Genomic DNA, 347,125 nt, shown 5'->3' with positions numbered 1-347,125 from the left:
AGAGATCGCGTGAGCTTGCAACGCCGTGCCCGCGAACACTTGCCCCCACCTGACCGCTTCGCGGTCTGTCCGCCCCCATAGGGGGCGGAGGACGCGCGCGCCGCGCCGGGGGCGGAACCTCTTCCCCCTCTGGGGGAAGACGACCGCGAAGCGGTCCGTAGGGGGCAAGCGTTCGCCGCTCGAAGGGAAACAACTCAGTCCCAAACGCCTTTCCTAAACACCACCCGCCCCGGAGCCTCCCCATGACCCTCCCCGCCAAGCCCCCGGTTCCCGAGGACGTCCAGGACGCCGTGCGCACCCTGCTGCGCTGGACCGGCGAGGATCCGGGGCGCGAGGGGCTGGTCGACACCCCGTCGCGGGTGGCGCGGGCCTGGAAGGAATATTGCGAGGGCTATGGCGAGGACCCCGCCCAGCACCTGTCGCGGGTGTTCGAGGAGGTCGGCGGCTATGACGACATCGTGCTGCTCAAGGACGTGCCGTTCCAGTCGCACTGCGAGCACCACATGGCCCCGATCATCGGCAAGGCGCACATCGCCTACCTGCCGCGCGACCGGGTGGTGGGCATCTCCAAGCTGGCGCGGGTGCTGCACGGCTTCGCCCGGCGGCTGCAGATCCAGGAGCGCCTGACCGCCGAGATCGCCGACTGCCTGTGGGACAACCTCCAGCCCCTGGGCGTGGCCGTGGTCATCGAGGCCAGCCACGCCTGCATGAGCGGCCGGGGCGTGCGCACGCCGGGCGTGGCGATGAAGACCAGCCGGATGATGGGCGTGTTCCGCGACGACGAGCGCTCGCGGCGCGAGATCCTGTCGCTGATGGGCTTCTGAGGACCGGGCGGAAACTGCGCCGGACCCCGCCACGTTGAACCCGGAACATCCGTCGCGGAGCCCTGCCCCATGGAACTTCATCGCGGTCGCCTGGTCGACCACATCCACCTGCGCACCCAGGACCTGCCGGCCATGAAGCGGTTCTACAAGGCCGTGCTCGCGGTGATCGGCGTGCCCGTCGTCGAGGGCAGCATCCCCGGGCACGGCGACCACTTCTACGCCGACGAGCTGTGGGTCGATGTCGGCGAGCCGGCCAGCCACGTGCACCTGGCGTTCCAGGCCCCGGACCAGGAGACCGTCAGGCGCTTCCACGAGGCGGCCCTGGCCAACGGCGGGCGCGACAACGGCGGGCCGGGCGAGCGGCCCTACCACCCCGGCTACTACGCCGCCTTCGCCTACGATCCGGACGGCAACAACATCGAGGCGGTGTTCCACGGCCCGGCCGACCGCTCGGCCGACAGCGTGGTGATCACCTTCGAAATGCCCAAGGGCTGAGCGCCTCAGGCCCCCTTGGCGACAGGCTCGACCAGCATCAGGCCGTAGGCGGCGTCGCCGCCGTCGGTCGGTTGGGCGACGATCTGCACCGTGACGTCCTGGCCGGGCCGGTCGGGGTCGGCCTCGACCGTGTCGGTCGTGAAGCCGCCGACGACGGCGTAGAAGGCGTAGGTGTCGGCCAGCCCCACCGCCAGCCTGTCCTCCCCCTGCACGACCAGCTGCGAGGACAGCACCGTCTGATCCGGCGCGTCGGCCGCCTGGGCGGTGATCGTGAAGGTCGTCGGCTCGCCGACGGCGCTCGCCAGGGTGATCAGATCGGGGTCGTCGATCGGCGCGTTGACCAGCACGAACGACAGCACCTCGCCGGTCTTCTCGATCCGGGCGGTCAGCCCCCAGCCGCCGCCGGGCAGGCGCAGGGTGTTGGTGAACCAGGCGCCGCCCTCCAGCATGGCCGACGCATGGACCGTATAGGTCTTGACCGGCGGGACGATCACCACCCCCTCGGCGGCGACCGAGATCTGGCCGGAAAGCGCCTGGGTCTTGCCGCCCCCGCCCTTGCTGATCGCAAGCTGCGCGGACTGGTCCGTGGAATTGACGGCGGTGATCTGGGTCATGGCGGCGGCTCCCCCGAGGCTTCTCGCCCCCGGATATCACAACCCAGACAGGCAATTCACGTCTTTCTAGCGTCCCGCCTCGAACGCCTCGAACTCGCGCTCCAGCCGCCATTGCGCCGCGGCCTTGCGGCTGCCGGCCAGGAACCGGTCGCAAGCCGCGCCGGGCCTGGCGCAGGCGGCGACCGGCGCGCGGGGCGAGGCCCACAGGCTGGGGCCGGGCAGGAAGGAATATTCCAGGCTGGCGCGGGCGGCGGTCTTCAGGTCGGCGTAGGTCAGGCCCTGCTCGGTGGCGGCCCGCAGATACTCGTTGGTCAGGTCGATCCGCGAGACGCCCTCGTCGTCGGTGGACAGCACGAACGGCACCCCGGCCTTGCGGTAGAGGGCCAGCGGATGGTCGGCGCCCTTGACCCCCAGGATGACGTCGTTGCTGGTCAGGTTGATCTCGACCGCCACCTTGTCGCGGGCCATCCGGGCCAGGGTGGCCTGGGCGCCGTCCTCGTAGGCGATGTCGACGCCGTGGCCGATGCGGCTGGCGCCGGCCGTCTCGACCGCCTCGCGGACGTGGAAGCGCAGCTCGCGCGGCGTGACCAGGCCCAGGGTCAGCTCGCCGGCGTGCAGCGACAGCTTCACGTCCGGATACTGGGCGTGCAGGAACTGGAACATGCGCATGTGCAGCCGGTAGTCGGCCAGCGAGACCGGATGGTCCTCGGGCGCGACGATGTTGACGCCGACGAAGCGCGGATCGCCCTGGGCCAGGGCGAAGGCCGAGGCCAGCTGGGCGAAGACCACCGACGGCTTCAGGATGCGCCCGGCGAAGGCCTGATAGCCCAGCACCACGGCGCAGGGACCGGCGCGCGGCTTCTGGGCCAGGCAGCCCTGACGACGGTCGGCGTCGGCCTCGGCGGCGTCGAACTCCTGGCGGGCCTGGGCGACCATGGCCGGAAGCTTGGGCTTCACCGCCGCCAGGGCGCCGGCGAAATCATCGGTCCAGGGCGCGTCCTTGAACGACCAGGCCAGATCGGACATCGCCGTGGGGTTCACCGAGGTCTCGACATAGTCGACGGTGTCGCCGGCGGCGTATTCGCGGGCCACCGCCAGCATCGCGCCCAGCTTGCCGTCGCCCGCCGCCCCGAACCGGCCGAAGGTGGCGAAGAACTGGTCGTGGCCCGAGGCCATGGCCCCGTCGGCGCCCGGATCGTAACTTCTCATCGACAAGGCGTTGATCGCCCGGTTGTAGAGAGCCGTATCGGCCGTGGCCAAGCCCTTGGCCGAAACCTTGCCCGGCGCGTCGCACGGGCCCGTGGCGATGGCCGGGAGCACGTCGGTGGTGACGCACAGCCCGCCCTCGTCGGCCCAGGCCAGGAAGTCCTCGGCATAGGCCGCGCCGGACAGGTGGTTGTGAAGGTCGCCGCCCTTGGGCATGGCCCGCAGGAACAGCCGCAGCTGGGCCCGGTCCTTGACGATGGCGTCGAAGCGGGCGGCCGTGCGGGCCTCGGGAGACGGGGCCGGCCTTGGGGCCGGTTCGGCGGCGGCCGCGCCCGCGGTCAGCAGCAGAACGCCCAAGGCCGCGCCCGCCAGTCGTTTCACGCCGATCATCATCTCGCCCGCCCCTGCATGCCACCACCTCAAGGTGATTTGCATCGGCTGGCAAATCCAGTGCTTAACCGTCCAAGGCCCGAAACGGCGCGACGATCAGGCCACGGACGACACCGCCGCGACCTCGGGCGCCACCGACCAGTCGTGCAGCGGCAGGTTCAGCCATGGCAGCTGGGCGGCGCCGACCGGCTTTTCCAGCAGGTCGGTGACCGCCGGGCCGGTGACGAACGGCGCGTGCTGGTCCAGGCAGTGGTTCAGCTCGCGACGGGTGCGCACGTCGGTGATCCCCTGCCAGACCCCCTTTCGGCGATAGATCGGCGCGTCGCGCAGGAATCGGTTCACCGCCGCCAGCCGGGTCGGCTCGTCCGCCGTGGGCAGGACCAGGGTCACGCTGCTGGCCAGGTCGCCGGGCAGCTCCTCGATCTGGAAGGCCGGGTCGGTGACGCGCAGGTCCAGGCGGGCGAAGAACGGCTCAAGCGCCTTCTTGACCTGGGACAGGGCCGAGAAGGACGGGGCGCGCGGCGTATCGTAGACGGCGGCGGCGAGGCGGGCGCGCGAGCCCCGGGGCAGAGCCTCCAGGTGCGGCAGCAGCGCGGCCCGGGCCCCGGGCTTGACGATGGTCGAGAAGCTGATCGGGAAGAACATCACCCCCACCGGCACGGCGGCCAGGGCCTCCGCGGCGGCGGCCAGGGCCACGATGTCGTCCTCCGGCCGGTCGGCCTCGACCCGCGCCGGCGTCAGGCCGAAGGCGGCGGCGACCCGGGCCTGCCGCCAGACCGCCACGCTGCCGATGAACACTTGGCGCGGACCATGATAGACGCCGCGATAGCCGACCCGGGCGGGGGGACCGGCGCTTTCCTCGGGCGGCTCCAGGACCGCCAGTTCCTCCATGGTCGGCGCGCCGCAGACCGGTCCGCCCTGAGGCACGACCGAGCTGACTTCGGTGGGCGTGATGCGGCAGACGCGGCCGACGATCGAACCGTCGTCCTTGCCCTCGAGCAGGGCCTTCAGCTGGGCGCCGTGGATGCCGGCGAAGCGCATGACGTCGGTCTGGTCGCCCTCGAACATCAGCAGGGCGATGTCGCCCTCGCCCTTGTCGCCGAACAGCTTGAACTGCAGATCGCGCGCCAGGGCCTGCAGCTCGCGGGCGTCCAGCTTGGTGGCGCGCGGGTCGGCCAGCACGAACGAGAACGGCGCCACCAGCCCATAGCGGCGCGGCCACAGCCAGGTGGTTTCCAGATAGGCGCCGGCCACCTTGCCGACCAAAGCGGCCATGGTGTCGTTGTCCGCGAACCGCAGTTCGTCGCCCACGAAGACTTTCAAGCATGCGATCGCTGTCATGCCGGCAGGATGCGTGGGGAAGGTTAGCGGAATTCATCCGCGCGCCAGGAACCGGGCGCGACCGACTGTCGCGGAGGCGGCCTTGGCGCTAGGCGACCTTCAGCGGCAGGCCCTGGGCCGAGGCGGCGCCGATCGGGCTGGCCATCAGGTCGGTGATGGCGGGACCCGAGACGAAGCGCAGGCCGGCGGCCCGGCAGGCGTCCAGCTCGCGGGCGTCGCGCAGGCCGGTCACCCCTTGTCGAACCCCCTTGGCGCGGTAGGCGCTCTGGGCCGAGGCGAACTTGGCGATCGCCTCGATGCGCATGCGCAGGTCGTCGTCGGGCAGGGTCAGGGTGATGCTGGTGGCCAGGTCGCCCGGCAGCGTGCCGACCGGGAAGTTCGGCTCGGTGATGTTCAGGTCGATATAGGCGAAATGCGGCTGCAGGAACGCGCGGATCTGGCTCAGCAGGCCCAGCGAAGGCTCGCGCGGGGTGTCGTAGATCGTCGCCCCCAGACGCGCCTGCATGGCCATCGGATAGCGCGACAGCCGGCGCTTGTAGGCCTCCTGCGAGGCCGGGCTGGTCAGGTTCCAGAAGCTGAACGGCACGAACAGCATGCCCGCGTCGCCGGCCTTGGCGAACGAGGCCTGGGCGTCGTTCAGGCAGTTGAGGTCTCGGCTCAGCAGGGCGGCGTCCTCGGTGGGGCGCGGGCTCAGCAGATCGGACCGCAGGCCGATCATCGCGCCGACGAAGGATTCCGACGGCGGATGGTACACGCCCCACCAGCCTGTGGCGGGCGGGGGCGGCGGCTTGGGCTTTTCCGGCTGCGGCGGCGGCTTGGCGGTCGCCGGCTTGGCGACGGCGGCCAGGGTCGCCGATTGAGCGGGGTCCCTGGCGTCGGCCGTCGCGGCTTCGGCGGCGGGCTCGACAATGGGCTCGGCGGCGGACGCGGCGGGGGCGTCCTGGGCCGGGGTCAGGGCGGCCGCGTCGGGAGCGGCCCGCGGAGCTTCCTCGACCACGGCCTCGCTCGGGGCGCTGGGCACGGCGCGGATCTCTTCGGCGGTGATCACCTGGACGTGGCCGGGCGGTCCGGCATAGCCGCGGCCGGCGATCAGTCCCGCCAGCGCCGCCTGGGACAGGCTGGCGAACTGCAGGACGGCGGTCTCGTCGCCCTCGAAGGTCAGCAGGCAGACCTGGCCGGCTTCGCGGCCCGGGAACAGGCCGGCTTCCAGCTCGACGGCCAGGGTCTGCATCTCGGCCGGATCCAGGCTCTCGGCGCGGCTGTCGGCCAGCACGAAGGCCAGTGGCGCGACGGCGCCGTAGCGGCGCGGGGCCCTCCAGCGATGCTTGAGATACAGGTCCGCGGCAGCCTCCACCTGGGAGACCGGGATGCTCCGACCCGCCTCGGCGGTCCCGGCGACCAGAATTCTCAAGCACGCAATAGCCGTCATGGAGCCGGAAATTACGGGCGAAAGCTTGGCGAAAGCTTTACGGAATCATAGCTAACGCTATCTTTACCTCGAAGATCGGCATTCTTCGCGAAACTGTGACAATCGGGCGCGGAGTTGGGCGCAATCGCCCCGCCTACTCCTATCACACCATCATCCTCGGGCCTCGTTCCGAGGATGATGGTGGATGGGGAAACCCTAGGCGAAGGTTTCCTGCAGGCGGAAATCCAGGCGCTGCCTGACCCCTGGCCAGTCGGCGTCGGTGATCGAGAACACGGCGGTGTCGCGCACGTGGCCGGTCCAGGTGATCTTGTGGTTGCGCAGCACCCCTTCGCGGTCGGCGCCCAGCTTCTCGACCGCCGCCTGGCTGCGGCTGTTGCGGACGTCGACCATGAACTCCACGCGGATCGCGCCGGAGTCGAAGGCGTGGCCCAGCAGCAGGCGCTTGGATTCCGGATTGATCGGCCCCGAGCGCGCGTCGGGGTGCAGGAAGGTCGAGCCGACCTCCAGCCCCCGGTGCAGCTTGCGGATGTTCAGATAGCTGGAGGTGCCGACCACCTTGCCGTCGCTCAGGCGGCGGATGGCGAAGCCGATCCGCTCGCCGCGCTCGGTCTCGCCCTTCAGCGCGCCCCACCAGTCGGCGAACCCCTCGCCGCAGCCGTTGGTCGACATGATCTCCCAGCTGTCGGGATCGCAGTCGATCGCCCCCTTCAGTTCGGCGCGCAGGTCGCCTTGGGGGGTGATCGGTTCCAGCCGCACATAGCGACCTTCGAGGGGATGGATCTGGATGTTCATGCGCGGAACAATGGCCTCGACCAGCGCCGCCGCGCAAGGCCGGGCCGCGCGCGATCTGGCGCCCCATCTTTCGGTCAAGGTGGTTCTTGCGCCCGGCATGGCGTTGTGGAGAGTGAGGCGCGGCCCACGCTGCTGACACATCCTGACACGGCATTGCGCAAGTTTCGGGCGGCGGCGACGCGAGCGACCGCGTAACGACGACTCGCGGCCGCTCAAGGCCGCGACGCCGAGGGGAGAAGGCCATGATTTCGAACGCCCGACGGACCCGTCTGGGAGTCGCCTCGCTGTTGGCCGGACTGACCCTCGCCGCCCCCGCCTTCGCCGACGGCTCGGCGCCGGCGCGCCAGTCGCTGGACGACGCCTGGTGGACCGGACCCATCCTTGCCTCCGGCGCCTCGACCTTGCCCAAGGGCCGGGCCCTGATCGAGCCCTATCTGTACGACGCCAAGCCCTACGGGGTGATCGACGGCGAGGGCAAACGCCACGACGTCCCGGACTCCGACACCTTCGGCTCGCTGACCTACCTGTTGTACGGCGTCACCGACACCTTCACCGCCGGCCTGATTCCCCGCTTCGGCTACGCCAAGGCCGGCGGTCGGTCGAGCTCGGGCGTGCAGCTGGGCGACCTGACCGTCCAGGGCCAGTACCGCCTGAGCCAGTGGAAGGAAGGCGGCCGCACGCCGACGGTCTCGCTGATGCTGCAGGAGACCTTGCCCATCGGCCGCTACGACAAGCTCGACACCCGTCCCAACGACGGCTTCGGCAGCGGGGCCTACGCCACTACCGTGGGGCTCAATTCCCAGACCTATTTCTGGACGCCGAACGGCCGGATCCTGCGCACCCGCCTGAACCTGGCCTACACTCGCTCGGGCCACGCCGACGTCGAGGGCAAGAGCGTCTACGGCACCCCGACGGGCTTCGACGGCCAGGCCCGGCCGGGCGACTCGTTCAATGTCGACCTGGCGTTCGAATACAGCATCACCCGCCGGTGGGTGGCCGCCCTGGACATCGCCTATCAGCGCGACGCCTCGACCACGGTGTCGGGCGTCGACGGGGCGGGCGCGGCCTATGAGCGCCGCACGCCGGTCAGCCAGGCCCTGATCCTGGCCCCGGCGGTGGAGTACAATTTCAGCCCCGTCCTGGGCGTGATCGCCGGCGCCCGCATCGTCCCGGCCGGCCGCAACACCACCGCCTCGGTGACACCGGTGATCGCGGTGAACTACGTGCTGTAGGAGCGGGATAGCCCGGCCTGATCCGCTCCCTTCAGCCGTCATCCCGGACCTTGTGCCCGGGACCCCTGGTTCAGCTGACGGTGAGGAACAATGGCGCGTTGGCGCGCCACACCCCGCACCTGCGGCGGACAGAGGGGTCCCGGGCACGAGGCCCGGGATGACGGTTGTCAAGAGGAAGGAACCCCGCTTGCCGTCCGCGTCAGTTCGGTGCTAGCTTGCGTTCAAACAACTGTTTGACGCATAAGAACGGGACCGGGAAACGCCATGGATTTCGAAATCTCCGCCACCCAGCGCAGCTTCCTCGACCGCGTCACCGCGTTCATGGAAGAGCACATCGTTCCCGCCGTCCCGATCTACGAGGCCGAGATGAACGTGCTCGGAGCCGAGCGCTGGAAGGTCGTCCAGGTCGTCGAGGAGCTGAAGGCCAAGGCCAAGGCCGCCGGCCTGTGGAACTTCTTCATGCCGCCCCACAGCGGCCAGACCCATGTCGACGACACGTTCCAGTTCGAGGGCGTGCAGCTGACCAACCTCGAATACAGCCTGATCGCCGAACAGCTGGGCAAGATCGGCTTCGCGTCCGAGGTCTTCAACTGCTCGGCGCCCGACACCGGCAACATGGAAGTGCTGATGCGCTACGGCACGCTGGCGCAGAAGGAGCGCTGGCTGCGCCCGCTGATGAACGGCGAGATCCGCAGCGCCTTCCTGATGACCGAGCCGGCGGTGGCCAGCTCGGACGCCACCAACATCGAGACCCGCATCGAGCGCGACGGCGACCACTATGTGATCAACGGCCGCAAGTGGTGGTCCTCGGGCGTCGGCGACCCGCGCTGCAAGGTCGCCATCGTCATGGGCAAGACCGACCCCGACAACGCCAGCCGCCACCAGCAGCAGAGCCAGGTTCTGGTGCCGATGGACGCCCCCGGCATCGAGATCGTCCGCATGCTGCCGGTGTTCGGCTATGACGACGCCCCGCACGGCCACGCCGAGGTGATCCTCAAGGACGTGCGCGTGCCGGTCGAGGACGCCCTGCTGCTGGGCGAGGGCCGCGGCTTCGAGATCGCCCAGGGCCGCCTGGGCCCCGGCCGCATCCACCACTGCATGCGCACCATCGGCACGGCGGAAGTGGCGCTGGAAAAGATGTGCAAGCGCCTGATGAGCCGCAAGGCGTTCGGCAAGTACATCTCCGACCACTCGGTCTGGGAAGAGCGCGTCGCCGAGGCCCGCATCAATATCGAGATGTGCCGCCTGTTGTGCCTGAAGGCCGCCGACATGATGGACAAGGCCGGCAACAAGTCGGCCCGGCTGGAGATCGCGATGATCAAGGTGGCGGCCCCGCGCCTGGCGCTGAAGATCATCGACGACGCCATCCAGGCTCACGGCGGCGGCGGCGTCACCACCGACTTCGGCCTGGCCAAGGCCTATGCCGGCATCCGCACCCTGCGTCTGGCCGACGGCCCCGACGAGGTGCACGAGCGCACCATCGCCCGCATGGAATACGGCAAGTACGGCGATCTGGCCTACCAGCAGAAGGCCGAGCGCGAGCGCGCCCGCGAGGTGGCGGGGATCCGCTGATCCGCTGATCCGCGCCGACCGTCGCTGACCGACCAGGCCTCCCGGAGCGATCCGGGGGCCTTTTCGTTTACCCCTCACAACGGTCATCCCGGGCCGGAGGCCCGGGCGACGGCGGCTATTGCGGATAGGCGGACGAAGGGCCCCAGCCGCCGGCCGACTCCGGCGCGCCCGCCGCCGTCACCTGACCGCCGACCGGGATCACGAAGCCCGGCGCCCGGCGGGCGACGGGGATCGCCACCGACTGGGCCGGCGCGCGCGCGGCGCCCGCCGCGGTGTTGACGCACTGGGCGGTGTCGCTCAGGGCGTGCTGACCCAGGCAGAAGACGTCCTCGTACTGCGGACCGGCCACGGCCAGGCATTGGTACAGGTTCAGCTTGGCCATCTTCATGCAGTCGGCGCTCTTCTCCTCGCGCATGATGTTGTCGAGCCCGTCGACATGCTCGTCGTCGGCCGCGCCCAGCAACGCCAGGGCCGCCAGGGCCGCGGCCCGCACGGTCACCGGGGTGAAGACCGCCCCGCCCTCGCCGTCGCCGCCGAAGCCTCGACCGCCGTCGGGGGCCGTCGCCGCCTGGATCAACCGGCCGGCGTCGTCGGCGCCGGGACTGAAGAAGGCGGCCGACATCGCCTTGACCCGGGCCAGACGGCCGGCGCCGTCGGAGATCGGATCCTTGGACCAGTTCTGGTGCTGGATGTCATAGGCCGCCTGCTTGACCGCCCGGGCGGTGACGCCCAGCGGCGCGCCGCGGCTGAGCAAGGCCGCCTGGGCCCGGCCGGCGGCGGCCCCGACGCCCTCGATATCGATGACGCTTTCGGGATCGCTCTCCAGTCGGGCGACCAGAACCTCGGGCGGCGTGTCGCGCGTGGCTCGGCGGACGCCGTCGATGAAGGTCTGCTCCTGCAGGGCCGCGATGGCCCCGTAGGCGATCATGCCGGCCTCCAGTTGCTCGGGCTGGTAGGCCGAGCCCTTGGCCAGGGCGTCGGCGACGCCGCCGCCGTTCTCGAACGCGGCCGAGATGGTCCCGGCCCCGCGGGTGTAGGTCTCGAAGGCGCTGGCCGCGGCCACCACGTCGCGGGCCAGACTGACGCCAGGCTCGCCGCGCTCTTGGCGAGCAACCGCGAACCCGGACATGGCGATGACAGCGACGAGCGCCGTCGTCGCCCAAAGAACAGGATTTTTCATCTTGATAGCCCCGGACTGAACTTCAGCCCCACTAGACGTCCCTCAAGATCGAGCATTCCCCAATATTCCAAACGAATCGAGCGAAATGGTTCATGCAACGGACCATTTTACTGCGCGCTTTTGTCGCAGTAGGGTACTTTACGGAGACTAAGGCGGGTTTTCATCTATGGTATGTCGAGTAGTCGACAGTTTTATATTACGGTTAGCGCGGATTAACTGAGACCAAGACCTTATCCCGCCGGGATTTTACGGCCTAGCTTCGAACAGGATGACAGCGAAGCTTGGACGAACGGGGCCGTCGCTCCGGCGATCTCGGACTCATCCCGAGGACGCCGGGGCCAGGGGCGTGGGCAGGCTAGTTCCCCGCCGGAACCGGCGAACTCATCGCCGCCACGGCCTGGCCCGCCACCGGGATCATGAAACCCGGAACCGGACGCTGGGCCTGGGCCGGAGCGGCCGTCGGCGCCACGAACCCACCGGCCGCGTTGTTGACGCACTGGGCGGTGTCGATCAGGGCATGCTGGCCCAGGCAGAAGACGTCCTCGTAGTGCGGTCCAGCCACGGCCAAGCACTGGTAGAGGTTCAGCTTGGCCATCTTCATGCAGAAGCCGCTTTTCTCGTCGTGCATGACGACGCTCAGCTTGGCGACGTCGTCGTCGCCGGCCGCGCCCAGCACCGCCAGGGCCGCCAGCGCCGAGGCCCGCACGGTCACCGGGGTGAAGGCCGCCCCACCCTCGCCGCCGGAGCCGCCGGGCTCACGCGGCGCGGTGGCCGCCTGGATCAGTCGACCGGCGTCCTCGTCGCCAGGGTTGAAGAAGGTGGCCGACATCGCCTTGACCTTGGCCAGGCGGCCGGCGCTATCGGCGATCAGGCCCTTGGACCAGCCCTGGTGCTGGACGTCGTAGGCCGCCTGCTTGACCGCCTTGCCGGTGACGCCCAGCGGCGCGCCGCGCTTGAGCAGGGCCGCCTGGGCCCGGCTGGCGGCCGCCCCGACGCCGTCGATCTCCAGGACGCTGTCGGGATTGGTCTCCAGGCGCGCGATCAGCGCGTCGGCGGGCGTCTCGCGCGCCGCCTGGCGGACGCCCTCGATGAAGGCCTGCTCCTGCAGCGCCGCGATGGCGCCGTAGGCGATCATGCCAGCGTCCAGTTGCTCAGGCTGGTAGGCCGCGCTCTTGGCCAGAGCGTCGGCGACGCCGCCGCCGCTTTCGAACGTCGCCGGAATGGCTACGGCCCCGCGGGTATAGGTTTCGAAGGCGCTGGCCGCGGCGACGACGTCGCGGGCCAGACTGACGCCGGGCGCGCTCCGCTCCTGACGGGCGACGGCCCCTCCCCCAACAAGGGTGGCGGAGATGGCGACGGCGGCGACCAGCGCGGTCGTCGTCCAGATGACGGGATATTTCATGGTGATGGCCCCAGACCGAACTTGAGCCTATTGGGCGATCATCGCGGTTGATCACTCTCTAATATTCATACCAAATGACACGTTAATGTTCGTGTATTTGACCGTTTTTATCGCGCGTTTTGTCGCACCTAATCTTGATCAATAAATAAATTATCGAGTTCATATCACTAACTTTAGAAATGTCGGACACTCGACACTTTACGTTCGGCGGAATTTTATCGCGCGAAGATTGCGCGCGACACGCCTCACCCGCGCTTCCCGATGTTGCGACGCCGCCGATGACGACGTCCGAAAACCGCGAGACACCACCCCGCCCGGGGCTATGATCGAGCGCATGGACCTCGATCCCGACGTTTGCTACCGCGCCATCCAGACCCGCGACGCCCGCTTTGACGGCCGGCTGTTCGTGGCCGTCAAGACGACGGGCGTCTACTGCCGGCCGGTGTGCCCGGCCCGTACGCCGCTGCGCCAGAACGTCACCTTCCACGCCACCGCCGCCTCGGCCCAGGAGGCCGGCTACCGGGCCTGCCTGCGCTGCCGGCCCGAGACCTCGCCGCAGCTGGGGGCCTGGAACGGGGCGTCCAACACGGTGTCGCGCGCCCTGGCCTTGATCGAGGCCGGCGCTCTGGACTCTTCTTGCGAGAACGGGGGCGACGTCGAGACCCTGGCCGAGCGGGTCGGGGTCGGCGGACGGCAGCTGCGGCGACTGTTCCTGCAGCATCTGGGCGCCACGCCTATCGGGGTGGCCCAGACCCGGCGGGTGCTGCTGGCCAAGCAGCTGATCCACGAGACCGACCTGCCGATGGGCGAGGTGGCCCTGGCCGCCGGTTTCGGCAGCGTGCGGCGCTTCAACGAGACCTTCCAGCAGCTCTACGACCGCCCGCCCGCCGCCCTGCGCCGGCGAAAAGCCCAGTCCCTTCCCAACAGGCCGGCGCCCCCGGGAGAAGCCATCTCCCTGACCCTGCGCTATCGCCCGCCCTACGACTGGGACGGCATGCTGGCCTTCCTGGCCATGCGCGCCATCCCGGGCGTCGAGCTGGTCGACAACAACGTCTATCGCCGGGTCATCGCCCTGGACGGCGCGGCCGGGACCCTCGCCGTGACGCCGATCGACGGCGACCGGCTGAGCGTGGCGGTGCGGTTTCCCAAGCCCTCGGCCCTGCCCCGCATCCTGGCCCGGGTGCGGGGGGTGTTCGACCTTTCGGCCGATCCGATCGGCATCGGCGAGGTGCTGTCGCGCGATCCGGACCTGGCGCGGAAGGTGGCCCTGCGGCCCGGCCTGCGGGTGCCCGGCGCCTGGGACGGGTTCGAGCTGGCGGTGCGGGCGATCCTGGGCCAGCAGATCACCGTCGTGCAGGCTCGAAAGCTGGCCGGCGACCTGGTCGCGGCGCACGGCGAGCCGCTGTCCGAACCCTGGGCCGAGCCGGGCCTGACCCACGCCTTCCCCTCGGCCGAGCACCTGGCCGCCGCCGACCTTTCGGGCCTGAAGATGCCCGGGGCCCGCATCCGCTGCCTGTCGGCCATGGCCGAGGCGATCGCCCGGGATCCGAACCTGCTGTCGCCGACCGCAAGCCTGACGGAGATGGTCGCCCGCCTGCGCGCCCTGCCCGGCATCGGCGAATGGACGGCCCAGTACATCGCCATGCGCCAGCTGCGCGAGCCCGACGCCTTCCCCGCCGCCGACGTCGCCCTGATGCGCGCCCTGGCCGACGCCGACGGCGTTCGCCCTACTCCGGAAAAGCTCCTGGCCCGGGCCGAGGCCTGGCGGCCCTGGCGCGCCTACGCCGCCCTGCACCTGTGGGCCTCGCTGGCGGATGAAGGCGCGCCGCCGGTCCGGAAGATCAAGCGTGCGGCCTGAAGTGCTGACGCTCGAGGTCTTGCCCACCCCGATCGGCGAGATCGACGTGGTCACCGACGCCGAAGGGCGGCTGCGGGTGCTGGAATTCCACGACGAGCCCCTGCGGCTGGCCCGGGCCCTGCGCCTGCATCATCACGACCAGGCCGTGGAACCCGGCGCGGCGCCGGCGGCGGTGCGCGACGGGCTGGCCGCCTATTTCGCCGGGGAGCTGACGGCGCTGAAAGCCGTGCCCTGGACGATCGGCGGCACGGCCTTCCAGCGCCAGGTCTGGAACGGCCTGGTCGAGATTCCGTTGGGTGAAACGACCAGCTATGCCCGCCTGGCCGAACGGATCGGCCGCCCCCGCGCCGTGCGCGCCGTGGGCCTGGCCAACGGCGCCAACCCGATCGCCGTTGTCGTGCCCTGCCACCGGGTGATCGGAACCGGCGGCGCCCTGACCGGCTACGGCGGCGGGATCGCGCGCAAGCGCTGGCTGCTGGCGCACGAGGGGGTGAAGGCCTGATTCTTCGCCCCCCGCGGGAGAGGGAAATTACGACGCCCCTGTCGAAATCGGCCCTCCTGCCTCGTCCTTGGTGATGACCCGCCAGGAGCACGCCATGACCATCCCCGCCCTTGAAGCCCGAACCCTGTTGAACGGCCTGGTGATGGGCGAGTCGCCCCGCTGGTGGAACGGCCGGCTGTGGGTCTGCGACTGGGGCGCGCGCGAGCTGCTGACGGTCGACATGGCCGGCTGCCGCGAGACGATCGTCGCGGTCGACGCCCTGCCGTTCTGCATCGATCCCCGCCCCGACGACCGGCTGCTGATCAGCGCGGCCGGCCAGGTGCTGCTGCTGGCCCCGCACCGCCAGCTGAAGTCCCATGCCGACTTGTCGAGCCTATCCGACAAGCCCTGGAACGAGATCGTCGTCGTCGCCTCGGGAAAGGGCCGGGGGAACGCCTATGTCAACAATATCGGCTTCGACTTCCCGCACGGCGAGGTGACCACCGGGATCATCGCCCTGGTCACGCCGGACGGCGCGGCGCGCCAGGTCGCCGACGGCGTGGCGTTTCCCAACGGCATGGCGATCACCCCCGACGGCGAGACCCTGATCCTGGCGGAGTCCTACGGCCAATGCCTGACCGCCTTCGACATCATGCCCGACGGCGGCCTGTCGAACCGGCGAATCTGGGCGGAGGTCGACGGGCACCCGGACGGGATCTGCCTCGATGCCGAGGGGGCGGTCTGGTACGCCGACGTGCCGGGACGCCGCTGCGTGCGGGTCGCCGAGGGCGGCGCGGTCCTGGCCCGGGTCGACGTCGATCGCGGCTGCTTCTCCTGCGCCCTGGGCGGTCCCGACGGGACGACCCTGTTCATCGTCGCCGCCGACTGGCGTGGGCCCCAGGGCATGGGCCAGCCGTCGCGGACCGGCGTGGTGCTGACCGCCCGGGCCCCGGCGCCGGCCGCCGCCCGAAGCTACGGCTGAGCAACAATCAAACCTAGTGCTTGGTCCTCGTCCTTCGACAAGCTCAGGATGAGGACCATTGTGCAGGCCGTGCGGTAGAAAACCTCATCCCGAGCTTGTCGAAGGACGGGGTTTTCGCTTCCGAAGCCGAATGTCGATCAGGCTAGGACCGCACACCCCGCGTTGCCTCGCCCCGCGCAGCCCGTAAGATGGCGCCGTCCCGCGGAACCCTTAAGCGTCATGCAGCTGTCCCTCCCGACCACCACCTCCGTGCGCTGGCTCAGCTGGCTGCGGCGGCGGATCCGGTCCAGCGAGCTGTGGCTGATCGCCGTGGCCACCCTGATCGGGGCCGGGGCCGGAGCGCTGGCGGTGCTGCAGGCCAAGCTGGCCCACGGCCTGCAGATGCTGCTGTTCGCCATCGACATGGACCAGCGGCTCAGCGCCCAGAGCGTGATCGCCCCCTGGCGGCTGCTGGCCATCCCGATCGGAGGCCTGGTGCTGGGCGTGGCCAGCTGGGCCTGGCTGACATACCGGCCCAAGCCGGCGGTCGACCCCGTCGAGGCCAACGCCCTGCATGGCGGCCACCTGTCGATCCGCGACAGCACCTTCATCTGCGGCCAGACCCTGCTGTCGAACGGGGTCGGAGCCTCGGTCGGGCTGGAGGCCGCCTACGCCCAGGCCGGGGCGGCGATCGCCTCGTTCGCCGGCCAGCGGCTGAACCTGCGCCGGGCCGACATGCGGACCCTGGTCGGGGCCGGAGCCGGAGCCGCCATCGCCGCCGCGTTCGGCGCGCCCCTGACCGGGGCCTTCTACGCGTTCGAGATCGTCATCGGCGCCTACACCGTCGCCAACCTGGCGCCCGTGGCCGCCGCCGCCCTAGCCGCGGTGCTGGTGGCCGGGCGGATGGGCGGCTTGCCCTATCTGCTGAAGACCTCGACCCCGGCCGTGCAGTCCTGGTTCGACTACGGCCTCTACGCCCTGCTGGGCGTGGTCTGCGCCTTCGCCGGCATCGCCCTGATGCGGCTGGTGGCCTCGGCCGAAGGACTGGTCGGCAAGACCAAGCTGCCCAAGACCTTCCGCCCGATGGTCGGCGGCGTGGCCCTGGCGGCCATGGCGATGATCACCCCCCAGACCCTGTCCGCCGGCCACGGCGCGGTGCACGTCAACCTGACCGCCGACCTGGGCCTGCGGATGCTGGTGGTCCTGCTGGCCATGAAGGCGCTGGCCAGCGTGGTGTCGCTGAGCTTCGGCTTCCGGGGCGGCCTGTTCTTCGCGTCGCTGTTCCTGGGCGTGCTGGTGGGCCAGATCTTCGCGGCCCTGACGGTGTTCGTGCCCTGGCTGCCGTCGCTGGATCCGACGGTGGCGGCCTTGGTCGGCCTGGGGGCCTTTGGCGTCGCCGTGGTCGGCGGCCCCTTCACCATGTCGTTCCTGGTGCTGGAGGCCACGGGCGACTTCACCGTGGCCGCCGCCGCCCTGGTGGCCTCGCTGATCGCCAGCGCCATCGTGCGCGAGACCTTCGGCTACTCGTTCTCGACCTGGCGGCTGCACCTGCGCGGCGAGACCATCCGTAGCGCCCATGACGTCAGCTGGATGCGCCCCCTGACCGCCGGCCGGATGATGCGCAAGGACACCAAGACCATCCCCGCCGAGGCCACCCTGGCCGAGTTTCGCCGCCGCTATCCGTTGGGCTCGACCAAGCGGGTGGTGATCCTGGACGCCGCCGGCCGCTACGCCGGCATCGTCCGCACCGCCCTGGCCTACGCCCATCCCGACGACAGCGAGATGGCCGTGGCCTCCCTGGCCCTCTATGCCGACACCGCCCTGATGGCCGACCAGTCGATCAAGGAGGTCATGCGCGCCTTCGACCACACCCAGGCCGACGAACTGGCGGTGATCGACGTCAACCGCGAGGTGATCGGGATCCTGTCCGAAGCCTATGCGACCCGGCGCTACGCCGAGGAGCTGGACAAGGCGCGGCGGGAGCTGACGGGGGAGGCGGGGTAGCTTCGCGCCCTCATCGCCTCCCCGCGCGGAGCCCGCCGCGCCGCGACGCGTTTGATGTCCATCGCGGTTCGAGGTGGCGTCATGACCAGCAGTTTCAATTTTCGCCGGGACCTGATCACCCGGCCGATCCTGCAATGGGCGCGTGGCGTGATGCCGGCGCTGTCGCAGACCGAGCGCGAAGCCATCGACGCCGGCGACACTTGGTGGGACGCGGCCCTGTTCACAGGCGATCCGGACTGGAACGAACTGCTGGCCTTCCCCGCGCCCAAGCTGCGGCCGGACGAGCAGGCCTTCATCGACGGGCCGGTCGACACCCTGTGCGCCATGGTCAACGACTGGACGATGACCTGGGAGACCCGCGACCTGTCGCCGGAAACCTGGGCCTATCTGAAGAGCCAGAAGTTCTTCGGCATGATCATCCCGAAGGAATATGGCGGCCTGGGCTTTTCCGCCTACGGCCACGCCGAGGTCGTCCGCAAGATCGCCACCCGCTCAGCCTCGGCGGCGGTGACGGCGATGGTGCCCAACTCGCTCGGCCCGGGCGAGCTGATCATGAAGTTCGGGACCCAGGCCCAGCGCGACCACTGGCTGCCGCGCCTGGCCGACGGGCGCGAGGTGCCCGCCTTCGGCCTGACCAGCCCCGAGGCCGGGTCCGACGCCGGGGCCATGGTCGACGAGGGCGTGGTCTGCCACGGGACCTGGCAAGGCAAGGAAGTGCTTGGCATCCGGCTGAACTGGCACAAGCGCTATATCACCCTGGGACCGGTCTGCACCGTGCTGGGCCTGGCCTTCAAGCTGCGCGACCCCGACCACCTGCTGGGCCAGGTCGAGGACATCGGCATCACCTGCGCCCTGGTGCCCACCGACACGGCGGGGGTCGAGATCGGCCGCCGCCACCTGCCCGCGTTCCAGACGTTCCAGAACGGACCCAACTGGGGCAAGGACGTCTTCATCCCGATGGACCTGGTGATCGGCGGCGCCGAGCGCGTGGGCCAGGGCTGGATGATGCTGATGACCGCCCTGGCGGCCGGGCGCGGCATCTCGCTGCCGGCCATGTCTGGCGCGGCGGCGGCGTTCAGCGCCATGACCACCGGCGCCTACGCCCGGATCCGCAGCCAGTTCCACGTGCCGATCGGCAAGTTCGAGGGCGTGCAGGAGCGCCTGGCCCGCATCGCCGGCAACGCCTACCTGCTGGACGCCGGCCGCCGCCTGACCTGCACGGGCCTGGACCTGGGCCATCATCCCTCGGTGATCTCGGCCTTGCTGAAGTCGGGCGCCACCGAACGCATGCGGATCGTCATCAACGACGCCATGGACGTGCACGGCGGCAAGGCGGTGATCGAGGGCCCGCGCAACTACATGGGCTCGCAATACCGGGCCATCCCGGTGGGCATCACGGTCGAGGGCGCCAATATCCTGACGCGCAGTCTGATGGTGTTCGGCCAGGGCGCGATCCGGGCCCATCCGTTCATGCTGCGGGAGATCCTGGCGATCGGCGAGGCGGATCGGACCAAGGGCCTGGCCGAGTTCGACGCGGTGTTCTGGAAACACGTGGCCCACGCGGTCCGCACCGGCCTGCGGGCCTGGGGCCGCAGCTGGACGGGCGGGCTGATCTCGCCCGCGCCGGACGCCGGCCGGGCCAGCCGGTTCTATCAGCGGATGGGCCGCTACAGCGCGGCCTTCGCCTTGACGTCCGACATCGCCCTGCTGACCCTGGGCGGGGCGCTGAAGCGCAAGGAGATGCTGTCGGGGCGACTCGGCGACGTCCTGGCCGAGCTCTATTTCCTGTCGGGCGCCCTGAAGCGCTGGGAGGACGAGGGCCGTCAGGACGCCGATTTCCCGCTGCTGCAATGGTGCATGGACACCGGCTTCGCCACCATCGAGCAGCGCTTCGACGAGGTGTTCGCCAACCTGCCCAACCGACTGGCCGGCTGGTTGCTGCGGGCGGCGATCCTGCCGCTTGGGCGGCATCGTCGAGGTCCGTCGGACCGCACGACCACCGCCTGCGCCGAGCTGCTGCTGGCGCCGTCCGAGACCCGCGACCGGCTGATCGAGAACGTCTATGTCGGCGGCAAGGACGAGGCGGTCGGCCAGCTGATCGACGCCTTCGAGCGGGTCGTCGCCACCCAGCCGATCCACGACCGCCTGCGCGCCCAGAAGATCCGCCACTGGAAGGACGGGGTCGAGGGCGGCTGGGTCACGGCCGACGAGATCGCGGCGCTGGAGGCGGCCGACAAGGCCGTGGCGGCGGTGATCGCGGTCGACGACTTCGCCCACGACGGACTGGCGACGCGAGTGGCGGCCGAGGTCCGGGCGGCGACGCCGGCGGCTGTGGGCGACGGCGCGCCGCGTCCGCGACTGGACCTCGAGGAGCACCGCACGTTCAGCGGGGTGGGGCCGTAGTCGTTCAGTCCCTCCCCCTGTGGGGGAGGCGATCGCGCAGCGATCGGTGGGGGGAGTTTTAGATCGTTGATCCGGGCTGCACCTGCCTGCCGATCACTCCCCCCACCGTCGCCCTTCGGGCGACACCTCCCCCACAGGGAGAGGGTTCAAAACTCTCCGCTTGATTTATAATATAATTGCAACCACCTTCCCCGCCGCCGCCTCGACGCGGCGCGTCGTCGGGAGAGAACCTCATGCGGGGCAGCCGCTTCACCCTGGCCGCCATGGCCGCCAGTCTGCTGAGTCTGAGCGCGGTCCCCTCTGGTGTCGCCCAGGCCGCCGAACCACCGATCTATCTGGGCGTCGACATCTCCTACGCCAACGAGATGGACGATTGCGGCGCGGTCTACACGTCCGGCGGCCAGCGGGTCGACCAGTTCCGGTTCTTCAAGTCGGCCGGCGCCAACGTGGCGCGGATCCGCATCTGGAACGATCCGGACTGGACGAAGTATTCCAACCTGGCCGACGTCAAGCGCAGCATCCGGCGGGCCAAGGACGCCGGCATGCAGGTGCTGCTCGACTTCCATTATTCCGACGACTGGGCCGACGGCGACAAGCAGATCGCCCCCAAGGCCTGGGCGAAACTCTCCACGCCCGACCAGGCCAAGGCGCTGTACGCCTTCACCCACGACACCCTGGTCGCGTTGAACCGCGAGGGCCTGACGCCCGAGCTGGTGCAGGTGGGCAACGAGACCAACGGCGAGATCGTCTCCAGCCTGGCCAAGGCCAAGGAGCCCATCCACTGGGACCGCAACGCCCTGCTGTTCAACGCCGGGATCAAGGCCGTGCGCGACGCCGGCCGCGAGACCGGGACCAAGCCCCGGGTGATGCTGCACATCGCCCAGCCCGAGAACGTCGAGCCCTGGTTCGCCGCCGCGACCAAGGCGGGCGTCACCGACTACGACATCATCGGCGTCAGCTACTACAGCAAGTGGTCCAAACGCTCGATAGCGGAGCTGGGCGCGACCATCAACCGCCTGCGCCACGCCTACGCGGCCGACGTGCTGGTGGTCGAGACGGCCTATCCGTTCACCACCGACAACGCCGACAGCTCGCCCAACCTGCTGGGCGCGGACTCGCTGATCGCCGGCTATCCGGCCACCCCGGCCGGCCAGGAGAGTTACCTGGTCGACCTGACCCAGCTGGTGCTGGCCAGCGGCGGAACGGGCGTCTTCTACTGGGAGCCGTCCTGGCTCTCGACCAAGACCTGCGGCACCCGCTGGGGCAAGGGCTCCAACTGGGAGAACGCGGCGGTGTTCGACTTCAAGGGCCAGGCCCTGCACAGCGCCGAGGGCTGGCTGAAGCACGCCTATGTCCTGCCGGTCGAGGTGACGTTCAAGGCCAAGGTTTCGGGCGAGGCCGCCTTCATCGACGGCGACTTCCTGGGCGGCGTCGGGCCCCGTCCGATGGTCCGGGAGGGCGACGCCTTCGTCTACCGCACGCGCCTCATGCCGGGGACCTCGGTGACGGTGGCCACGGCGGCGACGGCGGCTGGGGTGGCGGATGCGCCGGCCGTGACGGCGACGGTGGGGCGGAGAGCCAGCGTGGTGCGGGTGGAGGAGTAGATGCTCGGTCCGGTCATCCCGGCGGCGACAGGATGACCGGACCGACGGCTTCTATTTCGCGGGAACCATGAAGCGGATCGGAATGACCACGCGACCGCCGCCCACCGGATGGCCGTCGAGCGTGGTTGGGCTCATCTGGAAGCTGGGGGTGAGGTCGAGGGCGGCCTGGCCGAAACCGGCCCCCTCCGGCGCTTCCGTACGGATCACACAATTCTCCAGGCGCCCGTCCCGGGCGACTTCGCAGCCGATGGCCGCCCGCCCCTCCTGCCCGGCCTTGGCCGCCGCCGCCGGATAGACACGCGCCAGGTCAGCGCCGGTCGGCCTCTCGATCCAATCGGGCTTCACGATGGTCGGAGCCGGCGGCCGCGGATTGGCCGCCCAGACGGCGCCGGCGCCGACCAGGGCCAGGCCGCCGATCAGGGCGGCCCCGAAGACCTTGCGAGCCGGGGAGACGGAAGGCGTATTCAACATGGCGACTCTCTCCTTCAGGGGATGGGGACCGACCGCCGGCCAATGGCAACCGAACGGCACGGCGTGGGAAATCATCAGGGTGTCGAGCAGGGTCTCGGCATAGACGCGCCGGTCATCCGGGTGACGGGTCACGACGGCCTCGTCGCAGGCGATCTCCTGGTCGACCCGCATGCGGCGCACCGCCACGTGGACCAGCGGGTTGAACCAGCACAGGCAGCGCAGGGCGGCGGCCAGGGCGTTGATCGCGGCGTCGCCGCGCTCCAGGTGCACGCGCTCGTGGGTCAGCACCACCCGGCGGGCCGCGCCCGCGAAGCGCTGCTCGAAGTCGCCGGGCGCCACGATGCGGGGCCTCAGGACCCCAATCACGGCGGGCCCGACATCCAGGCGCGCGGCGAGCAGCAGGCCGCTGTCGGCCTGCGACGGGGTCAGCGGCCCCAGCGAGGCCACGAAACGTTTCTGGCGCACGATCAGCACGCCCAGCGCCACGACGGCTCCCGCCATCCAGACGGCGATGATCAGCCCCGGCAGGACCGGCGCGCGGTGGACCAGGGGCGCGGCGCTCTTGGCGGCGGCCAGGGCCAGGGTCGTCACCGGCGCCAGGGCCTGGGACGGCGCGTGGGCAGGCAGGAAACTGGCCGCCAGGCAGACCGGTGCGACCAGCCACAGGACGTAGGCGGCCAGGGCGCCGAAGCGGGCGCGCACGGGGCGGCGCAGGATCAGGACCACCAGAATGGCGGCCACGAGGGCGAAGTTGGCGCGCAGCAGCGCGGCGAGGATCAGGGCGCTCATTTGCCGATCTTCTCGATCAGGGCCTTCAGCTCGGCGATGTCCTGATCGCTGAGCTTGTCGCCGTCGGAAAGGTGGCTGACCAGCGGAGCCAGGCGGCCGTCGAACAGCCGGTCCAGCAGGCCCTGGCTTTCGGACTGGACATAGGCCTGGCGGGAGATCGCCGGCGAATAGAGATAGCGCCGCCCGTCCGCCGTGGCGGTGATGGCCTTCTTCTTCAGAAGGCGACTGATCAGCACCTTCACGGTTCCCTCGGTCCAGCCCTGCGGCTCGCCGACCTCGCCGATGATGGCTTCGGAGGTCAGGGGGCTGCGCTTCCATAGCGCCTCCATGACGACGCTTTCGGCGGTGCTGATCTTCATGACGACCTCACGATGACAAACGTCAACGATCTGACGTTGACGTTTGTCATCGTGATTGTCAACAGGCGCTCAAAGACGATGCGCGCAAACGCAGGTTGTCATCCCGGAAGCCTCGGAGAGGCTGTCCGGGACCCAGGACAGCCGTGTGGAGGAGGCCCTTACTTGTATTCCAGGCTCGGGTACCAATCGCCGCCGCGCCCCTCCGGCGTCATGTCCAGGAAGTTCCACAGCGGCACCAGGTCCGGGGCGCCGCGCGGGTCCTGGCCGGGGTCGGCGCTGTCGCCGGTCATCTCGCCGGACCAGAAGTGGCGGATCGTTCCGTCCTGGCGGGTGAAGACATTGTAGGCCGGGATCTCGTCGCCGTTCGGCAGCAGGCCGAAATAGTCGCGCGAATAGTTCCCGTTCAGGTCGGTGTAGAGCCGCAGGTTGCGCCAGCCCCGTTCCTTCTTGAAAGCGACAAGTCTGTCGAGCGGCGAGCGGGCCACCACCGCCAGCGACATCCGCTGGTCCAGGTCGGCGGCGTTGGCGTCCAGCGGTCCCAGCAGCGCCGTGCACATCGGACAGGGCCGCTCGCGCTGGGGGCCGAACATGAAGCTGTAGACGCCCAGGGTCTGCTTGTCGCGGAACAGGCCGGCGAAGTCGACGGACCCTTCCTCGCCCTCGAACCGGTAGTCGCCCGTCACCGCCCCGCCCAGCGGCAGGGCGCGGCGCTGTTCGGCCACGCGCTCGAGGTGGCGGCGCAGCTCCAGCTCCTCGGCCAGCAGGGCCGTGCGGGCGGCGCGGTATTCTGGACTTTCGTTGGGGAACCGCACCGGGCTTCGCGCGGCAAGCTCGACGGCGGGGGTGAGGGTGACGCGGGCGTCCATGAGGGCGACCTCCATGTGGGGTGCGCCATCATAACCCCTGAAGGCGACGCCGGGTTCTCCAAGCGGCCTTTTTGCCACGGTTTCACCGCCTTCGACGTGGCCAGACTTGTCATGTGTGATTGATATGATAAATAGCAATTCCGCCCGGTGCTCGACGCTGGGACGGGAGCGCTCGCCAGAAGCGCGCCGGCGCGAACCTCGCGCCCACCTCCACCGGCCGCCCTTTTTCGCGCCGGCGAGTTCACCGCATCACAAACACTGAGCAGCCGCGTCGCCACGAACGCGGCGCCGTCGTCCCTGGGGGAACACACATGTCTCATTACAAGCTGCTCGCCGCCGCCAGCGGTCTGGCCCTGATGGCCGCCGCCGGCGCCCACGCGCAAACGACGCCCGCCGCCCAAGCCGATTCCAGCGCCCAGCAGGTCGACGAAGTCGTCGTCACCGGCGTGCGCAAGAGCCTGCGCGAGGCCCTGGACGTGAAGCGCGGCTCCGACAAGGTGGTCGAGGCCATCTCGGCCAAGGACATCGGCGTCCTGCCCGACGTCACCATCGCCGAGTCCATCGCCCGCCTGCCGGGCGTCAACGCCACCCGCGACCGCGGCAACGACAGCCAGGCCGTCGTGCGCGGCCTGGGCGCCCGCCTGGTGCTGGGCACCGTCAACGGCCGCGAAGTCGCCTCGTCCGAACCCGACCGCAACGTCCGCTGGGAAATCTATCCGTCGGAAGTCGTCTCGGGCGTCCAGGTCTACAAGTCGCAGTCGGCCGACCTGATCGCCGGCGGCGTGGCCGCGACCATCAACATCGATACGATCGCCCCGCTCGACTACAAGGGCCCCGAATTCGTGCTCCGCGCCGGCCCGGTCTATTACGACGGCGGCAAGGACATTCCCAACTACGACACCACCGGCTACCGCGCCTCGGGCTCTTGGGTGCACAGGGTCAATGACGACCTCGCCTTCGTGCTGGGCCTGACCTCGCAGAAGCAGAAGAACGGCTACGGCTCGTTCCAGGGCTGGGGCTACAACGACTCCGACGCCCGCCCGCCGGCCGGCGCCAGCGACTACAGCAGCGACCTGAACCGCGACGGCAAGGTCGACTACACGCCGTGGGGGGCGCAGGAATCGATCAGCCGCATCGACCAGAAGCGCACCGGCGTCTCGGGCGGCCTGCAGTATCGGCCCACCGACACCTTCGAGCTGAAGGCCGACGTCCTCTATTCGAAGATCGAGATCACCGAGGTCCAGGACCAGACCGTCTGGGGCGCCAACAACTGGGGCAACTGGAACCGGGGCGACGGCACGAACACCGGCTGGAACGACGCCGACTATCACGCGGCCGGCGCGTCGTTCACCCTGGTCAACAACACCGTGGTGGCCGCCACCCTGCCCTTCAGCTCGGTCCAGACCGTGCTGGCCAAGTACTCCGAGGACAAGGAGCTGTTCGCCGGCGGCGTGAACGGCAAGTGGACCAGCGACCAGTGGACCGTCGCGGCCGACGCCTCCTACTCGAAGGCCGAGCGGACCAACACCTGGAAGGCCGTGCGCTTCGAGGCCTGGCCGGCCTGGACCAGCTTCGACTGGCGCGAGGGCAAGACCCCGACCATCACCACCAGCCAGGACAGCCTCGGCCTGAGCCAGACGGCCGACCTGGCCGGTTCGCATGACGGCCCCGAGCACCTGAACGACGAGCTGAAGGCCGCGACCCTGGACTTCACGCGCGACCTCGGCGAGGGCGTCGTCAAGAGCCTGCAGTTCGGCGCCCGGGCTTCGGACCGCACCAAGGACCACACCCGGTTCAGCTTCGCTCCCTCGGCGACCGGCGCGACCGTGCCGGCCGGCCTGCTGACCACCTACAAGCTCGACGACGGCGCCAACATCCCGGCCGTCCTGACCGGCGACATCGACAAGATCGCCGCGATCGCCTACGCCCCCAACGCCTTCGCCCTGTCGAACGCGACGGAAAGCCTGGGTGACCGCTGGAGCGTCAACGAGAAGGTCTACGAAGGCTACGGCAAGCTGAACTTCGCCGCCGACAGCTTCGGCGGCGCCTGGGCGACCGGCAATGTCGGCGTCCGCCTGGTCCACACCGAAACCAGCAGCGACGGCATGCAGCAGGACACCGCCGGCGCCTTCAAGGCCGTGACGGTGGACGACGACTACACCGACCTCCTGCCCTCGGCGAACGCCAAGTTCGACTTCGGCGACGGCAAGGTGTTCCGCCTGGGCCTGGCCAAGGTCATCGCCCGGCCGCCGCTGGACGAGTTGCGGGCCAGCCGCACCCTGGCCAACTGGGCGCCCTGGACGGGCAGCGCCGGCAACCCGCACCTGAAGCCGTTCGAGGCCTGGCAGCTGGACGCCTCGGCCGAGTGGTACTTCCGTCCCGAGGCCCTGTTCGCCGCGTCCTACTACTACAAGGCCGTCGACTCCTACATCGGCTGGAAGCAGAGCCCGGTCACGTTCGGCAGCCAGACCTACACCGTGGCCAGCCCCGCCAACGGCGGCGACGGCTACATCCAGGGCCTGGAACTGACCTTCCAGACGCCGTTCTTCTTCCTGCCCAGCGGCTTCGACAAGTTCGGGATCTATTCGAACTACGCCTATGTCGACTCCGACCTGAAGGAGTTCTCGCCGGCCAACAACCCGCTGACCATGACCGGCCTGGCCGACCACACCGCGACGGTCGACCTGTGGTACGCCAACGGCCCGATCGAGGCGCGCCTGGGCTGGAAGTACCACAGCCCGATGACCGTGATTTACGGCTGGAACGGCTCGGACCTGCAGACCCTGGAGAGCGAGAAGACCCTCGACTTCAGCTCGGCCTACAGCTTCAACGACCACGCCACCGTCCGCTTCCAGGTCAACAACCTGACCAACGAGGAACTGCGGATGTACCGCGACAACGATCCCAACCGAATCGGGCGCTACGACGTCTACGGCCGTCGCTTCCTGGTCGACCTGACCCTGAAGTTCTAGCCCTTTCCGCCACTCCTTGGTCCTGCGAGGGGTGGCGGCGGCGAGCTTGTCTCGCCAAGCTGGGATTCATCACCCTCCCCGATGATCCTGCGACTGGGGAGGAAGCGCCGCTTCCTCCCCTTTTTTACTTTCCGCGTGAGGACTTCATGGTCGACTTCAGCCGCCGCCAAGCCCTGGCCGCCACCGCCGGCGCCGCCGCCCTGGCGGCCGCCGCTTCGTCGACCCGCGCCGCCGCGAGGCCGGCGGCCGCCCCGCCCGTCCCCGCGCTTCCCGCCGTCGACCTGGCCCCGCGCGAGCGCCTGTCGCTGGACTTCGACTGGCGCTTCAAGCTGGGCCACGCCCAGGACCCGGCCCGCGACTTCGGCTTCGGGGCCAACCAGGGAACCTACGCCAAGGCCGGCAGAACCGCCGCCCCGGCCGAGCTGGACTTCGACGCCGGCGCCTGGGCGCCGGTCACCCTGCCCCACGATTGGGCCGTCGAACTGCCCTTCGTCGACAACCCAGCCTATGTCCCCTCGGGCAAGCCCGATGACGGGGACCCGCGCGCCGCCCACGGCTACAAGCCCCTGGGCCGCGAGTTTCCCGAGACCAGCATCGGCTGGTACCGCAAGACCTTCGCCCTGCCCGCCGCCGACGCCGGCAAGCGGCTGTCGATCGAGTTCGACGGCGCCTTCCGCGACGCCCTGGTGATCGTCAACGGCTACATCCTCGAGCGCGAGGACAGCGGCTATTCGCCCTTCCGCGTCGACATCACCGACATCGCCAATGTCGGCGGCGACAACAGCCTGGTGGTCCGAGTCGACGCCAGCCTGGGCGAGGGCTGGTTCTACGAGGGCGCGGGCCTCTATCGCCACGTCTGGCTGGTCAAGACCGCCCCGGTCCACGTGCCGCAGTGGGGCGTGTTCGTGCGCGCCAGGGTCGACGGGACGCTGTCGATCGACACCGACCTGGTCAACGAGGGCGACGCCCGCGCCGAGTTCGAACTGCTGCACACCGTGCTCGACGCCGCCGGCAGGCCGGTGCTGACGCCCGCCGCCGCGCCGGGCCGCCTGCCGGCCTGGGAGCGCCAGTCGCTGTCGCTGACCGTGACCCTGCCCAGCCCCGTCCCGTGGACGCTGGAAAACCCGCACCTCTACAGCCTGGTCACCGAGGTCAAGGTCGGCGGCGCGGTCGTGGACCGTTATGTCACCCGGTTCGGCGTCCGCTCGGTCGTCTTCGACGCCGACAAGGGCTTCCTGTTGAACGGAGCGTCCGTGAAGCTGAAGGGGACCTGCAACCACCAGGACCACGCGGGGGTGGGCGCGGCCATTCCCGACGCCCTGCAGGTCTGGCGGCTGGAACAGCTGAAGAGCATGGGGTGCAACGCCTATCGCGCCTCGCACAATCCGCCGACGCCCGAGCTGTTGGACGCCTGCGACCGCCTGGGCATCGTCGTGATCGACGAGACCCGCCGGATGTCCAGCGACCCGACCTCGATGGACGAGCTAGAACGCCTGGTCCGCCGCGACCGCAACCATCCGTCGGTGATCCTCTGGTCGATCGGCAACGAGGAGCCCCAGCAGGCCACGGCCCGCGGCGCCAAGGTGGCGGCCACCATGAAGCGGCTGGTCAATCGCCTGGACCCCAGTCGCCTGGTCATCGCCGCCATGGACCAGGGCTTCGGCGAGGGCATCAGCGCTGTCATCGACGTCCAGGGCTTCAACTATCGCCACGAGAAGATGGACGACTTCCACGCCAGGTTCCCGCACGTGCCGGTGATCGGCACCGAGAGCGCCAGCACCGTGTCCACGCGCGGCGAATACGCCCGCGACGACGCCAAGGCTTACGTCCCCGCCTACGACACCGAGCACCCCTGGTGGGCGACCACGGCCGAGAAGTGGTGGAGCCACGCGGCCGACCGCCCGTGGATGGCCGGCGGCTTCATCTGGACTGGCTTCGACTATCGCGGCGAGCCCACGCCCTTCAACCGCTGGCCCAGCGTCAGCTCGCACTTCGGCGCGCTCGACACCTGCGGCTTCCCGAAGGACAATTATTACTACTACCGCGCCTGGTGGCGGCCCGAGCCGCTGCTGCACCTGCTGCCGCATTGGAACTGGGAAGGCCGCGAGGGCCAACCGATCGCGGTCTGGGCGCACAGCAACTGCGACAAGGTCGAGCTGTTCCTGAACGGCAAGAGCCAGGGCGTTCGCGACGTGGTTCCGAACCACCACGTCGAGTGGTCGGTCCCCTACGCCCCCGGCGTGATCGAAGCCCACGGCTACAAGGCGGGCAAGGTGATCCTGCGCGAACGCCGCGAGACCGCTGGCCCCGCCGCCGCCCTGCGCCTGACCGCCGATCGCTCGCGGGTCGCCGCCGACGGCCAGGACGTGGCGATCCTCAAGGTCGAGGTGCTGGACGCCAAGGGCCGGTCGGTTCCCCGCGCCGACGATCTGATCTCGTTCACGCTCAGCGGTCCGGGCCAGGTGATCGGCGTCGGCAACGGCGATCCGACTAGCCACGAGTCCGACCTGGCCAGCCAGAGGAAGGCCTTCAACGGGCTGGCCCAGGCCATCGTCCGTACACGGCGCGGTCAGGCGGGCGAGTTGAGGGTGACTGCCTCGGCGCCGGGGCTGAAGGCGAGCACGGTGAGCGTGGCGGTGGGCGATTAGCGCGCTGTTGGGGACACACACTCATCCCACCGCGTCGGGAAAGCCTGGCGAGGTCGTGGGGTGAGTGTGTGTCCCCGTCAGTACCCGAACGCTAGTCCAGCGCTCTGAACCGCACCGCCGTCCCGCCGCCGGGGGCCATGTCGAGGTCCAGGCTGTCCTTGCTGGTCACCACCTTCTTGGAGATCGCCAGCGCCGTGGTGTTGGTCACGTAATTGGCGCCCGGGCCGTCGGCGTAGATCTGGGCTTCGTAGCGTTTGCCGGGGGCCAGGAAGTCCAGCTTCTGGGTCAGCTTGCGGGCGGTCTCGTCGGTCAGGGCGCCCAGGAACCAGTCCTTGCCGCCGCGCGACTGACGGGCCACGACGATGTAGTCGCCGATCTCGCCCTGCAGGGTCTTGGAGACCTCCCAGTCGGTGGGCACGTCGCGGATGAACTGGAAGGCGTCGGGACGCGCCTCGTAGTTCTCCGGCAGGTCGGCCGCCATCTGGATCGGGCTGTACAGCACCACGTACAGCGCCAGCTGCACCGCCAGGGTCGACTGGCCGCGGCGGGTCAGGTCGGCCTTGCCGTGCACCACGTCGAAGATCCCCGGCGTGAAGTCCATCGGTCCGGCCAGCATTCGGGTGAACGGCAGGATCACCGTGTGCTCGGGCGGGTTGGTCGGGTCGCCCCAGGCGTTGAACTCCTGGCCCCGCGCGCCTTCACGAGCGAGCATGTTGGGCCAGGTGCGGCGCAGGCCGGTGTCCTTGACCGGCTCGTGGGCGTCGATCGAGACGTGATGGCGGGCCGCGACCTCGGCCACGCGCAGGTTATGGCGCACCATGTACTGGCCGGCGAACCACTGCTTCTCGCCCTGCTGGTCCAGGATCGTGCCGCTGTGGCGGACATAGCCGGTCTTCACCTGCGAGATGCCGACGCTTTCATACAGCTTCATCGCGTCTTCCAGCTGGGCCTCGTAGTTGGGGACGGCGCCGGCCGTCTCGTTGTGGCCGATCAGCTTGACGCCCTTGGCCTTGCCGTAGTCGGTGACGCCTTTGAGGTCGAAGTCCGGATAGGCCTTGGTGAAGCTGAACTTGTCGCCGTTGGCGATCCAGTCGCCGTCCCAGCCCTCGTTCCAGCCCTCGACCAACACGCCGTCGAAGCCGTACTTGGCCGCGAAGTCCATGTAGCGCTTGGTGTTGGCCGTGGTCGCTCCGTGCTTGGGACCGCTGCCCCAGGTGGACTTCTCCAGGTGCATCTCCCACCAGATGCCGACGTACTTGCCCGGCTTGATCCACGAGGTGTCGGCGATCTTGCTGGGCTCGTTGAGGTTCAGCTCGATGCGGCTGTCGGCCAGGGCGCCGGCGGTCTCGCCGATCAGCACCGTGCGCCAGGGGGTGGTGAAGGGGCCGGTCTTCTTGGCCAGGGTCCCGTCCTGCCACGGCATCAGTCGGGCCTTCAGCGTTCCCGCCCCGTCGCCGGCCAGCAGCATGCTGGGGAAGTCGACCAGGGCCGCCTCGTGGAACGACAGGTAGAGGCCCCCCTCTCCTTGTTTGGGCGCGTCGGTGCGCTTCAGGGTCAGGGGCGTCTCGGCCAGGGTGATCCGGCGGGCGTCGGTCTGCTTGTAGAGGTACTCGTCGCGCTCCTGGCCCAGGCCCTCGTACCACCAGGCGTCATACGCCCCGACCGGCTTGAAGGCGGTGCGCTCGTCGGTGACGGCGACGCTCGCGCCGGCCGGGATGGCGCCATAGGCGTAGCGGAAGCCCAGGCCGTCGTCGAACAACCGGAAGGTGACGTCGAAGGTCTTGTTCAGGGCCGTGTCGCCGGCCAGGGAGACGGTCAGCTCCGCGTGGTTGTCGCGGATCGTCCGCTGCTCGCCCCAGGGCTGCTCCCAGGTGGTGTCGGACGCGTCGCGCCTGGCGGCGGTCAGGCCAGTGATCCGGGCGGCGGGTTCGCCGGCGAAGGTCAGGCCCAGCGGGGCGGGCGCCAGCACCGGTTTGCCGCCGCGCGACACCTCGTAGAAGGCCCCGCCGTCCCGGGTGAACACGCAGACCTCGATCACCTTGCCCGGCGACTGGGCGCACTCGCGATCAGCGGCGGCCGCGACAGCCGGGGCGGCCAGGGCGCCGAGCAAGGCGCCGAACAGGGCCGGGGTTCGCAACATCATCGAACGGTCTCTTTCGTCAGAAGGAAATGGGGCGTCAGAAGGAAAAAGGGCGTCTCGGCTTCGCAGGCCAAAACCGAGACGCAGGGGAGGATCTGTCCCACCGCCCGGTCAGGGACGGCGAAAAGGGAGAATGAGCGGCGCATCAGGACGTCACCGCCTCGATGAAGCCGTTGGCGGTCAGCCGGCCCACGCCGGGATCGGCGCCGCCCGCCTCGGGTCCCAACAGCGCCGAATGCAGGAGGTGGTTGCGGTAGACGATCAGCCGGTTGAACACGCAGTCGGCCTGGCCGATCAGCTCGTGGTCGGCCATCACTGGACCGGCATAGGCGGCCGCCCCGGCGCCGCGCGCGGCCAGCTGGGCCTGGGCGACGGCGACATAGGTCTCATGACGCGCGTGGTCGACGCTCTCGAAGTCCGTGGTCTTGTGGCGGAAGAAACCGGTGCCGCCGTGGTCGCCCCGGCACAGGTAGTGGACCATGGCCAGGCGCTCGGGATCGGGCGAGTCATGGTGCGGGATCTTCTGGATCGGCTCGGCCTCGCGCGCCGGCGTCGTGGCCAGGGCGAAGAAGCCGAAATATTTCAGACAGGCGTCGCTGCTCAGGCCGAACGCCGCCGCGATCGGACCGCGCAGGGCCGTGACCACCGTGCGGTAGTACGACTCCGGCAGGGGCGCGTTCAGGCCCGGATAGTGGGTGTGCTCGGGCGTGTAGAAGCCGGCCTCGCGGGCGGCGTCGATCATCGCCTCGGGATCGGCCAGCACGTCGTCGACGATCAGCAGCGGCTGGCGCTCCTGGCCGAGGTGCCGCAGCTGGACCCGTATCCGGGTCCCGATCAGCAGGGGCGGAACAGCGGCGGCCACGGTCATGCGCCGCCCTTCAGGAAGGCCATCTTCAGCTGGTGCTTGAGGGCGGCGCGGAACGATGGGCTCATCGGCCCCAGCGCGCCCTTCAGCCCGTCCGGGATGTGGGTGGTCGCCTCGCCGTCGCCGGCGAAGACATAGGCCTCGAACATCGCCTTCCAGTAGGCGCGCTCGCCGGGCGGCAGGTCCTTGAAGGCCAGAAGCGCGGTCAGGAAGACGTCGTTGGCCCGCTCCAGCCCTGTCGCCGTGTCGCCCCACCAAGCGTTGACCATGGCGTTGTAGGGATCAAGCGAGGTGACGTGGTGCCACCAGTATTTCGGCACGAACAGCGCGTCGCCGGGCTCCAGCCAGGCGACCTGGGCAGCCGTGTAGGCGTCGCGGTAGCGCGGGAACCGCGCCAGGTCCGGGGCCTCGGGATCGACCAGCGACAGCGGCGGCGGGTTGTCCAGCGGGCCGACATACAGGTTGGCGACCTGGGTCGGCGGGAACAGCACGAACCGCCGGCGGCCGGCGATCACACAGGCCAGGTTGTGGTCGCGGTCGTTGTGGGTCTGGGTGCGCACGGCCCCGCCGATCCACAGGCGCGGCATGGCCTTGGACGCCACCAGCGGCATCGGGTTGTCGCGCACGAACGCCGGCAGGTGCGTGGCCAGGGGCAGCATCTGGATGGCGACGAACGGCGCGGCCGGGTCGCCCAGCAGACGCTCGATCCGGTCCAGGGTTTCGCCGAGCCCGGCCTGGCGCTTGGAGAAGGCGAACTCGCGCAGGTCGGCGCCGTAGCCGAAGCGGCCGCCTGTGGCGGCGGGGGCCTCCATGACCGGAGCGGGCGCGCCGGCGTCCATGGCCTTGAGATAGACGTTGAGGGCGGCGGGGCCGCGGCGGCCGGCGGCCAGGGCGGGCCAGGCGTCCAGCAGGCCCCGGATCACCACCGGCCGCTCGGCCCGGACGATGGCGTCGAAGTCGGCCGACGACGGACGGTCGACCATCGCCACGCGCGGCAGGGCGTCGATGTCGAGCGTTTCGCCGGTGATCACGCCGCCGCCGTCCATCAGCAGAAGCTCTCCAGATAGAGGTCGTGGGTCGGCTGTTTCAGCACCTGTTCCTTGATGAAGCCCAGGATGCGCCGGAACTCACCCTTCATGGTCTCGGGCGTCGTGCGGTCGATCATCGGGGCATGGGTCTCCGGCGTCAGGCCGTGACCGCTGAACAGGGCCCGCCAGCTGTCGGCGACGAAGGTTTCGTGCTCGGACGGCGGGATCTCGCCTCGCGCCTGGAAGACGACGATCTTGTGGGCCAGCGCGTCCGAGGCGGTCGCCGCCCGAGCCCGGTCCCAGAACGGCGCCTTGGCGTAGCGGTTGGCGACGTGGTGGGCCGACTGGAAGTCGCGCAGGCGCTCGTGGACCTGGCGGATCGTGGCGTTGTACTCGGCGCGCTCGGCCCCGAACGCGGCGGCGACCGGGAACAGCGACAGCAGGTGCACCAGCCCCAGCTGCACGGCCTGCAGCTCGACGCCGTGCACCGGATCGAACGCGCAGGCCGCCTCGCCGACGGCCACGCAGTTGCCCGCCCAGGCCTGGGCGCGACGGCCCGGATCGCTGATCGAGACCACGGCGTCGGTCAGGGCCTGGCCGGAGATGCGGCCGGCCATCTCCAGGGCCTGGTCGTCCGCACACAGATCGCCGGCATAGACCTGGACCACATGGGTGCCGGCCTGGCTCGGATACAGTCCCACCCAGCCGCGCGCCCAGGCCCGGATGTCGGCATAGGGCGGCAGGGCGGCGAGACGCGGCCCTTGGGCCCGCAGCACGCGGTCGGCGGGGAAGTGGTCGCGCCAGCTCTCGCGGGCCACGCCCAGGGCGGTCATCAGAACCCCCTCGGCGCCCGTGGCGTCGATGAACAGGTCGCCCCCGACGCACCGGCCTTCACCGAGGTCCAGAGCGGCGATCTCGCCGTCCGCATCCAAGGTCGGCTTGACGGCCAGGGCCTGATGCATCTCCACGCCCAGGCGGCCGGCCAGGGTCTTGAGGCTGGCGGCGTAGGCGATGGCCGGCAGGTGGTAGCCGTAGTCGGCGCGGCCGAAGGCTTCCGTCTCCTCGTCGGGCAGCAGCACCCGGCCCTGCCTGGCGGCGACGGCCGTCAGCGAGAACGCGTCCAGTTCGACCTCCAGCCCCAGGCGCCGGGCCTTCAGCCAGAACGGGAAGAAGTCGCGATTGTCGATCGGCGCGCCATAGGCGCCGTGGGCGTGGAAGAAGGCCGGGGTCGCGCCGGAGACGTCGGCGAAGTTCTGGCCCAGGGAAAAGGCGCCGCGCGTGGCGCGCAGCAGGGCCGCCTCGTCCAGGCCCAGCAGGCCGTGCAGCGCCTCCAGCGGCGGCAGTGTCGCGTGGACGTCGGCGACGCCCAGGCGGGTGGGCAGCTCGACGGCGGTGACGCTCACGCCGGCCGGACGCAGGGCCGCGCGCAGCACGCAGGCCGACAACCACAGGGCCGCGTCACGACCGGCGACGACGATGCTGCCGGGCGCGCCCATCAGGCCACCGCCGGGGTCAGGGCCGCCGCCGCGACGTCGCCCGGCGCATAGCGGGCCAGGAAGTCGGCGTGCGAGGTCATGGTCGCGACATTGCTGTCGATGCGGGTCTTCAGGTCGGCCAGCCGGGCTTCGAGGTCGTCCAGCGTCAGGCTCTCGGCCAGGCGGTCATGGGCGCGGGGCGTGAGGCCCTGGCCCTCGAACACCGACAGCCAGCTGTCGCGCGAGAACAGGCCGTACTTGTAGTCCGGCAGGGCGGCACGAGCCTCGAACAACTCCATCTTGGCGGCCAGGCTGTCGGGGATGGCCATGGTCCGGACGTGATCCCACAGCGGCTCGCCGAACCGGCTGTTGGCGCGGTAGTGCAGGATCAGGAAATCGCGGACCCGGTCGTACTGGATCTCGAACAGGCGGTTGAACTCGGCGACCAGCCGGGGGTCCATGCGGTCGCCCTCGCCGGGCGTCGGCATCAGGTTGACCAGGTCGATCACGGCGGCCTGGATCAGGAAGATGCTGGTCGATTCCAGCGGCTCCAGGAAGCCGCTGGCCAGGCCCATGGCCACGACGTTGCCGCTCCAGCCGCGCACGCGGCGGCCGGCCTTGAAGCGCAGCAGCCGGGGCTCGTCCAGCGCCTCGCCGTCCAGCTTGGCCAGCAGGGTCTCGCGCGCCTGATTCTCGTCGAGGAAGGCGCTGGAGAACACGTAGCCGTTGCCGGTGCGATGCTGCAGCGGTATGCGCCAGCGCCAGCCGCCGAGGTCGGCGCTGGCCCGGGTGTAGGGGGTCAGGCCGTCGCCGCCGGTCTTGCACGGCACGGCCAGGGCGCGGTCGCAGGGCAGCCACGGGGCCCAGTCCTGCCACGCGACGTCCATCTGCCCGCCCAGCAGCAGCGAGCGGAAGCCGGTGCAGTCGATGAACAGGTCGCCCTGGATGATCGCGCCCGACTTCAGGGTCAGGCTGGCGACGTGGCCGTTCGCGCCGTCGCGGGCGATGTCGGCGACCAGACCCTCGATGCGCTTGACGCCGCGCGCGGTCGCCCAGCGGCGCAGGAAGCCGGCATAGAGGCTGGCGTCGAAATGATAGGCGTAGGCGTAGGTCGAGCGGATCGACTTGTCGTCCTGGTTGGGAAACTCGAAGGCGTTCGCCCGGCACGCGGCCGCGGCGTAGGAATAGGCTTGCAGCGGCGCGACCTCGCGCCCGGCCAGCCTGGCCCGCACCCAATGGTGCTGAAAATCGACGCCGTTCCACGGCTCGCCGAACGTGCCGAACGGGTGGATGTAGCGGTCGCCGGGACGGTTCCAGTCGCGGAACTCGATGCCCAGCTTGAGGGTCCCCTGGGTCTCGGCCAGAAACCGCGCCTCGTTGATCCCCAGCATGTCGTTGAAGGTCTTGATGTGCGGCAGGGTGGCCTCGCCGACCCCCACCGCGCCGATCTCGTCGGACTCGATCAGGGTGACGTCATAGGCCTTCGGGTCCAGCAGCCGGGCCAGGCCGGCCGCGCACATCCAGCCCGCCGTGCCGCCGCCGACGATGACGACCTTCAGGGCCTGGGCTTTGTCTGTCTGCATGGTCCTGACCTCCCGTTTACGCCGGAGCATACGCCGCCGCGGAACCCCGCGGCGGCGCAACGCCGATCGGGACTAGTACTTGAAGCGGATGCCGAGCTGGAAGCGGCGGTCGTTGCGGATCCAGGACGAGTCGATCTTCACCGGCTTGGCGCCGGGGGTCAGGGCCGAGTCGCCGAAGACCTGCTGCTGGAAGACCGTCGTGGTGTCGAGGATGTTGGAGGCGTCCAGCGACACTTCGATATTGTCGTTGACCTGGTAGCGGATCGAGCCGTCCAGGAAGCCCGCGTCCTTCTGATAGATCGGCAGGCCGATGCAGCAGTCCAGGTTGTTGGTCAGGAAGTCCGAACGCCAGCTGTAGGCCAGGCGCATGGCGATCGGGCCTTTCTCGTACAGACCCACCAGGTTGTAGGAGTCGTCCGAGATGCCGGCCAGGCGGTGGCTGTCCATGACCGCCCCGTTGACCTGCAGGCCGCCGCCGAAGGCGACCGTGCCGCCAGCCGCGTAGCCCGGCTGGGTGGCCAGGTTGGAGTTGTTGATCCCCTCCTGCTTGGTGTGGGTGTAGTTGGCCTGGACGCCCAGGCCGTCCCACGGCGACGGGAGGAAGTCGAAGAAGGTCTGGTAGGCGACCTCGAAGCCCTTCAGCTCGCCGCCGCCGTTGCCGTTGCGCGGACCGCGGACCAGCACGTTCTGGGTCACGCCGTTGTTGGTGAACGAGCGCAGGAACTCGCCGTAGGCGATGCTGCCGTTCAGCTTCTTGTAGAAGACGTCGAAGCTGAACGAGCTGCTTTCGGTGAAATAGTGCTCGAAGGTCAGGTCGAACTGGTCGGCGGTGATCGGCTTGAGCGCGCCGAAGCCGGAGTCGGCGTTGAACTGGAAGTTATAGCCGGTGACGTTGGCCGGGATGTGCGGCGCGGTCGGCGAGTTGTAGGTCACGTACGGCGAGTCCGGCGAGGTGTTGAGGGCCGGGGTCTGGACGGCGACGAAGTTGCGCAGCAGGCCGAAGTCGGGCCGCGACATGGCCCGCGAGGCGGCGAAGCGGACGAAGCTCTTGTCGCTCAGGCCAAACCGCACGTTGAGGCTGGGCAGCCAGTTGTCGTGCTTGCCGCTGAAGTCGTTGGGCGAGCTGCCGCCGTTGCTGAAGGCCAGCAGTTGCGGGGTCAGCCAGCACGAGATGTTGGTGACCGAGTTGGGCCCCAGCGGCGCCGAGCAGGGCGTGGTGGCGGCCGAGGTGTACCAGGTGCTGGTCGGGTAGGCGACGCCGCCCGTGCTGGTGGTCTTGGTCTCGACGAAGCGCAGGCCGACATTGCCCTGGACGGTGACGCCGTTGAAGATCGTCATGTCCTCGCCGCCGAAGCGCAGCATGCCGTAGGCCGCCATGGTCTCTTCTTCGACGTCGACCAGTTCGGGCGGGATGAAGCAGCCCTCGGTGTTGGTCGTGCGCTGGCACAGCGGGGTCCAGGCCATCGGCGAGTTGGTCGTCGCGCCGCTCAGCGCCTTGATCAGCCCGTCGTGGTCGGCCAGCGTGGCCTTGCTCAGGAACACCAGCTCGTTGTTGGGGAAGACCTCGCCGTTATAGAAATTGTCCAGGCCCGCGACGCTCCAGATGCCGGCGCCGTAGCCCTGGAAGTTGCCCGCGTGGCCGCAGGCGGCCGGATAGGGCTGGGGCGTGGTGTTGTCGATGTTGAAGCCCGGACCGTTGCAGTTCCACGGCGCGGCCACCGGCGACCAGTTGTAGGTCGAGTAGCGCACCTTCTGCTTGCGGTCGGCGTAGCGGACGCCGACCTTCAGCGAGTTCAGCCAGCCGCCCGGCGCGAATTCGTATTCGCCGTCGGCCCGCAGGGCCAGTTCGGTGGCGTCATTGTCCTCGTAGTGGTCCTGGATGAACGGGATCCAGTAGTTGTGCGGGTTCGACAGGAAGCCCGGCGCGTAGTTGACGTTCGAGCCCGGCTGCAGGGTGATCTGCGGCGTGCCGTCGCCGTTCACCCGGTACTGGGCGTCGGCCATCGTGCGGTTGGCGACCAGGATGTCGTAGTTGTTGGTGTCGGCGTCGATGTACTGGACGTCGAAGCTCGTGTGGAGGCGGTCGCTGACGTCCCACTGCAGGTTGGCCGAGATGTCGCTGGTGCCTTCGGAGTGGTCGAAGTTGCGCGCCTGGTTCTCGATATAAAGGCCTTGGCGCTGGGTGGCGCAGGCCGGAATGCCGCCGCAGTAGTTGACGAAGGGCTGGCCGGGGACCGCCGAGCCGCGGTTGATGTTGTCCTGGGTGCTGGAGCCCCAGTCGCCGGTCGGCTGGGTCAGGATGCCCGAGGTCAGCATGCCGTCCGGACCGAAGGTGAAGGCCGGCGAGCCCTGGGCCGGGGCGATGAAGGCCGTGGTCTGGGGCGAATAGGCCGGCGCGGCCCACAGGCCGAACATCACGACGTTGGTGCTGCGTTCGAGCCAGGCGTTCTTGTACTTGGAGTCGTTGTACTGGGCCTTGAAGCGGACCGTGCCGTCGTTGTTCTCGTACTGGAAGGCCAGGGCCGTGCCCTTGCGGACCCGGTCATACTCGACCTGCGAGTAGTTGACCTGGTCGGGCATGTAGCGCCAGCCCGAGCCGCCGTAGGGATTGGTGGTGCAAGGGATCGAGCCGTCGGCGCTGACGATCGCCTTGCCGTTGACGTCGTTGTTGCCGGCCGAGCAGAACGTGCCGATGCGCTGCATCACCACGCCTTCGGTCTGGGTCAGCACGTGCGAATAGGCGTAGTCGGCCATCAAGCCGATGCGGCCGAAGTCGACATCCCAGGTCTTGCTGATGATGCCGGAGTACTCGTAGGTGACGTCCTTGGAGCGGTTGCCGTAGTTGGCCTTGCCCGAGAGCGTGATCACCTGGTTCTTGCTGTCGAACGGCAGGCGGGTGCGCAGGTTGACCGTGCCGGCGATGCCGCCCTCGATCATCTCGGCCGTCTGGTTCTTGTAGCTGTCGACGCCGGCCATCAGTTCCGGCGAGATGTCGTTGAAGTTCAGGCCGCGCGCGGCGTCGGCCGAGAAGCTGTCGCGGCCGTTGAACTCGGTGCGCACCTGGGTCAGGCCGCGGATCAGAACCCCGGCCGGCTCGGCCGAGAAGTGCGAGCTGTCGTCGCTGGACTGCAGGCGGGACACCGTGACGCCCGGCACGCGCTGCAGCGCCTCGGCGACCGACTTGTCAGGGAAAGCGCCGATGTCGGTGGCGGTGATCGAGTCGACGATGGTGTCGGCGTTCTTCTTGATCTGCTGCGAAGTCTCCAGCGACTTGCGCACGCCGATGACGACGACCTCGTCGACCACCGCGGCGTCCTTGTCCTGCCCGAAGGCCGGCGCGGCCGCGCCCATGGCGGCGCCGACGCCGACCAGGGCGACCAGCGACACGCCGCCGCGCAGAAGCGCCTTGCGACCGTGGCTGAATCCGCCGCTGAACCTGAACTTGCTCATCCCGTTCTCCCTGATTTTCTGCCCGCGCCTTGGTCGCGCGGGTGTTTTTTGATGAAGCCGCGCGCCCCTCCCGAAGCGTCGCGGAGACCCCTGCACTCTCGATCTCCCCCCGGTTTCCGGGGGTTGCACCCTCGAGGCGCGTGGACCGCGAATTCCGCTGAAAGGCTGTGGTGTCGCGCGGCGCGCGGGCCGGCTTCGACACGATGAGCGCCGGTCACCCCCGACCGTGTCGCTCGCGAGGCCCTAGCCCCGTGATCCCCTCCCCTCCTCTTCCGTCACGGCGTTCGCCGCTGTCCGTTCCGCCGCGAGCGCCTCACCCCTCGGTATCGACTCTCGCAAGGTTTGCGGCGTCGAGCGCTTCGGCGGAGACGCGGATAGGGCCCCGCATCCCGACGAACCGTTCGATTTGCACAATCTTGCGTTCTTTTGCGTCAAGCGCAATAGCGTTGTTTTGCCAAATTCTGGCCCGTTAGCGGTAACTTTCGTTCCAAATCGCGTGTTGTGGCATTTTTGGAACGATGGAATGCCGATTGGGGTCTTGCAGGGAGTCAGGATTTACGCAATTCTTGCGTAAATTCCGAGGGCGCAGGGATGACACTGGTTCCCGCGATGTGCGTGCAAGCTTTGCCCCGTCCGACCCGAGGCGGGGACCTTCGGCTATTCGACCGCCGCGGGCTCTGGTTCGCGGCTCGGACCGCGGCCGGGATCGCGAATGGCCAGGGCGCTGACCGCCGCCAGAAGGAAGGCGCCCGCCGCCAAGCCCAGGGCCTGGATCGCCTCGCCCTTGAACAGGCGCCCGACCACCGGCCCCAGCACGGTGGCGGCGATCAGCTGGGGCAGCACCAGGAACAGGTTATGGATGCCCATATAGACGCCCATCTTGTGCGCCGGCACGGCGCTGGCCAGCATGGCGTAGGGGGCCGACAGGATCGAGGCCCAGGCGATGCCGATGCCGACGATCGGGATCCACAGCAGGGCCGGGTCGTCGATCAGCACGAAGCCCGCGAAGCCCAGGGCGCCCATGGCCAGGCACAGGGCGTGGCTGGCCCGCAGGCCGATCCGCGCCGCCAGGGCCGGCAGCAGCAGGGCCACCAGGGCCGCCACCCCGTTGTAGCCGGCGAACAGCACCCCCACCCAGTCGGCGCCCTGGTTGTAGGCGGCCGAGGCCGGATCGGTCGCGCCGTAGTGGCGGGCGGTCACCGCCGGCGTGGTGTAGATCCACATGGCGAACAGGCCGAACCAGGTGAAGAACTGCACCACCGCCAGGCGGATCAGCACCTGGGGCATGTGCAGCATGTCCTCGACCACTTCCAGCAGGCCCAGCGAGGCGCGGCCCTGGCGCCGCAGCCAGGTGGCGGCCAGCTGGGCGGCGCCGAACGCCGTGGCGAAGCCGGCCAGCACGTAGATCTCGCGCGCCCAGTCGCTGATGAAGGCCAGGGCGCAGGCGACCAGGCCGGCGATGGTCCACAGCGCTCCGCTCTTGAGCATCAGGGCCGCGCCCTCGAGGCTGGGCGTGCGGTGGTCGGGCGGGACGCGCGCGCCGTCGGCCAGGGTCTCGGGCGGATGCTCGCGGGTGGTGAAGACCGTCCACATCACCGCCGCCAGCAGGGTCAGTCCGCCCACATAGAAGGCGACATGGACCGAGCGCGGCAGATGGCCCGGGGCGGCCTGGCCCGAGACGCCGAACCAGTGGGTCAGAGCCCAGGGCAGGGCCGAGGCGAACACCGCCCCCGCGCCGATGAAGAACACCTGCATGGCGAAGCCGGTGGTGCGCTGATCCTCGGGCAGGCTGTCGGCGACGAACGCCCGGAACGGCTCCATGGCGACATTGATCGAGGCGCTGAGCACCCACAGCATCAGGCTGGCGGTCAGCACGCTGGACGCGTTGGGCATCAGGAACAGCGACACCGCCGTCAGGATCGAGCCGTAGAACAGATAGGGCCGCCGCCGGCCGAGCCGGCCCCAGGTGCGGTCGCTCAAATGGCCGATGATCGGCTGGACCAGCAGGCCGGTGGCCGGCGCCGCGATCCACAGAATCGCCAGCTCGTTGACGTCGGCGCCCAGGGTCTGGAAGATCCGGCTGGTGTTGACGTTCTGCAGTCCCCAGACGATCTGGACCCCGAACAGACCGCAACACATGTTCCAGATTTGCGAGAAGGACAGTCGCGCCTTGGTCATGCGGCGCGGGTCCAGCGTCGGCCAGTAAAGTATTGGCGGGCGAAGTCCTGGCGCTTGCCTTGCAAAACAATCCCTTCAGTGCGCTAAAGGTGGCGAACTTGGCTTTTTCAATATCTGGACGCAATGGGCAGCGGTAGCAACAACAGCACCACGCTGGACGATCTGGCGAAGCTGTCGGGTGTCTCCGCGTCCACGGTCTCGCGGGCCCTCAACGACCATCCGTCCATCAGCACCCGCACCAAGCAGCGGATCTGGGCGCTGGCCAAGGAGCACGACTATCCGTTCCGCCGCTACATGCCGGCGGGGCCGATCGGCGCGGAAGGCTCGATCGCCATCGTCACGCCGCGCACCCACGGCCGCCCCCTGCCGCTGTCGCACCCGTTCTTCCTGGAACTGCTGGCCAGCATCGGCGAGGCGGCGCGCGACCGCGGCTGCGACTTCACGGTCAGCCACACCTCGCCGGCCAGCTACGACGACTTGCTGACGGTCACCACCACCAGCCGCGCCGACGGCGTGATCTTCCTGGGCCAGAGCAACCTGCACGAAGCCTTCAACCAATTGGCGGGCGCCGATGCGCGGTTCGCGGTCTGGGGGGCCCAGTTGCCGGGTCAGAAGTACTGCTCGATCGGCTCGGACAACCTGCTGGGCGGGCGGCGGGCGACGGCGCACCTGGCGCGGCTGGGCCGCAACCGCATCGTCTTCCTGGGCGAGACCGAGCCGGAAGCCATGCAACGCCGCGCCGGTTATCTGGAGGCTCTCAAGGAGAGCGGGCTCGAGGCCGACCCGGCCCTGATCTGTCCGGTCGATTTCGAGCTGGAGTCGGCCGAGGCCGCGGTCAACACCCTGGTGCGGCGCAAGGTCGACTTCGACGCGATCTTCGCCTCCAGCGACCTGATCGCCCTGGGCGCCATCCGCGCCTTGCGCCGGGCCGGCATGCGCGTGCCCGAGGACGTCTCGGTGGTCGGCTATGACGACATGCTGCTGAGCCGCCTGTCCACGCCGGCGCTGAGCACCATCAAGCAGGACACCTACAAAGCCGGCCGCCTGCTGGTGGCCCGGGTGCTGGACGCCGCCGGCGACCATCGCCCAGAACGGCTGTCGACCGACCTGATCGTGCGGGAGTCCTGCGGGGCGTAGGGACAGGGTCTCCTTCCTCAACGACCGTCATTCCCGCCCTTGTGGCGGGAACCCCTCCCTCCGCCGCAAGTGCGGATGTGTGGCGCGCCAGCGCGCCAAGGCGCTTCACCGTCAGCTGAACCAGGGGTTCCCGCCACAAGGGCGGGAATGACGGTCGGGATAGGTGATGCTCTATTCACTAATATCATAAAATGAATTGACGTTACAGAATGTGGGATTAGCGTCACGGTCAAGATGATGGTCCGTCCAAGGGCCGAGCCGTCGCGACCGGACGGCGGGGAAGGAGCGCCTCATGCCGACACGTCGTGATGTGATAATGCAGGCCGCCCTCGCCGGGGCCCTGGCGGCGCCGGCCGCCTCGCTGGCCGCCGCCCAGCCCCTCGTCCCAGGCAAGAAGCCCCCGCCCCCGACCGAAGCGGTGTGGATCGACGGCAAGCCGCCGGCCCTGAACGCCGGCCAGACCTGGGGCGTGCCGTGGCCGCAGGGGGCGCTCAACCGCAAGCAGACCTTCCGCGCCAAGTCGGCGGACGGCTCGGCCGTGGCCCTGCAGACCTGGCCGCTGGCCTACTGGCCCGACGGCTCGCTGAAGTGGACGGCCCACGCGGTCGGCGCGGGCGAGATCGGCGAACGCCTGACGATCGAGCCCGGCAAGGTGGGTCCGGACGCTTCCGGCGCCGGCGCGCCCGGCGTCCGCGTCACCGAGAGCGCGGCGGCCGTCGAGGTCTCGACCGGCCCGGCCACCTGGCGCTTCCCTCGCGCCGGCTCGGCCCTGATCGCCTCGGCCACCCGGGGCGGCCGCGAGGTGCTGCGCAACGTCCGCCTGGTCCTGCGGACCCAGGACACGCCCGAGATCGACCAGACCCCGGTGGCCCGCAAGACCTTTGAAAGCACCCTGGACAAGGTGACGGTCGAACAGTCCGGCCCGGTCCGCGCGGTGATCCGCGTCGAGGGCCGCCACAAGAGCGGAGACCGCGCCTGGGCCCCGTTCATCGTGCGGTTCTACGCCTATGCCGGGGCGGACTCGCTGCGGATGATGCACACCTTCATCTTCGACGGCGACGCGGCCAAGGATTTCATCTGCGGCCTGGGCGTCACCGCCGACGTGCCGATGACTGACGAACTGTACGACCGCCATGTCCGCTTCACCGGCCAGGACGAGGGCCAGAACACTGGACTGTGGGCCGAAGCCGTAAAGCCGCTGACCGGCCTGCGTCGCGATGCAGGCAAGGCGTTCCGCGACGCCCAGATCGCCGGCCGCAAGACCCCGCCCGTCGACCGGATGCCCGCCCCGGTCCGCGCCGGCCTGCACCTGATCCCCGACTGGGGCGACTTCCTGCTGTCGCAGCCGACGGCCGACGGCTTCACGATCCGCAAGCGCACCGCGCCCGGCCATGGCTGGATCCACGCCGACGGCGGCCGGCGGGCCAGCGGCGTGGCCTATGTCGGCGGCGCGGCCGGCGGGGCGGCGATCGGCCTGGGCAATTTCTGGCGCGCCCCGCCGACCGCCCTGGAGATTCGAAACGCGGCCGGCGAGGTCGCGCAGTTGACCGCCTGGCTGTGGTCGCCCGACGCCCCGGTGATGGACACCCGCTTCTATCACGACGGCCTGGGCATGGAGACCCACGCCCAGGAGACCGAAGGCCTCAACATCACCTACGAGGACTACGAAAAGAACTGGGGCACGCCCACCGGCGTGGCCCGCACCACCGAACTGCGGCTGTGGGCCCTAGATACGACCCCGGCCCGCGAGCGCTTCCCGCTGATGGCCCAGCTGAACGACAGGCCGCCCCGGCTGATGGCGACGCCCGAGCGGATCCACGCCGCCGGCGTGCTGGGCGCCTGGAGCCTGCCCGACCGGGGCACGCCGGTGAAGGCCCGGATCGAGGACCGCCAGGACCAGCTGCTGAACTACTATCTCGGCCAGATCGAGCAGCGCCGCTGGTACGGCTTCTGGGACTATGGCGACGTCATGCACAGCTACGACGTCGACCGCCACGTCTGGCGCTACGACATCGGCGGCTTCGCCTGGGACAATTCCGAGCTGTCGACCGACCTGTGGCTGTGGCTGAGCTTCCTGCGCGGCGGCCGAGCCGACGTGTTCCGGATGGCCGAGGCCATGACCCGCCACACCGGCGAGGTCGACGTCTATCACGTCGGACCCTACCGAGGGCTGGGCACCCGACACGGCGTGCAGCACTGGGGCGACAGCTCCAAGCAGCCCCGGGTCAGCAACGCCATCTACCGGCGCATCTACTACTACCTGACCGCCGACGAACGGGTCGGCGACCTGATGCGCGACCTGCTCGACGGCGACGAGGCCCTGACCCGGGTCAACATCGGTCGCAAGCTGCAGAACGACACCTGGCCCAAGGGCGAGGTCCGCGCCTCGTTCGGCACCGACTGGAGCTCGCTGTGCGGGGCCTGGTTCACCGAATGGGAGCGCACCGGCGACCCGCGCTGGCGCGACCGCATCGTGGCCGGCATGAAGACCATCGCGGCCCTGCAACGCCAGTGGTTCGCCGGCAGCGCCGCCTATGACGTCAAGACCGGCAAGTTCTCGGGGACCGGCGACCGCCTGGGGGTCTCGCACCTGAACGCGGCGTTCGGCGCGCCCGAGATCCATGTCGAGATGCTGGCCCTGATCCGCGAGCCCGCCTACGACAAAGCCTGGCTGGACTATTGCCGCTGGTACAATGCCTCGCGCGACGAACAGGCGGCCCAGTTCGGCCAGCCGCTGGGCGGCAACGGCCTGCGCCAGGGGCACTCGCGGCTGACGGCGTACGCCGCCTGGCGCCTGGGCGACAAGGCGCTGGCCGAACGGGCGTGGAAGGAGTTCTTCGGCCGGGGCGTGGTCGAGGACCTGAACCTGTCGACCGCCACCAAACACTTCGCCGGGCCCGACGTGCTCAACCCCGTCGACGAAGCCGCCGGGGTCACCACCAACGGCACGGCGCAATGGGGCCTGGCGGCGATCATGAACCTGGCGCTGGTGTCGGAGGCGTTGCCGGCGAGCGCGTAGGCGGCGGCTAGATCAGTCCCTCCCCCTGTGGGGGAGGCGATCGCGAAGCGATCGGTGGGGGGAGTATCAGGATCGAAGGTTCGGGTTCTTGCGCCTGCCGATCACTCCCCCCTCCGTCGCCCCGCGGGCGACACCTCCTCCACCGGGGGGAGGGACTACCCGCCGATACACGCCCGAAACATTCCATCCGCCTCGCGCGACCCAGCTTATCGACGTCGATACCGAGGGGTCATCCCGGAGCCATGGCGGCGCTCTAGCCAGGGACGGCACGCATCACAGGCCGTCCATGTCCCGCAAACTCCTCGCCTCGGCCGCCTTGGCCCCCCTGCTGCTCTGCGCCGGGAGGGCCGACGCCGAAACCCAGGTGACGAGCAGTTCGCGCACCACGCCGGTCGCCACCTCGACGGCCAACGCCGGAGCCGCCGACGACGTCACGATCACCAGCGACGGCGTGATCACCCTCTCCGAGGCAGGCGCGATCGCCACGCTCGACAGCGACAACATCCTGACCAACAACGGCGGGCTAAAGAGCGTCGGCGTCTCGGACTCGATCGGCGTTCTGGTGCTGGGCGGCCATGCGGGGACGCTGCTCAACAGCGCCACGATCAGCTTGACCGAGGACTACGACTACACCGATGACGACGACGACGGCGACTATGACGGCCCGTTCGCCAAGGGCTCGGGTCGCTACGGCGTACGGCTGACGGGGACCGATCCGTTCGTCGGCACGATCACCAACGACTCGACCGGCGTGATCACCATCGAGGGCAACGACTCGGCGGGCGTCAGTCTGGAGGCGCCCCTGACCGGCTCGCTGGTCCACGGCGGCTCGATCAACGTGGTCGGCGACCGCGGCTATGGGATCCACACCATCGGGACGATCAGCGGCGGCCTGACCAGCACCGGCTCGATCAGCGTGGTCGGCGCCGGGTCCGTCGGCCTGGCGGTCGACGGCGACGTCGGCGGCGCGGTCGTCATCCAGGGCTCGGTCTACTCCACCGGCTACCGGGCCACCTCGCGCTATTCCGATCCGGACGACGAGGCCCTGCTCGACGCCGACGACCTGCTGCAGGGCGGCGGAGGCGTGAGGATCACGGCCGACGTGGCCGGCGGTCTGCTGCTGGACGCCCCGCCCACCGACACCAACGACGACACCTCCGACGACGAGGACGGCGACGGAACCACCGACAGCAGCGAGGGCACGGCCTCGATCACCGCCTACGGCTCGGCCCCGGCCCTGCTGATCGGCTCGGACGACCGAGCCGTGACCCTGGGCGCGGTCGGAACCGGCGACGACGCCTACGGCCTGATCATCAAGGGTTCGGTGACGGCGGCGGGCGTCCATGACGGGATCAGCGCCACGGGCCTGCAGCTGGGCGGCGACGCCGGTCAGGCGACGATCATCACCGGCGGGGTCAGGCTGAGCGGCGCGATCTCGGCCAGCGCCTACGAAGGCGACGCGGTCGGCCTGAAGCTGAACGCCGGCGCGGCGGCCGACACGCTGTGGAACACCGGCGCGATCGGCGCCTCGGTCGCGGGCGACACCGCCGTCACCGCCAAGGCCGTCAGCATCGCCGCCGGCGCCAGCATGACCAGCGTCACCAACGCCGGAGCGATCTCCGCCACCGTCGCCGGCGAGGGCGGCTCGTCCTACGCGATCATCGACGACAGTGGCGGCCTGAAGACCATCACCAACAGCGGCACGATCGCGGCCTATGTCTACGCCACCGACGACGCCTACGACACCGACGACGACGACACCGACGCCAGCAACGAGACGGTCACCGGCGTGGCCACGGCCATCGACGTCTCGAAGAACACCACCGGCGTGACCATCGTCCAGAGCGGGGTCGACGACGGCGACGACGGCGACGACGGCGTGGCCGACGCCGATGCGGACGGCGACGGCGTGGACGACGGCGACGAACCGCTGATCCGCGGCCGGGTGGTGCTGGGCTCGGGCGCCGACAGCCTGTCGATCCTGAACGGCGGCCTGATCGGCGACGTCTGGTTCGGCGACGGCGCCGACACCCTGGCTCTCGACGGCACGGGCTACATGATCGGCGCGCTGCACGACAACGACGGCCTGCTGGACATCAGGATCGGCAACGGCTCGCTGGGCCTGACCAACCTGGAGACCATCAAGGCCACCAGCCTGACGCTCGGCGCCGACAGCGTCCTGGTCTTCACCGTCGACCCCACGGCCGGGACCCAGACCAAGCTGGTGGTCGACACCGCCACGGTCGAGACCGGCGCCTCGCTGGGCCTGAACTTCAAGAGCCTGCTGACGGCTCCGACCACCTACACGGTGATCCAGGCCGGCAGCCTGAACGCCGGGACGATCAACCAGGATCTGCTGGGCCACACGGCCTACATGTACGTCGCCAACGCCTACGCCACGGGAACCGAGGTCGACATCGACGTGCGGCGACGCACGGCGGCCGAGGCCGCGATGTCGACCAGCCAGGCCAGCGCCTATGACGCGGTGTTCGCGGCCCTTTCGAACGACACCGACATCGCCGGCGCCTTCCTGAACCAGAGCAGCCGCGACGGCTTCTTCGGCCTGTACGACCAGATGCTGCCCAGCCAGGGCGAGGGCCTGTTCGCGGCCCTGCAGACCGTGCAGCAGCAGATCTCGGCGGCCACCGCCCACCGGCCGGACATCGGCGAACGCTACGGGCCCGACAGCGTCTGGCTGCAGGAGATCAACGCCCTGGTCCGCCGCGAGGACGGCGACACCCAGGGCTCCGACACCCAGGCCCTGGGCATGGTCGCCGGTTACGAGGCGATGGGCGAGGCCGGCGGAGCGCTGGGCGTCACCCTGGCGGCGGTCAGCCTGGAAGAACACGACACGGTCGCCAAGCTGGGCGAGAAGACCACCGCCTCGATCCTGCAGGCCGGGCTCTACTGGCGCCGGTCGGTCGGGGGCTGGCGGTTCAACCTGGGCGGCGGGGCCGGCTACAGCCGCTTCAACGGCGACCGCGGCCTCGTCAGCGCCGACATCGACGGCGACGGCGCGGCGGATGTCAGCCTGACCAACACCGCCGCCTGGAACGGCCTGGTCGCCAACGCCTTCGCCGGCCTGGCCTACGAGGCCCGGCTGGGCGAGGTCTATCTGCGGCCCGAGGCGCGGCTCGACTATGTCTGGCTGTGGGAGGGCGAGCGCCGGGAGCACGGCGGCGGCGCGGGTTTCGACCTGACCGTGGCGTCACTCGAGGCCGACAACCTCAGCGGCGACCTCGGCCTGGTGGTGGGCCGGCAGTACGGCAAGGACGTCTGGGTGCGGCCCGAGCTGCGGGTCGGCTACCGCCGGACCCTGGCCGGCGCGATGGGCGACACCCTCGCCAGCTTCGCCGGCGGCGCGCCCTTCACCCTGGCGGCCGCCAACGACAAGGAGGGCGCGGTGACCCTGGGCTTCGCGTTGCGCGCCGGCTCGGCCCTGTCCTATGTCGCCCTGGAAGGCGGGGCCGAGGCTTCGCGCAAGCAGACCAAGTACAGCGCGCGCCTGACCGGAAGGGCGATGTTCTGACCGTGGACAAGCGCATCCTCATCCTCGACGGCGATCCCGTCGCCCGCCACGACATGAGGGGCCTGCTGGCCGGCTACGGCCTGGCGACGCTGGGGGCCGGCAGCGCCCGCGAGATGGAGCAGATCCTGCGCGAGACCCAGGTCAACCTGGTGATGCTGGACATGATGCTGCCCGACGCCTCGGGTCTTTCCGTTTGTTCGCGCCTGCTCAGCCTGCCCTCGCCGCCGGCGATCATGGTGGTCTCGGGCGCCGGCGAGGAGTGCGACGTGGTGGTCGGGTTGGAATTCGGGGCCGACGACTATGTGATCAAGCCCTATCGCCCGCGCGAGTTGCTGGCCCGGGTCAGGGCGGTGCTGCGCCGCCACGACGACACGCGTCTCGACGAGCCGGCCCGCGAGGCGTGGGCCGCCTATTGTTTCGACGGCTGGCGGCTGAACGTCGCCACCCAGGACCTGTTCGATCCCCGCGGTTGCGCCGTCCCGCTGTCGACCGCCGAGTTCCTGGTGCTGTGGGCCCTGGTCGACCGGCCCAACCAGGTGCTGACCCGCGACGAGCTGCGCCAGGGTCCGCCCGACGCCCACGCCCGACCCGCGCCCCAGCAGGTCAACGTCGCCGTCAGCCGTCTGCGGAGCAAGCTCGACCGCATCGACGGCGGCGCCCACCTGATCCGCACCGTCCGCCACGTCGGCTACATCTTCGCGGCCCGCGTGGACCGGGTGCAGGACTGAGATGCCCGCGCCGCTACGCCGCCGCGCGCGCCGGCCGATACTGGGCCGCGTCGGTGACGTATTCGGCGTGGCCATAGCGGGCCAGCAGCTTTCGCACCCGGCGCACCAGGACCGCGTTGGCCACGTCGCGCAGGCCCGGCGCCTTGTCGGCGGCGCGGAAGGCCATCATCCGCGCGATCACCCCCAGGGCCACGGCGGCGAAGACCAGGCGGTCGCCCGCCCCGACCTCGACCCCCATCCGCGCCGCCGCCGCCTGGTCGCCGTTCATGAAGTGGCGCAGGAAGAAGGCCTTGGCGAAGCGGCGCTCGATGCGATCGTGCAGGCGGTTGGCGGGCGAGCGGTCCGGCGGCAGGTAGGCGGCCAGGGTGGCGCGGACCAGGGCGCCGCAGGTCTCGTCGTCGAAACCCTGGCGCAGGGTGGTGTTGCGGGCGGTCATGATCCGCACCACCCCTTCGGGCGTATCGGCCAGCAGGTCCTGCGGCAGGCCCAGCAGGAAGCAGCGGTAACGCGCCAACTCGACCCTGGCCCGCTCCTCGGCCGTGAAATGGCGGCGGCCCTGGCGCAGGATCTTGAAGGCCATCAGGAACACCGGGATCAGGCCGGCCGGCATCTGGTCGACCTGGGGGATCGGCACGCCGTAGACCGACACGTCCCAGCGCCCCGAACGGATGGCGTTGAACCGCACCATCGAGTGCATCAGCCGCACCATGGCCGCCGCCTTGAACCCCGCGCCGTGGCGTTCCAGCGCGCCGGGCAGGACGGTGGTGGCGAAGAAGGTGGCCGTCTCGTTGACCCGCCGCGCGGCGGTGTCGTTGCTCAGGGTCCCGGTCAGGGCCATGGGCAGGGCCGAGTACTTGTTGAGGAACGTGGCCACGAAGGCGCCCCGGATCGCGAACGGCGCCAGGTGGGCCGTGGCGTTGAGGTCCAGCCGCGCCCCCTCGCGCACCAGGTCCATGTCGACCCAGTCGGGCGTGGCCTCCATGTCGGCGATGAAGGCCAGGAGCTGGGGCGGCGCCTCGACCACCGCCTCCACGCCCTGTTCGCAGGCCGTGGTCAGCATGTCGATCAGCCGGCGGAAGCCATACTTGGGGATCAGGGCGGCGTAGGCGTCGGCCACGATGTCGCCCAGCATGGTGTAGGCGCGCACCCGGTCCAGATCGTCCTGACTGACGCTCACCCCCAGCGGGGCGCGATCGCGGACCACCGCCTTGGACGCGTCTTCGGTGAAGCGTTCGGGCGTGGCGTCGAAGTCCATGTTTCCATACAGCGCCGGCAGCAGCGTCTTCTGCGACGCCACCCTGGCGCGCACCTGTTCGATCGAGAGGCTCATCGGCCCTCCTTGCTCACGGATCCGGCGCGAAAGGCGTTCCGGCGGATCCTGGCGTCGACCCGTAGGTTATGTAAGCATTGCTCATATTCCTACTCGCCTTCCCGCTCGCGGAGGGGCGGACGCGAAGGGGCGTCGCAAGTGGCTGAAAGACAACGCAGAACGCCGCGCCAGGCCCGGGCGGGGTCGACGATCGACGCCATCCTGGACGCGACCTTTCAACTTCTCGAGGCCGAAGGCGTCGAGCGGCTGACCACCAACCACATCGCCGCCAGGGCCGGGGTCAGCATCGGCACGCTGTACCAGTACTTTGGGAGCAAGCAGGACATCCTGGCGCTCATCGCCCAGCGCCGGGCCGAGACCGTGCGCGACGCCATCGCCGAGACGGTGATCGCCCGGCCGGAGCTGGGCAGCGTGCGGACGATCGTGCGGGCCCTGATGCACGGGTTCGAAGGCTCGCCCGCCACGCGCCAGGTGCTATTCGACGCCCTGTTCCACCAAGCCGACGACGGCATGCTGGCCCGCCACCACCAGGTCTTCCTGGCCTCGATCACCGGCAAGGCGCGGCTGGAAGTCGAGCTGAGCAACGAGTCGGCCTTCGTCCTGACGCACGCGGCGATCGGCCTGCTGCGCGCGGCCGCCGCCGAACCCGAACTGGGCCTGGACCCGATGGTGCTGGAGGACGAACTGGTGCGGCTGATGGAGGCCTATGTCGCGGCCCTGGCGACGCTCCAGGCCGGACGGCGGACCAAGCCATGACCCCGAGGCGGGCGCGACGCTTCGGGCGTCATGGCGAAGGTCCAGGCGCGGCCATAATCTGAAGGTATGTCCGCCGTCATGACCGCGCACGCCCTCCCCGAAACCGCCACCGTCCTGCTGGTCGAGGACGACGAGGTGCTGCGCCAGGAGATGGCCGGCTATCTGGGCGGCCAAGGCTATGCTGTGCGCCAGGCCGCCAACGTCGTCGCCGCCCGCGCGGTGATGGAGACGCGGCCGATCGACGTGCTGGTGCTGGACGTCAACCTGCCCGGCGAGAGCGGCCTGTCGCTGTGCCGCCAGGTGTCGGGGACCGATGGGCCCGCGATCCTGCTGCTGAGCGCCCTGGGCGATCCGGTCGACCGCATCGTCGGGCTGGAGCTGGGGGCCGACGACTACGTGGTCAAGCCGATCCCGCCGCGCGAGCTTCTGGCCCGGGTTAAGGCCCTGCTGCGCCGCCGGGCCGGGGGCAAGGGGCCGCGCGCCGACATCCGCCTGTTCGCCGGCTTCCGGCTGGACGTGGCCGCGCGCCAGCTGACCGCGCCCAACGGCGTGCTGCTGCTGCTGACGCCGGGCGAGTTCACGATTCTCTCGACCCTGGTCGACCACGCTCGCGCGGTGGTGTCGCGCGACGAGCTGCTGACCATCATCGCCGGCGAGACGGTCGAGACCCTGGGCCGCCGCGTCGACCTGCACATCAGCCGCCTGCGCCGCAAGATCGAGGCCCAGTCCGACGAGCCCCTGATCCGCACCTATCGCGGCATGGGCTACATGCTGGACGCCAAGGTGACGATCGAATGACCGCCCCCGGGGGTCCTTTGGGAAAGGGGCTCTTTCGGCGGTGGCCCAGCCCGCCGATCGCCTTGCAGATCCTGGCCCTGCTGATCGCCGGGCTGGTCGTGGCCCAGACCGTCACCCTGGGCCTGACCGTGCTGCTGCCGCCGGCCCCGGCCATGCACCACAGCCTGGCCGACATCGCCGCCGGCCTGCGCGGCGCCATGCCCGACAATGACGGCGACCGGCCGCTGGTCCGCACCGTCGAGACCCAACCGCCCAGCCTGCAGAGCCCCGGCTGGGTGGCCTCGGAAGCCGCTGGCGCCGACCTGGCCCGCCTATTGAACGCGTCGCGCGAGGACGTCCGCCTGCTGTTCTACGCGCCGCCGCCGTTCGCCGGCACCGAAAGCCGCCGCCCTAGCCCCCCGCCGCTGGCCCTGCTGCTGACCTCCTACGCCGAGGCCCAGACCCTGCCGCCGGGGCCGGGCCCTGGCGGCGTCGGCGGGGTTCGCGTCGTGGGCGGATCGATGGGACCCATGAGCGCCCCCGCGGGCGTCCCGATGGGTCAGGGCGGCGTCCTGATCCGTCAGGACTTTCCCGGATCGCCCCCCGGCGCGGCGACGCGCGGGATCGGCGGCCAGCGCGTCTTTCGGTCGGGCGGCGTCGGACCGCAAGGCGGCGGCATGGTCGGCGCCCAGCGGACCTTCGCCTATCAATCGCCCGCCGCCCGCCCGGACCGCGCGGTCGACCCGCTGTTCGCCGCGCCGTTCCGTTCGCGGGTGATGACCCTGCCCGACTCGCTGCGGGGCGTGACCCCGCCGGCCGCTCCGCTGGACCCGGTCGCCGACGCCGCGGCGCGCGAGCCGACGCTGCGTCCCCCGCCGCCGCCCCAGCCCCTGGCCCGCGCCGTACCGGTCACCGAGTCGGTCCAGGCCGCCCCGCCCGTCGCCCCGCCCGCGCCTCGACCGACGCCGCCCAGGCCCGAGGCCGAAGCCCCGACCGGCCTCCCCCTAGCCGCGCCCGAGACCCGCAGCCTGTTCGGCCTGGCCCCGCCGCCGTTCATCGAGGGCGACTTCGTGGCCGCCCTGCGGGTCGGTCCCAACCGGTGGGCGACCCTGCGGCCCCGGCCCGAGGCCTTTCCCAACAGCTGGCAGCGGCGGGTGCTGATGTGGTTCGCCCTGTCGCTGGCCGTGGTCGCGCCGCTGGGCTGGATCTTCGCCCGCCGCCTGGCCGCGCCCCTGGCCGGCTTCGCCGCCGCCGCCGAGCAGCTGGGCCGCGACCCGGCCTCGCCAGGTGGATTTGGGGTGATCGTCGCCGACGGACCGGCCGAGATCGGCCGCGCCGCCCGGGCCTTCAACGCCATGCAGAGCCGGCTCAGCCGCTACATCACCGACCGCACGGCGATGATCGGCGCGATCTCGCACGACCTGCGCACGCCCCTGGCCCGCCTGCGTTTCCGGCTGGAGCGCGCCCCGCCCGCCCTGCGCCGCGAGATCGGCCAGGACCTGGACCAGATGGAGGCGATGATCACCTCGGTCCTGGCCTTCATGCGCGAGGACGCCGAGGCCGGCGCCCGCCAGCGGGTCGACCTGCGCTCGCTGCTGGAATGCGTGATCGACGAGGCCGAGGTCACCGGCGCCGAGGTGGTCCTGGAGCCCGGCGAGCCGGCCGAGGTCGAGGTCTCGGTCCTGGGCCTGCAGCGGGTGTTCGCCAACCTGGTCGACAACGCGGTCAAGTACGGCGACAGCGCCCGCGTGACCCTGCGCGTCGAGGGCGACGAGACTGTGGTCGAAATCCGTGACCGGGGCCCGGGCCTGGCGCCCGACGAGCTGGAGCGGGTGTTCACCCCGTTCTATCGCGGCGTCGAGGCGCGGACCTCCAGCAAGCAGGGTGTGGGTCTGGGGTTGTCGTCGGCCCGCTCGATCGTCCGCGCCCACGGCGGGGACATCCGGTTGATGCTGCCCGGCGAGGGGTTGCTGGTGCAGGTGAGGTTGCCGCTGGTGGGGGCGGTGCAGGCGAGGCCGCCAGTGCGGTTGCAGGCGGCGGAATAGGATAACGCGGCGAACACTTGCCCCCTACGGACCGCTTCGCGGTCGTCTTCCCCCATAGGGGGAAGAGGTGCGGTGCGGCGTCCTCCGCCCCCTATGGGGGCGGACAGACCGCGAAGCGGTCAGGTGGGGGCAGGTGGGTGTGATCCCATGCGGAAAGCCCTAGTTCCCCGTCCCGTCGTGCATCCCGTGATCCATATGCCCGCCCGGCCCGTGCGCCTCGGCCGTGCCGCCCAGACCGTCGGGGATGCCGATGCTGACATTGGCCATCATGCCCTGGTCCTCGTGGTCGAGGATGTGGCAGTGCAGGACGTACTCGCCGATGTAGCGCTCGTACCGGGTGCGGGTGACGATGTGGTAGTTCTCCTTGACGAACAGGGTGTCCTTCCACTGGTCGATCACCCCGGCGTAGTCGGGGTCGAAGTCCGGCGTGCCAGGATCGGTCACCGACTTGCCTGCCGGGTTGACCACGCTGACCACCTGGAACGGATTGACGTGGATGTGGAACGGGTGCCCCGCGAATTTCGAGGTCAGCCGCCACTCCTGCACGTCGCCGATATTGGCCGTGCGGTCGATCCGCGACGGCACGTAAGGACCGCTCCTGTCCGGCGGCAGGGCCGGGTTGAGCACCTCGAACTTGGTCCTCGGCTTGGCCTTGATGTCGATGTTGAAGGCCAGCTCCTGGGCCGGGACGTTGAGGTCGCCCTTGGCTATCGTCTCATGCCAGACGAATTTCGACAGGGTCAGGCCGTTGTTCAGGTCGCGGACCACCACGGCCTTGACCCGCTGGTCCGGAATGTTGCGTTCGGCCGCGTCGATCATCAGCTTCTGCAGCGCCTTGTCCGGATCGCCGGCCGGCGCGCCCGGCTCGACCACGGCCACGCCCAGCAGCTTGATGGGCTCGGCCGCCTGTGACGGGCTGCCCAGGGCGTCGCTGGCGCCGTCGACGATGCAGTAGTTCCCGCCGGTCGGGAAATAGACCACCAGGTCGGCGCGGTAACCGGGCTCCAGCCGCGCCTCGCTGGTGCGGAACACCTGCGATCGGGTCAGGCCGTCCAGCGCCACCTCCCACATCGGCAGGGCCGTCCCGGCGCAGTACTTGCGCATGAAGTCGGCCTGGTCCTTGGCCGGCACGGTGTTCCAGTTGGGCGCGCCGGCCTTCATCGGGAACAGGCGGAAGGCGACCGCCTCGCGCACGCCGCCGTGGATCAGCCGCCAGCGCTCGAACCGGCCCGCCTTCAGCCCGGTGACCCCAGGCTGGACCCGGCCGTTGATCGAGGTGAAGCGGCCGGAATTGGCCCAGCTGGCGCTGGGGCTCAGCTGCTGGGCGTAGTCGCGGATCTCGCCCGTCTGGCCCGGGTCGCAGACCCAGGGCTGGCCGGTGGGGGTGGCCGATTTCTGGATCTTGCCGGCGGAGTCAAAGCAGGCGTACTGCACCTGCTGGAACATCAGCACCTTGTCGGGGAAGGCCGCGCCTTGGGCGTCCTGCAGCAACACGTCGATGTCGCCCGGATCGTCGGCGGTCGGGGCGCGGTCGTCCTTGATGATCAGGGCGCCGGCCATGCCGCTGGACACCTGCAGGGCGGTCGAGCCGTGCTTGTGCGGATGGTACCAGAAGGTGCCGGCCGGGTGGTCGGACGGGACGTTGTACTCGTACTCGAAGGTGACGCCCGGATTGATCGAGATCAGGACGTTGTCGCTGTTGCCGGCCGGCGAAACCCACAGGCCGTGGGCGTGCAGGTTGGTGTCGTTGAAGCAGTGGGGGATGTTCACCCCCCCGTCCGGCGCCTTGCACTTCTCGGCCGGCAGGCGCTTGCCGTCCTTCATCTCGAACAGGTTGTTGGCCAGGCTGATCCGCACCGTCTGGCCCGGGCGCATGGTGATGGTCGGGGCCAGGAAGGGCGTGTTCGGATCGATCGACGAGCCGTGGTAGGACCGCAGCAGGACCTTGTCCTGGCTCAGCGTCCACGGGTTGCGGACCGTGCCCTCGGTGAACTCGATCGAGAACTTGTAGAGAATGTTCTGGCGCGGATCGACATAGCTGTCGGCCGCCTGGGCCTTGGGCGGCAGCGCTTCGAGGACCTTGGGCGCGGACAGCCTGGGCGGCGCCGGCTCGGCTTCCGGCACGGCGGCGGGCGGGTTGGCGAAGACGTTCTCAAGCGCCTGGGACACGGCTGTCGCTGCTTGGGGCCGGGCGAGGCTGGGCGACGGCGTGGCGGCCAGGGCCATGGCGGCCAGCGAGACGCCGACCAGGGCGACGGAGCGCGTGCGGGCGTGAGGCTTCATGATGTGCACCTTCCTGGCGGCGTCGCGATCCCGCCCGCGCGGCGCGGGCACACCAAGGATTGCGATTCGCGCTAACAACCACCGATGCGCGAACTATCGCGCATTGGTGGAAGCTTGAAAAGGCGCAGCTTGAAGGTGTCGCTCGAACGCCTGTCGGCTCAGGACGCCGGGATGCCGCAGTAACGATCCAGGAAAGCCTGGTGCCCCGGCAGGGCGCCCACGGCGCGGGCGATGTTGCCGCTCAGGTCGGCCAGCGCCCCGCGCAGCTGTTCGGGCGGCATCAGGCGGCCCATCTGGTGATAGCCGGTCGGCTGCAGCCGCTGGCCCAGCATGACCTGCAGCCAGGAATCGACCTGGAACAGCTCGCCGGGCGCCTGATAGGCCTGGGCGCTGTCGCGGAACAGTTCGATGCGCTGGGTCAGGCTGTCGGGGACAGCCATCGTCCGGCAATGATCCCAGAACGGGCTGTCGGTCCGCTCGGTCAGCTTGTAGTGCAGGATGATGAAGTCGCGGATCTTCTCCAGCTCGTCGACGGACTGCTGGTTGTAGCGGTCGACCAGGGCGTCGCTGACGCCGTTGAACGGGAACAGCTGCATCAGCCGCGTGACCCCGATCATGATCAGGTGGATCGAGGTCGATTCCAGCGGCTCGACGAAGCCGCTGGCCAGGCCCAGGGCGACGCAGTTCTTGTGCCAGGTCTTCCGCCGGCGGCCGGTGGCGTAGCGGATGAGCCGCGGCTCGATCAGCCGCTCGCCGTCCAACGCGCCCAGCAGGGTCTCGCGCGCCTCGTCGTCCGACATGTAGTCGCTGCAGTAGACCAGCCCGTTGCCGACCCGGTGCTGCAGCGGGATCTTCCAGCGCCAGCCGGCCTTGTGGGCGATGGCGCGCGTGTAGGGGACGGCCGGGCCGGTGGACTTGGTCTGCACGGCCAGGGCGGTGTTGGTCGGCAGCCATTGGCCCCAATCCTCGTATCCTGCCTTCAGCGTCTGCTCGATCAGCAGGCCCCCGAATCCCGTGCAGTCGATGAACAGGTCGCCCTCGACCCGGTCGCCGTTCTCCATGACCAGAGCCTCGATGAAGCCGGTCTCGGCGTTCTGCTGGACCTGGCTGATCTTGCCCTCGATCCGCTTGACGCCCAGGCCCTCGCTCATCTGGCGCAGGAAGCGGCCATAGAGCGTGGCGTCCAGGTGATAGGCGTAGTTCAGCTCCGGCCCCTCGCCGACCGAGAACTTGTCGGCCAGCGCCGCCTTCAGCTCGAAGCAATAGTCGCCCAGTTCGCCGCCGAATCCGGCCGCCTTGGCCTGCAGCCAGAAGTGATGGAAGCTTCCCATCCAGTTCGACTTTCCGACCTGGCCGAACGAGTGGATGTAGCGGTCGCCGACCTGGCCCCAGTTCTCGAACGAGATGCCCAGCTTGAAAGTCGCCTGGGTGGCGCGCATGAACGCCGGCTCGTCGATGTTCAGCAGGGCGTTGAAGGTGCGGGCCGTGGGGATGGTCGACTCGCCCACGCCCACCGTGCCGATCTCGTCGGACTCGATCAGGCTGATCTCGAGCAGCGGTCCCAGTTGCTTGGCCAGCGCCGCCGCAGCCATCCAGCCGGCCGTGCCGCCCCCGGCGACGACCACCCTCTTCACGATCTGTTCTTGCACGGGGGTCCTCCGGTCTTTGTGGTCAGCGGTTCAAGCGATTGAGCAGATAGGCCCGCAGCCGCCGGGCCTTGCGTTCGTCCATCGGACCAAGGTCGCCGCGCGCGCCCTCGGGCAGGTGGGCGCCCGCCCGGTCGGCGGGGCCGAAGACGTAGTAGTCGAACAGCTTTTTCCAGGCCTGCTTCTCGAAATCGGGACGGTCGCGCAGGCTGAGCAGGCCGTGCAGCAGGGTGTTCATGGGGGTGTCCATGAAGCCGGGCGCGGCGTTCCACCAGTAGTTTATCAGCACGTTGAACGGTTCCAGCGCCTCGACCTGGTGCCACCACAGCGCCGGGTAGACCAGCACGTCGCCGGGCTCCAGATCCGCCACCTGGGCGGCGGCCAGGGCGTCCCGGAACCGGGGAAAGCGCTCGAAGTCCGGCGCGTCGAAATTCACCATGCTGACCGCCTGGCCGCCCGGCGTCGGATCCAGCGGACCCGGATAGAGGTTGTCGACCTGGTCAGGCGGGAGCAGCGTGAAGCGCCGCCGGCCGACCACGCAGCAAGCGATGTTGTTGGACATGTCGTAATGGGCCGCGGCGACCGTGCGGTTGCCGATCCAGATACTGGCCAGCGGCGTGTCGTCGCCCAGGGCCACCAGGTCCAGCCCCAGGTCGTTCTCGGCGCGCAGGCCCGGCAGGTAGGCGTCGATGTCGCTGGAGCCGATATAGAGCGACGGCCCGCCCACGACCTCGAGCTCCTGCTCGATCCGCTCCAAGAAGGCTCGAAGGGGCGTGCGCTCGGTCTGGAAGTTCAGGCGCGTGACGCTCTCGTCATAGCCGAAGCGCCCCTTGATCTCGGGCGCGCCGGTATAGCCGACGAAGCGCTCGCCGCGATCGTGGTCCAGCAGATAGTCCATGGCCGTGCGCGGCGCGTGAAGACCCGCCTGCACCAGCGGCCAGTCGCGAGCCATGCCGCGGAAGATCGTCGGCCGCTGCTGGGCCAGGATGTCGTCGAACGGGATCTGGTCGGGCGTCAGCCCTTCGACCACCGGGGTCTTGCGAGCGATGTCGATCATCGGATGTTCGCTCCCTCGATCTGGCCGGCGCTCAGGTGCGGGCGCGCTTGCGGTTCTTCAGCTCGACCAGGAACCCGACATTGCCCAGGGACGACAAGACCCATTGGGCGGCGGCCAGGGCTCCGGACCGATGCAGCCCCTCCAGGGCCGCGCCGCCCAGTCCGGCGAACCGCTCCTGCGAGATCGTGTAGAGGCCCGGCAAGTCGTACTGGGCATGGTCGTCCAGCTTGATCTCCACGTCCACCGGCTCGATCAGATCCGCGGCTTCGAAGGCCGCGAACATCGCCTTGCTGATCTCCAGTCCGTCGTAGATGGCGCCCAGCAGGCGGGCGACATGCTGCAGATAGGGGGAATTGCCCCCCGCCGGCAGGAACACCGGCTCGCCCTCGCCTGCGGCTTTCGCGGCGGCGACGCGGGGATGGTCGAGATCCACGTGGATCATCGGCTCGCCGCCCCGCTCCCGCACGGCGATCGAGAACGGCCCCCGCTGCTGGATGGCCGGGACATAGCGGGCGTTCCAGCCGCTCCCTTGGCTGGCGTCGTCGAGGAACAGGTTCTCGTCCCGATCCAGGCCCAGCAGGGCCACCGATTGGAACGCGCCGTCGGCGTCCTTGCGGAAGAAGATCGGATATTCGCGCTGAACCGCCTCGAACTCGGTGGGGAAGATCAGCACCTGGTTGATGTTGTCGCCGAACGCGGGCCCGTGCCCCGTGGCGACGCGCAGATCGCCATGGTCGACGTTGTTAAGCAGCACTCTGTTGGTCATGTCCGCCTTCCGGCCCCGTCATGCGCGCCCTCGGGCGCGCGCCCAGGATTCGATGTCCGGGTACTCTAGAGAAGAAAGGGCCGCTGCGAACAGCGGCCCTTTCCCCCGACCTAGGTCGGGTCCGAGGACCCGACCATCGCTGCGCTTCCTCTAGAAGCGATAGCGCGCTCCGAGCAGGAAGCGACGGTCCAGTTCCTGGGCGTACCACAGCTCGTTTTCGTCGCGAGCGTAGGTGCGCAGGCTCTCGTTCAGCAGGTTGATGCCTTCCAGCGAGACCGCCAGCTTGGGCGTCACGTCGTAGCTGACGTTGAAGTCCACCTGAGCGAACGGCGCGACGAACACCGGGTTGCGCGAGCCGCCGCGGTTGGTGGCTTGCAGGAACTTGTCGCGCCAGTTGTAGGTCAGCCGCGCCGAGAGCCCGTTCTTGTCGTAGATCAGGGTGGCGTTGGCCGTGTCGCTGAGACCCAGCAGAGCGAACTGGTCCTCGTTGGGGTTGGCGCCGATGTCGAAGCCGATATCGCCCTCCACCATGGTGTAGGCGCCGGAAACACCGAAGCCGCTGTCGCCGAAGAAGTGTTGAGCGGCGATTTCGAAGCCATGGATCTTGCCGGTCTTGTTGTTGATCGGCTGCGAGACCTGGAAGTTGAACAGCGGATCGCCGGCGACAGGCGAGACGTCGGTGGTCGACAGGATCTGGTCGACGAAAGCCTGGTTGAGGTCGCCGTTCGGCAGGCGATTGGCCTGGAACTGCGCCGTGGCGGCCGCCACCGAACCGGTGGTCTGGATCAGCGACGTCAGGGTGAACAGGTTGACGTCGGTCTGGTCCGCCCCGATCGCCGTCAGCTGGGCCTTGGCCGCGCCCGACCGCGTTCCGGCGGCGCCGGAGCTGGCGTCACGCAGACCGAACAGGTTCCGCATCACGGTGCCAGTTCCGACGAAGTTGTTCACGCGCTTCTCGAAGAACCCGATCGAAACATAGCTGCTGGGCTTGTAGTACCACTCCAGAGACGTGTCGAAGTTGTCCGAGATCAGCGGCTCCAGATCGGGGTTGCCGCTGGTGCCCAGGGGGATCGCGCCGTTGGCGACCGGCCGGTTGGGCGCCCCGGCCGTAACAGCGGCGAACAGGTTGCCGTAGTCGGGCCGGGCGATCGTGCGGCTGAACGAGAAGCGACCGATCAGGTTCTCGCGCAGTTCCATCTGGAAGTCCAAGGCGGGCAGCAGGTTGTTGTACTTACCGCTGCCTTCGATGGGCTCGTAGGTGGTGCCGGTGTCGACCCGGAAGTCGTTGTCGGCGGTCCAGACGATGGCCTGCGGCGTGCGGATCTTCGAGACCGAGGTGGTCTTGGTCTGCTCGTAGCGCGCGCCGGCCACCATGCTGGCGTTGTGGCCCGCGATTTCGCCCTTCCAGGTCAGTTGGAAGTAGCCGGCCAGGATGTCCTCGTCGACGCGGTTGTTGTTCTGGCTGGTCACCGCCACGGGGTTGCCGGCCGCGACATAGTGGGGCGACAGGGCGTTATAGAGGTCGATCGCGTCGGCCCGGAAGGAGATCAGGCCCGTGCCGCTCTGCTTCAGATCGAAGTCGTCGAACCGGCAGGATTGGCAGAACTGGTGGACCAGGTTGCCAGCGTACTGCTTCACATCGCCCGGGTTCGAGATGCCCCAGCTGCCCAGGTCTTGCTGGGTGTTGATGGTCGACTGGACCATCTTGGTGGTGCGGTAGTCGACGCCGAAGTCGAACTTGCTGCCGTTATCGTCGAGATCGTAGCTGCCGTCGAAGCGGATTTCCTTGATTTCCTGCTCCTGGCGCTGGGCCGAGGTGCGGGCCACCTGGCTGCCCAGGTCGCCGATGTCGAGCACGCCGTTGCCGTTGCCGCGGGGCGCGGCGTCGTTGATCGTCACGGCCTGGATCGGAACCTTGCCGCTGTAGTCCACCGAGTGCGACGAGATGATCGGCGCGCCGATGCTGACCGAGGTCGAGCTGGTGCCGTTCGGCGCGTCGGGGTTGCTCTCGGCCTTCGAAATGTGGCCGTCCACCGCGAGGTGGAAGCGGTCGCTGACGTCCCAGGCGCCGTTCAGGCCGAACGACGACAGCTTGTCCTCGTTGGCGCGATACTGCTGCTCGAAGCCCGTGTCCTTCACGCCGCTCAGGGTTTCCTGCAGGAAGACGGCGGTGGCGACCGTGGGGTTGTCGTCGAAGGTCACCTTGTCGAACGGACGGTTGAACCAGTTGGTCTGGTCGTTGCGCCGCTCATAGGACTTGTTGTCGACGTAGAGCGCATCGGCCGTGATGGTGACGTTTTCCATCGGACGCCATTGCAGGCTCGCCTGGCCGTTCAGGCGTTCGCGCTGGCCTTGCGAGAAGTGGTAGCGGCTGTCGTTGGGGATCGCGACCAGCATGTTGCCGTTGGACGGCGCGTTGGTGATCTGGGTCGCGCCGCCGTTGCGGACGAAGCCGTTGGCCGGATTGATGAAGTCGGAATAGGTGCGGATGTTCCAGTCGTTCGAGGTGGCGCTGCGGCTGGTGAAGTTGCGCTTCTGGTAGCTGCCGAACAGCGTGACGCCGAAGGTTTCTTCCGCGTCGGTCCAGTTCAGCAGGCCCGAGATTTCCGGCGTGACCTTGGACTCGTCCTCGAGACGCTCGTCCATGCTGGTGTCGTAGACCGCCTTGACGCCGATGCTGCCGCTCAGGCCGCTCTCGCGGGCCTCGAACGGACGGCGGGTCTTGATGTTGATCGTGGCGCCGATGCCGCCCGACGGGATGCCGGCCCGACCGGTCTTGTAGACCTCCATGGTCGAGACGCCTTCGGACGCCAGGTTCGAGAAGTCGAACGAGCGGCTGGTGCCGGCCGCGAAGTCCACCGATTGGTCGCCGCCGACGGTGGCGACGTCGGCCGACGGCATGGTGCGGCCGTTCAGGGTCACCAGGTTGAAGCCGCCGCCGAAGCCGCGGACCGTGACCTGCGAGCCTTCGCCGTTGGTGCGGTCGATCGACACGCCGGTGATGCGCTGCAGGGATTCCGCCAGGTTGGTGTCGGGGAACTTGCCGATGTCTTCGGCCGAGATCGCGTCGACGACGCCGCTGTTGGAGCGCTTGATCTCGATCGCGCGCTCGAGCGAGGCGCGGATCCCGGTGACGACGATCTCATCGACCGTGCTGGTGTCGTTGTTGGTCTGAGCCTGGACTTGGCCGGCGGCGAAGATCGCCACGGACAGCGCCAGCAAAGACGCAGAGGTGTTCAGACGACGGTGTCGCTTCATAGCCGTTTCCCCGCAAGTGGCCCCGAAAGGGCTTGGTTCTTTTTTGTTTCAGCGCCGATAGGTTCGCCGGCCGTTTTTGCATTTTTGCTAAAAACAACCGGACGTCGACAGCTACGTTAGCGGTAACATCAGTCCGTCAAATCGGTCAAGCGGCCGAAAACTGATTTTGACAGCGCTGTTTTGTGTTCAATTCTCATACAAATGGAGCAAACCCGAGGCAGATAAGGCGAATGCCGTTTTTTTGACGCAAACGCCTTTTTCGCAAGGCCTGCCTATTGTTGCAGTCCGGACACAGCAGCCCGCCCGACAAGCCCCGTTCCAGCCTTGATTCACGCTCCACCCTGGCGGGCGGTCGGCCCCGTCTTTGGGCGGGACCGCCGTCGCCCGGCGAGGCGGGACGAGAGAAACCCCGTTGACGCAACCCGGAAGAATGTTACCGCTATCTTGGCTTTGAGAGCCGGCGCTCTTAATTCGCTTGCTCAATCCGCCCGTGGATCCCTCAACGGGGCCGGCATCCTGAATGGCGGCCCCGTTTTTTTCGCATGGGTCGTGGAAGGATCCGCGGCGCGAAATATGGGACCGGTACCAAAAGTTCATTGACGCTCGACCACGGGACGGGAAAGCTGCCCTTCGAGCCTGGAGAGACATCCGGGACGGGAGGAGCATTCATGAAAGTCCTGTCGCGGTCCCTGAGGCGACCATTGGGGGCTGTCGCGCTGGCCGCGGTCCTGATGGCCGGCGTCGCGCCCGCCGCCCTGGCCCAGACGGCTTCCCAGAAGACGGCTTCCCCGCCGGCTCCGGCCGCTCTCAAGCTCAACGCCAAAGGCTATTTCGAGACCCGCGGCCTGAACGTCCTGGTCTTCAGCAACGGCTCGGAAGACCTGTTCAACGACGCCAAGATGAGCGGGGTCGAACTGATCCAGCATGGGGTGCGCACCGTCACCAACGGCGACGTGCGGCTGAGCCCCACGCCCGGCCAGTGGGACCCGATGGCCAAGCTGATCGAGCGCAAGGTCGATCCGGCCACCGGCGTGATCACCGCCACCCTGGAGTTCACCGACTACGCCTTCCGCTACCAAATCCAGGTCAAGCCGGACGGCGCCGCCTTCACGCTGGCGGTCATTCTCGACAAGCCCCTGCCCGCCGCCCTGGAGGGCAAGGCCGGCTTCAATCTAGAGGTCCTGCCCTCGGCCTATTTCCGCAAGACCTTCCTGGCCGACGGCAGGCCGGGCGGCTTCCCGCTCTATCCCAGCGGCCCGATGGCGGCGGCGACCGGTCCCGCCAATGACCTTGGGGGCCGGGCCGAGCCCCTGCCCCTGGTCACGGCCGGCCGCTTCGTGCTGGCCCCGGAAGACCCGGCGCGGCGAATCACGATCACCAGCGCGATCGGCGGGCCGGTCTCGCTGTATGACGGCCGCAACCAGGCCCAGAACGGCTGGTATGTGCTGCGCGCGCCCATTCCGGCCGGCAGGACCGGCCGGGTGGTCGAATGGACCGTCTCGGCCAACGCCCTGCCCGACTGGGTCCGCCCGCCCTCCATCGCTCACTCGCAGCTTGGTTACACGCCCAGCCAGAAGAAGGTGGCGATCGTCGAGCGAGACCCGGCCGATCCGCCCAAGGCCCAGGCGCGGCTGCTGAAGGTGGACGAGACCGGCGCCTTCACCCCGGTGCTGGCCGCCCCGCTCGGGACCTGGACGCCCTGGCTGCGCTACGCCTACGCCCCGTTCGATTTTTCATCCGTGAAGACGCCGGGGCTCTATGTGGTCGAATACGCCGGCCGGCGCACCGCGCCGTTCCGCATCGATCCGGCGCTCTATGACGACGCCTGGCATCCGACCCTGGACGTCTATTTCCCGGTCGCCATGGACCACATGTTCGTCAACGAGGCCTATCGGGTCTGGCACGGCGACAGCCACCGCGACGACGCCCTGCAGGCGCCGCTGAACCACGAGCACATCGACCTCTACCGTCAGGGCTCGACCACCGACACGCCGTTCAAGCCGATGGAGCACATCCCCGGCCTGAACGTCGGCGGCTGGTTCGACGCGGGCGACTTCGACATCCGCACCCAGACCCACTACGCGGTCGTGCGCAGCCTGGTCGACACCTGGGAGCAGTTCCACCTGACCCGCGACGAGACCTCGGTCGACCAGAAGCGGCGGCACGTCGAGATCCACGTTCCCGACGGGACGCCCGACCTGCTGCAGCAGATCGAGCACGGGACCCTGCAGCTGCTGGCCCAACACAAGGCCGTCGGCCACGCGATCAACGGCATCGTCGAGCCGGACGTCGGCCAGTACACCCACCTGGGCGACGCAGTGACCAAGACCGACGGCCTGGTCTATGACGCCAGCCTCGGCCCCGACGAGGCCAAGGACGGCCGCAGCGGGGTCAAGGACGACCGCTGGGCCTTCACCAGCAAGTCCACGCCCCTGAACTACGGTTCGATCGCCGCCCTGGCGGCGGCCAGCCGGGCTCTGCGCGGCTATCGCGACGCCCTGGCCGACGACAGCCTGGCGACGGCCCAGCGGGTCTGGGACGAGGAGCATTCCCACGCTCCCGACCTCTTCCACCACGGCAACACCACCGGCGGCGACATCGTCGACGAGGAGTTCAGCGCCGCCGTCGAGCTGCTGATCGCCACGAAGGACCCGAAGTACGCCGCGCGGATCGACGCGCTCTGGCCCCAGGTCGAGGCGCGCTTCATCCAGAACGCCGACCTGGCCGCCCGGGCGGTGCCGTTCATGCCGCCGGCCTTCAGGACGCGGATGGAGCCCGCGGTCCGGGCCTACAAGGCGGCCAGCGACAAGATCGCCGCCGAGACCCCGTTCGGGGTGCCGATCGCCATGGGCGGCTGGGCCGGCAGCGGCGGCCTCGCCGAGTTCGGCCTGACCCACTGGGCCCTGCACAAGGCCTTCCCGGAGATCATCGACGGCGAGGCGGTCTTCCGTTCCCTGAACTATCTGTACGGAACCCATCCGGGCTCGGACATCTCGTTGGTCTCGGCGGTCGGCACGGTGTCCAAGGAGGTGGCCTACGGCAACAACCGCGCCGACTTCAGCTTCATCGCGGGGGGCGTCGTGGCGGGCGAACTGATCGTCAAGCCGGACTTCCCCGAGAACAAGGAGGACTGGCCGTTCTTCTGGGGCGAGAACGAGTACGTGATCAATGTGGGGGCGGCGTACATCCAGCTGGTCAACGCGGCGGCGGCGCTGAGCAAGGAGAAGGGGCGGTAGGGGCTCGTTCGCTTCCACGCTCGCAACAACGCCTGTCATCCCGGGCGTAGCGAAGCGAAGACCCGGGACCGACGCCTGAGCTCAGCGCCCCATGGCGGTCCCGGATCTTCGCGCTACGCGCTCGTCCGGGACGACAGCGTTTTGATACGCCCTCACCCCGCCGTCGGCGGATCCAGCTGCGCCCACAGCTTCCGCTCGGCCCCGAACCGGTCCGGAACGACCTTGCAGGCCACGTCCAGCACCATGGTCTCACGCGTCTTCAGGTCATAGGCGGGCCACGCCGGCTGGCCCGGCGCACTCGGCCGTCCGGTCCGCGCGAAATTGGCCCACATGGCGCTGATGTTGCGCGCCGCCTCGAAGCGGTCGGCGCGGTCGCCGGCCAGGGTCTTGGGCGAGGCGACGGTGTTGAACACCAGCGGGATGTCGCTGGCGTGCATGGCCCCCAGCTCGATGTCGGTGCCGTCCATCTTGCGGTTCGAGCGGTAGGCGATGTTGTAGACATAGACCGGCGCCGCCCCCTGCGCGGCCTTGCGCTCGGCGGTGACCACCGAGCCCGCGCCCATCGAATAGTAGCTGAGGGCCGCCAGATAGAGGTCGCTGGGGGTCGCGCCGGGGCGATCGGACCGCAGGGTGTCGATCGCCGTCTGAGTCTTGTCGCCCAGCCGGACCGACAACCGCGCCTTCAGCCCCGCCTCGTCCAGCCTGAAGGCCTCGACGTCCTTGTTCTGCCAGGCGAAGAACGCCGCCTCGTGGTCCAGCCAGCCGATCATCAGCGGCTTGTCGGCGGCGCTGGCCGGGGCGGCCGGGTCGAACGGGTGACGCGGCAGCAAATCGCCGTCGACGATCGGGCCGTACGTGCCGGGCGTCAGCGACTGGATGCCCCGCCAGCCGCCGCTGTCGCTCTTCACCTTGGCGTTCAACGCCTTCTGCGCGGCCAGGATCTGCGGGGCGGGAACGTCCAGCACCTTGCGCCAGTCGGCCGGTGCGATCCCCAGCTGCTCCAGGAACATCCGCGTCGTCTGGGCGGCGACGTCCGGGGTCGTCACCCGCACCACCGGACCGCTCTGGATGATGGCCTTGGAGAACAGCGGCGCGACCGACGGCATGGCGTAGAGGCACGAGGTCTTGGCCCCGCCGCCGGACTCGCCGAAGATCGTCACGTTCCCCGGATCGCCGCCGAACGCGGCGATGTTGCGCTGGACCCACTTCAGGGCCAGCACGATGTCCGACAGGCCCTGGTTGCCCGAGCCGGCGTATTCGGCCCCGCCCAGTTCGCCCAGATAGAGATAGCCCAGCACGCCCAGGCGATGGTTGGTCGCCACCACCACCACGTCGTGCTCGCGGGCCAGGGTCGAGCCGTCCTGGGCCGTGCTGCCGCCCGAGCCGGTCGTGTAGCCGCCGCCGTGACTATAGAACATCACCGGCTTGCCCCCAGAACGCCCTGGGCCGCCCCCGGCCGGAGTCCAGAGGTTCAGCACCAGGCAGTCCTCGCCCGGGGGCGGCTCGTTCAGGCCGTAGACGGTGCTCGGATCCTGCAGCGACGACGTGCCCAGCTTGGTGGCGTCGAACACGCCCGTCCAGGGCGCGGCCGGCCTGGCCGGCTTGAAGCGGGCCGCGCCCGAGACGCTGGCCCCGTACGGCACGCCCTTATAGGCGTCGACGCCGCCCGTCCGCACGCCGCGCAACCGCCCCTCGGCGACCTGGATCTCCACGGCCTCGGAGGGGGCGTCGGCCGCGCAGGCCGCCATCGGGATCGCCAGGCTCCCGGCGATCGCCGCGCCGCCGGCCAGCAAGCGGCGGCGATCCATGCCGGTGTCGCGGATGAGGGGCGTCATGAGCAACTCCTGTTTCAATCGACCGTCTTCCGGCGAAGGTCGCGGCCATCCTGGGCGACTCCGGGCTCCACCTGGACCCCGACCTTGGTCGGAGAAGCCGGGACGGAAACCGACGGAGCGCCCCTATCGGCACATCTTGTCGAGATCGGCGAACGGCAGGTCCAACTTGGGAACCGCCAGTCCCTTGGCCTTCATGGCCTCTTCCAGGGTGGTGGGCGCGCTGGTCGCCTGGGTCTTGAAGTCGGGGGCGTAGAACTTGTCGCGCTCGGCCTCCTCCAGGCTGACGAAGGTGACGCCGTTGTCCCGGTACAGTTTCAGCAGGCGGGGCGCCATCCGCGCGTCGAAGGCCCCGGCGTGCATCAGCAGCACATAGGGGATGTCGCGGCCGTAGAGGGCGGCCGACAGGCCGCGCGAATAGTCCAGGCTGTCCTTGGCGGCCTTCAGGTAGCTGGCCTCCAGCACCGCCACCGCCGCCGCGTCGCCCTTGGTCATGCAGCGGGCGTAGGGCTCGTTCCAGGCATAGTCGCCAAAGCTCATGGTGACGCTGGCGATGCGGTAGCCACGGGCCTTGAGCGCCTCGCGGGCGGCGACGCGCTTGTCCGGCGTCTCGCCCTCGCTGAGGAACGGATAGCGCAGCCAGCGCCAGTCCTGGCCGGCCATGTGCTTTTCCAGCAGCGGCTCGTCGCGGACGAGATCGGCCTCCCAGTCGGCCAGGCTGTTGGTGTTGAGGTTCATGTGCGACCAGGTGTGGTTGGCCAGCGGATGGCCCGCCGCGCGCCACAGCGACAGCACGCCCGCCGAATCCGGCTCGCGCTCCTCGCCCACGCCGTTGATGAAGCCATAGACCGGCCCCGTCCCCGCGTCGTGGAAAGCGGCCAGCAGCCGGCCCGCGACGTCGATGCGGCTGACGCCCGGCGGCAGGGCGCTGTGGGTGGGCAGGTCGTCGAAGGTCAGGGCCATCTTCACCGGCGTGGCGGCGTGGCCGGCGCCCGCCGCGGCGGCGAAGACCAGCGGCGCGATCCGGCGCGCCCAAAGCCCCGCCCGCGCGCGTCGCGCGGCGCCCTTGCGACTCTCGATGTCCATGCGTCCTCCCGTTTCATTCCTTGGCGAATGATAACGGTAACAATTATGCCGTCCTTCGCCTTCGCCGCAAGGCCGTTCGCACGCCCGCCGCGTCGAGAGTCAGGTGATCTCGCCCATCAGCGCGTCCCAGCGCCGCCGCGACAGCTCGGCCCGCGCCGAGACCGAGGTGGCGGCGCGGACCTGGCGGCGGTAGTCGCCCGGGCTGGTCGCGAAGGCCTTGCGGAACAGCCGGCCCATGTGGCTCTCGGACTTGAAGCCGCAGGCCTGGGCGATGTCGGCCAGCGGGCGGTCGTCGGCCGGATCGCCCAGCGCCGCGCGCAGCCGCACCAGGCGGCGGGTCTGGATGACGCCGCCGATCCCGCCGTCCGGCTGGAAGATGCGGTAGAGGGTGGCGCGCGAGACGCCGGTGGCGTCGCAGATCGCGTCCGCCGTCAGGTCCGACGCCAGATTGGCCTCGATGAAGCGCTTGACCGACTCCCGGCGGGCGAACTCCAGGCGGCGCAGGTCGGCGCCGCGGCTGAGCTCGACGCTGCCGGCCGCGACGGTCAACAGGTCGATGAAGGCCCGCGACACCGCCGGCAGATCAGCCTCGCCGATCTCGGACGCGCGGGCGGCCAGCGAGGTCATGTAGTCGGCCAGCAGCAGGGCCTTGTCCTGGTCGACGACGCGGCCGTGCAGGCCCGCGGTCGAGCCCAGGGCCGCCTGCAGCACCTCGCGCGAGACGCTGGCGGTGACGACCCGGGTCGTGACCGCCCGGTTGCGCATCGGACGGGTCATGTCCAGCAGGACGATCTGGCCCGGCGCGATCTCCACGAAGCCCTCGCCGCCGTCGACCTCGAACCGGCCTTCGACGACCAGTTGGACCGTGAAGTGATCGAACTGGTCGCGGCGCACCCGCTCGGGCGAGCGCTCGTGGGCGACTCCGGCCAGCCGCCGGTCGAACAGCAGGATCCCGGCCAGCCGCCAGCCCGCGACCTCGGCGAAGAACGCGCCGTCCAGGCCCGTCACGTCGGCGCCGGACGCGTAGAGCTCGCGATAGACGTCCAGTCCGACCCCGTCGGTCTCGGACGCGAACTGCAGGAACTGCTCAGCCATCAAGCCTCGTCGTCGCTTCCGCCGATTGAACAACGCGCGCCCACGCCCGGCGGCCGCCCCAGGCCAGCAGCGAGGCGGCCAGGCCGGCCGCCAGGGTGGTGCAGAACAGCGCCTTGCCCAGCTGGCCGGGTCCGAAAACCCGGTCGCTGAGCAGGCCGATGACCGGCGGGCCCAGGCCGACGCCGATCAGGGTGGTGGCGGCGAAGAAGACGGCGTTGGAGGCGCCGTGGGCGGTGGACAGCATCGGCTGGTACATGGCCAGGAACACCACCGCCGCGCCGCCGCCGAACACGGTCAGCATGAAGAAGCCGGCGCCGACCGCGGCCAGGGTCGGCGTGACGCACAGCAGGCCCGCCCCGACCCCGCACAACGCCATGGACGCGGCGATGACCAGGCTGGGCGCGCGTCCCGCGCGGCGGCAAAGGTCGGTCAGGGCCCCGCCGCTCAGATGGCCCAAAGGCGCGCCGACCAGGACGATCAGTCCGCTGAACACGCCGCTGCGGGCCGGCGACAGGGCCAGCTCGCGCTGCAGCAGCGTGGGCAGCCAGGCGCTGGCCGCCTGGATCAGCACGATGACGCAGCCGGCCGCCAGCAGGTGGACGCCGAACGTCGTCGGCCGGGCCCGCATCTGCTCGAGGACGGGCAGCAGGGAGGGCCGCCGGCTTGAGACCGGGGGCGTCGTTGGGCTCGCCGCCTCGCGGGCGTCGACGAACAGCAGCCCGGCGGCGACCATCAGGTTGGGCAGGGCGCTGAGGAAGAACAGCACGCGCCAGGCCTCCAGCCCCGGGAACACCGCCCGCACCAGCGGCGAGGCGCTCCAGGCCAGCAGCGCGCCGCCCAGCAGCATGGCGCCGCTGCGGCCCAGGGCCGAGCCGGTGGTGAACACCGAGATCGAGCGGCCGACATCCTGGGCGGGCGTCCGGGCCACGATCAGCGACAGGGCGGTCGGCTGGACCAGGGCCTGGCAGAGGCCCAGCAGCAGTCGGCTCAGCACCAGTTGCTCCAGGCTCCGAGCCAGGCCGAAACCGATGCTGGCCAGGGTCCACAGCAGCAGGCTGCCGGCCAGCACCCTCAACGGCGGCGCCCGGTCGACCAGGTGACCGACGGCCAGGGTCGAGACCACGAAGAACAGCACGAAGGCCGGGCCCTGCAGCAGGCCCAGGGCCGTGTCGCTGAGCAGAAACCGCTGCTTGAGCAGGGGCAGGATCAGGGCCGGCAGGTTGCGGTCGGCCTGCATCAGGAAATGGGTCAGCGCCAGCAGGCCCAGCGGCGCGCCCGTCGTCCAGCCCCACCTTGCCGCGCGCGACGCCGCTTTCGTTTCCGTCATGTCCGCCCCCGGATCCCGCTAGACCGAAGACGGTGTTGGCGCGTCCACGCCGAGCGCCCGGCCCTGGGGTCGTTCAGAGCGCGGCAGCTCGACAACAGACTCAGACATACTGACGCTCGGTGATTTGTCGCGACAAGAGGGCAGACGGCGCCCCCATCGTCAACCGATCGGACGCCCAGATCCGGTCGGCGCCGCGCGGACAGACCGCCGATGCATCGAGATGCGCGAAATCGCCGCCGGACGGGCAAGCTTGACCACGCAAGGCCCAGGCGTCTCACGCTTGAGCTATATTGGAAGATTATTTCTTTCCCCTGCGTCCCAAGTCGCCTGAACCCTCGACTTCAACAGTAAATTGGAAATGTTTTTGCGACCCCTTCCGCAGCTCGGCCGAAAGAATGCGCGTGGCGCGCCTTCGGCGAGTTTGTTTTTCGGGGGCTAGACATGTCGAGTAACCACCAAATCAAAACCAAGGGCGCCCGTGCGCCGGTCGGCCGGGCGATGCTGCTGACGGGCACGGCCCTGGGGCTTTCGCTGCTGGTGCAGCCGGCGGTCGCCGCCGACGCCTGCGGCGCGGCCGTTTCGGGCGTGGTGACCTGCCCCGCCGGCGCGATCACCACCGGCGTCAGCTACGTGGCCGGTCCGGACGGACTGACCCTGAACATTCCCGCCGACGCGACGGTCAGCAACACCGACGCCCCCGCGGTCAAGGTCGCGGGCTCGACGGGCGCGGTCACGGTCAACGCCAACGGCGTGACCGGCAACGGCGCGGGCGGCCAAGGCGGCCTGGGCGTTCTGATCACCACCACGACCGGCGCGATCAGCCTCAACGCCGACGACGTCAAGACCACCGCCCTGACCTACAACGGGACTGCCGACCGCACCAACGACGCCCTGACCGCCCTGAGCGACAGCGGCAATATCTCGATGACCGGCAAGCATCTCTCGACCGTCGGCACCTACAGCTCGGCCGTCACCTCGACCTCCGGATCGGGCGACATCACGCTCGACATCGACGGCGCCAGCAGCACCGGCGTCGGCGGCCAGACGGTCGGCGCCTTCGCCTACACCAACGCCCCGGTCGGCGGCACGGTCACCATCGGCGGCGCGGTGACCGCGACGCTGAACAACATCACGGCCACCCACGGCAGCGGCGCCGTGGCCCTGTTCGGTCTGAAGACCGTCAACTTCACCAGCGGCTCGATCACCTCGACGGGCGGTCCCAACGTCTCCGAGTACGGCTCGACCTTCTACGGCGCGGGCCTCCTGGTCCGCAGCTACGCCGGCGACATCGTCGGCACGAGCCAGACGGTCGCCACCACGGGCAAGCGCGACTATGGTGTCAGCCTGACCGCCGCGGCCGGCGACGTGACCTTCACCAGCGACACGGTGACCACCACCGGCGACGGCGCCTACGGGATCACGGCCACCGCCGGCAAGACGGTCAAGGTGACGGCGACCACCACCAGCACCCAGGGCGCCTCGATCTACGAGAACGGCGCCAACCGCTTCGCCAACGCCATCCAGGTCAGCGGCGGCACGGCGATGATCGTCGACAGCGGCACGGCCTCGACCAAGGGCGACGGCGCCAGCGCCATCTACGCCAACGGCGCGGGTTCGATCTCGATCAAGAGCGGCACGGCCACGGCGACCGGCGGCGTGGCCGTCCTGAACGGCGTCCAGACCTTCGCCAACGCCATCAGCGCCCTGAGCACCGCCGGCGGCATCGACATCGTCAGCGGCGCGGCCAGCACGGCCGGCGCGGGCTCGTGGGCGATCTACGCCTCGGCCGCCAACGGCGCGATCAACATCAACAGCACCAACGCCTCGGCGCTGGGTAACGGCAGCCGGGCGATCTACGCCAACGGCGGCGGCGGCGTGAAGATCGTCAGCGGCACGGCCTCGACCGCGGGCAACTACCTGAACAACACCGTCGATGCGATCATGGCGTTGACCTTCAGCAAGAAGGCCAACATCGACATCACCAGCGGCACGGCCACGACGACGGGCACGTGGGCGCGCGGCATCTACACCTGGACCACCGAAGGCGACATCGCGATCGACAGCGGCGTCATCTCCACCGCCGGCCTCAATTCGCAAGGCATCCTGGTCGATCTGGACGGCAACGCCGACTACACCGACCACGCCGCGGCCGCCGGCACGGGCGCCCTGAGCATCAAGAGCGGCTCGATCGCGACCCTGGGCGACAACGGCGCCGGCATCGCCATCGACCGCCGGGGCGTCATCGCCGTCGCCAGCGACACGATCAGCACCAAGGGCACGAACGGCTACGGCATCGTGGCGTTCGGCGGCGACGACGTCACCGTCGACAGCGGCAAGATCACCACCGCCGGCTTCACCGCCAGCGGCATCCAGGTGGAAACCGTCGGCCCGGTCTCGATCGTCAGCGACGAGATCTCGACCGCCGGCCACGGCGCGGCGGGCATCCGCGCCATCGGCGGCGAAGGCGTGACCATCGTCAGCGGCGCGATCAGCACCAAGGGCGACAAGGCCGCCGTCGCGGGCGGCCTCGACCGCGCGGCCAGCGGCATCTTCGCCACCAGCGCCGCCGGCTCGGTCGACATCACCAGCGGCTCGATCGCCACCGAGGGCTTCGGCGCCATCGGCATCCGCGTCACCCAGACCGAGAGCGGCCTCGTCTACGGCTCGCCGCACACGCCCGCGGGCGGGACCGGGACGGTTCATATCGTCAGCGACACGATCAGCACCGCCAAGGGCAACGCCGTCGGCATCTGGGTCGAGAACGCCGGCAAGGTGACCATCGACAGCGGCGAGATCACCGCCGCCGACGCCTCGGGCATCAATGTCTATGGCAAGGACGGGATCGACATCACGTCCGACAAGATCACCGGCGCCTACGGCGGCCTGTTCGCCTACACCCAGGACGGCCCGATCAACGTCAAGAGCGGCGAGATCACGGTCGGCGCCAAGGGCGACATGGGCATCTACGCCGTCAGCACGACCGGCGCGATCACCATCGACGCCGGCGTGACCCACACCACCAACCTCGGCATGAACAATGGCTGGACCGCCGACGCGGTCGGCGCCTCGTCGAGCGGCGGCCTGATCACCATCAAGAGCGTCGACGCCTCGGCGGTCGGCACCTACGCCTCGGCGGTCTACGGCGTCTCGACCGGCGGCAGGGTGGTGATCGACAGCGGCAAGGCCCGAGCCTCCAGCGACGGGACACTGGCCATCCTGGCCCAGGGCGACAGCGTCGCGGTCACCAGCCAGGACGCCGAGATCACCGGCGCCGGCTCGGTGGCGATCCAGGCGATCGCCAAGAACGGCGACGCCGTCGTGACCTCGGGCCGGGCCGTCGTCAACGGCGACAACGGTCGCGGCCTTGACGTCCGCGCCAGCCACGACGCCGTCGTGACTATCACGGGCGAGACCTCGGGCAGCCTGGTCGGCGCTTCGATCTCGGCCCTGAACCGCTCGAACGCGACCGTCGCGGCCGGCGCCTCGGTCACCTCGACCACCGGCGAAGGCCTGGTGTTCAAGACCACCGCCATCAGCGGTTCGCCGGTCACCGGCGTCACCGCCGGCTACGGCGCGGACCTGACCACCGCCGGCTATATCGGCGGCGGCGCGGGCGCGCGGGCGGTTCTGTTCGGCGGCGGAAATGACACCCTAACCGTCCTGGCCGGCGCCAGCTTCGGCGGCGCCGTCGACGCCGGCGCGGGTCTGGACACCCTGACCCTGAAGGGCGCGGGCCAGGTCAACGCCCAGACCCTGGCCGGCGTGATCGGCTTCGAGACCGCCCTGGTGCAGTCGGGCCAGTTCACCCTGACCCAGAACACCAGCTTCGAGACCACCACCATCACCGGCGGCAAGCTGATCACCACCGCCGACCTGACCAGCCCGGTCACGGTCGGGGCCGGCGGCACGCTGCAGATCGGCGCCGGCGGCGCGACCGGTTCGCTGACCGGCGACCTGGTGCTGAACGGCACGGCGATCTTCAACCGCTCGGACGAGTACGACTACGCCGGCGACATCACCGGCACGGGCGAACTGATCAAGCAAGGCGGCCAGCGCCTGGTGCTGTCGGGCGACTACGGCTTCACCGGCACCACCACGGTGCAGGGCGGCACCGTGCGCATCCTGCACCTGCCGCAAACCGCCGAGGTCCAGGTCGACAACGGCCTGCTCGACCTCAGCGGCCTGACCCAGACCGTCACCAATCTGAGCGGCGGTTCGAACGGCCAGATCTCGATCGAGGGCGGCGCCCTGACCGTGAACCAGGCCGAGACGACCACCTTCTCGGGCGCGATCACCGGCTCGGGCTCGTTCACGATCACCGGCGGCGGCGTCATCGACCTGGCCGGGGCCAACACCTACACCGGCGACACCACGGTCAATGTCGGCAAGCTGAAGGTCAACGGCTCGGTCACCTCGGACGTCACGGTCGGCTCGGCCGGCCTGCTGGGCGGTTCGGGCACGATCACCGGCGACGTGCTGGTCCAGAACGGCGGTCAGGTGACCCCGGGCAACTCGCCCGGGACCCTGCATGTGGCCGGCGACTTCACCTTCGCCACGGGCTCGGTCTACCAGGCCGAAGTCCTGCCGACCGGCGAGCATGACCTGATCGACGTGACGGGCGTGACCACGATCCAGAGCGGCGTCACGGTCCAGGTCCTGGCCGGCGGTCCGACGTCGCAATACGCCCGCCTGTCGCAGTACGGCATCGTCCAGTCGGCCGGCGGCGTGGTCGGCACGTTCGCGGGGGTGACCAGCAACCTGGCGTTCCTGACGCCGAGCCTGAGCTACACCGCCAACGCCGTGCGCCTGAACCTGCTGCGCAACGACATCCGCTTCGCCAGCCTGGCGACCACCCGCAACCAGGCCGAGACGGCGCGGGCCGCCGAAGCCCAGGGCTACGGTTCGGTGATCTACGACGCCCTGGTCACCCAGAGCGCGACGGGCGCGGCCCAGGGCTACGACGCCCTGGACGGCCAGATCCATGCCGACGTCTCGACCCTGCTGCTGGGCGACGCCGGTCGTCTGCGCGACGCGGTCCAGAACCGCGCCTCGGCGCCGGCCGACGCGGTCGGCGGCTGGGGCGACGTCCTGGCCGGCTGGAGCAAGGTCAACGCGGGCGCCGGCGCGGCGGGCGTCAAGACCGCCAGCTCCGGCCTCGTGGTCGGCGGCGACACCGTGGTGGGCGCGACCCGCATCGGCGTCGCGGCCGCCTATGACGACGGCCGCGCCACGGTCTCGGGCCGCAGCAGCCAGGCCGACGCCACCAGCGGCCAACTGGCCGTCTACGCGGCCTCGGCCTTCGGTCCCCTGCGCGCCAATGTCGGCGGCGGCTATGCCTGGTCGTCGGTCGACACCGCGCGGACCGTCTCCTTCCCCGGCGCCCAGGATCGGGTGCAAGGCAAGTACGACGCCAAGACCGCCCAGCTGTTCGCCCAGGTCTCGGTTCCGATGACCTACGGCGCGGCGGTGGTCGAGCCGTTCGCCTCGGGCGCCTATCTGACCGTCAAGACCGACGACGCGGTCGAGACCGGCGGCTTCGCGCGGCTGGACGTCCAGGGCGTCAAGCGCGAGCTGGGCGTGATCGATCTGGGCGTCAAGCTGAAGACCGAGACCGGCTTCGGGACCGACGGCGTGCTGCGTCCGCACGCCTCGATCGCCTGGCGCATGACCACCGGCGACCTGGCCGGCGAGACCTCCAACGCCTTCGCCGGCGGCGTGAACCGCTTCGTGGTGACCGGCGCCAAGGCCTCGGCCGGCGGCGTGGCCCTGCAGCTGGGAGCCGATCTGTTCTCCGGCGACCGGGCCCGTTTCGGCGTCACCTACGACGCGGCCTACGGCGGCGGCTTCGAAGCGCAAGCCATCCGCGCCGGCGGTTCCTGGAAGTTCTAGACATAACCCGTCGGCGAGCCGGCGCCCCAGCCGGCTCGTCACCTCAAAAGGGCCCCGCAAGGGGCCCTTTCTTTTTGGGCGTCAGCCTGACTTAGAACGTGTAGTCGAAGCCGATGCGGAACAGGTTGCCCCGGGCGTCCGCCTCGGAGCTGAGGGTGGCGTAGTTGCTGCCCACCGTGCCCTGCGACTTGATCGTGCCGAAGTCGGAATACAGCCACTCGCCCCGCACCGAGGTGTATTCGCTCAGCGCGAAGGCCGCGCCCAGGCCGGCGGTCCAGCCGAACTTGACGTCGGACTCCTCGTTGTTGCCGGTGATCGGCGGGCTGCGGGTGTCGTAGTATTTGGTCGTCAGCTTGATGTCCGAGGCGGCCACGCCGGCCGTCGCGTAGAACAGCCAGGTGTCCGTCGCGTAGCCGACCCGGGGACGCAGGGTCCACATCCAGTCGGTCTTCATCTTCTGCTCGATCGTGAAATCGATCGGCGGAGCGATCGCCAGGCCCGACCGGTAGGTCTTCTTCCGGTCCCCGCCGAGATTGTAATAGTTGATGTCGGTCTCCAGCCCGATCATCCAGCCCCCCGACCAGTAGTTGTAGCCGGCCTGGAACCCGCCGGTGAAACCGACGTCATTGTTGTCGTCCTCCGAGACGGGGGCGTTGATCAGGCCGATGTCGCCCGGCGGGATGACGGCGCCGCCCGAGCCGGACGCCGCCTTCATGGTCAGGGTGGTGTCGGCCTTGGAAGCGCCGATGTTGCCGCCGACGTAATAGCCGTTCCACGGCCCGTCCTGCGCGGCGGCGGCGCCGGCGCCGGCGCCCAGGCAGACAAAGCCGGCCGCGCCAAGGGCGACGGCGATGAACTCGAACTTACGCATACAACTTGTCCTCCAGGGGATTCGATCGGGAGGACAAGGCTTCCGCGTAACGCCCGCCCCTCGGTATCCGGTGCGGACCTGAGGGGCGGGCGGACGAGACCGGAGGCGGCGCGCGGTGATCCGCGCGCCGCCGGGGCCGCTATTGCAGGACGCGCAGAACCACGCGACGGCTGGAGGCGTCTTCCTCGGGCGTGCCGACCGCGGTCGGGTGCTCCTCGCCCCAGGAGACCGTCTCCATGTTGGAGAGCGGAATGCCCAGGCTCGACAGGAATCGCCGGGTTTCCAGGGCGCGCTTTGCGCCCAGGACACGGTTCTTGTCGGTGTCGCCACGCGTGTCGGCGCCGCCGACGATCTCGATGAAGACCGGCTTGTTGTCGGCCTTCAGCTTGTCGGCGAAAGCGGTGAGCGTCGCCTTGGCCTCGTCGGAGAGGTCCCACTTGGCGGTCTCGAAGGTGATCGAGTCGGTGTCGCTGACCACCGTGCGGACCAAGTGCTGTTGGGCGGCGTCCGCCTTCGCGCTCGCCGCCTGGGCGGTCTTGTCCACCTCGTCGACACGCCCGGACAGCGCCGTGACCCTGGCGTCGACGGCGTCGACGCGGGCATTGACCGCGGCCACATGCTCGTCGACATAAGACTCCGTGGCGCAGCCGCTCAAGGCCAGCCCGCTAGCGACCACAACAGCGGCCGCGACGCCCGATAGATAGTGCCCCATGATGGGTCTCCCAGCTTCTTGCCAAACGCAGGTGAGAGGATGGCGCCGGGGACGAGAAGACCTATCAGGTGTAGACCTGAGCCTTGACCTCAGTATACCCGAAGCTGGGCCGCCGGATTCCTATTGGCCGGCGTTCGCCTTCTCCCAGGTCCGCACCTTGACCCGGGCGGCGTCGAAAAGACGCTCATAATTGCCCTTTCGGACGGCAAGGCTGGCTTCGGGCGTCAGGTCCTTGAAGACCGGATCCCAGAGGTGGAACACGCGCAGCTGGGCGGCCTGATTGGACGGAGCCACATTGTCGGTGCCGAACAGGAAGCGGTCGGGGTATTTGTTGAGCATCGCCGCCGTGACCTTGGCGCTTTCCGGCGTCGCGACCGCGTACTTGGCCACCTCGTCCCAGGAAATATCGAAGTAGACGTGCTTCAGCGTCGGATCGACGAGCATGGCTTCGAGAATCTCGAAGTGGCGTGGACTGCGCTCGGTGCCGGCCTCGGCGTTGGCCGAGACCTGCGCGGGATGGACGACGCGCCCCAGGCCCGTGTGCGCCCAGATCACGGTCGTCTTCGGATGACGCCGCAGCAGGGCCTTCATCTGCTGAAGATAGACCGGCTCCGCGTCGGTCTTGGCGAAAGGCATGTCGATGTCGTTGTGCATGATCACCACCAGGCCGACCTCGCCGGCGAGGTCGAGAATCCGGTCGACGGCCGGATCGGTGAGGCTGGCGGTCACGCCGGCGACCTTCGGCGAGACGAACTCCTTGTGGATCGAGAACTCGCCGATGCCGGTGAACACGCCGGGATAGGTCGTCAGCACCCGCCGTATATGATCGACGGCGTACATGTCCGAAGGGTTGAAGCCGGTGATCATCGGATCCAACCGGGCCCGATCCTTGGGCGGCAGCGACAGGTAGCTGGTGGCGATGAAGGCGTCGGTGAACGAGTAGTAGTAGAGCGGCGCGTCGCTCTGCAGGTAGTAGTTCGGCGCGAAGTCACCCGAGTTGGCGTAGGACCACATCTGCTGAAGCGGGATGCCGAACAGGGTCGAGCGACCGACCTTGTCGCCCATGATCTCCATGTACTTCCTGATGTCGGTGCCCTGCTGGATGTAGTTCGTCAGATGGAAGTGGGAGTCGTTGAAAAGGTAGGTCTCGGTCGCGGTCGGCGGGGCGGTCGGCGGAGCCGCCGCCGCCTGGGCGGCGAATGGCGCCGCGGCGCCAAGCATCCATAGCGCGAGCGCGATGAGCGGTCGCTTGGTGCAGCCCATCATCCCGGCAGAATGAACGGAGCGCATGGTGATCTTCCTACTGGGGTCGCCGGACCCGCCGCCAGGATCGACCTGACGGCGGCGCGAGCGAGGGGAGCATCACGCCGACCCTCGGCCGGCGCCGATCCTTGGCGATGACCTGAAGAGCCGTCGGGGTCGGATCAGGTCGGCTTCACGTCGTAGGGATTGCCGCCCAGGGCTTGCGAGATGTCGATGATCGCGCGCTGGCCCCGGACGCTGTTGCCGGCGGCGTCGAGCGGCGGGGCGAAGGTCCCGATCCCGAACTTGCCCGGCGACACGGCGATCAGCCCGCCGCCCACGCCGCTCTTGGCCGGCAGGCCGGCGTGGAACAGCCACTTGCCGCTGTCGTCGTAGAGGCCGGCGGTGGCCATCACGGCCAACAGTCGCGCCACGTGTTTGGGATCGATCACCTGCTTCTTGGTGATCGGGTTCTTGCCGCCGTTGGCCAGGGTGGCGGCCATGTTGCCAAGGTCCTTGGCGTTGACCGCGATCGCGCACTGACGCGTGTAGATGTCGGTGGCCACGGCCGGATCGCTCTTGAACCGCTCATAGGCCCACATCAGGGCGCCGATGGCGCGGTTGCGCTGGTTGGTGTCGGCCTCGGACTTGTAGACCTCCTGGTCGACCGACAGCTGGCGGCCGGCGAAGTCGGAATGCAGCGCCAGGATCTTCTTCCACACCTCGTCGGGCGTGCCCTTGACCATGCCGGTGGTGGCGATGGCCCCGGGGTTGACCAGCGGGTTCATCTCCTTGCCGCGGAACTGCTCGATCGCGACGATCGAGTTGAACACCTGCCCCGTGGCGTCGACGCCGATGCTGTCCTCGATCAGGTCCTCGCCGGATTCCTGGAACACCAGGGCCAGGGTGAACACCTTGGAGATCGACTGGATCGAGAAGGTCGGCGTGATGTCGCCGGCGGTCGACAGCGCCCCCTGCGGCGTGGCCAGGGCGATGCCGAAATAGTTCGACGGCACCTTGGCCAGGGCGGGGATGTAGTCGGCGTTCTTGCCTTCGTTGAGGCCCTTGAACTTGTCGTAGGCGGCCTTGACCGCGGCGTCCGCCGAGGCGGCGCTAGGCTGGGCGAAGGCCGGGGCGGCCACCAGGCCGGCGCCGGCGGTCAGGCCGAACCCCAGGGCGGCGATGCCTCTGGCGAGGTCCCGACGCGAGGCGTTTGATTGCATCATCGGATTGCGCTCCAGGCTGCTGGCTATCGGAAATCGTTGCTCGAGAAGCTGTACTTGAAGGACACCTGGATCCGGGTGTCGTCGCCCTTGTTGCCGTCGAAGTCCTCACGCTCGCCCCACAGCAGCTCGCCGCCGATCAGGATCCGCGGGTCGGGCGTGTAGAGGACGTTGGCCGAGGCGTACTGGCCCGTCTGGTAGGCGTCCGCCGCCTGGAAGTTGGTGTTGTCGACCTTGGTCATGCTCCAGCCGACGGAGCTGCTCCACTGGTCGTTCCAGTAGTGGTCGTAATAGGCCGTCAGGCCCAGCAGCGGCAGCACGTCGCCGTACAGCGAGCCAGGCGGCACGGGAGGGGCGCCGACGATCGGCTGCGAGATCCCGGGCTTGGCCTTGGGCCCCATGTCGGTGCCGCCGTCGTTCATGTAGCTGGCGATGCCTTCGCCATAGACGACGCCCAGATGGACGACGTCCTTCTGACCGGCCTTGATGTTGGAGGTCAGGTTCAGGCCCCAGCCCATCTTGTGGGACGACGGCTCGTTGTTCGGGGCGCCCTTGGTCTCATAGCCGACGCGGCGCAGGATGCCCGCCAGCTGGACGTGCCCCCAGTCTCCGGCATAGCGATAGTGACCGGTCAGGTCGGGCAGTTCCTCGTCGCCCTGGATGTTGGAGCCCAACGTCGGATCGACGATGCGGACGTTGCCCGGGTCGATGTCGTTGCCGGGCTTTTCGAGCGCGATCGCGAACCGGCCGGCGCCGGACCCGAAAGTATAGCGGATCTGCGGGGTGCGCACGAACACCATGCCCGTCGGTCCCCAGTACTCGATCGTGTTGGGGAAGATGTCGCCGTCCATGAACACGCTGTTGGTCTGGCCGGCCAGCACCGGGCCCCACTGGCCATAGGCGTGGCGGAGGCGGAACGTCGTCTGGCCCGCGTCGCCGCCGACCCCGAACAGGTCGAACTCGAACTTCACGAACAGGGGCTTGCCGGCGATCTCCTGCTGCGCCTTCACGCCGAACCGGCTCTGCTTGACGCTGATCGAGGTCTGGCCGTTGTCGCCGAAAGTGTCTTCGGTGGTCGGAATTTTCGAGGGCCTCAGGGCGTCGTCCCAAAGCGGGTCGACCCGGTTGAAATCCTGGGTGAAGTCGACCTGCGCGAAGCCGTAGACCTCGAACTTCGGCTCGTCGGCGGCCTGCGCCGCTCCGGCCAGACCCGTGATGGCGGTCGCCACCAGCAGATGCGGCGCGAGCCGCCCGTAAGGAATTCGCATCTTAATCCCCTGTCGCCTTACCCGTTGTCCGGCTCTCGTCTTTCGCGATGACCGGCGCGCACTACGCACGCGAAACCTCGGCAGGTTAGGAGCCGACACGTCCGGGAAAGTATCGGGTGGGCGCCTGATACGACCCGAGGTGGATTGCCCGGGGCCCGGCGGCCTCCGGCCAAGCCTTTCGCCAAGCGACAAGGCTGGGGCGTCGGCGCCCCGGCGGCTCGGGAATACGCCGGATGGCCCCGGCCCGCGGCCCACCCGACGCTGGCGACAAACCCGGAGACCGCCCATGACCCACGCCCGGACCCTCGCCGCCGCGGCCGCCGCCAGAGACCTGGCCGGAGACTTCGGCTGACCCTGGCGCTGCTCGTCGCGGCGGCGCTCGTTGCGACCGATGCGCCGCCCGAGACGCCGGCCGAGCCGACCCCACAGGTCAGCGGCGCCGCCGCGACGCCCCCCGCTCCCGCCGCCGAACCCCAACAGAAGGCGCCTCCGGCCGAGGATCAGGCGGAAGCGCCCAACGCCCTGCTGTTCGTGCCCATGAAGCTGCTCTCGGTGCTCGACCAGGACTTCAGCATCGGGCCGTGGACCTTTCGCGGCTACATTCAGTTCGACGGCGCCGACTACACGCAAGAGCCCGCCGGCCCGCCGGAGACCGACTTCCGGCGCGGCGCCATCGGCAGCGGCGACACCCTGGACGCCCAGGCCCTGGCCGACGGCTCCTACCTCCGCAAGGCCCGCCTGGGCGGCGAGGGCCAGTGGGGCGAGAACCTCTCGTATCGCGCCATGTTCGACATCGGCGGGCGCGACGAGCAGGGCGAAGCCCGCATCGCCGAGGTCTGGGCCCGTTACAGCCGCTTCGCGCCGTACGTGCTGATCGTCGGCGCCTATCCCCAGCTGGCCAACATGGAGGACGCCACCAGCACCGACGCCAATCCGTTCCTGGAACGGGCGACGGCGGCCAATCTGGCGCGGGGCCTGGGCGGCGGCGACGGCCGGTTGGGGATCACCGTGCGGCGCGCGACCCGCAACTGGATGACCGCGATCAGCCTGACCGGGCCCGTCCTCCACGAGGACGACGAGACGTCGCCCCGGTCGGCGGTCGTCGCCCGAACCTCGCGGGCCTTCTATCCGTCCAAGACCTCCAGCGTCCACGTGGGCGGATCGCTGATCTACGTGCTGTCCCCGGGCAAGAGCCAGGACGGCCGGACCCCGGGGTTCGGCTTTCGGCTGATGGCCACGCCGGAAGTGCGGGTCGACGACACGCCCCTGCTCGACACCGGCGACCTCATCGCCGACCACGCCAAGGTGCTGGGCCTGGAGTTCGCCGCCCGTCGCCGCAACCTGTTCCTGCAGGCCGAGGCCTTCGATTTCGCGGTGGAGCGCGCCGCGAGCGAGGCCCCGCGCGACGCGCACTTCTCCGGCTTCTATGTGCAGGGCAGCTGGATCATCACCGGCGAGGCGAGGCGCTTCGACCAGACGCGCGCCGTGTTCGGCCGTCCCCTGACCAGGCATCCGCTGCGCGAAGGCGGCTGGGGTGCCTGGGAGCTGGCCTTCCGCTACAGCCGGATGGACGCCAACTCCAACGCCGGCCGCCTCGGCGCGCCCCCGCCGCCGGGCGGCGTCCGCGGCGGCGACCAGACCATCCTGAACCTGGCGCTGAACTGGTATCCCTCCGACCGCATCCGCCTGATGCTGAACGCCATGCATGTGAAGGTGGATCGCCTGAACCCCGCCGGTCCCGCCGATCCCGAGCCTTTCGGCCCGGCCCCGCTGACCCCGCCGGTCGGCGTGCAGATCGGGCAAACCCTGGACATCCTGGCTCTGCGGCTCCGCTATTCCTTCTAGTAGGCGGAACCTGACGTTCCAACCTCGGGGTGTACGGCGGCCGGTCGAGGGTTTTCCCCGATGGTGGTCCTCGCCGGCATGGCGATGCTTAGCTCAGCAGATCGAGGCCGGAAAAAATGGATCATCGACAGCTCTTCCGAGCGGCGCTCCTGTCGCTTGTCCTTGCAGCCACGGCCGCGACGCCGACCTTGGCCGCCAAGCCCCCCACCACCTGGGACGGCCTGCTGCAGGTCAAGTCCAAGCGCTTCGACCTGGTGTACCTGGCGCCGGGTGCGACCTTCACCGGCTACACCAAGGTCATGCTCGACCCCACGGAGATCAGTTTCGAAAAGAACTGGCGCCGCGACTACAACCAGCAAGGCATGGGCGTGTCCCGCGACATCTCGGAAAAGGACGTCAAGAAGGCCATCACCGAGGGCGTCGCCGCCGCCGGAAACATCTTCGTCGAGGAATTCACCAAGGGCGGCTATCCTGTGGTGACCGAGCCGGGTCCCGACGTGCTGTGGCTGCGAACCGGCGTGCTCGACGTCCGGGTCTCGGCGCCGGACACCTTCGAGGCGGGCCGCACCTACACCTTCGCCAACGACGCTGGCGAGGCGACCTATTTCGTGGAGGTGCGGGACTCTCTGACCGGCGCCCTGCTGGGCCGCGCCGTCGACCGGCGCCTGGCGGGCGACAATACGGTCGGGCAGCGCAACCGCGTCACCAACCGCATGGACTTCCGTCGGCTGGTCGAGCGGTGGGCCGAGCTGAGCATTCGCGGCCTCAACGAGCTGAAGACCCGCGCGCCGATCGACGACACCGGGCGTTTCGCGGGGACCGCGCCCTAACCTCCCTGTGTGTTGCGGGGCCCCAAACGCCGTCGTGGGCCCTAAGTTTGCTTTTCTGTCGGGAGACGCCAGCAGAAGGACGTTCGAGATGTCCCATCGGCTCGACCAGACTCTAACGGCGCCGGCATGGGCCCTGCCCTTGTTCGGCGACCCCGGCGAACCGACGCCGTCGCTGCTGCCCGCCGGCCTCGGCCCGTCGGTGGCCGGGATCCTCCGCCGGGCCCGGTCGGCCCTCGCGCCGTCGGACGCGATCCTTGTCCCGGCGCCCGTTCTGAAGCCCGCTGGCCGCGCCGCCACCAAGCTGCTGGCCGCCGTCTCCAAGGCGCTCGTGCAGGAAACGGCCCTGATCAACGAAGCCGGCGTGGTGATCGCCGTCAATCCCGCCTGGCGGGCGGCCGCGCGGCGCGCGGGCACGTCGCGGCGCGCCGGGCTCGGCGAGTCCTATGTGGACCTCTGCGCCCGGATCTATCCGGCCCTGGGACGGCCGGCGTTCCGCCATGGCGTCCAGGAGCTGCTGGCCGGCCGCAGCGAGTCCTTCGTCCATCGCTATACGGTGGCCGACAGCGAACCGTCGCAGCGGCGGCACGTGCGGATCACCCCCCTGCCCCTCAGCCCCCGGCCCGTGTTCGTGGTGGTGCACGACGACCTGCCCAAGCCGACCGGAAAGGGACGGCCGTCCGCCGCTCGGGCCTGCGATCTGCTGGAGGCCCAGGAGGAGGAGCGGGCGCGCATCGCCATGGAGCTGCATGATTCCACCTGCCAGCACCTGGCGGCGCTCAACCTGTCCATGGGGCGGCTGCGGCCGCTGGTCGAGGGCGACAAGGCCAATGACGTGCTCGCGGACATGTCGATCTCGATCGGCGAGGTGATCAAGGAGATCCGTGTCCTCTCCTACCTGATCAAGCCCGCCGGGCTGGAGCAGAACGGACTGACGCGCGTGGTGCGCGGATTCGTCAACGGCTTCGGCGCCCGCACCGGCCTAGCCACCAGCTTCGTGACCCGCGGTCCGGTCGACACCGCGCCGCAGGAGGTGCAGCACGCGGCCTACCGCATCGTTCAGGAAGCGCTCTCCAACGTCTACCGGCACGCGGACGCCCGGCGCGCGGATGTGGAGCTGATCAGCGAGGGCGGCGTCCTGACCGCGCGGGTGAGCGATGACGGCAAGGGCGTCGCGGCCCTGCTGAGAGGTGAACCGGCGAACCTCGAATCCGGGGTCGGCATCGCGGGCATGCGCACCCGGGCGGCCCAGCTGAAGGGGCGGGTCGAGATCTCCTGCCCCGGGCTCGGCACGGTCGTCGTGGTCGCCCTGCCCGTCGGGCCCGGCGTCGTCCGCCCGGCGTCTTCGTCGCCCCGGACCGGCCAACCCCGGCGTCTCCGTCCCCGACGTCAGGGTAATCACGGATCGCCGCGACCGTCGCTAGGCGCGAGTTTGGATCGTCCGCCCTCCTCCCCCCAGACGGCGGACTAGGAGGTTTCCAGGCCTTCGTGACTGGCCCCGCATCCGTGCGGGGCCCTTCTTTGAATGGAACCCGCGGAGGAAGAATTGTTCCGTAGGACCGACGCCAACGACAGCGCGGCCGCCGCGGCCGCCGCGGCCAGGGCCAGCCTGATCGAGACGGTGACCGCCGTCGTCCTGTCCGTCGCCGGACTGATGGCCTCCTGGGCCAGCCATCAGGGCGCGATGTGGAACGGCATGCAGACCGTCCATTTCGGCCGCGCGAACTTCGAACGCGGCGCGGCCTCGCGGGCCAGGTTCGAAGGCGACATGGTCCGCGCCGTGCAGATCGACCTGTTCAGCGACTGGATCGAGGCCAAGAGCCGTGGAAATGAGACGCTGGCCCAGTTCTACCGCACCCGCATGCCGGAGAATTTCCAGGCCCCGTTCGAGGCCTGGCTGGCCACGCGTCCACTGGACGATCCCAAGGCGCCCCCGACCCCGTTCGCCATGAAAGGCTATACGCCTCCCGGCTTCGCCGAGGCCGAACGGGCCGAGAGGGAGGCCGAGACCCAGTTCGCTCTGGGCGAGGAGGCCAGCCGCACCTCCTATTCCTATAATCGCGCGGGCGTCGTGCTGGCCACGGCGATGTTCTTCGGCGGAATCGGACAGGTGTTCCGCCAGATCTCGGTGCGCTTCACCCTCGCCGCCGTGGCGATCGTCACCTGGCTGATCGGCCTGCAGTTGCTGCTGGCCATCCCGACGATGTCGCTGGGCCAGTTCTCGCTGAGCAACCCCCTTGGATCGCCGCCGGCGATCGCCCCGCGCCGCTAGGGTCCGCACCTGCGTCCCAAAATCGATTGTCATCCCGGACAGGGTCGGCGCAAACCGGGCGCAGATCCGGGATGACAATTTTGGGTCGCTTCCCCCTTACGGCTGGGGCGGCGTGGTCGGGACCGGCGCGGCCGGCGGCGTGGAGGGGACCGGCGTCGTGGAGGTCGCGCCCTTCTGCTGGGCGGCCGCCTTCCCCTCCGCCGAGGCGGGATCCGGCACGGTGATGTAGACGATCGTGTCGCCCTCGTAGCGCGGCTCCAGATAGTAGCCGTCGCAGCGGTAGTAGGAGTAGCCGTAGTACGGATAACCTCCGCACCCCGTCGGCAGCGAATAGTAGGCCGCCCCGTAATAGTAGGGGCTCAGGGCCGCCGCGGTGACGGCGGCGGTGGCGCCGATCACCATCCCGGCCGCGATCGGGTGATGGAAGTGATCGTCCCAGCCGCCCCAGCCGTCATCGATGTTGATGTTGGTGTTGTTGTTGATGTTGGTGTTGCGCTCGCGGTCGCCGCGGCTTCCATCGCCGCGGTTTCCGTCCCCCCGGCTTCCGTCGCCACGATTGCCGGTGTCTCCGCGATTGCCGCCGGAAGGCCGGGTGCTGGCCGTGTCCCGGCCTCCGCCGGAGGGCCGCGCGCCGGCCCCGGCTCCAGCTCCGCCCCCGACGGCGCCCGTACCGGCGCTGGGACGACTGGCGGATGCGCCGCCGCCCAAGCCGCCGCCGCCCGTGGAAGGCCGGCTGGGCTGGGTCGACGGACGGCTGAAGCTCGACGAGCCGCGGTTGTAGCTGGAGCGGCTGCCGCCCATCGAGGAGCCGCGGCTGCTGCTGAAGCCGCCGCCGCCGCCCCGGCTCATGCTGCTCATGCCGCCGCCGCGGGCCCCGCCGCCGCGGCCGCCGCCTCGCTGGGCGTCGACGGAGTCGACATAGATGACCATCGACGCGAAGACTCCGGCGCTGATGGCGATCACGTGGGGGATACGGACTTTCATGGCGTGCTCCCGGTGGGATCGAGCGTACTCATACGGATGGACTTGGCCTTGGGGCCGGCGTGGAAGGTGAAGGCGTCGGCCGGGAAGGTCGGGTTCAGGGTCCAGGTCAGCCGCGCGACATAGGCGGGCTGCTCGGGTTGGGATCGATCGACGATCATCAGCTTGCGCGGCAGCGGGCGCGCGCCCTGCTCGATCCACACCGACCAGTCCACATCGCCCTGGCGGAAGGCGTACTGGTTGGTGAGCACGCCGTCGATCGTGGCGGGTCCCACCAGGAAGGCGCCCGTGAGCTCGTCCGGACGCCGGCTCTTGAGCTCGTTCCAGCGGAACAGGTCCTCGAGCGGCAGGGCGAGGCCGTATTGATCCCACAGCAGGTCCAGCACCTTCAGCGTGGTCGGCGGCGCCTCGACCGTGGAGTAGAACTCGTGCTCGGGCGAGAACACCGTGAACTTCTCGCCGTCGTAGAAGAAGGTCCGCTTCTTCAGGTCGGTGACGACCTCGATGACGAAGCCGTCGGGCTTGCGCACCTTGTAGTGGGCCGTGCCGTCGATCTGCACCCGCTGTCCGGTCTCGGTGACGATGTCCAGGCTGGTCTGGGTCCGGATCTCGAAGGTCTTGAGCGTGCCCAGATAAGCGCTCATCCGCTCCAGGGCCTGACGGGCCTCGGGCTCCACTATGGGGGCCACGAGGCCCTCGCCGGGGGCGGTCGCCGGCGCCGTGGACGCGGCGGGCGCGGTCTGGGCCAGCGCTAGGGATGGGAAGGTCGCGGCCGCCGCTACGCTGAGGACGCAACAGGCGACGAGGGGCAGTGGTCTCACGACGGAGTCCTCCTGTTTGGCTTGCTTTCTGAAGATCCCGAACGCGACCTAGGGCCTTCGACGTCCAGATCCACGATCTCGATCGCCGGCATGCGCCAGACGCCGGAGAGGGCCGCGGCGCGGGGCGCGTAGAGCCGCATGACCAGACACATCTCGCCGTGGGGCGCGGGCAGCCAGTTGGCCAGGTCGCCGCCGCCGAACGGCCTGTCGTGGATGATCAGGTCCAGCGAGCCGTCGTCGTCGAGGCTCAGGTCGTTGCGGTTGCCGATCCCGTGCCGCTTGTCCACCGAGGCGGTCGGCCGCGTGTAGAGGCGCCAGAAGCCGCGCACCGGCGGCAGACCGTCGGCCGGGAAGCGAAGGCGCGAACAGCGATCGCCGCGCAGCGGGCGGCCGTGGCCGTCATGCTCGCAGACCAGGGTCAGCAGCTCCTCGCGCGCGGGGGCCCCCAGGCTGGAATAGGCGCGTCCCGCCTGGGCCAGCGAGGCGCCGGACTCGTCGTGCTGCGGCACGGCCACCGCGTGCCAGCCGACGCCCCGGGTTTCGGAAATCGCGGCCGTGGCCGCCCGGATCGCCGCCAGGCCGTCCGCGAAACCCAGCTCCAGCGCCTCGGCCAGGTCCGGCGACCAGTTGGCGGCCGGCGGCGGTCCGTCCAGGTCGCGGCGGAACTGGTCCAGCAGCGGCCGCATCGACCGCTCGAAACTGATCGGCGCGCGGTCCAGCACCGCGTCCAGCCGATGGAAGAACACGGCCGGGCCCAGCTCGATCACCTGCCGCAGGCTCGACACGGCCGGCGGCTCCAGGCTGGTGACGTGGTCGGTGTGATGCAGATCGGGCCGCCGCCCCATCGAGCTGAGGCACTGGTTCTTGGCGATGGCCAAGGCCTCGGGGCGGTCGAGCGGCGAATGGGCGTGGATGCGGCTGACCGCCCAGCAGGCGTCGCTCGGCGACCGGCGGGCCAGGTGCGTGTGCGGGGTCTCGCCGCTCCAGCGCGGCCCGACGACGGCGACATCGACGCCCCCGTCGTTGTCGGTGCGGGTCCCGAGACTGGCGAACGGCTCGCCGGCGGTGTCGATCAGGGTGAGGTCGAAATGACGCCCATGGGTGTGCGGCAGATGCAGCACCACGGGCCCTTCGGTCAGGTCGATCCAGGCGCTGGCGATGACGATGCAGGGATCGTCCTCCAGCAGGCCCGGCGCCAGGTCCGCCCCGTCCGGCGGCAGCAGGTGGAACTGCTGCAGCGCCATCGGATGGGCGCGCCGCACCGCATCGACCAGGAACAGCGGAAAACAGAGCGAAAAGACGTTGGCCGCGACCGCTCGGGTCGTGTTCTGGCCTCTTTGCTTGAAAATCTGCTTGGTCACCGCGGGCCTCCGAACACACGGAGTGTTCCGGGATCGCGACAGCGGGGGTATCAGGCCGAACCCGGAGCCGACCACGTTCCCGACCTAGGCCTGGATCATTTTGTGCTTTATCGCGAAGCGGACGAACGCCGCCGCGGTCCGCACGCCGGCCTTGCGCATCCCCGCCGCCCGGTGGCTCTCCACGGTCTTGATGCTGATCTTGAGCTGTCGGGCGATCTCCTTATTGACCTTGCCCTCGGCGATCAGCTGGGCGACCTCGAGTTCGCGGGTCGTGAAGCTTTCCAGCCGGGACTTCTTGCGCTCGTTGAGCGCGGCGTAGAGCAGCAGCTCCGAAACCGGCGAGGAGAAGTAGAGCCGGTTGACGTGCAGCGCCGAGATCGCGCCCTCCAGGTTCGTCCCGGTGTCGGACTTCAGGACGTAGCCCCGCGCGCCCGCCGCCAGCGCGCTGCTGACCGTCTCGTCGTCGTCGTGCATCGTGAACAGCAGGACGCGGATCTTCGGGCATTCCTTCTGCAGAAGGCGGGTCAGGGCGACGCCGTTCAGGATCGGCAGCGACACGTCCAGAATGGCGACGTCAGGCTTTTCGCGCAGGGCCATCTCCAGGGCCTGCTGTCCGTCGGAGGCTTCGGCGCAGACCATCCAGCCCGGATGGTCCTCAATGACGTTTCGAACGCCCCGGCGGACCATGTCGTGGTCGTCGGCAATCAGAATACGCAGCATTTCGCCCCTCTCCCTGTGGACACGCGTCGAGCCCGGACATGGCCGTGCACGACCGTCGGCGGGACAGGGGACAGGTCCGCTTACGCGGTCGCCTTCGGCAACCAGGCCCCCAAACGCCAACCCTTGGACTAGGACGAGGGTTTTTCTTGATCGTTCGCCCCTCCGTCCGAGGGACTTGCCCCGCCCCAAACAGCGCCCAACTGTTCGTTTCGATTGGGCCAGCAGACACCCGAAGGGCCGGGGGCGCCATCGGGCTAAACATCCAACCCTTCTCAGGCGATCACCTAAGAGGCGAGCGGGTTCGCCGAGCGCATGATGGGCCGAATTCGGAGGTTCCCCATGCTCATGGCCGGCCTGCTCATCGCCTTTCTGGCCCCTGGCCCCGCGGAGGCCCCGAAGAGCGACACCTGGATCCTGCGCTGCCAGATCGACCCCACGACCCAGGCCGTGCGGACCTTTCGCGTCGCGCCCCGCCTGCTGCAGGAATGGCGGCCGGCCGACAAGCAGTTCGGGCCCAATCTGTGCGAGGTCTTCAGCTGCACGGCCGATCGCGACCGGCTCGAGGGCGTCATGACCTCGGCCTCGCTGATCCTGACGCTCCGCGTCGATCGGCCCAGCGGTCAGGGGTCCTGGAAGACGGTCGGCGCCTCGGGCCTGAAGAAGACCAGCGGCCCTTGCGCCGCCGAACGCGAAAAGCCGGGCCAGACCCCGGGCTGAGGGCGGGACCTAACAGGCGTTCAGCCCGGCGGCGCGGAAGATGCTCACCGCCGCCTCGACCTGCTCGGCCGAGGGCGGCTGGGTCGCTTCCAGGCTATAGTCGATTCCCAGCCGGGCCCACTTGTAGGCGCCCATCTGGTGGAAAGGCAGCACCTCGACCCGTTCGACGACGCCCAGGCTGGCGGCGTATTCGGCCAGCTTGGCCATCTCCTCGGGAATGTCCGTCAGGCCGGGAACCAGGACGAAGCGCAGCCACATCGGCCGCCGCAGCCTGGCCAGCCGCTCGCCGAAGGCCAGCACCCGTTGATTGTCGCGCACGCCGGTGACCCGCTCGTGCTGTTCGGGCGTGAAGCCCTTCATGTCCAGCAGGACCAGGTCGATGTCCTGGAGCTCCGCGTCGGACAGGCGGTCTGAATAGAAGCCGTTGGTCTCGATCGCCGTGTGCACGCGCATGGCCTTGGCCGCGGCGAACAGGCGGGCGGCGAAGCGGGCCTGCATCAGCGGCTCGCCGCCGGACAGGGTCAGTCCGCCGCCCATCACCCTCAGGCCGTGGGCGTAGGTCCTGAGCTCCTCCACGGCCCGCTCGAACGGCACCGGCAGGCCGTTGGTCATCGTCCAGGTGTCGGGGTTGTGGCAGAACCGGCAGCGGAACATGCAGCCGGCTGTCCAGGCCACCAACCGGATCCCCGGCCCGTCCACCGCCGAACCGGTGGTGAACGAGTGCAGGAAGCCGATCTCGCCCGTGGCCAGGCCCGTGCGGATGGTCATCTCCGGCACGTTCCGGCTGAGGCCGACCCGCAACTCGAACTCGTTCTTGGCCTCCAGGGCGGGCGCGCCGTCCTGGCCGACCGCATCGCCGGGCGCTGTCATGTCAGGTTCCATGGAAGGTGCGGTTGATGACGTCCAGCTGCTGCTCGCGCGTCAGCCTGACGAAGTTCACGGCGTAGCCCGAGACCCGGATCGTCAGGCTGGGATACTTCTCGGGATGGTCCATGGCGTCGATCAGCGTGTCGCGGTTCAGGACGTTGACGTTCATGTGGTAGCCGGTCGATCCGAAGAAGGCGTCGAGGATCGCCGTCAGATTGGTGATCTGGTCGTCGCGCGTCCGGCCCAGACCGGCGGGCACGATGCTGGTGGTCAGGGAGATGCCGTCCTCGGCGTCGCGATAGGGGATCTTGGCCACCGAGGCGGCCGAGGCGTGGATGCCGTGGCTGTCGCGCCCATGCATCGGATTGGCCCCCGGCGCGAAGGGCTCGCCCAGGCGCCGTCCGTCGGGCGTGTTGCCGGTCGCCCGGCCGTAGACCACGTTCGAGGTGATGGTCAGCACCGACTGGGTGTGCTTGGCGTTGCGGTAGGTCGGATGCTTGCGCAGCTTCTCCATGAAGGTGCTGATCAGCCAGGCCGCCAGGTGGTCCACGCGGTTGTCGTTGTTGCCGAACACCGGGAACGCGCCCTCGGTCACATAGTCGACGACCAGGCCGGTCTCGTCGCGGACGACCTTCACCTTGGCGTACTTGATCGCCGAAAGGCTGTCGGAGACCACCGACATGCCGGCCACGCCGAACGCCATGGTCCTGAACGGCGCATAGTCGTGCAGCGCCATCTCGATCCGCTCGTAGGCGTATTTGTCATGCATGTAGTGGATGACGTTCATGGCGCTGACATAGGTCTCGGCCAGCCAGTCCATCATCCGCTCGTAGCGGTCCAGGACGTCGTCGAAGTCGAGATAGTCGCCCTGGACCGGCTCGAAGGGCGGGCCGATCTGCTCGCCGCTGACCTCGTCGCGACCGCCGTTGATCGCGTAGAGCAGGCACTTGGCGAGGTTGGCGCGCGCGCCGAAGAACTGCATCTGGCGGCCCATGCGCATGGGCGAGACGCAGCAGGCGATGGCTCCGTCGTCGCCCCACTCGCGACGCATGATCTCGTCGCTCTCGAACTGGATCGAGCTGGTGTCGATCGCCACCTTGGCGGTGAAGCGGCGGAACCCCTCGGGCAGGCGCGGCGAGTACCAGATGGTCAGGTTGGGCTCGGGCGCCGGACCCAGGTTGTAGAGGGTCTGCAGGAAGCGGAAGCTGGTCTTGGTGACCAGCGACCGCCCGTCGTCGCCCAGGCCGCCGATCGACTCGGTCACCCAGGTGGGATCGCCCGAAAACAGGTCGTCATACTCCGGCGTGCGCAGGAAGCGGACGATCCGCAACTTGATCACGAAGTCGTCGACGATCTCCTGGGCCTGGCTTTCGGTCAGGGCGCCGGACGCCAGGTCGCGCTCGAAATAGATGTCGAGAAAGGTCGAGGTGCGGCCCAGCGACATGGCCGCGCCGTTCTGCTCCTTCACCCCGGCCAGATAGCCGAAATAGAGCCACTGCACCGCTTCGCGGGCCGTGGTCGCCGGGCCGGAGATGTCATAGCCGTACTTGGCCGCCATCACCTTCAGTTCGCCCAGGGCGCGGATCTGCTCCGACAGCTCCTCGCGGTCGCGGATGATCTCGTCGGTGGACCAGGCGGCGTCGAGGCCGGCCTTCTCCGCCTTCTTGGCCGCGATCAGCCGGTCGACGCCGTACAGCGCCACGCGCCGGTAGTCGCCGATGATCCGCCCGCGCCCGTAGGCGTCCGGCAGGCCGGTCAGGATGTGCGAGGACCGGCAGCGCCGGACGGCGTCGGTATAGGCGTCGAACACCCCCTCGTTATGGGTCTTGCGATACTTGGTGAAGGTCTCGACCACCGCCGGGTCCGGCTTGTAGCCGTAGGTCTTCAGCGAGGTCAGCACCATGCGGAAGCCGCCGTTGGGCATGATCGCCCGCTTCAGCGGCGCCTCGGTCTGGAGGCCGACGATGACCTCCAGGTCCTTGTCGATATAGCCGGCGTCATGGGCGACGATCGTGCTCGGGATCTGCGAGATATCGAGGACGCCCTTCTCGCGCTCCTTGGCGAACAGCAGCTGCAGATGGGCCCAGAGGGCGTTGGTGCGCTCGGTCGGCCCCGCCAGGAAGGCTTCGTCGCCATGGTAGGGCGTGACGTGCTGCTGGATGAAGTCCCGCACGTCGATCTCGCGGGACCACAGGCCCGGCGCGAAGGGCGGCAGCTTCTGTTCGGTCGTCGCGGGAGAGGGCTTCAAACGGGACTCGGTCATGCGCTCCTCCGGGGAACTGGATCAGGCGTGGCTTGGAATGACGGGCGGCGGCGTCGCGGATCGGACCCTGGTCCCGGTCTCCTTCAGAAGCAGGGCCAGCAGCACCGCCAGGGCGACGCCGTAGAGCAGCGGCGAGAAGGCCGCCTGATAGTGTTCCAGCTGTCGCGAACCGCCGCCCGAGGCCTTGAGCAACAGGCCGCCGAACACCGGCCCCAGCAGGGCCGAGAACGAGAAGTTGATGAAGTTGACCACCCCCGTGGCGGTGCCGCTGTGCTCGGGGCGATTGGCTTCCTTGATCACCGTGTAGGGCAGCATGGCCGCGCCCGAGGCGATGCCCGTGGCCAGCCCCAGCACGAAGGGCGGGAAGACGCCCGCGGGTCCGTAGAGGATCATCGCCAGGCAGGCGGCCAGCAGCAGGCCCGAACCGACGATCACCGGCTTGCGGCGTCCCATCCGGTCCGAGAGCATGCCGACCAGCGGGCAGCCGATGATCCAGCCGAACGGCACCGAGGCCGAGCGCAGGACCGCCATGCCGTAGGGCATGTCGTGCGCCTCCTGCAGGAAGCGCACGCCCCAGACCATGTCGAAGATGGTGGTCGGGATGAAGAACAGGCCGGAGATCAGGCCGCACAGGATCGACTGCGGGTTGGACGCCACCGCCCAGAGGGCCGAGGCCGCCGCCCCGACCCAGTCGCGGTTGCCGGACTTGCGGCCGGGCGGCATCACCAGGAACAGCACGACGGCGATGGCCGCGCCCGCCGCGCCCATCGCCGTCCAGAACCAGCTCCAATGGACGCCGCCGGCGATCGCCGGCCCCACCAGGAACTGACCCGCCGAGCCGCCGGCCATGCCGAACATCTGGGTCACGCCGATCAGGGTCGCCGCGCGCGAGGCGGGGAAGTTGGTGGTGGCGATATAGGCCGCGCCGATCAGGGCGAAGACCCCGCCCACCCCCTGCAGCAGCCGTCCGACCGCCGCCAGGTTGCTGTCGCCGGTGGCGAACAGCAGAGCGCCCACCGCCACGATCGCGCAGCCCAGCGGGACCACGCGGCGCGCGCCCAGCTGGTCCATGGCCACGCCGGCCACCAGGCTGAACGGCGCGTAGCCGTAGTAGAAGAGGCCCACCAGCGTGGCGAGCCCCGCCGTCGACAGGCCCAGGGCGTCGGACAGCTGCGGCATCATCACCGCCGGCGCCGAGCGCAGGATGTACTGGTAGAAATAGAAGATCGAGGCCGCCAGCCAGGCGACGACGATCACGCCGCCCACGCCGCCCGAACTGGCGATCCGTCGCGCCATCGCCGCCTCAGCAGAGGGTGACGGAGACGGCGAGACCGCCTTCGGAGGTCTCCTTGTACTTGGGGTTCATCTCCTTGGCGGTCAGGGCCATGGCGTCCACGGTGCTGTCGAAGTCGACGCGGCGGTTGACCGGCACTTCGTTGGTGGCGATCAGGTAGCCGGTCCAGGCCTTGACCGCCCCGAAGGCGCAGCGCTCGATGCAGGGCACCTGGACGAAGCCCGCCAGCGGGTCGCAGGTCATGCCCAGATGGTGCTCCAGCGCCCCCTCGGCGGCGTTGGCCGCCACCTGGGGCGGGTCGCCATAGGCCTGGGCGATGGCCGCCGCGCCCATGGCCGAGGCCACGCCGATCTCGGCCTGGCAGCCGCCTTCGGCCGCCGCCAGCGTGGCGTTGTGCTTGCACAGATAGCCGATGACCAGGCCGGCCAGCAGGGCCTCGCGCAGCTTGTCCTTGGACATCTTGGCCCCCGCCGGACCCAGCGAGTAGATCACGGCCGGCAGGACCCCGGCCGAGCCGCCGGTCGGGGCGGTGATGACCAGGTGGCCGCGGGCGTTCTCCTCCGAGCCGGCCAGGGCGTAGGCCGAGACCAGGGCGATGGCCCGCCGCGCGGTGCCTTCCTGGCCCTGGGCGCTGACATAGACGTCGTGGGCCTTGGTCTTCAGCTTGATCGGTCCGGGCAGGGTCGAGGTCGGGGCGGCCAGACCGGTCTTCACCGTGGCGTCCATGGCCCCCAGGATCTTGTCGAGGAAGGCGTTGACCTCGGCCTCGCTGTTGCCGGTGATGGCCACCTCGTTGGCCATGGCCAGCTGGGCCAGCGAGATGTTATCGCGCTTGCAGTGGGCCAGGGCCTCGCTGATCCGGGCATAGGGGTATTTCGGCGGGTTCTTCTTGGGCGGCGTATAGCCCTTCCATTCGATGAAACCGCCGCCGACCGAATAATATTCCTGCTCCAGCAGCACCTTGTCGCCGGCCAGCAGCTTGCAGGTCATGGTGTTGGGGTGGTGGAAATCGCCCTTCGTGGCGTCATAGATGACGTCCTTCAGCGACACGTTGATGGTCTTGGCGCCCAGCGTCACCGGGAAGGTCTGGTTGGGATTGGCCGCCAGGCCGTCGAGGAAGGCCGGATCGACCGTCGCCGGCTCCATGCCGATCAGCCCGGCCAGCGAGGCCCGCTCGGTGCCGTGGCCCTTGCCCGTGGCGCTGAGGCTGCCGAACAGGTTGACCTTCAGGGCGGTGGCCGTGGCCAGTTGCTCGGCCGGCAGCTTGATGGCGCGCTTGTAGAAGTCGTAGGTGATCCGCATCGGGCCGATGGTGTGGGACGAGGACGGGCCGGGCCCGACCTTGTAGAACTCCTCGGCCGTGGTCATCACCGGGCCCTTGGACTTCTTGACCACATTCAGATTGGGGTCCAGCTGAGCCTGCGCGCCGCCCTTGGCGCCGGGCGACTGAGCCGGGATGTTGGACACGTCCTTGGGCTTGCAGCCGGTCAGGGCGCCGATCGACAGCGCCATGGCGCTGCGCATCATGAAGGCGCGGCGGTCCGATCCGGCCGGGGGTTCGCGCATGTCGAGTTCGGGGACGATCGCCCCCTCCGCCATCCTGTCCATCGTCTTCCCTTTCGCAGGGGGCGTCGAAGGCGCCCGTCCTTGGTCTTGTGCGGCGGCAGTGTCCGGCCGCGCTTGCGGCCATGCCATCCGGGTAAGACCCGAGATCGCCCTTGGCGAACCCTCGGGAGCGATGCGTACGGGGTGTCAGGCCGACGCCGGCGCCGTGCTCAGCAGCGACGCGGTGTGGCGGGCGATCATCCGCTCCTCGTCGGTCGGCACCACCCAGGCGGCCGCCGCCGAGCCGTCGCGGCTGATCCGGCGCGCCGCGCCCCCGGGGCGGTTGGCGGCCTCGTCCAGCTCCAACCCCAGCCAGCGGCAGCTTCGGACGATGTCCTCGCGCGCCTGGGCGTCGTTCTCGCCGATGCCGCCGGTGAACACGAGCCCGTCGATCCCGCCCAGGGCGGCGGCCATCGAGCCGATCTCGCGCACCACGCGATAGAGGAACAGGCCGACGGCCTCCGCCGCGTGGGGGTCGGGCGAAGACCTGAGCGCGCGCATGTCGGACGAGACGCCGGAGACGCCCAGCAGGCCCGAGCGCTTGTAGACCAGATCCTCCAAGGCCCGCGCGTCCATGCCGTAGGCGTCCATCAGGTGGATCAGCACGCCGGGGTCGAGACTTCCCGACCGCGTGCCCATCATCAGCCCGTCCACGGCGGTGAAGCCCATGGTGCTGGCCATGCTGCGCCCGTCCTGGATCGCGCACAGGCTGGCGCCGTTGCCCAGATGGGCGACGATCACCCGGCCCGAGGCCAGTTCAGGCGCCAGCTCGCGCAGGCGCGACGCGACGAATTCGTAGGACAGGCCGTGAAAGCCGTAGCGCTGGACGCCCGCCTCGTGGAACCGGCGCGGCAGGGCGAACATCTGGGCCATCGGCGGCTGGCCGCGGTGGAAGGCGGTGTCGAAACAGGCGACTTGGGCGATGTGGGGCGCCCCCTGCGCGATCGCCTCGATCGGGGCCAGGTTGTGCGGCTGGTGCAAGGGCGCCAGGGGCTCCAGTTCACGCAGGGCGGCGATCACCGAGGCGTCGATCCGCACCGGCTGGGCGTAGGTCCGGCCGCCGTGCACCACCCGATGGCCGACGCCCAGCACCGGCCGGCCGTCGATCCGCTGGATCACGGTGTTGAGCACCTCGTGCGTCGCGGCGGCGTGGTCGAAGCCCTCGGCCGGCCAGGTTCGCTCCTCCAGCGGCCGCCCCTCGGCGTCCTTCAGCACCAGGCGCGGCGACACGCCGATCCCGTCCAGCTGACCCTTGAACAGCAAGGGCTCGCCGGGCGCGGCCTCGTAGACGGCGAACTTCAGGCTCGACGAGCCGGCGTTGAGGACGGCGAGACAGGCGCTCATCGAAAGGCTTCTCCCGTCAGACGATGCCGGCCGAGGTCCGGCGCGCGGCCCCCAGCAGGGAGGCCACGGCGCAGGAGGCCAGGCGCGTCAGCTTGGCGTCGGCGCGGCTGGTCAGGATGATCGGCACCCGCGCGCCCAGCACGATCCCCGCCGCGTCGGCGCCGGCCAGGAAGGACATGCACTTGGCCAGCATGTTGCCCGCCTCCAGGTCCGGCACCACCAACACGTTGGCGTGGCCGGCCACCGGCGAGACGATGCCCTTGATGGCGGCCGCTTCGGGGCTGATGGCGTTGTCCAGCGCCAGCGGGCCCTCGAGCAGGGCGCCCTTGATCTGGCCGCGATCGGCCATCTTGCACAGGGCCGCCGCCTCCAGGGTCGACGGGACGTCGGGATTGACCGTCTCCATGGCGCTGAGGATCGCCACCCGCACCAGCCCGTCGCCTTCCTGCTGGATCAGGATGTGGGTCATGTCGATGGCGTTCTGGACGATGTCGATCTTGTCCTTGAGCGTCGGGATGATGTTCACCGCCGCGTCGGTCACCACCAGCGGCGTCGGATGGCCGGGCACGTCCATGATGAAGCAGTGGCTGATCCGCCGGGCGGTGCGGATCCCGGTGTCGCGGGCGACCACCGCCCCCATCAGTTCGTCCGTATGCAGACTGCCCTTCATCAGGGCCTCGGCGCGCCCGGCCCGGACCAGGGCCACGGCCTTGGCGGCGCTGTCGTGGCTGTGCTCGGAGTCGACCAGCTCGAACGGCGTGATGTCCAGCTTGCCGGCCGCGGCCACATCCCTGATGCGCGCGGCGGGGCCCACCAGGATCGGCGCGATCAGCTTCAGCCGCGCCGCCTCGACCACGCTGTCCAGCGAGGCATGGTCGCAGGGATGGACCACGGCGGTGACCAGGGGCGGATGCCGCTGGGCGCGGGCCAGCAGGCGCTCGAATTTCTCATGCTTGCGGCCGCCGCCGGCTTCGGCCTTCTGGGCTTCGAGTGAATCAGGCACGAGCGGTCTCCTGGGCGGTCTTGGGGGCGTCGAACAGGGCGTTGATGCGCGAGAGCCGGATCCGCGCCTCCGGCGACAGAGGACCGGGCGCGTCGATCACCGCGTGCAACGTCTCGAGGATAGCATGCCGTTCCTCGAAGGCGGCGGGCGGAAGTCGCGGAATGGCCGCCACCGCCCGTTCCTCGTCCAGACCCAGCGGCAGGAACCGCTCGGTGATCAGGGCCTTGACCTCGGCGCGCGAGCGGCGCTCCGCGCGGGCGGCCGCCTGGGCCAGCTCGGCGGCGGCGGCGCGCGACATCTCAGCCTCCTGCCGCGGCGGCGACGCTCTGTGGCGTGGTCCATTGGTCGTCGGTCAGCTGCCATCCGCCGCCGAGGGCCTTGTAGAGATTGACCACGGCGATCAGCTGGTCGCGCTGGGTCTGGGCCAGGGCGTCCTCGGCCGGGAACAGCTGCTGCTGGGCCTCCAGGACCTCGAAATAGCCGGCGCGGCCGGTGTCGTAGCGGATCTGGGCCAGGTCGACCGACCGGCGCAGCGAGACCACCTGGCGCTCCAGCGCCGCGCGGCGGGCGCTGAGCGTCGTCTGGGCGGCCAGGGCGTCGGCCGTCTCGCCCAGGGCGACCAGGGCGGTCCGGCGATACTGGGCGACGGTCTCGTCCCAATAGGCCTTGCGGTTGTTGTAGATCTCCTCCAGCCGGCCGCCGGTGAAGATTGGGCCCGCCAGGCCAAGACCCACCGAGCCGACGCCGAAGACCCCGCTGTCGCCGTTGACGTCGGCGCCGAGCAGGCCGGCCAGAGCCGAAAGCCCCAGCCTGGGGAACTTGTTGGCCACCGCCACGCCCATCTCGGCATTGGCCCGCATCATCCCCTGCTCGGCCGCCCGGATGTCGGGACGGCGCTGCAGAAGATCGGTCGTCGCGCCCACCGGCGCGGCGGGCAGGGCCTGGGCCTCCAGCGCCCGGCCGCGTGGAATCCGTCCGGGCGGGGCGCCCATCAGGACGCTGAGGGCGTTCTCCTGCACGGCGATCCGCCGGCGGATCTCCTCGATCCGCGCCTCGGACGCGTCGCGGTTGGCGCGGGTCCGCTCCACCGGCAGGCGGCTGTCGCGGCCCGCCTCGAAACGCTGGTTGAAGATGTCGAAAGTGGCGCCGTAGACCCGCGTGCTCTCCTGGGCGATGGCGATCTCGCGGTCCAGCTCCAGCAGGCGGAAATAGCCTTCCGCCACGTCGCTGGTCAGGGTCAGCAGGATCCCGCGCCGGACCTCCTCCTGTTGCAGCAGGCTGGCCTGGGCGGCCTCGTTCGAGCGCTTGATCCGACCCCACAGGTCGAACTCCCAGGAGAAGTCGAGGGCGGCGCCCAGGCTGCCCAGGCCGACGGTGTCGGGCCCGCCGTTGTCGTCCGGCGAGAAGCTGGACTCCGCGCCGACATTGCCGCGGTAACCCACCTGCGGCTTGCTCTGGGAGGCCGAGACGCCCACCAGGGCCCGGGCCTGGGCGATGCGGGCGACCGAGACCTGCAGATCCAGGTTGTTGGCCAGGGTCTGGCTGATCAGCCCCTGCAGGGTGGGATCGTCGAACACCGCCCACCACGGCAGATCGGCCACCGAGGCGGAGGTCTGGGCCGGCGCGTCGCGATAGGCGGGCGGCAGGCTGACCTCGGGCCGGACATAGTCGGGCCCCACGGTCTTGCATCCAGTCGTCGCCAGGAGGCCGGCGACGAGGGCGAAGGTTGCGCTTTTGCGGAGCGGGCTCATCTTGGGAAGACCCTTCTCACTTGACCGCGGCCAGCATTTTTCTGAACCGCGACAGGGTGTAGATGCTGTAGGCGCCGCCGATCAGGAACATCTTCAGCAGCGCCGGCCAGACCATCGCCGGCGTCGCGTCGCGAAACAGCACCGCCTGCGAGAAGCTGACGAAATGGGTCGAGGGCACGAACTGCATGATGTTCTGCAGCAGCACCGGCATGCTCTCGAGCGGCGTCTGTCCGCCCGAGAGCAGGCTCATGACAATGAAGACCGGGAAGGCCAGCAACCCGAACTGCGGCATCGAATTGACAATCGTCGCCAGCATGATGCCCAGCGCCGTGACCGAGAACAGATAGACGCACAGGCCCAGGGCGAAGAGCGAGATCGAGCCGGCGATGGGCACGCCGATCGCGCCCTTCACGACCAGGAACAGCGAGGCCATGGCGGCCAGGACCACGACCATGCCGTTGGCCCAGATCTTGGCGAACATCAGCTCGAAGGGCCGCAGCGGCATGACCAGCAGGTGTTCGATATTGCCGTGCTCGCGCTCGCGCAGAACCGCCGCCCCGGTCAGGAAGATGGCCAGCACCGAGATGTTGTTGATCACCTGGTTGACCGCGACGAACCAGCTTTGCTGCATGTTGGGATTGAAGCGGGCCCGGGTCTCCAGGCCGACTAGCGGCTGGTTGGCCGGATCGGTGCGGCCGGGCCACAGGTTCTGCACCGCCCCCTCGATGATCTGCTGGATGTAGGACGGTCCCCGGCCCGCCTGGCTCATGGCGGTGGCGTCGGTCACCACCTGGACGGTGGGCGGGTTGTTGGCGACGATGTCGGCCTCGAAGTTGGGCGGGATGTCGACGACGAAGGTGTATTGCCCGCGGTCCATGACGCGGTTGATGTCGCCGAAGCCGATCTCCTGGGCGGGCAGGAACAGCGGCGGCAGCATGGCGTCGCCGATCAGCCGCGAGGTCTTGGAGTCGTCCTCGTTGACGATGGCGATCGAGGCGTTGATCACGTCCATCACCGCGCTCTTGGCCGGCGTGTAGACCGAGAAGGTGAACACGTAGCCGATCAGGAACAGCAGCACCGGGTCCCGCGCCAGGCTGAGCAGCTCTTTCAGGCCGAGCTGGAAGATGTGACCCACGCTGCGCATGGCGCTCAGGCCTCCTGCTTCTTCAGGAGGAGAACCGACAGCCCGAAATAGATCAGGGCGATCAGTCCCAGCGCCAGGACGTTGGGCCAGAGCGCGGCGAAGCCCAGGGCCTTGGTGAACGTGCCGACGCTGACGGCCTGGAAATAGGTCGAGGGGAAGATCTTGGCCGCGATGGCCGCCCCGCCGGTCAGCGACGAGACCGGCACGAACATGCCCGAGAACTGCACCGCCGGCAGGATGGTGATGATGGCGGCCGCGAAGATGGCGGCGGTCTGGGTGGCGGCGAAGACCGAGATCAGCAGGCCAAAGCCGGTGCTGGCCAGCACATAGAGCAGGCCGCCCAGCGCCAGGACGGCGATGCTGCCCTTGATCGGCACCCCGAACAGGAAGACCGCCAGCCCCACCAGCGTGATGAACTGGACCAGCGAGACCGCCACATAGGGCAGTTGCTTGCCCAGCAGGAATTCGGTCCGGCTGGCGGGGGCGGCGTAGAAGTTGGCGATCGAGCCGAGCTCCTTCTCGCGCACCACGGCCAGGGCCGTCAGCATGCTGGGGATAAGCATGATCAGCAGCATGATGTCGCCGGGCACCATGGCGTAGACGCTCAGGAAGGCCTGGTTGTAGAGGGCGCGGGCGTTGATCTTCACCGCGCTCTGGGCGGCGGGCAGGCCCCGGTCCTTGCGCACCTCGGCGTCGTGGGCCTTGTGCGCGGCCTCGATGTAGCCGCGCGTGGTCTCGGCGCGGAACGGCACGGCGGCGTCGATCTGGGCCTGCACGGTCGGCTGGCGTCCCTGCTGGACGTCGCGCTGGAAGCCCGAGGGGATCTCCAGGGCGAAGCGCAGCTCGCCGTTGCGCAGCCGCCGGTCGCGCTCGGCGTAACTGTAGAGCGGCGCCTTCTCGTCGAAATAGACCGAGCCGCGATAGGTGTCCGCATAGGCCCGGCTGGCCGGGGTGTTGTCGTAGTCGAGCACCGAGAAGGCCAGCTTGTCGACATCCAGCGAGATGCCGTAGCCGAACACGATCATCAGCAGGATCGGCCCAGCGACGGCGAAGATCAGCCGCACCGCGTCATGCTGCAGCTCGATCGCCTCGCGGCGGGCGAAGGCCCAGACCCGGCCGACGCTGAAGCCCTTGGGCGGGACCGAATGGCCAAGGTCCGCCGGCGGCTCCGAGGTCGGCCCGGCCGAGGCGTCGGCCGCGCCGCCCAGATCCTCGGCGGCCTCCTCCAGATAGCCGATGAACGCCGCTTCCAGATTGGGCGCGCCCCGTTCGGCGACCAGGTCGGCGGGCCGACCCTGGGCCAGCACCTTGCCCCGGTGCATCATCGACATGCGGTCGCAGCGTTCGGCCTCGTTCATGAAGTGGGTCGACAGGAAGATGGTCACGCCGCGCTCGCGCGACAGGCGGATCAGCAGCTCCCAGAAGCCGTCGCGGGCGACCGGATCGACGCCGGACGTCGGCTCGTCGAGGATCAGCACCTCTGGTTCGTGCAGCACCGCCACCGCCAGGGACAGGCGCTGGCGGATGCCCAGCGGCAGGCTCTCGGCCAGGGTGTCGGCCACGTCCTCCAGCCCGAAGTCGTCGATCAGTTCGGCCACCCGCGCCTCGCCCTTGTCCGGCGGCAGGTCGAACAGGTGGGCGTGCAGCATCAGGTTCTGCCGCACGGTCAGCTCGGTGTAGAGCGAGAAGGCCTGCGACATGAAGCCGACGCGGCGGCGGGACTCGATGTCGCCGCCCTTCACCGGCTTGCCGAACAGCAGGGCCTCGCCCTCGCTGGGCGGCAACAGGCCGGTCAGCATCTTCATGGTCGTGGTCTTGCCGCAGCCGTTGGAGCCGAGGAATCCGAAGATCTCGCCCTGCTCGATGCGGAAATTGACGTGATCGACGGCGGTGAAGGTCCCGAACTTCTGGGTCAGGCCGTGAGACTCGATGGCCGGCGGGCCTTCGGAGGACACCCACGGGGTGATCACCGGCTCCTTGTGGCCGCGCGTCTGTTCCTCGGGCAGCAGGCGGACGAAGGCCCGCTCCAGGGTGTCCTGGCCGGTCTGCTGGCGCAGCTCCTCGGCCGTGCCGGTGGCCATCACCTGGCCGGCGTTCATCGCCACCAGCCATTCGAAACCCTCGGCCTCGTCCATATAGGCGGTGGCCACCATGACGCTCATCTGCGGACGGCGGCCGCGGATGCGTTCGATCAGCTCCCAGAACTGGCGGCGCGCCAGGGGATCGACCCCCGTCGTCGGCTCGTCCAGGATCAGCAGGTCGGGGTCGTGGATCAGTGAGCAGCACAGACCCAGCTTCTGCTTCATCCCGCCCGACAGCTTGCCCGCCGGCCGGTCGCGGAACGAGGTCAGGTCGGTGCTCCACAGCAGATCGTCGATCCGCCAGGCCCGCTCCTCGGCGGACTGGCCGAACAGGCGGCCGAAGAAGTCGATGTTCTCGTAGATGGACAGGGTCGGATAGAGATTCTTGCCCAGGCCCTGGGGCAGGTAGGCGATCCGCGCCGCGACGCTGTTGCGGAAGTGCGCGTCGTCGATGTCGCCGCCCAGCACCTCGACCTCGCCGGACTGCATCTTGCGAACCCCGGCCAGGATCGCCAGCAGGGTCGACTTGCCCACGCCGTCCGGACCGATCAGGCCGATGGTCTTCTGGGCCGGGATGTCGAGGCTGACCCCGTCCAGCGACGTCACCTTGCCGTACTTGTGAGTGAGATTCCGGATGCTGGCGACGTGTTCCAGAACCGCGGCGTTCATTTCTGGCCCGCCGGCGCCGCGCCCGTGCTTTGCCAGAGGTTGGTCGGCGGCACGGCGGTTCCCTGGATCCGTTCGGGCCAGGGAGCTTTTTCATCGTAACGCACATAGCCCATGCCGGGCAGGCCCGACTTCACCAGCGGCTCGTACTGGCGCAGCCGCTCCTTGGGCACCTGCAGCTTGACCCGGAAGGTCAGGTTGTGGCGCTCCTCGGCCGTCTCCACCGTCTTGGGCGTGAACTGCGCGGCGGGCGACACATAGGAGACGACGGCCCGGATGGGATACTGCTGGGCGGCGTCGAGCACGATGCGCGCCTCCGAGCCCAGGCGGACCTTGCCGGTGACCTTCTCGGGCAGGAAGATGTACATGTAGACGTCGGCCAGATCGAGCAGCGACAAGGCCCGTCCGCCCGCGGGCAGCACCTCGCCGGGCTCGGCCAGGCGGGTTTCGACCCGCCCGCGGATCGGGGCGATCAGCACCGCGTCGGCGATCTCGGCCCGCAGCCGGTCGGCCGTGGCCCGCGCCGCGTCGATCGTCGAGCTGGCCTGCACCACCTGGGCCTGGGCGCCGGTCAGTTCAGCCTGACCCGAGAGCATGCTGGCGGTGTCGGTCTCGGCTTCGCGGCTGCTGACCGCGCCGCTCTTGACCAGTTGCCTGGAGCGGGTGTTCTGCAAGGCGGCGAAGTTGTACTCGGCGCGCCGCACCGCCAGCTGGGCGACCGCGACGCGGCGGGCGTCCTCGGCGGCGGCGATCTCGGCCTCGGCCTGGCGCAGTTGGGCCTCGAGGGCCGAGGTGTCCATTCGGGCGACCACCTGACCGATCTCGACGGTGTCGCCCTCGTCGACCAACACGTCCTTGACCCGGCCGGAATACTTGCTGGCGACATAGACCTCGTTGGCCTCCAGCCGGCCGTTGCCTCCGGCGAAGCCCGGCGGCAGGTCCGGCCGCGTCAGGTAGATATAGGCCCAGACTCCGGCGCCGATCACCACCACCGCCGCCACGCCGATCAGCAGCGGACGCCGCGACTTCGGCCGGGGGGCCGGTCCCTTCGGTGGGACGGGCGGGGGCGTATTGGGCTTGGTGTTCCCAGTCGTGTTTCCAGTGGGGCGACTGACCGCAGCCGGTTCGGACATTGCTTCAACCTCGCCGAAGATCTCAGCGAGGCTATGCCTCCGCTCCCGGGAGGCGATATCCGGTGAACTACCCAACCCCCTTCGTCATCCACCGGGCGCCGGGCCGGTCGGCGGATCAGCCCTGTTGGTCCGCGTCGGCGAGATGCTCGGCCAGATCGTAGATGCGGGCCGCCGGCGTCCATTTCTCGCCCGGGGCGGCCCAGGGCAGGGTCTTCTGGAGAGCGCCCATCATCGCCTCCCAGGCTTGCACGTCCGGATCGGCGGCGTCCGCGGCGGCCTTGGCCTCCGGAGAGAAGTCGGGTCCGGTCTCCATGATCATGAACAGCCGCGAGCCGGTCAGCCAGATCTGCATCTCCAGTATGCCCGCCGCCCGGATCGACCGGGTCACCGCCGGCGGCGGTCCGCCAGGCGCATGCCAGCGCACATAGGCGGCGATCGTCTCGGGGTCGTCATGCAGGTCCAGCGCCAGGCAATGCCGCATTGGAAGCTCCCTCTCCCGCGCCGTTGTTATTTTCATATTTGACGCGGCACGTCACACGTGATGCTTTCGTTCCAGACAAACGGGATCGGGTCAACCGGCCTCAAGGGAGGAACGCACCTTGGAAAAAACCCCATCGGCAAGGACGGCGTTCGCACCGCTGGTTCTGATCGTCGCCCTGTTCTTTCTCTGGGGCGTCGCCAACAATCTCAACGACGTCCTGATCCCGCACTTGAAAAAGGCCTTCTTCCTCAATGACCTGCAGTCGGGTCTGGTGCAGATGGCCTTCTATCTGGGCTATTTCTTCCTGGCCCTGCCGGCCAGCGTCGTGATGCGCCGCTACGGCTACAAGGCCGCGGTGATCGTCGGCCTGCTGCTGTTCGGCCTGGGCGCCCTGCTGTTCTATCCCGCCGCCGAGGTCCGGCAATATTCCTGGTTCCTGGCCGCCCTGTTCGTGCTGGCCTCGGGCCTGGCCTTCCTGGAGACCTCGGCCAATCCGCTGATCACCGTGCTGGGCGACCCGGCCAAGGCCGAGCAGCGGCTCAACTTCGCCCAGGCCTTCAACCCGCTAGGCTCGATCACCGCCGTGGTGGTCGGACGCCAGTTCATCCTGTCGGGCGTCGAGCCGACGAAGGCGCAGTTCGCCGCCATGACGCCGGCGCAGCTGCAGGCGTTCCAGACCACGGAAGCCCATTCCACCCAGGCTCCCTACCTGATCATCGCCGCCGTGGTGCTGGCCTGGGCGCTGCTGGTGGCCCTCACCAGGTTTCCCCATCAGGCGGGACGTCCCGACCCCGATGAGGCCGACGCCGGCCTGCCCGCCGCCCAGGCGATCCCCGCCCTGCTGGCGCGGCCCCGGTTCCTGTTCGGCGTGGCGGCCCAGTTCTTCTATGTCGGCGCCCAGGTCGGCGTCTGGAGCTACATGATCCGCTACGCCCAGCACGAGGTGCCGGGCATGGGTGAAAAGGCGGCGGCGGCCTATCTGTCGTGGTCCCTGGTCGGGTTCATGGCCGGGCGCTTCATCGGCACGGCCGCCATGAGCCGCGTCAGCCCCTCGCGGCTGATGGGCCTGTTCGCGGCGATCAATGTCGGTCTGACCCTGGTCGCGGTCGTGGTCGGCGGCAAGGTCGGGCTCTACGCCCTGGCCGCCACCAGCTTCTTCATGTCGATCATGTTCCCGACCATCTTCGCCAGTTCGCTGAAGGGCCTGGGTCCGCTGACCAAGACCGGCTCGTCCTTCCTGGTGATGAGCATCATCGGCGGCGCGATCCTGACAACGCTGATGGGCGCGGTCTCGGACGCCAGCGCCATCAATGTCGCCATCCTGGTGCCCTGCGCCTGCTTCGCCGTGGTGGGCCTGTTCGGCTTCACCGCCGGCCGCGCCAACAGCGCGGACCTGAAGGCCGCCCCCGCGGGAGCTCATTAGGTCATGATGGACGCCCTGATCTGCGCCGCGCCCGGCCGACTGATCCTGGAACGCCGCCCCATCCCGACGCCGGCCGGCGACGAGGTGCTGATCCGGGTGCGGCGCGTGGGCGTCTGCGGCACCGACATGCACATCTTCCGGGGAACCCAGCCCTTCCTGGCCTATCCGCGCGTCATGGGCCACGAGCTGGCCGGCGAGGTGGCCCGGGCGCCGGCGGGCAGCGACCTGGCGCCCGGCGATCCGGTCTATGTCATGCCCTACATGTCGTGCGGAACCTGCGCCGCCTGCCGCAAGGCCAAGCCCAACTGCTGCATGAACATCCAGGTTCTGGGCGTCCACCGCGACGGGGGCATGGCCGAATATCTGGCCGTGCCCGAGGGCTTCGTCCGCAAGGCCGAGGGCGTCAGCCTGGACGAGGCGGCCATGATCGAGTTCCTGGCCATCGGCGCCCATGCCGTGCGTCGGGCGCGGATCGCGCCAGGACAATCGGTCCTGGTGGTCGGCGCCGGGCCGATCGGCATCGCCGCCGCGCTGTTCGCCAAGCTTCAGGGCGGCGTGGTCACGGCGCTGGACAGCCGCCAGGATCGACTGGACTTTTGCCGTGACCATCTCGGCGCGGATCATATCGTCTCCCTGAACGACGACACCCGCCGGGCTTTGTCCGACCTCACCGGCGGCGACTTCTTCGACGTCGCGTTCGACGCCACGGGCAACGCCAAGGCCATGGAGGCGGGCTTCGCCTATGTCGGCCACGGCGGGACCTATGTGCTGATCTCGGTGGTCGGCGCCGACATCACCTTTTCGGATCCAGAGTTCCACAAGCGCGAGACGACCCTGCTGGGCAGCCGCAACGCCACCCCCGAGGACTTCGACGCCGTGGTCGAGGCGATGCGGGCCGGCAAGGTCCCGACCAAGGCTCTGAACACCCACGCCGCCACCTTGGCTCAGTTGCCCGAGGTCCTGCCCGGCTGGATGGAGCCCCGGGCGGGCGTCATCAAGGCGATCGTGTCGTGCTGATCGACGCCCACCAGCACTTCTGGCGGGTCGGCCGGAACGGCTTTGCCTGGCCCACGCCCGACCTGGCGGCGATCCACCGCGACTTCGGCCCCGCCGATCTTGAGGCGATCGGCGCCCGCCTTGGCCTGGCCGGTTCGGTGCTGGTGCAGTCCCAGGCCGACGACCGCGACACCGACTGGCTGCTGGAGCTCGCCGCCGCCGAGCCGCTGGTCCTGGGCGTCGTGGGCTGGGCCGACCTAGGCGCGCCCGGCGCGCCAGCCCGCATCGCCGAGCTGGCGCGGCGCCCCAAGCTTCGCGGTCTTCGGCCGATGCTGCAGAACCTGGACGACGACGCCTGGATCGTCAGGCCCAGCCTGGACCCCGCGCTCGACGCGATGGTCGCCCACGGCCTGTCGCTGGACGCCCTGGTCCTGACGCGTCACCTGCCGCATCTGCTGACCTTGGCGCGGCGTCGGCCGGACCTGGCCATCGTCATCGACCACGGCGCCAAGCCGCCGATCGCGACCGGCGAGCAGGCCGAGGCCTGGACGCTCGGCGTCGACGCCCTGGCCGCCCTGCCCCAGGTGTTCTGCAAGCTGTCCGGACTGCTGACCGAGGCCTCGCCGAGCCAGGCGCCCGACGCCCTGGCGCCCTATGTGCGGCGGCTGGTCTCGGCGTTCGGACCCGACCGCCTGATGTGGGGCAGCGACTGGCCGGTGCTCGACCTGGCCGGCGACTACGGCGGCTGGCTGGTCCTGGCCAAGTCCCTGAGCGGCCTGACCGATCCCGCCGATCTGGCGGCCCTGTTCGGCGGGACATGCCGTCGTTTCTATCGGATCTAGGGCGATGATCGAGCGCGAAGAAACCCTCTCCAAATACCGCGCCCCGGCCCTCGAAAAGGGCCTGGACGTGCTGGAGCTGCTGGCGGCGCGCGGCGCGCCGATGGGCATGGTCCAGATCGCCGCGGCGCTGAACCGCTCGGTCAGCGAGCTGTTCCGGATGGTCCAGGTCCTGGAGCACCGGGGCTATGTCGCCAACACCCCGGAGGGCGACGGCCTGGTCCTGACCAACAAGCTGTTCTCGCTGGGCATGACGCGGGCTCCCGCCAAGACCCTGCTCGAGACGGCCTTGCCCGTGATGCGACGCCTGTCCGAGGCGACCGGCCAGTCCTGTCACCTGGTGGTGGCCAGCGCCGACCAGATGGTGGTGGTGGCGCGGATCGAGGCGCCCGGCAACCAGGGCTTCTCGGTGCGCGTCGGCTATCACCGGGCCATCGTCGAGGCGACCTCGGGCCTGGTGCTCTACGCCTTCCAGCCCGAGCCGGTTCGGGCCGAGTGGCGCGCGCGGCTGGAGCCGACCGTCGACCCGGCCGTCTGGACCGCCTTCGAAGCCAGAGCGAAGAAGGCCCGGGCCGACCAGCACGTCCTGGCGCCCAGCGACGTGACCCGCCTGGTCGTCGACCTCTCCGCGCCCATCTTCGGACCCGACGGCGTGGCCGCCGCCCTGACCTCGCCCTATGTCGAAACCCTCACGGCGATCAGCGTGATCGACACGATCGCCGCCATCCGGGCGGCGGCCGACGAGATCTCCGGGGAACTCGGAGGCCAGTTCCAGTGACCTTACCCGACGCCGCGCGGCCGCCCGCCTCCCGCGAACGGCTGAACCTGCCGCCGCTGGGCTTCGGCGCGGCGGCGATCGGCAATCTCTACGCCGCCATGAGCGACGACGCGGCGCGCGAGACCATCGAGGCGGCCCTGGCCAGCGGCCTCGCCTATTTCGACACCGCGCCCCACTACGGCTTTGGCCTCAGCGAGACCCGCCTGGGCGCGGTCCTGCCGCCGAAGGTCAAGGTCTCCACCAAGGTGGGTCGGGTGCTGTGTCCGGCGCCGGACGTCGATCCCGCCGCCGAACGCCACGGGTTCGTCGCCGCCGCCCCGTTCGAGCCGGTGTTCGACTATTCCTACGACGGGGTCATGCGGTCGTTCGAGGCCAGCCTGGAGCGCCTGAATCGCGACCATGTCGAGGTGCTGCTGGCCCACGATCTGGGCCAGGTCACACACGGCGTCGATGACGCGGCGCGGCGTCGCCAGTTCTTCGACGGCGGCTACAAGGCCATGCGGGCCCTGCGCGACGGCGGCGCCGTCGACGCCATCGGCCTGGGCGTCAACGAGTGGGAGATCTGCGACGCGGCGCTCGACGAGGCCGAGTTCGACGTCTTCCTGCTGGCCGGCCGCTACACCCTTCTGGAGCAGACGGCGCTGGACCGCTTCCTGCCGCGCTGCGCCGCCCGCGACGTGTCGATCATCGTCGGCGGCCCGTTCAATTCCGGCGTGCTGGTCGAGGGCGTGAGGGCCGGCGCCCACTACAACTACGGCCCGGCTTCTGCGGAGATCCTGGACCGGGTCCGCAGGCTGGAGGCCGTCTGCCGGGCCCACGCCACGCCCCTGGCCGCGGCGGCCTTGCGCTTTCCGCTGGCCCACCCGCAGGTCGTCAGCGTGATCCCCGGAATGTCCAGCCCGGCGCAGGTGCGCCAGGCCCTGGCCTGGGCCGCGCACCCCATCCCCGACGCCCTGTGGGACGACCTCCGCGCCCAGGACCTGTTGCATCCGGACGCGCCGACACCCCGAGAGACACGATGAGCCTGATCCTGCTCCATCCCGACGACAACGTGCTGGTGCTCAGCGCGCCGGTGCGCGCGGGCCAGGTCCTGACCATCGACGGCCGGTCTGTGCCTGCCGACGCCGACGTCGGTGTCGGCCACAAGCTGGCCCGCCGCGACCTGGCGGTCGGCGACAAGGTGCTGAAGTACGGCGCGCCGATCGGCTCGATCACCGCCCCCGTGGCCGCCGGCGGCCACGTCCACCTGCACAACATGAAGAGCGACTACATCGCCAGCCACACCCGGCGGGCGACGGGTTCGGAAGGACAATGACCATGGCCCAGACGCTGCAGGGCTATTCGCGGGCCGACGGCCGCAAGGGCATCCGCAATGTGGTCGCGGTGGCCTATCTAGTCGAATGCGCCCACCACGTGGCCCGCGCCGTCGTCACCAAGAGCGACGACCCCGACGTCCACCTGATCGGCTTTCCCGGCTGCTACCCCAACGCCTATGCGCTGAAGGTCATGCAGGCCGTCACCACCCATCCCAATGTGGGCGGGGTGCTGCTGATCTCGCTGGGCTGCGAGAGCTTCAACCGCGAGCAATTGCGCAAGACCATCGAGGCCAGCGGCCGCCCGGTCGAGACCCTGGTGATCCAGGAGAGCGGCGGCACGGCCAGCACCATCGCCAAGGGGGTGGAGGCCGTCGCCCGCCTGCGGGCGGTCGCCGCCCAGACCCCGCGCGCGCCGATGGCGATCTCGGAGCTGGTGATCGGCGCCATCTGCGGCGGCTCGGACGGCACCAGCGGCATCACCGCCAACCCCGCCGTCGGCCGCGCCTTCGACCGCCTGGGCGCCCAGGGCGCGGCCTGCGTGTTCGAGGAGACCGGCGAACTGGTCGGCTGCGAAAAGATCATGGCCGACCGGGCCCTGACCCCGGAACTGGGCCTGGAGCTGGAGCGCAGCGTCCACAAGGCCGAGGCCTACTACACCGTGATGGGCTACGGCAGCTTCGCGCCCGGCAACGCCGAGGGCGGGCTGACCACCCAGGAAGAAAAGTCGATGGGCGCCTATTCCAAGTCCGGATCGGCGCCGATCGTCGGAATCCTGAAGCCCGGCGACCAGCCGCCCAGCGGCGGGCTCTACCTGCTGGACGTGGTGCCCGACGGCGAGCCGCGCTTCGGCTTTCCCAACATTTCCGACAACGCCGAGATCGTCGAGCTGATCGCCTGCGGGGCCCACGTCACCCTGTTCACCACCGGCCGCGGCTCGGTGGTCGGTTCGGCGATCTCCCCGGTGGTCAAGATCTGCGCCAATCCCGAGACCTACCGCAAGCTGGCCGGCGACATGGACGTCGACGCCGGGCGGATCATGGAAGGGCGCGGCACGCTGGACGAGGTCGGCGACGAGATCCACGACCTGGTGCTGGCCGTGGCCGGCGGCGCGCGCACCGTCTCCGAGGCGCTGGGCCACCAGGAATTCATCCTCACCTACAAGGCCTTCGACCCCATCGGTCCGGCCTGCCTGCCCCTTCGCAGAACAAGCTAGCGAGACATCGAGATGGGAAGACTTTCCGGCAAGACCGCCCTGGTCACGGCCGCCGCCCAGGGCATCGGCAAAGCCAGCGCCGAACTGTTCGCCCGCGAAGGCGCGCGGGTGATCGCCACCGACATCAACGCGGCGCTGCTGGCCGAGCTCGTCGGTTGCGAAACCCGTCGCCTGGACGTGCTGGCCCCGCAGGCCATTCTCGACCTGGCCGCCGAGCTGGGTTCGGTCGACGTTCTGTTCAACTGCGCCGGCGTGGTCCACAGCGGCACCATCCTCGACTGCGACGAGGCCGCCTGGGCGTTCTCCACCGACCTCAACGTCACCGCCCAGTACCGGATGATCCGCGCCTTCCTGCCGGCCATGCTGGCGGCGGGCGGCGGGTCGATCGTCAACATGTCGTCGGTGGCCAGCTCGATCAAGGGCGTGCCCAACCGCTTCGCCTACGGCGCCACCAAGGCCGCGGTGATCGGACTGACCAAGGCGGTGGCGGCGGACTTCGTGGGCCAGGGCGTGCGCTGCAACGCCATCTGTCCGGGCACGGTGGAGACCCCGTCGCTGAACCAGCGCCTGGCCGACACCGGCGACTACGAGGCCGCCCGAGCGGCCTTCACCGCCCGCCAGCCGATGGGACGCCTGGGCAGGCCCGAGGAGCTGGCCCAGCTGGCCCTGTACCTGGCCAGCGACGAGTCGAGCTTCACCACCGGCCAGATCCACATCATCGACGGCGGTTGGATCAACTGATCCCGCGCCGCCCTCCACTTCAGGCTGTAGGTCGCCGATCGGGTGTGTCACCCTGGCGGGGAGCAAGCCCCGGGGGGAGCGATTGTCAGGGAACCAGCCAGCCGGCCTGACGGCCTTCGTCCGCGAGGTCTTCCAGTGCCAGGAGGACGTCGCCCTGAGCATCGCCGGCGTCGCGATCGAGCGCGCCTATCGGTCGGGCGCGGTGATCCTGCGCCAGGACGATTCCTGCACCGAAACCTATCTGCTGACCCTGGGCCGGGCTCGGGCGGCGGCGGTGGGCCGGGGCGGCGAGCCGATCCTGCTGCGCGACTTCGCGCCCGGCGACCTGTTCGGCGCCACGGCCCAGCCCGAGGAAAAGAGCGAGGCCGAGGTGGTGGCGCTCGAGGCCGCCCGCGCCGCCGTCTTCGCGGCCCTGGACTTCCTTCGGATGATGGAAAGGCACAGCTGCGTGGGCCTGACCCTATCGCGGATGCTGCTTGCCCAGCTTCGCCAGACCACCGAGCGGATGATCGACCGCAACACCCTCAGCGCGGTCGGCCGGATCCACGCCGAACTCTGGCGCCGGGCCGAGCGGACGGGGTGGACGATCAGCCCCTCGCCCGTGCTGGCCGCCCTGGCCCTGGATCTGCAGACCACCCGCGAGACCGTGTCGCGCACGGTCAACGCGCTGGAGCGGCGCGGCGTCGTGCGGCGCACGCCCGACGCGCTGATCGTCGTGGCCCCGCGGCGGCTGGAAGGCATGATCGACTGAAAGGCCTGAGCGGTCAGACCCGCAGGGCGTAGGGGCCCAGCTCGTCGCCCGTCAGGTCCATCAGCCGTTGGGCCAGGTCGGCGGGGCCGGCCGCGCTCAGGACCGCGGCGAAGGTCAGGCCAAGGTGGATCGCCCCGGCCGGAGTGGCCGCCAGCAGGCCGGCCACGACCTCGGCCTGGGCGCTGGTCGCCAGCGGACCGTCGCCGAAGGGATCCGGCGCCATCACGGTCAGGCCGTGGCTCGCCGCGAGACGGACGCGCGCGCCCAGCGCCGCCGCGATCGCCCGGGCCGCCCGCGCCGCGTCGGCGGGCGCCGCGTAGACAAGCAGCAGCGTCCGACCCGACCAGCTGGGCGCGGTCAGCGGGACGGGGCCGTCCTGAATCGCCTTGGCCAGATCTCGCAGCAGATCGCGCGGGTCGGTCTCGGCCGACAGATCCAGGGCGCAGCCGAGGAAGGCCGCCAGCCGCGACACGGACTGGGGCGACACGGACTGGGGCGAACGCGTCGCCGCGGCGGTCCGCCGGGCCGCCGTCAGTATCCGCTGACGTCGCCCAGCCCGGGTCCAGGGCGTGGCGGCGGGCGCGCCGGGCTCGTCCAGCACCAGCACCTGCACGGCCTCGCTGGCCAGGGCCGCCGCCTTGAGCACGGCCAGGCCCATGGCCGTCTCGGCGGCCAGGGTGATGGCTTGCGGTCCCACGTCCGTCGCGTCGGGCGCCGTCACCCGGACGCTGTCGGCCTCGGCGATCAGCCGGTCGAAGCGCGGCCCCCAGGCCTCGCCCCAGGGGATCACCGACTGGGCCCGGAACACGGCGGGGTCGGCGGGCAACAGCACGTGCAGCTCCACGCCGGCGGCGGCCAGGGTCTCGGCGATCAGGATGTCCGCCCCCGCCGCCAGGGCGCCGTAGCCGAACGCCACGCGCTCCTCGGAAACGAGGCTGGCGACCTGGCCGGCCAGGGCCTCGTCGTCGGGCGACACGGCCATGTGGCCGGCGAAGTGCAGGGCCCGGGGCGGCGCCAGCACCGCCAGCCAGCCGTCGTCTTCGTTCAGGGTCGCCAGCAGCAGCCGGAACTGGCGCAGGGTGACGGCGTGGTCCTCCCAGGCCCTGGGGGCCACGGCCACCGCCGCGTCCAGCGCCGCCCGCGCCTCGGCGAACCGGCGCAGCACCAGCAGGGCCTCGGCGCGGGTGGCGGCTTGGTAGTAGGGCGTGTCGTCGTCGGCGGTCTCCAGCACGGCCAGGGCGTGGATCCGCGCGGCGGCTTCGTCGCCGGCCAGCAGCGACAGGGTGGCGGCGTTGATCAGGGCGTAGGCCCCGCCGCCCAGCGGCGCGGCGGCCAGGTAGGCGGCGGCCGCCTGGCCGTAGAGTTCGGCGCGCGCCCCGCCCTCGGCGGCGCGCGCCCGGTCCTTGAGGATCCGCCCCTTCAGGGTCAGGACGGCGGGATCGTCCGACGCCGCCAACCCCGCCCCGGCGAACAGGCTCCAGGCGTGATTGACGGCGCCGGCCCGCACCATCGCGGCGAGGTCGAGAAGAAAGGGCGACTGGGACAAGCGAGGCTCGCGATGAAAGCGGGAACAGGAACGATGGCGGTGATGACCAGGCGGCGAAGCCTATGGCGGAAACTTCCCGCCATCGTTCTTCACGTCCGGGTCGAAGATCACGTTCAGGCGCTTCTTGATCTTCACCCCGTTGGGGTCATTCTCCTCCATGAGGAACTCGGTATGGAAATTGAAGGCCTCGCTGCCCGGGTTGGGATCTTTCTTAGGATCGAACACATCCCGGGCGACCACGCCGAAATACAGCACCCGACATCCGTCACGCGGTATGCGCTCCCCCGGTGCTTCCACGCCTTTCGCGTAGACGTGCCGCAGATAGCAATTCCTGTCGGATTCACCCTTGGTGGTCGCTCCGCGTTCGTGCTTGGCGAACTGCCAGCCGAGGATCTTGGAGTCGAGCTCCACAACGACCCAACATTGCTCGCGAACGTCGATGTCGAAGGGGGACGGCGCGGGCGTGGTCAGCAGATCGACAGCCTGGAACCCTGCCCGCGCCAGCGCGTACTTTTCCACTTCAGTTTCATCGCCCGCGCCCATGGTCGGCGTCGTGGGCGCGGGGGCTTGGACGGTGAAAGCCAAGTTCATCGCAAGCTGTGGGTCGGTGGCGAGCTTCGTCCTGTCGACTGTCAGGATGACGTGAACGATCGATTTCGGGATGAAGTTGCTCGGCTTCGTCGTGGGGATGCGTTCGCTCATCTGCGCCTCCTTGGGGCGGGGTTTTTCTTCACGTAAGCGATACTCTCGTCGATCCGGGCGAGCAGACGCCGCGCGCGGGCGTTGTCGGGATCGAAGGCGATGAGCTCCACGGCGCGCGCCCGGCCGGCGGCCAGGTAGGAGAGCGCTCCCGCGCCGTCGCCCGAGACGTAGGCGAGGCCGCCCTGGGCGTGCTTCAGTCCGATCCAGTCGGCCTGGAGGCCCCGGTCGTCGGGGTGCGCGGCCATCTCGGCGTCGAGGATCTTTTCCTGGGCCCGACGCTCCGCCGCGGCGCGCTCCAGGTCGCCGGCTTCGTTGTAGGCGTCGGCCATCCAGCCATGGCGGGTGACCAGGTTCGCCGCCTGGCTTCGCCGCGCGTCGACCATGCGGGCGTCGACCTCCTGCATGACCTTCAGCGCCTCGGCGCAATGGGCCAGGCCGCCCGCCTTGTCGCCGGACTCCACGGCCACGGCGCAGAGATTGCCTTCGGCGTAGCCCAGTTCGCGGCGGTACTCGATGTTGTCGGGCCGGAACCGGGTCAGGCGGCCGGCCAGGTCACGATAGCGTTCGTAACCGGCCTTGGCCTCGGGCCAGCGCTTCCTGCGATAGTCGATGGTGGCCAGGCCATACTCGTTCTGGGCCTGGTCCAGGATCCGCTGCGGATTGTCCGGTTCTGCCGCCAGCAGCCGGGTGCTGAGCGCGTAGGCGTCGTGGAAGCGCGTGGCGGCGGTTGAAAGATCGCCGCCTTGCTCGCCATCCTCGCCCACGGCATGAAGCAGCCGGCCGAGACGCGCTCGCGAGGCGGGCGACAGGCGGGCCGGGTCCTGGCCGGCATAGTAGTCGAGGGCGCGCTGGCTCACCGCGCCCTGCACGGCCAACCGCTCGCTTCCCGTCAATTTGCCGCGCAGGTCGGTCATCATGAACTCCACCAGGGACTCCGCCTCGCCCCGCTGCCGTTCGGCTTCGTCGCGGGCGTTCAGGGCGAAGGCCGTGAGCAGCCCCATGCCTAGCACCGCCGCCAGCGACGCCCCCGTGACGGCCGTCACGCTGCGCAGACGTCGTTGCGCGTCCCGCTGGACCAGCTCGTCCAGCCCCACGCCCGTCACCCCGGCCACCAGCTTCAGCAGGGCCAGGCGCGGGCCGTCGGCGGTCGACCGGAAGTCGGCGGCCAGGGGCTCGACCCCGTCGCGCAGCGGCGCGGGAAAGGCCTCGTGCGGCTCGCCGGCGACCAGGGCCGCCAGGATCGGCCGGTCGGGATGGAGCTCGCGGAACAGCTCGACCTCGCGCGCCACCCACGGCGAGGCGGCCGCGTTGGGCGTGCAGACCACGATCAGGGCGTTGGAATCGGCCAGGGCGGCGCGGACCTCGACGGTGAGGTTGCTGGCGGCCGCCAGCTCCTCGCGGTCGCGGAAGATCGGCGCCAGGCGGCGCGGGACATTGCCCCGCGGCGTTTCGCGGCCCACCAGCCGCCCTGGCAAGGCGTAGCGCTCCAGCCGGCCGTGCAGCTGGCGGCCGAAGACAGCGTCCCGATGGCTATAGCTGATGAAGGCGCGGTAGCGCGCGGCGCCGACTCGATCCCCGTCCATCGTTCGCTGACCGCCCCATGCCCCGACACAGAATGTCAGAGGCGCCGGACCCGCACAACTTTATCGGTCGTTGGCGGAACTTTCCCGCAGGGGCGTGACGGCCGTCACGCCGGGTCGGCGCGGCGCGGGTCCAGGTTTCCTCGCGGTCACCGGGGTGGCCCGGGGAAGACCCCGCTCAGAAGGATCCGTTCAATGACCGCGATTTCCGTTCACATCACCTGCAGTCGCCCGCACCGGGCGTGGGTCGATAACCAAACGACCGTTCTACTGCACGACGGTCAGGTCATCGACCTGGCGCCGGGAGATCATGACCTGATCTGGTCGATCATCGGCAGCCCCGGCGACACCTTCAAGGCGGTGCTCCGGGACGGCGGACGAGAGGTCTGCAACGTGGACTGGTCCATTCCCGCCGGCAGCAGCGGCTGGACCGGCGATCTCGAACCGTTCACGGTCTAGGGAGGGCGAGATGAAGTCGATCATTCTTCCCCTGCTCGCCGCGGTGCTGCTCGCCGAGGCGGGAGCGGCGCGGGCCCAAACCCAAGCGCCGGCCCCCGCGCCGGCGTCCGATGAGATCCCCGAGGAGAGCATCGTTGCGGAGCCCGTCCCGCCACTTTCCAAGGCCGTTCCCAACTCCGGGCCGACCAGCCGGGGCACCGCCCTGGGCGGCGGCGCCGAACTCCAGGCGGGGTCGGACGACAGTTCCGTCTCGGCTTGGCTGTCCTGGGTGGATTCCGCTCTCGACGCGAATAAGGGCGAGGCTTCCTACAGGGTGAGGACCCTGACCCTCAGTTCGCCGCTCAGCGAAGACGCTTCGCCGGCGATGGCGGCGAGCCTGGACACCCTGGCCAAGGCCGTCAGTCTCGAATTCAAGTTTTCGAACGTCCAGGCCTATGGCGTGCGAAGCCCCATGGCGGCGGAGCTTAAGGCGCTCTGCAAGGAAGCCAGAACCCGCTACACCGACAAGCACGGGAAGGGTTCCGACAAGGGCGTCCGCTGCGCGGCGGTGGCGGCGGACGACCCCGCCATGAACACCGCCTGGGAAGACCTGTTCTGGGATCCGAAGGCCAAGGCCGTGATCCTCGGCGCCGCCGCCAAGGTCGGTCACCAGAGCTTCGACTATCTGGAGACCACCACCCTGGCCTCGCGGTCCGAAGACAAGGCGGTCTGGTCGGTCTCCGGCTTCGCCACCTATTTCCCGCGCAAGGCCCGGTTCCTGCTCAGCGCCGGCTTCGAGCACCAGGACGCCTACGAGGCGGCGGACGAGGCGACCGTCTGTCCCGCCGGTCCGGCGCCGGTGACCTGCGCGGCCGGGGCGTACGGCGAGCCGGTCCACAAGCGCAGCGACGTCGTCAGTCTGGAGGCCCGCAAGGTCTTCAGCCGCGGCCTCGGCGTGACCGCCAAGGTCAACCACGATTTCAGCGACGACGTCTGGGGCGTCGAGGTCCCGGTCTATTTCGTGCGCAACCCGTCCGGAGAGGCCCTGACCGGCGGCGTGAAGTTCGGCTGGCGCAGCGACAAGCACGACCTTCTGGTCAGCCTGTTCTTCGGCAAAGCCTTCTCGCTGCTGAATTTCTGACCGCGCGGCCGCCGCGCCCTCCCCAAACCCAATCTGGACGGGCCGGCGGCCTAACGCAGCGCCGCCACCACCTTGCCGCCGCCGGACATGGCGCCCTGCGGCGGACAGCCCTCGCCGAGGCAGCCCTCGCCCTCGGTCGTGAGGTGGGACTCCGGATCCCAGTCCAGGATGAAGTCCGGCGCCTGGGTGAGATGCCTGAGCGCCGGCATGCCGCCCGCTTCGTTCGACGGAAGCGGCCTGATCGTGAACACCGCCCCGGTGAAGGTCAGGTCGTAGTTGGCCGACAGGGCCAGCGTCCCGCGGGTGATCGCGTAGCTGCCGGGGATCTCGCCGACCTCGCGTCCCAGGGCGCCGGTGAAGGCGTCGCCCGCCGCCAGGTCGCCCACCGTGACGCGGTAGGTCAGGGTGGGTTCGACCTGGCCGAACGGCTTGAACAGACTGTTCGCGGCCACGCTCACCTGCCGCCGCAGAATGTCGGCCAGGGCGGCGCTGACGCTGGTCAGGCTGTAGTTGCCGGCGTCGGCGCCGGCCAGGACCGATCCGGACGCCGTCACGGTCTTCCCCGTCCCGACATTCTTGTCGGCGAAGGCGTAACTGCCCGAGGCCGAGACGGCGTCGCCGGCCACCACGCCGGTCAGGCCGATCGAGCCGGTGGCCGCCACCGTGCCGTCATAGGTCTTGGTGTCGGCGGTCAGCGCGCCGGTCAGGTCCTTCTTCAGGATGTCGGCCGTGCCGGCGGCCGTCGAGGTCAGCGTGTAGTTGCCCGCGTCGGCGCCCGACAGGGCCATGCCCGACGCGGTGACCGTCTTGCCGGTCCCCGCGGTCTTGTCGGCGAAGGCGTAGGTCCCCGAGGCCCCGACCGCGTCGCCGGCCACCACGCCGGTCAGGCCGATCGAGCCGGTGGCCGCCGTCGTGCCGTCATAGGTCCTGGTGTTGGCGGTCAGCACGGCGGTGAGGGCCTTGGGATCGATGCGCAGCGAACCCGTTCCATAGCCGAAGGCGTAGTTGAGGTCGGAGGCCAGGCCGCCGGCGGCGGCGGTCAGGATATAGGTCCCGACGACCTTGCTGGTCGCGCCCGAGACCGTGGGCGCGCCCGACCAGGCGTCGGCCGCCAGGTCGCCGTTGACCAGGCCGGCGATCGTCGCCGAGGTCGTCGGGATCGTCCCGTCATAGATCACGGTCCGGCTGTCGGGCGTCACCGTCAGGGTCGGCTGGTAGGCGTAGACGAAGCGGTTGCCGGCGTTGACGGGCGTGGCGAAGGTTTCGTTCGAGAAGTCATAGGCCGAACCGTAGAAGCTCTTGCCAGCCAGGCCGTTGAACGTATTGCCCGCCGTCGAGCCGAGCGGCGCGCCCACCGCCTGGGTGTAGATCAGCCAGCGGCCGTTGGCGGCGGTCACCGCGTCCGCCCCACGGGCGTTGGTGAACACCCCATCCGAGGCCAGCATCGCCGCGTCGCCCGTCCCGTCGGCCTGGACCCGGCCCGTGCCGGCGAAGGTCATGCCGGCGTGCGAGGTCAGCGACACGGTTCCCGTGCTCCAGACGGTCCCGACGACGGTCAGGGACCGGCCGTCGATCAGCTTCAGCAGGCCGCCGGTGTTGGTGAAGTCGCCCAGCTGGACCACCTGGTTGGCGGCGCCGAAGGTCGCTCCGCCGGTCGCCCAGCCCGTCAGTTTCTGGGCGGTGATGATCCCGGTCGAGACCTGGCCGATCGCGCCGTCGGAACGCAGGTCCACCGTCTGGCCGACGGCGTTGACCGCGCCGTACAGGTCGTAGCCGGTGGTGCTGTTGAACGCGAAGCCGCCGGCGCCGACCGTGACCGCGTCCAGGTAGGAGATCTGGTTGGCGCCGAGCAGGACAGCGCCGGTTCCCGCCGTCACCTCCAGCACGCCGGCGTGCAGCGCCGCGTGCTGGGCGATGTCGGTGGCGGCGTTGAGGGACAGCACGTCGCGGACGTCGATCACCCCGCCGAGCGTCGCGTCGCCCAACCGCAGATTGCCGCTGGCCGACGTCACCGCCAGGTCGCCGGTGACGTCGGCCGACACCAGTTGCGTGTCGCCGCCGCCGTTCACCCGCGAGGCCGCGCCTGCCGTCAGGGCGTACACGGTCAAGGCGTCGGTCGGGCCGTCGATCTGGACGCCGCCGTTGGTCGATCCAGCGAAGCCGATCTGGTGCGAACCGTTGACGACCTTGATCTTGACCCCGTTGAGCCCAAAGACCGTGTTCAGGCCGGCGTTGGTCGTGTGGTCAAGATTGACGTCGACCTTGCCCGTCGGGGCCGAGGCCACTATCGCCAGGCTCCCCCCCGTCGAGGTGAAGACGTTGCCCGCGGTGATCGCGCCGGACGTCGCGGCCCCCAGGACCACGTCGCTGTTCGAGACGACCGTCAGAGTGCGAGCTCCCGAGCCTCTCACGACCGCCGAGCCCAGGCTCGCCGTGCCCGCCGCGCCCAGGACCGTGACATCCGCCAGCGCGTCGGCTGAATCCACGGCCATGCCGCCGACGCTGGCGGTCGCCGTGATCGCGCCGCCCCCGCCGTACAACGCGCCCAGGTGTCCGCCACGCGCCGCGACGGAGATGCCGCCCAGGTCGCTGGTCATGTCGCCGCCGAGGATGTCGCCGCTGGTCACGGTGACGCCGATGGAGCCCCCGTGGCGCAGGGTCTTGCCGCTGAAGTCGAAATCACCGGCCTGGTCCAGGATGGTCCAGGCTCCGGCCTTGGCGCCCAGCGGCGCCAGGGCGGCGGCCGAGAAGTCGCCGCCGGTCAGGGCGTAGGCGTCGCCGACGGTGACGCTGGTCGCCACGTTCACCAGGCCGGTTCCGGCCTCCAGGTCCAGATCGCCGCCGCTCAGCACCGTGTCGAGGGCGATGGCGTCGGCCGTGACCTCGACGTCGCCGGCGTCCAGCTGGCCCGCGCCAGTCACCGCGCCGTTCAAGGCGGTGACGGCCAGCAGGTTGTCGGCGTGAACGACGCCGCCCAGGCTGACCCCGCCGCTTCCGGCGCTCAGGCTCACGTCGCCGTCGGACCGGACCGCATCCAGTGTCATGGCGTTGGCCGCCACATTGACCTCGCCGTCGTGCGCCCCCGCCCCTTGGCCGGCGTCCAGCTGACCCAGGCTGGTCACGGCACCGTTCAGGGCGGTGATGTGGAGCAGGTGGTCGGCGTGACCGCCGCCGGTCCCCAGGCTCACCCCGCCGGTCGCGGCGGTCAGGTTCACGTCGCCGTCGGACACGACCGCGTCGAGGCTGATGGCGTCGGCGGTCACGTCGACCGCGCCGTCGTGCGCCCCGATCCCGGCGTCCAGCTGGCCCGCGCCGGTCACCGCCCCGTTCGAGGCGACGATGGTCAGCTTGCGGTCGGCGTGGATGGCGGCGCTGCCCAGGTCCAGGTCGCCCAGGGTGTCGGTGACGGCGACGTCGCGGATCGCGCCGGAGAACAGGATCGGGGTCAGCGCGTCGCCCAGGAAGTCGTGGGCCGTGATGGTGTAGTCGCCGCCGCTGACGGTGGTGGAGCCGGTTTCGAGCGTGCCGGCCATGGCCTCCAGCGTGATGTTGAAGGCGGCCAGCTCCTCGATCTTCAGGTCGCCGGTCTTCTGGAAGACGGTCGCGTCGCCGTCGACGGCGGCGGCGACCAGGGTGACGCCGTTGCTGGCCGAGTTGATGTTGACCACGGCGTCGCCGTCGCTGGAGACAACCTGCAATCCGCCGGCGCCGCAGCCGCAGGTGGGGTCGGTGACCACATAGTTCGCGGCGGTCACCGACGCCGCGTCGTCCGCGCCGAAGGTGGCCTTGTTCACGGCGTCGACCAGGACGCCGTCCGGCGCCTCGGCGGCGCGCAGGGTCGCGTCGCCGTCGCCGTGCACGATGACGAACCCGGCGGGATCGTTGGCCTTAGCGAAATTGACCAGCGCGTCGCCGCCCGCCACCACGAAGACGCCCTGATCCGCCTCGGCCGTACCGACGAAGGCGTCGCCGAACCCGCCGATCGAAATCCCGACGCCGGCCAGGGCGGACTGGACGTCTATGTTTCCGGTGTCGGCGGTCGCCGTGATCACACCGTCGGCCTGCAGCGACCCGACATCGACCGCGCCGCCCTCCAGGTCCAGGTCGCCGTTGCTGGAGATCAGGCTGGCCAAGGTTCCGTCCAGCAGGCCGTCGGTCCCGATGCGGACCAGCCCGTCGCCATGCGCCGAGCCGGTGATCGTCAGGTCGCCGCCGTCGGCGAAGAGCTCCACGTCGCCGGTGTTCGCCGTGGCCGCGCCGACGGTCAAGGCGCCGTCCAGCGTCTCGACATAGATGTCGTCGGTCAGGGCCGTGAGGGTGTCGATGACCGCCGCGCCGCTGGCGATGGTGACGTCGACGCCCGCGCCCTCCAGCGTGTCGAGCTTGGCGCTGGTGTCGAGGTGGACCAGGGCGTCGCCGCTGGCCGAGATGACCGTCGCCGCGCCCGTGCTCCCGCCCGTGCGGCTGAAGGTATTGTCGGCGGTGATGGCGGAGAAGAGGGGATCGCCCAGCACCGCGTCGTCGAGGGCGGCGATGGCGAGATCGCGGCCCGTGCCCGCGCCGGTCAGCACGGCCTTGCGCAGGATCGCGCCGCCGCCGGTGGCGGTGACGGTGATGTCGTCGCCCGCCTCGGCCGAGACCAGATCGATGTCCTCCGTCGCCGTGACGTCGATGTCGCCGCCCGCGACCAGGGCGTCGGCGGCGCCGAGCACGCCGGCCGACGACAGCGACAGGTCGCCGGTGGCCGTCAGGGCGTTGGTCAGGGCCAGGCCGCCGGCCGTGTCGATGATCGACAGGTCGCGGATCACGCCCGCCGGGGCCAGGACGTTGCCGCCCCAGTCCTGGGCCTCGGCGGTGTAGTCGCCGCCGCCGACCGTGACGGTGTTGGCCGCGATCACGCCGTTGCCGGCGCTGAGGAAGACGTTGTGGCCGCCGACCGCGTCCACCGTGAAGCCGTCCGCCACCCCGACCGACGCCGTTCCGGTGGCGGTGTTGGCGCTGACCGAGCCCAGGTCGGCGTCCAGGCTGTCGAGGAACACCCGCGCGTCGCCGTCCAGGGAGACGACGAGATAGGTCAGGCTACCGCTCAGTCGGTCGACGCTGTTGTGCGCGACGATCCCCGCCTGGCTGTCGGCGCCCAGGGTCGCGGTTCCGGTCGCCACGACCTGGATCTGGTCGACGGCGCCGTCGACGAGCACGTTGCGCAGGGTCGCGGACCCCGCCAAGGCCTGCACCAACGCCGCCCCCCCGCCCCCCGTGACGAACACGTGGTCGACCAGCGCGTCGCCGGTCATCGCCGTCACGATGACATTGGAGCCCTGCAACGTGCCGCTCACGCTGGGGATGGCGGTGAAGCCGCCGTCGCCGGTCAGCGTGACGTCGCCCTGCCCGATGACCTGGGCGTTGGCGGCCAGCGTCAGGACGCCCGCCGTGGTGGTGATGTCGATGTCGCCGCCGCCGGAGACGGTGTCGGTGATCGACAGCGCCTGGGCGTTGGAGAAGGCCACATCGGCCGACGCGCTGTCCTGGACGGAGCCAAGCTTGTTCACCAGGTTGGCGCGAGTGGCGCTGAAGCCCCCGTCGCTCTGCGCGGTCAGGATGTCGGCGGTGATCACGCCGCCGCTCTGGACGATGCCGCCGGCCGACGCGGTCAGCGAGACCGTTCCGGCGGCGCCGTAGTTGCCGGTCAGGGTCAGGCCCGTGGCGTCCGCGAGGAACAGGTCGCGGGTCGAGCTGCCCGTCCCCAGGGTCGCGGTGGTGGCGGCGTCGATCGTGATGTCGCCCACGGCCGCGCCGGCGCCCTGGCTCTGCGCCGTGCCGACATTGACCGCGCCGCCGGTCGATCGCGCCAGAACGTGAGCGTCGTCGGTGGCGCCGACACCGGTGGACCTCAGCGTCGCGCCGCTGGCCAAGACCGCGCCGGTGGTCGCGGTGACCTCGACGTCGTCGCCGGCCGTGGCCGCGGTGGTCACCGTCGCGCCGCCGGTCGTGGCCGTCACGAAGAGGTCGCGCGCCGCCGAACCGTTGGTCAGGCTGGCGGTGACGCCGGTCACCTTCACGTCGCGGGTGGCGGTGGTCGCGCCGGCGCTGGCGGTCGTCGCCGCCTGGACGGTGACGTCGCCGGCCCGCGCGCCGGTCCCTTGGGTCTGGAGCGTGTTGGTGGCGGTGACCGCGCCGGTGTCGGAACGCAGGAGGATGTGCGCGTCGTCGCCGGCGCCCAGGCCGGTCGACTTCAGGAAGGCGCCGCCGGCCGTGATGTCGCCGTTGGAGGCGGTCAGCTCGATGTCGTCGCCGGCGAAGATGCGGTTGGTCACCGTGACTCCGGTGTCGCCGGTCAGGATGGCGTCGCGCCCCGCGTCGAGGGTGCTCAGAAAGATGATCGGGGCGGTGAGCAGGGTGTCGCGCGCCGAATTGCCCAGGGTCAGCGACACCGAGCCGCCGCTGCCGAGGACGATGTCGCCCGAGGTGGTGGTGGTGGCCGAACCGACGGAGGTGTTGGAGCCCGAAGAGACGGTGACGCCGGTCGCGCCCGTGATCGCGGTGACGGTCGCGCCAGGGCCGCCGGCCGTCACCGAGGCCGCGCCGGTGGCGGCCGTGGCTTCGCTGACGGTAATCGAACCCGAAGTGGTGCTCACCCCCACCGTGGCGCCTTCGGCGATGGCGACGTTCAGGCCGCCGCTCGAGGCGGAGAGCAGGACATTGCCGCTGGCGTCGATCGACGCGCTGGTCGCCGTGCTGATCGTCGTGATCCGGATCAGGGCGTCGGTGGCGGCGCGCAGGTTGGCCAGCGGATCGGCGGCGTCGACGAACGTGGCGTCGACAATCGCCGATCCTCGGCTGAACAGGAAGCCACCGGCGGTCATGGTCGCGCCGGGCGAGACGATCACGCCCTGTGGCGAATAGAACCAGATATTGCCGCCCGTCGACGCCCCGACCTTGCCGGTCACCACGGCGCCGCTGTCGATGGCGATCTGGGTCGTGGTCTTGTTGAGGACGATGTCGCTGGCGGCGTCGAAGTGGAAGTCCATCTCGTCGGCGCCGCTGACATGCAGGCTGGACCAGTTGATCACCGTGCGGGGCGCGTTCAGGTCGATGTCCAGGGTGTTGGCGTTGGGCGCGGTGATCACCGGCGCCGAGCCGCCCGTGGAGACCGTGATGCTGCCGCCGCCCGGGATGCCCGGCAGGGTCTGGGCCAGCGCCGGCTGGGCCAGGAGCGTCGCCACGCCGCACAGGGCCGAGGCCGCCAGCAGACGGGTCCGTCGCGCCGAGCGCGGGGCGGTGCGAGGGAGGATCGAGCGGGTCTGGGACGGGGTCATGGGGGACGCTCCGGAGACTAGAACGCGGCGGACAGGGAGATCAGGACGCGCGACGGTGGCTCGTCGCCGACGCCGAACGGACTGTCGAACGGCTTGGCCCAGGTCAGGTCGAAGGCCACCCGCGAGGCGACCTGGGCGCGGACGCCGACCCCCGCCGAGGCCAGGTCCAGCTTGCCCGCCCCGAAGCCGAGATTGGTCAGTTCGGCGGTGTCGTAGAAGGCGTAGGGCCGCCAGGCGGCGCGGCCTCCGGCCAGCGGCAGCGGCACGGTGCTGACCTCGACCGAGGCGGCGACGGCGCGGTCGCCGGAGATCACCGACGGGTCGTAGCCCCGCCCGACCGTCAGGTTGCCGACCCCGTATTCCTCATAGGACAGCAGCGGATCGTCGGTGTGCTGCCAGGCGACCTTCAGCTTGCCGACCATCGGTCCCGCGCGGCCGCCGATCTCGCCCTCGGCCCGCGTCACCGTGGCGTCCGGCTCGCCCAGGAAGCGCGAGGCGGTCAGTTCGCCGTAACGGCTGGCGCCCAGGCCGTGCACGCCCTGGCGCAGTTCCAGCACGCCCGTCATGGCCACGGAATTGGCCGCCAGGCCGGCCGGCGCGTAGTGGCCGTCTAGCCGGACGAAGAACACCCGCAGATGGTCGTCGGTCAGCACGGCCGCGCCGCCGCCGAACTCGACCCTCTGGTCGATCACGTCCAGGCCGGCCCCGATATTGAGGTTGTGACGGCGGTGGCGCATCAACGGATAGGTCAGGCGGACGCCGCCGGCGAACGACTCGCCCTCCAGGTCCAGCGGCTTGAGGACGTCGCCCGGCCGGGTCCAGGCCCAGGAACCCGAAAGGTCGGCCGCCAGGCCGTCCCCGCCGATGAAGAAGCGCTCGACCACCTGGACGACCTGCTGCTCGTCGCTGGACAGCGTGCCGTAGGCGAGGATCGAGGTCCGCTCGCCCAGGGCGGTGAAGCTGTTGAGGTCCAGCCGCGCCAGGGTCAGGTCGCGGCCGACGGTCTTGGAGCCGTAGTTCTGGGCCACGACCGAGCCGTCGACGGCGTCGCGGGAAATGGCGATGTCGAGGTCCAGCGCGCCCTGGCCGAGCGGCGAGGGCTTGAGCACCGACTGGATCCGCACACCGGGCACGTCGGAGGCCAGCAGCAGGTAGCGCTGGGCGACGTCGAGATCGAACGGCGCCATGCCGCGCAGATGGTCGAGGAAGCGCACGACCTGCTTCTGGGCCGGGCCGGCGTCGCCGTGATAGTTCACCGCCGCGATCCGCGCCTCGACCACGGTCAGGGTCAGCCGCCCGTCGGCGATCTTCTGTTCGGGAATGACCACGCTGGCCAGCACGCCGCGCCGCAGATACAGCGCCGCGGCCCGGTCGCGGATGTCGCAAACCACGCTCAGCGGCGCCTCGCGGCCGATGAACTCGGCATAGGTCGAGGCCAGGGCCTGGTCCGACAGCGCCAGGGCGCCGCCCCCGCTTTCTCCGGACGTCGCGCCGCGGAACTCGACCGCCTTCAGGGTGACCTTGATGGGGCTGTCGCGGAAGGCGCAGGGCCCGGCCTCGACGCCCTTGAACAGGTCGCCGCGCGGCGCAGCCGCGATCGGGGCCGCGCGGGCCGGATCCAGTTCCTGGCGGGACGGCAGGGCCACCTGGGCGGCCGCCGGGGTCGCGACGAGCAGGGCCGAGCCCAGACACGCCATTGCGCTCACGCCCATGACGGCGCGATGCATTCTGAACAGAACTCGCAAGAAACCCCTCCCGCCACCTGCGTGGCGTCGGCCCACCTCATGGCTGAGTATGACCCAAATCTTAGCTGGATAACAGTGATCGCCGAACGGCGGATTTCCAGACACTTCACCGGCGGCCCGGGAAGGATTCGGAAGCTCTGGCCTTCGCCTTAGAGAGCCGAAGGCTCAACGTGGACAATCCCCTGCCGCGCTAGACCTTCCGCCTGGGACTCCGTGGGAGTCCGGGACTATCGGGCGGTCAAAACCTCGATGATCTTATCCGCTGTGAAGGGCCGCGCCCCAGCCAGTCCGGATGAACTGTCTGGGGCGTTCTTGCGAGGTCACCCGGGTTCGACGTCGATCATCCACCGGACCGGACATCGGGCAGCGCCGTGAGCAGCGCGAGCGATTGGGCATGACCTTGCCGCCAGGCGTCGGGGCCCAGGTCGGCCGCGCCCTCGCGCGAGAAGCCCGCCATGGCCTGGATCATCCGCAGGCGCGTCTGCTGGGCCAGGGCCAGGTTGGCGTCCACCGCCGAGGGCGAGGCCCCGGCCAACATGGCGTCATAGTCGATCGCCGCCAGGCCCGAGGGCGCGGTCGCGGCCGCGTCGAGGATGCCGGCCAGATCGATCCGCGACCAGGACCGCGGCGCGAGGGCGGCGGGCAGGCCGTCGTCCGCCGACGAAGACGACAGCGGCTCGGCCCTGGGCCGGATGGCCCGTCTTTCGCCGCCGTCGGACGCCGGCTTGGGCGACTTCGCCGGCTTGGGCTTGGTGGATTCGGCGGTGCGGTCGATCGTGTCCAGATCGTCCGACGGGCTGGAGGCCGAGGAGTCGGCGAGCGCCGTATCGAAGACCTTCCCGCGCGAGCCGTACTTGCGTTCGAACCGGTCGAACCGATCGTCGTCCCTGTCGCCCGCCCTGTCGTCCTGAAGGCCGACGAGCGGATGTCCCTCGCCGAAGGCCAGCATGACGTCGCCGACCGCGAGGCGGGAGCCGTCCGTCTTGACCAGGTCGGACGTGGCGTAGAGCACGTTCTCGCCGGTCGAGTCCAAACCGGCCCCGGTCAGGGTCCGGGTCAGGTTCAGCGCCTGGAAGCCGAGGTCGCTCAGGCTGTGCAACTCATCGGCCTGGCTGACGCCGTCCTGGTTCTTGTCCTGCCAGATCCGGAACGCGTCAAACCGCGCGTCGCCGCCGTCGAGGAAGCCGTTCTCGTCCGTATCGAAGGCGCGAAGGCCTTCGAGATCGGAAACCGCGCCTTCCAGATCGCCCACGAACGAGATTTCGGCGCCGCTCGTGATCTTGCCGTCGCCATCCCGATCGAGCGCCAGGAAGGCGTCGTCGGCGGCAACCCAACCGGTGCGCCGGAGCACGCCGTCGCCCGACACGTCGAAGCTGATCGTGGATCGGGCGCGCGCCACCAGTTCGACGCCGTCACCGTCCAGATCGATCACCACCGGCGGCAACAATTGGGTTTCGTCCGGCGCGGAAGCGGGCTCCACAAGCGTGATCGTCGGCGCGCCCTGATAGGCCAGCATGACGTCCCCGACGAGCCCGGCGCTTCCGTCCGCGCGGATGAATTCCGTCGTGCCGTAGATATGGTTGTGCAGGGGATCCGGCGCTTGCCCCGAGGTGGTCAGCGTCAGATTTATCGCCGAGACGCCAAGCTGCGCCAACGACACCAGTTCGCCGTCCTCGCTTTCGCCGTTGCTGTTGACGTCGCGCCAGACCTGGAAGTCGCCGTAGGCCTCGTCTTCGCTGTCGAAGAATCCGTTGGCGTTGGTGTCGTATACGCGAAGACCCTCGAGATCCGAGACCGCGCTTTCTTCATCGGTCGAGAAGCGTATCTCCGAGCCGTCGTCGATCTTGCCGTTGTGGTTGCGGTCCAGCACGAGCAGGCCGTCGCCCGCTCCTATCCAGCCGGTCTGGTCAAAGGCCCCGTCGCCGTCCTGATCAAACCAGACGTTGTTCCCGTCCAACTCCGTCAAGGTGACGCCGTCGCCATCGAGGTCGAGCACGATTGGCGCGATGCGGCTATAGCCCCCGCTCGCCACGTGATACGTCGCCGTGGACAAGCCGTTTCTGTCGTCCTTCACCTCCAATTCCAGATCGTAGCTCGCGAACTGAGGGTTTCCGTAGTTGCGCGAGACCCTGTAGAGCAGGAAATCGAAAGAGGCGCCGGTCACGGTCGTGCCAATAGCCGGCGGCGAAAAACTGCCCCCATAACCCACGACATTCTTGACCTTCCAGGTAAAGGCCTGGGGGCTGTCGGGATCGATCGCGTTAATCCTGGCGCTGTAGAAGAACTGCTGATCGGTTCCGACATAACCGACCGTCTGAACAACACCATTTGGATTTTGGACGGGCGCGTCATTCACCTCGTCGATCTTGATCGTGACCGGCATGGGCTGAGCGGTGGCGTGTGCGCCGCCGTTGTCCCAGACATCGAGGGTCACGGCGTAGGCGGTGGTGGCTTCATAGTCGATGACGCCGTGGACGATGAACTGTCCGACCACCTTGCCGCCTTCACGGTAGTAGCTGCCGTCGCCGTTCTTCAGGAGGGATGCGCTGAAGATGTTCAGTCCGCCGTCGTTGACGGACACGGACCAGTTGTCGCCGAGGTCTTGGTCGCTGACGTAGAACTTGCCGAAGGTTTGTCCAGGACCGGCCCAGGAAAGCGCCTCGGAGGCATGGACCGCGCCGTCGCCTTGAGTTTCGAGGGTCAGGCTCGGCGCCTCGTTGGTGTCCGCGATCTGGACCCAGGCCCAGGTGGGATCCTGGCTGGTGTTCACCCCGTCGCTCGCCGTCACCGCGACGGCGAAGGCGGCTACGCGTTGGCCATTGATGACGGTGTTATACCGCCACCATTCGCCGCCGGCGGGTATGCCCGCGGACAGGGTTTCGAAGTCGAGATTTGCCCGCAGATGCAATTGATTGCCGGCCATGTAGAACAGATCCAGCGGATCGAAGGCCTCGCCGTACGATAGCGGCGCGCCCTCGGGATCGTTCGCCGAGTAGCTGGCGAAGACCTGGTCGGCCGCATTCTCGCCGATCAGGGTGATGGACTGAGAAATGGTCGCAACGGACGGCTTCTCGTTGACGTCCTCGACGTAATACCAGAGCCATGCCGGGTCCGACGTATTGCCGGCGGCGTCCTTCGCGGCCACGGCCGCCAGGAGGCCAATCTCCTTCAGACCATCGCCATCGAGATCATTGTTCAGCGTTCGCCAATCATTGATATTGGCGTAGTTGGCGGTGGTCAGCGACTTCAACCATTCATAGTCGATGTTAGTACCGGCCTTCATTCGCAGAACATTGCTGTTCGTCGGAACTTCCAGCCAATCGAAGAGATTGAACGCCACCGCGAAGGTGACCGAGCCGCCTTCCGGATCCAGGGGCTTGCCCGGATCGGGCGCCTTGGCGGTCCCCAGGTCTGTATTGGTCTGCACGCCTTCGGTGAGGATCGAGCCCGCGGCATCGACGGCCGGGATCCCGGGCTTCTCGTTCACGTCCTTGATCACGTACCAGAGCGAGGTCCAGAGGCTGCCGGCGCCGGCCGCGTCGACCGCGCGGACATCGACTCGGATCGCCAGTCTGCCGGCGGTGTCGAGCCGGTGCCAGCCGTCTCCGGCCTTGGCCTTCAGCGTCTCGAAATCGATGTTCGCATTGGCCCTCAGATGCAGTTCGTTGGTGTTTGGCGCGATCTGGAACAGGTTGTCGGGATCGTAGCTCTCCAGCGACGGCGGCGTCGTCATCGTCGCCGTCATGTCCGGATCGGTGCGGGTGAAGGTCGCCACCAAGGTGTCAAGAGCGGTGCCTTCATCGCGCTCGCTCTGGGCCTGATTGATCAGCGTGGGGACATTGGGGTTTTCGTTGACCGGATCGATCGCCACCGTGAAGTATTGCGGGCCTGACGTGATCTTGTCGTCCGACACGGTCACATAGATCCCGTAGCTGATCGCGGCCTCATAATCGACCGGCGCGGCGAGCGTCAGCTGGCCGCCCAGCGACAGCGCGAACGGGCCGCCCGCCACCGCCTGACCACTGCTGTTGACCAACCTGTACTTCAGCGGATCATTGTCCTTGTCGATCGCCGAGAAGCTGCCGACGACGGTCGAGGTTCCCGGCGCCGCATCCTCCCGGACATGGAGCGTCGTCGACGTGATCGTCGCGGGCGCGGCGTTGATGGCGACGTTGAACGACGCCGTCGCGGCCACGCTGCTGATCTCGGTGGGATTGAGCGCGGTGATCCGTTCGACGCCATAGGCGGTGACGCCGATGGTCAGGTCCTTGAACCAGGTCGGATCCGTACTGCGCAGCGTCAGGTTCGCCAGATCATTGCGCCCGATCTGCGGGTCTTTGATCAGGGTCCAGACGATATTCGCGCCAGTCCCGGAGGGGGCGCCCGCGCTCAAGGTCACGCCGGGGTCAATTCCCCGCAGCTCCACCCTCACATACTCCGAACCATCACCGTCCGGAGTATCGATGGGCAAGGTCAGCGGAATGGTCGCCCCGCCGTTGAAGGTTCCGGAGACGGCGGAGAGCGTGCCGATGACCGGCGTGTTGGCGACCGGATTGATGGTGATCCGGAAATACCGCGGGTCGCTGAGCAGCCCCCCCTGGTCGAGGGCGACCACCCGGACGTCGAACACGCCGCTGGCGTAGTCGACCGGCGTGAAGTTGATCGTCGCCTGGCCGGTCCCGCTGACCGCCGAGCCGGTCAGAATGCTGACCAAGCGCGTGTCGCTCACCGCGTGATCGCTGGCGCTGACGGCCGTCACCTGCAAGGTGGCGCCGGCGGGCAAATTGTCGATGATCGACACCGACAATTGCTGCGTGGCGTAGCCGTTCGCCGGCCGCTCACCGAGCGTCAGATCGCCGATCGGCGAGACGACGGGCTTGTCGTTGCCGTCCCAAAGCCCTTGCCACTGGGTGTTGAACAAGCTGTTGGCGCGCAAGGTGTCGAATTGGCCCAGCGTGGGCTTGCCGCCCGACGGCACGCCGGCGGGCAGGTTGAGCGCCATCAGCTTGACCAGCTCTTCGACATTGACGGTCTTGCTGACGAATTGGCCGGTGAACAGGAAGTCGATCTTGTTGTCGAAACCGCCCACGAGGGGGGTGAACCAATTCTTCACGCGCGTCGTCGTGCCGGTGTCGAGCACGTCGATCAACAGATCATCGACATCGCGCCGGAACCACAGCTTGGTGCGGTCGACGTCGCTGTCCTGGTAGGCGATGACGTCGATATCCACCGTCGCGGAATTGAAGTTCTCGATCGTGTCGAGGCCGGACGCGGCATTGAGATAGTAGGTGTCGTTACCGGTTCCGCCGACCAGCTTGTCGGCGCCCAGACCGCCGTACAGGCGATCGTTGCCGTCCTCGGCATAGAGGTCGTCGTCGCCCGCGTCGCCGTAGAGGAAATCGTCGCCGGCGCCGCCGCGCAGGATATCCCTCCTGTCGCCGCCCTTGAGGATGTCGTTGCCGCCGGAGCCCTGGAGTTCGTCCTCCCAGCCCGAGCCTTCCAGGATCTCGATGGCGTCAAGGAAGGTGTCGCCGGCCGCGTCGCCAAACGTGCCGCCCGTGGCCAGGCTGACCTTCACGCCGGAGCCGGCGTTCGCATAGCTGACCGTGTCATCGTCCAGGCCGCCGGTGAATTGATCGGCGCCCGCGCCGCCGATCAGGACATCGGCGCCCACCCCGCCGACCAGCGCATCGTTGCCCAGGCCGCCGACGAGGGTGTCATTGCCGTCGCCGCCCGACAGCGTGTCGACGCCGTCGCCGCCGTCGAGCAGATCATCGCCCGCGTCGCCATACAGGACGTCGTAGTCCGCGCCGCCGTAGAGGAAGTCGTTGCCGGCTCCCCCCATCAGAGTGTCCGCGCCGGTCCCGCCGGAAAGCACGTCAACGCCCGCCTCGCCGGTCAGCGTGTCGTTATCGGCGCCGCCGTCTAGATTGTCGTCGCCCGCCCCGCCGATCAGGCTGTCAAGACCGTCGCCGCCCGACAGCGTGTCGTTGCCGTCACCGCCATCGAGCAGATCATTGCCCGCGCCGCCCGAAAGCGTGTCGTCGCCGGTCTTGCCGTAGATCAGGTCGCGACCTTGCCCGCCGGTTATCGTGTCGTTGAGAGCGTCGGGGACCTTGTCTCCGTACCAGTAGTCGTCCTGGTCGCTGACGGTGAAGGTGATCGAGCGCTCGGCCGAGGTTCTCCCCGCGCCGTTCTTGTCGGTCGCCTTGACCCTGACGGTGATCGACGAGGCCGTCTCGAAGTCGAGCACGGCGCCGGCCTTCAATCGCAATTCGAAACCGCCGCCGGTCTTGGTTCCCACCTCGAAATTTGGATCATCGACCGAATATTGTAGGGCGGCGAAGAGTGGCGACAGATCCGGGTCTGTCGCCGACACCGTCGCCACGACGATGGCGGGCGCGGTCGCGCCATCGATCGGGTTGTCCCGTTCGGCGATGGAGGTCACCTTGTCGCTGAACGTCGGCGTCGCGGGCGTTTCGTTATAGTCCTCGACCGTCAGGAAGCCGGTGGTCTTGGCGGTGGACGCCAGTTGACCGTCCCAGGCTTCGACCGTGTAGGCGTAGACGAACTCCAAGCCGCCGTCGCCATCCAGGTCCTGTAAGGTGTAGCCGGGCGCCAGGGTCTCGAAGTCGGCCACGACGCCGGGCCGCAGCACGACGGTGTTGCCGACCACCTGCAACAGGTTCTTTGGATCGGACGCCAACCGCAGTTGGACCGAGGGCGTTGGCGCGCCCTGATCGTCTGGATCGCTCAAGGCGAACACCGCCACCGGCGTGGTCGGCAAGGCCGGGCCGCCGTTGGCGTTTTCGGTGACCCAAATGTCGGTCGAGGTCTTGAACGCCGCATCGGGTCGTTCGTTGACGTTTTCGATCGTCACCTCGAAGGGGACAATGACGTAGGCCCCATGCGGATCGGTCACCCGCACGGCGATCATGTGGCTGTGCGCCGCCTCATGGTCGATCGTGGCCCCGTTGGTGAATTTCAGTTCGCCCGTCGCCGATATCTCGAACCGCCCGCCGGCCGTGTCCTCGAGCGCATAGACCAGGCTCGAGGCCGGATCATCGACATCCGTGGCCGAGAAGACGCCCAGCGAGGTGACCCCCGCCGTTTCCAGCAGCGAAAGCGGGCCCGGCGCGGTCACGTCGCGGGGCGCGTCGTTGACCGGCGCGATGGACACCGAGACCGTTTGCCGAACGGCGTGGTTGTCGGCGTCCTTGACCTCGATCACGAACTGGTCGGCGCCGCTGATGTCGGCGGCCGGAACGTAGCTCCACGCGCCGGTCGCCGTGTCGAGGCTGAGCGCCCCCAGCGTCGGGCCGCTGATCAGGGTGTAGCCGGTGATGTTGTCGTCGTCGTCGATGGCGCCGACCTGGCCGGAGATCGCCTGATCTTCGTTGATCGTCAGGGTCTGGTCCGAGGCCACCGGCGCGGCCTTGCCGCCGACGTGCCAGTACGGAGCGGCCTGGGCGAGGACGGCGGCCCGATCCGACATTGTCGGAAAGGTGGACCAGGTGGTCATCGCATCGATCAGCGGCTGGGCGTGCGCCAGGAACAGCGTCGCACCGTCCAGGATAATGTCCTTCACTCGGCTCGCGTCAGTGGCGGCGTAGTAGCCAAAGATGCGTATCGTGTTGGAGCCGCCGACGAGAATCGCCAGATCGTCGCCCGATCGCGTCAGCCAGATCTGGTCCGAGGTCACGCCGCTGATGGTGATGTGGTTGGCGCCGGACGCGTCGATAATGCCATCGGAGCCGCTGTTGGCGTCGAAGGCATAGACGTCGTCGCCGAGGCCGCCGTCGAGCCAGTCAGAGCCGGTCTCGCCGACCAGGATGTCGTCGCCGTCGCCGCCGTTCAATCGGTCGTCGCCTTCGCCGCCGACAAGCTTGTCGTCGCCGGCTTCCCCATAGAGCAGGTCCGCGCCCGCGCCGCCGCCCAGGGTGTCCAGGCCGTCGCCGCCCCACAGCGAGTCGCCGCCGTCATCGCCCGACAGCTGGTCGTCGCCGTCGCCGCCCCCCAGCGAGTCACCGCCCGCGCCGCCGCTCAGCAGATCCTTGCCGGTCCCGCCGTAGAGCTGATCGTAGCCGTCCTCGCCGGACAGGGCGTCGTCGCCGTCGCCGCCGTACAGGGTGTCGTCGCCGGCGCCGCCCACCAGCACGTCGTCGCCGGCCCGGCCGTCGAGGACGTCATCGCCGCCAAGACCGAACAGCCGGTTGAGACGACCGTCGCCGCTGAGCTGGTCGCCATAGGCGTCGGAGCCGACCACGTTCTCGATGGTGGCGACGGTGTTGACCGCGCCGATGATGTCGCCCTGGGCGTCGCCGCCCAAGGCGGTCCTGGCGTACAGGTCGATGGCCACGGCCGCGACCGAACTCACATAGCGGATGGTGTCGCCGTAGCTGGCGCCGACCGCCAGGCCGTCGGTCTGGCTGTCCGTGCCGCCGTTCAGCGTGTCCGCGCCGGTTCCGCCTTCCAGCGTGTCGTCGCCGGCTCCGCCGTCGAGTATGTCGTTGCCCCCGCCGCCGGAGAGAACGTCATCGCCGGCCAGCCCGCTGAGCGTGTTGTTGCTGGTGGATCCCAGCATGAAGTCGCCGTCGGCCGTCGCGGCCTCGGTCCCGAGGCGGATCTTGGTCAGGTCGACGGTCAGGCCGTCGGCCAACTGTAGGGTTTCGACGCCGCGGTCGGCGAGGGTCTGATCGTACAGAGCCACGGCGCTGGACGCGTCGATCGTCAGCTTGAGGTAGTTGGTCCCTCGGAAGCCGGTGAGATCCGAAAGGCTGATCGTCGGGCCCAGGGCCAGGGTGTCGCTGCCGCCGTCTCCGGCCGTGATCCGTTCCGCCACGGTTTGCACGCCATTGCCGGTGCGCGACGCGCCGGTCTTCCACTGGCTGTTCGCATACGGCCATGCGCTTGAGGCCGCCGCGGCCTGGGTCGTGGTGTAAAGGAAGTCGACGCCGTCGCGGCTCTGATAGACCACCTCGCCGTCGGCGGTGCGCGTCACGGTCAGCTGATACTGATAGTAGTCTCCGGTCACGCCGGTGGCCGGTCCGAAACGCATCAGCTGCCAAGAGGTCGTGAAGGCGGCATTGAGAACGCCGTTCTTGTCGACGATCTCCTCGAGCTCCAGCGCGCCCTCGCGGATGCTGTCCGTCCCGTCGCCGCGATTGAATTCGTAGGCGTCGTTCCCCGCCCCGCCCCAGAGATTGTCGTTGCCCAGCCCGCCCCGCACGATGTTGTCGGCGGCGTCGCCGCCGAGCCGGTCCGCGCCTTGGCCGCCTTCGACGCCCTCAATGCCGGAATAGACGTCGCCGAAAGCGGCGCCGCCATTGGCGAAGGTCGCCCCCAAATAGGCGCGTATGGCCGTGGTTCCGTTCGAGGCGTAGGAGGCCAGATCGGTTCCCGCGCCGCCGAACAGCAGGTCGGCGCCGGCGCCGCCGTCGAGGCTGTCGTCTCCGGCCCCGCCATAGAGATAGTCGGTGCTGGAGCCGCCCAGCAGTTTGTCGGCGCCGTCGCCGCCGCTCAGGATGTCCTGGCCCGCCCCGCCGGTCAGGAGGTCGTCGCCGGCTCCGCCGGTGATCCAGCTGCTGGTGGCCGCCGCCGTCAGGGAGTCGGCCCCGTCGGTCGCGCCGGCCACCATGGTGTAGCCGCTCATCAGCGCCGCGCCGGTGGCCACGAAGCTGAACTTTTCGATCGGCCGCAGCTCGGCGCCCGTAGTGTTGGACCACCAGTCGCGGATGCGGATCGTGTCGCCGGCGCCGTCGAAGCCGCTGGTGGCGTCGACGTCCGAGACGGTGATCTCCAGGTCGTTGCCGACCCGGCGCAGCAGCAGGTCCTGAATGTCGATCCCGACCGCGAATTCCAGAGTGTCCGTGCCGGAATTGACTCCGATCACGCCGTTCACCGCGCCCATGTGGCGCTTGAGGGTGCGGGTGGCCGCGTCATAGTCGTAGTCGGCGCCGTTGATCCATTTGGAGCCGTCGAAATAGATGGTGGTGGCCGTCCCCTGGATGTTGCCCGTGGTCTTGCCGACCGTGCCGTTCGGACCCAGGCTGTAGCCGTTGACGTAGACGCCGTCCTGCCAGACCAGATCCCAGTTATCGACCATCTCGTCGATCAGCTCGTCCTGACCATCGCCGCGCGCGTAGCGGATCACGTCGTTGCCGGCCCCGGTGACGATCCGGTCGGCGCCCTTGCCACCCGCCAGGAGGTCAGAGCCCGCGCCGCCCAACAGGTGGTCGTACCCGCCGTCGCCCAGCACGGTGTCATTGCCCGCGCCGCCGATCACGATGTCTTCGCCGCCGCCGCCCGACACCAGGTCGTTATTGGCGTCGCCCGACACCAGGTCGTTGCCCAGGCCGCCGAACCCGAAGTCGTCGCCGTTCAGGCCGTAGATCTTGTCGGCGCCGTCCGTGCCGACGATCCAGTCGGCCCCGTTGGTGCCCAGGATCACCGACGCGCCCGCCACGCCGATGATATAGGAGGTGATGTCGCCGATGCGGATGTCGTCGCCGTTGGCGAAGCGCAGCCACTCGACCTTGCGGGTGCTCTCGAACCAGTCCTTGATCGTCAGGCTGTCGCCGGTGAGGACCTGAGCCGGATGGCCGTTGACCTGGGTCCCGGCCGGATCGTCGGCGGTCAGCTGAATGATCAGGTCCGAGCCCGGCGCGGCGGTCGTGCCCGAGCGCTTCATGACCAGGTTCTGCATCGTGACGCCCGCGCCGAACACGATCGCGTCCTCGCCGCCCTTCACCGAGCCGTCGACCTCATAGCTGCCGCCGCCGGCCCAATTTCGGGTCAGACTCCCGGCGTTGATCTGGCTGACCCGCGTGTAGAGGCTGTCCCCGCTCGAACCGGCGACCCCGGCCGGATCGGACTCGTCGAACAGCACGTCGGCACCGTCGCCGTAGCCGAACACATATTGGTCCGAGCCCCCGCCGCCGAGGATCCCGGCCGCGGCGCCGACCTGCTGGTCGTCGCCCTTCCCGCCCTCGAGGATGTCGCCGCCGGCTCCGCCGACCAGCAGGTCGACGCCTTCGCCGCCCTTCAGCCAGTCCGAACCCTTGCCGCCATACAGGCGGTCGTTGCCCGCCCCGCCGTCCAGCAGATCGCCGTTGCCGCCGTCGACGGTCACGGCGGTCGCCGCATTGACCACCAGTTCGTAGTCGGGTTCCTGGATATTCGGGAACGCGTTGAGCGCCCCCGTGGAAATGATCCCGGCGCCGACCACGTCGCCGCCGAACAGCACGTCATCGCCGTCTTCGCCGAACAGCCAATCGTCCAGCTTGCCCCCGACGAGCCGATCGTTCCCGGCCCCGCCGAGCACGTCGTTGCCGAGGTCGCCGGCACGGACGACGTCGTCGCCGTCGCCGGCGTTGATGACGGCCGCGATGCCGATCTTGTACGGCGCGGTCAACGCCGCGGCCTCCTGGTTCGCCTTCGGGCGGACGGTCACGCCCGCGGTGTTCTGCAGCAGATCGCCGGTGATCTGGATGAGATCGGTTCCGCCGGTTCCAGACACCCGCACCTTAGCGGTGCTGTCGATGGTGTCGCCGAAGGCGTCGATGACGTTGCCAAGGTCGTCCAGCAAGGCAAACAGCCGCTCGCCGTTGTCCAGACCCACCCACAAGCGCGAGGGAGGCGCGCTGCCGCCGTCGATCACATAGTCGAAGGCCTCGTCGAGATAGAGATTCCAGCCCCCGATCCAGTCTGTGTAGCCGCGCCGGTCGATGCCGAGTTCGGCGGCGCTGGCCAAGGTGATCGCCCAACCCGCCGTGAAGGCGCTATCGGTGTTGTTATTGACGATGCCGTCTATCTGCACCGAATTGTTCAGGTAGTTGACATAGTCGCCGGCGATGGCGATCGCGCCGGTCACCGATTGAAGATCGAAGCGCTGCACCGGCTGCGCGGCGATCGTGGCCAGGGCCCGCTTCACGTAAATGTCGCCGCCGGCGATCAAGCCGACGAGGCTGTTCAGGATTGCGTGACTGCTGTTGCGGACCACGTCGTCCATATTGCTGGACTTGAAGACCGTGGCCCCGTCGCGGAAGAAGTACTTCTTGCCCTCGATACCGAAAACCACTCGGGTGTTGGTGAGCTGGACGATATGGCCGCCCGCGGCGTCCAGAGCTTGGTTTAGGAAGCTTCCGACATAGTCGGCGAGACTGGACGCACTTTCGGGGCTTGCGCCGTTCTTGGCCTTGGCGCCCGACACGGCGAACCGTTCGTTGCGGAAATCCAGCGACAGGGTCGCCTCGGCTTTCGGCTTGCCGCCGAACAATGATCCGATGGCGCCGCCCAGCAGCTTGTAGGCGATGATGGCGACCACGGCGATGGCGAACGTTACCGGCGTGACGCCCGCGGCGGCCAGGTAGTTCGCCGCCAGTATGGAACCATAGCTCTGACCGATGGCCGCGCCGATCTGACCGCCCTTGGTGTCGAACTGATGGATGGAGTCAGCCAGCTTGCCGCCGATGAAAGAGGCGGCGGCCGAGGCCAGGAACGCCTGGTCGATCCCCGCCTTCCAATCGTATTTGGGGATCGCGCCTGGAGAGCCCTCGGCCACGACCTCGCCCGCGGCGTTCACGAAATGCGACGGCGTCGTCAGGTTGGTGATGATCTGGCTGACAACCTTGGTGCTGACGCTTTGGACGCCTTCCGCGATCGTGCCCCTGGCCCCAACCGCGGCGAAGACCTCCCCCACTAGGTAGGAGCTGATCGCCCCGATCCCCTCGCTGCGCAGGTTTTCATAGAAGGTGGAACTGGTCGCCCCGCGCAAGGCGTCGGGCAGGAGTTCGGTCCCCGTATCGGCGGCGCCTTGGGTTAAGCTGTCGGCGATGTTGACAAACAAGGTCGACAAGGCGGCGGAGCCGATGATCTGGGCGATCTGGTTGTCGCCAGCCAGTTCGCGGCCGAGCACCGAGCCGACCGAACTGGCGAACGCAGTGGCGTCGAACTGATAGAGCTTGCGCCATGCGTTGACCCTGGCCAGGGCGATGTCGACGCTGCGGATCTCCTCCTGCGAGTCCGCCAGCATCTCATCGACGGTCGCAACCGTATCGGACTTGAGTTGCTCGACATGGGCGATGCCTAGATTGGTGAGCTCACCGATGTCGCCCGTTTGCATCGCCGTGACGTCGTCCACGGGCAAGTTGAAGATATTCGCATAGCGCCGAGCGGTCTGTTCCTGGGTTTCCCCCTGTACGGCGCCGCCTTTGGACGCGGCGATCAGGTCCCTCAACTTGTCGGGGTTGGAATAGGGTCCGCTGTCGGCGGCCCGAAAATCGACGGACTGCGACTTGAACGGATTGTTCGGGTCGGTGGTGTGCACCAGCACGCCGGCACGCCGGCCGCTCGTGGTTTGTTGGTTATAGACCTCCAGGACCATGATGCGGAGGTCGCCGTGAGTGGCCAGGTCTCCGCCTGGCTCCAGCTGGATGAAGCCGGCGAGCGAGGCGTCGACGTCGGCCTGGCCGGGATTGGGCTTGCGCGAGATCTGGAAAAAGGCGTCGCTGTCCGGCGAGGCACCCGGGTTCACATAAACATACAGGCCCGGCGGGGCCTTGAGCCGTTCCAGATTTGACGATCCGTCCGCGTTCAGCCTCTGAATCGTCTTGGTGTATTTGCGCTGTGTGGGATCGAAGAACTGCCGCAGGGCGGCGGCCGTTTCGCCCATCGCATCGAAAGTCTCTTCACCTGGCCTCAGTGGCCGGAGTGGCGATCTAAAATGCAGATCCGTACGTCTGCTGGCCGCGATGGCGGTGCCGCTCTCCGCCAAGGCGAGCGCCGCACCAGCGAACACCGCTATCCGCCCCAGCAACGCCGACGCTGTCGCCGAGGCCGACATGGCCGATGTGATGCCCGCCTCCGAGATCCCCGCGGCCCTCAGCAAGCCCGTCATCACCGGTTTGTAACCCTGCTCGATGGCGGTCTGAACGATGTAGTCGCCGAGCGCTTTTTCGGGGTTGTTGATCAGATCGAGCACGAACTGCGCGCGATCGACGCCCTTGAGGATCTTCAGTTGCTTTTGAGCCAGCTGCTGCTCGATGAAGTCCAGCTTGCTGGCCGTGCTGACGATCGACAAGGCGGTCGGATCAGTGGGCCTGATCTTGAGTTCGTTGGTCGCCCATTCAAGCATGGCGCCGCCATTGGCGGTTTTCGGGTCGATGCCGGCCAGGTGGGGCGCGTCCCCCCAGATGGTCTTCATCCAACTGATGCGCTTGGTGTCGTTCGGCGACAACTCGACTTGGCCCGCAAGAAGTCTTGCGTTCTGGCCCTCATAGATCTTGGTGCGATTGTCCGCGTTGTCGTCCATCCCGACGCTTTTGAGAACGTCGAGCAGTCTCGGATCCGTCTTGTTCAGAAACGCGATCGAGCCTAGCGTCTCGTAGTTTCCAGCCTTGATCGCCGCCGAATTCAAACTGAGATCGGAGGCCTTCACCGTAAGGCTGTTGCGCATCTCCCAGCGCACGTCGGAAACGATGGTGGCGACCTTGTTGGCCACATCGGTCGGGATGTTGCCCGTGAACATCGCATTTTCAAACGCGCTCGGGTTGCCGAGAAGGAGGCTGACCTGCGGGTCGCTCTGCAAAGCCGCTTGAAGGCGAGCGTCCTCGTACGCTGAGAACGCGACGTGATTTCCACTGTGGCGGGCGGTGCCGCCGAACGTCTGCCCGTCCACGCTCGCCCCTGCCGGCAACAACATGGCGTTATCGGCGCCGTTGACCGCGTAGGCGCCCCAGCGCGTCGGATCCTGCGAGGCTAGAGTGTCAAGCAGCAAGGAGGCGCGGGCCGACGTGGTGTCTTCCAGCCGGAAACCGATCGTCTTGCCAGCGGCATCCTTGATGGTGGTGTAGATGGTTGAAATCGGTGAGAGGTGGTGGGAGGCCACCGTCTGACCTCGGGACGGCGGGCCTTTGAAGCCGGCGACCTCGTTACGGTATTTTTCGATCAGGGCCAGTCGGGCCTGGATCCGAGGATCTTGGTTCAGAGTGCTGAAATCGGTCAACGCCCCCCCCCGACACTCGCCTTGAGCGCGCTCTCTTCAGCCCAGTGCTTGGCCTTGTCGGCCACATTGAGAGATGCGGGCCTGAAGTGGACCCGAAGGCCGGCCTGGTGGATCGCCCGATAGAGCTCGAGGGAAAAGAAGCGGCGCCCGCCCAGCAGGCCGGTCAGCCCGAACAGATGTTCGTCGACCGGGACCGGCGACAGCACCAAGTTCGACCAATCGTAAATCGACACCGGAGCGTCGCGGTAAGGTGAATCGGCCTCTGGTGGAGGCATGGGGCGGAACTCCGACCTTGATCGATCAATGAGATCCAACCGCCTCCAGGTGCGCAGCCATCCATACCCGTCGATCGTCTCGCCCCCGCCCTTCACCGTTGGATCCTCTCCCGCCGGCGTGCTTTCGAAGCGGATCGGAAGGACCTCGAAATCGCGCAGGAAGGGCGTCGCGATTTCCATGAAACGGGGGGAGACGATCAGAGCGGCGTTGTGATTGAACAGATCCGGCAGCGGACGCTGCTCGCCCTCGTCGTCTTCCCCCGGTCGCAACCAGGCTTCGAGGGGGAGAGGCAAGGTCGCGGCGAGCGCATCGTGCATCTCGTACACCTCGTCCCAAAAAGGGCCGCCTAGGCTGATTCCGACTGCCCCGACGGTGAGGGTTTGCACGACGATTTCCTTTTGCAGCCCGGAAGGTTTGGGCAGCATTTTCGGTTGATTGAGCGGCGGCGACACCGCCTCTAGCAAATACGGCAGCGGCCAGGCTCGATTATCTTCCATGCGTTTTCCCAACGACAACTGGCTCATCTTTCTGCACCCCTTCCTTAAACCGACGTGCCGACGACGACAGCGGAAAAGGCCGGTTCGAACAGGCCCTCCACCGCCGCCCGGACGGCCGGCAGAGGCGGATTGGTGCTCCCCGCGCTGGCTCCCGGATGCACCACACGGGTGACCCAATCCCGCTCGTTCGGCGGAAGCGAAACATCGGGAATATGCACGCCCGCCGCACTCATGAACGGGCGCATGTTGACGTCGTCGAGGGTCCCCGCGACCCGCCCCAGCATGCCGACCGGATCCACAGGTCGTAAATCCGTATGCGGATCGATGGGTGAATCCCCGAATACGCCGCGGTAGGCCTGGACGTGGCCATCCGACGCTTCAAACGTGAAACCAGGCCTGTCGAACAGCAAGGTCGGGGCCGGATTCAAGGTCTCCATCCGCAAGCCGCTGTCCGTGACCGGATGCATTTCCTTCAGCATCAGGGCCACGTTGTGGATAATGTCCTCGCCGAGCCAGGAGGCGAGGGAAGGTCCGTAGGCGAACGGTTCGTCGCTCACGGCGATGATCTCTGGCCTCCGTTCGACGAAGGGAATTATCACCCCGGCGTTGAGCGCGATCACGATCAAGGCGCCGATGAACAGGCCGACGGCGAGGTAGGTGCGCCCGCGCACCCGACCAGAACTCCCCCTCATTCCGCCCCCCCACGCCAACTCGGTTAAGAATATGACCGCGGAGTCTCGCGACGCAAGGTAAAGTTGCGCTTTGTCGGCCGAACGCCTTCGATGCGTCGGCGACAGCTATCTAAAGTGGCGATTTGGTAAGTGGATACCGGCCATGTCGGTGCGCGAAAGGGGCGACCGACTAAGCCGTTGATCTAATTCGACTGGCCAAATTCCACCATTTCACCCAGACCACCTAAGCCCGTCCCTGGATGCGCATTGACCACCTAAAGATGACCCTCATTCAATGCCGTCTTCAACTATGCGCCCATCGGCGGCGACAATTGTTCGGGCCGGTATAGGCTTGGCAGACTTCATGCCTTCATTCTCGCAGTTCGCAGAAGAGCACCCTCAGTATTTCGAGCTCGATACAACCGTCGTGGCGAAGCCCTTTGATCCGGGCCCTTTGTCAGCGTTCGACGCGGCCTATGCCGCCTTTCGTCGCCCCGCGAGTTGAAGTCGGCATGCGGGTCTGCGCCAAATGCGGACATTGGTGTCGGTCCGGAAAAACGACCTTCAGTCCGGCGACCAATCAGCATCGGGCGCCGAGGGAGGCTCCGTATCTGGCGGCTGCGCAAGCCCGGTGAGGCCCCGCTCGAAGGGGGCGATGACGTGGACCTCAGTGGGCCTTGGCGGCAAATCCGCCGCGATCCGCCGCAATCCGACCACCACGAACGCCAAGACCGCGATCGCGGCCACGACCGCGCTGGCGGCGCCAAGGACGTGACCTACCAGAAGCCAGGCGTCGTGGGTCATCACGCTGATGGCGATCGCGCCGATCATCGTCAGCGCGCTGAAGCAGAGCAGCCGGCGGACCAAGTGCAGAAACGTCACGGCGTCCCCTCACCCGAGACGGGGCCCGAAACCGCCAGGTTGGCGGGCGCCTGCCGCGCCGCCCGTCGGCGGGGCCGCGTCCAGGCGCGCGCCAAGGCGTGATAGAGCGGGACCGGCGCGACCGCTTCGGAGCAGCGCTTGGCGATCAGGGTGCATAGCAACAGCGGCCCGACCAAGCCTGGATCGCGAGTCATCTCCATCAGGATCACCGCGCTGGTCAGCGGCGCCTGGACGACGCCGGCCAGATAGCCGGCCATGCCAAGCGTCACCGCCTCGCGCCCGCCGGCCCACGGCGCCAGATGGGCGAACAACGCCCCAAGACCGGCGCCCGTGGCCAGTGACGGGGCGAAGATGCCGCCGGGCGCGCCGCTGGCCGCCGCCGACAGTGTCGCCAGCCATTTGCCGGCCGCCAGACCCCAGCCTGACGCATAGTGGCCAAACAATAGCGACTTGGCTTCGGCGTAGCCCGCGCCATAGGTCACCCCGCCGCTGAGAACCGCCGCGCCCGCCGCGATCACGCCGCAGATCATCGCAAAACGGACGGGCCGCGCGTCCTTCCAACGTCGGACGGGATTGTCGCCGACCAGGACCGCGGCCATCAGGCGCGAGAACAGGCCGCCGGCCACGCCAGAGACGACGCCGATCAGGGCCGCGCTGAGCCAGGCGTGCCAGCCGGCCGAACCGGACATGTCGCCGAAATAGGCGTAGTTGCCGCCCAGCGCGTAGGCCGCGACGCCCGCCGAGACCACGGCCAGGATCACCACGGTGTTGGCGCGCTTGTCAAAGCCCCGCGCCAGTTCCTCCACGGCGAAGACGATGCCGGCGATGGGCGTGTTGAACGCCGCCGAGACCCCGGCCGCGCCGCCGGCGATCAGGAGGGTGCGCCGACCGGGCCCGCCTCGCAGCCAACCGGTCAGGAACACCATGACCGCGGCGACGACCTGGACGGTGGGCCCCTCGCGGCCAATCGATCCGCCGCAAACCAACAGCAGCGCCGCCAGGAAGATCTTCACTAGCGCCGTGCGGATCGAGACCCGCTCATCGTGGATCTTCTCGCCGTCCAGCCCCCGTCCCCGCCCGATCTCGCCGGCGGCGATCACCTGCGGGATGCCGCTGCCGGCGGAGGCCGGCGCCAGGCGGCGCATCAGCCAGACGCAGAGCGGCATGCCGACGACCAGCAGCGCCGGCCCAAGCCAGACCTTGCCGACGATCATCCGCGCGTGCAGGGCCATGGCCGCGTCGCACAGCTTGGCGAAGCCGACCGCCGCGGCCCCGGCGACCACGGCCGCGGCCACGACCGCGCCGGTCCGCATCGAACGTCGGGCCCGCAGGCGCACCAGCTTGTGCTGACGGCCGAGGGTCTCCAGGGGCGAGGACATGGTCAAAGGGCTTTTCGACGCCGGGGCGCGGGAAGAAGAATGAAGGGTGAGGCAAGACGATTACATCGTCTCACGATGTTTAGGCCCTAGCCGCGCGCGGCGTCCGGGTCAAGGCGACCACTTCAGGTCCGGCGGGACGGCAGGTTCTTCAGCAGGATCGCCACGATGATCAGCACGAAGGCGGCCAGGCGCGGCAGGTAGACCTGGCCGTTCCCCTCTTGCGCTGACCGGCCCATCAGGGTGAAGACCTGGGCGGCGGCCATCAGGGCGAAGGCGCCGGCGAAGGCCAGGAACAGACGATCACGGCTGGTGGCCCAGAACCGCAGGAAGAAACCGGCGGCGACGAGATAGCCCATGGCCAAGGCGCCGCCGACGAAGCCGATCAAGACCGGTGAAAGCATCAGTCGCGCTCCCAGATGAAGCCGCCCAGCAGGACGCCCAGAGCGGCCGCCGCCGCCACCTGGCGCCAGATCCACAGGTCCCTGGCCGGAAGGAGCACGAGGTCGGCGACCAGGAGGAGATTGTTCAGAGCCAGGAGGGCGAAGCTGATCGCGCACCATAGGAGGAGGCGATGGCGCGATCGCCCATGGGCCCTCGCCAGCAGCACCGCACAGACTAGGCTGGTGGCCAGACACAGCAGATAGACCAGTTGCGGCGCAAGCAGGCTCATGGCTCCTTGCCCTTTAGCCGAAAGGCGTCGGCCAGATCGCGTAGAGCGTCATGGCCGCGCCCGATCAGGCTGATCATCGCGAAAGGCTTTTGACGATAGGCGCCCTCGGTGCGCGCGCAGAGCGCGTCGAGTTCGACGTTGGCTGCGCGGTAGGCCCAGCCCTCCCCGTCCCACACCGCCAGCCCAAGGGTCTGGAGGCGTTTGAGGATCTCGCCGACCATGCCGAGATTGGCGCGCAGCTCGGCGGTCAACGCCACATCCGTCCAGACGCGGTCCGGCGCGCCCTTCATCAGGAGGAGCAGTTCCAGCGCCCACACCGTGCGCAGGTCCGAAACCACGAACCGAACGATGTCGTCGTCAAATCCAGGATCGTCTCGACGCGGCATCTAGTCGTCCGCCGTCGTGGCGTATGAACGCCTCACAAAGCTCTCCATCCTTGAGGTGCGGCCCAAGTCCATGCCCAGGGCCTGACCAATGCCGTCCGGATGATCGCCAAACGGATTGACCACCGCCCGCCAGCGCGTGGACGGGGCGGCGGCCAGCACCCGCCGCGAAGGCTCGTCAATGACCTGTCCCTCTTGGGAATCGGGCGGTGGCGGCGCTTCGAGGACGGCCACGACGGTCTCCAGGGCGTCCTCCCAGGCGCTTTCGCTCATGGGGTCTCCATCACGATCAACGTTTTGTCGCTCAGCCGCCGAGGCGTTGCGACACGAACCATGCGCAAGCCGCCACGGTGGCCGCGACGAGGATGATTTCGAGCGGCAAGCCGCTCAGGTGGCCAGGTTTCATGGTGCGCCTCCTCCCCGCGGCGGCTCTGGCGGCCGCTCGCGCCGGTTTCACCCGACCATAACATCGTATCACGATGCTTTGCGCGTGTCGCCACCCGGCGCGGTGGTGATCGCGACATCGCCGGCCAAGGCGGCGACGAAGCGATCGCGCCAGGCTGATACGTCGTCGCGCGCCACCCCGTCCATCAGCCGCCTCCAGCGCGCGCTCCGCTCGGCCCTGGGCATGGCCAGGGCCTGGCCGAGCGCCTCGGAGGTTTCCTCGCGGCTGAACGGGTTGACGATCAAGGCGTCCTGCATCTGCTCGGCGGCGCCGGCGTACTTGGACAGGACCAGGACGCCCGGATCGTCCGGATCCTGGGCGGCGACATATTCCTTGGCCACCAGGTTCATGCCGTCGCGCAAGGGCGTGACCAGCCCCACCTGGGCCGCCCGGTAGATGCCGGCCAGCTCGTCGCGCCGATGGGCGCGGTTGACGTAGCGGATCGGCACCCAGTCGACCGTGGCGAAGGCGCCGTTGATCCGGCCAGACACCCCGTCGAGCCGCGCGCGGATCTCCTGATAGGCTTGCACGGCGTCGCGGCTGGGAGTGGCGATCTGCAGCAGGAAGACGCGCTCGGCCCAGTCGGGATGATCGACCAGCAACTGCTCGTAGGCCAGAAACCGCTCCTCCAGACCCTTGGAATAATCGAGGCGATCAACACCCAGGATCATGCGCCGGCCCGCCTGGCTGGCGCGAACGCGCTCGAAGGTTTCGCGGGCCGCGTCCTGCTGGGCCAGCTGTGCGAAGGCGTCGGCTTCGATCCCGATGGGGAAGGCGCCGATGCGGGTTCGGCGGCCGCCGGCCTCGACGACGCCGTCGTTGATCGCAAGCCCCAGCTCGCGTTCGCCATAGTCGGAAAACGCCTCCAGGGCGTCGTGCGTCTGGAAGCCGACCAGGTCGTAGGCCAGCAGCGATTCCACCAGCTCCTTGTGCTGGGGCAAGGTGGTCAGCAGCCGCCGGCTCGGCCAGGGAATGTGCAGGAAAAAGCCGATGCGGTTGGTCACCCCGAGCTTCCGCAGCTCATCGGCCAAGGGGATCAGGTGATAGTCGTGGATCCAGACCAGATCGTTTGGACCGATCAGCGGGGCCAGGGTCTCGGCGAAGCGGCGGTTGACCCTTTGATAGCCCTCGCCGAACGAGCGCTCATAGGCGGCCAGATCCGTGCGCGAATGGAAAAGAGGCCAAAGGGTGCGGTTGGCGTAGCCGTCGTAATATTCCTCGCGATCCTGCTCTTCCAGATCGACCAGGGCCACGGTCACCCCGCCGACCTTCTGCATCGAGATCTGGCCCGTGAAGCTCTCGATCGTCTCGCCGCTCCAGCCGAACCAGACGCCGGAATATTCACGCAAGGCCGCCGCCAGCGCCATGGCCAGGCCGCCGGCGGTGCCCACGCCCGCGTCGCTTGGCGGATTGACCCGGTTGGAAACGACGATCAGGCGGCTCACGAGGCGCGCTCGACGATCGCCGCCTCCAGCCAGTCGAGAACCGCCGCGACGTCGGCTAGCCGATGGCGGGCCGCGGTCTGGCGCCGGCTTTCCCCCACCAGCACGCCATAGCCGCCGGCCGCTTCGGCGGCGAGGAAGCCATCCTCGTCGGTAAGATCATCGCCCACGAAGACCGGTCGCGCGCCCTGGAAGGGCCACTCGGCCATGAAGGCCTCGAGCGCCTGGCCCTTGTCGGACCCGGCGGTGCGAAGCTCGGCGACCATATCGCCCTCCTGCAGGACCAGATCCGTCGCCGCTTCCAGGCGTCGCGCGACCTCGCGAACCGCCTCGCAGGCCGACGGCACGGCGCGATAATGCAGCGCGACCGAAAGCCCCTTTTCCTCCACGATCAGCTGCGGCTGGGCCCGGGCCAGAGCGTTAAAAATAGCGCTGGCCTCGGCCAGTTCCGGGTCGGCGAGCACGGCGACCTCCTCGCCCACGGCCGTCCGGCGTTCAAGGCCATGGACGCCGGCCACGGCGACGACGGCGTTCTCGGTGATCGCCGACACCTCGGCGATGGTGCGGCCGCTGACGATGGCGATCCTGCGGTCGAGACGTTCGGCCAGCCGGCGCAGGATCCAGGTCCGTCGCGGATCAGGCTTGACGCCGTCCGGCCGATCGACGATCGGCGCCAGAACGCCGTCGAGGTCCAGGAACAGGGCGCAGCCGGCGGTGTCGAGCGAGGGGGGCGCTGAGAGCGTCTCGGGAAAGGTGATGATCTGGGCCGTCATGGAGTCTCCATGGCTCGCGTCCGACAAATCGGTTCGGACGCGCTCTGCCATCACGCCGGCGGGCGGCGGCGGCTCAAGGGGGCGACGGCCAGGCCATCGCGGCGGTGTGATCAGGCCTGGAGCCGTGGCGACGCGGCGCGGCGGCTTGGCGTGGCGCGCCGGGCGCGCGGGCGGCGAGACGCGCCGGCTTGGATCCTTGGTCGCATAGAGTGCCCCTTGAGGTCTTGGGCGCCGTGCGCGGCGCGGTGGTTCTCCAAAGTGTCGGATCGGCCATCGAAGGATGGCCAACCCCGTCGCGCGATGCGACGCCGGCGAAAGCGCAAGCCCGGCCCCGGGCGGTCGAAGCTCGCGCGAGCCTAGCAGGCGGGGCGGCAGGCGGGCGAAGCCTCACGCGATAGTGAGGCCGGCTTTACCGCCCCTGCCCTGGCCCGACGCGCAGATGCGGCGCATGGCCAGGTCGGAGCTCCAGGTCGTCCAGGCGAATCTGAGCTCCAGCCAAGGCTCCGGCAGCCGCCATGACGGCCGCCCCAACCAGCAGAGTCCACAGCCGCCACCGACGTCGCAACGCCGGCGCGAGCCGCCCTCTAAAAGCCCGCGCCGGCGGCCCCGTGACCTGGGCGCGCACGGCTTTCCTTAAAGCCATGAGCATCAAATATCGTGACACGATGTAATGAGTCAAATCGGTCGATCACGAAACCGCCGCGACTCGTCAGGCGTGCTAGAAGATCGGTTGGCCGCGAGCTTGGTCGCGCCGCCAGGATCTTTCCCGTGACGCCGCCGCTCTCGCCGCCTTCGCCCCATCCTGTCGATAATCCAGCCCTGACCGAAGACGACTATCGCGCGCTGGGCGACTTTCGCCTGGCGATCCGCCAGTTCCTGGCGTTCAGCGAACAGGGCGCGCGCGAGCACGGCCTAAGCGCCCAACAGCACCAGGCGCTGCTGGCCATCAAGGCCCATCCGGGCCCCGATCCGATCTCGATCGGCGAGTTGTCGCGCAGCCTGCTGATCAAGAACCACAGCGCCGTCGAACTGGTCGCGCGCCTGGTCGAGCGCGATCTGGTGGCGCGCCGCGACTCCGACGCCGACCGCCGCCGGGTGGTCCTGGCCTTGCGTCCGCGCGGCGAGACCATCCTCGAAGCCATTTCCCAGCGCAACCTGGGCCGCCTCAACGAGGGGGCTGACATCCTGGCCGGCATCATCGAGGCCGCCCGGCGCGCGGCGCGGCCCAGCCGCTAGCGACGGTTCAGCAGACGAGCACCGAGGCGCGGGCCGCCCACAGGCTCCGCGGCGAGACCGCGCGCAACGGGGCCGCGGTCAACAGAACCTCGCGCGAGATGACGATCAGGTCGGCGGAGCGCGCGCCAAGATAGTCCCAGACCGCAGCGCCAAGCCGTTCGGCGCGGATGGCGAACGCCGCGGCCCGGCCGTCCAGCGTCTGGCGGACCAGGGCCAGCTTTTCGTCGGGCTCTTCTCCGGGATAGGCGGCCACCACGACGTCGAGATCGAAATCTCCCAGGCCCGACTGGGCGGCGACCAGGTCGAGCGCCGCACGTCGCCCCGGCTCGGCGTCCATCACCGCCACGACCCGGTGGATGGGCAGGAACACCTTGGACGCCAGGCAGACGGGGACCTTGGCCGCCCGAACGACCGGATCGACATGGCGGCCCAGCATAGCCGGGGCGTCCTGGGCGCCCGCCCCTCGCTTGCCCATCACCAGCAGATCGGTCTCGGCGCTGATCGCCGCGGCCAGCACCCCGCCCTCGACCAGGCTCTGCCGCGGCGCTTCGGCGCCCTGGTCGGTGACCTGTGCGGTCAGGTCCGACAGCAGTCGTCGGGCGTCCTCGATCGCTTCATCGGTCTCGCGGGCGTGGCGCAACTGCAGCCGCCCGCCCAGGCGACCGCAAAGCCAGGCAGCATGCTCGGCCACACTGACGGCATAGGCCGATTGGTCCACGAGGGCCGTAACCCGCGCCTGACGCTCGCTCACCGGCGCACGCTCATCGCGGCCAGTCCGCCAGCATCGTCCCCTTGGCGTCCTCGAAGGCCACGCGATCCAGGTCCACGGCGAACAGGCAGGTCGGACGGTGTTCGGCCGACTCGCTCCAGCAATGGATCGCCGCCCCGTCGGCGAAGCTGGCGATACGCCCCTCCAGCCGCAGATCAAAGGACCGCTGCTGATCGGCGTCCCCGCCGTCGAGCTTGACGACATGCTCATAGGGACGCTCGCTGCGACGCTCCACGCGCGAGGCCCCGGCGTCATGGAACATGGCCAGGCCAAGGCTTGGCGCCTCCACAGGCGTCGGCGTGGCCGGCGGCGCGACGTCACGCCGCCTGGGACAGGTCTCGCCCGTCAGCCACGGGCGTGGGATCCAGAAGCCTTCGACCGTCTCGGCCGTGGCCTGGCCGGAGGCGGCGCGGACCAGCGGCAGGTCGGTCCAGGTCGCGGGCCGCGCGACCAGGCGCAGGGCCGGGCCGGCCGGATCATACTGGTAGTAGGCCTGGGCCGGTCCCGGATCGGCGACCGGGCCGCCGCAGCCGAAGGCCAGCCGCACCACGAAGCGCCGTCCGACCAGCGCCTTGGCGCTGAGGGTCGAACCGGCCGCATAGGCGTCGGCCGCCGCCGCCGCGGCGGCGATCAGGTCGGCGCGGGACGCCGTGGCCGGCGGCGCGGGCGCGGCCTGCGCGGGCACGAGCGGCGGGGGCGGCTCGAGCGGGGGCGCCGCAACAGGCCCGGGGCGCGTCAGCACCAGGACGAGCACGATGACGGCCGCGACCCCGATGGCGATCGGGGCGATCAAGGCGAACTTGCGGTCCGGGGACCTCGGTCTATGGTCGCTCATGGCGCCAGCCTAGCAGAAGACAAGGTCCCGATTGCAATCGTCTCCGCCCCGGTCCGCGCCGGACGCCCCGCCCAGCGAGCCGGCGCGCCGGCGATGACTCTCGCCCAGATCATCGCCCTGTCGGTGCTGGCCGCCGTGGTCGCCGCCCTGATCCACGGCAAGCTGCGCGCCGATGTGGTGGCCCTGGCTGGCGCGGCGGTGTTGTTGGGCACGCGCACCGTACGTCCTGTCGAGGTTCAAGGCGCCTTCGCCAGCCCCGCCATCCTGGCCCTGGCCTCCCTGTTCGTCATCGCCTACGCCATGGAGCTGTCGGGGCTCCTGGGCCTGCTGATCCGCGGGGCCACGCGGCTTTGCGCACGCCTGGGCGCGGCGGGCCTTTGGCTGGTGATCGTGTTCTGCGGCATGGCCTCGGCCTTTCTGAACAACACCCCGATCGTGGTCCTGAGCGCCCCGGTCGTGCGCGACGTCTCCCAGTCGCTGGGCCTGTCGCCCAAGCGCTTCCTGATCCCGCTGTCCTACGCCACCATCCTGGGCGGGGCCTGCACCCTGATCGGCACGTCGACCAACCTGCTGGTCAACGACATGGCCCGCAACGCCGGCCAACCGGCCTTCAGCCTGTTCGAGGCCACGCCGGTGGCCTTGATCATCGCCGCGGCCGGCGGCCTCTATCTGGTCCTGCTGGGCCCGCGCCTGCTCAGCGTCGAGACCGCCGCGCCGCCCGAACCGCCCGCCGCGCCGCAAGCGGCGATGACGGCTGCGGGGGAGGATCCGGCCCTCTACCCGCTCGACGCGCCGTTCGATCCCTGGCGCGCGGGCGCGGCCCTGGGCGTGTTCGTCCTGGTGGTGACGGTCGCGGCCCTGGGCCTCTTGCCGATCGCCGCCTCGGCCTTCGCCGGCGCGGTGCTTCTGGTGGTCACCGGTGTGATCGGCGTGGAAGACGCCTACAAAGGCCTGCGGCCCGAGATCCTGCTGTTGATCGCCGGCATGGTGGTGGTGGGCCTGTCGCTGGAGGTCACCGGCCTTGCGGCCCTGACCACCGACGCCCTGGTCGGATGGCTGCGCCAGCTGGGCCCGCTCTACGCCCTGGCCCTGATCTATGGCGCGACCCTGCTGCTGACCGAGCTGCTGTCGAACGCCGCCGTGGCCGTCCTGCTGACGCCGATGGCCGTGGCCCTGGCCGAGAGCCTGGGGGTCAGCCCCCGCCCCTTCCTGGTGGCGGTGATGATGGCCGCCAGCGCCGCCTTCGCCACGCCGTTCGGCTACCAAACCAACGTGCTGGTCTACCAGATGGGCGGCTACCGCTATCTCGACTTCGTGCGCATCGGCGCGCCGCTCAACCTGATCACATGGGCCGTTGGCCTGGCGGTCATTCCCCTGTTTTTCCCGTTCTAGACCCGACGGGAGTCACGAATTCGTCAGGTCGATGTGTCCGGGCGCCTCATTAGATCGTGCTACGATGTTTCTGGGCCAGCGCTTTGGGCCCTGAACTGTGGGGCCGCGATGACTGATCACGACAAGGAAACCGTTCTGCTGATTTGCGGCGAGGATATCGACGCCGCCGCGATCATGACCACGCTCTATGACGCCGACATCCGTGTCGTGGGCCCCATCCAGACGGCCAGGATGGCCCTGGCCATGACCGCCCAGACGGGCCCGACCCTGGCGTTGATGGCCGGCCAGCCGACCGGCGAGCGCAAGGTCCTGGAACTGGCCGCGACCCTTTTGTCGACCTGGGGCGTGCGCTCCATGTTGCTCGATCCCCTTGAGCACGAGGCCCATGGTCAGCAGGACTGGCGCGCGCCGGACCATCAGGTCGCGCGCATCCGCCACGCCCTGACGCGCGAGCCCTTGCAGGCCTAGGGACACGCGGCGCCGCCACGACCGCCGCATTGCGCGGCCAAACCCGCACAGCATGAGGAGGCGCGCCCGATGACGGCGAGCGAACGAATCCTGGCGGGCCTACGGGCCCTTCTGGCGCATTTTTCCGGCCTGAGCCCTCTGGCCTGGATGATCGACATCGCCCTGACCGTTGGGGTGGCCGCCGTGGCGCTGGCCGCGGGGCGCCTGGCCAGGCGCCTGACGCGGCTGGGCGCGCATCATCTGCCCGGCCCGTCCGACGCGGAAAAGACCGTGCGGTCCAATCGGCTGGCGCGCCTGGCCGGCCGCGTCGTCCAGGCCGCCGCCGTCATCGCCGCGGTGTTGATCATCGCCGACATCTGGGGCTTCAACCTCCTGGCCTGGACGGCCAGGCCGTTGGGGGCGCGAATCCTGGCCGGCGCGATCCGTCTTGGCCTGTTGCTGATCGTCGGGATGGCGGCGTTCGAGCTGGCGGGCCTGGCGATCGGCCGCGCCATGGGGGGTTTCGCCGATCACGCCGCCGAACCGCGCCGGCGGGCCCAGCTGGCCACCCTGGCGCCGCTGCTGCGCGGCGTCGCCCAAGGCGCCATCGTCATCGTCGCGGTGCTGATGGGACTGGGCGAACTGGGGGTGAAGATCGGACCGCTGCTGGCCGGAGCGGGCGTCGTCGGCGTGGCCCTGGGCTTTGGGGCCCAGACCCTGGTCAAGGATTTCCTGACCGGCATCTTCCTGATCGTCGAGGACATCGTCTCGGTGGGCGACATCGTCCGCATCGGCGACAGCGGGGGCCTGGTCGAGCAGATGACCTTGCGCACCATCCGTCTGCGCGACTTCGACGGCACGGTGCACGTCTTCCCCTACAGCGAAGCCCAGGTGCTGCATAACCTGACCAAGAGCTTCTCGTACTACGTCTTCGACCTGCAGGTGTCGTACGGCTCGGATCTGGACGCGGCCCTGGCGATCATGCGCCGGGTCGGCGCGCGCCTGAAGGCCGACCCCGACTTCGCCGACAAGATCCTCGAACCGATCGAGGTGGTCGGGGTCGACAGCCTGGCCGACAGCGGCGTGGTGCTCAAGGCGCGGATCAAGACCCCGCCGCTGCAGCAATGGACCGTCGGGCGCGAATACAACCGGCGCATCAAGCTGGCCTTCGACGAGGCCGGCGTGGAGATCCCCTTCCCGCACCTGAAGATCGTCATGCCCGAGCGCCAGATCGCCGAACTGGCGGGCTTGAGCGCGATCTAAGGGGCAACCAGACCCGTCTCTGCACGCCACCCCACGACGCAAAGGCCCCGCCCCATGACCGCAACGCCACTTTCCGCCCTTATCGCCTTCATCGCCCTGGCGGGCGCGCCCGCCGCGCAAACCACAGGCCAGAGCCAAGACCCCGGAGCGGTCCTGGCCGCCCAAAGCCCCCTGGGCCTGACGGGCGTCGAGGCGCTGGTCGGCATTCCGATGTCGAGCCTGGCCGCGGCGCCGCTGGTCTGCGCTGACCCCGCGCCTGACGGCGCCAAAGCCTGTCGCGTGGCGCGGCGCTACGGCGACTATCTGATCGACAGCCCGCCGCCGCTCACCGACAAGGTCAGGCTCAAGCGGCTGACGCTGTTTGTCCGCGGTCAGAGCGTCGAGGCGGTGTCGCTGGAAACCTCGCCCGACAATTTCCATGCGCTCCTGGGCCTTCTCAAGGCGCGCTTTGGGCCGCCCGCCTCGTCGCATAGCGCGCGGATCCAATTCGCCCATGGCGCGGCGCCTCGACTGACGATGACCTGGCGGGCGGGCGGCCTGCGGGCCAGCCTCACCGATCCGACCCCGTTCGGGGCGCTGTCGGTACGGATCACGGCCAGCCACGGGCTTCCCAAACGGCCGGCGGCGTAAGCCCAACCGCGGTCTGAGCGAGCGGCGCAACTAACATCGTAGGGCGATATTTCTCGCCAAACCTTAAGCTCCGATTCACCATTCCAACGGCGCATTGGCCCCCATGTTCGGCCTAAGATCTCTTCAAGCTTCCGCGCCCGCTCGCCCAGCGTCGTGGACCTCCTTCGCCTGGGTTCGTCCTGTCGTCGCCGGCGTCGCGGCCTGCCTCTTGCTGTTCGCAAACCCAGCCGCCAACGCCGCCGGCGCGGGGTCCACCGATGAGCGGTTCGCGGCCATTGTCATCGACGCCCAGACCGGCGAGACGCTCTACGCCCGTCATGCCGACGCGCGCCGGTATCCCGCCTCGATCACCAAGGTGATGACCCTGTACCTGGCGTTCGACGCGCTCGACACGGGCCGCGTCAAGCGGACCGATCGGGTGACCATCTCGCCGCGCGCCGCCTCGCGCCCGCCGTCGCGCCTGGGCCTGGCGGCCGGCGCCAGCCTGAGCCTGCAGGAGGCGATGGATGTCCTGGTCGTCAAATCGGCCAATGACGTCGCCACGGCCCTGGCCGAGCGTCTCGGCGGCGACGAGGCCGCCTTCGCCCGCGCCATGACCGCCAAGGCCCGGAGCCTTGGCCTGTCCCACACCCGGTTTCGCAACGCCTCGGGCCTGCCCGATCCGGGTCACTACAGCACCGCGCGCGACCTGGCCTTGCTGGGCCGGGCCTTCCTACGCGACCATCCCGACGACTACGCCATCTTCGACCAGGAACAGACGGTGTTTCGCGGTCGACTGATCCGCGGCCACAATCGCTTGCTGGCCAAGCCGGGGATCGACGGCTTCAAGACCGGATTCGTCAACGCCTCGGGCTACAACCTGCTGACCTCGGGCCGGCGCGACGGGCGCCGGGTCATCGCCGTGGTGCTGGGCGGGCGTTCGGCGCGCTCGCGCGACGCCTTCATGGAGCGGCTGATCCAGGCCAGTTTCTCAAGCTTGGCCATTCGCTCGACGGGCTTCGAGGTCGCGGTCGACGATCTGCTGAACCCGACGCAGCCAGCGCGGCCGATCGACGACAAGACGACCCCGCCAACCGCCGCTCCAACCTTGATGGCGTCCGCCGCATCGGACGCTGAAATCGCCGTCGCCCAAGGCGATGTGGCGCCGCCTACTTCCGAACGCGCTCGATGGTGGGTTCAGGTCGGCGCCTTTCGGTCCAAGGCCAACAGCCTGGCCAGGCTGGCCGACGTCACCAGGCGCCATCCCCGTCGCTTTGGCGCGCGCGCCCGCGACGTGTCCAAGATCGGTCGCTTGTTCGCGGCGCGGTTCTCGGCCCGCACGGCTCAGGGCGCCGACGCCGCCTGCGCGCTCCTGACCGCGGAAGGCGAAGACTGCTTGGTTCTCATGGAGTGAAGCCATCCTTGTCGCTGACGTCGCGTCGTGACAGCCGGCGTTTGGGCCTGACGACCGAGCGCGGCTGGGCCGGCGCTCACGTCCCGCCCGCCAGCCGCTCGCCTTCATCGGCAAGCCGCCCGTTCGCGCCAACGGCCGCCGGTTCGACTTGACCGACACCGCCTGATCCAGGACGTCAAGGCCGCAGCCTCATGGCGGCCCAACAGCCGCGTGGCGGCCCGGAAGGGACTCGAACCCCTGACCTTCGCTTTAGGAAAGCGCTGCTCTATCCTGCTGAGCTACCGGGCCGCGTTGCGCGCGTCTGGGTCCATAGCGCAAGTTTCCGGGCGTGCGAACCCCGGGGCGGAAAAGCGTGACGGGAAGCGATCCTGGGAACCGAACGGGGGAAGGCCATGGCTCTGCCGCGACCGCTGAAGACGCTGTATGTCCAGGTGCTGATCGGCATCGCCCTGGGGGTTCTGGTCGGGGCGCTGTGGCCCGACGTGGGGGTGCAGCTGAAGCCGCTGGGCGACGCGTTCATCAAGCTGGTCAAGCTGGTGATCGCCCCCGTGATCTTCCTGACCGTGGCCGGCGGCATCGCCCACATGGGCGACATCAAGGCGTTCGGCCGGGTGGGGATCAAGGCCCTGGTCTATTTCGAGGTGGTCTCGACCCTGGCGCTGGTGGTCGGGCTGGTGGTCGGCCACATCCTGCAGCCGGGCCACGGCTTCAACATCGATCCGGCGGCGCTGGATCCGAAGATCGCCGCCGGGTACCTGGAGAAGGCCCATCACGGCGAGGGGCTGGTTCCCTACCTGCTGCACCTGATCCCCGACACGTTCTTCGGGGCCTTCGCCGAGGGGAACCTGCTGCAGGTGCTGGTGATCGCCGTGCTGACCGGCTTCGCCTGCACGCGCATGGGCCCGTTCGGCGACCGGGCGGCGGCGGCGATGAGCGACCTGGCCAAGCTGTTCTTCGGCATCATCCACGTGGTGGTCAAGCTGGCCCCGCTGGGCGCGTTCGGGGCCATGGGCTTCACGATCGGCAAGTACGGCGTGGCCAGCCTGATCCAGCTGGGCGCCCTGGTGGCCACCTTCTACGTCACCGCCCTGATCTTCGTGCTGGTGGTGCTGGGCGCGATCGCCTGGGCCTGCGGCTTCTCGATCCTGAAGTTCCTGGCCTATATCCGCGAGGAGCTGCTGATCGTGCTGGGCACCAGCTCGTCGGAAAGCGCCCTGCCCCAGCTGATCGAGAAGCTGGAGCGGCTGGGCGCCAAGCCGTCGGTGGTCGGGCTGGTGGTGCCCACCGGCTACAGCTTCAATCTGGACGGCACCAACATCTACATGACCCTGGCCACGCTGTTCCTGGCCCAGGCCACCAACACGCATCTGGGTTTCGGCCAGATGGCCGCCCTGCTGGGCGTGGCCATGCTGACCTCGAAGGGGGCCAGCGGGTGACCGGGGCGGGCTTCATCACCCTGGCCGCCACCCTGGCCGTGGTCCCCGACATCCCCATCGCCGCCCTGGCGGTGCTGGTCGGGGTGGACCGGTTCATGAGCGAGTGCCGGGCCCTGACCAACTTCGTCGGCAACGGCGTGGCCACGCTGGTGGTGGCCCGCTGGGAGGGCGCGCTGGATCGCGATCGCCTGGCGCGGGAGCTGGACCGGGGTCCCGTCGCCACGCGCCTTGACGTCCTCGAGGATCTTCCCGCCGACTGAGCCGCGTTCGGCGAGGGAGCGACGTCCGCGGTCAGTAGGCCTTGCCGTTGACCTTCCGCACCGGCAGGGCGGCCCAGTCGAAGTCGATAAACAGCCGGGCGTTGAGGCTGATGCGGGGATCGTCGAAGTCGGGCTCGCCGCTGTCGAAGCTGGGGAACTCCGAATAGGTCGGGCAGCCGCAGATCGCGCAGTGATGATGCTGGCCGATATAGTGGCCCCACTGGTAGGTCGAGACCCGGTCTCGGGCCGTGGTCAGCTTGAACTGGGCGGGCTTGTAGTAGGCGTGCAACGCCCCGCGCCGCGAACAGAACGAGCAGTTGCAGTCGGCCAGTTCGGTCGGCGCTTCCGTCACCTCGAACTGGGTGGCGCCGCAGTGGCAGCGGGCCTTGAGGGGCAGGTCGGTCATGGCGCTCTCCTTGCTGGAACAACGCCCGCGACCCTAGGCGGCTCCTGCTGACAGCCTGCTGTCAACATGCGACGTCCGGTCGCGGCCGGGGACGCAGGCCAGGCCTGCTATCGTCCCGGTTTACGAATTGTCCACGCGCCCGCGACGACTCTGGGGAGCGTTGGCGAAACGTCGGCGAAAAATCGGGCGGGTGCATGGTCGACAGGACACGGATTTGGTCGGCGGCGGCGCTCGCCGTCCTGCTGGCCGCCGCGCCCGCGGCCGCCGGCGCCGCCGGTCCCGGTCCCAATCCCCCCGCCGGCCCCGTCGACGCCAAGCTGGCCGCCGCCAAGGACGCCATGATGGGCGATCCGGCCGGCGCCCTGACCCTGTCGATCCAGGCCCTGGCCCTGGCCAAGGCCGACGCCGGCCCGCGCCGCGACCAGGAGATCGCCGCGGCCCAGTGGCTGCAGGGGGAGGCCTTGCTGCGGATGGACCGTCCCGACGAGGCCGCGCCGGTGATCGCCGCCGGCCTGGCGGTCGCCGCCCAGAAGGTCCCGGACACCAAGCTGCACGGCGACCTGGTGATGACCCAGGCCGCCCTGGAGGCCGACCGCGGCCAGGTCCAGTCGGCCCTGCGCGACTTCCAGGCCGCCTATCGCATCTTCGGCAAGGCCGGCCATCCGCGCGGCCAGGCCGTGGCCCTGCAGAACATCGGCTCGATCTACCAGGACGCCCACGACTACAAGAAGGTGCTGCACTACTACGCCCAGTCGGCCGAGGCCTACCCCGCCGACCAGCTGCTGCGGCTGAGCGCGGCCAACAACATCGGCAACGCGCTGATGTCGGACGCGCAGTTCGGCCGGGCGGTGACCGAGTTCGAGAAGGCCCGCAAGATCGCCCGCCAGATGGGCAGCCCCCAGCTGGAAGCTCGGATCGTGGCCAACCAGGCCATAGCCGAGGCCCACGACGGCCGTCCCGACGCCGCCGGGGCCCTGATCGACGCCGCCAACGCCCTGCTGCGCCCGCTGCCCGACGCGGAGACCGCCAAGCGGACGGTGATGAAGGCCAAGGTCCAGGTGGAGCTGGCGCGGGGGCGTCCCAAGGCGGCGGCCCAGGTGCTGGCGCCACTGTTCGAGGGCGTGGATCTGAAGACCACCGGACCCGACTACGCCGACCTGCATTCGGCCGCCTACAAGACCTACAAGCAGCTGGGCCAGACCGAGCTGGCCCTGGCGCATCTGGAGGCGTTCAAGCGGCTGGATGACCAGGGCCAGGCCCTGGCGGCCTCGACCAACGCCGCCCTGATGGCCGCCCAGTTCGACTACGCCAACCAGGCCTCGCGCATCGCCAAGCTCAAGGCCGGCCAGCTGGAGCGCGACATCAAGCTGGCGCGCGCCCGCAACCTGGTCGTCACCCTGCTGCTGGCCGGCGCAAGCCTGCTCGCCGTCGTGCTGCTGGCGGCGGTCGTGGGCGTGCGCCGCGGCCGCAACCTGGCCCGCGCCGCCAATGAACGGCTGCGCCAGGCCAATCAGGCGCTGGCCAAGGCCGTGCGGGCCCGGACCGAGTTCCTGGCCAACACCAGCCACGAGATGCGCACGCCGCTCAACGGCATCCTGGGCATGACCGAGGTGGTGCTGGCGCAGCCCGATCTGGACCCCAAGCTGCGCGACCGCGTGGCGGTGGTGAACGCCGGCGCCGAGACCATGCGGGCCCTGGTCGACGACATCCTGGACATGGCGCGGATCGAGACCGACGGCGTCACTCTCAACCGCGCCGCCTTCGACCTGCCCAAGCTGGGCCGCGAGGCCGTCCAGCTGTGGGCGGACAAGGCCGCGGCCAAGGGCCTGGCCCTGACTTGCGACCTCTCGCGGGCCCCGGGGCGGATCGTCGAGGACGCGGGCCGCCTGCGCCAGATCCTGTTCGCCCTGCTGTCCAACGCCGTGAAGTTCACCGCCGAGGGGACGGTGCGTCTGACGGTGTCCGTCGACCAGGGCCCGGTCGGCGAACGGCTGAGGATCCAGGTCGCCGACACTGGGGCCGGCGTCCCGCCCGACAAGCTGACCGAGGTGTTCGAGCCGTTCGGCCAGGGCGATTCCAGCCGCACCCGAGCCCATGGCGGGGCCGGACTGGGCCTGGCGATCTGCCGGCGGCTGGTCGACGCCATGGGCGGCGAGATCCGCCTGGACAGCACGATCGGCCAGGGCACGACCGCCACCGTCGACCTGCCGCTGGAGCGGGCCGGCGCGGCGGCCTGGGCCCCGATCACGGCCGGACTCCAGGATCTCGGCCTGCTGTTCTGCGATCCCAATCCCTTGTCCCGGTCGGTCGTCGCCGGCGTGCTGCGGCCCAAGGTCCGCGACCTTCGCGCCGTCGCCGGCCGCCAGGACGCCCTGAACGCCGCTCGAAGCGAATGTTTCGACCTGGCCCTGATCGAGGCCGTCGAGCTGGGCGACGACCTCGACACGCGCCGGGCGACCCTCGGCGCGCTGCGCGACGCCCTGGCCCCCGCCCCGATCGCCGTGCTGCTCGCCGACGCCGCCAAGGATCAGGCGGGCGACCAGACGGCGGCCTTGCGGGAAGCCGGCGCCGCCCTGGTCGTGCGCAAGCCCGTCACCGCGACCGAGCTTGTCGAGGCGCTGGCGGCCCTGGTCGAAACGCGGGCGCCGGACGATCACGACGCCAGGACGATTGTCACCGCCTGAACCCCGTCTAAACTATTGTTTGATCTAGGTTCAGAGCCGTCATTTTGAGAAAGCCGGGGGATCGACCGCGATGCGGGTGTTGTTCGTCGAGGACAATCAGATGAACCGCCGCGTCATCGCCGAGATGCTGCGGGCCGGCGGCGTCGAGATGGACGAGGCCGAGGACGGCCCGTCCGGCCTGGCGATGATCGACGCCAACGCCTACGACCTGGTGCTGATGGACCTGCGCATGCCCGGCATGGACGGCTTGACCGCCATCCGCGAGATCCGCACCCGCACCGACGCCAAGGCCCGGCTGCCGGTGATCGTGGTCACCGCCGACAGCGGCACGACCCTGGAGGCCGACTGCCAGGCCGCCGGCGCCGACGACGTCATCCGCAAGCCCGTCGACCTGTCGACCCTGTTCACCACCATCGGCGACCTGATCGCCCGGCGGGGCGAAGGCGGGCTTGTGCTGAGCTAGCGAGCCTGTCGCTATCGCGCGATTGGAACGCGCATGGCCAGGATCTCCCGGGTCTGACGGGTGATGCCGTACAGCATGCCCGGCTGGCTCTCGTCCCAGTCGATGGCCTGCCCCTCGGCCTCCATGCCGATGGTCCCCAGATGGTCGAGCACGCCGCCGCCCATCGGCAGCCGCAGGACATACAGCTCCGGCCGGTCGTGGCCGCTCAGATAGAGCTTGCCGTCCGGCCCCCAGCCGCCGCCCGAGACGCTCATCGGCGCGATGCGGTCCAGCACCGTGGCCGGCAGGGCCCAGGCCTCGAGCCGCCGCCACTGGTCGTCGAACTTCACCAGGGTGGTGTGCCGGTGGTCGCGTGGGGGCTCGCCGCCCTTGCCGTCGTAATTGGCGAACATCGCCCACCAGAAGCCGTCGTGGCGGTCGACCCAGGTGATCGAGCCCGTGCCCATGCCCAGCGAGACGCCGCGCCGATGCGCCAGGGTCATCGGATCGAACATCTCGACCGTGCTGACCTGGGGCGTGCCGGGGAAGTTGGAGCTGGCGCAGACCAGATCCTCGCCGATCACGGCGCAGGCGTTGATGTGCGGAAAGCGGGACTTCTCCCCCGTCCACTCCGCGCGCTTCTCGCCGGTCTTCTTGTCGAAGCGGACCAGCTTGGCGTTGCTGACGGAATAGACGTCGTTGGGCCCCACCGCCGCGCCTTGGCTGGCGTCGCCGTCGTAGCGCCGAACGGTCTCGGCCTTGCGCGCCGGCGCGTCGGCCGGGGGCGGAGGAAGGTTCGACGCCTGGAGCGCCAGGGCCGCGAAGAGCTGGGGGATCATCGGTCTTCCTCCATCGACGCCCAGGCGTTCATCGTCGGCCGACCCAAGGCCGTGGTCGGCCCGTTCTCCAAACGAAAAACGCCCCCGGACCGGGGTCCGAGGGCGCTTTGTTCGTTTCGGCCTAACCGCCTCAGGCGGCGGCGGCGGCGGCGGTCTTGACCAGCGACTTGGTCAGGATGCCGATGGCGGCTTCGCGGTCGATGCGCTCGATGGCGGCGACTTCGCGGGCCATGCGGTCCAGAGCCGATTCATAGAGCTGACGCTCCGAATAGGACTGTTCCGGCTGGTTCTCGGCGCGGTGCAGGTCGCGCACCACCTCGGCGATCGAGATCAGGTCGCCCGAGTTGATCTTGGCTTCGTATTCCTGGGCGCGACGCGACCACATGGTGCGCTTGACGCGGGCGCGGCCCTTCAGGGTGGTCAGGGCTTGCGACACGACATTGCCTTCGGCCAGCGGGCGCAGACCGGCCGTCTTGGCCTTCTTGGTCGGCACGCGCAGGGTCATCTTCTCGTGGTCGAAAGTGATGATGTAGACCTCGAGCGACATCCCGGCCACTTCCTGGGTCTCGACGCCCTGGATGCTGCCCACGCCATGCGCGGGATAAACGACGTGATCGCCGACCGAGAATTCCAGACCGCTCTTGCTCATTCGTTCGTCCTCAATAAGTTCGGGCCAAGCCCAAAACACCGCGTCTCGAAGCATCCAAAGGGCGTCCCAAACGGCGATAAGGACCCGTCCGCGAAATGCTTGCGGGGCCAGTACCGGTCAGGATGGGGATAGTGCTTAAGTCACCCTTCGCCTTCGATCGGGCGCGCCGGTCTCCCGGCAGATATCGTCCACATGACGTGCAGGCGCGAGTGTTCGCGACCGTTACGTCGAAATCGACAATATCATAAAATTCAGCTTGATGAAAGGCTTGCGACCTGTTTAGCCGCCCGAACCGGCCGGATCAGGAGCCTTTGCCGGGCTTTTCGCTGAAATATTTCTCGAATTTTCCGGTTTCCCGTTCGAACTGCTCGCGGTCGTCGGGGGGCGTGCCCTTAACCGTGATGTTCGGCCAGATCTTGGCGTACTCGGAATTGATTCTCAGCCACTTGCCGTCCGGCTCGTCCTCGGTGTCGGGCTTGATGGCGTCGATCGGGCACTCGGGCTCGCAGACGCCGCAGTCGATGCATTCGTCCGGATTGATGGCCAGGAAGTTCTCGCCCTCATAGAAGCAGTCGACCGGGCACACCTCGACGCAGTCCATGAACTTACATTTGATGCAGGCGTCGGTAACGATGTAGGTCATCGAAGGCTCGGCAGGTTCCGGGACTAGGCGAGAGAGGCCGCGTTTTCGAAGTCGCGGGCCCGCTTGTCAATGCGGCTTGACTACGCGGGAGCCCAGGATTTCTCACACCGCTCCGGACGGGGCCGTCCGACGCCACCTTTAAATAGGCGCGGATCGTCGTGTACCGTCGTTACGTTACCCTTTCTTATCGAAGCTCGGTCACAACCAAGCCGAGGAAAATAAACAAGAAGTCGACAACCCGACCATGACGAGTACCGCCGTGCGCACCCCGGTTTCGACCCCATCCCACGATATCAAGACGCCGGGCGCCCAAATGGCCGCCTTCGAGACCTTCGTGCGCCATGCGCCGTTCGCCGCGGCCCTGGTCGACAACGCCTTTCGCCTGACCGCCGCCAGCCCCGACTGGATCAGCCACGGCCTGAGCCCCGATCTGGAGATCGGCGACGACTTCCGCCGCGCCCTGTTCAGCCCCGAGGACGTCGACAGCCTGGAGCGCTGCGTGGCGTTCGGCGAGCCGTTCTCCCGCTACCGCGCCATTTCCCTGCCTGGACAGGACGGCACGCTCGCCGAGCCGCGGATCTGGCGCACCGAGTTCGCCGCCACGCTCACCGAGACCGGCCGCACCCTGGCGGTGATCATCACCGCCCGCGACGTCAGCGGTTACGCCGAGACCGCTCTGAAGGCCGAGCGCGACCAGCAGCGGCTGAAGATGGCGCTGGAGCTCGACGACCTGATGGTCCGCGAATACGACCTGCGGACCGGCGAGATCTATTGCTCGGGCACCTCGCCGGAGCTGGAGAAGTGGTGCCTGTTCAAGGACGACCCGCTGGAGATCGTCCACCCCGACGACCGCGAGAAGATGGCCGAGCTGGTCCGCAACCGAAAGGACGGCGAGGCCCAGGTCTTCGAATTCCGCCTCAACCGGCCCGACGGGGTCGAGACCTGGGTGCGCTCGGTCGGGAAGAAGTTCCTCGGCGCCGACGGCCAGCCCGAGCGACTGGTGAACCTGTTCAAGGACATCACCGACCGCCGCCGCCAGACCGAGGCCGTCGAGAACCTGGCCTTCAAGGACAGCCTGACCGGCCTGCCCAACCGCGCCTATTTCAATCGCAAGTTCCAGGAGGCTGTCGACGCGTCAGAGATCAAGGGCGAGCTGTTCGGCCTGATCATGATCGACGTCGACCACTTCAAGGACATCAACGACACCCTGGGCCACGACGCCGGCGACGCTCTGCTCAAGCGCCTGGCCGAGATGCTGCACGCGGCCTTCCGCTCGGGCGACACCGTCGCGCGGCTGGGCGGCGACGAGTTCGCGGTGATCCTGCGCGGCCTGCATTCCGAGGCCGACATGATGCGGCCCGTGAACGCCCTGCAGGACCTGCTGCGCCGGCCCATCGAGCACGGCGGCCGCAGCTTCTCGGTCAGCGCCAGCATCGGGGCGGCCCTGCACGGCGACCTCGACGCCGACCCCAGCCACATGATCAAGAACGCCGACATCGCGCTCTATCGGGCAAAGGACGAAGGTCGCAACCGCAGCGTCGTCTTCACGCCCTCGATGCGCTCGTCGCTGGAACAGCGGATCGAACTGCTGCGCGACGTGCGCGCGGCGATCACGGCCAGGGAGTTCGTGCTCTACTATCAACCCGTGGTGGACATCGCCTCGCACAGCGTCGCCGGCTTCGAAGCCCTGATGCGCTGGGACCACCCTGAGCAGGGCATACTGACGCCCGACCGCTTCATGGCCGCCTTCGAGGACCAGGACCTGTCGCTGAAGCTGGGCGACCTGGCCTTCGACGCCGCGCTGGCTCAGATGCGCGAGTGGCTGGACCAGGGCGTCGAGTTCGGCCGGGTGGCCGTCAACATCTCGGCCGCCCAGTTCCGCAGCGGGCGGCTGGCCGAGGAGATCCAGGATCGGCTCGGCCGCTGGAACGTGCCGTGCGACCGCCTGACCATCGAGGTCACCGAGAACGTCTATATGGGCTGGGGCGCTGAGATGGTCAGCGACACCGTCCACCAGCTGCACAAGGCCGGGGTGATGATCGCCCTGGACGATTTCGGCACCGGCTACGCGTCCCTGGCCAACCTGCGCCAGTTCCCGATCGACCGGCTGAAGATCGACAAGTCCTTCGTCCAGAACGCCGAGGACGCGGCCATCGTCAAGGCGGTGATCACCCTGGGCGGGTCGATGGGCATGAAGGTCGTCGCCGAGGGCGTCGAGGACCAGGAGCAGCTGGACGCCCTGGCCGACTACGGCTGCGACCAGATCCAAGGCTACCACTTCAGCCGGCCGATGCCGGCGGGGATGGTGGCGGAGTATCTGGCGGGCTTCGGGAAGTAGCCGCGCCGCGACCTTGAGCCGCGCCCGTGATTCATTTTCTCTTCACCGTCGCGCGCGAGTCTGCCGGCGCGATGAAGATAGACCAGATCTCGGCGAGCGGCGGGGGCGGTCAGGCGGCGTTCCCCTTTCCGGGCGGCGCCTCGGCGGCGACCGCGGCGGTCAACGACGCCAGCGGCGCGACCGCCGTCGGCCAGCAGCTGGACGCCTATCACGCCCTGTCCGGCCGCTGGGCCGGGGCCGGTCCCGGCGAGCGCGCGGCGCTGACCCACGCCCTGACCGAGTCTCCGTTCGCCAAGACCATCCAGACCGCCGTCAACACGTTCACCCGCGCCGCCTGGCCCGGATCGGACGCCCAGCCGCCGGTCCCGCAGCAGCGGATGAAGGACGCGTTCGAAGGCCTGTCGGACGACCACCAGCAGATCATCGCCTCGCTGCAGGTCGGGGTGCCCGGCTCGCCGCCGCCCACGTCGGTGGACGACTATCGGGCCCGCCTGCGGTCCGATCTCGACGCGGCCCAGGCGCCCGCGGCCCCCAAGGACACCGTCACCCTGTCGGCCGAGGCCCAGGCCCGCCTGGCCGGCGCCGCCCCGACGGAAACCGCCCCGCCGCCGGTCGAGCCCACCCCGGAAATGGCTCCGGCGATCACGGCCTATACGCGGCTGACGCGGTAGGAAGGAGCGCCCTTCCCTCCCCGCAAGGGGGAGAGAAAGGAAAACTACTCTCCCACCGCCTCGTACAGCTCCCGCGCCTCGGTCGCCGGCCCGCGGCGTTCGCCGAAGCCCAGCACCCGCACCGAGACGATCCGGCCGCCGATCGCGAACACCAGGCCGTCGCCGATCCGCAGGCCGCGCGAGGGCTTGTCGACGCGGCCTTCGGCGCCGGCCCGGGTCAGTCGGATGCGGCCTTCCTCGACGAAGCGGCCGGCCAGGGAGCGGGTCTTGAAGAAACGCGCGCGCCACAGCCAGACGTCGGCGCGGCAGTGGCCAGGATCGGGGCCTGCGTCGGCGCCGCTCATGAGGCGGCCGCTTTGTTGGTTTGGGGGGCCGCCGCCTTCCCACGGCGCGGCTTCTTCCGCCTGGGCGGCGGCTCGGTCAGCTTGGCCAGGGCGGCGAACGGCGAGTCCGGACGGGCCGCGACCCTGGGCTCGGGCCGCTGGGCGCCGCGCCGCTTCCACAGGATCGGGGCGCCTTCCCTGGGCCGGAGGGCCGGGGTGTAGTCCAGGGCCCGCAGCACGGCGGCGGCCTCGGCCGGGGTCCAGCCCAGGGCGTCGCGGGCGGCGTCGGTCAGCACCACCCCGCCGGGCTTCTGGCCCTCGCGCAGCAGGGCGTCCAGGCGCTCCAGCATCTCGACCGGGGCGACGTGTTTTCCCACCAGCCGCAGGCCGTTGGCGGCCAGGGCGCGGGGGTCGGGCGTCGGGCTGGGCGCGGCGGCCAGGCGCTCGCTCTGACCGCGCCAGCCGCCCGTCGTCAGGGCGCGGGCGGCGGCCAGGGCCTCGGGCCGCAGCACCGAGGGCAGGAACAGGCTGAACGCCCCGATCCGCACGCCCAGGCTCTTCAGCGTCCGCCGCTCGGCCTGGCTCATGGCCTTCAGGTCGGTGTCGACCGCGCGCTTGTCCAGCACGCCGCCGGCCTCCAGCAACCGATGGGCCAGGCCGCGCGGCAGACCTTTCAGCTCGCCGCCCGACAGCGCCCGCTCCAGCTTGCGCAGGCCGTGCAGATGGCGATCGACCTCGCCGGCCAGGAAGGCGTCCAGCCTGCGCTCGGCCCGCTCCCGCGCGGCCGCGTCGCCCAGGTCGCCCAGCAGCCGCGCGCGGGGCGCCAGCAGGTCGCCGCCCGAACGTACAGCGCCAGCCGCCTCGCCGTTCCACAGCACCGCGCCGTCGGGCGTCAGGGTGAAGGCCTCGTCGGACTCGGCCGCCAGCTTGCCCAGGCGCCTCGCGATCTCGGGCGTCACCGCCCGCTGGGCGGTGTTGCGCAGCGCCTTTTCCTCCAGCGCGCTGCCGCCTTTTTCCTGGACGAAGGTGACGCCGGTCAGCCGGCCGACGATGTGGCCCTCGACCGTCACCGCTCCGTCGGCCCCGACGCCGGCCAGCATGGTCTCGCGGTCGCCCAGCTGGCGCATCAGCACGCTGGTGCGCCGGTCGATGAACCGGGCCATCAGCTTCTCGTGCAGGGTGTCGGAGAGGCGATCCTCCAGCTGCCGCGTCGTGCCCTGCCAGTGGACCGGGTTGTGCAGCCAGTCGCCGCGGTTGGCGATATAGCTGAGCGTGCGCACGCCCGACAGGCGGGCGGCCAGGCTGTCGATCTCGCCGTCGGTGCGGTCCAGCGCCTTGAACTGGCCGGCGATCCAGTCCTCGGGCAGGCGCTTGCGGCCCGTGGTCAGGTCGTCGAACAGGGTGCGGACCATGCGCTGGTGGTCGTCGTCGGTGGTCTTGCGGAAGTCGGGGGTCTGGCAGACGTCCCACAGCCGGATCAGGGCCGAGCGGTCGGCCTTGCAGCGGGCGACCACGTCCTCCTGCTGGGCCAGCTTGCGCAGGGTGCGCTCGTCCAGCGCCTCTTCCGACAGGGACAGGCCCCCGCGCTGAGGCGGCTGGGCCAGCGAGCGCAGCAGGCCCGGCAGGGAGCCGAAGTCGAGCCGGGCGTTGCGCCATTCGGCGGCCATCACCGGCTCGAACCGGTGCTCGACCACGCTCTCGACCAGGTCCTCGTCCATCTCCTCGCAGTCGCCGGTCACCCCGAAGGTGCCGTCGCGGGTGTAGCGCCCGGCGCGGCCGGCGATCTGGCCCACCTCCTGCGGGTGCAGCCAGCGGGTGCGCTTGCCGTCGAACTTGCGCAGGCCCGCGAAGGCCACGTGGTCGACGTCCATGTTCAGGCCCATGCCGATGGCGTCGGTGGCCACCAGGAAGTCGACCTCTCCGGACTGGTAGAGCGCGACCTGGGCGTTGCGGGTGCGGGGGCTCAAGGACCCCATCACCACCGCCGCCCCGCCGCGCTGGCGGCGGATCAGCTCGGCGATCGCGTAGACGGCGTCGGTGGAGAAGGCGACCACCGCCGAGCGGCGCGGCAGGCGGGTCAGCTTCTTGGACCCCGAATAGGTGAGGTTCGAGAACCGCTCCCGGGTGACGATCTCGGCGTCGGGCAGCAGGCGGCGCACCAGCGGGGCCATGGTCCCGGCCCCCAGCAGCATGGTCTCGAACCGGCCCCGGGCGTGCAGCAGCCGGTGGGTGAAGATGTGGCCGCGCTCGGGATCGGCGCACAGCTGGATCTCGTCGATGGCCACGAACTCGACCTCGCGGGTCAGCGGCATGGCCTCGACGGTGCAGACGAAATAGGCCGCGCGCGGCGGGACGATCTTCTCCTCGCCGGTGATCAGGGCCACCGAGGCCTTGCCACGCAGCTTGACGATGCGGTCGTAGATCTCGCGGGCCAGCAGGCGCAGCGGCAAGCCGATCATCCCCGAGGCGTGGCCCAGCATCCGCTCGACGGCCAGGTGGGTCTTGCCGGTGTTGGTGGGGCCGAGCACCGCCGTCAGCTTGGAAGGGGCCAGGCCTGTGGAACGGTCACTCATGGTTCAAAGGTGGGATGGGAATCGCGGCGGGGCAAGCGGGGGCGTGGGGTTGGACGTCGCGGCGCACCCATGCCGCCCACACCGCGTTGTGTTCACGCCGCGGCGGGATCACCAATGGCGGCCCCCGGCCGACCTTTCACAGCCGCAGATTGTCGTCCATAACGACGGCCATATCGAGCGTCGGCCGCTTGCGCCGACGGACGAGCTGAAGGGACCACATGACAGCAATGTCGACGAACCGGCGGCTGAAGACCGGCGCGCGCGCCCGCGCCATCGCGCCCTTGCTGGCCACCACGGCTTTCGCCGCCGTCATCGCGTCGAACCCCTCGCCCAGTTCGGCGCAGGTCACGACCGGCGGCTCTGTTTCCCCCTCACCGTCCAGTTCGCCCACGTGGGATGTTTCCGGCCAGTTGACCGTCGGCCTCAACAACGCCTTCGGAACCATGACGATCACCAACGGCAGTCTCGTCACCAGCAACTATGGCATCGTCATCGGAGAGAACTTCCGCGGGAGCAAGATTCCCAGCGTCGTGACCGTCAGTGGGGCAGGCTCGGCCTGGATCGTTTCGAACACGCTTGGCGTCGGCGGCGGCTTTGGCGGGACCGGCGTCCTGAACATCGAGGCGGGAGGCCTAGTGTCGGCCGAAACTGCCGTGGTGGGCTCCTTTTTCGACTGCGTCGGCATCGTCAATGTGCGGGGCGCCGGGTCGACATTGTCGCTCCAGTCGCTGACCTTCGGCCAACTCATGGACGGCTCGAGCGGAAACGTCACCGTCTCGGACGGCGGCTTGGTGACGATAGCCAGCGGCGGTGCGATCCTGATCAACCAAGGCGCCTTGAACATCGGCGCGGCGGCTGACCAGTCGGCCGCGGCCGCGGGGTTCGTGTCGGGCCGAGTCGGCTTGTCGACCGGCGAACTCGTCTTCAACCACACCACGCCGGGCTACGTGTTCGCCAGCCAGATCGGCGGCGGCGGCGGCGGCACGATCCGGGTCCTGGCCGGCGAAACGACCCTCACCGCCGACAACGCCTTCTTCCGCGGAAGAACCATCGTCTCCGGCGGCGTGCTGACGGTCGACGGCCAGCTGACGGGAACCGTTTCGGTGCTGCCCGGAGGCCGGCTGCGCGGCGTCGGAACGGTCGAGACCCTGGCGGTTCAGGGAACCGTGGCCCCCGGTCATTCGATCGGAACCCTGTCCGTCAGCGGCGCCTACAGCCAGGCCGCCGGCTCGACCTATCAGGCGGAGTTGAACACGGCCGGTCTCTCCGATCGCATCGTGGTCGCCGGGACCGCGACAATCAGCAACGGCGCGGTGCTCAACGTCGTCAAGACCGACGCGGGCCTCTATCGTCCTGGCGTTCGCTACACCGTGCTGACCGCCGCCGGCGGCGTCACCGGGACCTACACCCTGACGGGCGACCTGGACGCCGGCTACTTCGTCCGCCTCGCCGCCGCCTACGACGCCAACAACGTCTATCTCGATATCGTCCAGAGCCGGACCTTCGCCTCGGTCGGCCAGACCCCCAACCAGGTCGCCGTGGGCGCCGGCGCGGACAGCCTGCCCGCGACCAGCCCCCTGGTGGCGGCCCTGTTCGTCCTGCCCGACGGGGACTCGGCGCGCGCGGCGTTCGACTCGCTCTCGGGATCCGCCCTTGTCTCGACCCGGGCCGTGATCGTCGAGGACAGCCGCATCCCTCGGGACGCCGCCATCAACCGACTGCGGACCGCATTCGGCGACATCGGGGCGCCCGCGACCAGCGCCACCGCCCACGAAGAGGGCGTCGTCGTCTGGGGCGACGTCTTCGGCGGCTGGGGCGCCCTGGACGGGAATGCGAACGCCTCGACTCTCGAGCGGAATGTGGACGGCGTGGTTTTCGGCGTCGACGCCCCGGCCTTCGACGGCTGGCGGTTGGGCGTCCTGGCCGGCTACGGCCACTCCAAGTACAAGACCCGCGACGGGCGGTACGACGGCTCCAATGACGACTATCACCTGGGCGTCTATGGCGGTCGGGAATGGGGGCCCGTCGCTCTGCGCACGGGCGCGAGCGTAACCTCCCACGACCAGAGCGCGCGCCGCGGGGTGGCCTTCCCCGGCTTCACGGACGCGCTCGAGGCGGATGCCAAGGGCCACACGCGGCAAGCGTTCGGCGAGCTGGGCTACCGCGTCGACGTGGGCGGCCCGGCGGTCGCGGTCGAGCCGTTCGCCAGCCTGGCCTATGTCGCTCTGGACACCGACGCCTTCACGGAGCAGGGCGGCGACGCGGCCTTGTCGGTCGCCGCCGACAAGAGCGAGGTGACCTTCACCACCCTGGGCGTGCGCACCGCTTCGCGCTTCGAACTCGGCGGAGGCGCCGTGACGGCGAGCGGGACCCTGGCTTGGCGGCGCGCGTCCGGCGACATCGAGCCGACCGCACGGTTCGCGTTCGCGGGCGGCTCGTCCTTCATCATCGCCGGCGCGCCGATCGGCAAGGACGCCGCCGTGGTCGAACTCGGCCTGGAGGCCCGCCTGTCCCCCGCCGCCACGTTCGGCCTGGCCTACGGCGCCCAGTTCGCCGGCGCGTCCACCGATCAGACCGTGCGCGGCGGGCTCAGCGTGAAGTTCTAGGCTGACGCGGCTCACGGGCCGGACGACCACCGCAACGAGCAGGCCTCCCGGGGCGTTTTCACGGAGGACCAGGAAGGGGCCAGCCGTGCAGAATTCCCGATGGAAGGCCGCCAGTCCCGAGGTTCACGAGGCGTTGCGCGACCCGAAGATCGCCGCGGTGATGCACGCGGTCGAGAAGGTGGACGCGGCCCTGATCGCCGACGAGTACACGGTGTTCGCCGCCGCCCTGGCGCCGGAGCTGGTCGTCAACAATCCCGGCAACATCGTCGCCCCCAGCGCCGCGGTCCGCCAGCTGAACGCCGACGGCAAGATCAGCTACAGCCAGTACGAGCGGCTGATCGAGCACGCCTCCCTGCGCGGCGACATGGTGCTGCTGATGGGTGAGGAGACCGTGGTGCCCAAGGGCAAGAACCCGCTGGCCGGCCAGACCGTGCGCCGCCGCTTCACCGAGCTGTGGCGGCCCGAGGGCGACCACTGGCTGCTGAGCGTGCGGCAGGCGACGATCGTGCGGTAATCCCCCCTGTGGGGGAGGCGGCCGAAGGCCGGTGAGGGAGGTTTAGGATCGTCGCCCCTCAAGCCGATAGCGCCCGATAACTCCCCCCCGTCGGCTTCGCCGACACCTCCCCCACAGGGGGAGGGGCTTACTTCTCGAACACCACCTTGCCGTCGACGATGGTCAGCACCGCGTCGACCTTCAGGATCTCCGGCGGGGCCACCGTCATCAGGTCCTTGCTGAACACCGTGACGTCGGCCTTCTTGCCGGCTTCCAGCGTGCCGCGGTCCTTCTCGGCGAAGGCGGCATAGGCGGGGCCCCAGGTCAGCATCCGCAGGGCCTGGTCGCGGGTGACCGCCTCGTCCAGATGCCAGTCGGCATTGGCGAAGCCGGTCAGGCTGTGGCGATAGACGGCGGCGTAGAACTCGATGCGCGGGTCGCCGACCTCGACCGGGGCGTCCGAGCCAGCGGCGATCACCGCGCCGGTGTCCAGGAAGTCCTTCCAGCGATAGCCCTCGTGCAGCCGGCTCTCGCCCAGGCGGGCGGAGGCGAAATAGAGGTCGCCGATCGCGTGGCTGGGCTGCATCGAGGCGATCACCCCCAGCTTGGCGAAGCGCGGCACGTCGGTGTCGGCGACGATCTGCGCGTGCTCGATGCGCCAGCGGGCGGCGGTGTCGCCGGCCAGGCTCTGCTCGAACCAGTCCAGGGTCATGCGGTTGCCGCGGTCGCCGATGGCGTGCATGGCCACCTGGGCGCCGACGGCCTTGGCGCCCTTCATCAGCGCCAAGCCCTTGTCGCGCGGGGTCAGCTGCAGGCCCAGCCCCTCGGCGTCGCTGTAGGGCTCCAGCAGCGCCGCGCCGCGCGAGCCCAGGGCGCCGTCCATGTAGAGCTTGATCCCGCGCACCCGGATCAGGCCGGTCGGATCGGTGAACGGCCCCTTGGCCAGCACCTCGGCGGCGCCGCTGGGGTCCATGTAGTTGTCGACGCGCAGGCTGAACTTCTTCTCGGCGGCCAGCCCCTGGAGGATCGCCAGATCCGGCGCCTCGACGCTCATGTTTCCCAGGCCCGTCCAACCGCGCGAGGCGTAGAGGGCGCCGGCCTTTTCCAGGGCCTGGCGCTTGAGGCCTTCGGACGGCGGCGGGATGACGGCGGCGATCAGGCTCTGGGCGTGGTCGATCAGCATGCCGTCGGGCGCGCCGTCCGGCCCCTTGAGGATCTGGCCGCCGGCCGGGGCGGCCGTGTCCTGAGTCACGCCCGCCTTTGCCAGGGCGGCGCTGGAGGCCACCACCGCGTGGCCGTCGGCCCGCTCCAGCACCACCACCCGGCCGGGCGCGGCGCGGTCGAGGTCGGCGCGGTTGGGGAAGCGCTTCTCGGGCCAGTGGGTCTCGATCCAGCCTCGGCCGAAGATCGGGCCGTCCGGATGGGCGGCGGCGTAGGCCTTCACGGCGGCGACCAGGCTCTCGACCGAGTCGGTCTGGTCCAGGTTCAGGGTCAGCTCGCGCAGACCGATGCCGGTCAGGTGGGCATGGGCGTCGACGAAGCCCGGGAAGGCCGCCGCCCCCTTCAGGTCGATGTCGCGGGTGTCCTTGGCGGCCTTGGCTTGGGCGGCGGAAAGGTCGCCGACGAAGGCGATGCGGTCGTCGCGGATCAGCACGGCCTGGGCGGTCGGCGCGGCGGCGACGCCGGTGTGGATCGGGCCGCCGTGGATCAGGATGTCGCCGGCGAAGGCTGGGACCAGGCTGGCGGAAGCCATCAGGGCGGCGAGGGTGAGGATGCGGCGCACGAAGATCTCCCGACAGCAAGAAACGGAAATCTAGGTCAGGAACGGTGGCGTTGGAAACAACCCTTGCCGCCGGCCACGATCCGTTCGTCGAAATGCCGTCATCCCGGACAAGGCCCGTAGGGCCGCCGATCCGGGATGGCCGGAAGCGCGGCGCTCAGGCGTCGGTCCCGGATCTTCGCGCCGCGCGCTGCGTCCGGGATGACAAACGCGGGTGAACGCCCCTCGAAACCCGACGCCCCGCTGCTATATTCAGGTGATGACCCAAGGCTTCGCGCTCTTCGAAACGCCGATCGGAATGTGCGGCCTGGCCTGGGGCGAGCACGGGCTGGTCGGGGCCCAGTTGCCCGAGGCCGCGCCGGGCGCCGCCTGGGCCCGCCTGCGTCGCCGCTATCCGGACGCGGTCGAGGCCTCCCCGCCGCCGCCAGCGGTCCAGCGCACGATCGAGCGGATCAACGCCCTGCTGGCCGGCGGCCGCGACGACCTGACCGACGTCGAGCTGGATTTCAGCGTCGTCGCCCCGTTCAACCGCCGGGTCTACGAGATCGCCCGCGCCATCCCGCCCGGCGAGACCTCGACCTACGGCCAGATCGCCAAGGCCATGAACGAGCCCGGCGCGGCCCGGGCCATCGGCAAGGCGCTGGGCGAGAACCCCTGGCCGATCATCGTCCCCTGCCACCGCGTGCTGGCGGCCGACGGCAAGAGCGGCGGCTTCTCGGCCCCGGGCGGGGTCGAGACCAAGGCCCGCATGCTGACCCTCGAACGGGCCAAGACCAGCGACGTCCCGACCCTGTTCGACCTGGAGTTCTCGGTGGCGCCGCAGCGGGCGCGGTGAGCCTCGATCGGCCCCCTTCCCGCCCCCCGTCCGGAGAGCCGCCATGAGCGTGACCGACGACAATAGACAACTGATGCAGGACATCTTCGACGGCCTGGCGCGCGGCGACGCCCGTCCGTTCCTCGACACCCTGGACGAAACCACCGTCTGGCGATTGACCGGGACCAACGCCTGGAGCGGCGTCTACACCGGCAAGACCGCCATCCGCCGCGACCTGCTGACGCCGCTGTTCGCCCAGTTCGCCGACCAATACGTCAATGTCGCCGACGCCATCATCGCCGAGGGCGACACGGTGGTGGTCGAGTGCCGGGGCAAGGTCACCACCAAGACCGGCAAGCGCTACGACAACCGCTATTGCTGGGTGTGCCGGCTGGCCGACGGCAAGATCGTCTCGCTGACCGAATACATGGACACGGAACTGGTCGCGACGGCGCTGGAGCCGCCGGTCAGGTGAGGGTGCGAGGGGCGGGAAGCTTGACCGGTTAACGTCGATCGACCGCCAGTCGAACACGAGCGAAACGAATCATGACCGAATCAGCGACTTCGCCCGATTCAGTGTTTGTTCCCTACTAGCTATTGTAGCTTAATTCGGATTAACCACAACCGACATGGCGACGCTGTTCCTGGATCCACGCCTGCGGTCGACGGTCGGGACGCGCAGACGGATAAAGAAATGGCTCCGAGACCGGTCGATCAGCCCGAAGCGTCGAACGCCGTCGGGCGCTAACCCGCCGGGCAGGTGGCGGCGACGCGCTTGGCGCTCAGGGTGGCGGCCATGGGCAGGCCGTTGACCGTCCTGCCGTTGACCGCGATCTTGAAGCTCTCGGGCGTATAGGAGCCCTTGGCGGTGACCGGGGCCACGCGGCCCTTCTTGTCGGTCCAGGTGCCCTTCAGCGCGATCTGGCCGTCACGCACCACGCGGGTCTTGTAGTCGCAGGTGTAGCGCTTGAGGCAGATGCCGCGGTTGAAGTTCTCGACGTCCTTCGGGGTCAGGCAGTGCAGGTCGCTGTCGATGGGAATCGGTCCGACCCGCGTGTTGTATTCCCACTGGCCGGTCAGGATGGTGGTCACGGCCTTGGCGTCGGCGTCCTGGGGTCCGGCCAGGGCGAGCGCGGCGCTGGCGGCCAGCAGGCCGCAGGCGGTGACGACCGAGGCCAGGACGGGGGCGGCGACGGAGGCGGACAGACGCATGGGATTCCTTCTCTTCAGGCCGTCTCTATATAGGGGACGATATAAGGCCGGCAGATGAACCGCGCCTGATGGCCATGTTTGGGCGCCCGCCATTTCGCCGAGAGGGCGCCGCGCGGCTTGACTCGGCAACGCCCCTTCGCCTATATCGCCCGCTCTCGCGCGGCGGTCCGTCCATCGCGCGGCCGAATTCATGTTGCGGAGCCGCCGGCTTCGCCCAAGCCCAAGGTATCCACCATGTCGCGCCGTTGCGAACTCACCGGGATCGGTCCGATGGTCGGCCACAATGTGAGCCACTCGAACATCAAGACCAAGCGCCGCTTCCTGCCGGCCCTGTCGCCCGCGTCGCTGCAGTCGGACTCGCTGGGTCAGACCTTCAAGCTGCGCATCAGCAACGCGGCCCTGCGCACCCTGGACTTCCGGGGCGGCCTGGACGTGTTCCTGCTGGGCGCCAAGGACGAGCAGCTGTCGCCGCGCGCCCTGAAGATCAAGGCTCAGGTCAAGGCCAAGGCCAAGGCCGCCGCGGTCGCCGCCTAAGACTTTCTCGGCTCTCGCCGAACGAAAGGCCCGCGAGGTTCGCCTCGCGGGCCTTTTCGCGTCTGGGGTTTGGCCGTCCGGCGCTCGATGCGAAGCCGAGGTCCGCCTTCGACCCAAGGCGGACCTTCGGGGTTGAAAGGTCCAGAAGCCGAGATGCGCCGGCAGCTGCCGTTGGCGCGTCGGCGGGAATTCGACCTTCAACGCCCCGGCCGCGGAATCGCGGACGCTTCGCTCGATGCGCGCGACATTGTTTGACGATAAAGATCGCGTCCCTTAATCAACCGCTGCCATCATTGAAGCAGAGGTTCCTTTGAGCGCCGCGCCGCTGAACCGCCGCATCGCGGCTTTCATCGTCTTGTTTGTGCTCTACCAGGCCGCCGAGGGCGTTGGCGCTCGTCTGCTTCACAGCGCTTCGGTTCAAGCGGTAATCATGATCGGCTCATTGCTCGCGGCTTGGCCGATCGGTCGCTGGTTGGGCTATCGCGGATACGATGCCTACGCCCTCGACCTTTCGCGACATTCGCTCCGTCTCGTATTCGTGGGCCTTCTCCTGGCCGGCCTGGCGCGTCTGGCCGCGCTGTTCTGGGGTCTGGCCAGCGGCGTGTACGCCCTCGGGGCGCCGCCCTCCCCTCCACAGGGCCTGGCTTTGTTGATCCTTATGTCGGGGGCGTTCGTCTCGACCTTCGTCCCCTCCATCGTCGAGGACATCGTAACCCGAGGGTTCTGGTTGAAAGCCGCGGCCGTGCGCTGGTCAGGCCCGGCGTTTGTGCTGACGGCCAGCGCGATCTACGTGCTGAACCATATTTTTCGTCTCGCCGAAGGGCCGGTCGAATGGATCCGGCTGTTCTGCTTCGGGCTCGCCTATGCCTGCGCAGCCTGGCGCTGGCGCAATCTCTGGGCGGCGGTTGGCCTGCACTGGGGCTGGAACCTGTCAAACGCGCTCCTCGACGGCTTTACCAGCGTAAACGTCATGGACGCCGCGGGCGCGCCGTGGCTCTCGGTCGGCGCGCACCTCGTTCTGACGGCCACCATGCTGCTCTGGCCGCGGCCGCCGGAACGCGCGACGCCGCATTCCTAGCCCGCGACCTGGCTCCTCGGCGCCACGAGCAGACCCTGGGTCCGCACCCGGAACCGGACCTTAGGCGCGGATGAAGGCCATTATCCCTGGATCGGAGGGCGGCGCCGGCGCCAGTCCGTCGCCTGCTCATAGGCAAAGGCGACGCGGCGGAGCATCGCCTCGCTCAGGCGCCGGCCCGTGAACTGAAGGCTGTACGGCAGCCCTTCGGGCGAGAAGCCGCAGGCAGGCAGATCGCCGGGACACCCGCCAGGTCCATCGGCATCGTGAACTCGGCGCTACGCGGCTGGGCCGCGCCCCAGGCCCGATGGAGGTCGGGGAGCGGTCCCACCTGCAGGGCGTGGATTATCGGCCAGGCGGGACTGTCGCTCGTCGGGCCCGCCAGGACGTCGATCGAGGCGAGCAGTTCGTCCAGCTGCGCCGTCAAGGCGCCCGACACAGGCAAAACCCACAGGCCTGGCCGGGTAAACCCTGATTGCGACGGCCAGGGGCGTTGAAGATGCTTCCAGCGGCGACGCTCCGTCCAAGAGGGGGTCGACCAGGAGCAAGTTCATGACCCTCAAGACCCTCGCCGTCGTCCTGTTGCTGGGCGCCGGCGCCACCCTGGCCCAGGCGCCGGCCCACGCTCAGACCGCCGCGCCCACCGCGCCGATGGCCGCGCCGGACAAGCCGCTGACCGCCGCCGATCTGGAAGGCCTGCGCGCCGAGCTGCGGTCGTCCAAGAAGCAGGTGACGGCGGCGACCCTGACCCTGACCGACGCCGAGGCCACCCGGTTCTGGCCGGTCTATGACCAGTACGCCAAGGAGCTGACCGTCATTAAGAACAATCAGTACGAGCTGATCGCCGAGTATGTGAACACCTACGGCAAGTACGACGACAAGGGCGCGGCCAATTTCATCGCCCGCTGGCTTGATCTGGACGTCAAGACCACCGCCTTGCGCGCCAAGTATGTGCCGATCGTCGGCAAGGTGCTGCCGGGGATCAAGGCGGCGACCTTCTTCCAGATCGATCGCCGCCTCGCCCTGGCCATCGACCTGAGGATCGCCTCGTCGCTGCCGATCCTGCAGCTGCAGACCGGGGCGAAATAGACCGCCCTCAGCCCTGCCCACGAAAAAGCCCTCCCCGTCGCCGGGGAGGGCTTTTCCAACGCATCACAAAGGCGGAAAGGGCGGGCGCGCCGCCCTCTCGAACTGGCCTTAGCGCGAGAAGACGGCCGGGTTGGCGCTGTTGTAGGCGACCAGTTCCGGGTTGTTCAGCTTGCTGACCGCGTCGTTGACCGAGGCGCGCACGCACGAGGGATAGATGTAGGTGGCCAGGGTTTCGCCGCGGACGTTCTGCCAGCAGACGGTCGAGGCGGCCTTGACGATCTCGGCGCGCAGTTCGGCCGGGGCCTTGCCGGCGGTCTTGATGCGGATTTCGGCGGCGCCGGCGGGAGCGGCGGCAAACAGGGCGACGGCCGAGGCGGCCAGGACGATGGAGCGGATCATGGGACGGATTCCGGGACTGCGTTGATTTTCAACCCGTCCGAAATGCGTTTCCCCCGGCGGCTGGTCCAGGATCTCGCCCGCTCTGCCGCCTTGCTCAAGCTATAACTTTCTGCGCGTCACTTATCAACGGTTATGTTGCAGTGCGGTCGCGAAACCGATTGACACGAATTGTCGCGGGAAAGGGCCGGAGGAAACCCGGCCCCGCGCCGCCGAAGCCACGCGGGACCAGGCCCGAAACGAGTCCTAGTAGCTGATCTTCTGCAGGCCGCCGGCGCGGAAGGCGTGGCGGTCATAAGCCTTCAGGCTCGGCGTGCCAATCTTCAGGACGGCGTCGCGGGTCACTTCGCGGACGCAGTAGGCGTAGAGGTCGTTGGCGTGGCCGCCCAGGTCTTCGCGGCAGATCGACGAGGCGGCCGAGACGATGTCGGCGTGGACGGCGGCGTCGGTGCGGCCGCGGACCTTGACGACCTGCTCGCCGGCGAAGGCCGACGAGGCGGTGGTCAGGGCGAGGGCCGAAGCGGCCAGAACAAACAGAGTCTTCATGATGTTTACTTCCGAAAGGGGGTTGGGTTTCAACCACCTCCCGACGCGTTCCTCTGATGACCGTTGGGATCTCGCCCTGCTCAGTCATCGAAGGTAGCGGTAACATGACAACGTTGTCGTTTGAAGTAGAATGTTGAGTTTCAAAGGAAACTAGTTGGTTTGACTAAAACTTGAGCGCTTTCCCTCCCCTTTATGGGGAGGGTGGCGCGCGGCGAAGCCGCGTGACGGGTGGGCCTGCTGACTCATCAAACCCCACCCGACCCGCTGCGCGGGCCACCCTCCCCACAAGGGGAGGGACGGGGCGAAAACTAGCGCCGACGCGGCTTCTTCGCCGAAGGCGGCGGCCCCGGCGGCGGAGGCGGCGGCGCGGTCCAGTCGAAGGCCATCAGCAGGGTGCGTTCCTGCGGGGCGTCGTTGTCGTCCGACAGGATATAGATCCGCGTCGCGCCCGATGGCGACTTGCTCAGCGCCACGCCCTCGAAGTTGTCACGGGTCGCCGCCCCGTCCAGGGTCAGGGTGGCGGCCAGGTACTGTTTGGCGGCCGGGGCGCGGGGATCGATCACGAACCGCACCTGGCCGCGCCAGCCGCGGATCGGGTCGTAGGCGCGGTACAGGCTGGCCACCGCCTGGCCCTCGAAGGCCGCGAAGCCGGTCAGGCCCCAGCTGAAGTCGGGCGGCGACTGCGGAGCCAGGCCCACGCACGGGATCGAGACCTTGCACAGCCACACCTCGCCCTCCTCGCCGCCCACCAGATAGGCGTCGGGTCCGGCGATCGGATAGGCGGTCAGGGCCTCCATGCCCTCGTTGTCGGGGAAGGTGGTGGCCGGCTTGTTGACCGCGCGCGGCGGGCCGTAGGTCCCGTCGGCCAGGCGCGGATACAGCCAGATGCGGTGCTCGCGCTCGAAGCTGACCAGGCGGTCGCCGTTGGCCAGGATCGCCAGCCCCTCGGCGTCGGACTTCTCCTTGCCCTGCAGGGGACGGCCGTCCAGGCCCTTCAGCGGTTGCAGCCTGCCGTCGGTCAGGCCGACCAGGCGGCCGGCCGGGTCCAGTTGCAGCCGCGCCTCGAACAGGTCGCCGTCGTCGGTGACCGAGACCACGCCGCCGTCGGGGCCGAACTTCAGGTCCGACAAACCGTGCAGGCGCTGGGTGTCGGGGCTGCTGATCGCGACCCCGCCGGCATAGACGAAGCGGCCGATAGCCCCCGCCGCCAGGCTCGCGGGCGGCGGATTGACCGCGCTGAGCGGCGCGGGGGTGGTGACCAGGCTGATCTCGGGCCCGACCTTGACTGGGGCGACGGGCAGGACGGCCGGCTGCGGCGGGGCCTTGGCGCACTGGCTCACCACCACCGTCGCCAGGCCCAGCACGAGGACGCCGCGCAGTCCGATCACGCGGGAACCTTGCGGGCGGCTTTCGCAACGGACGGCTGGACGGTGGGCGGGGCGGCCAGAAGGCCCCTGGCCCGCTTGACCGCCTTGGGCTCCTCGTCGAACAGCCCGGCCAGCTGGTCGACCAGCGCGCCGCCCAGTTGCTCGACATCGACGATGGTCACCGCCCGGCGATAGTAGCGCGTCACGTCGTGGCCGATGCCGACGGCGATCAGTTCGACGGGGCTGCGGGTCTCGATCTCGGCGATGACCTGACGCAAGTGGCGCTCCAGATAGTGGCCCGAATTGACGCTGAGGGTGGAGTCGTCCACCGGCGCGCCGTCGGAGATCACCATCAGAATGCGGCGGGCTTCGGGCCGGCCGATCAGGCGCTGGTGGGCCCACATCAGGGCTTCGCCGTCGATGTTTTCCTTCAGCAGGCCCTCGCGCATCATCAGGCCCAGGTTCTTGCGGGCCCGCCGCCACGGGGCGTCGGCGCTCTTGTAGATGATGTGGCGCAAGTCATTCAGGCGGCCCGGCGCGGGCGGCTTGCCGGACTTGATCCACTCGTCGCGGGCGCTGCCGCCCTTCCAGGCGCGGGTGGTGAAGCCCAGCACCTCGACCTTGACCGCGCAGCGCTCCAGGGTCCGCGCCAGGATGTCGGCGCATACGGCGGCCACCATGATCGGCCGGCCGCGCATCGAGCCGGAATTGTCGATCAGCAGGGTCACGACCGTGTCGCGGAACTCGACGTCCTCCTCCTGCTTGAACGACAGGGGGGCGGTGGGGTCGATGATCACCCGGGTCAGGCGGGCGACGTCCAGCATCCCCTCCTCCAGGTCGAAGGTCCAGGCGCGGTTCTGCTGGGCCAGCAGCCGGCGCTGCAGCTTGTTGGCCAGGCGCGAGACCACGCTGGAGAAGGCCGCCAGCTGCTGGTCCAGATAGGCCCGCAGGCGGGTCAGCTCGTCGGCGTCGCACAGGTCCTCGGCCGGCACCACCTCGTCGAAGGCCGTGGTGAACACCTTGTAGGCCGGCTCGCCCGCGCCGCCCTGGCCGGCGTCGGGACGGGCCGGCTTGGCGCCGTCGCCCATCTCCGGGGCTTCCTCGCTGTCCTCGGGCTCGCCGTCCTGCTCGGACTGGACCATCTCCTCGTCGCCGGCCTCGGACTCGCGGTCGGAGGTCTCGGCCTGCTCGGGCGAGGCGCCGTCGGACTGCTCGCCCTCGCCTTCGCCGGAATCGTCCTCCGAGGCCTCGGTGTTCTGGTCCTCATCGCCCTCGTCCTCGTCGGACTGCTCGGTGGCGTCGGACATGTCCTCGCCCAGGTCGAGGTCGCGCAGGATCTCGCGGGTGACCTTGGCGAAGGCGGCTTGGTCGTCGATGGCCGCGGCCAGGCGATCCAGGTCCTTGCCGGCCCGGGCCTCGATGTCGGCGCGCAGGATGTCGACCAGGGCCTTGGCGCCGTCGGGCGGGGCGTCGCCGGTCAGGCGCTCGCGGACCAGCAGCGACAGGATCTCGGCCATCGGCGCGGACTGTCGGTCGGTGGCGACGGCGCGGGTCAGGCCCTGCTTCTCGAGGCGGGCCTCCAGGGCGGCGGTCAGGTTCTGGCGGACCCCGCCGAGCGCATTGCTGCCGATGGCTTCCAGCCGCGCCTGCTCGATGGCCTCGAAGGCCGCCTGGCCGTCGGGCGAGCTGGGGCGGGCGCGGGCGTGCTTGGCGGCGTCGTGGTGGGCCAGGCGCAGGGCCATCTGGTCGGCCAGGCCGCGGATGCGGGCGGCCTCCTTGGGGTTCAGGTCGCGCGGCGGATGGGGCAGCACCGCCCGGTTGCCGACCAGGCTGGGGCCCTCGCCGGAGAACACGACCTCCAGGTCGGGGGTCTCGGCGAGCGACCGCGCCGCGTGGGCCAGGGCGCGCTTGAACGGTTCGGTCGGGCTTTCGGGCTTGGAGGCCATGTCAGTGGGTTACCGAGCGAACGCGGCGAAGACAAGGAACGTCGGAAGACAAGGCGGCGTTTGTCTTCAAGAAGCTCGCGACGGGCGGGCCGAGTGCTCGAGGAAACGACCATGTTGAAGTGGGCCATCATCCTGGCGATCGTCGCCCTGATCGCCGGCGCCCTGGGCTTCACCGGCATCGCCGGCGCGGCGGCGGGCATCGCCAAGATCTTGTTCTTCCTGTTCTTGATCGGCTTCATCATCTTCGCCGTCCTGGGCGTGACGGTGTTCAAGAGCGTGACCAGGGACTGACAAAGCAAGGGGCAAGTGATCGTGCGGCGATCACTTGCCCCCTACGGATCGCTTCGCGATCGTCCTCCCCCACAGGGGGAAGAGGACGCCGTGCGTGACGCGAGCCTCCGCCCCCTATGGGGGCGGACAGACGGCGAAGCCGCCAGGTGGGGGCAAGTCAGTGAGCCTCTGACCTATTTCGCCGCCGCATAAGCCTTCGACTGCTCCCCGACCACCGACACCAGATCGCCCATGGTCAGGTTGACGTCGACCAGGTGCAGGCCCCAGTCCTTCAGCGGCTGGCCCATCACCAGCAGGTCGCCGGGGATGTTGTCGGCGCGGGGGTCGGCGTTGTCGGGATGGACCGTCACGGCCAGGTAGTCGAAGCCGTCCTTGCTGACGCACTCGGCCGAGACCAGGCCCGGCAGCTCTACATAGGGCGTGTCCACCGTCACGTCCCTGGCCCAGACCGTGGCCGGGCGCATGGCCGTGCCCATGATCGTGCGGTCGCTGAAATAGCTCTCCACCGGCGCCGAGCCGCCGCCCAGGGCCGCGGGATTGACGCAGGCCGCCTTCATGCCCGGCTCGGCCACCTTGCCGAAGAACTTGCTGGTGGCCGGCGGCGGGCTGTCGGCGCGGAACGAGACGTACGAGATCACGCAGCCGGTCTGGCCGGTCTTGCGGCACAGCGGCAGCGAGCCGTAGCTGTCCTTGGCCGGATCGACGGGCGTGTTCATGCCCAGGATCAGGGCCGAGACGATCTGCTTCTGCGCCGGCTTGCCGTCGATCTCCTCCTTGATCAGCCGCAGCAGGATGCGCGAGCCCTGCGAGTGGCCGATCAGCACCACGCCGCGGCCGAGGTTGTCGCGGGCCATGTAGTCCTTCCAGGCCGCCAGCACGTCGGCATAGGCCAGCTCGCCGTCGCCGGCCGCGGCCTGGCCCATCATCATCTTGCGCAGCGCCGCGATCGTCACCTGGCGATAGCTGGGGGCGTACAGCTTGCAGACCTGGCCGAAGCGGGCGAACTGCTGGTCGGCCACGGCCTTTTCCGGCAGGTCCGGCGTCATGTCGCTGTTGCCGCCCGGATCGGACGACACCGTCGGATAGACGTAGAAGCAATCGATCGGGGCCTCGGGGTCGGCCTTGAAGGTCTCGACGCTGGTCGCGCCGTTCGCCTGGATCACCGTGGCGGTCTGGTCGGCGGCGCAGGCGTCCGCCCGGCCGGGCCGGCACAGCCAGTTCTCGTCCTTGGCGTAGTCGTTCGGCGTCGGCGGACCGGCGGGGGCCGGCTGCGAACAGGCCGCCGCGCTCAGGCCCAGACCCGCGATCAGGCCCAGCGCGGCCCACAGCTTGCGTGACATCGACGTCCCCCTCCAACGATTGTTTGGAGCGGAGGATGGCTTGGGACGGGAGGGAAGGGAAGGCCCTACAAAGCCACTGATCGGCGCGCCCGACGCCTCCTCCGTCATGTCGCGTATCCGCGCCATGCCACCTCCCCCGTTTCACGGGTGAGGAGGAAGCGGCGCCGATCTTCTCCTCACCCGCAAAGCGGGGGAGGTGGCGCGTCGCGAAGCGGCGTGACGGAGGGGGCGTCGGCTCACGCCGGCAACCACCGCCGCGGAAACTTGTCGCCCAACGCCCGCGCCTCGCCGGGCCTGAGGCCCAGTTCGCGCATCTTGAAGGCCACGACCTCGCGCAGGGCCTCGACCGGTTCGCGGCCGGCCGACGGGCTGGAGGCCACGGGGCCGGTCTGCATGGCCAGGTCGACGGCCGCCCATTCGGCCTGGGCGCGGTCGGGCTTGCCGACGGCGAAGTAGTGGCGGACCGGCAGGCGTTCGCCGGCGATCTCGACCATCACGCCGACGACCCAGCCTTGAACGATCAGATCGGCGTCGGGGCGCTGGCGGAACATGCCGCCTGTGTAGCGCATCGCGGCCCGCGCTCAAGCGTCGCGGCGATCAGCGCATCATCCGGATGGCCAGCTGGGCGGCTATGCCCAGCACCAGCCACAGAGCCACGTCCGCCAGGATCATGTTGATCGCCGGCAGACGAGGTTCCGGCGAACGGCGAGTGAGCCGGTCACGCATAGCGTTTCTCCCAGCGGACACGTCATGCGCGCGTCTCGCCGCCAGGATACGCCTGCAATCTTGAACGGTATATAGGCCATTACTCTCGCGAAGAGAGCATTTCGACCCTGCCGCCCCTCAGCCCAGGACCTGGAACGCCGCCTGGCTGACGACGCCGAGGACCAGCCACAGGCCAAGGCCCAGTACGATAAAGACCGGACGCGGTGATCGCCGGTCGCGGAATTCGTGGATCTCGTGACGCGCCATGCCCAGCCCTCCAGGAAACGTGCGTGCGTTCGCGGAGTCTGGAACGGCCTTCGCCGCATTTTCGCTGCATAGGTTAACGCGACCGTGATCGGTTATCCACAACCTGAGCAGGCGCTGCCGCCTTTTGCGTCAAACGGCGAGAAAACGGCGACGAGTCTCGCGGTCGCGAGGTCCGAACGCCGCCGTTGAAGATGTCCGCCCAGGGACCGAAGTCGGGCGTCGAGCGTCGGCGTTCGGACGTTGCCTCTTGAAGCTCCAGCGGTGGCTGGGCTTCAGGAGAGGGACGCGCTAGCCTGTCAGGAAAGGTTGACCCTGGGGGCGCCTCCATCGACGCGGGTGGGTTTTCAGGGGGCTTCATGCCGCAAGAACACCTTGGACTGTTCGATACGCCGCCGACCCGGCGGCAAGTCCAGTTCAGTCTGGTGATCGTCGGCCTGCTGTTCGCCGCCTTGCTCGTCATATTGCCGGTGCGCGACGTTCCACTGCGCCCAATCCACGCCTTCATCCCGATGGCCAACGCGATCATGTTTCTCGGCGAGCTGATCACCGCCACCCTGCTCTACGCGCAGACCGCCGTCTTCCGATCGCGGGCCCTGGCCGTTGTGGGCACGGTCTACGTCTTCACGGCGCTCCTGCTGATTCCGCATGCGCTGACCTTTCCCGGCGCCTTCGCCCCGGACGGACTGCTGGGCGCCGGGATCAACACCACCGCGTGGATCGCGTGGTGCCGGCGGGTGTCTTTTCCCATCGCCATCTTCTTCTATGTCCAACTCAGACGCGCGGAGTCGGCGGCGCCGCCCGAGGCGGAACGCCCAGCGGCGGGGATCGTGATCGGGGTGATCGCGGCGATCGCCTTGGCGGCGGGGGTCACGGCGCTGACGACCATCGGACAGGCTCTGCTCCCGCCGTTTTTTGTGACGCATTCCCGGGTGGCCTACGCCAATTCGCTTCAGTACGAGTCGGTGGTCTTCGTGCTTTCCATCATCGCGACGATCTTGCTGTTTCGGACGCGCAGGTCGGTGCTGGACCTGTGGCTGCTGGTCGTTTTCGCGGGCTGGCTGACGCAATCGCTGCTGATCTTGTCGCTGCACGGCCGGTTCACGGTGGGCTGGTACTGGCTGTTCCTGGTGAGCGTGTTTTCCCACCTGGTCGTGATGCTGGCCCTGCTCGCCGAGTCCCACCGGCTCTATTTGCGGCTGGCCCTGTCGACCTCCGCCCGGAACCGGGAACGCGAAAGCCGGCTGATGTCGATCGACGCGGTGGCGGCCGCCATCTCCCATGAAATCGGGCAGCCGCTGGCCGCGGCCCGCGCCTATGCGACGGCCGGCGTGAGCTGGCTCGATCGGCCGCAACCCGACCCCGAACGGGCGGTCAAGTCGATGCGCGCCGCCATCGACGCCGCCCAGCGAACCGCCGACGTGATCAAGAGCATCCGGGCGATGTTCGCCCAGCAACCGGGCATGGCGTCGGAAGTCGACCTCAACGACCTGGCGCGCGCGACCGCGTCGGCGCTGGGCCGGGAATTGGCCGGCGAGAAGGTCTCGCTGCAGCTGACCCTGGACGAGGCGCTGCCGCCGATCCTGGCCGATCGGGTCCAGATCGAACAGGTGCTCGTCAACCTCATCACCAACGCGATCGAATCCCTGGGCGCGACGCGGGGCCGGGCTCGCCGCATCGCCATCCGCTCGACGGCGCTCAATGGCCACGACGTGCTGCTGCAGGTCAGCGACAACGGGGTCGGCATCACGGACGAGGCGATGTCGCGCATCTTCGAGGCCTTCTTCACGACCAAGAAGACCGGCATGGGCATGGGCCTGTCGCTCTGCCGCACCATCGTCGAAGCCCATGGCGGGCGCCTCTGGGCCGCGCCGGGCGAGAAACACGGCGTGACCTTCTATCTGCAACTGCCCCGCAGCGACCTGCACGCGGCCTGACGCGCAGCCCGCGCAAAGAAAAAGGGCGGGACCTTTCGGCCCCGCCCTTCTCCTTCGTTCAGCGAGAGCTGACCTAGATTTCTCTTAGAAATCCATGTCGCCGCGCGGGATCGACATGTCGATCCCGGCCTCCTTGGAAGGATGGGCGACTTGAATGGATTTCTCTTAGAAATCCATGTCGCCCATGCCGCCCATGCCGCCGCCCGGAGGGCCGCCGGCGCCGGCGTTCTTCTTGGGCGCTTCGACGATGGCCGCTTCGGTGGTGATCAGCAGGCCGGCCACCGAGGCGGCGTCCTGCAGAGCGGTGCGGACCACCTTGGCGGGGTCGATGACGCCGTCGGTGATCAGGTCGACATACTGCTCGGTCTGGGCGTTGAAGCCGAAGGTCGGGCTGTCGTTTTCCAGGATCTTGCCGACCACGATCGAGCCTTCGACGCCGGCGTTCTCGGCGATCTGACGGATCGGAGCCTGCAGGGCGCGACGGACGATCGCGATGCCGGCGGTCTGGTCGTCATTGTCGCCGACCAGGGTCGCCAGGGCCTTGGAGGCCTTCAGCAGAGCCACGCCGCCGCCCGGGACGATGCCTTCTTCCACGGCCGCGCGGGTCGCGTTCAGGGCGTCGTCGACGCGGTCCTTCTTTTCCTTCACCTCGACTTCGGTCGAGCCGCCGACGCGGATGACCGCGACGCCGCCGGCCAGCTTGGCCAGACGCTCTTGCAGCTTTTCCTTGTCGTAGTCCGAGGTGGTGTCCTCGATCTGCTTCTTGATCTGCGAGATGCGGGCTTCGATGGCCGACTTCTCACCGACGCCGTCCACGATGGTGGTGTCGTCCTTGGTGATCGAGACCTTCTTGGCCTTGCCCAGCATGTCGAGCGAAACGTTCTCGAGCTTGATGCCGAGGTCTTCGCTGACGACTTGGGCGCCGGTCAGGATGGCGATGTCTTCCAGCATGGCCTTGCGGCGATCGCCGAAGCCCGGAGCCTTGACGGCGGCGACGCGGAGACCGCCGCGCAGCTTGTTGACCACCAGGGTGGCCAGGGCTTCGCCCTCTACGTCCTCGGCGATGATCACCAGCGGACGGCCCGACTGGACGACGGCTTCCAGCACCGGCAGCAGCGGCTGCAGCGACGACAGCTTCTTTTCGAACAGCAGGATGAGCGGCTCTTCGAGCTGAACTTCCATCTTGTCGGCGTTGGTGATGAAGTACGGCGACAGGTAGCCGCGGTCGAACTGCATGCCTTCGACGACGTCGAGTTCGGTTTCGGCGGTCTTGGCTTCCTCGACGGTGATGACGCCTTCGTTGCCGACCTTGTCCATGGCCTTGGCGATCATCTCGCCGACGTCCTTGTCACCGTTGGCCGAGATGGTGCCGACCTGGGCGATCTCGTTGTTGGTGGTGACCTTCTTCGACGACGCCTTGATGGAGTCGACGACGACGTGGACGGCCTTGTCGATGCCGCGCTTCAGGTCCATCGGGTTCATGCCGGCGGCGACCGACTTGAGGCCTTCCTGGACGATGGCTTGGGCCAGCACGGTGGCGGTGGTGGTGCCGTCGCCGGCCTTGTCATTGGTCTTGCTGGCGACTTCGCGGATCATCTGCGCGCCGAGGTTCTCGAAGCGATCGCTCAGTTCGATTTCCTTGGCGACCGAGACGCCGTCCTTGGTCGAGCGCGGGGCGCCGAAGGACTTTTCGATCACGACGTTGCGGCCCTTGGGGCCCAGGGTCACCTTCACCGCGTTGGCGAGGATGTTGACGCCGCGCAGCATCTTGTCGCGCGCGTCCGAGGAGAAATAAACGTCTTTAGCGGCCATTTGAGAGCCCTTCTAAAAGAGAAACTTGGGTCGAAAGCGGAGGACGGTCGGGGCTTAGCCCTCGACGATGCCCAGAACGTCGCTTTCCTTCATGATCAGCAGATCCTGGCCGTCCACCTTCACTTCGGTGCCGGACCACTTGCCGAACAGGATGCGGTCGCCGGCCTTCACGTCGAGCGCGACGATGTCGCCCTTGTCGTTGCGGGCGCCGGGGCCGACGGCGACGACTTCGCCTTCCTGCGGCTTTTCCTTGGCGGTGTCGGGGATGATGATCCCGCCCTTGGTCTTCGTTTCTTCTTCGACGCGCTTCACAAGGACGCGGTCGCCAAGCGGGCGAAATTTCATGGGTCGTTCTCCGTCGGGACGGTTTTAAAGATATGGTCCGTCGGCAAGCGGGGAGCGTCGCTGTTAGCAGTCGCTCCCATCGAGTGCCAACGCCGGGCAGGAGTTAGGACCGGCGGTGTGGGGAGTCAAGGACAAGGGCCGTCGATTTGCTGTGGGCGAAATGGGTTCAAGGTCGGATGACGGACGCAAATCGCCCCGGAACGACGGGCCGGAACGACAGGAACGAGGACGGCGGCATGAAGACGATCCTGATCGCGGCGAGCCTGCTCATCCTCGGCGCCTGCGCCACCGAAGCGTCCCTGCCGGTGCGCACGGTGACGGATGTCGACGCCGACGCCGGCGTGGTCGAACTGGTCGGCGGCCAGGACCTGGAGATCGCCCTGCCGCTGAACGCCGGCACGGGCTATGCGTGGCGGCTGGACCATGAGGCGCCGCCCCTGCTGGCCGGCGGCTCCAGCTTCGTGACCGAGGCCAAGGCGCCGGGCGCGCCGGTCCGCGCGGTCTATCGCTACACGGCCGTCGGACACGGCCGGGCCGACCTGGCCTTCACGCTCAAGCGGCCGTGGGAGGCCGACCGTCCCGGCGACCGCAAGGTCGTGTTCCATGTCAGGGTGCGCTGATGATCGACCATATCGGACTGACCGTACGCGACCTCAAGGCCTCCAAGGCCTTCTACGACGCCGCCTTCGCGCCGCTGGGGATCGAGGTGGTGATGAGCGTCAGCGCCGAGGAGACCGGCGCCTACGGCCATCTCGGCTACGGCCCCAGCGCCGACGGCCGCGACATCCAGGCCGGCAAGCCCAGCTTCTGGATCGGCGGCGGCGAGACCCTGACCGGTCCCCTGCACGTGGCCTTCACGGCCCGCAGCCGCGCGGCGGTCGACGCCTTCCACGCCGCGGCCCTGGCCGCCGGCGGACGCGACAATGGACCGCCGGGGATTCGGCCGCATTATCACCCCAACTACTATGGAGCTTTCGTGCTCGACCCGGACGGCCGAAATGTCGAGGCTGTCTGCCATGCGCCCGCCTAAGCGGTTGGAGACCAGACCAGCGTGACGATTTCGAGCTACGGCCTTTCGCTCATCCTGGCGATCATCGCCTGCGTGATTGGCGGCGTGTTGGGCGGCCTGACCCTGGTCCGGCCCGGTTCGGTGCTGGGCCTGAGCGCCCTGGAGGGCGGCGGCCCCTCGGACAAGGATGAGGACGACGAGGCGGCTTCGCCCGCCGCCGGCCGCCTGGGCGAGGGCAAGTCCGAGGGCCGGGCCCTGGGCGGCCTGCTGATCCTGTCGCACGCCACCGCGGCCCTGTTCCTGGGCTACCAGTCCCATGTCGGGGCGGCCATGGCCTTCGCCCTGGCCATGGCCTGGACCGGCGCCGCCCTGGGCCGCGCCGTCTCGGCCCTGGTCGACCGCAACCGCGACAGGTTCAACCTGAGCAGCCTGGCCTTCGAGGTCATGATCGCCGTCACCCTGTCGCTGCCGTTCTTCAACGCCGGCCGGCTGGTGGTGCTGCGCGGGCACGGGATGCTGGTCTAGCGGCTGCATCCTGGCGGGATCCAGGCCCAAAATCCGTTGTCATCCCGGAAGCCTCGCAGAGGCTGTCCGGGACCCAGGGGACTGGGCCAAGGCAATGCGGCCGCCCCTGGGTCCCGGACAAGCGCTGCGCGCTTTCCGGGATGACAACTCAAAATCCAGATGAACTGGCCTCGCTGCCGCCCTACCCCCTGGCCGGCCCCCGCAGGGTCTGGGACGGGCTCTCGCCGAACATCGTCCGGTAGGTCACCGAGAACCGGCCCAGCTCCCAGAAGCCGTGGTCGAGGGCCACCTGGGTGACCGACGCCCCGGCCTGGCGGCCGGCGACCAGCGCCTTGCGGGCGGACGACAGGGCCCGCAGCCGCAGATAGGTCCTGGGGCCCACGCCCAGCCCCTCCTCGAACGCCCGGTTCAGGGTGCGGCGCGACAGGCCCAGGGCCTGGCAGAGCTCCGGGATCGGGACGCCCCGGCCGGTGCGGTCGTCCAGATAGTCCTCGACCTGGCGCAGGATGCGGGCGCTGTTGATCCGGACCTGCCGGCCCGGTTCGCGGTCGCCCGCCTCGGCGACGGCGGTCAGGAACCCCTCCAGCGCCTCGTCGCGCAGGCCGGCCTGGGCCTGGGGCTCGAGACCCGGGCCCAGGCGCATCAGACGCTCGAGGCGCCGGGCGATCTCCTGGGCGATCGCCGCGGCGCGCGCCGGCCTGAGCCTGGCCTCCACGCTCCAGCACCGCTCGTCGGCTAGGTGCTCGAAGGCGGCGGCGCGCTGTTGCAGGACTTCGAGCGGCGCCTTCAGGACGGCGTAGCGCGTCATCCCCCGGCAACGCGCCTCCTGCTCGCTCCGCGCGGGATAAACCACCAGGTCGTGGGCCTGGATGTCGAGGCCCCACTTGGTCAGGGACGGGCCCCGCTCCAGGATCACGGCCAGGGTCACGGCCTCCGGCGCCACGACCCCGCGCAGGCGCAGGTCGCCCGTGAGGCCGCCCAAGGTCATGGCCATGTCGCCGTCGATGGCGTGGGTCAGCGAACCCCGGCACGGCGCGGCGCTCAACTGGGTCACGGCGAGGTCGGCGCCGTGCACGCTCTCGCTCAGATCCTCTATGCCCGCGATCTGATGAGCGACGAAGCGCATCCCTGCGCCCGTGTCTTCGGTACTGGTGTTCAGCGGCGCCCCACGCATGGACCGAAATTGCCGCAACTTCCCAAGGCGGTAAATCCGGGTTTTACCTTAGAAAGATCTTAGATCTAAGTCTTAGATAAAGTCCTACGGGTGACGTAGCGGAAAACTACACCTCGATTCGCCCATAACATAGAACAGACGGCCATATGCTCCGACGTTTCCAGTTAAATTTGATTTGGCGCAATCTGCATAGCGCCATCGTATTATAATCGGAACGATAAAGAGGTAGAGTTCGGGAGGCGACGATGGAACCACGCACTTGGGATGGAGTGGAAGACTTCGGTACGCTGGACATCGAGATCACCAGCGATTGGGCGTCCCTCGCCCACTGGACGCCGGCCCAGCGCGCTTTGAAGATCGAACTGGACGGCGAGCGCCGCCAGGCCGAGCAGCTCGCCGAAAGCACCGGTCGCCTGGTCTCGCGGTTGGTGGCGAGCATGGTCGCGGCGGAACCGAGCGTCGAAGCGGATCTCGCTGCCTGAGAAGGCCCCTCGGGGAAATCCCTCGGCGGTGAAATCTTGCGCGCGACCGAAACTTGCGCGGGGCCGCCTGGGCGCTAGTCTCGCGCCATGACCCATCGCCCCCTCGCCTGTCGCCCCCTCGCCCGCCGGGACGTCCTGATCGGCGCCGGCCTGCTGGCCGTCCTGCCCGCCGCCGCCCTGGCTCAAGTCACGCCGGCCCCGGCCCCCGCCCCGACCGCGCCGGCGCCCAAGCCGCCGGTCTATGTGGCGATCGACACCCCGCAGGGCCGGATCGTCATCGAGCTGGCCGTGGCCCAGGCTCCGATCACCACCGCCAACTTCCTGCGCTATGTCGACCGCAAGCTCTATGACAAGGCGACCTTCTTCCGGGCCTCGCGGGCGCCGGGGACGGTGGACTACGGCCTGATCCAGGGCGGGCTGCAGGGCATCGGCGCCCTGCCGCCGGTGGCCCACGAGCCCACCAGCCAGACGGGCCTCAAGCACACCGACGGCGTGGTCTCGATCGCCCGCACCGCGCCGGGCACGGCCACCTCCGACTTCTTCATCTGCATCGGCGACGCGCCCTATCTGGACGCCAACCCGGCCGCCACCGGCGACAACCAGGGCTTCGCCGCCTTCGGCCGGGTGGTCCAGGGCATGGACGTGGCCAAGAAGATCCTGGCCCTGCCCACGCCCGGCAAGGCGATCAATCCGGTGATGAAGGGCCAGATCCTGGATCCGCCGGTGCCGATCACCTCGGCCCGCCGCATCCCGGCGCCCGGTCCGGACATCACGGCCCCGCCCAAGCTGTAGGGCGCACCGACATAAGCTAGGTGCGTTCTCCCCGTCCTTCGACAAGCTCAGGATGAGGATTTCTACTGTCGAGGCCCGCACATTGGTCCTCACCCCACAATGGTCCTCATCCTGAGCCTGTCGAAGGACGAGGGCCACGCACGGCGCTTGGATGTCGACGCGCCCTAGCGCCCTCGCCCGATCCGGCGGCGACAAAGAAACCTTTGGGTGAAATGTGGATTTTCGAACGCCATGGTTGCGAAACGGCAAGGCTCGCCGTAACACTCCCTCATAGGGCGATATTTCGATACTACCCGTATTGAGAGTGGTTCGCAAACCCGTGCTCGAAAGCCCTTACCGACAGGAGCGCCGCCGATGACCAGCCCCTCACCGCGCAAGCCTTTTTCGCTGCTCCGCGTCGCGACGGTCGCCGCGGCCGGGTGCGCCCTGCTGGCCGGCGGCCTGCTGATGGCCTGTTCGGCCAAGCCGACGAGCCAGGCGGCCCTGGCGACCGCGCCCGGCGCGACGATCACCATCAGCTCCACGCCGCCGACCGAGCTCAACCCCGCCGGCGGCGGCGCGGCCAAGGCCACGCTCGACCAGGCCGCCGCCTTCGCCTGGCAGGAGTTCATCGCCCTGAACTGGCCGGCCAAGATCCAGACCGGAGCGGTCGGAGACCGCGACACGCCGGCCGCCGACTGCCTGTTCGGCGACCCCGCCTGCGTCAGCCGCCCGCTGACCTGGCAGACCTTCCGCGGCAAGGCCGAGATCTTCACCGCCGGCGCCACCCAGCCCTACGACCAGATCCCGACCTACACCGACCTCTACAACGAGACGATCAGCGCCTGTAACGGCGGCGCGCCGCCCGCCCAGGCAGCCTGGGTCAATCTGGACGAGACGACCGAGATCACCCTGGCGGCGATGTACGCCGGGGTCGGGGTGGCGACGCCGACGCCCGACAACAGCGCCCCGCAGCTGATCCGCTTCATGGCCAAGGCCAACCGGGCCGAGTTCGACTACGTCCAGAAGATCAACGCGGTGAACGGCCCGTCGCGGGCCCTGCGCACGGCCACGATCAACTACTTCAAGACCCAGGGCGACCCGCCTCCCGGCGGCACGCAGTATGTCAGCCTTCCCAACAACACCATCGAGATCAAGGCCGGCTGGCGGATGCTCAATCCGGCGAAGGAGGACGCCTCGCGGTTCCACACCACCAAGGTGCGCTACTACGAGGGCACGGGATCGACGCTCTGCTACAACGAGCAGGTCTGGGGCCTGGTGTCGCTGCACATCATCCAGAAGACCCCCTCGGCCCCCTATTTCATCTACGCGACCTTCGAGCAGGCCGACAACATCCTGACCGCGGCCGGCAAGCCGGTCGAGGACGCCGACGGCGCGATCGCCGCCCTGCCGCCCTGCCGCTCGGACCAGACCGCGCCCTGCCCGGTGACGCCGGCCCTGACCTTCAACGACACCGGCGTGGTCACCTCCAGCCAGGTGCCGCCGAACGTCACCCTGAACCCGGCCAACGCCGCCTACTGCACCCAAAGCACCAGCCAGCTGCCGGTCAACCAGGCCTACTACCTGAACACCTCGACCCTGACGGCCCTGCCGACGGGGGGCTTCGTCTGCATCAACTACCGGGCCAATCCGATCCCGCCGGTGATCATCAACGCCAACAAGACCGCGCACGCGGCGATCGCCGCCTACAACGCGGCCAAGGGCATCAAGGCCTCGCCCTGGGCCTTCTACAAGCTGGTCAATGTCCAATACACGCCGATCGACAAGACCACGCCCGGCTTCTACACGGGCAATGATCCGACCACGGACAAGAACCCGGCCAGCTACTACCTGGCCAACATCCTGGTCGAGACCAACCGCCCCCTGCAGATCTTCAGCGGCGGTCTGGTCGGCGCGGTGGGCGGGGTCGGCGGCACCGGCGCCAATTCCGACTACGCCTCGCAGTTCGGCGAGACCGGCGGCGGCACCCACAAGAACACCTATTTCCAGACCGTCGGCCACGACATGGGCGGCTGCATGGGCTGTCACGGCAGCCAGGGCCAGAGCCTGGGCGGCGACTTCAGCGTGATCCTGGCCCGCGGCATCGTCGGGACCCCGGAGTCCGTGCCCGAGATCTCATCGAGCGGCATGACGGTGCTCCCCAACAAGAACCGCGCCCTCGTGTACCGGCGATAGCGTCCCTGGCGACAGCGTCCCCCGTGAAAGTGTTTCGGGGCGCTTCGCCTTTCCTTTCAGAGCCCACCTCCAGACCAAGGAAAACGTCATGGCCAATGTTCGTGAACTGCTCGGCGCCGCCCTCAGCTGCCCGACCAGCGTCAGCTTCGCCACCGACATCGCGCCGCTGTTCAACAGCACCGACATCAGCCACATGAAGAACGTCACCGGCGGGAAGCTGGACCTGAGCAACTATGACAGCGTGGTGATGTGGTCGAGCGCCATCTACGGCAAGGTGCAGTCCGGCGACATGCCGCCCTTCCCGGCCCCCGCCTGGACGCCGGACCAGGTCAATCTGTTCGGCTGCTGGATCCAGCTGGGCTGCAAGCCGTAGGGCTGAGGCGCGCCGCTTCGGAAGCGAAAACCTCGTCCCCCCAAGTTGCTTTGGCGACAAGCTCAGGATGAGGTTTTCGACCGCCGCTGCCTGCACATGGTCCTCATCCTGAGCTTGTCGAAGGACGAGGACCAGGCACCAAGCTTGAATATCGATACGCCCTGATGCCCCCCTACCGCACCGGGCAGGCCACCCACTGATAGGCCTGGGCCATCACCCCGCCGTCGCGACGGACCAGCATCACGCCGCCGGCCTCGGGGCCGTCGTCGGTGACGTTGGCGCAGCCGCCGGCGCGGATCTGCGCTGAATATCCGTGCTTGCGGTCGGCCTTGTAGGTCCCGTCGGCCTGGACCCAGACGTCGGCGTACGAGAAGTCGATCGGGCCGCCGCCATACACCCGCGCGCCCGGGCCGTACGGCCGCTCAAGCACCAGGGCCTCGGTCCTGGGGATCTTGCGGGCCCGCATCCAGCCGATCACGTCGGTGAAGCAGGCGTTGCCCAGCAGCTGCTCGCCCTTCTCGGCGCAGCCGGGGCGGTTGCCCATGACCACGGGCAGCAGCGCGCCATAGGCCTCGTAGATCGCGACCGGCGCGGGCGCGCCGGGCGCCCCGCAGCCGGCCAGGGCCCGCTCGTGGACCCGGTCGCCGGGCTCGACCTCGAAGTCGATCGGGCTGGTCAGGCCGCAGCCGGGCGGGGCCGAGAGGCTGGACTTGTCGAACCAGCGCTTGTCGGCCTTGAAGCCGCCTTTACCCTTGCGTTTGAGCACGTACTGCTCGGTCTCCTTGGCGATCAGCACCGCGCCCGGCGCGACCGGCCGCTTGGCGCCGATCACGTCCAATTCCTTGAGATTGGGCGCGGCGGTCAGCACGGCGATCCCGGCCGCGAAACAGGCGCCGTCGCGCAGGGCCGCGTCGGGCGGGCAGTCCGGCCGCGGCGCGGCCAGCTGCCGGGGCGCGCCCAGGACCTCCACCGTCGCGGTGGCCGGCCAGCGCTCGCCCGGCTCGCCCGCCCCGATCGGCGGCCGGCGCGGACCGCCGTAGCCGATCGGCGGGACCGGACCGCCGCAGGTCACCGTCTGGACCTCCCGCGCCGCCAGCTGCCCGTCGCGCATGTCGAGCCGATAGTCGACGCCGCGACCGATCGCGTAACAGACGCGCGGCACCCGCACCGAGGAACTGGGCAGGGTCACCGGCGTGACCACCGGCCCGCCGCCGGCCAGGGACACGTCGTACAGGCGGTAGGCCTGGCCGAGCGGGCCGGAGATCACCGCCCCCGCCCCGCCCGCGGCGCCCGGCGCGGTCAGCACGCGGTCGACGCTCGCGCCTCGCGCCTTCATCCCGGCGACCACCCGGTCCAGGCAGGCCCCGTCCGGCAGCAGCAGGGGCCTGGGGCATTTCGCGGCGGGCGTGGCGACCGCCAGCGTCGCGCCCAGCGCGTCGCGCAGCTCGCCATAGACCGGGTCGCGCAGCAGCCGCATGTCCGGGGTCTGGGCCCCGGCCGAACCCGCGCCCAGCAGGCCCAGCACGGCCAGGCCCCAGGCCGCGCGGCCCTGTTTACGCTTCATGCTCATGGCCACCCCCGCGGCTGCCCGACCAACCTGAACAACCTTAACCATGGAATGGACGCTGCCGCCACCTGCCGCCAGTCTGCTGACATCGGCTGTCAGCAGGCCCCCTAGCCTTCCCGGCCGCGCGGACCTACTTTCTGCCCATGGCCCGATCCCCCGAGACCGCAGCCGGCGGCGTGTCCGACGTCTCCGCGAAGTTCATCCATGACACGACGCTGGACGCCGAGCTGGGCGCGCCGACCCCGGCCCTGTGGCAGCCCCACCGCCCGGCGCGGCCGGAGAAGTCGGAAGGCGGCCGCAAGTTCAAGCTGGTCAGCGACTACGAGCCGGCCGGCGACCAGCCGACCGCCATCGCCGAGCTCGTCGCCGGCCTGGAGGGCAAGGAGAACGACCAGGTGCTGCTGGGCGTCACCGGCTCGGGCAAGACCTTCACCATGGCCAAGGTCATCGAGGCCACCCAGCGTCCGGCCCTGATCCTGGCCCCGAACAAGACCCTGGCCGCCCAGCTCTACAGCGAGATGAAGAGCTTCTTCCCCGACAACGCGGTCGAGTATTTCGTCAGCTATTACGACTACTACCAGCCCGAGGCCTACGTGCCCCGGACCGACACCTACATCGAGAAGGACAGCTCCATAAACGAGCAGATCGACCGCATGCGCCACTCGGCGACGCGGGCGATCCTGGAGCGCGACGACGTGATCGTCGTGGCCTCGGTCAGCTGCATCTACGGCATCGGCTCGGTCGAGACCTACACGGCCATGACCTTCACCCTGGAGGTCGGCCAGACCATCAACGAGAAGCAGATGATGGCCGACCTGGTCGCCCAGCAGTACCGCCGCAACGACGCCGCCTTCGAGCGCGGCACGTTCCGCCGCCGCGGCGACACCATCGAGATCTTCCCCGCCCACTACGAGGACCGCGCCTGGCGCGTCAGCCTGTTCGGCGACGAGGTCGAGAGCATCAGCGAGTTCGACCCGCTGACCGGCAAGAAGACCGGCGACCTGGAGGCCATCAAGGTCTACGCCAACAGCCACCACGTCACCCCGCGCCCCACCCTGCGCCAGGCGATCATCAGCATCCGCGCCGAGCTCAAGGAGCGCCTGGAATGGCTGACCGCCAACGGCAAGCTGCTGGAGGCCCAGCGCCTGGAGCAGCGCACCACCTTCGACCTGGAGATGATCGAGACCACCGGCTCCTGCGCCGGCATCGAGAACTACAGCCGCTACCTGTCGGGCCGCCGGCCGGGCGAGCCGCCGCCGACCTTCTTCGAATACATCCCCGACAACGCCCTGCTGTTCACCGACGAGAGCCACCAGACGGTTCCGCAGATCGGCGCCATGTACAAGGGCGACCGCAACCGCAAATGGACCCTGGCCGAGTACGGCTTCCGCCTACCATCCGCCTTGGATAACAGACCCCTCAAGTTCGAGGAGTGGGACGCCATGCGCCCGCAGTCGGTGCACGTCAGCGCCACCCCGGCCAAGTGGGAGCTGGAGCGGGCCGGCGGCGTGTTCGCCGAGCAGGTGATCCGCCCCACCGGCCTGATCGACCCGCCGGTCGAGGTCCGCCCGGTCTCCAAGGACGGCGCCAGCCAGGTCGACGACGTGGTCGACGAGATCCGCCAGACCAAGGCCAAGGGCTACCGCACCCTGGTCACCGTCCTGACCAAGAAGATGGCCGAGGACCTGACCGAATACCTGAACGAACAGGGCATCGCCGTGCGCTACATGCACAGCGACGTCGACACCATGGAGCGGATCGAGATCATCCGCGACCTGCGCCTGGGCATGTTCGACGTGCTGGTCGGCATCAACCTGCTGCGCGAGGGCCTGGACATCCCCGAATGCGGCCTGGTCGCCATCCTCGACGCCGACAAGGAAGGCTTCCTGCGCTCGGAGACCTCCCTGATCCAGACCATCGGCCGCGCGGCGCGCAACATCGACGGCAAGGTCATCCTCTATGCCGACCGGATCACCGGCAGCATGGAGCGGGCCATGGACGAGACCGCCCGCCGCCGCGAGAAGCAGCACGCCTACAATCTGGAACACGGCATCACGCCCGAGAGCGTCAAGCGCGACATCAAGGACATCCTCAACAGCCCCTACGAGCGCGGCGACCGGGTGCTGGTGCCGATCGGCGGGATCGGCGAGGGCAAGGACGCCAAGCCGTTCAGCGGCGACAACTTCAAGGCCGCCCTCAAGGACCTCGAAACCAAGATGCGCGAGGCCGCCGCCAACCTGGAGTTCGAGACCGCCGCCCGGCTGCGCGACGAGATCAAGCGCATGAAGCTGCTGGACCTGGAGTTCGCCAACGAGGCCCTGACCGCCCCGGGCGAGGCGGTGGACAAGGCCATGCCCAAGCGGGTCCGCCAGGAGCTGCGGGCCGAACAGGCCGAGGCGTTCAGGAAGTCGCGGCTGTAGACGCGTTCTCCCTCCCTTTTCGACCGTCATTCCCGGGCCTTGTGCCCGGGACCCCTTTGTCCGCCGCAGGTGCGGAGGGGTGGCGCGCCAGCGCGCCAATGCACTTCACTTGCGGGTTGAACCAGGGGTCCCGGGCACAAGGCCCGGGATGACGGTCGATAGGGTGGTGAACGCGCATCGAGCGCTCCAAAACCCCGGTTGCCCAACCGCCCCGCCGCGCTCAAGCTCCCGCCCACCACTCAGGGGAGCCCCACGCCATGACCGCCGCCCGCATCCTGATCCTCGGCCAGAACCCGGACACCGTCGACTTCAACGCCCCCGGCATCATCCCCGGCATGACCGCCGAAAAGGTCCGCGCCGGCCTGGACGCCAGCCAGGCCAGGCTGGAGGCCCAGGGCTTCGCGGTCGACCAGCTGGAGGTCCTCTCCGACCTGGCCGCCGCCGAGGCCGCCACCGTCGCCCAGCTGACCGGCCGCGACTACGCCGTGGTCGTCATCGGCGCCGGCATCCGCAACCCTCCGCCCAGCCTGCCGCTGTTCGAGACGGTCCTGAACGCCGTGCACCGCCACGCGCCGGGCGCGCGGATCGCGTTCAACACGCGGCCGGATGACAGTGACGTGGCGGCGGAGAGGTGGGTGGGGCGGTAGGTAGGGGGCATTCGCCCCCAATGGCCCCCGTTGTATGTCATCTCGTCTATGGTATTTTATGACTGCGGGCTCCGAAGACAGGATTCTCTGTCGACGCATAGGCCGATCGAATGGAGTTCGGCATGGCGAATATTGTGCTGGTCCGAGGCCAACAGCGTTCCTATCATTTTCTGGACGTCCCATTGGAATTAGCTACTCCGACCTATCTTGGGACCGATGTCCACGGACTTTGGGCGTATGCCTCAAGCTCCAATCTTCTCTACCTAAAACCCGCTCATTGCATTGCATCGTCTATTGCTGAGCAACGGCTACGGGGTATCGAGAGCAAAGCTTTGGATATCGGAGCGGATCGGGTGTTGATTCACGTCCAAGCAAAGGGTGATCGCGACGTTGTCCGAGCCGAAGCCGACCTCCGATTTAGGTGGCGCTGCCCCGTTAACCCCCCATTGCCTCAAAGCCTTCTCGCGGCACACCATCAATCGGAAATTCTCGCGACCGCGCAGAGAAGAGCCGCTCTATTTGAGCAACCGCTTGAGGCAAATGACAATTTTTCAAACTAGACTAAGTTCAGTTTGACCATTTTCCGACCTCAAAACTCACACCAATTCAAACTCTCCTACCTTTCAGAAACGGGCCGCACCTCACGCCTTCCGCACCTCCCCGATCTCCTTCGCCGCCGCGAAGCCCATGTCGATCGTCACCGCCAGCGTGTTCTTCAGATAGGCCCGCGTGACGCCGCCATAGGTGAAGCCCATGCGCCAGACGACGTACTCGTCGCCGACGGCGGCGTCGGCCGGGAACAGGACGTCGCGCGAGGCGGCAAGGGCCTGGGCGGCCTGCGGACTGGCGGTCTTCAACGCGACATCGATCTCGTATTCGGTGCAGGCGCGGTCGGGCCCATCGCCCTTGCACTGCATGCCCTTCCAGGTGACGGGCAAAGCGTCGGGGACCTCGGCGGTAATCAGCCAGCCGTGCTCGGCGGTCTGTTCCTCGGCCTCGATCCGGGCGCCGGCCTCGACCAGGAGCTTCCTGGCGTCGGCCTGGCGCAGGGCGGTCCACACCACCGGGACCGGGTCGCTGGTCAATGGCGTGGACTCCGGCCTCGGCGCGCAGCCCGCCAACGCCAGGGCCAGCAGCGCCCCGCTTCCGATCCGAACCATTCAGCCCCCTCGAAGGGCGGGCGTCTCGCGCCCTGCCCCGCCTTACATCTCTTGGAGGCAGCAGCGTGCCGGTCTGGACAGGTCAGTCAAGGACTGGCCTGCGGCCAGCCGCGACGCGGCGGCGCGGAGCGCCGTCCTTGAGTGACCTGTCCAGACCGGCGACCGTCTCGCCGTGAGATGAAAGGCTGGCTCCCTTCTGCGGAGAGAAGGGATGCAGTACGCTCACCAAAGGTGGGGGATTAAGCGATGGGCGACCTGTCCAAACAGTTCGAAACCGAAATGCGTGCGATCTATCCGCAGTGTGCCAAATTTGGGTACCATCCCGGCTACCTACTTCAATTGATATCCGACTATGGGGGCGTCGGCGCCGCCAAACACCTCCTGGCCTCCCCGCCTTCTGACGGCTTCTCACGCCTTGCCCTGGAACAGCGCCTCGACCTGAGCGTCGAAGCCGTGGTTCTCAAGCCGCAATGGCAGGATCTTTTTGACGATGCCGAGCTCAGTACGGCGCGCCGCCGCCTGAAGGGGACGCCATACGCCGGCTGATTTGCGAGGCCGCCGCTTCTCCCGCAAGGAATGAAGGAACCTTACCCGGCCTTGCGACCGGCTTTCAGCGACGGCGGCGGCTGGGCGCCGTCCTCGGGCTCCACGAAGAGCGCGCTGAGGGGCGCCTGTAGTATGGCGCCCAAACGGTCCAGGACATCGACGGTAGGGTTTTCGCAGGCCCGCTCCAGGCCGCTGACATAGGCGCGATCGACGCCGGATTCCAAGGCGAGCCGCTCTTGCGACAGGCCGCGCGCCACGCGCAAGCGTCGCAAATTCCAAGCTACCAGCGATCGTCCATCCATGCGGCCAGACGAATGCGATGTAGTCTATTAAACCACTGGCTATATCCTACAGATTATGTTTCCATCGGGGCGTTGGGAACGTTCATCGAGGCGCCGATGCCCTACTCCACTCCCGAAGCGCGGCCCGGCCCTCACCCCGTCGACGTCCATGTCGGCCGCGCCGTGCGATGGCGGCGCAAGCTGCGGGGGCTGAGCCAGCAGGCCCTGGCCGAACGGATCGGGCTGACCTTCCAGCAGGTGCAGAAGTACGAGACCGGGACCAACCGGATCAGCGCCTCGGCCCTGCACGCCATCGCCCGGGCGCTGGAGGTCCCGGTGGCGTTCTTCTTCGACGGCCTGCCGGAGACGGTCGGCGCCGCCGGCTCCCAGGACGGGACGGGCCGCGCGGCCGACGAGGGCCGGTCGCTGACGGCGCGGATGCTGGGCGCGCCCGGCGGGCTGGCGATGGCCGAGGCCTGGCTGGACCTGCCGCCCGGCCCGCTGCGCCACCGCCTGGCCGCCCTGGTCCAGACCACGGCGGCGGCCCTGCGCGCCCAGGACCGCGCCTCGGCGGCGTGAGGGGGGCGGGCGGCCACTCCCTAACCCCCGTCATCCCGGGCCTTGTGCCCGGGACCCCTCTATCCGCCGCAGGTGCGGGGGAGTGGCGCGCCGGCGCGCCAAGGCGCTTCACGTGCGGGCTGAACCAGGGGTCCCGGGCACAAGGCCCGGGATGACGGTGGAGGGGTGGTTCAAAGGGGAAGGGAGAATCGCTAGCTTCACCCCATGACCATCACCCTCGCCCAGACCGACGCCGAGATCCTGGCCACCTTCGAGGTGATGGCCCAGCTGCGGCCGCACCTGACCCGCGACGCCTATGTCGCCCGCATCCGCCAGCTGATGGCCAGCGACGGGTTCCGGCTGGCCTATGTCGCCGAGGACGGCGTGGCGCGGGCCGTGGCGGGGTATCGGGTGGCGGACATGCTGCATTGCGGCCGGTTCCTCAGCGTCGACGACCTGGTGGCCGACGAGCGGGTCCGGTCCCGGGGCCACGGCAAGGCGCTGCTGGACTGGCTGAAGGCCGAGGCCCGGCGCGAGGGCTGCGGCTTTCTGGAGCTGATCTCCAGCGTGGTCCGCCAGGAGGCCCACCGGTTCTATTTCCGCGAGGGCCTGGCCGTCGGCGCGTTCCATTTCCGGGTGAAGCTGTAGGGGGCTCGAGCCCCCTCCGTCGGCTTCGCCGACACCTCCCCCATGAAGGGGGAGGAACGGGACTTCGTCCCTACTCCCCCCGCTTCAGCCGCTCGCGATACGCCGCCGAGCTCGCCACATAGCCCTCGGCGTCGCCATAGGCCTGGAAGTCGCGATAGCGCTCGTGGCTGCCCTTGACCTTCAGGGCGTGCTTGATCGGGCACCAGTACTGCTCGGTGCGGGCGGTGACCTCGCGGGCGTAGGCGATGACGCCGTTGCCGTAGCCGCAGAACACGCAGTTGAGCTTCTGCACCAGGTTCAGATAGCCCAGCCGGTGGCGGTCGATGACCACGTATTCCGAGCGCTTGACCCGCACGATGCCCCAGGCGGTGAAGCAGCCCAGCTGGTAGAGGCTGACGCTGAGGTCGAGGATGAACAGCGGCAGGGCCATGCCGTAGATCAGCGGCATGGTCAGCAGGGTCGGCCACGGGGTCCGCGCCAGGCCCAGACCCTTGCGGTGGGCCTTCTGGCGGCGCAGGGCGTCGGCCTTGAAGCAGGGCTGGCCGGCGGGGTCGGTGTGGACCTCGTGCTCGTGGGCGTGGCGCGCGGCCCGGGCGGCGAAGGCGGCCTCGATCTGGGCCTCCACGGCGCGCAGGCGGTCGATCAGCTGTTCGAGGGTTTCGGCCATGGGGGCTCCGATCTGCGGGGAGCATGGGGCGAGTCGGCGGGAATAGGTCGTCCCCCGTGGGGGAGGGCCCCGCCACGGCGCCGCTCTTGCTCAGCTTGATCCACAACGCTCCATTTCGAGACAAGGCCGTCGCCATGTTCGCCAAGAAGAAAGACACCGCCCCCGCCCCGGCCTTCACGCCGCTGGCCCAGAACGCGCCGACGCGGGCCGAGCCGGTCGAGCTCGCCCCGGCCCCGGCCGCCGCGCCGCCGCGCCCCCGGCCGGCCTCGATGGTCGCCCAGGGCGTGGCCATCAAGGGCGAGGTGATGGGCGACGGCGAGGTGCATCTGGACTGCGTGGTCCAGGGCGACATCCGCGTGGGCAAGCTGGTCCTGGGCCCCAACGCCCGGGTCGAGGGCTCGCTGTACGCCCAGGTTATCGAGATCCACGGCAAGGTCACCGGCTCGGTCTCGGCCAAGCAGGTGCGTCTTTATGGGACGGCCGTGGTCGACGGCGACATCACCCACGAGCAGCTGGCCATGGAGAGCGGCGCCCAGTTCCAGGGCCGCAGCCTGAAGTTCCAGCGCCAGGCTCCGGCTTCCGCTCCGGCCCCCGCCGCGAGCCACGCGCCGGCCATGGCGGTCTATCCTGGCTGATCGCGCGTTCAGCTCTTGAGCGGCGCCGTCGGCGGCTCGCTCCAGCGCGGCGCGAGAGGGCATGGGGCCCTTCCGCCAGCCGCAGAGCGCGCTAGGATTTAGGCATGCGTCACCTGCTTCCGAGCCATCGCCTCCTGGTTCCGATCCTGTTGCTGGGCCCCGTCCTGCTGGGTTTGGCCGCCTGTTCGCGGACCGACGACCGGGCCGACGGGCCGACGGCGTCGGCCAGCCAGGACGCGGCCCCGGCGGCGGGCGGCCCCACGACCCTCAAGCCGGGCCTGTGGAAGACCGTGACCCAGACCCCGTCCGGCCCCGAGGACTCGCTCAAGTGCGTGGCCGAGGGCTACGACCCCGGCGCCGAGGCGGCCCGCAAGGTCTCGCCCTGCGGCAATCCCCAGATGACCCGCACGGCCGACGGCTTCCAGCTCGACCTCGCCTGCGAGAAGAAGCACATCACCTATGTCCTGACCGGCCAGGTCCGGGGCGACTTCGTCACCACCGCCGACACCGACCTGGAACTGGTCGTCTCGGCCTTCGGACGACGCCAGACCCTGCGTGTGAAGGCGGTCAGCACCTATCAGGGCCCCTGTGAGCCGGGGGGCGATCCCGAGGGCGCGCCGGGGCGGACGGACGGCCGGAAAGCGGGTCGGGACGGGGCCCAGAATACGGGCAAGTCGACCGGTCGATAGGCGCGAAAAAGGGCGCCGGAATCCCCGTCCGGGCGAAGCTGTGGCATGCAGGACACTTAACCCGGCCGATCGCACGAACCGGCGCGAACCGGGGGAACGGCAGGGCTTGGACCCGCCTTGTATTCACGAGGGCCGGCGCCGCGTTTGGACGCCGCCCGAGGAGTGAAGACGCCATGAATGGTCCGCTCTTGACCGTCGTTCCCGACCACGCCGAGCCGGTCGAAGTCTACAATCTCAGCCGGGGCCCGGAGACCACCACCCAGCGCGTGCGGCGCCTGCAACGCGAAGCGCGGCTGCTGGCCCGCGAGCAGATCGAGGCCATGGCCCGCGACCTGGAAGACCTGGCCCGCCGGGCCCAGGAGATCGCCGAGGGCGGCGACGCCTATGCGGTCGGCGTGCGCGAGATGTGCTCGCGCCTGGCCTCCGACCTGCCGCAGAAGTCGCAGGGCCTGCTCGCCATCCTGAACCGTTCGGGCAAGGATTAGGCGGCGATCAGGATCGAGGGCTGGACGGCCGTCGGGCTGGTCAAACCGTCACATCGGCGCGCTAGATGGCCGCCATGACCCTGCTGACCCGACGCGCCCTCACCACCGCCGCCCTGGCGGGAACCCTGACGTCCGGCGCCAGCTTCGCCGCCGCGAAGCCGCGCAAGCCGATCGTCATCGCCCACCGGGGCGCCTCGGGCCTGCGGCCGGAGCACACCCAGCCGGCCTACGACCTGGCCATCGACCAGGGCTGCGACTTCATCGAGCCCGACCTGGTCCCGACCAAGGACGGCCACCTGATCGCCCGCCACGAGAACGAGATCGGCGGCACGACCGACGTCGCCGGCCGCTCCGAGTTCGCCGACCGCAAGGCGACCAAGACCATCGACGGCCAACAGGTCACCGGCTGGTTCACCGAGGACTTCACCCTGGCCGACATCAAGACCCTGCGGGCCCGCGAACGGCTGCCGCGGCTGCGGCCCGGCAACACGAAATACGACGGCCAGGCCCAGTTGCTGACCTTCGACGAGGTGGTGGCCATCGCCAGGGCCGGGAGCCGGCGCACCGGCCGGACGATCGGGGTCTATCCCGAGATGAAGCACCCTTCCTATTTCGCCGGCATCGGCCTGCCGGTCGAGGATCGCCTGGTCACCCTGCTCAAGAAGAACGACCTGGACTCGGCGACCGCCCCGGTCTTCGTCCAGTGCTTCGAGGTCACGCCGCTGAAGACCATTCGCGCCAGGACCAAGGCGCGGCTGGTGCTGCTGACCGCCGGCGAGGGCGGGCCGGCCGACCTGCCGAACGTGACCTATTCCCAGCTGGTCAGCCCCTCGGGCCTGAAGGAGGTCGCGCTCTACGCCGACGGCCTGGGGCCGGAGAAGATCCAGATCATCCCGCAGGACGCCGACGCCCTGCTGCCGGCCACCGCGCTGGTGAACGACGCCCACGCCGCCGGCCTGGTCGTCCACCCCTGGACGGTGCGGGCCGAGAACTATTTCCTGCCGTCCAGCTTACGCCGCGGCGACGCGGCCGCCGCCGACTACCTGGCCCAGCCGGGCGAGGTCGCCGCGGTGTTCAAGGCCCTGTACGCCGCCGGCGTCGACGGCCTGTTCAGCGACTTCCCGGGCCTGGCGGTGGCGGCGCGGGGGTAGTTCCTTTTTCAATCGTCGTGCCGGGCACAAGGCCCGGGATGACGGCGGTTGAGGAGGAGAGCTCTTGCTCCAGCCGCCGCCGGCAGGCAGCTTGCCCGTCTTCCTCGCCAGAGACGCCCCCCATGCTCCTCCGCCTCGCCGCAACGGCCGCCGTCTTCGCTCTGCTCGCCGCTCCGGCCCTGGCCGCGCCATCCGAGGGCGCCAAGCTGGACGTCATCGCCCGGGACTTCGTGCGCCTGACGCTGGAGGCCGGCGAGCGCGAGCCGGGCTATGTCGACGCCTATTACGGCCCCGCCGACTGGGCGGCCGCCGCCAAGGCCAAGCCGCGCGAGGTTCCCGCCCTGCGCGCCGAGGCCGACCGGCTGGCCGGAGCCCTGAAGACCGTCGACGGCGCGGCCCTGAGCCCCGACGAAGTCCGCCGCCGGGCCTTCCTGGCCGGACAGGTCAAGGCCGCCCAGACCCGCCTGGCCATGCTGGCGGGCGTGAAGTTCAGCTTCCAGGACGAGGCCGAGGGCCTGTTCGGCGTGCGCCCGCCGATCAAGCCGCTGAGCGCCTACGACCCCGTCCTGGCCAGGATCGACAAGCTGTTGCCCGGCGAAGGCGACCTGGCGGGCCGCGTCGCCGCCTTCCAGGCCCGCTATACGGTCCCGACCGACCAGCTGGAGCCGGTGATGAAGGCGGCGATCGCCGAGTGCAAGGCGCGGACCCAGGCCCACATCGCCCTGCCCGCCAACGAGCGCTTCGACCTAGCCTTCGTCACCAAGAAGCCGTGGGGCGGCTACAACTGGTACAAGGGCGACGCCCACAGCCTGATCGAGGTCAACACCGACCTGCCCACCCAGATCGACCGCGCGGTCGACCTGGGCTGCCACGAGGGCTATCCCGGCCACCACGTGCTCAACGCCCTGCTGGAAGACAAGCTGACCAAGGCCAAGGGCTGGGTCGAGTTCAGCGTCTATCCGCTGTTTTCCCCGCAGTCGCTGATCGCCGAGGGCTCGGCCAACTACGGGGCCAAGCTGGCCTTCCCCGGCGAGGAGAAGGTCGCCTTCGAGCGCAAGGTGCTCTATCCGCTGGCCGGGCTGGATCCGGCCACCGCCCAGACCTACGACGCCCTGATCGACGCGAAGGCCGACCTGGCCAGCGTCCAGAACACCGTCGCCGACCTCTATCTGTCGGGAAAGATGGACAAGGAGGCCGCCGTCGCCGCCCTGGCCAAGTACGCCCTCACCTCGCGCGCCAAGGCCGAGAAGTCGCTGAGCTTCATCGAGACCTACCGGAGCTACGTGATCAACTACAACCTCGGCCAGGACATGGTCCGCGCCTATGTCGAACGGGCCGGCCCGTCGCAGGACGCCCGCTGGACGCGGATGGAGGCGGTGATCTCGCAGCCGACGACGCCGGCGGACCTGGCGAAGTAGACGACGAGGGGGACACACACTCGCTCCCAAGGCCCAGCCAGGATCTGCTAGGTCTTGCCGCGAGTGTGTGTCCCCGCCTTAGCCCGCGACCTCGCCGCGTTCATTGTCACCGGAGACAATGTTTTCGTTGCGGCGTCGAGCTTGAAACTCCAAATCCGGGCGATCAGTCCAGTCCGATCGGACCCGCCCATGACCGACAGCCCCCTGCCGCTGCGCCACTTCCTGCTCGCCCTGGCCGTGGTGGCTGTGTGGGGGACCAATTTCGTGGTCATCCGCGTGGCGCTGGACCACCTGCCGCCGCTGCTGTTCGCGACGCTGCGCTTCACCCTGGTGCTGCTGCCGATGGCGTTCTTGGTCAAGCGGCCGGCGGTGTCGTGGAAGAACCTGGCGGCCTATGGCGTGCTGATCGGGGCGGGGCAGTTCGGCCTGCTGTTCGTGGCCATGAAGGGCCACATCTCGCCGGGCCTGGCCTCGCTGGTCGTGCAGACCCAGGTGTTCTTCACCATCGGCATGGCCATGAAGATCAGCGGCGAGCGCGTGCAGCCGTTCCAGATCGTCGCCCTGCTGCTGGCGGCCTCTGGCATCGTGCTGATCGCCGCGCACGGCGGCGGCGCGGCGACGCCCCTGGGCGTGGCCCTGATCCTGGGCGCCGCCGCCAGCTGGGCCGGCGGCAATATCGTGGCGCGCCAAGCCGGCACGGTGAACATGCTGGCCTATGTGGTCTGGGCCAGCCTGTTCTCGATCCCGCCGCTGTTTCTGATGTCGCTGTGGCTGGAGGGCTGGCCGGCCATGGTGGCGGGGGTGACCCACGCCGACGCCCTGACCTGGGGCGCGGTGGCCTGGCAGGCGGTGGGCAACACCATGTTCGGCTACGCCGCCTGGGGCTGGCTGCTGGCCAGGCACCCGGCCGCCACGGTCACGCCCATGGCCCTGCTGGTGCCGGTGTTCGGCATGGGCGCCTCGGCGATCCTGCTGCACGAGAGCCTGCCGCTGTGGAAGCTGCTGGCCGCGGCGCTGGTGCTGACCGGCCTGGCGGTCAACATGCTGTGGCCCAAGGTGCGGATGCGGTTTCTGGCTCCGGTTTGAGCTGTTCCCTTTGATCCGCTCATCCCGGCATTCGCCGGGATGAGCGGATCAAAGGGAATCGGCGGATGATCGTTGCGGAGGCGGCGGGTCCTCGCCATCTCCGCATCTGTGGACAACATCGGAAACCCGTTAACGCCTCCGCAAGGGGGTCTGGGCTCAAGCCCGATGGGTCTGCATGGTGCGCCGCCTGAGAGCCCCTAGCCGCCCGCCATGCGTTTCGACGACCATTTCCTCGACGAACTGAAGACCCGTCTTCGCCCTTCCGACGTGATCGGAAAGTCGGTGAAGCTGCGGCGGCAGGGGCGCGAATATGCCGGGCTGTCGCCGTTCACCAAGGAAAAGAGCCCGTCGTTCTTCGTCAATGACGACAAGGGCTTCTACCACTGCTTCTCCAGCGGCAAGCACGGCGACATCATCTCCTACCTGCAGGAGACCGAGCGGCTGACCTTCACCGAGGCGGTCGAGCGGCTGGCGGCCGAGGCGGGCATGTCCCTGCCAGAGCCCGACGCCCGCGCGGCGCAGGAAGACAAGAAGCGCTCCACCCTGACCGACTGGATGGAGACCGCCGCCGCCTGGTTCGAAAGCGAGCTGCGCCGCCCGGTCGGCCAGGCCGCCCGCGACTACCTGGCCCGCCGCGCCCTGCCCGAGGACCAGTGGAGCCGCTTCCGCATCGGTTTCGCGCCGAACGGCCGCACGGCCCTGAAGGACTATCTGATCGCCAAGGGCGCCAAGCCGGCCGAGCTGGTCGACGCGGGCCTGCTGATCGCGCCCGAGGACGGCGGCGCGCCCTATGACCGGTTCCGCGACCGGATCATCTTCCCGATCACCGACACCCGGGGCCGGGTGGTCTCGTTCGGCGGCCGGGCCATGGATCCCGCCGCCCGGGCCAAGTACCTGAACGGGCCGGAGACCACGCTCTTCCACAAGGGCCGGCTGCTGTACGGACTCTACGAAGCCCGCAAGCTGCTGCACGCCGCCCAGGCCGCCGCGCCGACCGAGCAGACGCCGATGCTGGTGGTCGAGGGCTATATGGACGTCATCGCCTGCCAGCGGGCGGGCCTGCCGGCCGTGGCGCCGATGGGCACGGCCATGACCGAGGAGCAGATGGAGGTGCTGTGGCGCCTGCATCCCGAGCCCACCCTCAGCTTCGACGGCGACAAGGCCGGCCAGCGCGCCGCCGCCCGGGCCATCGACCGCGCGCTGCCGCTGCTGAAGCCCGGCCGCTCGTTCAAGTTCTCGATCGTGACCGGCGGCAAGGACCCCGACGACGTATTGCGCGAGCAGGGGGCGGCGGCGCTGAAGAGCCAGCTGACCCAGACCACGCCGTTCGTCGAGGCGTTGTTCGCCCGCGAGCGCGACCTGGAGCCGCTGGACACCCCCGAGCGCAAGGCCGGCCTCAAGCAGCGCCTGCGCGCGGCGGCGGCGACGATCGCCGACAAGGACCTGGCCGCCGCCTATCGCGACGACCTCTACGCCAAGCTGGACGCGCTGTTTCCCAAGCCCGCCTTCGGCGGCGGGGGCTCCAGCGGGTTCGGCGACGGCGGCGGCCGGCCCTTCGTCCCGCGCGGCCAGTGGAAGGGCGGTCGCGACCGCGGTCCGCCCGATCCGGGCATCCGGGGCGTGGCCCGGGCCGAGATCGCCACGCGGCTCAATCCGTTCCATGCCGCCGTGGCCGTGGCCGCCTTGCGCCATCCGGCCTGGGCCCGGCCCTATGACGAGGCGATCGAGCGCATCGGCTTCGGCGATCCGCGCCTGACCCCGCTGGCGGTCGAGCTGTTCGAGGCCCTGGCCGACGAGATCAGCGACGACGTCCCGTTCCGCGACATCCTGACGCGCAAGGGCCTGGGTCCTCAGCTGGCCGAGGCCGAACGCGTGGCCTCGGGGATCAACGCGCCGTTCCTCGACCCGAAGACCGACGCCCACCGGGCCCGCGCCCTGTGGGCCGCCTGCTACGAGGCCCTGGTCGAGATCGCCGACAGCGAACGCGCCCTCCAGTCCCTGCGCCACGAGGCCGTCACCGCTGGAACCCTGGCCGCCACGCGCGACCTGCGCACCCGGATCGGCGTGCTGGAGCGCCAGATCAGCGGGCTGGAGTTCTGGGAGGCGGCGGAGACAACCGTCAAGATCACCTAGCCCCCACGCCCGTCATCCTCGGACTTGTTCCGAGGACCCCTGCTTCAACCGCGAAGAAGGGTGATCCGTGGAGCGGTGCGCTCGCGGCCAAACCTTAACCGAAAGCTCGGCTGACCTCGGGGTCCTCGGAACAAGTCCGAGGATGACGGGGGCGTGGGGGCGACGGGTTGGGACGCGCTGAAATAGAACGATACTCAACACTACCCATCTTGACTCCGGCGTCATGCAACGCCATCTGGCGACTCAAGGATTTGCCACGCTGCTGATTGACATCGCTCGGGCCGCCATTTTCATGCGCGCGCCCTCCTTGAAACAGGATGTCACCCTCGCCGCCGCCAGGTCCCAGTGGCTGCCGAAACCCCTCAAGGGCCGACGCTGATCGCGCGCGAACACAACGCCTCCGCAAAGAGCCTGGCTCGCGGAGCGTTAGCCTATGGTTCTTTCGCGTGTCTCAGGCGTTTCTTGAGAATATTTTCAGCGGTTCATTGGAAGCTTGCACGGACGACAGGGCGCGATGCGCGAGCGACCCATCACGTACACATTTCTCGACGCGCGCCGCGTTTCGGCGCCGCGTCGTTTCGGAGACCTGAATGAGCACCAATTCCTCGGCCGAAACGGAAGCGCCTGAAGCCACCGGCGGCGACGGTCCCCTGCTCGACCTGACCGATGCCGGCGTCAAGAAGTTCATCAAGCAGGCCAAGGCCCGCGGCTATGTCACGATGGACGAGCTGAACAAGGTCCTGCCGTCGGAAGAAGTGACCTCCGAGGCCATTGAAGACACCCTCGCCATGCTGAGCGAGATGGGCGTCAACGTGGTCGAGGCCGAAGAAGACGCCGAAGGCTCGGAAGGCGGCGAAGTCGTCGCCCGCGAGGACAACCAGCAGGTCATCACCAGCGAGAAGCCGGCGGCCTACGACCGCACGGACGACCCGGTGCGCATGTATCTGCGCGAGATGGGTTCGGTGGAGCTGCTGTCGCGCGAGGGCGAAATCGCCATCGCCAAGCGCATCGAGGCCGGCCGCGACACCATGATCCGCGGTCTGTGCGAAAGCGCCCTGACCTTCGAGGCGATCATGGTCTGGCGCGAGGAGCTGGGCACCGGCCGCATCCTGCTGCGCGAAGTGATCGATCTGGAAGGCACCTACGCCGCGATCAACGGCGTGGCCGCCGCGCCCGCCGCCGAGGAAGAGCCGGCCGAGCCGGTCGACGAGGAAGCCGGCGGCGAGGCCAAGGCCGAGGGCGAAGGCGAGGACGACGACGACTTCGACGACGGCGCCGGCCCGACGGTCAGCGCCATGGAAGGCGAGCTGCGCGAAGGCGTGATGGCCATCCTCGACGCGATCGCCAGCGAGTTCGAGACCTTCCGCAAGCTGCAGGACAAGCTGGTCGGCAGCCGCCTGAAGGGCGCGGATCTGAGCGACGCCGACCGCAAGGCCTATGAGGGCCTGTCGAGCACGATCATCCAGCACCTGAAGACGCTGAAGCTGAACAACAACCGCATCGAGGCCCTGGTCGAGCAGCTCTATGCGATCAACAAGCGCCTGATCGGCCTGGAAGGCCGCCTGCTGCGCCTGGCCGACAGCTACGGCATCAGCCGCAGCGAGTTCCTGAAGGCCTATTTCGGTTCCGAGCTGAACCCGAACTGGGTCGACCAGGTCAAGGCGATGGGCGTGCGCTGGACCAAGTTCGTCGAGAACGACACCAACTCGGTCAGCGACATCCGCCAGGAGATCGCCGCCCTGGCCACCGAGACCGGCGTGCCGATCGACGACTATCGCCGCATCGTCCAGACCGTGCAGAAGGGCGAGCGCGAGGCCCGTCAGGCCAAGAAGGAGATGGTGGAAGCCAACCTCCGTCTCGTGATCTCGATCGCCAAGAAGTACACCAACCGCGGCCTGCAGTTCCTGGACCTGATCCAGGAAGGCAACATCGGCCTGATGAAGGCCGTCGATAAGTTCGAATATCGCCGCGGCTACAAGTTCTCGACCTACGCCACCTGGTGGATCCGTCAGGCGATCACCCGCTCGATCGCCGACCAGGCGCGGACCATCCGCATCCCGGTGCACATGATCGAGACGATCAACAAGATCGTCCGCACCAGCCGCCAGATGCTGCACGAGATCGGCCGCGAGCCGACCCCGGAAGAGCTGGCCGAAAAGCTGGCCATGCCGCTGGAAAAGGTGCGCAAGGTCCTGAAGATCGCCAAAGAGCCCATCTCGCTCGAAACCCCGATCGGGGACGAGGAAGACAGCCACCTGGGCGACTTCATCGAGGACAAGAACGCCATCCTGCCGATCGACGCGGCCATCCAGTCCAACCTGCGGGAAACCACCACCCGCGTGCTGGCCTCGCTGACCCCGCGGGAGGAACGTGTTCTGCGCATGCGCTTCGGCATCGGCATGAACACCGACCACACGCTGGAAGAGGTCGGTCAGCAGTTCTCGGTCACCCGCGAACGCATCCGCCAGATCGAGGCCAAGGCCCTGCGCAAGCTCAAGCACCCCTCGCGGTCGCGCAAGCTGCGCTCGTTCCTGGACTCGTAAGCGGTCCGACAGGCTCCAACGTCAAACGCCCGCCCCGGGAGAACCGGGGCGGGCGTTTTTCGTTTTGGGCGGTCGAGCCTAGTTGCCGACCTTGAGGTCGGCCGAGGCCCCGCCGGTGGCCGAGGCGCCGGCGCCGCTGCGGGCGGCCGAGCCCGACACGCCCACCGAACCGTTGGCGCCGGTCGCGCCGCGATCGGTCGAGGCGCTGCTCGAGCTCGAGCCGTTCAGCGAGCCGGAGACGCCGTCGGCGGACAGCCCGCCGGCCGCGTTGGCCGAGCCCGAGACGCCCGCCGTCGTCGAGCCCGCGGTGTCGACGGCCGAGCCGACGGCGGCGCGGCTCCGGTGGGCGGTGTTGGCCGTGGTCGAACGGACGCGGCCGGTCGTGCGGGCCGCGGCGTCCTCGGTGGTTTGGACGCCGTCGCTGGCCCGCTGACGGGTGCGCTCGACGCTCTGGCCAAGCTGCGAGGTCAGGCCGCCAGTGTCGGCGCCGATCTGGCCGGAGCCGTTCAGCGCGCCGCCCAGCTGACCGGTCGCGCCGCCCAAGCCGCCGCCCAAGCCGCCGCCAAGACCACCGCCCACACCGCCGCCGGCCGAACCGCCCAGGATCTGGGCCTGAGCCATCGGAGCGGCCGCCAGAACCGCCACGGCGGCGGTCGCCAGGATTGAGAACTTACGCATGGGATATCTCCTATAGGCGTGTTTTCCAGGTCTTTGGGGCGACGCTCCGGCCGCCTTCCGTCCGGTTCAACGCTCAAACCGCGCCTTTCCTTCCCGACCCTCGCGATTTTTCCGGCCGCCGGTGTCGGGATCCGGGCGGGATCTGGCCGAAACCGTGGCCGCTCAGGGTTTCCCGCACGCCAGGCGCCGGAATGGCCGCATCGCGGGCCGTGTGAGATAAGTCTAGGCTGACCGTGTCCTGACCGGCCGTCTGGCCCGCGGCCGCATCTGGTTGCAGACTGCGTTGATCGACCAAGGAGACCCGCCATGACCATCCCCGACGAAGAGGTCTTCGCCTTTGTCGACGGCGAGCTGTCGCCCGAGGCCATGGCCCGGATCGAGGCCGCCATGACGACCGATCCGCAGCTGGCCCTTCGGGTCGAGACCCAGCGCGCGCTGCGCCGTCTGCTGTCGAGCGCCCATGCCGGGGTCGCGCGCGCGGCGCCGCCCGAGGCCCTGGGCGCGACCGCCGCCAGGCCGCCCTCCGCGCCCAAGCCGGCCGAGGTGATCGCCTTCCCCGGCCCCCAGTCCAAGGCAAAGGCCAAGGCCAAGGAGAAAGCCAAACCGCGCGAACCCAAGCCGCCCAGGCCGGCCGACGCGACGGGCCAGGGCATTCCCGCCTGGGTCGGCCTGGCCGCCTGCCTGGTCGCCGGCCTGGTGATCGGCCGCCTGGCCGCGCCGCCGCCCGCGACCCTGAGCGGGGCGGACGATCCGGCCCCGGTGGCCGCCGGGCCGCTGGCCAAGGCGCTGAACACCCAGGCCTCGGGCCCCAGCGCGGGACCCGTGCGCATCAGCCTGTCGTTCAGGACCGCGTCGGGCGCCTATTGCCGCGCCTTCCAGGCCTCGGGCCGCACGCCCTTGGCGGGCGTCGCCTGCAGGGACCCGGACGCCTGGCGGGTGAAAGCCGTTGGACCGGCCGGGGCCGGCCCGGCCGCTGTCGACGCGATGATCGTCGGCCCGCCGCTGGACCCGGCCGGCGAGGCCAAGGCCAAGGCGGCCGGCTGGAAGCCGACCAAAGGCGCTCGATAACGGGTGCCGCCCCCCGGCGAAACCGGAGGGCGGCGGGCCCGAGCCCGCGCAGGGGGGAATGCGGGATGGGCTCGGACCGGCTCGAGGCGGGGCCTTCCGGTGTTACCCGGTAACACCTTCCGGTGTTACCCGGTAACCTAGACCTTCATGTCCAGAAGGGCGCCCGTCATCTCGTCGGCGGTCTTGGCGACCGCGGCGTTGGCTGTGAAATCGGTCTTGGCCGAGACCTGCTCGACGGCCTCGTGGGCCAGGTCGATCTTCTGTTCGGCCTGGCTCTGCTCCAGGCCCCAGGCGGCGGTGCGTTGAGCGCTGGCGCTGAGTCGATCGGCGGCGGCGAACATGCCCGCGGCGGCGGTGTTGAGGACCTGCACGACCTTCTCCCTGGTTGCCGGGCCAATGTCGGATGCATCGGTTAATCGGTGTTCACCAAAAAAGGTGAAGTTACACGGTTAATTAACGAAAGTTCCGGCGCCCAAAGCCGGCGCTTGCTTCCGCGGCTGTTCGCTCGGGATGTTCGGGGGGCGTCTAGACGCTGATGTTGACGAGCGTGCCGGTCAGTTCGCCGGTGGCCTGGCCGAGGGCGGCGCCGGCGGCGGCCTGCATCTTGACGTTGGTCTGGGCCACGGCCAGCTGTGTGAGGTCGGCCGTCGCGGCGTTCTGGGCCTGGGCCGCGCCGGAGGCGGCGGGACGCTGGACGGCGGCGCTGAAACGGTCGGCGGCGATCTGCATGGCGTCTTCCTCCGAGGTCGCCGCCAATCTCGTCCCGAACCCTTAAGCGCGGTTGATCAAAGAGGGTAAACGGGGGACCCGTTCGAGATAACGCGTTCTTTCGACGCGGTTTTTCGGCGAAGATTACAAAAGGTTCAGGTTCCGAAACCTCGACAAGCCGCCCTCGTCTGGCCAAGGTTCGCGCCTTCGCGGGCTAGACCCGTAATTGGAGCCTGCCTTGATGCCGTTCTCCCGTCGCGTCGCCCTCGCAGGCGTCGCCCTGCTGCTGACCGTCCAGCCCGCCCTCGCCGCCCCCGCCGCCAAGGCTAAGCCCGCCGCGACCAAGGCCGCCGCGTCCGCCTTCACCCCGTCGGCCGCCGCCATCAAGGCGCATATGAGCTTCCTGGCCGACGACCTGTTGGAAGGCCGCGAGTCGGGCACGCGCGGCTACGACATCGCCGCCAACTACGTGGCCTCGCAATATGCGGTGATGGGCGTCAAGCCGGCGGGCGACAACGGCTCCTACCTGCAGCAAGTGCCGCTGACGGCGTTCCGTTCGGCCAACGAGGGCGGCGTGTCCTACACCGGCGCCGACGGCAAGTCGGGCGCCCTGATCTTTGGCGAGGACTACCTGCCCTCGGCCCAGGCCCGCCAGGCCGAGACTTCGATCACCGCCCCGCTGGTCTTCGTCGGTTACGGCATCGTGGCCCCCGAACGCGGCCGTGACGACTACGCGGGCCTGGACGTGAAGGGCAAGATCGTCGTGATCCTGAACGGCGCCCCCACCGGCCTGCAGACCGAGATCCGCGCCCACTACAGCAACGTCAACACCAAGCGGGTCGAGGCGGCCAAGCACGGCGCGATCGGCGTCCTGACCCTGCCGACCACCGCCAGCGAGAAGACCCGGCCCTTCGCGCGCGGAGTCGGCAACTATCAAGAATGGCGGATGACCTGGAACGACGCCCAGGGCGTGGCCAATGTGCGCGGCGCCGGCGCGCCGGGCCTGGCCACCCTCAGCCTGAAGGGCGGCGCCAAGCTGTTCGCGGGCGCGCCGGTCAGCCTGGACAGCGTGCTGGCCGCGGCCGAGACGCCGGAAGGCCTGGTCAAGGGCTTCGACCTGCCCACCAACGTCACCATCCAGCTGAAGACCGAGATCGAACAGCGCCGGAGCAGCAACGTGGTCGGCCTGATCGAGGGCTCGGACCCGAAGCTGAAGGCCCAGACGATCATCCTCAGCGCCCACCTCGACCACCTGGGCATCCACGGCAAGGACGCCGACAAGATCAACAACGGCGCGCTCGACAACGCCTCGGGCGTCGCCACGATGCTGGAGGTGGCGCGCGGCTTCAAGGAAGCCAAGACCAAGCCCAAGCGCTCGATCGTGCTGCTGGCGGTCACGGCCGAGGAGAAGGGTCTGATCGGCTCGGACTATTTCGCCAACAACCCGACCGTGGCCAAGGCCGGCATCGCCGCCGACGTCAATCTGGACATGCCGATCCTGCTGTACGACTTCCAGGACGTGATCGCCTTCGGCGCCGACCGCTCGTCGATCGGTCCGGCCGTGGCCCGCGCCGCCGGCCGCGTCGGCATCGGCCTGTCGGCCGACCCGCTGCCGGAAGAAGGCCTGTTCACCCGCTCGGACCACTACCGCTTCGTCGAGCAGGGCGTGCCGTCGGTGTTCCTGATGACCGGCTTCAAGAACGGCGGCGAGAAGGGCTTCAAGGACTTCCTGGCCACCCACTACCACAAGCCCAACGACGACCTGAACCAGCCGATCAACTACCAGGCCGGGGCCCGCTTCGCCCTGGTCAACTACCAGATCGCCCGCGAACTGGCCGACATGCCGGCCCGTCCCAGCTGGAACAAGGGCGACTTCTTCGGGAACCTGTTCGGGAAGAAGTAGGCTTCGACAGCGCTGGACGCCCCTTCCGTCACGATGCGTATCCGCATCGCGCCACCTCCCCCGCTTCGCGGGTGAGGAGGATCCGGCCTCATTCTCCTCCCCCGTCAGACGGGGGAGGTGGCCGCGAAGCGGACGGAGGGGGCGTTCGACCGCCTATCCATCCTTGACCCCGCCCCCGCCCGGCGCGATCTATCCACGTCCGATCAGCCGGAGACGGGACGAGTGATAAGCGTTGGAAACCTGCTGAGGATCGGCCTGATCGTCCCCGCGATCATGGCGGCCGACGTCCTGGTGGCCCAGCATTTCTTTCCGGGCTTCGACGCCGGCGCGCAGTTCATCAGCGAGTTGGGCGGGCCCAAGGCGCCCAATCCGGCGATCTTCAACATCGGCATGATCCTGGCCGGCCTGGCGGGCGTCGCGGCCGGGGCCGGCTTCGCCCACGCCCTGGAGCACGCCGGCGGCCGTCGCCAGGTCTCGGCCTTCGCGGGGCTGTGGGTGGCGATGACGGGGCTGGGGGCGCTGTTCGCCGGCCTGTTCCACTGGCCCGACCCGATGCACCGCGCCTGCGGCGTCGGCCTGGCCATCCAGTTCGCCCCGCTGTTCACCGCCTGGGCCCTCTGGGGCAAGCCGGGGCACCGCCGCCTGGCGGCGTTCTCGCTGGGCTGGTTCTTCTTCCTGCTGCTGGTCCTGGCCCTGCTGACCGGGGTGTGGAACGTGCGGACCGGCAGCGACGTCGGCTTCTGGCAGCGCGGCCACGCGTTCCTGGGCCTGCTGTGGCTGGCCATCGCCGCCTTCTGCCTGGACCGCCACTGGCGCGCGCGGGACCTGATACCGCCCCTACCCGTCGCCGAGGCCGAAACGAAGCCCGAATCCGACTACGCCCCCGCCGCCTCGTAGGTAACGATCAGGTCGTCCGACGCCAGGGCGTCGCCCTTCAGCGCGTTGACCAGGTCGGCCAGGGGCATGGCCGCATCGAACGGCAGGCGTTCGGCCAGGGCGAAGATCTGGAAGTGGTAGTGGTGCAGCCCATGCCCCAGGGGCGGGCGCGGGCCGAACCAGCCGACCGAACCGCTGTCGTTGCGGCCCTGAACCGCGCCGCCGATCAGGCCGAGGCTCGCCTCGTTCGGCAGACCTTCGGGCAGGCTGGTGGCCTCGCCGGGGATGTTCCAGATCAGCCAGTGCACGAACGGCCCTTCGCGGGGCGCGTCAGGGTCCTCAACGATGATCGCATAGGCGGCCGCGCCTTCGACCTGGGTCCAGATCAGGGGCGGCGACAGGTTGTCGTGGTAAGCGCTGTGGCGGTCGGCCAGTCGGCCGTTGATGTCGGTCGCGGGCGTGGTGAGGATCAGGCTCATCTCGCCGAACGGCTGGACCTTCTGCATCGTGATCGCCGCGCCGGAATGGTCGGGGGTCTGCGCGTGGGGCATGGGGGGCTCTCCTGCGGTTCAAGAGGAAACCCGTCGATGCGGACGGGGTTTCAATCGTCGCTGGAGGAACGGGCGGCCTTGCGTCGCTTCGACCGGCGCAGGACGATCAGCACCGCCGCGATGACCAGGGCCATGGCGGGGATCAGCGCATAGGCCTCGATGCCGGGCGGCTGCACGAACCCACAGTCGGCAAGGCAATGAAGTTCATGAGCCGGAATCGTTGTCTCAACGGGAGCCGAATCCGCCATCTGCTTCCCCCTAACGCCAGGCGTAATTGAAGCTGATGCTGATCCGCTCGGCCTTGGCCGCGTTGGCCGGCACCTCGTGGCGCAGCCAGCTTTCCCACATCAGCACCGTGCCCGGCTGGGGCTGGACGTAGACGAAGGTCTGGCGGTCCTCCGGCGCATCGACCTGACGGGTGGGGGCGGCCATCATCAGCGGCAGGCGCGGATCCTCCAGCTTCAGGGCCGAGGCGCCGGGCGGGGTGGCGACATAGACCGTGCCCGACAGCACGCTGTGCGGATGGATGTGGCCGCTGTGGCCGCCGCCGGGCTTGAGAATGTTGATCCACAGGCTGTCCATCACCAGCCGTCCGCCGGCCAGCTCCAGCTTCAGATCCTTGGCGAAGGCGCTCGCGTGCTTGTCGAGCTTCTTCTTGAGGTCGGCGAACAGGCTGTCGCGCTGGGGCAGGTCGTCGAGCGAGGCGTAGGAGGTGTAGCCGTTATAGCCGTTTTCCTTGGCCCAGGCCCGGCCGGCCCGGTCGTCGGCGGCGATGGCGCGGCAGGCGTCCTCCAGTTGAAGGTTGAAGGCGTCGAAGCCTTTGTCGCCGGCGAGGCTGCCCTCATAGAGGTGGGTGACGAAGAGCGGGCGCAGGGTCATGGCGGGCGTCATACCGCCCCGCCGCGTTGACGACAAACCATGAATGGAACATCATGAGAACATGACCGATGGCGGCCTGACCCTCACGATCGACGCGGCGCTCGCCGAGCGCCTCCGCGCCCGCGCCGAGGCGGCGGGGCAGAGCGTAGAGGCGTATGCGCTCGGCATCCTCAGGCGCGCCGTCGAAGAGCTGGGCTTCAAAGAGAATGAAGCCCAATGGACCGGGACGCCGGTTCCCGCCCTGCACGACAACGGCTTTGGCGAGGACGCCGACGCCTATGCCGACGAGCTAGATCGCATTTGCGAGGAAACGCTGCGCACCGGCGGGATTCCATGGGAGCAATTTCGGGATAGGTTGCGCAACCTCGGCAAGCCCCGCTGAGCAATGATCCGGATTATCGTTTCCGAGCGGGCCTCCGCCGATACGGACCGACTCGAGCATTGGCTTCTGGAACATGGAGCGGCCTACGCCGCCGATCTCGGTTCCCGGCTGGAAACCGCCATCGATAGCCTCCAGCACTACCCCCGAACGTTCCCCAACAAGTCGCGACGACCGGTATCGGGAACTCTTCGTTCAGTTCCATTCCAATCAGTATGTCGTTCAGTACCAAGTCCGGGGCGAGTTGGTCGTCATCCTACGCATCTTCCACGGCCTCGAAGATCGCTGAACCTCCCAGACTCGCCTATATGTCGGGCGTGAACGATACGACCATCGACATTCCCCCCGCCAACGCCCTGAAGGGCGCCGCCCTAATCAAGGACGAGGTCTCGCGCCTGCCCGACGCGCCGGGCGTCTACCGGATGATCGGCGAGAACGACGAGGTCCTCTACGTCGGCAAGGCCAAGAGCCTGAAGAAGCGGGTCGTGCAGTACGCCCAGGGCCGCTTCCACACCAACCGCATCGCCCACATGGTCGACGCCACGCGGTCGATGGAGTTCGTCACCACCCGCACCGAGGCCGACGCCCTGCTGCTCGAGATCAACCTGATCAAGCAGCTGAAGCCGCGTTTCAACGTGCTGCTGCGCGACGACAAGAGCTTTCCCGAGATCGTCATCCGCCGCGATCATGACGCGCCGCAACTGCGCAAGCACCGCGGGGCCCACACGATCAAGGGCGACTATTTCGGGCCGTTCGCCAGCGCCGGAGCGGTGAACCGCACGCTCAACACCCTGCAGAAGGCCTTCCTGCTGCGCTCGTGCAGCGACAGCGTCTACGACACCCGCTCGCGGCCCTGCATGCTGCACCAGATCAAGCGCTGCGCCGCCCCCTGCACCGGCCTGATCGGCAAGGACGACTACCAGGCCCTGGTCGACCAGGCCGAGGCCTTCCTGCGGGGCAAGTCGCGCGCGGTCATGGCCCTGATCGCCCAGCAGATGGAAGCGGCGGCCGAGGACCTGGAATTCGAGCGCGCCGCCCGCCTGCGCGACCGCATCCGCGCCCTGGCCTCGGTGGCCCAGGAGAGCCAGATCAATCCCGAGACCGTGGAGGAGGCCGACGTCGTCGCCCTGCACGTCGAGGGCGGCCAGGCCTGCGTGCAGGTGTTCTTCTTCCGGGCCGGCCAGAACTGGGGCAACCGCGCCTACTTCCCGCGGATCACGGGCAACGCCGAGGAGGAAGGCGAGGGCGCGACCGAGGAGCAGCGGATCCTGACCGCGTTCCTGGGCCAGTTCTACGACGACAAGCCGATCCCGCGCCTGATCCTGACCAATCTGGAGCCGGCCGACCGCGAGCTGCTGGCCGAGGCCTTCTGCCTGAAGAGCGGCCGCAAGGTCGAGATCGCCACCCCCAAGCGCGGCGAAAAGGCGGACCTGGTCGGCCACGCCCTGACCAACGCCCGCGAGGCGCTTGGCCGGAAGATGGCCGAGGGCTCGGCCCAGACCAAGCTGCTGGCCGGGGTCTGCGAGGCGTTCGGCCTGGAGGCCCCGCCCGAGCGGATCGAGGTCTATGACAACAGCCACATCCAGGGCACCAACGCCGTCGGCGGCATGATCGTGGCCGGGCCCGAGGGCTTCATGAAGGGCCAGTACCGCAAGTTCAACATCCGCTCGACCGAGCTGACGCCCGGCGACGACTACGGGATGATGAAGGAGGTGCTGCGCCGGCGCTTTTCCCGCCTGGTCAAGGAAGAGGAAGAGGGCGACAGCGACAACCGCCCCGACCTGGTGCTGGTCGACGGCGGCAAGGGCCAGCTGGACGCGGCCCTGGAGGTGATGGCCGACCTGGGCGTCGACGACATCGCCGTGGTGGGCGTGGCCAAGGGGCCGGACCGCGACGCCGGCCTGGAGCGGTTCTTCATGCCCGACAAGACGCCGTTCATGCTCGAGCCCAAGTCGCCGGTGCTCTACTACCTGCAGCGCCTGCGCGACGAGGCCCACCGCTTCGCGATCGGCGCCCACCGCACGCGGCGCTCGATGGACCTGAAGAAAAACCCGCTCGACGAGATCGAGGGCGTCGGCCCGGGTCGCAAGAAGGCCCTGCTGCACGCGTTCGGCTCGGCCAAGGGCGTGTCACGGGCGGGCGTCGAGGACCTGATGAAGGTGGACGGGGTCAGCCAGCCGCTGGCCGAGCGGATCCACGCGTTCTTCCGAAAGAGCTAGGGCGGCTAACACTTGCCCCCTACGGGTCGCTTCGCGACCGTCTTCCCCCACAGGGGGAAGAGGAGCCGCGCGCGCGTCCTCCGCCCTCTATGGGGGCGGACAGACCGCGAAGCGGTCAGGTGGGGGCAAGTCCGGACCTACTCCCGCGCCGACAGCTCCAGCCAATCGAACTCCTCCTCCAGCGCCCGATAGGCGTCGTCCCCGATCTCGCCCTTCTTCCGCAGATCCGCGATCGCCTCGCGTGACACCGCCACCACCCGGCGGCGCAGGGCGTTCTCGGTCGAAGCCCGCGCGTCGGCCCCGGTCTTGGTCTGGTGCAGGGCCGCGCCGTACTCGCGGCGCAGGGCCTCCGCGGCCTCGGACTGGTCGCCGTCCAGCTCGGCCAGGGCGGCCTTCAGCGCCATGGCCCTGGCCAGTTTCAGCTCCTTGCGCACCGGATCGTCGTCGGGCAGGCGCAACAACAGCATCAGCGGCTTGAGGGTCAGCCCCTGGACCACCAGCGTGCCCAGCACCACCGCGAAGGCGGCCAGCAGGATGAAGTCGCGATAGGGGAAGCCCTCGGGCAGGGCCAGGGCGGCGGCCAGGGTGACCATGCCGCGCATGCCGCACCACGAGACCATCAGCCCGCCCCGCGTGGTCGGCGCGGCCATGCTGGACCGCGCCACGTGCAGGCCGAACCAGTGGTTCTTCAGCCTCACCCCGGTGTTGTAGGTCATCACCCAGGCGATCCGCACGGCGATCACCGTGGCCAGGATCACCAGGGCGGCGCGCAGATAGTCCATCCGTTCGTGCGGCGACAGGGTCTCCAGGATCGGCCGGATCTGCAGGCCGATCAGGGTGAAGGCCAGGACGTTGAGCACCACCGTCACCGTCTCCCAGACCGCGAAGGACGGGACGCGCAGCCGCGCCGACAGCTGCGCGCCCGGCCGCCAGGCCACGGTCACGCCGTAGACGACGATGGTCACCACCCCCGACAGCCCCAGCCGCTCGGCCAGGATCCACACCCCGAAGGTTGAGACGAACTGGACGATCACCGAACTGGGCATGTCGGTCACCTTGTGGAACACCAGGCCGCTCAGCCGCGCCAGGCCGTAGCCCGCCACCACGCTGCCCACCGCCACCAGGACGAAGGTCGGCACGGCGTGGGCCAGGCTGAAGCCGCCGCCGACCGCCCCCACCGCCAGGCGGTAGATCAGCAGCGCCGAGGCGTCGTTCAGCAGGCTCTCGCCTTCCAGAATCTTGAGAATCCGGTGCGGCGGCTGGACCTGGCGCAGCACGGCCAGGGCGGCCACCGCGTCGGGCGGGGCGACGATGGCCCCCAGGGCGATCGCGGCCGGCCAGGGCATCTCGGGAAACAGCAGCCGCGCGACCCAGGCCACGCCCAGGGTGGTCAGGCTCACGGCGACCAGCACCAGGGACGACACCGGCCGCCAGTTGTCCTTCAGGTCGCGCAGCGAGGAGTCATAGGCCGCGTCCAGCAGCACGGGGGCGATGAACAGGGCCAGGATCAGCTCCGGCTCCAGCGCCAGCCGGGGCGCGCCGGGGATCAGGGCCACGGCCGCCCCGCCCATGGCCAGCAGGGCCGGATAGGGCGCGCCGACCCGCCGGGCCAGGGCCGACAGCAGCACCGCCCCTATCAGCAGGACCAGGATCCATTCGAAGACCAGCATGCGGAGAGGGTCTCCGCTGGCGCGCGACTTGGCAAATGCTAAGCGCGGCTCGTCCCGCCGATCGGCGAGGTCGCCGTCCCCATGACCTCCGAGGTTATTGCCGCCGCGCATCCGCTCGCCGATAGCGGTCGGCATGAACGAGCTCAGCGTCACCCTGCTTCTGGAGACCCGGACGGTCGGCGTGCGCGACGTGGCCTGCGACGGCGCCTGCCGCCACAAAAGCCCCAGCGAGTGCGCCGCCGCCACCCATCTCGTCTTTCCCTATCGCGGCGCCTATGTGCGCCATGTGGGCCGCCAGGACGTGGTGGCCGAAGCCAACCAGGTGGTGTTCTTCAACCGCGACCAGGACTACGCGATCAGCCATCCGATAGGCGGCGGCGACGCCTGCCTGTCGGTGTCGATCGACGACGCGCTGCTGACCGAGCTGTCCCCCGCCGAGCAGCTGGAGGACGGCGGCCTGGCGGTGTTCCGTCGACCGGCGCGCGGCCTCGCCCCGGCCGCCCAGGCCTTGGCCGCCCGGCTGAGGCACGGTCTGACGCGCGGCGCGTTCGAGCCGCTGCAGGCCGAGACCCTGACCCTGGCGCTGGTCGGCGCCGCCCTGGGCGAGCGCACAGCCCGGACCCGCGCCGCCAGCCATGGCCGGCGCAAGCTGGCCGATCGCGCCAAGCTGGTCCTGGCCTCTGACCCGGCGCGGCGCTGGACCTTGGCGCAGATCGCCGGAGACGTCGGCGTCTCGCCGGTCTACCTGACCCAGGTCTTCGCCCAGACCGAGGGCATGCCGCTCTATCGCTACCAGTTGCGGCTGCGGCTGGCGCGCGCCCTGGACCTGCTGGCCTCGTCCGACGACCTGACGACGCTGGCCCTCGACCTCGGCTTTTCCAGCCACAGCCATTTTACGGCGGCCTTCCGCCAGCTCCATGGCCACGCCCCGGCCGACTTCCGACGTTCGGTCAGACCGCCGCGCCTGTGCGCCTGATGGACAAGCGGCTTAACGGGCCCGGGCGGGAAAGCCAAAGCTCAGGCTTGAGAACACCGTCTCGAAGTCGACGCCTTCGTCGGTCAGCGGCCTGGTCCACACCACGTCCATCATCCAGGCCCCGTCGGCGGGCATGGCGAAGCCGGCCCGGCCCTCGCCGTCGGTGCGATGCTGCTCGCGGGGCGCGGCGTCGTGGGCCAGGTCGGTGATCTTGACCAGCGCGCCCGCCAGGGGCCGGCCTTCGTACAGCACCCGCACCGGCAGGGTCGCCGGACGCGGCAGGGCGTAGGGGCTGGCCTCGGGCACGATCTCCAGGGTCAAGCCCACGGGCTTGACGACGGCGCCCTGGTCGCCGCCTTCGCCGACCTGGATCAGGGCCTTGGTCTGGCGGCTGTAGCGTTCGGAGGCGTCGATCGCCCGCAGGCCGCGCGCGGCCCGGGCCTCCAGGGCGGGGGTCAGGCCCTCTTCCTCGGCATAGGCGTTGAACCGGGCGGCCGACAGGTGGCTCTGGGCGGCGGCGTCGCTGCGCAGCGTCACCACATAGGCGCCGGGCCGCGAGAAGCCCAGGGCGCCGTCGGCGGTCTCGGCGCCGAGCGTCAGAGCCGGGCGCAGGTCCAGGGCTTCACCGCCCGGCGCCGCGGCGTCGAACCGCAGGACCCGGCGGATCGGCAGTTGCGAGCGCTGGCGCTCGGCCCCCGTCCCGACCTGCAGGACCATCGGCGTGGCGGCGTCGACGGACAACCAGAAGCGTTCGGGCTGGATCCAGAACTCGTGCGCGGCGGCGGCTTGGGGACCGCAGGCCAGGGCCAGCGCGCCGGCGGCCGGCAGGACCTGGCGAAGGCCAGTCGTGAACAGGGTCATGGTCAGTCGGCCTTGCGCGAGGACTCGGCGGCGGCGTCGGGCGCGGCCAGGAACGGGAACACCGTGTCCGAATGCACGTGGTCGTCACGGTCGACGCCGTCGTCCACGCCGGTCAGGGCGCCGGTGGCCAGCAGCGAGCGATAGACGTCCACCGCGTCATAGTTCGGGGTCCGCCCGCCGCAGTCGCCCGCCAGGTCCCGACGGCCGGCGAGGGCGGCCAGCTCCACCGCGAACAGGGTCGTGCAGCGGGTCCCGGCGCTGTTGATCCACAGCCGGTCGTCGGCCAGCAGGATCGCCAGGTTCAGGTAGCGCGACGCCCCGGCCCGACGGTCGGCGATCATCGCGTTGCCGCACTGGCCGTCGAAGGCGTCGTAGAGGCCCAGGGTCTTCTCGATCTCGGGGACAAAGGCGTCCGAGGTCGCCGGCGTGGCGTGGTTGTAGGCTTCCTTGAGGGCGTCGCTGACGGCGTCGGGCGCGAGCGTGGCCAGCAGGGCGTTGCCGGTCAGCGGGCGGCCCATGCGGTCGATGCGTCCCTTGGGCCCGACGGTCTCGCCCCAGACCGCCAGCAGCTTGCCGCCGCGCGACACCGCCGGCAGGTCGATCGAGATCACCAACGAGGCCGGCGTCCAGCCCGCCAGGAGGTTCTGGGCCGGTCCGCCGCGCGTGTGGCGCCAGCGTTCCAGGACGCCGGCCGAGGTCGCCTTGTCGAAGGCCGGGCAGCCCGCCTCGTCCAGGGGCGCGCCGGCCTTGAGCGCGGCGGCGGCGAAATCGTAGGCCTCGCGCGTGCCCTTGACGTTGTTGAAGAACGGATCGTCGCGCGGGCCGGCGAAGACGCGGAAGCCGTGGCGGCGGGAGACCAGCCCTTCCGGACGGCCGGCGTCGCCGCGAGCCTCGTCCCCGTCGGCCGTGCAGTCGGCCTCCTGACCGCTGAACCGGCACGAGATCGTCGTCGTCGCCGTGGTCTTGCCCAGGCGCGCCCCGCTGTCGACGTGGAACACATAGGCCAGGTCCCTGGAGAAGCCGTGCCCGACGATCGCCATCACCAGGTTCAGCCGCCGGCTGTCCGGCGAGGTCCAGGCGAAGATGTCGCCGATGTCGGCCCGGGGATCGGCGATGACGCTGGGCGTGTCGAGATGGTCCGACGCCCGCGCGGGCCCGGCGCCGGCCAGCAGCAGGGCCGCCGCGCCCCCAAGGCCCGCCGCCAGGGCGCGGCCGGTGTTGATGGTCCAAGTCATTGCGTCGCTCCGGAGAAACTGGAGCCGCAGAGAGCCTTGGAACGGCCGTCGTCCGCTGTCGAAATCTTTAGCGATCTGAACGTCGGTTCGCCGACGGGTCCCGGAAACCTATTCCACCGCGAAGACCAGCCCCGCCTTGGCCTGCAACCGCTCGACCAGCTTGCCCCGCAGCGCCGCGCCCGGCGTCCAGATCCCGCCGGCCACGTCCGGCGTGTCGATCAGGCACAGGGCCGTCTCGGCGATCATCTTGCTGGTCGAGCCGTAGCCGGGGTCCTTGTCGCCCTTGACGCTGGCGCGGACCTGACGGCCGTCGTCGGCGACGGCGACGAACAGCAGGTCGTAGAAGCCGGCCTCGCGCTCGTCCTTGCTGGGGCCCTCGCCCGGCTTGGGCCCGCCTTCGGCGCCCATGGCCGCGTTGGCCGCGCCGACGGCCTTGGCGGCGGCCTCGCCGTCCTCGCCGGGGCCGGTCAGGATCATTTCGTCATAGACGAAGTCGGCGCCGTACGGCTGGTCCATCAGCCAGTTGGAGCGGTGGACGTTGCGGGTGTTGATCGCCGCCATCACGAACGGGGCGGTCCACGAGCCCAGGTCCTCGTCATAGGCCACGGCCGCGCCGTGCGGCTGCTTGGGGCCGGCGAAGTCGGGGGTCAGGGCGAAGGGGTCCTTCAGGTATTCCAGGATCCGCGGGTCGCGGCCCGCCGCGGCCAGGGTGGCCCTCAGGCTGGCCGCCGTGCCGCCCGAGAAGCCGCCGCGCATGGCCCGCACCCGACCCTTGACCCGGGCGACCGGCGCGCCGAACCGCTTGGCCGCCTCCTGCTGCACGAACCAGACGCCCAGCTCGAACGGGATGGAATCGAAGCCGCAGGAAAAGACGATCCGCGCCCCGCTGCCCTGGGCCGTCCGCTCGTGGGCGTCGATCATCTGGCGCATCCAGGCCGGCTCGCCGCAGAGGTCCAGATAGTCGGTCCCGGCCTCGGCGCAGGCGGCCACCAGGTCGGAGCCGTAGAGCTGGTAGGGGCCGACCGTGGTCAGGACCGCCTTGGCCTGCTGGACCATGCGCCGCAGCGAGGCCGGGCTGTCGGCGTCGGCGACGATCAGCGGGATGTCGGCCATTGAAGCGCCCGTGAGGGCGCCGATCTCGTCGCGCACGGCGGCCAGCTTGTCGGCGTCGCGGCCCGACATCGCCCAGCGGACGCTCGGGTGACGCCTGGCGAAATGCTCGGCCACCAGCCGGCCGGTGAAGCCGGTCGCGCCGTGGACGATGACGTCGAACTCCGCGTTGGGGTTCATGGGTGCGCCTCCCGAGATCTTTATCGTTGGAGGCAGAGTGGCGCGGATGGGGAGCGGAGGCAAACAAGCGTTCGTGAGGCGAACCTATTCAGCCTTCGGCTTCAGCCCCAGCAGCCCCACGAAGCTCAAACCCGCGGCCACGGCCAGGTAGACGCCCACCGGGACCAGCCCGCCCTTGTCGGCCAGGGCCTGGGCGATCATCGGCGCCAGGCCTCCGCCCAGGATGCCGCCGACATTGAAGGCGGTCGAGACGCCGGTGTAGCGCACGCGGGCCGGGAACAGGTCGGGCAGAAAGGCGCCCAGCGGGCCGTAGACGAAGCCCATGACCAGCAGGCCCAACGCCAGAAAGGCGAAGATCGCCAGCAGCGAGCCGGCCCCCATCATCACCGGCAGCAGGGCGCCGACCGCGACGGTCATGGCGCAGCCCGACATCAGCACCCGGCGCGGGTTGGTCGCGTCCGACCAGCAGCCGGCCGCGACGATGCCGGCGGCCATGAACAGGATCGCCCCCAGCTGCACGCCCAGCATGGCGGTGCGGCTATAGCCCAGGGTGGTCACCCCGTAGCCCAGCGCGAAGGCGGTCATCAGGTAGTAGACGGCGAAGCAGCAGATGGCCGCCAGCGTCCCGCAGAGGGTGGCCTTCCAGTGGCCGCGCAGCAGCTCGCCCAGCGGCACGGCCGGCGGGGCCTCGTGGGCGATGGCGGCGGCGAAGGCCGGGGTCTCGGTCAGCTTCAGCCGCACCCACAGGCCCACGGCCACCAGGGCCGCGCTGCCCAGGAACGGCAGGCGCCAGCCCCAGGCCTGGAACTGCTCCGGCGTCAGGATGACGCCCAGCGCCAGGAAGAGCCCGTTGGCGGCGATGAAGCCGACCGGGGCGCCCAGCTGCGGAAACATGCCGAACCGCGCCTTCCAGCCCGGAGGGGCGTTCTCGACAGCCAGAAGCGCCGCCCCGCCCCACTCGCCGCCCAGGCCGAAGCCCTGGCCGAACCGCAGCAGGCACAGCAGGGTCGGGGCCAGCCAGCCGGCCATGGCGTAGGTGGGCAGGAAGGCGATGGCCAGGGTCGATCCGCCCATCAGCATCAGCGAGGCCACCAGGGTCGACTTGCGTCCGACCCGATCCCCGAAATGGCCGAACACCGCCGCGCCCAGCGGCCGGGCCAGGAAGGCCACCCCCAGGCTGGCGTACGAGGCCATCAGTTGCAGGCTGGCCGACTTGGACGGGAAGAACAGCGGCCCGAACACCAGCGAGGCGGCCGTGGCGTAGATGTAGAAGTCGTAGAACTCCACCGCCGTGCCCACCAGGCTGGCGGTCAAGACGCGGCGGTTGGAGTTGGTCGCGATCTGTCTGGTTTCGCCGCTCATGCGCATCCCCCGAGAAACTCGGCCACGGCTTGGCGGGCGGAAGGCGCCGCGTCAATCGATAGGGCGAAAAATGACCCCGACGGTTTCACTTTTGGACCTAGCGCGACCTTCTTTATTCGAGGCGCAAGTCATTTTCGGTAGAAGCTTGCCGAACAGGAACCGCTCAGCCTTTTTCCAGTAACCGCACTCTATCAGCCAAGTCCCCGGCGGTTTGCGCCACCCTCCAGAAGCGCCGGTCGGCTGTGACCACATAGGTCTGCTCGCGGATGGCCAGGGCCAAATAGAGGCAGTCATAGACGGGGTGACCCAAGCGCTGGGCCAGGGCGGCAGCCGCCGCCAAATCCTCCTCGATCGGGATGGAGGTCACTGGCGCGTTGAACAGCTCAGACAGCCGCTCCTCGGCCTCGCCGACGCTGAGTTCGCCGCGCAGATTGCGCCGCCACAGGGCATTGGCGGCCTCCAACAGCCACAAGGAAGGCGCGATCAGGTCGTCGTCGAGCAAGGCGTCTGCGGCGGCTTGGCCAGGCTCGGCCAACACCCATTTCAACGCCACAGAGGCGTCGACGACCAGCGTCACCGCGTGTCGCGATCCAGCCGGATAAGATCCGCCGACTCCCCGACGATCCGACCTTGGGTCTGTTCCCGCAGAGACGCGGCGCGCTCGCGAAAGGCGGCCCGTCCAGCCTTGAGAGCGGCCTCCAGGATCAGACGATGCTCGGCCTCGGCGCTGCGGCCGTGGGCGCTCGCCCGGCGCTTGAGCGCTTCGACAACATCGCGGGGAACGTCACGGACCAGGAGCTGAGCCATGTATGGACGATATCACTTGATAGCACCCCCAGCAATCGCCCCCATAGCCCTCCGCGCCTTTCATGCGTTAGAACTCCGCCATGAAGAACCTCCCCAACATCCTGACCGCCTCGCGCCTCGTCATCGCGCTGTTCATGTTCGTGGCGCTGGCCGCGGCGGCCGGCGGCGTGCCGTGGCTGAGCGAGAACCTCACCGGCGAGCAGCAGATGTCGCTGCAGCGCTGGGCGTTCTGGGCGTTCGTGGTGGCGGCGGTGACCGACTTCTTCGACGGCTGGCTGGCCCGCAAACTCGACGCGGTCAGCATCTGGGGCGCGATCCTCGACCCGATCGGCGACAAGATCCTGGTCTGCGGCGCCCTGCTGGGCCTGATGGCCCTGGGCCCCAATCCGCTGGTGATCCTGCCGTCGGGCCTGATCCTGTTCCGCGAATTCGCCGTCAGCGCCCTGCGCGAGGTCGGGGCCGGCAAGGGGATCAAGCTGCCCGTCACCGTGCTGGCCAAGTGGAAGACCACCCTGCAGCTGGTGGCGATCGGCGCCGAGATGATCCTGGTCTCGTGGGCCGCCTTCGGCCTGCCGACCGAGCCGTCGGTGGTGGCCCCCGCCACCTACATCACCCACGGCCTGCTGTGGCTGGCCGCCGTGGTCACTCTGATCACCGGCGCCCAGTATTGGGAAGCGGCGCGTAAGGCCCTGGTTTAGGGGCGGAGCTCTTCCTTCCCCATTCCACCGCCCGTCATCCTCGGACTTGTTCCGAGGACCCCTATGTCAACCGCGCTGTCGGTCGGTATGGAGCCGCGACCTCACCGTTGCGCTGGTCAGCATTCTTCTCGGCTGAAGCAAGGGTCCTCGGAACAAGTCCGAGGATGACGGTTGATAATTGCAGAGGGGACGGAAAGGCGACGCGCCCTACTCAGCCGCCAGCAGCGGCGCCGCGTCGTCCTCGATCGCGTCTGAGTCCGTCGGGCCGTGCAGCAGCCATTCGGTGTCGGGTTCTCGGCCCGACCGCGTCCGTTCCGCCCGCATCATCAGGGCCAGCCAGCCGGCGCCCGCCGTCAGAAACACCATGATCGCCTCCGAAGCGCTTCGTCACTATTGAGAATGACTCTCAACAATGGCGAAGGCAAGGCGTCTAGGGCGCGGTCTTCGGTGTCAGGCGGCTTCGGCGGGTACGGCGGGCGCCTTGCGGCGGGCGGCGGCGGTCACGCCGCGCTTCTTGGTCGCCGCTTCCAGGGCGACCTGGCGGCGTTTGGAGGCTTCAAGCTCGAGCACGGGCAGCACCTCCGCCGCGCCACGGCGCTGGGCCGGCGTGCCCACGATGTCCAGGCGACGGGCATTGGCCAGGAGCGTGACCAGCTCCTGGTCGTTCAGCAGAGGAATCCGCTCGATCAGGGTCATACTTAGCTCCTCGAAAGTCAGCAATTCCCGCAGTAGGGCGAGAGAAGTACCTTAACGTTCAAGGCGGCGCTTGGGGTCCAAAACTATTTGCGATTCAAGTCGATTCACGAATTCACTTGCCCTAAGCCGTTTCGAGGCTCATGGTGCATTATCGAAATTCGCTGACGTTCGGCCTGCTTTTCCATGCTCTCTTCGTGAGAGCGCCGGACGCGCCCACCGACCCCCAACGAAATTTGATCGCCGTGCGGAACGACTCCGCCGACGAATATTGACTGCAAGGACTACCACTATGGCTACCGGCACCGTGAAATGGTTCAACGGCACCAAGGGCTTCGGCTTCATCCAACCTGACGACGGCGGCGCTGACGTCTTCGTGCACATCTCGGCCGTTGAACGCGCCGGTCTGCGTGGTCTGGACGAAGGTCAGAAGATCACCTACGAACTCGAGCGCGACAACCGCTCGGGCAAGATGTCGGCGGGCCAACTGCAGGCTTAATCGCCTCACGCTCACGAGATTTGGAATGGGTCGGCGCCCTGGCGCCGGCCCATTTTTCTTGCGCGTTTCCCTTGCGCCCAACCGGGGCACGTAACAGGGTTCGCGGGTTCCGGCAGAGAGCTCACGAGCCCATGCGTCCAGCCCGCCTCTTGGCGCCAACCCGCCTCCTGACGATCGTCCTGGCGGCCCTGAGCCTCTCGGCCTGCGGATCGCTGTCGCGCGACCTCTACACCGCCAGCGACCTGGCCGGACCGCCGCCAAAGGGCCTGGCCGGACTGCGCTTCAACGCCAGCGACAGCGACGCGGCCGTCCGTTTCGCCGAGCCGGCCCGCAAGCGCGCCCAGGTCCAGCGCACCTTCGACGTCCTGGCCCTGTCGGGCGGCGGTTCGAACGGAGCCTACGGGGCCGGCGTGCTGGCCGGCTGGACCAAGCGCGGCGAGCGGCCGGAATTCGACATCGTCACCGGCGTCTCGACCGGCGCCCTGACCGCGCCCTTCGCCTTCCTGGGTCCCAGCTGGGACGACCGGCTGACCGAAGCCTACACCGGCAAGGAGGCCGGCCGCGTCCTCAAGCCGCGCGGCCTGGGCCTGCTGTTCCACACCAGCGTCTACAGCAGCGGCGGCCTGCGGGCCCTGGTCGACGCCAACGTCACCGACGACCTGCTGGCGGCCATCACCGCCGAGCACAAGCGCGGCCGCCGCCTGCTGATCGCCACCACCAACCTGGACACCGAGGAGACGGTGATCTGGGACATGGGCGCCATCGCCACCCGCGGCGATCCGGCCTCGCGCCGCCTGTTCAAGGAGGTGCTGGTGGCCTCGGCCAGCATCCCCGGCGTCCTGCCGCCCACCCTGATCGAGATCCAGGGCCCCAATAGCGAGAAGGGGGGCCGGCGCCTGTCGGAGATGCATGTGGACGGCGGCGTCACCATCCCGTTCTTCGTGGCCCCGGAGTCGCTGCTGCTGTGGACCGCGGCCAAGGGCCAGGCCCGGCCCGGGCGGCTTTACGTGATCGTCAACGGCAAGGTCGGCGGCACCTTCGGCTTCACCAAGGGCAACGCCGGGGCGATCGTCGGCCGCTCGTGGGACGCGATGAGCAAGGCCCTGATGCGCACCCACCTGGCGGCCAGCAGCGCCTTCGCCCGGCGCAACGGCGGACAGCTGTTCTACGCGGCCATTCCCGACAGCGCCGACCTGGACACCTCGGGGCTGGATTTCGCCAACGACAACCGCGCGGCCCTGTTCCGCATGGGCTTCGAGCGGGCCGAGGCCGGCTGGGCCTGGAGCCTGACCGACGCCCCCGTCGAAGTCCCGCCCGCCCAGCCCGCCGTGCCCGCGCCGCCGGCGATCAGCGGTCGGTGAGGCGTCAGCAAGATCGCCCCCTTCCACCGTCATCCCGGGCCTCGTGCCCGGGACCCCTGGTTCAGCTGACGGTGAAGCGCCTTGGCGCGCCAGCGCCACACCCCCGCACTTGCGGCGGACAGAGGGGTCCCGGGCACAAGGCCCGGGATGACGGGCTGAAAGGAGGCCGCGAAAAGATAACGGTGTTGGCGCAACGAACCTTGAAGGACTGCAGCCGATCACCGTCCAAGCCGCGTTCAGAGTCTAGGGTTGCGCCAAACCGACTCCCTCTCTAAACGGGCGGCTTAACCTGCAAGATGGTCGGCAGCGGGCGCGCGGATGTGCGCGACCGTGTCTCTGCGCGCGAGTTTCTCCATGCCCAAAAGAACAGACATCTCCTCGATCCTGATCATCGGCGCCGGGCCGATCGTCATCGGCCAGGCGTGCGAGTTCGACTATTCGGGCGTCCAGGCGTGCAAGGCGCTGCGCGCCGAGGGCTACCGGATCATCCTGGTCAATTCCAACCCCGCCACGATCATGACCGATCCGGACGTGGCCGACGCGACCTATATCGAGCCGATCACCCCGGACATGGTCGAGAAGATCATCGCCAAGGAACGGCCGGACGCCCTGCTGCCCACCATGGGCGGCCAGACCGCGCTGAACACCGCCCTGGCCCTGGAAGCCAGCGGCGCCCTGGCCAAGTACGGCGTCGAGATGATCGGCGCCAAGGCCGAGGTGATCGACAAGGCCGAGGACCGCCAGAAGTTCCGCGACGCCATGGACAAGCTGGGCCTGGAGAGCCCCAAGTCCAAGGCCGCCCACAACATGGACGAGGCCCGCGACGGCCTGGCGTTCGTCGGCCTGCCAGCCATCATCCGCCCGTCCTTCACCCTGGCCGGCACCGGCGGCGGCATCGCCTACAATGTCGAGGAATTCGAGGAGATCGTCGCGCGCGGCCTGGACCTGTCGCCGACCACCGAGGTCCTGATCGAGGAAAGCGTCCTCGGCTGGAAGGAATACGAGATGGAAGTGGTCCGCGACACGGCGGACAACTGCATCATCGTCTGCTCGATCGAGAACATCGACCCGATGGGCGTCCACACCGGCGACTCGATCACCGTCGCCCCGGCCCTGACCCTGACCGACAAGGAATACCAGTGGATGCGCGCGGCCTCGATCGCCGTGCTGCGCGAGATCGGCGTCGAGACCGGCGGGTCGAACGTCCAGTTCGCGGTCAATCCGGCCGACGGCCGCATGGTCGTGATCGAGATGAACCCGCGGGTGTCGCGCTCGTCGGCCCTGGCGTCCAAGGCCACCGGCTTCCCGATCGCCAAGGTCGCCGCCCGCCTGGCGGTCGGCTACACCCTGGACGAGCTGAAGAACGACATCACCGGCGGCGCGACCCCGGCCTCGTTCGAGCCCAGCATCGACTACGTGGTCACCAAGATCCCGCGCTTCGCCTTCGAGAAGTATCCGGGCAGCGAGCCGCTGCTGACCACCGCCATGAAGTCGGTCGGTGAAGTCATGGCCATCGGCCGCACCTTCAAGGAAAGCGTCCAGAAGGCCCTGCGCGGCCTGGAGACCGGCCTGAACGGCTTCGACGAGATCGAGATCGCCGGCGCCGACGATCCCGACACCGGCCGCGCGGCGGTGATCCGCGCCCTGAACACCCCGACCCCCGACCGCCTGCGCGTGATCGCCCAGGCCTTCCGCCACGGCCTGTCGGTCGAGGAGGTCAACGCCGCCTGCAGCTACGAGCCGTGGTTCCTGCGCCAGATCGCCGAGCTGGTCCGCCAGGAGGGCTGGGTCCGGGCCGGCGGCCTGCCGACGGATGCGCAAGGGTTCCGCGCCCTGAAGGCCCAGGGCTTCTCCGACGCCCGCCTGGCCAAGCTGACCGGCTCGACCGAGAAGGCCGTCCGCAAAGCCCGACAGGACCTCAAGGTCCGCCCGGTGTTCAAGCGCATCGACAGCTGCGCCGGTGAGTTCGCGGCCACCACGCCCTACATGTATTCGACCTACGAGACCGGGGCCCTCGGCCAGGTTCCCGAGTGCGAGAGCGCGCCGTCCAACCGCAAGAAGGCGGTGATCCTGGGCGGCGGTCCCAACCGGATCGGCCAGGGCATCGAGTTCGACTACTGCTGCTGCCACGCGGCCTTCGCGCTGGACGCCATCGGCATCGAGTCGATCATGGTCAACTGCAACCCCGAGACCGTCTCGACCGACTACGACACCTCCGACCGCCTGTACTTCGAGCCGCTGACGGCCGAGGACGTGCTGGAGCTGCTGGAGGTCGAAAAGAGCAACGGCACGCTGGCCGGCGTGATCGTCCAGTTCGGCGGCCAGACGCCGCTGAAGCTGGCCCACGCGCTGGAAGAGGCCGGGATCCCGATCCTGGGCACCAGCCCCGACGCCATCGACCTGGCCGAGGACCGCGAGCGCTTCCAGCAACTGCTGAACGGCCTTTCCATCGCCCAGCCCGAGAACGCCATCGCCCGCACCTGGGACGAGGCCCGGGCCGAAGGCGACAAGATCGGCTTCCCGTTCGTGATGCGCCCGTCCTACGTGCTGGGCGGCCGGGGCATGGAGATCATCCGCGACCACGAGCACCTGGAACGCTACATCGCCAACACCGGCGAGATCTCGTTCGAGCACCCGATCCTGCTGGACCACTATCTGAGCCGCGCCACCGAGGTGGACGTCGACGCCCTGTGCGACGGCAAGGACGTGTTCGTGGCCGGCGTGCTGGAGCACATCGAGGAAGCCGGCGTCCACTCGGGCGACAGCGCCTGCTCGATGCCGCCCTTCTCGCTCAGCGCCGCCACGGTGGAGGAGCTGAAGCGCCAGACCGTGAAGATGGCCCTGGCCCTGAACGTCCGCGGCCTGATGAACGTGCAGTTCGCCATCGAGGAGCCGCACAGCGCCGAGCCGCGCATCTATGTGCTGGAAGTGAACCCCCGCGCCTCGCGCACCGTGCCGTTCGTGGCCAAGACGATCGGGCAGCCCGTCGCGGCGATCGCCGCCAAGATCATGGCCGGCGAGACCCTGGCCAGCTTCGGCCTCAGGGACGTTCCCTACGACCACATCGCGGTCAAGGAAGCGGTGTTCCCGTTCGCCCGCTTCGCCGGCGTCGACACGGTGCTGGGCCCGGAAATGCGCTCGACCGGCGAGGTTATGGGCCTGGACTGGATCCGCGAGGGCGAACAGGGCCTGGGTCCGGCCTTCGCTCGCGCCTTCGCCAAGAGCCAGCTGGGCGGCGGCGTCAACCTGCCGACCGCCGGGACCGCGTTCGTCTCGGTCAAGGAAAGCGACCGCCCGTGGATCGTCGAACCGGTCAAGCTGTTGCAGGCGGCGGGCTTCAAGGTGCTGTCGACGGTCGGCACGCGCGGCTACCTGGCCGAGCAGGGCGTCGAGGTCGAGCTGGTCAAGAAGGTGCTGGAAGGCCGCCCGCACATCGTCGACGTGATGAAGAACGGCGGCGTGCAGCTGGTGTTCAACACCACCGAGGGCAAGCAGGCCCTGGAGGACAGCTTCGAGATCCGCCGCACGGCCCTGATGATGAAGGTGCCCTACTACACCACCTCGGCCGGCGCCCTGGCCGCGGCCCAGGCCATCTCCAGCGCCCCGGCCGAGATGCTGGAAGTGCGGCCGCTGCAGAGCTACCAGTAACCTCCAATCCTTCTCCGCGTGCGGGAGAAGGTGGCCCGCCCAGCGGGTCGGATGAGGGCTCGAAGACCAGATCCGCCGCGATCAGCCGAAAGGCCGGTCGCGGCGGCTTTCGTTGGGCGGCGCTAGAAAGTTATCCACAGGCCTTCCCCTTAGCACCGTCATCCCGGGCCTTGTGCCCGGGACCCCTGGTTCAGTTGACGGTGAAGCGAAATGGCGCGCCGGCGCGCCACACCCCGCCCTTGCGGCGGACAGAGGGGTCCCGGGCACAAGGCCCGGGATGACGGTCGAGAGGGGACGAGCGGAGGTCTATCCCCGCACCTCGCAAAACAAACCCTCGGGAATCCAACCCCTTACACAGAAACGCACGTTTCCGATCCCCACCCTCCAGGACGGCCGCATCCTAGAGGCATGACCCAAGCCCAAGACATCCCCACCTGGTCCCTGACCTTCCAGCTCAAGCTGATGGCCGCCCTCGACGCGGCCTGGGCGATCCTGGAGGCCAGCGACGACCCCGCCGAGATCCGCCGGGCCCGCGACAAGGCGAAAGCCTGCGGCGAACTGGCCGCCGTGGCCCGCAAGGTCGCGCAGATGGTCCCGACCCCGCGCGGCAAGCCGCAGATGGCCGAGGCGGTCGCCGGAATGGCCACCACTCAAGCCGTGGCGACCGTGCAGGAAATGATGGCCGCCATGTCCCCGCCGACGGCGGCGCCGGTCGCAGCCCAAGCCGAGCACGCCCGCCGCGCGCTGGACAAGCTCAAGGGCGGCCGACGCGGGCGGTTGTGACGGGGACCGGACGGCGCCCATAATCCCCGTCATCCTCGGACTTGTTCCGAGGACCCCGCGTTCAGCCGAGCTGTCGGCTCCATGGCGGGCCAGCCCGCCACCCCACGGCCTTCGCGGCGGGGGCAGGGGTCCTCGGAACAAGTCCGAGGATGACGGACGTGGGTGATGTTCTTGAATGACCGCCCGCAGCGGCGAGGCCGCGCCTTGAAACCTTGATGGCGAGCCGGCTCTGCCGCCAATTGAGCCCCGTCCCGCCAGACGCTAAACCCAAGCCATGACCGCCCCCTACTCCGACGCCGAAGTCGCCGACCTGGCCCGCCGCCTGCTGGACCACAGCCTGCCCAAGGCCCAGTGGACCCACGCCGCGCACCTGACCGCCACGATGCGCCTGGTCCGCACCCGCGACGACGACCTGGAGCGCGACATGCCGCGCATTATCCAGACCTACAACGAGGCGGTCGGCGGGGTGAACGATGACCACAACGGCTATCACGAGACCATCACCCAGGCTTACCTGGCCGCCATCCGCGCCTTCGTCGCGGCCCTGCCGGCCGGGATCGGCGACGGCGAGGCGTCCGCGCGCCTGCTGGCCACGCCGATGGGCGACAAGGCCTGGCCGCTGGGCTTCTGGTCGCGCGAGCGATTGTTCAGCGTCGCGGCCCGCCGGGGCTGGGTGGAGCCGGACCTGAAGCCGTTGGAGGCGCCCGTGAGCCTGCCGGCGTGATCACCTTCGCGGCCGTCTATCTGGGCGTCCTGAACCTGGCGACCTTCGTGATCTTCGGGTTCGACAAGGCCGCGGCCGCCGACCGGCGCTCGCGCGTGCCCGAACGCGCCCTGCTGGCCCTGGCCGCCCTGGGCGGCAGCCCCGGCGCCCTGCTGGCCCGCCCGGTGTTTCGCCACAAGACCCGCAAACAGCCGTTCAGCGCCTGGCTGACGCTGATCGTGTTCCTGCAGGCCGCGACGGTCGCGGCGCTGCTGGCGATGGCGTGGCGCGGACGTTGACGGGGCATTGACAAGCGCGGCCGTCGTTCGGCGACTGGGACGGTTCGCAGGGAGCCCGCCATGATCGTCGTCCACCACCTGAACAACTCGCGCAGCCAGCGGGTGCTGTGGCTGCTGGAGGAGCTGGGCGTTCCCTACGAGGTCAAGCGCTACCAGCGCGACGCCAAGACCATGCTGGCCCCGCCGGACCTGCTGGCCGTCCACCCGCTAGGCAAGTCGCCGGTGATCACCGACGGCGACAAGACCCTGGCCGAGACCGGAGCGATCATCGACTATCTGCTGGAGACCTACGGCCAGGGCCGGCTGATCCCGGCGGCCGGGACGCCCGAGCGCCTGGCCTTCACCTACTGGCTGCACTACGCCGAGGGTTCGGCCATGACGCCGCTGCTGCTGAAGCTGGTGTTCACGGCCCTGCCCGCCCGCGCGCCCGGCCTGCTGAAGGGCCTGGTCAAGACCATCGCCGGCCGGGCCCAGAGCGGCTTCGTCGATCCGCAGCTGAAGCTGCACATCGACCACTGGGACGCCGCGCTGGCCAAGACCGCCTGGTTCGCCGGCCCGGACTTCACCGCCGCCGACATCATGATGAGCTTCCCCCTGGAGACGGGCGCCGCCCGCGCCGGGGCCGGATCGCGCCCCAGGATCAAGGCGTTCCTGGACCGCATCCACGCTCGCCCGGCCTATCTCAGGGCGCTGGAACGCGGCGGGCCGTACGACTACGCGTGATCGCCAACGCTCCCCTTCCCGTCCGTCATCTCGGACGTGTTCCGAGGACCCCTTTGTCCGCCCGCGCTGTCGACCGAAAGGGGGCCCGGGCTCTCACCGCTCCACGGATCGTCCTTCTTCGCGGTTGAAGCAGGGGTCCTCGGAACAAGTCCGAGGATGACGGTTGAGAGGTGGAACGAAGGCCGGCTCGGCCCGCTCGATCGGCCCCTTGACGATCATTCGGAACAAGGATCGCGCCAGCGCGCTTGATCCCCGCCGCTAACCGGGTCAAGCTTCGCCTCACGGGCGGGTACTTGCTTATCGCTAACGCGGCGCCTATCCTCTCAGCCCCCGGTCGTGCGCGCCAACGTCCGGGAGTCTTCCTCCCTTTGGGCGAACCGAGCTAAAATCCGCAATGGAAAAAGTGCCGATGACCGCCGGGGGTTACCAGACCCTCGACGAAGAACTGAAGCGTTTGAAGACGATTGAACGGCCGGCGGTGATCGCCGCGATTTCCGAGGCGCGCCAGCATGGCGACCTGTCGGAGAACGCCGAGTATCACGCCGCCAAGGAACGCCAGGGCTGGATCGAAGGCCGGATCGCCGAGATCGAGGACAAGATCGCGCGCGCCCAGATCATCGATGTCTCGAAACTGTCGGGCAAGCAGGTGAAGTTCGGCGCGACGGTCAGCGTCGTCGACGAAGACACCGAGGAAGAGGCCCGCTACCAGATCGTCGGCGAGCACGAAGCCGACGTGAAGTCGGGCCGCATCTCGCTGAGCTCGCCGTTGTCGCGCGCCATGATCGGCAAGGAAGTCGGCGAGGTGGTCGAGGTCAACACGCCTGGCGGCGTGAAGGCCTACGAGATCCTCAAGGTCGAGTGGGTCTAGCTTAAGCCCCATTCCAGGGACATTTGCGTACGAAGCGCCGGACAGCTTAGCTTGACCGGCGCGCCGCTTTGTCGTGGCCGGGATCACCGACGTGGTTGAAAAGAAAACATCGCGAGCGACGGAGCCCGAGGCCGCCAAGGCGCGCAAGGCTCCCGCCAGGGCGACGGCCTCGAAGGTCGCCGCGCCGAAGGCTGTCGCCCCGAAAGCCGCCGCCCAAAAGCCCGCCGCCTCGAAAGCCGTCAGGACGCCCAAGGCCGCGCCCCCGGCGCCCGCCGAGACGAAGACCAGGCCCGCGCCGCGCCGCAAGGCCGCCGCCGCGCCGGCGCCCGAACCCGTCGTCCCGCTCCAGCCCGCGACGCCCGCCCCCGAAGCGCCCGAAAAGCCGCCGATCGTCATCTGGGCGATCTCGGACGGCCGCGCCGGGATCGAGGCCCAGGCCGTGGGCCTGGCCGAGGCCGTGGGCCGCCAGGTCCGGGCCGAGATCGTCGTCAAGCGCGTGGGCTGGAACGGCCGGATCGGCCGCCTGCCCTGGTGGGCCAACTGGCTGCCGCGCCGCTGGCTGACGCCCGAGAGCGGCATTCAGGCGCCGTGGCCCGACCTGTGGATCGCCGCCGGCCGCGCCACCCTGCCCCTGTCGATCCGCGCCAAGCGCTGGTCGGGCGGCAAGACCTATGTCGTGCAGATCCAGGACCCGCGCGTCCCGGCCAACATGTTCGACCTGGTCATCCCGCCCAAGCACGACCGGCTGACCGGCGACAACATCCTGCCGATCACCGGCTCGCCGCATCGGGTGACGGCCGCGCGGCTCGAAACGGAATACGAGAAGTTCAAGGACCGGATCGACGCCCTGCCCCGCCCCCGCGTGGCGGTGCTGCTGGGCGGCCGGTCCAGGGCCTTCGACCTGTCGGCCCTGCGCGCGGCCGAGATGGCCCACCAGATCCAGCTGCCGCTGGAGCAGGAGGGCGGCAGCCTGCTGATGACCTTCTCGCGGCGCACCCCCGACCAAGCCAAGGCCCTGCTGACCGCCCGCCTGCGACATCTTCCCGGGATCATCTGGGACGGCGCGGGGGCCAATCCCTATTTCGCCTTCCTGGCGGCGGCCGACTACATCCTGGTCACCGAGGACTCCACCAACATGGCCACCGAGGCCGCCTCGACGGGCAAGCCGGTGTTCATCCTGAAGATGGACGGCCAGAGCCTGAAGTTCCGCCTGTTCCACCAGGAGCTGGAGAGCATGGGCGCGGCCCGTCCCTACGGCGGGGCCTTCCACGGCTGGACCTATGAGCCGGTCGACGAGACCGGGCGGGCGGCGGCCGAGATCGTGGCGCGGATGGAAGCGCGGGGCGAGACGAGTTCGACAAGCGCTTAAGGCGAGTTGAATCGCGCATTGCGCGCGATGGTTGTTCTTGTTATGTTCACGGAATGACCGTGCCCATCGATCGTACGCCCCGCATTGGAAAAGCCGCGAGCAACGAAGCGCGCAAGGCGATCGCGACGACGGCCAATGCGCTGTCGATCACCTTGCTGGTCACGCTCTGGCTGCAGCCGATGCTGTCCGGGCGCGCCGCGGGCTTCGCGGGCCCGGGCGCCCTCGCCGGATTCATTGCGCTCCAAGCCCTCGCCCACTATGTTTTGAACAGAGTGGAGGACTGAACATGGATCCGGTCATCTACATGGTCGTGATCGCGTTGCTGGGCGCTGGACTAGCCGTCGCGGTCTCTTGGGTCGTCGGCAAGCTCTTTCGGCGCTGACGCCGCTCCCTTGATCCTCGCCGCCCTCCAGGCCCGCATGGGTTCCGAACGCTTGCCGGGCCGGCCGTCGATGCCGCTGGCCCGGGCGCCGCTGATCGTGCGCCAGATCGAGCGGATGGCGCGGGCCCTGCGCATTGACGAAATCGTCGTCTCCACCACCACCGACCCCGCCGACGACGTGCTGGAGGCCGTGGTCCGCCGCGAGGCGATCGCCGTCCATCGCGGCCCGCCCCAGGACGAGCTGGCCAGGCTGGCCGGGGCCCTGGCCGCCTATCCCGCCGACCACGTGGTGCGGGTGGGCGACGACAGCCCGCTGATCGATCCCGAGCTGATCGACGCGACGATCGACCTGCACCTGTCCGAACAGGCCGACCACACCACCAACCGCTCGCCCGGCGCGGCCTATCCGGCCGGACAGGGGGTCGAGGTGATCACCGCCGACGGCCTGCGCCGGCTGGCGGCCGAGAGCGCGGCCCTGCGGTTGCGATCCGGCGACGCGCCCGAGGCCCCGCCGCCGCCCGTCCGCTGGTCGTCCCTGGCCCTGCTGGCCCAGCCCGACCAGGGCGAGGTGCGCTGGGCGGTCGAGGGCCCGGCCGACTACGCCTTCGTGGCGGCGGTCTATGACGCCCTCTATCCGGTCAACCGCGCCTTCACCTCTGACGACGTGCGGGCGCTGCTGGCGCGGCGTCCGGACCTGGCGACGTTCGGGGGGGTGACGCGGCTGTGAGGGTGTTTGTCAGCGATCTTCATCCACCCTTTCAGCCGTCATTCCCGCCCTTGTGGCGGGAACCCCTGGTTCAGCTGACGGTGAAGCGCCTTGGCGCGCCGGCGCGCCACACCCCGGCCCTTGCGGCGGACAGAGGGTTTCCCGCCACAAGGGCGGGAATGACGGCTTTGAAGGCAGGGAGACGGCCGTGATGAGCCCTCCGTCCCGCATCCTCTTCATCACCGACGCCGGCCCGAGCGTGGGCGGCGGCCACGTCATGCGCTGCCTGACCCTGGCCCGGGCGCTGGAGGACGCCGGCGCGGCCTGCACCTTTCTCGTCACCCCGGCGGCCAGGGCCGTGTTCGACGCCTTCGGCGGCGGGATCTCTCATATCGTCACCGACGAGGTCACTCAGGCCGAACTGGTCGAATGCGCCGCGCAGGTCGCGCGGACCCACGACGCCGTGGTCATCGACCACTACGGCCTGTCCGCCCCCGACCACCGCGCCATCGCCGGCGGCCGCCCCACCCTGGTCATCGACGACCTGGCCGACCGTCCCCTGGCCGCCGACCTGGTGCTGGACTCCGGCCCGGCCCGCAAGGCGGCGGACTACGACGGCCTGGTCCCGCCCCACGCCGAGCTGCTGCTGGGCCCCAGCCACGCCCCCGTCCGCCCGGCCTTCGCGGCCCTGCGCAAGGCGGCCCTGGCCCGCCGGGCCAACGCCCCGCCCGTGCGCCGCGTCCTGGTCTCGCTGGGCCTGACCGACCTGGGCGGGATCACCGGCCGGGTGGTCGAACTGATGCTGCCGCTGATGGGCGAGGCCGTCCTGGACGTCGTCCTGGGCGCCGGCGCGCCCAGCCTGCCGGGCCTGAGCGACCTGGCCGTCCGGGAGCCGCGCCTGGCCCTGCACGTCGACAGCCAGGACATGCCGCGTCTGACCCTGGAGGCCGACCTGGCCGTCGGGGCCGGCGGCTCGACGAGCTGGGAGCGCTGCGTGCTGGCCCTGCCGACCCTGTTGCTGGTGCTGGCCGCCAACCAGGGCGAGGCCAGCCGGGCCCTGGCCGGGGCCGACGCCGTCCTGGCCCTGGACGTCGCCGATCCGGACTTCGAGGCGGCCTTCGCGGACGCCTTTTCCCGGCTGCTGGCGGACCCGCTGCTGCGCGACCGCCTGTCGGCCGCCTCGGCGGCGATCTGCGACGGCCGCGGCGCGGCGCGGGTGGCGGCGCATTTCCTGGACCTGATCGCGCGGGAGAAGGCTGGATAACGCCGTTCACCTATCCCATCTTGGCTGTAACCAAGGGGAGCGAACGCATGAGCCAGACCCAATCCGTCGTCGTCACCGGCGCCTCCACCGGCATCGGCTGGGCCGTGGTCAAGGTGCTGACCCAGCGCGGCTTCCACGTGTTCGGCAGCGTGCGAAAGGCGGCCGACGCCGAGCGGCTGGTCGCCGCGTTCGGCGACAAGGTCACCCCTCTGCGCTTCGACGTCACCGACGAGGTCGCCGTGCGCGCCGCGGCGCGAACCGTCGAGGCGACGCTGGACGGACGCCCCCTGGCCGGCCTGGTCAACAACGCCGGCATCGCCGTGGCCGGCCCGCTGCTGCATCTGCCGATCGACGAGTGGCGCAAGCAGCTGGAGGTCAACCTGACCGGGGTGGTGATCGCCACCCAGGCCTTCGCGCCGCTGGTAGGCGCGCGGAAGCCGGCCGCTGGCCGGCCCGGCCGGATCGTCAACATCGGCTCGGTCGGCGGCCGCAACGCCAACCCGTTCATGGCCCCCTACTGCACCAGCAAGTTCGGACTGGAGGGGATGTCGGAATCCCTGCGCCGCGAACTGCTGCCGTTCGGCGTCGACGTGATCGTGGTCGCTCCGGGCGCGGTGGCCACGCCGATCTGGGACAAGGCCGACGAGACCGACACCGCCGCCTACGCCAACACGGTCTACGCCCCGGCCCTGGACCGGCTGCGCGCCTACATGCTGTCGATCGGCAAGTCGGGCCTGCCGCCCGAACGGATCGGCGAGGCGGTCCACACCGCCCTGACCGTCGCCAGGCCCAAGGTCCGCTACACCATCACCCCGCAGCCGATGCAGATGCTGATGGCCGACCTCCTGCCCAAGCGGTCCCTGGACCGGATCGTCGGCAAGCGGCTGGGGCTGCTGCCCTAGGTCCTCCCCCTTTGGGGGAGGTGTCGGCGAAGCCGACGGAGGGGGGAGTGATCGGCAAGCGGCCACAACCCGGATCGACGCCCCTAAGACTCCCCCCACCGGCCTTCGGCCGCCTCCCCCACAGGGGGAGGGGTCGCTACGACCCCACCATGTCCCAGGCCAGCGGCTCGCCGCGCTTCAGGGCGCGGGCGGCGGGCTTGCCCAGCACGGCTTCGTAGTCGGCGGGCGGCAGGCCGTTGCCGGGGCGGACCGAGCGGACATTGGCCTTGGTCAGGGTCTCGCCAGCCGCGACGTCGGCGGTGACGTACAGCGAGCGGCGGAACTGGCGGTTGCCGCGTTCCGAGCCCAGCAGGTCGTAATTGACGCCGCCCAGGGCCTTCCAGGCGTTCTTGGTGTCGTCGACCAGGGCGCGGAACTCGGCCGGCTCCAGGCTGAAGGCCGCGTCGGGACCGCCGACGGCCCTGGCCAGGGTGAAGTGCTTCTCGACCGCGCAGGCCCCCAGCGACACCGCCGCCACCGAGGCCGCCGTGCCCGGGGTGTGGTCCGACAGGCCGATCGGGCAGCCGAAGCGCGCGGCCATGTCGACGATGGTGCGAAGATTGGCGTCCTCGAAGCTGGCCGGATAGCTGGACACGCAGTGCAGCAGCAGCACGCCCGCCGCGCCGGCGCTCAGGGCGGTGTCCAGCGCGGTCTGCATCTCCGCCAGGTTGGCCATGCCGGTCGAGATGATCAGCGGCTTGCCCTGGCGGGCGGCGTAGCGGATCAGCGGCAGGTCAACGGCCTCGAACGAGGCGATCTTGTAGGCGGGGGCGTCCAGGCCGGACAACAGGTCGACGGCGGTCTCGTCGAACGGGCTGGAGAAGATCGTCACCCCCCGCTGGGCGGCCCGCTCGAAGATCGGCGCGTGCCACTCGTAGGGGGTCTGGGCCTCCTGGTAGAGCTCGTGCAGGCTGCGCCCGTCCCACAGGCCGCCGTGGATCTTGAACTCGGGGCGGTCGACGTCCAGCGTGATGGTGTCGGCGGTGTAGGTCTGCAGCTTGATGGCGTCGCAGCCGGTGTCGACGGCGGCGTCGACCATCTCCAGCGCGCGGTCCAGGCTGCCGTTGTGATTGCCCGACAGTTCGCAGATCACGTAGGGCTCGAAATCAGCGCCGATCTTGCGGCCGGCGATCTCGATGAAGGGGGCGGTCATGGGCGGGGGCTCGTGGGGCTTTTGCCCATATTAACCCTGAAATCGTGGACGAGGCGTTGATCGCCTTTCTTCGTGGCTCACGCCCTTGCCCCCTACGGGTCGCTACGCGACCGTCTTCCCCCATAGGGGGAAGAGGAGCCCGCCGCCGACGCGGTGCGCGTCCTCCGCCCCCTATGGGGGCGGACAGGCGGCGAGGCCGCCAGGTGGGGGCAAGTGGGTGAACCGCTTTCCCCCTCCAGAACCGTCCGCAAAACCGTCCGGACGCCATCGCGCCCGAGCGGAATCGGCCCTATATCTGCGCCTATGTCGACTCCCGAACCCCGCCACACCCGTTGCCTGATCATTGGATCGGGTCCCGCCGGCTACACCGCCGCCATCTACGCCGCCCGCGCGCTGCTGAAGCCCGTGCTGATCGCCGGCATCCAGCCGGGCGGCCAGCTGACCATCACCACCGACGTCGAGAACTATCCCGGCTTCGCCGACGTCATCCAGGGCCCCTGGCTGATGGACCAGATGAAGGCCCAGGCCGAGCACGTGGGCGCCGAGTTCGTCGGCGACATCGTGCTGTCGGCCGACCTGTCCAAGCGCCCGTTCCACATCACCACCGACAGCGGCCAGGACTGGTTCGCCGAGACCCTGATCATCGCCACCGGCGCCCAGGCCAAGTGGCTGGGCCTGGAGAGCGAGAGCAAGTTCCAGGGCTTCGGCGTGTCGGCCTGCGCCACCTGCGACGGCTTCTTCTACCGCAACAAGGACGTGGTCGTGGTCGGCGGCGGCAACACCGCCGTCGAGGAGGCCCTGTTCCTGACCAGCTTCGCCAGCAAGGTCACCCTGGTGCACCGCAAGGACGAGCTGCGGGCCGAGATGATCCTGCAGGAGCGCCTGATGGCCCACCCCAAGATCGAGGTGATCTGGGACAGCGCCATCGACGAGGTCCTGGGCGACTCCGATCCGATGGGCGTCACCGGCGTGCGGCTGAAGAACGTCAAGACCGGCGAGACCACGAGCGTTCCGTGCGACGGCGTGTTCATCGCCATCGGCCACGCCCCGTCGTCGGAGCTGTTCAAGGACCAGCTGGAGACCCACGCCGGCGGCTATCTGTCGGTCAAGCCGGGCACGACCTCCACCGCCGTGGCCGGCGTCTACGCGGCCGGCGACGTCACCGACGACATCTACCGCCAGGCGGTGACCGCGGCCGGCATGGGCTGCATGGCCGCCCTGGAGGCCGTGCGCTTCCTGGCCGAGGAAGACCACAAGAAGGCCCACCACCCGATCAGCCACCACGAGGCCGAGAAGATCGGCGTCTGGTAGGGCCGATCCGCTCCAGACCCTAGAAGCCCCAGTTCAGCGGCTCGACCAGCTCCTTGGGCTTGCGCTGCGGCGGGGGCGGCGGAGGCGGCGGCTGATTGGCCTCGACGGGCTTGACCGTGGTGTCGACCACCGGGGCCTCCAGCGCGCCCAGCGCCTTGTTGATCTTCTCGATCTCTTCCGGCGTCGGCAGGCGGCGGCCGCCGCGCATGGCCGCGCCGGGGTCGCCGGTCATCGGCGGCAGGATCTCGACCACGCCCTCGGGGCTGACGATCTTGGCCGGCTCGCCGGTCGCCACCGGCAGGATTCCGCCCGTCGCGGCCATGGCGGCCATCGAGCCCGGCGGCGCGGCTTCCAGCGTGCGCGGATCGGCACCCATCAGGATGTCGGCCGACAGGGTCTCGTCGCCCGAATAGCGCCCCTTGAACGCCTTCTGGGCGCCCGACGGTCCGGTCCAGCGATAGAAGACGTGGACGCCCAGGGTGCGCAGCTTGACCAGGGTCGGCGCCCAGTACGGATAGACGTAGTCGGCGTGGTAGTGGGTGGCGGACCCGACGTCCTTCATCACGAAGCCGGCCAGGGCCCGCTTGGCGACGATCTCGGCGTTGGCCCAGATGACCGGGCTGATCGCCCGCTCCAGCGAGCCGTCGCAGGTGAAGCTGAACTGGCAGCCCGTGCCCCGGGCGGCGCCCTCGTAGATGACGCCGCAGATCGACTTGGGATAGCCCGGGTGGCGCACCCGGTTGATCACGGTCTGGGCCACGGCCTGCTGGCCCGCCAGCGGTTCGAAGCCGGCCTCGAAATAGACCGCCTGGGTCATGCAGTGCAGGGCCTTGTCGCGTTCCGACTGGGCGCCCGTCAGCTTGAACGGCCGGGACGGCTCCAGCGCCAGCGGCGAGGCGGCCTTGAAGCCGTTGATCGCCCGGGCCTCCTCGAAGTCCGGCTCGCGGTCGCCCAGGCGGGGGATCAGGTGCAGGTCCAGCTTTTCCCAGCCTGGCGCCCGTCCCCAATAGTCCTTGTGCGGCCGGGGATCGTGGCGGCGGGCCAGGGCCAGCATCGCCGGGTCCATCTTGGCCAGGGCGGGGGCCAGGCCCGCGTCCGACAGCGACTCCACGACCGTGCTCAGGGCGCCGGTCCGCCCCGGGTCGGCCGGGGCTTGGGCCGCCCCGTACGCGGAGAACACGCCGAGGGCGACCACCGCCCCCGACGCCAAGACCACCTGGGCGGCCGCGATGACCGTATATCGATCTAGGCCGGGCACGCGCGGACCCAGCGGATCACTTTCCGCCGAGCGTGGAGCGGATCATCCAGGCGTGTTTCTCGTGGGCCGCCAGGCGCTGGGTGTAGAGGTCGGCGGTGGCCTCGTCGCCGGCCTCGTCGGCCGCCGCGAAGGCGTCGCGCAGGGTGGCGATCACGGTCTGGTTGTCGGCCAGCAGTTCCTGGAACATGTCTTCCCACGCCTTCTCGGCGTCGCCGTCCTTGATGCTGGAGAGATTGCCGAAGGCGCCGTAGCCCATGGGGGCCAACTCGCCCAGCGCACGAATTCGCTCGGCGATCGCGTCAAGCGCCGTCCACGCCTCGGTGTACTGACCTTCCAGCAGCACGTGCAGCGCCTGGAAGTTCGGACCGCGTACGTTCCAGTGATAGCCGTGGGTCTTCAGATACAGGGCGTAGCTGTCGGCCAGAACCTTGTTCAGGCCGGCGACGATGTCGGCGCGCTGTTTCGTCGTGAAGCCGGTGTTCAGGTTCGCAGCCATCATCAATCTCCCGTGTTGCGTGTCCTAGGTAAGCGTGTCCATGTTCTTGGCAAGACGTATGTGCGCGTTGGAGCCCATGACGACAGAAGAACCACCGGCGACGGGTCGTCGGCGTGCGTCGCCGGACGCGATCGGCGCATGGCTCGTTCCAAGCTCCCCCCCGCCGGCCTGGCGGGCGGCCCTGGTGACCGTGGCGGCGATCCTGGCGGCGATGGGCCTGAGGATCGCCATGCTGGGCCTGACCAGCGGCGTCGGCGCGACCCTGACCTTCTTCCCCGCCGTCATCGTGGTCACCCTCTATGCCGGCTGGCGCTGGAGCCTGCTGCCGATCGTGGCGGGCGGGATCTTCGCCTGGATGCTGTGGGGCGGCTCCCACGGCGGCAGGCCGCTGGGCGAGATCGAGCCCGCCGGCTTGGTGCTGTACGGGGTGTCCGTGCTGATCACCACCGCCATGGCCTCGGCCCTGCGCGCCAGCCTGATCAAGCTGGCCCAGGCCCGCGAACGTTACGCCCACGCCGAGGCCCACCTGCGCGTCACCCAGACCGCCGCCGGCGTCGGGCCGTGGGAGTGGGACCTTCTGAACGGCCGCATGAAGATGTCGGCCACGGCCCGCAAGAACTTGCGCATGCTCCCCGAGGGGCCGGTCGACGCCGACATCCTGCTGGCCACCGTCCATCCCGACGACCGCGAGATGGTCCGCGAGAAGGTCCGCGAGGCGGTCACGAAAGGCCCTCTCTACGAGGTCGAATTCCGGCTGATCGACCATCCGGACGGCGAACGCTGGATCCACGGCCGCGGCGAGGTCGTGCGCGACGAGAACGGCCGCGCCGTGCGGATGCTCGGCGTCAATTTCGAGGTCACCCAGCGTCGCCGCGCCGAGGAGAGCCTGCGCGAGAGCGAGGCCCGGTTCCGCGCCCTGGCCAACAGCGCGCCCGCCCTGATGTGGATCAGCGGCCAGGACGGCGTGCGGATCTTCGTCAACGACGCCTATGTCGCCTTCGCGGGGGTGAGCTATGACGAGGCCCTGGTGCTGGACTGGCGCTCGCGGCTGCACGCCGACGACTTGAACCAGATCCTCAAGGGCCAGATCGCCGGCGAGGCGTCGCGGAGGCCGTTCAGCCTGGAGGGCCGCTATCGTCGGGCCGACGGCCAGATGCGCTGGCTCAAGTCGTTCTCGCAGACACGCCTGGGACCCGGGGGCGAGTTCATCGGCTTCATCGGCATCGCCTTCGACGTCACCGACACCAAGGAGGCCGAGGTCAAGCTGACCGGCCTCAACGAACTGTTGGCCGACCGCGTGCAGGAGGCCCTGTCCGAACGCGACGCCGCCCAGGCCGCGCTGACCCAGTCGCAGAAGCTGGAGGCGATCGGCCAGCTGACCGGCGGGGTCGCCCACGACTTCAACAACCTGCTGACCGTGATCATCGGCGCGCTGGACGTCCTGCAGCGCAACCCGGACGACGAAAAGCGGCGCGACCGCATGCTGAACGCGGCCCAGTCGGCGGCCCGGCGCGGCGAGAAGCTGACCCAGCACCTGCTGGCCTTCGCCCGTCGCCAGCCGCTGAACCCGGAGATCTGCCGGATCGACGCGATGATCGCCGACAGCGAGAGCCTGCTGCGCCGCGCGGTCGGGGAAGGCGTGGACCTGACCCTGGACCTGAAGGCCGGGGGCCGCACCACCCTGACCGACTCCGGCCAGTTCGAGGCCGCCCTGCTGAACCTGGTGGTCAACGCCCGCGACGCCACGCCGGGCGGCGGCAGGATCACCGTCGCCTCGCAGGGCGTCGATCTGGCCGCGCCCCAGCGCGAACTGCCGGCCGGCCGCTATCTGCGCGTCGCCGTCGTCGACACCGGCGAGGGCATGGACGCCGAGACCCTCGAGCGGGCCTTCGAGCCGTTCTACACCACCAAGGCGATCGGCAAGGGCACGGGCCTGGGCCTGTCGCAGGTCTACGGCTTCGTGCGCCAGAGCGGCGGTGAGGTGACCATCGAGTCCGAGCTGGGCAAGGGCACGAGCGTGGCCATGCTGCTGCCGGTGCGCGAGGCCTTCTCGCCGGTCGAGGTGCTGGCCGTCCGGCCGCCGGCCACCCGCGCCAGCTCCCACGTGCTGCTGGTCGAGGACGACGTCGAGGTCGGCGACCTGATCGCGGCGATGATCGACGAACTGGGCCACATGGTCAGCCGCGCCGCCACCGCCGACGAGGCCCTGGCCATCGCCCGCGGCGATCCGACCCTGGGCCTGGTGATCACCGACGTGATCATGCCGGGCGGCAAGAGCGGGGTCGACCTGGCCGTCATCCTGGCCAGCGAGCGGCCGGAACTGCCGATCCTGCTCACCTCGGGCTACACGGGCCAGGACCTGATGCGCGCCAACGAGACCCCCTGGCCCCTGCTGCGCAAGCCCTACGCCCTGGACGCCCTGGCCCAGGCGATGGCGGACGCGTGGGACCGCCACGCGCCGGTGACGGTCAAGAAGGGCAAGGCGAAGGTCTAGGCGGGTCGCCATTCGCCCCTCGACGGCCGCGCCAGACTCAGGGATGGATGGAGGCGAAGACGATCTCGGAGAACCCGGCGACCGTCTCTTCCCGCGCCCAATCGCGCTGCAGCTCGCACGCCAATTGAATCCATGTGATCGGCTGTCCGCCCGCTTGGGCAATTCGCTCCAGACCGGCGCGATGAGCCTCCTCCGACGTGCCGGCCACGGCGTCCACCACGTGGAAGACCTCATAGCCTTCCCGAAGCGCGTCGAGGGCGGGAAAGACCAGGCAGACTTCGGTCCAGAGGGCGACCATGATCAGCTTGCGCCGGCCCGTTGCCTTCACCGCGGCCACGAAATCCACGTCCTCCCAGGCGTTGATCGAGGTGCGGTCGATGGCCTCGACGCCTCCCAGGATCTCGGTCAGTTGCCGGATGGTCGGCTGATTTCGCCCCGTGGCGACGTTGACGGTCGAGAGCACGATCGGCAGGCCGTAGAGGCTGGCGGCCTTGGCGACGGCCACGACGTTGGCGACCAGCTGCCGCCGCTCCATGGAGACAATGGAGGCGACCTGGACAGGCTGGAAGTCGATGATCACCAGGGCGGCGTTGTGCGGCGTGAGCAGTCGGTCGGTCAACGGATCGCGGATGGTGCGGGGCGAAGCCATGAGTGTCTCCGGGGTTGGGCGTGAGAGGGTCCGCCGGGCCTGGGAGTCGGCGTCCGGCGGGATCCGGCAGGCCCGACGCCGCTGATGCAGGCGATCAGGGGCCAACTTTGCGCCCCCGGCGGCGATGGGACTTGCACGATACCGGCGGCTTTAGTCCCATCCGGCCGCGACGATGGCCCGGGGGCATGGCGGACAGCGAGGCCGCATCGTCGGACCGGCCGCTCCACCAGGCCGAACATGGAATTTCACGCCGCCGCTTTGCAATTCGTCCCGGAAGGTCTATATGTGATCCATCCCTTTTGCTCAATTTCAGCATAAGGGGCGACGTCGGAGCGGGACTTAACGATTTATCCTCCGTTTCCGGCGTTTTTTGAGGCCCTGGAAATGCTCAGTTTGAGCATAAGAGAGGATCACATGGCCGACGGCTTCGCGTCCCCCCCGGCGCCTCTGCTCTTCACCCCCGACGTCGAAGCGGCGACCGCGCCGTTGTGGGACAAGGTGAAGCATCACGTGACGCCTCTGGAATGGCAGCTCCACGCGCCGCTGATCGCCGAGATCAACCGGCTCAAGCGCGAGAAGAACGCCGTCATCCTGGCCCACAACTACATGACGCCCGAGATCTTCCATGGCGTCGGCGACTTCGTCGGCGACAGCCTGGCCCTGGCCCGCGAGGCGGCCAAGTGCGACGCGGCCGTGATCGTTCAGGCCGGGGTGCACTTCATGGCCGAGACCAGCAAGGTGCTGGCCCCGGAAAAGCGCGTGCTGATCCCCGACCTGCGGGCCGGCTGCTCGCTCGCCTCCTCGATCACCGGCGCCGACGTGCGGCTGATCAAGGCCCGCCACCCGGGCATCCCGGTGGTCACCTATGTCAACACCACCGCCGACGTGAAGGCCGAGACCGACATCTGCTGCACCAGCGCCAACGCCGTGCAGGTGGTGGAGTGGGCGGCCCGCGAGTGGGGCGTCGACAAGGTCATCCTGATCCCCGACGAGTTCCTGGCCCGCAACGTCGCGCGCCAGACCTCGGTGAAGATCATCGCCTGGGCCGGCCGCTGCGAGGTGCACGAGCGCTTCACCGCCGGCGACATCGCCGACATGCGCGCGGCCTATCCGGGCGCCGAGATCCTGGCCCACCCCGAGTGCCCGACCGAGATCCTGGAAGCCGCCGACTTCGCCGGCTCGACCGCGGCGATGAACGACTACGTGGCGCTGAGGAAGCCCAAGCAGGTGGTGCTGATCACCGAGTGCTCGATGGCCTCCAACGTCCAGGCCGAAAGCCCGGGCACGCAGTTCATCGGCCCCTGCAACCTGTGCCCGCACATGAAGCGGATCAGCCTGCGGAACATCCACGACGCTCTGCTGTACGACCAGTACGAGGTGACGGTCGATCCCAGCGTCCAGATCCGCGCCAAGCTGGCCGTGCAACGGATGATCGACCTGCCGCCGCCGACCGTCCCCGCCCGCTACGACCTGGTCAAGGCCAGGCATCATGTGGCCGTGGAGCTGATCTAGACCCGTTTTCGCCTCGTTCGCGTCCCCAAGTTCCCGGCCCTTCCCGCGTATCCGGAAGGGAGTGGAGTGTGCAATGACCGACCGCATCACCTTCGACGGCCCCGTGATCCTCGGGGCGGGCCTGGCGGGCCTGACCGCCGCCCTTGCCGCTGCCCCGCGCAAGGCGCTGGTGCTGTCGCCGACGCCCCTGGCCACCGGCTGCTCCAGCGCCTGGGCCCAGGGCGGCATGGCCGCGGCCCTGTCGGACGAGGACGCCCCGGCCCTGCACGCCGCCGACACCATCGCGGCCGGCGCCGGGTTGTGCGATCCGGCCGCCGTCGCGCTGCTGACCACCGAAGGCCCCGCCGCCGTCCGCGCCCTGGCCGCCCTGGGCGCGCCCTTCGACCGCCAGGCCGACGGCGGCTTCGTGCTCAGCCTGGAGGCCGCCCACGGCAAGGCCCGGGTCGCCCGGGTCGGCGGCGACGGGGCCGGGGCGGCGATCATGGCCGCGGTCATCGCCGCCGTCCGCGCCGCGCCGACCATCGAGATCCGCGAGAACGCCCGCGCCCGACGGCTGCTCCAGGACGAGACCGGCCGCGTGGTCGGGCTGATCGCCGAGATCGACGGCGTCCTGACCCGGATCCTCGCGCCCGCCGTGATCCTGGCGACCGGCGGGGTCGGCGGCCTCTACGCCGTCACCACCACTCCGGCCCAGGTGCGCGGCGAGGGTCTGGGCCTGGCCGCCCTGGCCGGCGCCGAGATCGCCGATCCGGAGTTCGTGCAGTTCCACCCCACGGCCATCGACATCGGCCGCGACCCCGCCCCCCTGGCCACCGAGGCCCTGCGCGGCGAAGGGGCCATCCTTCGTAACGCCCCCTTGGGCGACAAGACCGGCCGCGCCTTCATGGCCGACTACCATCCGGCCCGCGAGCTGGCTCCGCGCGACGTGGTGGCCCGCGCCATCCACGCCGAGCGCGCGGCGGGCCGTGGGGCGTTCCTGGACGCCACGGCGGCGGTGGGCGCGCACTTCCCGCACGAATTCCCGGCCGTGTTCGCCGCCTGCATGAGCGCCGGCGTGGATCCCCGCGTCCAGCCGATCCCGGTGACCCCGGCCGTGCACTATCACATGGGCGGCGTGGCCACGGACCTGGACGGCCGCACCAGCCTGCCCGGCCTGCTGGCCGCCGGCGAGTGCGCCAACACCGGCGTGCACGGCGCCAACCGCCTGGCGTCGAACAGCCTGCTGGAGGCCGCCGTGTTCGGGGCCCGCGCCGGCCGCGCGGCGCGGGGTCTTGAGCTTGGCGGTGAGCCGCCGCTGGCGGCTGCGCCCACGCCCGACCTGCCCGACGCCGCGCTCCAGATCCTGCGCCAGGCCATGAGCCGCGACGCCGGGGTGATCCGCGACGCCGACGGCCTGTCCCGGCTGATCGCCGTGCTCGACGCCCTGGAATCGGTCCACGGCCCCGCCCCGACCCTGGTCGCCGCCCAACTGATCGTCCGCGCCGCCCTGGCCCGGCCGGAAAGCCGAGGCGGTCATTTCCGCGCCGACTTCCCCGCCGCGGCCCTGCCGGAAAGAACCTTCGTCACCCTGCAAGACCAGGAAGCGGGCCGCGCGGTCCGCTACGCCGCCGAATGATCACGCCCCTCGACGACCTGCTGGTCCGCCCGATCATCGAGATGGCGCTGGCCGAGGATCTCGGCCGGGCCGGCGACATCACCGCCCAGGCCTGCATCGACGCCGACGCCCGCCTGTCGGTGGTCTGGGCCGCGCGCCAGGACGGCCGGGTGGCCGGCCTGTCCTGCGCCCGCCTGGCCCTGGCCGCCCTGGACCCGACGGCCAGGTTCCAGGTCGTCACCCGCGACGGCGCCGACGCCGCCGCCGGCGCGATCCTGGCCCGCGCCGAGGGCAACGCCCGCGCCGTGCTGGCCGCCGAGCGCACCGGCCTGAATCTGTTGGGCAAGCTGTCGGGGATCGCCACCCTGACCCGCGCCTATGTCCGCCTGGTCGAGGGCACGGGGGCGACCATCGTCGACACCCGCAAGACCACGCCGGGCCTGCGGGCCCTGGAGAAGTACGCCGTGCGCTGCGGCGGCGGGATCAACCACCGCTTCGGCCTCGACGACGCCATCCTGATCAAGGACAACCACGTCGCCGCCTGCGGCGGGGTGGGCGAAGCCGTCCGCCGGGCCCGGGCCTTCGCCGGCCACCTGGTCAAGGTCGAAGTGGAAGTCGATGGGCTCGATCAACTGGAGGACGCCCTCAGGCACCACCCCGACGTGGTCATGCTCGACAATTTCAGCCTCGACGACCTGAAGACCGCCGTCGCCCTGGCCAAGGGCCGCGCGGTGTTGGAGGCCTCGGGCGGGGTCAACCTGACCACCGTGCGGGCCATCGCCGAGACCGGGGTCGACGTGATCAGCGTCGGCGCCCTGACCCACTCGGCCCTGGTCATGGACATCGGCCTGGACGCGGTCTGACGGGCTCCGCCGCCAGGGTTTCTGCGGATAGGAACGCACGACCCGACCCCCTACCGTCCTGCTCGCGCGAGCGCCGTGACCGCGTCCGCGGGCCAGGTCTTCCCGCGCAACAGGAATGGGATCCGATGAAGCCCTCGGTCATGCTCGGCGCCGGCCTGGTCGGTTTGGCGCTGGCGGCCTTCGCCGGCCCCGCTATGGCGTCGACGCCCCCGTCGGTGACGGCGATCGATATCCTGCTTGAGCCGGACGCGACGATGGTCCGGCGGGCGGAAGCCGACAACGCGCGTTTACGGCAAACCTTCCCGAAGAGCTTCGCGCTGGATGAGGCGCATCGACCGCATATCACGCTGGTGCAGCGCTTCGTGCGGACGAAGGACCTGCCCCGCGTCTACGCCGCCGCCGGCAAGGTCTTCGCGGACGCCGACGTGTCGGCCATGCGGTTAAGGGCCGTCAGGTGCTATTACGCGCCGGGCGGCCAGGTCGGCGTGGCGGGCATCGTCGTGGAGCCGAGCCCGGAGCTAAAGGCGCTGCAGCGGAGCCTGATCGCGGCCGTCGCGCCGTTCACCGTCGAGACGGGGACAATCGCGGCGTTCACCGCCGCGCATGACGACGCCGCCAGCGACGCGCTGCTGATCGACTATGTCGGGACCTTCGTGCCCAAGCAGGCCGGCGAGCATTTCAATCCGCACGTCAGCACCGGCGTCGCCCCGACCGCCTATCTCGACGCGATGATCGCCGAACCGTTCGAGCCCTTCGCGTTCTCGCCGGCCGGCGGGGCGGTCTATCAGTTGGGCCCGTTCGGCTCGGCCGCCAAGAACCTGCGAGTCTGGTCCGCGACGCCTCGGCCCTAGCCGCGACACTCCGCCTCAACAGGCCGGTCGACAGCGGTTTCTTAACCGTCCTCGGGCATAGCTTGACGGTCCCAGCACGTCGCGGGACAGGGGCGGAGCGCGTCGGGGTCTTGCTGCCAAGTCAGTACATCAATCTGGACAAGGCCAAGGCGTTGGTCGTCGACGACAATCAACAGTCGCTCGACATCCTGGTCGGCGTGCTGACCAGCTTTGGCCTGCGCAATCTCGTGCGCAAGACCGACGGCAAGGAAGCCCAGGAAGAGCTGAAGCATCACGCCTTCGACCTGATCCTGGCCAACGGCGCCCTGCCCGAGATGGACGGCTATGACCTGACCCGCTGGCTGCGCCGCGAGGCCGACGAGGCCAATCGCATGACGCCGGTGATCATCGTCACCTCCCACACCCGTCAGAGCCAGGTCGAGAAGGCCCGGGACTGCGGCGCTAATTTCATCGTCACCAAGCCGATCTCGCCGACCATCATGCTGGAGCGCATCCTCTGGGTCGCGCGGGGCGACCGGATGTTCATCGAGTGCGACAGCTACATCGGCCCCGACCGGCGCTGGCGCAATCAGGGCCCGCCCGTGGAGTTCCCGGACGGCCGGCGCCGCGACGATCAGTCGATTGAACTGGGCCAGCCCGACGGCCAGAATATGTCCCAGGATGAGTTGGACGCCTTGATTAAGCCTATGAAGTCGATCGCATGAGCCACGTCAAAAAAAGCCGCATGAAACCCCGCCTGGGCCAGTTGATGACCCGGAAGGGCGGCATGTACGTGGCCGAGGCCCTCAAGCGCGCCGACGCGACGATGGAGACCCTGCGCGAACCATCGCTGGTCGGGATCGACGACTATATCGCCGCCTTCGACACCTTGCTGGCCTCCGGTCTCGACGGGGCGGGCCTGCTCGAGAACCTGTACGCTCGGGCCGGCGACATCGTCAGCCTCAGCGGCGCCGAGCGCAACGAGGCCGTCCAGATCGCCGCCTGGTCGCTGTGCAACCTGCTCGACGAGGCCGACAGCCTGACCCCCTCGGTCCTGGCCGGGATCAAGGTGCACATCGCCACGATCAAGCTGCTGCATCGCGCGCCCGCCGATCCCGCGCTCCAGACCCCCATCCTGCAGGGTCTGGCCAGCGTGCTGGAAAAGCATCGCGGCGAAAACGCGGCGCAAAACGCCGCCTCCCGAGACGACTGATCCTCGGCGCCGCCGCCTGACAGGCGAGGTCCGCGCCGCCGCGTTTCGCCGCGTCCCGACCGCGCTTCGCAGACGGCCGGTCGCCGGCCGGGCCGGCCCGTGCGACCTTCCTGTCGACGCGGAGGAACCCGGCATGAGGACGCCAAGCGTTCGGATGGGCCGCCTGATCATCGCCCTGGCGGCGTTCGGCCTGATGGGCGCCGACGCGCCGGCGCCCAGCCCGGACTTTCCCGACGGCTATCGCGACTGGCGGCACGTCTCCACCGGTCTGATCGGCCCTCACGCCCCGGCCTACGCGGCCAACGGCGGCTTTCACCACATCTACGCCAATCCGGCGGCGCTGCGAGGCTACAAGGCCGGGCGGTTCCCCGACGGCGCGGTGCTGGTCTACGACCTGTTCGAGGCGGTCGACCGCGGCGGCGACGTCACCGCCCAGGGCCCGCGGCGGCATGTCGACGTGATGGTCAAGGACAGCCGGCGGTTCGCGCGGACGGGCGGCTGGGGCTATGCCGAGTTCGCGGCCGGCGAGCGCGCGCCCCGCCCCGGAATGGCCGCCGCCTGCCACGCCTGCCACGAGCGGGTCCAGGCGCGGGACTATGTGTTCAGCGGCTTGCGGGATTGAGCCTCGGGCTAGTCTGGCCCTCTCATCTCCCAATTCATCCGTCATTCCGGGCCTTGTGCCCGGAACCCCTTTGTCCGCCGCAGGTGCGGGAGGGTGGCGCGCCAGCGCGCCATTGCTCTTCACTTGCGGGCTGAACCAGGGGTCCCGGGCACAAGGCCCGGGATGACGATGTGAAATGGAGAGGGGCGTAGGCCCTACCGCTTCCCCCGCAGCCACGGCGCCAGCCGATCCTGCAGCGGCTGGTCGACATAGGTGTGGAACAGCCAGGCCGCGCCGATGGCGATCGGGAACGAGGCCAGCCACATCAGCCATTGCCAGCCGATGCCGATCGGCACGGTCTCGATCAGCTTGTGCACCGCGCTCCAATAGATCACCCCCACCAGGATGTGGGTGATGAACAGGGCGAACGACAGCTTGGCGCCCTCCTCGATCCAGGCCTTTGGATGGTGGACCGGCAGGCGGCCCGCGCCCAGCACGATGGCGGCGATGGCGATCAGGCAGGGGATGTCGAAGATCAGCTCGTCGGGCAGGGCGTAGCGGTCCAGCGGCTGCATGGCCGTCAGGACGACGCAGCCGCCGATCAGCAGGACCTTGGCCGCCCGCTCCGACGGCCAGTTCATCTCGACCGCCCGCGCCAGGCAGACGCCCAGCAGGAACAGCGGCAGGGCCCGCACGACGCCGAACCGGAACTGCAGGTCCGACAGGGCATGGTGGAACACCACGCGCGACACCCCCTCGCAGGCCGCGAACGCCAGGGCCCCGACCAGCGGCAGGATCCACGGATGGCGAACCTTGTCGGCCGCCCGCCACAGCCAGGGGAACACCGCATAACAGACCACCAGCGCCGACAGCGACCAGCTGGGCAGGTTCCAGCCGTCGCTGTTGAAGCCCCAGGCGTGGACCAGCAGGGCCTGGACCGGCAGTTGGTCCCAGGCGAAGCGCGAGGGCTTGTGGGCGTCGGTGCCGATCGCGTTCAGCACCAGCACCAGGGCGGCCATCATGGCCAGCACGATCAGGTGCCCCGGCCAGACCCGCCCGACCCGGCGCATCCAGAAGCGACCGTGGCTGATCCGCCCGGTCAGGGTCGAGGCGCCGTAGGCCCGGCCCAGCACATAGCCCGACAGCATCAGGAAGAAGTCCGTGGCCAGGAAGCCGCGCGAGAACACCTGGCCGAAGCGCTCGATGCGCATCGGGCCCTCGGCCCCGTAGTGGTAGATGACGATCAGCAGCGAGGCGAGCAGCCGCAGCAGATCCAGCGCGCCGCCGCGCGTGGCGATCCGCGCCGCGAGCGCCGCTCCATGCCCATGGGCGGATACGGCCGACGGAACGATCGAGGACGAGACCTCGTCGGTCGGGACAGGGGGAAGGACGGGTACGTTCACAACGTTCGTGGCTTAACAAAGCCCGGCCTCGGGGGAAAGCACGCGCGGCGGACGAAGACGCGACACCGCGACGCGGCCGCCCGGCTGTGGCCAAATGGCCGCCCTCTCTCCATCCCTCTGCTGTCCATCCACCCCGCCGCCGTTGAAACGGTCGCGCCGCATCCTATCTGTAACTTGTACAGTATCTAATTGGATCACCCCCATGACCGCCCGCCAACCCGTCCTGTTCCTCGGCCACGGCTCGCCGATGAACGCCATCGAGGACAACGCCTGGAGCCGCGCCTGGGCGGCCCTGGGCCGGGACCTGCCGCGCCCCAGGGCGGTGCTGATGATCAGCGCCCATTGGGAGACGCGCGGGGCCAGCGCGGTCAGCGCTTCGGAGCGTCCGGAGACCATCCACGACTTCGGCGGCTTCCCCCAGGCGCTGTTCGACGTGCGCTACGACGCGCCCGGCGATCCGGCCCTGGCGCGGCGGGTGGCGGAGATCCTGTCGCCGGACCCGGTCGCCCAGCACCCGACCCGGGGCCTGGACCACGGCGCCTGGGGCGTGCTGCGGCCGATGTATCCGCGCGCCGACGTGCCGGTGGTGCAGCTCTCCCTGGACCGCGGCCGCCCCGACCGCTGGCACTACGAGGCCGGCAAGCGCCTGGCCGCCCTGCGCGACGAGGGCGTGCTGATCATCGGCAGCGGCGACATCGTCCACAACCTGCGGGCCGCGGACTTCCGCACCGGCGAGGTTCCCGACTGGGCGCCGCGCTTCAACGACAAGGCCAAGGCCCTGATCGCCGCCGGCGACCACGACCCGCTGATCGATTGGCGCGGCCTGGGTCCGGACGCCGAGGCGTCGATCAACAGCGCCGAGCACTACCTGCCCCTGCTCTATGTGCTGGGCGCGCAAGAGCCGGGCGAGCCGGTGTCGTTCTTCGCCGACGACGTCTTCGCGGCGATCTCGATGACCAGCGTGCGGGTGGGGTAGGGCTAAAAAACTCCGCTCATCCCCCACGCTCGTCATCCTCGGACTTGTTCCGAGGACCCCTGCTTCAACCGCGAAGAAGGATGATCCGTGAAGCTGTGAGGTCGCCGACCAACCTGGAGCGACAGCTCAGCCGACAAAGGGGTCCTCGGAACAAGTCCGAGGATGACGGAGGTTAGAGGCGCGCCGCCCGCATCCTTTCCGCCCCCTCATCTGTTCTTCCTCGCATGACCTACCAACTGCATTACTGGCCCACGATCCAGGGACGCGGCGAGTTCGTGCGGCTGGCGCTGGAGGAGGCCGGCGCGGCCTATGTCGACGTGGCGCGCGGCGATCCGGACGACGGCGGCGGCGAGCGGGCCCTGATGGCCCACATGGCGGAAGGCGACCATCCGCCCTTCGCCCCGCCCTATCTGGTCGACGGCGACCTGGTGATCGGCCAGACGGCCAACATCCTGCTGCACCTGGGCCTGCGCCACGGCCTGGCGCCCCGGGCCGAGGGCGGGCGGCTGTGGGTCAACCAGCTGCAGCTGACCATCGCCGACCTGGTCGCCGAGGCCCACGACGTCCACCACCCGGTCGGCATGGGCCTCTATTACGAGGACCAGAAGGAAGAGGCCGCACGGCGGGCCCAGGAGTTCCGCGCCCAGCGGATGAAGAAGTACCTCGGGTGGTTCGAGACGGTGCTGGAGCGCGCGCCGAAGGGCGCCGAGGGGCGACAGTGGCTGACGGGCGAGACCCTGACCTATGCCGACCTGTCGCTGTTCCAGGCGGTGGAGGGCCTGCGCTACGCCTTCCCGCACGCGATGAAGCGGCTGGAGCCCAGGCTGACCCGGGTGATCGCCGTGAGGGACGCGGTGGCGGACCGGCCGAACATCGCCGCCTATCTGAGGTCGGAGCGGCGGATCCCGTTCAGCACCGAGGGGATCTTCCGGGCCTATCCGGAGCTGGATCCGGCCTAGCTGGACGGCGTCCCGCTGGCCACCACGTCCACGCGGCGCCAGGTCTGCGACTTGCAGAACAACAGCAGGCAACCCCTGGCCTTCATGGTGCTGGCGTCGGGGAAGTCGGCGGTGCCGCTGAGGGTCATGTTGAGGTCGGGCACGAAGACCTTGCCCTTCCAGCTGCCGTTCTTCTGCAACTGGAAGTCGCGCAGCAGCTGCAGGCCGATCAGGTTGGCCGTGCCGCCCTTCTTGGCGTCGGCCTGGGCGTCGGCGGTGGCCCAGATGACGTTGCCGCAGGCCCGGCCGCCGCCGCAGGGCTTGATCTCGACATGGACGGTGTTCTTGGGGTTGCGCCAGACGCCATAGGTGAAGGCGTCCTGAGCCGAGGCCGGCGAGACGGTCGCCAAACCCGCCGTCAGGCCGGCGGCCGCGGTCAGCCCGACGAGAAACGACTTCATTCGACGCATGCCCAATGTCTCCAACCTATGCGTTTTGAGGCAGGTTTGCGTTCGGATCAAGTCGTGGCGGTTTCACGCCCCGACGGAGCCGGGCCTTTCTCCCGTCCCGATCATCATCCCGGACCTGGGGCCCGAGATCCCTGATTCAGCGGACGGTGGAGCCTCTTGTCGCGCCGGCGCGCCGCTCTCCCGCGCCCGCGGCGGAGAGAGGGGTCCCGGGCGCGAGGCCCGGGGTGACGGCGGTAGGAACGGCGATCTCAGCAATCTCATGCCTCGACCCTCAACACCTCCGCCGCCGCCCGGGCCGCGGCCCAGCGCTCGTCCATGCCCCGGCCGTAGATCGCCTGGACCCGCTCCAGCACGGCGGGCGGGGCGGTCTCGGGACGGCCGGCGTGGAACGGCGGGGCGGGGGCGTATTCCACGGCCAACTGGATGGCCTGGGCCGTCTCCTCGCCCGCGACCTCGGCCGCCACGGTCAGGGCGAAGTCGACGCCCGCCGTCACCCCGCCGCCGGTGATGACGTCGCCGTCGCGCACCACCCGCGCCGGGTCGGGCGTCGCGCCGAACAGGACCAGCTGGTCGCGCCAGGCCCAGTGGCAGGCCGCCCGCCTGCCCTTCAGCAGCCCGGCCGCGCCCAGCAGCAGCGAGCCGGTGCAGACCGAAGTCACGTAGCGCGCCCCGGCCGCCAGCCGCCGGATCTGGTCCAGGAAGGCCTGGTCGGCCATCGCCTGGGTCGTGCCGAACCCGCCGGGCACGCACAGCAGGTCGCAGTGGTCGATGTCGGCCAGCCGCGCCAGGCGGGCGAACACCAGGCCGTCGGCCTCGATCTCGCCGCCCGCCTCGCTGGCGACCACCACCTGGGCGCCGGGCAGGCGGCAGAGGATCTGGTGAGGGCCGGTGAAGTCCAGGTGGGTGACACCGGGAAACAGAGCGAAGACGATGTGAAACGGCGCGGGCTCTTTACGCGAGGATGGGGGCATGGGCGGGCTCCTGTTGACGCCGCAGCATCGCCCGCCTAGCGTCCGACAGGAATGACAGACTTCCCTCGATATCCGCCAAACCCATCCGGACAGGCAGAATCATGACCCGCGACATCGGCTTCCTGATCTTCCCCCAGTTCCAGATCCTGGACGCCGCCGGGCCGATCGCGGCGTTCGAGATCGCCGGGCGCTTCGTCCCCGACGCCTACCACCTACGCCTGCTGGCCCGCGAGCCGGGCCCGGTGCGCAGCTCCTCGGGCGTGGCGATGACCGCCGAGGCCTTCGCCGAGGCCCCGCCGCTGGACACCCTGATCGTCTCGGGCGGCGAGGGCACGCGGTCGCCGGCGATCTGCGAGGCAACCCTGGACTTCGCCCGCCGGACCTTCCGCACCGCGCGCCGCACGGCCAGCGTCTGTTCGGGGACCTATGTCCTGGCCGCCGCCGGCCTGCTGGACGGTCGCCGGGCCACCACCCATTGGCAGCGCTCCCAGGACTTCCAGCGCCGCTATCCGGCCGTGCGGCTGGAGCCCGACCGCATCTTCGTCCAGGACGGATCGCTGTGGAGCTCGGCCGGGATCACCGCCGGCATCGACATGGCCCTGGCAATGATCGGCGCGGACCTGGGCGAGGACGTCGCCCGCCGCACCGCCCAGCAGCTGGTGGTCTATCATCGCCGCCCCGGCGGCCAGTCGCAGTTCTCGGCCCTGCTGGAGATCAAGGGCGGGCGGTTCGACGGCCTGCTGGCCTGGGCGCGCGAGAACCTGGCCCTGCCCCTGAGCGTCGAACAGCTGGCCGAGCAGGCGGCGATGAGTCCGCGCAACTTCGCCCGGCTGTTCGCGGTCGAGACGGGCAGCACCCCGGCCAAGGCGATCGAACGCCTGCGCGTGGAGGCGGCGCGCGCCCTGCTCGACAGCCAGCCCCTGCAGGTCGAGGACGTCGCCCTGGAGACCGGCTTTCGCGACCCGGAGCGCATGCGCCGCGCCTTCCTGCGCGCCTTCGGCCAGCCGCCCCAGGCGTTGCGGCGCGCGGCCCGCGTCTCGCAACCACATGTTGCATCGGCGCCATAGGCCGCTACAAACGGTCAAGCTTGAACAACCCCAGATTTACGACGCCGGTGAACCCCTCTACCGGGACCGGGTCCATCACGGACCAGTACCGATTTCGGGGGAAATGCTTATGCGTCTGTTCATCACCACCGCCGTGGCCGCCCTGGCCATCGCCGGCGCCGCCGCGGCGCAAACCGCCGGCCCGGCTCCCGCTCCGGCCGCCGCTACGGCCGCGCCCGCCAGCGGCCAGTACATCTCTGTTTCCGGGGGCTTTATCGGCAAGGCCGACTACGACTACGGCTTCGCCAACGGCTATCGCTTCGACGGCGACGTCGACGCCGGCGGCCAGGGCGCCGTGGCCTGGGGTTCGGCGCTCGGCAACGGCTGGCGCGGCGAGGTGGCCCTGGGCTACCGCAGCCAGAAGTCCAGCGGCGTGCTGACCACGAACGGCGGCGCCCAGTTCGACTTCGACGGCGGCAAGGTCACGACCTTCAGCATCGACCTGAACGGCTATTACGACTTCCCGGTCGCCGGGCCGGTGCGTCCGTATCTGGGCGCCGGCGTCGGCGTGGCCCAGGTGAAGATCGACGACGGCATGCTGGACGACAAGGGCGACGCCCTGACCCTGCAAGGCATCGCCGGCGCCAGCGTCGCGGTCTCGCCGCGCGTCTCGCTGTTCGCCGAGGGCCGCTACCAGTTCACCGGCGCGATCAAGGTCAAGACTACCAGCGGCGCGGGCGACAAGGAGCAGAAGCTGAACATGACGGGCCCCGGCGGCCTGGTCGGCGTCCGCTTCGCGTTCTAGAGGCCTTTTCGCCGAAGCCACGCGTCACCCCCGACCTGTTCGGGGGTGACGCTCTTGGGGATCGATATGCGCTCCAGGGTCGGCGCTCCGCCGGCACGCCGTCCGACGCCTTACCCCCTCACCCTCCCAAGCTTCGCTTGGGCCCCTCCCTCTCCCCATGGGAGAGGGTTCTATCAGCCGCGCTCTTCCGCCATCCGGGCCACCTGGGCCTTCAGGATCTCCAGGGCCTCGGTGTTGCAGCGCAGGATCTCGACCATCTCCTGCTCGCGCAGGGCGTCCAGCTTGGTGTGCAGGCGCATGATCTCCAGCTCGGCGCGCAGATTGACCAGATAGTCGTGCTCGGCGTTCAGGCGGTCCTTCATGGCCTGCCGGTTCTGGCTCATCATGATCACCGGCGCCTGGATCGCGGCCACGGTCGACAGGATCAGGTTGAGGAAGATGAACGGATAGGGGTCGAACGACAGGCGCCACGGCCGGAGGGCGACGTTCAGGCCGATCCACAGGACCAGGCACAGGCTGAAGCCGCCGATGAACGTCCAGGAGCCGCCGACCGCCGCGACCGAGTCGGCCAGCCTGTCCCAATAGGTCCGATCGTCGGCCACCAGCGCCTTGTTCAACCCCGTGGGGGCCTCGGCGGCGATCAGGTCGATGACGCTCCTCTGCACGTCCGTCAGTTCGGGATAGGGCGTGGCCAGCAGATCGCGGGCCAGCTGGTCGAGGCGTTGCTCAGGAGTCATGGGCGCTCGCACGGCGAAGGATCGGTGGAAGATGCGCGTTCCGGCGTCGGGCGCAAGACACATGACCTTCCGCGCTTGACCGCCCCCGCCTCCCGGGCGTCTGATCAACGATAACAAACAAAACGGGAGGGACGCCATGACCGCCAAGGCAGGAGGCCGCAAGGCCGTCTTCATCACCGGGGCCGCCAGCGGCATCGGCCTGGCCAGCGCCAGGCGCTTCGCCGCCGAGGGCTGGTTCGTCGGCCTGTCCGACATCGACGCGGCGGGCCTGAAGGCCGCCCTCGCCGCGGTCGGCCCCGACAACGGCGCGACCTTCAGGCTGGACGTGCGCGACCGCGCCGCCTGGACCGCCGCCCTGGCCGACTTCGCCAAGCTGACCGACGGGCGGCTGGACGTGCTGCTCAACAACGCCGGGGTCGCGCGCTTCGGGCCGTTCGACAGCCACGACGACGCCGAGATCGACCTGCAGCTGGACATCAACATCAAGGGCGTGATCAGCGGGGCCCGCGCCGCCCTGCCCTGGCTGAAGGCCACGCCCGGCGCGCGGCTGATCAACATCTCGTCCTGCGCGGGCCTGTACGGCTCACCCAGCCTGGCGGTCTATTCGGCCACCAAGTTCGCGGTGCGGGGCCTGTCGGAAGCGCTGGACGTCGAGTGGAAGCCCTACGGCGTCGGCGTGGCCTGCGTGATGCCGTGGTTCATCGAGACGCCGATCCTCAACGCCAGCCAGCCGGGCTCGAATCAGAATATGGCCGACGCCCTGCGCGGCGGCGGCCTGCCGGTCTATCCGGTGGAGGACGCCGCCGAGGTGATCTGGCGGGCCGTCCACGGCAAGGACCTGCACTATTTCGTCGGCAAGCGGGCCAAGCAGATGCGCTTCGCCAGCAGCCACATGCCCGGCGCGGTTAGGAAGCAGCTCCGGTCCCGGCCGATCCTGCAGCCTTGATCGCGTCGCCCGCCCCGGACCCCGAAACGTTGGAGGTCTTGGTCGGGTGCATGGCGGGGGCCGAAGCCGGCTCGGAAACCGGCCCCAGCGGGCCGCCCATGCCGCCCGGCACGGTGGCGGGCTTGTCGGGCGAGGCGATCACCACGGCGCTGGCCAGCTGGATCGGCGCGGACTTGCCGTCGGCGGTCGTGGTCCCGATCTGGGGAGCCGTCTGTCCGGTCGACAGGCCGGCCAGGGTCACGGTCGGCAGCTCGTCGGCCGTCGACGGACGCGGCGTGCGGCTGAAGGCGTCCGGCGCGCCCGAGCGACCGCCGAAGCGGTAGAACACGTGCATGCCGACCTGGGCGACGCGCAGCAGGCGCGGGCCCCAGCCCGGCGCGACGCCGGTGGTGTGGAAATGGGTGGCGGCGCCGACCTCGGACATCACCGCGCCCGAGAGCGCGCGGGTGGCGACCTTCTGGGCGCGCTTCCAGGCGCCGGCCTCGCGCGAGCGGCGCATCGAGCCGTCGCAGGCGAAGCTGAACTGGCAGCCGCTGTGGGTGTAGGCGCCCTGGAACACCACGCCGCAGATCGATTTCGGGAACGAAGGGTGGCGTACGCGGTTAAGAACCACCTGAGCCACGGCCGCCTGGCCGCTCGGGGTCTCGCCGCGGGCCTCGTAATAGACCGCCTCGGAAAGACACTCGAGTTCACGCGAGCTTTCCAGGGCGTTGGTCAGGCGGAAGGGCGCGACGGCCGGATTGAACGGGCCGCCGAAGCTGGCGCGCAGCATCAGGGGCTGGCGTTCCGAAGCGGACTGCTGGCGCTGTTCGAGACGCTCGACCAGGAGCGCCGACTGCCGGTCGCGCTGGGCGCCGCCGGCGACGGTGTAGGGATCGTGACGGCGCGCGATGGCCAGGGCCCCGGCGTCCATCCGCGACGCGGCCTGATACAGCGCCGCGTCGGAGAAGTTCCCCTCGGCGCCGTCGGCCAGGCGAGATACGCGAGCGTGCTGACTGGCGGTCTGGGCCATGCCCCCCGCAAGGTAAACGCCGCCCAGAGCCAGACCCGTGGCGGATCCGACCAATACGGCGCCGATCAGCGCGCGCGCGTCTGCGCACGTCTGCGACTTGATATTCAAAACTCGTGTCCTGCGCGGCGAGGGCGTACCGCCCCCCGACAAAAACGCCCGCAAAAAAGCCCGGAAAAATACTGTCGGGCCGCTCTGAAAGCGGAGGCTCGGCCGGTTCACGATCGTGGCCGAAGTCCTACTTACGGTTCGCCTTATGACGCATCCGTGACCGACTCGCAAGCGGACCAGGCGCCATCGCTTGAATTTTGAGCGCCAGCGCGCGAGACCCAATGGTTAATGCTTTGATTACAAGGAAAAAACGCGACAGTCCCGAGAATCGGCTTCGAGGCGAATATTCAACCCCCGGGATAGATTTCCGGCCCGCCGCTCTCAACGGAACCCGGCTTATGTGACACCGTTACTCTAGCGGTCGGTGTAATTGTCTCGGAGGACATAATGTCTGCTCTGCGCTTGGTTCCGCTAGCGGTTACGGCGGCGTTAACCTTGTCCGCCTGCGGCCACAACATGGAGCAGCGGGCGGCGACCGGCGCGATCGCCGGGGCGGTCGTCGCGGGGCCCGTGGGGGCGGCCGTGGGGGCCGGCGCCGGGGCCGTGGTCGACAAGGTCTCGAAGTAGGGACTTTCCCCAGAACCTGCCCCGAAGCCTGGCCTGGACTTGCAGGCGTTCGGGACGCAAGCGTTCGGCTCGCCCTTAACCAAGTCCGTCGGAATCTCGTCATCCCGGAAGCCTCGCGAAGGCCTCCGAGATGACGATGGCACGAGCCTTTCTGGCCGTTTCGACCGCTCCGATCCGCCCGCCCCCTAGAGGGCCAGCGACAGGATGGGACGCGCGCCCCGCGCCACCCGCCACAGCTCGCCCGCGATCCTGCAGCTGAACACCACGGCCATCACGATCACGGTCAGGTGGAAGCTCAGGTCGAGCGCGTCCTGCAAGGCGCTCGTCTCGGCCGGGCTCGCCCCGTGGGAGACGACCTCGACCAGCCGGCCCGCCCGCCAGAGGGCGGCGGTGACGGCCAGGCCGGCCGCGCCGCAGACGGCCTCCAGGAGGGCATGGGCCCGCACCCAGCCGGGGCGCGCCAGCGCCGTCAGACTCGACAGCAGTTGCACGCACGCCCAGCCCAGGATCGGCAGGTGCAGGGTCGTCCAGACCGCGGCCGGCTCCAGGAACAGCTGGCTGTTGGCCACCTGATTGGACCACGGCGCCGAGACCAGGCCTGTCCACCACAGAATGAAGAACACCGTGAGGATCACCTCCAGCAGGGCCTCGAAGCGCTTCCGCTGCGGGCCCTTCTCGCGCGGGAAGCCCTTCCTGGACGATCCCAGGGTGTCCAGCACGGGCAGGTCGGCGACCTTCCAGTCGGTCATGCCGGCCACGGGGAGCCAACCGCGCTCGAACGCCACGCCCAGCACCGTGGCGACCCCGATCATGGTGAAGCCGATGGAGATGAAGCCGGACAGGAACTGCGCTAGGGCGCCGGCCGAGCCGGCGGGGCTGGTGATCACCGTGATGACGGCCGGGATCGCCGAAACGATCGCCGCCACCACCAGCAGTCCCTTCACCGCGAACATGTAGAACGGATAGAGCTCGGGCCCGATCAGAGCGTGGGTCGTTCCGAACCGGCCCGCCACGGCGATCGGATGGCCGAACGCCTTGAGCAGGGCCTCGCGCTCCTTGGCGGTCAGGGGCCGGCCCGCTTGCGCCTCCTTCTCCTCCATCTGGGTGAGCAGGGTGTCGCGCAGCTCGGCGACGATGTCCTCGCGCTGGGCCTTGGGCAGCAGGGCCGCGACGGCGGCCAGATAGCGATCGAGCAGGTCCATGACTGGCTCCCTCTTCAGATCAGGTTTTGCAGGGTGTCGTTCATCGCCCGCCACTCGGCGGACAGGCGGGCCAGCACGGCCTCGCCCTCGGACGACAGGCGGTAAAAACGCTTCTTACGCTTGTCTTCCTCGCGCCATTCGCTGGTCAGCAGACCCTGGCTCTCGAGGCGGCGCAGCATCGGATAGAGAGCGCCTTCGTCGATCTCCAGCCCCACCTCGGCCAGGGCCTGGCGCAGGCTGTAGCCGTAGCGCTCGACCTTCAGCTGGGCCAACACGGCCAGGATCAGGGTTCCACGCCGCAACTCCTGGCGCAGGGTTTCGAAAATGTCGGCGTCCGCTGGCATGGTGTGCATCACATGGTGTGCGCCACTTGGTGTGTGACATACACTGTATGACACACAGGTAATGCTCGCGTCAAGTCGACCGACCGCCGTTCGCTCGAAGCGCCGGCCGGGATATCGCCAACGATGCTGGCCTAGAGCCTCAGGGCGCGCTCAGACGCCGGAATCGGGGAACGGCCGGCCCATCCAGACCGCCCTCGACGATCGGAACCGCGATCTCGACCGTGAAGCGGCTGCCCTGGCCCAGCGTGCTGTCGACCCGCAGGTCTCCGCCCATCAGAGCGACGATCTGGCCGCTGATGCTCAGGCCCAACCCCGTGCCGCTGCTTCGGTCGGCGGCCTCGCCCGCCTGCTCGAACGGATGGAAGATGCCTTCCAACTGGTCGGGCGGAATGCCGATACCGGTGTCATCCACGGCGAACCGCAGCCTCGCCGTCCGGCCCGCGACCTCGACGACCGAGACATGCAGATCGACCCGGCCCGCCGACGTGAACTTGACCGCGTTGCCGACCAGGTTGATCAGCACCTGGCGAATGCGCTTCTCGTCCCCCTCGACCCCGCGCGGCACGTCCGGGCCGACGGTGGCGGTGAAGTCCAGGCCCTTTTCCTCGGCCGGCAGGCGGAACATCTCGCTCACGCCCGCCACGCAGTCGTGCAGGTCGAAGGGCGCGGCCAGCAGATCGAACTTGCCCGCCTCGATCTTGGCCACGTCCAGAAGGTCGCTGATGACGCCCAGCAGGTGCTCGCCGCTGGCCTGGACGGTCTGAACCGCCGCGCGCTGCTTGGCGTCCAGTTCGGTGCGGTTGAGCCAGTAGGTGTAGCCGATGATGGCGTTGAGCGGCGTGCGCAGTTCGTGGCTCATATTGCCCAGGAACCGCGACTTGGCGCTGCTGGCGGCCTCGGACGCGGCGTGGGCTTCGGCCAGCAGCCGCGCCTCCAGCGTGTGCCGCTGCTGCCGCGCCTCGTAGTCGCGGCGCATCCGCAGGAAGCGGAAGACCAGGAACCCGGCCGACAAAACCAGCCAGACGCCGAGGATGATCAGGTAGAACTGTTCGGTCGAGAGGTACGAGCCCTCGAAGGTCAGGTCGTCGACCGCCACCGCCAGCTTGGCGCCCGCCTTTGCGTCGCTGGTGGCGATGGAGACGGAGCGGACGTCGTCGAAGACCGGCGCGGCCTCCGCCGTCGAAAGGCCATGGCTGGTCACCCACCATTGCTCCGGCGCCAGCTTGCCGAGCGGCAGGCGGATTTCGTTGCGGCCGTTGACGACGGGAATGTCCGCCGCCAGAGACATAGGCTCGCCCTTCAGCTTGTCCCGCGCCGCCGGTCCGGGCGTCGTCTTCAAGACCAGTCGCAGGCGGTCGTCTTCGCCCCGGTAGGAGAAGCGCAGGATGATCGTCTGGACATGCGAGAAATCCAGGCCCCGGGCCTTCCCCGAATCCAGCTGCAGGCCATAGCCGCAATAGGGATAGGGCGAGCCTTCACGGATCTCGCAGGACCAGGACAGCGGCCTGCGCGGATCGGCGGAGATGATCGAGCGCCCGCCGTTCTCGGCGTCGGAATAGGTGTAGCCCTCGAACTGGCCGGACTCGGGCGAGAGGACGAGCTTCTGGGTGGTGATGGCGCTCTTGCCCAGCACCGCGGCGAACGACACGGCCACCAGCAGGAAAATCGCCGCCTCCAGCCTGAGGTCGGCGTAGCCCAGCCGCGCCCCGCGAGCGCCCTGCTCGGGCGCCTCGGCCTTGGCCGCCGCGAGATCCGTTGTTTTCCGCAAGACGCTCCCTCGCTTCCCTTACCAAGTCGAGAAGCCCACAAACTGCACCGTCCGATTAGTCTCAACAGTGTTTCCCAAAGATTTGACAACGGGGGATGCGACACTTTGTGACAGCCCCCGCGATAGCGAGCGCCCCGAACTCGCCGGCGCGAACGCGGGACCGCCCCTACCCTCGGCTCAATCCGAAGAAATCGCCCACGCCGGTCAGCAGGAACTGCATGCCGATGCAGATCAGCAGGAAACCGAAGATGCGGGTCATGGCGTCCATCCCGCCCTTGCCCAGGAAACGCACCATCAGCTCGGCGGCCCGCAGGATGATGAAGGCGATCACCAGGGTCACCGCCATGCCCAGGATCACCCCGACATAGATGATCTCCCAATTGTGCGGGTGGTCGCCGCGGATCTGGGCCGCGGCGCTGAGCACCACCGAGATCGATCCCGGTCCGGCCAGGCTGGGCATGGCCAGCGGGGTGAAGGCGACGTCCAGCGCCTGGTCGCGGCTCTGGCTGGCGGCGGTCTCGGTCGCCGTCGGGGTTTGAGGCGGCGGCGGAAACAGCATGCCGAACCCGACGCTCGAGATGATCAGCCCGCCGGCCGCGCGGATCCCCGGGATCGAGATGCCGAAGAACTCGACGATCGCCGAGCCCAGCAACAGGAAGGTCGCCAGGATGCCGAAGGCGTAGACGCAGGCCATGATGGCCTGCCGCCGGCGCTTCTTCGCGTCGAAGCCGGCGGTCAGCGACACGTACAGCGGCGCCGTGCTGAACGGGTTCATGATCGGGAACAGCCCGCCGATCGTCAGGACCAGGGCTTCGACGAAGATCGAGATGGGCGCTCTCCCGCGGACGGACGCCGCGACGGATCGCGCGCGCCGCGGGGAGTCTGCCGGTCGGCCGAACCCCGGAGCCATCCAGCGCAGACCTGAGAAACGGATGCGGGAACCCCTATTCGACGGGCTTCGACATCCGGCGGCCGCGCTGGCATTCTGGCCCGATGACCCAGCTCTTCCGGCTTGCCGGCGCCCTGCGCGGAGACCCGGAGGTCGACGCCTGGTTCGCGGCCCCCGAGCACGACCTGCGGCGCCTGGCCCAGCCGTGGTTCGAAGCCTTGCGCGCCCTCGGGCCCGACGTTCGCGAGCTGGTGCACGACGGACATCCCACGGCGTGCGTGGGCGACGCGGCGTTCGCCTATGTCGACGCGTTCAGCGCCCATGTGAACGTCGGCTTCTTCCACGGCGCGGCGCTGGACGATCCGGTCGGCCTGCTGGAAGGCTCGGGCAAGCGCATGCGGCACGTCAAGGTCCGGTGGGGCCGGCCGGTCGACGCCGAGGCGCTGAACGCCCTGATCGCCGCGGCCTACCGGGACGTTCGCGCGCGGCTGGCGTCCGAATGAATACCGCTTTACTTCGGCCGCTCATCCCGACGAATGCCGGGACCCGGATGGAATGGCTGGGCGGTTGGCGCCTCGGGCTATGAGCGAATCCCGTCAGACACGCCGCCACAGGATCCGGGTCCCGGCTTTCGCCGGGACGAGCGGATCGATCGAGACCCGAATTCCTTAGGACCGCCCCATGACCACCCTGCCCTCCGCCGTCCCCGAAGCCCGCGCCCTTCTCGGCCGCCTGGGCGTCGACCCCGCCGTCCTGGACGGCGGGACCCTGGCCGCGCGCTCGCCGGTGACCGGCGAGGTGCTGGCCAGCCTGCCCGAGCACGCCCCCGCCCAGGCCAGGGCCGCCATCGACGCCGCCCACGCCGCCTATCTGGCCTGGCGCAAGGTCCCCGCCCCGCGTCGCGGCGAGCTGGTGCGGCTGCTGGGCGAGGAGCTGCGCGCGGCCAAGACCGACCTGGCCGCCCTGGTCACCCTGGAGGCCGGCAAGGTGGTCTCCGAGGGCCTGGGCGAGGTGCAGGAGATGATCGACATCTGCGACTACGCCGTGGGCCTGTCGCGCCAGCTGTTCGGCCTGACCATCGCCACCGAGCGCCCGGCGCACCGGATGATGGAGACCTGGCATCCGCTGGGCGTGGTCGGGGTGATCAGCGCCTTCAACTTCCCGGTCGCCGTCTGGTCGTGGAATGCGGCCCTGGCCTTCGTCTGCGGCGACAGCGTGGTGTGGAAGCCGTCGGAGAAGACCCCGCTGGTGGCCCTGGCCACCCAGGCGCTGTTCGAACGCGCCGTCGCCAGGTTCGGGCCGGACGCGCCCGCCAACCTCTCGACCCTGCTGATCGGCGGCCGCGCGGTCGGCGAGGTCCTGGTCGACCATCCGAAGGTCCCGCTGGTCTCGGCCACCGGCTCGACGGCCATGGGCCGGACGGTGGGTCCGAGGCTGGCCGCCCGCTTCGCCCGCGCCCTGCTGGAGCTGGGCGGCAACAACGCCGCCATCGTCGCCCCGTCTGCCGACCTGGACCTGACCCTGCGCGGCGTGGCCTTCGCGGCCATGGGCACGGCGGGTCAGCGCTGCACCACGCTGCGGCGACTGTTCGTGCACGACAGCGTCTACGACGCCTTCGTCGGCCGGCTGAAGAGCGCCTATCCCTCGGTGCCGGTCGGCGATCCCCGCGCCGCCGGCGTGCTGGTCGGCCCGCTGATCGACAAGGCCGCGTTCGACGCCATGCAGCGCGCCCTGGAGGCGGCCCGCGCGGCCGGCGGCCGGGTGATCGGCGGCGACCGCGTCGAGGTCGCCGGGCCGGACGCCTATTACGTCGCCCCCGCCCTGGTCGAGATCGACGACCAGGCCGACATCGTGAAGTCCGAGACGTTCGCGCCGATCCTCTACGTTATGCGCTACGCCGAACTGTCCGCCGCCATCGCCGCCCAGAACGACGTGGCCCAGGGCCTGTCGTCGTCGATCTTCACGCTGAACGTCCGCGAGGCCGAGCTGTTCGTGTCGGGCGAGGGCAGCGACTGCGGCATCGCCAACGTCAACATCGGCCCCTCCGGCGCCGAGATCGGCGGGGCGTTCGGCGGCGAGAAGGACACCGGCGGCGGCCGCGAGGCGGGCTCCGACAGCTGGAAGACCTACATGCGCCGGGCGACGAACACCGTGAACTACGGCGCGACCCTGCCTTTGGCGCAGGGGGTCAGGTTCGAGGTGTGATCTCCGCACCTTCACAGCCCCCCCATCCGCCCGTCATTCCCGCCCTTGTGGCGGGAACCCCTTTATCCGCCCCAAGGGCAGGGGTGTGGCGCGCCAGCGCGCCGAGTTGCTTCACCGTCAGCTGAACGAGGGGTTCCCGCCACAGGGCGGGAATGACGGCTGAAAAACGAAAGAAGCCGGCTGGCGGGGAGCCAGCCGGCGGTAGAGAGGATCTCGCCCCAATCGACCTAGCCGAACAGCTTGGCGGCGGTCTTGGCGACCAGTTCACCCTGGTGGCGGGCGCCGGCCAGCTCTAGTTCGCTGGGCTGACGCGAGCCGTCGGCGCCGGCGATGGTGGTGGCGCCGTAGGGCGCGCCGCCGACGATTTCCTCCAGGGTCATCTGGCCCTGATGGCTGTAGGGCAGGCCGACGATCGTCATGCCGAAGTGCAGCAGGTTGGTGATGATCGAGAACAGGGTGGTCTCGTTGCCGCCGTGCTGGGTGGCCGACGAGGTGAAGGCGCCGCCCACCTTGCCGTTCAGCGCGCCGCGCGCCCACAGGCCGCCGGCCTGGTCGAGGAAGTTGGCCATCTGCGAGCTCATGCGGCCAAAGCGGGTGCCCGTGCCGACGATGATGGCGTCGTAGTTTTCCAGTTCGGCGATCGTGGCGACCGGGGCGGCCTGGTCGAGCTTGTAGTGCGACTTCACCGCGACCTCCTGCGGGACCAGTTCCGGCACGCGCTTGACGTCGACGGTCGCGCCGGCGGCGCGGGCGCCCTCGGCGACGGCGTTGGCCATCGCCTCGATGTGGCCGTAGGCGGAGTAGTAGAGAACGAGAACCTTGGCCATGACGGCCTCCTTGGGGATGGGGGTGGATCTTGGACTTCGGGGGAAGGTTCGGGCTTGAAGAAACCGAACCCCTTAGAGAGAGATTGGGGCGCACCGACACCAGCGTCCGGGGCGGAAACCTCGTCCTTCGACAAGCTCAGGATGAGGTTTCTCAACAGCCCAGGCCTGTAAATGGTCCTCATCCTGAGCTTGTCGAAGGACGAGGACCACGCACGGAGCGTGAATGTCGATCAGCCTTTAGGCGGCGTCGACGAGCACCAGCTCGGCGTCTTCCAACGCTTTCACGCGGATGACCGCCTCGTCCTGGATGGCCGCGCCGTCGCGGGTGTTCAGGGTCACGCCGTTGACCTCGACCTTGCCGGTCGACGGCACAAGGTAGCCCTTGCGGTCCGCGCCCAACGCGTACTCGGTGGTCTCGCCGGCCTTCAGCGTGGCGCCCAGGACGCGGGCGTCGGTGCGGATCGGCAGGGCGTCGGCGTCGCCGTCGAAGCCGCTGGCCAGGGCCACGAACTTGCCCGAGCGGTCGCCCTTGGGGAAAGGCTTGGCGCCCCAGGCCGGACCTTCGCCGCGCTTGTTGGGGATGATCCAGATCTGGAAGATCTTGGTCGCGGTGCTTTCGAGGTTGTACTCGGAGTGGCGGATGCCGGTGCCGGCGCTCATCACCTGGACGTCGCCCGCCTCGGTGCGGCCCTTGTTGCCCAGGTTGTCCTGGTGGGTGATCGCGCCTTCGCGGACATAGGTGATGATTTCCATGTCGGCGTGCGGGTGGGGCGGAAAGCCCGTGCCGGCCGCGATGGTGTCGTCGTTCCACACCCGCAGGGCGCCGTGATGGACGCGGCTGGGATCGTGATAGTCGGCGAACGAGAAGTGGTGCTTGGCGTCCAGCCAACCGTGGTTGGCGCCGCCCAGGCTGTCGAAGGTTCTGACGTCGATCATGTCTTGTCTCCGGGAGACCGAGCCAGGTGGCTGTCTCTGTTGGAGGGAAGATGGGGTATTGCCTCGCACGCCGAAATGGAAATGATCGAAACAAACCGTTTCGGAAATCGCACCTATGAAGCTCCCCGCCTTCGAGGCCTGGGCCGTGTTCGCCAAGGTGGCCGAGACCGGCTCGTTCGTCGGGGCGGCGCAGCAGCTGAACCTGTCCAAGGCCACGGTCTCCAAGGCCGTCACCCGGCTGGAGACGCGGCTGGGAACGACGCTGTTCCACCGCACCTCGCGCCGCCTGTCGCTGACCGAGGCCGGCCGCGCCTCGCTGGACCGCGCCGCCCACCTGCTGCACGAGGCCGAGGCGCTGGAGGCCGAGGCCTCGGCCCAGTCGGCGACGCCGCGCGGCCTGGTGCGGGCGGCCGCGCCGATGTCGTTCGGGATCGCCCATCTGGGCCCGGCCCTGCCGGACTTCTTCGCCCTCTATCCGGAGGTGTCGGTCGAGCTGTCGTTGTCGGACCAGTTGGTCGACATCGTCGAGGAGGGTTTCGACCTGGCCCTGCGGATCTCGGCCCTGGAGGATTCCAGCCTGCTGGCCCGGCGCCTGTGTCCGGTGCGGGTGATGCTGGTCGGCTCGCCGGCCTATTTCGACCGGCACGGCCGGCCCGGCCACCCCAAGGACCTGACCGCCCATCGCGGCCTGTTCTACACGGGCGGCCGGTCCAAGGACGTTTGGCGGTTCCAGCACGCCGAGCACGGACAATACACGGTCAGCGTGCCCTCGCCGCTGCGGGTCAACAACGCCGACATCCTGCGGCCCGCCCTGCTGGCCGGCCTGGGCCTGGCCATGCAGCCGGACTTCCTGGCCTGGGCGGACGTGAAGGCGGGCCTGCTGGAAGAGGTCCTGGCCGACTGGGCCCCGCCGCCCATCGCCCTGCACCTGGTCACCCCGCCCAGCACGATCCGACCGGCCCGGGTGGAGGCGCTGATCGCGTTCCTGGCCAAGCGGATGGCGGCCGCGCCCTGGTTGGGGTGACAAGGCCGACCCGCCCCCCTTCAACCGTCATCCCGGGCCTTGTGCCCGGGACCCCTGGTTCAGCTGACGGTGAAGTGAAATGGCGCGCCGGCGCGCCACACCCCCGCACCTGCGGCGGCAAGAGGGGTCCCGGGCACAAGGTCCGGGATGACGGCGCTTAATGAGGGTGACGAGAAATGCGGCGCGCCAAACAGCGCATCCGTTCGACCTAGCCGAACTGGATCAAGCCATCTCGTGCTTGTCGCTGAGACACTCGCCGATGGCGCGGGCGCAGCCGGGCAAGCCCAGGGCGCCGATGAACGACATGGCGACCGCGCAGACCAGCATCACGGGTTGGAAGAAACGCATGCGAAATTCTCCACAGGCCACTTCGTTCGTAGGGCGAGCTTCAACCCAGATAAGGCTGAAGCTTGACGTTCGTTCCCGCCCACGTCGGAAAAGCTCAGCGTGCGGCAGATTTGTCTCACCCGTATGTCAGTCTCCCAACGCATAGGCGACACGAGCGGCTTCAATTCGCCCCAGTTTAGCCTCGAGCGCCGACCAGTCGTCGGCCTCCGCGATCGGCGCCCAAAGGGCCTCGACCTCGTCGATCAGCATTTCCTCGGGCTCGGAACGGGCGAAAACCGGGCTTTCGAGGCGCTCGGGGCGATCGGCCTCGAACCCGGCCAGCCGGCGGCGGAAGTCGAGAAACGCTTCCTGTCCGTACAGGTCGGCCCGCGGACCCGCCAAGGCGCGGGCCCGCGAAGCCTCGCCGCCGAACCAGTCGAAGAAGAACGGCTCCCAGCGCAGTGATTCGCCGCCCGACGCCAAGGCCACGAACGCGGCCTGCACCAGGGCGAGGTCCTCGTCGGCCGAGCGGCTCTTCAGGCCCAGGCGGTCCAGCATCGCCGCGCGCAGGGCGTCGCGATAGAGGTCGGAAAAACCGTTGAGGGCGGCGATCAGCCCGGCGTCGTCGGTGACCTGGGCCAGGCACCCCGCCAGCTGCTGCAGGTTCCAGAACACCGTCTCCGGCTGGCGGCCGAAGCTGTAGAGGCCCGAATGGTCGAAATAGGCGGCCGTGAAGTTCGGGTCGTTCTGGGGCAGGAACCGCCAGGGGCCGTAGTCGAAGCTCTCGCCGGTGACGACCATGTTGTCGGTGTTGAGCACCCCGTGCACGAAGCCGGCCGCCATCCAGCGGGCCAGCAGCCGGGCGCTGGCGGCGACCACCTGCTCCAGCAGGACCTTGGGCCGATCCGGCTCGTCGGCCGCCTGGGGGAAATAGGTCTCGACCGCGTGGTCGACCAGGACGGCGATGTTGTCGGGCCGCTGCAGGAAGGCCTGACGCTGGAAGGTCCCGAACCGGATGTGGCTGTGCGACAGCCGGGTCAGCACGGCCGAGCGGGTCGGGCTGGGCTCGTCGCCGCGCACCAGGTCCTCGCCGGTCTCGACCAGGGAGAAGGCCCGCGAAGTGGGAACGCCCAGGGCCTCGAGCATAGCGGCGGCCAGGATTTCGCGCACCCCGCCCTTCAGGGTCAGCCGCCCGTCGCCGGCCCGCGACCACGGCGTCTGGCCCGAGCCCTTGGTGGCCAGGTCGAGGAGACGATCCGTGCCCCGTTCCCGCAGTTGGGCGAACAGGAAGCCGCGCCCGTCGCCAAGATCCGGGTTGTAGGTGCGGAACTGATGGCCGTGATAGCGCATGGCCAGCGGCCCGGGCTGGTTGTCCGGCAACGGCTTGAAGCGGGCGAAGCGTTCCAGCCAATCGGCGCCGCTCAGCCCCTCCAGCCCCACGCTGGCGGCCGCGCGATCGTTGCGGAACCGCAGGATCGTCTGGGGGAAGTCGGCGGGGGCGACAGGATCGGCGAACTCCGGCCCAAGGCGCATGAAAACCGGGTCGGGACGGTAGGCGGCGGAGATCGGCATGTCCTCGACATGAGCCGCCGGGCGCGCGGGCGCAAGCATGCCGGGACGCTTTCGAGGCGTCGGAAGGTCGGGGATGGCGGCCGAACGCTGTCGCATCCGCGCAACAGGCCTGCTCGAACCTTTAAACCATAAGGTTTTTCCTTGCCCAGCCCCCAGCCGGGCCGTAACCCTTGCTTGTCAATTCGAACAAATGTTCGGGTTAGGACCAAATCAAAAGACGGGGGCGATGCAAGCGCTCTCGTCATAAAACGAACCGAGGTAGGAAATGCGCTTTACTCAGGTGCTTTGCGGCACGGCGTCCGCCGTCGTGCTCGCCGGTCTGACCCCCATCGCGGCCCAGGCCCAGGATACCGAGACCCAAACCGTCGACAGCATCGTCGTCACCGCCCAGAAGCGCGAGCAGAACCTGCAGGACGTGCCGGTGGTGGTCACCGCGGTCGGCGCCAAGCTGCTGCGCGACACGGGCGTCAAGGACATCAAGGATCTGACGATCCTGACCCCCGGCCTGACCGTGACCTCGACCTCGTCGGAAGCCTCGACCACCGCCCGCATCCGCGGCGTCGGCACGGTCGGCGACAACCCCGGCCTGGAAAGCTCGGTCGGCGTGGTGATCGACGGCGTCTATCGCCCGCGCAACGGCGTCGGCTTCGGCGACCTGGGCGAAATGGAGCGCATCGAGGTCCTGAAGGGCCCGCAAGGCACGCTGTTCGGCAAGAACACCTCGGCCGGCGTCATCAACATCATCACCAAGGAGCCGGAATTCGGCTTCGGCGCCGAGGCCGAGGCGACGCTCGGCAACTACAACGCCCACGGCCTGGCCGGGTCGGTGACCGGGCCGCTGTTCGGCAGCGAGACCCTGGCCGCCCGCTTGTACGTCGCCGCCCGCGAGCGTGACGGCTATAACGACGTGGTCACCGGCAAGGGTCCCAGCACGCGCGACCAGGACGCCGACCAGGGCTTCTACACCGTCCGCGGCCAGCTGCTGTTCGTCCCGGACGACAAGTCCAGCTTCAAGCTGATCGGCGACTACAGCAAGCGCGACGAAAACTGCTGCGGCGCGGTGCAGATCCGTCCCGGCCCGACCACGGCGATCATCAACGCCCTGGCCGGCGGCAAGGGCGTGGGCGCTTCGACCGACAACCCCTACGACCGGGTCGCCTATTCGAACCGCGGCGCGCCGTCGTCGGTCGAGGACAAGGGCGTTTCGCTGGAAGGCAACATCGACCTGCCGATCGGCGCCCTGACCTCGATCTCGGCCATCCGCCAATGGCGCACCGACAACGGCCAGGACGCCGACTTCACCACGGCAGACCTGGTCTATCGCAACAAGGACGGCACCAACTACAGCGAGTTCACGACCTTCACCCAGGAACTGCGCCTGGCCGGCAAGACCGACCGGTTCGACTGGCTGGTCGGCGCGTTCCTGGCCGACGAGCGGTTGGATTCGAAGGCCAACTTCCTCTACGGCAACGACTACGAGGCCTATCTGGGCACGATCCTGCTGTCGGGCATCGCCAACTCGTTGGCCCCGGCCGGCATCACGCTGAACCAGGCCGGCAGCGCGGGCTTCATCTCGCAAGCCACGGGCCGTCCCTACGGCACCAGCTACACCGGCGGCCAAGGCCTGCGTGACCAGTACAAGCAGCGCGCCACCACCGTCGCCCTGTTCACCAACGACACCTGGCATGTCACCGACGCCTTCGACCTGACCGTCGGCCTGCGCTACAGCATCGACAAGAAGGACCTGGACACCTACCAGTCCACGACCGACGGCGGCGTGGCCTGCGGCACGGCGCTGACCCCCGCCGGCCAAGCCCGGATCGCCGGCGCCCTGGTCGCCCGCGGCGTTCCCGCCGGACTGTTCGCCCCCGGCAACCCGACCGGCGCCAGCCTGGTGTCGACCGTCGCCGGCAACATGTGCTTGCCCTGGGCCAACCCGCTGTTCAACGGCCGCGGCACGACCCAGAACCGCGAGGACAAGGAGTGGTCGGGCACCATCAAGGGCTCGTACCGCTTCTCGCCCGAGGTGTTCGCCTACGCCTCGTACGCCCGCGGTTACAAGGGCGGCGGCTTCAACCTCGACCGCACCCAGTCGTCGAACGGCCAGCAAAGCGGCGGCAACGGCGTCATCCCGATCCACGACACCTCGTTCCCGGGCGAATTCGTCGACAGCTACGAAGTCGGCATGAAGAACACCCTGTTCAACCGCACGGTGCTGCTGAACCTGACGGCGTTCTATCAGGAATACAGCGACTTCCAGCTGAACACCTTCCTGGGCACCTCGTTCGTGGTGCGCTCGATCCCGGAAGTGACCTCGCAGGGCGTCGACGCCGACTTCATCTGGTTCACCCCGGTGCACGGCCTGTCGGTGCAGAGCGGCTTCACCTACGCCGACACCAAGTACGGCGACCAGCCGATCCCCAACGACCCGGGCAACGCCCTGGCCCTGTTGCCGGGCAGCAACCTGTCGCTGGCCCCCAAGTACTCGCTGTCGGGATCGCTCAGCTATGAGCACCCGGTCGGCGACACCCTGAAGGCCCGCTTCAACATCGGCGCGAAGTACTCGTCGGAATACAACACCGGCTCCGACCTGTTCCCGCCGAAGATGCAGGACGCCTACACCGTCGTGAACGCCCGCGTCAGCCTGGGCGACGCGGACGACAAGTGGACGGCCGAACTGTGGGCCCAGAACCTGCTCGACGAGGAATACAAGCAGGTCGCCTTCAACGGCACCCTGCAGGGCTCGTCGGGCCTGAGCGCCACCAACAAGGTCTACAAGCCGGCCCTGGACACCATCACCTATGATGCGTTCCTCGGCGCGCCGCGCACCTACGGCGTGACCCTGCGGGCCAAGTTCTAGGCCGGCATGTGATCGGCGACGGCCTCACCGCCGTCGCCGTCCAGACCTGAAGGGCGATCCGGGCGACCGGGTCGCCCTTTTCGTTTGGGCCCAATTCGTTCCCGGCCAAGCTTTCAACGAATCCCGAACCGTCCCACCCTGCGGCGGGGGATTCGTTGCGGAGGCGCATCATGAAGACCGTCCGGCTGCTCGGCGTGTGGGTCTGCCTGTTGCTGGGCCTGGCGATCGCCAACCTGGCCCTGCGAACGCCCCCGCCGCTGCCGGCCAACGCCCCCGCCGACCAGTTCTCGGCCACGCGCGCCATGGCCGACGTCCGCGCCATCGGCCAGAAGCCCCATCCGATCGGCTCGGCCGAGATCGTCCGGGTTCGCGACCATCTGCTGGGCCGGGTCAACGGCCTGGGGCTGGAGGTGCTGGTGCGGCCCGGCGAAGGCGTGCGCGACGCGGCCAAGTGGGCGCCGCGCTCGATGGCCGTCGGCGCGGTGCAGAACATCGTCGCCACCCTGCCCGGGACCTACCGCGACGCCCCGGCCGTGCTGGTGATGAGCCATTACGACACCGTCCCCAACTCGCCCGGCGCGGCCGACGACTCGGCCGGCGTCGCCGCGGCCCTGGAGATCGCCCGCGCCCTGAAGGCCGGCCCGACCCCGGCCCGCGACGTGATCTTCCTGTTCACCGACGGCGAGGAGCCGGGCCTGCTGGGGGCCGAGGCGTTCTTCGCCCGAGATCCGCTGCGCGACCACGTCGGGGTGGTGGTCAACATGGAGGCCCGGGGCGACGCTGGCCGCGCGGCCATGTTCCAGACCGGCGCCGACAGCGGCGAACTGATCCGCCTCTATGCCGCGAGCGCCCGCCAGCCGACCGCCAACTCGCTGGCCGCGGCCGTCTACCGGCGCATGCCCAACGACACCGACTTCAGCCACGCCCTGCGCAAGGGCCTGCCGGGGCTGAACTTCGCCTTCATCGACGACCAGCTGGCCTATCACACGCCGCTGGCCACGCCCGAGCACCTGAACCAGGGCAGCCTGCAGAACCTGGGCGACCAGGCCTTGTCCGCCGTCCGGGCCCTGGCCATGGCCGCGACCCTGCCGGCCAAGTCGCCGGACCTGATCTATTCCGACGTCCTGGCCCGGGGCCTGGTGGCCTATCCGGTCAATGTCGGCTGGGCGATCCTGGCGGTGGCCGGGCTGCTGATCGTCTTCACCGGTTATCGCGCCCTGCGCGGCAAGGCCGTGACCGCCGTCGAGATCCTGCGCGGGATCGCCGGCTTTCTGCTGCTGGCCGCCGGCGCGGTCCTGGCCCTGCACCTGGCCGGCCGGCTGATCGGCATCGCCGACATGCAGCGCTACTACGCGGTGCTGGGCCAGTTCAACGCCCTGCTGGCGGGCGCGGGGATCCTGCTGATCGGGATGTGCCTGACCGTGCTGACCCTGCAGGCGCGGGGCCTGGCCGGGATCTGGGGCCGGATCTGGATCAGCGTGGCCGCCCTCCTCGCCGGCGGCGCCTGCAGCCTGGTCGGCGGCTTCGATCAGGTCGGACTGGGCCTGGGCGTCGCTGTCGTGGTCCTGGCCTGGCTGAGCCTGGGCAAGGGCGTGGGCGTGTTCGGCGCCTGGCTGGGCGCGCTGCTGGTGGTGCTGGCCCTGGCGGTCACGGTCCAGGTCCTGGCGCCCGGCGGCTCGGTGATGCTGGCCTGGCCGCTGCTGGCCGCCAGCCTGGTGGCCGCCCTGGTCATGGCTGTGGGCGGAACCCGCGACCGCCGGGTGGCCTGGGCCCTGACCCTGGTCGTCTGCGTCGTGGCCGTCGCCGTGGTCGCCCAGCTGGGCGCCTGGGGGGCCTGGACCTTCGCCGGGGTGGGCCTGACCGAGCCGGCGGTGCTGGCGGCGTTCGCCATCCTGGCCGCCCCGGCCCTCTTGCCCCTGGCCTTCGACTTCGCCGCCTATCGCTGGGCCCCGGCCTTCGCCGGCGTCGCCGTGGCGGCGGGAATCGGGCTGCTGGCCTATGCGGGCCTGGGCGACGGCGGCCCGACCCGGCCGCGCCCGGCCGAGGCCAGCCACCTGGCGGATCTGTCGACCGGCACGGCCTGGCGGGTCTCGCCCGCGCCGCGCCTGGACCCCTGGTCGACGGTGGTGCTGTCGGACAATGACGCCAAGCCGGTGCGCCAGGCCTATCCGCCGCTGTTCCGCGAACCGGTGTGGATGGCCCCGACCGCCGTGCTGCCGGTCGAGCGGCCGGTGCTGTCGATCGACCGGGCCGGCGACCGCCTGCTGGTCCGCGCCGTGCCGACGGCGGGGGCCGAGGTCCTGACCTTGCGCCTGCGGTCCAGCATAGACCTTGACGAACCGCGCCTGAACGGCCGCCCGATCGCCCTGCCGACCCAGGCCGGCGAATGGACCAGCCTGTCCTACCACGCCCCCGATCCCAACGGCGTCACGCTGAGCTTCACCGCCCGACCGGCCGGCAAGGTCGAGGTGGCGGTGATCGAGATCCGCGACGGCTGGCCGCGCGGCGTCTCGACGATCCCGGCCAAGCCGGCGGGCCTGATGGCCAGCGGCTATTCGGACAAGACCATCGTGCTGGATCGCGGCGCGCTGAGCTGGCCGGCGTTTACGGACAGCGAGACCCAATAATAAATCCGCTCATCCCGGCGAATGCCGGGACCCAGATGGAATGGCGGTGTGGTGGGCTCCACGAACTCTGAGCTCATCCCATCAGCCACCCAGCTTTGGGATCTGGATCCCGGCATTCGCCGGGATGAGCGGTGGTTAGGGCGGAAGGCTAGATCACGATCACGCCTTCCCCCGGCTCCTTCGCGTACAGCCCCTCGACCACCGCCGCCCGCCGCTCCAGCGTCGCGCGCTGGTTCACATAGCCCTTGTCGGTGATCTCGCCGGCGTCGATGGACGGCGGTTCGGTCAGGATGGCCACGCGAGCCACGCGCCGCGACGAGCCACCGGCGGCGGCGTTGAACGCCCCGATCCGCTCGCGCAGGATCGCGGTCAGCTTCTCGAGCGGCGTGCCCGGTCCCTCGTCGGCGACCAGGGCGGCCAGGCCGGCGGGCGAGGGCCAGACCATGGCGGCGGCGAACGGCTTGTCCTGGCCGGCGATCACCGCGTCGTGGATGTAGGGGCTGCAGGCGGCCACCAGGTCGGGGCGCAGCACCCCGACGCTGACCCAGGTGCCGCTGTCCAGCTTGAAGTCCTCGGTCACCCGGCCGTCGAACACCAGGCCCTTGGACGGATCCTCGGGATCGACGAACCGCGCCGCGTCGCCCAGCTTGTAGAAGCCCTCCTCGTCGAAGGCCGCCGCGGTCCTCTCCGGATCCTTATGGTAGCCGCTGGCCACCGTCGGCCCCTTGACCCGCACCTCGTACTTGGCGCCGGCCGGGGCCAGCTTCAGGGCGATGCCCGGCAGCGGCAGGCCGACCAGCCCGACCCGCTCGGTCAGCCAGTGGACCACGGTGACGCCCTGGGTCTCGGTCGCGCCGTACATGGTGGTCAGCGGCACGCGATGGCCGGTCTCGGCCACGGCCAGGGCCTGCATGCGGGTATAGACGTCGTCCGACAGGGTGGCGCCGCCATAGCCCATGTATTTCAGGTTCTTGAAGAACGCCTTGCGCAGCACCGGGTCGCCCTCCATCGCCCCGGCCAGCATCGAAAAGGCGATCGGCGCCGAGCCGAACACCACGGGCGAGACCTCGTAGAGGTTCTTGATCGTGGTCTCGAACATGCCCGGCAGCGGCTTGCCCTCGTCGATCCACAGGGTGCCCCCCGACCAGAGCACGCCGTTGAAGCCGATGTTGCCGGCCGAGATATGGCTCCAGGGCATCCATTCCAGGCTGTTGGGCACATCGTCCGAGGGCTCGTCGGTGCGCAGTCCTTCCTGGCCGGCGATGACGCCCGCCATCATGGCGTGGGTTTGGGGCACGCCCTTGGGCATGCCGGTCGAGCCGGAGGTGAACAGGTACTTGGCGACGGTGGCCGGCGTCAGGCTTTCGCGCTTGGCGGCGACGTCGCGGGGCACGGTGGCGGCCACCGTGTCGAAGGCGATCGCGCCCTCGCCGGTTCCGTCGGCGGTGACCAGCAGCAGATCCGGCTTGAGCGCGCGCAGCGTGGCGATGGCTTTCTCGAACATCACCCCGGACTGCGCGAACACCACCTTGGGCGCGACCTTGTCGAAGCAGTGCTTGAGCTTGCCGTGGTCGGCCGACATCAGACTGTAGGCCGGGCTGACCGGGGCGGCGGGCGCGCCGGCGCCGTAGGCTCCCAAGGTCATCAGGGCGTGCTCGATCGAGTTGCCCGACAGGATCATCACGCTGTCGTCGGCGGTCAGGCCCCGGTCCAGCAGCCACTGGCTGACGCCCTCGACCGCCCGCAGGGCTTCGGCGTAGGTGACGCCGCGCCAGGGTCCGTGGCCCGGCTCGCGCTGGCGCAGATAGGGCCGGTCGGGATGGGCGGCGGCCTTTTCGGCCAGCAGGTGGCTGATCGTCCGCGGCCCCTCGCCGGGCGCATGGTTGGAGGTGATGACGATGCTGCCGTCGGCGCGGCGGTCGACGCTGATGTCGGCGCCTTTCATCGGCAGGGGCTTGAAGGGCGCGGTGCTCGGATCGCGCGCGGCCGCCAGACTGTCGACGCCGTCCATATCGCTCTCTCCCGGTCGGTTATCGTTGTTTACCGAGAGCGTACGCGGCCTGACGCCCGCGTAAAGCGTGCCCAAGCGTAAAGCGATCACGGAACGGGGACAGGCGGCATGCGCCTGTCCCCACGCCGGGCTTGTAAGATCCGTCCGCCGCCCGAGACTACCTGGATATGGACGGCGCCAACCAACCCCCATCGCGGACGCTTCAGGACGAGCGTTACGCCCGCGCGGCGGCCAGCCTCGGCGCGGCGCTGGAGCGGCTGGCGCGGGCCTACGAGGCCGACGCGGACCAGCGCCGGGACCTGCTGCAGGACATCCACCTGGCCGTCTGGCGCAGCTTCGCGCGCTATGACGGGCGCTGTTCGGAGCGGACCTGGGTCTATCGCGTGGCCCACAACGTGGCGATCTCGCACGGCCAGAAGCGGCGGCGGTCTCGGCCCGACAAGCTGCTGACCCTCGACGAACTGGCCGTCCGGGGCGATCCGACCCAGCCTGATCCCGAGGCGCGGGCCGCCGACAGCCACGCCCTGGCCCGGCTGACGGCGCTGATCCGGGCCCTGGTCCCGCCGGACCGGCAGATCGTGATGCTCTATCTCGAGGGCCTGGAGGCCAAGGCCGTCGCCGAGGTCTGCGGCCTGTCGCCCGGCGCGGTCGCCACCAAGCTGCACCGGCTCAAGGCCGTTCTGGCCAGCCGCATCAACCAGGCCAATCGCTTCAACCAGGGAGATCCCGATGAGCGGTGATCCCTCCGACCTCGACCCCTTTGATCCCCAGGCTCTGTGGCAGAGCCAAGCTCAGGAGCACGAACCTATGTCGCTCGCGGAAATCCACCAGAAGGCGCGGACCCTGAAAAGCAAGGTTCTCTGGCGCAATGTCCGGGAATACGCCGCGTCGGTCGTGGTGATCCTGTTCTTCGCGCCTGTCCTGCTGCATCGCGAAAGCTGGATGATGCAGGCCGGCGCGGCGCTGATCATCGCGGCCACGATCTTCGTGGGCTGGCAGATGCACCGGCGCACCGGGATGGGGGCGATCCCGGAGGCCGGCGAGGCCCTGCGCGACTTCCATCGCCAGACGCTGATCCGCCAGCGCGACGCCCTGCGCTCGGTGGGCCGGTGGTACATGGCGCCGTTCGCGCCGGGCATGGTGCTGCTGATGATGGGCCGCTGGTTCCAGTCGCACGTGGAGGGCCGGTCGCTGGCCATGGACCACCTGGGCATCCTGCTGGCCAGCGCCTTCGTCGTCCTGGTGTTCGGCGGGGTCTGGTGGCTGAACCAGCTCGGGGCCAAGCGCCTGCAGAAGCAGATCGACGCGCTTTAGAAGGACCCTTCTCCCCTTGCGGAAGAAGGTGGCCTCCGAAGGAGGTTGGATGAGGGGTCTCTCAAACGCCAGACGAAGAAGGGGCCGCACGGCTTCCGCCGGTGCGACCCCTCATCCGTCAGTCTTCGACTGACACCTTCTCCCACAAGGGGAGAAGGATCAGATCACTCCGCCGCCGCCTTGGCTCCGTAGCCCAGCACGGCCTTGGTCTCCAGGAACTCGCCGAACGCGTGGTCGCCCCATTCGCGGCCGTTGCCGCTCATCTTGTAGCCGCCGAACGGGGCCATCAGGTCGGGGCCGGCGCCGTTGAGGATCACCTGTCCGGCCCGCAGCTTGGACGCCACGGCCCGCACCTCGGCCTCGTTGTTGCCGGAGACATAGGCGGCCAGGCCGTATTCGGTGTCGTTGCCGATCGCCACCGCCTGGTCGACGCCGTCATAGCCGAGGATGGCCAGAACCGGGCCGAAGATCTCTTCCTTGGCGATGGTCATGGCCGGGGTGACGTTGGCGAACACCGTCGGCTTGACATAGTAGCCGGTCTCCAGGCCCTCCGGCTTGCCGGGGCCGCCCGCGACCAGGGTCGCGCCCTCGTCGACGCCCTTCTGGATCAGACCCTGGATCTTGTTCCACTGCACCTCGGAGACCACCGGGCCCAGCTTGGAATTGCCGTTCGGGTCGCCGACCGTGTGAGCCTCGGCGGCGGCCTTGGCGATGGCGATCACCTCGTCCATGCGCTTCTGAGGCACCAGCATGCGCGTGGGGGCGTTGCAGGACTGGCCCGAGTTCATCATCACCGAGGCCACGCCGCCGCCGACCGCCTTCTGGAAGTCGGCGTCGTCGAGGATGATGTTGGGGCTCTTGCCGCCCAGCTCCTGGTGCACGCGCTTGACGGTCGGGGCGGCGTTCTTGGCCACCTCGATGCCGGCCCGGGTCGAGCCGGTGAACGACACCATGTCGACTTCCGGGTGCGAGCTCAGCGCCGCGCCCACCGTCGGGCCGTCGCCGTTGACCAGGTTGAACACCCCGGCCGGCACGCCGGCGGCCGCCAGGATCTCGGTCCAGATCCAGGCCGAGAACGGCGCCACTTCCGAGGGCTTGAGCACCATGGTGCAGCCGACGGCCAGGGCCGGGGCGACCTTGCAGGCGATCTGGTTGACCGGCCAGTTCCACGGGGTGATGAAGGCGCAGACGCCGATCGGCTCCTTGACCAGGCGCGTCGTGCCGCGGTCTTCCTCGAACTTGTAGTCCTTGAGAACTTGGAGCGCGGTCTGGACGTGGGCGATGCCCATGGCCGCCTGGGCGCGCTGGGCCAGCCACGACGGGGCGCCCATCTCCTCGGTGATGGCCTTGGCCATGTCCTCGAAGCGCTTCTGGTACTCGGCGATGATCCGCTCGAGCAGGTCGACGCGCTCCTCGCGGCTGGTCTGGGAGTAGCTGGGGAAGGCCTTGCGGGCCGCGCGGACCGCCAGGTCCACATCCTCGGCCGTGCCCAGGGTCACCCGGCCGGCGACCTGTTCGGTGGCCGGATTGATCACGTCCACGGTCTTGGAGCCCTTGGGCTGGACCCACTGACCGTCGATGTAGAACTTCAGGTAGTCGCGCATGCCGTGCTCCTCCGGGCTGGGGCCGTTCACGTCCGGCGGACGGCGGCCCTCATTCAAACATCCATTTTAATGATCGTTGATCACTGGGGAAGGCCTGATCGTCGAGTCATCTCTCATCTCACCATTGGGGATCGCGGTCGACGGCGTGGAAGACCTCGGCGATCCGCCGCCGATTGCCCGGCGTCACGTCGTCGGGCAGGGCGTCCAGGGCGAACCAGCCGACCCGGTGGATCTCGCCTTGCGCGCTCGAAGCGCAGGGCTCCCAGGCGTGGACGCGGTAGACCAGCACGTGGTCGCCGGGGTGATGGCGTTCGTTGCTGTGGGCCGAGACCAGGGTCATGGGTCCGGTCACCCGGATCCCCGCTTCTTCCTGGAGTTCGCGGATCACGGCGGTCTCGGCCGTCTCGCCGCGCTCGACACCGCCGCCGGGCAGGTGCCAGCCGTGGACATAGGTGTGCTCGATCAGCAGCACCCGGCCTTCCTCGTCGGTGACCACGCCCCGCACGCCCAGCGTCAGGCCGCGCCTGAAGCGGAACCACGCATAGACCAGGGGGCGGGTGAACGGTTCGACACGGCGACGCCAGAGCATGGGGTCGAGCTTAGGGTTCGCCCCCTCGGCTGTCATCCCGGACGAGCCCCGGCGAAGCCGGGGTGAAGATCCGGGACCGCCGCAAGCGCGGCGCTCAGGCATCGGTCCCGGATCGGCGCGCTGCGCGCTTGTCCGGGATGACAAGCTTTGGTGGCCGTCAGCCTTGCGATCAGCGTCCGCCCCCGCTAAAGCCCGCATCACCTTTCAGTCAGACAACGGACCCGCGCCCATGATCGCGATCGGCATCATCGCCATCTTCCTGGTGGTCATCCTGGCCCTCAACAAGTTCGAGTTCGGCCGTTTCGACTAAGATCATGGACACGCGCGGCGCGGCCCTGGTCACCGGCGCCGGCCGCCGGATCGGTCGCGCCCTGGCCCTGGAGGCCGGGCGGGCCGGGTTCGACGTCGCCGTCCACTACCGCACGGCTCAAGACGAGGCCCAGGCCGTCGCCGACGAGATCTCGGCCCTGGGCCGCCGGGCCGTCATCCTCGACGCCGAACTGACGGACGAGGCCCAGACCGCCGCCCTGGTCGGCCGTGCCGCCCAGGCCCTGGGCCCCGTCGCCCTGCTGATCAACAGCGCCTCGACCTTCGAGGACGACCGTCTGGCCACCGCCAGCCGCGCCAGCTGGGACGCCCATCTGGACGCCAACCTGCGGGCTCCGATCGTATTGGCCCAGACCTTCGCCGCCGCCCTGCCGGAGGGCCGAGACGGCCAGATCGTCAACATCGTCGACCAGCGCGTGCTGCGGCCCAATCCCCAGTTCTTCAGCTACAGCCTGGCGAAGGCCGGCCTCTGGTGGGCGACCCGGACGATGGCCCAGGACCTGGCGCCGCGCATCCGCGTCAACGCCATCGCCCCCGGCCCGGCCCTGGCCTCGGTCCACCAGGCCCCCGGCGAGTTCGAGCGCGAGGCGGCCGGCACCCCCCTGGCCCGCCCCGTTTCGCTGGACGACCTGACGGCCGCGCTGCGCTACCTCATTGACGCCACGGCGGTCACGGGCCAGATGATCGCGGTCGACGCGGGTCAGCATCTGGGCTGGCGGACGCCGGACATCATCGGTTCCTGAGAGTCTCGCCTTGGCCGCTCACCCCCTCAAAGCCCCGAACGAAGCGCCCCAGCCAACTTCGGCCCGGGTGATCGTCACCAAGGTGTTCGTGCGCGGCCTGAAGGTCGACGCCTGGATCGGGGTCTATGACCACGAGCACGGCCGCCAGCAGCCCCTGGTCATCGATGTCGAGCTCGATGTCGCCGCCAGCCACTGCGAAGCGCTGGGCGACACCGTCAATTACGAGACCATCCTGCAGGCCGCCCAGGCCATCGCCGCCGAGGGCCATATCGACCTTGTCGAGACCTTCGCTGAACGCCTGGCCCAGGCCAGCTTCGCCGACAGCCGCGTGACCCGCGCCCGGGTGCGGGTCGAAAAGCCCCTGGCCCTCGCCCCCCACGCCGCCGCGGCCGGGGTGGAAATCACCGCCGTCCGGGGGTGAGCGCGCCGCCAAAAAGCGGGTTGGGCCACAGCGCCCGTCTTTCTCCGTTCCAGCCCGAGACGGTCTGGACCCTGGAGGGCGCGGAGCTGGTCGAACGCCGCGGCCCCCGCGAGCAGCGCTTCGCGCTTTCCGGCCTGACCGCCTTCCGCCTGGCCAAGCCGCGCGAGGGCGGGCGTCGCCGGGTGCTGACCCTGGTGTTCGGCCGCCGCAAGGCGATCCTGACCGCCCAGAGCTACCTCGGCCCCGGCCGGTTCGACGACCGGCTGGCCGGTTTCTCGCTGTTCGCCCGCGCCGTGGCGGCGGTGGCCGCCGACCTGGCCCCGCGAGCCCGTTTCGAACTGGCCGGGGTCATGGCCCCGCGCGAGAGCCTGACCTGGGTGATGGGGCTGCTGGGCTTCGGCACGGTGGTGATGCTGCTGTTCGCCTTCAGTCCCGGCATGGGCGGTGTCGCCATCGCCATCGCCGCGCGCATGGCCTTCCTGCTGATCCTGCTGGCCGCCGCCCTGCCCTGGCTGGGGCGCGGCCAGGGCCTGGACCCGCACGCGCTGCCGGACGACCTGCTGCCCAGCGGGTAGCGCTCCTCAACCGTTCCCCACTGCCCGTCGTCCTCGGAACAAGTCCGAGGATGACGAACGTTTTGCCCGCCTTACAGCACCTTCATTTGCGTTGCGGGCCGGAATTGACGACCATCGTTCCATGAGCCAGACCGATCCCGCCGCCGATCCCGCCGTCCCGCCCGCCCTGCAGGACGACAAGACCATGCCGCTGGTGGTCTACGCCCTGTATCTGGCCGGACTGATCTCGGCCGGCCTGACGGGCTTTGTCGGCGTGATCCTGGCCTATGTCAGCAAGGACGCCGCGCCCGAATGGCTGCGGAGCCACTACGTCTTCCAGATCCGCACGTTCTGGCTGTCGCTGCTGTTCGGCTTGATCGGCCTGGTGCTGACCCCGGTGGGGATAGGCTTCGTGATCCTGCCGGCGGTCTGGGTCTGGACCGCGGTGCGATGCGTCCTCGGCCTGTCCTGGCTGTTGAAGGTTCAGCCCTATCCCACGCCCCGCAACTGGATGATCTGATGAGCGACGCCGCCCAAACCGCCCCCGCCCCGCCTTCGGGCCGGGTCGAGGAAGACAAGATCCTGCCGATCGTGGTCTACGCCCTGTACCTGCTGGGCTTCACCAACGGCCTGACCTTCCTGGTCGGGCTGATCGTCGCCTACGTCAATCGCGAGACGGCCGGGCCGATCAACGCCAGCCACTACACCTTCGCCATCCGCACCTTCTGGATGTCGATCGGGTGGTTCCTGATCGGCGCGGCCATGTTCTTCTTCGGCCTGATCCTGGCGGTGCTGCTGATCGGCATCCCGATGCTGATGGTCGGCGGCGCGATCATGGGGGCGATCGGCGTCTTCTTCGCGGTCCGCTGCATCATGGGCCTGGTCTATCTGCTGAAGGGCGAGGCCTATCCGCGGCCGACCACCTGGTTGATCTGACGCCCAGTTCCGCTAAGCGTGGCCGTTTCCAAGGCGCCCACGTCGCGTGGCGCCCGTAAACGCGTCGCTTCACGCCGGGCCTTCCCCTGGCGGTTGAGACGCCTCGACGCGGGGGCGGCGCTGGGCTGACCTTCCGCTCCTTACGAACGCGGTCATGAAGGGGGTGACATGATGGCTCGACTCGTAGGGATCATCCTCGGGATGATCCTGGCGACATCGGGGTACGTCATCGCGGGTCTGGGCGTCCTGGGGGACTGGGCGCAGAACCTCGATCTCGGGCCTTTCGAGCCACACCGCCCGTTCGTGGGCTGGGCGGCGGCGATCACGGGGGCCGTGTTGCTCGTCGCCGCCCTGACCCCGCGCCCCAAGCGCAAGTCGCGGCGCAAGCCGGCGCCGGTCGACCTGGAGCCGTCCCTGGCCGCCGCGCCGGTCATGGCCGTCGAGGCCGCGCCCGAGCCGACGCCCGTCGTCGCGCCCATTCTCGCGGATCCCATCGCCGCCACGCCCATCGTCGCGCCCATCATCCCGTCCGCGGCGCCCGCTCCGCCCATCGAAACCTTCGAGGACCTCCGCGCCCGCCTTGTGGCGTTAAGCCGCCAGGAGGCCTGGTCCCAGGCCGCCCAGACGCTGAACCGCCTGCTGCGCCTGGCCGGCGATGATCGGGAGAAGGCCCTGTCGCGCCGCGACCTGGGCGACTTCGCGCGCGGCCAGGGCCGGCTGGACGAGGCCGCCGAGGCCTATGACGAAGCCGTCAGCTACGCCCGCGCCGTCCGCGCCGCCCAGCCTGACGATTTCGCCGCCGACGAACTTCTGGCCAGCGCCCTGTCGGGCGTCGGCGATGTGGCCGAGATGGAGGGCCGCCTGAACGACGCCCTGTCGGCCTTCGAGGAGGCCTTGGCCCTGCGCCGCTCGCACGGCGGCCGCGAAGCCGCCGACCCCAACGCCCGCCGGGCTCTGTCGGTGTCGCTGGAACGCCTGGCCGACCTGCGCGAGGACCGGGGACATCGGATGCGGGCCCTGGACCTGTACCGCGAGAGCTACGACGTGGCGGCCCGGCTGGCGGCGGCCGATCCGGCCCGGTTCGGGGCGGACCTGGCCTCGACGCGGGCGCGGCTGGCGGAGCTTGAGGCGAAGGTGGCGGGGTAGGCTCACCCACTTGCCCCCACCTGACGGCTTCGCCGTCTGTCCGCCCCCATGGGGGGCGGAGGCCGCGCTCTCGCTCCTCTTCCCCCTGTGGGGGAAGACGGCCGCGAAGCGGCCCGTAGGGGGCAAGCGTTATCCGCCGAAACACAAAAAATCCCGGAGCAGCCAAGCCGCTCCGGGATCATTTCATTCAGCCAAAGCCGCCAGCCTTACGCCGGCACCAGCTCCCGCCGCACCAGGCGCGCATACTCGTCCATCAGCGACAGCGACAGGGCCGCCGGGGTGAACTTGAACTCGCCGATCTCCGACACCGGGGTGACCTCGGCGGCGGTGCCGACGATGAAGCACTCGGTGAAGTCGGCCAGCTCGTGCTTCTCGATGTGGCGCTCGACCACCTGGATCCCGCGCGACTTGGCGATCTGGATCACCGTCTGGCGGGTGATGCCGTTCAGGAAGCAGTCCGGGGTCGGGGTGTGCAGCACGCCGTCCTTGACGAAGAACACGTTGGCGCCGGTCGCCTCGGCGACATAGCCGCGATAGTCGACCATCATCGCGTCGGCGAAACCTTCCTTCTCCGCGGCGTGCTTGGAGATGGTGCAGATCATGTAGAGCCCGGCGGCCTTGGCGGCGGTCGGGATCGTGTTCGGCGCGGGACGGTCGTACTTGGCCCAGGTCAGGCGGATGCCCTTGGCCTTGGTCGCCGGGTCGAAATAGCTGGGCCATTCCCACACGGCGATGGCCACGTGGATCTTGGTCTGCTGCGCCGAAACGCCGATCATCTCGCTGCCGCGCCAGGCGATGGGCCGGACATAGCAGTCAGTCAGGCCGTTCTTGGCCGCGGTCTGCTTGCACGCCTCATCGATCTGCTCCACCGTGAAGGGGATCTTGAAATCGAGGATTTCGGCCGATTTGAACAGGCGCTCGGTATGCTCGGTCAGCTTGAAGATCTCGCCGCCATACATCCGCTCGCCCTCGAACACCGATGAGGCGTAGTGAAGGCCATGGGTCAATACGTGCACCTTCGCGTCCCGCCAGGCGACGAACTGGCCGTCCAGCCAGATCCAACCATCGCGATCGTCAAAGGGAACGAGAGACATCGGTCCAAGACCTCCTTATTTGGAACCCGGTTCTTAGACGCTCCGAGCCGCGGAAGGTCAAATAAAATGGACGCAAGCTGATGGCCGGGCCGCATTCATCGGGACCGCCGGGGACCCCAATGGGGGGCGTCTCGCCCGGCGGAATGGCAGGCGGCTCCACCGATCCGCGTCTGATCCTCGGCGAAGAGCAGCTGGACGGCGGCCTGGAGCTGCTGCTGCTGGCCGAGGCGGGCCTGTGGGCGGCGGTCGACGCGGCGCTGGAGGGCGAGGGACCGGGCCTGGGCCGCTCGCACTGGCGCGCCGCCTTCCTGTTGCGCCGCCGGCCCGGCATCGGCGTGCAGGACCTTTCCAGGCTGACCAGCCTGTCCAAGCAGGCGGCCAGCAAGACCCTGTCGGACCTGCAGCGCCTGGGCCTGGCCCAGAAGGCGGCCGGCGACCTGGACGCCCGCCGGCGGCCGGCCGAGCTTACCCCCGAGGGGATCGCCTTCGAGTACCGGGTGGCCGAGCGCCTGCGCACCCTGCTGGGCCGCGCCTATCGCACCGGCGGCCTGGACGGGGTGGCCGGGGCGCGGCGAATCCTGGCGGCCCTGGCCGGACCGCGCCAAGGTGTCGGCCTCAACCGCCGGGACGGGCTATGACCCCAGACGAACGCGCCGAGCGCCACCTGCTGGTCGTCGACGACGACGACCGCATCCGCACCCTGCTCAAGGAGTTCCTGACCCGCGCCGGCTTCCGGGTCAGCGCAGCGGCCGACGCCGCCCACGCCGATCGGCTGACCGGGGCGATGGACTTCGACCTGCTGGTGCTGGACGTGATGATGCCCGGCGAGGACGGCTTTTCGTTCACCAAGCGGCTGCGGGCCCGGGGCGGCGAGGCCGGCAAGACGCCGATCCTGATGCTGACCGCCCGCGACCAGACCAACGACCGGATCGAGGGCCTGACCCACGGCGCCGACGACTACCTGGCCAAGCCGTTCGAGCCGCGCGAACTGCTGCTGCGCATCGAGTCGATCCTGCGCCGCGCCGCGCCCAAGCCGTCGGGTCCGCGCGCGCTCAGCCTGGGGGCTTGCGCCTTCGAGCCCGAGCGCGGCGAGCTGACCCGCGACGGCGAGCCGATCCGGCTGACCGAGGCCGAGGTCGCCCTGCTGCGCCGCCTGGCCAAGGCGGCCCACGCCGCGGTCGACCGCCTGGAGCTGGCCCGCGACACCGTCGACGCCACCGGCCGCGCCGTCGACGTCCAGGTCACCCGCCTGCGCCGCAAGATCGAACCCGACCCGAAAAATCCGCGCTATCTGCAGACAGTGCGTGGGATCGGCTATCGGCTGGCGCCGGACTGATGGGAGCACCCCACATAGTTTTCGCACGAGAAAGCCTGTCATCCCGGACAAGCGCGCAGCGCGCCGATCCGGGACCGACGCGTGAACTCAGCGCTTCCGGCGGTCCCGGATCTTCGCTGCGCTACGTCCGGGATGACAGGCTTCTTGAACAGGCGCGCCACCTCCCCCACGGGGGGAGGACCTAGTCATGTTCCGGCTCCGCACGCGCCTCTTCATTCCCCGCCAGATCAAGCGGTGGCTGCCGACCTCGCTGTTCGGCCGCTCGCTGCTGATCATCGTCCTGCCCGTGGCGGTGATGCAGATCGCCGTCACCTGGGCGTTCTTCGACGCCCACTGGGAGACCGTCACCAGCCGCCTGTCCGAGGGCCTGGCCGGCGACGTCGCCTGGGCGGTGCAGACCTACAAGGACGACCCCTCGCCCGAGGCGCTGGATAAGATGGCCGAGCGGGCCGAGGAGTCGATGTCGCTGTCGATCGCCCTGCAGAAAGGCCGCAAGCTGCCGACCGGCCAGCGGCCGTCGCTGTTCGCCTCGCTGGACCGCTCGCTGCGCACGGCCCTGGACGACCGGCTGGACGACCCGTTCTGGTTCGACACCACCCGCTATCCCGGCCACGTCGACATCCGCGTGCAGGTCAAGGAAGGCGTGCTGCGGATCATCGCCCCGCGCGACCGGGCCTTCGCCACCCAGGGCCACATCTTCATCCTGTGGATGGTGGTGGCCACCCTGCTGCTGACGGCGGTGGCGATCCTGTTCATCCGCAACCAGGTGCGGGCCATCGAGCGCCTGGCCGACGCGGCCGACGCCTTCGGGCGCGGCATCGACCAGGCGGCCTTCAAGCCGCACGGCGCGCGCGAGGTGCGCCAGGCGGCGACGGCCTTCCTGGCCATGAAGGCCCGCATCCAGCGCCATATCGAGCAGCGCACCGCCCTGCTGGCCAGCGTCAGCCACGACCTGCGCACGCCCCTGACCCGGCTGAAGCTGGAGATCGCCCTGGCCGAGCCCAGCCCGCAGCTGGAGGCCATGGCCCGCGACCTCTCCGAAATGGAGCACATGATCGACGAGTACCTGGCCTTCGCGCGCGGCGAGGGTGGCGAGGAAGCGCGGCAGGTCATGCTGCGGCCGCTGATCGAGGGCGTCTGCGAGGGCGCTCAGCGGGCCGGCGCCAGGGTCGAGGTGTCGATCGGCGACGACCTGTCGGCCACCCTTCGGCCCCAGGCCTTCAAGCGCGCCCTGGCCAACCTGATCGACAACGCCGCCTCGCATGGCGAGACCGTGCGGGTGTCCTCCACCGCCGCCCCGACCGGCGGGGTGTGGATCTTCGTCGACGACGACGGCCCCGGCATCCCCGACGACCGCCACGAGGAGGCCTTCCGCCCGTTCAACCGCCTGGACGAGTCGCGGAACCAGAACGAGAAGGGCGTGGGCCTGGGCCTGGCCATCGCCCGCGACATGGCGCGGGGGCTGGGCGGCGAGCTGACGCTGCAGCGCTCGCCGATGGGCGGGCTGAGGGCGGTGCTGAGGTTGCCGGGTTAGATCGGGGCAGAGCAGGACGCCCCCTCCGTCACGATGCGTATTCGCATCGCGCCACCTCCCCCGTTTTCACGGGTGAGGAAAGGACGGCGCGGATCACTTCTCCTCACCCGTGAAACGGGGGAGGTGGCGAGCAAAGCCCGACGGAGGGGGCGTCCTACCGCATCGCCGCTTCGATGAAATGCGGCCCCGGCTCGCGCATCGCTCGCGCCATGGCCTCGTCGAACGCCTCGGCCGTCTCGACCCGCTCGGCCGGCAGGCCCAGCCCGCCCGCCACCGACACCCAGTCGATGCGCGGGTCCGACAGGTCCAGCAGCCGCGACGCCGCCGGGCCCGGCTCGCCGCCGCCGGTGCGGACCATCTCGATGCCGAGGATGCGGTAGGCGTGGTTGGCGAACACCACCACGGTGACGTCCAGCTTCTCGCGGGCGATCGTCCAGAGCCCTTGCACCGTGTACATCCCCGCCCCGTCGCCGTTCAGGCTCAAGACCTTGCGGTCCGGGCAGGCCACGGCCGCGCCGATGGCCAACGGGATGCCCTGGCCGATCGCCCCGCCGGTCAGGGACAGCCAGTCGTGGGCCCGGGCGTTGCGGGTCTGGGTGAAGATCGGCAAGCCGGCGGTCACCGCGTCGTCGGAGATGATCCCGCCCGTCGGCATGTGGCGGGCGATGGCCGCGCCCATCGCCCAGGCGTCCAGCTTTCCGGCCGGGGCCGGCGGCTTGGCGTAGGGCTCGACGGCCCCGGCGGCCGGCGCGCCCAACACCTCGGCGAGCGCGTCCAACGCGGCGGCCGCGTCGGTTCCGCGGTCGCTCAGGGTCAAGGTCGCGCAGCCGTCGGGAACCAGCACGCTGGGCCGGTCGGGATAGGCGAAGAAGGCCACCGGTTCGGTGGTGGCGACCAGCACCATCAGGTCCACGCCGTCGAGGTCCTTCAGGGCCTGCTCGCCGAAATAGGGCAGCTTGTCGGGCCGGAAGCGCCCTTCGCCGCGCGCCTGGCGGGCGGTGAAGGTGTCGGTCAGCACGCGGACGCCGGTGGCCGCGATCCGTCCGGCGGCAGCGACGGCGGCTTCGCCGCACGCGCCCGAGCCCAGCAGCAGGACCGGCTTGGCGGCGGCCTTCAGGGCCTTGGCGACGGCGGCGACGGCGGCCGGGTCCGGGGCGCGGAAGCGCGGCCGCGCGATCACCGGCCCGGCGGTGTCGGTCTCGTTCCAGGCGCTGTCGGCGGGCAGGATCAGGCAGGCCGCGCCGCCCGGCGCGCCGAAGCTGGCGGCCACGGCCTCGGCGGCCAGCGGCCCGACCGAATCAGCGCTGTCGGCCGACCTGACCCAGATGGCGTTGGGCGCGGCCAGGGCGGCGATGTCTGAATTCAACGGCGCGTCGTACTGGCGATGATGGGTCGCGTGGTCGCCGATCACGTTGACCGTGGGGGTGAAGGCGCGGCGGGCGTTGTGCAGGTTGGCCGCGCCGTTGGCGTAGCCGGGACCCAGATGCAGCAGGGTGCAGGCCGGCGTCCCGGTCATCCGCCCGTAGCCGTCGGCCGCCCCGGTCGCCACGCCCTCGAATCGCGGTCCAGAGCCGCGACGAACTGCATCTCGCTGGTGCCGGGATTGGCGAAACAGGCGGTGACGCCGTTGTCGGCCAGGGTGGTGATCAGGGCGTCCGCGCCGTTCATGGTCTTCTCCGTACCGGTTCGGACCAGCTTCCGACATTTCGTCGGGCGCGCCAACGCTGGTTGCGGGTTCGATGCACGAAGATCCGCGACCCAAACCCCCGTCATCCTCGGACTTGGTCCGAGGATGACGGTGAGGGAAGGTTGCGCGGACCCTGGCGCCTGTCGCAGTCTGGCCCGCGCCGAAGCGCCGCCGAAGAGCGGACCGGCCCAGGGGGAAGCGATGTCTCAAACAACCAACCAGACCGAACGCCTGGCGAAGGCCGTGCTGATCGCCTCGATCCTGGCCGGGGTCAGCTATGTCGCGGCCTGGGACCGGGGCCTGCCGCAGGTCGTCGAACTGACCTGGAAGGGCCTGGGCGTGGGACTGCTGGCGGTCTACGCCGCCCTGAACGCCAGAAGCCTGAACGGCTGGCTGCTGGTCGCGGTGATGGCCTTCGGCGCCTTGGGCGACGTGCTGCTGGGCGCGGCCGGACTGACGGTCGGGGCGCTGGCCTTCCTGGCCGGACACCTGGTCGCCATCGGCCTCTATCTGCGCAACCGGCGACCGAAGCCCGCCCGCAGCCAACTGGCCCTGGCGCTCGTGCTGGTTCCGGCCGTGGTGACCGTCGCCTTCCTGCTGCCCGCCGACCGGGCTGGCGCGCCGGGCGTGGCGTTCTACAGCCTGGGCCTGGCGCTGATGGCGGCGACCGCCTGGCTCAGCCGGTTCCCGCGCCATCGAGTCGGCGCGGGCGCGCTGATGTTCGTGGTCTCCGACCTGCTGATCTTCGGCCGAGGCGGACCCTGGCCGGACAGCTTCACGGTCGGGCTGGCGGTGTGGGGGCTGTACTATTTCGGGCAGATGCTGATCTGCGTGGGGGTGGTGCGGGCGCTCATGGAAGGTCCTCCCCCCGTGGGGGAGGTGTCGGCGTAGCCGACGGAGGGGGGAGCGGTCGGATGACGGCCGGGTCCGGGACCGACGATCCTAAGACTCCCCCCACCGGCCTTCGGCCGCCTCCCCCACAGGGGGAGGGCCTGATTCAGGAAAACACCATCACCCCGTCATCCGGCTCGTCCGCGAACAGCCGCGCCAGCTCCGCCGGCCGCCGTTCCCGGGCCATGGCCTGGTTGATGTAGCCCTTGTCGGTCAGCTCGCCGGACGCCGCATCGGGCGGGCCGTCCAGGATCAGCGCGCGGGTCACCTTGCCGCCGCCCTTGGCCAGGCTGTTCAGCCGTTCCAGCCCGGCGCGGACCGCCGCCTTCACCGCCTCGGGCTCGCCGATCCGCAGACAGGCCTTGGGGTCGAGGAACAGCATCAGCCCCACGCCGGCCTGCCCCTCGCCGCAGACCACGGCGTCCGACACCGCCCCGGCGATCGCCGAGACCGCCGCCACCCGCAGGGCGCCGGCCACCACGAACGTGCCGTTGGCCAGCTTGAAGTTCTCGACCAGCCGTCCGTCGAACACCAGGCCCGCCGAGGGGTTCAGCCGGTCGGCCAGCTTGGCCGCGTCGCCCAGCCGGTAGAAGCCGTCCTCGTCGAACGCCGCCGCCGAGGCCTCGGGCATGTCCAGATACCCGGGCGAGACCTGCGGGCCCTTGACCCGGATCTCGAACTTGTCGGGCGGACCGTCGGCGACCGGGACCAGCTTGACCGCCGTGCCGGGCGTGGGCAGGCCGACCATGCCCGAGCGGGCGTTCAGCCAGTGAATGTTGCAGGCGGTCGGGCCGGTCTCGGTGGCGCCGTAGCCGGCCGCGAAGGTCACCCGGCAGCCGATCGTGCGCAGCGCCACGGCCTGGACCCGGTCCAGGATCGACTGGGCCATCGACGCCCCGCCGTACTGCAGCACCCGCACCTTCTCGAAGAACCGGGCCGCCAGGGCGTGGTCGCGCTCCAGCTCGCCGACCAGCAGGCCCCAGCCGGCCGGGACCATGTTGTGATAGGTCGTCGCCACTTCGCGCAGGTTGCGGATCGTCTCGTCGAAGCGGCCGGTCACCGGCTGGCCGGCGTCGATGTACAGGGTCCCGCCCCGGTGCAGCACCATGTGCAGGATGGCGTTGGCGCCCAGGCTGTGGCTCCAGGGCGCGGAATTGACCAGCACCGGCGGGTCGGGGTCCTCGTAGCAGGCGGCGATCTGGGCGGCGTTCAGCGCGACATTGGCGTGGGTGCAGATCACCGCCTTGGGCAGGCCGGTCGAGCCCGAGGTCAGCAGCAGCTTGGCGACGTCGTCGGGCCGGCAGGCGGGCGGGACCGGATCGCCGGCCGCCAAGGTCTCGAACCCCACGTCGCCATCGCGGGCGTTGCGGCTGGCCACGACCGGCAGGCCGGCCAGGAACGGCGCGGCCAGGGCGTCGGCGAAGGCCTCGGCGTCGTCGACATAGACCGCCGCCGGCTTCAGCCGCTCGACCGCGAAGGCCAGGCGGGAGAGGTCCGCGCCCTTCAGGCCGTACTGCGGCGAGACCGGGGCGATCGGCGCGCCCAGGCTCATGGCCGCGTAGCCGACCAGGGCGTTGTCGATCCCGTTGCGGGCCAGGATCAGCAGGGGCTTGCCGCGCGACAGCCCCCCCTTTCCCGAATCAAGCCTGGAAAGACCGCCGGCCAGGCGGGCGACCTGATCGGCCGCCTCGGCATAGGTCACGGTTCGCCAGCCCTCTGCCCCGGCCGCCGGCCGCTCGGCCAGCCAGACGCGGTGCGGGGTCTGCGACGCCCAGCGGACCAGCGGCGCGGTCACGGTCTGGACGGTTTTGGAATAGGGCGTGGGATTGCGCAGGATCAGGACGTCGCCGCGTCGTTCGACGTCAAGCGCCCGGGGCGCGTAGCGGGCGTCGCGGAACGGCGCTTGGGTCTCTTGCGTCCCATCCATGAGTCGAAGTGTTAACCAGGCCGTGGCGGGTGGCAATCCACCATCCCTCATTGTCCGCTCATCCCGGCCAACGCCGGGACCCAGATGGAAAGGCTGAGATGGCCTCCAGAATGCTCTGAGCTCGTCCCGTCAGCCCCACCGCTACGGGATCTGGATCCCGGCATTCGCCGGGATGAGCGGTTTTAGAGATGGGCCGCCTGCCCTCGCCTGCGCTCCAGCCACAACCGCTCGGCCGGGGCGGGGTCCAGGGCCAGGGCGCGGTCATAGGCGGCGAGGGCCTCGGCGCCGCGGCCCAGCCGGGCCAGCAGGTCGGCGCGCACGGCGTGGAACGGGCCGAAGTCGCGAAAGGCGGTCGAGTCCAGCCAGTCGACCTCGGCCAGGGCCAGGGCGGGTCCCGAGATCTCGGCCACCGCCACGGCGCGGTTCAGCCGCACCACCGCGTCGTCGCGCCATCGCAGCAGGGCGTCGTAGAGAGCCAGCACGGCGGGCCAGGGCGGCGGCTCGTCCAGGCCGGCGCGCGAGCACCAGGCCGCGTGGATGGCCGCCTGAAGCTGGCGCGGTCCGGGCCGCCGCCAGCGGGCGGCGCGGCGCAGCAGGTTTTCGGCGTCGACGATCAGCGGCCACCGCCACAGGGCCGGATCCTGTTCCGACAACGGCGTCATCGCTCCGCTGTCGTCCAGCCGGGCCGGGCGGCGGGCCTCGGCGTAGCGGACCAGGGCGGCGAAGGCCAGGCACTCCGGCTCATTGGGCAGCAGGTCGGCCAGGACGGCGGTCAGGTCCAGCATCTCCTGGGCGTAGCCGGCGTGCTGGCCCGCGCCAGCCGCGTCCTCGTGGGCCTTGGCGTAGGCGATCTCCAGGGTCGACAGCACCGCCCCGATCCGCTCGGGCCAGGCTTCCGGACCGGGCACCTCGAAGGCGATGCCGGCCTGGGCGATCTTGCGCTTGGCCCGCACCAGGCGCTGGGCCAGGGTCGGTTCGGACACCAGGAAGGCCCGGGCGATCTCCTGGGTCGACAGCCCGCAGACCAGGCGCAGGGTCAGGGCCGCGCGGGCGTCGGGCGCGACGGCCGGGTGGCAGCAGACGAAGATCAGCCGCAGCCGCTCGTCCGGGATCAGGCGCGCATCGTCGATCATCGCGTCCTCCGCGCTGGGGGGCGGCGGCGGCGGGTCGGGGACCAGCCGGCTCCGCACGCCGCGCCGCCGCAGCATGTCCAGCGCCCGCCGCTGGGCGACGCTGTAGAGCCAGGCGGCCGGGTCGCGGGGCTCCCCCCCGCCTTCCTTAGGGTCTTTCGGCCAGGCCTGGGCCGCGTTCAGGCAGGCCTCGGCGAACGCCTCCTCGGCCAGGTCCAGGTCGCGGAACTTGGCGGCCAGGGCGGCGATCACCCGCCCACCGTGCGTCCGCGCCGCCTGGTCGAGGAGACCCTTGCCCATGGACGGCGCTTTGTCTTGGCGCATTTTCTTCACGCGAACCGGCGTCCACTTGCCTCGAAAATGCTTACGTCGTCCCGTCGATCACCGGCCGCACCTCGACCGAGCCGTCGCCCGACAGCGGCAGCTTGCGGGCCCAGGCCAGGGCGGCGTCGAGGTCGGGCGCCTCGATCAGGTAGAAGCCGCCCAGCTGCTCCTTGCTCTCGGCGAACGGCCCGTCGTGCAGGCCGCACTGGCCGTTGGCCCGGCGCACGGTGGTGGCGGTGTTGGCGGTCTTCAGGCCCGCGCCACCGCGCATCAGACCCTTCTCGACCAGCTCGGCGGCGAAAGCTTCGTGCTGGGCGATGATGTCTTGCCAGGCGCGGCCGTTCTCGTCGCGATAGACGGCTTCGTCCTCGTAGATCAGCAGGGCGTATTGCATGGATCGATCCTCCTCGACGACCAGGCCGGCGGAGGCGCCGCCTCGGTCTCGGATCAGAGACGGGGCAGCCTCGCCGGACTCGACATTCACCCGCAAGTTTTTTGGCCGGCGCTCAGCAGGGGTTGTAGACCACCGCCCGGACCTCGACCTTGCCGCCCACGATCTGCGGGATCTTCCGCGCCCAGGCCTCGGCGGCGGCCATGTCGGGCGCCTCGATCAGGTAGAAGCCGGCCAGTTGCTCCTTGGTCTCGGCGAACGGCCCGTCGTGGACCACCTGGCCCTCGGCGGTCTGGGCGATGGTGCGGGCGGCCGGCGTGTCGGCCAGGCGCGCGCCCAGCCATTCCATGCCGGCGGCCCGCAGTTCGCCCTGCAGCCCCTCGTGCGCCGCGATGATGTCCGGCAGGGCGGCCTGGTTCTCCGGCCGCGCCCAGTCGGCTTCGCTGGAATAGATCATCAGCAGGTATTTCATCGAACCCTCCGTCGACGCGCGCCGCGCGCCCTCGCTGAAAGACGCGCGAGGTCGGAGGGATTCGACAGGGGGTGTGAGGAAAAGTCGAGAGGCGGTGCGGTGAACACTTGCCCCCTACGGATCGCTTCGCGATCGTCTTCCCCCACAGGGGGAAGAGGCGCGTCCTCCGCCCCCTATGGGGGCGGACAGGCGGCGAAGCCGCCAGGTGGGGGCAAGTGGGCGAGCCTACCCCGCCAGGGTCTCCAGGAACCGCACCGGCGCGCCCGTCCCCTCGGCCACGATCTCGTCGTCGCGCATCACCACGGTCCCGCGCACGATGGTCGCCACCGGCCAGGCCTTGGCCTCGAAGCCGTCGAACGGGGTCCAGCCCGAGCGGGTGGCCATCCAGTCGTGGGTGATGGTCCGCCTGGCCTTCATGTCGACGATGGTGAAGTCGGCGTCGTAGCCCTCGGCGATGCGGCCCTTGTCGGCCAGGCCGAACACCCGGTTGACGCCGTGGCTGGTCAGATCGACGAAGCGCTCCAGCGACAGCCTGCCGTCGACGACGTGGGTCAGCATGATCGGCACCAGCGTCTGGACGCCCGGCATGCCCGACGGCGAGGCCGGATAGGGCCGGGCCTTTTCCTCGCGGGTGTGGGGAGCGTGGTCGCTGCCCAGAACGTCGGCGATGCCGGTCTCGATGCCGCGCCAGACCCCGGCCACATGCTCGGCCGAGCGGATCGGCGGGTTCATCTGGGCGAAGCCCTTCAGCCGCTCATAGGCCTCGGGCGCCACCAGGGTCAGGTGCTGGGGCGTGACCTCGACGCTGGCCACGTCCTTGTTCTGGGCCAGGAAGTCGATCTCCTGGTGGGTGGTGACGTGCAGCACGTGGATGCGCTTGCCCAGGCTCTTGGCGATGCGGACCAGGCGGTGGGTCGACTGCAGGGCGGCCTGGGCGTCGCGCACCTCCGGGTGGCTGGTCCAGTCGCCGGGACGGGCCAGCGAGCGGCGCTCGGCCAGGCGGTATTCGTCCTCGGAGTGGAAGGCGGCGCGGCGGTTGACGTGCCGCAGCACGTTCTCGACGCCCTCGTCGTCCTGGACCAGCAGGGTGCCGGTGGAGGCGCCCATGAACACCTTGATGCCGCAGCAGCCGGGCAGCCGCTCCAGCTCGCCCAGGAAGGTGGCGTTCTCGTGGGTGCCGCCGACATAGAAGGCGTGGTCGGTGTGCATGCGGCCCTTGGCGCGGGCCAGCTTGTCGGCCAGGGCGTCCGGATCGGTGGTGGTCGGCTCGGTGTTGGGCATCTCGAACACCGCGACCACCCCGCCCAGGGCCGCGCCGCGCGAACCGCTCTCCAGGTCTTCCTTCCACTCCAGACCGGGTTCGCGGAAGTGGACCTGGCTGTCGATCACGCCGGGAAGGACGGTCAGGCCGCTCGCGTCGAAGATCTCGCCGGCCGAGGCCTGGCCGAGGTCGCCGATCGCGACGATCTTGCCGTTTCGCACGCCGATGTCGGTGAAGCCGCGTCCCGCGTGATTGACCACCTCGCCGCCGCGCACGATCAGGTCGAAGGTCTGGGTCATGGGGGCGCTCCTGCGAGGGTTTGGGGCGGTCTAGGAGGCCACCCTAGCCGCCGCAAGACCAAATATCGCCCGATTCCGACATTGACCGCCGCGCGCGGTGAGCGCACGTCCCCGCCATTCCCTTAGCGCGACGAGGCTCCCGATGGACTTTTCCAAACTCCAGACCACCAGCAAGGTCACGAGCGAGTGGAAGTATCCGCAAGGCGCGCCCAACCGGACGGGGCTGCTGCAGGTCGACCAGGGACCCGACCACAAGCTCTACTGGGAGGAATACGGCAATCCGGACGGCGAGCCGGTGATGTTCCTGCACGGCGGACCGGGCGGGGCCTGCGCGCCGGTGATGTCGCGGTTCTTCGATCCCCAGCGCTACCGGGTGATCCTGTTCGACCAGCGCGGCTGCGGGAAGAGCACGCCGACCGTGGCCTCTCACGGCCCGGCGATCGCCCTGACCCGCAACGACACCGACCATCTGGTCGCCGACATCAACGCCTTGCGGGGCGCCCTCGACATCACCGGGCCGATGCACGTGTTCGGCGGCAGCTGGGGCAGCACCCTGGCCCTGGTCTACGCCATTCGCCATCCCGAGCACGTCGCCTCGCTGATCCTGCGCGGCATCTTCCTGGGGACGCGCGAGGACCTGCTCTACATGTACCAGGGCAACGCGGCGGTGTTCGACAAGACGCCCCACGCCCTCAGCGAACCGGGCGCCTACGTGGCCTATCCCGACGAGTGGAAGGCCTTCGTGGAGGTCATCGCGCCGGAGAAACGCGGCGACATGATGGGGGCCTACAAGGCGATCTTCGACTCCAAGCCGGGCGACGACGCCGGCCGCCAGGCCCAGCTGCGCGCGGCCGTGGCCTGGTCGGTCTGGGAGGGCGCGATCTCGAATATGATCCCGCAGGCGGAGGATCCCGGCAAGTTCGGCGAGGCCGACTTCGCCCTGTGCTTCGCCCAGATCGAGGCCCACTTCTTCGCCAACGACCTGTTCCTGGAGCCAGACTACATCACGCGCAACGCCGGCAAGATCGCCGGGCTGCCGATCCACATCGTCCACGGCCGTTTCGACCAGGTCTGCCCGCTGACCCAGGCCTCGCGTCTGGTCGCGGCCCTGGAGGCCGTCGGCGCGAAACCGGCGACCTATGTGCGCACCAATGCCGGCCACAGCGCCATGGAGGCGCAGACCGTGCTGGCCCTGACGGCGATCATGGACGGGCTGGCGAGGTTCTAGGAACGCCCCCCTTTTCTCCGCTCATTCCGGCGAATGCCGGGATGAGCGGATCTAAAGGCTAGATCTCAATACCGGAACAGCGCGCCTTAGGTGCGGTCCGCTTCGATCGTGTCTTCCGGAGCTGGCGCTTCGGCGGGCTCGTGATCAGCGTCGGGCGCCGCGTCCTCGAGCACGGGCTGGAGCTCCGGCGTCACCGCCGCGTCCTCGACCGTAGCCTCCGGCGCACTCTCCTCGACCACCACCTCGGGCGCGGCGTCCTTCGCCGCCTTCACCTCGGCCAGCAGGGCCTTGGCCGCCCGGACCACCGTGGCCACCGGCAGGTCGCTCATGTGGCGGATGGCCTGGGACAGGTCCGGATCCACGGCCAGGAACTGCTCGAACGTGCGCGGGCCGCGCACGGCGCGGGCGTTGGGGCCCCAGGGGGCGTAGCGGCGCTCGTCCGAGGGGCCGAACAGGCCGATGGTCGGCACACCGGCGGCGGCGGCGATGTGCATCAGGCCGCTGTCGTTGCCGATGAACAGATCCGCGCGCTTGAGGACCGCATAGGCGGTCAGCAGGTCCACCTTGCCGGTCAGATCGACATAGCGGCCGCGGGCCGAGGCCATGCGCAGCTCCTCGACCATTCGCCCGTCGCCGGGACCGCCCAGGATCAGCAGCCGCCCGCCGGCCAGCGCCCCGCCGGGGCCAAGCAGCTGCTGGGCGGTCTGGGCGAAGCGTTCGATCGGCCAGATCTTGCCCACCCAGTTGGAGGCCGGGCCGACGGCCAGGATCGGCCCGGTCGGCTCGCCCAGGCGCGGAACCAGCAGTTGGTCGGCCAGGGCCTGGACCTCGGGGGTGATGTAGAGGTGCGGGCTGGGCGGATCGCCTTCCAGCTTCAGCACCTTGGCGGCCTCGACCACCTTGTGCATCGGCTCGCCGGTGTTGCGCTTCCAGACGGCCCGCTTCTCGCGGCGCAGGAAATAGGCCGTGCCCGACCCGCGCAGGTCGACGACCAGGCCCCACTTCTTGTGGCGCACCTGGTTCCACAGCTTGAACCAGTGGCCCTTGCCCTTGCCCTTTTCCATGACGATCACCCGGTCGAGCCCGGGCACATGGGCGAAAAGGGGCGCGGCCAAGGGTCCGGAGACGATGGTGAAGCGGGCGTTGGGGATCTGGTCGGCCAGGAGCCGGATCAGGCCGGACGACAGCACGGCGTCGCCGATCCGCGTGGCGGTGATGAAGAGAATCGGGAAGGCCCGCTGTGTCATCCGTCCTTGTATAAGGCCGGTCGCGAGTCGAAGCATCCCTCGATAGCGGCTCAGCTTTTCATTCATTGAGACTGGTGCGCGCGCGTGCTTAGCGCCACATGTGCAGGCATGGACACGCCCCGCATCGCCCGCCTCGACAGCCGCGCCGTCATCGCCGTGACCGGCCCCGACGCCAGAAGCTTCCTCAACGGCCTGCTGAGCCAGGAGATCGAGACGCTGGCGCGAGGCGAACTGCGCTTCGCCGGCCTGCTGAGCCCGCAGGGCCGGCTGCTGTACGACCTGTTCGTGGCGGGCGTGGAGGACGGCGTGCTGCTGGACGTCGCCGCCGAGCATCGCGACGCCATCTTGATGCGCCTGACGATGTACAAGCTGCGGGCCAAGGTGGAACTGGCGGCCTCGGACATGCCGGTGAGCGCGCTCTTCGGCTTCGATCCGCGCGACATCGACGGCTTCGTCGCCGATCCCCGCCTGCCGGAACTGGGCTGGCGCGCCTATGGCGATGAGCTCGAGGCCGACGCCGCCGAAGACGACTACGACGCCCATCGCCTGGCGCTCGGCGTCCCCGGCCCGGCCGACTGGGGGACGGACAAGACCTATCCGATCGAGGCGAACTTCGACCTGCTGAGCGGGATCGACTTCAAGAAGGGCTGCTTCGTCGGCCAGGAGACCACCAGCCGCATGAAGCGGCGGGGAACGATCAAGAACCGCATGCTGCCGATCGCCTTCGACGGCCCCGCCCCCGCCTTCGGGACCGAGGTGCTGGCCGGCGAGCTTCGGGCCGGCGAGGTGCTGTCGGGCCGCGACGGCCGGGCCATGGCCCTGCTGCGCCTGGACCGCATCGAGGGCGCGGCGCTGACGGCGGACGGCCGGCCGGTGCGGGTCGAGACTCCGGTCTGGGCGTCGGCTTGACGGAATGTCACCTCAAGGTTACAAGTAACCCATAGGTGACATCCAGGACCTCAGACATGAGCCCCGCCCTTTCCGACAGCCAGATCGCCGAACGCGCCCAAAACCGGCGCAACCGCATCCTCTGGTGTTCTCGATCCTGTTCTTCGTCTGGCAGGGCAGTTTCTTCGGCGGCCATGTGACGCCGCACAGCCCGTTACGGACCGTCGAGATCGTCATGCTCGGCTCGCACCTGCTGCTGGCCGTGGTGCTGCTGGTCCTGCTGAACACCGGCGGCGGGTGGCGGTACGGCAAGGCGGTGCGCGCCCTGCTCGACGACGAGTCGACCCGCGCCCACCGCGCCCAGGCCCTGGCCTCGGGCTTCTGGGGCCTGGCCCTCTGCGCCCTGGGCCTCTACGCCGCCGCGCCGTTCGTCCGGATCGACGCCGAGGAGGCAGCCCACGTCCTGCTGTCGGTGGCGGTCGCGGTTCCGGCCCTTCGTTTCGTGATGCTGGAGCGGCGCGCCAATCGTGGGTGAGACGCCGCTGCTGAACACCCTCAAGGCCGCGCGCGCCGCCGCCGGCCTGACCCAGGCCGACCTGGCCGAGAAGGTCGGCGTCACCCGAAAGACGATCAACACGGTCGAGAACGGGGTCTTCGTTCCCTCCACCGTGCTGGCGCTGAAGCTGGCCCGGGCCCTGGACGCCACGGTCGAAGCGCTGTTCCAGTTGCCGGAATAGCGTTCACGAAAAGTTCTGGAAATCGACGCCGGGTTCGGCCAAGCTCGCGCCATGATCGAGATCCAACGCTGCACCTGGCGCGGCATGAACGGCGACCCGTTCTACGAGGCCTATCACGACGACGAATGGGGCGTGCCGGAGTACGACTCCCGCGCCCTGTGGGAGAAGCTGGTGCTGGACGGGTTCCAGGCCGGGCTGTCGTGGATCACCATCCTGCGCAAGCGCGAGGCCTTCCGCGCCGCCTTCGCCAATTTCGATCCCGACAAGGTGGCCCGGTTCGGCGACGCCGACCGCGCCCGACTGATGGCCGACGCCGGCATCATCCGCTCGAACGGCAAGATCGACGCGGCGATCTCGGGCGCCCGGATCTATTGCGACATGCGCGAGCGCGGCGAGGACCTTTCCGATCTGCTGTGGGGCATGGTCGGCGGCAAGCCGATCCAGAACCGCTGGACCGGCGGCGACGTCCCCGCCCAGACCCCCCTGGCCGTCGACATGGCCAAGATGCTCAAGGCCAAGGGCTACAAATACTGCGGCCCGGTGATCGTCTACGCCTTCATGCAGGCCACGGGACTGGTCAACGACCACCTGACGACGTGCTTCCGGCACGAGGAATGCCGGAAGCTGGCGCGGTAGAGGTTGCTTGATGCTGCTCAATTGGACCATGGACGCTCTGATCTAGGATCAGGATCGTCCTTTTCCGCGCCGGAGATTCCGTTGAGCGATTCAAAGCCCCTCGCCGCTCGCACGACCACGCGTCCCTGGCTGACGCCCCGCACCTTGCGCGACCTGCACCTGTATCTGGCGGTGTTCTTCGCGCCGTCCATCCTGTTCTTCGCCCTCACCGGCGCGCTGCAGCTGTTTGGCCTGCACGAGTCGCACGGCGGGGACTACGCGCCGCCGCCGGTGATCGAGAAGCTGGCCCAGGTGCACATCCATCAGCGCTACATGGCCAAGCCCGGCCGGCCGCGTCCGGCCAAGCCCGCGGAAGCTGCCGCCCCGGCCGCCAAGACCGCGCCGCCGAAGGCGGAGGAGAAAGAGCCCTCGACCCTGGGGGTGCAGATCTTCTTCCTCGGCACGGCGCTGGGCCTGGCTCTGGCCTCGTTGCTGGGGCTTTGGATCGGCCTGACCCAGGGTCGGCTTCGCAAGGTCTCGATGGCGCTGGCCGCGCTGGGAACGGTCGTGCCGATCCTCCTGGTGGCGCTCCAGTAAGGACGAAGGCTCGTCGCCGGGATTCCCTCAAGCGGCGAAACCCCTTAAGACCGGACTCGTGACCCAGTCGCCCAAGACCATCGCCAAGGCTCTCGCCGGCCCCGACATGATGCTGGAGGCCGCCTGCGGACCGGGTCTGGTCTGCGGGGTGGACGAAGCCGGGCGCGGGCCGTGGGCCGGGCCGGTCAGCGCCGCGGCGGTGATCCTGGATCCCGGCCGCGTGCCTGCGGGTCTCAACGATTCCAAGAAGCTGACCGCCAAGGCCCGGGCCGCGCTCGAGATCGAGATCAAGTCGGTCGCGGTCGCCTGGTGTGTGGGCCTGGCCAGCGTCGAGGAGATCGAGGAGCTCAACATCCTGCACGCCGCCGGCCTGGCGATGTGCAGGGCGATCGAAGGACTGTCGGTGAAACCCGACATGGCCCTGGTCGACGGCAACTACCGTTTCAAGCTGCCCTGCCCGATCAAGACGGTGGTCAAGGGCGACAGTCTGTCGTGCTCGATCGCCGCGGCCTCGATCCTGGCCAAGGAAGCCCGCGACCGGATCATGGTCGAGATGGACGCGGTGCATCCCGGCTATGGGTTCGCCGGCCACAAGGGCTATCACGCCGCGGTCCATGTCGAGGGCCTGCGCCGCCTGGGCCCGTCGCCGATCCACCGGATGAGCTGGGCGCCGGTCAAGCTGGCGCTGTCGGGCGAACTGGCGCTGGGCGACCTGGACGCCCTCGCGGCGGACGCGCTCGACGACGATCCGCGCGCCTAGGGCGTCGTCCGTCGGCCTGGAAACCCGCCGATCCCGTTATGTCGGCTAGACGGTCGTCTCGGCTCGCGTTCTGTGCCTAAGGTCACCCGCGTGACCCGAGGCCGGCCTGCGGCGCGAACGTCCTTCCCGTCGGAGACCCGATTTGCCTGACTTGCCGGCCGAAAAGACCCTCCGCGACGGCCAGACCTTTCTGGGCGACGGCGGCGAGATGGGCCGCCTGATTCGCGCCCATGACTGGTCCGCCTCGCCGCTGGGCCCGCCGGACGGCTGGCCGCAGAGTCTGAAGACCGTGGTCCGCCTGATCCTGACCTCCAGCCACCCGATGTTCATCTGGTGGGGTCCGGACCTGATCCAGTTCTACAACGACGCCTATCGCGAAACGATGGGCCCCGAGCGGCATCCCTCGGCCCTGGGCGGCCGGGGCCGCGAATGCTGGGCCGAGATCTGGGACATCATCGGCCCGCAGATCGAGCTGGTGATGCGCGGCGAGGGGTCGACCTGGCACGAGGACGCCCTGGTCCCCGTCACCCGCAACGGCCGGCGCGAGGACGTCTGGTGGACCTACGGCTACAGCCCGATCGACCACGAGGACGGCGTCGGCGGCGTGCTGGTGGTCTGCAAGGACGTGACCACCGAGCACCAGGTCCGCGAGGCGCTGGCCCAGGCCAACGCCGAGCTGAACAGCGAGGCCCAGCGCCTGCGCGCGCTTTTCGAGCAGGCGCCCAGCTTCATGGCCCTGCTGCGCGGTCCCGATCACCGGTTCGAGCTGGCCAATCCCGGCTACATGCGTCTGGTCGACCAACGGCCGGTGGTGGGCCTGACGGTGGCCGAGGCCCTGCCCGAAGCCGCCGAGCAGGGCTATGTCCAGCTGCTCGACCAGGTCTACCGGACAGGCGAGGCGTTCACGGCCACGGGGTCGAAGTTCACCCGTCCCGGCACCCCTGGCGAGCCGGGGGTCGAGCGCTATCTCGACTTCGTCTACCAGCCGATCCTGGACGCCCAGGGCGCGGTCAACGGGGTCTTCGTCGAAGGTCACGACGTGACCGAGCGGATCGTCGGCGAGCGGCGCCAGAAGCTGCTGCTCGACGAGCTGAACCACCGCGTCAAGAACACCCTGGCCACGGTGATGTCCCTGGCCATGCTCAGCGGCAAGTCGGCGCAATCGGTGCCGGAGTTCGTCGCCGTCTTCACCGACCGCGTCCATGCGATGGCCAAGACCCACGACCTGCTGATCCAGAACGCGTCGGGCGCCATCACGGTCCAGGACGTGCTGCGCGCCGAGCTGGCGCCGTATGTCGAGCCCGACGGCCAGCTGGAGCTGGTCTGCGAGACGATGGAGCTGACGTCGGACGCGCCCGTCAGCCTGGGCCTGATCGTCCATGAGCTGCTGACCAACGCCGCCAAGTACGGGGCCCTGTCGAGGCCGGACGGCCGGCTGCGGGTCCATTGCGGGCGCGACGCGGACGGCGGCTTCCTGGCCTGGCGGGAGACGGTCACCCATCCCTTCGCCGCCGCATCGCGCAAGGGCTTCGGCACGCGATTGATCAACCGCCTGGCCCACGAGCTGGGGGGCGCGGCCAAGCTGGACCTGAAGCCGACCGGCCTCGAGGCGCGGATCACGTTCAGCCTGGGAGATCCGTTGGAATGAAATTTTGAGTCTGATTAGACTCATTTCCCCAGGTTTGAGCGGGGTTAACAGGCCGGTAACCATGCCCGTTCACCCCAGCGTAACCATCGAGACTCATGATTCCGCTCAGTGTTTTTGACGGGAAGCGGACATGTCCTTCGGGCCTGAAACCATCATCCAAGGCGACTGCATCGAGGCGATGAACGCCTTGCCCGAGAAGTCCGTGGACCTGATCTTCGCCGATCCGCCCTACAATCTGCAGCTGGGCGGCGACCTGCTGCGTCCCGACAATTCCAAGGTCGACGCGGTCGACGACCACTGGGACCAGTTCGAGAGCTTCGCCGCCTACGACAAGTTCACCCGCGAATGGCTGAAGGCCGCCCGCCGCGTGCTGAAGGACGACGGCGCGATCTGGGTGATCGGCAGCTACCACAACATCTTCCGCGTCGGCGTGGCCGTGCAGGACCTGGGCTTCTGGATCCTCAACGACGTGATCTGGCGCAAATCCAACCCGATGCCCAACTTCAAGGGCACCCGCTTCGCCAACGCCCACGAGACCCTGATCTGGGCCTCCAAGAGCCAGGGCGCCAAGCGCTACACCTTCAATTACGACGCCCTGAAGATGGCCAATGACGAGGTGCAGATGCGCTCGGACTGGACCATCCCGCTGTGCACCGGCGAGGAGCGCATCAAGGGCGCGGACGGCGCCAAGGCCCACCCGACCCAGAAGCCCGAAGCCCTGCTCTACCGGGTGATCCTGTCGACCACCAAGCCGGGCGACGTGATCCTGGACCCGTTCTTCGGCGTGGGCACCACCGGCGCGGCCGCCAAGCGCCTGGGCCGCAAGTTCGTCGGCATCGAGCGCGAGGCCGAATACATCGAACACGCCAAGGCCCGCATCGCCAAGGTCGTTCCGATCGCGCCCGAGGACCTGGACGTCATGGGCTCCAAGCGGTCGGAGCCCCGCGTGCCGTTCGGCAACATCGTCGAGGCCGGCCTGCTCAATCCGGGCGACACGCTCTACTGCGCCAAGGGCTCGCACGCCGCCAAGGTCCGGGCCGACGGCTCGATCACGGTGGGCGACCTGTCGGGCTCGATCCACAAGGTCGGCGCCCTGGTGCAGTCGGCCCCGGCCTGCAACGGCTGGACCTACTGGCACTTCAAGACCGACAAGGGCCTGGCCCCGATCGACGTCCTGCGCAGCCAGGTACGGGCGGGGATGAACTAGGCCCCGCCGTTCAGCCAGAACACCCGCAGGGCGTCGGCCTCGCCGAAGTACTGGTCGCGGTCGCAGGGCCCGATGCCCGGCGCCGTATGGGGCTGCGGTCCGTTGACCCCGTCGGTGTACTGCCAGAGGGTCCAGCCGGACCAGTTGGGCGGAACGACCGCCGTGGACCCGTACTGCGCCAGCCAGAACCAGCACAGGGCCAGCACCGGGTCCTTCTGGTCGCCCAGCAATTGCTTGATGTAGTTGCCCGAATAGAGCCCGGGCCAGCGGCCGGCCTGGTCCTGGATCCGGCTGACGAAGGCGCGGGCCTGGTCCAGGGTCATGCTGGAGTTGTTCGGGTTCTCCTCGAAATCCAGGACCAGCAGCATCCCGGCGTTGTCGGGTCCGATCGTCTGCAGGAAATGGTCGGCCTGGGCGACCGGGTCGTCGCCGGTTCCGAAATGATAGGCGCCCCACATCAGGCCGGCCGCCTGGGCCGGGCCCCGGCGAACGGCGTATTCGGGATCCACATAGTCCAGCCCCTCGGTGGCCTTGTGCAGCACGCCCGTGATCCCGCCGGCCGCGGCCTGGACGAAGTTCGGGCTGGCGTTGTGGTGCGAGAGGTCGATGACGGTGTTGATGGCCATGGACGGCTCCTGGGCGCGTGACGGGCGCGGAGCTTGCCATCAAGGCCGCAGGTTGTCTTCAGACTCAATTCGCGCAGTCAGAGCAATCGCCGCGTCGCCAGGGCCGCCTTCAGGAACACGCTCGGCAAGGCCGACAGCCCCTCCCGCGGGGTCCAGACGAAGTCGCCTCCCCCCTCCGCCGCGAACACCCGCAGCGTCAGGGAAAAGTGGGTGAAGACGTGCTCGACCGCCCCCAGGTCGCGCCAGGCGCCGGCGGCGGGGGCGGCGGCGACCGCCTCCTCGTCCGTATACGGCGCGGCCCGCCAGTCGCTGGTCGGCAGGCCCAGCATGCCGCCCAGCAGGCCCTTGGGCGGGCGGCGGACCAGGGCCGTGGCGTCACCGCGGGTCAGGAGGTAGGCCACCCCGAACCGGCGCGGCCGGTCGGCCTTCCTGGTCTTGCGCGGATAGGTTTCCGGCGCGCCGCTCTTGAAGCCCTCGCACCAGGCCGAGATCGGGCAACGGTCGCACAGCGGGGCCTTGGGCCGGCAGACCGTGGCCCCCAGGTCCATCAGGGCCTGGGCCCAGTCGCCGGGGCGCCCGTAGCCCTTGGCGCCGGTGACCAGCTCGCCGGCCAGGCGCTTCAGCTCGGGCTTGGCGTCCGGCACGGGCTCTTCCACCGCGAACAGCCGGGCCATCACCCGCTCGACATTGCCGTCGACGACGTTGGCCGCTCGGTCGAAGGCGATGGCGGCCACGGCGGCGGCGGTGTAGGCGCCCACGCCCGGCAGGGCCCGCAAGGCCTCTTCGGTGTCGGGGAAAACGCCGCCGTGGTCGGCCGCCACGGCCCGGGCGCAGGCCAGCAGGTTGCGGGCCCGGGCGTAGTAGCCCAGCCCCGCCCAGGCGGCCATCAGGTCGCCGTCCTCGGCCGCCGCCAGGTCCGACACCGTCGGCCAGCGCCGGGTGAAGCTCAGGAAATAGGGCGTGGCGTGCGGCACGGTGGTCTGCTGCAGCATCACCTCCGACAGCCAGACCCGGTAGGGATCGGAGCGCTGCCCGGCCTTGCCGGCCGCCGGCCCGGTCCGCCAGGCCAGGTCGCGCGCCTGGACGTCGTACCAGGCCAGCAGGGCGGCGCGGAGGGCGGGGATGTCGAGCATGCTTGTCCTATGACAGAGCGTCCCCGAACTTGTCATCCCGGACAAGCGCGCAGCGCGCCGATCCGGGACCGACGCGTGAACTCGGCGCTTCCGGCGGTCCCGGGTCTTCGCTTCGCTACGCCCGGGATGACAGACATTGTTGGCTGCTCCCGCCCGCGCCGTGCTTCTGCTACCCTCCCCTCATGCGCCGCCCCCTGCCCACCGCGGAAGAAGCCCTCGAGATCCTCAAGCGTCGCCGCACGCGTCCGCAGAGGCGTCCGCCGCCGCCGGCCGGCAAGTCGCTGGCCCCGCTGATCAGGAAGCTGGACGAAAAGTTCGGCCAGGGCCCGGGCGTGCTGAAGGCTCGCTGGCGCGAGATCGTCGGCGAGACCCTGGCGCGCCGCACCGAACCCGTCCGGGTGATCAAGAGCCGCACCGGCGAGGGCGGCACCCTGGAGCTGCGGGTCGACGGGCCAGTGGCCTCGCTTATCCAGCACCAGGCCCCGCAGATCACCCAGCGCCTGGACATGCTGCTGGGCAAGGGCGCGGTGACCAAGCTGCGCATCGTCCAGGGTCCGGTGAAGGTCCAGGCCGCGCCTGCCGCCCCCCGCCCCCGCCGCAAGCCGCCGCTGGACGCCGCCCAGGAACGCGACCTGGCCGACAGCCTGGCCGACCAGCCCGAGGGCGGCCTGAAGGAGGCCCTGCTGAAGCTGGGCCGCGGGGTGCTGCGCGATCCGCGCTGAAGGCGCGTCCGGCCGGTGCTGGATTGACAACCGGACGTCCGATAGGCTGATGCAACGCCTTATCCGCGCCCTTTTCACGCGACTAAAGAATCGCGCTTAACTTCACTGTTCACGCCTCTTCCAGGGAAGATCACATGCGTCCGATGACCCGCCGGCTTTTGACTGCCGTCGCCCTCACCGCCACTCTGGGCGTCGCGCTCGCCGGTTGCGACAAGAAGGAGTCGGTGTCCGCCGACGACATGTCGCTGGGCAATCCGAACGCCAAGGTCACGGTCGTCGAGTACGCCTCGGCCTCGTGCATCCACTGCGGCCGCTGGAACAACGAGGTCTTCCCGGCCTTCAAGGCCAAGTACATCGACACCGGCCGGGTCAACTACGTCTACCGTGAGTTCCTGACCGAGCCCGTGCAGGTGGCGTCCGCCTCGTTCCTGATGGCCCGCTGCGCCGGCAAGGACAAATATTTCTCGGTGCTGGACTCGGTCTACCACTCGCAGGAAGAGATGTTCACCACCGGCGACTATCGCGGCGTGCTGCTGCGCGTCGCCCAGTCGGCCGGCATGAGCGAAGCCCAGTTCACCAGCTGCGTCACCGACGAAAAGGCCCTCAAGGCCTTGAACGACCGGGTCGAGAAGTACCAGACCTCCGCCAAGATCACCGGCACCCCGACCTTCATCATCAACGGCAAGAAGGCCGGCGGCGACGACGGCGGCGAGCAGTCGATGGCCCAGCTGGACGCCGCCATCGCCGCGGCGGAGGCGGCCGCGAAATGATCATCGACCGGCGCGCCCTGATCGGGACCGGTTTGGCGGCCACGGGCCTGGCCCTGGCCGCCGCGCCGACGATCGCGCGCGCCGCGCCGCTGCCGGCGGCCGAGGGCGACATGGCCCTGGGTTCGCCCAAGGCCGGCGTGCAGGTGGTGGAGTACGCCTCGCTGTCCTGCAGCCATTGCGCCCACTGGAACAACGAGGTCTTCCCGGCCTTCAAGACGCGGTTCATCGACACCGGCAAGGTCCGGTACGTGTTTCGCGAATACCTGACCCAGCCCTACGCGTTCGCCGCCGCCGGCTACCTGTTGGCCCGGCGCGTGGGTCCGGCCCGCTACTTCGAGGTGATCGACACGATCTTCAAGCAGCAGGCCGCCATCTTCGACAGCGACGACCAGTGGGGCGGCCTACTGAAGATCGGCAAGGGCTTCGGCCTGACCGAGGCGCAGTTCACCGCGGCCCTGGAGGACAAGAAGGCCCTGGCCGTCGTCAACGCCCGGGTCGAGAAGGCCACGGTCCGCGACCAGATCGAAGTGACCCCCACCTTCTTCGTCAACGGCCAGCGCTACGAGGGCGGCCTGGCGATCGAGACCATGGCCGCCGCCATCGCCAAGGCGGCCGCCAGCAAGCCGGCCCCAAGCAAGCCGGTTAAGGGCTGAGGGGCGGGCGGGCGCCGTGCAGTTCCAGCGTCTGCGCCTTCAAGGATTCAAATCCTTCGTCGAACCGACCGAGTTCCGGATCGAGCCCGGCCTGACGGGCGTCGTCGGGCCCAACGGCTGCGGCAAGTCCAACCTGCTGGAAGCCCTGCGCTGGGTGATGGGCGCCAACTCGGCCAAGGCCATGCGCGCGGGCGGCATGGACGACGTGATCTTCGCCGGCAGCGGCAATCGCCCGGCCCGCAACCACGCCGACGTCACCCTGACCATCGACAACGCCGAGCGCACCGCCCCGGCCCAGTTCAATGACGACCCGGTGCTGGAGGTCGTGCGCCGCATCGACCGGGGCGAGGGTTCGACCTACCGCATCAACGGCCGCGAGGTCCGCGCGCGGGATGTCCAGCTGCTGTTCGCCGACGCCTCGACCGGGGCCAACTCGCCGGCCCTGGTCCGCCAGGGCCAGATCAGCGAGCTGATCGGCGCCAAGCCGCAGAACCGCCGCCGCATCCTGGAAGAGGCCGCCGGCGTCTCGGGTCTGCACACCCGCCGCCACGAGGCCGAGCTGAGGCTGCGCGCCGCCGAGGCCAATCTCTCGCGCCTCGAGGACGTGGCCGGCGAGCTGGAGACCGCCCTGAACCGGCTTCGCCGCGAAGCCCGGCAGGCCGAGAAGTACAAGCGCCTGTCGGCCGAGATCCGCGCCGTGCAGGGCGCCGTGCTCTACACCCGCTGGACCGAGGCCCGCGACACCCTCAACCGCACTCAGACCGACGCCACCGAAGCAGCCCGTAGCGTCGAGGACACCGCCCGCGCCGCCGCCGCGGCCCAGACCGCGATCCTGACGGCCGAGACCGCCATGCCGCCGCTGCGCGAGGAAGCCTCGATCGCCCAGGCCGTCCTGGGCCAGCTGGCCATCCAGAAGGACCGGGCCGAGCGCGAGTCCCAGGCGGCGGCCGCCGAGTTCGAACGGCTGTCGGCCGACCTGACCCGCATCGACGACGACCGGGCGCGCGAGGCGCAGGGCCTGCAGGACGCCGTCCAGGCCCTGGCCCGCGCCGACGCCGAGCTGACCGAGCTGCGCGCCCAGATGGCCGCCGCCCCGGCGCGCGGGCCCGAGCTGGCCGCCGCCGCCAAGGCCGCCGAGGAGGCGCGCGCCAAGGCCGACGCCGAGGTCGAGCAGCTGGCCGCCCGCGCCGCCGCCGAGGACGCCCGGGCCCGCGCCGCCGCCCAGCGCCTGGCCGAGGCCGAGAGCCGTCTGGCCCGCACCGTCCGCGCCCTGGACCAGGCCAAGTCCGAACGCGCCGCCGTCGGCCCCGTGGTCGACCCGGCCGCCGCCGAGGCCCGCCAGCGCTTCGCCAACGCCGAGGCCGGTCTGGCGTCAGCCCGGCAGGCGCTCGAGGAAGCCGAGGCCGTCCGCGTCAAGGCCGCCGCCGCCGAGGCCCAGTCCCGCGACCTGGCCCGCAAGGTCGAGGACCAGCTGGGGCGGCTGCGCACCGAGGCCCGGGGCCTGGCCCAGCTGACCGCCCCGCGCGCCAAGAGCGGCTTCTCGCCGGCCCTGGACGCGGTGACGCCCGAGAAGGGCTACGGCGCCGCCCTGGCCGCCGCCCTGGGCGACGACCTGGAGGCGGCGCTCGACTCCCGCGCCCCGTCGTTCTGGGCGGGCGGAGAGGCCTCCGCCGTCGCCTGGCCGGAGGGCGCGACGCCGCTGGCCCCGCTGATCAAGGCCCCGCCGGAACTGGCCGCCCGGCTGTCGCACGTGGCCGTGGTCGCCCGGACCGACGGCGACCGCCTGGCCAGGAGCCTGCCCGTCGGCGCGCGGCTGGTCTCCAAGGAAGGCGACCTGTGGCGCTGGGACGGCTTCGTGGCCCGCGCCGACGCGCCCAAGCCCGCCGCCGTCCGCCTGGAGCAGCGCACCCGCCTGGCCGAGGTCGAGGCCGAGATCGACCAGGTCGCGCCGCGCGCCGAGGCCGCGACCGCCGCCCTGAAGACCGCCGCCGACGCCCTGCGAGTGGCCGAGGAAACGCTCCGGGACAAGCGCCGGGGTCCGCCCGAGGCCGAGCGCCTGCTGACCGGGGCCCGCGAGGCCGTGACCCGCTACGAGCGCGAGGCCGCCCAGCGCGAGGCCCGCGCCCAGTCGCTGGACGACACCATCGCCCGCTTCGAGGCCGAACGGGTCGAGGCCGACACGGCCCTGGCCGCCGTCCGGGCCGAGACCGCCGAGGCCGAAAGCGTCGCCGACCTGGCCCCGCTGCTGGCCGCCGCCCGCCAGGCCGCGACCGCCGCGCGGGAAGCCGCCGCCGCCGCCCGCTCGGCCCTGGACCAGGAGACCCGCGAGACCGCCGGCCGCCAGCGCCGCCTGGAGACCCTGGAGCGCGACCACGCCGACTGGGCCAAGCGCCGCGAAGCCTCGGCCAGGCGCGAGACCAGCTTGGACGCCGACCGGGTCAAGGCCGCCGCCGCCCTGGAGGCCGCCCGCGAGGCGCCGACCATGCTGGCCGAGAAGCTGGTGGTGATCGTCGAGCAGTTCGCCGCCGCCGAGGACCGCCGCGCCAAGGCCTCGGACGCCCTGGAGGCCGCCGAGACCGCCCGCCTCGCCGCCGACCGCGCCGCCCGCGCCGCCGAGCAGGCCGCCTCGGAGGCCCGCGAGAAGCGCGCCGCCCTGGTCGCCACCCTGGACGCCGTCCGCGACCGCTTCGCCGAGGTGGCCGGGGCCATCCGCGAACAGGCCCGGATGGAGCCCGAGGAGCTGGGCCGTCACGTGGCCGGCGAGGCCGTGGCCGTGCCCAAGGACGCGGCGGGCGTGGAAGCTCACCTGTTCGCCCTCGAACGAGAGCGCGACGCCATCGGTCCGGTGAACCTCCGCGCCGAGGAGGAGGCCAACGAATACGCCGCGCGGCTGGAGACCATGCGCACCGAGCGGGCCGACCTGTCGGGTGCGGTGAGCAAGCTGCGGGCCGGGATCGAGGAGCTGAACGCCGAGGGCCGCGAGCGCCTGCTGGCGGCGTTCGAAGTGATCAACGCCCACTTCCAGACCCTCTTCCAGGCCCTGTTCGGCGGCGGCCAGGCCGAACTGCGGCTGGTCGAGAACGACGATCCGCTGGAGGCCGGCCTGGAGATCTTCGCCTGCCCGCCCGGCAAGCGCATGGCCTCGATGAGCCTGATGAGCGGCGGCGAGCAGGCCCTGACCGCCAGCGCCCTGATCTTCGGCGTCTTCCTGGCCAACCCGGCCCCGATCTGCGTGCTGGACGAAGTCGACGCGCCGCTCGATGACGCCAATGTCGACCGCTACTGCAACATGCTGGACGAGATGCGCCGGCGGACCAAGACGCGGTTCATCGCCATCACCCACAATCCGGTGACCATGAGCCGGATGGACCGGTTGTTCGGGGTGACCATGGCCGAGCGCGGCGTCAGCCAGCTGGTCAGCGTGGATCTGAGCACCGCGGAGCAGCTGGTGGCGGCGCAATAGCGCGGCGGCTCACTCACTTGCCCCCACCTGACGGCTTCGCCGTCTGTCCGCCCCCATAGGGGGCGGAGGAGGTGCGCACGGCCTCCTCTTCCCCCTCTGGGGGAAGACGGTCGCGAAGCGACCCGTAGGGGGCAAGTGCTAGCCGCCGAAAAGGTCGGCGGCAGTCCCAAAATTACTTCTGGCGGGCCTTGCGGGCGGCGTACTTGGCGTCGCGGGCGGCCTTCTGCTCGGCTTGGGTCAGGGCCTTGCGTTCCTTGCGGTCGGCGCGCTTCTCGGCCAGGGCCGCTTCTTCGCGCGCCAGGATTTCCTGACGGGCGGCTTCCTTGATCGCGGCGCGTTCGGCGCGGACACGTTCCAGCTCGGCTTCGCGCTCGGCGTGGCGCTGCTCGAAGTTGGGGTCCTGAACGGTGGGCTTCACCTTCATCTTGGCCAGCATGGCCTTCTTGGCTTCGGCGGCGGCGGTGATGCGATCGGCGAAGCCGGTGTTCTTCAGATGCGACATGAATCTTCTGGTTGGTGGAAAGTGCGCTCCTAAGACCCCAAAACGCCGGGAAAAGCAATTGACGATCCCCGGCGCGAATGGACACAGGCCCATCGCGCCGGGGATTTCGGGCCTTTATTTCTCGATCCGATAAACGGTGTAGCTGTGCGGCGCGACGGCGGCGGCGAACTCGGTGCGGGCCGGCACGCCCTGGCGGCGCCAGGCGTCGGCCTTGCTATCGGCGGGCTTGGCCTCGACCAGCTTGCCGCTGGTCATGTCGCGCAACTTCACCCCCGCGCCCAGCAGCGACAGGTTCACGTCCGTGTCGTCGTCGCGGAACGACTGCACCACGAAGGTCCCGTTGTCGTAGGCGAACAGGCTGACCCGGTCCGGCGCGTCCAGCCGGACCGGGAAGTCGCGCTGCAGGTAGCGCTTGATCTCGGTCGTCACGCCCTGGGGCAGGTTGTAGAGGTCGCCCGGGTTCTCCGGCATGGTGATCACATAGAGCACCCCGCCGCCGTAGCGGTTCATCAGCAGGATGGGGAAGCCCTTGGCGTTGGCCACGCCCCGGATGATCCCCCAGCTGTCGTTGGTGTAGAAGGCCAGTTCCGGAAACAGCACCGGCGGATTGTCGCGCTTGGGGTCGTTCAGGCTCTCGCCGTTGCCCGCGCCGTAGCCGTTGAGGAAGTCGTGCAGGGCCACCTTGCGGCCGGTGTCGCGCACCTCGAGGATGTCCTCGATCCCCTTGCCCTGCAGCGCCCCCAGCAGGCCCGAGGTGATGAACACCGTCTTGCCGGCCAGCAGGTTGCCCTTGATCTCCTCGACGATCCTGGGGTCCTTGGCCGCCGCCTGGGTCAGCAGGGCGACGTCGGCGTTCTTGGGGAAGTTGGGCGACAGCTCGATCGGAATGCCGATATTGCCCAGATAGTTGTGCAGGAAGTCCTCGCCCGACGACTGGTAGGGCTTGTACGACGCGACGCCGATCGGCCGGCCCAGATAGCCCAGGTCCTTGTCGATCTTCTCCAGCGACCAGCCGGCCGCGCGGCCCCAGCCGGGACCCGGGTCATTGGCCTGGCCCGAGGGCTTGTAGCTGGCGACCATCGCCTTCCAGTCGAAGCTGGTGGCCTTGTCCTTCCACGGACGCGCGCCCGGCTCGACGGCCTTCGCCTCGTTCATCGGCCGCCAGTTGAACAGGGTGATCTCCGGCGCCTTGGCCAGCAGGGTGTCCCACAGCTGCTCGGCGTAGCGGTCGACATACAGGGTCGAGAAGGTGTCGACCCAGCCGCCGCCGTTGCCCTTGCCGCCGTTGGAGCCCACCGGGCGGATGTTGTCGAAGTAGCGGATGATCGAATAGCTCTCGTACTGCTGCAGCAGCTGATCGGTGACCACCGGATCGCGGGTCTCGGTGCCGGTGTAGATGCCGTCGAACATCTGCGACTGCTTCTCCAGGTCGTAGCCGGTGCCTTGGAAGTGCTCGTACCAGTTGGGGTACTTGATGATCATCCGCACCTTGGGATTGACCGCCTTGGCCGGGCCCAGGACCAGGTCCTGGCTGACCTTGCGCATGGTCTCCAGCCGGTACTGGGTCCAGGATCGGTCGCCCTTGGCGGCGATGTCGGCCGGGCTCTTGGACGTGTAGAAGAAGAAGTCGTCGAGGATCACCTCGTCGAAGTGCTTGGCCGCCAGGCGCACCGCCTTCTCGCACTCGGCCCGGTGGGCGGGGTTCTCGTAGTCGAAGGTGCCGAACTGGCCGCCCTCGCCGCCGGTCGCCAGGGTGATCCCGCCGGCCACCGTGACGCCGCGCTCCTCGAACCAGCCCTTGACCCGCTCGATCTGCTCGTCGGTGGCGAAGTTGCTGCTGCGGTAGACCTCCAGATAGACCTTGTCGAAGTGCAGCTGGCGGCTGGCTCGCTCGAACTCGCGGTCGAAGGTGGCCTTGTCGGCCAGCTCCTTGGCGTTGTTGACGGCGATGTAGATGGCGGCGTGGAAGTTCTTGTAGGCCGGCAGGGGCTGGGCGGCCGGAGCGGCCTGGGCGCTGGACGACAGCCCGGCGGGGGCGAGGATCGCCAACAGCGCCGCGGCGCCGAGCAGGTTTCCGGTCAGGCGGATCATGGCGTGTTCTCCCCTCGATGAGCCCTTCGCCGGCGCATCGAGGCGACCGGTCATGGTTGCGGTAACATTGGATTGGTATGACGAATGTTGCGAGGGGAATTTTCGCGAAGACGGCGAAGGCTCCCTCCGGCCCGCGAGCCGCCTCTCTCCGAGGAGAGGGTCCAGAGCGCCGGATGCTTCGCTTTGGAGGCGCTGTCGCGGAGCGGCCGGGGAGGTCTTTGCTGGGCCTGATCCGTCCCCTTACGTAGAAATCCGGCGAAATCGCGGTTGACCTTGCGGCGCCGATCGGGGCTTGAAGGACGGACTTGCCGACACTCACCGGAATTTCGCGAAAAGCCGTTATAAAACTGCAACTTGACGGATATTTTCCCCAACTTGACGCACTGCGGCGCGATCTATAGGTTCCGCCGCGATCAAGCTGGGTCTGGGGGACGGCTCTCTCGGGCCATCGCAGGACCCTACAACTCCAATGCCCAAGGTTGACGATCCGCGCGAAGAGGCGCTACGCCGCCTCGACGAACGGGCCGAAGCGCTTAAGGCCAGCACGGCTCGGCCTGAGTCGCGGGCGGGCGAGATGAACGCCTCGAGCCAGGCCTATAAGATCCTGGCCGAACTGGTGGGCGGGGTGCTTATCGGGCTGGCCCTGGGCGCGATCGTGGATCGGTTCGCCAAGACCGGGCCTTGGGGTTTGATCGGCGGGGTCCTTCTGGGCTTCGCCTTGTCGTTGTTCATGGCGCGTCGCACGGCCAACCGGCTGATGGCGCAGGCGAAGGCGGAAGAGGCGGCGCGATCGCAAGCCTCCAAGCCCAAAGTAGACTAGGAGCGAAAGGCCCGATGGCCGATCCGTTGCATCAGTTCAAGATCGAGAAGATCATCGACCTTCCCGACGTCACCCTTCCGGGGTTGGGCCAGGTCGATCTCGCGATCACCAACTCGCATGTCGCCATGACCGTCGCTTTCGCGGCGATCGTGCTGTTCCTGACCGCCGTGACCTCCAAGGCGCAGATCGTGCCCGGCCGACTTCAAGTCGTCGGCGAGGGCGTGTTCGGCCTGATCGACAACCTGACGGACTCGATCATCGGCCACGAGGGCCGCAAGCTGTTCCCGTTCGTGTTCACGATCTTCACCCTGATCCTGGGCATGAATTTCCTGGGCCTGATGCTGGCCTTCACGGCCACCTCGCAGATCGCGGTGACCGCCACCTTCGGCGTGCTGACCATCGGCCTGGTGCTGATCATCGGCTTCGCCAAGCACGGCCTGGGCTTCTTCAAGCTGTTCGTGCCGTCGGGCGTGCCGTGGGTGCTGCTGCCGGTGATCGTGCTGATCGAGTTCGCCTCGTTCCTGCTGCGCCCGGTGACCCTGACCCTTCGTCTGTTCGGCAACATGATGGGCGGCCACGTGGCCCTCAAGGTGTTCGCCGGCTTCGTGGCGGCCGCCGTGATCGGACAGATCGGCCTGCTGGGCATTCCGGTCGGCATCCTGTCGATCGGCATGGTCACCGCCCTGACCGCTCTGGAATTCCTGGTGGCCTTCCTCCAGGCCTTCGTTTTCGCCGTTCTGACCTGCATCTATCTCAATGATGTGGTCAATCTGGGTCATGGCCACTAAGGCTCGGACCCAACCCGCTATCACCACTCAACCTCTTACCAACTAGGACAAGACAACTATGGACGCAGCAGCCGCCAAGCTCATCGGTGCCGGCCTCGCCACCCTCGGAATGATCGGCGCCGGCATCGGCGTGGGCAACATCTTCGGCAGCTTCCTGACGGGCGCCCTGCGCAACCCGTCGGCCGCCGCCAGCCAGATCGGCAACCTGTTCGTGGGCGCGGCTCTGGCCGAAGCCCTGGGCATCCTGGCCTTCGTGCTCGGCATCCTGATCTACTCGGCCTAACGCCGGACCTGATTGACGGCGGCGCCGCACGGCGCCGCCGCGACCCCTCTACCGGACGATTTTAGGTAATGGCTGATCCCACACAGTCCGCTCCGGCGGTCTCGACCCACGGCGCCGGGGCCTCTCCCGCGCCGGGCGCAACCCATGAGGCGTCGGGCGCCGAGCACGGCTCGGGCGGCCTGCCGCAGTTCGAGTTCCAGCACTGGGGCGGCCAGATCGCCTACCTGCTGGTGCTGTTCGCCATCCTGTACGTGCTGATCGCGCGCGTCTTCACGCCGCGCATGCGGGCCGTGATCGACGAACGCGCCAGCCGGATCGCCGGCGCTCTGGAAGCCGCGCGTCAGGTGCAGGCCGAAGCCCTGGAGCAATCCCGGGCGGCGGCGGCCGAAGTGGCCGAAGCCCGCGCCCGCTCGCAGGCCCTGGCCTTCGACGCGCGCGCCAAGGCCAACGCCGAAGCGGCGGAACGCTCCGCCGTGGAAGAGGCCAAGCTGGCCTCGCACCTCGCCGAAGCCGAAACCCGCATCCAGGGCCTGCGCGACTCCGCCATGGCCTCGGTCGGCGCGGTGGCCGGCGAAACCGCTCAGGCCATCATCCAGAAGCTGACCGGCAAGGCCGCCTCGGCCGCGGACCTCAAGGCAGCGACCGCTCTGAGCGGAGGAGCCGCCTGATGCCCGCGTTTTTCGAAGGCGAATTCTGGAACATCGCCAATCCGGAACTGTGGGTCGGCGTCGGCCTGATCCTGTTCATCGCGATCGTGATCTGGGCCAAGGCCCCGGGGATGATCGCGGGCAAGCTGGACGAGACGGCCGCCAAGATCCAGTCCGACCTCGACGAGGCCGCCCGGATCCGCGCCGAAGCCGAAGCGCTGCTGGCCAACATCCGCGCCGAGCGCGAGGAAGCCGAACGCCAGGCGACAGCCATGCTCGCCGCGGCCAAGGCCGACGTCGCGCAGATGCAGATCGAGGCCAAGGCCAAGCTCGAGGAACAGATCAAGCGCCGCGCCGAAATGGCCGAACGCAAGATCGCCCAGTCCGAGGCCCAGGCCCAGGCGGACGTCAAGGCCGCCGCGGTCGACCTGGCCGCCCAGATCGCCGAGCAGGTTCTGGTCGCCCGCCTCGCGGCCGGCGGTTCGGACGGCCTTGTGGACACGGCCATCGGCCAGATCGGCGCGAAGCTGCAATAGCGGTTCGGACCGACGACAACATCAAGGGCGCGCTCCGCGAGGGGCGCGCCCTTTTTTGTTTGGGCCGGCCCAAGGCCCTCCCCCTGTGGGGGAGGCGATCGCGCAGCGATCGGTGGGGGGAGTTTGAGGATCGAAGATCGCGGATCAGGCCGCCTGCCGAACACTTCCCCCTCCGTCGGCTTCGCCGACACCTCCCCCACAGGGGGAGGGCCTAGAGAGCGCTGGCGTTAGACCGGCTGCTTCCGCAACCAGCGACGCCGCAGGTATTTCCGCCCCCGCTTCAGCACCCGCCAGTGGGCCTTGCGCAGGATCAGCTTCTCCGACCGCAGCAGCTGCTGCCAGGCCACCAGCATGATCTCCGGCTCGCGGCGCATCAGCCTGCGGATCGGGAAGATCAGCTTGGGATGGCGGCGCTGCCAGCGCAGGAAGCGGCGCTTGGCCTGGAACGAGTTGCGCAGCACGATCATCAGCCCGACAACCAGCAGCGGCAGGCCCAGGTGGCCCGGCAGGGGCGTCAGGACGACCCCGGCCAGCAGCACCACTATGCCCAAGGCCAGCGCCGCCCAGCGGGCGACGCGTCCCGTGGTTTCCCGCAGGATCAGGGCCAGACGGCGACGGCGGCGGTAGAGCCTCGAAGGCAGTCTGGCGAGCGTCTCGGCCGGCGAGTTCACGAATACCGCTTGAGCGAACGGCGCTTAAGCGACTGACGCTTGAGGGACCGGCGCCAGCGCTTGGCCACGCGCCAGCGGCGCGGCATGACCAGACGCTCCATGCGCAGGACCTGCTGCCAGGCCACCGGCAGCACCTCCGGCTCGCGGCGAAGCAGCCGGCGCAGCGGAAACAGCAGCTTGGGATGGGCGTGCTGGAAGCGCACGAACTGCTTGCGGGCCTTGAACGAGTTGCGCAGCACCAGCATCAGGCCGACCACCGTCACCGGCACGCCCAACGGGCCGGGCAGCGGCGCGATCAGGACACCCGCCACCACCAGCACCAGGCCCAGCGTCACCAGCAGGACGCGCGAAATCCGCCCGAGAAGCTCGCGGGCGAGTTCATCGGCGGCGGAGAAACGCACGGGCGGCATGGCGAGGGCAAGGTTCATGGGCAGGAAGAAACGGGTTCCGTGGTCCGTTTGATCCCGGCGACGGCCGGCCTCCTCGGCTCACTGGACCCGATATGAGAACGGGGCGCCCTTCCGTAAAGGCGCCCCGTTCCGATTCGTCAGACTGTGGCGCCTATTCCGCCGCCAGTGGCGCGGCGGCCACAGGTTTCCACCTCAAGCGTGGTTTACGCGCCGCCTGGGTCTCGTCCAGGCGCTTGAGCGGCGCGTGGTAAGGGGCGCCCTTGAAGCGGTCGACGTCGCCGCCTTTCGCGGCCCCGGCCAGGGCGCGCAGCGCGACGACGAAGCGGTCCAGCTCCTGCTTGCTCTCGGTCTCGGTCGGCTCGATCAGCATCGCGCCGTGGACGACCAGCGGGAAGTACATGGTCATCGGGTGGAAGCCCTCGTCGATCATCGCCTTGGCGAAGTCGAGCGTGGTCACCCCGGTGCCCTCCAGCCAGGTGTCGTCGAACAGGGCCTCGTGCATGCACGGGCCGTTCGGGAAGGCCGGGCTCATCAGGTCGCTCAGGCGGGCCTTGATGTAGTTGGCGTTCAGCACGGCGTCCTCGGCCACCTGCTTGAGGCCGTCGGCCCCGTGGCTGAGCATGTAGGCGTAGGCCCGCACGAACATGCCCATCTGGCCGTGGAAGGCGCTCATCCGGCCGAAGGCCTGGGCGGCGGGGCCCCTGGCCTCCTCGACCAGCGCGAAGCGGTGATCCTGGCTGACCACCCACGGGGTCGGGGCGAACGGGGCCAGGGCCGCTGACAGCACCACCGGACCCGCGCCAGGACCGCCGCCGCCGTGCGGGGTGGAAAAGGTCTTGTGCAGGTTGATGTGCATGGCGTCGACGCCCAGGTCGCCCGGGCGGACCCGGCCGACGATGGCGTTGAAGTTGGCGCCGTCGCAGTAGAAGTACGCCCCCGCCGCGTGGGTCAGGCGGGCGATCTCGACCACGTCGCGCTCGAACAGGCCGCAGGTGTTGGGGTTGGTGACCATGATGGCGGCCACGTGGTCGCCCAGCTTGGCCTCCAGGTCGGCCAGGTCGACCCGGCCGTCGTCGGTCTGGGCGATCTCCACGACCGTGTAGCCGCAGAAGGCCGCCGTGGCCGGGTTGGTGCCGTGGGCGCTGGTCGGGGCCAGGACGGTCTTGCGATGGCCCTGCCCGTTGGCTTCATGGGCGGCGCGGATGGCCAGCAGGCCGCACAGCTCGCCGTGGGCGCCGGCCTTGGGGCTCAGCGCGACGGCGGGCATGCCGGTCAGGGTCTTCAGCCAGTGGGCCAGGCGATCCATCAGCTCGATCGCGCCCTGCACCGTCGATTGCGGCTGCAGCGGGTGGATGTCGGAGAAGCCCGGCAGGCGCGCCATCTTCTCGTTTAGGCGCGGGTTGTGCTTCATCGTGCACGAGCCCAGCGGATAGAGGGCCAGGTCGATGGCGTGGTTCTTCTGGCTCAGGCGCACGTAGTGGCGCACGGCCTCGGGCTCGGACAGGCCCGGCAGGCCGATCGGCGCGGTGCGGACCAGGTCGCCCAGGTCGTCGGCGGCCGGGGCGTCGGGCAGGTCGACGCCGGTCTTGTCCCAGGCGTTCAGTTCGAAGATCAGCGCCTCGTCCTGCAGCAGGCCGCGGGCCCCGGTCAGGGTGGGGTGGACGTAGTCGTTGGCGTTACCAGTCGCGGAGGGGGTTTCGGGACGGGTCGGCCGTCCGACGGAATTCATGCTCATTGGTTCGAACCCTTGGGGGCCAGCACCTTGGTCAGGGCCTTGGAGAAGAGGGTGATGTCGCTGTCGGGCGTGGTCTCGGTGACGGCGACCAGCAGGACGTCGTCGAGGCCGGCCGACGGATCCAGACGCGAGAACGGCACGCCGGCGATGACGCCATTGGCGGCCAGGGTCTCGACCAGCTCGGCGGCGTTGACCGGAAGCTTGACGGCGAACTCGTTGAAGAAGCGCGGGGTCAGGATCTCGACGCCCGGCACGGCCGCCAGGGCGTCGCGCAGGGCCACGGCCTTCTGGTGGTTGACCAGGGCCAGCCGGCGCAGGCCCTTCTCGCCCAGCAGGCTCATGTGGATGCTGAAGGCCAGGGCGCACAGGCCGCTGTTGGTGCAGATGTTCGACGTGGCCTTGTCGCGGCGGATGTGCTGCTCGCGGGTCGACAGGGTCAGGACGAAGCCGCGACGGCCCTCGGCGTCGACGGTCTCGCCGCAGAGGCGGCCCGGGGCCTGGCGGACGTATTTCTCCTTGCAGGCGAACAGGCCGACATAGGGGCCGCCGAAGTTCAGGCCGTTGCCGATCGACTGGCCCTCGGCCACGACGATGTCGGCGCCCATCTCGCCGGGCGACTTGAGCAGGCCGTACGAGACGGCCTCGGTGGTGACCACGATCAGCAGGGCGCCGGCGGCCTGGGCGGCGGCGGCGATCCTGGTCACGTCGGTCGCCGTGCCGAACACGTTCGGGGTCTGGACGACGACGCAGGCGGTGTCGGCGTCGATGGCGGCGATCACCGCGTCCTCGGCGTCGACGGCGGGGGCCAGGCGATCGGTGGCCACGCCGGCCGCGTGGGCCAGGGTCTCGACCGTGCCGACATACTGCGGGTGCACGCCGCCCGACAGGACGGCCTTGTTCCGGCGCGTGATCCGGGCGGCCATCATCACCGCCTCGGCGGCGGCGGTGGAGCCGTCATAGAGCGAGGCGTTGGCCACCTCCATGCCGGTCAGGGCCGCGACCTGGGTCTGGAACTCGAACAGCACCTGCAGCGTGCCCTGGGCGATCTCGGGCTGGTAGGGCGTGTAGCTGGTCAGGAACTCCGACCGCTGGATGATGTGGTCGACGGTGGCCGGAACGTGGTGGCGATAGGCCCCCGCCCCCACGAAGAACGGGCCTTCCGACGCCGAGCGGTTGCGGCGCGACAGGGCCAGCATCTCGCGCTCGACCTCCAGCTCGCCGGCGTGGAACGGCAGGTCGACCGGGTCCTTGCGGTAGGCGACGGCTGGAACGTCGACGAACAGCTCGTCGATCGACTCCGCGCCGATGACGCCGAGCATGTCGGCGCGATCTTGGGGTGTGAGGGGGAGGTAGCGCATCTAGATCGACTTTCCGAAAAGGGCGTCCGTCAGGCGTTGAAAGATGGGTTTGGCGGGTTTGGCTTCACGTTCGGCGCGAGCCTTGGCGAGGGCTACGGCGACGGTCGCCTGGTAGGCTTCCGCCGCCAACTGGGTCTCGATGTCGCCGGCGAGCCAGTCGCGGAAGTCGGCCCGTTCGGCGGTTCCGGAGGACTGAATGCCCATCGACCAGGCCGGCGGCGGTTGACCGGTCGCGGGCGTCGCGCAGACGGCGCCGTCGCCCATGACCACGAACGAGGCGGTGGCCTCGGCGAGATCGAAGACCAAATCGAGGACCGCGTCGTCGAACCGCTCCAGGTCGATCACGGCGATGTCGTCTTCGGGATCGACAGTCACGACCAGGACGGTCTGGCCGGCGAGGCCGACCTCGCCGTCCGCGCCGAGCGTCGCGCCGGCCGCGGCCAGGGCCTTCTCCACCGCCGCCCCATAGGCCGCCGGGGCGGGCGTCAGGGTCGAGTTGTGGAGAAGGACCTGGACCATGGCTTACAGCGTGCTCAGGAACGCTTCGTAGGCCGTGCGGTCCATCAGGGCGTCGAGCTCGGCGGGGTTGCTGAGCTTGATCTTGGCGAACCAGCCGCCGGCTTCCGGCACGGCGTTGACGGTCTCGGGGGCGTCGCCGAGCTGGCCGTTGGCCTCGACCACCTCGCCCGACACCGGGGCGTAGACGTCGGAAGCGGCCTTGACGCTCTCGACCACCGCCAGGGCGTCGCCCTGTTTCACGGTCTTGCCGACCTCCGGCGCCTCGACGAACACCACGTCGCCCAGTTGCTCGGCGGCGTAACCGGTGACGCCCACGGTGGCGACATCACCCTCGACTTCAACCCACTCGTGGTCCTTGGTGAACTTCATGGTCTGGGCCCTTCTTGTCTGGATCTAGATCTTGCGCACGTAGCGGGTGGGGACGAACGGCGAGGTCACGACCTCGGCCGCCTGCGGCTTGCCGCGAACGATGACTTTCAGCTTCGAACCGACCACCGCCAGGGCGGGGGGAACGAAGCCGATGGCGATGGCGCCGCCGAAGCTGGGGCCGAAGCCGCCGCTGGTGACCACGCCGACCACGGCGCCGGTCTCGTCGGCGATCTCCGCGCCCTCGCGGGCGGGAGCGCCTTCCAGCACCTTCAGATTGACGCGGACGCGCTTGAGGTCGCCGGCCAGTTCGTTGAGGATCCGGTCCGCGCCCGGGAAATCGCCGGCCTCGCGGCGGCTCTTGCCGACGGCGAACGGCATGCCGGCCTCGATCGGCGAGACCGTCTCGTCCATGTCGTGGCCGTACAGCGGCAGGCCGGCTTCCAGGCGCAGGCTGTCGCGGGCGCCCAGGCCGATCGCCTTGACCCGCTCGTCTTCCAGCAGGGTGTTCCAGATGCGCGTGGCCTCGGCGGCCGGCACGGAAATCTCGTAGCCGTCCTCGCCGGTGTAGCCCGAACGCGAGATGATGGCGTCGGTCCCGAAGGCGGTCAGGGCCAGGGTGTCCATGAACACCATGGTCGCGGCCTGCGGCACGTGGGCGGCCAGGACGGCGGCGGCCTCGGGGCCCTGCAGGGCCAGCAGGGCGCGGTCTTCCAGCCGCTCGACGGTCGCCTCGCCCTTCAGGGCCTGCGCGATGATGGCGTAGTCGTTGTCCTTGCAGGCGCCGTTGACGACGATGAACAGGCCGTCGTCGTCGGGACGGGCGGTCATCAGGTCGTCGATCACCCCGCCCTCGGCGTTCAGCAGCACCGCATAGCGCTGCTTGCCGGGCTTGAGGCCCTGATAGTCGGCAGAGACCAGCTTCTCGAAGCTCTTGGCCGGGTTGTCGCCGCGCAGCCGCGCCTGGCCCATGTGCGAAACGTCGAACAGCCCCGCGTGCTCGCGGGTCCACAGGTGCTCCTTCAACACCCCGTCCTTGTACTGCACCGGCATGGAATAGCCCGCGAACGGCACCATGCGCGCGCCGGCCGCGACGTGCGCGTCGTACAGCGGGGTCTTCTTGAGATCTTGGTCGGACACGCTCTGGGCTCCAATCGGGGTCGGCGACGCCGCCCGGCTTTCGCCAGGTGGTCTCGCCCCCGCTGTCCCTTTGACCTGAGAGATTCCGGCCCCCTTCCAAATGGGAAGAGACGGGCCTTGCTCCTTCGGCGGGCAGCTCTCCCATCCCGGGAAACCTGCCTCTTTCCAGCGTTCCTAAACCCGCGCGGTCCTTTTGCCTGAGCGTTTCCGGGGCGGTTGCGCCTTCGGCCTCGGGACCAGAATCCCGACGTCTCCCGCGAGGGTCGAGGCGTGTTTGGGCGAGGGGGCGGGCGGAGTCAACTGGAGAGGCGGGGCTTGAGCGACCTCATTCGCCATTTGCAACCTAGCGACGATCAAGTCAGTTTGAAGTCGCAATTTGCGATCTCAAAGAGCGGGCATGACCGACCAACAGCCATCGACGTTTGATTTCGAAGCTGAGCCGGCCCCGCAGGTGTTTGCGGCGCGTGGTCTCCCGGTCATTCTCGACGCAGATCTTGGTCGGCTTTTCGGCGTGGAAACGGGCCGCCTGAACGAACAGACCCGCCGAAACTCACGGCGGTTCGACGGCTTCGCATTTCAGCTGTCCGCCGAGGAGTTTTCAAACTTGAGATCGCAAAATGCGATCTCAAGTTCGTCGCATGGCGGACGCCGGTACAGACCCTACGCGTTCACCGAGCATGGCGTCGTGATGGCGGCCACTGTCTTGAAATCCAACCAGGCGATCGCCGCGTCACGGTTCATCATCAAGGTGTTCGTCGAAGCGCGGCGCACGGCTTTGGTTTCGGACGGCGCGAACCTGCCGTCGCTGATCGACGCGCGCGGCCTGCTTTCGTTGGAGGGCGAAGCTCGCACCGGGTTGATGGGCAAGCTCAACGGAGCCCTAGGCCGGGTGCTGGACGCCATCGCCGATCCGCAAACCCAGGCCACGGTCCGCGACGAGGCCCACGCCATCGCCGCCGAGGGGCTGCGCAGTCTCAAGGAATATCTGAAGCGGGCCGGCGTCCAGAACGAGAAGACCCTGGCGGAGGTGCGCAAACTGCTGGCCGAGGCTGACGCCCTGGAGGCCGAGACCGCCCAGAAGCACACCGAGAACCAGCATCGTCAGCTCGCGCTGTTGGCCAAACAGCTGCGCCTGGTGCTGGTGGCCCAGCAGTATCTGGAGACCGGCGGGGTCGAAGGCCTGCTGGCGACGCTCAAGGATCTTGAGCGCCCCTGACGGCCTACATCCGTTCCGGCGCCTCGATGCCCAGCAGGTTCAGGGCCAGCTCCAGCTGCCGGAGCGTCGTCTCGGCCAGGGCCAGGCGCGAGGCCCGGACGGCCGGCTCGTCGGCGCTCAGGATCGGACAGGCGGCGTAGAACTTCGAGAAGGTCTGGGCCAGCTTGTAGGCGTGCTCGGCGATGAAGTTGGGGGCCTTCTTGTCGTAGGCCTCGCTCAGAGCGCCCTCGAACGCGTCCAGCAACAAGGTCAGGTCGCGCTCGGCCGGCTCGCCGACGACGATCGGGCCCGAGACGACCTTCTGCTCGGTCGCCTTGCGCAGGATGCTCTTGATGCGCACCGACTGGTACAGCAGGTACGGCCCGGTCTTGCCCTCGAAGCTGGTGAAGCGGTCGAGGTCGAAGACGTAAGAGGTGCCGCGGAAGTTCTGCAGGTCGGCGAACTTCAGGGCCGCGACGCCGACCTTGTGGGCGATGTCCTCGAAGGCCTCTTCCGAAAGCTCGGCGCCGAGGCCGGCTTCATGCAGGCGCTCGCGGGCCTTCTCGCGGGCCATCTCGATCAGGTCGTGCAGCTTCAGGACGCCGCCCGCGCGAGTCTTGAACGGCTTGCCGTCGGACCCGTTCATGGTGCCGAAGCCGATGTGCTCCAGCCCGCCCGGCTCGGCGTAACCGGCCAGGTACGAGGCGCGGAACACCTGCTCGAAATGGTCGGCCTGGCGCTGGTCCACGCAATAGAGGATCAGGTGCGGGTCGAACGTCTTGCGGCGGTCCAGGATCGTGGCCAGGTCGGTCGTGCCGTACATGGCCGAGCCTTCCGACGAGACGACCAGAAGCGGATCGGGGCTCTCGACCACGACCACCGTGCCGTCTTCCAGCTTCTTCTTCTTGGTCTCACCGGGCCGGGCCACGCGGACGATCCGGGCGCCCTGGTCGTCGACCAGCAGGCCCTTGACCTCGAGCTGGCGGACCATCGGAGCGATCAGGTCCTGCACGTCGCTCTCGCCCTTCCAGAGGTCGAAGTCGACGCCCAGGGC

General features: G+C 69.5%; 293 protein-coding genes, 1 tRNA gene, 2 pseudogenes and 1 riboswitch (1 of these 297 cut by a window edge). Of the genes and pseudogenes, 150 read left to right on the top strand and 146 right to left on the bottom strand.

The features are described 5' to 3' along the window. Positions 1–242 precede the first annotated feature (242 nt). Both folE and ASD38_RS05295 read left to right on the top strand, forming a co-directional pair. On the top strand, positions 243–824 hold the full coding sequence (gene folE, locus ASD38_RS05300; RefSeq protein ID WP_056434976.1) for a GTP cyclohydrolase I FolE: 582 nt from the start codon (positions 243–245) through the stop codon (positions 822–824). A gap of 69 nt (positions 825–893) precedes the next feature. After that, on the top strand, positions 894–1,319 hold the full coding sequence (locus ASD38_RS05295) for a VOC family protein (RefSeq protein ID WP_056458184.1): 426 nt from the start codon (positions 894–896) through the stop codon (positions 1,317–1,319). A gap of 5 nt (positions 1,320–1,324) precedes the next feature. Here the strand turns inward: ASD38_RS05295 and ASD38_RS05290 are convergent, their stop codons facing one another. From ASD38_RS05290 to ASD38_RS05270, 5 genes are all read right to left on the bottom strand, one after another. Further along, positions 1,325–1,933, bottom strand: a complete 609-nt coding sequence (locus ASD38_RS05290; protein WP_056458181.1) for a hypothetical protein — start codon at positions 1,931–1,933, stop codon at positions 1,325–1,327. A gap of 66 nt (positions 1,934–1,999) precedes the next feature. Beyond that, positions 2,000–3,529, bottom strand: a complete 1,530-nt coding sequence (locus ASD38_RS05285) for an adenosine deaminase family protein (protein WP_082560677.1) — start codon at positions 3,527–3,529, stop codon at positions 2,000–2,002. Positions 3,530–3,625: 96 nt separating this feature from the next. Then, a complete protein-coding gene (locus tag ASD38_RS05280; protein ID WP_235523761.1) occupies positions 3,626–4,852 on the bottom strand; it encodes a hypothetical protein in 1,227 nt (408 codons plus the stop codon). Between the two features lie 106 nt (positions 4,853–4,958). Beyond that, on the bottom strand, positions 4,959–6,281 hold the full coding sequence (locus ASD38_RS05275; RefSeq protein WP_235523760.1) for a hypothetical protein: 1,323 nt from the start codon (positions 6,279–6,281) through the stop codon (positions 4,959–4,961). Positions 6,282–6,494: 213 nt separating this feature from the next. Next, a complete protein-coding gene (locus ASD38_RS05270) occupies positions 6,495–7,091 on the bottom strand; it encodes a GNAT family N-acetyltransferase (protein WP_056434985.1) in 597 nt (198 codons plus the stop codon). Between the two features lie 242 nt (positions 7,092–7,333). Here ASD38_RS05270 and ASD38_RS05265 point away from each other — a divergent pair, with 242 nt between their 5' ends. After that, the gene (locus ASD38_RS05265) at positions 7,334–8,323 is read left to right on the top strand and encodes a transporter (protein WP_056434987.1); all 990 of its coding nucleotides are present in this window, start codon (positions 7,334–7,336) and stop codon (positions 8,321–8,323) included. 264 nt (positions 8,324–8,587) lie between these two features. Continuing rightward, entirely contained in the window at positions 8,588–9,895 is a 1,308-nt protein-coding gene (locus ASD38_RS05260; RefSeq protein ID WP_056458174.1) for an acyl-CoA dehydrogenase family protein, read from the top strand. A gap of 115 nt (positions 9,896–10,010) precedes the next feature. On the opposite strand, the gene ASD38_RS05255 is transcribed toward ASD38_RS05260, so the two are convergent. Together ASD38_RS05255 and ASD38_RS05250 are read right to left on the bottom strand one after the other, a co-directional pair. Then, positions 10,011–11,024 (bottom strand): hypothetical protein, encoded by a 1,014-nt coding sequence (locus ASD38_RS05255; RefSeq protein WP_235523759.1) that lies wholly within the window; start codon positions 11,022–11,024, stop codon positions 10,011–10,013. A gap of 406 nt (positions 11,025–11,430) precedes the next feature. Further along, positions 11,431–12,477, bottom strand: coding sequence for a hypothetical protein (locus tag ASD38_RS05250; protein WP_056458168.1), 1,047 nt, complete (start codon positions 12,475–12,477; stop codon positions 11,431–11,433). Between the two features lie 334 nt (positions 12,478–12,811). Here ASD38_RS05250 and ASD38_RS05245 point away from each other — a divergent pair, with 334 nt between their 5' ends. The 6 genes from ASD38_RS05245 to ASD38_RS05220 all read left to right on the top strand — a co-directional run bounded on the left by ASD38_RS05245 (position 12,812) and on the right by ASD38_RS05220 (position 21,788). Then, a complete protein-coding gene (locus ASD38_RS05245; RefSeq protein WP_056458311.1) occupies positions 12,812–14,335 on the top strand; it encodes a DNA-3-methyladenine glycosylase 2 in 1,524 nt (507 codons plus the stop codon). After that, positions 14,325–14,837 (top strand): methylated-DNA--[protein]-cysteine S-methyltransferase, encoded by a 513-nt coding sequence (locus ASD38_RS05240; RefSeq protein WP_082560670.1) that lies wholly within the window; start codon positions 14,325–14,327, stop codon positions 14,835–14,837. Before ASD38_RS05245 ends, ASD38_RS05240 begins: the two co-directional genes overlap by 11 nt. 94 nt (positions 14,838–14,931) lie before the next feature. Next, complete coding sequence (locus tag ASD38_RS05235; protein ID WP_056458308.1) at positions 14,932–15,798, top strand: SMP-30/gluconolactonase/LRE family protein; 867 nt, start codon at positions 14,932–14,934, stop codon at positions 15,796–15,798. 219 nt (positions 15,799–16,017) lie between these two features. After that, on the top strand, positions 16,018–17,781 hold the full coding sequence (locus ASD38_RS05230) for a chloride channel protein (protein WP_056434998.1): 1,764 nt from the start codon (positions 16,018–16,020) through the stop codon (positions 17,779–17,781). A gap of 81 nt (positions 17,782–17,862) precedes the next feature. Continuing rightward, complete coding sequence (locus ASD38_RS05225; RefSeq protein WP_056458164.1) at positions 17,863–20,184, top strand: acyl-CoA dehydrogenase; 2,322 nt, start codon at positions 17,863–17,865, stop codon at positions 20,182–20,184. A gap of 233 nt (positions 20,185–20,417) precedes the next feature. Next, complete coding sequence (locus ASD38_RS05220; RefSeq protein WP_056458162.1) at positions 20,418–21,788, top strand: glycoside hydrolase family 53 protein; 1,371 nt, start codon at positions 20,418–20,420, stop codon at positions 21,786–21,788. A gap of 51 nt (positions 21,789–21,839) precedes the next feature. Here the strand turns inward: ASD38_RS05220 and ASD38_RS05215 are convergent, their stop codons facing one another. The 3 genes from ASD38_RS05215 to ASD38_RS05205 form a co-directional block, all read right to left on the bottom strand. Beyond that, on the bottom strand, positions 21,840–23,048 hold the full coding sequence (locus ASD38_RS05215) for a TonB family protein (RefSeq protein ID WP_056458159.1): 1,209 nt from the start codon (positions 23,046–23,048) through the stop codon (positions 21,840–21,842). After that, positions 23,045–23,407: a BlaI/MecI/CopY family transcriptional regulator gene (locus tag ASD38_RS05210; RefSeq protein ID WP_056458157.1), complete on the bottom strand. Its 363-nt coding sequence runs from the start codon at positions 23,405–23,407 to the stop codon at positions 23,045–23,047. The genes ASD38_RS05215 and ASD38_RS05210 overlap by 4 nt, the downstream gene beginning before the upstream one ends. A gap of 158 nt (positions 23,408–23,565) precedes the next feature. Continuing rightward, positions 23,566–24,273 carry a DUF899 family protein gene (locus ASD38_RS05205; protein WP_056435009.1) on the bottom strand — a complete coding sequence of 236 codons (708 nt, stop codon included), beginning with the start codon at positions 24,271–24,273 and terminating at the stop codon, positions 23,566–23,568. A gap of 311 nt (positions 24,274–24,584) precedes the next feature. On the opposite strand from ASD38_RS05205, the gene ASD38_RS05200 reads away from it, so the two are divergent. Continuing rightward, the gene (locus ASD38_RS05200; protein WP_056458155.1) at positions 24,585–27,245 is read left to right on the top strand and encodes a TonB-dependent receptor; all 2,661 of its coding nucleotides are present in this window, start codon (positions 24,585–24,587) and stop codon (positions 27,243–27,245) included. 146 nt (positions 27,246–27,391) lie between these two features. Next, positions 27,392–29,893, top strand: a complete 2,502-nt coding sequence (gene galA / locus ASD38_RS05195) for a beta-galactosidase GalA (RefSeq protein WP_056458152.1) — start codon at positions 27,392–27,394, stop codon at positions 29,891–29,893. 91 nt (positions 29,894–29,984) lie between these two features. Here the strand turns inward: galA and ASD38_RS05190 are convergent, their stop codons facing one another. From ASD38_RS05190 to ASD38_RS05160, 7 genes are all read right to left on the bottom strand, one after another. Continuing rightward, on the bottom strand, positions 29,985–32,036 hold the full coding sequence (locus tag ASD38_RS05190) for a glycoside hydrolase family 97 protein (protein WP_082560669.1): 2,052 nt from the start codon (positions 32,034–32,036) through the stop codon (positions 29,985–29,987). Between the two features lie 142 nt (positions 32,037–32,178). Next, a complete protein-coding gene (locus ASD38_RS05185; protein ID WP_056458146.1) occupies positions 32,179–32,901 on the bottom strand; it encodes a DUF6445 family protein in 723 nt (240 codons plus the stop codon). Then, positions 32,898–33,944 (bottom strand): cupin-like domain-containing protein, encoded by a 1,047-nt coding sequence (locus ASD38_RS05180; protein ID WP_056458143.1) that lies wholly within the window; start codon positions 33,942–33,944, stop codon positions 32,898–32,900. The genes ASD38_RS05185 and ASD38_RS05180 overlap by 4 nt, the downstream gene beginning before the upstream one ends. Beyond that, complete coding sequence (locus ASD38_RS05175; RefSeq protein WP_056458140.1) at positions 33,944–35,422, bottom strand: tryptophan 7-halogenase; 1,479 nt, start codon at positions 35,420–35,422, stop codon at positions 33,944–33,946. The genes ASD38_RS05180 and ASD38_RS05175 overlap by 1 nt, the downstream gene beginning before the upstream one ends. Further along, positions 35,422–36,984: a tryptophan halogenase family protein gene (locus ASD38_RS05170; RefSeq protein ID WP_056458138.1), complete on the bottom strand. Its 1,563-nt coding sequence runs from the start codon at positions 36,982–36,984 to the stop codon at positions 35,422–35,424. The genes ASD38_RS05175 and ASD38_RS05170 overlap by 1 nt, the downstream gene beginning before the upstream one ends. Before the next feature lie 72 nt (positions 36,985–37,056). Beyond that, a complete protein-coding gene (locus tag ASD38_RS05165) occupies positions 37,057–40,434 on the bottom strand; it encodes a TonB-dependent receptor (RefSeq protein ID WP_056458134.1) in 3,378 nt (1,125 codons plus the stop codon). Between the two features lie 657 nt (positions 40,435–41,091). Continuing rightward, positions 41,092–42,612 carry an MFS transporter gene (locus ASD38_RS05160; RefSeq protein WP_056435023.1) on the bottom strand — a complete coding sequence of 507 codons (1,521 nt, stop codon included), beginning with the start codon at positions 42,610–42,612 and terminating at the stop codon, positions 41,092–41,094. Positions 42,613–42,735: 123 nt separating this feature from the next. Between ASD38_RS05160 and ASD38_RS05155 the strand changes: the two genes are divergently transcribed. The 4 genes from ASD38_RS05155 to ASD38_RS05140 all read left to right on the top strand — a co-directional run bounded on the left by ASD38_RS05155 (position 42,736) and on the right by ASD38_RS05140 (position 51,025). Then, entirely contained in the window at positions 42,736–43,749 is a 1,014-nt protein-coding gene (locus ASD38_RS05155; protein ID WP_056435024.1) for a LacI family DNA-binding transcriptional regulator, read from the top strand. A gap of 316 nt (positions 43,750–44,065) precedes the next feature. Beyond that, complete coding sequence (locus tag ASD38_RS05150) at positions 44,066–46,768, top strand: exo-rhamnogalacturonan lyase family protein (protein ID WP_156390571.1); 2,703 nt, start codon at positions 44,066–44,068, stop codon at positions 46,766–46,768. Positions 46,769–47,054: 286 nt separating this feature from the next. After that, positions 47,055–50,297, top strand: coding sequence for an autotransporter outer membrane beta-barrel domain-containing protein (locus tag ASD38_RS05145; protein WP_056458127.1), 3,243 nt, complete (start codon positions 47,055–47,057; stop codon positions 50,295–50,297). A gap of 2 nt (positions 50,298–50,299) precedes the next feature. Beyond that, positions 50,300–51,025, top strand: coding sequence for a response regulator (locus ASD38_RS05140; protein WP_056458124.1), 726 nt, complete (start codon positions 50,300–50,302; stop codon positions 51,023–51,025). 13 nt (positions 51,026–51,038) lie between these two features. Here the strand turns inward: ASD38_RS05140 and ASD38_RS05135 are convergent, their stop codons facing one another. Continuing rightward, positions 51,039–52,355 (bottom strand): oxygenase MpaB family protein, encoded by a 1,317-nt coding sequence (locus ASD38_RS05135; protein WP_056458121.1) that lies wholly within the window; start codon positions 52,353–52,355, stop codon positions 51,039–51,041. A gap of 138 nt (positions 52,356–52,493) precedes the next feature. Between ASD38_RS05135 and ASD38_RS05130 the strand changes: the two genes are divergently transcribed. The 3 genes from ASD38_RS05130 (at position 52,494) to ASD38_RS05120 (ending at position 55,933) form a co-directional block, all read left to right on the top strand. Next, on the top strand, positions 52,494–53,111 hold the full coding sequence (locus ASD38_RS05130; RefSeq protein WP_056458118.1) for a TetR/AcrR family transcriptional regulator: 618 nt from the start codon (positions 52,494–52,496) through the stop codon (positions 53,109–53,111). 78 nt (positions 53,112–53,189) lie between these two features. Beyond that, on the top strand, positions 53,190–53,909 hold the full coding sequence (locus ASD38_RS05125) for a response regulator (RefSeq protein WP_056436203.1): 720 nt from the start codon (positions 53,190–53,192) through the stop codon (positions 53,907–53,909). After that, positions 53,906–55,933: a sensor histidine kinase gene (locus tag ASD38_RS05120; protein ID WP_056458115.1), complete on the top strand. Its 2,028-nt coding sequence runs from the start codon at positions 53,906–53,908 to the stop codon at positions 55,931–55,933. Before ASD38_RS05125 ends, ASD38_RS05120 begins: the two co-directional genes overlap by 4 nt. A 159-nt stretch (positions 55,934–56,092) precedes the next feature. Here the strand turns inward: ASD38_RS05120 and ASD38_RS05115 are convergent, their stop codons facing one another. From ASD38_RS05115 to ASD38_RS05095, 5 genes are all read right to left on the bottom strand, one after another. Further along, positions 56,093–58,216, bottom strand: coding sequence for a multicopper oxidase family protein (locus ASD38_RS05115; RefSeq protein ID WP_056435039.1), 2,124 nt, complete (start codon positions 58,214–58,216; stop codon positions 56,093–56,095). Positions 58,217–58,374: 158 nt separating this feature from the next. After that, a complete protein-coding gene (locus ASD38_RS05110; RefSeq protein WP_056458111.1) occupies positions 58,375–59,865 on the bottom strand; it encodes a tryptophan halogenase family protein in 1,491 nt (496 codons plus the stop codon). Positions 59,866–59,887: 22 nt separating this feature from the next. Beyond that, the gene (locus ASD38_RS05105; RefSeq protein WP_056458109.1) at positions 59,888–60,919 is read right to left on the bottom strand and encodes a cupin-like domain-containing protein; all 1,032 of its coding nucleotides are present in this window, start codon (positions 60,917–60,919) and stop codon (positions 59,888–59,890) included. A gap of 31 nt (positions 60,920–60,950) precedes the next feature. Continuing rightward, positions 60,951–61,685 carry a SapC family protein gene (locus ASD38_RS05100; protein WP_056458106.1) on the bottom strand — a complete coding sequence of 245 codons (735 nt, stop codon included), beginning with the start codon at positions 61,683–61,685 and terminating at the stop codon, positions 60,951–60,953. Positions 61,686–61,835: 150 nt separating this feature from the next. Continuing rightward, positions 61,836–64,943, bottom strand: a complete 3,108-nt coding sequence (locus tag ASD38_RS05095) for a TonB-dependent receptor (protein WP_056458103.1) — start codon at positions 64,941–64,943, stop codon at positions 61,836–61,838. A 701-nt stretch (positions 64,944–65,644) separates the two neighbouring features. On the opposite strand from ASD38_RS05095, the gene ASD38_RS05090 reads away from it, so the two are divergent. After that, positions 65,645–68,179 (top strand): glycoside hydrolase family 9 protein, encoded by a 2,535-nt coding sequence (locus ASD38_RS05090; RefSeq protein WP_056458099.1) that lies wholly within the window; start codon positions 65,645–65,647, stop codon positions 68,177–68,179. A gap of 152 nt (positions 68,180–68,331) precedes the next feature. Here the strand turns inward: ASD38_RS05090 and ASD38_RS05085 are convergent, their stop codons facing one another. The 4 genes from ASD38_RS05085 to ASD38_RS05070 form a co-directional block, all read right to left on the bottom strand. Continuing rightward, positions 68,332–70,014, bottom strand: coding sequence for a carboxylesterase/lipase family protein (locus ASD38_RS05085; protein ID WP_056458096.1), 1,683 nt, complete (start codon positions 70,012–70,014; stop codon positions 68,332–68,334). A 123-nt stretch (positions 70,015–70,137) separates the two neighbouring features. Beyond that, positions 70,138–71,097 carry a polysaccharide deacetylase family protein gene (locus tag ASD38_RS05080; protein WP_082560667.1) on the bottom strand — a complete coding sequence of 320 codons (960 nt, stop codon included), beginning with the start codon at positions 71,095–71,097 and terminating at the stop codon, positions 70,138–70,140. Between the two features lie 99 nt (positions 71,098–71,196). Further along, positions 71,197–72,192 (bottom strand): helix-turn-helix domain-containing protein, encoded by a 996-nt coding sequence (locus tag ASD38_RS05075; protein ID WP_056458093.1) that lies wholly within the window; start codon positions 72,190–72,192, stop codon positions 71,197–71,199. Then, positions 72,185–73,519, bottom strand: coding sequence for an MFS transporter (locus ASD38_RS05070; RefSeq protein WP_056435056.1), 1,335 nt, complete (start codon positions 73,517–73,519; stop codon positions 72,185–72,187). The genes ASD38_RS05075 and ASD38_RS05070 overlap by 8 nt, the downstream gene beginning before the upstream one ends. A gap of 441 nt (positions 73,520–73,960) precedes the next feature. Here ASD38_RS05070 and ASD38_RS05065 point away from each other — a divergent pair, with 441 nt between their 5' ends. Then, positions 73,961–79,408, top strand: a complete 5,448-nt coding sequence (locus ASD38_RS05065; protein ID WP_156390570.1) for an autotransporter domain-containing protein — start codon at positions 73,961–73,963, stop codon at positions 79,406–79,408. Positions 79,409–79,499: 91 nt separating this feature from the next. On the opposite strand, the gene ASD38_RS05060 is transcribed toward ASD38_RS05065, so the two are convergent. The 5 genes from ASD38_RS05060 to ASD38_RS05040 form a co-directional block, all read right to left on the bottom strand. Beyond that, positions 79,500–80,279: an outer membrane protein gene (locus tag ASD38_RS05060; protein ID WP_056458087.1), complete on the bottom strand. Its 780-nt coding sequence runs from the start codon at positions 80,277–80,279 to the stop codon at positions 79,500–79,502. A 139-nt stretch (positions 80,280–80,418) separates the two neighbouring features. Beyond that, complete coding sequence (locus ASD38_RS05055; RefSeq protein WP_056435062.1) at positions 80,419–80,991, bottom strand: OmpA family protein; 573 nt, start codon at positions 80,989–80,991, stop codon at positions 80,419–80,421. 120 nt (positions 80,992–81,111) lie between these two features. After that, positions 81,112–82,212, bottom strand: coding sequence for an amidohydrolase family protein (locus tag ASD38_RS05050; protein WP_056436209.1), 1,101 nt, complete (start codon positions 82,210–82,212; stop codon positions 81,112–81,114). Positions 82,213–82,415: 203 nt separating this feature from the next. Continuing rightward, positions 82,416–83,459 carry a glutaminase A gene (glsA, locus tag ASD38_RS05045; RefSeq protein ID WP_200941374.1) on the bottom strand — a complete coding sequence of 348 codons (1,044 nt, stop codon included), beginning with the start codon at positions 83,457–83,459 and terminating at the stop codon, positions 82,416–82,418. Positions 83,460–83,482: 23 nt separating this feature from the next. Continuing rightward, positions 83,483–84,724: a DcaP family trimeric outer membrane transporter gene (locus ASD38_RS05040; RefSeq protein WP_156390569.1), complete on the bottom strand. Its 1,242-nt coding sequence runs from the start codon at positions 84,722–84,724 to the stop codon at positions 83,483–83,485. A gap of 144 nt (positions 84,725–84,868) precedes the next feature. Here ASD38_RS05040 and ASD38_RS05035 point away from each other — a divergent pair, with 144 nt between their 5' ends. The 4 genes from ASD38_RS05035 to ASD38_RS05020 all read left to right on the top strand — a co-directional run bounded on the left by ASD38_RS05035 (position 84,869) and on the right by ASD38_RS05020 (position 89,668). After that, the gene (locus ASD38_RS05035; protein ID WP_156390568.1) at positions 84,869–86,569 is read left to right on the top strand and encodes an OprO/OprP family phosphate-selective porin; all 1,701 of its coding nucleotides are present in this window, start codon (positions 84,869–84,871) and stop codon (positions 86,567–86,569) included. A 188-nt stretch (positions 86,570–86,757) separates the two neighbouring features. After that, positions 86,758–87,399, top strand: coding sequence for a DUF3313 family protein (locus tag ASD38_RS05030; RefSeq protein ID WP_200941375.1), 642 nt, complete (start codon positions 86,758–86,760; stop codon positions 87,397–87,399). Between the two features lie 88 nt (positions 87,400–87,487). Beyond that, positions 87,488–88,867, top strand: a complete 1,380-nt coding sequence (locus tag ASD38_RS05025) for a sensor histidine kinase (RefSeq protein WP_082554570.1) — start codon at positions 87,488–87,490, stop codon at positions 88,865–88,867. 75 nt (positions 88,868–88,942) lie between these two features. Then, on the top strand, positions 88,943–89,668 hold the full coding sequence (locus ASD38_RS05020; protein WP_056435071.1) for a hypothetical protein: 726 nt from the start codon (positions 88,943–88,945) through the stop codon (positions 89,666–89,668). Positions 89,669–89,764: 96 nt separating this feature from the next. Here ASD38_RS05020 and ASD38_RS05015 read toward each other — a convergent pair whose 3' ends face one another. The 4 genes from ASD38_RS05015 to ASD38_RS05000 form a co-directional block, all read right to left on the bottom strand. Beyond that, complete coding sequence (locus ASD38_RS05015; RefSeq protein ID WP_156390567.1) at positions 89,765–90,652, bottom strand: hypothetical protein; 888 nt, start codon at positions 90,650–90,652, stop codon at positions 89,765–89,767. Further along, entirely contained in the window at positions 90,649–91,470 is an 822-nt protein-coding gene (locus ASD38_RS05010; RefSeq protein WP_156390566.1) for a DUF2092 domain-containing protein, read from the bottom strand. Before ASD38_RS05010 ends, ASD38_RS05015 begins: the two co-directional genes overlap by 4 nt. Next, a complete protein-coding gene (locus tag ASD38_RS05005; RefSeq protein ID WP_056435077.1) occupies positions 91,467–92,831 on the bottom strand; it encodes a DUF1254 domain-containing protein in 1,365 nt (454 codons plus the stop codon). The genes ASD38_RS05010 and ASD38_RS05005 overlap by 4 nt, the downstream gene beginning before the upstream one ends. Before the next feature lie 84 nt (positions 92,832–92,915). Then, positions 92,916–93,551 carry a response regulator gene (locus ASD38_RS05000; RefSeq protein ID WP_056435079.1) on the bottom strand — a complete coding sequence of 212 codons (636 nt, stop codon included), beginning with the start codon at positions 93,549–93,551 and terminating at the stop codon, positions 92,916–92,918. A gap of 339 nt (positions 93,552–93,890) precedes the next feature. Between ASD38_RS05000 and ASD38_RS04995 the strand changes: the two genes are divergently transcribed. Further along, entirely contained in the window at positions 93,891–94,268 is a 378-nt protein-coding gene (locus ASD38_RS04995) for a hypothetical protein (RefSeq protein WP_056458081.1), read from the top strand. Positions 94,269–94,277: 9 nt separating this feature from the next. On the opposite strand, the gene pflA is transcribed toward ASD38_RS04995, so the two are convergent. From pflA to ASD38_RS04935, 12 genes are all read right to left on the bottom strand, one after another. Next, a complete protein-coding gene (gene pflA, locus ASD38_RS04990; protein ID WP_200945988.1) occupies positions 94,278–95,138 on the bottom strand; it encodes a pyruvate formate-lyase-activating protein in 861 nt (286 codons plus the stop codon). A gap of 1 nt (position 95,139) precedes the next feature. After that, entirely contained in the window at positions 95,140–97,398 is a 2,259-nt protein-coding gene (gene pflB, locus ASD38_RS04985) for a formate C-acetyltransferase (protein ID WP_056458078.1), read from the bottom strand. Positions 97,399–97,419: 21 nt separating this feature from the next. Continuing rightward, complete coding sequence (locus tag ASD38_RS04980) at positions 97,420–98,694, bottom strand: MFS transporter (RefSeq protein WP_056435085.1); 1,275 nt, start codon at positions 98,692–98,694, stop codon at positions 97,420–97,422. Positions 98,695–98,701: 7 nt separating this feature from the next. Continuing rightward, a complete protein-coding gene (locus ASD38_RS04975) occupies positions 98,702–100,300 on the bottom strand; it encodes an L-serine ammonia-lyase (protein ID WP_056435086.1) in 1,599 nt (532 codons plus the stop codon). 144 nt (positions 100,301–100,444) lie between these two features. Continuing rightward, complete coding sequence (locus ASD38_RS04970) at positions 100,445–101,641, bottom strand: acetate/propionate family kinase (protein WP_056458075.1); 1,197 nt, start codon at positions 101,639–101,641, stop codon at positions 100,445–100,447. Positions 101,642–101,657: 16 nt separating this feature from the next. After that, positions 101,658–102,644, bottom strand: coding sequence for a phosphate acetyltransferase (locus ASD38_RS04965; protein ID WP_056458072.1), 987 nt, complete (start codon positions 102,642–102,644; stop codon positions 101,658–101,660). Then, the gene (locus ASD38_RS04960) at positions 102,637–102,942 is read right to left on the bottom strand and encodes a hypothetical protein (protein WP_056458068.1); all 306 of its coding nucleotides are present in this window, start codon (positions 102,940–102,942) and stop codon (positions 102,637–102,639) included. The genes ASD38_RS04965 and ASD38_RS04960 overlap by 8 nt, the downstream gene beginning before the upstream one ends. A 1-nt stretch (position 102,943) precedes the next feature. After that, positions 102,944–104,395, bottom strand: a complete 1,452-nt coding sequence (locus ASD38_RS04955) for an efflux transporter outer membrane subunit (protein WP_056458067.1) — start codon at positions 104,393–104,395, stop codon at positions 102,944–102,946. A gap of 16 nt (positions 104,396–104,411) precedes the next feature. Then, on the bottom strand, positions 104,412–105,539 hold the full coding sequence (locus ASD38_RS04950) for an ABC transporter permease (protein ID WP_056435097.1): 1,128 nt from the start codon (positions 105,537–105,539) through the stop codon (positions 104,412–104,414). A 5-nt stretch (positions 105,540–105,544) separates the two neighbouring features. Beyond that, on the bottom strand, positions 105,545–108,289 hold the full coding sequence (rbbA, locus tag ASD38_RS04945; RefSeq protein WP_056458064.1) for a ribosome-associated ATPase/putative transporter RbbA: 2,745 nt from the start codon (positions 108,287–108,289) through the stop codon (positions 105,545–105,547). Next, positions 108,286–109,419, bottom strand: a complete 1,134-nt coding sequence (locus tag ASD38_RS04940) for an HlyD family secretion protein (RefSeq protein WP_082560666.1) — start codon at positions 109,417–109,419, stop codon at positions 108,286–108,288. Before ASD38_RS04940 ends, rbbA begins: the two co-directional genes overlap by 4 nt. A gap of 115 nt (positions 109,420–109,534) precedes the next feature. Then, complete coding sequence (locus tag ASD38_RS04935) at positions 109,535–109,900, bottom strand: L-rhamnose mutarotase (protein WP_056435103.1); 366 nt, start codon at positions 109,898–109,900, stop codon at positions 109,535–109,537. A gap of 118 nt (positions 109,901–110,018) precedes the next feature. Between ASD38_RS04935 and fucP the strand changes: the two genes are divergently transcribed. The 9 genes from fucP (at position 110,019) to ASD38_RS04890 (ending at position 117,957) form a co-directional block, all read left to right on the top strand. Beyond that, positions 110,019–111,323, top strand: coding sequence for an L-fucose:H+ symporter permease (gene fucP, locus ASD38_RS04930; protein ID WP_056458058.1), 1,305 nt, complete (start codon positions 110,019–110,021; stop codon positions 111,321–111,323). 3 nt (positions 111,324–111,326) lie between these two features. Next, positions 111,327–112,340 carry a zinc-binding alcohol dehydrogenase family protein gene (locus ASD38_RS04925; RefSeq protein ID WP_200945987.1) on the top strand — a complete coding sequence of 338 codons (1,014 nt, stop codon included), beginning with the start codon at positions 111,327–111,329 and terminating at the stop codon, positions 112,338–112,340. Beyond that, the gene (locus ASD38_RS04920; protein ID WP_056458055.1) at positions 112,334–113,161 is read left to right on the top strand and encodes an amidohydrolase family protein; all 828 of its coding nucleotides are present in this window, start codon (positions 112,334–112,336) and stop codon (positions 113,159–113,161) included. The genes ASD38_RS04925 and ASD38_RS04920 overlap by 7 nt, the downstream gene beginning before the upstream one ends. Before the next feature lie 4 nt (positions 113,162–113,165). Beyond that, on the top strand, positions 113,166–113,936 hold the full coding sequence (locus ASD38_RS04915) for an IclR family transcriptional regulator (protein WP_056435110.1): 771 nt from the start codon (positions 113,166–113,168) through the stop codon (positions 113,934–113,936). Beyond that, on the top strand, positions 113,933–114,958 hold the full coding sequence (locus ASD38_RS04910; protein ID WP_056458052.1) for an aldo/keto reductase: 1,026 nt from the start codon (positions 113,933–113,935) through the stop codon (positions 114,956–114,958). The genes ASD38_RS04915 and ASD38_RS04910 overlap by 4 nt, the downstream gene beginning before the upstream one ends. Further along, complete coding sequence (locus ASD38_RS04905; RefSeq protein ID WP_056435114.1) at positions 114,955–115,251, top strand: UxaA family hydrolase; 297 nt, start codon at positions 114,955–114,957, stop codon at positions 115,249–115,251. The genes ASD38_RS04910 and ASD38_RS04905 overlap by 4 nt, the downstream gene beginning before the upstream one ends. Before the next feature lie 2 nt (positions 115,252–115,253). After that, positions 115,254–116,465 carry a UxaA family hydrolase gene (locus tag ASD38_RS04900; protein ID WP_056458295.1) on the top strand — a complete coding sequence of 404 codons (1,212 nt, stop codon included), beginning with the start codon at positions 115,254–115,256 and terminating at the stop codon, positions 116,463–116,465. 12 nt (positions 116,466–116,477) lie between these two features. Next, positions 116,478–117,206, top strand: a complete 729-nt coding sequence (locus ASD38_RS04895; RefSeq protein ID WP_056458049.1) for an SDR family oxidoreductase — start codon at positions 116,478–116,480, stop codon at positions 117,204–117,206. Positions 117,207–117,288: 82 nt separating this feature from the next. Next, complete coding sequence (locus ASD38_RS04890; protein WP_056458047.1) at positions 117,289–117,957, top strand: Crp/Fnr family transcriptional regulator; 669 nt, start codon at positions 117,289–117,291, stop codon at positions 117,955–117,957. A gap of 13 nt (positions 117,958–117,970) precedes the next feature. Here the strand turns inward: ASD38_RS04890 and ASD38_RS04885 are convergent, their stop codons facing one another. From ASD38_RS04885 to ASD38_RS04875, 3 genes are read right to left on the bottom strand one after another with little or no spacing between them, the layout of a single operon-like run. Then, on the bottom strand, positions 117,971–119,503 hold the full coding sequence (locus ASD38_RS04885; protein WP_156390565.1) for a tetratricopeptide repeat-containing protein: 1,533 nt from the start codon (positions 119,501–119,503) through the stop codon (positions 117,971–117,973). Positions 119,504–119,563: 60 nt separating this feature from the next. Beyond that, on the bottom strand, positions 119,564–120,205 hold the full coding sequence (locus ASD38_RS04880) for a nucleotide synthetase (protein WP_056458041.1): 642 nt from the start codon (positions 120,203–120,205) through the stop codon (positions 119,564–119,566). Then, complete coding sequence (locus tag ASD38_RS04875; RefSeq protein ID WP_056435124.1) at positions 120,202–121,788, bottom strand: toll/interleukin-1 receptor domain-containing protein; 1,587 nt, start codon at positions 121,786–121,788, stop codon at positions 120,202–120,204. The genes ASD38_RS04880 and ASD38_RS04875 overlap by 4 nt, the downstream gene beginning before the upstream one ends. Before the next feature lie 192 nt (positions 121,789–121,980). Here ASD38_RS04875 and ASD38_RS04870 point away from each other — a divergent pair, with 192 nt between their 5' ends. Together ASD38_RS04870 and ASD38_RS04865 are read left to right on the top strand one after the other, a co-directional pair. After that, positions 121,981–122,244, top strand: coding sequence for a hypothetical protein (locus ASD38_RS04870; protein WP_056435126.1), 264 nt, complete (start codon positions 121,981–121,983; stop codon positions 122,242–122,244). A gap of 10 nt (positions 122,245–122,254) precedes the next feature. Beyond that, positions 122,255–123,364 (top strand): hypothetical protein, encoded by a 1,110-nt coding sequence (locus ASD38_RS04865; RefSeq protein WP_056458038.1) that lies wholly within the window; start codon positions 122,255–122,257, stop codon positions 123,362–123,364. Positions 123,365–123,414: 50 nt separating this feature from the next. Here ASD38_RS04865 and ASD38_RS04860 read toward each other — a convergent pair whose 3' ends face one another. The 13 genes from ASD38_RS04860 to otsB form a co-directional block, all read right to left on the bottom strand. Then, positions 123,415–130,680 carry a YDG domain-containing protein gene (locus ASD38_RS04860; RefSeq protein ID WP_056458035.1) on the bottom strand — a complete coding sequence of 2,422 codons (7,266 nt, stop codon included), beginning with the start codon at positions 130,678–130,680 and terminating at the stop codon, positions 123,415–123,417. 17 nt (positions 130,681–130,697) lie between these two features. After that, on the bottom strand, positions 130,698–132,392 hold the full coding sequence (locus tag ASD38_RS04855; RefSeq protein WP_235523758.1) for a ShlB/FhaC/HecB family hemolysin secretion/activation protein: 1,695 nt from the start codon (positions 132,390–132,392) through the stop codon (positions 130,698–130,700). Positions 132,393–132,765: 373 nt separating this feature from the next. Next, positions 132,766–146,952 carry an Ig-like domain-containing protein gene (locus ASD38_RS04850; protein ID WP_156390564.1) on the bottom strand — a complete coding sequence of 4,729 codons (14,187 nt, stop codon included), beginning with the start codon at positions 146,950–146,952 and terminating at the stop codon, positions 132,766–132,768. Between the two features lie 473 nt (positions 146,953–147,425). Further along, positions 147,426–148,229: a hypothetical protein gene (locus ASD38_RS04845; RefSeq protein WP_156390563.1), complete on the bottom strand. Its 804-nt coding sequence runs from the start codon at positions 148,227–148,229 to the stop codon at positions 147,426–147,428. A 17-nt stretch (positions 148,230–148,246) separates the two neighbouring features. Beyond that, positions 148,247–148,873 (bottom strand): hypothetical protein, encoded by a 627-nt coding sequence (locus tag ASD38_RS04840; RefSeq protein ID WP_056435141.1) that lies wholly within the window; start codon positions 148,871–148,873, stop codon positions 148,247–148,249. A 564-nt stretch (positions 148,874–149,437) separates the two neighbouring features. Then, positions 149,438–149,755, bottom strand: a complete 318-nt coding sequence (locus tag ASD38_RS04835) for a hypothetical protein (RefSeq protein ID WP_056435144.1) — start codon at positions 149,753–149,755, stop codon at positions 149,438–149,440. Beyond that, complete coding sequence (locus ASD38_RS04830) at positions 149,752–151,134, bottom strand: chloride channel protein (RefSeq protein WP_235523757.1); 1,383 nt, start codon at positions 151,132–151,134, stop codon at positions 149,752–149,754. The genes ASD38_RS04835 and ASD38_RS04830 overlap by 4 nt, the downstream gene beginning before the upstream one ends. A gap of 122 nt (positions 151,135–151,256) precedes the next feature. Further along, positions 151,257–151,535: a DUF5985 family protein gene (locus ASD38_RS04825; RefSeq protein ID WP_082560663.1), complete on the bottom strand. Its 279-nt coding sequence runs from the start codon at positions 151,533–151,535 to the stop codon at positions 151,257–151,259. Continuing rightward, on the bottom strand, positions 151,535–151,804 hold the full coding sequence (locus ASD38_RS04820) for a DUF5985 family protein (RefSeq protein WP_056458023.1): 270 nt from the start codon (positions 151,802–151,804) through the stop codon (positions 151,535–151,537). Before ASD38_RS04820 ends, ASD38_RS04825 begins: the two co-directional genes overlap by 1 nt. Next, entirely contained in the window at positions 151,801–152,190 is a 390-nt protein-coding gene (locus tag ASD38_RS04815; protein WP_056458018.1) for a hypothetical protein, read from the bottom strand. The genes ASD38_RS04820 and ASD38_RS04815 overlap by 4 nt, the downstream gene beginning before the upstream one ends. Further along, positions 152,191–152,460 carry a hypothetical protein gene (locus tag ASD38_RS04810; protein WP_056458015.1) on the bottom strand — a complete coding sequence of 90 codons (270 nt, stop codon included), beginning with the start codon at positions 152,458–152,460 and terminating at the stop codon, positions 152,191–152,193. Positions 152,461–152,661: 201 nt separating this feature from the next. Continuing rightward, positions 152,662–154,077 (bottom strand): alpha,alpha-trehalose-phosphate synthase (UDP-forming), encoded by a 1,416-nt coding sequence (gene otsA / locus ASD38_RS04805; RefSeq protein WP_056458013.1) that lies wholly within the window; start codon positions 154,075–154,077, stop codon positions 152,662–152,664. After that, complete coding sequence (otsB, locus tag ASD38_RS04800) at positions 154,074–154,847, bottom strand: trehalose-phosphatase (RefSeq protein ID WP_056435165.1); 774 nt, start codon at positions 154,845–154,847, stop codon at positions 154,074–154,076. The genes otsA and otsB overlap by 4 nt, the downstream gene beginning before the upstream one ends. A gap of 768 nt (positions 154,848–155,615) precedes the next feature. Between otsB and ASD38_RS04795 the strand changes: the two genes are divergently transcribed. Then, on the top strand, positions 155,616–156,083 hold the full coding sequence (locus ASD38_RS04795; RefSeq protein ID WP_235523756.1) for a MarR family transcriptional regulator: 468 nt from the start codon (positions 155,616–155,618) through the stop codon (positions 156,081–156,083). Positions 156,084–156,090: 7 nt separating this feature from the next. Here the strand turns inward: ASD38_RS04795 and ASD38_RS04790 are convergent, their stop codons facing one another. Continuing rightward, a complete protein-coding gene (locus ASD38_RS04790) occupies positions 156,091–156,834 on the bottom strand; it encodes a universal stress protein (RefSeq protein ID WP_156390562.1) in 744 nt (247 codons plus the stop codon). A gap of 10 nt (positions 156,835–156,844) precedes the next feature. Further along, positions 156,845–157,687 carry a hypothetical protein gene (locus ASD38_RS04785; protein ID WP_156390561.1) on the bottom strand — a complete coding sequence of 281 codons (843 nt, stop codon included), beginning with the start codon at positions 157,685–157,687 and terminating at the stop codon, positions 156,845–156,847. Between the two features lie 93 nt (positions 157,688–157,780). On the opposite strand from ASD38_RS04785, the gene ASD38_RS04780 reads away from it, so the two are divergent. The 5 genes from ASD38_RS04780 to ASD38_RS04760 all read left to right on the top strand — a co-directional run bounded on the left by ASD38_RS04780 (position 157,781) and on the right by ASD38_RS04760 (position 162,812). Beyond that, positions 157,781–159,079, top strand: coding sequence for an SLC13 family permease (locus tag ASD38_RS04780; RefSeq protein WP_056435174.1), 1,299 nt, complete (start codon positions 157,781–157,783; stop codon positions 159,077–159,079). Between the two features lie 108 nt (positions 159,080–159,187). Further along, a complete protein-coding gene (locus ASD38_RS04775) occupies positions 159,188–159,547 on the top strand; it encodes a hypothetical protein (RefSeq protein WP_056458005.1) in 360 nt (119 codons plus the stop codon). Between the two features lie 69 nt (positions 159,548–159,616). Continuing rightward, positions 159,617–160,789, top strand: a complete 1,173-nt coding sequence (locus tag ASD38_RS04770; protein ID WP_056458002.1) for a mechanosensitive ion channel family protein — start codon at positions 159,617–159,619, stop codon at positions 160,787–160,789. Between the two features lie 54 nt (positions 160,790–160,843). Then, complete coding sequence (locus ASD38_RS04765) at positions 160,844–161,419, top strand: hypothetical protein (RefSeq protein WP_056458001.1); 576 nt, start codon at positions 160,844–160,846, stop codon at positions 161,417–161,419. A gap of 208 nt (positions 161,420–161,627) precedes the next feature. Further along, positions 161,628–162,812, top strand: a complete 1,185-nt coding sequence (locus ASD38_RS04760; RefSeq protein ID WP_056457998.1) for a D-alanyl-D-alanine carboxypeptidase — start codon at positions 161,628–161,630, stop codon at positions 162,810–162,812. 211 nt (positions 162,813–163,023) lie between these two features. Here the strand turns inward: ASD38_RS04760 and ASD38_RS04755 are convergent. Beyond that, positions 163,024–163,100 (bottom strand) — tRNA-Arg (locus ASD38_RS04755). Between the two features lie 122 nt (positions 163,101–163,222). On the opposite strand from ASD38_RS04755, the pseudogene ASD38_RS04750 reads away from it, so the two are divergent. After that, a pseudogene (locus tag ASD38_RS04750) lies at positions 163,223–164,508 on the top strand (dicarboxylate/amino acid:cation symporter). A gap of 31 nt (positions 164,509–164,539) precedes the next feature. Here ASD38_RS04750 and ASD38_RS04745 read toward each other — a convergent pair. Further along, a complete protein-coding gene (locus ASD38_RS04745; RefSeq protein ID WP_156390560.1) occupies positions 164,540–164,914 on the bottom strand; it encodes a GFA family protein in 375 nt (124 codons plus the stop codon). 194 nt (positions 164,915–165,108) lie between these two features. Between ASD38_RS04745 and ASD38_RS04740 the strand changes: the two genes are divergently transcribed. Continuing rightward, complete coding sequence (locus ASD38_RS04740; RefSeq protein ID WP_056457995.1) at positions 165,109–167,598, top strand: ATP-binding protein; 2,490 nt, start codon at positions 165,109–165,111, stop codon at positions 167,596–167,598. Positions 167,599–167,668: 70 nt separating this feature from the next. Continuing rightward, a complete protein-coding gene (locus ASD38_RS04735; protein ID WP_056457993.1) occupies positions 167,669–168,061 on the top strand; it encodes a response regulator in 393 nt (130 codons plus the stop codon). 11 nt (positions 168,062–168,072) lie between these two features. Here the strand turns inward: ASD38_RS04735 and ASD38_RS04730 are convergent, their stop codons facing one another. The 3 genes from ASD38_RS04730 to fdxA form a co-directional block, all read right to left on the bottom strand. Beyond that, positions 168,073–168,879 carry a hypothetical protein gene (locus ASD38_RS04730; RefSeq protein WP_056457990.1) on the bottom strand — a complete coding sequence of 269 codons (807 nt, stop codon included), beginning with the start codon at positions 168,877–168,879 and terminating at the stop codon, positions 168,073–168,075. A 130-nt stretch (positions 168,880–169,009) separates the two neighbouring features. Next, positions 169,010–169,528, bottom strand: coding sequence for a CarD family transcriptional regulator (locus ASD38_RS04725; RefSeq protein ID WP_056457988.1), 519 nt, complete (start codon positions 169,526–169,528; stop codon positions 169,010–169,012). Positions 169,529–169,829: 301 nt separating this feature from the next. After that, entirely contained in the window at positions 169,830–170,171 is a 342-nt protein-coding gene (fdxA, locus tag ASD38_RS04720; RefSeq protein WP_056435226.1) for a ferredoxin FdxA, read from the bottom strand. Between the two features lie 244 nt (positions 170,172–170,415). Here fdxA and ASD38_RS04715 point away from each other — a divergent pair, with 244 nt between their 5' ends. Further along, complete coding sequence (locus ASD38_RS04715) at positions 170,416–172,509, top strand: putative bifunctional diguanylate cyclase/phosphodiesterase (protein WP_156390559.1); 2,094 nt, start codon at positions 170,416–170,418, stop codon at positions 172,507–172,509. Between the two features lie 26 nt (positions 172,510–172,535). After that, positions 172,536–173,180 carry a hypothetical protein gene (locus ASD38_RS04710; RefSeq protein ID WP_056457983.1) on the top strand — a complete coding sequence of 215 codons (645 nt, stop codon included), beginning with the start codon at positions 172,536–172,538 and terminating at the stop codon, positions 173,178–173,180. A 44-nt stretch (positions 173,181–173,224) separates the two neighbouring features. Here ASD38_RS04710 and ASD38_RS04705 read toward each other — a convergent pair whose 3' ends face one another. The 3 genes from ASD38_RS04705 to ASD38_RS24150 all read right to left on the bottom strand — a co-directional run bounded on the left by ASD38_RS04705 (position 173,225) and on the right by ASD38_RS24150 (position 176,533). Then, the gene (locus tag ASD38_RS04705) at positions 173,225–173,524 is read right to left on the bottom strand and encodes an RNA-binding S4 domain-containing protein (protein WP_056457981.1); all 300 of its coding nucleotides are present in this window, start codon (positions 173,522–173,524) and stop codon (positions 173,225–173,227) included. Next, positions 173,521–176,076: a helicase-related protein gene (locus ASD38_RS04700; RefSeq protein WP_056457977.1), complete on the bottom strand. Its 2,556-nt coding sequence runs from the start codon at positions 176,074–176,076 to the stop codon at positions 173,521–173,523. Before ASD38_RS04700 ends, ASD38_RS04705 begins: the two co-directional genes overlap by 4 nt. Before the next feature lie 136 nt (positions 176,077–176,212). Beyond that, positions 176,213–176,533, bottom strand: a complete 321-nt coding sequence (locus tag ASD38_RS24150) for a hypothetical protein (protein ID WP_162250195.1) — start codon at positions 176,531–176,533, stop codon at positions 176,213–176,215. Here ASD38_RS24150 and ASD38_RS04690 point away from each other — a divergent pair. Together ASD38_RS04690 and ASD38_RS04685 are read left to right on the top strand one after the other, a co-directional pair. Continuing rightward, a complete protein-coding gene (locus ASD38_RS04690; protein WP_162252121.1) occupies positions 176,520–178,682 on the top strand; it encodes an autotransporter family protein in 2,163 nt (720 codons plus the stop codon). The genes ASD38_RS24150 and ASD38_RS04690 overlap by 14 nt on opposite strands. Before the next feature lie 85 nt (positions 178,683–178,767). Then, positions 178,768–179,196, top strand: coding sequence for a nuclear transport factor 2 family protein (locus ASD38_RS04685; protein WP_156390558.1), 429 nt, complete (start codon positions 178,768–178,770; stop codon positions 179,194–179,196). A 127-nt stretch (positions 179,197–179,323) separates the two neighbouring features. Here ASD38_RS04685 and ASD38_RS04680 read toward each other — a convergent pair whose 3' ends face one another. Next, positions 179,324–180,928 (bottom strand): amidohydrolase, encoded by a 1,605-nt coding sequence (locus ASD38_RS04680; RefSeq protein WP_056458286.1) that lies wholly within the window; start codon positions 180,926–180,928, stop codon positions 179,324–179,326. 286 nt (positions 180,929–181,214) lie between these two features. Between ASD38_RS04680 and ASD38_RS04675 the strand changes: the two genes are divergently transcribed. After that, positions 181,215–181,790, top strand: coding sequence for a methylated-DNA--[protein]-cysteine S-methyltransferase (locus ASD38_RS04675; protein WP_156390557.1), 576 nt, complete (start codon positions 181,215–181,217; stop codon positions 181,788–181,790). Between the two features lie 43 nt (positions 181,791–181,833). Then, positions 181,834–182,244 carry a nuclear transport factor 2 family protein gene (locus ASD38_RS04670; protein WP_056457971.1) on the top strand — a complete coding sequence of 137 codons (411 nt, stop codon included), beginning with the start codon at positions 181,834–181,836 and terminating at the stop codon, positions 182,242–182,244. A 269-nt stretch (positions 182,245–182,513) separates the two neighbouring features. Here ASD38_RS04670 and ASD38_RS04665 read toward each other — a convergent pair whose 3' ends face one another. Continuing rightward, positions 182,514–182,981: a DUF3617 domain-containing protein gene (locus ASD38_RS04665; protein ID WP_056435255.1), complete on the bottom strand. Its 468-nt coding sequence runs from the start codon at positions 182,979–182,981 to the stop codon at positions 182,514–182,516. A 234-nt stretch (positions 182,982–183,215) separates the two neighbouring features. On the opposite strand from ASD38_RS04665, the gene rpmB reads away from it, so the two are divergent. From rpmB to ASD38_RS04645, 3 genes are all read left to right on the top strand, one after another. Continuing rightward, a complete protein-coding gene (rpmB, locus tag ASD38_RS04660) occupies positions 183,216–183,515 on the top strand; it encodes a 50S ribosomal protein L28 (protein WP_056435258.1) in 300 nt (99 codons plus the stop codon). Positions 183,516–183,825: 310 nt separating this feature from the next. Continuing rightward, complete coding sequence (locus tag ASD38_RS04655; RefSeq protein WP_156390556.1) at positions 183,826–184,593, top strand: CPBP family intramembrane glutamic endopeptidase; 768 nt, start codon at positions 183,826–183,828, stop codon at positions 184,591–184,593. 549 nt (positions 184,594–185,142) lie between these two features. Next, positions 185,143–185,679: a hypothetical protein gene (locus ASD38_RS04645; RefSeq protein WP_056435264.1), complete on the top strand. Its 537-nt coding sequence runs from the start codon at positions 185,143–185,145 to the stop codon at positions 185,677–185,679. 108 nt (positions 185,680–185,787) lie between these two features. Here the strand turns inward: ASD38_RS04645 and ASD38_RS04640 are convergent, their stop codons facing one another. The 4 genes from ASD38_RS04640 to cobT all read right to left on the bottom strand — a co-directional run bounded on the left by ASD38_RS04640 (position 185,788) and on the right by cobT (position 189,934). Continuing rightward, positions 185,788–186,078, bottom strand: a complete 291-nt coding sequence (locus ASD38_RS04640) for a hypothetical protein (RefSeq protein WP_056435267.1) — start codon at positions 186,076–186,078, stop codon at positions 185,788–185,790. 243 nt (positions 186,079–186,321) lie between these two features. Next, a complete protein-coding gene (locus ASD38_RS04635; RefSeq protein WP_056435270.1) occupies positions 186,322–186,621 on the bottom strand; it encodes a hypothetical protein in 300 nt (99 codons plus the stop codon). A gap of 308 nt (positions 186,622–186,929) precedes the next feature. Beyond that, complete coding sequence (locus tag ASD38_RS04630; RefSeq protein ID WP_056435273.1) at positions 186,930–188,009, bottom strand: esterase-like activity of phytase family protein; 1,080 nt, start codon at positions 188,007–188,009, stop codon at positions 186,930–186,932. After that, positions 188,006–189,934, bottom strand: a complete 1,929-nt coding sequence (cobT, locus tag ASD38_RS04625; RefSeq protein WP_056435276.1) for a cobaltochelatase subunit CobT — start codon at positions 189,932–189,934, stop codon at positions 188,006–188,008. The genes ASD38_RS04630 and cobT overlap by 4 nt, the downstream gene beginning before the upstream one ends. A 111-nt stretch (positions 189,935–190,045) precedes the next feature. Here cobT and ASD38_RS04620 point away from each other — a divergent pair, with 111 nt between their 5' ends. Further along, positions 190,046–190,225 carry a DUF1328 domain-containing protein gene (locus ASD38_RS04620; RefSeq protein WP_056436239.1) on the top strand — a complete coding sequence of 60 codons (180 nt, stop codon included), beginning with the start codon at positions 190,046–190,048 and terminating at the stop codon, positions 190,223–190,225. Positions 190,226–190,398: 173 nt separating this feature from the next. On the opposite strand, the gene ASD38_RS04615 is transcribed toward ASD38_RS04620, so the two are convergent. The 4 genes from ASD38_RS04615 to ASD38_RS24450 form a co-directional block, all read right to left on the bottom strand. Further along, positions 190,399–191,565: a DUF3089 domain-containing protein gene (locus tag ASD38_RS04615; RefSeq protein ID WP_056457964.1), complete on the bottom strand. Its 1,167-nt coding sequence runs from the start codon at positions 191,563–191,565 to the stop codon at positions 190,399–190,401. A gap of 236 nt (positions 191,566–191,801) precedes the next feature. After that, positions 191,802–192,116: a hypothetical protein gene (locus tag ASD38_RS04610; RefSeq protein WP_056436242.1), complete on the bottom strand. Its 315-nt coding sequence runs from the start codon at positions 192,114–192,116 to the stop codon at positions 191,802–191,804. Positions 192,117–192,162: 46 nt separating this feature from the next. Beyond that, a complete protein-coding gene (locus ASD38_RS24860; RefSeq protein WP_268760915.1) occupies positions 192,163–192,291 on the bottom strand; it encodes a hypothetical protein in 129 nt (42 codons plus the stop codon). A gap of 117 nt (positions 192,292–192,408) precedes the next feature. Beyond that, complete coding sequence (locus tag ASD38_RS24450; RefSeq protein ID WP_235523755.1) at positions 192,409–192,537, bottom strand: hypothetical protein; 129 nt, start codon at positions 192,535–192,537, stop codon at positions 192,409–192,411. Between the two features lie 422 nt (positions 192,538–192,959). On the opposite strand from ASD38_RS24450, the gene ASD38_RS04605 reads away from it, so the two are divergent. After that, on the top strand, positions 192,960–194,471 hold the full coding sequence (locus ASD38_RS04605; protein WP_162252120.1) for a sensor histidine kinase: 1,512 nt from the start codon (positions 192,960–192,962) through the stop codon (positions 194,469–194,471). A 165-nt stretch (positions 194,472–194,636) separates the two neighbouring features. Here ASD38_RS04605 and groL read toward each other — a convergent pair whose 3' ends face one another. Together groL and groES are read right to left on the bottom strand one after the other, a co-directional pair. Next, a complete protein-coding gene (gene groL, locus ASD38_RS04600; protein ID WP_056435284.1) occupies positions 194,637–196,283 on the bottom strand; it encodes a chaperonin GroEL in 1,647 nt (548 codons plus the stop codon). A 54-nt stretch (positions 196,284–196,337) separates the two neighbouring features. After that, on the bottom strand, positions 196,338–196,628 hold the full coding sequence (groES, locus tag ASD38_RS04595; RefSeq protein ID WP_056435287.1) for a co-chaperone GroES: 291 nt from the start codon (positions 196,626–196,628) through the stop codon (positions 196,338–196,340). A gap of 236 nt (positions 196,629–196,864) precedes the next feature. On the opposite strand from groES, the gene ASD38_RS04590 reads away from it, so the two are divergent. From ASD38_RS04590 to ASD38_RS04580, 3 genes are read left to right on the top strand one after another with little or no spacing between them, the layout of a single operon-like run. After that, positions 196,865–197,248 (top strand): protease inhibitor I42 family protein, encoded by a 384-nt coding sequence (locus ASD38_RS04590; protein ID WP_056457958.1) that lies wholly within the window; start codon positions 196,865–196,867, stop codon positions 197,246–197,248. Further along, positions 197,248–197,658: a VOC family protein gene (locus ASD38_RS04585; RefSeq protein ID WP_056435293.1), complete on the top strand. Its 411-nt coding sequence runs from the start codon at positions 197,248–197,250 to the stop codon at positions 197,656–197,658. Before ASD38_RS04590 ends, ASD38_RS04585 begins: the two co-directional genes overlap by 1 nt. A gap of 27 nt (positions 197,659–197,685) precedes the next feature. Further along, positions 197,686–198,162 (top strand): hypothetical protein, encoded by a 477-nt coding sequence (locus tag ASD38_RS04580; RefSeq protein WP_056436245.1) that lies wholly within the window; start codon positions 197,686–197,688, stop codon positions 198,160–198,162. Positions 198,163–198,343: 181 nt separating this feature from the next. On the opposite strand, the gene ASD38_RS04575 is transcribed toward ASD38_RS04580, so the two are convergent. Next, positions 198,344–199,288 carry an AraC family transcriptional regulator gene (locus ASD38_RS04575; RefSeq protein ID WP_056457955.1) on the bottom strand — a complete coding sequence of 315 codons (945 nt, stop codon included), beginning with the start codon at positions 199,286–199,288 and terminating at the stop codon, positions 198,344–198,346. A 293-nt stretch (positions 199,289–199,581) separates the two neighbouring features. Between ASD38_RS04575 and ASD38_RS04570 the strand changes: the two genes are divergently transcribed. From ASD38_RS04570 to ASD38_RS04555, 4 genes are all read left to right on the top strand, one after another. Continuing rightward, on the top strand, positions 199,582–199,818 hold the full coding sequence (locus ASD38_RS04570) for a hypothetical protein (protein ID WP_156390554.1): 237 nt from the start codon (positions 199,582–199,584) through the stop codon (positions 199,816–199,818). An 87-nt stretch (positions 199,819–199,905) separates the two neighbouring features. Next, positions 199,906–200,610: a peptidylprolyl isomerase gene (locus ASD38_RS04565; protein WP_056457947.1), complete on the top strand. Its 705-nt coding sequence runs from the start codon at positions 199,906–199,908 to the stop codon at positions 200,608–200,610. Positions 200,611–200,964: 354 nt separating this feature from the next. Continuing rightward, a complete protein-coding gene (locus ASD38_RS04560; protein WP_056435306.1) occupies positions 200,965–202,785 on the top strand; it encodes a hypothetical protein in 1,821 nt (606 codons plus the stop codon). An 88-nt stretch (positions 202,786–202,873) separates the two neighbouring features. Beyond that, positions 202,874–203,158 (top strand): hypothetical protein, encoded by a 285-nt coding sequence (locus ASD38_RS04555; protein ID WP_056435307.1) that lies wholly within the window; start codon positions 202,874–202,876, stop codon positions 203,156–203,158. A 172-nt stretch (positions 203,159–203,330) separates the two neighbouring features. Here the strand turns inward: ASD38_RS04555 and ASD38_RS04550 are convergent, their stop codons facing one another. Further along, entirely contained in the window at positions 203,331–204,722 is a 1,392-nt protein-coding gene (locus ASD38_RS04550; RefSeq protein WP_235523754.1) for a hypothetical protein, read from the bottom strand. Between the two features lie 146 nt (positions 204,723–204,868). On the opposite strand from ASD38_RS04550, the gene uvrB reads away from it, so the two are divergent. Continuing rightward, positions 204,869–207,145, top strand: coding sequence for an excinuclease ABC subunit UvrB (uvrB, locus tag ASD38_RS04545; RefSeq protein WP_056457945.1), 2,277 nt, complete (start codon positions 204,869–204,871; stop codon positions 207,143–207,145). Positions 207,146–207,402: 257 nt separating this feature from the next. After that, entirely contained in the window at positions 207,403–207,792 is a 390-nt protein-coding gene (locus ASD38_RS04540; protein ID WP_056457942.1) for a hypothetical protein, read from the top strand. A 641-nt stretch (positions 207,793–208,433) separates the two neighbouring features. Here the strand turns inward: ASD38_RS04540 and ASD38_RS04535 are convergent. Beyond that, positions 208,434–208,952 (bottom strand): hypothetical protein, encoded by a 519-nt coding sequence (locus ASD38_RS04535; protein ID WP_056457940.1) that lies wholly within the window; start codon positions 208,950–208,952, stop codon positions 208,434–208,436. A gap of 246 nt (positions 208,953–209,198) precedes the next feature. Here ASD38_RS04535 and ASD38_RS04530 point away from each other — a divergent pair, with 246 nt between their 5' ends. After that, positions 209,199–209,498 (top strand): hypothetical protein, encoded by a 300-nt coding sequence (locus tag ASD38_RS04530; protein ID WP_056457938.1) that lies wholly within the window; start codon positions 209,199–209,201, stop codon positions 209,496–209,498. A gap of 41 nt (positions 209,499–209,539) precedes the next feature. Here ASD38_RS04530 and ASD38_RS04525 read toward each other — a convergent pair whose 3' ends face one another. Then, positions 209,540–209,770: a helix-turn-helix domain-containing protein gene (locus ASD38_RS04525; RefSeq protein WP_235523753.1), complete on the bottom strand. Its 231-nt coding sequence runs from the start codon at positions 209,768–209,770 to the stop codon at positions 209,540–209,542. Positions 209,771–209,896: 126 nt separating this feature from the next. Between ASD38_RS04525 and ASD38_RS04520 the strand changes: the two genes are divergently transcribed. After that, complete coding sequence (locus ASD38_RS04520) at positions 209,897–210,358, top strand: helix-turn-helix domain-containing protein (protein WP_056457931.1); 462 nt, start codon at positions 209,897–209,899, stop codon at positions 210,356–210,358. A 204-nt stretch (positions 210,359–210,562) separates the two neighbouring features. Continuing rightward, the gene (locus ASD38_RS04515; RefSeq protein WP_056457928.1) at positions 210,563–210,985 is read left to right on the top strand and encodes a GNAT family N-acetyltransferase; all 423 of its coding nucleotides are present in this window, start codon (positions 210,563–210,565) and stop codon (positions 210,983–210,985) included. A 70-nt stretch (positions 210,986–211,055) separates the two neighbouring features. On the opposite strand, the gene ASD38_RS04510 is transcribed toward ASD38_RS04515, so the two are convergent. Then, entirely contained in the window at positions 211,056–211,652 is a 597-nt protein-coding gene (locus ASD38_RS04510) for a hypothetical protein (protein ID WP_056457925.1), read from the bottom strand. Between the two features lie 134 nt (positions 211,653–211,786). On the opposite strand from ASD38_RS04510, the gene ASD38_RS04505 reads away from it, so the two are divergent. The 8 genes from ASD38_RS04505 (at position 211,787) to rpoD (ending at position 221,792) form a co-directional block, all read left to right on the top strand. Next, entirely contained in the window at positions 211,787–212,287 is a 501-nt protein-coding gene (locus ASD38_RS04505; protein ID WP_056457922.1) for a bactofilin family protein, read from the top strand. Positions 212,288–212,391: 104 nt separating this feature from the next. Further along, positions 212,392–212,976: a hypothetical protein gene (locus ASD38_RS04500; RefSeq protein ID WP_056457919.1), complete on the top strand. Its 585-nt coding sequence runs from the start codon at positions 212,392–212,394 to the stop codon at positions 212,974–212,976. Between the two features lie 173 nt (positions 212,977–213,149). After that, the gene (locus ASD38_RS04495; protein ID WP_056457916.1) at positions 213,150–213,461 is read left to right on the top strand and encodes a hypothetical protein; all 312 of its coding nucleotides are present in this window, start codon (positions 213,150–213,152) and stop codon (positions 213,459–213,461) included. Between the two features lie 65 nt (positions 213,462–213,526). After that, entirely contained in the window at positions 213,527–214,612 is a 1,086-nt protein-coding gene (locus ASD38_RS04490; protein WP_082560658.1) for a glycerophosphodiester phosphodiesterase, read from the top strand. A gap of 122 nt (positions 214,613–214,734) precedes the next feature. Continuing rightward, entirely contained in the window at positions 214,735–216,030 is a 1,296-nt protein-coding gene (locus ASD38_RS04485; protein WP_056457913.1) for a hypothetical protein, read from the top strand. Between the two features lie 189 nt (positions 216,031–216,219). Continuing rightward, complete coding sequence (locus ASD38_RS04480) at positions 216,220–217,116, top strand: EamA family transporter (RefSeq protein WP_056435341.1); 897 nt, start codon at positions 216,220–216,222, stop codon at positions 217,114–217,116. Between the two features lie 210 nt (positions 217,117–217,326). Then, positions 217,327–219,249 (top strand): DNA primase, encoded by a 1,923-nt coding sequence (gene dnaG / locus ASD38_RS04475; RefSeq protein WP_056457910.1) that lies wholly within the window; start codon positions 217,327–217,329, stop codon positions 219,247–219,249. Between the two features lie 590 nt (positions 219,250–219,839). Continuing rightward, positions 219,840–221,792, top strand: coding sequence for an RNA polymerase sigma factor RpoD (gene rpoD / locus ASD38_RS04470; protein WP_056435347.1), 1,953 nt, complete (start codon positions 219,840–219,842; stop codon positions 221,790–221,792). A 78-nt stretch (positions 221,793–221,870) separates the two neighbouring features. Here the strand turns inward: rpoD and ASD38_RS23725 are convergent, their stop codons facing one another. Next, positions 221,871–222,470, bottom strand: a complete 600-nt coding sequence (locus tag ASD38_RS23725) for a hypothetical protein (RefSeq protein ID WP_056457907.1) — start codon at positions 222,468–222,470, stop codon at positions 221,871–221,873. A gap of 306 nt (positions 222,471–222,776) precedes the next feature. Between ASD38_RS23725 and ASD38_RS04460 the strand changes: the two genes are divergently transcribed. Further along, positions 222,777–223,538, top strand: coding sequence for an anti-sigma factor family protein (locus ASD38_RS04460; RefSeq protein ID WP_056435353.1), 762 nt, complete (start codon positions 222,777–222,779; stop codon positions 223,536–223,538). A gap of 137 nt (positions 223,539–223,675) precedes the next feature. Here the strand turns inward: ASD38_RS04460 and ASD38_RS04455 are convergent, their stop codons facing one another. Together ASD38_RS04455 and ASD38_RS04450 are read right to left on the bottom strand one after the other, a co-directional pair. After that, positions 223,676–223,909, bottom strand: coding sequence for a flagellar basal body rod C-terminal domain-containing protein (locus ASD38_RS04455; protein WP_156390551.1), 234 nt, complete (start codon positions 223,907–223,909; stop codon positions 223,676–223,678). 154 nt (positions 223,910–224,063) lie between these two features. Then, the gene (locus ASD38_RS04450) at positions 224,064–224,267 is read right to left on the bottom strand and encodes a hypothetical protein (protein ID WP_056436257.1); all 204 of its coding nucleotides are present in this window, start codon (positions 224,265–224,267) and stop codon (positions 224,064–224,066) included. Between the two features lie 220 nt (positions 224,268–224,487). Here ASD38_RS04450 and ASD38_RS04445 point away from each other — a divergent pair, with 220 nt between their 5' ends. After that, on the top strand, positions 224,488–226,149 hold the full coding sequence (locus tag ASD38_RS04445; RefSeq protein WP_056457904.1) for a M20/M25/M40 family metallo-hydrolase: 1,662 nt from the start codon (positions 224,488–224,490) through the stop codon (positions 226,147–226,149). A gap of 222 nt (positions 226,150–226,371) precedes the next feature. Further along, positions 226,372–227,046 carry a DUF998 domain-containing protein gene (locus tag ASD38_RS04440; protein WP_056435358.1) on the top strand — a complete coding sequence of 225 codons (675 nt, stop codon included), beginning with the start codon at positions 226,372–226,374 and terminating at the stop codon, positions 227,044–227,046. Here the strand turns inward: ASD38_RS04440 and ASD38_RS04435 are convergent. The 3 genes from ASD38_RS04435 to ASD38_RS04430 form a co-directional block, all read right to left on the bottom strand. Further along, positions 227,025–227,576 (bottom strand): YbhB/YbcL family Raf kinase inhibitor-like protein, encoded by a 552-nt coding sequence (locus tag ASD38_RS04435; protein WP_056435361.1) that lies wholly within the window; start codon positions 227,574–227,576, stop codon positions 227,025–227,027. The two genes, ASD38_RS04440 and ASD38_RS04435, sit on opposite strands and share 22 nt — an antisense overlap. 50 nt (positions 227,577–227,626) lie before the next feature. Beyond that, positions 227,627–227,752 carry a hypothetical protein gene (locus tag ASD38_RS24855; RefSeq protein WP_268760911.1) on the bottom strand — a complete coding sequence of 42 codons (126 nt, stop codon included), beginning with the start codon at positions 227,750–227,752 and terminating at the stop codon, positions 227,627–227,629. 82 nt (positions 227,753–227,834) lie between these two features. After that, complete coding sequence (locus ASD38_RS04430; protein WP_056458274.1) at positions 227,835–228,455, bottom strand: TIGR02466 family protein; 621 nt, start codon at positions 228,453–228,455, stop codon at positions 227,835–227,837. Positions 228,456–228,498: 43 nt separating this feature from the next. On the opposite strand from ASD38_RS04430, the gene ASD38_RS04425 reads away from it, so the two are divergent. From ASD38_RS04425 to uvrC, 3 genes are all read left to right on the top strand, one after another. Beyond that, positions 228,499–228,837: a FitA-like ribbon-helix-helix domain-containing protein gene (locus ASD38_RS04425; protein ID WP_156390550.1), complete on the top strand. Its 339-nt coding sequence runs from the start codon at positions 228,499–228,501 to the stop codon at positions 228,835–228,837. A 73-nt stretch (positions 228,838–228,910) separates the two neighbouring features. Next, entirely contained in the window at positions 228,911–229,123 is a 213-nt protein-coding gene (locus tag ASD38_RS23720; protein WP_156390549.1) for a type II toxin-antitoxin system RelE/ParE family toxin, read from the top strand. Positions 229,124–229,142: 19 nt separating this feature from the next. Then, the gene (gene uvrC / locus ASD38_RS04420; protein ID WP_056435370.1) at positions 229,143–231,053 is read left to right on the top strand and encodes an excinuclease ABC subunit UvrC; all 1,911 of its coding nucleotides are present in this window, start codon (positions 229,143–229,145) and stop codon (positions 231,051–231,053) included. Between the two features lie 137 nt (positions 231,054–231,190). Here uvrC and ASD38_RS04415 read toward each other — a convergent pair whose 3' ends face one another. Beyond that, positions 231,191–232,723: a cation:proton antiporter gene (locus tag ASD38_RS04415; protein WP_056435374.1), complete on the bottom strand. Its 1,533-nt coding sequence runs from the start codon at positions 232,721–232,723 to the stop codon at positions 231,191–231,193. Positions 232,724–232,856: 133 nt separating this feature from the next. On the opposite strand from ASD38_RS04415, the gene ASD38_RS04410 reads away from it, so the two are divergent. Next, a complete protein-coding gene (locus ASD38_RS04410) occupies positions 232,857–233,699 on the top strand; it encodes a helix-turn-helix transcriptional regulator (RefSeq protein WP_056457898.1) in 843 nt (280 codons plus the stop codon). A 12-nt stretch (positions 233,700–233,711) separates the two neighbouring features. On the opposite strand, the gene ASD38_RS04405 is transcribed toward ASD38_RS04410, so the two are convergent. From ASD38_RS04405 to ASD38_RS04380, 6 genes are all read right to left on the bottom strand, one after another. Continuing rightward, a complete protein-coding gene (locus ASD38_RS04405) occupies positions 233,712–234,560 on the bottom strand; it encodes a DUF4198 domain-containing protein (RefSeq protein WP_056457896.1) in 849 nt (282 codons plus the stop codon). 2 nt (positions 234,561–234,562) lie between these two features. Continuing rightward, positions 234,563–235,795, bottom strand: coding sequence for a DUF4331 family protein (locus ASD38_RS04400; protein ID WP_056457893.1), 1,233 nt, complete (start codon positions 235,793–235,795; stop codon positions 234,563–234,565). Positions 235,796–235,903: 108 nt separating this feature from the next. After that, on the bottom strand, positions 235,904–237,085 hold the full coding sequence (locus ASD38_RS04395) for a saccharopine dehydrogenase family protein (protein WP_056457890.1): 1,182 nt from the start codon (positions 237,083–237,085) through the stop codon (positions 235,904–235,906). A gap of 84 nt (positions 237,086–237,169) precedes the next feature. After that, positions 237,170–238,447 (bottom strand): MFS transporter, encoded by a 1,278-nt coding sequence (locus tag ASD38_RS04390; RefSeq protein ID WP_056457887.1) that lies wholly within the window; start codon positions 238,445–238,447, stop codon positions 237,170–237,172. 163 nt (positions 238,448–238,610) lie between these two features. Beyond that, a complete protein-coding gene (locus ASD38_RS04385; RefSeq protein WP_056435390.1) occupies positions 238,611–239,024 on the bottom strand; it encodes a type II toxin-antitoxin system VapC family toxin in 414 nt (137 codons plus the stop codon). Further along, positions 239,021–239,254, bottom strand: a complete 234-nt coding sequence (locus tag ASD38_RS04380; protein ID WP_056435393.1) for a FitA-like ribbon-helix-helix domain-containing protein — start codon at positions 239,252–239,254, stop codon at positions 239,021–239,023. Before ASD38_RS04380 ends, ASD38_RS04385 begins: the two co-directional genes overlap by 4 nt. 80 nt (positions 239,255–239,334) lie before the next feature. Here ASD38_RS04380 and pgsA point away from each other — a divergent pair, with 80 nt between their 5' ends. Beyond that, complete coding sequence (gene pgsA, locus ASD38_RS04375) at positions 239,335–239,952, top strand: CDP-diacylglycerol--glycerol-3-phosphate 3-phosphatidyltransferase (RefSeq protein WP_056435396.1); 618 nt, start codon at positions 239,335–239,337, stop codon at positions 239,950–239,952. A 207-nt stretch (positions 239,953–240,159) separates the two neighbouring features. Here pgsA and ASD38_RS24265 read toward each other — a convergent pair whose 3' ends face one another. Both ASD38_RS24265 and ASD38_RS04370 read right to left on the bottom strand, forming a co-directional pair. Beyond that, positions 240,160–240,318, bottom strand: coding sequence for a hypothetical protein (locus tag ASD38_RS24265; protein ID WP_200941379.1), 159 nt, complete (start codon positions 240,316–240,318; stop codon positions 240,160–240,162). Positions 240,319–240,402: 84 nt separating this feature from the next. Then, a complete protein-coding gene (locus tag ASD38_RS04370) occupies positions 240,403–240,648 on the bottom strand; it encodes a hypothetical protein (protein WP_056457883.1) in 246 nt (81 codons plus the stop codon). A 289-nt stretch (positions 240,649–240,937) separates the two neighbouring features. Between ASD38_RS04370 and ASD38_RS04365 the strand changes: the two genes are divergently transcribed. The 13 genes from ASD38_RS04365 to ASD38_RS04305 all read left to right on the top strand — a co-directional run bounded on the left by ASD38_RS04365 (position 240,938) and on the right by ASD38_RS04305 (position 254,152). Next, positions 240,938–241,144 (top strand): cold-shock protein, encoded by a 207-nt coding sequence (locus ASD38_RS04365; protein WP_007666377.1) that lies wholly within the window; start codon positions 240,938–240,940, stop codon positions 241,142–241,144. Between the two features lie 131 nt (positions 241,145–241,275). Then, positions 241,276–242,505, top strand: a complete 1,230-nt coding sequence (locus ASD38_RS04360; RefSeq protein WP_056457881.1) for a patatin-like phospholipase family protein — start codon at positions 241,276–241,278, stop codon at positions 242,503–242,505. Positions 242,506–242,859: 354 nt separating this feature from the next. Beyond that, positions 242,860–246,153 (top strand): carbamoyl-phosphate synthase large subunit, encoded by a 3,294-nt coding sequence (gene carB, locus ASD38_RS04355; protein WP_056436263.1) that lies wholly within the window; start codon positions 242,860–242,862, stop codon positions 246,151–246,153. Positions 246,154–246,561: 408 nt separating this feature from the next. Beyond that, complete coding sequence (locus ASD38_RS04350) at positions 246,562–246,936, top strand: hypothetical protein (protein WP_056457878.1); 375 nt, start codon at positions 246,562–246,564, stop codon at positions 246,934–246,936. Positions 246,937–247,210: 274 nt separating this feature from the next. Then, on the top strand, positions 247,211–247,660 hold the full coding sequence (locus ASD38_RS04345; RefSeq protein ID WP_056457875.1) for a hypothetical protein: 450 nt from the start codon (positions 247,211–247,213) through the stop codon (positions 247,658–247,660). Beyond that, positions 247,657–247,938 (top strand): DUF1294 domain-containing protein, encoded by a 282-nt coding sequence (locus ASD38_RS04340; protein WP_235523752.1) that lies wholly within the window; start codon positions 247,657–247,659, stop codon positions 247,936–247,938. The genes ASD38_RS04345 and ASD38_RS04340 overlap by 4 nt, the downstream gene beginning before the upstream one ends. A 60-nt stretch (positions 247,939–247,998) precedes the next feature. After that, entirely contained in the window at positions 247,999–248,661 is a 663-nt protein-coding gene (locus tag ASD38_RS04335; protein WP_056457871.1) for a glutathione S-transferase family protein, read from the top strand. Between the two features lie 394 nt (positions 248,662–249,055). Further along, entirely contained in the window at positions 249,056–249,529 is a 474-nt protein-coding gene (gene greA / locus ASD38_RS04330; protein WP_035035233.1) for a transcription elongation factor GreA, read from the top strand. Positions 249,530–249,917: 388 nt separating this feature from the next. After that, entirely contained in the window at positions 249,918–250,898 is a 981-nt protein-coding gene (locus tag ASD38_RS04325) for a mitochondrial fission ELM1 family protein (protein ID WP_056436268.1), read from the top strand. A gap of 53 nt (positions 250,899–250,951) precedes the next feature. Then, a complete protein-coding gene (locus ASD38_RS04320; protein ID WP_056457867.1) occupies positions 250,952–251,182 on the top strand; it encodes a hypothetical protein in 231 nt (76 codons plus the stop codon). A 135-nt stretch (positions 251,183–251,317) separates the two neighbouring features. Then, positions 251,318–252,007, top strand: coding sequence for a cytidylyltransferase domain-containing protein (locus ASD38_RS04315; protein WP_156390585.1), 690 nt, complete (start codon positions 251,318–251,320; stop codon positions 252,005–252,007). 190 nt (positions 252,008–252,197) lie between these two features. Beyond that, positions 252,198–253,250, top strand: coding sequence for a UDP-2,4-diacetamido-2,4,6-trideoxy-beta-L-altropyranose hydrolase (gene pseG / locus ASD38_RS04310; protein ID WP_056457861.1), 1,053 nt, complete (start codon positions 252,198–252,200; stop codon positions 253,248–253,250). 47 nt (positions 253,251–253,297) lie between these two features. After that, positions 253,298–254,152, top strand: a complete 855-nt coding sequence (locus ASD38_RS04305) for an SDR family NAD(P)-dependent oxidoreductase (RefSeq protein WP_056457859.1) — start codon at positions 253,298–253,300, stop codon at positions 254,150–254,152. A 136-nt stretch (positions 254,153–254,288) separates the two neighbouring features. Here the strand turns inward: ASD38_RS04305 and pseI are convergent, their stop codons facing one another. Further along, entirely contained in the window at positions 254,289–255,344 is a 1,056-nt protein-coding gene (pseI, locus tag ASD38_RS04300; protein ID WP_056457856.1) for a pseudaminic acid synthase, read from the bottom strand. 303 nt (positions 255,345–255,647) lie between these two features. Here pseI and trxB point away from each other — a divergent pair, with 303 nt between their 5' ends. After that, the gene (gene trxB, locus ASD38_RS04295) at positions 255,648–256,655 is read left to right on the top strand and encodes a thioredoxin-disulfide reductase (protein WP_056457853.1); all 1,008 of its coding nucleotides are present in this window, start codon (positions 255,648–255,650) and stop codon (positions 256,653–256,655) included. A gap of 19 nt (positions 256,656–256,674) precedes the next feature. Here the strand turns inward: trxB and ASD38_RS04290 are convergent, their stop codons facing one another. Both ASD38_RS04290 and ASD38_RS04285 read right to left on the bottom strand, forming a co-directional pair. Continuing rightward, positions 256,675–257,913 (bottom strand): cell wall hydrolase, encoded by a 1,239-nt coding sequence (locus ASD38_RS04290; protein WP_056457851.1) that lies wholly within the window; start codon positions 257,911–257,913, stop codon positions 256,675–256,677. A 16-nt stretch (positions 257,914–257,929) separates the two neighbouring features. Next, on the bottom strand, positions 257,930–258,409 hold the full coding sequence (locus ASD38_RS04285; protein WP_056436271.1) for a Dps family protein: 480 nt from the start codon (positions 258,407–258,409) through the stop codon (positions 257,930–257,932). A 184-nt stretch (positions 258,410–258,593) separates the two neighbouring features. On the opposite strand from ASD38_RS04285, the gene ASD38_RS04280 reads away from it, so the two are divergent. Then, the gene (locus tag ASD38_RS04280) at positions 258,594–260,903 is read left to right on the top strand and encodes a hybrid sensor histidine kinase/response regulator (RefSeq protein ID WP_327020091.1); all 2,310 of its coding nucleotides are present in this window, start codon (positions 258,594–258,596) and stop codon (positions 260,901–260,903) included. A gap of 37 nt (positions 260,904–260,940) precedes the next feature. Here ASD38_RS04280 and ASD38_RS04275 read toward each other — a convergent pair whose 3' ends face one another. Then, positions 260,941–261,552 carry an isochorismatase family protein gene (locus ASD38_RS04275; RefSeq protein ID WP_056435435.1) on the bottom strand — a complete coding sequence of 204 codons (612 nt, stop codon included), beginning with the start codon at positions 261,550–261,552 and terminating at the stop codon, positions 260,941–260,943. A gap of 414 nt (positions 261,553–261,966) precedes the next feature. Here ASD38_RS04275 and nadA point away from each other — a divergent pair, with 414 nt between their 5' ends. From nadA to ASD38_RS04240, 7 genes are all read left to right on the top strand, one after another. Further along, positions 261,967–263,064, top strand: coding sequence for a quinolinate synthase NadA (gene nadA / locus ASD38_RS04270; protein ID WP_056457847.1), 1,098 nt, complete (start codon positions 261,967–261,969; stop codon positions 263,062–263,064). A 73-nt stretch (positions 263,065–263,137) separates the two neighbouring features. After that, the gene (locus ASD38_RS04265; protein ID WP_056457844.1) at positions 263,138–264,679 is read left to right on the top strand and encodes an L-aspartate oxidase; all 1,542 of its coding nucleotides are present in this window, start codon (positions 263,138–263,140) and stop codon (positions 264,677–264,679) included. After that, positions 264,676–265,521, top strand: a complete 846-nt coding sequence (gene nadC, locus ASD38_RS04260) for a carboxylating nicotinate-nucleotide diphosphorylase (RefSeq protein WP_056457841.1) — start codon at positions 264,676–264,678, stop codon at positions 265,519–265,521. Before ASD38_RS04265 ends, nadC begins: the two co-directional genes overlap by 4 nt. A 140-nt stretch (positions 265,522–265,661) precedes the next feature. Further along, positions 265,662–266,372 (top strand): 2'-5' RNA ligase family protein, encoded by a 711-nt coding sequence (locus ASD38_RS04255; protein WP_162250197.1) that lies wholly within the window; start codon positions 265,662–265,664, stop codon positions 266,370–266,372. Positions 266,373–266,482: 110 nt separating this feature from the next. After that, a complete protein-coding gene (locus ASD38_RS04250) occupies positions 266,483–267,076 on the top strand; it encodes a response regulator (RefSeq protein ID WP_056435448.1) in 594 nt (197 codons plus the stop codon). A gap of 20 nt (positions 267,077–267,096) precedes the next feature. Beyond that, positions 267,097–267,564 carry a hypothetical protein gene (locus tag ASD38_RS04245; RefSeq protein ID WP_235523751.1) on the top strand — a complete coding sequence of 156 codons (468 nt, stop codon included), beginning with the start codon at positions 267,097–267,099 and terminating at the stop codon, positions 267,562–267,564. Between the two features lie 133 nt (positions 267,565–267,697). Then, the gene (locus ASD38_RS04240) at positions 267,698–268,186 is read left to right on the top strand and encodes a cytochrome P460 family protein (RefSeq protein ID WP_082560655.1); all 489 of its coding nucleotides are present in this window, start codon (positions 267,698–267,700) and stop codon (positions 268,184–268,186) included. 194 nt (positions 268,187–268,380) lie between these two features. On the opposite strand, the gene ASD38_RS04235 is transcribed toward ASD38_RS04240, so the two are convergent. Beyond that, positions 268,381–269,568, bottom strand: coding sequence for an acyltransferase family protein (locus ASD38_RS04235; protein ID WP_056457831.1), 1,188 nt, complete (start codon positions 269,566–269,568; stop codon positions 268,381–268,383). Positions 269,569–269,770: 202 nt separating this feature from the next. On the opposite strand from ASD38_RS04235, the gene ygiD reads away from it, so the two are divergent. Further along, a complete protein-coding gene (ygiD, locus tag ASD38_RS04230) occupies positions 269,771–270,544 on the top strand; it encodes a 4,5-DOPA dioxygenase extradiol (RefSeq protein WP_056457828.1) in 774 nt (257 codons plus the stop codon). Positions 270,545–270,768: 224 nt separating this feature from the next. Then, entirely contained in the window at positions 270,769–271,503 is a 735-nt protein-coding gene (locus ASD38_RS04225; protein ID WP_056457825.1) for a glutathione S-transferase, read from the top strand. On the opposite strand, the gene ASD38_RS04220 is transcribed toward ASD38_RS04225, so the two are convergent. Continuing rightward, positions 271,500–271,943: a DUF2147 domain-containing protein gene (locus ASD38_RS04220; RefSeq protein ID WP_442857011.1), complete on the bottom strand. Its 444-nt coding sequence runs from the start codon at positions 271,941–271,943 to the stop codon at positions 271,500–271,502. The two genes, ASD38_RS04225 and ASD38_RS04220, sit on opposite strands and share 4 nt — an antisense overlap. A 266-nt stretch (positions 271,944–272,209) precedes the next feature. Then, positions 272,210–272,923, bottom strand: a complete 714-nt coding sequence (locus ASD38_RS04215; protein WP_056457822.1) for a DJ-1/PfpI family protein — start codon at positions 272,921–272,923, stop codon at positions 272,210–272,212. Positions 272,924–273,024: 101 nt separating this feature from the next. On the opposite strand from ASD38_RS04215, the gene ASD38_RS04210 reads away from it, so the two are divergent. Together ASD38_RS04210 and ASD38_RS04205 are read left to right on the top strand one after the other, a co-directional pair. Continuing rightward, on the top strand, positions 273,025–273,990 hold the full coding sequence (locus ASD38_RS04210; protein WP_056457817.1) for a GlxA family transcriptional regulator: 966 nt from the start codon (positions 273,025–273,027) through the stop codon (positions 273,988–273,990). A 109-nt stretch (positions 273,991–274,099) separates the two neighbouring features. Next, the gene (locus ASD38_RS04205; RefSeq protein ID WP_056457814.1) at positions 274,100–274,774 is read left to right on the top strand and encodes a P44/Msp2 family outer membrane protein; all 675 of its coding nucleotides are present in this window, start codon (positions 274,100–274,102) and stop codon (positions 274,772–274,774) included. A 173-nt stretch (positions 274,775–274,947) separates the two neighbouring features. On the opposite strand, the gene ASD38_RS04200 is transcribed toward ASD38_RS04205, so the two are convergent. After that, entirely contained in the window at positions 274,948–275,511 is a 564-nt protein-coding gene (locus tag ASD38_RS04200; RefSeq protein ID WP_082560653.1) for a DUF1003 domain-containing protein, read from the bottom strand. A gap of 136 nt (positions 275,512–275,647) precedes the next feature. Between ASD38_RS04200 and ASD38_RS04195 the strand changes: the two genes are divergently transcribed. After that, a complete protein-coding gene (locus tag ASD38_RS04195; RefSeq protein WP_056435481.1) occupies positions 275,648–276,457 on the top strand; it encodes an SDR family oxidoreductase in 810 nt (269 codons plus the stop codon). On the opposite strand, the gene ASD38_RS04190 is transcribed toward ASD38_RS04195, so the two are convergent. Then, positions 276,417–277,577, bottom strand: coding sequence for a cell wall hydrolase (locus ASD38_RS04190; protein WP_056457808.1), 1,161 nt, complete (start codon positions 277,575–277,577; stop codon positions 276,417–276,419). The genes ASD38_RS04195 and ASD38_RS04190 overlap by 41 nt on opposite strands. Before the next feature lie 435 nt (positions 277,578–278,012). On the opposite strand from ASD38_RS04190, the gene ASD38_RS04185 reads away from it, so the two are divergent. Then, positions 278,013–278,144 carry a hypothetical protein gene (locus tag ASD38_RS04185; RefSeq protein ID WP_327019749.1) on the top strand — a complete coding sequence of 44 codons (132 nt, stop codon included), beginning with the start codon at positions 278,013–278,015 and terminating at the stop codon, positions 278,142–278,144. Positions 278,145–278,329: 185 nt separating this feature from the next. Here the strand turns inward: ASD38_RS04185 and ASD38_RS04180 are convergent, their stop codons facing one another. The 4 genes from ASD38_RS04180 to ASD38_RS04165 form a co-directional block, all read right to left on the bottom strand. Next, complete coding sequence (locus ASD38_RS04180) at positions 278,330–279,346, bottom strand: HAAS signaling domain-containing protein (RefSeq protein WP_056435489.1); 1,017 nt, start codon at positions 279,344–279,346, stop codon at positions 278,330–278,332. Positions 279,347–279,360: 14 nt separating this feature from the next. Next, positions 279,361–279,690 (bottom strand): PadR family transcriptional regulator, encoded by a 330-nt coding sequence (locus ASD38_RS04175; protein WP_056436274.1) that lies wholly within the window; start codon positions 279,688–279,690, stop codon positions 279,361–279,363. Positions 279,691–279,829: 139 nt separating this feature from the next. After that, complete coding sequence (locus tag ASD38_RS04170; protein ID WP_056457805.1) at positions 279,830–281,458, bottom strand: sensor histidine kinase; 1,629 nt, start codon at positions 281,456–281,458, stop codon at positions 279,830–279,832. Between the two features lie 166 nt (positions 281,459–281,624). Continuing rightward, the gene (locus ASD38_RS04165; RefSeq protein ID WP_082554582.1) at positions 281,625–282,368 is read right to left on the bottom strand and encodes a MarC family NAAT transporter; all 744 of its coding nucleotides are present in this window, start codon (positions 282,366–282,368) and stop codon (positions 281,625–281,627) included. 83 nt (positions 282,369–282,451) lie between these two features. On the opposite strand from ASD38_RS04165, the gene ASD38_RS04160 reads away from it, so the two are divergent. Together ASD38_RS04160 and amaB are read left to right on the top strand one after the other, a co-directional pair. Beyond that, positions 282,452–282,850 (top strand): DUF1801 domain-containing protein, encoded by a 399-nt coding sequence (locus tag ASD38_RS04160; protein ID WP_056435495.1) that lies wholly within the window; start codon positions 282,452–282,454, stop codon positions 282,848–282,850. A gap of 178 nt (positions 282,851–283,028) precedes the next feature. Continuing rightward, positions 283,029–284,552: an L-piperidine-6-carboxylate dehydrogenase gene (amaB, locus tag ASD38_RS04155; RefSeq protein ID WP_056457802.1), complete on the top strand. Its 1,524-nt coding sequence runs from the start codon at positions 283,029–283,031 to the stop codon at positions 284,550–284,552. A 227-nt stretch (positions 284,553–284,779) separates the two neighbouring features. Here amaB and wrbA read toward each other — a convergent pair whose 3' ends face one another. Both wrbA and ASD38_RS04145 read right to left on the bottom strand, forming a co-directional pair. Further along, positions 284,780–285,379: an NAD(P)H:quinone oxidoreductase gene (wrbA, locus tag ASD38_RS04150; RefSeq protein WP_056457799.1), complete on the bottom strand. Its 600-nt coding sequence runs from the start codon at positions 285,377–285,379 to the stop codon at positions 284,780–284,782. Positions 285,380–285,616: 237 nt separating this feature from the next. After that, positions 285,617–286,315 carry a pirin family protein gene (locus ASD38_RS04145; RefSeq protein WP_056457796.1) on the bottom strand — a complete coding sequence of 233 codons (699 nt, stop codon included), beginning with the start codon at positions 286,313–286,315 and terminating at the stop codon, positions 285,617–285,619. 115 nt (positions 286,316–286,430) lie between these two features. On the opposite strand from ASD38_RS04145, the gene ASD38_RS04140 reads away from it, so the two are divergent. After that, complete coding sequence (locus ASD38_RS04140) at positions 286,431–287,339, top strand: LysR family transcriptional regulator (protein WP_056457792.1); 909 nt, start codon at positions 286,431–286,433, stop codon at positions 287,337–287,339. A 222-nt stretch (positions 287,340–287,561) separates the two neighbouring features. Here the strand turns inward: ASD38_RS04140 and ASD38_RS23715 are convergent, their stop codons facing one another. Together ASD38_RS23715 and ASD38_RS04135 are read right to left on the bottom strand one after the other, a co-directional pair. Continuing rightward, positions 287,562–287,687, bottom strand: coding sequence for a hypothetical protein (locus ASD38_RS23715; RefSeq protein WP_007667460.1), 126 nt, complete (start codon positions 287,685–287,687; stop codon positions 287,562–287,564). Between the two features lie 126 nt (positions 287,688–287,813). Beyond that, entirely contained in the window at positions 287,814–289,238 is a 1,425-nt protein-coding gene (locus ASD38_RS04135) for a protein adenylyltransferase SelO (protein ID WP_056458272.1), read from the bottom strand. 265 nt (positions 289,239–289,503) lie between these two features. Between ASD38_RS04135 and ASD38_RS04130 the strand changes: the two genes are divergently transcribed. Together ASD38_RS04130 and ASD38_RS04125 are read left to right on the top strand one after the other, a co-directional pair. Further along, positions 289,504–292,098: a TonB-dependent receptor gene (locus ASD38_RS04130; protein ID WP_056435513.1), complete on the top strand. Its 2,595-nt coding sequence runs from the start codon at positions 289,504–289,506 to the stop codon at positions 292,096–292,098. 170 nt (positions 292,099–292,268) lie between these two features. Beyond that, positions 292,269–294,725, top strand: coding sequence for a M28 family metallopeptidase (locus ASD38_RS04125; protein WP_056457789.1), 2,457 nt, complete (start codon positions 292,269–292,271; stop codon positions 294,723–294,725). A 148-nt stretch (positions 294,726–294,873) separates the two neighbouring features. Here ASD38_RS04125 and ASD38_RS04120 read toward each other — a convergent pair whose 3' ends face one another. Continuing rightward, complete coding sequence (locus ASD38_RS04120) at positions 294,874–296,736, bottom strand: AMP-binding protein (RefSeq protein ID WP_056457785.1); 1,863 nt, start codon at positions 296,734–296,736, stop codon at positions 294,874–294,876. A gap of 167 nt (positions 296,737–296,903) precedes the next feature. Between ASD38_RS04120 and ASD38_RS04115 the strand changes: the two genes are divergently transcribed. Then, the gene (locus ASD38_RS04115; RefSeq protein ID WP_056435522.1) at positions 296,904–297,476 is read left to right on the top strand and encodes an RNA polymerase sigma factor; all 573 of its coding nucleotides are present in this window, start codon (positions 296,904–296,906) and stop codon (positions 297,474–297,476) included. 67 nt (positions 297,477–297,543) lie between these two features. Beyond that, a complete protein-coding gene (locus ASD38_RS04110) occupies positions 297,544–298,050 on the top strand; it encodes a hypothetical protein (RefSeq protein ID WP_056435525.1) in 507 nt (168 codons plus the stop codon). A gap of 164 nt (positions 298,051–298,214) precedes the next feature. On the opposite strand, the gene ASD38_RS04105 is transcribed toward ASD38_RS04110, so the two are convergent. Both ASD38_RS04105 and ASD38_RS04100 read right to left on the bottom strand, forming a co-directional pair. Then, complete coding sequence (locus tag ASD38_RS04105; RefSeq protein ID WP_056436283.1) at positions 298,215–299,654, bottom strand: aldehyde dehydrogenase family protein; 1,440 nt, start codon at positions 299,652–299,654, stop codon at positions 298,215–298,217. Between the two features lie 118 nt (positions 299,655–299,772). Then, entirely contained in the window at positions 299,773–300,243 is a 471-nt protein-coding gene (locus tag ASD38_RS04100; RefSeq protein WP_056457783.1) for an NUDIX domain-containing protein, read from the bottom strand. A gap of 163 nt (positions 300,244–300,406) precedes the next feature. On the opposite strand from ASD38_RS04100, the gene ASD38_RS23710 reads away from it, so the two are divergent. The 7 genes from ASD38_RS23710 (at position 300,407) to ASD38_RS04070 (ending at position 304,370) form a co-directional block, all read left to right on the top strand. Further along, positions 300,407–300,553 carry a hypothetical protein gene (locus ASD38_RS23710; protein WP_156390548.1) on the top strand — a complete coding sequence of 49 codons (147 nt, stop codon included), beginning with the start codon at positions 300,407–300,409 and terminating at the stop codon, positions 300,551–300,553. Positions 300,554–300,557: 4 nt separating this feature from the next. Next, positions 300,558–301,313 (top strand): SDR family oxidoreductase, encoded by a 756-nt coding sequence (locus ASD38_RS04095; protein WP_056457780.1) that lies wholly within the window; start codon positions 300,558–300,560, stop codon positions 301,311–301,313. 10 nt (positions 301,314–301,323) lie between these two features. Then, the gene (folB, locus tag ASD38_RS04090; protein ID WP_200941381.1) at positions 301,324–301,734 is read left to right on the top strand and encodes a dihydroneopterin aldolase; all 411 of its coding nucleotides are present in this window, start codon (positions 301,324–301,326) and stop codon (positions 301,732–301,734) included. A 20-nt stretch (positions 301,735–301,754) separates the two neighbouring features. Continuing rightward, positions 301,755–302,309, top strand: coding sequence for a hypothetical protein (locus ASD38_RS04085; RefSeq protein ID WP_156390547.1), 555 nt, complete (start codon positions 301,755–301,757; stop codon positions 302,307–302,309). Positions 302,310–302,430: 121 nt separating this feature from the next. Beyond that, positions 302,431–302,808, top strand: coding sequence for a DUF4870 family protein (locus ASD38_RS04080; RefSeq protein WP_056435537.1), 378 nt, complete (start codon positions 302,431–302,433; stop codon positions 302,806–302,808). Beyond that, positions 302,808–303,224: a DUF4870 family protein gene (locus ASD38_RS04075; RefSeq protein WP_056457776.1), complete on the top strand. Its 417-nt coding sequence runs from the start codon at positions 302,808–302,810 to the stop codon at positions 303,222–303,224. Before ASD38_RS04080 ends, ASD38_RS04075 begins: the two co-directional genes overlap by 1 nt. A gap of 168 nt (positions 303,225–303,392) precedes the next feature. Continuing rightward, on the top strand, positions 303,393–304,370 hold the full coding sequence (locus ASD38_RS04070; RefSeq protein ID WP_056457773.1) for a tetratricopeptide repeat protein: 978 nt from the start codon (positions 303,393–303,395) through the stop codon (positions 304,368–304,370). A gap of 206 nt (positions 304,371–304,576) precedes the next feature. On the opposite strand, the gene ASD38_RS04065 is transcribed toward ASD38_RS04070, so the two are convergent. After that, on the bottom strand, positions 304,577–305,464 hold the full coding sequence (locus tag ASD38_RS04065) for a branched-chain amino acid aminotransferase (protein ID WP_056457770.1): 888 nt from the start codon (positions 305,462–305,464) through the stop codon (positions 304,577–304,579). Positions 305,465–305,607: 143 nt separating this feature from the next. On the opposite strand from ASD38_RS04065, the gene ASD38_RS04060 reads away from it, so the two are divergent. The 3 genes from ASD38_RS04060 to ASD38_RS04050 all read left to right on the top strand — a co-directional run bounded on the left by ASD38_RS04060 (position 305,608) and on the right by ASD38_RS04050 (position 308,334). Next, complete coding sequence (locus tag ASD38_RS04060; RefSeq protein ID WP_442857010.1) at positions 305,608–306,102, top strand: MarR family winged helix-turn-helix transcriptional regulator; 495 nt, start codon at positions 305,608–305,610, stop codon at positions 306,100–306,102. Continuing rightward, positions 306,099–306,800, top strand: a complete 702-nt coding sequence (locus ASD38_RS04055) for a response regulator (RefSeq protein WP_056457764.1) — start codon at positions 306,099–306,101, stop codon at positions 306,798–306,800. Before ASD38_RS04060 ends, ASD38_RS04055 begins: the two co-directional genes overlap by 4 nt. Positions 306,801–306,987: 187 nt before the next feature. Then, positions 306,988–308,334: an ATP-binding protein gene (locus ASD38_RS04050; protein ID WP_056435554.1), complete on the top strand. Its 1,347-nt coding sequence runs from the start codon at positions 306,988–306,990 to the stop codon at positions 308,332–308,334. 154 nt (positions 308,335–308,488) lie between these two features. Here the strand turns inward: ASD38_RS04050 and ASD38_RS04045 are convergent. After that, positions 308,489–310,002: pseudogene (locus tag ASD38_RS04045) on the bottom strand (acetolactate synthase large subunit). A gap of 220 nt (positions 310,003–310,222) precedes the next feature. Between ASD38_RS04045 and ASD38_RS04040 the strand changes: the two are divergent. Then, entirely contained in the window at positions 310,223–310,912 is a 690-nt protein-coding gene (locus tag ASD38_RS04040; protein ID WP_056435558.1) for a lysoplasmalogenase, read from the top strand. A gap of 106 nt (positions 310,913–311,018) precedes the next feature. Here ASD38_RS04040 and ASD38_RS04035 read toward each other — a convergent pair whose 3' ends face one another. The 5 genes from ASD38_RS04035 to ASD38_RS04015 form a co-directional block, all read right to left on the bottom strand. Beyond that, the gene (locus tag ASD38_RS04035; RefSeq protein ID WP_056435562.1) at positions 311,019–312,839 is read right to left on the bottom strand and encodes a feruloyl-CoA synthase; all 1,821 of its coding nucleotides are present in this window, start codon (positions 312,837–312,839) and stop codon (positions 311,019–311,021) included. 182 nt (positions 312,840–313,021) lie between these two features. Then, positions 313,022–314,293, bottom strand: coding sequence for an RNA polymerase sigma factor (locus ASD38_RS04030; RefSeq protein ID WP_235523749.1), 1,272 nt, complete (start codon positions 314,291–314,293; stop codon positions 313,022–313,024). 40 nt (positions 314,294–314,333) lie between these two features. Beyond that, positions 314,334–314,687, bottom strand: a complete 354-nt coding sequence (locus tag ASD38_RS04025; protein ID WP_056435566.1) for a YciI family protein — start codon at positions 314,685–314,687, stop codon at positions 314,334–314,336. A gap of 112 nt (positions 314,688–314,799) precedes the next feature. Then, positions 314,800–315,156, bottom strand: a complete 357-nt coding sequence (locus ASD38_RS04020; protein ID WP_056435569.1) for a YciI family protein — start codon at positions 315,154–315,156, stop codon at positions 314,800–314,802. Positions 315,157–315,381: 225 nt separating this feature from the next. Then, positions 315,382–316,716, bottom strand: a complete 1,335-nt coding sequence (locus ASD38_RS04015) for a dihydroorotase (RefSeq protein ID WP_056457761.1) — start codon at positions 316,714–316,716, stop codon at positions 315,382–315,384. A gap of 142 nt (positions 316,717–316,858) precedes the next feature. Between ASD38_RS04015 and pip the strand changes: the two genes are divergently transcribed. Beyond that, positions 316,859–317,944 carry a prolyl aminopeptidase gene (pip, locus tag ASD38_RS04010; RefSeq protein WP_056457758.1) on the top strand — a complete coding sequence of 362 codons (1,086 nt, stop codon included), beginning with the start codon at positions 316,859–316,861 and terminating at the stop codon, positions 317,942–317,944. A gap of 86 nt (positions 317,945–318,030) precedes the next feature. On the opposite strand, the gene ASD38_RS04005 is transcribed toward pip, so the two are convergent. Further along, complete coding sequence (locus tag ASD38_RS04005) at positions 318,031–319,191, bottom strand: glycosyltransferase family 9 protein (RefSeq protein WP_056457755.1); 1,161 nt, start codon at positions 319,189–319,191, stop codon at positions 318,031–318,033. A gap of 108 nt (positions 319,192–319,299) precedes the next feature. Between ASD38_RS04005 and ygfZ the strand changes: the two genes are divergently transcribed. The 8 genes from ygfZ (at position 319,300) to ASD38_RS03965 (ending at position 325,643) form a co-directional block, all read left to right on the top strand. Then, on the top strand, positions 319,300–320,100 hold the full coding sequence (gene ygfZ / locus ASD38_RS04000; protein WP_056457753.1) for a CAF17-like 4Fe-4S cluster assembly/insertion protein YgfZ: 801 nt from the start codon (positions 319,300–319,302) through the stop codon (positions 320,098–320,100). Between the two features lie 124 nt (positions 320,101–320,224). Next, entirely contained in the window at positions 320,225–320,614 is a 390-nt protein-coding gene (locus ASD38_RS03995) for a hypothetical protein (RefSeq protein WP_056457750.1), read from the top strand. Next, positions 320,607–320,816, top strand: a complete 210-nt coding sequence (locus ASD38_RS03990) for a helix-turn-helix transcriptional regulator (RefSeq protein ID WP_056457747.1) — start codon at positions 320,607–320,609, stop codon at positions 320,814–320,816. Before ASD38_RS03995 ends, ASD38_RS03990 begins: the two co-directional genes overlap by 8 nt. A 51-nt stretch (positions 320,817–320,867) precedes the next feature. Beyond that, the gene (locus ASD38_RS03985) at positions 320,868–321,452 is read left to right on the top strand and encodes a DNA-3-methyladenine glycosylase I (RefSeq protein ID WP_056435589.1); all 585 of its coding nucleotides are present in this window, start codon (positions 320,868–320,870) and stop codon (positions 321,450–321,452) included. A gap of 81 nt (positions 321,453–321,533) precedes the next feature. Then, positions 321,534–322,028: a hypothetical protein gene (locus tag ASD38_RS03980; RefSeq protein ID WP_056435592.1), complete on the top strand. Its 495-nt coding sequence runs from the start codon at positions 321,534–321,536 to the stop codon at positions 322,026–322,028. Positions 322,029–322,134: 106 nt separating this feature from the next. Further along, entirely contained in the window at positions 322,135–322,788 is a 654-nt protein-coding gene (locus ASD38_RS03975) for a ribonuclease HII (protein ID WP_056458269.1), read from the top strand. Between the two features lie 142 nt (positions 322,789–322,930). After that, positions 322,931–324,436, top strand: a complete 1,506-nt coding sequence (locus ASD38_RS23195) for a PAS domain-containing sensor histidine kinase (protein WP_156390546.1) — start codon at positions 322,931–322,933, stop codon at positions 324,434–324,436. Between the two features lie 130 nt (positions 324,437–324,566). Then, a complete protein-coding gene (locus tag ASD38_RS03965; RefSeq protein ID WP_056435595.1) occupies positions 324,567–325,643 on the top strand; it encodes a site-specific DNA-methyltransferase in 1,077 nt (358 codons plus the stop codon). Here ASD38_RS03965 and ASD38_RS03960 read toward each other — a convergent pair. Together ASD38_RS03960 and ASD38_RS03955 are read right to left on the bottom strand one after the other, a co-directional pair. After that, positions 325,640–326,269, bottom strand: a complete 630-nt coding sequence (locus ASD38_RS03960) for a glycoside hydrolase family 25 protein (RefSeq protein ID WP_056435598.1) — start codon at positions 326,267–326,269, stop codon at positions 325,640–325,642. The genes ASD38_RS03965 and ASD38_RS03960 overlap by 4 nt on opposite strands. A gap of 77 nt (positions 326,270–326,346) precedes the next feature. Further along, a complete protein-coding gene (locus ASD38_RS03955) occupies positions 326,347–327,402 on the bottom strand; it encodes an A/G-specific adenine glycosylase (protein WP_056457745.1) in 1,056 nt (351 codons plus the stop codon). Between the two features lie 182 nt (positions 327,403–327,584). Between ASD38_RS03955 and ASD38_RS03950 the strand changes: the two genes are divergently transcribed. From ASD38_RS03950 to smc, 4 genes are all read left to right on the top strand, one after another. After that, positions 327,585–328,124: a DUF721 domain-containing protein gene (locus ASD38_RS03950; RefSeq protein WP_056457741.1), complete on the top strand. Its 540-nt coding sequence runs from the start codon at positions 327,585–327,587 to the stop codon at positions 328,122–328,124. 134 nt (positions 328,125–328,258) lie between these two features. Then, positions 328,259–328,894: a thioredoxin domain-containing protein gene (locus tag ASD38_RS03945; RefSeq protein WP_056457738.1), complete on the top strand. Its 636-nt coding sequence runs from the start codon at positions 328,259–328,261 to the stop codon at positions 328,892–328,894. Beyond that, a complete protein-coding gene (locus ASD38_RS03940) occupies positions 328,891–329,547 on the top strand; it encodes a DsbA family protein (RefSeq protein ID WP_056457735.1) in 657 nt (218 codons plus the stop codon). The genes ASD38_RS03945 and ASD38_RS03940 overlap by 4 nt, the downstream gene beginning before the upstream one ends. Positions 329,548–329,563: 16 nt before the next feature. Next, a complete protein-coding gene (smc, locus tag ASD38_RS03935) occupies positions 329,564–333,010 on the top strand; it encodes a chromosome segregation protein SMC (RefSeq protein ID WP_056457731.1) in 3,447 nt (1,148 codons plus the stop codon). A gap of 172 nt (positions 333,011–333,182) precedes the next feature. On the opposite strand, the gene ASD38_RS03930 is transcribed toward smc, so the two are convergent. Beyond that, on the bottom strand, positions 333,183–333,512 hold the full coding sequence (locus ASD38_RS03930; RefSeq protein ID WP_028037484.1) for a DUF6481 family protein: 330 nt from the start codon (positions 333,510–333,512) through the stop codon (positions 333,183–333,185). A 114-nt stretch (positions 333,513–333,626) separates the two neighbouring features. After that, the gene (locus ASD38_RS03925; RefSeq protein ID WP_056457729.1) at positions 333,627–335,603 is read right to left on the bottom strand and encodes a hypothetical protein; all 1,977 of its coding nucleotides are present in this window, start codon (positions 335,601–335,603) and stop codon (positions 333,627–333,629) included. A 469-nt stretch (positions 335,604–336,072) separates the two neighbouring features. Here ASD38_RS03925 and ASD38_RS03920 point away from each other — a divergent pair, with 469 nt between their 5' ends. From ASD38_RS03920 to ASD38_RS03900, 5 genes are all read left to right on the top strand, one after another. Beyond that, the gene (locus tag ASD38_RS03920; protein WP_056435618.1) at positions 336,073–336,423 is read left to right on the top strand and encodes an AtpZ/AtpI family protein; all 351 of its coding nucleotides are present in this window, start codon (positions 336,073–336,075) and stop codon (positions 336,421–336,423) included. Between the two features lie 14 nt (positions 336,424–336,437). Beyond that, positions 336,438–337,211: a F0F1 ATP synthase subunit A gene (locus tag ASD38_RS03915; RefSeq protein ID WP_056435621.1), complete on the top strand. Its 774-nt coding sequence runs from the start codon at positions 336,438–336,440 to the stop codon at positions 337,209–337,211. A 58-nt stretch (positions 337,212–337,269) separates the two neighbouring features. After that, positions 337,270–337,494, top strand: coding sequence for a F0F1 ATP synthase subunit C (locus ASD38_RS03910; protein ID WP_012288375.1), 225 nt, complete (start codon positions 337,270–337,272; stop codon positions 337,492–337,494). 68 nt (positions 337,495–337,562) lie between these two features. Next, complete coding sequence (locus ASD38_RS03905) at positions 337,563–338,162, top strand: F0F1 ATP synthase subunit B family protein (RefSeq protein WP_056435624.1); 600 nt, start codon at positions 337,563–337,565, stop codon at positions 338,160–338,162. Then, positions 338,162–338,677 carry a F0F1 ATP synthase subunit B gene (locus tag ASD38_RS03900; RefSeq protein ID WP_056435626.1) on the top strand — a complete coding sequence of 172 codons (516 nt, stop codon included), beginning with the start codon at positions 338,162–338,164 and terminating at the stop codon, positions 338,675–338,677. The genes ASD38_RS03905 and ASD38_RS03900 overlap by 1 nt, the downstream gene beginning before the upstream one ends. 227 nt (positions 338,678–338,904) lie before the next feature. On the opposite strand, the gene ASD38_RS03895 is transcribed toward ASD38_RS03900, so the two are convergent. The 7 genes from ASD38_RS03895 to gcvT form a co-directional block, all read right to left on the bottom strand. After that, positions 338,905–339,348 (bottom strand): hypothetical protein, encoded by a 444-nt coding sequence (locus ASD38_RS03895; protein ID WP_056457726.1) that lies wholly within the window; start codon positions 339,346–339,348, stop codon positions 338,905–338,907. Beyond that, positions 339,345–339,776 carry a hypothetical protein gene (locus ASD38_RS03890; protein ID WP_056435632.1) on the bottom strand — a complete coding sequence of 144 codons (432 nt, stop codon included), beginning with the start codon at positions 339,774–339,776 and terminating at the stop codon, positions 339,345–339,347. Before ASD38_RS03890 ends, ASD38_RS03895 begins: the two co-directional genes overlap by 4 nt. 133 nt (positions 339,777–339,909) lie before the next feature. After that, complete coding sequence (gene gcvPB / locus ASD38_RS03885) at positions 339,910–341,493, bottom strand: aminomethyl-transferring glycine dehydrogenase subunit GcvPB (RefSeq protein ID WP_056457724.1); 1,584 nt, start codon at positions 341,491–341,493, stop codon at positions 339,910–339,912. Further along, entirely contained in the window at positions 341,490–342,851 is a 1,362-nt protein-coding gene (gene gcvPA, locus ASD38_RS03880; RefSeq protein ID WP_056435637.1) for an aminomethyl-transferring glycine dehydrogenase subunit GcvPA, read from the bottom strand. Before gcvPA ends, gcvPB begins: the two co-directional genes overlap by 4 nt. Continuing rightward, a complete protein-coding gene (locus ASD38_RS03875) occupies positions 342,852–343,370 on the bottom strand; it encodes a hypothetical protein (protein ID WP_056435640.1) in 519 nt (172 codons plus the stop codon). It abuts the gene before it with no gap. A gap of 3 nt (positions 343,371–343,373) precedes the next feature. After that, the gene (gene gcvH / locus ASD38_RS03870) at positions 343,374–343,739 is read right to left on the bottom strand and encodes a glycine cleavage system protein GcvH (RefSeq protein WP_056457722.1); all 366 of its coding nucleotides are present in this window, start codon (positions 343,737–343,739) and stop codon (positions 343,374–343,376) included. Between the two features lie 24 nt (positions 343,740–343,763). Continuing rightward, a complete protein-coding gene (gene gcvT, locus ASD38_RS03865) occupies positions 343,764–344,891 on the bottom strand; it encodes a glycine cleavage system aminomethyltransferase GcvT (RefSeq protein WP_156390545.1) in 1,128 nt (375 codons plus the stop codon). 160 nt (positions 344,892–345,051) lie between these two features. Beyond that, positions 345,052–345,143: riboswitch (glycine riboswitch) on the bottom strand. A 130-nt stretch (positions 345,144–345,273) separates the two neighbouring features. Here gcvT and ASD38_RS03860 point away from each other — a divergent pair. Beyond that, positions 345,274–346,092, top strand: coding sequence for an ORF6N domain-containing protein (locus ASD38_RS03860; RefSeq protein ID WP_056435647.1), 819 nt, complete (start codon positions 345,274–345,276; stop codon positions 346,090–346,092). A gap of 4 nt (positions 346,093–346,096) precedes the next feature. Here the strand turns inward: ASD38_RS03860 and ASD38_RS03855 are convergent, their stop codons facing one another. Continuing rightward, on the bottom strand, positions 346,097–347,125 hold the 3' portion of the coding sequence (locus tag ASD38_RS03855) for an arginine--tRNA ligase (RefSeq protein WP_056457717.1). It continues 813 nt past the right edge of the window; only the last 1,029 of its 1,842 coding nucleotides appear in the window; its start codon lies beyond the right edge, outside the window; it ends in the stop codon at positions 346,097–346,099.

Origin of the sequence: Caulobacter sp. Root487D2Y (assembly GCF_001427165.1) — a bacterium.
In the GTDB taxonomy this organism is placed as follows: domain Bacteria; phylum Pseudomonadota; class Alphaproteobacteria; order Caulobacterales; family Caulobacteraceae; genus Caulobacter.
Note: the sequence above shows the minus strand (reverse complement) of the source record. Positions and strands in the feature narration are given on the sequence as shown.

Excerpts from the sequence above, each read along its gene's own strand:
- ASD38_RS04460 (WP_056435353.1), top strand. The coding sequence starts at position 222,777 with ATGACCATCCCCGACGAAGAGGTCTTCGCCTTTGTCGACGGCGAGCTG.
- fdxA (WP_056435226.1), bottom strand. The coding sequence starts at position 170,171 with ATGACCTACATCGTTACCGACGCCTGCATCAAATGTAAGTTCATGGAC.
- ASD38_RS04110 (WP_056435525.1), top strand. The coding sequence starts at position 297,544 with ATGTCGCTCGCGGAAATCCACCAGAAGGCGCGGACCCTGAAAAGCAAG.
- ASD38_RS04395 (WP_056457890.1), bottom strand. The coding sequence starts at position 237,085 with ATGAACCCCAACGCGGAGTTCGACGTCATCGTCCACGGCGCGACCGGC.
- ASD38_RS04640 (WP_056435267.1), bottom strand. The coding sequence starts at position 186,078 with ATGATCCGCTCCATCGTCCTGGCCGCCTCGGCCGTCGCCCTGTTTGCC.
- ASD38_RS05070 (WP_056435056.1), bottom strand. The coding sequence starts at position 73,519 with ATGACGGAAACGAAAGCGGCGTCGCGCGCGGCAAGGTGGGGCTGGACG.
- ASD38_RS04560 (WP_056435306.1), top strand. The coding sequence starts at position 200,965 with ATGACCAGCCCCTCACCGCGCAAGCCTTTTTCGCTGCTCCGCGTCGCG.
- ASD38_RS03890 (WP_056435632.1), bottom strand. The coding sequence starts at position 339,776 with ATGAACCTTGCCCTCGCCATGCCGCCCGTGCGTTTCTCCGCCGCCGAT.
- ASD38_RS05100 (WP_056458106.1), bottom strand. The coding sequence starts at position 61,685 with ATGACCAACAGAGTGCTGCTTAACAACGTCGACCATGGCGATCTGCGC.
- ASD38_RS05055 (WP_056435062.1), bottom strand. The coding sequence starts at position 80,991 with ATGGGGCACTATCTATCGGGCGTCGCGGCCGCTGTTGTGGTCGCTAGC.
- ASD38_RS04575 (WP_056457955.1), bottom strand. The coding sequence starts at position 199,288 with ATGCGCTTCGTCGCTCATCAGATCGCGGGCATAGAGGATCTGAGCGAG.
- ASD38_RS05235 (WP_056458308.1), top strand. The coding sequence starts at position 14,932 with ATGACCATCCCCGCCCTTGAAGCCCGAACCCTGTTGAACGGCCTGGTG.
- ASD38_RS04780 (WP_056435174.1), top strand. The coding sequence starts at position 157,781 with ATGACTCTCGCCCAGATCATCGCCCTGTCGGTGCTGGCCGCCGTGGTC.
- ASD38_RS04870 (WP_056435126.1), top strand. The coding sequence starts at position 121,981 with ATGACCGCGATTTCCGTTCACATCACCTGCAGTCGCCCGCACCGGGCG.
- ASD38_RS04430 (WP_056458274.1), bottom strand. The coding sequence starts at position 228,455 with ATGACCCTGCGCCCGCTCTTCGTCACCCACCTCTATGAGGGCAGCCTC.
- pflA (WP_200945988.1), bottom strand. The coding sequence starts at position 95,138 with ATGACAGCGCCCGGCGATGCGGTCGGCCAGGACGGCGCGCCCGCCCTG.
- ASD38_RS04070 (WP_056457773.1), top strand. The coding sequence starts at position 303,393 with ATGATGGCTCGACTCGTAGGGATCATCCTCGGGATGATCCTGGCGACA.
- ASD38_RS04980 (WP_056435085.1), bottom strand. The coding sequence starts at position 98,694 with ATGGCGCGACGGATCGCCAGTTCGGGCGGCGTGGGCGGCGTGATCGTC.
- ASD38_RS05065 (WP_156390570.1), top strand. The coding sequence starts at position 73,961 with ATGTCGAGTAACCACCAAATCAAAACCAAGGGCGCCCGTGCGCCGGTC.
- ASD38_RS04995 (WP_056458081.1), top strand. The coding sequence starts at position 93,891 with ATGCTCATGGCCGGCCTGCTCATCGCCTTTCTGGCCCCTGGCCCCGCG.
- ASD38_RS04735 (WP_056457993.1), top strand. The coding sequence starts at position 167,669 with ATGCGGGTGTTGTTCGTCGAGGACAATCAGATGAACCGCCGCGTCATC.
- ASD38_RS04200 (WP_082560653.1), bottom strand. The coding sequence starts at position 275,511 with ATGACTCCTGAGCAACGCCTCGACCAGCTGGCCCGCGATCTGCTGGCC.
- ASD38_RS04665 (WP_056435255.1), bottom strand. The coding sequence starts at position 182,981 with ATGCGTCTGTCCGCCTCCGTCGCCGCCCCCGTCCTGGCCTCGGTCGTC.
- ASD38_RS04645 (WP_056435264.1), top strand. The coding sequence starts at position 185,143 with ATGACCCTCAAGACCCTCGCCGTCGTCCTGTTGCTGGGCGCCGGCGCC.
- galA (WP_056458152.1), top strand. The coding sequence starts at position 27,392 with ATGGTCGACTTCAGCCGCCGCCAAGCCCTGGCCGCCACCGCCGGCGCC.
- ASD38_RS04445 (WP_056457904.1), top strand. The coding sequence starts at position 224,488 with ATGCCGTTCTCCCGTCGCGTCGCCCTCGCAGGCGTCGCCCTGCTGCTG.
- pgsA (WP_056435396.1), top strand. The coding sequence starts at position 239,335 with ATGAAGAACCTCCCCAACATCCTGACCGCCTCGCGCCTCGTCATCGCG.
- ASD38_RS04515 (WP_056457928.1), top strand. The coding sequence starts at position 210,563 with ATGACCATCACCCTCGCCCAGACCGACGCCGAGATCCTGGCCACCTTC.
- ASD38_RS05290 (WP_056458181.1), bottom strand. The coding sequence starts at position 1,933 with ATGACCCAGATCACCGCCGTCAATTCCACGGACCAGTCCGCGCAGCTT.
- ASD38_RS04275 (WP_056435435.1), bottom strand. The coding sequence starts at position 261,552 with ATGGCTTCGCCCCGCACCATCCGCGATCCGTTGACCGACCGACTGCTC.
- ASD38_RS04940 (WP_082560666.1), bottom strand. The coding sequence starts at position 109,419 with ATGTCCGAACCGGCTGCGGTCAGTCGCCCCACTGGAAACACGACTGGG.
- ASD38_RS04975 (WP_056435086.1), bottom strand. The coding sequence starts at position 100,300 with ATGGACAGGATGGCGGAGGGGGCGATCGTCCCCGAACTCGACATGCGC.
- ASD38_RS04025 (WP_056435566.1), bottom strand. The coding sequence starts at position 314,687 with ATGCAATACGCCCTGCTGATCTACGAGGACGAAGCCGTCTATCGCGAC.
- ASD38_RS04240 (WP_082560655.1), top strand. The coding sequence starts at position 267,698 with ATGAGGACGCCAAGCGTTCGGATGGGCCGCCTGATCATCGCCCTGGCG.
- ASD38_RS04065 (WP_056457770.1), bottom strand. The coding sequence starts at position 305,464 with ATGTCTCTCGTTCCCTTTGACGATCGCGATGGTTGGATCTGGCTGGAC.
- ASD38_RS04635 (WP_056435270.1), bottom strand. The coding sequence starts at position 186,621 with ATGAAGACTCTGTTTGTTCTGGCCGCTTCGGCCCTCGCCCTGACCACC.
- ASD38_RS03950 (WP_056457741.1), top strand. The coding sequence starts at position 327,585 with ATGCGCCGCCCCCTGCCCACCGCGGAAGAAGCCCTCGAGATCCTCAAG.
- ASD38_RS04060 (WP_442857010.1), top strand. The coding sequence starts at position 305,608 with ATGGCAGGCGGCTCCACCGATCCGCGTCTGATCCTCGGCGAAGAGCAG.
- nadC (WP_056457841.1), top strand. The coding sequence starts at position 264,676 with ATGATCACGCCCCTCGACGACCTGCTGGTCCGCCCGATCATCGAGATG.
- ASD38_RS03930 (WP_028037484.1), bottom strand. The coding sequence starts at position 333,512 with ATGTCGCATCTGAAGAACACCGGCTTCGCCGATCGCATCACCGCCGCC.
- gcvPB (WP_056457724.1), bottom strand. The coding sequence starts at position 341,493 with ATGAGCATGAATTCCGTCGGACGGCCGACCCGTCCCGAAACCCCCTCC.
- ASD38_RS05150 (WP_156390571.1), top strand. The coding sequence starts at position 44,066 with ATGCAGGCCGCCCTCGCCGGGGCCCTGGCGGCGCCGGCCGCCTCGCTG.
- ASD38_RS04450 (WP_056436257.1), bottom strand. The coding sequence starts at position 224,267 with ATGCAGATCGCCGCCGACCGTTTCAGCGCCGCCGTCCAGCGTCCCGCC.
- ASD38_RS04705 (WP_056457981.1), bottom strand. The coding sequence starts at position 173,524 with ATGAGCGGCGCCGACGCAGGCCCCGATCCTGGCCACTGCCGCGCCGAC.
- ASD38_RS04265 (WP_056457844.1), top strand. The coding sequence starts at position 263,138 with ATGACCGACCGCATCACCTTCGACGGCCCCGTGATCCTCGGGGCGGGC.
- ASD38_RS04285 (WP_056436271.1), bottom strand. The coding sequence starts at position 258,409 with ATGGCTGCGAACCTGAACACCGGCTTCACGACGAAACAGCGCGCCGAC.
- ASD38_RS03965 (WP_056435595.1), top strand. The coding sequence starts at position 324,567 with ATGTCCTTCGGGCCTGAAACCATCATCCAAGGCGACTGCATCGAGGCG.
- ASD38_RS04120 (WP_056457785.1), bottom strand. The coding sequence starts at position 296,736 with ATGGACGGCGTCGACAGTCTGGCGGCCGCGCGCGATCCGAGCACCGCG.
- ASD38_RS05080 (WP_082560667.1), bottom strand. The coding sequence starts at position 71,097 with ATGGACATCGAGAGTCGCAAGGGCGCCGCGCGACGCGCGCGGGCGGGG.
- wrbA (WP_056457799.1), bottom strand. The coding sequence starts at position 285,379 with ATGGCCAAGGTTCTCGTTCTCTACTACTCCGCCTACGGCCACATCGAG.
- ASD38_RS05210 (WP_056458157.1), bottom strand. The coding sequence starts at position 23,407 with ATGAAGATCAGCACCGCCGAAAGCGTCGTCATGGAGGCGCTATGGAAG.
- ASD38_RS04245 (WP_235523751.1), top strand. The coding sequence starts at position 267,097 with ATGAAACCCCGCCTGGGCCAGTTGATGACCCGGAAGGGCGGCATGTAC.
- ASD38_RS04255 (WP_162250197.1), top strand. The coding sequence starts at position 265,662 with ATGCTCGGCGCCGGCCTGGTCGGTTTGGCGCTGGCGGCCTTCGCCGGC.
- ASD38_RS04175 (WP_056436274.1), bottom strand. The coding sequence starts at position 279,690 with ATGCCAGCGGACGCCGACATTTTCGAAACCCTGCGCCAGGAGTTGCGG.
- ASD38_RS04365 (WP_007666377.1), top strand. The coding sequence starts at position 240,938 with ATGGCTACCGGCACCGTGAAATGGTTCAACGGCACCAAGGGCTTCGGC.
- amaB (WP_056457802.1), top strand. The coding sequence starts at position 283,029 with ATGACCACCCTGCCCTCCGCCGTCCCCGAAGCCCGCGCCCTTCTCGGC.
- ASD38_RS04130 (WP_056435513.1), top strand. The coding sequence starts at position 289,504 with ATGCGCTTTACTCAGGTGCTTTGCGGCACGGCGTCCGCCGTCGTGCTC.
- ASD38_RS05175 (WP_056458140.1), bottom strand. The coding sequence starts at position 35,422 with ATGGGCGCGCCCGGCAGCATCGTCGTCGCCGGTCGTGACGCGGCCCTG.
- ASD38_RS05220 (WP_056458162.1), top strand. The coding sequence starts at position 20,418 with ATGCGGGGCAGCCGCTTCACCCTGGCCGCCATGGCCGCCAGTCTGCTG.
- dnaG (WP_056457910.1), top strand. The coding sequence starts at position 217,327 with ATGCGTTTCGACGACCATTTCCTCGACGAACTGAAGACCCGTCTTCGC.
- ASD38_RS04055 (WP_056457764.1), top strand. The coding sequence starts at position 306,099 with ATGACCCCAGACGAACGCGCCGAGCGCCACCTGCTGGTCGTCGACGAC.
- ASD38_RS04160 (WP_056435495.1), top strand. The coding sequence starts at position 282,452 with ATGACCCAGCTCTTCCGGCTTGCCGGCGCCCTGCGCGGAGACCCGGAG.
- ASD38_RS04855 (WP_235523758.1), bottom strand. The coding sequence starts at position 132,392 with ATGGGCGTGAGCGCAATGGCGTGTCTGGGCTCGGCCCTGCTCGTCGCG.
- ASD38_RS04180 (WP_056435489.1), bottom strand. The coding sequence starts at position 279,346 with ATGGACCTGCTCGATCGCTATCTGGCCGCCGTCGCGGCCCTGCTGCCC.
- ASD38_RS05205 (WP_056435009.1), bottom strand. The coding sequence starts at position 24,273 with ATGGACGCCCGCGTCACCCTCACCCCCGCCGTCGAGCTTGCCGCGCGA.
- ASD38_RS03975 (WP_056458269.1), top strand. The coding sequence starts at position 322,135 with ATGATGCTGGAGGCCGCCTGCGGACCGGGTCTGGTCTGCGGGGTGGAC.
- ASD38_RS04825 (WP_082560663.1), bottom strand. The coding sequence starts at position 151,535 with ATGCTTTCACCGGTCTTGATCGGCTTCGTCGGCGGCGCCTTGGCCATG.
- rbbA (WP_056458064.1), bottom strand. The coding sequence starts at position 108,289 with ATGAACGCCGCGGTTCTGGAACACGTCGCCAGCATCCGGAATCTCACT.
- cobT (WP_056435276.1), bottom strand. The coding sequence starts at position 189,934 with ATGGCCTCCAAGCCCGAAAGCCCGACCGAACCGTTCAAGCGCGCCCTG.
- ASD38_RS05255 (WP_235523759.1), bottom strand. The coding sequence starts at position 11,024 with ATGTCCGGGTTCGCGGTTGCTCGCCAAGAGCGCGGCGAGCCTGGCGTC.
- ASD38_RS24860 (WP_268760915.1), bottom strand. The coding sequence starts at position 192,291 with ATGCGTGACCGGCTCACTCGCCGTTCGCCGGAACCTCGTCTGCCGGCG.
- ASD38_RS03905 (WP_056435624.1), top strand. The coding sequence starts at position 337,563 with ATGGCTGATCCCACACAGTCCGCTCCGGCGGTCTCGACCCACGGCGCC.
- ASD38_RS04205 (WP_056457814.1), top strand. The coding sequence starts at position 274,100 with ATGCGTCTGTTCATCACCACCGCCGTGGCCGCCCTGGCCATCGCCGGC.
- ASD38_RS04880 (WP_056458041.1), bottom strand. The coding sequence starts at position 120,205 with ATGAGCGAACGCATCCCCACGACGAAGCCGAGCAACTTCATCCCGAAA.
- ASD38_RS04050 (WP_056435554.1), top strand. The coding sequence starts at position 306,988 with ATGTTCCGGCTCCGCACGCGCCTCTTCATTCCCCGCCAGATCAAGCGG.
- ASD38_RS04875 (WP_056435124.1), bottom strand. The coding sequence starts at position 121,788 with ATGGACGGGGATCGAGTCGGCGCCGCGCGCTACCGCGCCTTCATCAGC.
- ASD38_RS04490 (WP_082560658.1), top strand. The coding sequence starts at position 213,527 with ATGGCCGCCATGACCCTGCTGACCCGACGCGCCCTCACCACCGCCGCC.
- ASD38_RS05260 (WP_056458174.1), top strand. The coding sequence starts at position 8,588 with ATGGATTTCGAAATCTCCGCCACCCAGCGCAGCTTCCTCGACCGCGTC.
- otsB (WP_056435165.1), bottom strand. The coding sequence starts at position 154,847 with ATGACGGCCCAGATCATCACCTTTCCCGAGACGCTCTCAGCGCCCCCC.
- glsA (WP_200941374.1), bottom strand. The coding sequence starts at position 83,459 with ATGATGCAATCAAACGCCTCGCGTCGGGACCTCGCCAGAGGCATCGCC.
- ASD38_RS04740 (WP_056457995.1), top strand. The coding sequence starts at position 165,109 with ATGGTCGACAGGACACGGATTTGGTCGGCGGCGGCGCTCGCCGTCCTG.
- ASD38_RS05270 (WP_056434985.1), bottom strand. The coding sequence starts at position 7,091 with ATGAACATCCAGATCCATCCCCTCGAAGGTCGCTATGTGCGGCTGGAA.
- ASD38_RS23725 (WP_056457907.1), bottom strand. The coding sequence starts at position 222,470 with ATGCGTAAGTTCTCAATCCTGGCGACCGCCGCCGTGGCGGTTCTGGCG.
- ASD38_RS05145 (WP_056458127.1), top strand. The coding sequence starts at position 47,055 with ATGTCCCGCAAACTCCTCGCCTCGGCCGCCTTGGCCCCCCTGCTGCTC.
- ASD38_RS04505 (WP_056457922.1), top strand. The coding sequence starts at position 211,787 with ATGTTCGCCAAGAAGAAAGACACCGCCCCCGCCCCGGCCTTCACGCCG.
- ASD38_RS04005 (WP_056457755.1), bottom strand. The coding sequence starts at position 319,191 with ATGACACAGCGGGCCTTCCCGATTCTCTTCATCACCGCCACGCGGATC.
- ASD38_RS04165 (WP_082554582.1), bottom strand. The coding sequence starts at position 282,368 with ATGGCTCCGGGGTTCGGCCGACCGGCAGACTCCCCGCGGCGCGCGCGA.
- ASD38_RS05180 (WP_056458143.1), bottom strand. The coding sequence starts at position 33,944 with ATGGACGGCGGCGGCGTGATCACCGGCGAAACGCTCGACATCGACGCC.
- ASD38_RS04500 (WP_056457919.1), top strand. The coding sequence starts at position 212,392 with ATGCGTCACCTGCTTCCGAGCCATCGCCTCCTGGTTCCGATCCTGTTG.
- ASD38_RS04770 (WP_056458002.1), top strand. The coding sequence starts at position 159,617 with ATGACGGCGAGCGAACGAATCCTGGCGGGCCTACGGGCCCTTCTGGCG.
- ASD38_RS04345 (WP_056457875.1), top strand. The coding sequence starts at position 247,211 with ATGACCGCCCCCTACTCCGACGCCGAAGTCGCCGACCTGGCCCGCCGC.
- uvrB (WP_056457945.1), top strand. The coding sequence starts at position 204,869 with ATGGCCCGATCCCCCGAGACCGCAGCCGGCGGCGTGTCCGACGTCTCC.
- ASD38_RS04535 (WP_056457940.1), bottom strand. The coding sequence starts at position 208,952 with ATGGTTCGGATCGGAAGCGGGGCGCTGCTGGCCCTGGCGTTGGCGGGC.
- ASD38_RS04135 (WP_056458272.1), bottom strand. The coding sequence starts at position 289,238 with ATGCCGATCTCCGCCGCCTACCGTCCCGACCCGGTTTTCATGCGCCTT.
- ASD38_RS05155 (WP_056435024.1), top strand. The coding sequence starts at position 42,736 with ATGGGCAGCGGTAGCAACAACAGCACCACGCTGGACGATCTGGCGAAG.
- ASD38_RS04485 (WP_056457913.1), top strand. The coding sequence starts at position 214,735 with ATGCTCCTCCGCCTCGCCGCAACGGCCGCCGTCTTCGCTCTGCTCGCC.
- ASD38_RS04220 (WP_442857011.1), bottom strand. The coding sequence starts at position 271,943 with ATGAAGTCGTTTCTCGTCGGGCTGACCGCGGCCGCCGGCCTGACGGCG.
- ASD38_RS04850 (WP_156390564.1), bottom strand. The coding sequence starts at position 146,952 with ATGTTCACGGGCAACATCCCGACCGATGTGGCCAACAAGGTCGCCACC.
- ASD38_RS04035 (WP_056435562.1), bottom strand. The coding sequence starts at position 312,839 with ATGGATGGGACGCAAGAGACCCAAGCGCCGTTCCGCGACGCCCGCTAC.
- ASD38_RS05200 (WP_056458155.1), top strand. The coding sequence starts at position 24,585 with ATGTCTCATTACAAGCTGCTCGCCGCCGCCAGCGGTCTGGCCCTGATG.
- ASD38_RS04100 (WP_056457783.1), bottom strand. The coding sequence starts at position 300,243 with ATGCTCTGGCGTCGCCGTGTCGAACCGTTCACCCGCCCCCTGGTCTAT.
- ASD38_RS04815 (WP_056458018.1), bottom strand. The coding sequence starts at position 152,190 with ATGCCGCGTCGAGACGATCCTGGATTTGACGACGACATCGTTCGGTTC.
- ASD38_RS23715 (WP_007667460.1), bottom strand. The coding sequence starts at position 287,687 with ATGCGTTTCTTCCAACCCGTGATGCTGGTCTGCGCGGTCGCCATGTCG.
- ASD38_RS04725 (WP_056457988.1), bottom strand. The coding sequence starts at position 169,528 with ATGAGCAAGAGCGGTCTGGAATTCTCGGTCGGCGATCACGTCGTTTAT.
- ASD38_RS04675 (WP_156390557.1), top strand. The coding sequence starts at position 181,215 with ATGACCCAAGGCTTCGCGCTCTTCGAAACGCCGATCGGAATGTGCGGC.
- ASD38_RS04030 (WP_235523749.1), bottom strand. The coding sequence starts at position 314,293 with ATGCGCCAAGACAAAGCGCCGTCCATGGGCAAGGGTCTCCTCGACCAG.
- ASD38_RS03985 (WP_056435589.1), top strand. The coding sequence starts at position 320,868 with ATGATCGAGATCCAACGCTGCACCTGGCGCGGCATGAACGGCGACCCG.
- ASD38_RS05230 (WP_056434998.1), top strand. The coding sequence starts at position 16,018 with ATGCAGCTGTCCCTCCCGACCACCACCTCCGTGCGCTGGCTCAGCTGG.
- ASD38_RS04895 (WP_056458049.1), top strand. The coding sequence starts at position 116,478 with ATGGGAAGACTTTCCGGCAAGACCGCCCTGGTCACGGCCGCCGCCCAG.
- ASD38_RS04715 (WP_156390559.1), top strand. The coding sequence starts at position 170,416 with ATGACGAGTACCGCCGTGCGCACCCCGGTTTCGACCCCATCCCACGAT.
- greA (WP_035035233.1), top strand. The coding sequence starts at position 249,056 with ATGGAAAAAGTGCCGATGACCGCCGGGGGTTACCAGACCCTCGACGAA.
- ASD38_RS04905 (WP_056435114.1), top strand. The coding sequence starts at position 114,955 with ATGAGCCTGATCCTGCTCCATCCCGACGACAACGTGCTGGTGCTCAGC.
- ASD38_RS05170 (WP_056458138.1), bottom strand. The coding sequence starts at position 36,984 with ATGCAGACAGACAAAGCCCAGGCCCTGAAGGTCGTCATCGTCGGCGGC.
- ASD38_RS04955 (WP_056458067.1), bottom strand. The coding sequence starts at position 104,395 with ATGAGCCCGCTCCGCAAAAGCGCAACCTTCGCCCTCGTCGCCGGCCTC.
- ASD38_RS04820 (WP_056458023.1), bottom strand. The coding sequence starts at position 151,804 with ATGAGCCTGCTTGCGCCGCAACTGGTCTATCTGCTGTGTCTGGCCACC.
- ASD38_RS04900 (WP_056458295.1), top strand. The coding sequence starts at position 115,254 with ATGGCCCAGACGCTGCAGGGCTATTCGCGGGCCGACGGCCGCAAGGGC.
- ASD38_RS03945 (WP_056457738.1), top strand. The coding sequence starts at position 328,259 with ATGCGTCCGATGACCCGCCGGCTTTTGACTGCCGTCGCCCTCACCGCC.
- ASD38_RS05225 (WP_056458164.1), top strand. The coding sequence starts at position 17,863 with ATGACCAGCAGTTTCAATTTTCGCCGGGACCTGATCACCCGGCCGATC.
- pip (WP_056457758.1), top strand. The coding sequence starts at position 316,859 with ATGGACTTTTCCAAACTCCAGACCACCAGCAAGGTCACGAGCGAGTGG.
- ASD38_RS04810 (WP_056458015.1), bottom strand. The coding sequence starts at position 152,460 with ATGAGCGAAAGCGCCTGGGAGGACGCCCTGGAGACCGTCGTGGCCGTC.
- ASD38_RS04415 (WP_056435374.1), bottom strand. The coding sequence starts at position 232,723 with ATGCTGGTCTTCGAATGGATCCTGGTCCTGCTGATAGGGGCGGTGCTG.
- uvrC (WP_056435370.1), top strand. The coding sequence starts at position 229,143 with ATGTCGGGCGTGAACGATACGACCATCGACATTCCCCCCGCCAACGCC.
- ASD38_RS04860 (WP_056458035.1), bottom strand. The coding sequence starts at position 130,680 with ATGACCCCGTCCCAGACCCGCTCGATCCTCCCTCGCACCGCCCCGCGC.
- ASD38_RS04410 (WP_056457898.1), top strand. The coding sequence starts at position 232,857 with ATGAACGAGCTCAGCGTCACCCTGCTTCTGGAGACCCGGACGGTCGGC.
- ASD38_RS04565 (WP_056457947.1), top strand. The coding sequence starts at position 199,906 with ATGACCCATCGCCCCCTCGCCTGTCGCCCCCTCGCCCGCCGGGACGTC.
- groL (WP_056435284.1), bottom strand. The coding sequence starts at position 196,283 with ATGGCCGCTAAAGACGTTTATTTCTCCTCGGACGCGCGCGACAAGATG.
- ASD38_RS05015 (WP_156390567.1), bottom strand. The coding sequence starts at position 90,652 with ATGAAAGTCCGTATCCCCCACGTGATCGCCATCAGCGCCGGAGTCTTC.
- ASD38_RS04700 (WP_056457977.1), bottom strand. The coding sequence starts at position 176,076 with ATGAGTGACCGTTCCACAGGCCTGGCCCCTTCCAAGCTGACGGCGGTG.
- ASD38_RS04950 (WP_056435097.1), bottom strand. The coding sequence starts at position 105,539 with ATGCGCAGCGTGGGTCACATCTTCCAGCTCGGCCTGAAAGAGCTGCTC.
- ASD38_RS03955 (WP_056457745.1), bottom strand. The coding sequence starts at position 327,402 with ATGCTCGACATCCCCGCCCTCCGCGCCGCCCTGCTGGCCTGGTACGAC.
- ASD38_RS03960 (WP_056435598.1), bottom strand. The coding sequence starts at position 326,269 with ATGGCCATCAACACCGTCATCGACCTCTCGCACCACAACGCCAGCCCG.
- gcvH (WP_056457722.1), bottom strand. The coding sequence starts at position 343,739 with ATGAAGTTCACCAAGGACCACGAGTGGGTTGAAGTCGAGGGTGATGTC.
- ASD38_RS05135 (WP_056458121.1), bottom strand. The coding sequence starts at position 52,355 with ATGAGCCTCTCGATCGAACAGGTGCGCGCCAGGGTGGCGTCGCAGAAG.
- ASD38_RS04730 (WP_056457990.1), bottom strand. The coding sequence starts at position 168,879 with ATGATCCCCCAGCTCTTCGCGGCCCTGGCGCTCCAGGCGTCGAACCTT.
- ASD38_RS03925 (WP_056457729.1), bottom strand. The coding sequence starts at position 335,603 with ATGATCCGCCTGACCGGAAACCTGCTCGGCGCCGCGGCGCTGTTGGCG.
- ASD38_RS04785 (WP_156390561.1), bottom strand. The coding sequence starts at position 157,687 with ATGAGCGACCATAGACCGAGGTCCCCGGACCGCAAGTTCGCCTTGATC.
- ASD38_RS04115 (WP_056435522.1), top strand. The coding sequence starts at position 296,904 with ATGGACGGCGCCAACCAACCCCCATCGCGGACGCTTCAGGACGAGCGT.
- ASD38_RS04680 (WP_056458286.1), bottom strand. The coding sequence starts at position 180,928 with ATGGCTTCCGCCAGCCTGGTCCCAGCCTTCGCCGGCGACATCCTGATC.
- groES (WP_056435287.1), bottom strand. The coding sequence starts at position 196,628 with ATGAAATTTCGCCCGCTTGGCGACCGCGTCCTTGTGAAGCGCGTCGAA.
- ASD38_RS04125 (WP_056457789.1), top strand. The coding sequence starts at position 292,269 with ATGAAGACCGTCCGGCTGCTCGGCGTGTGGGTCTGCCTGTTGCTGGGC.
- ASD38_RS05095 (WP_056458103.1), bottom strand. The coding sequence starts at position 64,943 with ATGAAGCGACACCGTCGTCTGAACACCTCTGCGTCTTTGCTGGCGCTG.
- ASD38_RS04550 (WP_235523754.1), bottom strand. The coding sequence starts at position 204,722 with ATGAAGCGTAAACAGGGCCGCGCGGCCTGGGGCCTGGCCGTGCTGGGC.
- ASD38_RS04095 (WP_056457780.1), top strand. The coding sequence starts at position 300,558 with ATGGACACGCGCGGCGCGGCCCTGGTCACCGGCGCCGGCCGCCGGATC.
- ASD38_RS05160 (WP_056435023.1), bottom strand. The coding sequence starts at position 42,612 with ATGACCAAGGCGCGACTGTCCTTCTCGCAAATCTGGAACATGTGTTGC.
- ASD38_RS05190 (WP_082560669.1), bottom strand. The coding sequence starts at position 32,036 with ATGATGTTGCGAACCCCGGCCCTGTTCGGCGCCTTGCTCGGCGCCCTG.
- ASD38_RS03860 (WP_056435647.1), top strand. The coding sequence starts at position 345,274 with ATGACCGACCAACAGCCATCGACGTTTGATTTCGAAGCTGAGCCGGCC.
- rpmB (WP_056435258.1), top strand. The coding sequence starts at position 183,216 with ATGTCGCGCCGTTGCGAACTCACCGGGATCGGTCCGATGGTCGGCCAC.
- ASD38_RS04195 (WP_056435481.1), top strand. The coding sequence starts at position 275,648 with ATGACCGCCAAGGCAGGAGGCCGCAAGGCCGTCTTCATCACCGGGGCC.
- ASD38_RS05085 (WP_056458096.1), bottom strand. The coding sequence starts at position 70,014 with ATGACGCCCCTCATCCGCGACACCGGCATGGATCGCCGCCGCTTGCTG.
- ASD38_RS04585 (WP_056435293.1), top strand. The coding sequence starts at position 197,248 with ATGATCGACCATATCGGACTGACCGTACGCGACCTCAAGGCCTCCAAG.
- ASD38_RS04935 (WP_056435103.1), bottom strand. The coding sequence starts at position 109,900 with ATGCGGCATTGCCTGGCGCTGGACCTGCATGACGACCCCGAGACGATC.
- ASD38_RS03875 (WP_056435640.1), bottom strand. The coding sequence starts at position 343,370 with ATGGTCCAGGTCCTTCTCCACAACTCGACCCTGACGCCCGCCCCGGCG.
- ASD38_RS04105 (WP_056436283.1), bottom strand. The coding sequence starts at position 299,654 with ATGCGCGACTACCTGAAGTTCTACATCGACGGTCAGTGGGTCCAGCCC.
- folE (WP_056434976.1), top strand. The coding sequence starts at position 243 with ATGACCCTCCCCGCCAAGCCCCCGGTTCCCGAGGACGTCCAGGACGCC.
- ASD38_RS04405 (WP_056457896.1), bottom strand. The coding sequence starts at position 234,560 with ATGACCCTGTTCACGACTGGCCTTCGCCAGGTCCTGCCGGCCGCCGGC.
- ASD38_RS03940 (WP_056457735.1), top strand. The coding sequence starts at position 328,891 with ATGATCATCGACCGGCGCGCCCTGATCGGGACCGGTTTGGCGGCCACG.
- ASD38_RS04075 (WP_056457776.1), top strand. The coding sequence starts at position 302,808 with ATGAGCGACGCCGCCCAAACCGCCCCCGCCCCGCCTTCGGGCCGGGTC.
- ASD38_RS04210 (WP_056457817.1), top strand. The coding sequence starts at position 273,025 with ATGACCCGCGACATCGGCTTCCTGATCTTCCCCCAGTTCCAGATCCTG.
- ASD38_RS04520 (WP_056457931.1), top strand. The coding sequence starts at position 209,897 with ATGCCCTACTCCACTCCCGAAGCGCGGCCCGGCCCTCACCCCGTCGAC.
- ASD38_RS05050 (WP_056436209.1), bottom strand. The coding sequence starts at position 82,212 with ATGCTTGGCGCCGCGGCGCCATTCGCCGCCCAGGCGGCGGCGGCTCCG.
- ASD38_RS04865 (WP_056458038.1), top strand. The coding sequence starts at position 122,255 with ATGAAGTCGATCATTCTTCCCCTGCTCGCCGCGGTGCTGCTCGCCGAG.
- gcvPA (WP_056435637.1), bottom strand. The coding sequence starts at position 342,851 with ATGCGCTACCTCCCCCTCACACCCCAAGATCGCGCCGACATGCTCGGC.
- ASD38_RS04690 (WP_162252121.1), top strand. The coding sequence starts at position 176,520 with ATGACGATCACCAACGGCAGTCTCGTCACCAGCAACTATGGCATCGTC.
- ASD38_RS04970 (WP_056458075.1), bottom strand. The coding sequence starts at position 101,641 with ATGAGCGCCTGTCTCGCCGTCCTCAACGCCGGCTCGTCGAGCCTGAAG.
- ASD38_RS04745 (WP_156390560.1), bottom strand. The coding sequence starts at position 164,914 with ATGACCGACCTGCCCCTCAAGGCCCGCTGCCACTGCGGCGCCACCCAG.
- ASD38_RS04225 (WP_056457825.1), top strand. The coding sequence starts at position 270,769 with ATGACCTACCAACTGCATTACTGGCCCACGATCCAGGGACGCGGCGAG.
- ASD38_RS03910 (WP_012288375.1), top strand. The coding sequence starts at position 337,270 with ATGGACGCAGCAGCCGCCAAGCTCATCGGTGCCGGCCTCGCCACCCTC.
- ASD38_RS03900 (WP_056435626.1), top strand. The coding sequence starts at position 338,162 with ATGCCCGCGTTTTTCGAAGGCGAATTCTGGAACATCGCCAATCCGGAA.
- ASD38_RS05115 (WP_056435039.1), bottom strand. The coding sequence starts at position 58,216 with ATGAAGCCTCACGCCCGCACGCGCTCCGTCGCCCTGGTCGGCGTCTCG.
- ygfZ (WP_056457753.1), top strand. The coding sequence starts at position 319,300 with ATGGACACGCCCCGCATCGCCCGCCTCGACAGCCGCGCCGTCATCGCC.
- ASD38_RS05165 (WP_056458134.1), bottom strand. The coding sequence starts at position 40,434 with ATGAGCAAGTTCAGGTTCAGCGGCGGATTCAGCCACGGTCGCAAGGCG.
- ASD38_RS05250 (WP_056458168.1), bottom strand. The coding sequence starts at position 12,477 with ATGAAATATCCCGTCATCTGGACGACGACCGCGCTGGTCGCCGCCGTC.
- ASD38_RS03915 (WP_056435621.1), top strand. The coding sequence starts at position 336,438 with ATGGCCGATCCGTTGCATCAGTTCAAGATCGAGAAGATCATCGACCTT.
- ASD38_RS05060 (WP_056458087.1), bottom strand. The coding sequence starts at position 80,279 with ATGCGTAAGTTCGAGTTCATCGCCGTCGCCCTTGGCGCGGCCGGCTTT.
- ASD38_RS04435 (WP_056435361.1), bottom strand. The coding sequence starts at position 227,576 with ATGCCCCACGCGCAGACCCCCGACCATTCCGGCGCGGCGATCACGATG.
- ASD38_RS05025 (WP_082554570.1), top strand. The coding sequence starts at position 87,488 with ATGTCCCATCGGCTCGACCAGACTCTAACGGCGCCGGCATGGGCCCTG.
- ASD38_RS04925 (WP_200945987.1), top strand. The coding sequence starts at position 111,327 with ATGATGGACGCCCTGATCTGCGCCGCGCCCGGCCGACTGATCCTGGAA.
- ygiD (WP_056457828.1), top strand. The coding sequence starts at position 269,771 with ATGACCGCCCGCCAACCCGTCCTGTTCCTCGGCCACGGCTCGCCGATG.
- ASD38_RS04040 (WP_056435558.1), top strand. The coding sequence starts at position 310,223 with ATGTCTCAAACAACCAACCAGACCGAACGCCTGGCGAAGGCCGTGCTG.
- ASD38_RS05000 (WP_056435079.1), bottom strand. The coding sequence starts at position 93,551 with ATGCTGCGTATTCTGATTGCCGACGACCACGACATGGTCCGCCGGGGC.
- carB (WP_056436263.1), top strand. The coding sequence starts at position 242,860 with ATGCCCAAAAGAACAGACATCTCCTCGATCCTGATCATCGGCGCCGGG.
- ASD38_RS04495 (WP_056457916.1), top strand. The coding sequence starts at position 213,150 with ATGAATGGTCCGCTCTTGACCGTCGTTCCCGACCACGCCGAGCCGGTC.
- ASD38_RS05265 (WP_056434987.1), top strand. The coding sequence starts at position 7,334 with ATGATTTCGAACGCCCGACGGACCCGTCTGGGAGTCGCCTCGCTGTTG.
- ASD38_RS04320 (WP_056457867.1), top strand. The coding sequence starts at position 250,952 with ATGACCGTGCCCATCGATCGTACGCCCCGCATTGGAAAAGCCGCGAGC.
- ASD38_RS04765 (WP_056458001.1), top strand. The coding sequence starts at position 160,844 with ATGACCGCAACGCCACTTTCCGCCCTTATCGCCTTCATCGCCCTGGCG.
- ASD38_RS04570 (WP_156390554.1), top strand. The coding sequence starts at position 199,582 with ATGGAACCACGCACTTGGGATGGAGTGGAAGACTTCGGTACGCTGGAC.
- ASD38_RS04400 (WP_056457893.1), bottom strand. The coding sequence starts at position 235,795 with ATGACTTGGACCATCAACACCGGCCGCGCCCTGGCGGCGGGCCTTGGG.
- ASD38_RS04335 (WP_056457871.1), top strand. The coding sequence starts at position 247,999 with ATGATCGTCGTCCACCACCTGAACAACTCGCGCAGCCAGCGGGTGCTG.
- ASD38_RS04390 (WP_056457887.1), bottom strand. The coding sequence starts at position 238,447 with ATGAGCGGCGAAACCAGACAGATCGCGACCAACTCCAACCGCCGCGTC.
- ASD38_RS04145 (WP_056457796.1), bottom strand. The coding sequence starts at position 286,315 with ATGATCGACGTCAGAACCTTCGACAGCCTGGGCGGCGCCAACCACGGT.
- ASD38_RS05105 (WP_056458109.1), bottom strand. The coding sequence starts at position 60,919 with ATGATCGACATCGCTCGCAAGACCCCGGTGGTCGAAGGGCTGACGCCC.
- ASD38_RS04530 (WP_056457938.1), top strand. The coding sequence starts at position 209,199 with ATGGGCGACCTGTCCAAACAGTTCGAAACCGAAATGCGTGCGATCTAT.
- ASD38_RS05040 (WP_156390569.1), bottom strand. The coding sequence starts at position 84,724 with ATGCGAATTCCTTACGGGCGGCTCGCGCCGCATCTGCTGGTGGCGACC.
- ASD38_RS05125 (WP_056436203.1), top strand. The coding sequence starts at position 53,190 with ATGACCGCGCACGCCCTCCCCGAAACCGCCACCGTCCTGCTGGTCGAG.
- ASD38_RS04315 (WP_156390585.1), top strand. The coding sequence starts at position 251,318 with ATGGGTTCCGAACGCTTGCCGGGCCGGCCGTCGATGCCGCTGGCCCGG.
- ASD38_RS04370 (WP_056457883.1), bottom strand. The coding sequence starts at position 240,648 with ATGACCCTGATCGAGCGGATTCCTCTGCTGAACGACCAGGAGCTGGTC.
- ASD38_RS04360 (WP_056457881.1), top strand. The coding sequence starts at position 241,276 with ATGCGTCCAGCCCGCCTCTTGGCGCCAACCCGCCTCCTGACGATCGTC.
- ASD38_RS04380 (WP_056435393.1), bottom strand. The coding sequence starts at position 239,254 with ATGGCTCAGCTCCTGGTCCGTGACGTTCCCCGCGATGTTGTCGAAGCG.
- ASD38_RS04140 (WP_056457792.1), top strand. The coding sequence starts at position 286,431 with ATGAAGCTCCCCGCCTTCGAGGCCTGGGCCGTGTTCGCCAAGGTGGCC.
- trxB (WP_056457853.1), top strand. The coding sequence starts at position 255,648 with ATGTCGACTCCCGAACCCCGCCACACCCGTTGCCTGATCATTGGATCG.
- ASD38_RS04510 (WP_056457925.1), bottom strand. The coding sequence starts at position 211,652 with ATGGCCGAAACCCTCGAACAGCTGATCGACCGCCTGCGCGCCGTGGAG.
- ASD38_RS05295 (WP_056458184.1), top strand. The coding sequence starts at position 894 with ATGGAACTTCATCGCGGTCGCCTGGTCGACCACATCCACCTGCGCACC.
- ASD38_RS05245 (WP_056458311.1), top strand. The coding sequence starts at position 12,812 with ATGGACCTCGATCCCGACGTTTGCTACCGCGCCATCCAGACCCGCGAC.
- ASD38_RS23720 (WP_156390549.1), top strand. The coding sequence starts at position 228,911 with ATGGAGCGGCCTACGCCGCCGATCTCGGTTCCCGGCTGGAAACCGCCA.
- ASD38_RS04540 (WP_056457942.1), top strand. The coding sequence starts at position 207,403 with ATGACCGCCGCCCGCATCCTGATCCTCGGCCAGAACCCGGACACCGTC.
- ASD38_RS04555 (WP_056435307.1), top strand. The coding sequence starts at position 202,874 with ATGGCCAATGTTCGTGAACTGCTCGGCGCCGCCCTCAGCTGCCCGACC.
- ASD38_RS04080 (WP_056435537.1), top strand. The coding sequence starts at position 302,431 with ATGAGCCAGACCGATCCCGCCGCCGATCCCGCCGTCCCGCCCGCCCTG.
- ASD38_RS04215 (WP_056457822.1), bottom strand. The coding sequence starts at position 272,923 with ATGCCCCCATCCTCGCGTAAAGAGCCCGCGCCGTTTCACATCGTCTTC.
- ASD38_RS04915 (WP_056435110.1), top strand. The coding sequence starts at position 113,166 with ATGATCGAGCGCGAAGAAACCCTCTCCAAATACCGCGCCCCGGCCCTC.
- nadA (WP_056457847.1), top strand. The coding sequence starts at position 261,967 with ATGGCCGACGGCTTCGCGTCCCCCCCGGCGCCTCTGCTCTTCACCCCC.
- ASD38_RS24450 (WP_235523755.1), bottom strand. The coding sequence starts at position 192,537 with ATGGCGCGTCACGAGATCCACGAATTCCGCGACCGGCGATCACCGCGT.
- ASD38_RS04610 (WP_056436242.1), bottom strand. The coding sequence starts at position 192,116 with ATGTTCCGCCAGCGCCCCGACGCCGATCTGATCGTTCAAGGCTGGGTC.
- ASD38_RS04425 (WP_156390550.1), top strand. The coding sequence starts at position 228,499 with ATGGAACATCATGAGAACATGACCGATGGCGGCCTGACCCTCACGATC.
- pflB (WP_056458078.1), bottom strand. The coding sequence starts at position 97,398 with ATGACCGAGTCCCGTTTGAAGCCCTCTCCCGCGACGACCGAACAGAAG.
- ASD38_RS04845 (WP_156390563.1), bottom strand. The coding sequence starts at position 148,229 with ATGAGCCAGTTGTCGTTGGGAAAACGCATGGAAGATAATCGAGCCTGG.
- ASD38_RS04480 (WP_056435341.1), top strand. The coding sequence starts at position 216,220 with ATGACCGACAGCCCCCTGCCGCTGCGCCACTTCCTGCTCGCCCTGGCC.
- ASD38_RS04620 (WP_056436239.1), top strand. The coding sequence starts at position 190,046 with ATGTTGAAGTGGGCCATCATCCTGGCGATCGTCGCCCTGATCGCCGGC.
- rpoD (WP_056435347.1), top strand. The coding sequence starts at position 219,840 with ATGAGCACCAATTCCTCGGCCGAAACGGAAGCGCCTGAAGCCACCGGC.
- ASD38_RS05215 (WP_056458159.1), bottom strand. The coding sequence starts at position 23,048 with ATGAGCGCCCTGATCCTCGCCGCGCTGCTGCGCGCCAACTTCGCCCTC.
- ASD38_RS03920 (WP_056435618.1), top strand. The coding sequence starts at position 336,073 with ATGCCCAAGGTTGACGATCCGCGCGAAGAGGCGCTACGCCGCCTCGAC.
- ASD38_RS04775 (WP_056458005.1), top strand. The coding sequence starts at position 159,188 with ATGACTGATCACGACAAGGAAACCGTTCTGCTGATTTGCGGCGAGGAT.
- ASD38_RS04670 (WP_056457971.1), top strand. The coding sequence starts at position 181,834 with ATGAGCGTGACCGACGACAATAGACAACTGATGCAGGACATCTTCGAC.
- ASD38_RS05075 (WP_056458093.1), bottom strand. The coding sequence starts at position 72,192 with ATGGCTGAGCAGTTCCTGCAGTTCGCGTCCGAGACCGACGGGGTCGGA.
- ASD38_RS04350 (WP_056457878.1), top strand. The coding sequence starts at position 246,562 with ATGACCCAAGCCCAAGACATCCCCACCTGGTCCCTGACCTTCCAGCTC.
- ASD38_RS05185 (WP_056458146.1), bottom strand. The coding sequence starts at position 32,901 with ATGACCGTGGCCGCCGCTGTTCCGCCCCTGCTGATCGGGACCCGGATA.
- pseG (WP_056457861.1), top strand. The coding sequence starts at position 252,198 with ATGAGCCCTCCGTCCCGCATCCTCTTCATCACCGACGCCGGCCCGAGC.
- ASD38_RS04830 (WP_235523757.1), bottom strand. The coding sequence starts at position 151,134 with ATGTCCTCGCCCCTGGAGACCCTCGGCCGTCAGCACAAGCTGGTGCGC.
- ASD38_RS04960 (WP_056458068.1), bottom strand. The coding sequence starts at position 102,942 with ATGTCGCGCGCCGCCGCCGCCGAGCTGGCCCAGGCGGCCGCCCGCGCG.
- ASD38_RS04615 (WP_056457964.1), bottom strand. The coding sequence starts at position 191,565 with ATGTCACGCAAGCTGTGGGCCGCGCTGGGCCTGATCGCGGGTCTGGGC.
- ASD38_RS05285 (WP_082560677.1), bottom strand. The coding sequence starts at position 3,529 with ATGATCGGCGTGAAACGACTGGCGGGCGCGGCCTTGGGCGTTCTGCTG.
- ASD38_RS04015 (WP_056457761.1), bottom strand. The coding sequence starts at position 316,716 with ATGACCCAGACCTTCGACCTGATCGTGCGCGGCGGCGAGGTGGTCAAT.
- ASD38_RS05120 (WP_056458115.1), top strand. The coding sequence starts at position 53,906 with ATGACCGCCCCCGGGGGTCCTTTGGGAAAGGGGCTCTTTCGGCGGTGG.
- pseI (WP_056457856.1), bottom strand. The coding sequence starts at position 255,344 with ATGACCGCCCCCTTCATCGAGATCGCCGGCCGCAAGATCGGCGCTGAT.
- ASD38_RS04305 (WP_056457859.1), top strand. The coding sequence starts at position 253,298 with ATGAGCCAGACCCAATCCGTCGTCGTCACCGGCGCCTCCACCGGCATC.
- ASD38_RS04590 (WP_056457958.1), top strand. The coding sequence starts at position 196,865 with ATGAAGACGATCCTGATCGCGGCGAGCCTGCTCATCCTCGGCGCCTGC.
- ASD38_RS24265 (WP_200941379.1), bottom strand. The coding sequence starts at position 240,318 with ATGGTGTTTCTGACGGCGGGCGCCGGCTGGCTGGCCCTGATGATGCGG.
- ASD38_RS04020 (WP_056435569.1), bottom strand. The coding sequence starts at position 315,156 with ATGAAATACCTGCTGATGATCTATTCCAGCGAAGCCGACTGGGCGCGG.